The organism is Pseudomonas sp. 1152_12, from assembly GCF_052850675.1.
In genome coordinates this window covers 169993-550368 of record NZ_VXCW01000003.1, presented here as the reverse complement: position 1 = coordinate 550368, position 380376 = coordinate 169993, and the positions used below count along the sequence as shown (strand labels likewise).

General features: G+C 60.1%; 341 protein-coding genes, 1 other RNA gene and 4 pseudogenes (1 of these 346 only partly in view). 159 read left to right on the top strand and 187 right to left on the bottom strand.

Annotation, left to right across the window (positions count from 1 at the left end; translation table 11 throughout):
* Positions 1-219: 219 nt before the first annotated feature.
* Complete coding sequence (locus FW764_RS07935; protein WP_446433452.1) at positions 220-1278, bottom strand: haloacid dehalogenase-like hydrolase; 1059 nt, start codon at positions 1276-1278, stop codon at positions 220-222.
* 241 nt (positions 1279-1519) lie between these two features.
* Here FW764_RS07935 and FW764_RS07930 point away from each other — a divergent pair, with 241 nt between their 5' ends.
* On the top strand, positions 1520-2911 hold the full coding sequence (locus FW764_RS07930) for an L-cystine transporter (RefSeq protein ID WP_446433451.1): 1392 nt from the start codon (positions 1520-1522) through the stop codon (positions 2909-2911).
* 104 nt (positions 2912-3015) lie between these two features.
* On the opposite strand, the gene FW764_RS07925 is transcribed toward FW764_RS07930, so the two are convergent.
* Positions 3016-3528: a dihydrofolate reductase gene (locus FW764_RS07925; protein WP_446433450.1), complete on the bottom strand. Its 513-nt coding sequence runs from the start codon at positions 3526-3528 to the stop codon at positions 3016-3018.
* A 69-nt stretch (positions 3529-3597) separates the two neighbouring features.
* On the opposite strand from FW764_RS07925, the gene FW764_RS07920 reads away from it, so the two are divergent.
* Positions 3598-4977: a DUF2868 domain-containing protein gene (locus FW764_RS07920; protein ID WP_446433449.1), complete on the top strand. Its 1380-nt coding sequence runs from the start codon at positions 3598-3600 to the stop codon at positions 4975-4977.
* A complete protein-coding gene (locus tag FW764_RS07915) occupies positions 4970-6337 on the top strand; it encodes a DUF3482 domain-containing protein (RefSeq protein ID WP_446433448.1) in 1368 nt (455 codons plus the stop codon). Before FW764_RS07920 ends, FW764_RS07915 begins: the two co-directional genes overlap by 8 nt.
* 3 nt (positions 6338-6340) lie before the next feature.
* Here FW764_RS07915 and FW764_RS07910 read toward each other — a convergent pair whose 3' ends face one another.
* The 11 genes from FW764_RS07910 to FW764_RS07860 all read right to left on the bottom strand — a co-directional run bounded on the left by FW764_RS07910 (position 6341) and on the right by FW764_RS07860 (position 17855).
* A complete protein-coding gene (locus FW764_RS07910) occupies positions 6341-6868 on the bottom strand; it encodes a hypothetical protein (RefSeq protein ID WP_446433447.1) in 528 nt (175 codons plus the stop codon).
* Between the two features lie 114 nt (positions 6869-6982).
* Positions 6983-7558, bottom strand: a complete 576-nt coding sequence (locus tag FW764_RS07905; RefSeq protein ID WP_446433446.1) for a hypothetical protein — start codon at positions 7556-7558, stop codon at positions 6983-6985.
* Positions 7546-8136, bottom strand: a complete 591-nt coding sequence (locus FW764_RS07900; RefSeq protein WP_446433445.1) for a hypothetical protein — start codon at positions 8134-8136, stop codon at positions 7546-7548. The genes FW764_RS07905 and FW764_RS07900 overlap by 13 nt, the downstream gene beginning before the upstream one ends.
* 111 nt (positions 8137-8247) lie before the next feature.
* Complete coding sequence (locus FW764_RS07895) at positions 8248-8799, bottom strand: hypothetical protein (protein ID WP_446433444.1); 552 nt, start codon at positions 8797-8799, stop codon at positions 8248-8250.
* A 59-nt stretch (positions 8800-8858) separates the two neighbouring features.
* On the bottom strand, positions 8859-9452 hold the full coding sequence (locus FW764_RS07890) for a phosphonate degradation HD-domain oxygenase (RefSeq protein WP_446433443.1): 594 nt from the start codon (positions 9450-9452) through the stop codon (positions 8859-8861).
* A complete protein-coding gene (locus FW764_RS07885; RefSeq protein ID WP_446433442.1) occupies positions 9449-10585 on the bottom strand; it encodes a TIGR03364 family FAD-dependent oxidoreductase in 1137 nt (378 codons plus the stop codon). The genes FW764_RS07890 and FW764_RS07885 overlap by 4 nt, the downstream gene beginning before the upstream one ends.
* A gap of 125 nt (positions 10586-10710) precedes the next feature.
* On the bottom strand, positions 10711-11733 hold the full coding sequence (locus FW764_RS07880; RefSeq protein ID WP_446433441.1) for a putative 2-aminoethylphosphonate ABC transporter substrate-binding protein: 1023 nt from the start codon (positions 11731-11733) through the stop codon (positions 10711-10713).
* A gap of 22 nt (positions 11734-11755) precedes the next feature.
* A complete protein-coding gene (locus tag FW764_RS07875; protein WP_446433440.1) occupies positions 11756-13468 on the bottom strand; it encodes a putative 2-aminoethylphosphonate ABC transporter permease subunit in 1713 nt (570 codons plus the stop codon).
* 1 nt (position 13469) lies between these two features.
* Complete coding sequence (locus FW764_RS07870) at positions 13470-14534, bottom strand: putative 2-aminoethylphosphonate ABC transporter ATP-binding protein (RefSeq protein ID WP_446433439.1); 1065 nt, start codon at positions 14532-14534, stop codon at positions 13470-13472.
* Between the two features lie 158 nt (positions 14535-14692).
* A complete protein-coding gene (locus FW764_RS07865; protein WP_446433438.1) occupies positions 14693-15556 on the bottom strand; it encodes a LysR family transcriptional regulator in 864 nt (287 codons plus the stop codon).
* A 16-nt stretch (positions 15557-15572) separates the two neighbouring features.
* Positions 15573-17855 carry a heavy metal translocating P-type ATPase gene (locus FW764_RS07860; RefSeq protein WP_446433437.1) on the bottom strand — a complete coding sequence of 761 codons (2283 nt, stop codon included), beginning with the start codon at positions 17853-17855 and terminating at the stop codon, positions 15573-15575.
* Between the two features lie 85 nt (positions 17856-17940).
* On the opposite strand from FW764_RS07860, the gene cadR reads away from it, so the two are divergent.
* On the top strand, positions 17941-18390 hold the full coding sequence (cadR, locus tag FW764_RS07855) for a Cd(II)/Pb(II)-responsive transcriptional regulator (RefSeq protein WP_071485048.1): 450 nt from the start codon (positions 17941-17943) through the stop codon (positions 18388-18390).
* Positions 18391-18460: 70 nt separating this feature from the next.
* Here cadR and FW764_RS07850 read toward each other — a convergent pair whose 3' ends face one another.
* Complete coding sequence (locus FW764_RS07850) at positions 18461-19294, bottom strand: thymidylate synthase (protein ID WP_446433436.1); 834 nt, start codon at positions 19292-19294, stop codon at positions 18461-18463.
* Positions 19295-19348: 54 nt separating this feature from the next.
* Positions 19349-20161: a prolipoprotein diacylglyceryl transferase gene (gene lgt, locus FW764_RS07845; RefSeq protein ID WP_446433435.1), complete on the bottom strand. Its 813-nt coding sequence runs from the start codon at positions 20159-20161 to the stop codon at positions 19349-19351.
* Between the two features lie 231 nt (positions 20162-20392).
* On the opposite strand from lgt, the gene FW764_RS07840 reads away from it, so the two are divergent.
* Complete coding sequence (locus tag FW764_RS07840; protein WP_446433434.1) at positions 20393-21139, top strand: NRDE family protein; 747 nt, start codon at positions 20393-20395, stop codon at positions 21137-21139.
* Positions 21140-21238: 99 nt separating this feature from the next.
* On the opposite strand, the gene ptsP is transcribed toward FW764_RS07840, so the two are convergent.
* Both ptsP and FW764_RS07830 read right to left on the bottom strand, forming a co-directional pair.
* Positions 21239-23518 carry a phosphoenolpyruvate--protein phosphotransferase gene (gene ptsP, locus FW764_RS07835; protein WP_446433433.1) on the bottom strand — a complete coding sequence of 760 codons (2280 nt, stop codon included), beginning with the start codon at positions 23516-23518 and terminating at the stop codon, positions 21239-21241.
* 22 nt (positions 23519-23540) lie between these two features.
* Positions 23541-24020 (bottom strand): RNA pyrophosphohydrolase, encoded by a 480-nt coding sequence (locus tag FW764_RS07830; RefSeq protein WP_446433432.1) that lies wholly within the window; start codon positions 24018-24020, stop codon positions 23541-23543.
* Positions 24021-24163: 143 nt separating this feature from the next.
* On the opposite strand from FW764_RS07830, the gene FW764_RS07825 reads away from it, so the two are divergent.
* The gene (locus FW764_RS07825) at positions 24164-24820 is read left to right on the top strand and encodes a histidinol-phosphatase (protein WP_446433431.1); all 657 of its coding nucleotides are present in this window, start codon (positions 24164-24166) and stop codon (positions 24818-24820) included.
* Positions 24821-24934: 114 nt separating this feature from the next.
* On the opposite strand, the gene FW764_RS07820 is transcribed toward FW764_RS07825, so the two are convergent.
* Genes FW764_RS07820 through ilvA form a run of 4 tightly spaced genes read right to left on the bottom strand, consistent with a single transcriptional unit; the run spans position 24935 to position 28642 of the window.
* The gene (locus FW764_RS07820) at positions 24935-25402 is read right to left on the bottom strand and encodes a DUF2269 family protein (protein WP_446433430.1); all 468 of its coding nucleotides are present in this window, start codon (positions 25400-25402) and stop codon (positions 24935-24937) included.
* Positions 25399-26664 carry an SDR family oxidoreductase gene (locus tag FW764_RS07815; protein WP_446433429.1) on the bottom strand — a complete coding sequence of 422 codons (1266 nt, stop codon included), beginning with the start codon at positions 26662-26664 and terminating at the stop codon, positions 25399-25401. The genes FW764_RS07820 and FW764_RS07815 overlap by 4 nt, the downstream gene beginning before the upstream one ends.
* Before the next feature lie 9 nt (positions 26665-26673).
* On the bottom strand, positions 26674-27087 hold the full coding sequence (locus tag FW764_RS07810; protein WP_446433428.1) for a DUF2269 family protein: 414 nt from the start codon (positions 27085-27087) through the stop codon (positions 26674-26676).
* Positions 27088-27127: 40 nt separating this feature from the next.
* Positions 27128-28642, bottom strand: coding sequence for a threonine ammonia-lyase, biosynthetic (ilvA, locus tag FW764_RS07805; RefSeq protein WP_446433427.1), 1515 nt, complete (start codon positions 28640-28642; stop codon positions 27128-27130).
* Positions 28643-28779: 137 nt separating this feature from the next.
* Between ilvA and rpiA the strand changes: the two genes are divergently transcribed.
* Positions 28780-29451, top strand: coding sequence for a ribose-5-phosphate isomerase RpiA (rpiA, locus tag FW764_RS07800; protein WP_446433426.1), 672 nt, complete (start codon positions 28780-28782; stop codon positions 29449-29451).
* Positions 29452-29757: 306 nt separating this feature from the next.
* The gene (locus FW764_RS07795) at positions 29758-31704 is read left to right on the top strand and encodes an autotransporter domain-containing protein (RefSeq protein WP_446433425.1); all 1947 of its coding nucleotides are present in this window, start codon (positions 29758-29760) and stop codon (positions 31702-31704) included.
* Here the strand turns inward: FW764_RS07795 and FW764_RS07790 are convergent, their stop codons facing one another.
* From FW764_RS07790 to FW764_RS07775, 4 genes are all read right to left on the bottom strand, one after another.
* Complete coding sequence (locus FW764_RS07790; protein WP_446433424.1) at positions 31705-32613, bottom strand: SdiA-regulated domain-containing protein; 909 nt, start codon at positions 32611-32613, stop codon at positions 31705-31707. It lies immediately after the preceding gene.
* A gap of 120 nt (positions 32614-32733) precedes the next feature.
* On the bottom strand, positions 32734-33657 hold the full coding sequence (locus FW764_RS07785; RefSeq protein ID WP_446433423.1) for an SdiA-regulated domain-containing protein: 924 nt from the start codon (positions 33655-33657) through the stop codon (positions 32734-32736).
* A gap of 184 nt (positions 33658-33841) precedes the next feature.
* Positions 33842-34507, bottom strand: a complete 666-nt coding sequence (locus FW764_RS07780) for a fumarylacetoacetate hydrolase family protein (RefSeq protein ID WP_446433422.1) — start codon at positions 34505-34507, stop codon at positions 33842-33844.
* A 21-nt stretch (positions 34508-34528) separates the two neighbouring features.
* Positions 34529-35923 (bottom strand): FAD-binding oxidoreductase, encoded by a 1395-nt coding sequence (locus tag FW764_RS07775; RefSeq protein ID WP_446433421.1) that lies wholly within the window; start codon positions 35921-35923, stop codon positions 34529-34531.
* 226 nt (positions 35924-36149) lie between these two features.
* On the opposite strand from FW764_RS07775, the gene serA reads away from it, so the two are divergent.
* Positions 36150-37379, top strand: coding sequence for a phosphoglycerate dehydrogenase (gene serA, locus FW764_RS07770; protein WP_010167810.1), 1230 nt, complete (start codon positions 36150-36152; stop codon positions 37377-37379).
* 67 nt (positions 37380-37446) lie between these two features.
* Here serA and FW764_RS07765 read toward each other — a convergent pair whose 3' ends face one another.
* Positions 37447-37887: a DUF4399 domain-containing protein gene (locus tag FW764_RS07765; RefSeq protein WP_446433420.1), complete on the bottom strand. Its 441-nt coding sequence runs from the start codon at positions 37885-37887 to the stop codon at positions 37447-37449.
* A 132-nt stretch (positions 37888-38019) separates the two neighbouring features.
* On the opposite strand from FW764_RS07765, the gene FW764_RS07760 reads away from it, so the two are divergent.
* Positions 38020-38514, top strand: coding sequence for a transporter substrate-binding domain-containing protein (locus FW764_RS07760; protein WP_446433419.1), 495 nt, complete (start codon positions 38020-38022; stop codon positions 38512-38514).
* Between the two features lie 40 nt (positions 38515-38554).
* Here the strand turns inward: FW764_RS07760 and FW764_RS07755 are convergent, their stop codons facing one another.
* Positions 38555-39049: a DUF523 domain-containing protein gene (locus FW764_RS07755; RefSeq protein ID WP_446433418.1), complete on the bottom strand. Its 495-nt coding sequence runs from the start codon at positions 39047-39049 to the stop codon at positions 38555-38557.
* A gap of 2 nt (positions 39050-39051) precedes the next feature.
* Positions 39052-39684 carry a 2OG-Fe(II) oxygenase gene (locus tag FW764_RS07750; protein ID WP_446433462.1) on the bottom strand — a complete coding sequence of 211 codons (633 nt, stop codon included), beginning with the start codon at positions 39682-39684 and terminating at the stop codon, positions 39052-39054.
* Between the two features lie 131 nt (positions 39685-39815).
* Here FW764_RS07750 and FW764_RS07745 point away from each other — a divergent pair, with 131 nt between their 5' ends.
* Complete coding sequence (locus FW764_RS07745) at positions 39816-40568, top strand: DUF2059 domain-containing protein (protein WP_446433417.1); 753 nt, start codon at positions 39816-39818, stop codon at positions 40566-40568.
* Between the two features lie 105 nt (positions 40569-40673).
* Here FW764_RS07745 and FW764_RS07740 read toward each other — a convergent pair whose 3' ends face one another.
* Positions 40674-41615 (bottom strand): alpha/beta hydrolase, encoded by a 942-nt coding sequence (locus tag FW764_RS07740; RefSeq protein ID WP_446433416.1) that lies wholly within the window; start codon positions 41613-41615, stop codon positions 40674-40676.
* A 99-nt stretch (positions 41616-41714) separates the two neighbouring features.
* Here FW764_RS07740 and FW764_RS07735 point away from each other — a divergent pair, with 99 nt between their 5' ends.
* The 4 genes from FW764_RS07735 (at position 41715) to FW764_RS07720 (ending at position 44373) form a co-directional block, all read left to right on the top strand.
* Positions 41715-42293: a DUF6436 domain-containing protein gene (locus tag FW764_RS07735; protein ID WP_446433415.1), complete on the top strand. Its 579-nt coding sequence runs from the start codon at positions 41715-41717 to the stop codon at positions 42291-42293.
* Positions 42294-42383: 90 nt separating this feature from the next.
* Positions 42384-42740: an EamA family transporter gene (locus FW764_RS07730; RefSeq protein ID WP_026013873.1), complete on the top strand. Its 357-nt coding sequence runs from the start codon at positions 42384-42386 to the stop codon at positions 42738-42740.
* Entirely contained in the window at positions 42740-43153 is a 414-nt protein-coding gene (locus FW764_RS07725) for a DMT family transporter (protein ID WP_446433414.1), read from the top strand. Before FW764_RS07730 ends, FW764_RS07725 begins: the two co-directional genes overlap by 1 nt.
* Positions 43150-44373, top strand: a complete 1224-nt coding sequence (locus FW764_RS07720; RefSeq protein WP_446433413.1) for a DegT/DnrJ/EryC1/StrS family aminotransferase — start codon at positions 43150-43152, stop codon at positions 44371-44373. Before FW764_RS07725 ends, FW764_RS07720 begins: the two co-directional genes overlap by 4 nt.
* Here the strand turns inward: FW764_RS07720 and FW764_RS07715 are convergent.
* Both FW764_RS07715 and FW764_RS07710 read right to left on the bottom strand, forming a co-directional pair.
* A complete protein-coding gene (locus FW764_RS07715; RefSeq protein WP_446433412.1) occupies positions 44351-45229 on the bottom strand; it encodes a hypothetical protein in 879 nt (292 codons plus the stop codon). The genes FW764_RS07720 and FW764_RS07715 overlap by 23 nt on opposite strands.
* Entirely contained in the window at positions 45226-46332 is a 1107-nt protein-coding gene (locus tag FW764_RS07710) for a GNAT family N-acetyltransferase (protein ID WP_446433411.1), read from the bottom strand. The genes FW764_RS07715 and FW764_RS07710 overlap by 4 nt, the downstream gene beginning before the upstream one ends.
* Before the next feature lie 157 nt (positions 46333-46489).
* On the opposite strand from FW764_RS07710, the gene FW764_RS07705 reads away from it, so the two are divergent.
* Entirely contained in the window at positions 46490-48847 is a 2358-nt protein-coding gene (locus FW764_RS07705) for a penicillin acylase family protein (protein ID WP_446433410.1), read from the top strand.
* A 90-nt stretch (positions 48848-48937) separates the two neighbouring features.
* On the opposite strand, the gene FW764_RS07700 is transcribed toward FW764_RS07705, so the two are convergent.
* Complete coding sequence (locus FW764_RS07700; RefSeq protein ID WP_446433409.1) at positions 48938-49840, bottom strand: AraC family transcriptional regulator; 903 nt, start codon at positions 49838-49840, stop codon at positions 48938-48940.
* Positions 49841-49939: 99 nt separating this feature from the next.
* On the opposite strand from FW764_RS07700, the gene FW764_RS07695 reads away from it, so the two are divergent.
* Positions 49940-50293, top strand: coding sequence for a carboxymuconolactone decarboxylase family protein (locus tag FW764_RS07695; RefSeq protein WP_446433408.1), 354 nt, complete (start codon positions 49940-49942; stop codon positions 50291-50293).
* Here FW764_RS07695 and FW764_RS07690 read toward each other — a convergent pair.
* From FW764_RS07690 to FW764_RS07655, 8 genes and pseudogenes are all read right to left on the bottom strand, one after another.
* Positions 50271-50423: pseudogene (locus FW764_RS07690) on the bottom strand (helix-turn-helix domain-containing protein); the annotation flags it as partial. The gene FW764_RS07695 and the pseudogene FW764_RS07690 overlap by 23 nt on opposite strands.
* 219 nt (positions 50424-50642) lie before the next feature.
* Complete coding sequence (locus tag FW764_RS07685; protein ID WP_446433407.1) at positions 50643-51527, bottom strand: ABC transporter permease subunit; 885 nt, start codon at positions 51525-51527, stop codon at positions 50643-50645.
* Positions 51524-52444 carry an ABC transporter permease subunit gene (locus FW764_RS07680; protein WP_053258548.1) on the bottom strand — a complete coding sequence of 307 codons (921 nt, stop codon included), beginning with the start codon at positions 52442-52444 and terminating at the stop codon, positions 51524-51526. Before FW764_RS07680 ends, FW764_RS07685 begins: the two co-directional genes overlap by 4 nt.
* On the bottom strand, positions 52441-53583 hold the full coding sequence (locus FW764_RS07675) for an ABC transporter ATP-binding protein (protein ID WP_236460566.1): 1143 nt from the start codon (positions 53581-53583) through the stop codon (positions 52441-52443). The genes FW764_RS07680 and FW764_RS07675 overlap by 4 nt, the downstream gene beginning before the upstream one ends.
* 72 nt (positions 53584-53655) lie before the next feature.
* Positions 53656-54750: a polyamine ABC transporter substrate-binding protein gene (locus tag FW764_RS07670; protein WP_446433406.1), complete on the bottom strand. Its 1095-nt coding sequence runs from the start codon at positions 54748-54750 to the stop codon at positions 53656-53658.
* Between the two features lie 148 nt (positions 54751-54898).
* Positions 54899-55993, bottom strand: a complete 1095-nt coding sequence (locus FW764_RS07665; protein WP_446433461.1) for a polyamine ABC transporter substrate-binding protein — start codon at positions 55991-55993, stop codon at positions 54899-54901.
* 208 nt (positions 55994-56201) lie between these two features.
* Positions 56202-57566: an aspartate aminotransferase family protein gene (locus FW764_RS07660; protein WP_446433405.1), complete on the bottom strand. Its 1365-nt coding sequence runs from the start codon at positions 57564-57566 to the stop codon at positions 56202-56204.
* A 58-nt stretch (positions 57567-57624) separates the two neighbouring features.
* Positions 57625-58983, bottom strand: coding sequence for a glutamine synthetase family protein (locus tag FW764_RS07655; protein ID WP_083356224.1), 1359 nt, complete (start codon positions 58981-58983; stop codon positions 57625-57627).
* A 609-nt stretch (positions 58984-59592) separates the two neighbouring features.
* Between FW764_RS07655 and FW764_RS07650 the strand changes: the two genes are divergently transcribed.
* Complete coding sequence (locus FW764_RS07650; protein WP_003213894.1) at positions 59593-60969, top strand: glutamine synthetase family protein; 1377 nt, start codon at positions 59593-59595, stop codon at positions 60967-60969.
* Between the two features lie 230 nt (positions 60970-61199).
* A complete protein-coding gene (locus tag FW764_RS07645) occupies positions 61200-61841 on the top strand; it encodes a TetR/AcrR family transcriptional regulator (protein WP_446433404.1) in 642 nt (213 codons plus the stop codon).
* A 119-nt stretch (positions 61842-61960) separates the two neighbouring features.
* On the opposite strand, the gene FW764_RS07640 is transcribed toward FW764_RS07645, so the two are convergent.
* The 8 genes from FW764_RS07640 to FW764_RS07605 all read right to left on the bottom strand — a co-directional run bounded on the left by FW764_RS07640 (position 61961) and on the right by FW764_RS07605 (position 69134).
* Positions 61961-62176: a TOBE domain-containing protein gene (locus FW764_RS07640; protein WP_003213899.1), complete on the bottom strand. Its 216-nt coding sequence runs from the start codon at positions 62174-62176 to the stop codon at positions 61961-61963.
* Between the two features lie 28 nt (positions 62177-62204).
* A complete protein-coding gene (ssuB, locus tag FW764_RS07635; RefSeq protein WP_446433403.1) occupies positions 62205-63011 on the bottom strand; it encodes an aliphatic sulfonates ABC transporter ATP-binding protein in 807 nt (268 codons plus the stop codon).
* Positions 63008-63796, bottom strand: coding sequence for an aliphatic sulfonate ABC transporter permease SsuC (gene ssuC, locus FW764_RS07630; protein ID WP_446433402.1), 789 nt, complete (start codon positions 63794-63796; stop codon positions 63008-63010). Before ssuC ends, ssuB begins: the two co-directional genes overlap by 4 nt.
* 9 nt (positions 63797-63805) lie before the next feature.
* Positions 63806-64954, bottom strand: coding sequence for an FMNH2-dependent alkanesulfonate monooxygenase (gene ssuD, locus FW764_RS07625; RefSeq protein WP_446433401.1), 1149 nt, complete (start codon positions 64952-64954; stop codon positions 63806-63808).
* Between the two features lie 25 nt (positions 64955-64979).
* Complete coding sequence (locus FW764_RS07620; protein ID WP_446433400.1) at positions 64980-65948, bottom strand: sulfonate ABC transporter substrate-binding protein; 969 nt, start codon at positions 65946-65948, stop codon at positions 64980-64982.
* A gap of 93 nt (positions 65949-66041) precedes the next feature.
* Positions 66042-66635, bottom strand: coding sequence for an NADPH-dependent FMN reductase (gene ssuE / locus FW764_RS07615; RefSeq protein WP_446433399.1), 594 nt, complete (start codon positions 66633-66635; stop codon positions 66042-66044).
* 252 nt (positions 66636-66887) lie between these two features.
* Positions 66888-67526, bottom strand: coding sequence for a peroxiredoxin (locus tag FW764_RS07610; protein ID WP_446433398.1), 639 nt, complete (start codon positions 67524-67526; stop codon positions 66888-66890).
* A gap of 282 nt (positions 67527-67808) precedes the next feature.
* The gene (locus FW764_RS07605; RefSeq protein ID WP_083356216.1) at positions 67809-69134 is read right to left on the bottom strand and encodes an OprD family outer membrane porin; all 1326 of its coding nucleotides are present in this window, start codon (positions 69132-69134) and stop codon (positions 67809-67811) included.
* 370 nt (positions 69135-69504) lie between these two features.
* On the opposite strand from FW764_RS07605, the pseudogene FW764_RS07600 reads away from it, so the two are divergent.
* Positions 69505-70073: pseudogene (locus tag FW764_RS07600) on the top strand (hypothetical protein).
* 67 nt (positions 70074-70140) lie between these two features.
* Here the strand turns inward: FW764_RS07600 and argA are convergent.
* Positions 70141-71439 carry an amino-acid N-acetyltransferase gene (argA, locus tag FW764_RS07595; protein WP_446433397.1) on the bottom strand — a complete coding sequence of 433 codons (1299 nt, stop codon included), beginning with the start codon at positions 71437-71439 and terminating at the stop codon, positions 70141-70143.
* Between the two features lie 133 nt (positions 71440-71572).
* Positions 71573-72721: an acetylornithine deacetylase gene (argE, locus tag FW764_RS07590; RefSeq protein WP_083356214.1), complete on the bottom strand. Its 1149-nt coding sequence runs from the start codon at positions 72719-72721 to the stop codon at positions 71573-71575.
* A 158-nt stretch (positions 72722-72879) separates the two neighbouring features.
* Between argE and FW764_RS07585 the strand changes: the two genes are divergently transcribed.
* On the top strand, positions 72880-74247 hold the full coding sequence (locus FW764_RS07585) for a CYTH domain-containing protein (protein ID WP_446433396.1): 1368 nt from the start codon (positions 72880-72882) through the stop codon (positions 74245-74247).
* A gap of 64 nt (positions 74248-74311) precedes the next feature.
* On the opposite strand, the gene FW764_RS07580 is transcribed toward FW764_RS07585, so the two are convergent.
* Entirely contained in the window at positions 74312-74776 is a 465-nt protein-coding gene (locus tag FW764_RS07580; RefSeq protein WP_446433395.1) for an Lrp/AsnC family transcriptional regulator, read from the bottom strand.
* A gap of 126 nt (positions 74777-74902) precedes the next feature.
* On the opposite strand from FW764_RS07580, the gene FW764_RS07575 reads away from it, so the two are divergent.
* The 7 genes from FW764_RS07575 (at position 74903) to FW764_RS07545 (ending at position 80986) form a co-directional block, all read left to right on the top strand.
* The gene (locus FW764_RS07575) at positions 74903-75241 is read left to right on the top strand and encodes a hypothetical protein (protein WP_446433394.1); all 339 of its coding nucleotides are present in this window, start codon (positions 74903-74905) and stop codon (positions 75239-75241) included.
* Between the two features lie 81 nt (positions 75242-75322).
* A complete protein-coding gene (locus FW764_RS07570; protein WP_446433393.1) occupies positions 75323-77014 on the top strand; it encodes a GspE/PulE family protein in 1692 nt (563 codons plus the stop codon).
* Between the two features lie 77 nt (positions 77015-77091).
* The gene (locus tag FW764_RS07565; protein ID WP_024077991.1) at positions 77092-78012 is read left to right on the top strand and encodes an SPFH domain-containing protein; all 921 of its coding nucleotides are present in this window, start codon (positions 77092-77094) and stop codon (positions 78010-78012) included.
* 10 nt (positions 78013-78022) lie between these two features.
* Positions 78023-78469 carry an NfeD family protein gene (locus FW764_RS07560; protein WP_446433392.1) on the top strand — a complete coding sequence of 149 codons (447 nt, stop codon included), beginning with the start codon at positions 78023-78025 and terminating at the stop codon, positions 78467-78469.
* A gap of 68 nt (positions 78470-78537) precedes the next feature.
* Complete coding sequence (locus FW764_RS07555) at positions 78538-78852, top strand: DUF2388 domain-containing protein (RefSeq protein WP_043046966.1); 315 nt, start codon at positions 78538-78540, stop codon at positions 78850-78852.
* A 167-nt stretch (positions 78853-79019) separates the two neighbouring features.
* Complete coding sequence (locus FW764_RS07550; RefSeq protein WP_446433391.1) at positions 79020-79685, top strand: outer membrane protein; 666 nt, start codon at positions 79020-79022, stop codon at positions 79683-79685.
* Positions 79686-79843: 158 nt separating this feature from the next.
* On the top strand, positions 79844-80986 hold the full coding sequence (locus tag FW764_RS07545; RefSeq protein ID WP_446433390.1) for a DegT/DnrJ/EryC1/StrS family aminotransferase: 1143 nt from the start codon (positions 79844-79846) through the stop codon (positions 80984-80986).
* A gap of 145 nt (positions 80987-81131) precedes the next feature.
* Here FW764_RS07545 and gcvH read toward each other — a convergent pair whose 3' ends face one another.
* From gcvH to FW764_RS07500, 9 genes are all read right to left on the bottom strand, one after another.
* Entirely contained in the window at positions 81132-81515 is a 384-nt protein-coding gene (gene gcvH / locus FW764_RS07540; protein WP_446433389.1) for a glycine cleavage system protein GcvH, read from the bottom strand.
* A gap of 52 nt (positions 81516-81567) precedes the next feature.
* Positions 81568-82650, bottom strand: a complete 1083-nt coding sequence (gene gcvT, locus FW764_RS07535; protein WP_446433388.1) for a glycine cleavage system aminomethyltransferase GcvT — start codon at positions 82648-82650, stop codon at positions 81568-81570.
* 157 nt (positions 82651-82807) lie between these two features.
* Positions 82808-84424 carry an ABC transporter permease gene (locus FW764_RS07530; RefSeq protein WP_446433387.1) on the bottom strand — a complete coding sequence of 539 codons (1617 nt, stop codon included), beginning with the start codon at positions 84422-84424 and terminating at the stop codon, positions 82808-82810.
* A gap of 159 nt (positions 84425-84583) precedes the next feature.
* Positions 84584-85588: an extracellular solute-binding protein gene (locus tag FW764_RS07525; protein ID WP_446433386.1), complete on the bottom strand. Its 1005-nt coding sequence runs from the start codon at positions 85586-85588 to the stop codon at positions 84584-84586.
* Positions 85589-85683: 95 nt separating this feature from the next.
* Positions 85684-86901 carry a 2-octaprenyl-3-methyl-6-methoxy-1,4-benzoquinol hydroxylase gene (locus tag FW764_RS07520; protein ID WP_446433460.1) on the bottom strand — a complete coding sequence of 406 codons (1218 nt, stop codon included), beginning with the start codon at positions 86899-86901 and terminating at the stop codon, positions 85684-85686.
* Positions 86902-86910: 9 nt separating this feature from the next.
* Positions 86911-87396, bottom strand: a complete 486-nt coding sequence (locus FW764_RS07515) for a DUF4442 domain-containing protein (RefSeq protein ID WP_407019442.1) — start codon at positions 87394-87396, stop codon at positions 86911-86913.
* The gene (gene ubiH / locus FW764_RS07510) at positions 87389-88576 is read right to left on the bottom strand and encodes a 2-octaprenyl-6-methoxyphenyl hydroxylase (protein WP_446433385.1); all 1188 of its coding nucleotides are present in this window, start codon (positions 88574-88576) and stop codon (positions 87389-87391) included. Before ubiH ends, FW764_RS07515 begins: the two co-directional genes overlap by 8 nt.
* Entirely contained in the window at positions 88573-89895 is a 1323-nt protein-coding gene (pepP, locus tag FW764_RS07505) for a Xaa-Pro aminopeptidase (RefSeq protein WP_446433384.1), read from the bottom strand. The genes ubiH and pepP overlap by 4 nt, the downstream gene beginning before the upstream one ends.
* A 20-nt stretch (positions 89896-89915) precedes the next feature.
* A complete protein-coding gene (locus FW764_RS07500) occupies positions 89916-90473 on the bottom strand; it encodes a YecA/YgfB family protein (RefSeq protein WP_169851286.1) in 558 nt (185 codons plus the stop codon).
* Between the two features lie 138 nt (positions 90474-90611).
* On the opposite strand from FW764_RS07500, the gene FW764_RS07495 reads away from it, so the two are divergent.
* The 4 genes from FW764_RS07495 to FW764_RS07480 all read left to right on the top strand — a co-directional run bounded on the left by FW764_RS07495 (position 90612) and on the right by FW764_RS07480 (position 92032).
* The gene (locus FW764_RS07495; RefSeq protein WP_003177365.1) at positions 90612-90821 is read left to right on the top strand and encodes a TIGR02449 family protein; all 210 of its coding nucleotides are present in this window, start codon (positions 90612-90614) and stop codon (positions 90819-90821) included.
* Complete coding sequence (locus tag FW764_RS07490) at positions 90818-91135, top strand: cell division protein ZapA (protein ID WP_003213956.1); 318 nt, start codon at positions 90818-90820, stop codon at positions 91133-91135. Before FW764_RS07495 ends, FW764_RS07490 begins: the two co-directional genes overlap by 4 nt.
* A 30-nt stretch (positions 91136-91165) precedes the next feature.
* Positions 91166-91344, top strand: a non-coding RNA gene (gene ssrS, locus FW764_RS07485) — 6S RNA.
* Between the two features lie 58 nt (positions 91345-91402).
* Positions 91403-92032, top strand: coding sequence for a 5-formyltetrahydrofolate cyclo-ligase (locus tag FW764_RS07480; RefSeq protein ID WP_446433459.1), 630 nt, complete (start codon positions 91403-91405; stop codon positions 92030-92032).
* Between the two features lie 7 nt (positions 92033-92039).
* Here the strand turns inward: FW764_RS07480 and FW764_RS07475 are convergent, their stop codons facing one another.
* Positions 92040-92189, bottom strand: coding sequence for a hypothetical protein (locus FW764_RS07475; protein ID WP_165447596.1), 150 nt, complete (start codon positions 92187-92189; stop codon positions 92040-92042).
* Positions 92190-92383: 194 nt separating this feature from the next.
* Between FW764_RS07475 and FW764_RS07470 the strand changes: the two genes are divergently transcribed.
* From FW764_RS07470 to FW764_RS07455, 4 genes are all read left to right on the top strand, one after another.
* Positions 92384-92833 (top strand): EVE domain-containing protein, encoded by a 450-nt coding sequence (locus FW764_RS07470; RefSeq protein ID WP_446433383.1) that lies wholly within the window; start codon positions 92384-92386, stop codon positions 92831-92833.
* Positions 92834-92902: 69 nt separating this feature from the next.
* The gene (locus FW764_RS07465) at positions 92903-93868 is read left to right on the top strand and encodes an HlyD family secretion protein (RefSeq protein ID WP_446433382.1); all 966 of its coding nucleotides are present in this window, start codon (positions 92903-92905) and stop codon (positions 93866-93868) included.
* Positions 93865-96582 (top strand): ribosome-associated ATPase/putative transporter RbbA, encoded by a 2718-nt coding sequence (gene rbbA, locus FW764_RS07460; RefSeq protein WP_446433381.1) that lies wholly within the window; start codon positions 93865-93867, stop codon positions 96580-96582. The genes FW764_RS07465 and rbbA overlap by 4 nt, the downstream gene beginning before the upstream one ends.
* Complete coding sequence (locus FW764_RS07455) at positions 96582-97700, top strand: ABC transporter permease (RefSeq protein WP_446433380.1); 1119 nt, start codon at positions 96582-96584, stop codon at positions 97698-97700. The genes rbbA and FW764_RS07455 overlap by 1 nt, the downstream gene beginning before the upstream one ends.
* A gap of 49 nt (positions 97701-97749) precedes the next feature.
* Here FW764_RS07455 and FW764_RS07450 read toward each other — a convergent pair whose 3' ends face one another.
* Positions 97750-98157 (bottom strand): flagellar basal body-associated protein FliL, encoded by a 408-nt coding sequence (locus FW764_RS07450; protein WP_446433379.1) that lies wholly within the window; start codon positions 98155-98157, stop codon positions 97750-97752.
* A gap of 150 nt (positions 98158-98307) precedes the next feature.
* Between FW764_RS07450 and FW764_RS07445 the strand changes: the two genes are divergently transcribed.
* Together FW764_RS07445 and glpT are read left to right on the top strand one after the other, a co-directional pair.
* Entirely contained in the window at positions 98308-99285 is a 978-nt protein-coding gene (locus FW764_RS07445) for an NADPH:quinone oxidoreductase family protein (protein WP_446433378.1), read from the top strand.
* A gap of 231 nt (positions 99286-99516) precedes the next feature.
* Positions 99517-100854, top strand: a complete 1338-nt coding sequence (gene glpT, locus FW764_RS07440; RefSeq protein WP_446433377.1) for a glycerol-3-phosphate transporter — start codon at positions 99517-99519, stop codon at positions 100852-100854.
* On the opposite strand, the gene FW764_RS07435 is transcribed toward glpT, so the two are convergent.
* On the bottom strand, positions 100851-101504 hold the full coding sequence (locus tag FW764_RS07435) for a gamma-glutamylcyclotransferase (RefSeq protein ID WP_446433376.1): 654 nt from the start codon (positions 101502-101504) through the stop codon (positions 100851-100853). The genes glpT and FW764_RS07435 overlap by 4 nt on opposite strands.
* Before the next feature lie 432 nt (positions 101505-101936).
* Between FW764_RS07435 and FW764_RS07430 the strand changes: the two genes are divergently transcribed.
* Positions 101937-102413, top strand: a complete 477-nt coding sequence (locus FW764_RS07430; RefSeq protein ID WP_446433375.1) for a sn-glycerol-3-phosphate transporter — start codon at positions 101937-101939, stop codon at positions 102411-102413.
* 44 nt (positions 102414-102457) lie between these two features.
* Here FW764_RS07430 and FW764_RS07425 read toward each other — a convergent pair whose 3' ends face one another.
* The 6 genes from FW764_RS07425 to FW764_RS07400 form a co-directional block, all read right to left on the bottom strand.
* A complete protein-coding gene (locus FW764_RS07425) occupies positions 102458-103426 on the bottom strand; it encodes a CDP-6-deoxy-delta-3,4-glucoseen reductase (protein ID WP_446433374.1) in 969 nt (322 codons plus the stop codon).
* Positions 103426-104892, bottom strand: coding sequence for a 4-hydroxy-3-polyprenylbenzoate decarboxylase (gene ubiD / locus FW764_RS07420; protein ID WP_056860766.1), 1467 nt, complete (start codon positions 104890-104892; stop codon positions 103426-103428). Before ubiD ends, FW764_RS07425 begins: the two co-directional genes overlap by 1 nt.
* A 59-nt stretch (positions 104893-104951) precedes the next feature.
* On the bottom strand, positions 104952-106955 hold the full coding sequence (locus FW764_RS07415) for an acyltransferase family protein (RefSeq protein ID WP_446433373.1): 2004 nt from the start codon (positions 106953-106955) through the stop codon (positions 104952-104954).
* A gap of 135 nt (positions 106956-107090) precedes the next feature.
* Positions 107091-108350, bottom strand: coding sequence for a transcription termination factor Rho (rho, locus tag FW764_RS07410; RefSeq protein ID WP_083356187.1), 1260 nt, complete (start codon positions 108348-108350; stop codon positions 107091-107093).
* A 236-nt stretch (positions 108351-108586) separates the two neighbouring features.
* A complete protein-coding gene (gene trxA, locus FW764_RS07405) occupies positions 108587-108916 on the bottom strand; it encodes a thioredoxin TrxA (protein WP_446433372.1) in 330 nt (109 codons plus the stop codon).
* A gap of 121 nt (positions 108917-109037) precedes the next feature.
* Positions 109038-109733: a FadR/GntR family transcriptional regulator gene (locus FW764_RS07400; protein ID WP_446433371.1), complete on the bottom strand. Its 696-nt coding sequence runs from the start codon at positions 109731-109733 to the stop codon at positions 109038-109040.
* Positions 109734-109988: 255 nt separating this feature from the next.
* On the opposite strand from FW764_RS07400, the gene FW764_RS07395 reads away from it, so the two are divergent.
* Genes FW764_RS07395 through FW764_RS07380 form a run of 4 tightly spaced genes read left to right on the top strand, consistent with a single transcriptional unit; the run spans position 109989 to position 112831 of the window.
* On the top strand, positions 109989-110774 hold the full coding sequence (locus FW764_RS07395; protein WP_446433370.1) for a transporter substrate-binding domain-containing protein: 786 nt from the start codon (positions 109989-109991) through the stop codon (positions 110772-110774).
* 17 nt (positions 110775-110791) lie between these two features.
* Positions 110792-111460, top strand: a complete 669-nt coding sequence (locus FW764_RS07390) for an amino acid ABC transporter permease (RefSeq protein ID WP_446433369.1) — start codon at positions 110792-110794, stop codon at positions 111458-111460.
* Complete coding sequence (locus FW764_RS07385) at positions 111457-112107, top strand: amino acid ABC transporter permease (protein ID WP_446433368.1); 651 nt, start codon at positions 111457-111459, stop codon at positions 112105-112107. The genes FW764_RS07390 and FW764_RS07385 overlap by 4 nt, the downstream gene beginning before the upstream one ends.
* Positions 112094-112831, top strand: coding sequence for an amino acid ABC transporter ATP-binding protein (locus tag FW764_RS07380; RefSeq protein ID WP_446433367.1), 738 nt, complete (start codon positions 112094-112096; stop codon positions 112829-112831). The genes FW764_RS07385 and FW764_RS07380 overlap by 14 nt, the downstream gene beginning before the upstream one ends.
* On the opposite strand, the gene FW764_RS07375 is transcribed toward FW764_RS07380, so the two are convergent.
* The 4 genes from FW764_RS07375 to FW764_RS07360 all read right to left on the bottom strand — a co-directional run bounded on the left by FW764_RS07375 (position 112803) and on the right by FW764_RS07360 (position 117318).
* On the bottom strand, positions 112803-113354 hold the full coding sequence (locus FW764_RS07375; protein WP_446433366.1) for a hypothetical protein: 552 nt from the start codon (positions 113352-113354) through the stop codon (positions 112803-112805). The genes FW764_RS07380 and FW764_RS07375 overlap by 29 nt on opposite strands.
* Positions 113344-115818, bottom strand: coding sequence for a fimbria/pilus outer membrane usher protein (locus FW764_RS07370; protein ID WP_446433365.1), 2475 nt, complete (start codon positions 115816-115818; stop codon positions 113344-113346). Before FW764_RS07370 ends, FW764_RS07375 begins: the two co-directional genes overlap by 11 nt.
* Positions 115819-115849: 31 nt before the next feature.
* Complete coding sequence (locus FW764_RS07365) at positions 115850-116566, bottom strand: fimbria/pilus chaperone family protein (protein ID WP_446433364.1); 717 nt, start codon at positions 116564-116566, stop codon at positions 115850-115852.
* Between the two features lie 104 nt (positions 116567-116670).
* Positions 116671-117318, bottom strand: a complete 648-nt coding sequence (locus FW764_RS07360; protein ID WP_446433363.1) for a DUF1120 domain-containing protein — start codon at positions 117316-117318, stop codon at positions 116671-116673.
* A 484-nt stretch (positions 117319-117802) separates the two neighbouring features.
* Between FW764_RS07360 and ppx the strand changes: the two genes are divergently transcribed.
* On the top strand, positions 117803-119305 hold the full coding sequence (ppx, locus tag FW764_RS07355) for an exopolyphosphatase (RefSeq protein ID WP_446433362.1): 1503 nt from the start codon (positions 117803-117805) through the stop codon (positions 119303-119305).
* Between the two features lie 129 nt (positions 119306-119434).
* Here ppx and ppk1 read toward each other — a convergent pair whose 3' ends face one another.
* Positions 119435-121657, bottom strand: coding sequence for a polyphosphate kinase 1 (gene ppk1, locus FW764_RS07350; RefSeq protein ID WP_446433361.1), 2223 nt, complete (start codon positions 121655-121657; stop codon positions 119435-119437).
* A gap of 18 nt (positions 121658-121675) precedes the next feature.
* Positions 121676-122689, bottom strand: coding sequence for a porphobilinogen synthase (gene hemB, locus FW764_RS07345; RefSeq protein ID WP_064454667.1), 1014 nt, complete (start codon positions 122687-122689; stop codon positions 121676-121678).
* A 208-nt stretch (positions 122690-122897) separates the two neighbouring features.
* Here hemB and FW764_RS07340 point away from each other — a divergent pair, with 208 nt between their 5' ends.
* The gene (locus FW764_RS07340) at positions 122898-123533 is read left to right on the top strand and encodes a DedA family protein (protein ID WP_083360343.1); all 636 of its coding nucleotides are present in this window, start codon (positions 122898-122900) and stop codon (positions 123531-123533) included.
* Here FW764_RS07340 and FW764_RS07335 read toward each other — a convergent pair.
* Complete coding sequence (locus tag FW764_RS07335; protein ID WP_446433360.1) at positions 123514-124749, bottom strand: sterol desaturase family protein; 1236 nt, start codon at positions 124747-124749, stop codon at positions 123514-123516. The genes FW764_RS07340 and FW764_RS07335 overlap by 20 nt on opposite strands.
* A 116-nt stretch (positions 124750-124865) precedes the next feature.
* Here FW764_RS07335 and elbB point away from each other — a divergent pair, with 116 nt between their 5' ends.
* On the top strand, positions 124866-125531 hold the full coding sequence (elbB, locus tag FW764_RS07330) for an isoprenoid biosynthesis glyoxalase ElbB (RefSeq protein WP_446433359.1): 666 nt from the start codon (positions 124866-124868) through the stop codon (positions 125529-125531).
* Positions 125532-125600: 69 nt separating this feature from the next.
* Here elbB and FW764_RS07325 read toward each other — a convergent pair whose 3' ends face one another.
* Together FW764_RS07325 and FW764_RS07320 are read right to left on the bottom strand one after the other, a co-directional pair.
* Positions 125601-126056: a YaiI/YqxD family protein gene (locus FW764_RS07325; protein WP_446433358.1), complete on the bottom strand. Its 456-nt coding sequence runs from the start codon at positions 126054-126056 to the stop codon at positions 125601-125603.
* Positions 126057-126058: 2 nt separating this feature from the next.
* Positions 126059-127954, bottom strand: coding sequence for an FTR1 family protein (locus tag FW764_RS07320; RefSeq protein WP_446433357.1), 1896 nt, complete (start codon positions 127952-127954; stop codon positions 126059-126061).
* Between the two features lie 256 nt (positions 127955-128210).
* Between FW764_RS07320 and FW764_RS07315 the strand changes: the two genes are divergently transcribed.
* The 4 genes from FW764_RS07315 to FW764_RS07300 are packed head-to-tail and all read left to right on the top strand — an operon-like array spanning position 128211 to position 131354.
* On the top strand, positions 128211-129605 hold the full coding sequence (locus FW764_RS07315; protein WP_446433356.1) for a COG3014 family protein: 1395 nt from the start codon (positions 128211-128213) through the stop codon (positions 129603-129605).
* Positions 129606-129615: 10 nt separating this feature from the next.
* Positions 129616-129987: a YcfL family protein gene (locus FW764_RS07310; protein ID WP_008439304.1), complete on the top strand. Its 372-nt coding sequence runs from the start codon at positions 129616-129618 to the stop codon at positions 129985-129987.
* Between the two features lie 35 nt (positions 129988-130022).
* Positions 130023-130610: a penicillin-binding protein activator LpoB gene (lpoB, locus tag FW764_RS07305; RefSeq protein ID WP_446433355.1), complete on the top strand. Its 588-nt coding sequence runs from the start codon at positions 130023-130025 to the stop codon at positions 130608-130610.
* A gap of 3 nt (positions 130611-130613) precedes the next feature.
* Positions 130614-131354 carry a penicillin-binding protein activator LpoB gene (locus FW764_RS07300; RefSeq protein WP_446433354.1) on the top strand — a complete coding sequence of 247 codons (741 nt, stop codon included), beginning with the start codon at positions 130614-130616 and terminating at the stop codon, positions 131352-131354.
* A 151-nt stretch (positions 131355-131505) separates the two neighbouring features.
* Here FW764_RS07300 and FW764_RS07295 read toward each other — a convergent pair whose 3' ends face one another.
* The 3 genes from FW764_RS07295 to FW764_RS07285 form a co-directional block, all read right to left on the bottom strand.
* Positions 131506-132138, bottom strand: coding sequence for a LysE family transporter (locus tag FW764_RS07295; RefSeq protein WP_446433353.1), 633 nt, complete (start codon positions 132136-132138; stop codon positions 131506-131508).
* An 89-nt stretch (positions 132139-132227) separates the two neighbouring features.
* Positions 132228-132800 carry a mechanosensitive ion channel family protein gene (locus tag FW764_RS07290; protein ID WP_053258609.1) on the bottom strand — a complete coding sequence of 191 codons (573 nt, stop codon included), beginning with the start codon at positions 132798-132800 and terminating at the stop codon, positions 132228-132230.
* On the bottom strand, positions 132800-134710 hold the full coding sequence (locus tag FW764_RS07285) for an ATP-binding cassette domain-containing protein (RefSeq protein WP_446433352.1): 1911 nt from the start codon (positions 134708-134710) through the stop codon (positions 132800-132802). The genes FW764_RS07290 and FW764_RS07285 overlap by 1 nt, the downstream gene beginning before the upstream one ends.
* A 50-nt stretch (positions 134711-134760) precedes the next feature.
* Between FW764_RS07285 and FW764_RS07280 the strand changes: the two genes are divergently transcribed.
* Positions 134761-135222, top strand: a complete 462-nt coding sequence (locus FW764_RS07280; RefSeq protein ID WP_446433351.1) for a TIGR02444 family protein — start codon at positions 134761-134763, stop codon at positions 135220-135222.
* Here the strand turns inward: FW764_RS07280 and FW764_RS07275 are convergent.
* Entirely contained in the window at positions 135219-136358 is a 1140-nt protein-coding gene (locus tag FW764_RS07275) for an AlgP family protein (protein WP_446433350.1), read from the bottom strand. The two genes, FW764_RS07280 and FW764_RS07275, sit on opposite strands and share 4 nt — an antisense overlap.
* A gap of 192 nt (positions 136359-136550) precedes the next feature.
* On the opposite strand from FW764_RS07275, the gene FW764_RS07270 reads away from it, so the two are divergent.
* Positions 136551-137228, top strand: a complete 678-nt coding sequence (locus FW764_RS07270; RefSeq protein WP_446433349.1) for an FKBP-type peptidyl-prolyl cis-trans isomerase — start codon at positions 136551-136553, stop codon at positions 137226-137228.
* A 53-nt stretch (positions 137229-137281) separates the two neighbouring features.
* Here FW764_RS07270 and rsd read toward each other — a convergent pair whose 3' ends face one another.
* The 7 genes from rsd to FW764_RS07235 form a co-directional block, all read right to left on the bottom strand.
* Positions 137282-137740, bottom strand: a complete 459-nt coding sequence (gene rsd, locus FW764_RS07265) for a sigma D regulator (RefSeq protein ID WP_083356160.1) — start codon at positions 137738-137740, stop codon at positions 137282-137284.
* Positions 137741-137951: 211 nt separating this feature from the next.
* Positions 137952-138476 (bottom strand): disulfide bond formation protein B, encoded by a 525-nt coding sequence (locus FW764_RS07260; RefSeq protein WP_446433348.1) that lies wholly within the window; start codon positions 138474-138476, stop codon positions 137952-137954.
* Positions 138477-138712: 236 nt separating this feature from the next.
* On the bottom strand, positions 138713-139954 hold the full coding sequence (locus FW764_RS07255; RefSeq protein ID WP_446433347.1) for a heme biosynthesis HemY N-terminal domain-containing protein: 1242 nt from the start codon (positions 139952-139954) through the stop codon (positions 138713-138715).
* A 5-nt stretch (positions 139955-139959) separates the two neighbouring features.
* Positions 139960-141075: a uroporphyrinogen-III C-methyltransferase gene (locus tag FW764_RS07250; protein ID WP_446433346.1), complete on the bottom strand. Its 1116-nt coding sequence runs from the start codon at positions 141073-141075 to the stop codon at positions 139960-139962.
* A gap of 43 nt (positions 141076-141118) precedes the next feature.
* Positions 141119-141865 carry a uroporphyrinogen-III synthase gene (locus FW764_RS07245; protein ID WP_446433345.1) on the bottom strand — a complete coding sequence of 249 codons (747 nt, stop codon included), beginning with the start codon at positions 141863-141865 and terminating at the stop codon, positions 141119-141121.
* Positions 141862-142803 carry a hydroxymethylbilane synthase gene (gene hemC / locus FW764_RS07240; protein ID WP_446433344.1) on the bottom strand — a complete coding sequence of 314 codons (942 nt, stop codon included), beginning with the start codon at positions 142801-142803 and terminating at the stop codon, positions 141862-141864. The genes FW764_RS07245 and hemC overlap by 4 nt, the downstream gene beginning before the upstream one ends.
* Before the next feature lie 138 nt (positions 142804-142941).
* On the bottom strand, positions 142942-143688 hold the full coding sequence (locus FW764_RS07235) for a LytR/AlgR family response regulator transcription factor (RefSeq protein ID WP_446433343.1): 747 nt from the start codon (positions 143686-143688) through the stop codon (positions 142942-142944).
* Between the two features lie 502 nt (positions 143689-144190).
* On the opposite strand from FW764_RS07235, the gene argH reads away from it, so the two are divergent.
* Positions 144191-145618 (top strand): argininosuccinate lyase, encoded by a 1428-nt coding sequence (gene argH / locus FW764_RS07230; protein ID WP_446433342.1) that lies wholly within the window; start codon positions 144191-144193, stop codon positions 145616-145618.
* 129 nt (positions 145619-145747) lie between these two features.
* On the opposite strand, the gene FW764_RS07225 is transcribed toward argH, so the two are convergent.
* The gene (locus FW764_RS07225) at positions 145748-146407 is read right to left on the bottom strand and encodes a glutathione S-transferase family protein (protein WP_446433341.1); all 660 of its coding nucleotides are present in this window, start codon (positions 146405-146407) and stop codon (positions 145748-145750) included.
* A gap of 126 nt (positions 146408-146533) precedes the next feature.
* On the opposite strand from FW764_RS07225, the gene FW764_RS07220 reads away from it, so the two are divergent.
* From FW764_RS07220 to FW764_RS07210, 3 genes are all read left to right on the top strand, one after another.
* Positions 146534-146818: a hypothetical protein gene (locus FW764_RS07220; protein WP_083356151.1), complete on the top strand. Its 285-nt coding sequence runs from the start codon at positions 146534-146536 to the stop codon at positions 146816-146818.
* 151 nt (positions 146819-146969) lie between these two features.
* Positions 146970-147224 (top strand): TIGR02647 family protein, encoded by a 255-nt coding sequence (locus FW764_RS07215; protein WP_083356150.1) that lies wholly within the window; start codon positions 146970-146972, stop codon positions 147222-147224.
* Positions 147225-147392: 168 nt separating this feature from the next.
* Positions 147393-150230: a class I adenylate cyclase gene (locus FW764_RS07210; RefSeq protein WP_446433340.1), complete on the top strand. Its 2838-nt coding sequence runs from the start codon at positions 147393-147395 to the stop codon at positions 150228-150230.
* Here FW764_RS07210 and rnk read toward each other — a convergent pair.
* The 3 genes from rnk to cyaY form a co-directional block, all read right to left on the bottom strand.
* Positions 150227-150637: a nucleoside diphosphate kinase regulator gene (rnk, locus tag FW764_RS07205; RefSeq protein ID WP_065931880.1), complete on the bottom strand. Its 411-nt coding sequence runs from the start codon at positions 150635-150637 to the stop codon at positions 150227-150229. The genes FW764_RS07210 and rnk overlap by 4 nt on opposite strands.
* 131 nt (positions 150638-150768) lie before the next feature.
* A complete protein-coding gene (locus FW764_RS07200; RefSeq protein ID WP_083360342.1) occupies positions 150769-150987 on the bottom strand; it encodes a DUF1289 domain-containing protein in 219 nt (72 codons plus the stop codon).
* A 2-nt stretch (positions 150988-150989) separates the two neighbouring features.
* On the bottom strand, positions 150990-151322 hold the full coding sequence (cyaY, locus tag FW764_RS07195; protein WP_099488626.1) for an iron donor protein CyaY: 333 nt from the start codon (positions 151320-151322) through the stop codon (positions 150990-150992).
* Between the two features lie 238 nt (positions 151323-151560).
* On the opposite strand from cyaY, the gene lptM reads away from it, so the two are divergent.
* Genes lptM through FW764_RS07165 form a run of 6 tightly spaced genes read left to right on the top strand, consistent with a single transcriptional unit; the run spans position 151561 to position 156143 of the window.
* Positions 151561-151728: an LPS translocon maturation chaperone LptM gene (gene lptM, locus FW764_RS07190; protein WP_017845169.1), complete on the top strand. Its 168-nt coding sequence runs from the start codon at positions 151561-151563 to the stop codon at positions 151726-151728.
* Positions 151729-151737: 9 nt separating this feature from the next.
* A complete protein-coding gene (gene lysA, locus FW764_RS07185; protein ID WP_446433339.1) occupies positions 151738-152985 on the top strand; it encodes a diaminopimelate decarboxylase in 1248 nt (415 codons plus the stop codon).
* 3 nt (positions 152986-152988) lie between these two features.
* Complete coding sequence (gene dapF / locus FW764_RS07180) at positions 152989-153819, top strand: diaminopimelate epimerase (RefSeq protein ID WP_446433338.1); 831 nt, start codon at positions 152989-152991, stop codon at positions 153817-153819.
* A gap of 13 nt (positions 153820-153832) precedes the next feature.
* Positions 153833-154549 (top strand): DUF484 family protein, encoded by a 717-nt coding sequence (locus FW764_RS07175; RefSeq protein WP_446433337.1) that lies wholly within the window; start codon positions 153833-153835, stop codon positions 154547-154549.
* A 2-nt stretch (positions 154550-154551) separates the two neighbouring features.
* The gene (xerC, locus tag FW764_RS07170; RefSeq protein ID WP_446433336.1) at positions 154552-155451 is read left to right on the top strand and encodes a tyrosine recombinase XerC; all 900 of its coding nucleotides are present in this window, start codon (positions 154552-154554) and stop codon (positions 155449-155451) included.
* Complete coding sequence (locus tag FW764_RS07165) at positions 155448-156143, top strand: HAD family hydrolase (protein ID WP_064454696.1); 696 nt, start codon at positions 155448-155450, stop codon at positions 156141-156143. The genes xerC and FW764_RS07165 overlap by 4 nt, the downstream gene beginning before the upstream one ends.
* Before the next feature lie 207 nt (positions 156144-156350).
* On the opposite strand, the gene sutA is transcribed toward FW764_RS07165, so the two are convergent.
* The 4 genes from sutA to glnK form a co-directional block, all read right to left on the bottom strand.
* Positions 156351-156683: a transcriptional regulator SutA gene (gene sutA / locus FW764_RS07160; RefSeq protein WP_446433335.1), complete on the bottom strand. Its 333-nt coding sequence runs from the start codon at positions 156681-156683 to the stop codon at positions 156351-156353.
* Between the two features lie 101 nt (positions 156684-156784).
* Positions 156785-157210, bottom strand: coding sequence for a secondary thiamine-phosphate synthase enzyme YjbQ (locus FW764_RS07155; protein ID WP_083356140.1), 426 nt, complete (start codon positions 157208-157210; stop codon positions 156785-156787).
* 211 nt (positions 157211-157421) lie between these two features.
* A complete protein-coding gene (locus FW764_RS07150) occupies positions 157422-158762 on the bottom strand; it encodes an ammonium transporter (RefSeq protein ID WP_446433334.1) in 1341 nt (446 codons plus the stop codon).
* A 35-nt stretch (positions 158763-158797) separates the two neighbouring features.
* A complete protein-coding gene (gene glnK / locus FW764_RS07145) occupies positions 158798-159136 on the bottom strand; it encodes a P-II family nitrogen regulator (protein WP_002555808.1) in 339 nt (112 codons plus the stop codon).
* 421 nt (positions 159137-159557) lie between these two features.
* On the opposite strand from glnK, the gene FW764_RS07140 reads away from it, so the two are divergent.
* Positions 159558-159821, top strand: coding sequence for an accessory factor UbiK family protein (locus tag FW764_RS07140; RefSeq protein WP_094948733.1), 264 nt, complete (start codon positions 159558-159560; stop codon positions 159819-159821).
* 213 nt (positions 159822-160034) lie between these two features.
* A complete protein-coding gene (locus FW764_RS07135) occupies positions 160035-161531 on the top strand; it encodes a YifB family Mg chelatase-like AAA ATPase (RefSeq protein ID WP_446433333.1) in 1497 nt (498 codons plus the stop codon).
* 92 nt (positions 161532-161623) lie between these two features.
* Here the strand turns inward: FW764_RS07135 and FW764_RS07130 are convergent, their stop codons facing one another.
* Positions 161624-162202, bottom strand: coding sequence for a TetR/AcrR family transcriptional regulator (locus tag FW764_RS07130; RefSeq protein WP_446433332.1), 579 nt, complete (start codon positions 162200-162202; stop codon positions 161624-161626).
* 113 nt (positions 162203-162315) lie between these two features.
* Between FW764_RS07130 and FW764_RS07125 the strand changes: the two genes are divergently transcribed.
* A complete protein-coding gene (locus tag FW764_RS07125) occupies positions 162316-163230 on the top strand; it encodes an ABC transporter six-transmembrane domain-containing protein (RefSeq protein WP_446433331.1) in 915 nt (304 codons plus the stop codon).
* A 78-nt stretch (positions 163231-163308) separates the two neighbouring features.
* Here FW764_RS07125 and FW764_RS07120 read toward each other — a convergent pair whose 3' ends face one another.
* The gene (locus FW764_RS07120) at positions 163309-164556 is read right to left on the bottom strand and encodes a benzoate/H(+) symporter BenE family transporter (protein WP_446433330.1); all 1248 of its coding nucleotides are present in this window, start codon (positions 164554-164556) and stop codon (positions 163309-163311) included.
* A gap of 142 nt (positions 164557-164698) precedes the next feature.
* Between FW764_RS07120 and pdxR (FW764_RS07115) the strand changes: the two genes are divergently transcribed.
* Positions 164699-166198, top strand: coding sequence for a MocR-like pyridoxine biosynthesis transcription factor PdxR (pdxR, locus tag FW764_RS07115; protein WP_446433329.1), 1500 nt, complete (start codon positions 164699-164701; stop codon positions 166196-166198).
* Positions 166199-166245: 47 nt separating this feature from the next.
* Here the strand turns inward: pdxR (FW764_RS07115) and FW764_RS07110 are convergent, their stop codons facing one another.
* Both FW764_RS07110 and FW764_RS07105 read right to left on the bottom strand, forming a co-directional pair.
* Complete coding sequence (locus FW764_RS07110; RefSeq protein WP_446433328.1) at positions 166246-168222, bottom strand: methyl-accepting chemotaxis protein; 1977 nt, start codon at positions 168220-168222, stop codon at positions 166246-166248.
* 174 nt (positions 168223-168396) lie between these two features.
* Positions 168397-169317, bottom strand: a complete 921-nt coding sequence (locus tag FW764_RS07105; RefSeq protein WP_083356133.1) for a LysR substrate-binding domain-containing protein — start codon at positions 169315-169317, stop codon at positions 168397-168399.
* 136 nt (positions 169318-169453) lie between these two features.
* Here FW764_RS07105 and FW764_RS07100 point away from each other — a divergent pair, with 136 nt between their 5' ends.
* Complete coding sequence (locus FW764_RS07100) at positions 169454-170857, top strand: NorM family multidrug efflux MATE transporter (RefSeq protein WP_446433327.1); 1404 nt, start codon at positions 169454-169456, stop codon at positions 170855-170857.
* Between the two features lie 63 nt (positions 170858-170920).
* Here the strand turns inward: FW764_RS07100 and FW764_RS07095 are convergent, their stop codons facing one another.
* Complete coding sequence (locus FW764_RS07095; RefSeq protein WP_446433326.1) at positions 170921-172585, bottom strand: putative bifunctional diguanylate cyclase/phosphodiesterase; 1665 nt, start codon at positions 172583-172585, stop codon at positions 170921-170923.
* Between the two features lie 257 nt (positions 172586-172842).
* On the opposite strand from FW764_RS07095, the gene rep reads away from it, so the two are divergent.
* On the top strand, positions 172843-174852 hold the full coding sequence (rep, locus tag FW764_RS07090) for a DNA helicase Rep (RefSeq protein ID WP_446433325.1): 2010 nt from the start codon (positions 172843-172845) through the stop codon (positions 174850-174852).
* 58 nt (positions 174853-174910) lie between these two features.
* Positions 174911-175483 (top strand): xanthine phosphoribosyltransferase, encoded by a 573-nt coding sequence (locus FW764_RS07085; RefSeq protein WP_446433324.1) that lies wholly within the window; start codon positions 174911-174913, stop codon positions 175481-175483.
* Positions 175484-175616: 133 nt separating this feature from the next.
* Here FW764_RS07085 and FW764_RS07080 read toward each other — a convergent pair whose 3' ends face one another.
* The 6 genes from FW764_RS07080 to dadA form a co-directional block, all read right to left on the bottom strand.
* On the bottom strand, positions 175617-177539 hold the full coding sequence (locus FW764_RS07080; protein ID WP_446433323.1) for an acetyl-CoA hydrolase/transferase C-terminal domain-containing protein: 1923 nt from the start codon (positions 177537-177539) through the stop codon (positions 175617-175619).
* A 135-nt stretch (positions 177540-177674) separates the two neighbouring features.
* A complete protein-coding gene (locus FW764_RS07075; protein WP_446433322.1) occupies positions 177675-178127 on the bottom strand; it encodes a c-type cytochrome in 453 nt (150 codons plus the stop codon).
* A 181-nt stretch (positions 178128-178308) separates the two neighbouring features.
* A complete protein-coding gene (locus FW764_RS07070) occupies positions 178309-178857 on the bottom strand; it encodes a cupin domain-containing protein (protein ID WP_446433321.1) in 549 nt (182 codons plus the stop codon).
* Between the two features lie 116 nt (positions 178858-178973).
* Positions 178974-180047, bottom strand: coding sequence for an alanine racemase (gene alr / locus FW764_RS07065; RefSeq protein WP_446433320.1), 1074 nt, complete (start codon positions 180045-180047; stop codon positions 178974-178976).
* Between the two features lie 79 nt (positions 180048-180126).
* Entirely contained in the window at positions 180127-180480 is a 354-nt protein-coding gene (locus tag FW764_RS07060; protein WP_446433319.1) for a RidA family protein, read from the bottom strand.
* On the bottom strand, positions 180452-181753 hold the full coding sequence (gene dadA, locus FW764_RS07055) for a D-amino acid dehydrogenase (RefSeq protein ID WP_446433318.1): 1302 nt from the start codon (positions 181751-181753) through the stop codon (positions 180452-180454). Before dadA ends, FW764_RS07060 begins: the two co-directional genes overlap by 29 nt.
* Positions 181754-181909: 156 nt before the next feature.
* On the opposite strand from dadA, the gene FW764_RS07050 reads away from it, so the two are divergent.
* A complete protein-coding gene (locus tag FW764_RS07050; protein WP_003176896.1) occupies positions 181910-182398 on the top strand; it encodes an Lrp/AsnC ligand binding domain-containing protein in 489 nt (162 codons plus the stop codon).
* 66 nt (positions 182399-182464) lie between these two features.
* On the opposite strand, the gene FW764_RS07045 is transcribed toward FW764_RS07050, so the two are convergent.
* The gene (locus FW764_RS07045; RefSeq protein WP_003176897.1) at positions 182465-182818 is read right to left on the bottom strand and encodes a YkgJ family cysteine cluster protein; all 354 of its coding nucleotides are present in this window, start codon (positions 182816-182818) and stop codon (positions 182465-182467) included.
* A 115-nt stretch (positions 182819-182933) separates the two neighbouring features.
* Here FW764_RS07045 and FW764_RS07040 point away from each other — a divergent pair, with 115 nt between their 5' ends.
* Positions 182934-184226, top strand: a complete 1293-nt coding sequence (locus tag FW764_RS07040) for an NAD(P)/FAD-dependent oxidoreductase (RefSeq protein ID WP_446433317.1) — start codon at positions 182934-182936, stop codon at positions 184224-184226.
* On the opposite strand, the gene FW764_RS07035 is transcribed toward FW764_RS07040, so the two are convergent.
* The gene (locus tag FW764_RS07035; protein WP_094948716.1) at positions 184227-184451 is read right to left on the bottom strand and encodes a DUF1127 domain-containing protein; all 225 of its coding nucleotides are present in this window, start codon (positions 184449-184451) and stop codon (positions 184227-184229) included.
* 166 nt (positions 184452-184617) lie between these two features.
* Between FW764_RS07035 and FW764_RS07030 the strand changes: the two genes are divergently transcribed.
* Positions 184618-186042: an aminotransferase-like domain-containing protein gene (locus tag FW764_RS07030; protein ID WP_446433316.1), complete on the top strand. Its 1425-nt coding sequence runs from the start codon at positions 184618-184620 to the stop codon at positions 186040-186042.
* Positions 186043-186104: 62 nt separating this feature from the next.
* A complete protein-coding gene (locus FW764_RS07025) occupies positions 186105-187673 on the top strand; it encodes a phospholipase D family protein (RefSeq protein ID WP_446433315.1) in 1569 nt (522 codons plus the stop codon).
* 13 nt (positions 187674-187686) lie between these two features.
* Here FW764_RS07025 and FW764_RS07020 read toward each other — a convergent pair whose 3' ends face one another.
* Together FW764_RS07020 and FW764_RS07015 are read right to left on the bottom strand one after the other, a co-directional pair.
* Positions 187687-188829 (bottom strand): MFS transporter, encoded by a 1143-nt coding sequence (locus tag FW764_RS07020; RefSeq protein ID WP_446433314.1) that lies wholly within the window; start codon positions 188827-188829, stop codon positions 187687-187689.
* A 159-nt stretch (positions 188830-188988) separates the two neighbouring features.
* Complete coding sequence (locus FW764_RS07015; protein WP_446433313.1) at positions 188989-190482, bottom strand: aldehyde dehydrogenase; 1494 nt, start codon at positions 190480-190482, stop codon at positions 188989-188991.
* Positions 190483-190712: 230 nt separating this feature from the next.
* Between FW764_RS07015 and FW764_RS07010 the strand changes: the two genes are divergently transcribed.
* Positions 190713-191075, top strand: a complete 363-nt coding sequence (locus FW764_RS07010) for a cupin domain-containing protein (protein WP_446433312.1) — start codon at positions 190713-190715, stop codon at positions 191073-191075.
* Between the two features lie 71 nt (positions 191076-191146).
* On the opposite strand, the gene rpmG is transcribed toward FW764_RS07010, so the two are convergent.
* The gene (gene rpmG, locus FW764_RS07005; protein ID WP_003176906.1) at positions 191147-191302 is read right to left on the bottom strand and encodes a 50S ribosomal protein L33; all 156 of its coding nucleotides are present in this window, start codon (positions 191300-191302) and stop codon (positions 191147-191149) included.
* Between the two features lie 11 nt (positions 191303-191313).
* Complete coding sequence (gene rpmB / locus FW764_RS07000) at positions 191314-191547, bottom strand: 50S ribosomal protein L28 (RefSeq protein ID WP_003176907.1); 234 nt, start codon at positions 191545-191547, stop codon at positions 191314-191316.
* 458 nt (positions 191548-192005) lie between these two features.
* Between rpmB and FW764_RS06995 the strand changes: the two genes are divergently transcribed.
* The gene (locus tag FW764_RS06995; protein ID WP_446433311.1) at positions 192006-193598 is read left to right on the top strand and encodes an ABC transporter substrate-binding protein; all 1593 of its coding nucleotides are present in this window, start codon (positions 192006-192008) and stop codon (positions 193596-193598) included.
* Positions 193599-193625: 27 nt separating this feature from the next.
* Here FW764_RS06995 and radC read toward each other — a convergent pair whose 3' ends face one another.
* Complete coding sequence (radC, locus tag FW764_RS06990) at positions 193626-194300, bottom strand: RadC family protein (RefSeq protein WP_446433310.1); 675 nt, start codon at positions 194298-194300, stop codon at positions 193626-193628.
* A 129-nt stretch (positions 194301-194429) separates the two neighbouring features.
* Here radC and coaBC point away from each other — a divergent pair, with 129 nt between their 5' ends.
* The 4 genes and pseudogenes from coaBC to argB all read left to right on the top strand — a co-directional run bounded on the left by coaBC (position 194430) and on the right by argB (position 198686).
* Positions 194430-195638, top strand: coding sequence for a bifunctional phosphopantothenoylcysteine decarboxylase/phosphopantothenate--cysteine ligase CoaBC (gene coaBC, locus FW764_RS06985; protein WP_446433309.1), 1209 nt, complete (start codon positions 194430-194432; stop codon positions 195636-195638).
* Positions 195639-195643: 5 nt separating this feature from the next.
* Positions 195644-196099 (top strand): dUTP diphosphatase, encoded by a 456-nt coding sequence (gene dut / locus FW764_RS06980; RefSeq protein ID WP_083356118.1) that lies wholly within the window; start codon positions 195644-195646, stop codon positions 196097-196099.
* A 258-nt stretch (positions 196100-196357) separates the two neighbouring features.
* Positions 196358-197761, top strand: a pseudogene (locus FW764_RS06975) (phosphomannomutase/phosphoglucomutase); the annotation flags it as partial.
* A 19-nt stretch (positions 197762-197780) separates the two neighbouring features.
* On the top strand, positions 197781-198686 hold the full coding sequence (gene argB / locus FW764_RS06970) for an acetylglutamate kinase (protein ID WP_083356115.1): 906 nt from the start codon (positions 197781-197783) through the stop codon (positions 198684-198686).
* Positions 198687-198864: 178 nt separating this feature from the next.
* Here the strand turns inward: argB and pyrE are convergent, their stop codons facing one another.
* Positions 198865-199509, bottom strand: coding sequence for an orotate phosphoribosyltransferase (gene pyrE / locus FW764_RS06965; RefSeq protein WP_446433308.1), 645 nt, complete (start codon positions 199507-199509; stop codon positions 198865-198867).
* Positions 199510-199591: 82 nt separating this feature from the next.
* Here pyrE and FW764_RS06960 point away from each other — a divergent pair, with 82 nt between their 5' ends.
* A complete protein-coding gene (locus tag FW764_RS06960) occupies positions 199592-200371 on the top strand; it encodes an exodeoxyribonuclease III (protein ID WP_003195493.1) in 780 nt (259 codons plus the stop codon).
* 58 nt (positions 200372-200429) lie between these two features.
* Here FW764_RS06960 and FW764_RS06955 read toward each other — a convergent pair whose 3' ends face one another.
* Both FW764_RS06955 and rph read right to left on the bottom strand, forming a co-directional pair.
* Positions 200430-200798: a DUF4870 domain-containing protein gene (locus FW764_RS06955; RefSeq protein WP_094948707.1), complete on the bottom strand. Its 369-nt coding sequence runs from the start codon at positions 200796-200798 to the stop codon at positions 200430-200432.
* 22 nt (positions 200799-200820) lie between these two features.
* Positions 200821-201543 carry a ribonuclease PH gene (rph, locus tag FW764_RS06950; RefSeq protein ID WP_446433307.1) on the bottom strand — a complete coding sequence of 241 codons (723 nt, stop codon included), beginning with the start codon at positions 201541-201543 and terminating at the stop codon, positions 200821-200823.
* A 217-nt stretch (positions 201544-201760) separates the two neighbouring features.
* Here rph and FW764_RS06945 point away from each other — a divergent pair, with 217 nt between their 5' ends.
* The 6 genes from FW764_RS06945 to FW764_RS06920 all read left to right on the top strand — a co-directional run bounded on the left by FW764_RS06945 (position 201761) and on the right by FW764_RS06920 (position 207071).
* The gene (locus FW764_RS06945; RefSeq protein ID WP_446433306.1) at positions 201761-202624 is read left to right on the top strand and encodes a YicC/YloC family endoribonuclease; all 864 of its coding nucleotides are present in this window, start codon (positions 201761-201763) and stop codon (positions 202622-202624) included.
* A gap of 10 nt (positions 202625-202634) precedes the next feature.
* Positions 202635-203255, top strand: coding sequence for a guanylate kinase (gene gmk, locus FW764_RS06940; RefSeq protein ID WP_010168203.1), 621 nt, complete (start codon positions 202635-202637; stop codon positions 203253-203255).
* Between the two features lie 167 nt (positions 203256-203422).
* Positions 203423-203686, top strand: a complete 264-nt coding sequence (rpoZ, locus tag FW764_RS06935; RefSeq protein WP_003176920.1) for a DNA-directed RNA polymerase subunit omega — start codon at positions 203423-203425, stop codon at positions 203684-203686.
* Positions 203687-203746: 60 nt separating this feature from the next.
* Positions 203747-205852 carry a bifunctional GTP diphosphokinase/guanosine-3',5'-bis pyrophosphate 3'-pyrophosphohydrolase gene (gene spoT, locus FW764_RS06930; RefSeq protein WP_446433305.1) on the top strand — a complete coding sequence of 702 codons (2106 nt, stop codon included), beginning with the start codon at positions 203747-203749 and terminating at the stop codon, positions 205850-205852.
* Between the two features lie 38 nt (positions 205853-205890).
* Positions 205891-206271 carry a RidA family protein gene (locus FW764_RS06925; RefSeq protein ID WP_003176922.1) on the top strand — a complete coding sequence of 127 codons (381 nt, stop codon included), beginning with the start codon at positions 205891-205893 and terminating at the stop codon, positions 206269-206271.
* A 56-nt stretch (positions 206272-206327) separates the two neighbouring features.
* The gene (locus FW764_RS06920; protein ID WP_446433304.1) at positions 206328-207071 is read left to right on the top strand and encodes a hypothetical protein; all 744 of its coding nucleotides are present in this window, start codon (positions 206328-206330) and stop codon (positions 207069-207071) included.
* Between the two features lie 58 nt (positions 207072-207129).
* Here the strand turns inward: FW764_RS06920 and FW764_RS06915 are convergent, their stop codons facing one another.
* Positions 207130-207981: an SDR family oxidoreductase gene (locus FW764_RS06915; RefSeq protein WP_446433303.1), complete on the bottom strand. Its 852-nt coding sequence runs from the start codon at positions 207979-207981 to the stop codon at positions 207130-207132.
* A 189-nt stretch (positions 207982-208170) separates the two neighbouring features.
* Here FW764_RS06915 and exbB point away from each other — a divergent pair, with 189 nt between their 5' ends.
* From exbB to FW764_RS06885, 6 genes are all read left to right on the top strand, one after another.
* The gene (gene exbB, locus FW764_RS06910; protein ID WP_446433302.1) at positions 208171-209187 is read left to right on the top strand and encodes a tonB-system energizer ExbB; all 1017 of its coding nucleotides are present in this window, start codon (positions 208171-208173) and stop codon (positions 209185-209187) included.
* A 6-nt stretch (positions 209188-209193) separates the two neighbouring features.
* Positions 209194-209619 carry a TonB system transport protein ExbD gene (exbD, locus tag FW764_RS06905; RefSeq protein ID WP_003195519.1) on the top strand — a complete coding sequence of 142 codons (426 nt, stop codon included), beginning with the start codon at positions 209194-209196 and terminating at the stop codon, positions 209617-209619.
* On the top strand, positions 209616-210371 hold the full coding sequence (locus FW764_RS06900; RefSeq protein WP_446433301.1) for an energy transducer TonB family protein: 756 nt from the start codon (positions 209616-209618) through the stop codon (positions 210369-210371). The genes exbD and FW764_RS06900 overlap by 4 nt, the downstream gene beginning before the upstream one ends.
* A 139-nt stretch (positions 210372-210510) precedes the next feature.
* Positions 210511-211431 (top strand): hydrogen peroxide-inducible genes activator, encoded by a 921-nt coding sequence (locus FW764_RS06895; protein WP_015886540.1) that lies wholly within the window; start codon positions 210511-210513, stop codon positions 211429-211431.
* Positions 211432-211439: 8 nt separating this feature from the next.
* Positions 211440-213515 (top strand): ATP-dependent DNA helicase RecG, encoded by a 2076-nt coding sequence (gene recG / locus FW764_RS06890; protein ID WP_446433300.1) that lies wholly within the window; start codon positions 211440-211442, stop codon positions 213513-213515.
* Between the two features lie 77 nt (positions 213516-213592).
* Complete coding sequence (locus tag FW764_RS06885) at positions 213593-214987, top strand: aminoacyl-tRNA deacylase and HDOD domain-containing protein (protein ID WP_446433299.1); 1395 nt, start codon at positions 213593-213595, stop codon at positions 214985-214987.
* 141 nt (positions 214988-215128) lie between these two features.
* Here the strand turns inward: FW764_RS06885 and FW764_RS06880 are convergent, their stop codons facing one another.
* The 13 genes from FW764_RS06880 to tagH all read right to left on the bottom strand — a co-directional run bounded on the left by FW764_RS06880 (position 215129) and on the right by tagH (position 232677).
* Positions 215129-215509: a helicase gene (locus tag FW764_RS06880; RefSeq protein WP_110620485.1), complete on the bottom strand. Its 381-nt coding sequence runs from the start codon at positions 215507-215509 to the stop codon at positions 215129-215131.
* A 124-nt stretch (positions 215510-215633) separates the two neighbouring features.
* Positions 215634-216557, bottom strand: a complete 924-nt coding sequence (gene tagQ / locus FW764_RS06875; protein ID WP_446433298.1) for a type VI secretion system-associated lipoprotein TagQ — start codon at positions 216555-216557, stop codon at positions 215634-215636.
* Between the two features lie 84 nt (positions 216558-216641).
* A complete protein-coding gene (locus FW764_RS06870; RefSeq protein WP_446433297.1) occupies positions 216642-218354 on the bottom strand; it encodes a formylglycine-generating enzyme family protein in 1713 nt (570 codons plus the stop codon).
* On the bottom strand, positions 218347-219531 hold the full coding sequence (locus FW764_RS06865; protein ID WP_446433296.1) for an ABC transporter permease: 1185 nt from the start codon (positions 219529-219531) through the stop codon (positions 218347-218349). The genes FW764_RS06870 and FW764_RS06865 overlap by 8 nt, the downstream gene beginning before the upstream one ends.
* Positions 219531-220235, bottom strand: a complete 705-nt coding sequence (locus FW764_RS06860) for an ABC transporter ATP-binding protein (RefSeq protein ID WP_446433295.1) — start codon at positions 220233-220235, stop codon at positions 219531-219533. The genes FW764_RS06865 and FW764_RS06860 overlap by 1 nt, the downstream gene beginning before the upstream one ends.
* Positions 220235-223222, bottom strand: coding sequence for a serine/threonine-protein kinase (locus FW764_RS06855; protein WP_446433294.1), 2988 nt, complete (start codon positions 223220-223222; stop codon positions 220235-220237). The genes FW764_RS06860 and FW764_RS06855 overlap by 1 nt, the downstream gene beginning before the upstream one ends.
* Positions 223219-223938 carry a PP2C family protein-serine/threonine phosphatase gene (locus FW764_RS06850; RefSeq protein WP_446433293.1) on the bottom strand — a complete coding sequence of 240 codons (720 nt, stop codon included), beginning with the start codon at positions 223936-223938 and terminating at the stop codon, positions 223219-223221. Before FW764_RS06850 ends, FW764_RS06855 begins: the two co-directional genes overlap by 4 nt.
* A complete protein-coding gene (gene tagF, locus FW764_RS06845) occupies positions 223939-224592 on the bottom strand; it encodes a type VI secretion system-associated protein TagF (protein WP_446433292.1) in 654 nt (217 codons plus the stop codon).
* On the bottom strand, positions 224589-228089 hold the full coding sequence (gene tssM / locus FW764_RS06840; RefSeq protein ID WP_446433291.1) for a type VI secretion system membrane subunit TssM: 3501 nt from the start codon (positions 228087-228089) through the stop codon (positions 224589-224591). Before tssM ends, tagF begins: the two co-directional genes overlap by 4 nt.
* The gene (locus tag FW764_RS06835; RefSeq protein ID WP_446433290.1) at positions 228086-229375 is read right to left on the bottom strand and encodes a DotU family type VI secretion system protein; all 1290 of its coding nucleotides are present in this window, start codon (positions 229373-229375) and stop codon (positions 228086-228088) included. Before FW764_RS06835 ends, tssM begins: the two co-directional genes overlap by 4 nt.
* Positions 229376-229381: 6 nt before the next feature.
* Positions 229382-230716 carry a type VI secretion system baseplate subunit TssK gene (gene tssK, locus FW764_RS06830; RefSeq protein ID WP_446433289.1) on the bottom strand — a complete coding sequence of 445 codons (1335 nt, stop codon included), beginning with the start codon at positions 230714-230716 and terminating at the stop codon, positions 229382-229384.
* Between the two features lie 18 nt (positions 230717-230734).
* Positions 230735-231244 carry a type VI secretion system lipoprotein TssJ gene (tssJ, locus tag FW764_RS06825; RefSeq protein WP_446433288.1) on the bottom strand — a complete coding sequence of 170 codons (510 nt, stop codon included), beginning with the start codon at positions 231242-231244 and terminating at the stop codon, positions 230735-230737.
* A gap of 56 nt (positions 231245-231300) precedes the next feature.
* Entirely contained in the window at positions 231301-232677 is a 1377-nt protein-coding gene (gene tagH, locus FW764_RS06820) for a type VI secretion system-associated FHA domain protein TagH (RefSeq protein WP_446433287.1), read from the bottom strand.
* A 404-nt stretch (positions 232678-233081) separates the two neighbouring features.
* Between tagH and tssA the strand changes: the two genes are divergently transcribed.
* From tssA to comJ, 12 genes are all read left to right on the top strand, one after another.
* The gene (gene tssA / locus FW764_RS06815) at positions 233082-234101 is read left to right on the top strand and encodes a type VI secretion system protein TssA (protein WP_446433286.1); all 1020 of its coding nucleotides are present in this window, start codon (positions 233082-233084) and stop codon (positions 234099-234101) included.
* Positions 234102-234155: 54 nt separating this feature from the next.
* Positions 234156-234662 (top strand): type VI secretion system contractile sheath small subunit, encoded by a 507-nt coding sequence (gene tssB / locus FW764_RS06810; RefSeq protein ID WP_017135823.1) that lies wholly within the window; start codon positions 234156-234158, stop codon positions 234660-234662.
* Positions 234663-234664: 2 nt separating this feature from the next.
* Positions 234665-236161: a type VI secretion system contractile sheath large subunit gene (gene tssC, locus FW764_RS06805; protein ID WP_446433285.1), complete on the top strand. Its 1497-nt coding sequence runs from the start codon at positions 234665-234667 to the stop codon at positions 236159-236161.
* Between the two features lie 151 nt (positions 236162-236312).
* Entirely contained in the window at positions 236313-236801 is a 489-nt protein-coding gene (locus FW764_RS06800; protein WP_005792512.1) for an Hcp family type VI secretion system effector, read from the top strand.
* Positions 236802-236894: 93 nt separating this feature from the next.
* Positions 236895-237410 (top strand): type VI secretion system baseplate subunit TssE, encoded by a 516-nt coding sequence (gene tssE, locus FW764_RS06795; protein WP_005792513.1) that lies wholly within the window; start codon positions 236895-236897, stop codon positions 237408-237410.
* The gene (tssF, locus tag FW764_RS06790) at positions 237407-239266 is read left to right on the top strand and encodes a type VI secretion system baseplate subunit TssF (protein WP_446433284.1); all 1860 of its coding nucleotides are present in this window, start codon (positions 237407-237409) and stop codon (positions 239264-239266) included. Before tssE ends, tssF begins: the two co-directional genes overlap by 4 nt.
* Positions 239230-240273, top strand: coding sequence for a type VI secretion system baseplate subunit TssG (gene tssG / locus FW764_RS06785; RefSeq protein WP_446433283.1), 1044 nt, complete (start codon positions 239230-239232; stop codon positions 240271-240273). Before tssF ends, tssG begins: the two co-directional genes overlap by 37 nt.
* Entirely contained in the window at positions 240266-242929 is a 2664-nt protein-coding gene (gene tssH / locus FW764_RS06780) for a type VI secretion system ATPase TssH (RefSeq protein ID WP_446433282.1), read from the top strand. The genes tssG and tssH overlap by 8 nt, the downstream gene beginning before the upstream one ends.
* A gap of 96 nt (positions 242930-243025) precedes the next feature.
* Positions 243026-244966, top strand: a complete 1941-nt coding sequence (locus tag FW764_RS06775) for a type VI secretion system Vgr family protein (RefSeq protein WP_446433281.1) — start codon at positions 243026-243028, stop codon at positions 244964-244966.
* A gap of 15 nt (positions 244967-244981) precedes the next feature.
* Entirely contained in the window at positions 244982-245416 is a 435-nt protein-coding gene (locus FW764_RS06770) for a DcrB-related protein (protein WP_446433280.1), read from the top strand.
* A gap of 12 nt (positions 245417-245428) precedes the next feature.
* Positions 245429-249799: an RHS repeat-associated core domain-containing protein gene (locus FW764_RS06765; RefSeq protein ID WP_446433279.1), complete on the top strand. Its 4371-nt coding sequence runs from the start codon at positions 245429-245431 to the stop codon at positions 249797-249799.
* Positions 249799-250278, top strand: coding sequence for a competence protein ComJ (gene comJ / locus FW764_RS06760; RefSeq protein ID WP_446433278.1), 480 nt, complete (start codon positions 249799-249801; stop codon positions 250276-250278). The genes FW764_RS06765 and comJ overlap by 1 nt, the downstream gene beginning before the upstream one ends.
* A 92-nt stretch (positions 250279-250370) precedes the next feature.
* Here the strand turns inward: comJ and FW764_RS06755 are convergent, their stop codons facing one another.
* The 3 genes from FW764_RS06755 to FW764_RS06745 form a co-directional block, all read right to left on the bottom strand.
* Positions 250371-250646 (bottom strand): HU family DNA-binding protein, encoded by a 276-nt coding sequence (locus FW764_RS06755; protein WP_003213368.1) that lies wholly within the window; start codon positions 250644-250646, stop codon positions 250371-250373.
* A gap of 191 nt (positions 250647-250837) precedes the next feature.
* Positions 250838-251986: an NAD(P)/FAD-dependent oxidoreductase gene (locus FW764_RS06750; RefSeq protein ID WP_446433277.1), complete on the bottom strand. Its 1149-nt coding sequence runs from the start codon at positions 251984-251986 to the stop codon at positions 250838-250840.
* Between the two features lie 36 nt (positions 251987-252022).
* Positions 252023-252190 (bottom strand): rubredoxin, encoded by a 168-nt coding sequence (locus tag FW764_RS06745; protein ID WP_003213373.1) that lies wholly within the window; start codon positions 252188-252190, stop codon positions 252023-252025.
* Between the two features lie 195 nt (positions 252191-252385).
* On the opposite strand from FW764_RS06745, the gene FW764_RS06740 reads away from it, so the two are divergent.
* Both FW764_RS06740 and ubiA read left to right on the top strand, forming a co-directional pair.
* Positions 252386-252949 carry a chorismate--pyruvate lyase family protein gene (locus FW764_RS06740; RefSeq protein ID WP_446433276.1) on the top strand — a complete coding sequence of 188 codons (564 nt, stop codon included), beginning with the start codon at positions 252386-252388 and terminating at the stop codon, positions 252947-252949.
* A complete protein-coding gene (gene ubiA, locus FW764_RS06735; protein WP_446433275.1) occupies positions 252949-253839 on the top strand; it encodes a 4-hydroxybenzoate octaprenyltransferase in 891 nt (296 codons plus the stop codon). The genes FW764_RS06740 and ubiA overlap by 1 nt, the downstream gene beginning before the upstream one ends.
* 32 nt (positions 253840-253871) lie before the next feature.
* Here the strand turns inward: ubiA and FW764_RS06730 are convergent, their stop codons facing one another.
* The gene (locus FW764_RS06730) at positions 253872-254252 is read right to left on the bottom strand and encodes a COG4315 family predicted lipoprotein (protein WP_446433274.1); all 381 of its coding nucleotides are present in this window, start codon (positions 254250-254252) and stop codon (positions 253872-253874) included.
* Between the two features lie 154 nt (positions 254253-254406).
* Here FW764_RS06730 and phoB point away from each other — a divergent pair, with 154 nt between their 5' ends.
* The 3 genes from phoB to FW764_RS06715 all read left to right on the top strand — a co-directional run bounded on the left by phoB (position 254407) and on the right by FW764_RS06715 (position 258073).
* Positions 254407-255096, top strand: coding sequence for a phosphate regulon transcriptional regulator PhoB (phoB, locus tag FW764_RS06725; protein WP_003176964.1), 690 nt, complete (start codon positions 254407-254409; stop codon positions 255094-255096).
* An 81-nt stretch (positions 255097-255177) separates the two neighbouring features.
* On the top strand, positions 255178-256464 hold the full coding sequence (gene phoR / locus FW764_RS06720) for a phosphate regulon sensor histidine kinase PhoR (RefSeq protein ID WP_446433458.1): 1287 nt from the start codon (positions 255178-255180) through the stop codon (positions 256462-256464).
* A 268-nt stretch (positions 256465-256732) separates the two neighbouring features.
* Positions 256733-258073, top strand: coding sequence for a hemolysin family protein (locus tag FW764_RS06715; protein ID WP_083356076.1), 1341 nt, complete (start codon positions 256733-256735; stop codon positions 258071-258073).
* A 3-nt stretch (positions 258074-258076) separates the two neighbouring features.
* Here FW764_RS06715 and FW764_RS06710 read toward each other — a convergent pair whose 3' ends face one another.
* The 8 genes from FW764_RS06710 to FW764_RS06675 form a co-directional block, all read right to left on the bottom strand.
* Positions 258077-258748, bottom strand: coding sequence for a peptidoglycan DD-metalloendopeptidase family protein (locus FW764_RS06710; RefSeq protein ID WP_446433273.1), 672 nt, complete (start codon positions 258746-258748; stop codon positions 258077-258079).
* 123 nt (positions 258749-258871) lie between these two features.
* Complete coding sequence (locus FW764_RS06705) at positions 258872-259774, bottom strand: response regulator (RefSeq protein ID WP_446433272.1); 903 nt, start codon at positions 259772-259774, stop codon at positions 258872-258874.
* 167 nt (positions 259775-259941) lie between these two features.
* Complete coding sequence (gene phoU / locus FW764_RS06700; RefSeq protein ID WP_159961118.1) at positions 259942-260703, bottom strand: phosphate signaling complex protein PhoU; 762 nt, start codon at positions 260701-260703, stop codon at positions 259942-259944.
* A 71-nt stretch (positions 260704-260774) separates the two neighbouring features.
* On the bottom strand, positions 260775-261608 hold the full coding sequence (gene pstB, locus FW764_RS06695) for a phosphate ABC transporter ATP-binding protein PstB (protein WP_128591106.1): 834 nt from the start codon (positions 261606-261608) through the stop codon (positions 260775-260777).
* A 206-nt stretch (positions 261609-261814) separates the two neighbouring features.
* Positions 261815-263485: a phosphate ABC transporter permease PstA gene (gene pstA / locus FW764_RS06690; RefSeq protein WP_446433271.1), complete on the bottom strand. Its 1671-nt coding sequence runs from the start codon at positions 263483-263485 to the stop codon at positions 261815-261817.
* A gap of 15 nt (positions 263486-263500) precedes the next feature.
* On the bottom strand, positions 263501-265786 hold the full coding sequence (locus FW764_RS06685; protein ID WP_446433270.1) for an ABC transporter permease subunit: 2286 nt from the start codon (positions 265784-265786) through the stop codon (positions 263501-263503).
* Positions 265787-265995: 209 nt separating this feature from the next.
* Positions 265996-266982: a phosphate ABC transporter substrate-binding protein PstS gene (locus FW764_RS06680; protein WP_083356071.1), complete on the bottom strand. Its 987-nt coding sequence runs from the start codon at positions 266980-266982 to the stop codon at positions 265996-265998.
* Between the two features lie 250 nt (positions 266983-267232).
* On the bottom strand, positions 267233-268522 hold the full coding sequence (locus FW764_RS06675; protein WP_446433269.1) for an MFS transporter: 1290 nt from the start codon (positions 268520-268522) through the stop codon (positions 267233-267235).
* Positions 268523-268980: 458 nt separating this feature from the next.
* On the opposite strand from FW764_RS06675, the gene FW764_RS06670 reads away from it, so the two are divergent.
* The gene (locus tag FW764_RS06670; protein ID WP_010566936.1) at positions 268981-269385 is read left to right on the top strand and encodes an acyl-CoA thioesterase; all 405 of its coding nucleotides are present in this window, start codon (positions 268981-268983) and stop codon (positions 269383-269385) included.
* Between the two features lie 57 nt (positions 269386-269442).
* Positions 269443-270342, top strand: a complete 900-nt coding sequence (locus FW764_RS06665; protein ID WP_446433268.1) for a D-hexose-6-phosphate mutarotase — start codon at positions 269443-269445, stop codon at positions 270340-270342.
* 120 nt (positions 270343-270462) lie between these two features.
* Here the strand turns inward: FW764_RS06665 and FW764_RS06660 are convergent, their stop codons facing one another.
* From FW764_RS06660 to purE, 4 genes are all read right to left on the bottom strand, one after another.
* On the bottom strand, positions 270463-270999 hold the full coding sequence (locus tag FW764_RS06660) for a DUF3299 domain-containing protein (protein WP_041161056.1): 537 nt from the start codon (positions 270997-270999) through the stop codon (positions 270463-270465).
* A 77-nt stretch (positions 271000-271076) separates the two neighbouring features.
* Positions 271077-271322: a GlsB/YeaQ/YmgE family stress response membrane protein gene (locus tag FW764_RS06655; RefSeq protein WP_010168336.1), complete on the bottom strand. Its 246-nt coding sequence runs from the start codon at positions 271320-271322 to the stop codon at positions 271077-271079.
* A 106-nt stretch (positions 271323-271428) separates the two neighbouring features.
* Positions 271429-272514, bottom strand: a complete 1086-nt coding sequence (locus tag FW764_RS06650) for a 5-(carboxyamino)imidazole ribonucleotide synthase (protein ID WP_446433267.1) — start codon at positions 272512-272514, stop codon at positions 271429-271431.
* A gap of 12 nt (positions 272515-272526) precedes the next feature.
* Positions 272527-273018, bottom strand: coding sequence for a 5-(carboxyamino)imidazole ribonucleotide mutase (gene purE, locus FW764_RS06645; RefSeq protein WP_003195648.1), 492 nt, complete (start codon positions 273016-273018; stop codon positions 272527-272529).
* A 384-nt stretch (positions 273019-273402) separates the two neighbouring features.
* On the opposite strand from purE, the gene FW764_RS06640 reads away from it, so the two are divergent.
* Entirely contained in the window at positions 273403-275259 is a 1857-nt protein-coding gene (locus FW764_RS06640; RefSeq protein WP_446433266.1) for a hypothetical protein, read from the top strand.
* Between the two features lie 62 nt (positions 275260-275321).
* On the opposite strand, the gene FW764_RS06635 is transcribed toward FW764_RS06640, so the two are convergent.
* Positions 275322-276233: a LysR substrate-binding domain-containing protein gene (locus tag FW764_RS06635; protein WP_446433265.1), complete on the bottom strand. Its 912-nt coding sequence runs from the start codon at positions 276231-276233 to the stop codon at positions 275322-275324.
* Positions 276234-276415: 182 nt separating this feature from the next.
* Here FW764_RS06635 and aspA point away from each other — a divergent pair, with 182 nt between their 5' ends.
* From aspA to FW764_RS06600, 7 genes are all read left to right on the top strand, one after another.
* Entirely contained in the window at positions 276416-277840 is a 1425-nt protein-coding gene (gene aspA / locus FW764_RS06630) for an aspartate ammonia-lyase (protein ID WP_053258714.1), read from the top strand.
* A 391-nt stretch (positions 277841-278231) separates the two neighbouring features.
* Positions 278232-279683 carry an alanine/glycine:cation symporter family protein gene (locus FW764_RS06625; RefSeq protein ID WP_446433264.1) on the top strand — a complete coding sequence of 484 codons (1452 nt, stop codon included), beginning with the start codon at positions 278232-278234 and terminating at the stop codon, positions 279681-279683.
* 77 nt (positions 279684-279760) lie between these two features.
* Positions 279761-280738, top strand: coding sequence for an asparaginase (locus tag FW764_RS06620; protein ID WP_446433263.1), 978 nt, complete (start codon positions 279761-279763; stop codon positions 280736-280738).
* Between the two features lie 50 nt (positions 280739-280788).
* The gene (locus tag FW764_RS06615) at positions 280789-281814 is read left to right on the top strand and encodes an AraC family transcriptional regulator (RefSeq protein WP_446433262.1); all 1026 of its coding nucleotides are present in this window, start codon (positions 280789-280791) and stop codon (positions 281812-281814) included.
* Between the two features lie 99 nt (positions 281815-281913).
* Positions 281914-282948 (top strand): histone deacetylase family protein, encoded by a 1035-nt coding sequence (locus tag FW764_RS06610; protein WP_446433261.1) that lies wholly within the window; start codon positions 281914-281916, stop codon positions 282946-282948.
* Positions 282945-284036, top strand: coding sequence for a polyamine ABC transporter substrate-binding protein (locus FW764_RS06605; protein WP_446433260.1), 1092 nt, complete (start codon positions 282945-282947; stop codon positions 284034-284036). Before FW764_RS06610 ends, FW764_RS06605 begins: the two co-directional genes overlap by 4 nt.
* A gap of 126 nt (positions 284037-284162) precedes the next feature.
* Positions 284163-288794 carry a dermonecrotic toxin domain-containing protein gene (locus tag FW764_RS06600; RefSeq protein WP_446433259.1) on the top strand — a complete coding sequence of 1544 codons (4632 nt, stop codon included), beginning with the start codon at positions 284163-284165 and terminating at the stop codon, positions 288792-288794.
* Between the two features lie 2 nt (positions 288795-288796).
* Here FW764_RS06600 and pdxR (FW764_RS06595) read toward each other — a convergent pair whose 3' ends face one another.
* A complete protein-coding gene (gene pdxR, locus FW764_RS06595; RefSeq protein WP_446433258.1) occupies positions 288797-290335 on the bottom strand; it encodes a MocR-like pyridoxine biosynthesis transcription factor PdxR in 1539 nt (512 codons plus the stop codon).
* Positions 290336-290422: 87 nt separating this feature from the next.
* On the opposite strand from pdxR (FW764_RS06595), the gene FW764_RS06590 reads away from it, so the two are divergent.
* The 3 genes from FW764_RS06590 to FW764_RS06580 are packed head-to-tail and all read left to right on the top strand — an operon-like array spanning position 290423 to position 292186.
* Complete coding sequence (locus tag FW764_RS06590; protein WP_446433257.1) at positions 290423-291061, top strand: FMN-binding negative transcriptional regulator; 639 nt, start codon at positions 290423-290425, stop codon at positions 291059-291061.
* Positions 291058-291504: an N-acetyltransferase family protein gene (locus tag FW764_RS06585; protein ID WP_446433256.1), complete on the top strand. Its 447-nt coding sequence runs from the start codon at positions 291058-291060 to the stop codon at positions 291502-291504. The genes FW764_RS06590 and FW764_RS06585 overlap by 4 nt, the downstream gene beginning before the upstream one ends.
* 10 nt (positions 291505-291514) lie before the next feature.
* Positions 291515-292186: a GNAT family N-acetyltransferase gene (locus FW764_RS06580; RefSeq protein ID WP_446433255.1), complete on the top strand. Its 672-nt coding sequence runs from the start codon at positions 291515-291517 to the stop codon at positions 292184-292186.
* Between the two features lie 142 nt (positions 292187-292328).
* On the opposite strand, the gene FW764_RS06575 is transcribed toward FW764_RS06580, so the two are convergent.
* Positions 292329-292595 carry a hypothetical protein gene (locus FW764_RS06575; RefSeq protein WP_177016730.1) on the bottom strand — a complete coding sequence of 89 codons (267 nt, stop codon included), beginning with the start codon at positions 292593-292595 and terminating at the stop codon, positions 292329-292331.
* A gap of 215 nt (positions 292596-292810) precedes the next feature.
* On the opposite strand from FW764_RS06575, the pseudogene FW764_RS06570 reads away from it, so the two are divergent.
* From FW764_RS06570 to FW764_RS06560, 3 genes and pseudogenes are all read left to right on the top strand, one after another.
* Positions 292811-293311: pseudogene (locus FW764_RS06570) on the top strand (autotransporter domain-containing protein); the annotation flags it as partial.
* Positions 293312-293420: 109 nt separating this feature from the next.
* The gene (locus FW764_RS06565; RefSeq protein ID WP_446433254.1) at positions 293421-294716 is read left to right on the top strand and encodes an autotransporter outer membrane beta-barrel domain-containing protein; all 1296 of its coding nucleotides are present in this window, start codon (positions 293421-293423) and stop codon (positions 294714-294716) included.
* Positions 294717-295176: 460 nt separating this feature from the next.
* Positions 295177-296307 carry a hypothetical protein gene (locus tag FW764_RS06560; protein ID WP_446433253.1) on the top strand — a complete coding sequence of 377 codons (1131 nt, stop codon included), beginning with the start codon at positions 295177-295179 and terminating at the stop codon, positions 296305-296307.
* Positions 296308-296372: 65 nt separating this feature from the next.
* Here FW764_RS06560 and oadA read toward each other — a convergent pair whose 3' ends face one another.
* Positions 296373-298181, bottom strand: a complete 1809-nt coding sequence (oadA, locus tag FW764_RS06555) for a sodium-extruding oxaloacetate decarboxylase subunit alpha (protein ID WP_446433252.1) — start codon at positions 298179-298181, stop codon at positions 296373-296375.
* An 11-nt stretch (positions 298182-298192) separates the two neighbouring features.
* Positions 298193-299608 (bottom strand): acetyl-CoA carboxylase biotin carboxylase subunit, encoded by a 1416-nt coding sequence (locus tag FW764_RS06550; RefSeq protein ID WP_003213442.1) that lies wholly within the window; start codon positions 299606-299608, stop codon positions 298193-298195.
* Positions 299609-299803: 195 nt separating this feature from the next.
* On the opposite strand from FW764_RS06550, the gene FW764_RS06545 reads away from it, so the two are divergent.
* On the top strand, positions 299804-300778 hold the full coding sequence (locus FW764_RS06545) for a LysR family transcriptional regulator (protein ID WP_446433251.1): 975 nt from the start codon (positions 299804-299806) through the stop codon (positions 300776-300778).
* On the opposite strand, the gene FW764_RS06540 is transcribed toward FW764_RS06545, so the two are convergent.
* The 3 genes from FW764_RS06540 to FW764_RS06530 form a co-directional block, all read right to left on the bottom strand.
* Complete coding sequence (locus tag FW764_RS06540; protein WP_446433250.1) at positions 300708-300902, bottom strand: PA3496 family putative envelope integrity protein; 195 nt, start codon at positions 300900-300902, stop codon at positions 300708-300710. The two genes, FW764_RS06545 and FW764_RS06540, sit on opposite strands and share 71 nt — an antisense overlap.
* A gap of 126 nt (positions 300903-301028) precedes the next feature.
* On the bottom strand, positions 301029-301895 hold the full coding sequence (gene hexR / locus FW764_RS06535; RefSeq protein WP_003213447.1) for a transcriptional regulator HexR: 867 nt from the start codon (positions 301893-301895) through the stop codon (positions 301029-301031).
* Positions 301896-302057: 162 nt separating this feature from the next.
* Positions 302058-304931 carry an EAL domain-containing protein gene (locus tag FW764_RS06530; RefSeq protein WP_446433249.1) on the bottom strand — a complete coding sequence of 958 codons (2874 nt, stop codon included), beginning with the start codon at positions 304929-304931 and terminating at the stop codon, positions 302058-302060.
* Positions 304932-305210: 279 nt separating this feature from the next.
* Here FW764_RS06530 and uvrD point away from each other — a divergent pair, with 279 nt between their 5' ends.
* The 3 genes from uvrD to FW764_RS06515 all read left to right on the top strand — a co-directional run bounded on the left by uvrD (position 305211) and on the right by FW764_RS06515 (position 309052).
* Positions 305211-307394, top strand: coding sequence for a DNA helicase II (gene uvrD / locus FW764_RS06525; RefSeq protein WP_446433248.1), 2184 nt, complete (start codon positions 305211-305213; stop codon positions 307392-307394).
* Positions 307395-307639: 245 nt separating this feature from the next.
* Complete coding sequence (locus tag FW764_RS06520; protein ID WP_446433247.1) at positions 307640-308509, top strand: Tim44 domain-containing protein; 870 nt, start codon at positions 307640-307642, stop codon at positions 308507-308509.
* 135 nt (positions 308510-308644) lie between these two features.
* Positions 308645-309052 (top strand): SMI1/KNR4 family protein, encoded by a 408-nt coding sequence (locus FW764_RS06515; protein WP_057023274.1) that lies wholly within the window; start codon positions 308645-308647, stop codon positions 309050-309052.
* A 179-nt stretch (positions 309053-309231) separates the two neighbouring features.
* On the opposite strand, the gene FW764_RS06510 is transcribed toward FW764_RS06515, so the two are convergent.
* The gene (locus FW764_RS06510; protein WP_446433246.1) at positions 309232-310995 is read right to left on the bottom strand and encodes a cation:proton antiporter; all 1764 of its coding nucleotides are present in this window, start codon (positions 310993-310995) and stop codon (positions 309232-309234) included.
* Between the two features lie 292 nt (positions 310996-311287).
* Here FW764_RS06510 and FW764_RS06505 point away from each other — a divergent pair, with 292 nt between their 5' ends.
* Positions 311288-311773 (top strand): acyl-CoA thioesterase, encoded by a 486-nt coding sequence (locus FW764_RS06505; RefSeq protein WP_446433245.1) that lies wholly within the window; start codon positions 311288-311290, stop codon positions 311771-311773.
* A gap of 128 nt (positions 311774-311901) precedes the next feature.
* On the opposite strand, the gene pdxY is transcribed toward FW764_RS06505, so the two are convergent.
* Positions 311902-312774, bottom strand: a complete 873-nt coding sequence (gene pdxY / locus FW764_RS06500; protein WP_446433244.1) for a pyridoxal kinase PdxY — start codon at positions 312772-312774, stop codon at positions 311902-311904.
* A 117-nt stretch (positions 312775-312891) separates the two neighbouring features.
* Between pdxY and FW764_RS06495 the strand changes: the two genes are divergently transcribed.
* The gene (locus FW764_RS06495; RefSeq protein WP_446433243.1) at positions 312892-313287 is read left to right on the top strand and encodes a DUF3301 domain-containing protein; all 396 of its coding nucleotides are present in this window, start codon (positions 312892-312894) and stop codon (positions 313285-313287) included.
* Here FW764_RS06495 and FW764_RS06490 read toward each other — a convergent pair.
* From FW764_RS06490 to dksA, 4 genes are read right to left on the bottom strand one after another with little or no spacing between them, the layout of a single operon-like run.
* Positions 313284-314243, bottom strand: a complete 960-nt coding sequence (locus FW764_RS06490; protein WP_446433242.1) for a CobW family GTP-binding protein — start codon at positions 314241-314243, stop codon at positions 313284-313286. The genes FW764_RS06495 and FW764_RS06490 overlap by 4 nt on opposite strands.
* Before the next feature lie 44 nt (positions 314244-314287).
* Positions 314288-314932: a DUF1826 domain-containing protein gene (locus FW764_RS06485; RefSeq protein WP_446433241.1), complete on the bottom strand. Its 645-nt coding sequence runs from the start codon at positions 314930-314932 to the stop codon at positions 314288-314290.
* A complete protein-coding gene (gene zigA / locus FW764_RS06480) occupies positions 314932-316137 on the bottom strand; it encodes a zinc metallochaperone GTPase ZigA (RefSeq protein ID WP_446433240.1) in 1206 nt (401 codons plus the stop codon). The genes FW764_RS06485 and zigA overlap by 1 nt, the downstream gene beginning before the upstream one ends.
* A gap of 27 nt (positions 316138-316164) precedes the next feature.
* A complete protein-coding gene (gene dksA / locus FW764_RS06475) occupies positions 316165-316569 on the bottom strand; it encodes an RNA polymerase-binding protein DksA (protein WP_446433239.1) in 405 nt (134 codons plus the stop codon).
* Between the two features lie 126 nt (positions 316570-316695).
* Here dksA and FW764_RS06470 point away from each other — a divergent pair, with 126 nt between their 5' ends.
* On the top strand, positions 316696-317064 hold the full coding sequence (locus FW764_RS06470) for a glutamine synthetase (protein ID WP_446433238.1): 369 nt from the start codon (positions 316696-316698) through the stop codon (positions 317062-317064).
* Here FW764_RS06470 and FW764_RS06465 read toward each other — a convergent pair.
* Positions 317061-318272: an N-acetylmuramoyl-L-alanine amidase gene (locus FW764_RS06465; RefSeq protein ID WP_446433237.1), complete on the bottom strand. Its 1212-nt coding sequence runs from the start codon at positions 318270-318272 to the stop codon at positions 317061-317063. The two genes, FW764_RS06470 and FW764_RS06465, sit on opposite strands and share 4 nt — an antisense overlap.
* A gap of 128 nt (positions 318273-318400) precedes the next feature.
* On the opposite strand from FW764_RS06465, the gene folE2 reads away from it, so the two are divergent.
* Genes folE2 through FW764_RS06430 form a run of 7 tightly spaced genes read left to right on the top strand, consistent with a single transcriptional unit; the run spans position 318401 to position 324026 of the window.
* Positions 318401-319297: a GTP cyclohydrolase FolE2 gene (gene folE2 / locus FW764_RS06460; protein ID WP_446433236.1), complete on the top strand. Its 897-nt coding sequence runs from the start codon at positions 318401-318403 to the stop codon at positions 319295-319297.
* The gene (locus tag FW764_RS06455; RefSeq protein ID WP_446433235.1) at positions 319294-319962 is read left to right on the top strand and encodes a metal ABC transporter ATP-binding protein; all 669 of its coding nucleotides are present in this window, start codon (positions 319294-319296) and stop codon (positions 319960-319962) included. The genes folE2 and FW764_RS06455 overlap by 4 nt, the downstream gene beginning before the upstream one ends.
* Entirely contained in the window at positions 319962-320828 is an 867-nt protein-coding gene (locus tag FW764_RS06450; RefSeq protein WP_446433234.1) for a metal ABC transporter permease, read from the top strand. The genes FW764_RS06455 and FW764_RS06450 overlap by 1 nt, the downstream gene beginning before the upstream one ends.
* An 11-nt stretch (positions 320829-320839) precedes the next feature.
* Positions 320840-321718 carry a metal ABC transporter substrate-binding protein gene (locus FW764_RS06445; protein WP_446433233.1) on the top strand — a complete coding sequence of 293 codons (879 nt, stop codon included), beginning with the start codon at positions 320840-320842 and terminating at the stop codon, positions 321716-321718.
* Positions 321715-322128, top strand: a complete 414-nt coding sequence (gene hisI, locus FW764_RS06440; protein ID WP_446433232.1) for a phosphoribosyl-AMP cyclohydrolase — start codon at positions 321715-321717, stop codon at positions 322126-322128. Before FW764_RS06445 ends, hisI begins: the two co-directional genes overlap by 4 nt.
* Complete coding sequence (locus FW764_RS06435) at positions 322125-322685, top strand: gamma carbonic anhydrase family protein (protein ID WP_017135756.1); 561 nt, start codon at positions 322125-322127, stop codon at positions 322683-322685. Before hisI ends, FW764_RS06435 begins: the two co-directional genes overlap by 4 nt.
* Positions 322686-322688: 3 nt before the next feature.
* Positions 322689-324026, top strand: coding sequence for a dihydroorotase (locus FW764_RS06430; RefSeq protein ID WP_446433231.1), 1338 nt, complete (start codon positions 322689-322691; stop codon positions 324024-324026).
* On the opposite strand, the gene FW764_RS06425 is transcribed toward FW764_RS06430, so the two are convergent.
* A complete protein-coding gene (locus FW764_RS06425) occupies positions 324023-324544 on the bottom strand; it encodes a DUF3617 domain-containing protein (protein WP_446433230.1) in 522 nt (173 codons plus the stop codon). The genes FW764_RS06430 and FW764_RS06425 overlap by 4 nt on opposite strands.
* Before the next feature lie 130 nt (positions 324545-324674).
* Between FW764_RS06425 and cls the strand changes: the two genes are divergently transcribed.
* Positions 324675-326114, top strand: a complete 1440-nt coding sequence (cls, locus tag FW764_RS06420; RefSeq protein WP_446433229.1) for a cardiolipin synthase — start codon at positions 324675-324677, stop codon at positions 326112-326114.
* Positions 326115-326183: 69 nt separating this feature from the next.
* Here cls and cfaB read toward each other — a convergent pair whose 3' ends face one another.
* From cfaB to hflK (FW764_RS06380), 8 genes are all read right to left on the bottom strand, one after another.
* Positions 326184-327368 carry a C17 cyclopropane fatty acid synthase CfaB gene (cfaB, locus tag FW764_RS06415; RefSeq protein WP_446433228.1) on the bottom strand — a complete coding sequence of 395 codons (1185 nt, stop codon included), beginning with the start codon at positions 327366-327368 and terminating at the stop codon, positions 326184-326186.
* Between the two features lie 86 nt (positions 327369-327454).
* Positions 327455-328243, bottom strand: a complete 789-nt coding sequence (locus FW764_RS06410; RefSeq protein WP_446433227.1) for an HvfC/BufC family peptide modification chaperone — start codon at positions 328241-328243, stop codon at positions 327455-327457.
* Entirely contained in the window at positions 328234-329079 is an 846-nt protein-coding gene (gene bufB / locus FW764_RS06405) for an MNIO family bufferin maturase (RefSeq protein WP_446433226.1), read from the bottom strand. Before bufB ends, FW764_RS06410 begins: the two co-directional genes overlap by 10 nt.
* 67 nt (positions 329080-329146) lie before the next feature.
* The gene (gene bufA2, locus FW764_RS06400; RefSeq protein ID WP_094949036.1) at positions 329147-329398 is read right to left on the bottom strand and encodes a BufA2 family periplasmic bufferin-type metallophore; all 252 of its coding nucleotides are present in this window, start codon (positions 329396-329398) and stop codon (positions 329147-329149) included.
* Positions 329399-329513: 115 nt separating this feature from the next.
* A complete protein-coding gene (locus tag FW764_RS06395; protein WP_446433225.1) occupies positions 329514-331400 on the bottom strand; it encodes a cation-translocating P-type ATPase in 1887 nt (628 codons plus the stop codon).
* Positions 331397-332431, bottom strand: coding sequence for a protease modulator HflK (hflK, locus tag FW764_RS06390; protein ID WP_446433224.1), 1035 nt, complete (start codon positions 332429-332431; stop codon positions 331397-331399). Before hflK (FW764_RS06390) ends, FW764_RS06395 begins: the two co-directional genes overlap by 4 nt.
* Entirely contained in the window at positions 332428-333399 is a 972-nt protein-coding gene (hflC, locus tag FW764_RS06385) for a protease modulator HflC (RefSeq protein WP_446433223.1), read from the bottom strand. Before hflC ends, hflK (FW764_RS06390) begins: the two co-directional genes overlap by 4 nt.
* A 12-nt stretch (positions 333400-333411) precedes the next feature.
* Positions 333412-335337 carry a protease modulator HflK gene (gene hflK / locus FW764_RS06380; protein ID WP_446433222.1) on the bottom strand — a complete coding sequence of 642 codons (1926 nt, stop codon included), beginning with the start codon at positions 335335-335337 and terminating at the stop codon, positions 333412-333414.
* A 301-nt stretch (positions 335338-335638) separates the two neighbouring features.
* Between hflK (FW764_RS06380) and FW764_RS06375 the strand changes: the two genes are divergently transcribed.
* From FW764_RS06375 to FW764_RS06350, 6 genes are read left to right on the top strand one after another with little or no spacing between them, the layout of a single operon-like run.
* The gene (locus FW764_RS06375; RefSeq protein ID WP_446433221.1) at positions 335639-336262 is read left to right on the top strand and encodes a CDP-alcohol phosphatidyltransferase family protein; all 624 of its coding nucleotides are present in this window, start codon (positions 335639-335641) and stop codon (positions 336260-336262) included.
* 10 nt (positions 336263-336272) lie between these two features.
* On the top strand, positions 336273-338027 hold the full coding sequence (locus FW764_RS06370) for a bifunctional alpha/beta hydrolase/class I SAM-dependent methyltransferase (protein WP_446433220.1): 1755 nt from the start codon (positions 336273-336275) through the stop codon (positions 338025-338027).
* Between the two features lie 2 nt (positions 338028-338029).
* Positions 338030-339328 (top strand): phosphatase PAP2/dual specificity phosphatase family protein, encoded by a 1299-nt coding sequence (locus tag FW764_RS06365; protein WP_446433219.1) that lies wholly within the window; start codon positions 338030-338032, stop codon positions 339326-339328.
* On the top strand, positions 339318-339761 hold the full coding sequence (locus tag FW764_RS06360; RefSeq protein ID WP_446433218.1) for a hypothetical protein: 444 nt from the start codon (positions 339318-339320) through the stop codon (positions 339759-339761). Before FW764_RS06365 ends, FW764_RS06360 begins: the two co-directional genes overlap by 11 nt.
* Positions 339762-339770: 9 nt before the next feature.
* Complete coding sequence (locus FW764_RS06355) at positions 339771-340391, top strand: lysophospholipid acyltransferase family protein (RefSeq protein ID WP_446433217.1); 621 nt, start codon at positions 339771-339773, stop codon at positions 340389-340391.
* A 1-nt stretch (position 340392) separates the two neighbouring features.
* The gene (locus tag FW764_RS06350; protein ID WP_094949046.1) at positions 340393-341325 is read left to right on the top strand and encodes a phosphatidate cytidylyltransferase; all 933 of its coding nucleotides are present in this window, start codon (positions 340393-340395) and stop codon (positions 341323-341325) included.
* Between the two features lie 86 nt (positions 341326-341411).
* Here FW764_RS06350 and FW764_RS06345 read toward each other — a convergent pair whose 3' ends face one another.
* A complete protein-coding gene (locus FW764_RS06345) occupies positions 341412-341894 on the bottom strand; it encodes an Lrp/AsnC family transcriptional regulator (RefSeq protein WP_016978705.1) in 483 nt (160 codons plus the stop codon).
* Positions 341895-342021: 127 nt separating this feature from the next.
* Between FW764_RS06345 and FW764_RS06340 the strand changes: the two genes are divergently transcribed.
* The 3 genes from FW764_RS06340 (at position 342022) to pbpC (ending at position 350814) form a co-directional block, all read left to right on the top strand.
* Positions 342022-342651 (top strand): LysE family translocator, encoded by a 630-nt coding sequence (locus FW764_RS06340; RefSeq protein WP_446433216.1) that lies wholly within the window; start codon positions 342022-342024, stop codon positions 342649-342651.
* Positions 342652-342728: 77 nt separating this feature from the next.
* The gene (locus FW764_RS06335; RefSeq protein WP_446433215.1) at positions 342729-348536 is read left to right on the top strand and encodes an alpha-2-macroglobulin; all 5808 of its coding nucleotides are present in this window, start codon (positions 342729-342731) and stop codon (positions 348534-348536) included.
* Positions 348517-350814, top strand: coding sequence for a penicillin-binding protein 1C (gene pbpC / locus FW764_RS06330; RefSeq protein ID WP_446433214.1), 2298 nt, complete (start codon positions 348517-348519; stop codon positions 350812-350814). The genes FW764_RS06335 and pbpC overlap by 20 nt, the downstream gene beginning before the upstream one ends.
* Positions 350815-350951: 137 nt before the next feature.
* On the opposite strand, the gene FW764_RS06325 is transcribed toward pbpC, so the two are convergent.
* From FW764_RS06325 to FW764_RS06310, 4 genes are all read right to left on the bottom strand, one after another.
* On the bottom strand, positions 350952-351398 hold the full coding sequence (locus FW764_RS06325) for a MarR family winged helix-turn-helix transcriptional regulator (protein ID WP_446433213.1): 447 nt from the start codon (positions 351396-351398) through the stop codon (positions 350952-350954).
* Positions 351399-351530: 132 nt separating this feature from the next.
* Complete coding sequence (locus FW764_RS06320; protein WP_446433212.1) at positions 351531-352616, bottom strand: hypothetical protein; 1086 nt, start codon at positions 352614-352616, stop codon at positions 351531-351533.
* Positions 352617-352629: 13 nt separating this feature from the next.
* Positions 352630-353991, bottom strand: coding sequence for a cytochrome P450 (locus FW764_RS06315; RefSeq protein ID WP_446433211.1), 1362 nt, complete (start codon positions 353989-353991; stop codon positions 352630-352632).
* A gap of 22 nt (positions 353992-354013) precedes the next feature.
* Positions 354014-354511, bottom strand: coding sequence for a DUF1330 domain-containing protein (locus FW764_RS06310; RefSeq protein ID WP_446433210.1), 498 nt, complete (start codon positions 354509-354511; stop codon positions 354014-354016).
* Between the two features lie 140 nt (positions 354512-354651).
* Here FW764_RS06310 and FW764_RS06305 point away from each other — a divergent pair, with 140 nt between their 5' ends.
* From FW764_RS06305 to FW764_RS06260, 10 genes are all read left to right on the top strand, one after another.
* Positions 354652-356982 (top strand): efflux RND transporter permease subunit, encoded by a 2331-nt coding sequence (locus FW764_RS06305; RefSeq protein ID WP_446433209.1) that lies wholly within the window; start codon positions 354652-354654, stop codon positions 356980-356982.
* Positions 356930-357715, top strand: a complete 786-nt coding sequence (locus FW764_RS06300) for an outer membrane lipoprotein-sorting protein (RefSeq protein WP_446433208.1) — start codon at positions 356930-356932, stop codon at positions 357713-357715. Before FW764_RS06305 ends, FW764_RS06300 begins: the two co-directional genes overlap by 53 nt.
* A 15-nt stretch (positions 357716-357730) precedes the next feature.
* A complete protein-coding gene (locus tag FW764_RS06295) occupies positions 357731-358837 on the top strand; it encodes a DNA alkylation repair protein (protein ID WP_446433207.1) in 1107 nt (368 codons plus the stop codon).
* Positions 358838-358867: 30 nt separating this feature from the next.
* Entirely contained in the window at positions 358868-359896 is a 1029-nt protein-coding gene (locus tag FW764_RS06290) for a methyltransferase (protein WP_446433206.1), read from the top strand.
* Positions 359897-360047: 151 nt separating this feature from the next.
* On the top strand, positions 360048-361649 hold the full coding sequence (locus tag FW764_RS06285) for an NAD(P)-binding domain-containing protein (RefSeq protein ID WP_446433205.1): 1602 nt from the start codon (positions 360048-360050) through the stop codon (positions 361647-361649).
* Between the two features lie 12 nt (positions 361650-361661).
* Positions 361662-362480, top strand: a complete 819-nt coding sequence (locus FW764_RS06280; RefSeq protein ID WP_446433204.1) for an amidohydrolase family protein — start codon at positions 361662-361664, stop codon at positions 362478-362480.
* 10 nt (positions 362481-362490) lie between these two features.
* Positions 362491-363819 (top strand): coproporphyrinogen-III oxidase family protein, encoded by a 1329-nt coding sequence (locus FW764_RS06275; protein ID WP_446433203.1) that lies wholly within the window; start codon positions 362491-362493, stop codon positions 363817-363819.
* An 11-nt stretch (positions 363820-363830) separates the two neighbouring features.
* Positions 363831-365108 (top strand): ATP-grasp domain-containing protein, encoded by a 1278-nt coding sequence (locus FW764_RS06270; RefSeq protein ID WP_446433202.1) that lies wholly within the window; start codon positions 363831-363833, stop codon positions 365106-365108.
* Positions 365105-366556 carry a pyridoxal phosphate-dependent decarboxylase family protein gene (locus tag FW764_RS06265; protein WP_446433201.1) on the top strand — a complete coding sequence of 484 codons (1452 nt, stop codon included), beginning with the start codon at positions 365105-365107 and terminating at the stop codon, positions 366554-366556. The genes FW764_RS06270 and FW764_RS06265 overlap by 4 nt, the downstream gene beginning before the upstream one ends.
* Positions 366553-367830, top strand: coding sequence for a cation:proton antiporter (locus FW764_RS06260; RefSeq protein WP_446433200.1), 1278 nt, complete (start codon positions 366553-366555; stop codon positions 367828-367830). The genes FW764_RS06265 and FW764_RS06260 overlap by 4 nt, the downstream gene beginning before the upstream one ends.
* A gap of 1140 nt (positions 367831-368970) precedes the next feature.
* Here FW764_RS06260 and FW764_RS06255 read toward each other — a convergent pair.
* The 10 genes from FW764_RS06255 to FW764_RS06210 all read right to left on the bottom strand — a co-directional run.
* Positions 368971-370554 carry an aldehyde dehydrogenase (NADP(+)) gene (locus FW764_RS06255; protein ID WP_419480161.1) on the bottom strand — a complete coding sequence of 528 codons (1584 nt, stop codon included), beginning with the start codon at positions 370552-370554 and terminating at the stop codon, positions 368971-368973.
* Positions 370555-370583: 29 nt separating this feature from the next.
* The gene (araD1, locus tag FW764_RS06250) at positions 370584-371579 is read right to left on the bottom strand and encodes an AraD1 family protein (RefSeq protein ID WP_323146168.1); all 996 of its coding nucleotides are present in this window, start codon (positions 371577-371579) and stop codon (positions 370584-370586) included.
* Between the two features lie 13 nt (positions 371580-371592).
* Positions 371593-372768: an L-rhamnonate dehydratase gene (locus FW764_RS06245; protein WP_323146169.1), complete on the bottom strand. Its 1176-nt coding sequence runs from the start codon at positions 372766-372768 to the stop codon at positions 371593-371595.
* 209 nt (positions 372769-372977) lie between these two features.
* The gene (locus FW764_RS06240; protein ID WP_446433199.1) at positions 372978-374225 is read right to left on the bottom strand and encodes an OprD family porin; all 1248 of its coding nucleotides are present in this window, start codon (positions 374223-374225) and stop codon (positions 372978-372980) included.
* A gap of 88 nt (positions 374226-374313) precedes the next feature.
* Entirely contained in the window at positions 374314-375330 is a 1017-nt protein-coding gene (locus FW764_RS06235; protein WP_446433198.1) for a c-type cytochrome, read from the bottom strand.
* A 40-nt stretch (positions 375331-375370) separates the two neighbouring features.
* On the bottom strand, positions 375371-376282 hold the full coding sequence (locus FW764_RS06230) for an SMP-30/gluconolactonase/LRE family protein (protein ID WP_446433197.1): 912 nt from the start codon (positions 376280-376282) through the stop codon (positions 375371-375373).
* Between the two features lie 11 nt (positions 376283-376293).
* On the bottom strand, positions 376294-377409 hold the full coding sequence (locus FW764_RS06225; RefSeq protein WP_323146173.1) for an ABC transporter substrate-binding protein: 1116 nt from the start codon (positions 377407-377409) through the stop codon (positions 376294-376296).
* Positions 377410-377434: 25 nt separating this feature from the next.
* Positions 377435-378454: an ABC transporter permease gene (locus FW764_RS06220; RefSeq protein WP_032863421.1), complete on the bottom strand. Its 1020-nt coding sequence runs from the start codon at positions 378452-378454 to the stop codon at positions 377435-377437.
* 46 nt (positions 378455-378500) lie between these two features.
* Positions 378501-380012: a sugar ABC transporter ATP-binding protein gene (locus FW764_RS06215; protein ID WP_065943591.1), complete on the bottom strand. Its 1512-nt coding sequence runs from the start codon at positions 380010-380012 to the stop codon at positions 378501-378503.
* A 30-nt stretch (positions 380013-380042) separates the two neighbouring features.
* Positions 380043-380376 carry the final stretch of an amidohydrolase family protein gene (locus FW764_RS06210; RefSeq protein ID WP_323146174.1) on the bottom strand. Its footprint extends 626 nt past the window's final position, so 334 of the gene's 960 nt are visible here — the last part of the coding sequence; its start codon lies beyond the right edge, outside the window; it ends in the stop codon at positions 380043-380045.

Here is a 380376-nt window from a genome sequence, read left to right as displayed (position 1 = left end):
GCCACGTGCGGGGCATTTTTTTGCCTGGCTAACTCGCCAAATCACTGAAGATTACATGTGGAAACTGGCTTGCCTGCGATAGCGGTTAGCCAGTCAACATCTGTACTGCCTGACACACCGCCTTCGCGAGCAAGCCCGCTCCCACACTTGACCGTGTTCCAACATAAGCATGCGGTCGAATGTGGGAGCGGGCTTGCTCGCGAAGCAGGCACCTCGCTCTTACTGAATCTCGTCTGGCTTGACGATCACCCAGTTCTTGTCCGCCGTCACCGGCAACCCTTCCTTGGCTTGCGCAGCTGCATGCTTGGCCATCATACCGTTGAGTTGGGTCATGTATTTGTCTTTGCGGTTGATCCACAGGTGAATGCCGCCCTTGGCCACGTCCACATCGTGGAACAGCATGTAGCCGTCGCTGGTGGGTGTATCACCGCCAACGATCACCGGTTTTTTCCACTCGTCGATATAGGTGAGGATCGCCGCGTGCTTGCCGGCCATCCAGGTCGCCGGCGTCCACAGGTACGGGGTCAACTCCAGGCCGAGGTTGGCCTTCTCGTCATATTTGCCGGCGGCGATCTGTTTGCGTGCGGTGGTCAGCTCGCCGGTCTTGCGGTCCTTGAGCAAGGTGCTCACGCCGATGACGTTCTGGGGTTTGACGTTGTAGCCGTACTTCGGATCGGCCGCCACCATGCGCACCAGTTCCTCGGACGCGGCGGTCATCACGTAGACCTCAATGCCGTTTTCCATCAGTTTGTTGTAGAGCTCAGCCTGGCCGGTGAAAATTTTGGGTGGCTGGACCTCCATGTTCTTGACCACATCACCTTCGTAGTAAGTGACCGGCACCGGCTTGCCCGACGCCATCATTTCGTCGACGTAGCCCTTGAGTTCCTTGAGGGTGAAACCGGAGAAAATCTGCGCGACCCACGGGTAGCAGACCATGTCGTCGACTTCACAGAGGCGATAGTAATAGCTGAATAGACTTTCTTTGTGGTCGGCGGTGTCTTTGAAGGGAATAAGTTTGAGCGAAGGGTCCATGGTCTCGCGGGTGATCAGGCCCTTGTTCTCAAGGTACGGCAGCAGGGACTCTTCGAGGTCATAGCGGTAACTGGTGTTGTCCATGTCGAACACCGCGAAGTTGCCCTTGTTGGCATTGGCGGCGATCATCTTGTTCAGTTGCTCGGCGGCTGGCGCCGGCCAGTGCTTCAACTCGGTGGCGGCAAATGCCTGGCTGACAAGGCCGAAGCAGAAGGCAGCGGCAAGTAAGGTTGGCGCGAACTTCATAAGCGTTTTCTCCCTGAGTTAAAGACATCGACGCTAACAAATCTGTGTGACAGTTATCGCCCGAGCGCGACCGCTGGCGTCGTGATTGCGCCAAGGGCATGTGCCTAAGCGCCAAATGCTTATTCCAAAAACGACAGTCACCATTCCATATTGGTATTAAATCAATATATTTCAAGCTGATAGGATTTCCGGTTCGCAATCGCAGGCTCACGCGATTGGCTGCCTTCTCAACGGAGCTTCAATGAATCTGCCCCTGATTCTCAACTTACTGGTGTTCGTGGCCCTGTTGCTGGGCCTGGCACAAACGCGTCGCACCCACTGGAGCCTCGCTAAAAAGGTCCTGTTTGCACTGGTGCTCGGCGTGTTGTTTGGCGCGGCGCTGCACACTATTTATGGCGACGGTAACCCGGTGCTCAAGGCCTCGATCAGTTGGTTTGATCTGGTCGGCAATGGTTACGTGCAGTTGCTGCAAATGATCGTGATCCCGCTGGTGTTCGCCTCGATCCTCAGTGCCGTGGCGCGCCTGCATAATGCCTCGTCGCTGGGCAAGATCAGCTTCCTGACCATCGGCACGCTACTGTTCACCACGGCAATCGCGGCGCTGATCGGTATCGGCCTGACCAACCTGTTCGGCCTCACCGCCGAAGGCCTGGTGGCCGGCACGCAGGAAATGGCGCGCCTGCAAGTGATCCAGAGTGACTACGCGGGCAAGGTTGCCGACCTGAATATCCCGCAACTGCTGCTGTCATTCGTGCCGGCCAACCCGTTCGCCGACCTGGCGCGCGCCAAGCCGACGTCGATCATCAGTGTGGTGATTTTCGCAGCGTTCCTTGGGGTTGCCGCGCTGCAACTGCTCAAGGACGATGTTGAAAAAGGCCAGAAAGTGCTGAATGCCATCGACACGCTGCAAGCCTGGGTGATGCGCCTGGTGCGCCTGGTGATGAAGCTGACGCCGTACGGCGTGCTGGCGCTGATGACCAAAGTGGTCGCCGGCTCCAACCTGCAAGACATCATCAAGCTCGGCAGTTTTGTGGTGGTGTCGTACCTGGCGCTGGGCCTGATGTTTGTGGTGCACGGCGTGCTGCTGTCGCTGGCTGGGGTCAACCCGCTGCGCTTCTTGCGCAAGGTATGGCCGGTGCTGACCTTTGCCTTTACCAGCCGCTCCAGCGCAGCCGCCATCCCGCTGAGCATTGAAGCGCAGACACGTCGCCTGGGTATCCCGCAATCCATCGCCGGGTTTGCCGCCTCGTTTGGCGCAACTATCGGCCAGAACGGTTGCGCCGGTCTCTACCCGGCCATGCTGGCGGTAATGGTTGCGCCGACCGTGGGCATCAACCCGCTGGACCCACTGTGGATCGCGACACTGGTGGCGATTGTGACCTTGAGCTCGGCCGGTGTGGCGGGCGTAGGCGGCGGGGCAACCTTTGCCGCGTTGATCGTGCTGCCGGCGATGGGCTTGCCGGTGTCACTGGTGGCGCTGCTGATTTCGGTTGAGCCGCTGATCGACATGGGCCGTACGGCGCTGAACGTGAACGGTTCGATGACGGCGGGTGCGATTACCAGCCAGATCATGGGGCAGACGGATAAAGTGCTGTTGAATGCCGATGAGCATGCCGAGATAGCGCAGGTTTAGCAGCGCCTGTTAGACCGCCTTCGCAAGCATGCCCGCTCCCACATTTTGACCATTATGATGTTGAAACTCGGTCAAGTGTGGGAGCGGGCTTGCCTGCGCTGCTCTTAGGCTTTTTCCCAGACTTCGAAGTTATACGCCGGCTTGTCACCTTCAGCTGGATTCTCCAGGTTTGAAACCAGCTTCCACTGCTGCGTATCAAACTCGGGAAACCACGCATCGCCTTCCGGGCTCAACGCGACCCGCGTCAAATACAGGCGATCCGCCTGCTGCAGCCCCTGCGCATACAACTGCGCACCGCCGATCAGCATCAGTTCATCCACGCCCTGCTCCAGCGCCCAGGCCTCAGCCCTTTCGACCGCCGCATCGAGTGACGGAAACACTTGTGCACCTTCCAGCACCAAATCGGTCTGACGGCTAACCACTAGGTTCAGGCGCCCCGGCAACGGTCGGCCCAGGGAATCCCAAGTCTTGCGCCCCATGATGATCGGCTTGCCGAGTGTGGTGGCCTTGAAATATTTGAAATCCCCCGGCAAATGCCAGGGCATGCTGTTGTCGACGCCGATCACGCGGTTTTCACCGAGGGCTGCGATCAGGCTTAAAGGGAGAGTTTTTTTCATGGCGACGAGAATACCAGAGCTGCGAGTCTGCGGTTATGCTCCAACCTTACTTGCTCAACAGGACGGCGCGTGATTGCACTGAACCCCCTGCACAAACTCTGGCTGACGGAAACCGTGCGCCTGCGTGAAGAACACGCAGGTCCCCTGGAAGACCAGGAAGCCAACCGCCTGGCCCGCACGGCCGGTGGAGACCTGCCGACGCGCATCCAGCAACGCGCCCTGCACCTGGCCGAACGCGACGGTTTGACCATAGCCCTGACCCGCTGGCTGCAAGGCGCCCGCTTGGCGCTGGTGCTGTTGGCAGTGGTCGCGTTGATCAGTGGCGCCGGACTGGCGTTTGCCGCACTGGGCAACGGCTTGGTTCCAGTTAACGTGTTCTGGGCCTTGGGCAGTCTGCTCGGCTTGAACCTGATCCTGCTGCTGAGCTGGGCCCTGGGCCTGCTGTTTGCCGGCGAACACAGCGCCAGCCTCGGCCGCCTGTGGCTGTGGCTGAGTGAAAAGCTCGCCCGGGATGCCAAGGCCGCCCAGTTGGCGCCAGCATTACTATTGTTGCTGCAACGCCAGAAACTCAATCGCTGGGCGGTGGGCGTGATGGTCAACAGCCTGTGGTTGCTGGCGTTGCTCAGTGCCATGGTGATTCTACTCACGCTGTTGGCCACCCGGCGCTACGGCTTTGTGTGGGAAACCACCATCCTCGGTGCAGACACCTTTGTCGCCGTGACCCAAGCCCTCGGCAGCCTGCCCGCCTTCCTGGGGTTCAACGTGCCGACGGTTGAGATGATCCGCGCCAGTGGCGACTCTGCGCTGAATGTCGAAAGCGCGCGCCAAGCCTGGGCCGCCTGGCTGGTGGGCGTGCTACTGGTCTACGGCCTGCTGCCCCGGTTGATGCTCGCGCTGCTGTGCCTGTGGCGCTGGAAACGCGGGCGTGCCGCCCTGCGCCTGGACCTCAACCTGCCCGGCTACAGCCAGTTACGCGAACGCCTGATGCCGAGCAGCGAGCGGCTCGGCGTCAACGATGCCGCGCCCGAACAGCTGCACCACGTCAACGGCGGTGTCAGCGAATTGGAAAGCGACGGCGCCCTGCTGGTGGCTATCGAACTGGACGACCAGCACGCTTGGCCACCCAGGCTGCCAGCCGGCGTTAAAAACGCTGGCATCCTCGACAGCCGCGAATCGCGCAACAAGCTGCTGGAACAGCTCACGCGCTTCCCGCCTGCGCGACTGGCCATCGCCTGCGACCCGCGCCGCTCGCCGGATCGCGGCAGCTTGGCGTTGATCGCCGAGCTGGCACGCAGCGCCACGGTAACCCGCGTATGGCTGCTACAAGCGCCATCCGGCCAGGCGCTGGACGCCGAACGCCTAGGCGATTGGCACGCTGCGCTGCAACAGCTTGAATTGCCTTTCGCCGATTGCGCGCCGCTCACGTGGCTGGAGACCGGTCATGACTAAACCGCTGAAACTCGCCGTGGTCGGCCATACCAATGTCGGCAAGACTTCACTGCTGCGTACGCTGACGCGGGATGTCGGTTTCGGCGAAGTGTCCCATCGCCCCAGCACTACGCGGCATGTCGAGGGGGCACGCTTATCGGTCGATGGCGAAGCCTTGCTGGAGCTGTACGACACGCCCGGCCTGGAAGACGCCATCGCCCTGCTTGATTACCTGGAGCGTCTGGACCGCCCCGGCGAACGCCTGGACGGCCCCGCACGCTTAGCGCGGTTCCTGGAAGGCAGCGAGGCGCGCCAGCGTTTCGAACAGGAGGCCAAGGTACTGCGCCAGTTACTGACCTCCGACGCCGGCCTGTATGTGATCGACGCCCGCGAGCCGGTGCTCGCCAAGTACCGCGACGAGCTGCAAGTGCTCGCCAGTTGCGGCAAGCCGTTGTTGCCGGTGCTTAACTTCGTCAGCAGCCGCGACCACCGCGAGCCGGACTGGCGCGAAGCCTTGGCCCGCCTAGGCTTGCACGCGCTGGTGCGCTTCGACAGCGTGGCGCCGCCGCAAGACGGTGAGCGCCGCCTGTATGAAAGCCTGGCCCTGCTGCTGGAGAATGCGCGGCCGCAGTTGGAGCGCTTGATTCTTGACCAGGAGGCCCAACGCCAGGCACGCCAGCAAAGCGCCGCGCGGTTAATCGCCGAACTGTTGATCGACTGCGCCGCATGCCGACGCAGCGTGGTCACCGAAGATGAACAACAAGCCATCAGCGACTTGCGCAAAGCCGTACGCCAACGCGAGCAAAAATGCGTGGATGCCCTGCTCAAACTGTTCGGCTTTCGCTCACAGGATGCCGCCGCCAGCGACTTGCCGCTGTTGGATGGCCGCTGGGGCGATGACCTGTTCAACCCGCAAACCCTCAAGCAACTCGGCGTGCGCGTCGGTGGCGGCATTGCTGCAGGCGCAGCGGCCGGCGCCGGTGTGGACTTGCTGGTCGGCGGCCTGACCCTCGGCGCTGCCGCGATTGCCGGTGCGATTGCCGGTGGTGCGCTGCAAACCGCGCGCAGCTATGGCAGCCGCCTGTTGGGCAAGCTCAAGGGCCACCGCGAGCTGACCGTGGACGACAGCGTGTTGCGCCTGCTCGCCCTGCGCCAACGCCAATTGCTCAAGGCCCTCAACCTACGCGGGCATGCGGCGATGCACAGCATCAAAGTCGACACGCCTCAGGACAAAACCTGGCGTGAAGGCAAGCTGCCCGATGCGTTGAACAAGGCCCGCGCCTATCCGCAATGGTCGTCCCTGAACCCGCAGCCGAAGCTGAGCCAGACCGAACGCCAGGAGCAGATTCAAACGCTGGCGCAGGAACTCAAGGATGATTGATGCTTAGTGCCAGTTGAACTTCAGGTACAACTTGCTCATGGCGTGGATGGTTTGTTGATCCACGGTATCGAACAATTCGAACTGATCATCGTATCCAAGCGGATCCAAAATACCGTCAGCATTTCGATCACATACCGTCGTGGTATATACCAGAGTCTCTCGCGCCACCTTGGTGTGGCGCTGATAAAAGTCCGACCGCACCTCCAACGCTACGCCAAGTTCGTCATAACGACTGACATACAAGTTGACTGAGCGGCCCGCCGTCTCACCTTTATTCAACCAACTGATTTTCAGTGCATGGTTGGCAAAGGTCTTGAGCAACCGTCGATCCTTGAGGGTCGACGCCCCGTCAAAGTCAATATCCCCGGTCGACTGAAAGTCCACCGCGCCATCGGCCGTGCTGTCCAACGCCACGGCTTCGTGTACCAATTCGTCGGGTAGATCCGGGTCTCGTTGAAAAAAGTTAAGCTTCACAGTGTCTGCCTGGCCGTCTTGCCTACGATCTTGCACGACCACTTTCAAATAACGCATAGGTACTGCCTCAATAAAAAACCAGGCCCCAAACATAGTGCTGTCCAGGGCCTGATCACAGGTACTACTGGCGCCGCATCAAGTAAGAAACGACGACAGGCGAACATTCACCGTTCACGAGGCCGGGATATCCACGACCTTGACCTCAAAGGCTTCAGGCTCGTGCCAATTGAACAGCAGATAGAGCTCAGCCAACTGCTGGACCAAACGCTGGTCAACGTCGTCGATCACGCCATCATGGTTGATATCAAAATGAATGTTCCATTCGAGCATTCCGTCGTTATCAAAATCATAAGCGGCATTCCAGGCGACCAGCGTGTGCGGGTTAATAACCCCCGTCCCTTCCTGCACGTGCAGACGCACGGTGTCGGGTGTGCCGTCCTTGTAGAAGTCTTCGGAAAAAATCTTCATGTAGCGTTTTGATGAAGTCCCGGGGCTAAACCAGTTGAGCTTCAAATAGGCAGCGGCAAACTTGTCCAGCAACACTTTATCGAGCCGGGTTTCCCGACCATCATTCGTCACATCCCCTCTGCAGTAGTCGATTTTCCCATCAGTCGGGAAGTCGTAGGCCACCGCGTGACTGATCAAGCTGTCCTGAATACCAGGGGTGCTCTGGTAGAACTGAAGCAACACAGTATCCGCCTGACCAGCCCCTGTTCGGTCCTGGGCAAAAATCTTTAAATAACGCATTGGTCTACTCCTGGTTTGTGCTCACTCAAACTCGGACGAGCCTGGTCATACCATTTGAGCGCGAGAAAGGTGTTGCACATGGATCGGATTAGCGCTTTGTCGGTTTTGTCAGCGACACCGTTTCGGTCTACATCGGTAGCGCTGAATGACTCCAATACGCCGTTATCGTCGGCATCGGCGCCAGCGGCCTGGTAGGCCAGGATGGGTTTGCGCAGCGGGCTGCGGCGGTCCAGGAAATTCAACTGCACGCCGCTGGGAGGGTCTTTTGCCTCATTCTGAATCGCGACGATGGCCAGCGTGCGCCGCCAACGCTCGCCCTCGTTAAACCAGTTCAGTTTCAAGAACGTATTGGCAAACGCCTTGAGCAACCAGCTATCAAGGACATCACTTTTGCCGTCACCGTTGATGTCACCGGCGAACTGAAAGTCCACGACCTCATCGGCATCCATATCCACTGCCACAGCTTCATGAACTAACTCGTCAACGCCGGCGGAGTGGCGCTCATAAAAATGCAGAATGACCGTGTCGGCCATACCATTGCCGCTGCGGTCCTGGGCGGTAGCTTTTAAATAGCGCATGGGGTCTCTCATTTAAAGAACAGACCCCTACGCTAATTGAAGCCCTATTGGCCCACTAGCGTACGACTTCTGCCAAGGCGGTAGGAATTGGCAACTCATCAACGCGTGAGCTTAATGACGCCAAGCCGCCCCCTCTTGAACAAGCGCCAGGAAGACATTGCACAGGGCTTTGATGGCCGCCTTGTCGCTGTGGTCGGCGATGCCGTTGCGGTCAAGGTCGCTGTTCGTGAATGACTCAAACACCCCATCGCTATCGCCGTCATAGCCTGATGCGGTGTAGACCAGAGTGCGCTTGCCGCGTGACGCGCTGCATTCATAAAAGCTGAGTTGAATCGCATTGGGCGCACCGCTCTTGGCGGTGTGTATGACGCGTATCGTCATATACCTCCCCCAGGTGTCGCCACAATTGAACCAGTTCAGCTTCAGGTAAGTGTCGGTAAAACGCTTTAGCAGCGCCTTATCTTCCGCCGATTTACAGCCGTCGCGATTGATATCTCCTGGCAGCAGAATATCGGCGGCACCGTCAGCGGTGATGTCGATGGCCACCGCTTCATGAATCATTTCGTCAGGTTCGCTGGGAGCCAGCTCAAAAATCTGCAGGACGACCATATCGGCCCTCCCATTACCGCTGCGATCCTGGGCGGTCGCTTTCAAGTAACGCATCACATACTCTCTTGCGTGGCTGAAGTCGCATTAGAGTAATAAGCCAGACGAAAACCTTGCTAGCCGCTGCTTCCGGGCTGCGTGTATGAATTCACGCTACCGGCTATGAGCAGACGATGTGCCATTGCTTTCAACGGTTCAAGGTCCAACACCGGCACGTGCATGTCCTTGGCCTGCTCATCCCAGTGACGCATGCGCAGGCTGACCTCGCAGAGCGGGTCTTGCTCGAAGGCGTGAGCTTCTTCGGCCGTCATCACGCCACCCTGGTAACCCAGGGTGTGGCGGCTGGCCTGGCTCAGGCGGGCGTAATAGTCCGGCTGGGTGAAGGTCAGGTAGCGCTTGGCTTGCACGTGATACTCCACCAGTTTGGCCATGCGTTCACTGAAGCCCGCGCGACGTAAATAGTCCGCGCCCAGGCGCTCATGGCTGACCACGCCATAACCGGCCATGTTCTCGCCGCCCTGGCCGCAGAGGTGGCCGATGTCGTGGAAAAACGCCGCCAGGACCACTTCATCATCAAAGCCTTCCGCCACCGCCAACTGCGCGGCCTGGGACATATGTTCGAGCTGCGACAACGGCTCGCCGATGTAATCGGCCGTGCCGTGCTGCTCGTACAAAGCGAATATTTCGGCAATCACCTGCTCTTCGTTCATGACGCCGCGCCCCACAATGCAGTGATATTTCGTTCGGCCATTGCCGGCCCCACACTCATGCCTACGCCGCTGTGCATCAATGCCGCGCTCACGCCCGGCGCCGCGCGCAGGAATGAAAACGGTGCCGGGCCGCGTGAACCGTAAACGCCCTGCCAGCGCTCCACCACTTGGATCCTGCAACCCAGCGTCTGCTCCGCCAGTTCGATCAGCCAGTCATCAATCTGTTCGGCGTTGAACGGCGAGGCGTCGCTGCCATAGTCATGGGAATCGCCGATGATCAGTTCGCCATGAGGCGTAGGGCTGATCAGCAGGTGAATCCCATGCGCCTGCAGATGCGGCGCATCGCGCAGGATCTGCGCCTGCACCGGCGCCGCTTCCGGCAGGTCGGCGAAAGCACCGTAGTGCACGCAACTCAGCCCCGTGAGCAACGCGTGTTGCAGGCTCAGGCCGATTGCAGGCCGCGCGCGCAGCATTTGCAGGCGGCAGATACTCGGGTTGAGTTCGCTGATCGCTTCGGCCAGCAGGGTTTGGTAGTCATGGCCGGAGCAGACAATGATCTGCTCGGCGCGAAAGCTGCCCGCCGTGCTATGCAAATGGCCCGGTTCAACGTCGCGTACCAGGGTGGAAAAGTGAAACTCGACGTTCAGCTCCTGGCTCAGGTAGTTGATCAGCGTCGGGATCGCTTCGCGTGAATAGAGCTGTCGATCATCCTTGCCGTGCAACGCTGCGCGGTGATGGCGAAACTGGCCGCCATATAAATCCTGCATCGCCGCACCTTGCAGCAGCTCGACGTTGTAGCCGTGTGCGCGTGCGCGACCGGCGCAGAAGGCCTCCAGCAGATGTTCCTCCGCCTCGGTACGCGCAAACAGGTACGAGCCATTACACTTGAGTTGCAGCCCGGCCACCTGTGCCCAATGCCCCCAGATATCGCGGCTTTCCTGGGCCAGGTCGAGCATCGGCCCCGGCGGCTGGCCAGTGACCAATGCCTGCCCGAAGTTGCGCACCGAGGCGCCCAGCGGCGTGGCGCTACGCTCGAACACCTTGACTTTGAGGCCTCGCCGGGCGGCCGCATAGGCGTGGGATAGGCCGAGGATGCCGGCGCCGATAATCAGCAGATCGCTGTGGTGTGTCATGGAGTGATGTCCTGAAGTCGAGACCGCTATCGGGAGCAAGCCCGCTGCCACATTTCGATGTGTGAACACCCTCAAATGTGGCAGCGGGCTTGCTCGCGAAGAGGCCATCCGCCCAAACCGAAAAATTACTGACCGGCAACCTTCTCCGACTTCCCGTCATAGCGCTTGCGCCATTCGGTCAGGATGCTGTCGCGGTTTTTCGACGCCCAGGCAAAGTCGTTCTTGATCAAGCGCTGCTCGTAATCGGCTGGCAGCTCAGTCTGCGGCTTGGCAATACCCGGCTGGGCGAGCACAGCGAAGTTTTCTTTGTACAGGTCCATCGCTGCTGCACTGGCGGAGAAGTCAGCAAGTTTTTTCGCCGCATCCGCATGGGGCGTGCCCTTGATCACGGCGGTGGCTTCGATGTCCCAGCCCAGGCCTTCTTTCGGCAGGATGATGTCCAACGGTGCGCCCTGGCGCTTCAGCTGCACGGCCGGGTATTCAAAGGAAATACCAATCGGGAACTCACCGGAAGCCGCCAGTTTGCAAGGCTTGGAGCCGGAGTGAACGTACTGGCCGATGTTCTGGTGCAGGTCGTCCATGTACTGCCAGCCCTGCTTCTCACCGAAGGTTTGCAACCAGGCACTGACATCCAGGAAACCGGTGCCGGATGAGGCCGGGTTAGGCATCACGATCTTGCCCTTGTACTCAGGCTTGGTCAGGTCTTGCCAGCTCACCGGTTTGCTCAAGCCTTGTTTCTCGGCTTCGACGGTGTTGAAGCAAATGGTCGCGGCCCACACATCCATGCCAACCCACGCCGGTGGGTTGGCGACGTCGCGGTAATGCTTGCCGATCTTGTCCAGATTCTTGGGCGCGTAGTTATCCAGCATCCCTTGCTGATCGAGGATCGCCAGGCTAGAGGCCGCCAGGCCCCACACGACGTCGGCGTGCGGGCGGTCTTTCTCGGCCAAAAGCTTAGCGGTGATGATGCCGGTGGAGTCGCGCACCCATTTGATATCAATATCAGGGTTAGCCTTTTCGAAGGCCTGTTTATAGGTCTTCAATTGCTCCGCTTCGAGGGCCGTGTACACGGTCAGCTCGGTCTTGGCGAAGGCATTCAGGCTGAATGCGGTGAGTACGGCAGCGACCAGCGCCAGGGGCTTGAACATGGAGCACCTCCTTCAGGGATGTTTATTGGCCGGGCGCAATCTGGCGCCAGGCTTGGGAGCGGCGCAACGCGCCACGAGAAGCCCACGCCAGCAGCAGCGAGACGCTGACTGAGGTGAACAGAATCAGGGTCGACATGGCCGCAGCGCCGCCCACGTTGCCAGCATCGTCCATGTTCAACACGGCGACGGCGGCGAGGATGGTGTCGGGGCTGTAGAGGAAGATCGCGGCGGACACGGTGGTCATCCCCGACACGAACAGGTAGCGCACGATGTCCAGCAGCGCCGGCAGGCAGATCGGCACGGTGACGCGCAGATAGTGGCGGTACAGCGGCGCCTTGAGAGACAGCGCAGCGGCTTCGAACTCACTGTCAAGCTGGCGCAAGGCTGTGGTGGCGGTCATCTGTGCAGTGGTCAAATAGTGAGCAATGGTGCACACCACTAACAGGGTCATGGTCCCGTAGAACACGTGCAGCGGGTTGCCGTTAAGGTTAAAAAAGAACACGTAGCCCAGGCCCAGCACCAGGCCCGGTACGGCCATCGGCACAAAACTGAGCATGCGCAATGCCAGGTTCAGGCCTTTCTGGCTCTTGGTCTTTTCCATCAGGTAGGCGCCGGTGAAGATCAACACGCTGCCGATCAGCGCCGTGCACAGCGCCATCGTCAGGCTGTTGCGATAGGCCAGCCAACCGCCGCCTGCGGTGTCTTCGAATTGGTAATGGTTCAGCGACAATGACAGGTTGTACGGCCAGAACTTCACCAGCGAGGAATACACCGCCATGCCGAACACCAGCAGCAACACGGCGCAGATCAGCAGCACAATGGCCAGGTAGCAAGCATCACGCAGCCGCGACGGCGCCGGCTGGAACACTTGAGCGCGGCCGCTCATGGAGTCGCCATGCCGACGGCGCAACCAGGCATCGACGCCAAAGCTGAACAGCGCAGGCAGCAGCAACACCATGCCGATCAATGCGCCGCGACCAAATTGTTGCTGGCCGACCACCGCCTTGTAGGCCTCCAGCGCCAGCACCTGATAGTCGCCGCCGACCACCACGGGCACGCCGAAGTCAGTGATGGTCAGGGTGAACACCAGGCAAAACGCCGCGAACACCGCCTGGCGCGTGGCCGGCCAGGTGATGCTGCGAAACGCCCGCGCAGGGCTCGCGCCCATGCTCGATGCGGCATCGAACAAACGCGCGTCCGCCAGCGACAGTGCCGACAGCAAAATCATCAACGCGTGTGGGAAGGTGTAGATCACTTCACCGAGCACAATGCCCCAGAAGCCGTAGATGTTGTCGGAGAGCAGCCCGCGCAACATTCCTTGGTTGCCAAACAAGTACACCAGCGCAATGCCCGGCAGCATCGACGGCGCCATCAATGGCAACAGTGACAGGCCGCGCCAGATCGCCTTGCCGGGAATCAGCGTGCGCTGCAGGGCGTAGGCAAACAGATAGGCCAGCGGTACGACGATGGCCGCCACGCTGAAGGAGACTTTCAGGCTATTGCCCAGCAGCCAGTGGAAGTTGGCGCTGGTCACCAGCTCCCGCGCCGCGACCCAGCCACCGCCCTGCCCGGCATCGCTGCTGAAGCCACGCCAGAAGATCGCCAGCAACGGCAGCAATACAGCGACACCCAGCAGCAACAGCCACAGCAGTTTGCCGCCGAGCACAAAAATACGATCACCTGTTTCGGCTCGGGAAGCCTGGCGCGGTATCGGCAGCGTCATTTCAGCCGCCATCTCAGGCAAACACCTGGAGGCTGCGCGGCGGCAAGGCGACCCAAATATCCTGAGCTCCCAGGCGTGGCATAGCTTCCGGCGCCAATTCGGCCAGCAGTGGGTGGCCGGGCAGTTGCTCCAGTTCAAAGCGCATGCGGCAGCGGTTGCCGAGAAAGGTGATCTCGCTGATTTTGGCCGGGAATAGGTTTTCCTCATGCACCGGCGGGTTGACGCTGATCGCTTCCGGACGGCAGAACAAGCGCCCGGACTTGGCCAAGCCAGCATCGTCGGCCAGGCGCATGTTCATCCCGCCGACCTGGGCATGGCTTGCGCTGTTGCGGCTGAATGGCAGCCAGTTGCCCTGGCCGACAAACTCCGCCACAAACGGCGTGGCCGGGCGGTCGTAGATTTCCTGGGGCGTGGCGTATTGCTCGACCTTGCCGTTGTTCATTACGGCAATACGGTCGGCCATCAACATGGCCTCATCCTGGTTGTGCGTGACCATCAGTGTGGTGATGCCCAAGCGCCGCTGCAGTTGGCGTAGCTCGGTGCACAGGTGCTCGCGCACGCGGGCGTCGAGCGCCGACATCGGCTCGTCGAGCAGTAACAGCGAAGGTGCCGGTGCCAAGGCGCGAGCCAGGGCGACGCGCTGTTGTTGGCCACCGGAGAGTTGGCCGGGGAATTTCTTCTCGCTGCCGAGCAGGCCGACCAGTTCGAGCATCTGGCCGACGCGCTTGCGCACTTCATCGCGGCCACTGCCGGTGAGGCCGTAGCCGATGTTCGCTTCGACAGTGAGGTTGGGAAACAGCGCGTAAGACTGGAACAGAATGCCGTAGTCCCGCGCCTGCGGCGGCAGTAGGGAAACGTCGCGGTTGCCGAGGCGAAGCTCACCGCTGTCCTGGCGCTCCAGGCCTGCGATGCAGCGCAGCAAGGTGGTTTTGCCGCAGCCGGACGGGCCCAGCAGGCACACCAGCTCGCCGGCGGCGACGTCCAGGGACACGTTATCCAGCGCAGTAAAGGCACCGAAGCGTTTCTGGATACCGCGCACCGTCATCGGCGCGCCGGGGTGGGTCAGGGCTGTGTTCATGGAGGCACCTCATCAAACTGATGAAGGCCATGCTAGGTGGGCAATGAGTCCCTGGTGTGGCAGGAAGGCAAAAGGGAGTGATAGTGGTATTGGTGGATTTGGGTAAGCCTTAAGGGATGAGTTGCCTGCAATGGCGATTCAAAGGCCACTACCAGACCTCAGAGTGGCGACATTTCCTGCGCTAACCCCAGAAAGGCAGCCGGCAGGCGCGCGCCTTTGCGCTCTTTGAGGCAGTACAAATATTCCGGAATCTGCGGCGCGTTCTCGATGGTCAGCACGTGTAACTGCGGGTCATGAGGCACTTCCTGACGAGCGATGATGCTGATGCCGATGTTGCGCAGCACCGCTTCGCGGATCGACTCCCGGCTGCCGATTTCCAGCAGCGGCCCATAGCTCACACCGGCGCCCTGCAACATGTCTTCGGTCAGCCGCCGCGTGGTGGAACCCGCCTCACGCATCAGCAAGGTATGCCCGGTCAACGCACTGAGTGGCACATGATCAAGCTTGGCCAAAGGGTGATTGCGATGTACCGCCAGCACCAAGGGATCGGTGCCGAGTACGCGGCGAATCAGGCGCGGGTCTTCCAGCAGTTGTGAGGACGCGGCGACATCGACACGGTAATCATCCAGCGCTTCGAGCACCTGCTGGGAGTTGCCGATTTCCACTGACACGTCCACTTGAGGCAGGCGTTCGCGAAAGGCTTTGACCAGGTCGAGGATGTAATACGGTGCCGTGGCGGCAATCCGTAAAGCGCCCTGGACCTGGCCGTTGTTGCGCAGAAAAAACTCAATATCGGCTTCCTGCTGCAAAAGCGTCTTGACCATCGGCAGCAGGCGCGCGCCGTCATCGCTGACGGTAAGGCGGCGGCCACCACGATAGAACAGCTCGACGCCGTACTGGCTTTCCAGGTTGCGAATCTGGGTGGTGACCGTGGGCTGGCTTAGGCCGAGTTTTTTCGCCGCCTGGGTAATGCTGCCCAAGCGCGCAACCATGAAAAACGCCTTTAATTCGGCACTCAGCACACCACCCTCTCTTCCTCTATTTGCGCAACAGGCGCAGGCCATTGAACACCACCAGCAGGGCCACGCCCATGTCGGCGAACACCGCCATCCACATGGTGGCCATCCCCAGGAAGGTGACGACCAGGAAGATCGCCTTGATGACCAGCGCCAGGCTGATGTTCTGCTTGAGGATACTCGACGTTTGCCGAGAGAGCCGAATGAAAGCCGGGATCTTGCGCAAATCATCGTCCATCAACGCCACGTCGGCGGTCTCGATAGCCGTGTCAGTGCCGGCGGCGGCCATGGCAAAACCAATCTCGGCCCGGGCCAGAGCCGGGGCGTCGTTGATACCGTCGCCGACCATGCCCACGCGATGGCCTTGGCCGTAGAGCGTTTCGATAGCCTGCAACTTGTCGGTGGGCAATAGGTCGCCTTGGGCTTGGTCGATACCGACCTGGGCTGCAATCGCCTTGGCGGTGTGGGTATTGTCACCGGTGAGCATAAGGGTCTTGATGCCCAGATCGTGCAGTTGCTGGATGGCTTCTCGGCTGCTGTCCTTAACCGTGTCGGCCACGGCGAACAGGGCCAGCGGGCCGGATTTGTCGAGCAGCAACACCACGGACTTGCCTTGTTTTTCCAGGGCGAACAGCTTTTCTTCCAATTCAGGCGAACACAGGCCAAGGTCTTCCACCAGGCGGTGATTGCCCAAGTGGTAGGTTTCGCCGTTGATATCACCGCGCACACCGCGACCGGCCAAGGCCTCGAAGTTATCCACAACGTGATTCGGCAGGTTTTTATCCACAGCCGCATTGGCGATAGCCAGCGAAACCGGGTGGTCGGAGCGCCCGGCCAAACTGGCGGCCAGCGCCGGTGCGCTGTCCTCGATGTTGGGGAACAGCGCCAGGTAGTCGGTTTGTACCGGTTTGCCGTGGGTAATGGTGCCGGTCTTGTCGAGAGCTAAATAATCGAGTTTATAACCGCCCTCGAGGTAAACGCCGCCTTTGATCAGGATGCCTTTGCGTGCTGCGGCGGCCAAGCCGCTGACGATGGTCACTGGGGTGGAAATCACCAATGCGCAAGGGCAAGCGACTACCAGCAGCACCAGGGCGCGATAGATCCAGTCGAACCAGACGCCCGCCATGAACAATGGCGGAACGACTGCAACACCGAGGGCAAACAGGAACACGGCAGGCGTATATATTTTCGAGAAACTGTCGACAAACCGCTGGGTCGGCGCCCGTGCGCCTTGGGCCTGTTCCACGGCGTGAATGATGCGCGCCAGAGTTGAATTGTTCGCCGCTGCGGTGACTTTGTATTCCAGGGAACCGGCCTGGTTGATGGTGCCGGCGAAGACTTTGTCGCCCAGGCCCTTTTCAATCGGCAGGCTTTCACCGGTGATCGGTGCCTGGTCAATAGTGGATTGCCCAGCAGTGACCTCACCGTCCAGGCCGATGCGCTCACCTGGCTTAACCCGCACGATGTCGCCAAGCACGATGCTTTTAACTTCTTTTTCGACCCAGTTGCCGTCAGCTTGCTGTACCGTGGCCTGTTCCGGCGCCATTTGCATCAAGCCGCTGATTGCGTTGCGCGCACGGTCCAGAGACTTGGCTTCGATCAACTCAGCCACGGTGAACAGGAACATCACCATCGCCGCTTCGGGCCATTGGCCAATCAGGATCGCGCCGGTAACAGCGATGCTCATCAGTGCATTGATATTCAGGTTGAGGTTTTTGAGTGCGATCCAACCCTTTTTATAGGTGGTGAGCCCGCCACTGAGGATCGACACCAACGCCACCAGCGCAATCACCCACGTCGGCGCTATACCGGTGAAATGCAGCACTTCTGCGCCCAAAGCACCCACGCCGGATACGGCAAGCGGCCACCAGTGCTTCTTGACGGGCGTCGCGGCGGCCGGGACACCCTCTTCGATGGGTTCGGCCTGCATGCCGATGGATTTGATGGCGTCAATGATCGGCGCCGTGCTCGGCAGATCATGGGTGACGCCGAGGATGCGGTTGATCAGGTTGAATTCCAGCTTCTGCACACCGGCAAGCTTACCCAGCTTGCTCTGGATCAACGTTTGCTCCGTGGGGCAATCCATCGCTTCGATGCGGAAGGTGCTCAAGCGCGAGCCAGCCGTCGGCGCTTCGCTCAACGTGACCACGGCAGGCGCTGCCTTGCTGGAACAGCAAGCGTCGCCATGGCTGGCATGGTCGTGCTGTTTGACCGGCGCCAGCTTGGCGCCGTGATCGTGGCTATGGTCATGACCATGATCGTGCTTGTGATCATGCTTTTTGGGGGTGTGGATGGAATCGCTCATTCTGTCGCGTCCGTTAAGGTGCCTGTTGCCAAGTAAAGACCCTGTAGCCACTATAGGGTCAAGCACCCATTTGGAGATTGCTGCGATGAAGATCGGCGAATTGGCCAAACTGACCGACTGTCAGGTGGAAACTATCCGTTATTACGAGAAGGAAGGCCTGCTGCCGCCCCCAGCGCGCACTGACGCCAATTACCGCGTGTACACCCAGGCGCACACCGAGCGGCTGATCTTTATCCGCAATTGCCGCAGTCTCGACATGACCCTGGAAGAAATCCGCAGCCTGCTCGGGCTACGCGACAGCCCTCAGGACCAATGCGAAAGCGTGAATGCGTTGATTGATGAGCATATCCACCACGTGAAAGCGCGGATCGATGGGCTGCTGGCCTTGCAGGAACAATTACTCGACCTGCGCCAACGCTGCGGCGGTGGGCCAGACCTGGATCAATGCGGAATTTTGCAGCGGCTGGAAGTCAGCGGGAGTGTGGCGGCCAGCGAGGCTGAGCCTTCGCATGTGGGCAGGAGCCACGGGCACTGACTCAGCTTGGTAACCCAATCCAAATGTGGGAGCGGGCTTGCCCGCTCCCACAGTTGCACCGAGGCGATCCTTAAATAGCGACGTCAGCCTTGATGCTCGGGTCGGCGTCGTAGCCCACAATCTCGAAATCTTCGAACTTATAGTCGTAAATCGACGCTGGCTTACGCTTGATCACCAGTTCCGGCAGCTTCTTCGGCGTGCGCGCCAGCTGCGTACGGATCTGTTCCATATGGTTGCTATAGGCATGGGTGTCGCCGGTGGTGACGATGATCTCGTGCGGGATCAGGTCGCATTGCTGCGCCAGCATGTGAGTCAGCAAGGCCAGCGCGGCGGTATTGTATGGCAGGCCGAGAAATACGTCGGAGCTGCGGATGTATAACTGCATCGACAGGTGACCGTCATGCACAAACGCTTGGTACAGCAGGTGGCACGGCGGCAGGGCTTGCTTGCCGTTACGCGCGTTTTCCTGGGGGCTCTTGGTTTCGTCCGGCAGGTATTCGACGTTCCAGCCGTGGAACAGGATGCGACGGCTGTTAGGGTTGTTCTTCAGCGTATCGACCATGTAGTCGATCTGATTGATCTTGCCACCCTCCTTGGTCGGCCAGGCGGTCCACTGCTCGCCGTACACCGGGCCAAGGTCGCCGTCTTCGGTGGCCCATTCGTCCCAGATTTTCACGCCGTTTTCGTTCAGCCACTTGATGTTGGTATTGCCGCTCAACATCCAGATCAATTCGTTGGCGATGCTTTTGAAATGAAGCTTCTTGGTGGTCAGCAGCGGGAAGCCGTCGGCCAAGTTATGCCGATACTGACGGGCAAACACAGCTTTGGTGCCGGTGCCGGTGCGATCGCCTTTGGTCAATCCATTGGTCACGACGTCGTTCAGTAGTTCGAGATATTGCTTCATGTAAGTACCCGTATCGTTGAAGCCGAGGCTACGCAAAAGCCTCGGCATTCGAATTTAAAGCGTGGCGTTCTTAATCGGCTGCGGGCGATTGTAAGCCCACCACAGCAGGCCCATACCCGCCAGAATCATCGGCATGCTGAGGATCTGCCCCATGGTCAACCAGCCCCACGCCAGGTAGCCCAGCTGTGCATCCGGCACGCGGACGAACTCGACGATAAAGCGGAAGATCCCGTAGAACAGCGCGAACATGCCCGACACCGCCATGGTTGGGCGTGGCTTGCGCGAGAAGATGTACAGAATCAGGAACAGTGCCACACCTTCCAAGGCGAACTGGTAGAGCTGTGACGGATGGCGCGGCAATTGCGCCGGGTCGCTGAACGGCGGGAACACCATGGCCCACGGCACGTCGGTCCGCTTGCCCCACAACTCGGCGTTGATGAAGTTACCGATGCGCCCGGCACCCAGGCCGATCGGCACGAACGGCGCAACGAAGTCCATCAGTTGGAAAAACGACTTGCCGTTGCGGCGGCCGAACCACCAGGCGGCGATCATCACGCCGACAAACCCACCGTGGAACGCCATGCCGCCCTTCCACACCTCGAAGATCAGCGTCGGGTTGGCGATATAGGCCGGCAGATCATAGAACAGCACATACCCGAGGCGCCCGCCGACGATTACCCCCATCGACATCCAAAACACCATGTCGGAGAGCTTCTCCTTGGTCCAGGTCGGGTCGAAACGGTTCAGGCGCCGGGAGGCCAGCAGCCAGGCTCCGCCGATGCCGATCAGGTACATCAACCCGTACCAATGGATTTGCAGCGGACCGATGGCCACGGCCACCGGGTTGATCTGCGGGTAAGGCAGCATTGCGACTCCTCGTTAAATCAATAGTCATGGCGCACCAGACCATGCTGGTGTGCGATTAAGCCTGCGTTACAGCCGCAATTTCAAATTAAGCTGCTATTTCAAAATAAGAGGCCGCACATTCCGAACAGCCCTGCATGTTAACGGATGGAAGGCGTGCGGCCCAACTTCGATACGATGGAACGCCCGCCGTTGTGTGGGTAGAGTGAAGAAAAACACAAAAGGGATCGCCTGATGTGCCTGATTGTTTTCGCCTGGCGGCCGGGCCATGCTCAACCGCTGATCGTCGCGGCCAACCGTGATGAGTTCTACGCCCGCCCCAGCCTGCCGCTGGCTCAGTGGCCGGATGCGCCGCAGGTCTACGCCGGACGCGACCAAGAAGCGGGCGGCACCTGGCTTGGGGTGAACGCCGACGGGCGGTTTGCCGCCCTGACCAATATCCGCAACCCGCACCAGCCGCCGGCTCGCAAGTCTCGCGGCGAGTTGGTTGCGCGCTTTATCAGCGGATCGCTACCAATAGACCACTATTTAGCCGACGTTAACGCCCGATCGATTGAATATGCCGGTTTTAACCTGTTGCTGGGCACGCGGGATGAGTTGTGGTACTACAACGCCAATCAGCCCGAGCCCACGCGGCTGGAAGCCGGGGTTTATGGGTTATCCAATGCCAGCCTGGACACGCCGTGGCCCAAATTGCTCAAAGCCAAGGCGGCGTTGAGCGACTTGTTGGAGAACCCGCAACCGGAAGCGCTGCTGGGGATTTTAAGCGACCCGCAGACGGCGCCGTTCGCTGACTTGCCGGACACCGGCGTGGGGTTGGCGACTGAGAGTTTGTTGTCGAGTGTATTTATTGCCAGCCCCAGTTATGGGACACGGGCGAGTACGGCGTTGATTGTGAATGCCGACGGGACGCGGCGGATGGTGGAGCGCAGTTTTGGGCCGCTGGGTGGCCAGCTGGGTGAAGTCGAACTCAACATTTAGCGGTGACTGGACTGGCGCCATCGCAGGCAAGCCAACCCCCACAGCGGAATACATTCCAAACTGTGGGAGCTGGCTTGCCTGCGATGGCCGCGCCTCGGTCTAGAGGGTTTTCGCCGAAGCCGGATTAATCATCCGCGTCAGCCCGAGGTTCTTCAGCGCCAATTGCAGCGAGCTGTGGATAACTTGCGGGTTGTCGATGGTCATCAGCTCGACCAGCAACTCCTTGGCCATGCTCAAGTTCACCTGGCGCAGCATCCACTTCACCTTCGGCAAGTTAGTGGCGTTCATCGACAGGCTGTCAAAGCCCATCGCCATCAACAGCACCGCCGCCGCCGGGTCGCCGGCCATCTCACCGCAGATGCTCACCGGCTTGCCTTCGGCATGCGCGTCGCGCACCACATGTTGCAGCGCTTGCAGCACCGCAGGGTGCAGGTAGTCGTAGAGGTCGGCCACCCGTGGGTTGTTGCGGTCCACGGCCAGCAGGTACTGGGTCAGGTCGTTGGAGCCGACCGAGAGGAAGTCCACCTGCCGTGCCAGCTCTTTAGCCTGGTACACCGCCGCCGGGATTTCGATCATTACGCCAATCGGCGGCATCGGTACGTCGGCGCCTTCATCACGGACTTCGCCCCAGGCACGGTGAATCAGGTGCAGCGCCTCTTCCAGCTCATGGGTTCCGGAAATCATCGGCAGCAGAATGCGCAGGTTGTTCAGACCTTCACTGGCCTTGAGCATGGCGCGGGTCTGTACGAGGAAAATTTCAGGGTGGTCGAGGGTGACGCGAATGCCGCGCCAGCCAAGGAAGGGGTTGTCTTCCTTGATCGGGAAATAGGACAGTGACTTATCGCCGCCGATGTCCAGGCTGCGCATCGTCACCGGTAACGGGTGGAAGGCGGACAGTTGCTCGCGATAAATCGCCAGCTGCTCCTTCTCACTCGGGAAGCGTTGGTTAATCATGAACGGCACTTCGGTGCGGTACAACCCGACCCCTTCGGCGCCGCGCTGTTGCGCGCGGGCCACATCGGCCAGCAGGCCGGTGTTGACCAGCAGCGGCACGCGGTGGCCGTCGAGAGTCACGCACGGCAGTTCGCGCAACGAATCCAGGCCCAGCGCCAGTTGTTTCTCTTCTTCCACAACCTCGGCGTATTGCTTGCGCATCAGCTCGCTAGGGTTGGTGAAGACTTCGCCACGGTGGCCATCGACGATCATGTCAATGCCGTCGACCTTCGAATACGGCAGGTCCACCAGGCCCATCACCGTCGGGATGCCCATGGCCCGGGCCAGGATCGCGACGTGGGAGTTGCCCGAACCCAGTACCGAGACCAGGCCCACCAGTTTGCCTTCCGGCACTTCGCCGAGCATGGTGGCGGTCAGCTCTTCGCTGATCAGGATGGTGTTGTCGGGGTAGACCAGGTTGGTGGTGCGGTCTTCCTGCAGGTAGGCCAGCAAACGGCGACCAAGGTCGCGTACGTCCGAGGCACGCTCACGCAGGTAGGCGTCGTCCATCAATTCGAAACGGTTGACGTGATCAGTGACCACTTGGCGCAACGCGCCTTGGGCCCACTGGCCGGTCTTGATCACGGTTTTGACTTCGTTACCCAGTGACGCGTCGTCGAGCATCATCTGGTACACGTCGAACAGCGCACGCTCTTCAGGCCGCAACTGGGTGGCCAGCTTGGTCGACAGGTTACGCATGTCGGCGCGCACGCCTTCGAGGGCGGTCTTGAACAGTTTGATTTCAGCGTCGATATCGTTGACGGTCTTGTCCGGCACTACATCGAGGTCGGCCGGTGGCAGCATGACCACCGCCGTACCCACCGCAGCACCAGGCGAACCCGGCACGCCGACGAACTTGGCCTCCTGGATACCCTTGCCCTGGCGGCCCAGGCCGCGAATCGAACCCGTCGCCTCGGCATGGGCAATAACCCCGGCAAGCTGCGCGCTCATGGTCACGAGGAAGGCTTCTTCGCCTTCATCGAACTGGCGGCGCTCTTTTTGCTGGATGACCAACACGCCGACAACGCGGCGGTGGTGAATGATCGGTGCGCCGAGGAACGAGGCGTAGCGCTCTTCGCCGGTTTCGGCAAAGTAGCGGTATCGCGGGTGATCAGCCGCGTTTTCAAGGTTCAGGGGTTCTTCACGCGTCCCCACCAGGCCCACCAGACCTTCATTGGGCGCCATGCTGACCTTGCCGATGGAGCGCTTGTTCAGGCCCTCGGTGGCCATCAGCACAAAACGGTTGGTCTCGGGGTCCAGCAGGTAAACCGAGCAGACCTGACTGCCCATGGCTTCCTTGACGCGCAACACAATAATCCCCAACGCCGCCTTGAGATCCTTGGCGGAGTTAACTTCCTGGACGATCTTGCGCAGCGTATTGAGCATGGCTCGGGGTCGAACTCCGTCGTCAGTCGCGCGCTAAAAGGCGCGGGGCAAGTTCTTTGAGAGCGCGACGATAAACCTCGCGCTTGAATGTCACCACCTGGCCCAACGGATACCAATAACTGACCCAGCGCCAGCCATCGAACTCCGGTTTACCGGTCAAATCCATCCGCACCCGCTGCTCGTTGGAGATCAGGCGCAAAAGAAACCACTTCTGCTTCTGGCCGATGCACAGCGGTTGGCTGTGGGTACGCACCAAGCGTTGCGGCAAACGATAGCGCAACCAGCCGCGTGTACAGGCCAGAATTTGCACATCGTCACGCTCAAGGCCGACTTCTTCGTTCAACTCACGGTACAAGGCGTCTTCAGGGGTTTCGTCGGGGTTGATTCCGCCTTGAGGAAACTGCCAGGCATCTTGGTTGATTCGGCGAGCCCATAGCACCTGTCCGGCATCATTCGTAAGAATAATCCCGACATTAGGACGGAAACCATCGGGGTCGATCACGGCAACAACCTCGCAAACGCATGTCACCGCATTGTTCCACAAACGTTGTTCCAGCGGCAACGAGGCTTCTTACCTTATGTGCACTCTTGTGAAAAGACCGTATTCTGGACGCCTTTTTACAGACTTTTCAGCGAGTAACCGCAATGCGCCTGGCTTTATTCGACTTGGACAACACACTTCTGGGCGGTGACAGCGACCACGCCTGGGGCGATTACCTCTGCGAACGCGGGATCCTTGACCCAGTGGCCTACAAGGCCCGCAACGACGAGTTTTACCAGGACTACCTGGCAGGCAAGCTGGATAACGCCGCGTACCTGAACTTTTGCCTGGAAATCCTCGGCCGCACCGAGATAGCCCAGCTTAACGCGTGGCACAACGACTACATGCGCGACTGCATCGAGCCGATCATGCTGCCGCAGGCGGTAGAGTTACTGGCCAAGCACCGCGCTGCCGGCGACAAGCTGGTAATCATCACCGCGACCAACCGCTTCGTCACCGCGCCGATTGCCGCACGCCTGGGCGTTGAAACCCTGATCGCGACCGAATGCGAGATGGAAAATGGCCGCTACACCGGGCGCAGCACTGATGTGCCGTGCTTTCGCGAGGGCAAGGTGACGCGCTTGAACCGTTGGCTGGAAGAAACCGGGCACAGCCTGGCAGACAGCTACTTCTACAGCGACTCGATGAATGACTTGCCGTTGCTGGAGCAGGTGACCCACCCGGTGGCGGTGGACCCGGACCCGAATCTTCGGGCTGAGGCCCAGAAGCGTGGCTGGCCGGTGATTAGCCTGCGCGGCTGATAACGCCTTCGCGAGCAAGCCCGCTCCCACATTGTGACCGCGCTCCCTCTGAAGGAACCGACTCGAATGTGGGAGCGGGCTTGCTCGCGAATGAAGTCGACTCGGTCCCAAGCCTTACATCGGCTTAGCCACCATCAAATAGAAAATCGCCATAAACGCCATAAACGCCGGCCAGCCCAAGCCAAACCACCAGCGCATATAGGTCGCCGCCTTGATCGGCATCGCCGTGCGGTCGCGCACCGCCTGCTCCGCCATCTTGTGCACACGAATCTGCAACCACACCACCGGCAGCCAGCAAACCCCCGCCAGGCAATACAGGCCGACGGTCCACTGCAGCCAGCTTTGCTGCATCGACCAACCCGCCAAGTGCATCAAGCCGATCCCGCTCAAGGGCTGGAACACCGCCGTGGTCGCGGTAAACGCCCAGTCGGCGAACACCAGGTGCTTGAAGGTCATCGCGATCACTTCAACATTGCCACTGCGCCAGGCGCGCAAGGCGTAGTAGGCCGAGCCCGCGCCCAGTCCGAACAGGATGGTCGATGAGAGGATATGCAGGGTTTTCAGTAGCAGGTAAGCGCTCATTGCCGGGGCTCAGTCAAAAAAGGTTCAGTCCATAGAAGCCATACTGTCGCCACCATCAGCACCAGGTTCTTGGCGACGCCAGCATAAGGGTCAAACCAGTAATGGGGCAGAACCAAGCTGATAAACACGGTGTAGCCGGCCATCAGCAGCAATTGCAGGATCAGGGCCTGCCTGCGCCAACGCGTCACCAGTAACCCTAAACCCAACAATGCATCGCAGACCGAGCCGCCGATCACGGCCAGTGTCGCCCACGTGCCGTGCACGCCCGCCTCGGCCATGATGCGCAGGCCCCAGCCGTAACCCGGGCCGAGGCAAACGGCTGCGGTGCCCAGCCAGATCAGCACCATCACCGCCAGCATCACTGGGCGCAGCGTGCGCTGGCTACTGATGGCTGCGTTCGGCCAATCGTGCAGGCGCGAGGCCAGCGGCGCGGCGCTATAACCACAGACCGAGGCCAGCACTTCGGGGTCGGCCACATTGTCCTGTTGCGCCAGCGCGATGCTTTGTCGATTCAAAGCCCGCCAGCCGAGTCGATCACCCAACCAACCTCCCAACCTTAACAGCGGCGCTTGCACGTAGCGGCCCGCCTTCCAACCTTGAGCCGCACGCAGGTGGTCAATGACACGGGACAACCGCATCGGCTCGGGGCCAACCAACGGCAGCACCATTGATTCGGCAGGCCATTGGCGCAACAGGGCTAGCACCGCACCGGCCACGTCGTCGATATGCACAGGCTGCACCTGGGCCTTGAGGTCGAGCAGCGGAATCAGCGGCCAAGGCGAAAGCCCGGCCAGCCACGCACTGCTGGTGCCGCCCGCGCCCACCACCAATGAAGGGCGCAGCACTACGCAACGTATGCCCAACCCAAGCAGATAATCATCCGCCAAGCCTTTGCTGGCCAGGAACGCCAGGTCGGAATGCGCCGAAGCGCCCAAGGCGGAAATCTGCAACACCCGCACGCCACGCTGGGCGGCCAGATCAAACAACACGCGAGCGCCCTGATCCTGAACCCGGCTCAACTCAGCCGCATCCACGCTGAGCAGGCCCGCCGCATTGATCAATACATCAACCGATTCAGGAAAGCTAAAGTGCTCGGGCTCGACAGCCAGGCGGCCCAGGTCCAGCGAACGCCACTCAAGCCCCGGCCAATTTAGCCTTGGAGGCGTTCGAGAGGTCGCGATCACGCAGTGCCCAGCGAGCTGCAAGTCGCGCAACAGATGGCGGCCCACAAACCCTGTGGCACCGACCAGAAGGACGTTCATGAAGCTCCTTTAGACCGGCTTGGCGCCCATCAACCCGGCAATCGCCACAAACCCCACCAGGCTGACCACGGCCAGTGCCAGGGTGAAATTCAGGCTGCCACCGCCGCCCAGACGCAGACGGTTGAGGCGCGCCACCAGCCAGAACCAGGCCAGCGCCGCCACGGTGTAGAGGATACTGGAGCCCAGAATCCAGGTTTGCCCCAGCGGCCAGCCGACCAAATGCACCAGCCACCAGCCGGTAAACGGCATGCTGAGCATGCACACGCCCATCAGCAACCACACGAACGCCCACGGGCGTTGCACGGTAACCGCAGGGCCGGCGCTGCGCTTGCGCCAGGCCAGTACCGCCAGCCCAACGCCGCTGAGCAGCAGCAACACGGTGGCGGTGATGTGGATAACCTTGAGGGTGGTCAGCGTTTCCATGGTCTTGATTCCTTATAGGCCGCTCAGTCAGCGTAGTCGCTCAACCGAGGAACAGCTGATACGCCGGGTTTTCGCTTTCATCCCAGTACGGATAGCCGATTTGCTCCAATGCAGCCGGCACCAGGTGGCGCTCGTCCGCCGGCACTTGCAGGCCAGCGACCACACGGCCGTCGGCCGCGCCGTGGTTGCGATAGTGGAACATCGAGATGTTCCAGCGCCCGCCTAATTTGTTAAGAAAGTTGAACAGCGCGCCCGGACGCTCGGGGAATTCGAAGCGGAACACCACCTCGTCGCTGACTTTGGCTGCATGGCCGCCAACCATGTGGCGAATGTGCAACTTGGCCAGCTCGTTTTCGGTCAGGTCCAGCACCGGGAAACCCTGGCTTGTGAGGCTGGCGATCAGCGCGCTGCGTGGGTCGTTTTCAGGGTGCGTCTGCACGCCGACGAAGATGTGCGCCTCACGCCCGGAGTGGTAGCGGTAGTTAAATTCGGTGATCTGGCGCTTGCCGACGGCTTCGCAGAACGCCTTGAAGCTACCCGGTTGCTCGGGGATGGTCACGGCAATGATGGCTTCGCGGCCTTCACCCAGTTCCGCGCGCTCGGCCACATGGCGCAGACGGTCGAAGTTGACGTTGGCGCCGGAGTCGATGGCCACCAGGGTTTGCCCTGTGATGCCACGGGTCTCCACATACTTCTTGATCCCCGCCACACCCAATGCGCCCGCCGGCTCGGTGATCGAGCGGGTGTCGTCGTAGATGTCCTTGATCGCCGCACAGATTTCATCGGTGCTGACGGTGATCACTTCGTCCACATAGTCTTTGCAGATGTCGAACGTGTGCTGGCCGATCTGTGCCACCGCCACGCCATCGGCAAAAATGCCGACGGTCGGCAGTACCACGCGCTCGCCCGCTGCCATGGCGGCTTGCAAGCAATTGGAGTCGTCCGGCTCGACGCCGATGATCTTGATCTCAGGGCGCAGGTATTTCACGTAAGCCGCGATACCGGCGATCAACCCACCACCGCCCACCGGTACGAAAATCGCGTCCAAAGGCCCAGGGTGCTGGCGCAGGATCTCCATCGCCACGGTGCCCTGCCCGGCAATGGTGTGCGGATCATCGTAGGGGTGGATGTAGACGTAGCCTTTTTCGTCGACCAGTTTCAGCGAGTAGGCCAGGGCCTCCGGGAAGGAATCTCCGTGCAGCACCACTTTGCCTCCACGTGAGCGCACGCCTTCGACCTTGATTTCCGGGGTGGTCTTGGGCATCACGATAGTGGCCTTGACACCCAGCACCTTGGCCGCCAGCGCCAGGCCTTGGGCATGGTTGCCGGCAGATGCGGTGACCACGCCGCGCGCGCGCTCTTCGGCGCTTAGCTGGGTCAGCTTGTTGTAGGCGCCGCGAATCTTGAACGAGAACACCGGCTGCAAGTCTTCGCGCTTGAGCCAGACGTTGTTGCCCAGACGCTCGGAAAGCTGGCGAGCGGTCTGCAATGGGGTTTCTACGGCAACGTCATAAACGCGCGAGGTGAGGATCTTTTTGACGTACTGTTCGAGCATCGGAAAGCATCACTGAGCGGGCTGGGCAGGGCCAAGGAGTCTAACCCAGCGTTTAGCCGGGCGACCACACGAATCCCGAGGTTTTGTTAGGTTATACTCGCCGCCCTCGATAACCCCCCGCCCGTTCCGGAGCCCGCATGACCCAGGATCAACTCAAACAGGCAGTGGCCCAGGCCGCCGTCGATTTAATCCTTCCTAAACTCGACGACAAAAGCATCGTCGGCGTCGGCACCGGCTCCACCGCCAACTGCTTTATCGATGCATTGGCCCGGCACAAGGGCGCGTTTGACGGCGCCGTGGCCAGCTCCGAAGCCACCGCCGCGCGCCTCAAGGGTCATGGCATTGCGGTGTACGAGCTCAATACCGTGAGCGACCTGGAGTTCTACGTTGATGGCGCCGATGAAAGCGACGAACACCTGAACCTGATCAAAGGTGGCGGCGCAGCGCTGACCCGCGAAAAGATCGTCGCCGCCGTGGCCAAGACCTTCATCTGCATCGCCGACGCCAGCAAGCTGGTGCCGGTACTCGGCGCGTTCCCACTGCCGGTGGAGGTGATCCCGATGGCCCGCAGCCACGTGGCCCGCGAGCTGGTGAAACTGGGCGGCGACCCGGTGTACCGCGAAGGCGTGTTGACCGACAACGGCAATATCATCATCGACGTGTTCAACATGCAGATCACCAACCCGGTTGAGCTGGAAACCCAGATCAACGCGATTGTCGGCGTGGTGACCAATGGCTTGTTCGCGGCGCGTCCGGCGGATGTGCTGCTGCTGGGTACTTCTGAAGGCGTGAAAACCCTTAAAGCCTAAAGCTCAGCGCTAATTTCCTGTGGAGACAGGGCTTGTGTGGGAGCGGGCTTGCCCGCTCCCACATTTTGATTTGTGCTCGACTCGGACTCCATGTAACAAAACCGCTACTTTTCGCAGCATCCCCGCCCAAAACCGTGCGCCACGTCACGGCATCCCACGCCTTTATTAGTATCAAATCCGTTACAAATTACAGCCAGGCGACCCAGGCGTTTAACAATGCGCCACTTCGCGCTCGCCCATGGAATGAGGCGCGCATTGTGCAAAGGGTCTGAGCTGGAAAACTTCAATCACCTCAAGGAAGACCTTGTGATAAAGCCCCTCGCCCTCGCGATCAGCGTGGTCGGCAGCCTGGTGTCGGCGCAAACCCAGGCCTACGATTACGGCCAGCACGCCAATATCACCCTGGAAAAGCTGATCAACGATTACCCTGGCCGGTATCGCGGCACCGCCAATTTCGCAGGCGCCGCGGATTGGATGCAAAGTCAGATGGGTTCGGCCTACAGCCTCAGTCGCCAGAACTTCACCTGGAACAACGGCAGTCGCGCCTCGCAAAACGTGGTGGCCTACGCCGCCGGCACCAAACCGCAGTACGTGGTGATTGGCGCGCATTTCGACACCTACTTCGGCCGCCCGACCCTACAAGGCCTCGACGACAATGGCTCCGGCGCCAGCGTGCTGACTGAGGTGGCAAAAAACCTCAGCGGCCTGCAGTTGGAAAACGGCCTGCAAATCGTCGGCTTTGGCGCCGAAGAAGAAGGCCTGCGCGGCTCCAAGGCGTTTGTCGACTCACTCAGCGCCAGCCAACGCGCAAATATGCTGGCGATGATTAACCTCGACAGCCTGATCACCGGCGACATGATGTACGCCCACGCCGGCCAGAACAGCACTGCCAACCCCGCCCTGGCGTCATTGCGCGAGCACACGTTCCAGATCGCCAAGGAGTTGAACATTCCGCTGTTCACCAACCCAGGCTTGGACCCGCAATACCCCAAGGGCACCGGCTGCTGCAGCGATGGCGAGCCTTTCGAGCCGTTGAATATTCCGCTTCTGTATATAGAGGCCACTAACTGGGAGCTGGGTGACCTGGACGGCTACACCCAGACCAACAACTCGAAAATCCCCGGCGGCTCCACCTGGCACGACCCGGCAGAAGACAACAAAGCCGTGCTCACCGACGCCTTCGGCCAAGCGCGTATCGACCAGCGCCTGCGCGATTATTCGCGCCTGCTCAGCCGTTTGGTACTGGAGCTGACCAACGCCGACCTGATGGCCTCGACTGCCTCCGGCGGCGCCGTTGCGCGCAATATGCAGGACAACCTGCAGCGCCAGCACCAAGCCATGGTGCACCTGCATGACCGCCGCTGGCTGACCTTGCAAGCCGCCAGCCGCGAAGTGGGCAGCTTTGACGGCGAGATCGGCGTGGACGGCGAATACAGCCCGGACAACGGCTTCGACAGCCCGCTCAATCCCGAGGCGCGGCGCCTGGGCCTGCATGCACTGGGTGACTTTCAGCTCACTTCCAGCCTGAACATCGGCGCCAGCCTAAGCTACCTCAATGGTCGCGACAAACTTGAGCATCGCGGCAAACTGGACAGCGACACCTGGCAGGCGGCCGCCTACGCTTTGCTCCACGACGGCGGGCCAAGCTGGCTCGCCGGTGACGTGAGCGTCGGGCACACGCGCTTTGAGTCCAAGCGCAACCTGCTGATCCAGGCCAACGGCGGCCCGATCCTGCTCAACCAGCACCTGAGCGGCAATACCGACGCCCTGTCCTTGGGCGCGCGGGTGCTCGGCGGCTATGACTTCGACTTTGGCGCGATCAAAAGTGGACCATTTGCCGGCCTGGACTACAGCCATTACCGCATCGATAAATTCCGCGAGAAACAGAATTTGCGCACGGCGCTTGAGTACGAAGAGCAAGCCTTCGATTCCCTGGAAGCCAGCCTCGGTTGGCGCGTGCGCGGTACGGTCGCCCTGCCCTACGGCATGAGCCTCCTGCCTTACGGCGACATCGCCTGGGTTAAGGAGCTGGCGGATGGTCGCCTGGATGACCTCGATCTAACCGCCCGCGCCGATGGCCAGGCGCGTACCGCCAAACTGGGCTCAATGGACAAAAGCTTTGGCCGCGCGCAAATCGGCAGCCAGTTGGCGATCACCCCGCAGCTGGGTGTCTACGCCGAGGTAAACAGCCGCCTGGGGCATGCCGAGGGAAGCCAGACCGGCTATTCGTTGGGCGTACAATGGATGTTTTGATCAGGGCTTTTTGAACACGTAAAACAGGTTCGGCTCGCTGACCAGGTACAAGCTGCCTTCGTCGTCCATGGCGATACCTTCGGCCTGTGGCACACGTTTTTGCAGACCATGGCGCCCGTTGAGCAGAGAAAGGCTGCTTAACGGGCGACCGTCGATGTCCAACTCCAGCACCAGAAACGACTCATCCGACAGCGCCAGCAAATGCCCACTGCGCTCGTTGTATTGCAGGCTCGACAGGTCGCGCACAAACAGCCCGGCATCGCGCTTGGGGTTGTTGATCACGTGCACCGAATAGGTTTTTTCCGGTTTGAAATGCGGAAAACCATGCACCTCGTAGATCAACATCGGGTCGCGCTCCTTGGCCACAAACAGACGCTTACCTACCGAGTCGTACGCCAGGCCCTCAAAACCCTTGTTGCCACCCATGTGCACACCCAAAGTCATCTGCTCCGCGTCGGCGGCGTCGAGGAACTGGGTATCGTCGTTCACATGCACCTTGATCAGCCGCTGCTGGGCCTCATCACTGATTACATAAATGTTGTCGCTGATGAACTCCACTGCCTCCGCATCGCCAAAGCCCACCAGCGCAATGCGCCGCAGGATCTTGCCGTCCAGGGACAGCTCGACCAGCTCGGCGTTTTTATTGGTGACGGTAAACAGGCTTTTGCGCACCGGGTCGTAGGTGAGGGCCGACACGTCATCGTCGAGGCCTTCGATCACTTTGGCTTCCAGGCTGACACGGTAATCGGCCAGGCCGATGGAGCGCTCATTGGCGGGTTGGCGCCAGGCCTGCCAATTGAACCACGCGCGCTCGAACAATCGAAATTGCTGTGCAATCACCCCGCCAGCGACCAGGGCGATCAGCAACACCAATAAAAACGCGGGTTTGGGACGGGCAAGTCGACGCATCAGGCAGGCTCAAAGTCAAAAAGTGGCGAATGAATATCACGCCTGTCTGAATTTAAACTTAAACGCTGCCTGATGGGTGGCGAATGCCGCTATTAGCGCGGTACCCGACGTAATCGTGGGTTATTTCTGCTTCTCGAAACGGTAGAACAGGTTCGGTTCACTGACCATGTACAACGTGCCGTCCTCATCCATGGTCACGCCTTCGGCACGTGGAATGGTGTGCTTGAGGCCGTTGAAGCCGCCAAGCAGGGTCATGAAGCTGACTTGCTCGCCCTTTTCGTCCAGCTCCAGCAACAGGTGAGAGTCGGCCGACAGCACTAGCAAGTGCCCGGTACGCGGGTCGACGGCCAGGGCTGAAAGGTTGCGCATATCCAACTCGGTGCTGGCGAGTTTTTGCTTGTCGCCGGTCAGCGTGGCGCCATCGCTTTTCCAGGTAAACAGCGCGGGAGGGCGCTCTTCGCCAAGCACGATTTGCTGGTTGCGCTTGTCCCAGGTGACACCTTCAAAGGCTTTGTTCTGGTCTTTGGACGGGCCCAGGTCGTAGGTCTTGAAGTCAGCGAGGTTCAGCTGTTGGGTGCTGGCATAGACGTTCACCACGGTGAGCGTGTGCATGCGCTCATCGACAATGGCCATCAAGCCATTTTCCATCACCGTCACGCCTTCCGGGTTGTTCCAGCCAATGAGTGGCATCTTGCGCAGCACGTCGCCTTGCAGGCTCAACTCAACCAGGAACGGGTTCTTGCCCATCACGGAAAACAGGGTTTTGGTCTGCGGGTTGTAGGCCAGGTCCGAAGCCTCGTCCTTCTCCATGCCGGGCAGCAACTTGCCGTCGATGACCGCGCGATAGTCCGGCAGCCACACACTGGCTTGTTGTTCAGCCGGCGTATCAAAGCGCTCCGCCAACCACAGCACACCACGATCATCCCAATGCATAAGCCAGGCAACGCCATACACAATCGCCCCGGCCAGGAACAACCAGGAATACCAGCGCAGGGCAAAACGTGAACGGGGCTTGGGTGTAGCGGTGGGCAAGGTCACGGCCATTGAGCGCTTTTCCGGAAAGTCAGCGTTAGGTGATAGCACAGGATCAACGGGCCCGCGCGCAGGAGGCTGAAATTATCCGGACGGCGTGTGAAAAAAATGCAAAAGCCTCCGATTCTGCTGATGTACGCAATCAAATGTGGGAGCGGGCTTGCTCCCACATTTTTGACCGCGTTTGGCCTGGTTCTTAGCGAACGCTGCTTTCGAAGCGGCTCACGCCCGCCAACTCCAACACCAGCTCATCCCCCACACTCAACGGCCCCACACCGGCCGGGGTGCCGGTGAGGATCACGTCGCCAGCCTGCAGCGAGAAGCAGCCGGCCATGTGCTGGATCATCGGGATGATCGGGTTGAGCATCTGCGCGCTATTGCCGTCCTGGCGCACTTCGCCGTTGATACTCAGGCGAATGCCGATGTCGGTCACGTCCGCAAAGGTGCTGCTCACCACAAACGGTGCAATCACCGCGGCGCCGTCAAACGACTTGGCGATTTCCCACGGCAGGCCCTTGGCTTTCAGCTCGGCCTGTTTGTCACGCAGGGTCAGGTCCAGGGCCGGGGCGAAGCCGGAGATGGCGTCCAGCACTTCTTCACGGCTGGGTTTGGCGGACAAGGGTTTGCCGATCAATACCGCGATTTCGGCTTCGTAGTGCACCGAACCGCGCTCAGTCGGGATGGCAAAGCCGCCTTCCAGTGCCACCACACAACTGCCCGGCTTGATGAACAGCAAGGGCTCGGTCGGTACCGGGTTGTCCAGTTCCTTGGCATGTTCGGCGTAGTTACGCCCGATGCACACCACTTTACCCAGGGGGAAGTGGATGTTGGTGCCGTCGACGTACTTATGCTGGTAGCTCATGAAACGACTCCTTCAGGGCGATTAAACAGCGAAGATCTTGCCAGGGTTCATGATCCCGTTAGGGTCGAACACCGCTTTCACTGCCTTCATGTATTCGATTTCAACCGGTGAGCGGCTGTAGGTCAGGTAATCGCGCTTGGTCATGCCCACGCCGTGTTCGGCAGAGATCGAGCCGTTGTACTTCTCGACGGTCTCGAACACCCACTTGTTCACGGTGGCGCACTTGGCGAAGAACTCGTCCTTGCTCAGGTTTTCTGGCTTGAGGATGTTCAGGTGCAGGTTGCCGTCGCCGATGTGGCCGAACCAGACGATTTCGAAGTCCGGGTAGTGTTCGCCGACGATCGCGTCGATTTCCTTCAAGAACGCCGGCACTTTGGAAACAGTCACCGAAATATCGTTCTTGTATGGGGTCCAGTGGGAGATAGTCTCGGAGATGTACTCGCGCAGCTTCCACAGGTTGTGCAGTTGGGTTTCGCTCTGGCTCATCACGCCGTCCAGCACCCAGCCCTGCTCAACGCAGTGCTCGAAGGTTTCCAGGGCGTGGTTGGCGACTTCTTCGGTGGTGGCTTCGAATTCCAGCAGTGCGTAGAACGGGCACTCGGTTTCGAACGGTGCCGGTACATCGCCACGGCCCATGACTTTGGCCAGGGCTTTGTCAGAGAAGAATTCGAAGGCGGTCAGGTCCAGCTTGCTCTGGAACGCGTGCAGCACCGGCATGATCGAGTCGAAGTCCGTGGTACCAAGCACCATGGCGGTGAGGTTTTTCGGCGCACGGTCGAGGCGCATGGTGGCTTCCACCACAAAACCCAACGTACCTTCGGCACCGATAAACAGCTGGCGCATGTCGTAACCGGTGGCGTTCTTGATCAGGTCGCGGTTCAGCTCCAGTACGTCACCTTTGCCGGTGACGACTTTCATGCCGGCGACCCAGTTGCGGGTCATGCCGTAGCGAATCACTTTGATCCCGCCGGCATTGGTGCCGATGTTGCCGCCAATCTGGCTCGAACCCGACGAAGCAAAGTCCACCGGGTAGTACAGGCCTTTTTCCTCGGCGACGTTCTGCAATTGCTGGGTGACCACGCCCGGCTGGCACCTGGCGGTGCGGTCGGTGAGGTTCACGTCGAGGATCTGGTTCATGTAGTCGAACGACACCACCACCTCGCCATTGGCCGCAACGGCAGCAGCCGACAAGCCGGTACGACCACCGGATGGCACCAGCGCCACCTTGTGTTCATTGGCCCAACGGACGATGGCTTGCACCTGTTCGATGGTCTTGGGAAAGACGATGGCAGACGGTGCAGGTGCGAAGTGCTTGGTCCAATCCTTGCCGTAAGCCTCCAGGGAGTCTGCATCGGTCAGCACTTTGCCGGGCTCAACCAGGGTCTTTAGCTCATCAATCAGGGCAGGATGGGTCATCGACAGAACTCTCGAACAATTCATGGTCATCCTGAGAACGCTTCACGTCGCAGGAATAGGTGTTTAGCGGGGCGCGTATGCTAGCATACCGCCCCCGCAGGACAGAGCCCAAGGGCGTTTCTGCGGTGACGGCTTTCCTGCCGTCCGGGTCAGCTCTTGTGCACTGATTCAAGGCACTAACTGCTCGATTCCCTGCCATTTTTCTCCGGGATACAGGTTTACGCAGATGAGCAAGACTTCTCTCGATAAGAGCAAGATCAAGTTCCTTCTTCTGGAAGGCGTCCACCCATCGGCTGTCGACGTACTGAAAGCCGCTGGGTACTCCAGCATTGAGTACATCACCAGTTCTCTGCCGGAAGCCCAGTTAAAGGAAAAGATCGCCGACGCGCACTTTATCGGCATTCGCTCCCGCACTCAGTTGACCGAAGAGATCTTCGACCACGCCAAGAAGTTGGTGGCTGTCGGCTGTTTCTGCATCGGCACCAACCAGGTCGACCTCAACGCTGCGCGCGAACGCGGCATCGCGGTGTTCAACGCACCGTACTCCAACACCCGTTCCGTTGCGGAGCTGGTATTGGCCGAGGCCATCCTGTTGCTGCGCGGCATCCCTGAGAAGAACGCTTCCTGCCACCGTGGCGGCTGGATCAAAAGCGCGGCCAACTCCTTCGAAATCCGCGGTAAGAAGCTGGGTATCGTCGGTTACGGCTCGATCGGCACACAGTTGTCGGTGCTGGCCGAAGGTCTGGGCATGCAGGTGTTCTTCTACGACACCCTGACCAAACTGCCGCTGGGCAACGCCACTCAGGTGTCGAGCCTGACCGAGCTGCTGGGTATGTCCGACATCGTCACCCTGCACGTTCCGGAAACCGCTGAGACCCAGTGGATGATCGGCGAGAAGGAAATCCGCGCGATCAAGAAAGGCGGCATCCTGATCAATGCTGCACGCGGCACCGTGGTAGAACTGGACGCCCTGGCTGACGCGATCAAGGACAAGCACCTGATCGGCGCCGCCATCGACGTGTTCCCGGTAGAGCCACGCTCTAACGACGACATCTTCGAAAGCCCGCTGCGCGGCTTGGACAACGTGATCCTGACCCCGCACATCGGCGGTTCCACCGCTGAAGCCCAAGCCAACATCGGCCTGGAAGTGTCGGAGAAGCTGGTCAAGTACAGCGACAACGGCACCTCGGTGTCTTCCGTCAACTTCCCCGAAGTGGCGCTGCCGGCTCACCCTGGCAAGCACCGCCTGCTGCACATCCACCAGAACATCCCTGGCGTGATGATGGAGATCAACAAGGTCTTCGCGGAAAACGGCATCAACATCTCCGGTCAGTTCCTGCAGACCAACGAGAAAGTCGGCTACGTGGTGATCGACGTTGACGCCGAGTACTCGGACCTGGCGCAAGAGAAGCTGCAACACATCAACGGCACGATTCGTAGCCGCGTGTTGTTCTAAGGCTTTAAACGCTGCATAAAAAATGGGAGACCCGCAGGGGTCTCCCATTTTTTTGTCTGAACAAATCTTACTTGACGGTAACCGTGATCACTTTCGAGGCTACAGTCGGGTTGAACTGCATGTGCAGCTTGTCGCCAGCTACCAGTTGCAAGGTGTGCTTGCCGGGGGTGAGGGTCAGCTCGGTTTCGGTCTGGGCCTTACCGTAGTGAATCACGGTGTCGGTGGCCGGAATCGGCACGCTGGCGTCAGGCAGTTCTTTTTGGTCGATCAGCAGGTGGTGGTGGCCAGTGCCTGGATCCTGATTAGTGGCCGGGGCCAGTTTGAGACCTTCCATGCCGAATTTGACGGTGAAGGTTTTATCGACGGTGGCGCCGTCTTTTGGCGACACGATAAATACTTTGGCGCCTTCAGGTGGCGCACTGCGCGGGATACCATCAGCAGCAGAGACCAACATCGAAGCACCCAGCAACACGCTGGCCAGGGTGGCACGGGACAATAAGGCTTTCATTCGCTTCTCCAGTTTTTCGAGGAATTCTGTTGGGTAATGACAACTTCGCGACAAATTGCTGTCCAAGGCACTCAACACCATAGCAAAGCGACGCTGAACGGCGCCTCGCACATTAAAACTCTAGGAGCGACCATGCGCTTTTCGCTTGGCCTTGTACTTTTGCTTCCTCTTCTGAGCCCTTTGGCTCATGCCGAACTGATCGATGATGTGTTTGATCGCGGCGAGCTGCGCATCGCCCTGGAAGCCAACACACCGCCGTTCAATTTCAAGGACGGCGACAAGCTAACCGGCTTTGAAGTGGAGCTGGGTGAACAACTGGCCAAGGAAATGGACGTACGCCCCTCGTTTATCACCACCGACGACGCGGACATGCTGTCAGGCGTTGAATCCGGCAAATACGACGTGGCCATCAACCATATCGCTATGACTGCCGAGCTGCAGCATCGGTTCGATTTCAGTGAGCCCTATAAGAAAACACCTGAGCTGGCGATTCCGTTCCAAAAGGGCAACCCGGCGTTTAAAAGTAGCTTGGACAAGGCGTTGCAGCACGTGAAGGCCGATGGGCGCTTGAAGGCACTGACGCAGAAGTGGTTTGTAGGCGACACACCGGCCGTGAAGACACAATAAATCAGCTGTGGGAGGGGGCAGGCCCCTCCCACATTTTGATCTAGGTAAGGCTTGAGAGCTGGGCTAGGGCAGCCGCCGCTTCAGGCAATTCAAGCTCGCTGAACACCAACACCCCATGGCGCTTGAGCAGCGCCGCCGTCACCCCTTCGCCGCTCACCTTTACGCCGGTGAAGGTGCCGTCATAGGTCAGCAGGTTGCCGCACGAAGGGCTATTGGCCTTGAGGATGGCGACACGGATGGCGTGCCGTTGCACCAACGCCAGCGCGTGGCGGGCGCCATCGAGAAAAGCGGCACTGAAGTCTTCGCCTTCGGCCGTCAGCACTTGGGCGCGGCCTTCCCACACATCGATGCCTTGCCCGCCCGGAATCTCGGCGCAGGGGCGAGGCGTCGGCAAACCACCCGACACTTCCGGGCAGATCGCAACCACACGACCTTCAGCCTGCCACGCTGCCAACTGGGCGAACGGACCGCTGGCACCACCGTCGTAACGCACCTTGTGCCCGAGCAGGCAGCGGCTGATCAGAATCTTTTCCATACTTAAAACGGCTCGTTACCCCGCCGGCGAAACCAGCCGGTCAGGGACAGGCGTTCACGCGTAGCGGGAAGGACTTCGTGGGGCACCTCGCCGGACAGGAACACCACCAGGCTGCCGCCGGTGGGCACCACATCGTACTCCACGCCGTCTTTGAGGTACATGCGCAACTGGCCACCATGCTCAGGCAGCCAAGCGTCATTCAAGTAAACCACCGCCGAGACCATACGCCGGTCGTCGTCGCGAAAACGGTCCACATGCTTGAGGTAAAACGCACCCGGTGGATACATCGCGAAGTGGCTTTCGAAATCCTCCAGGCCCAGGAAGAGGCCGCGATTCATCACCTGGCGCAGGCTGTCCATCACGCCCATGTAGGTCTCGCAGACCGCCGCATCACCCTCTTCCAGCCACTGGATATGGTCACCGCGAATACCCTCGCGAATCTCCTGGGCCGGGCCGCGTCCTACGGCTGCTGGTGCCAATTCGCCCTCAGCCGCACGTTTGCGGCACTCAGCCGCCAGTTCCAGGGTCAGAGCCTGGGGCAGGAAGCCGTTCTGCTGCGACCAACCTTTTTCGGCCAGGTCGTCGACAATGCGCTGCAGCAGGGGATGATCGAGGGGTATTTGCATGGCGCGCATAGTATCCATACGCCTGTGAATCCGACAGAGCCGCCGAGCGTCTGAATACACTTTAGTCAGGTGACCGATAGGATTTCTCGACAAATCCTACGCCCGACACGGACAATAGTGGCCGACTGACAGGAGTCCATATGCGTCGTTTGTTTTTTTCCATGCTGATGTTCTGCGTTTTGCCCGCGTGGGCAGACGGCTATGACCCGTTGTACAAGGTCGCCGGCTGGGCCGAACAACGTGCGCATTTCAATGACGCCCTCAGTGCCGCCCAGCAACGCTACCGCAATAGCCTGCCGCCAGCGGTGTACCAGGCGTTGGTGGACAACAGCAATAAACGCTTTGCCGCCCAGGCCATGGACCAGCGTGCCGAAGCGCAGTTGCGCAAAAACCTGCCGGACCCGAAACCCGCCCTGGCGTTTTTCCAGTCGCCGCTGGGCCGCAAGATTGTCGCGGCCGAGTTGCTGGCTACCCGGCGCGACCAGTTGGCAAAAAATGCCAAAGGCCTGCCGCACATCGAAGCCGACGCGACCCGCAGCTTGATCATCGGCCACTTGGCACAGGCGTTGCCCGCCCGTGAAGCCGGCGCGGAGGTCAGCCTGGCAATTGCCGGCGTCGCGGCCGACAGCTTGAGCCAGATGATTCCCGGCCTGTTGGGCGGTGGACAGGCCCAAGGCATGCTCAATGGTCAGCGCGAGCGTTTAATGCAACAGATCGGCAACGACCTGAATAACACGCTGCTGTACGTCTATCGGGATTTGTCCGACCCGGAGCTGGAAGAATTCGCCACGTTTGCGGAGTCGCCGCAAGGTAGGGCGTATTACAAGGCAGCTCTTGCAGCCATTCGCGCGGGTCTTGCCGTTGGTCAAAGCACTTCCAGCCTGGCGCAGTAACCAATGTGGGAGCGGGCTTGCTCGCGAATGCGGTGTGTCAGCCGCTGTATTAGTTGACTGACGGGCCGCTTTCGCGAGCAAGCCCGCTCCCACATTTGGTCCGTGTTACTTCAGATGGTCCGTCAAATACCGGAAGTATTCCTGGCGAATCTCGGGAATTTCATTCGCCAAGTGATGCCTGCCCCGCGGCAGCATCAGCACTTCGGGCCGATCGAACTTGCTGCGCAGCACCTGCAGGTTGTGCTGCCAATCCACCGTCATGTCTTCCTCGCCCTGCACGATCACCGGCCGCCGTGGGCTGCGCGGTGCGGCTTCGATACGCTTGATCCAGCGCGCCAGCGCACCCACCCAGGCGGTAGGCAGTTGGCGTGGCTGAAGGGGATCAGCTTCCAGGAACGGCTTGAATTTGGGGTCGTTGGTGTTCTCGCTGAACCGCCGCGCAATGCCTTTGACGAACGGTCGCAGCAGGTAGTAGCTGACCTGCGACCAGCCCCAGGCACGTGGCCGCACCAACGGTGACAGCAGGAACGTCTTGCCCTGCGCCGGGCTGTCGGCGCCGTGATTGAGCAAATGGTCCACCACCACCGCGCCACCGGTACTTTGCCCGAACAGGTGCCAGGGTTGCGGCAGTTGCAGCGCCTTCGCCTGCACAAACAGCGCCTGTACCACGTGCTGATACACCGCAAAATCATCGATGCTGGCACGTGCGCCACTGGACAGGCCATGGCCCGGCAAATCGCAGGCAATCACCACGCAGCTCTGGTCCAGCGCCCAGTTCACCACGTTACGGTACAGGCCCATGTGGTCGTAGAAACCGTGAAACATGAACAGCGTCGCCACCGGCATTGGCGGCCACCACACTTGGGCGACCACCTGGAAGCCATCCACCTCAAAGCGCCCCAAACGGCTCACCGCCGGTACTTTGCGCGCGGCCAGGTCCAGCCCGTAGAAACGCTGGTAGACCCGCGCCTCGGCGCTGAGCGGTTGCGCATCCACAAGGGGTCGCAAGCTTTCGCGCAGATGATCGGGGTCAAAGCTGACAGGCATAAAGGGTTCCAGACTAACCGTGAAGATGAATATCGAGCGGTGATATTCATCTGTCAGGGCAAGCATGGCAAGCTACGCGACCTTCGAGGATTGATCTGAATGCGACAGCCCTACCGCTCCACCTTGTTCGCCAGCGTGATAGTGATCATCTGCGCCGGCGTGCTGTGGGCGGCGTATGACTGGTTCCAGAGTCGCTACCTGCGCGCATTCAGTGAACATACTGCGGTGTTTTCCGGCGACGCCCTGCGCCTGCCCGCCGAACTTGCTGGCCCAGGCCCGATCCGCTTGGTGCATTTCTGGGACCCGGCCTGCCCGTGCAACGTCGGCAACCAGCAGCATCTGGGCGAGCTGATTGAGCGCTACGCGCCCCAGGGCGTTGAATTCTATGCCCTGCAAAAAGCAGGCAGCCACGGCCAACTGCCCGATAACCTGCGCAAGATGAAAACCCTTAATACCCTGTTCGGTGCCGACCACGTGCCGGCGACTCCGGCTGTCGGGATTTGGGACCGCACGGGCAAACTTGCGTATTTCGGGCCGTACAGCGAAGGGCTCACGTGCAACTCCAGCAACAGTTTTATCGAGCCGATCCTGCAAGCCCTTGAGGCCGGGCGCGAGGTCGATGCCACCCATACGCTGGCGGTGGGCTGTTACTGCGCATGGAGCAAGGCGTCAAACTGAACACAGGCTGTTCAAAGGACAAACTCCAATCATCCGGCCAACCGGCTGCTGTATCGTACGCTTTCGGTAAGATTGTAAGCATAGGAATACATGAGCCAGTTAACCATCATCCTCTGGATGCTCAACGTGATCGTTGATACGTCCGGCCAGTTGGCGTTCAAAGCCGCCGCCTCGGCCAGCGCCGAACATGACGGACTGGCCCACTGGAAACACATGCTCAAGCGTCCGTGGATCTGGCTGGGCGTGATCTGCTACGTCTTCGAATTCGTCTTATGGCTGGCGTTTCTCACGCTCGTGCCGTTGTCAGTCGGCGTGATGCTGGGCTCCATCAACATTGTGGTGATCATGATTGCCGGGCGTTTCCTGTTCAAAGAAAGCCTGAGCAAATGGCGCTTGATCGGCATCATGCTGATCGCCTGTGGTGTGACTGTCGTAGGGTTTGAATGATGAAACGCTTTTATATCCTGGGTTTCCTGGCGCTGATCATTTTCGACACCTTGGCGCAGGTTAGTTTCAAATTCGCCTCGGTGCATGCTGAGCCTCTGACCATGGATGCTGCGTGGCTGGTCCGGGTGTTTGGCGCACCGTGGATCTACGGCGCCTTTGTCGGCTATATCGGCGCCTTCTTCACCTGGATGACGCTGCTCAAATACGCGCCGGTGGGCCCGGCCTTTGCGGCCTCTCACCTGGAGCTGATCAGCGTGACGCTGATCTCTGTGTGGCTGTTCGATGACACCTTGACCCTGCCAAAAGTCATCGGTGGCGCGCTGATTATTGCGGGCATTCTCTGCTTGGCGCGTAGCGAAGATAAAGAGAGCAAACAGGTCGAGGTCGAGCCGTCGCAGGCCCCGGCGTCATGACACGCCCGTGGGAAATTCCGCCGACCGCAGGGCTCCCTTTGCGTTGGCGGGATCTGTTCGGTTGCTCTGCAGACCTGGCCGATTCGCTCGCCCGCCAATTCTCGATCCCACGGCCAGCGCTGCCTTGCTCCGGCACCGCTGCGCTGATCATCGCCTTGCGCACCTTGCAGCAGCGCATGCCCGGCCGCACCCGGCTCATCGTGCCGGCCTACACCTGCCCCTTGGTGGCATTGGCCGCCCATTACTGCCCACCGTTGCGGGTGGTGCCCTGTGATTTGCAGCCCAACAGCATTGACCTGGATGAACGGCAGCTGGCGCAGCTGTGCGACGACAGCACGCTGGCGGTGGTGGTCACGCATCTGGCCGGGCGCGTGGCGGATGTCGATACAGCCAAACGCATTGCTGGCGCAGTCGGCGCGGCGATCATTGAAGACGCGGCGCAAGCCATGGGCGCACTCGACGATGGCAACAGCGTCGGGCTAAAGGGCGATGTGGGTTTTTTCAGCCTGGCACTCGGCAAAGGCCTGACGACGGCGGAAGGCGGCGTGCTGTTCAGTCGCGACCCTGTCTTGCACCAGGCGCTGCACCGACAATGCCAACAGGACCTGCCTTTCAACCTGCGCAGGGAACTGCAGCGCAGCGCCGAACTGTGGGGTTACGCCCTGGCCTATCAGCCGCGTGGCTTGTATTACGTGTATGGCAAAGGGCTGAGGGCCGCGTTGGCGCAAGGCGATACAGTGGCCGCAGTGGGCGACGACTTTTCAGTCAGCGACATCCCGCTGCACCGCCTCGGCGGCTATCGCCAGCAGGTCGGCGCCGCCGCGCTGGCTCGCCTGCCGGATTACTTGCAGCAAGGCCGCACCCGCGCATTACGCCGTGCGGCACGCTTAAATGCTTTACCCGGCGTCTCAGTCATCATGGACAGGCCAGGGCAACAAGGTACCTGGCCCTTTCTGCTGGTGGTGATGCCGTCCGCACAAGCGCGTGATGCGGCAATGGCACCGTTGTGGACGTCAGGGCTGGGCGTGACTCGCCTGTTTATCCACACATTGCCGGGCTATCCCGACGTGATCCCGCTGTTGCAGCCTGGCGGCGATATCACCCAAGCCCAGGCATTCGCCACCCGCACGCTGTCGATCAGCAACAGCCACTGGCTGACGGATGAGCGCTTCGAACAGGTACTGGCCCAGCTCAAGGTTATTGTCGCCAACCCTGATTGATACGGGCCACCAAGCGGCTGTTCAGCTCATTCTGCTGCTGTTGCCAGATCTGTACCTGCGCCGCAGGCAGTTCTTCCTGACCATCGGATGCACTCAACCAGCGCTTAAACTTGCTTTCATAGTGATAGGCCGACACATCGCCGGTGATGTCCGCGCCGATAATCCGGCCCTGACAGGCACTGATCAAGTCGTTCAAATGCTGTTCCAGAAACTCGCCCTGGTCCCAGTTGGTGTTGACCACCTCCGGGCTCAGCACATCTTTGTCGATGGACACGTACACCGGCAATGAACGATCAAATTGCGCCAGGAACGCCCCCATCAAATCATCCGGGTTACTGAAGGCGCGATTGCTGCGACCCGCACCGACCCAGTTCATCCAGCGCGTGTCGACGTTGACGTTCCAATAGGTCAGCTTGCGCTTGAGCAGCGGCGACCAATGATTCTCCCAGGCGTGGCCCAGGCCGATATCCTGCGAACCAATGCCGAGCACATGCACATGCTCGACCTGCGGCAAGCGGCTGGCCCAGTAAACCCATGAGCCGCAGTGGATGCCGAATGGGTAGCGCATGTTGTCCGGATGGTTGTCGCAGATGATCAGCTGGAATTTCTGCTGCGCCGGCAGGCGGTTCAACAACAGCTGGCTGAGGTGGTGATAATCGCCACTGCCGGTAAACACACAGCCGTAATCGCCGGGCATCTGTGCATGCAGGGCGGTTTCCAACTCTTTGAACTGCGCCCAACGGCAACCGAAGCGGATTTTTTCCTGCCAGTCCTGCAGCGGCAACGTCAGCGCGCCGGGAATGTCGCTGACGGCGCCATCAAAGTCGAGGATCAGCGGCGGTCGATCCTGGCTCATGAAGTGTGCTCCTGTTGCCACTGAGCATCGCTTTCAAAGTGATGGCGGAATCGATTGCCCAGTTTGCGCAACAGCGGGTTGCGTACCCACACCAGATGGCGGGTGAAGGTAAAGTCGGCGCCGAGGCTGGCCTTGACCTGCGGGTCGGTCCAGCCGGCCACGTAAAACTTCAGGTCGTTGGCCACCGCGTACTCCAGGTTTACAAACCAACTGACAAAGTACAGGTTGAACTCCAGCGCCAACGGGTAATTCAGACCGATGTACTTGTCGAGCAGCTTGTCGCCCTCCACGTAGCACAGGTTGTAGCCAATCAGCTCGTCGCAGTGCCAGTAGCAGAATACGCGCCCATTGCTGGTGGCATCCTTGAGCAAGCCACTGAAAAATTCAGGCGTGAGCAGGTCGAAATGGATCTCGCTCTGGTCATACACCGCCCTGTACAGGCCGTACAACTGCGCCAGCCAGGCTTCATCATTGAAGCGCGCATCGCCGGTGTTCAGGACGTCCACGCGAAGCGCCTCACGACTGCGCAGCTTGCGTCGGATGTTACGGCGACGGCTGTGGGACAAGCGCGCCAGGTACTCGTCAACCGTGCTGAAGTTGATCGGTACATACGCCAGCGCCTGGCCTTCCAGGCTGATAAAGCCGCGCCGAGTGCACGCCTCGATCAAGTCGTGGGCGTAGCGATTGTCCGCATCGCTGAGCAGCGGCGAGTCGCACGGCACGTCTTTGATGACCGTGAGCTTGCGCTGCGGTGTACATTCATAGTGCAGCCACTGGGCGAGGTCCTGAGGCGAAACGCCTTGAGGGAACGGCGAGTATTCGCTGACCGTGGTGCCGACAAAGCAGCTGTCGACACGCAGCCAGGAATGCCAGAAACGGTACCCTGGCCAGCCACGGACACGTTTCTCGAACGCATCGTCTGCGGTGGTCAACAAGTCGAATGGCGTGAAGAAGTACGGCAAGCCCTGATCTGACAGCCGGGCGTCAAAACCCACCGGCGGATGCTGCAGAAAGCGCCTGATCAGCGATTGCGCTTCCAGGCAGCACGTATAGGCAACCTCGCGGTCGCTGGAGTTCGGCATAGGTTGCATGGCGCCAGTCATAAAAAAAAGCTCAAAGATGACAGCTGGGATGATAGCCCCTAAGGCGTGCTGCGCACTTGAACCTCGGCTGTCGGCGAGGCACATCAGCATTTCCCTCAGCCCCCGCCAAACCTATTAGACTCCGTTGACTTGAAAGGTGAATGACCAAGGATCGTCCATGAAACGCAGCCTGACCGTGCTCGCTATCCTGATTGCCGCCCTCATGGCTGGTGCCGGCTGGTATGTCTACAGCAAACAGCCGACCCGCCAGGGCACCGAAACACTGGCCAATCTGCAAGGCACGGTCACGGTGCGCTACGACGACCGCGGCGTGCCGCATATCCGCGCCGAGAACGAGACCGACCTGTATCGCGCCTTAGGCTATGTGCATGCCCAAGACCGGCTGTTCCAGATGGAGATCATGCGGCGCCTGGCCCGTGGCGAACTGGCCGAGGTGCTGGGGCCGAAGCTGCTGGAGACCGACAAACTGTTCCGCAGCCTGCGCATTCGTGAACGTGCCTTGAGTTACGTGGAACACATTGACCACGATTCAGCGCCATGGAAAGCCCTGCAAGCCTACCTTGACGGGATTAACCAGTATCAGGACACCCACGCCAGCCCGATGGAGTTCGACGTGCTGGGCATCCCCAAGCGGCCGTTTACCGCCGAGGACACCATCAGCGTCGCCGGGTACATGGCCTACAGCTTTGCCGCTGCGTTTCGTACCGAACCGCTGCTGACCTACGTACGCGACCAACTGGGCAGCGACTACCTCAAGGTCTTTGACCTGGAATGGCAACCCCAGGGCGCGCTCAACCTTGCCGCCAGCGACTGGAACAGCCTCAGCGCCATCGCCTCCTTAAGCGAGCAGGCACTGGCCGATAACGGCTTGCCACAATTCGAAGGCAGTAACGCCTGGGCCATCAGCGGCAGCCGCACCAAAAGTGGCAAGCCATTGCTGGCCGGCGATCCGCATATCCGCTTCTCGGTGCCGTCAGTGTGGTACGAGGCCCAGCTCTCGGCACCGGGCTTTGAGCTGTACGGTTATCACAACGCGCTGGTGCCAGTGGCGTTTCTGGGCCACAACCTGGATTTCGGCTGGAGCCTGACCATGTTCCAGAACGATGACCTCGACCTGATCGCCGAAAAGGTCAACCCGGACAATCCCAACCAAGTCTGGTACCACGGTCAATGGGTCAACATGACCAGCAGCGAGCAGCAGATTGCGGTGAAGGGTCAGGCGCCGGTCACGCTGACACTGCGACAGTCGCCCCACGGCCCGATTATCAATGACGTGCTCGGCGAAAATGCAGGCAAAACGCCGATTTCCATGTGGTGGGCATTCCTGGACACCGACGACCCGATCCTCGAAGGGTTCTACCAGCTCAACCGCGCGGACACCCTGGCCAAGGCCCGCGCCGCGGCGGAGATGGTCTCGGCGCCAGGCCTGAATATCGTCTGGGCAAACGCCAAGGGCGATATCGGCTGGTGGGCAGCGGCGCAGTTGCCGATCCGCCCAGCTGGGGTGAATGCCGGTTTTATCCTCGACGGCAGTACCGCCCAGGCTGACAAGCTGGGCTTTTACCCATTCAGTGCCAACCCGCAGGAAGAGAACCCGGCGCGCGGCTATGTGGTGTCGGCGAATGCCCAGCCGGCGTCGCCCACCGGCATGGAGATCCCCGGTTATTACAACCTCGCCGACCGTGGTCAGCAGTTGAACACGCAGTTGAGCGACAAAAGCGTGAAGTGGGACGTAAACAACAGCCAGGCCCTGCAACTGGGCACCACCACCGCCTACGGCCCACGCTTGCTCGCGCCGCTGTTGCCGGTGCTGCGTGAGGTGGTCAAAGACCCGGCGCAGGTGAAACTGGTGGAGCAGCTGGCAAGCTGGAAGGGTGATTACCCGCTGGATTCCACCAGCGCCACACTGTTCAACCAGTTCCTGTTCAACCTCACCGATGCGGTCTTCCACCCGAAGCTCGGTGACGGCATGTTCAAGACCCTGCTCACTACGCGGGTGATCGATGCCGCCCTGCCACGCCTCGCCGCTTCGCCGGATTCGCCCTGGTGGGACGGCAAGCGCGCCGACACGGTCAAGCTCGCCTGGGACAACAGCCTGGCGCACCTCAAAGCCACCTTCGGTGATGACCCGGCCCAGTGGCAATGGGGTAAGGCTCACACTCTGACCCACGGCCATCCGCTGGGCATGCAGAAGCCGTTGGACAAGATCTTCAACGTCGGCCCGTTCCCTGCGCCCGGCACTCACGAAGTGCCGAACAACCAGTCCGCCATGATTGGCCCTGCGCCGTGGCCAGTGACGTACGGCCCCTCGACCCGTCGCCTGATCGACTTCGCCGACGCGGCCCACGCCCTGACCATCAACCCGGTGGGGCAAAGCGGCGTGCCGTTTGACTCCCACTATGGCGACCAGGCGCAAACTTATATCGAGGGTGGGTACGAGCAGGCGCATTTCAGTGATGAAGAGGTGACGGCGAATACCCGTGGCACGCTGAAGCTGTTGCCAGCGAGAAAATAGCGCTAGAAGAATGCGGTCAATGTGGGAGCGGCGGTGCGGTGCGACGATTCGACTTGCTCGCTCCCACATTTTTGACCTGTGTTTTGGCGACTAACGAGCTCGCATTCGCCCCGGCGCCTCGCCATAGGTTTCCTTGAATTTCTTGCTGAACGCCGCCTGGGACTGGTAACCCACCTGCGCAGCGATATCCAGCAGGCTCAGGCGCGACTGGCGCAGCAGGTTGAACGCCAACTCCATGCGCAGCTGCGTGAGCAGCACCCACGGCGACACGCCCGCCACTTTTACAAACGCGCGCATGAACGTCGCCCGCGACATCGTCGCTGCGGCTGCCAGGCTGTCGATCGTCCACTCGTGACCAGGCTCGGCCAGCATCGCCTGCCAGGCTTTGCTCAGGCGCTTATCGGCGAGCAACGCGAAGGTGCCCGCCACGGGTGTCTGGCGAGCCAGCCAGGCACGCAGGATTAAAGTGAACAAGGCCGACGACAGCGCGTCTATAAACGAGCGGGCGCCCAATTGCTGGCCGTCCGCCTCGCTGCGCAGTAAAGCAATCAACGCGGCCAGCTGCCCATCGCCCTGCCACTGGCGGCTAGACACCACCAAAAATTCCGGCAACGCACCAAGCAACAACGATTGACGGTTGTAGTGAAAGTTGCCGCAGAGCATGTCCACTTCCGGCCGTTCGCCACCCAGGCGATACACCGGCAGTACACCGCCTTCGATCACGGTGGGCTGCACCGGCCGAATCCGCTCACCCTGGCTGCGCAGCAAATGGGTTGCGCCGCCGGGCATCAGCAGGATGTCGCCCTCCTCCAGCGTCACGTGCTGGCCGCCCGATAATTCGGCGCGGCAAGTTCCGCTAATGACGATGTGGTACGGCGCCACGCCGAGATTCTCCGGGGTGTGTTCCAGCGCCCAGTCACCCTGGAACTGGCAACGTAAATCCAGACTGCCGCGCAGGTTGGCCAGCGCAATAAGGGTGTCGATCGAATTCATTTGCGAACATCGGTCAAAAAGATGAGTGGATCGAACAATCATACCAACCCCGAACGGCACAGACTGGCTTCACACCCAACCCGTTCAGGAGTTACCGCAATGTTCAATAACTGGTCCGACTTGCTTGCTAAAGTGAATAAAACCTTTGGCGCGCTGGGCAAGAGCAACCCGAAGATGGTCAAAGCCTATATGGCGCTGGACGAGGCTGCCGAGGAAAATCATGTACTCGACGCCAAGACCCGCGAGCTGATCTCCATCGCCGTGGCAATCACCACGCGCTGCGACGGCTGTATCGCCGCGCACGCGGATGCGGCGATCAATGCCGGCGCGACCCGAGAAGAAGTTGCCGCCACCTTGGCCACCGCCATCTCGCTGAATGCAGGCGCCGCGTATATCTACTCGCTGCGCGCGCTGGAAGCCTACGACACGCTCAAACCGGCGCCGCAAAGTTAAGCCGGAACTGTTGCGGCGTTACGCCCAGCCGGCGGTTGAACACGCTGCGCATGTGCTGGGCATCGCGAAACCCACATTGATAGGCCACGGTCTTGAGCGGTGCGGCGTTGCTTTCGAGCATCACCCGGGCCGTGATCCTGGGCCAGCAGGAACAGCGACAGGTCGGCGGCGTCGTTCCAGTGAGTGGCGATGGTTTTGCCCATGAACAACACACCTTCTACGGGTGGAACATAACCCCCTGTGGGAGCTGGCTTACCTGCGATGAGGCCCTGTCAGTCGACTCATCTGCCGACTGACACGCCGCTATCGCAGGCAAGCCAGCTCCCACATTTTTACTCCCCTGCGGCAGTTAGACCGGTGCGGGCGCCCGGCGCTTGTCCGGCTGTTGCCAGCCGTCCGCCGCCGCTTCTTCAATCGCTTGCTGAATGGCCTTCTTGCGATGTTCTTCGGCACGGCGGCTGAAGAACCACACCAGGAAAGTCACCAGCGATACTGCCAACAGAATCAGGCTAGCCACGGCGTTGATCTCAGGTTTAACCCCAAGACGCACCGCCGAGAACACTTCCATCGGCAAGGTAGTCGAACCCGGGCCGGATACGAAGCTGGCGAGTACCAGGTCATCCAGCGACAGCGCGAACGACATCATGCCGCCCGCTGCCAGCGACGGTGCGATCATCGGGATGGTGATCAGGAAGAATACCTTCCACGGCCGCGCGCCCAGGTCCATGGCCGCCTCTTCGATCGACAGGTCCAGTTCACGCAAGCGCGCCGACACCACCACCGCCACATACGCTGCACAGAAGGTGGTGTGGGCGATCCAGATGGTGACGATGCCACGTTCCTGGGGCCAACCGATCATCTGCGCCATGGCCACGAACAGCAGCAGCAGCGACAGACCGGTGATCACCTCTGGCATCACCAATGGCGCCGTCACCAGGCCGCCGAACAGCGTGCGGCCCTTGAACTGGCTGATACGCGTCAGCACGAAGGCCGCCAACGTACCCAGCGCCACGGCAGCCACCGCCGTATAGCAGGCAATTTCCAGTGAGCGTGCCACCGAGCCCATCAACTGGGTGTTGTCCAGCAAACCCACGTACCACTTGATCGACCAACCGCCCCACACCGTCACCAGTTTGGATTCGTTGAACGAGTAGATCACCAGGATCAGCATCGGCAGGTAGATGAACAACAGCCCCGCCACCAGCATAAAACTCGAGAAACTGAAGCGCCTCATATCTTGCCCTCCATCTCTTTGGCTTGGCTGCGGTTGAACAGGATGATCGGCACAATCAGGATCGCCAGCATCACCACCGCCAGGGCAGACGCCACCGGCCAGTCACGGTTGTTGAAGAATTCTTGCCACAACACTTTACCGATCATCAGGGTTTCCGGGCCGCCGAGCAGCTCTGGAATCACGAACTCACCCACCACCGGAATGAACACCAGCATGCAGCCGGCAATGATGCCGTTCTTGGACAGCGGCACGGTGATTTTCCAGAAGCTGTTGAAGGTGCTAGAACCCAGGTCGGACGCGGCCTCCAGCAGACTCTGATCATGTTTCACGAGGTTGGCGTACAGCGGCAGGATCATGAACGGCAGGTACGAATAGACCACGCCGATGTACACCGCAATGTTGGTGTTGAGGATCTGCAGCGGCTCGTTGATCAAGCCGATGGACATCAGGAAGCTGTTGAGCAACCCGTTGTTGCTGAGGATGCCCATCCACGCATACACGCGAATCAGGATCGCGGTCCAGGTCGGCATCATGATCAGCAGCACCAGCACGGTCTGCATCTCTTTGCGTGCACTGGCGATGGCGTAGGCCATCGGATAGCCGATCAACAGGCACAGTAGCGTGCTGAAAAACGCCATCTTCAGCGAGCCCAGGTACGCGGCGATGTACAACTCGTCGTCGCCGAGCATCGCGTAGTTGCCCAGGTTGAGCACCAGTTGCAGCTTTTGCTCAACGAAGGTGTAGATCTCGGTGTAAGGCGGGATCGCTACGTCTGCTTCGGCAAAACTGATTTTCAAGACGATAAAGAACGGCAGTGCGAAAAACAGGAACAGCCAGAGGAAAGGGATCCCGATGACCACATGCCGGCCACCGGGTGTTATTCGTTGCAGCTGGCGTTTGAACTTCTTCATATTCATGAGCGAAGCACCACGCCGCTGTCGTCTTCCCACCACACGTACACCTGGTCACCCCAGGTAGGGCGCTGGCCACGGCGTTCGGCGTTGGCGACGAAGGACTGCACCAGCTTGCCGCTCGGCAGTTCAACGTAGAACACCGAGTGGCCGCCAAGGTAGGCAATGTCGTGCACCTTGCCGCTGGACCAGTTGTGTTCGCAGGTCGGCATTTCGGTGGTGACCAGCAGCTTTTCCGGGCGGATCGCGTAAGTGACCGACTTGTCTTCCACCGAGGTGGCGATGCCATAGCCCACGTAGATGTCGCGGTCCAGGTCCGGGCACTTGAGCACCGCGTGGCCTTCGGCGTCGTCTACCACTTGGGTGTCGAAGATGTTGACGTTGCCGATGAACTCGCAGACCAGGCGGCTGGTAGGCGTTTCGTAGATGTCGATCGGACTGCCGATTTGAGCGATCCAGCCCAGGTGCATGATCGCGATGCGCTCAGCCATGGTCATGGCCTCTTCCTGGTCGTGAGTCACCATCACGCAGGTCACGCCGACGCGCTCGATGATTTCTACCAGTTCCAGCTGCATCTGCGAACGCAGTTTTTTGTCGAGTGCGCCCATTGGCTCATCGAGCAGCAGCAGTTTCGGACGCTTGGCCAGGGAACGCGCCAAGGCCACACGCTGACGCTGGCCACCGGACAGCTGGTGCGGCTTGCGCTTGGCGTACTGGCTCATCTGCACCAGCTTGAGCATCTCGGCCACGCGGGCGTCGACTTCTGCCTTGGGGATCTTGTCCTGCTGCAGGCCAAAGGCGATGTTCTGCGCTACGCTCATGTGCGGGAACAAGGCGTAGGACTGGAACATCATGTTGATCGGCCGCTCGTACGGCGGCATGTCGGTGATGTCCACACCGTCGAGGTAAATGCGACCTTCCGTTGGGCGCTCGAAGCCTGCGAGCATGCGCAGCAAGGTGGATTTGCCCGAACCCGAACCGCCGAGCAAGGCGAAGATCTCGCCTTTCTTGATTTCCAGGGACACATCGTCCACGGCAATCGTCTCGTCGAACTTCTTCGTGACCCGGTCGATTTTGACCAACACCTTTTTCGGTGTCTGGTCGCCCTCGAGGGCTTTCTTATAGGCGCCGGAGGCAACTGCCATTTACGAAACTCCCAACAAAATTTGAGGTTCGCCCAATGCGGGCGAAACCTTGGATAGTTTGAGCCTTAAGCCTTACTTACCCGTCTTGACCTTGGTCCAGCTACGGGTCATTAAACGCTGCACGTTCGGGGGTAACTCGAAGTTGACAAACGTCCGGTCGAGAACCGCCTGCGGTGGGTAAACCGCTGCGTCAGTGCGTATCGATTGCTCCATCAGTTTGTCCGCCCCTGGGTTAGGGTTGGCGTAACCGACGTAATCACTGACCTGAGCGATCACCTCAGGTTGCAGTAAATAGTTGATGTAGGCGTGAGCCTCTTTAACGTTGCTTGCGTCTGCCGGGATGGCCAGCACGTCAAACCACAAATTGCCGCCTTCTTTCGGAATCGTGTAGGCGATCTTCACACCCTTGCCGGCCTCGGCCGCACGGGCCTTGGCCTGGAACACATCACCGGAAAAGCCAGCCGCCACGCAGATGTTGCCGTTGGCCAGGTCCGAGATGTACTTGGACGAGTGGAAATACGTCACGTAAGGACGCACTTTCAGCAGTTTCTCTTCGGCCTTTTTGTAGTCGGCCGGGTTTGTGCTGTTGGGGCTCAGGCCCATGTAGTTGAGCACCGCCGGCAGCATTTCATCCGCCGAGTCCATGAACGAGACACCACAGGTCGCCAGCTTCTTCATGTTCTCCGGCTCGAACAGCACGGCCCAGGAATCGATATGGTCAACGCCCAGCACTTCTTTGACTTTGTCGACGTTGTAACCGATTCCGTTGGTGCCCCACAGATACGGCACGGCGTACTGATTACCCGGGTCGTTCTTTTCCAGGCGCTTGAGCAGCGTCGGGTCAAGGTTGGAATAGTGAGTCAGCAATGACTTGTCGAGCTTCTGGAACGCCCCGGCCTTGATCTGTTTGCCAAGGAAATGGTTTGACGGCACCACCACGTCGTAACCGGTGCGCCCGGCGAGCAACTTGCCTTCCAGGGTTTCGTTGGAATCAAACACGTCGTACACAGGCTTGATGCCGCTGGCCTTTTCGAAGTTGGCTAAGGTGTCCGGTCCGATGTAGTCCGACCAGTTATAAATGTGCACAGTTGGCGCGGCCTGCACGCTGACAGCCAGCGTGATACCTGCACCCACCAGCACGGCTTTACGAAATAAAGAAATTGGCAAGTGGAGGTCCTCTTAAATAGTTGGGCCAAAAGTTGTTGCCCGGCAACAAAACCGGCGCGCAACTTACCCTCGATAAACCGATCCGGCAAAGCTTTCTGTCATTTAATGTGTGGGGGCGGCGGTTCGCCGCCCCCACAAGTATCAAGGCTTATCTGCCCGATTTGATTTTGGTCCAGCTGCGTGTCATTTCACGCTGAGTTGCAGCCGGCAAGTCAGCAATGGCGTAGAGCTTGGCTTGCACATCCGCTGGCGGGTAAATGCCCGGGTCGCTGGTGATGTCTTTATCGACCAATGCGGTGGCTTTCTCGTTACCGTTCGGGAACCGTACGCTGTTGGTGATGGACGCCATTACTTTTGGCTCCAACAGGTAGTTCATGAACGCGTAGGCCGCATCGACGTTTTCGGCATCTTTAGGGATGGCGACCATGTCGTAGAAGCTACCGGCGCCCTCTTTCGGAATGTCGTAGGCAATCTTGACCTTGCCCCCGGCTTCAGCCGCGCGGGACTTGGCCTGCTGGATGTCACCCGAATATCCCACGGCTACGCAGATGTTGCCGTTGGCCAGGTCCGAGATGTACTTGGACGAGTGGAAGTAGCCGATCGATGGGCGCAGCTTGAGGAACAGGTCTTCGGCTTGTTTCAGGTCAGCCTTCTTCTGGGTGTCGGTCGGCAAGCCCAAGTAATGCAGGGCCACCGGCAGCATTTCGGTTGGCGAGTCGAGGAAGCTCACGCCACAGCTTTTCAGCTTGGCGATGTTTTCGGGCTTCATCAGCACGTCCCAGGAATCAATCTTGTCCACGCCCAGCGCAGCCTTGACCTTCTCCGGGTTGTAGCCGATGCCGATTGAGCCCCACATGTACGGGAAGGCGTGCTTGTTGTCCGGGTCGCTGACCGACACGGCTTTAAGCAGGGATTTGTTCAGGTTGTCATAGTTGGGCAGCTTGGACTTGTCCAGCGTCTGATAGACACCGGCCTTGATCTGCTTGGCGAGGAAGTTGTTCGACGGTACGACGATGTCGTAACCGGACTTGCCTGCCAGCAACTTGGCTTCGAGGGTCTCGTTGCTGTCGAAAACGTCGTACACCACTTTAATGCCTGACTCTTTTTCAAAGTTGGCGATGGTGTCCGGTGCAATGTAGTCGGACCAGTTGTAGACGTGCAGCACTTTATTGTCTGCCTGGGCCGCCCCCGCCATTGCGCCCATCAGGGACAAGGCGAGGAGGGTCTTGCCAGCGTTCTTCAAACCTAATGCCTTCATTTGGTGATGCTCCAATTTTTTCTTTTTTGGGCCACGTTCTTTAGTCGTCTCACGTCCCTTCCAAAGGGCAATAAAACAGGGCGACAGTCTGGCAAGTTCAGGGGCAGGCTTTCAACCAAAGCCCCTTTTATTACTGCGTTTTGGTAACTGTCCAGACGCAACGCCCGAAGCCGCTGCGCCCTGAGCCTAGCACTTAGCCCTGCAATGCCGCTAAAGTCAGGTCCAGGCACTGGCGAGCCTTGGTCACCAACTCGTCGATTTCCGCCTTGCTGATCACCAGCGAAGGCGAAATGATCATGGTGTCGCCCACTGCGCGCATGATCAGGCCATTTTCGAAGCAGAACGTGCGGCAGATCATGCCCACACCACGGCCTTCGTAACGCTTGCGCGTGGCCTTGTCCTGCACCAGCTCAATCGCACCCAGCATGCCCACACCGCGAACTTCACCCACCAACGGGTGATCAGCCAGCTCCCTCAGACGTTTCTGCAAATACGGTGCCGTTTCTTCGTGCACACGGTTAACGATTTTTTCATCGCGCAAGATGCGGATGTTTTCCAGGGCCACTGCTGCTGCCACCGGGTGACCGGAGTAGGTGAAGCCGTGGTTGAAATCACCGCCTTCGTTGAGCACGGCGACCACGTCGTCGTGCACGATCAGGCCGCCCATGGGGATGTAACCCGAGGTCAGGCCCTTGGCGATGGTCATCATGTGAGGCTTGAGGTCGTAGAAATCGCTACCGAACCACTCACCGGTGCGGCCGAAACCACAGATCACTTCGTCGGCGACGAACAGGATGTCGTACTTGGCGAGGATTTCCTTGATGCGCGGCCAGTAGGTTTCTGGCGGCACGATCACGCCACCGGCACCCTGGATCGGCTCGGCAATAAAGGCTCCGACGTTGTCCACGCCCAGTTCCAGAATCTTCTCTTCCAACTGGTTGGCCGCCCAGATCCCGAATTCCTCAGCGCTCATGTCGCCGCCTTCGCCATACCAATACGGCTGGGCGATATGGGTGATGCCCGGAATCGGCAAGTCGCCCTGCTCATGCATATAGGTCATGCCACCCAAGCTGGCGCCGGCCACGGTGGAGCCGTGGTAGCCATTCTTGCGGCTGATGATGGTTTTTTTGTTCGGCTGGCCTTTGATCGCCCAGTAGTGGCGGACCATGCGCAACATTGTGTCGTTGCCTTCCGAGCCGGAACCGGTGAAGAACACATGGTTCATGCCAGCCGGCGCGATCTCGGAGATGACCTTGGCCAGCTCCAGCACCGGGGGGTGTGCGGTCTGGAAGAACAGGTTGTAGTAAGGCAGTTCTTTCATCTGCTTGGCGGCAGCATCAGCCAGTTCATCGCGACCGTAACCGATCGCCACGCACCACAGGCCGGCCATGCCATCGAGGATCTTGTTGCCTTCGCTGTCCCACAGGTAAACGCCGTGGGCTTTGGTGATGATCCGTGGGCCTTTCACTTTCAATTGCTTGAAGTCGCTGAACGGCGCCAGGTGGTGATCATTGCTCAAGGCTTGCCATTCACGGGTTTGCGGGTTGTTGCTGGACATACCAATCTCCTAGACTTTTCAGGTGAGGGCGCGCCAATCCTAAGGCGCGCCCGACGCATCAGACGGCGAAGAGCAGGAATTCCCGCTCCCACGAACTGATCACGCGCTTGAAGTTTTCATGCTCGGCCCGCTTGACCGCGACGTAGCCTGTGATGAATTTTTGACCCAAATATTTTTCGATGGTCTTGCTGTTTTCCATGCGCTCCAGAGCGTCTTCGATGGTCAACGGCAGGCGCAGGTTGCGTCGCTCGTAACCACGGCCCACCACGGGCGCGCTCGGGTTATGGCCTTCGACCATGCCGATGTAGCCGCACAACAGGCTGGCGGCAATCGCCAGGTACGGGTTGGCGTCGGCGCCCGGCAGGCGGTTTTCCACGCGACGGTTCTGCGGGCCGGCATCCGGCACGCGCAGGCCGACGGTGCGGTTCTCTTCGCCCCACTCCACGTTCACCGGCGCCGAGGTATCGGGCAGGAAGCGACGGAACGAGTTCACGTTGGGGGCAAACAGCGGCAGCAACTCAGGGATGAATTTCTGCAGGCCGCCAATATGGTTAAGGAACAGCTGGCTCATGGTCCCGTCTTCGTTAGAGAAGACGTTCTTGCCGGTGGCGATGTCGATGATGCTCTGGTGCAAGTGCATCGCGCTGCCAGGCTCGCCAGTCATTGGCTTGGCCATAAAAGTGGCAGCCACGTTGTGCTTGAGCGCGGCTTCGCGCATGGTGCGTTTGAACACCAGAATCTGGTCAGCCAGGGACAGGGCATCGCCGTGACGGAAGTTGATTTCCATCTGCGCCGTGCCGTCCTCGTGGATCAGCGTGTCGAGGTCCAGTTCCTGCAGCTCGCACCAGTCGTAAACGTCTTCGAACAAGGGGTCAAATTCGTTGGCGGCTTCTATCGAGAAAGACTGTCGACCGGTCTCCGGGCGACCGGAACGGCCAATCGGTGGCTGCAGCGGGAAGTCCGGGTCTTCGCAGCGCTTGGTCAGATAAAACTCCATCTCCGGCGCCACAATGGGCTGCCAGCCCTTGTCGGAATAGAGTTTCAGCACCTTCTTGAGCACGTTACGCGGCGACAGCTCGATCGGGTTGCCTTGCTTGTCGTAGGTGTCGTGGATCACCTGAGCGGTGGGCTCGATGGCCCAAGGCACCAGGAACACAGCGTTCTGGTCGGGACGGCAGATCATGTCGATGTCGGCCGGGTCGAGCAATTCGTAATAGATGTCGTCTTCGACGTAGTCGCCGGTCACGGTCTGCAAAAGAACACTCTCGGGCAGGCGCATGCCTTTTTCGGCGATGAACTTGTTGGTCGGCGAGATCTTGCCCCGGGTGATGCCGGTGAGGTCGCCAATCATGCATTCGACTTCTGTGATCTTGTGGTCTTTCAACCAATCGGTGAGCTGGTCGAGGTTGTTACTCATAAATGCCTCTGGGCTGGGTTTCCTGACATCCATTAAAAGGTCAGGCGTTGGTTGACGCAGCATCCGCGTCGTCTTGTCGTTCAGGATAGAAGCTTACCCGCCATTTGCTGCAGCGTTGCATTCCTCACGCCAAAGTCGTGCAGAATCATGAGCAGCACCCTGGACGGGAGCTGCTCAGAGGCAGGCACGAGAGAGATGAGGGAGCAAAAAAGAGGTCCGCCAAGGCGTCAAGAATATTGGCCGGGGCGCGGTCGTTCACAAGGAAAAATTGGACGGATGACAAGACTTGACTGAAGCAGGTTGAAACGCCGAGTAGCGGCAGGCGAGACATGAAGCACCCCGGTATTATTGCTGTTATGGGTTTGAATCGAGCTTAGCCTTGTTCATTTTTTTACACAACACCCCCGTAAAAAATACAACACGGCCCGCTCAAGCCTGCTAGTCCCAAGCCGGTCAAACCCAAAAAAACGCCCCAAAAAGCCTCAAAAAAGGCCTCAAGGCGCTTTTTTAGAGCAAAAAAGCCCTCGCTTGACTTCGGCATGCCGTTCGGGTTGACTGAAACCAGAAAAGATCAATGATTGATATTTTTAACAACAAAGGTGTTGCATCATGTCGGTACCCCCGCGTGCCGTTCAGCTTAACGAAGCGAACGCGTTCCTTAAGGATCATCCTGAGGTTCTGTACGTAGACCTTCTAATTGCGGATATGAATGGTGTGGTGCGCGGCAAGCGCATCGAACGCACCAGCCTCCACAAGGTTTACGAGAAGGGCATTAACCTGCCTGCCTCTTTATTTGCCCTGGATATCAACGGCTCAACGGTGGAAAGCACCGGCCTGGGTCTGGACATCGGTGATGCTGACCGAATCTGTTATCCGATCCCTGACACCCTGTGCAATGAACCCTGGCAAAAGCGCCCAACCGCGCAATTGCTGATGACCATGCACGAACTTGAAGGTGAACCTTTCTTCGCCGATCCTCGCGAAGTGCTCCGCCAAGTTGTCAGCAAATTTGACGACCTCGGTCTGACCATCTGCGCCGCCTTCGAGCTTGAGTTCTACCTGATCGACCAGGAGAACGTGAACGGCCGCCCACAACCGCCCCGCTCGCCGATCTCCGGCAAACGCCCGCACTCGACACAGGTCTACCTGATCGACGACCTCGACGAATACGTCGACTGCCTCCAGGACATTCTGGAAGGGGCCAAAGAGCAAGGTATCCCGGCCGACGCCATCGTCAAGGAAAGTGCCCCGGCGCAGTTCGAAGTGAACCTGCACCACGTCGCCGACCCGATCAAGGCCTGCGACTACGCGGTACTGCTCAAGCGCCTGATCAAGAACATCGCCTACGACCATGAGATGGACACCACCTTCATGGCCAAGCCTTACCCAGGCCAGGCAGGCAACGGTTTGCACGTACACATTTCGATCCTGGACAAGGACGGCAAGAACATCTTTGCCAGCGAGGATCCCGAGCAGAACGCCGCATTGCGTCACGCGATCGGCGGTGTGCTCGAGACCCTACCCGCCCAAATGGCGTTCCTGTGCCCTAACGTCAACTCCTACCGCCGTTTCGGCGCACAGTTCTACGTGCCGAACTCGCCGTGCTGGGGCCTGGATAACCGTACTGTGGCGATTCGCGTACCAACCGGCTCGTCCGACGCCGTACGTATCGAACACCGTGTGGCAGGCGCCGATGCCAACCCTTACCTGCTGATGGCTTCTGTTCTGGCAGGCGTGCACCACGGTCTGACCAACAAGATCGAACCTGGCGCACCGGTGGAAGGCAACAGCTACGAGCAGAACGAACAGAGCCTGCCGAACAACCTGCGTGACGCCCTGCGCGAGTTGGACGACAGCGAGGTGATGGCCAAGTACATCGATCCTAAGTACATCGATATCTTCGTCGCCTGTAAGGAAAGTGAGCTGGAAGAGTTCGAACACTCCATCTCCGACCTTGAGTACAACTGGTACCTGCATACCGTGTAAGCAGTGGTTGTACTGAAAAACGCCTCCGGCCTTTGGTCTGTGGCGTTTTTTTATGGGTTTCTTCCGGTTCACCGAGTCGGCCTCATCGGGAGCAAGCCCCCTCCCACAGTTGACTGCATTTCAAGGTTGGAACTCAGTCAACTGTGGGAGGGGGCTTGCTCCCGATGGCGCCTTGGCAGACAACACCGGTTCCTGCTCATACAATGCCCGCTGCCTTGTAGGAGACTTCCATGACCACCCGCCCTGCCGCCCCTCGCAAACCCCGCGCCCGCAGCCAGGCCCGGATCGAGGCGATCCTCGACGCCGCCCGCACCTTGCTGGCGACCGAAGGCGTGGCCAGTTTGTCGATCTACAGCGTGGCTGAGCGCGCGCAGATCCCGCCGTCATCGGTGTATCACTTCTTTGCCAGTGTGCCGGCGTTGCTGGAAGCGTTGACCACAGACGTGCATGCGGCTTTCCGCGCGGCGATTCAGGCGCCCATTGACCATGATTCACTCAAAGCCTGGCGCGACCTGTCCTACATCGTCGAGCAACGCATGCTCAGCATTTACAGCAACGACGCCGCTGCGCGCCAGTTGATCCTGGCCCAGCACGGGCTTACCGAAGTAACCCAGGCCGACCGCCAGCATGACTTGGAGTTGGGAGACTTGATGCTCGAAGTGTTCAACCGCCACTTCGAAGTGCCGACCTTGCCCACCGATGTCGATGTATTCGCCTTGGCGCTGGAGTTGAGCGACCGCGTGTATGCGCGCTCGGTGCATCAGCACGGGCAGATTACGCCGCGCATGGCTGAAGAAGGGATGCGGGTGTTTGATGCGTATGTGGGGCTTTATTTGCCGGCGTATTTGCCTAAGCGGGTGGCTGCGCGCTGATTGTCTGCGGTGCCTGGGCAGGCGCTATCGCAGGCAAGCCCGCCCCCACACTTTTGATCTGTGAATACACTCAAGTGTGTGAGCTGGCTTGCCTGCGATAGCGATTTCAAAGCCGACAATCACAACTTCGCGATCGACACCTCGGTGGACTTAACGAAGGCAATCACTTCGCTGCCAATTACCAGTTCCAACTCTTTGACCGAGCGCGTGGTGATCACAGAGGTCACGATGCCCGACGCCGTCTGCACGTCGATTTCCGACAGCACGTCGCCTTCGACGATTTCCTTGATGGTGCCTTTGAATTGGTTACGCACGTTGATGGCTTTAATAGTCATGGTGTTCTTCCTTCGTAGGACAAGTGAGTTATTGAGCCCAACGCAATTGCGTAGGCAGCGGTGAAACAGGTTCAGGTTCCGGTGGCGAGCCTGGCAACGACAGCACACGGTTGAGCACTTCGGCTTCCAGCGCGGCCAGGCGATGTGAGCCCCGAGCACGTGGACGCGGCAGTTCGACGATCAGGTCGAGGCCGACTTCGCCGTCTTCGATCAGGATCACGCGGTCGGCGATGGCCACCGCTTCGCTGACGTCGTGAGTGACCAGCAACACCGTGAAAGCGTGTTTCTGCCAGAGCTTTTCAATCAGTTGCTGCATCTCGATGCGGGTCAAGGCGTCCAACGCGCCCAAAGGCTCATCCAGCAGCAGCAAGCGCGGTTGGTGGATCAGCGCACGCGCCAGAGCCACGCGCTGCTTCTGGCCACCGGACAAGGCCGCCGGCCACTCATCGGCACGCTCGGCCAGGCCGACCGCTTCCAGGGCCTCCAGCGCTTTAGGCCGCCAGTTACCTTTGAGACCGAGGCCAACGTTGTCGATGATCTTTTTCCACGGCAGCAGGCGCGCTTCCTGGAACATCAACCGCGTGTCTTCATTGGCTTCTTCGAGCGGCGCGGAGCCGGCCAGTAGCTCGCCGCCGCTGGCTTTGTCCAAACCGGCCAACAGGCGCAGTAAGGTACTTTTGCCGCAGCCACTGCGACCGACGACAGCCACGAATTGACCGGCCGGAATATGCAGGTCGATCTCCTTGAGTACTTCCCGCGCGCCAAAGGCCTTGCGCAGTTTGCGCACCGCCAGCGGGATGCCCTTGAGCAGGCGCGGAGGTTGTTGAGCGGTCATGCCGCACCTCCTTTATTCACTTGGTAAGCCGGGTGCCAGCGCAGCCATACACGCTCCAGGCCACGCGCAGCCAGGTCGGCGAGCTTACCGAGGATGGCGTACATGACGATGGCCAGTACCACCACGTCGGTTTGCAGGAATTCGCGGGCATTCATCGCCAAGTAACCGATACCGGAGCTGGCCGAGATGGTTTCCGCCACAATCAGCGTCAGCCACATAAAGCCCAGGGCAAAGCGCACGCCCACCAGGATCGACGGCAGTGCGCCCGGCAGGATCACCTGACGGAACAGGCTGAAGCCGGACAAGCCGTAGCTGCGCGACATTTCCACCAATGCCGGGTCGACGTTGCGGATGCCGTGATAGGTGTTCAGGTAAATCGGGAACAGCGTGCCGAGGGCGACCAGGAAAATTTTCGCGGTTTCGTCAATGCCGAACCACAGGATCACCAGCGGAATCAGCGCAAGGTGCGGTACGTTGCGGATCATCTGCACCGAGCTGTCCAGCAGGCGCTCGCCCCATTTCGACAGGCCGGTGATAAAGCCCAACGCGAGACCGATGCTGCCACCGATCACAAAACCCAGGCCCGCACGCCAGCCGCTGATGGCCAGGTGTTTCCAGATTTCCCCCGTACGAACCAAGTTGACCCCAGCTTCGAACACCGCGCTCGGCGCCGGCAGGATACGGGTCGACAACCAGCCCGCCGACACCGACAACTGCCACACCGCCAACAACAGGATCGGCAGTACCCACGGCGCGATGCGATGGCTTAATTTTTCAACGTTCATGACGACGCCTCAGCTCTGCGACGCAGCTTTGGGAAGGATGTCGTTGGCGACCATTTCGCCGAACGGGCTGACGTAACCAGCGTTTTTCGGCAGCTCGGGATGTTCGATATCCAGGTGCGGGAACAACAGCTCAGCCACGCGATACGACTCTTCCAAGTGTGGATAACCGGAGAAAATGAAGGTGTCGATGCCCAGCGCCGCGTATTCATTGACGCGTGCCGCGACGGTTGGGCCGTCGCCCACCAGCGCAGTGCCGGCGCCGCCGCGGACCAGGCCGACGCCGGCCCACAGGTTGGGGCTGACTTCGAGGTTGTCGCGGTTGCCGCCGTGCAAGGCGGCCATACGCTGCTGGCCGACGGAATCGAAGCGCGCCAGGGATGCCTGGGCACGGGCGATGGTCTCGTCGTCCAGGTGGGAGATCAATTTGTCGGCGGCTTTCCACGCTTCATCGTTGGTTTCGCGCACGATCACATGCAGGCGAATGCCGAAGCGCACGGTGCGCCCAAATTTTGCGGCCTTGGCGCGCACCTGCTCAATTTTTTCCGCGACCGCCGCCGGCGGCTCGCCCCAGGTCAGGACCATTTCCACTTGTTCGGCTGCCAGGTCCTGGGCCGCTTCGGAGGAGCCGCCGAAGTACAGCGGCGGGCGCGGTTGCTGGATCGGCGGATAGAGTAATTTGGCGCCTTTGACACTAATGTGCTCGCCGTCGTAATCGACGGTTTCACCTTCCAGCACGCGGCGCCAGATGCGCGTGAACTCTACTGAGGCTTGATAGCGCTCCTCGTGGCTGAGGAACAAACCGTCACCGGCCAATTCTTCCGGGTCACCACCGGTGACCAGGTTGAACAATGCGCGGCCGCCGGACAGACGGTCCAGGGTCGCCGCTTGGCGCGCAGCCACCGTCGGGGAAATGATCCCGGGGCGCAATGCGACAAGGAATTTCAAACGCTGGGTCACGGGGATCAGCGAGGCAGCCACCAGCCACGAGTCTTCGCAGGAGCGGCCGGTAGGGATCAGCACACCACCAAAACCCAGCCGATCAGCGGCCTGGGCCACTTGCTGCAAGTAACCATGGTCGACGGCGCGAGCGCCTTCGGCGGTGCCAAGGTAATGGCCGTCGCCATGGGTAGGCAGGAACCAGAAAATATTGAGGCTCATGGAGTTTTCTCCTGAAGAAATAGGATTACGGCGCTGTGGCGACAGCGGCGGATGGCGTCCAGATCACGTCCTTGATGCTCAAGGGTTTGGGGATCAACTTGAGTTGGTAGAAGCTGTCGGCGATTTTCTGCTGGGCGGCGACCACTTCTGGTGTCAGGAACAGCGCGCCGTAGCCTTGGCGTTTCACCGAAGTCAGGGTGATATCTGCTGACAGGCCAAGCAGCGGCGCCACTTGCTCGGTGACTTCTTGCGGGTTGGCCTTGGACCATTCGCCCACTGCGCGCACTTCTTCTACCAGCGCCTTGATCACTTCAGAGTGCTGCGTGGCGTAGGGCTTGGTAGCCAAGTAAAACTGGTGGTTGTCGGCGATGCCGGTGCCGTCACGCAAAGTGCGCGCTTGCAGTTGTTTCTCGGCGGCAGCCTGGTACGGGTCCCAGATCACCCAGGCGTCCACGCTGCCACGTTCGAACGCAGCACGGGCGTCGGCGGGTGGCAGGAATACCGTTTGTACGTCGGTGTATTTCAGGCCGGCATCTTCCAGTGCACGTACCAGCAGGTAGTGCACGTTGGAGCCTTTATTGAGCACGATTTTTTTGCCTTTGAGCTCGGCGACGGATTTGATCGTCGAGTCTTTCGGCACCAGGATCGCTTCGCTGGTCGGCGCCGGGGGTTCGTAGGCGACGTAGAGCAGATCGGCACCAGCCGCCTGGGCGAACACCGGTGGGGTTTCGCCGGTGACGCCGAAGTCGATGGAGCCGACGTTAAGGCCTTCGAGCAGTTGCGGGCCGCCGGGGAATTCAGTCCATTGCACCTGCACGCCCTGGGCAGCCAGGCGTTTTTCCAAAGTGCCCTTGGCTTTGAGCAGCACCAGCGTGCCGTACTTCTGATAACCGATCCGCAGGGTTTCGGCGGCCTGGGCTTGAATAATGGCGCCGAAGGACACAGCCGCAGCAAACAGTGCGACCAGACCACGACGCAAGATGACAGTGCGCATGGCGCTCTCTCCAAAAATGCGATTAGGGGGTTGGCTGCACCTGCTTGGCCGTTGGCGGCTGAGTAAGGTGAGTACTACACAATCGGGTAAGGCTCAGATGCTCCAGCGAGCACTCAACAAACGTTCATTCAACACATTGGGGTCCAGCGGTTTCGGGCGACGGGCCATGGCGTCGTAGAGCGTTTCCAGGGCCTCGTGCAAACGCTGTTCAAGCACCGGCACTAACTGCGCCTGGGCACTGCCTTCGGCGTAAGCGATCTGGCTGTCTTCGGCAAAAATGCCGTGGAGCAATTCCTGAGCCTTCAGTGCCGACAACACGGGTTTCAAGGCGTAATCCACTGCCAGCATGTGCGCGATACTGCCGCCGGTCGCCATCGGCAACACGATCTTGTGGGCCAGGGCGCGCTCGGGTAGCAGGTCCAGCACGGTTTTCAGCGCGCCGGAAAACGAGGCTTTGTACACCGGCGTGGCAATCACCAGGCCGTCGGCGTTGGCCACTTGTTGCAGCAGGTCGATGACCTTGGGGCTATCGAAGCGCGCGTGCAGCAAGTCTTCGGCCGGGAAGTCGCGTATCTGATAACTCACCACTTCCACGCCTTTGTCTTGTAGCCACTGACGGGTTTTTTCCAGCAAGACCCCGGAGCGGGAACGCTGGCTGGGACTGCCTCCAAGTGTTACGACCAGCATGTAGGAAATTCCTTGAGCAAGTGTCGGCGGTTCGCTGTGTGGCGATGGCGCCAAGATGGGACAGACCTTAGCAGCAGATTCATATATCTATAAATCTTATTTTTTCATTTGTTTATTCCATAAAAACATATGAAATTTGTAAAGCTCAGGACGAAAAAAAGGCCGTCGAAACGGCCTGAAAACCCCTGCTAGGTGATTCGGTTTTAACTCAAATTCGGTGGTGCATGTACCGGCGCCATCGCGGTCTCAGCCTTAGCGGTTAGGTTGTGGGGTAAGCCGCAGGTACGGCGTCACCGCACGGTAACCCTTCGCAAAGCGCTTCTTGATCTCTTCCTCGTCCTTGAGCGACGGCACGATCACCACGTCATCACCGTCCTGCCAGTTAGCGGGCGTGGCGACCTTGTGGCTGTCGGTCAGCTGCAGCGAGTCGATAACCCGCAGGATCTCGTGGAAGTTGCGGCCGGTGCTGGCAGGGTAGGTGATCGTCAGGCGAATCTTCTTGTTCGGGTCGATCACGAACAAGGAACGCACGGTGAGGGTGTCACTGGCATTCGGGTGGATCAGGTCGTAGAGGTCCGAGACCTTGCGATCGGCATCCGCCAGGATCGGAAAGTTGACGATGGTGTTCTGGGTTTCGTTGATGTCTTCGATCCACTTGTGATGCGAGTCCACCGGGTCCACAGACAAGGCAATGGCCTTGACGCCGCGCTTGGCGAATTCGTCCTTGAGCTTGGCGGTAAAGCCCAGCTCCGTGGTGCACACCGGGGTGAAGTCAGCCGGATGGGAGAACAGCACGCCCCAGCTATCGCCCAACCATTCGTGGAAACGAATTTTGCCGGCGCTGGAATCCTGCTCGAAGTCGGGGGCGATGTCGCCCAATCTTAGGCTCATGGTGTGGCTCCTGGTGAGTGCTTATGGAGCCCACTGTGCATGGGTTGATGATTATTTAAAAAGAATAAATATCAATTTATTTAGACGATAAACGAATATTAAAAATCTGTTCATTGGACTTCTCTACTGGCGAGGATCAACATCCACTCCAAGGTTCGAGAAGGCCTTGAGACGCTGTACAAAGAGGAACTCAGGAAGGGCTTGCGGGGGTTGAGCCCGACTTGAGAAAGCGCAAAAAAAACCTCGCGCAAGCGCGAGGTTTTTCAACAACTTCCCTTAGTGTTACAGGAAGCTATAGGTGTAGTTGAAGATCAGACGGGTCTGATCCTGGTCCTGGATACCAGTACCGCTGCCACGATAAGCACCGTGACGCAGTGTGGTGCCGAAGCCCTTCAGCGCACCTTGCTGAATGGTGTAGTCGATACGCATATCGCGTTCCCACTCGGACTGATCACTGCCGCCGTTTTTGGCTTTGATGTTGTCACCATGCAGGTAGGCGATCGAGGTTTTCAGACCCGGAACACCTAGCGCAGCAAAATCATACGAGTATTGGCCGAAGGTGGTATTTTCACCAGCGCGGACAAAGGAGTTGATCATGCTGTCGGTGAACAGATAGAAGCTCGAGCCGCCGGCACCTTCGTTACGTCCATTACCGTCTACAACGCTACCTTGGTTCAGCCAAACAAAACCACCGTCATCGTTGACGCGTTGATGGCCGAGCAGGAAGGCATTGCCACCCAAGGTGTAGGTGAACATGGCACTCCAGGTCTTGTTATCAACCTCGCCATTGTTCTTCGCATAGCCACCGTTGTTGTTGAACGCATACCCAGTCTTGCCGTTCTTGCCATCAGAACTGCTGTCGAAGTAGCGCAAGTCAGTCTTGAACGACTGCCCCTCGGTGATCGGGTAAACGTGTACCAGACCGAGGAACTGTTGCTTGTAGTAGTCTTCCAGGTTCGCGTAGTAGTACTGCAGGGTCAGGTCTTTGGTGACCTTCCAGTCAGCGCCACCGAAACGGAATTGGTTACTGTCTCTCGTACCACCATTGACAGCCAAGCCAGTGCTGTTGCTTGAAGCACGGCCAGTAGCATGTTCAAGTTGACCGGCATTAAAGGTCACATTGTCGATTTCTTTGGAGGTGATAGTGCCGCCTTCAAAGGTTTGTGGCAGCAGACGACCGTCGCTCGCAATGACGACCGGCAAGTTCGGCATCAGAGCACCACCCAAGTGAGCCTCTGTCTTGGAGAAGCGGGCCTTGACGTTGGCACTCGCGCTGCTCCAACTGCTGACGGCAGACCCATCGGTATCACTTGGAACGAAGGAGTTGCTGTTTGGGTGATGGCCACGACCACCATCCAGGTGAAAACCGACCAGTGCCTGAGCGTCAATACCAAAGCCAACGACGCCTTGAGTAAAACCAGACAGGTAGTTGAACTTCAAGCCTGTGGCTGTTTCGCGCTGATCTGCGCCGCCATCACGCTGGTCGTTATCAAAATACAACGTTCGGGAACTGACGCTTGCCTTGCTGTCTTCGATGAAACCGGCAGCGCCTGCATGCTGGGCGATTGCGCCCAAAGCAACAGCCAAAGCCAAGGTGGACTTCTTCATGTACCGCTCCTCTCATTTCTAATTTTTGTATTTCTTTGGTCCCGGGTCTGACGCCCTGGATCCACAGATGCGCGATTAGCGCCAGATAGTGACTACCAAGTCAATCGTAACTTTGTACCTCTACTACCTTCGTCTAACCGCAGTTGATTTGGTCCCTGCAGGGTAATGAGTTTTTCATACACCCAAAAAGAATTGTTTCATTCTTTTTCATACGATCCAGGAATAAGCCTTTCAATGAAGCGAAACGATCAGCGTAGACCAACCGCTCCATAAGCTAATTCCTAAAGGGTATTTATTAGCCTTTTTTTAGATCGATTAGTGTGACTGTACGGTTACATACGTCACCCACGATCAAAAAGGCGACGCCATCATGGCCAAAGGCACATCCTCCCGTCAATTTGTTACAGTTTTTGTGTCACTAATTATTTTATGGTGTCAGAGCCGCCGATTTAACCATCGGTTAACAAACCGGCATTGATCCCAGCAAAGTCCCTCAGGCCGACGGCCTCTATGAAAAAGCCATCGGCGAGAAGATTGCCTGGCGCCGCTTCAACAGTGGGCCAGAAGTTGTAACCGCGATCGCATCCGGCGATGTTCAAATCGGCAACTTGGGCTCCAGCCCTCTTGCGGCAGCGGCTTCACGCCATCTACCTATCTTGGCCTTTATCGTATCGGCACAAATCAATGCTTCTGAAGCTTTGGTGGTGCGCCACGGCAGGGGCATCGACAAACTGACGGTGCAAACACCGCCGATATCCCCCAACTATTGGCCAGCAGCACATTCCCGGCTGCGCAGGTACAACAAACCGATGCCCTGCTTAAGGGGGCACGGCGAAGGCGACTGGGGAGACGACGACGTTTTTGAAGACGCTGGGGAAGGTTGCGACGGTGCTGCCGAGCTACTCGGACTTTGTGACCGAAACACTCCTAAGCGAGTAAGGAAGGTCAAATGTGGGAGCTGGCTTTCTCCCACATTCAAACCGGGTGCGTTTGCGCAGCCGACGGTTTACAGAGCCTTCTCGAAAATCTTCGAATTACGCTGGTAGTTGTACAACGACGCCCGCGCCGATGGCAGGCGATCCACGCTGCTCGGCACAAACCCACGCTCACGGAACCAGTGGGCGGTTCGGGTGGTAAGGACAAACAAGGTCTTCAAACCCTGGGCCCGGGCGCGAGTCTCAATGCGCTCCAGCAAGACATCACCGCGTGCGCCGTGACGGTACTCCGGGTTGACCGCCAGGCACGCCAGCTCCCCCGCATCCGAATCCGCGATCTGGTACAGCGCCGCACAGGCGATGATCATGCCTTCACGCTCAACCACGCTGAATTGCTCGATCTCACGCTCCAGCACTTCCCGAGAACGCCGCACCAGGATGCCCTGCTCCTCCAGCGGGCTGATCAGGTCGAGCAGACCGCCGACGTCCTCAATCGCGGCCTCCCGCACCAGTTCGAATTGCTCCTGGGCCACCAGCGTACCGCCGCCGTCCCGGGTGAATAGTTCGGTAAGCAAGGCGCCGTCTTCGGCGTAGCTGACAATATGGCTGCGCCCTACCCCGCCACGGCACGCTTCGGCAGCGGCATCCAACAGTTCAGCTTGATAGTTGCTGCCCAGGCGCTGCAGATGCGCCGGAACTTGTTGCGGGCGCAATTCGCGGACCAATCGACCATGTTCGTCGATCAGCCCCAGATCGGCGCCAAACAGCAGCAACTTGTCGGCGCCCAGGTCGATGGCGGCGCGGGTGGCGACGTCTTCGCAGGCCAGGTTGAAGATTTCCCCGGTCGGCGAGTAACCCAACGGCGACAGCAGCACGATGGAACGCTCGTCCAGCAGGCGGTTGATGCCCTTGCGATCGACCCGGCGCACTTCGCCGGTGTGGTGGTAATCCACGCCTTCAAGCACACCAATCGGCCGTGCCGTAACTAGGTTGCCGCTGGCGACGCGCAGGCGCGAGCCCTGCATCGGCGAGGAGGCCATGTCCATCGACAGGCGTGCCTCGATGGCAATGCGTAGGTGGCCGACCGCGTCGATCACGCACTCCAGCGTCGCGGCATCGGTGATGCGCAAGCCTTCGTGGTAAGCCGGGGTGAGGCCGCGCGCTTCAAGACGCGCTTCGATTTGTGGGCGCGAACCGTGGACCAGCACCAGCCGTACACCCAGGCTGTGGAGCAGCACCAGGTCGTGGACGATATTGCCGAAGTTGGGATGTTCCACACCATCGCCGGGCAGCATGACCACAAAGGTGCAGTCGCGGTGGGCATTGATGTAAGGCGAAGCGTGACGAAGCCAATTGACGTATTCGGGCATAAAACCTGGGCCTGTAATAAAAAGCAGCCTAAAAAGGATGAATCGTGAAAGCGCACAGCGGGCTGATGGTTATCGTCGGAACAGGCTTGGCGACACGCTCGCTCTCCTTATGTACGAATGGGCTGGGGTTAATTTATGCAGGTTTCAGGCAGTAATGTTCGATCAGTTCCCGCAATAGACGCACTGTAGGCGTCAAGCGTGACATTTCGAGGTACTCGCCCGGCTGGTGAGCGCAGGCGATATCGCCAGGACCGAGCACCAAGGTTTCACATCCAAGGCGCTGAAGATAAGGCGCTTCGGTGCCGAACGCCACTGCTTCGGCACGATGACCGGTCAATCGTTCAGCGACCCGCACAAGCTCCGCGTCTTCGGCCTGCTCGAACGGTGGCACTTCGGGGAACAGCGGCGCGTAGTCGATCTTGACTTTGTGGCGCTCAGCCAAGGGTTCGAGCTTCTGCCGAATCGCGTCGCGTAGCACCTGCGGGTCCATCCCCGGCAAGGGCCGCAGGTCGAATTCCAGAGAGCATTGGCCGCAGATGCGATTGGGGTTGTCGCCGCCGTGAATACAGCCGAAGTTCAGGGTCGGTTGCGGCACGCTGAATTGCGGGTTGCGGTACTCACGCTGCCAGGCCAGCCGTAGGCCGCGCAGTTCACCGATGGCGTCATGCATGGCTTCCAGGGCACTGTGGCCCAGACTTGGGTCCGACGAATGGCCGCTTTGGCCAAGGATGTCGATGCGTTCCATCATCACGCCTTTGTGCAGGCGGATCGGCTTGAGGCCCGTCGGCTCTCCGATCACCGCCGCGCGGCCCAACGGGCGCCCGGCCTCGGCCAGCGCGCGTGCGCCGGACATGGAGCTTTCTTCGTCGCAGGTGGCGAGAATCAGCAGCGGTTGCTTGAACGGCTGATCCAGCAGTGGCAATACCGCTTCGATCGCCAGCGCGAAAAAGCCTTTCATGTCACAACTGCCCAGACCCACCCAGCGACCGTCGACTTCCGTCAGCTTGAGCGGGTCGGTCTTCCACAGCGCAGCGTCATAAGGAACGGTATCGCTATGCCCAGCCAACACCAGCCCGCCAGGGCCGCTGCCGAAACTGGCCAGCAGGTTGAACTTGCCGGGGCTGACTTGCTGGATGTCGATGGCAAAACCCAGGTCACCCAGCCAACCAGCGAGCAGGTCGATCACCGGGCGGTTGGTCTGATCGAGAGACGCTTGGGTGCAACTGACCGACGGTGCGCCAATCAACGCGGCGAACTGCTCTTTCATAGACGGTAATGGCATGCGCGGTCTCTCAACTTCCCGGATGAGCCTCACTATAGAACCATCTGCACGACACAATAAACCGTTGCGGCGCGTTGCCGGGCTCACTCCTGTACACTGCACGACCTTGGCAGCCACTCTTTTCCCCGGCTGCGCTCCCGATCCTGGATTTTCCGGCCATGCAGAAAGAAACCGAAATCAAGCTCCGCGTCAGCCGCGAAACACTCGCCGCGCTGCGTGAGCACCCGTTACTGAAAAAACGCAACAAAAGTGGCTGGGAACGCCGTGAGTTGATGAACCAGTATTTCGACACCCCCGAACGCGACCTGGCACAGGCCAAAGTTGCCCTGCGTTTGCGCAAGGACGGTGACGAAATCATCCAAACCCTCAAGACCCGCGGCCAGAGTGTCGCCGGCTTGTCGGAGCGTAACGAGTACAACTGGGACCTGCCCAAAGCCAAGCTCGACGTGAAGAAACTCGACGGCGAGTGCTGGCCCGAGCAATTGGCCGAGCTGGACAAGAAGACCCTCAAACCGATATTCACCACCGACTTCGTGCGTGAACGCGCCGAAATCGCCTGGGGCCGTGGCAAGGCCAAGGTGGTGATCGAAGCAGCTCTGGACCTGGGCCATGTTGTGGTCGGCAAACAGAAAGAAGAAATCTGCGAGCTGGAACTGGAACTGCGCGAAGGTGAACCGGCCGCCCTGCTCGAGCTGGCAGCCGAACTCGCCGCGACCCTGGCCCTGATGCCGTGCGACATCAGCAAGGCCGAACGGGGCTACCGGCTGTACGACGCCAGCAGCTACTCGCTGAGCCTGCCGGCCCCGCAGATCCAGGCCGAAATGCCGTTGGATGATGCGTTCGCCGCGATCATGTGGCACCTGCTGGGCAGCAGCCAGCGCCTGGCTGAGCAATACCGTTTCAATGGCCACTGGCGCCTGCTGCAGGACTGGGTCGAAAACCTCGGCGAACTGCGTGCGCTGATCGGCAGCCTCGGTCAAGCCGCTCCACGTCAATCCACCAGCGAACTGCGCAGCGCACTGGATGCGTTGCTGGAAGACTGGCGCCCACTGGTGCAGGCCGGTGACGACGACGAAGACATCCGCAAAGCCGCGCCGGAACAGTTTATTGAAGAACTGCAAGACGTGCGCTGGGGCTTGTTCTCGCTGAACACCTCGCGCTGGTTGCTGGCCCGCAGCTGGACTGCCGACCGCAACGTGCGTGGTAACCGCCAGGGCGCCGCGCAGATCACCAACTGGCTGCCACGCTTGTTGGCTGACGACGCCGTTGCCCTGCAACTGTCGCGTTACCAGCAGCAACCGGAAGACCTGGCCGAACAACTGCCGCGCATCGAACGTATCCAGGCTTGGCTGCACCATGCACGTCAGGTGGTGGATATTCCTGAACTGGACCGTTTGTATGGCGAGCTGAACAAGCTGGCGCAACTGGCTAACCAGCCGATTACCGATGAATCGCTGGATGCGCGTATGCATCAGGCGATTGCGGTGTATCAGAACCGTGCCTGGAAGACCCTGCTGCGCCTGTAATACCGCGCAATTCGATCAACTGTGGGAGCGGCGGTGCGACTTGCTCGCTCCCACAGGTTCGGCGCTAAACCGGCAGGCTGGTGGTGGACTTGATCTCAGATAAGGCCACAATCGAATTCACCTCCTGAATCCCCGGTACCATCGACAGCTTCTCGAAGAAAAACTGCTCATACGCCTCAATATCCGAGGTTACGATGCGCAGCAGAAAATCCACCGCACCCATCAGTACATAACACTCCAACACTTGCGGAAACCCACGAATCGCATCGGTGAACTCCGTGAAGTTGGATCGGCCGTGGGCGTTGAGTTTGATCTCGGCAAAAATCTGCGTGTTCAGGCCGATTTTCTTGCGGTCCAGCAGCGTGACCTGGCCGCGAATGACGCCCTCGTCCTTGAGCCGCTGGATACGTCGCCAGCACGGTGACTGCGACAGGCCTACCTGTTCGGCGATCTGCGCACTGGAAAGCGAAGCGTCCTCTTGCAACAGGGCAAGGATGCGGCGGTCGTAGGCGTCCAAATCACTGCGCATAAAAATACCTATTTCCTTGCTTATCTTGAATTACATTACTCAAGTATCTGCGATTCAAGCCCATCTTAGATAAGAAATCTCCGTTGGAGAATGTGAAAATTTCTCCAGTCATTCCGGAGAGTCAGCATGCACGCGGTCGAAACCAACCACCCCACCACCCGCGACGATGCGTGGGCAGTCAACAGCGCTCATTGCCAGGCGCTTTATCAGATCGTGGCCGAAGCTGAACCGGACGTGCTGTGCCGGGTGCTGAACTATTTCGCACTGCAGTTCCTGACGCCGCAACAGGTCAATGTGAATCGCGAAGGAGACTCTCTGAGCATAGATATTTTGATCGATGGTTTGAGCTGGCACCGCGCCCAAGTGATCGGTGAAAAGATTCGAAACCTGATCAGCGTGTGTTCGTTGGAGCTGGGGCCAGCTGATGCCTTGCGGCCTCAGATCGTGACAGCGGTTGCGCAGTAAAAACCTGCAATACACCCTAGGAGGTGATTTTTCAGGGGCTGACTAGCCTGGGATTACGCCCGACGCCACCCAGGAAATCCCATGCCCACTGCCTTGCATGATCACCCATTGGAATTGCACCGACTGTTGCCTGCTATGGTCGAGCAGGGTCTGATTACAGCGCAAGTGGCGCATAAGCTGGCGACGGCACCCGCAACTCAACATCCTTTGGAATGCATCGCGGCTGAAGGGGTTTGCCTGGAAACCTTAACTCAATGGCTTGCCCAGCACGTCGGGCAGCCTTATCTGCGTATCGACCCGTTGAAGATCGACGCCGCGGCGTTAGTGCCATTGATGTCTCACGCCTTCGCACAACGCCACGCCATCCTTGCGGTGGCGGTGGATGCGCAGACCGTTACCGTCGCCAGCGCCCAGCCCTATATCAGCGGATGGGAGGCTGGGTTGGCGCAGGTACTCAAGCGCTCGATCAAGCGCGTAGTCGCCAACCCCCGGGATATTCAGCGTTGCATCGACGAGTTTTACCGGTTGGCCAAGTCCGTCAGCGGCGCTGACCAAAAGGTGACAGCGGCTGGCAATTTCGAACTGCTCAACCTCGGCGCCAGCGACAAAGAACCGGACGCCAATGACGCACATATCGTCAATATCGTCGATTGGCTGCTGCAGTACGCCTTTGGTCAGCGGGCCAGCGATATCCATATAGAACCCTGTCGCGACCAGGGCCGGGTGCGTTTTCGTATCGATGGGTTGCTGCATGACGTCTATCAGTTCCCTCCCCAGGTCACCATGGCCGTCGTCAGCCGCCTGAAAAGCCTAGGCCGCATGAATGTGGCGGAAAAGCGCAAACCCCAGGACGGCCGGGTCAAGACCAAGAGCCCGATGGGGGCCGAAGTGGAACTGCGTCTCTCAACATTGCCGACGGCATTCGGCGAAAAACTGGTGATGCGAATTTTCGACCCGCAGGTACTGCTCAAGGATTTCGACCAGCTTGGCCTGTCGGCCGAGGACCAACAGCGCTGGCACAGCATGACCAGCCAGGCGAACGGCATCATCCTGGTGACCGGACCGACCGGCTCGGGCAAGACCAGCACGCTCTACGCCACGCTCAAGCAGCTCGCGACCCGAGAGGTCAACCTGTGCACGGTGGAAGACCCGATAGAGATGGTCGAGCCCGCCTTCAACCAGATGCAAGTGCAGCACAATATCGACCTGAGCTTCGCCAGCGGTATTCGCGCCCTGCTTCGCCAAGATCCGGACATCATCATGATCGGTGAAATTCGTGACCAGGAAACTGCAGAAATGGCGATGCAGGCCGCATTGACCGGGCACCTGGTGCTATCAACGCTGCATACCAACGATGCGCCCAGCGCTATCAGTCGCCTGCAAGAACTCGGCATTGCTCATTATTTGATCAAAGCTACGCTGATAGGCGTGATGGCGCAGCGCTTGGTGCGGCTGTTGTGCCCCCACTGCAAGCGTGCGGTGAACGCGTCGAATAACGTCCATGAGGCGGCCGGGTGCTTGGAATGTCGTGACAGCGGTTATCAGGGCCGGGCCGGGCTCTACGAAATCATGGTCATGGACGAAAAGCTCAAGGCGCTTATTACCCCTGGCACCGACACGCAGGCTCTACGCCGGGCCGCGCTTGGGCAAGGCATGTGCAGCCTGCGCATGACCGGTATCGATAGAGTGAACGCCGGCCTGACAACAATGGCGGAAGTCTTGCGGGTAACACCTGGGGATTCAGATACAAATGCTTTTATTGTTGGGCCATGAAACCGTCCTTATCTGTGACCAGACCGTTACAATCAGCCAAACGCTGTTTCACTGACATCATCAGATAGGGAATCGCAATGCAGATCGGAACCGTACTGCTTCTTTTCGTGGGTTTGGCCGTTGCCATCCTGTTCATGGGTTTTAAAGTGGTGCCTCAGGGCTACCAATGGACAGTCGAGCGTTTCGGCCGCTACACCAACACCCTCAAACCCGGCCTCAATATCATCATCCCGGTCATGGACCGCATCGGTCGCAAGATCAACGTGATGGAAAGCGTGCTGGATATCCCGCCCCAGGAAGTCATCACTGCCGACAACGCCACCGTGCAAATCGACGCCGTGTGTTTCTTCCAGGTGGTCAATACCGCCCAGGCCGCCTATGAGGTCAACAACCTCGAGCATGCCATCCGCAACCTGCTGCAAACCAATATCCGTACTGTGCTCGGTTCCATGGAGCTGGATGCAATGCTGAGCCAGCGTGACGGTATCAACGAAAAACTGCTGCGCACCGTGGACGAAGCCACAGCACCGTGGGGCATCAAGATTACCCGGATCGAGATCAAGGACATCAGCCCGCCTGCCGACCTGATGGCCGCCATGTCCGGCCAGATGAAAGCCGAGCGGATCAAGCGCGCACAGATTCTAGAAGCCGAAGGCCTTCGGGCATCGGCGATCCTGACCGCCGAAGGCAAGAAGCAGGCGCAGATCCTCGAAGCCGAAGGTGGGCGTCAAGCGGCATTCCTGGAGTCTGAAGCCCGTGAACGCCAAGCGGAAGCAGAGGCACGTGCGACACAGGTTGTTTCCGAAGCAATCGCCACCGGTAACGTGCAGGCCATCAACTACTTCGTCGCGCAAAAATACATCGACGCCTTGGGCAAACTGGCTTCGGCCAACAACAGCAAAGTCATCTTGATGCCGCTGGAAGCCAGCCAAGTGATTGGCGCCGTCGGTGGTATCGGCGAAATCGTCAAGGCAACCTTCGATAATAAGAAAGGCTGAGGCCATTGTGATGTGGGATTTCCTGCAGCATCTGTCGTTCTGGGATTGGTTGGCACTGGGGACGGTGCTACTGATTCTTGAAGTGTTCGGCGCCGGTGGCTACCTGCTATGGATGGGGATCGCCGCCGCCGCCGTGGGCGTGATCAAGTTCCTGATCCCGCCGCTCGGGCTGGAATGGCAACTGCTGCTATTCGCTGTGTTATCGATCCTGACGGCAGTGTACTGGTGGAAACGCCAGCGTAGCAGTGCCAAGGTCAGCGACCAGCCGGGGCTGAACATGCGTGGCTCGGAATTGATAGGGCGCACTTTCATGGTGCACCAGGCGATCGTAGATGGTCGGGGCAAGATAAAAGTCGGCGATAGCGTGTGGATGGCAACCGGGCCGGACAGCCCAATAGGCGCTCATGTACGTGTCATCGGTCAGGATGGCGTGGTTTTACAGGTCGAAACTGTTTAGTCAGTGATGGAACTCGATTGGGTTATCTACAATCAAACTGTTCAGATAACCCACCCGGAGTCACCCCCATGCGTCTCAAATATGCTGTCGCGACCCTCGCTGTGCTTTCCCTACCTGTCGGCTCAGCCATGGCCGACAGCTTCTGGCGCAATGTCATCTCGTCCGGCGCCACCACCGGCTCGACGTACTTGACCTTCAAGGACCACAAACTGGTAGTCGCCGCCCAAGATGACGCTGGTAGTTTTGTTGCCAGCGACGGCGGCATCCGTGGCCCATACCTTGAAGCTGCCATGCAGAAAGTCCGCGCCGATAACCCTGGCCTCAAAGCCACCGATATGGAATTGGCCAACGCTATCCTCGCGAAAAATGCTGTGACCGAGTAACGGCGACCTGTAAAAAATGCCGCTCTTTTGGAGCGGCATTTTTTTGCGCTGACTTTTCCTACCTTGACGGCACAGACATGGGTGCCTGAACAGGATAAGTCCTGTCGACCACTTCACGAGGGCGACCACAAGCTACCGATTCCTTTTCCACCAGCGAATCGACCACCATGCAAAAACTGTCTTCCCTTCTACTCCTCGCCGCGATCATCACACCGTATGCCCAGGCAGAAGGGTGGTACGGCTCGGCAAAGCTCAACAGTACCCGTCAGAATCTCTCCAGTTCCTTGCTGACCAGCCCACGCGTCACTCATCAGATAGATGCACCCGACAGCAACAAAGCATTCACCGGCTCATTCGCAGCAGGGTATGCCTTTGCCGAGGGCTGGCGCCTGGAGGGCGAATACACTACACGCAACAGCTCGACGTTCGACGCCTATTGGGCGCCCTTCAACGCCAACGTCAACCGTCTTGAAATCGATAGCCAGCGCTTGATGCTCAACGGCTATAAAAACATCCCGCTTAACGACTGGCTGTCGTTTTACGGCATGGCCGGCATGGGTATCGTGCACATTGACGCCGAGGGTTATCAGGGCAACCCTAACCGTCAGTTCGCCAGCAACCGCCAATACAACTTCGCCTATAGCGTAGGCCTGGGCCTGGACGCCAAGGTCAGCGAAAAACTGACCCTGGGCACCGGCTGGCGTTACGTGGACATGGGTCAGGTTGAAACCGGCTACAACACCTTCGTCAACCGGGCAAATGCCAAGGATGAGCAGCTCAAGGGCAAGCTCAAAGAGCAGAATGTGTTTTTTGAAGCTCGCCTGTCCTTCTGACACGCCACTGAAAATGCCGCTGACAAAGCGGCATTTTTTGTGCCTTATATGACGATTCATTCACGGGCGACAGGCTATATTCAGTCGAACCGTGCAACCATGCCGGTACTGATACGCCCCTCACTCATCGCCTATCTGAAACGGATGCCTTCGTCGTTATGAGCCAACAGCCCTTTCTGCCGTTTTCCAAACCTACCATTGATGAAGCCACCATCTCGGCGGTCGGCGATGTACTGCGCTCAGGCTGGATCACCAGCGGGCCTAAAGTGCAGGCATTCGAAGCGCAACTGTCGGAATACTTTGGCGGCCGGCCGGTGCGCACATTCAACTCCGGCACCTGCACCATGGAGATTGCCTTACGCGTGGCCGGTATTGGCCCTGGGGATGAAGTTATCACCACGCCGATTTCCTGGGTCGCCACGGCCAACGTGATTCTGGAAGTGGGCGCCACACCAGTATTTGCCGATATCGACCCGGTCACCCGCAATATCGACCTGGCCCAGGTAGAAGCGGCAATCACTCCGCGCACCAAAGCGATCATCCCGGTGTACCTGGCGGGCCTGCCGCTGGATATGCCAATGCTTTATGCGTTGGCCAACAAATACAACCTGCGCATTATCGAAGACGCCGCACAGGCACTGGGCTCCAGCTGGGACGGCGAGCGTATCGGGGCCACCGGCGACTTCGTGTCGTTCAGCTTCCAGGCGAACAAGAACATCACGTCCTCCGAGGGCGGTTGCCTGGTGTTGAACAACGCCGAAGAGGCTCGCCTGGCCGAAAAGTATCGCCTGCAGGGCGTTACCCGTACCGGTTTCGATGGTCTGGATGTGGATGTGCTGGGCGGCAAGTTCAACATGACCGACATTGCCGCAGCTATCGGCCTGGGGCAATTTGCCCATATCGAGAAGATCACTGCCCATCGCCAGAACCTGGCACGACACTACTTCAAGTGCTTCGGCAGTGACTTTGAAGCACAGTACGGCGCGCAATTGCCGCCGGCGGATTTCGAAAACAGCAACTGGCACCTGTTCCAGCTGGTATTGCCGGAGCGCCAGGACGGCCTGCCTGCACGCGCAACCTTCATGGAGCAAATGCAGGCCCACGGTGTCGGCATTGGCTATCACTACCCGCCGATCCACCTGCTGAGCCTGTATCGGGCACAGGGTTTCAAGGAAGGCATGTTCCCGGTAGCGGAGCGTGTTGGGCGTTTGATCGTGTCGTTGCCGATGTTCACGGCGATGACAGAGGCGGACGTGGAGCGGTCGGTCGCTGCGGTTAAAGCGGTACTGAAAGCGAGCTGAAAACAAACTGCCAGCTATCCGCAATCAACTGTGGGAGCTGGCTTGCCTACGATGGCATCAACACGGTGTAACCGCTACACCGAGGCGTCTGCATCGCAGGCAAGCAAGCTCCCACATTGATTTGTGCTGTTCCAACTGCTCGCGTTTACTCGCCGATGGCGGCTTTGTAGCCGGCGGCATCCAGCAGTTTTTCCAGATCAGCCGGGTTGCTTGGCTTGAGTTTGAAGATCCAGGCGCCGTACGGGTCGGAGTTCAACAGCTCAGGGCTGCCACTCAGCTCCTCGTTCACGGAAATCACTTCGCCAGCAACCGGGGCGTAGATATCCGAAGCAGCCTTCACCGACTCAACCACGCCAGCCTGGCCTTGAGCGTCAAACGGGGCGCCAACTTCCGCCAGCTCAACGAACACCACATCACCCAACGCTTGCTGAGCATGGTCGGAAATACCGACGGTCACGGTGCCGTCAGCTTCCAGACGGGCCCATTCGTGGCTCTCGGCAAAACGCAGGTCGGCAGGGATATCGCTCATAGTCTGTGTCCTCAAGAAGAAATGTCAGCGGCCTTTGGCCTGCCGGAAATAGTTAGATCAAGGTTTTGCCATGGCGCACGAAGGTCGGTTTGACCACTCGAACCGGGTACCACTTGCCGCGGATTTCCACTTCGGCCCGATCGGCAGTCGCCGTCGGTACACGCGCCAGGGCAATGGATTTGCTCAGCGTAGGAGAGAAACTACCACTGGTGATCTCCCCTTCGCCAACATTGGCGATACGAACCACTTGATGAGCGCGTAAAACGCCACGCTCTTCCAGTACCAACCCGACCAATTTGAACTGCACACCCGCAGCCTTTTCCGCCTCGAGGGCAGCGCGACCGATGAATTGACGCTCGGCCGGCTCCCACGCGATGCTCCAGGCCATGTTGGCCGCCAGGGGCGAAACATTCTGGTGAATGTCCTGGCCGTACAGGTTCATACCGGCCTCCAGGCGCAGGGTATCGCGAGCGCCCAGGCCAATGGGGGAAATGCCGGCGCCGACCAGGTCGTTGAAAAAACCCGGAGCCTGATCGGCGGGCAGGACAATTTCCAGGCCATCTTCACCGGTGTAACCCGTGCGGGCGATAAACCAATCGCCCTCTGCCTGGCCTTCAAAGGGCTTGAGCTGGTGGATAAGCGTGCCGCGAGACTGGGTGACCAGCTCGGAGATTTTCTGCCGGGCGTGCGGGCCTTGTATGGCGAGCATGGCCAATTCTGACCGCTCATGCAGCTGAACCGAGTAGTCGCCCAGCCGCGCTTGCATCCAGGCCATATCCTGATCACGCGTAGCGGCGTTGACCACCAGCCGGTAACCGGTTTCGGTGCGATAGACGATCATGTCGTCCACCACGCCACCCTGCTCATTGAGCATGGCGCTGTAAAGCGCACGGCCGCAGCCATGCAAACGATCGACATCATTGGCCAGCAGGTGCTGGAGCCATTCCTTGGCCTGAAGGCCTGTGACATCAATCACGGTCATATGAGATACATCGAACACCCCGCAGTCGCGTCGCACCTGATGGTGTTCTTCAACTTGCGAGCCGTAATGCAGAGGCATATCCCAACCGCCAAAATCGACCATTTTCGCGCCAAGGGCGAGATGCAGGTCATACAGAGGCGTACGCTGTCCCATGGGTTTCTCCTTCCGGGCTTGGCGAAGATGCGCAGAGCTGCCGCTTTACGCTGAACATACCGAATTACAAGGCCTGCAGCGATATACAGCGACTCGCTCCAAAAGACGGAGCGCACCGAATGCCGCGCATTGTAGCCGTAAGCCGTAGGACTGGCACCTAACCGATTTGCCGGGCGGAGCGCCGGATCAGGCCGATCACTGGCAACAGGCCCACCAACACCAGTGTCAGCGCCGGCAGCGACGCCCGCGCCCACTCCCCTTCACTGGTCATTTCAAAGATCCGCACCGCCAGGGTATCCCAGCCAAACGGGCGCATCAGCAGGGTCGCGGGCATTTCCTTGAGCACATCGACGAACACCAGCAGCGCCGCGCTCAACGTGCCCGGCAGCAACAGCGGCAGATACACTTTGCAAAACAGTCGCGGTCCACTCACCCCGAGGCTGCGTGCGGCTTCGGGTAACGCTGGGCGGATTCGCGCGAGGCTGTTTTCCAACGGCCCGTAGGCCACCGCCAGGAAGCGCACCAGATAGGCCAGCACCAGCGCCGACAGGCTGCCGAGCAACAAGGGCTTACCCGCGCCGCCGAGCCAACCCGACAACGGCACCACCAGCTCACGGTCCAGGTAACTGAACGCCAACATGATCGACACTGCCAGCACCGAGCCAGGCAAGGCATAGCCGACGTTGGCCAGGCTGATGCCGGAGCGAATTGCCCGTGTCGGCGACAGACGTTTGGCAAAGGCCAATATCAACGCCACGCTGACCGTGATCAGGGCCGCGATGCAGCCCAAGTAGACGGTGTGGATGATCAACCCGGTATAACGCTCATCCAGATCGAACCGCCCGCGCTGCCAGAACCAGACGACCAGTTGCAGCATAGGGATGACAAAGGCGCACGCGAACACCAAGCCACACCAGGTACTGGCCGCTGCGGCCTTGAACCCGCGCAGGTGGTACAACGCCTTGCCCCGTGGCCGTTCATTACTCGGACGGCTGGCACCTCGCGCGCGCCGTTCGCCGTATAGCACCAGCATCACCACCAACAGCAGCAGGCTGGCCAGTTGGGCGGCGCTGGACAGGCTGAAAAAACCGTACCAAGTCTTGTAGATGGCCGTGGTGAAGGTGTCGAAATTGAATACCGAGACAGCGCCGAAATCCGCCAGGGTTTCCATCAGCGCCAAGGCTACGCCAGCACCAATCGCCGGCCGCGCCATGGGCAGCGCCACACGCCAGAACGACTGCCATGGTGATTGGCCAAGCACCCGTGCCGCCTCCATCAAGCCTTTGCCCTGAGCGAGGAACGCCGTGCGCGCCAGCAGATAGACGTAGGGATAGAACACCAGCACCAATACGATGATTACGCCGCTGGTGGAACGCACGCGCGGCAGGCGCAAGCCATTTCCAAAACCTTCACGCAGCAGGGTTTGCACCGGCCCCGCAAAATCCAGCAGCCCGACAAACACAAAGGCCAGCACATAGGCCGGAATCGCGAAAGGCAGCATCAACGCCCAGTCGAGCCAGCGCCGCCCAGGGAACTCGCAGAGACTGGTCAACCAGGCCAGGCTCACGCCCAACAGCGTTACGCCGACACCGACACCCAGCACCAGCGTCAGGGTGTTGCCCAGCAGACGCGTCATCTGGGTTTCCCACAAGTGGGACCAGATCTGTTGATCGATGCTTTGCCAGGACAGCAACAGCACGCTCAGCGGCAGCAGCACCAGGGCGGCGACGGTAAAAACCGGCAGGTACCAGCGGCGTTGGGCGGGGTGAGCCAAGGAAAAACTCTCAGAGTGTCAGTTGTCTTGAAAGCACCATCCACCAATGTGGGAGCGGGCTTGCTCGCGAAAGCGGTGTATCAGTCACGCATGTATCAACTGACACGACGCATTCGCGAGCAAGCCCGCTCCAACATTTGATCTGCGGCGTTCTAAAATTTAGTTCCAGCCAGCGCGATCCATCAACCGAATGGCCTCAGCCTGACGCTTGCCCGCGACTTCCACCGGCAAGGTATCCGCCACGAACTTGCCCCAGGTTGCGACTTCCGCTGATGGCGGCACGGCCGGGTTGGCCGGGAATTCCTGATTCACATCGGCAAAGATTTTCTGCGCCTCAGGCGTGGTCATCCATTCGACCAACGCCTTGGCGGCTTCCGGGTGTGGCGCATGCTTGGTGAGACCAATGCCCGACAGGTTCACATGCACGCCACGGTCGCCCTGGTTCGGCCAGAACAGCTTCACCGCCAGGTCTGGCTTCTGCTTGTGCAGGCGCCCGTAATAGTAAGTGTTGATGATACCCACGTCGCACTGCCCGGCGTTGATGGCTTCGAGCACGGCGATGTCATCGGAGAATACGTCAGTGGACAGGTTGTTGACCCACCCCTTGACGATTTCTTCGGTCTTCGCCACGCCATGGGTTTCGATCAGCGTCGCGGTCAGCGACTGGTTATAGACCTTCTTCGCCGTGCGCAGGCACAGACGGCCTTCCCATTGCTTGTCGGCCAGGGCTTCGTACGTGGTCAGGTCACCGGGTTTTACCCGGTCGGTGGAATAGGCGATGGTTCGCGCACGCAGGCTCAAGCCGGTCCAGGCGTGGCTGGAAGAGCGATACTGCAGAGGAATGTTCTTGTCGATCACCGCCGAGGTGAACGGCTGCAGGATGCCCATTTGCTCGGCCTGCCAGAGGTTACCGGCGTCGACGGTGAGCAGCAGGTCGGCGGTGGCGTTTTCGCCTTCGGCCTTGATCCGCTGCATCAGCGGGGCTTCCTTGTCGGTGATGAACTTCACCTGTACGCCGGTTTTTTGGGTGTAGGCGTCGAACACCGGCTTGATCAGTTCGTCGATGCGCGATGAGTAGACCACGACTTCGTCGGCTGCCTGCACGGTGGTGCTGCCGATAAGGGTGAGTGCCAGGGCAGTCAGGAGGCGTTTGGGTGCCAACATGGGTGCGGTCTCTCATTTGCAAAAAGAGGGCAAATGATAAAGACTCACATTTGGTAACGCTCGACGGAGGCGTTACCAGATGTTGCGCGGTCGCCTCAAGGCTTGGCCAGCTCCGGCAGATCCCCCGTCAAACCGAGCGCCTGGCGCACAAAAACCGCCTTGGCTTCGGGCATCTGGTCGACCATCTTCAACCCGGCGTTACGCAGCCAGCGCAAGGGCAATTGATCGGCCTGGAACAAGCGCTCAAAACCTTCCATCGCCGCCATGAGCGCGAGGTTATGCGGCATGCGCCGACGCTCGTAGCGGCTCAGCACCTTCACATCGGCCAGGCGCTCGCCGCGCTCGGTCGCTGACAACAATACTTCGGCCAGCACCGCCGCATCGAGGAAACCCAGGTTCACACCCTGCCCCGCCAACGGGTGAATCACGTGCGCCGCATCGCCGATCAGCGCCAGGCCTTCGGCCACGTAGCGTTTGGCGTGGCGTTGGCGCAACGGTACACAGACACGCGGGTCAGCGCTGATCACCGTACCAAGCCGGCCTTCAAAGGCGCGCTCCAATTCACGGCAAAAGCGTTCATCATCCAGCGCCATCAGGCGTTCGGACTCCGCCGGGGTGGTCGACCAGACGATGGAGCACCAATCCTCTTGCCCATCGCGTACCAGCGGCAAAAATGCCAGCGGGCCAGTGTCGGTAAAGCGTTGCCACGCCGTACGCTGGTGCGGCTGGCTGCTGCGCACGCTGGTGACAATGGCGTTATGCAAGTAATCCCATTCGCGGGTCGCGGTGCCGGTCAGGCGACGTACGGCGGAGTTGGCGCCATCGGCGGCGACCACCAGTGGAGCACGTAACTTGCGGCCATCGGCAAGGGTCAGCAGCCAGTCATCGCCGGAGCGGCGCATCTGCTCCAGGCGTGCGTTGGCCAAAAGGCCCAGGTCGCAGTCGTGCAGGCGGTCAAGCAAGGCATCCTGAACCACACGGTTCTCGACGATATGCCCGAGTACTTCGGCATGCACGCTGGCCGCCGAAAAGTGGATCTGCCCGGTGCCGCTGCCGTCCCACACTTGCATTTCGCCATAAGGGCTGGCGCGCCGCGAGACGATGCCGTCCCACACCCCGAGGCGCTCGAGGATGCGCTGGCTGGCGGCCGACAACGCGCTTACGCGGGGTTCGAAGGCCGCGTCCTGATCGAACGGTTTGACGCTCAGCGGGCTGCCGTCCAGCAGCAACACCTGCAGACCACTGCCCTGCAACGCCAGCGCCAGGGCGCTCCCGACCATTCCGGCCCCGACAATCAGCACATCTGCGCGCATGTCCATGCTTTAAGCCTGCTTTGCTGGCGGCTTGCGCCGCACGTAAAGGGTTTTGTCGACCCGCGCCACCAACGTGCCGGAGCCGTCATGAATCTGTACCTTGAGGTGGGGCAAGTACTTCTCGCCACCTTCGGTCTGCCTGCGAATTTCGTCCAGCAAGGCCTCGTCGATGGAAAATTCGGCGTATACCGGGCCTTTACCCGGTGACACAAAGTCGATGCTCGCAGCCTTATCCCACACGATGTAGTCGCGGCCCAGGTTCTCCATCAACAGCAACATGTAGAACGGGTCGACCATCGAATACAGGCTGCCGCCAAATTGCGTGCCGACGTAATTGCGGTTGTACCAGCCAAGCCCCATGCGCACTTTGACATGACGAAAGTCAGCGCTCATGTGCTGCACGCTTATCCCCGCCCCCAGATAAGGCGGATAAAGAGTCATGACCCAACGCAACAGCCGCGCTTTACCCAAACGCTGGATCAACCACTTACGCATCGGGACGCGTCCCCAAGCCCATGGCCTGACGGGCGAACCAGCGTTTGGCAGGCGGTAGCAGGTCCAGGCCCAGCAGGCCCATATTACGGCCCATGGCCACCAATGGTTGAGCGCTGCCAAACAGGCGCGTGACTTGATCGGAGAAGCCCACGGTCAGTTGCTGGTCCCGGCGTTGGCGCTCGCGATAGCTTTGCAACGTCGCCAAATCGCCCGGCACTGCCGGCCCGGTCAGTAAGGCCTCGGCCAAGGCGCTGGCATCGCGCAGGGACAAATTGAAACCCTGCCCGGCAATCGGGTGCAGGCTGTGAGCGGCATTGCCGAGCACGGCCAAGTGCGAGCGTACTTGCTCTTCAGCTTCCACCAGCGTCAGCGGGTACAGGTGCCGCGCGCCGACTTGCTTCAGGGTGCCCAAGCGGTAACCGAACACGCCCTGTAACTCGCTGAGGAAACTGCGCTCATCGAGGTTGGCCAGACGCTGAGCGTCCATGCCGATGCGCGTCCACACGAGCGCGCAACGGTTGTCCGGCAGCGGCAGCAAGGCCATCGGGCCTTCATCGGTGAAACGCTCGAAGGCCTCGCCGTTGTGGGCTTCACTCGGGGTGATATTGGCGATCAGCGCACTCTGGTTATAGGGCCGGGTTTTCACGCCGATGCCCAGTTGCTCGCGCAAACCGGAGCGGCCGCCATCAGCCAATACCGCGAGGTCGCATTCCAGCACGGTTTCATCGTTGAGGGTCAGGCGATAGCCATCGGGCAGCGGCTCCATGCGGGTGACTTCAGCAGGGCAACGCCAACTGACCACTTCTTTGTCCAAGCCTTGCCACAGGCATTGGCCGAGCCAGGCGTTTTCCACCACATAGCCGAGGGCCGGCACGCCCTCCTCCATGGCGGACAGGCGCGCGGTGGAGAAGCGGCCACGGTCCGACACGTGAATCTGTTTGATCGGCTCGGCGCGACGGGAAATGTCCTGCCACAAACCCAAGCGCTGATAAATCTGCCGAGCGCCGTAGGACAACGCCGAAGAACGCGCGTCGTAACTCGGCTGGTAACTGTCACCCGGCGCGAAGGGTTCGATCAGCACGATCTTCCAGCCCCGCGCCTTCGCACCCGCCTGCAACGCCAACGCCAAGCTGGCTCCCACCAGGCCGCCACCGATAATTGCCAGGTTGACGCGGCTCATCGGGCAGCCGCCATCAGCGCTTCGATCTCGGCGACTGTTTTTGGCACGCCGCCGGTCAGGATTTCACAGCCTTGCTTGGTCACTACCACGTCGTCCTCGATGCGTACGCCAATGCCACGCCATTTCTTCGCCACGTTCTGGTTATCGGGCGAAATATAGATGCCGGGTTCCACGGTCAAGGCCATGCCGACTTCCAGCACCCGCCATTCGCCGCCCACTTTGTACTCGCCCACATCGTGCACATCCATACCCAGCCAGTGGCCGGCGCGGTGCATATAAAAGGTGCGATAGGCTTCGCTGGCAATCAGCTCGTCGACGTCGCCTTGCAGCAGCCCTAACTTCACCAGCCCGGCGGTGATGACTTTCACCGTCGCCTCGTGGGCCTGATTCCAATGTTTGTTCGGCGCGATCTCGGCAAACGCGGCTTCCTGGGAGGCCAGCACAATCTCGTAGATCGCCTTCTGCTCGGGCGAAAACCTGCCGTTGACCGGCCAGGTGCGGGTGATGTCGCTGGCGTAGCAGTCGATCTCGCAACCGGCGTCGATCAGCACCAGGTCGCCGTCCTTGAGCACGGCGTCATTCTGCTGGTAATGCAGAATGCAGCTGTTGCGCCCGGCGGCGACGATGGAGCCATAGGCGGGCATTTTCGCACCGCCCTTGCGGAATTCGTAATCCAGCTCGGCTTCCAGGCTGAATTCATGCAACCCCGCGCGGCTGGCCTGCATCGCCTTGACGTGGGCGGCGCAAGAAATTCGCGCGGCCTCGCGCATCACCTTCACTTCTGCCGCCGATTTATACAGGCGCATGTCGTGGAGCAGATGATCCAGGGCAACAAATTCGTTCGGCGGCTGGGCGCCCAGGTGTGCTTTAGAGCGGATCACGTTGATCCACTCCATTACATGCCGGTCGAATTCGGCGTTGCTGCCCATCGCCGAGTACACCCGGTCGCGCCCTTCGATCAGGCCAGGCAGGATGTCGTCGATATCGGTGATGGGGAACGCATCATCGGCGCCAAAATCGCGGATCGCGCCTTCGGTGCCAGCGCGCAGGCCGTCCCACAATTCGCGCTCGGCATTACGCTCGCGGCAGAACAACACATACTCGCCGTGCAGGCGACCGGGCATCAGCACGATCACCGCTTGCGGTTCAGGGAAACCGCTCAGGTACTGGAAGTCGCTGTCCTGGCGGTAAACGTGCTCGACATCGCGGTTGCGGATCGCCACGGCGGCGGCCGGCAGGATCGCGATGCTGTTGGGTTCCATCTGCGCCATGAGCGCCTTGCGGCGACGGGTGTATTCCGCCTTGGGGATATTGATCATGGGCAGGTGGGCTTCCTTTCTTAGTGCAGCGACGGCTTGGGTGTAGCAGGCTCAGCCGATTTTTTGGTCTCGGTGAACAGCAGCAACGGCGCGACGCGCAGGTACTCCATCACTTCCATGTAGTCGCCTTCGCCGTCTTCAGATTCTTCCAGGGCGTCTTGCACCTGGGAGATCGCCGCCAGGTCCTGCAGCACCTCCTTTGCGTCGGTGCTCAATTCAAGGCCGCCGGCGTTCACGCCAAAACCGTGGAGAAAACCCTGGCACCATTGACCCAGTGCGGCAGCGCGTTCGGTGAGCGGCGCGTCGTCGGTCGGCAGCAGCAGGACCACGGTGACGTCGTCGCCGGTCAGCTCGCCTTTGACCATCTCTTGCAAGCCGATCAACGCGTTACGCACGTTCTCGGTCGGCTCGGTTTCGAGCAGTTCGGCCACATCAGCCAGCCAGTTGTCGGCATCAAAGCCAACACCGGTGCAACTGCGGCCCAACAGCACGCCGTGCAGTTCGGCAGGCGAGCAAGGATGACCGCTGGTGCTCAGCAGTTTGGAAAAAGCATCGTACGGGGAGTTCTGAATAGGCATGGTGAGCTAGGCGCCAGACGGCGCAATGTCTAGAATGAAGCGCTGTATCCTAGCACCGGCAGACGTACCAAGACTATCGAGGGCGTCAGATCGTTTATCCTGCAGTTGCCATTCATCAGACAAATCCAGTGGAACCCAATGGAAGACACCGACCTGCAAGCGCTGATGGCCAGACTCGAGTTGCTAATTGATCGGGTCGAGCAACTTAAGAGTCAAAACGGACTCCTATTAGCTCAGGAAAAGACCTGGCGCGAGGAACGCGCTCACCTCATTGAAAAAAACGAAATCGCCCGGCGTAAGGTCGAATCGATGATTTCGCGCCTGAAGGCCCTGGAGCAAGACTCATGAGTTCAAGCAATAGCGTTACCGTGCAGATCCTCGACAAAGAATATTCGATCATCTGCCCCCAGGAAGAACGCAGCAACCTGGTGAGTGCTGCCCGCTACCTGGATGGCAAGATGCGTGAAATCCGCAGCAGCGGCAAAGTCATCGGCGCCGACCGTATCGCCGTGATGGCCGCGCTGAACATTACCCACGATTTGCTGCATAAGCAGGAACGGCCTGACGTGCAGGCCAGTGGTTCAACGCGCGAGCAAGTGCGTGACCTGCTGGAGCGGGTTGATCTGGTGCTTTCTACCGATCCAGAGCCACCCAAGGGCTGATTGCCGAGACTGTTTAAGGTATACTCGCCCCACTCCCTGGCGTGTTTGCCAGTCGGCGATGTCCCTGAGCCGATTCGCACTACCCTGGAAGTTGCACGTTGGGCTGGTGTGCATGTCCGCTAGACGGAAAGCCTTAAAGCCTACTGCATCTTCCACCTTGAACTTTCGGGTTCAAGGGCTAAGTCGACAGCGGCTCTGTCGGGGAGCCTGAATTCCCAAACTCAATGCCAGTCCCAGGACTGGCATTGTTTTATGAGCCGAAAAACCATGAACGAACCTGCGCCGCTTTCCCGCCCGCAACTTCGACGCATGTTGCGCAAGGCTCGCCGCGAGCTGACGCCGAGCGAACAACGTAAAGCAGCCCAAGGCTTGTATCGGCAACTGGCACAGCACCCGCTGTTTCGCCGTGCCAAACATATCTCTTTGTATCTACCGACGGACGGTGAAATCGATCCGCGCCTGCTGCTGCGCGCCGCTCAGCGACGGGGCAAGGCCACTTACCTTCCGGTGCTCAGTGCCTGGCCGCGGACAAAGATGGTATTCCAGCGTGTGCGGCCTGGGGATAAGTTGTTGCCCAATCGCTTTCGCATTCTTGAGCCGCGCGTGAATGCCAATCGCCAGCGCCCGGTATGGGCACTTGATCTCGTGTTGTTGCCGCTGGTGGGGTTCGATGATGTGGGCGGGCGCCTGGGCATGGGCGGCGGGTTTTATGACCGCAGCCTGGCCTACCTCGCCAGGCGCAAAAGCTGGCGCACGCCGACACTGCTGGGTCTGGCCCATGAATGTCAGAAAGTCGAGCGCCTGGCGCAGGCAAGCTGGGACGTGCCACTGGCGGGCACCGTCACCGATGAGCGCTGGTATGTCGCAGAAACGTCGCTGGACTCAGCGACGCCTTGAAACGGTGTTAACGCTTGAACAGTTGTGGCTGCTGCTGAGCCAGCTCAACGGGCGCATCGGTCTTGTTCGACCACAAGCTCTGCGCATACCCGGTGGTCACGACGCCCAGACCAAACAAAATAACCAAAATCCATAGTAAATCCGGTTTACGTTGCATCGATTGCCCCCCTTCAGGCACCTCGTACACGATGACAACAACGTTCCAAAGTAGTCCGTTGCAGCTGCGTCAAGCTTAAAAGCGGGCATTCTGCGGTAACGCGAACCAACACGCAAACCTTGACGCCAACCGACTGTCGGTTTGTCATGGAATTGCCTGACAACTTATCCAATGCCTTTTTCAGGAGCCCCAAAATGGCCTACTGGCTGATGAAATCCGAGCCCGACGAACTCTCCATCAACGGCCTGGAGAAGCTCGGCGAAGCCCGCTGGGACGGGGTTCGCAACTACCAGGCGCGCAACTTCCTGCGGGCCATGGCGGTCGGTGATGAGTTTTTCTTCTATCACTCCAGCTGCCCCGAGCCCGGCATTGCCGGTATCGGCAAAATCATCGAGGCGGCCTACCCCGACCCCACCGCACTGGAGCCGCAAAGCCACTATTTCGACGCCAAGGCCAGCCCAGAGAAAAATCCGTGGAGTGCGATCAACGTGGCGCACGTTAAAACCTTCCCCAAAGTGCTTGGCCTGGGTGACCTGAAACAGCAAACCGCCCTCGCCGAACTGCCCCTGGTGCAAAAGGGCAGCCGGCTTTCGGTGATGGCGGTCACGCCTGAGCAGTGGGCCGCAATCATCTATTTGCTTTAACTGATCGATATCAAGACCCTGAAAGGAAAAACCGGTCACACTGGAACGCTAATGCCGCAGGATGCAGCCATGTCTACGAACCATCATTTGTCCCGCTTTTTCGCCATCGCACTGATTGTCCTGTTGCTGGGTGCCGGTGGCTTCGGTTACTGGCGTTCCACCCAAGACCGCTTGCCCGAAGGCCTGAGCATGGGCAATGGCCGCCTGGAATCCACCGAAGTGCAGATCGCCGCCAAGATCCCAGGGCGTGTGGACGAAGTACGCGTGGACGAAGGCGACAAGGTGCTCAAAGGCCAATTGCTGGCGCGCATGGACACCCGTACGCTCGAAGCCCAGCGCGCCCAGGCCGAAGCCGAAGTGCTGCGCGCCAAGGAAAACTTCGCCGCCGCCGAAGCCAACGTGCAACTGCGCCAGAGTGAACAACTGCTGGCCAGCCAGGAACTCAGGCGCACCCAGGAACTGTACAAGCGGGGCTTCGCCAGCAGCCAGTTGATCGACCAGCAGCAAGCGCGCCAGAACACCGGCAACGCCGCCGTGGTTGCCGCGCAAGCCCAGGTCAATGCGGTGAAAGCCGCCATTGGCGCGGCCCAGGCTCAGGTGGCACAGCTCAACAGCGAAATCGACGACAGCAGCCTGCGGGCGCCCATCGACGGCATTATCCAGTTACGCCTAGCCGAACCCGGCGAAGTGCTCGGCGCGGGTGGCCGAGTTTTGTTGTTGATTGATCCCAATGATCAGTACATGAACCTCTACCTGCCCGCCGCCATCACCGGTCGCCTGACCGTCGGCAGTGATGCGCGCATCCTGCTCGACGCCCTGCCCCAGCAACCACTGCACGCGAAAATCAGCTTTGTCGCCGACAAATCGCAGTTTACGCCCAAGGAGGTGGAGACCCGCGACGAGCGTCAGAAGCTGGTGTTCCGCGTCAAGCTGCGCCTGACTCAACCCAGCGCCGTACCGCAAGCCAAGCCAGGCATGCCCGGCGCTGGTTACGTACGCACGGCTGATATCGACTGGCCGGCCAACCTGCAATGACCGACCTGGCGCTGCACGCCACGGGGATAAATCACCGCTACGGCAAACAACAGGCACTCGTCGATATCGCTTTCAGCCTGCCCGCTGGCACCCGCTGCGGCTTGATTGGCCCGGATGGCGCGGGCAAGTCGAGCCTGCTGGGGTTGATCGCCGGGGTGAAAAAGCTACAGGCGGGTCAACTGGAAGTGCTCGGCGGCTCTATCGAAGACCGCCACCACCGCAACAGCCTGTACCCACGCATCGCCTTCATGCCCCAAGGCCTGGGCGGCAACCTGTATCCCGAACTGTCCATCAGCGAGAACATCCGTTTCTTTGCCACACTGTTTGGCTTGTCGAAAGCCGACTGCGAGCAGCGCATGCACAACCTGCTGCTGGCCACCGACCTCGCGCGCTTCGCCGAGCGCCCGGCCGGCAAGCTGTCCGGTGGCATGAAGCAGAAACTCGGCCTGTGCTGTGCGCTGATCCACGACCCAGACCTGCTGATCCTCGACGAGCCCACCACCGGCGTCGACCCGCTGTCACGCCGCCGCTTTTGGGAGCTGGTCGAAACCGTACGCCACGAACGCCCGCAACTGACACTGCTGGTGGCCACGGCCTACATGGAAGAAGCTGAACAGTTCGAGCATTGCCTAATGCTCGACCGCGGCAAACTGATCGCTGACGGCCTGAGCAGCGAACTGGCGGCCGCCACACCCAGTGGCAAACTGGATGAAGCCTTTACCCACTTCCAGGGCGACAGCGCCCACAACAATCAGCCGCTGGTGATTCCGCCGCGCAAAAGCGGCAATACCGATATCGCCATCGAAGCCCACGACCTGACCCTACGCTTTGGTGATTTCACGGCGGTGGATAAAGTCAGCTTCGCCATCGGCCGGGGCGAGATTTTCGGCTTCCTCGGCTCCAACGGCTGCGGCAAGACCACTACCATGAAAGTCCTCACTGGGCTGATGCCGGCCACCGAAGGCAACGCCACGCTGCTCGGCAACCCGGTGAATGCCAAGGACCTCGAGACCCGTAAGCGCGTGGGTTTCATGTCGCAAAGTTTCTCGTTGTACGGCGAGCTCAGCGTGCGCCAGAACCTGGTGCTGCATGCGCAATTGTTCGACTTGCCCAAGGCCGATGCCGGCCCGCGGATCGACGAGTTGATCAAGCGCGTCGACCTCAGTGATGTAGCCGAGCAACCGTCAGGCGAATTGCCACTGGGCCTGCGCCAGCGCTTGTCATTGGCCGTGGCGGTGCTGCATCGCCCGGAAGTGCTGATCCTCGATGAGCCCACCTCAGGCGTTGACCCGGCAGCACGGGATGATTTCTGGCGTTTGCTGATCGAGCTGTCCCGCGAACAAGGCGTCACGATCTTCCTGTCCACCCACTTTATGAACGAAGCCCAGCGCTGCGACCGCATCTCCCTGATGCACGCAGGCAAGGTGCTCGCCTGCGACACGCCCGACGCACTGCAAAAGCAATTCCATGGCGACACCCTCGAGGCTGCTTTCGTCACCTGCCTGGAACAGGCTCAAGGCGACCCCGAACCTGCCGCGCCAAGCGAAACCGTCAGCGAAACCGGCGTACCGCCCGTCAGCAAACAGGGGTTCAGCCTGGCTCGGCTATTGGCCGTGGCGGGACGCGAAGGCAAGGAGCTGCTGCGCGATAAAGTGCGCATGGCCTTCGCCCTGCTTGGGGCAATGTTCATGATGGTGATCTTCGGCTACGGGATTTCCCTGGACGTGGAAAACCTTGCCTTCGCTGTCTACGACCAAGACCAGACCCCGCAGAGCCGCGCCTACCTTGAAGCCTTCCGCAGTTCACGCTACTTCGCCGAACAAGCGCCCATCAGCGACGCGAACGAACTGCACCGTCGCCTGCAACGTTCGGAAATCAAACTGGCACTGGAAATCCCGCCCGGATTTGGCCGCGACCTCTACGCCGGTCACCAACCCACGGTGGCCGCGTGGCTCGACGGCGGCATGCCGTTTCGCGCGGAAACCAGCCGCAACTACGTCGAAGCCGTACACCTGGGCAACCTTCAGCACATGGCCGAACTGAGCAGCCTGCCCCGTGCCCCTCAAGCCGCCGCCAAGCTTGAAACGCGCTTTCGCTACAACCAGGACGTGGTCAGCGTGAATGCCATCGGCCCGGGCGTGATGGCGCTGATCTTGGCGTTTATCCCTGCAATGCTCACCGCGCTGGGCATCGTGCGCGAAAAAGAGCTCGGCTCGATCACCAACTTTTACGCCACGCCCCTGACTCGCCTGGAATTCCTGCTGGGCAAACAAGCGCCCTACCTCGCCGTGAGCCTGGTCAACCTCGCGCTGCTGGTGGCGATGAACCGCTGGCTATTCGGCGTGCCGTTCAAGGGCAGTGCCTTGACCCTGGCCTTCGGCGGCTTTCTGTATGTGCTGGCCACCACCAGTATGGGCTTGCTGATTTCCGCATTCACCCGCACCCAGATTGCGGCGATCCTCGGCACCATGATCATCACGAGCCTGCCGACCATCCAGTTCTCCGGGCTGATCGTGCCGCGCTCGTCTCTGGAAGGCGCGGCGGCGCTGATGGGCATGCTGTTTCCCGCCGGACACTTTTTGGATATTGCGGTGGGCACCTTTACCAAGGCCCTCGACCTGCGCCAGTTGTGGCCACAGTGCCTGGCGCTGTTCGGGTTTTTTGTCGGGTTCACCGGGTTGAGTTTGATCATGCTCAAGAAGCAGGAGGCCTGATGCACAAGCTCGCTCACATCCTGCGCCTGGGCATCAAGGAACTCACCAGCCTGCGCCATGACAGCGTGTTGCTGCTGTTTCTGGCCTACGCCTTTACGGTCGCGATCTACATGCCCGCCGCCGGGTCGGTAATTGGCGTGCACAACGCCAGCGTGGCCTTTGTCGATGAAGACCACAGCGCGCTGTCCCGGAAGATGGCCGAAGCATTGCAACCGCCGGAGTTTCAACCACCCGCGCCACTGGCGTATGACCAACTGGATAAGGTCATGGACAGCGGCGAATACACCTTCGTAATCAACGTGCCGGCAAACTTCCAGGCCGACGTGTTAGCCGGGCGTCAGCCGGGCGTACAGGTGAACGTCGATGCCACTGCGATGAGCCAGGCGTTCATGGGCGCGGGCTATATCGGCAGGATCTTCCAGCGTGAGCTGCTGAGCTACAGCGGCCAGGTCGGCGCGACCGACAAGACGCCCGCGCGGCTGACCACGCGGGCACTGTTCAATACCAACCTGGAAGGCGGTTGGTTTTTGGCGGTGATCCAGATCGTCAACAACATCACCATCCTGGCCATCGTGCTGACCGGCACCGCGCTGCTTCGCGAGCGCGAGCACGGCACGCTCGACCATTTGCTGGTGCTGCCGCTGACCGCGATGGAAATCATGCTGGCGAAAATCTGGAGCAACATGCTGGTGGTGGTGCTGTGTACGTGGCTGTCGCTGGAGCTGGTGGTCAAAGGCTTGCTTGGTGTGCCGCTGGCCGGCTCCATGAGCCTGTTCCTGTTTGTGACCGCGCTGTATCTGTTTGCCAGTACTGCGCTGGGAATCTTCCTCGCCACCCTTGCGCGCTCGACACCGCAGTTCGGCCTGCTGGCGATCCCGGTGATTATCCCGATGCTGTTGTTGTCGGGTGGCAGCACGCCACTGGACAGCATGCCCGAGTGGTTGCAGTGGGTGATGCAGGGCTCGCCGTCGACGCACTTTGTGAGTTTGAGCGCGGCGATTCTATTTAGGGATGCGGGTGTGAGCGTGGTATGGCCGGATTTACTGGCACTGGCGGGGATCGGATTGGTGTTTTTTGCGGTGGCGCTGGCGAGGTTCCGCAAAAGCCTGGCGTCTTAATAGAGGCGAGCGGGTTTGGCACAACAAGCCCACTCACCGCATGGAACCGTTACTGGATGATCAGGTTGTTGAACAACAGATCTTCCACCACCGGCTTGCCGGTCTCGTCATTCATCACTTGCTGGGTTTGTTTCAGGGCTTCCTGACGCAGCTTTTCCTTGCCTTCGACCGTACTCATGGCCTCAGTGGTTTGCTGAGTGAACAACGCCACCAACTGATTACGAATCAGCGGATCGTTGGCTTTGACGGCAGCGGCAGCTTCAGGCCCGGTCACGCGCAAGGCGATGTCGGCCTTGAACACCTTGAGTTTGGCAGTGCCATCCAGGCCGTAGTTACCCACGAACGGCGGTGTCAGGCTGATATAGCTGACCTTAGGCGCCTCGCCTTCTTTCGCTTCTTCGGCCTGGGCTGCCATCGGCAAGGTCAGGGCGAGCATCAACAGGATCCAAGCTTTCACGGTTCATTCCTCAAATTCGGTTGCCAGGTAGCATAACGCTAGCAAGGCTGAGCACAAGCTTATGGCCACTTATCAGGGCCGGGCATGCTCGTTGACCCACGGGCGTACCCTCCTACACTTATCGGCCACGACGCCAAAAGGAATAGTCCGATGAAAGCTGTGCTGTGCAAAGCCTTCGGCCCCGCCGAAACCCTGGTGCTGGAAGAGATCGCAAGCCCCGCGATCAAGAAGAACGAAATCCTGTTGGACGTGCACGCGGCCGGGGTCAATTTCCCGGACACCCTGATCATCGAGGGCAAATACCAATTCAAGCCGCCCTTTCCGTTCTCGCCGGGTGGCGAAGCGGCGGGCGTGGTCAGTGAAGTCGGTGAAAAAGTCAGCCACTTGAAAGTCGGCGACCGGGTCATGGCCCTGACCGGCTGGGGCAGCTTTGCCGAGCAGGTCGCCGTGCCGGGCTACAACGTGCTGCCGATCCCGCCGAGCATGGATTTTAATACCGCCGCCGCCTTCAGCATGACCTACGGCACCTCGATGCATGCCTTGAAACAAAGGGCCAACCTGCAACCCGGTGAAACCCTGTTGGTACTCGGCGCCTCCGGTGGTGTGGGCCTGGCTGCCGTGGAAATCGGTAAAGCCATGGGCGCCCGAGTAATCGCCGCCGCCAGCAGTGCGGACAAACTGGCTGTGGCCAAGGCGGCTGGCGCCGATGAATTGATCAACTACAGCGAAACCAACCTCAAGGACGAAATCAAGCGTCTAACTGACGGCAATGGGGTTGATGTGATCTACGACCCGGTGGGGGGTGATCTGTTTGACCAAGCTGTTCGTGGTATCGCCTGGAACGGCCGGCTGCTGGTGGTGGGTTTTGCCAGCGGGCGCATTCCGGAGCTGCCGGTAAACCTGGCGTTGCTCAAGGGGGCATCAGTGGTCGGGGTATTCTGGGGCGCGTTCGCACAGCGTCAGCCGCAAGACAATGCGGCGAACTTCCAGCAGTTGTTCAGTTGGTATGCCGAAGGCAAGTTGAAGCCGCTGGTGTCGCAGGTGTATACGCTGGAGCAGGCTGCCCAAGCGATCAATGACCTGGGGCAGCGCAAGGCGGTAGGCAAAGTCGTCGTCCAAACCCGCTGACCGACTTGACATGCAATCCAATGTGGGAGGGAGCTTGCCTGCTCCCACAGTTGAACTGCACCGCCATAAAAATCTGATACCGCCCCATACTTATCTATTAGCGACATGTTCATAAGAGAACATGCAATTGCTCCAATTTCCTGTGTTTGCAGATAAGAGGCGATGCTATTTTCGGTAACGAAACTGTAACATTCGCATCCGCAGTCAAAACAAGAAATTTGGAGCTCTTGAATGTTTGCTTTCTTTCGTCCTGCCGCACACCAGGCGCCTCTGCCTGAAGAAAAAATAGACAGCACGTACCGACGACTGCGCTGGCAGATTTTCGCCGGTATCTTCTTCGGCTACGCCGGCTATTACCTGCTGCGCAAAAACTTCTCCCTGGCCATGCCCTACTTGATCGACGAGGGTTATACCCGTGGTCAGTTGGGCCTGGCGATGTCGGCGATTGCAATCGCCTACGGCTTGTCCAAGTTCCTGATGGGCCTGGTGTCCGACCGCTCCAACCCTCGCTACTTCCTGCCCTTCGGCCTGCTGATATCGGCCGGAGTGATGTTCATTTTCGGTTTCGCACCTTGGGCAACGTCCAGTGTGACCATGATGTTCATTTTGCTGTTCATTAACGGCTGGGCCCAAGGCATGGGCTGGCCGCCAAGTGGACGCACCATGGTGCACTGGTGGTCGCAGAAAGAACGCGGCGGTGTGGTGTCGGTATGGAATGTGGCGCATAACGTCGGCGGCGGCCTGATCGGCCCGCTGTTCTTGCTGGGTATGGCGTGGTTCAACGACTGGCACGCGGCGTTCTATGTGCCTGCGACCGTGGCCTTGCTGGTGGCAGCATTTGCCTTCATCACCATGCGCGATACCCCACAATCGGTAGGCTTGCCACCGATCGAGAAATACAAGAACGACTACCCGGAAGGGTACGATTCCAGCCACGAAGACGAATTCAGCGCGAAGGAAATCTTCGTCAAGTACGTACTGCGCAACAAAATGCTGTGGTACATCGCCTTCGCCAACGTCTTCGTCTACCTGCTGCGCTACGGCGTACTTGACTGGGCGCCGACGTACCTCAAGGAAGCCAAGCACTTCGACGTGGATAAAACCTCGTGGGCGTACTTCTTCTACGAGTGGGCAGGAATTCCCGGTACGCTGCTGTGCGGCTGGATGTCGGACAAGATCTTCCGTGGCAACCGTGGCCTGACCGGCATCGTGTTCATGGCCTTGGTCACAGTGGCGACCCTGGTTTACTGGCTCAACCCGCCAGGCAACCCGACGATCGACATGATCGCGCTGTTCTCCATTGGCTTCCTGATCTACGGCCCGGTGATGTTGATCGGCCTGCAGGCGCTGGAGCTGGCACCAAAAAAAGCTGCCGGCACTGCGGCGGGCTTCACCGGTTTGTTCGGTTACCTGGGGGGTTCGGTGGCAGCCAGTGCGGCCATGGGCTACACCGTTGACCATTTCGGCTGGGATGGCGGTTTTGTGTTGTTGGTGGGCGCGTGTCTGTTGGCGATCGCCTTCCTGATCCCGACGCTGTGGCACACCAACAGCATCAGCACGGCACGTTAATCGCCGCCCGCCCCCTTCGTACAACGCTTGAGCCGCGCCTCCAGATTTTTATCTGGCATGGCGTGGCTACGCAGGGCGTTGACGGTCTGCTCGACATAATCGCGAGTGGTGCCGTAACGCCCGCAAGCGCTTTGCAGCACGTGATTGAGCACGATGTCAGGCAAGTTGCCGGCATAGCTGGGCAAGTGCCGCTCCAACACAAACCCCAACGCCTGCACCTGAGTGCCATCTGCCAGACGGCAGCTGAGCCAGTGCGGCCGATAAGAGGGGTAAGGCATCTCGCGCTGCCATAAGGCGTAAAGCGAGGCCTCGAGCTGATCTTCTGGCAAGCGGTAGGCAAACCCGCTGCAGGAACCCCCGCGATCCAGACCGAACACCAAACCCGGCGACTCCGGCGTGCCCCGATGCTCGTGGGACCACAGGTACAAGCCCCGGTGATAACCGTGAACCCGCGCCCGTACTCGCTCGGTCGACGAACATTCAGGCCGCCAGATCAACGATCCGTAAGCAAATAGCCAGACCGGCCCACCCTTATGCCGGGCCATGGTGGCCTGCATTGAGCTCATTAACTGTTCGTGAGTGAGTTGCGGCCCCAGATCGAGCCGCGGAGGGTAAGCCAATTGCAAAAGATCGGTTTCAATGGCGGTCATGGCGAAAAGCGTTGCGCCTCCTGTGTATTACCAGTTGTAAGCAACTTTACCGTAATAAAACGTGGCGCTGTAACCAGACGACGAAAAAGTGCTTTAGGCCAAATTGCCACCACTGCTGGCGTAGGCATTGACCTTCCCCAGGTATTTGTCGGTGACGTTGTCGCCGCCCAACGTGAAGGCCCAGCTCTTCTGAATTCATACGATTGGTCTGGCGGGCGGGACGGTCAGTTATGGGTTGCTGTCGAGAAGTCGTTAGTCGATTTACCTATGACCTAATGAGATTTCCCCTACAGAAGTAACACCTTAATTACATAAGTATAGGCGACCAAACTTTCAGCGCAGGTTCAGGCGCTTCAGGAGGTTAGCCGCCAAACTGTAGACGTTTAGCGACCCACATTAGCCGCCCGTTCAAACGACTATCGAGGTCGAACCATGAAGTACTTTTACTCTGGCTTGCTGCTCATGGCACACGCCGCTACTGCTCTGGCCTCTGAGGCGGCCGCTGAAGACGATAAGGGCTTCTGGTACGCCCAGACGAGCGTCTATACACGGCACTTTTCACCGGACCCCAAGCACAACAACAATCAGGATTTGATCAACCTGGAGCGCAACGAAGCGTCCGGGCTGGTGTATGGCGGGGCTACATTTCGCAACTCGTTCAGCCAGCGTTCATACTACGTCTACGCCGGTAAACGCTACGATCTTGGCGACTCGCCGTTCTACGTAAAGGTGACCGCCGGCGCGCTTCAGGGCTATCGCGGCAAGTACCGAGACAAAATCCCACTCAACCGCTTTGGCGTGGCGCCGGCGATCATCCCCTCCGTGGGCGTGAATTTCGGCCCGGTGGCCAGCGAGTTGGTGTTGTTGGGCTTTAATGCGGCGATGCTGACCGCGGGGGTGCGTTTCTGACAGCACCGCCTATCTGTGTAGGCGCTCGCTTGCCTGCTCACACATTAAGGACGCGGCGCGTAGGCGAAGACATCGGCACGCATCTGGTGTGCGTCCATGCCAGCGTCGACCAGCGCATCCAATGTGCCGTAGATCATCGCCGGTGAACCACTGGCGTAGACGTGAACGGCCTTAAGGTCGCTGATGTCTTCGCACACCGCTTCATGTAGCAGCCCGCAGCGCCCTTCCCAACCGCACAGGTCGCTGACGACTTTGTGCAGGAACAGGTTGGGCAGTTGCTTCCATTGGTCCCAGTGCTCGATTTCGTAGAAGTCTTCCGGGCGACGCACGCCCCAGTACAGGTGCACCGGGTGTTTGAAGCCAGAGGCGCGACAATGCTCGATCAGGCTGTGCATTTGCGCCATGCCGGTGCCAGCGGCGATCAGCACCAGCGGCCCGTCCGGCAGCTCTGCCAGATGAGTGTCGCCAAACGGCAGCTCGATGCGGGCCATCTGATTACGCTGAAGTTGCTCAATCAGGCTGCGGGCGCTGTCCTCGCGCACCAGCACATGCAGCTCCAGCTCACGCCCGGCGTGGGGCGCCGAGGCCAGGGAAAACGCCGACTTCTCGCCGTTCTCCCGCTCGATCATCAGGTACTGCCCGGCGTGGTAACGCACCGCTTTGCCGGCTGGAGCCCGCAGGCGCACGCGCCACACATCGCCACCGACTTCCACACATTCACTCAATTGGCACGACAACTTGTGCAACGGCAACTCTCCCGGCGCCAGCACGCCATCCCACAACACAATGCAATCTTCCAGCGGTTCGGCGATGCAGGTGTAGAACTCACCGTGATCACGCACCTCACCGGCTTGCTGCACCCGGCCCTCGACCAGCAGCGCCGCACACACATGGCAAACGCCGTTTCGGCACGCTTGCGGGCACTCGTAGCCCAGGCGGCGCGCGCCTTCGAGCACTCGCTCGCCAGGGATCAGTTCCAGTACCGCGCCAGAAGGTTGCAGGGTTACACGCATCAATCTATTCCCAATTCTTTCCAGATCGCATCCACACGTGCGGTCACGGCTTCATCCTTGACGATTACCCGGCCCCACTCGCGGGTGGTTTCACCCGGCCATTTGTGGGTGGCATCCAGGCCCATCTTCGAGCCCAGACCCGACACCGGCGAAGCAAAATCGAGGTAGTCGATCGGCGTGTTGTCGATCATCACCGTGTCGCGCTTGGGGTCCATGCGCGTGGTGATGGCCCAGATCACGTCGTTCCAGTCCCGAGCATTGATGTCGTCGTCGGTGACGATAACGAACTTGGTGTACATGAACTGTCGCAAAAACGACCACACACCGAGCATTACCCGCTTGGCATGACCTGGGTACGACTTCTTCATGGTCACGATGGCCATGCGGTAAGAGCAGCCTTCTGGCGGCAGATAGAAGTCGGTAATTTCCGGGAACTGCTTTTGCAGGATCGGCACAAACACTTCGTTGAGCGCCACACCAAGAATAGCCGGCTCATCCGGCGGCCGGCCGGTGTAAGTGCTGTGGTAGATCGGCTTGATCCGATGGGTGATGCGCTCGACGGTGAACACCGGGAAGCTGTCGACTTCGTTGTAGTAACCAGTGTGGTCGCCGTAAGGGCCTTCATCGGCCATTTCGCCGGGATGAATTACGCCTTCCAAAATGATTTCCGCGGTGGCCGGCACTTGCAGGTCGTTGCCACGGCACTTCACCAGTTCGGTGCGGTTGCCGCGCAGCAGACCGGCAAAGGCATATTCGGACAGGCTATCAGGCACCGGAGTGACGGCGCCCAGAATGGTCGCCGGGTCAGCCCCCAGCGCAACGGAGACTGGGAACGGCTTGCCGGGGTGCTTTTCGCACCACTCACGGAAGTCCAACGCGCCACCGCGATGGCTCAACCAACGCATGATGACCTTGTTGCGGCCGATCACTTGCTGACGGTAGATACCGAGGTTCTGGCGGTCTTTATTCGGGCCTTTGGTGACGGTCAGACCCCAGGTGATCAGTGGGCCGACGTCGCCAGGCCAGCAGGTCTGCACCGGCAGCATGCCGAGGTCGACATCATCGCCTTCAATGACCACTTCCTGGCACACCGCGTCTTTGACCACCTTGGGCGCCATGGCAATAATCTTGCGAAAGATCGGCAGCTTAGACCATGCATCCTTGAGGCCCTTGGGTGGCTCGGGCTCCTTGAGGAAGGCCAGCAGCTTGCCGATCTCGCGCAGCTCGCTGACCGACTCGGCGCCCATGCCAAAGGCCACGCGATCCGGGGTGCCGAACAGGTTGCCGAGCACCGGAATATCAAAGCCGGTCGGGTTCTCGAACAGCAGCGCCGGGCCCTTGTTGCGCAGGGTACGGTCGCAAATCTCAGTCATTTCCAGTACCGGGGAAATCGGCACCTGGATACGTTTCAACTCTCCGCGCTGCTCAAGTTGCTGCACGAAATCCCGAAGATCCTTGAATTTCATTAACCATGCCACCCGTAAAATAGGCGTACATCCTACCTGCTCTTACGAGCGCTGACAGCTTATTGCACGTCATTGAGACTCACATCCGGCTCAGCGGATGTGTTGTGTAGAGCGCGGAAGAAGGGCTCAAGGAAACCCTCCACAAGCTTGGAGCCTGCGATTGAAAGGTGATTGTCATCCGTGTAGAGCGCGTGGCCATCAAGCTCGACCCGGCACCAGCTGTTTACATCACACAGTTTCGGCGCAGGGTCCAGGACCCGAACCCCTGGGTCGGACGCCGCAATTCGCTCAAACGTGGCGCTGATATAGGCCTGACGCGCCAAGTGCTCGGCCAGTGGCAAGCCTTCTTTGTCGGTCCGGCGCCCCAGCATCGCCAAGCGGGCGAGCCGGAAAGGGACATCGAACTCCTGCAGTGGCACTTCCTGCACCAACCATACCCGGTAGCCACTGGCACGAAGTTGCTGCACCTGTGCAGTCAAACCCTCGGTGAACAGCCGCTGCGCGATAGCACGGTCATATTTGCCCGTCTGCGGGTCATGAATTGACGCACCGGTATCGCCGGAGCGCTCTCCATAGACGTAGAGACTCCAACGCGCGACAAGTACCACATCGCTGAAGTGGTCTCGTTTCAACAACGCTGAGGTGCGCTCATTGAATGCGCTGCAACCGAGAGTGTTTTCTTTGCGGTAAAAAGGCAGGCAACCGGCATAACCGGCCTGCGTGATGCTGAAGTCGTACTTATTCGAACCGTCATTCAACGCTGGAATCAGCGCCGAGGCGTGACTATCGCCCCACACCAGCGCTCGCGCTGTGCTTGTTAGCGGGCCAAAATGGCAAGGCTCGCTTCGACTGTTTTTCTTGTCGTCCCCTAAGCACTTCATGAGCTTGGGGCTCCAGGTATGGGTCTGGGCAAATTGCAGTGCCTGAGGTGACAATCGCTCGGCGAACCCATCCGACCACACCAGCCCTTTGCCAACCAGCCCCAGGCTTGCGAGTGCAACGACGCTCGCGACCAGGATCGACCGACGCCCCGCCAACAGGCGCCGCTCACGAAAGGGCCCCTCGACAAACCGCCAGGACCCATAACCCAGAATCAGGCTCAGGCAGAACAGCGCCGCCACCTCCCAGCGCGTCAGGCCAAAGATACTGGCGTACTTGCCAAACACCAGCACCGGCCAATGCCACAAATACCAGGAATAGGAAATCAGCCCTATGCCCACCAGTACACGACTGCCCAGCAACCGCCCAACCAGGGTTGTTTGCTGGCCGTTGGCCCAAATCAGGCCCACCACACCCAATACCGGCAGCAGAGCCGCAGCGCCCGGGAAGGCGGTGTCAGCGTCATATCCAAACACCGCAACCAGAATCAGGCCCAGGCTGATCAAGCTGACGGTCTGTGCCAACCTCGGGCTTGCCCGCTGAGCGCGCACCGGCAAAACCGCCAGCATGGCGCCCGCCAACAGTTCCCAGGCACGCATAGGCAACAGGAAAAAAGCTTTTTCGGGCGCATGAGCAACCGCCCAGACGCTTGCAGCAAATGACACCAGCGACAGCACAAACAAGGCGCTGCGCCATTGCTTTAGCCGGCTCGACAAGAACACCAGTAACAGCGGAAACGCGATGTAGTACTGCTCTTCAACCGACAGCGACCACGTGTGCAGCATCGGCTTCATATCGGAGGCCGTTTCGAAGTAGCCGTCCTGACGCATGAAGAACAGGTTGGAGATGAAAATCACCTGATTGTGAATCGAACGCCCCAGTTCTTCGTAGTCCTTAGGCGCCAGCAGATACCAGCCGACCACCAATGATGCGAGCATCATGACAACCAGTGCCGGCAGGATACGCCGGGCCCGACGCGCCCAAAAATCCAGAAAACTGAAACGCCCGGCCTCACGCTCGCGCCAGATGATCGAAGTGATCAGGAAACCTGAAATCACAAAGAACACATCAACGCCCACAAAGCCGCCAGTAACACCCGGAACGCCAAAGTGGAACAGCACAACAGCGAGGACAGCGATGGCACGCAGGCCGTCAATGTCTCTTCGATAAGCAAGAGAGGTCATAAATGTAGTCAGTTTGGTACGGGTGGAGGTTTTGTAGTTTCTTTACTGACACTCCTACCGTGCAAACCTCCCTTTTTCGTCGCAAAAAAAATGGCGCCCTAAAAGGGCGCCATTTTTCGGATCTGAAACGTCGTATTACTTACGCTTCATCGACAAGAAGAACTCGTCGTTGGTCTTGGTGGCTTTCAGCTTGTCGACCAGGAACTCGATGGCGGCTACTTCGTCCATCGGGTGCAGCAGCTTGCGCAGGATCCACATGCGCTGCAGTTCGTCGTCGGCGGTCAGCAACTCTTCGCGGCGAGTGCCGGAGCGGTTGATGTTGATCGCAGGGAACACACGCTTTTCCGCGATACGGCGGTCCAGAGGCAGTTCCATGTTGCCGGTACCCTTGAACTCTTCGTAGATCACTTCGTCCATCTTCGAGCCGGTTTCAACCAGCGCGGTGGCGATAATGGTCAGCGAGCCGCCTTCCTCGATGTTCCGCGCGGCGCCGAAGAAACGCTTTGGTTTCTCCAGGGCGTGGGCATCGACACCACCGGTGAGGACCTTGCCGGAGCTCGGGATCACGGTGTTATAGGCACGAGCCAGACGGGTGATGGAGTCGAGCAGGATCACCACGTCCTTCTTGTGCTCGACCAGGCGCTTGGCCTTCTCGATCACCATTTCGGCAACCTGCACGTGACGGGTTGGAGGCTCATCGAACGTCGAGGCAACCACTTCGCCGCGCACGGTGCGCTGCATTTCGGTTACTTCTTCCGGACGCTCATCGATCAGCAGCACGATCAGGTGAACTTCAGGATTGTTACGTGCGATGTTCGCTGCAATGTTCTGCAGCATGATGGTCTTACCGGCTTTCGGCGGTGCGACGATCAGGCCGCGCTGGCCTTTACCGATCGGAGCGCACAGGTCGATGACACGACCGGTCAAGTCCTCAGTGGAGCCGTTACCGGCTTCCATCTTCATGCGCACAGTCGGGAACAGCGGCGTCAGGTTCTCGAAGAGAATCTTATTTTTCGCGTTCTCGGGACGATCGTAGTTGATCGTGTCGACCTTGAGCAGGGCGAAATAACGCTCGCCTTCCTTCGGAGGGCGGATCTTGCCAACGATGGTGTCACCGGTGCGCAAGTTGAAGCGACGGATCTGGCTCGGCGAGACGTAGATGTCGTCTGGGCCGGCGAGATAGGAAGCGTCAGCAGAGCGGAGGAAGCCGAAGCCGTCCTGGAGAATCTCCAGCACGCCATCACCGGAGATTTCCTCGCCGCTTTTCGCGTGCTTTTTGAGCAGGGAGAAAATCACGTCCTGCTTGCGCGAACGGGCCATATTTTCTATGCCCATTTCTTCGGCCAATTGGAGCAGGTCGGTAATCGGCTTTTGCTTGAGTTCAGTCAGATTCATATAGGAATGACGTAATCATTTATGGAGGGGGGAAAATTAAGCTTTTGGCTTAATGAGGCCGCGCCGCAGAGAAGGCGACAGGATCGCGTACTAATCGAAAAGGAATGCGTCGGCGACGGCTTGCAGGGGGCAGTGGAGAAACCAGTGCGGGGCCGAATGTACCATCTGAGTTTCAGAGCGTCTAGCCCTGTTTCACGAAAAAGCCCCGCAATTTTGCAGGGCCTTTTTGACGACGCTTAGATGTTAGCGTCGAGGAAAGCTTGCAGCTGAGACTTCGACAGCGCGCCCACTTTAGTGGCTTCGACGTTGCCGCCCTTAAACAGCATCAGCGTCGGAATACCACGCACGCCGTGCTTGACCGGGGTATCCGGGTTGTCGTCGATGTTCAGCTTGGCAATGGTCAGCTTGCCTTCGTAAGTGGTCGCAATGTCGTCCAGAACAGGGGCGATCATTTTGCAAGGGCCACACCACTCAGCCCAGTAGTCAACCAGGACCGGGCCTTGAGCCTTGAGTACTTGTTCCTCAAAGTTCGCGTCGGTGACGTGCTTGATAAGATCGTTGCTCATGGATGTCTCCGGATTGTAAGCAAAAAATACGTTGCCCATCATAGCCGCCCTTCCCCCGTTCAGGAAGTCGCCTCTGATTTAGTCTTACTATGACAGTGCATGAGTTTGGATATAGCCCACTTCAAGGCGACATGGGGGTGACGAACGCAATGCCCGTGCGCAATGCCGCATTGCGTACGTGTTCCTGCATGGTTTTCTGCGCCGCCGCACTGGCACGACGGGCCAGGGCACGGAGGATCTTGCGGTGCTCCTGCCAGGTTTCCATCGCCCGTTCCGGCCGGATGAACGGTAGCTTCTGGCTCTCCAAAAACACCTCGACGCTGGCACTCAGGATGCTCACCATCGCCTGGTTACCACTGGCCAACAGGATCTGCTGGTGAAATTCGAAGTCCAGCCGGGCGGCGGCCTCAAAGTCACCGGCTTTGAGCACCTTGCGCATGTCCTCGACATTGTCTTCCAGCCTGTCCAACTCATCGATTGTCAACGTCATCGCCGCCAACCCCGCTGCAAAACCCTCCAAGGCATAACGCAACTGGAAGATATCCAGCGGCGTAGCCTGGGCCGCAAACGGCCAGGCAAACCCCGGAGACTCATCGGCTGCCTGCACAAACACGCCTTTACCGGGCTGAACACTGACCACGCCCAAGGCACTCAAGGACGACAACGCTTCACGCAGCGATGCCCGACTCACGCCCAACTGCACCGCCAGGTCGCGCTGTGAGGGCAACGCATCGCCCGCAGCAAAACCCTGTTCCTTGATCAATTTGCGGATGGCCTGCAGGGCCGCTTCCGGTACGGCTTGGGCGATGGAATTCATAAAAAACTCATAGTTCCAAACAACTGAGCGGCTAGTTGTAAAGCTATTCGCAGCCGGCGGCAAGCCACGCCCCAAAGGGGCTCGCAGGTTTTTTTCGACGCTCGAAAAGGGTGCGAAAAGCCTAAGCACTGTTCAGACCAGTAAGACCACTGCAGCTCAACAAACCCCGGCTTCGCGAACGATTCAGACAGTGATGGCATGGGCTGTGCAATGAGCCAAATCAGAAAATTCCTTTGCCTTTTTCGGAGAGTTGCCATGACCAAGCGCTACAGCGTCCTGCTCACTGCCTTGTTTGCCAGCCTGATGCTGAGCCAGGCGCCCGCCCAGGCCAATGGTCTGGACGACATCGTCGCCCGTGGCACCCTCAAGGTTGCCGTACCTCAGGACTTCCCACCGTTCGGCTCGGTCGGCCCCGACATGAAGCCTCGCGGCCTGGACATCGACACCGCCAAGCTGCTGGCCGAACAACTCAAGGTCAAGCTGGAACTGACACCGGTCAACAGCACTAACCGCATTCCATTTCTCACCACCGGCAAGGTAGACCTGGTGATTTCCAGCCTGGGCAAGAATGCCGAGCGAGAAAAGGTCATCGACTTTTCCAAGGCCTACGCACCGTTCTACCTGGCCGTGTTCGGCCCGCCTGACGCTGCCATCAGCACCACCGACGACCTCAAGGGCAAGACCATCAGCGTGACTCGCGGGGCCATCGAAGACATCGAGCTGACTGCTGTCGCGCCCAAGGAAGCTACGATCAAGCGCTTTGAAGACAACAACTCGACCATCGCCGCCTACCTGGCCGGCCAAGTCGACCTGATCGCCAGCGGCAATGTGGTGATGGTGGCGATCAGCGAGCGCAACCCGAAACGCGTACCGGCGCTGAAAGTGAAGCTCAAGGACTCGCCTGTGTACGTGGGCGTGAACAAGAACGAGCCGGCGCTGCTGGAGAAGGTTAACCAGATTCTGGTGGCGGCCAAGGCCGACGGCAGCCTGGAAAAGAATGCGATGCAGTGGCTCAAAGAGCCGCTGCCTGCGGGCCTTTGAAGCAACGGAGCTGAGTCATGGCGTATCAATTTGACTTTATGCCAGTGCTGGCCAATACCGACCTGCTGCTGCGCGGCGCCCTGTTCACACTTGAGTTGACGACCATTGGCGCGGTCCTGGGCGTTGCACTGGGCACTGTCGGGGCCGTGGTACGGGCGTGGAAGATCCAGCCGTTCGCCTGGTTTCTCGGTGTGTATGTCGAGTTGATCCGCAACACACCGTTTCTGGTGCAGTTGTTCTTCATCTTCTTCGGCCTGCCGTCGCTGGGGTTGAAAATCACCGAGTGGCAAGCCGCTGTGCTGGCGATGGTGATCAACTTGGGGGCCTACTCCACGGAGATCATCCGCGCCGGCATCCAGGCCGTCCCTCGCGGCCAGCTGGAGGCCGCAGCCGCACTGGCGATGACGCGTTTCGAGGCGTTCCGCCACGTGGTGCTGCTGCCAGCGCTGGGCAAGGTGTGGCCGGCACTGAGCAGCCAGATCATCATCGTGATGCTCGGCTCGGCGGTGTGCTCGCAGATCGCCACCGAAGAGCTGAGTTTTGCCGCCAACTTTATTCAGTCGCGCAACTTCCGCGCGTTTGAAACCTATGCGCTGACCACGCTGGTGTACCTGTGCATGGCATTGATGATTCGTCAGTTGCTCAACTGGATTGGCCGCCGCTTCGTGATGAGGAACAGTCGATGAGTGATTTTTCCTTCTGGGACATCGTGCGTAATCTGGCGACCGGCCTGCAATGGACCCTGTTGTTGTCGCTGGTGGCATTTTTCGGCGGTGGCCTGATTGGCCTGCTGGTGATGACGATGCGCATCAGCCGCAAAGCCTTCACGCGCAATGTCGCACGTACCTACATTGAACTGTTCCAGGGCACGCCGCTGTTGATGCAGCTGTTTCTGGTGTTTTTCGGCATCGCCTTGCTGGGGGTGGATATCTCGCCCTGGCTGGCAGCAGCAATTGCCTTGACCCTGTTTACCAGCGCCTACCTGGCCGAGATCTGGCGCGGCTGCGTCGAGTCCATCGCCCACGGACAGTGGGAAGCCTCGGCCAGCCTGGCGCTCAACCCGCTTGAACAACTGCGCTATGTGATCCTGCCCCAGGCGCTGCGGATTGCCGTGGCGCCCACCGTGGGTTTTTCGGTGCAGGTGGTCAAAGGCACTGCCGTGACGTCGATCATCGGCTTTACCGAACTGACCAAGACCGGCGGCATGCTCGCCAACGCCACCTTCGAGCCCTTTATGGTCTATGGCCTGGTGGCCCTCGGTTACTTCCTGCTCTGCTACCCCTTGTCCCTCAGTGCCCGCTACCTGGAAAGGAGACTGCATGCCTCTGCTTAGAATTTCCGCCCTGCATAAGTATTACGGCGATCACCACGTACTCAAGGGCATCGACCTGACCGTTGAAGAAGGCCAGGTGGTAGCGATCATCGGCCGCAGCGGCTCGGGCAAGTCCACCTTGCTGCGCACCCTCAATGGCCTGGAGTCCATCAACGACGGGGTGATCGAAGTCGATGGTGAATACCTTGACGCCGCGCGTGCCGACCTGCGCAGCCTGCGGCAGAAAGTCGGGATGGTGTTCCAGCAGTTCAACCTGTTCCCGCATTTGACGGTGGGCGAAAACGTCATGCTCGCACCACAAGTGGTGCAAAAAGTGCCCAAGGCCAAAGCCGCACAGCTGGCCAAGCAGATGCTGGAGCGCGTCGGGCTCGGGGAAAAGTTCGACGCCTTCCCTGATCGCCTGTCCGGCGGGCAGCAACAACGCGTAGCCATTGCACGCGCATTGGCCATGTCGCCCAAAGTGCTGCTGTGCGACGAAATCACTTCGGCCTTGGACCCGGAACTCGTCAATGAAGTGCTCAGCGTGGTGCGTCAACTGGCAAAGGACGGCATGACCTTGATCATGGTGACTCACGAAATGCGCTTTGCTCGTGAAGTCGGCGACAAACTGGTGTTCATGCACCAAGGCAAGGTGCATGAAGTGGGCGACCCCAAGACACTGTTCGCCAACCCCAGAACGCCGGAATTCGCCAACTTCATTGGCTCGGTGGCGCAGCCGAGCTGACCAGTTCGAAAATGCCTTGCCCCTCCAGACGCATCTCGCTGCCAACCTCCAGGGCGTCAGCCGGCAGTTCGGTGTCGATATCGACTTGGGCTGTCAATCTCAGGCCTACCACCGGCACACCCGCCGCTCGCGCCACCAAGGTCTGCCCGGGCAGCAACTGCCCGCCGACCGGCTCGCCCGGCAGGTGCGTAGCCGCCCAGTCGACGGCACGCCCATCCACCTGGGCGTGTTTCAGGCTCAGACGAAAACGCCCTTGGCGCCCAAACATAAACCCCTGGCCATCGGCGGCAACCCCGATAAAACGCAACGCCATCGGCGCAGGCTCAGTGCACAGAACGTTCACGTGCAACGAGCGAGTGCCGAGCACCATGGAGGCTCGTTCAACGAACGCATCCCTGCGAATGGCGCCATAGTCGATGCGCGACTGACTCACCGATAACAGACAGTTTTCGGCCCGCACGCCAGGCGCCGCCAGCATCGTGCAGAACAACGCCAAGGGCAAGCCTATAAGCTTAGCGGCCATGGCACACCGCCGAGGTGGTTTCATAGAACATGTCATTGTCTGGCTGGGACTCGGGGTCGATGCTTAGCAGGCAGGTGGAAGTGTCCGGCAATGAAACACGCAGATCCTGCAATTCATTGACGTCGTTGAGGAAAATCATGCCCTCACCCACCACGCTGGTCAGGAAGCGATCACCCTTGCCAAACACCGCAGCGCCCTGAGGCAGTGGCTGGCCCTGCTGATCCTTCGTGCTGAGCAACATTCGACGTACTTTCACCACATCGAAATTCACGGCATTGAAAGACCCTCGCCCGGCGGTGAGCACCTGGGTGCCGTTTTTCAGGTCGACACGCCTGGGCAAGGATTGGGTCTGCACCTCGACTCGGCTATGGGTGTAGACGGGTAAGCCGGCGATCACCGCTTGCCCACTGAAGTCGGTCCACACCGGACCTTGCGGGGTCTCGATTTTGGCTGCCCCGATATCGCCTACCGAGACGATACCGAACGTATCTTGCACGGCATAGGGTGAGAAGGTCAGCCCACCACCGTGAGCCACCACGCCGCCATGCAACTGCCCCGTGTAACTGCTGCCCTGAGGGTCGCGACTAACCCCCAGGCCAACCCGGGTATAACGTGGCAACAGGTCCACATTGCCGCGCACCGATTGCTCCCGGGTATTGAGGTCGCGCTCGACCCCCACTTCGTAATTCACGTACTCGTTAACCCGATCGCTGAGCGCTGTACCCGCAGTGAGCCGGTCACCGCGGCGACTGGTGTAGCTGTTTATACGACGATCCCCACCCAAGGGCACACTGACCTGCAACCGCAATGACAGGTCACTATCCAGCGTGTTGTCACGACGCCTGCCGCCCTGCGTGACACGGCTGGATCGAGTGCCACCCACCTGCGAATCGGCGATCAACGCGACATCGGCGCGGCTGAAAGACTTGTTCCACGAGGCCGACACATGTTCATTCGTTCGTCCGTCAAATTGGGCACTGCGCGTGTAGCCCACGGAGAATGTGCCGAGCGCGGGATCGGCCCAGCTTATGCCTGCCGTGTACTGGTTCTTGAAGCGCGAACTCAACTCATCGGCCCTGGATGGCCAGCCTGCTTCGGTTACCTCACGATAACCTCGGGTTTGGGTGGTTGCGCTGAGGTTGACGTCGACAGTGGCAGCTACCGGGCTGCTCACCGATACGCTGCTGCGCGCCCCGGACACTGCATTTTTGCTGTCTCGGGACAGATTTTGGCGGGTGCTCACAGAAACCCGCTGAAAAAAAACACTGCTGAGGGTACCACCTGCCGACCCGAATTCATCGGTGCTCAACAGCCCCAAACCCATAGACGAGTCACGTCCGAACCCCCAGGTGCTGCTGCCCAAGGCGACCACCGGTGTCGGGCCTTCTTCGCCAGCATTCCTGCGCAGTTTGCCCACTGAGAAATAGTAACCGCGCGCCGCCTGAGCAGCGCCTGTAAACGAAGCCGCTGCCACCACGAAACTGCGCCTGGCGCCGCGCACATCAATCACAGTGACGTCCAAGTCACTGGTGCCATTGAGCAAAGGCAACCCGGTCAGCCGGAAGGGGCCTTCGGGCACCAGCGTGGTGTGGATCAACACCCCGGACTGACGAACTTCAATGCGTGATGGGCTCTGCGCGAGCCCTTCGACCACCGCATTGTTGCTGCCCGCAGCGGTGCGAGATTGGCCATCAGGGGAAAACTGCAGGCCAGACAACTGAACGCCGCCAAACAGTGGGTTATTGCTGGAGAGCTGGCCCACCTGGAAAGTCGATTGCAAGGCGGCAATATCCCGCTGCGCCAAGGCGTACAAATGCTCGGTACGGGCCTTGCCATTGTCGGACACGTAAAACTGGCGACTGCGAACAATCCAGTCATCAAGGTTGAACCCTGCCTCGGTGTAAGCCGAAACGAACCGGCTGGGCCCATTGCGCGAACGGCTATCGAAACCCAATACCTCATAGTTGAAGAGCGCCGCCGTGCCGCCTTTGGAAAAATGCCCGCCGTCCCACTGGCGCTCACGTAATGACTTTGTAGGTACCACCAGCACTACCTCGTCCGTGCCGGGACGCAGCGTCACTATCGTTGTTGGGAATGCACCGAGAAAGTCATGGCAAGCCTGGCCCGGCGCGGCACCCTCGCGAATGATCGCGCCGGGGGTTACCAGCCCAGCTTTCTCCAGCAACCCAGGGGTGAAACACAATCGGCCTGCTTGATCAAATCGCGCATCCACCAACCCAAGGGGGTTGCCATTGACCCGCAACCCCACCACCTGAACACCTTCGCGAAAGCGCGCTGCGTTGCGAAAGTAGTCGGAAACCTTAGGGTCAATACGGTGGGTTGTCAGAGCTGCAACGTCGAAGCCCTCGCCCAGCTCCAACGCGGACACGAGACCAGGCAAACTCCACAGTGTCGCAAACCGCATGAGCAACGAGGGTCTGTAAAGCCGAAAGGATGCGGTCATGCTATTGCTCGATGAGCTGATCATGAGTCGATCAACTCTCTTCGGTATTGATCGGGGCGCGGTAGTTCTCTACCGAAAACCCATAAACCGTCGCCGGCTGAATCTCGACCTCAACCACGCCGCTCAAAGGGCCTTCGACCTTTGCGATCAATGCCTCACCCGGCAAAATGTAGGTGCGCTGCAACGTCGCCGGAAGGCCTTGTGGAAGCAGCCGTACGTCCGGCGCCAGGCGCACGACATAGGCACTGTCGTTGTGGACCGTGAGACGCTCCCCCGCCCGCTGCCACTTCAGTAACTCCCAGGGCCTGTGATGCCGAGGCAGTCCCTTTGGGTGCAGGATCAGCGGCAGATTCTGTCGAAGGGTGATGCCGATAGTCGCCCCCCCCGCAGCACGCGCTTGGGGGATGCCCTCAAAGGACACTCGTTTGAGCCGTTGAGTGACAAGCGGCTGTTTCAAGGTGCTGATGAAACGCACCCGTTGCGTGTCGCCCGCCTCCACACGCGTGATAGGCGGTGTGACAATCAATAAAGGTTCCAGGTCCTCAGGCACGTTCTCCACGACTGAATGAAGTAACGCAGGCCCCGCATCGGTATTCTTGATGTTTATCGTGGCTTCGCCCTCGTCTTCATAAAGCACCACCACGGTTGTTTCCGGCTGCATACCGTCCGCCACAGCAACAGTGGCAAAAAAGAAGCAAATACCTGCACGCCACAACAGCGCACGACTTATTATTGAAAAACCACGCACTCAATGTTCCCCGCAACTGATGAAGTCGACTATCGACAGTCAAGCGCTCACAGAAAAACAGCCAACAAAAAATAGTTAGTTCTTAGCTGGCTGCTTTCTATTGTTTAGATGTAACTCAATACAAGCGTGGCTCGCCCATCAATAGAGATATCGCGGCTCAGGTCCAGGTCTTGGGCCCTGTTGATGACCGCCTTCACCGCCAGAGTGCCCGTCAATTGGTTAATGGCGGCCGGTGCAAAGGTAGTGTTATTTCGCCACGAATACTGGGTAGGCGATTGAGTAACTTTGCCATCACTGCCCTGCCAGGCACCCGCGCCGGTACGCATGATCGGCTGCAGTGCAAAACCAGAAGACCGCAGATCCCTGAGGGTGACCGAATAGCCCCCGGTTCGCCGGGTTCCTACACTACCCAAACCAAAATTTTGCGCCTCGGTAAAGCCTGCACCCAGGATACCCGTCACCTTGCTGCCGGCCTGCAAGTCGGTAAAGGTAATCCCGAACCTGGCAGGCGTGGTGCCGCAATTGACGACCAGCGACGTGGTCCGTTCTTCACGCGGATTGAAGGCTACCTGGGACAATTCGCCTGAGCGAATCGTGCCGTAGTCGATAATGCCGCTGCCGGCCAGGCTGAGGTTGCAGGCAGCCGGTGTAATTGTGCCCCTGACAACCAATTGGGCGCTGGTGTTTGCCTGGGCAGTAAAAGCTGCAGCCAGGCACGCGATACCGAGAGTTAATCCAACCATTTTTTTCATGCTGTTCCTGCCAATAACATAGTTATCAGGTGTTCTTTATTTATGCCTTGGCGACTCCATCGCCTCTTTAGCTGTCTTCCCGGACATACACAACGACAAATAAATACCACCCAGGCACAATTGCCGGATGACAGTCTGTCGCTTTGGCACTTCATTTAAAAATCAGACAACGCATCAATAACTGTGGGAGCGGTAAAAATAAACAGTAGCCACAACCTAACTACACAGTAGTCCTGCACAAAAAAAATAAAGAGAACACCGACTCACACGCTGTAGGTAAATTCAGAATCAGCAATACAACAACATACGGTTAAAATGCACTACACCATCCGACGTCTTATTCACTACACATTTACAAAACCAACCTACATTCCCCACAAGAATTCCCCACAGCCTGCATCAGGCAAATTACTGAAGCACAACGCGTTGGCGTCAGCGGTCGATCGTGGCACGATGGTCAGGTTATCGACCGAGACCCCAAACCATGCCGCAATCCCAAGCCAAGAATCTGTCCCTGATCGCCGCCATCGACCTGGGCTCCAACAGCTTTCACATGGTCGTGGCCAAGGCCCAGAACGGCGAAATCCGCATCCTCGAGCGGCTCGGCGAAAAAGTGCAACTGGCTGCCGGGATCGACGACGAGCGTCAGCTCAATGAAGAGTCCATGCAGCGCGGGCTCGATTGCCTCAAGCGCTTTGCCCAACTGATCAATGGCATGCCCTTGGGCGCTGTGCGAATCGTGGGCACCAACGCATTGCGTGAAGCGCGTAACCGCGGCGAGTTCATCCGGCGCGCCGAGGAGATTCTCGGGCACCCGGTAGAAGTCATCTCCGGTCGTGAAGAAGCGCGCCTGATCTACCTCGGCGTGTCCCACACCCTGGCCGACACGCCCGGAAAACGCCTGGTAGCGGACATCGGCGGCGGCAGTACCGAATTTATCATCGGCCAGCGTTTTGAACCGCTGCTGCGCGAAAGCCTGCAGATGGGTTGCGTCAGTTACACCCAGCGGTATTTCAAGGACGGCAAGATCACCCCGGCACGCTACGCTCAGGCCTATACGGCGGCGCGCCTGGAAATCATGAGCATCGAACACGCCCTGCACCGTTTGACCTGGGATGAAGCCATTGGCTCCTCCGGCACCATCCGTGCCATCGGCCTGGCACTGAAAGCTGGCGGCCATGGCACCGGCGAGGTCAACGCCGAAGGTTTGGCGTGGCTCAAGCGTAAGCTGTTCAAGCTGGGCGATGCGGAGAAAATCGATTTCGACGGTATCAAGCCCGACCGCCGCACCATTTTCCCGGCCGGCCTGGCGATTCTCGAAGCAATCTTCGACGCCCTCGAACTGCAACGTATGGACCACTGCGACGGCGCGCTGCGTGAGGGCGTGCTCTACGACCTGCTGGGCCGTCATCACCACGAAGACGTGCGTGAGCGCACCCTCAGCTCGTTGATGGAGCGTTATCATGTCGACCTGGAACAAGCCGCCCGCGTGGAACGTAAAGCCCTGCATGCCTTCGACCAGGTAGCCGAGGATTGGGACCTGGAAGACGGCGTATGGCGCGAGCTGCTCGGCTGGGCCGCCAAGGTGCACGAAGTGGGCCTGGACATCGCCCACTATCATTACCACAAGCATGGCGCCTACCTGATCGAGCACTCGGACCTTGCCGGCTTCTCCCGCGAAGACCAACAAATGCTCGCCCTGCTGGTGCGTGGCCATCGCCGCAACATCCCCAAGGACAAGTTTGCCGATTTCGGCGGCGAAGGCATCAAGCTGATTCGCCTGTGCGTACTGCTGCGCTTTGCGATCCTGTTCCACCACATCCGTGGTACCCAGGAAATGCCCCAGGTGACCCTGCGCGCCGATGGCGACAGCCTGGACGTGGTGTTCCCGAAAGGCTGGCTGGATGAAAACCAGCTGACCCAGGCGGACTTCGCCCAGGAAGCGGAATGGCTAACGCGGGTTGGGTTCAGTCTGAACCTGCGCTAGAGCACACTACAAAACAAATGTGGGAGGGGGCTTGGCTCCCGATAGCGGAGTGTCAGTTGAACTGTTCATCAACGGACCCACTGCAATCGGGAGCAAGCCCCCTCCCACATTTTTTGACCCTGTCGGGCTTTAGTTCACCGCCAGAATCGGGCTACCCAGCTTCTCCAGCAACGTCGCCTGCGCACTGCGCGGGTTCTGGTTGCCGGTCGGGGTGTTGCGCAGATAACGGCCGTCCGATTGCAGGCTCCAGCTGTGAGTGTTATCGGTGAGGTAGCTTTCCAACTCCTTCTTGACGCGCATGATCAGCTTCTTACCTTCCACCGGGAAGCACGTCTCCACCCGCTTATCGAGGTTGCGCTCCATCCAGTCGGCACTGGAGAGGAACATCTGCTCTTCGCCGCCGTTGAGGAAGTAGAACACCCGCGTGTGTTCCAGGAAGCGGCCGATGATCGAGCGTACATGGATGTTATGCGAGACGCCGACAATGCCTGGGCGCAGGCAGCACATGCCGCGCACTACCAAGTCGATGCGCACACCGGACTGGCTGGCCTTGTACAGCGCGCGGATGATCTTCGGATCGGTCAGCGAGTTGAACTTGGCGATGATGTGCGCCGGCTTGCCTTCAAGAGCGAACTGGGTTTCGCGGGCAATCATGTCGAGCATGCCCTTCTTGAGCGTGAACGGCGCGTGCAGCAGCTTCTTCATGCGCAAGGTCTTGCCCATGCCGATCAATTGGCTGAACAACTTGCCGACGTCTTCACACAAGGCGTCGTCGGAGGTCAGCAGGCTGTAGTCGGTGTAGAGCTTGGCGTTGCCGGCGTGATAGTTACCGGTGCCCAAGTGCGCGTAGCGTACGATCTCACCGGCCTCGCGGCGCAGGATCAGCATCATCTTGGCGTGGGTCTTGAAACCGACCACACCGTAGATCACCACAGCACCGGCTGCTTGCAAGCGGCTGGCCAATTGCAGGTTGGACTCTTCGTCGAACCGCGCACGCAACTCGATCACTGCGGTGACCTCCTTGCCGTTACGCGCGGCGTCTACCAGCGCGTCGACGATTTCGGAGTTGGCGCCGGAGCGGTACAGGGTCTGGCGCACGGCCAATACATGCGGGTCCTTGGCAGCCTGGCGCAGCAGGTCGACCACCGGCGTGAAAGACTCGAAGGGGTGCAGCAGCAGAATGTCCTGCTTGCTCACCACGCTGAAAATATTCTCGCTGTTTTGCAGCAACTTCGGGATCTGCGGCGTGAACGGCGTGTATTGCAGCTCCGGATGGCTGTCCAAGCCGGTGATGCTGAACAGGCGCGTCAGGTTTACCGGGCCATTGACCTGATACAACTCGGACTCGGCCAAGTTGAACTGCTTGAGCAGGTAATCCGACAAGTGTTTCGGGCAGGTATCCGCCACCTCCAGGCGCACCGCGTCACCGTAGCGCCGCGAGAACAGCTCACCGCGCAGGGCACGGGCCAAGTCTTCGACGTCTTCGGAGTCCAGCGCCAGGTCGGCGTTACGGGTCAGGCGGAACTGGTAGCAGCCCTTGACCTTCATGCCCTGGAACAGGTCGTCCGCATGCGCATGGATCATCGAGGAGAGGAATACATAGTTGTCGCCAGCGCCCCCCACCTCTTCCGGTACCTTGATGATCCGTGGCAACAGACGCGGTGCCGGGATGATCGCCAGGCCCGAATCGCGACCAAAGGCGTCGATACCTTCAAGCTCAACGATAAAGTTGAGGCTCTTGTTCACCAGCAATGGGAATGGGTGCGTCGGGTCGAGACCGATCGGCGTGATGATCGGTGAAATCTCGTCGCGGAAGTAACGGCGCACCCAGGTTTTGATCTTGGTGGTCCAGTGGCGACGACGGATGAAGCGGACCTGATGTTTTTCCAGCTCTGGCAGCAGGATGTCGTTGAGGATCGCGTATTGGCGGTCCACATGGCCGTGCACCAGCTCGCTGATGCGCGCCAGTGCCTGATGCGGTTGCAGGCCGTCGGCGCCGGCTTGTTCGCGGGCGAAGGTAATTTGCTTCTTGAGGCCAGCGACGCGAATCTCGAAGAACTCGTCCAGGTTGCTGGAGAAAATCAGCAGGAATTTCAGCCGTTCCAGCAGCGGGTAGGACTCATCCAGCGCCTGCTCCAGCACACGGATGTTGAATTGCAGTTGTGACAGCTCGCGGTGGATGTACAGGCTGCTGTCATCCAAGTTGGTCACCGCGACCACTGGCGCGGGTGCGGGCGCTTCCGCCACCGCCACAGGCGGTGCGGGCTCCAGCTCTGGCGGGGTCTCGGTGACTTTTTCCACCACCGGGTGAGCGTCTTTTACGGCAACTTCTGAGAGTCCTTCGGTATTCATCGAGTGTTCCTGTGAGGGCTATTGTTGCTCTCTAAGCAATTGGGCGGCGCGGGCGGCGAAGTAGGTCAGAATGCCATCAGCGCCAGCACGTTTAAAGGCAGTCAGGGATTCGAGGATCACCCCTTCACTCAACCAACCATTCTGGATCGCGGCCATGTGCATGGCGTATTCACCGCTGACCTGATAGACAAAGGTCGGCACCTTGAATTCCTCTTTGACCCGGTAAAGGATGTCCAGGTACGGCATCCCGGGCTTGACCATCACCATGTCGGCGCCTTCGGCCAGGTCGGCCGCCACTTCGTGCAGGGCTTCATGGCTGTTGGCCGGGTCCATCTGGTACGAAGCCTTGTTGGCCTTGCCCAGATTCAGTGCCGAGCCCACCGCATCCCGGAATGGGCCGTAATAGGCGCTGGCATACTTGGCCGAGTAGGCCATGATCCGTACGTTAACGTGACCGGCCAGCTCCAGGGCTTCGCGAATCGCCTGGATGCGGCCATCCATCATGTCCGACGGCGCGACGACCTGAGCGCCTGCGGCTGCGTGGGACAACGCCTGCTTAACCAGCGCGTCCACGGTAATGTCGTTTTGAACATAGCCGTCTTCATCAAGAATGCCATCCTGACCGTGGGTGGTGAACGGGTCCAGTGCTACGTCGGTGATCACACCCAGCTGCGGGAAACGCTCGCGCAGGGCGCGGGTGGCGCGCTGTGCAATGCCTTGCGGGTTCCAGGCTTCGGCAGCATCAAGGGACTTGAGTTCAGACGGCGTCACCGGAAACAGTGCCAGCGCCGGAATCCCCAGTTCGACCCAGTTCGCCGCTTCTTCAAGCAGCAAATCAATGGTCAAACGCTCCACTCCCGGCATCGACGCCACCGCTTCCCGACGATTTTCACCGTCCAATACAAACACCGGGAGGATCAGATCGTTCGTCGTCAGCACGTTTTCACGCACCAGGCGGCGAGAAAAATCATCACGGCGATTGCGACGCAGGCGGGTAGCAGGGAACAGGCGATTGGCAGGGGTAAAGCTCACGACAGACTCCTGAGCCCGTGTTTACGGGCGAGCGTTGCAGTTATAAGCGGCCATTATGACGAAGGAATGACAGTTGTGCTTATCGATGCGACCTGTAGTCGCATTCGTCATTTACGTAGGAATTGTTCATCTCGTGACACATCTCGATACTTTCATGAATCTTCATGAAGGCGTAGGCTGCGCGTTCATTTCGCCAGCACCCCAGACCATGCTTCAACAATTTCTGCATGACTTCGGCTACTTTGCTCTCTTCCTCGGCACGTTCTTCGAAGGCGAGACCATCCTCGTGCTCGCAGGCTTCCTGGCGTTCCGTGGATACATGGATATCAACCTGGTGGTGGTCGTTGCCTTTTTTGGCAGCTACGCCGGCGATCAGCTTTGGTACTACATGGGGCGCAAGCACGGCCGCAAGCTGCTTGCGCGCAAGCCGCGATGGCAATTGATGGGCGACAAAGCGCTGGAACATATCCGTAAGCATCCGGACATCTGGGTGCTGAGCTTTCGGTTTGTGTATGGTCTGCGAACCGTGATGCCGGTGGCGATTGGCTTGTCCGGTTACCCGCCTTTGCGCTATTTGCTGCTTAACGGCATTGGTGCTGCGGTATGGGCGGCAGCGCTGGGCGCTGCGGCCTACCATTTTGGCGCAGTATTGGAAGGCATGCTGGGCAGCATCAAGAAATACGAGCTGTGGGTGTTGGGCGCGTTGCTGCTGCTGGGCTTAGGCCTGTGGCTACGTCGCCGCTTCAAGAACGCGCGCATTGCCCGCCAGGCCTGCGAAGATGCAAAGGCCCGGCTCGCCGCCGAGCCAGCCCCGATCGACGCGCCTAAGACGCCAATCGAGTAAGCCGGTCTCTGCAACAGTAGAGGCCGATCACGCTGAGCAAGCTGTAAGTCACCAGGCCCAGCCAGCCCAAGTTGCTGGCCGGCCACAACCCAACCAGCGGCGCCAGCCATACCAGTGGCACATTCAGCCCCAGGCGCACCATCTCAGCTTTTAATGCCCAAGGGCGATTCTCCAGGGCCACGCCCAGCGTAAACAACCCCAAGGCCATCGCACTCCAGCCTAAGACTAGCGCCGCCGTGGGCAACCCTTCGCCAAAATTCATCAAATAGCTGCCAAACCCCACATACGCCGCGAATTGCAGGGCAATGTAGACCTGCTGACGCGCGTCCAAAGGCACTTCGAATTTGCGGAACTGGCTCAAGTCGGGCTTGGTCAGCGGGTATTTGGCCTTAACATCCGCCGGCCGCCAGCCGGTGCGCATGAACCAGATACGCAGCTTGTCCCACCGGCTCTGCGTACGTCGCGCGTCACTCCACAGTTGCGCATAAAACTGCAGGTTGGCCCACAGGGGGTTCCAACTGGCCAACGGCGTGGTGACGCCAAAGATAACCGGTTCGTTATCGTCTTCTTCCTGGAAGCTGCCGAACAGCCGGTCCCAAATAATGAACACGCCGCCATAGTTGCGATCCATGTAAAGAGCATTCTGTGCATGGTGGGCCCGATGATTGGACGGTGTGACAAAGAACCACTCGAACCAGCCGAGCTTGGGCACGTGGCGGGTGTGCACCCAGAATTGATACAGCAGATTGAGCGAGGCCACGCTGATAAACACTACCAACGGCACGCCCACCACGGCCAGCGGCAAGTAGAAAATCCAGCTCAGCAGAAAACCGGTGCTGGTCTGGCGCAAGGCGGTGGTGAGGTTGTAGTCCTCGCTCTGGTGGTGCACCGAATGTGCAGCCCACAGGATATTGCGCTCATGCCCGCAGCGATGCAGCCAGTAGTAGCAAAAGTCGTAGAACACGAAGGCAAACACCCAAGTCCAGAGGTTCTGGGCTGGCAGTTCGATCAATGCCAGGTGCTTGAGGGCGAACGCGTAGGTCAGCAGGCCCACACCTTTGGTCAACAGCCCGGTGGTAGTCGACAGCACACCGGTGCTGAGGCTGTTGATGGCATCCGCCACCCGATAGTTGCGCTCGCCGCGCCAGTGGTCGGCCAGCAGCTCAACCACGATCAAGGCAATGAAAAACGGTACCGCATAAGGCACGAAGTCCATGGGCTAGTCCGGTCTATTTTTGTTACATCAAGATTAGGTGTAGCGGCGCGAGATCCCATTGGCAACAGGTGACAAATTAGTAGACATTTAACGCCATGAAACAGGGAGAAATACTCATGAGCAAAAAGATTGCAGTGATCCTATCCGGCTGTGGCGTGTATGACGGCGCAGAGATCCACGAAAGTGTGATCACCTTGCTGCGCCTCGACCAGCGTGGCGCTGAGGTCCAATGCTTTGCACCGGATATCGCGCAACATCACGTGATCAATCATCTCACCGGCGCAGAGATGCCCGAGTCGCGCAATGTGCTGGTGGAATCGGCGCGCATCGCCCGGGGTGAAGTGAAGGACATTCGTGAAGCCAGCGCCGAAGACTTCGACGCACTGATCGTGCCCGGCGGTTTTGGCGCGGCGAAGAACCTGTCGAACTTTGCCGTGGAAGGCGCGGGTTGCAGCGTTAACCCGCACGTGCTGGCGCTGGCCGAAGCGTTTGCCGAAGCGGGCAAGCCGGTGGGGCTGATCTGCATCTCACCGGCGCTGGCCGCGAAGATCTACGGCCCCGGCGTCACCTGCACCATCGGCAATTGCGCCGACACCGCCGCCACCCTGGACAAAATGGGCGCCACCCACCAGGAATGCGGGGTTGAGGATATTGTCGAGGATAAGGCTCGCAAACTGGTGAGCACCCCAGCCTACATGCTCGGCAAGAGCATCAGTGAAGTGGCTTCAGGCATCAACAAGCTGGTGGATCGCGTGCTGGAATTGACCCACGAAAATGATTGAGCGCGCTTAATGGTGGTTAGCCCGCTCGCCACAGCAACTCGTCAGCCACAAAAAGCACTGTTCACAAGGTCAGACCTCGCGCATCAACTGGGTCAGTATCCTGTCCAGCGCATTGGCAAATGCCTGCTTGTCCTTTTCCCCATGGGGCGGTGGGCCACCGCCCATCTGGCCCTGTTCACGCAGATCGGTGAACAGGTTACGCACCGCCAATCGCTCACTCATGTTCGCCGGGCTGAATTCCTTACCTCGAGGATCGAGGGCCGTCACGCCCTTTTTTACCAGCCGGTCGGCCAGAGGCACATCGCTGCAGATCACCAACTCACCGGGCACCGCGTGCTCAACCAGATAGTCATCCGCCGCGTCCGGGCCGCTGGGCACCACGATCAGCTTCACGCAGGCAAAACTCGGCTTGATCTGGCTCTGCCCCGCCACCAGCACCACTTCGAACTGACGCTTGAGGGCGAACTTCACCACCTGGTCCTTGGCCGCACGAGGGCAAGCATCTGCATCGATCCATACGCGCATGGTTATGCTGCCACACGGCGTTTTTCCGCCACGCGGCTGCGGCCGTACAGCAGCACAATCGCCAGGATCGCCATGACCTGCGCACTCAGCGAGTAGGCATCGGCGTGAATGCCCAGCCAGTCGAAGTCAAAGAACGCCACCGGCCGCGTGCCGAAGATGCCGGCTTCCTGCAACGCTTTCACGCCATGCCCGGCGAACACCACCGACAGCGCGCACAACAGCGCCGCGTTGATACCAAAGAACAACGCCAATGGCAGCTTCGCCGAACCGCGCAGGATCACCCAGGCCAAGCCCACCAGCAGCACTAGCGCCGTGGCGCCACCCGCCAATACCGCGTTGTGCCCGGCCGGACCGGCTTGCAGCCACAGGGTTTCATAGAACAGGATCACTTCGAACAACTCGCGGTATACCGAAAAGAACGCCAGTATCGCAAAACCGAAACGCCCGCCGCCGCTTACCAGGCTGCTCTTGATGTAATCCTGCCAGGCTGCCGCGTGGCGCCGGTCGTGCATCCACACGCCCAGCCATAGCACCATCACACTGGCAAACAGCGCCGTGCAACCTTCCAGCAATTCACGTTGAGCACCGCTGACGTCAATCACATACGCCGCCAATGCCCAGGTCGCCAGACCAGCCACCAGCGCCAGCCCCCAGCCGATGTTGACGCTGCGTACAGCCGATTGCTGGCCGGTATTGCGCAGGAACGCCAGGACCGCCGCCAGCACCAGAATCGCTTCCAGACCTTCACGCAACAGGATCAGCAAGCCGGAGATGTAGCTCAACGACCAGCTCAGTCCATCACTGCCCAGCAGGCCGGCAGATTCGGTGAGCTTGCCCTTGGCCACATCCAGGCGCTGCTGCACCTGCTCGATCGGTAAGCCGTCCTGCAACGACTGCCGGTAAGCCATCAGGGCTTTCTCAGTGTCTTTGCGCACGTTGGCGTTGACGTTGTCCAGGGAGCTTTCCACCAACTCGAAGCCTTCCAGGTAAGCCGCTACCGACAAGTCGTACGCCTGTTCGTGATCACCGTTGCGGAACGCGGCGAGGCTCTTGTCCAGGGTCGTCGCGGTGTAATCAAGCAACTGCGCCGGACCACGCTTGACCTGGGGCGGTTGCGCACGCTGGGCGCGGAACGTCGCCGCTGCAGCCGGGCCTTTTGCAGCCAGTACTTCGTTAGGGGTCTGGCGGGCCAAGTCCGCCAGGTTGAAGGGTTGTTCGCTTTTGGCCGCAGCCGGGTCGGCGGTGAAGCTGGCGATATAGGTTGCCAAGTCCCAACGCTGACGGTCATCCAATTGGTCGGCAAAGGACGGCATGTCGGTGCCTTCGACCCCCAGGCCCAGCGTGTTGTAGATCGCATAGAGGCTCAGGCGGTCCAGTCGCGCAGCGTCCCGCAAGTTAGCGGGCGGCGGCGTCATGCCCGTGCTGGCCGGGCCATCACCCGCGCCCACAGTGCCGTGGCATACCGAGCAATGCTGGGCGTAGAGCGGTGCGCCGCGCGTGGGGTCTGGTGTGATCGCCGGGGCTTGGCTGACTTCGTACGCCACGGCCAACTTGGCCCCTAATTGACGGGCTTGATGGGCGACGGTCGTGCCCTCTTCACGCGCGGTCACCGCCGCCAGTAATTCATTGACGCCTTTTATCAAGTCGGCGCGTTCGGGCTTCACGGGTAAATCCGCTACCAAGCCCTGCAATACCCCAAGAAACTCCACCTGCTCGCGGTATTCGGATTCATCCACGACCTTGCCCGCGTCCACCGTCGGCGGATAGTCAGCACCGATGTAATCCAGCAGGTGCAGGGCTTGAGGTGCGCCCTCGGCAGTCGCCGCCAACAGATTAAAGCTGCACGACATCAGCGCCGGCAGCATCAGCCAGGCGAGAAAACGGTAGAGGGCAGTCATGAATGAATCTCAAAGGGAAATGCGAAGTAACACATTGTTTAACTTTAAGGGGTTTGACTCAAGACGTCAGTAATAAAACGGTGGAAATATTGCCGTCGAAACAATCGCACTCCTACAAAAAACGCAGCAAAAAGCCATTGTTTTGCCAGTAATGGCGCCTATAATGCCGCGCCCTGTTATTTCGAAAGGGAATTTATTTCCTCGTTTTTATGAGGAATTAGCAGATCGGCTGATCACTTTCAGGGAAGAAGTTTGCATGGCATTTCGCGCCTTAACCCCGCTCGCGCTCGTAGCGATTACCTTGTTGTCCGGTTGCTCGATGTTTCGCAGCTACGACACTGAGCTGCAAGCCACCAACCAACAACTGGCCACCGGCAATGTCGACGGCGCATTGAACCTGTTGGAAAAGAACAACACCAGCGAAGATAAAGACCTGCTTTATTTCTTTGAAAAGGGCGAGTTGTTGCGCGCCAAGGGCGACCTCACCGGCAGCCAGATCGCCTGGCGCAGTGCTGATCTGCAAGTGTACAAGTGGGAAGAGTCGGTCAAGTTCGACAGCGAGAAGTACCTCGCCCAGTTCGCCAGCTTCATGGTTAACGACAAAGTGCGTCGCTATGAAGGCTATGACTACGAAAAAGTCATGCTGACCACCCAGATGGCCTTGAACCTGCTGGCCCTGAATGACTTCGACGGCGCCCGCACCGAGATCAAGAAGACCCACGAACGCGAAGCCGTGATCGCCGACCTGCGTGACAAGGAATACCTCAAGCGCGAAAACGAAGCCGAGCGCCAAGGCATCACCACCCAGATCAAAGACCTGCGCGGCTACCCGGTGGAAGCACTGAATGCGCCGGACGTGGTCGGCCTGAAAAACAGCTACCAGAGTGCGTTCAGCCATTACCTGGCAGGCTTTGTCTACGAAGCGCTTGGCGAACGAGACCTGGCTGCGCCGGGCTATCGCAAGGCAGCCGAGCTACGGCCCAACACGCCATTGCTGGAGCAAGCGTTGCTGGACCTGGATAAATCCAAGGTCGGCGCCGATGAGGCAGACGTCCTGATCGTGGTCCAGAGCGGCCTGGCACCGGCGCGCGATTCGATCCGCCTGCCGCTGCCGATCCCGATCAATGGCAATCTGGTGATCACCCCGCTGTCGTTCCCGGTAATCAAGGCCGATACCTCCACCGCGACCTTCGCCCAGATCGGCGTGGACGGCAAGCAACAGAACCTCACCGCACTCAACAGCACCACCGCCATGTCGCGCCGCGCCCTGCGTGACGACATGCCGGGGATCATCCTGCGCACCACCGTGCGCGCGGTCAGCCGTGGTATTGCGCAGAACAACCTGAACAAGACCAATCCCATGGCAGGCCTGGTGCTGGGCATTGCTTCGGCCGTCACCGAAGGCGCCGACACCCGCACCTGGCGCACCCTGCCGGACATGACCCAAGTCACGCGCCTGCGCCTCAAGCATGGTGAGCACCAGGTCAGCCTGCCCAACGCCCTTGGCGGCACGCTGGTAACGGTCAAGGCTGACCAGCGCTATCAGGTGATCACCCTGCGCGTGGTTGGCAACCAAGTATTCGCCGGTGGCCTGGCCGCTCATGTGGTGCCGAGCACATCCACCCAGGCCATCGCCCTCAAACAACCTTAAGGAGCACGCTATGCGTCATTTCATTCTCGGCGCCCTGGCGCTGGTCCTGCTTGCCGGCTGCGCCACCCCACCGCCGCCGGAACCCGGCAGCGCCGCCAGCAAAATCGTAGTGATGGGCAAGTTCAAAGGCATCGCCGTCGGCGCCATTCGTGTGGCCCGCGAAAACGGCTTCCTCACGGCCAAGGTGCAGTTGAGCAACATCACCAGCAGCAACCAGATGATGTATTACCGCTTTGCCTGGCTGGGTGCCGACGGCTTCCCGGTGGGCGATGAAGAAACCTGGAAGGTACTGAACCTGTACGCCAACCAGGCCACCTTCCTGCCGGCCATCGCCAATTTGCCCCAGGCGGCTGACTTCCGTCTTGAAGTGAAAACGCCTTGAAGCCCTCACCGATCAGTTTCCAGAGAGATTTCCCCATGTTTGCACGCTTCTCGATTCTCGCCGTCGTCGCCCTCCTCGCCAGCGGCTGCTCCAACACTTCGCCAGTACTCGGCGGCAAGAACATCAGCTACGGCGACACCAAGGCCGTGGAACTGGTGACCAACGAGTTCGGTTCAACCGACCTGCAGATGATTGCCGAAAGCATGACCCGTTCCCTGGCCCAATCCGGCATCTTGCAAGGCCGCCCGGTGGTGCAGGTGTATGACGTGAAGAACAAGACCAGCGAGTACATCGATACCCGCGAGATCACCACGTCGATCAAGACCCAGTTGATGAAGACCGGCACCGCCCGCTTCGCCAGCGACAACACCGACATGCAAAGCCAGGTCGACCAGTTGAAGCTGCAGAACCAGAGCGGTTTGTACAAGAAGTCCAGCGTCAGCAAGACTGGCAACATGGTCGCCGCCAAGTACCGCCTGGAAGGCTCGATCAGCTCCATCGTCAAGCGCAGCTCGGACTACAAGGACGTGTTCTATAAATTCAGCCTGCAACTGATCGACGTCGAAAGCGGCCTGGCCGAATGGATGGACGAAAAAGAAATCCGCAAGACCACGGAGCGCTAAGCAATGCGTGTATGGATCGGTTTGATCAGCTTGCTGTGCGCCTTTGGCGCCTCGGCTGCCCCGAAGATCGCGGTGACCGACCTGGCCTACGAGGCAAAGGTGGAGGAGTACATCCACGCGGTCTCGGCCAGCAACAACTTCCAGGCCAGCGCGTATCACGCCAGCGGTGCGTCGAACTACAGCGAGTATGAGAGCCGCACCCGCTACATCGAGCAGACCGAGCTGCGCAAATTCAGCGGTGATATCAAGGGCGAGATTCTCAAGTCACACCGGTTCCAACTGGTGCAGGGCACGCCTTACACCGCCGACGCCAAGGGTGACGTCTATGACGTGATCAAGCGCATCAAGGCCGGTCACTTCAAGGGCGCGGACTACGTGCTGTTCGGCACCTTGTCAGACATCGACTTCACCCAAGACATCAACGCACTGGACCACACCAACAGCTATTCGGCCGTGCTCGGCCTGACACTGGTGGCGGATTTCAGCCTGATCAACACGCGCACTTTCGAGATCACCTCAGCGTTCACCGCCATGGGCGAAGGCCAGGACACCAAGCTGGTGAACAGCCGCGACATGCGCGTGAGCCTGAACCGACCGCGTGTGGTGAAGGAAGTGTCGAAGGCACTGGGTGAGGACGTGGCACGGCAACTGGCAGAACAGTTGGGCGGCGGCTATCAAGAGCCTGGCCAGCCGGTGTTGCGCAATAACCTGCCAAGGGATGAAGCGCCGAAGATCCTGCGCTGAAGGGTAATCCTTTGGAAACACACAACCTATGTGGGAGGGGGCTTGCTCCCGATAGCAGGGTGTCAGTCAGCTTAGCTGTAACTGAGACACCGCCATCGGGAGCAAGCCCCCTCCCACACTTTTAACTCGGTTTCTTCAGAGGTACCGAGGTTTACGCTGTTGCGCGATGCAAGCTGGCCAGGAAACCCGCAGCCCCCACGAACAAGCCGGCAAACGTGCGGTTCACACGCTTCTGCTGCTTAGGCGTGCGCAACAGGCGCAAGACTTTCGACGCCAACCCCGTATAACCTGCCATCACGATCATATCAACGCTGATCATGGTCGCGCCCAGGATCAGGTACTGGATCAGCAAAGGCGCCTGCGGGTTTACGAACTGCGGCAGCACCGCCAGCATGAACACCAGGGCCTTGGGGTTGCTGGCGTTGACCAGGAAACCACGGAACATCATCGCCATCGGCTTACCGATCGGGCGTATCGCCGCGTCCTCGCTCATGTCCATGGGCAGGGCACGCCACTGCTTGATGGCCAGGTACACCAGGTACGCCACACCGAACCATTTGATCGCATAAAACGCAGTCGAAGACGCCGCCAGAATGGCACCCAAGCCGCCCGCGACCACGGCAATCTGCATCGCCAGGCCCAGTTGCAGGCCAATGGCATTCCAGTAACCGCGCAGGAAACCGTATTGCAAGCCGCTGGACATCGACGCGATTGCGCCGGCACCGGGGGAAAGGGAGATGATCCAACTGGCCAGGAAAAAGGCCAGCCATGTGTCGAGTGCCATTACACACCTCAGGGGGAGAGTTAGCGGTTGTACCTAAAGCTAACTCCGCCGACCAAAGGCTGGCTATCTATTTTTAATGGGTCGGGATATTAGCGGTCGCCCGGGAACACATGGGTGCCGGGCCAACGCCGCACCGAGCGCTGGAAGAACAAGCTGTTAGGCACTTGCACCATCGCGCTGCCGGTACCGGCATCTTCCACTTCGATCAGCGTGGTGTAGAGCAGGTTGATCGCCACTACCCGCCCCTTCACGCCGGGCTTATCGACGGTGTCCACCAACTCGACGATATCACCGAGGCGGAACGGCCCGACGGTGAATATCAAGATAGCGCACAGCAGGTTGGACAATACCGACCACATGGCGAAGAACGCCACAGCGGCAACCGCGACAAACCCTGACAGCGCCGTCCACAACACCGTGGCGGACACGCCTAGGCGGCCCAGCACGAAAATTAACGCACTGCCCATGATCAGCCAGCGCAGGCCGCCACGTAGAGGCATCAGCAATTGCGGCGGGAACGGGTAGCGCTCACCCAAGCGGGTGAGACCTTTGGCAACAAAACGCTGGGCCAGATAACCGGCCAGTAGAATCAGCAGGATTTGCACGCCAATCCAGGCCGGTTCCACCCATTGCGTCGGTAACGGTAGGTGCAGTGCTTCCATCAGGACAGCGCCTCCAGCTCCGCTTGCAGACTTTCCAGCAGCTCGAGGGCCTCCATCCAGGTTTCCTCCAACTGCTCTTCACGCACCTTGAGCTTGGCCTGTTCGGCCAGCAGGTCGCGCAGCTCATCCTTGCGCGCAGCCTCGTAGACGGCGCTGTCGCCCAGGCTGGTTTCGATCTTGGCCAGGCGCTCATGCACCTTGCCCAACTCGGCTTCCAGCTTGTCGGCTTCACGCTTGTGCGGCGCCAACTGCTGACGCAGTGCGGCGGCGGCCTGGCGCTGGGCTTTTTTGTCGGTCTTGTCCGGGTTGACCGGCGTGTTGCTGGCCGGCGCGTTGCGCAGGCGGTACTCCGTCAACCAGCGGGCGTAGTCGTCCAGGTCGCCGTCGAACTCTTCAACTTTGCCGTCAGCCACCAGCAGGAAGTTGTCGGTGGTGCTCTTGAGCAAGTGGCGATCGTGAGACACGACCAATACCGCACCACTGAACTCCTGCAGAGCCATGGTCAGCGCCAGGCGCATTTCCAGGTCCAGGTGGTTGGTGGGTTCGTCGAGCAGCAGCAGGTTCGGTCGGTCCCAGGCGATCAATGCCAGGGCCAGACGCGCCTTTTCGCCACCGGAGAAATTCAATACCGGCTCATCGATGCGCGCACCACGGAAGTCGAAGCCACCGAGGAAGTCGCGCAGGGTCTGCTCACGCTCGGTCGGGGCCAGACGCTGCAGGTGAAGCAACGGGCTGGCCTTGGAATCGAGTGAGTCCAACTGATGCTGGGCAAAGTAGCCCACCACTAGGTTCTCGCCACGGGTCAGGCGGCCGGCCAGCGGTTGCAGTTCACCCGACAGGTTCTTGATCAGTGTCGACTTGCCGGCGCCGTTAGGGCCGAGCAAACCAATACGTGCGCCCGGCGTGAGCTGCAGCTTGACCTTCTCCAGAATGGTTTTATCGCCATACCCCAGACGCGCATCTGACAGGTCCAGCAACGGGCTGGAGATCTTCACCGACTCACGAAATACGAAGTCGAACGGCGAATCAACATGGGCCGCCGACAGTTCTTCCATGCGCTCCAGCGCCTTGATCCGGCTCTGGGCCTGACGGGCCTTGGTGGCCTGGGCCTTGAACCGGGCGATGTAGCTTTCCATGTGCGCGCGTTGCGCCTGCTGCTTCTCGAAAGCTTGCTGCTGCTGCGCCAAACGCTCGGCACGCGCGCGTTCGAACGCGGTGTAGCCGCCACGGTAGAGGGTGATTTTCTTCTGTTCGACATGGGCGATGTTGTCGACCACGGCATCGAGGAAATCCCGGTCGTGGGAAATCAGCAGCAAAGTACCTGGGTAGCTCTTGAGGAAGTCTTCCAGCCACAGGATCGCATCGAGGTCCAAGTGGTTGGTCGGTTCGTCGAGCAGTAACAGGTCCGACGGGCACATCAGCGCCTGCGCCAGGTTCAGGCGCATGCGCCAACCACCGGAGAAGTCGGCGACCGGGCGGTCCATCTGCTCATTGGTAAAGCCGAGACCGGCCAGCATCTTGCGGGCACGGGCGTCGGCGGTGTAGCCGTCGGCGCTGTCGAGTTCCGAGTGCAGGCGGGCCTGAGCCGCACCGTCCTGGACTTTCTCGGCCTCGGCCAGGTCGTGTTGCACCTGGCGCAGGCGCAGGTCGCCATCGAGCACGTAGTCGATCGCAATGCGGTCGAGGGTGTCGATCTCCTGACGCATATGGGCGATGCGCCAGTCGGCCGGCAGCAAGCAGTCCCCGGAATCCGGGGTCAGCTCACCCAGCAACAGGGCGAACAACGTGGATTTACCGGCACCGTTGGCACCGATCAGGCCGGCTTTGTGACCGGCGTGCAGGGTCAGCTCGGCGTCTTCGAGAAGACGTTGCGGGCCACGCTGTAATGTTAGGCTTTGAAGTCGGATCATAATGGCGGCGGAGTCTACCAGCTTCGTTGCCCGCTGGCTTGGGTGTGAATATGTGCGCTGACCTGTGGAGCTTTGCCCTCTCGACTTACGCCCGACCGGGCGTCGAAGCCGCCTGCCTGCGCTTGCAGGAGCAAGGCGCAGATGTGTGCCTGTTGCTCTGCGCTGCCTGGCTGGAGCGGCGAGGTGTGGCGCTTGAGCCTGGGCGCATTCACGCGCTGCAGCAGGCTGCCCTGCCCTGGCAAAAAAACGTGGTCGAACCGTTGCGACAGGTGCGCCTGCAATGGCGAGCCATGGCCCAAGTGGATTTGCCTTTGGCGGCGTTACGCGAGCGGCTCAAAACCCTGGAACTGGAAGCCGAACGGGAGCTGTTGGCGCGCCTGGAAGTGTTGACGCAGGCATGGCCGACTGAAGAAGCGGATCAACGGGGATGGCTTGAAAGCTTGGCGGCCGGAACCGCCAACCTTGACCACGACGCGCTGCAGCAGTTGCGCGTCGTGGCCTCCGGCACTTAGGAAGCGCTGGTTGGGGTAGTGCTTGGCGCTACGGGTGCAGACGCGCTGCTGGCCGATGCCGTTGGAGCGGCGGGCGCCGTCGGCGTAGCAGGCGAGGCTGCCGGGGCGGCTGGCTTAGCGGCTGGTTTCGCAGCAGCAGGCTTGGCAGCTGGCTTAGCGGCTGGTTTTGCAGCGGCCGTTTTAGCAACTGGCTTGGCGGCCGGTTTTGCAGCAGCCGTTTTAGCAACTGGCTTGGCGGCCGGTTTTGCAGCAGCCGTTTTAGCAACTGGCTTGGCGGCCGGTTTTGCAGCGGCCGTTTTAGCAACTGGCTTGGCGGCCGGTTTTGCAGCAGCCGTTTTAGCAACTGGCTTGGCGGCCGGTTTTGCAGCAGCCGTTTTAGCAACTGGCTTGGCGGCCGATTTTGCAGCAGCCGTTTTAGCAACTGGCTTGGCGGCCGGTTTTGCAGCAGCGGTTTTAGCCGCTGGCTTGGCGGCTGGTTTTGCAGCAGCGGTTTTAGCAACTGGCTTGCCGGCTGGTTTCGCAGCAGCGGTTTTAGCAACTGGCTTGGCGGCTGGTTTCGCAGCAGCCGTTTTAGCCGCTGGCTTGGCGGCTGGTTTTGCAGCAGCGGTTTTAGCCGCTGGCTTGGCGGCTGGTTTTGCAGCAGCGGTTTTAGCCGCTGGCTTGGCGGCCGGCTTTGCAGCAGCCGTTTTAGCCGCTGGCTTGGCCGCAGCTTTCGACGCAACAGCTTTTGCTGGCGTGCGAGCGCCCAGCACTTTAGCCACAGCTTCTTTCACACGACCAACGCCCTGGGCCAGTTTCAGGCTTTCCTGAGCATCGCGTTTGAGTTGGGAAATGTAGGTGCGGGTTTCAGCTTGGCGATCCTTGAGGGCGTCCAACAGCTCCTCAAGTTCCTTGACAGCGTCTTTGGCTTTGGCTTGTGCCTTGGCCTTACCGGCAGTAGCGGCGTCCTGCAGTTTGGTGCGGGATTTGTGCAGCTTTTCTTGTGCTTTACCGCGTTGTTTTTCCAACTTGGCGAGCAGTTTTTCTGCATCGGCCAAGGCTTGGGAACATGCGCTTTCCAGATGTTCGAGCAAGCTGCCCGAAAGTTGTTGGAGTAAATGCAACGGGGTATTTACAGGCTTCTGTTTGGCCGACATGGTTTACCTCCTGGCTGACGTGGGTGCGGCTCATACTAGCCCTCTGCTCTTACCGCCGCTAGGGCATGTTGACAGTATCGTTTGCCTTGCGTTGCACCGCGCGCAAATTCTTATCGATATAACGAAAATCCACGACACTTTTTACGCACTCACACTGGCATAATCCGTCGCACTTTCGGCGGGAGAATACTCATGTCACGTCACCTTTTTTTAGTGCTTAGCTTGGTGGTTTTTGCAGCCAATGCGGGTGAGCAATCGCCGCCCAGAACAACTGCCCAAGACTCACACGACCTCGCCTACAGTCTGGGGGCCAGCCTCGGTGAACGCTTGCGCCAGGAAGTCCCCGACCTGCAGATCCAAGCCTTGCTCGACGGCCTCAACCAAGCCTACCAAGGCAAGCCACTGGCGCTGGACAACACGCGCATCGAGCAGATTCTCGCCCAGCACGAAGCACAAACCGCAGCCGACGCTCAGGCGCCACAAAGCGAAAAAGCACTCGCCGCAGAGCAACAATTTTTAACCAAGGAAAAAGCCGCAAGCGGCGTGCATGAACTAGCGGATGGCATCCTGCTTACGGAACTCACGCCAGGCAGCGGCAGCAAGCCATTAGCGAGTGATGAGGTGCAAGTGAACTACGTGGGGCGATTGCCCGATGGGACCGTCTTCGACAAAAGCACGCAGCCGCAATGGTTTCGCCTGGACAGCGTGATCAGCGGCTGGGCCAGTGCCCTGCGACAGATGCCGGTGGGCGCGAAATGGCGGCTGGTCATTCCATCTGCCCAAGCCTACGGCGCCGACGGTGCGGGTGAGTTGATACCACCGTATACGCCGCTGGTGTTCGAGATCGAATTGCTAGCCACACGCCACTGACCCAATAAAAAACGGTGCGCCATGCGCACCGTTTTTTATCTCGCCGCCGAGGTTCAGGCCTGGGTGGCCGCCTCTTCCTTATGGGCGTTGTGCAGCACTTCGATCAGGCAGTCTTCCAGTTCGAAACGCTCATGCAGCAACCCACCGAGCTCTTTGAATTTTTCCGCAACACATTTGCCTGCATCACACAGGTCGGTAAACGCCAGCAGCTTTTCCGTGATGACATCGATTCGCGGGTAAAGCGTCTCGGCCAAGTCCAGACCACGCTGATCATCAAAAGCTTCAGCCTCTTTGGTCAGTTGTTCGTAGACGCCGAAATGGCCGGCAGAAACGTAGTCCACCAACACACCACAGAATTCCTGCAACGGTTCGCGATTTTCAGCCAGTGCCTCAGGCTTTGCGCCGAGAGCATCAAAGGCCCGAACCAGTTCGTGACGTGCCTTCAACCAACTGTCGATCAGCTTGTGCACCCCACCCCAGCGTTCCTGAGCATTCTGACAACTTTCCAGCATGATGATCTCTCTTCCCTATAGGGGGGGCGCTGCCGCTCTGTGCCCGCGCAACACTTCAAGGATAAAGCGGCAGCCGGACAAGGCCGCATCTGACAACGGTTTCGATAATGCGTGCGGGCCAGATTATGCCCGCATGACTATGGCTTCAAGGTACGCAGGAGAGAAAGTTCATACAAGTGTTTAATCCCGTCCTACGCACTGTGACGTATTTTTACTGGCTCGCAAGGCCTAAACGGCGGCTCAGCAACAATGAAGAAAACTGCGTAATACCCAGGATCAACATCGCCACAAAGAACAGCAAGCTCCACTCGGGAAGGCTCAGGTCAAACAGTGTCCAGTTAATCTCTACGCAGTCGACGGTGCCTTTGACTGTTAACTGCAGTGCTTGCCACAACGACAGGTTTTCAATCATGAACTGCAGACTCGGCCAGCAATCCGCAGCCTGCTCCGTTGCGGCATTTTGTAGCAGCACCTGGCGCACGGCGGTGATGGCTCCGAGTAATGTACACCCCATGCTGGCCAGCCAGTAGAAATAGGCCGCAGAGGAGCGCTTGGGATTATGAATCGCAGCAACCAGATTGATCAGCGTGAAAGCTGCCAGAAAGACGCGCTGAACCTGGCAAAGGAAACACGGACGGAGCAGCGCGCCATACTCAAGATAAAAAGACGCACCCAACGTCAGCGCACCAGCCATGGACGCCAGGAGAAGCAAGGAGCGTGAAGGGGCCAAAGACATTGTTATCCGTACCGCAAGAGATAGGCCGTTACGGTAGAGGAAAGGCCCGACCCCTTTCAATACACGCTAGAGCAGACAATTCCGCGAGAGCATAGGGATATGCCGTCAGAAACTGGATGACTTCAAGCTGCTAGCAGTAGGAATTTACTGCGCAGCGCTTTAGACCCAGCGTTTAGAAGGCAATGGACGGTTGGCCCATAGAAGCATCTGAGCCAACCTTCGTCCTCTTTCCTACTTCAAACTCGCGCAGGCGCTGGCAACGGTGATGCCAGCAAACGGCTATCCAATAGGCCTAGGCCTTCTTGGAATAATTGATTGCTGCGCTCGGTGTCGCCCAATTGAGCCAGCAGACGCGCCAGCTCAGCACAGGCTTCAGGATTGCGCTGCACCTGCAGGCTGCTTTCCAAATAATCCCGCGCCTTGCCCCATAAACTGTTTTGCAGACAAAGACGGCCCAGGGTCAACAGCAAGCTGGCATCGCCCGAATGGTCCTTCAGCCAACCTTCGGCAAATTTCAACTGGCGGGCCGGGTCTGCACCACGCAGCAAGCCGTAAAGTCGAATCAGATGACTGTCATAACCGCGCTTGATTGCGCCGCGCAGCACTTCTTCAGCCTTGGCATAGGCTCCCAATCGTCGCAGCTGCTCAGCGTACGCCATCACCAGTTGCGGCTCCTGGCGCTGGGCGGATGTTAGTTGCTCCCATGCTCGGTCCAGAGACTGCAAACCGGCTTCGCCCTGCTCTTCACGCAGGGCAGCCAAGCCAAGGTTTTCGCCCCAGGCACGGCGCTCCAGCTCAGCCAATTCGCTGGCAGGAAGCACCTTGTCCTTGCGCAGCTCCGGCAGCAGACGAATCACCGCGGACCAATCGCCCCGCTGTTGATGCAAGCGCTGCAACTGACGCAATACCTGCGGGTTATGCGGATGACGCTCGTGCATCGCTTGCAGGGTGACCAGCGCACCTTCAGTGTCGCCACGGTCCATCTGCAACTGTGCATGGCTCAAAGCGACCGCCAGCTCAGCCTGGGGCTGACGCTCCAGGGCGCGCTCCAGAAAACCGTCAGACTCTTCATAACGGCCCTGCTCATTAGCCGCGCGCGCTGCGCCAAGGTAGTACAGCAACGGCTGACGCTCCGCTTCGGCGGCACGGTGCAGGTTGCGTTCGGCACTGGCCCAGCGACCTTCGGCGAGGTCCATCTGGCCCTGCTCAATCGCAATCTGTACCCGGCGGCTGCGGTTGCGCCGCGACCAAGGGTTGACCACCCCACCGGAGGTGGTAACCAGGCTGATCAGCACACGGACCAGGTAGATCACCAGGACCACTACAAACACCGCCACCAGTGTGGCCCACAGGCTCGACTCGTAATGCAGCAGATGCGGGTAGGTAATCAGCACGTAGCCGGTGTGTTTCGAAATACCCACGGCCAGTGCCAGGGCGATTGCAATCGCCAGCACCAAAATCACATAGAAACGCTTCATCAGCTCTACTCCTTGGCCGCCGGTGTGCCCGCCGAGGCCTTGGCTTCATCGGCAGACAGATGACGACGCTCAAGATAGGCCTGCACGGCAGCCAAACTCGCAGCCAGGTCCGGTGTGACCACGGAAACGGCCTTGGGCTCAAGCTCGGCAATCCGCGCAAGAATGGCCTTGCTCTGCGGGTTGTCCTGATTGAAGTTGTCCTGCAGCACGCTACGCGCCTCACCCAAGGAACGGCTGTACACCGCCGCCTCACCATTGAGCGCTGCCCATTGCGCTTGCTCCAAGGCGAGGCTCAAGGCCAGGCGCACCTGGCTCAAACCTTGGCCGGCGAGCAGCGGGCGAATATTATCGTCAGGGTTGAAGTCGATGCGGAAGTAGCGGGAAATCTGCTCCCACCATTGGCTCCAGCGACTGTCCATGTCAGTAGTCGGACGACCTTGGGAGGCCGGCTCGGTGAGCTGGTATTCCGGCGCGATCGCGGCCAATTGCACGACCTGATCACGCAAGGCCGCCAGTTGCAGGTACAGCCCGGTACGATCCGGCTGCTCGGTGCTACGCAGCGCGGCGAGGCTCTTAGCCAACTGCTCACGCGCGGCATACGAGCCCGGGTCGCTCTGCTCACGCAGAATTTCATCGGCGCCCTGAACCAGCGACTGAGCACTGTTGATGTCCTGCAGGGCAGACAGACGCAAGCTGGCCAGACGGATCAAGTGTTCCGCCTCGGCAAGGCGCCAGTCCTGGCGACTGGCGCCCAGTACGGTTTCCAGGCGCTGGCTGAGGCGCTGCTGATCACCCTGCAACTGCGCTACCAGACGGCGACGCTCCTCCAACTCATTCGCTGCGGGCAACTGCGCCAGGCGAGCGGCCAGCTGTTGCTGGCTCTGCTTGAGCGACTGGGATTGATCATCGAGGGTCTGCACCTGGCCCAGCTGTTGCTGGCTGCTGGCTTGCAGGGCGCGGACCTGCCAGATGCCCCAACCGCCGGCGGCAACACCTGCGGCACCGAGCAACAGGGCTACGATTACCAGGCCATTGCCACGGCGTGGCGCGGTGACCGGTGACTCAACCGGCGCATCAAGTGCGGGCTGGGTTTCATCTTTAGGCAAGGCTGTTTCGCTCACGTATCCGTCCTTTGCGTATCAGAGAGTGGGACGGCATGCCTCATCAGGCACAACTGCGCATCGCCACTAACAAAGCCGCGGCACTCGCGCCGCGACAATCCACAACGTTTACTGCGCCAGCGGCCCGCGCCATTTCATAGACACGCGGGCTGGGCACGAACAACGGCAGCTGCGCCACCTGTGACCAATCTTCGCCGGCCAAGGCTTGCAGGTGCAAAAAACCCTGCCCACTGCTGACCACCACGCCGTTCAAGCGTTCCAACTGGATACGTTGTATCAGCGCCCCCGGGCCGTATGCCGGAAGCAAACGACGATACAACTCCAGATAGTCGACACTAGCACCTTGCTCGCGTAAACGCTCAGCCAGCAACTCGCGTCCACCCTCGCCTCGCAGGATCAGCACCCGGGCGTTTGGGCCTGCGATAGCCTCGCGCAAGGCGGGTAAGGCAAGCAAGGCTTCGCTGTCGTCGCCGGTTTGCGGGTAGTGAACCGTGAGGCCATGACCGGCCAGTACCTGCGCGGTAGCCGCGCCGACACTGAACCAGGGTAGATGCGGCCAGGGCTTATCCAACTGGTGCAAGGCCAGTCGCGCGGCCGGCTTGCTGACCACGATCACTGCGCTGTAGCGGCCCAGATCGCGAAAAACGGCCTGCTGCTCGCCCGTCACTGGCAAAGCCTCTATGTCCAGCAACGGCAGGCTGCTGGTGAAAATGCCGGCTTCGGACAGCGTCGCGGCCAAGGCCATTGATTCCTCGGCAGGTCGCGTCAGCAGCACACGCCAGTCGGTCACTGCGGGCCGGCCTCGCCGTAGACTTTCTGTAGAATGGCGCCAGCGCCTTTTTCCAGCAATTCCTCTGCCACCTGGATACCCAGAGCGGTGGCATCACCCGTTGGCCCGCGCACCTCGGCAGTGAGCAGCGTGCCACCAGCCGGGTCACCTACCAAGCCACGCAGCCAAAGGTTTTCACCTTCGAGCACGGCGTAGCAGGCGATCGGCACTTGGCAACCACCATTGAGGTGTTTGTTCAGGGCTCGTTCGGCCGTCACGCGGATCTCGGTGTCTTGATGATCAAGGGGTTTGAGCAGGGCGTGAATCTCACTGTCGGCGGTGCGGCATTCAATGCCCACTGCGCCCTGGCCGCCCGCAGGCAAGCTATCTTCGACGCTGATGGCCGAGGTGATTCGGTCTTCAAAACCCAGACGAATCAAACCGGCGGCGGCGAGGATAATCGCGTCATATTCGCCGGCGTCCAGCTTGGACAGGCGAGTATTGACGTTACCGCGCAAAAAGCGGATTTGCAGGTCCGGTCGCCGGGTCAGCAGTTGCGCCTGCCGACGCAGGCTTGAGGTGCCGACGATACTGCCCAGGGGCAGTTCCTCCAGCGACGCGTAAGTATTGGAAACGAAAGCATCACGCGGATCTTCGCGCTCGCAGATGCAATACAAGCCGAGCCCTTCAGGGAAGTCCATCGGCACATCTTTCATCGAATGCACGGCGATGTCGGCTTCGTTCTCCAGCAGAGCGGTTTCCAGCTCCTTGACGAACAAGCCCTTGCCGCCAATCTTCGACAATGGCGAGTCCAGCAGCTTGTCGCCGCGACTGACCATGGGTACCAGGGACACTATAAGCCCTGGATGGACCTGCTCAAGGCGTGCTTTGACGTATTCGGCCTGCCACAAGGCCAGGGCGCTTTTACGGGTAGCGATGCGGATTTCGCGAGAGGACATGGATCAATCCGTACTGAATAGATACGGCAGATAATAACAGCTCAGGCAAATACGCTTTGATTTGAATCAGCAAGTGCGGGGCCTCCCTGGCCGCGTCGCACCGGGATAAAGCATGCAGACCGCGCCAAAGCCTTTGGGCTAAAGCTGCTGCATCATCTTGCGCACACCGGCGACGTGGCGTCGGCTGACAATCAAAGCGTCGCCGTTCAGCCCTTTCAGGAATAACTGAAAGTGCCCAAGGGGCGTGCGTTGCAGGCGTTCTATTCGCTCGCGGGCCACCAGCGCGTTGCGGTGGATGCGCACAAAGCGGTCGCCGAACTCATCTTCAAGGGCCTTGAGCGGCTCATCGAGCAAAACTTCACCGGCCTCGTGACGCAGGGTCACGTACTTGTGGTCGGCGATAAAGTAGACCACCTGGTTCAGGGGAATCAGCTCGATACCTTTACGCGTCCGCGCGCTGATATGGCTGCGCGGCCCGTTGCCACTCTGGGCTGCCGGCTGAGTCAGCGCCGCGAGTTGCAAGCGGTTAGGGCGCTCGGCTTTTTTCAGGGCCTTGAGCAGCGCTTCGGCGGTCACCGGCTTGGCGACAAAACTGACACCGCTGTCTTCGAGCGTCTGTGCAGAAAACTCTTCTTGAGCTGCACACAACACCACGGCAGGCGGCGATTCTCGCTCGCTCAGGCGGGCGGCCACTTGCAGGCCATCAAGGCCTGGCAGGCGAATATCGAGCAACACCACATCCGGCTTGAGGCTGTCGATCAGCGTCAACGCCTCCTCGCCGTTGGTGGCGCTCGGTTCAAGGACTGTATAACCCTCGAGCTCAGTGACCAAACGGCTCAGTCGCTCGCGGGCTTGGGGTTCGTCATCAACGATCAGGACATTCATATTGCGCTGGATTCCTGCGTGAGTCTCGCACAAGGATAGCGTAGACAGGTGCGGTGACTTGCGTCACAGCGATCCACGCTAAGACTAGCGCGAGCGGCAAAAAGTGCCCCGAGAGCGGCACCCAAATTTACCCGGACCTGTTCAATTGCGCCCAAGACCTGCTGCCTTCGGGCATCGTCGTAGGGTTTGCTGATACACAATCCGAATACCCCCCTTTTTTAATGGATAGTCAGGCTATGACCGCATCACCTGACTTTGGTGCATTCACGCTCTATCAGTGCAACTGTAGACGCTCGCAGAGACGATATTGCTCAATCGTCAAATATCGTTTCAATTAACGCCTCCCTCCAGTCTCTTCCCGGATGCGGTCGACGGCAAGGCACTTAGCCATCCTTCGCACAAATAAAATGCCGACCACCCGCAGCTCCCGCCTCCGCGGGCAACCCTGTTATCATCGGCGGCATACCTCCACGCCTCTTTTAAGCAGATCACGAGCGAACCCATGAGCACCGACAAGACCAATCAGTCCTGGGGCGGCCGCTTCAGTGAACCCGTCGACGCCTTCGTCGCGCGCTTCACCGCCTCCGTCACTTTCGACAAGCGCCTGTACCGCCACGACATCATGGGCTCGATCGCCCACGCCACGATGCTGGCCAAGGTCGGCGTGCTGACCGACGCCGAGCGCGACAGCATCATCGAGGGTCTGACCACCATCCGCGGTGAGATAGAGGCCGGCACGTTCGACTGGCGCATCGACCTGGAAGACGTGCACATGAATATCGAGGCCCGACTCACCGATCGCATCGGTGTGACCGGCAAGAAACTGCACACCGGCCGCAGCCGTAACGACCAGGTGGCGACCGATATTCGCCTGTGGCTGCGCGACGAAATCGACCTGATCCTGGCCGAAATCACGCGCCTGCAAAAAGGTTTGCTGGAGCAGGCCGAGCGTGAGTCGGACACCATCATGCCCGGTTTCACCCACCTGCAAACCGCACAGCCAGTGACCTTCGGCCACCACCTGCTGGCCTGGTTCGAAATGCTCAGCCGCGACTACGAGCGCTTGGTGGATTGCCGTAAACGCGCCAACCGCATGCCATTGGGCAGCGCTGCGCTGGCGGGCACCACTTACCCGCTCGACCGCGAGTACACTGCGCAACTGCTGGGTTTTGATGCCGTCGGCGGTAACTCTTTGGACGGCGTGTCCGACCGTGACTTCGCCATCGAATTCTGCGCCGCCGCCAGCATCGCGATGATGCACCTGTCGCGTTTCTCCGAAGAGCTGGTGCTGTGGACCAGCGCGCAATTTCAGTTTATCGACCTGCCAGACCGCTTCTGCACCGGCAGCTCGATCATGCCGCAAAAGAAAAACCCCGACGTGCCCGAGTTGGTGCGTGGCAAGAGCGGGCGTGTATTCGGCGCGCTGATGGGCCTACTGACCTTGATGAAAGGCCAACCACTGGCCTACAACAAGGACAACCAGGAAGACAAAGAGCCGCTGTTTGACGCCGCCGACACCCTGCGCGATTCACTGCGCGCGTTTGCCGACATGATCCCCGCAATCAAGCCCAAGCACGCGATCATGCGTGAGGCAGCCTTGCGCGGCTTCTCTACAGCGACCGACCTGGCGGATTACCTGGTGCGCCGCGGCCTGCCGTTCCGTGACTGCCACGAAATCGTCGGCCATGCCGTCAAATGCGGTGTGAACACCGGCAAGGACCTGGCGGAAATGAGCCTGGAAGAGCTGCGTCGTTTCAGCGATCAGATCGAGCAGGACGTGTTTGCGGTGCTGACCCTGGAAGGTTCGGTAAACGCGCGCAACCATGTGGGCGGCACTGCGCCGGCGCAGGTCAAGGCCGCCGTTGTGCGCGGTCAGGAACTGCTCGACAGCCGCCGAAAGCATCACAGGCAAGCCAACGCCCAGATTTGAATGGGTGCACAAATCAAAATGTAAGAGCGGGCTTGCCCGCGGACGCAAGGTGGCAGTCACCCGATATACCGACTGACCCACCGCTTTCGCGAGCACGCCCGCGACCATCTTGGATTTGTGCACGGCCGATTACTTCTTGGCAGCAAGCATCGCCATAAACGCCGGCATCGCCGCTTCCCTGTCCGCCGCCACCTTCTGGGCATTGGGCATCGCATGCAGTCGCTCCAGCAACGCTTTAGCCTTCGGCAACTCAGCCAGCAGATCCAGGCCAAACAGCTTCTCGCCCACCGCGCAGGCGAGGTTCACGCTGTACATGAAATACAGATCGGCAATCGTGAAGCGCTCCCCCGCAGCATACGGCGCAAATGTTCCGTGCCGACCTAAGGACTCGATCCCCAACAGCAATTCGGCCTTGGACTTCTCCTTGATCGCCTCCGGCACCGGCATCCCGAAGAACGCCTCGGCAAAGCACGCGCGGGCGGGCAATTCGATGTACAGCTCGATTTCCCTGCATAGCGCCAGCACCTGGGCACGCTGAAAAGGCTCGGCGGGGAGCAGCGAAGGGCCTTCCTGGGTGTGTTCGATATACTCGAGAATCACGCTGGTTTCGTTGATGAAGCCCTGCTTGACGCCCAGCACAGGTACTTTACCTCTCGGGCTGACAGCCAGGGTTTCCTGCGTCTGGCTCGGGTAAAATGGCACTTCCTCAAACGGCAAGCCTTTCTCCAGCAGCGCCAGTTTGACCATGTTGTAGTAGTTGCTGACCGAAAATCCGTAAAGCTTGAGCATCGCGAATGCCTCCAGGCCGGGTGTGGGGTTGGCAGCAGAAGTTATAGAGCGTCAAGCCCGGCTTGACCAGCAGCATCACCGACCTGAATGGAGGTAGACTGGCGCCCTTTCCTTGAGGAGCCTGCCATGAGCGAGCCGACCGATATCGACAACGACGAAGAAGAGTTCACCGAAAGCACGCTGATCCAAGCCATCGAAAACCAGATCGAAAGCGACAACCCGCCTGCCGCTAAAGCCACCCTGAACAAACTGACGCTGGTGGGTTACGAGCGCGAAGAGATTCTGAATCTGATGGCTCACGTGCTCGCCGTGGAAATCGACAAGATGCTGGAAGAAGACCGCGCCTTCAATACCGAATGGTACGAAACGGCGCTACGGGCGCTGCCTGAACTGCCGCCCGAAAACGACTGAATCCAGTACCTTTGTGGCCTGGGAGCCTGCTTCCTCGCCATAAACCTGCACCCTATCAAGACCCACGACTTTCTCACTGGACAGCCCGGCAAAGTGCGTTCACCTTATGCCCTGCTAGCCTCTAATAAATTTTAGAAAGTCTGGAGTCCTTATGTCGTATACCCCTGAGTTGGTTGCCGAACTGGAAATCCTTGTACTCTTCCCCTTGGACAGCACCAAGGAAGGTCTGAAAGTCCACCAGACCGCCGCTCCCACTGCCATCGCCGCTGCCAAGCGCCTCCATGCGAAAGGACTTATCGACCAGCCAGACGGTGGCTACCTGACCAGCCTTGGCCGGGATGCTGCAGAACAGGCCCAAACCCTGCTGACCATTCTGACTACCACCAACACCAAAGAAGCTGCCTGACACCTGGTACCGTCCATGGAGTCCGCCCTCTGCGGACTCCGCGGCCGTTGCTGTAGAAGGCACAAAATTCTGACGCCAAAAACCATTTACCTCTAAACCTCCTACGCTTCTGTCTGTAAACTCCTACACGGCCGCCCACGTCGGGCCCTGCGAGCCAACGAGTTCGACATGACCCGCACCCATGAAATCCGCCCCGACCTGGACGAAGGCATCGACCGCAAGGTGCTGACTCAGCTGCGCGCGCGGTTCCTGGGCCTCAACGAGGGCCGCCTGGCACGGGCGGTCGAAGGGCTGACGCCACGCCAACAAAGCGTGCTGACCCTGTTGCCACTGTTTTTCCACGTCAATCACCCGCTGCTGCCAGGTTATGTCTCGAGCAGTACGCCAGCCGGGCTATCGAACTTTGAACCGGATGCTCAGGCGCTCATCGAAGCCCAGCGCCTGACCCGGTCGTTTTCCTACAAGCCACGCCATGGCAACCCGCCTCGGCCAATACATGGCCTGTTCCTGATGGGCAGCCTCGGCACTTTGGCTCAAGCGGATCAAAGCGACATGGACGTGTGGGTGTGCCACGCGCCTGACCTTGACGAAACCGAACTGGCCGAACTGCGTAAAAAGTGCCAACTGCTGGAAGCCTGGGCCCTGACCATGGGCGCCGAGGCGCACTTTTTCCTGATTGAGCCGACGCGTTTTGTGCTGGGTGAGCGCGACACGCAACTAAGCTCGGACGACTGCGGCACCACCCAGCATTATTTGCTGCTGGATGAGTTCTACCGCACCGCCATCTGGCTCGCCGGGCGCACGCCGATTTGGTGGCTGGTGCCGGTGTACGAAGAAACCCGCTACGCCGAATTCACCCACGCACTGATCTCCAAGCGCTTTATCCGGGCCGATGAAACACTCGACCTTGGCCACCTGGCCCACATCCCTCCGGGCGAATTCATTGGCGCTGGGCTGTGGCAACTGTTCAAGGGCATCGAATCGCCCTACAAGTCGGTGCTTAAACTGCTATTGACCGAGGTCTACGCCAGCGAACATCCGAACGTGCACTGCCTGAGCCTGCGCTTCAAGCGTGCGGTATTTGCCAACCAGATGGACCTGGATGAGCTGGACCCGTACATCGTGGTCTACCGCCGCATCGAGGAATACCTCAAGGCGCGCAACGAGCCTGAACGTTTGGAACTGGTACGGCGCGCACTGTACCTGAAGGTCAACCGCAAGCTCAGCGCTGGCCAACGCGGTACCAGCTGGCAGCGACTTCTGCTGGAGCGCCTGGCCCACGAATGGGGTTGGGACCAGCGCCAACTGACGCTGCTGGACAGTCGTAGCCAATGGAAAGTGCGCCAGGTCGCGGCCGAACGTCGTGCGCTGGTCAACGAGCTCAATCACAGCTACCGCTTTCTCACCCAGTTCGCCCGCACCGAACAGACCGTCAGCCTGATCAACAAGCGCGATCTCAATGTGCTTGGCCGGCGTCTATATGCCGCGTTCGAACGCAAGGCCGGCAAGGTCGAATTCATCAACCCCGGCATCGCACCGGACTTAGCCGAAGACACCCTGACGCTGGTGCAATCGCCCAACCGCAAAGAGCCCGGCCAGCAGCATTGGGGCCTGTACAACGGCAACCTCACAGCGCTGGAGTGGGAGCACTTTGCGCCGATCAAACGCAGTCGCGACCTGCTGGAAATGCTCACCTGGTGCCACCGCAACGGCGTCATCGACAGCAGCACTCGCCTGGCGCTGCACCCGGGCGTCAGCGACATGACCGAGTTCGAGCTGTTCAACCTGTTGGGCAGCCTGCAACAGACCATTGCCCTGCCCTTGGCCAGCGTCGATGAGGAGCGCCTGTTGCGCTCAGCGGTACCGGAAGAAGTATTGCTACTGATCAACGTAGGCGTCGACCCGCTCAAGCATCACCGCGACCTGAATATCTTGATGACCACCGAGCGCACCGACTCGCTGAGCTATGCCGGTGTGCGCGACAACCTGGTGCTGACCCTGGACCAGGTCACGCTCAACAGTTGGAACGAGGTGATGGTCAGCCGCTACGACGGCCCCCACGCGCTGCTCGACTGTCTGCGTGACTACCTCAACCAACTGCCGTCAGACCATTTACCGCGCCTGCGAGTGCGCTGCTTCTGTCACAACCGTGCGCAGTTCATTGCCCAGCGCGTGGAGGAAATCTTTGATACCGCGCAGAGCCTACTGCTTGGCAAGTCCAACCACCGCTATCTGCTCCAAGTGCAGCAGCACTATCACGTGATGGAACTGGTGCCGGGCCAGGCGACCCATGTGTCACTGCCGACCCAGGATGCGCTGATCGCCTACCTCAGCGAAGAACTCGCCAGCTACAGCCCGCTGCACCTGGACGCCATGGCCTTGGAAGACCACGACCTGGCGTTGCTGCTGCCAATGGGCGTGGCCGATTGCGTGCAGGTGTTCTACCGAGTCAATGAAGGCATCGCCGAGTTGTATGTGCTGGATGAGTTCAACGCACTCTGGCAGCAACGCTTGCCGTTTCATGACGAGCAGAGCCTGTTGGCGCCATTGCAGCGCTTTTTGCAGTCAATCATCTATCGCCGGGAGGCGCTCTCGCCGCTGGATACTCAGCCGTTAGGTGAAGTGCAAACCTTGTATTACAAACTGTTGCCGTCGGGCAACAATCGCGCACGCGGCGTCGAACCTCGCCCGGCACCGCAAAACCCGGCCAACAAGCCGTTTTATGACGTGCAGGCGATCATCGGCAAGGGCGCGCCTGGCCAGGTGGGCATCACTCTGTACTGCAATCAGCGGGAGTTTTCCGAACTGGAGTTTGGCGACCAGCTGTTTGCAGTGGTCGCCCAGGAAATCGTCGGGCAGCGCCGGGAACCCGAGCGCTACCGCTGCTACATCACCGACCTGGACTTGTCCGGCCTGCTCGGCGATGTGCAAAGTCCGAGCAACTTGTATCTGCGTTACAAGGCCGAGCTGGAGCTGTCGTTGAATGCGGCGCTGAGCCGGATTTAAAGAGGGAAGGCGCCGCCATCTTTGGGCTGGCCTTCAACGCTGAGCAATTCAAGCTTGAGGGTTTTACCGCCGGGCGCTGGCCAATCGATATGCTGGCCTACTTGCAGGCCGAGCAAGGCGCTGCCTACCGGCGCCAGAATCGAGATCTTGCCTTCGTCGGCATTCGCGTCCTTGGGGTAAACCAGGGTCAGGTGGTAGTCCTTGCCGCTGCCTTGCTCACGGCAATGCACACTGGAGTTCATGGTCACGACACTTGCAGGCACTTCATCGTGGCCAACCACTTCTTCGGCACGGTCGAGCTCGGCTTGCAGCGCGACAACCCCCGGCTGAGTCTCGTCCATACGGTCGATCAGTTGCTCAAGACGCTGCACGTCGAGACGGGTAAGTATGATGGAAGGTGCGGTCATGATTCAGGCAGACTCCTTTTTTCTGCACAAAAAAGCAAAACCCCGCCAGAAAAAGGCGGGGTTCTCACGGACCTCGATGAGTTGAGGTGTACCGGGACACTACCACAGCGACACAAATAAACAAGACGACCTCAGGCACGCTCCCTGCGTTGCTCGGCCTCGGCGCAGATCACCCGGCGCCGGCTATCGTCGGCGGAGCGCCACTCACGAATGTCTTCCACATGGCGGAAGCAGCCGAGACAGACTTTTTGCTCGTCCAGGCGACATAAACTGATACAAGGTGACGGCACCGCCGGGCTGACATTACTGAACAGCGGCTTGGGCGGACGTACAGGTGCGGGCTGGGTCACGATCAAATCTCGTCGAAGTCCAGCTCAGCGCCGGCTTGTTCCTGAACCAGCCGCGCGAGCATTTCGCTCAACAGCTCATCGCTGGTATCGCACTGCCAATTGTTGTCTTCTTCGTTATAGTCGAAGTGAAAACCACCCGAACGTGCCGCCAGCCACAGCTGACGCAGCGGCTCCTGACGGCTGAAGATCAGTTGGGTGCCGTTTTCAAATTTGACGGTCAGCACGCCGGCCGAATTTTCCAGGTCCACGTCCAGGCCGCTGTCGTCGAAAATATCTTCCAGCGCCTGCTGGGTCGAATCCACCAGGTCGTGAAAACGGGCTTCGGTCAAACTCATTGTGGCAACCTCAAAAGTGTCTGGTTTTGCTCAAGCGCCGCACAATACGGGCGAGCCCCGCTGATTGCAAAGGATACCGAGTTCATTACCGATGACAGTATGAAATATCCGCAACCAGCGTAGCCTGCTTCCGAAGTATCTCGGCAAACCCCTGCCGGACGGGTATTGCAGCGCATAGGCAAGCTGGCGGGTGGTCGGTATACTCGGGCGCAATTAATGCATATTCAAGGATTTCGCCATGAAGCGCCTGATCTCTTCCCTTGCTGCGCTCGTCGCGGTCGCTTGCCTCGTTAGTGCCTGTGGTCAAAAAGGCCCGCTGTACCTGCCCGATGACAGCAAAGACCCGAATGAACAGGCGCAATCGTCGCAAAAGCCGGCAAAAGCGCACAAGCACGACACCTATTAAGGGAAACTCATGGACGCTTTTAACTACCGGGACGGCGAGCTGTTCGCGGAAGGCGTGGCGCTGTCCGCGATTGCCGAGCAATTTGGCACCCCAACCTATGTGTACTCGCGTGCGCACATCGAAGCCCAATACCGCTCTTTCACCGACCCACTGAACGGCGTTCCACACAGGGTGTGTTACGCGGTCAAGGCCAACTCGAACCTGGGTGTATTGAATGTCCTGGCGCGCCTGGGCGCTGGTTTCGACATTGTCTCCCGTGGCGAGTTGGAGCGTGTACTGGCTGCTGGTGGCAAGCCTGAAAAAATCGTGTTCTCCGGCGTCGGCAAGAGCCGCGAAGATATGCGCCGTGCCCTCGAAGTAGGTGTGCACTGCTTCAACGTTGAGTCGACCGACGAGCTGGAGCGCCTGCAGATCATCGCTGCCGAGATGGGCGTTCGCGCCCCGATCTCCCTGCGCGTCAACCCGGACGTCGACGCCGGTACCCACCCATACATTTCCACCGGTCTCAAAGAGAACAAGTTCGGCATCGCCATTGCCGACGCCGAGGACGTGTACATCCGTGCCGCGCAGTTGCCGAACCTGGAAGTGCTGGGCGTCGACTGCCATATCGGCTCGCAACTGACCACCCTGCCACCGTTCCTGGATGCCCTCGACCGCCTGCTGGCGTTGACCGAGCGTCTTGGCGAGTGCGGCATCTACCTGCAACACATCGACCTCGGTGGTGGTGTGGGCGTACGTTATCGCGATGAAGAGCCACCGCTGATCGCCGACTACATCCAAGCCGTGCGCGAGCGCACCGAAGGCCGCGGCCTGACCCTGATGTTTGAGCCGGGCCGTTATATCGTTGCCAATGCCAGCGTACTGCTGACCCAGGTCGAGTACCTCAAGCACACCGAGTACAAGGACTTCGCCATCGTCGACGCGGCGATGAATGACCTGATTCGCCCGGCGCTCTATCAGGCCTGGATGGATGTGACCGCCGTCAAGCCACGCAGCGGCGAAGGTCGCACCTACGACATCGTTGGCCCGATCTGTGAGACCGGCGACTTCCTGGCCAAGGATCGTCAGCTGGCCCTGGAAGAAGGCGACCTGCTGGCCGTGCACTCGGCCGGTGCCTACGGGTTTGTCATGAGTTCCAACTACAACACCCGCGGCCGTGCCGCCGAGGTGCTGGTGGACGGTGATCAAGCGTTTGAAGTGCGTCGCCGCGAGACGGTAGCCGAGTTGTATGCTGGCGAAAGCCTGCTGCCGGAGTAAGCCATGCTGCTGCGTTTTACCAAGATGCACGGGCTAGGCAATGACTTCATGGTTCTCGACCTGGTCAGCCAGCACGCGCACATCCTGCCCAAGCACGCCAAACAGTGGGGCGACCGTCACACCGGCGTCGGTTTCGACCAGTTGCTGATTGTCGAGGCACCGAGCAATCCGGAGGTGGATTTCCGTTACCGGATCTTCAACTCCGACGGCTCCGAAGTGGAACAGTGCGGCAACGGCGCGCGCTGCTTCGCGCGGTTTGTGCTGGACAAGCGCCTGACCGCCAAGCGTCAGATTCGGGTCGAGACCAAGAGCGGCGTGATTGAGCTGGATATTCGTGACGACGGCCAGATCAGCGTCAACATGGGCGCGCCACGTTTGGTGCCGGCGGACATTCCGTTTCAGGCCACTGAGCAATCCACCAGCTACCCAGTGGATGTCGATGGCAAGATCGTCGACTTGGCGGCAGTGTCGATGGGCAACCCCCACGCCGTCCTGCGGGTCAATGACATCAATAACGCCCCCGTGCATGAACTGGGGCCGAAAATCGAACATCACCCGCGCTTTCCGGCACGGGTCAATGTGGGCTTCCTGCAGGTGATCGACCGTTCCCGCGCGCAATTGCGCGTGTGGGAACGCGGCGCCGGCGAAACCCAGGCCTGCGGCACCGGCGCTTGCGCCGCAGCCGTTGCCGCGATCAGCCAGGGGTGGATGGATTCGCCGCTGTTGATCGACCTGCCTGGTGGGCGTTTGTCCATCGAATGGGCAGGCCCTGGCCACCCGGTGATGATGACCGGGCCGGCCTCGCGCGTATACGAAGGACAGGTCCGTCTATGAGTGAGCAAATCTAATGACCGATAAGCCTCAAGTACCCGCCGAAGCATCCCCGAGCGAAAGTCTGGAGGCCGCTGCTGTTGCGGCGTACCTTGAGGCTCATCTGGACTTCTTCACCCTGCACGAAGAACTGTTGCCCGCCCTGCGAATCCCCCACCAACGCGGCGATACCGTGTCGCTGGTGGAGCGGCAGATGCAGATCCTGCGCGAGCGCAATATCGAAATGCGCCACAAGCTTTCGCACCTGATGGACGTGGCCCGCGACAATGACCGTCTTTTCGACAAGACCCGTCGCCTGATTCTTACCCTGATGGACGCCACCAGCCTGGAAGAAACGGTGATCGCCGTGGAAGACAGCTTGCGCCAGGACTTCCAGGTGCCGTTTGTGAGCCTGATTCTGTTCAGCGACAACCCTATGCCGGTGGGTCGCTGGGTCAGCGGCGCAGAAGCACAAACCGCCATTGGCGGCCTGCTCTCCGAAGGCAAGACCATCAGCGGCACCTTGCGCGAGCATGAGCTGGACTTCCTGTTTGGCGCCGAACAGCGCAAGCAGATCGGCTCCACCGCCGTGGTCGCCCTGAGTCATCAAGGCCTACACGGCGTCTTGGCCATCGCCAGCCGCGATCCGCAGCACTACAAAAACTCGGTCGGCACGCTGTTCCTGAACTATATCGCCGAAGTGCTAGGCCGGGTTCTTCCGCGCTTCACCACCGCCTTGCGCGCGGTGCGCTAGCCATGGAACGGCAACTGGACGCTTATTGCGCTCACCTGCGCAACGAGCGCCAGGTGTCGCCCCATACGCTGGAAGCCTATCGACGGGACTTAAACAAGGTCCTGACATACTGCGAAAAACATCAGATTGCCAGCTGGAAAGCCCTGGATATCCAAAGCCTGCGCAGCCTGATCGCGCGGCTGCACCAGCAAGGCCAGTCCTCGCGCAGCCTGTCGCGGCTGCTGTCGGCGGTGCGCGGCCTGTATCACTTCCTAAACCGCGAAGGCCTGTGCGACCACGACCCGGCCAACGGCCTGGCCCCGCCGAAGGGCGAACGGCGCCTGCCCAAGACCCTGGACACCGACCGCGCCCTGCAATTGCTCGACGGCGCCGTCGAGGATGACTTCCTCGCCCAACGCGACCAGGCAATCCTTGAGCTGTTCTATTCCTCGGGCCTGCGTCTGTCGGAGCTGACCGGCCTGAACCTCGACCACCTGGACCTGGCGGACGGCCTGGTGCAAGTACTTGGCAAGGGCAGCAAAACCCGCGTGCTGCCGGTCGGTCGCAAGGCTCGGGAAGCCTTGCAACTCTGGTTGCCGCTGCGGGCATTGGCCAACCCGGTGGATGATGCCGTGTTTATCAGCCAGCAAGGCCGACGCCTGGGGCCACGGGCCATTCAAGTACGGGTCAAGGCTGCGGGCGAGCGCGAGCTGGGGCAGAACCTACACCCGCACATGCTGCGTCACTCTTTTGCCAGCCACATGCTCGAGTCGTCACAGGACCTGCGCGCGGTACAGGAACTACTCGGCCACTCCGACATCAAGACCACGCAGATCTACACCCACCTCGACTTCCAGCACCTGGCAACGGTGTACGACAGCGCCCATCCACGGGCCAAACGCATCAAGGGCGGCGACTCATGAGTATCAAGCTGATCACCTTCGACCTGGACGACACACTCTGGGACAACGTACCCGTCATCATCAGCGCCGAAGCGTCGATGCGTGAATGGTTGGCGACCCATGCTTCCAAAGTCGGCGATTTGCCACTCGAGCACTTCGCGAGCCTTCGCCAGCAGGTACTGGAGCGCCATCCTGAACTCAAAAATCGGATCAGCGTGCTGCGCCATCGGGTGCTGATGCACGCCTTTGAAGAAGCCGGTTATCCACAGCCTGAAGCCACGCAGATGGCCGACGTGTGCTTTGAAGCATTCATTCACGCACGCCACCAACTCACGGTATTTCCCGAAGCCGAACCCATGTTGCAAGCCCTGCGCCAGCACTTCCTGCTGGGGGTTATCACCAACGGCAATGCCGACGTGCAGCGTGTAGGCCTGGCGGATTACTTTCACTTTGCCCTGCGCGCCGAAGATATCGGTATCGCAAAGCCTGATGCCCGCCTGTTTCAAGAGGCGCTGCAACGCGGCGGCGTGGATGCCCATCAAGCAGTACATATTGGCGATCATCCCGGCGATGACATCGCCGGGGCGCAGCAGGCGGGGCTTCGTGCCGTGTGGTTCAACCCGACGGGCAAGGCGTGGGAAGCGGATAAGCGCCCGGATGCGGAAATTCGTAGCTTAAACGAGTTGCCGCCGTTGCTTCGCAGTTGGCAGTAACGCTATAGCGGCAACACTGAGAATCAAAATGTGGGAGCGGGCTTGCTCGCGAATGCGGTGTATCAGTCAGCCCATCAGCAACTGACAGACCGCATTCGCGAGCAAGCCCGCTCCCACATTTGTTTTGTGGTGACCTGCAGGATTTATTACATGCATGAAAAAGCCCGCAGCGACGGCGGGCTTTTTCTTACAAGCAGGTGAGTGACCTCAGATAGGCCGGCTGCCGTACTTGTTATCCGGCTTCTTCGGTGGATCTGCCACCACATTAGCCTCGACTTCCTGCACTTTGCCGCCTTTAGCGAGGAACTCTTCCATCGCACGGGCCAGCGCATCGCGCTCTTTGTTCTTGGCTTCAACACTCGGCAGCTCATCTACCGAAACAGCGGCCTTGGCTTTGCCTTTGACTACTTTGACAGGCGCGTCATCGCCACCGTCATCGCCTTCGTCAGGACCGTCTTCAACCGCTGCCGCGTCAAGACTATCGTCGGTCTCGTCGTCGCCTACTTCAAGTTCGTCGTTTTCCAGATCATCGTCGCTCATGTTCTACCTCATGACTTGCGAAAAGCAGATTAGTTATAGCCCAGCTTCACCCTCTGTCGAGGTCGCTGGAAAAAAATCACATCCACTGGATAACCAGTGGCTTATGCCCCATCACCGTGCAAGGTGGCGAGGACTTTACGAGCACCGCCCTGATCACGGTGCTCGCCCAGATAAACACCTTGCCAAGTCCCTATCGCCAAGCGGCCGGCCTTGACCGGCAAACTCAGCTGGCAGCCCAGGAGACTGGCCTTGAAGTGCGCCGGCAGATCATCCGGACCTTCGTCGTTGTGTTCGAACCCTGCACGCCCTTGCGGCACCAGCGAGTTGAAAAAACGCTCGAAGTCACGGCGAACCGCCGGATCGGCATTCTCGTTGACCGTCAACGAGGCCGAGGTGTGCTGCAGCCACAAATGCAACAGGCCCACACGGCACGCCTTCAATTCAGGCAAGCCGGCGAGCAACTCATCCGTTACCAAGTGAAAGCCCCGGGGCTTAGCCCGCAGGGTTATCAGGGTCTGTTGCCACATACAGTTCTCCGCCCATCGGCGCGCATTCTAGCGCGCTCAGGGAAAAAACAAAGTGCCGAATACGCCTACATGCATGTAAGACTTTTGCACGATGAAAAGTACCGTGTGCGCCCCATCACAAACGCGCAGCAAAAACCGGTACAGCTTCCTATCACTGACAAACGCCAGGCAAAAAAATGCCCGGCAAGCCGGGCACCTTTTCTTCGCGTACTTACAAGTTGTAACCGCGCTCGTTGTGTTGCGCCAGGTCGAGGCCGACAGCCTCTTCTTCTTCGGTAACCCGCAGGCCCATGACCGCATCCAGCACCTTGAGGATGATGAACGTCACGATAGCCGTATAGATCACGGTGAAGCCGACACCTTTGCACTGGATCCAGACTTGCGCCGCGATGTCAGTGGTCGCTGCGTTGAAGCCGCCCAGCGAAGGGGCAGCGAACACGCCGGTCAGGATCGCGCCGAGGATACCGCCGATACCGTGCACGCCGAAGGCGTCCAGGGAGTCGTCGTAGCCCAGTTTGCGTTTCAGGGTAGTGGCGCAGAAGAAGCACACTACGCCCGCCGCCAGGCCGATCACCAGGGCGCCCATTGGGCCCACGGTGCCGGCAGCCGGGGTGATTGCAACCAGGCCGGCAACTACGCCCGAGGCGATGCCCAGTGCGCTTGGTTTTCCGTGGGTAACCCACTCGGCGAACATCCAGCCCAGCGCCGCAGCAGCGGTAGCGATTTGAGTGACCAACATCGCCATACCAGCAGTACCGTTGGCCGCAGCGGCGGAACCGGCGTTGAAGCCGAACCAGCCAACCCACAGCATCGCCGCGCCGATCAGGGTGTAACCCAAGTTGTGCGGGGCCATTGGGGTGGTCGGGAAGCCTTTACGCTTGCCGAGTACCAGGCACGCTACCAGGCCCGCCACACCGGCGTTGATGTGCACCACGGTGCCGCCGGCAAAGTCCAGCACACCCCAGTCGCCCATCAACGAACCCGGACCGCCCCACACCATGTGGGCAATCGGCGCGTAGACCAAGGTGAACCAGACACCCATGAAGATCAGCATCGCGGAGAACTTCATACGCTCGGCGAACGCACCGACGATCAGCGCAGGCGTGATGATGGCGAACGTCATCTGGAAGGTGACGAACACCGCCTCAGGGAACAGCGCCGCAGGGCCGGTAATGCTCGCCGGGGTCACACCCGACAGGAACAGTTTGGACAGGCCGCCCACGAACGAGTTGAGGTTGACGACGCCTGCTTCCATCCCGGTGGTGTCGAACGCCATGCTGTAGCCGTAAACGAACCACAAGATGGTGATCAGACCGGTGATGGCGAAGCACTGCATCATCACGGAAAGAATGTTTTTGGAGCGAACCATGCCGCCGTAGAACAGCGCCAGGCCCGGAATAGTCATGAACAGCACCAGCGCGGTGGATGTGAGCATCCACGCCGTGTCGCCGGAATTGAGGACTGGAGCGGGGGCTGGGTCCGCCGCCAATGCCAAGGCCGGCATTACGAGGGACAACAGGGCTCCTAGCCCTGCGAATTTACGCAGAGTCATATTGTTTTCTCCTGGGGCGTTGGGGGTTTGGCGGCTTAGATTGCGTCGGTATCGGTTTCGCCGGTACGGATGCGGATAGCCTGTTCCAGATTGACCACGAAGATCTTGCCGTCACCGATCTTGCCGGTGTTGGCCGCCTTGGTTATCGCCTCGATAACCCGGTCAAGATCCTTGTCGTCAATGGCGACATCAATCTTCACCTTTGGCAGGAAATCGACCACGTATTCAGCGCCGCGATACAGCTCGGTGTGACCCTTCTGCCGACCGAAGCCCTTGACCTCAGTAACGGTAATGCCCTGCACGCCGATCTCGGACAGTGACTCGCGTACATCGTCCAACTTGAACGGCTTGATGATGGCAGTGACTAGCTTCATGAAAACTCTCTCCCGAATTGGTGGACTTGCCCCAGGAAAACAAACCCGTCTCAAGTCTAAGCGCAGTGCCTGGCTTTGTAACGCGTCGTCACAAGGCAGTTGCCATTGCGACGCCAGCGAACCACTGGTGACGAAACCTGTACCCCTGATCCGTCGGCGCACTGCATTCGTCACAGCGACTGCATCAGTGCATGGGTCATGATCGTCTAAGCAGAAACCTTGCCAGCTCCGTAAAAATCACTGAAATCAGTCCCTTGTTCACTTATGCCCACCTGCGGGGCTTACCGGCGACCGCAATGCGCACAAAAACAGTGCGCAACCACACAGAGCTCTGCGCGAAAACCGTGCGCGACGCAGCCGTGGAAGGACTATAGACGCTGCGTGATACACTGCCGGCCAACAGTTTTCCGGAATATTTCCCATGCTCGCGCCTAAAGACCTCCTCGATGCCCTGAGCGGCCACGCCTCTCGCCTGTTCAGCGGCGACACCCCGCTGCCCCGCAACGAAATCGAAAGCCAGTTCAAGGCATTGTTGCAGAGCGGTTTCAGCAAGCTCGACCTGGTGAGCCGCGAAGAGTTTGATAGCCAGATGGTCGTGCTCGCCCGCACACGCGCACGCTTGGAGAGCCTGGAGGCGAAGGTGGCGGAGTTGGAAGCCAAGTTGACGCCGCCCTCTGCTGAATAAATGCGGTCAGTGTGGGAGCTGGTTTGCCTGCGAAAGTATCGCCTCAGTCTGCCTGATACACCGAGGCGTCTGCATCGCAGGCAAGCCAGCTCCCACATAACGCTCTGCGAACGACTCCAGATACGTTCTGTAAAACCTCCCCGCCTCGCTCTCCCCCGCCTCGTCTACCCTTGAAAAAACCCGCAGGAAGCGGCCTATCTTTCAAGGAACGACATGTCTCTCGCCATCGTCCACAGCCGCGCCCAGATTGGCGTGGAAGCCCCCGCCGTCACCGTCGAAGTGCATATGGCCAATGGTCTGCCATCCCTGACACTGGTGGGCCTGCCCGAAACTGCGGTCAAGGAAAGCAAGGACCGCGTGCGCAGTGCGATCCTCAACTCCGCCCTGCAATACCCAGCACGCCGCATCACCCTCAACCTCGCGCCCGCTGACCTGCCAAAGGACGGCGGGCGTTTTGATTTGGCGATTGCCCTGGGCATCCTGGCGGCCAGTGTGCAGGTGCCAGCATTGACGCTGGACGACGTGGAGTGCCTGGGGGAATTGGCGCTGTCGGGCGAAGTGCGCGCAGTAAAAGGTGTGTTGCCGGCAGCGCTGGCAGCGCGCAAGGCCGGACGCACCGTGATAGTGCCTCGGGCGAACGCCGAGGAGGCGTGCCTGGCCTCGGGGTTGAAGGTGATTGCGGTGGATCACTTGCTACAGGTGGTGGCGCACTTGAATGGCCATGTGCCGATTGAGCCTTACAAGTCAGACGGCCTGTTGTACTTGAACAAACCCTACCCCGACTTGAGTGAGGTACAGGGCCAGTTGGCAGCTAAACGCGCCTTGCTCATCGCGGCAGCAGGCGCGCATAACCTGCTGCTCAGCGGGCCGCCTGGCACCGGCAAAACCTTACTCGCCAGCCGCTTGCCCGGTTTGCTGCCGCCACTGAGTGAACAGGAAGCCTTGGAAGTGGCGGCGATTCAGTCGGTGGTCAGCCTCGCACCGCTGAGCCATTGGCCACATCGCCCGTTTCGCCAGCCACACCATTCGGCGTCGGGACCTGCGTTGGTGGGCGGCGGGTCAAAACCGCAACCGGGGGAGATCACCCTCGCCCACCATGGCGTGCTGTTTCTGGATGAGTTGCCGGAGTTCGATCGCAAGGTCCTGGAGGTGCTGCGCGAACCGCTCGAATCGGGGAATATCGTGATCTCCCGCGCGCGTGACCGGGTGAGTTTCCCCGCACGTTTTCAACTGGTAGCGGCCATGAACCCTTGCCCTTGCGGTTATTTGGGCGAACCCAGTGGGCGCTGTCGGTGTACGCCGGAGCAGATCCAGCGCTATCGCAATAAACTCTCGGGGCCGCTGCTGGACCGGATCGACTTGCACCTGACCGTCGCCCGGGAGACCACGGCACTTAACCCGCCCCAACAGCTTGGCGATGACACGGCGAAGGCCTCGGCCGAGGTTGCCGAAGCCCGCGAACGCCAACTAAACCGCCAGGGTTGCGCCAATGCCTTCCTTGATCTGCCCGGGTTACGCAAACACTGCCAACTGGCGAAAGCCGATGAAGGCTGGCTGGAAAGCGCCTGCGAGCGGCTGACGCTGTCGTTGCGAGCGGCGCATCGATTGCTCAAGGTGGCTCGCACGCTGGCCGACCTTGAGCGGGTCGAGCACATCGCTCGGCATCATTTGGCTGAGGCATTGCAGTACCGGCCTGCGGCGGTGGGCTAGCCTGAAAACCCAAAATCTGTGGCACGTTGGCTGTCGTGGCGAGTGGGCTCGCCACACAAGAATGCAGCGACCGTGACACGTTCTGTTGAGGCCTAGGCGGGAAAACCCAGCAACAGCCTCGCCACCTCCATGACCTCATCCAGCACGGCTTCTGCGGACTCGGCGGATGGGTTCAGCATCAAGTCATCGGCATACCCCATCGCCATCGCGAAGATCTGCCGGGCAGCGCGCCGTGGCGAGTCACAATGAAACACGCCTGCAACGACGCCTTGTTCGATCACCTCGGCGAGCATGCCTTGCCATTGGGCATTGATCACCAAATACGCCTGGGCCATTTGCGGGTCGTGCATCGCCTCGTCCCAGGCATCCAGCCACAATCCCCAGCCGGCGTCGGCAGTGCACGGCAGGCAATCGCGCAAAAACCCCACCAATGCTTCAAGCGGCGGCACACCCACCAGCGGCGCGCGGACTTCGTCCAACTGTTCGTTGGCGAAACGCACGAAGGCCTCACGGCGCAGTTCATTCCAGTCGCTGAAGTAATGGTAGACGTGGCTACGCGACAGGCCGGCATGTTCGGCCAGGTCACGGGTGGACACATCGGCAAACCCCTTGCTGCGAAACAGCTCCAAGGCAGCGGCGATGATCTGGTCTTTACGGTCGATACGCGACATGGGCAATTCCTTGGGGCGCCGGGAGATGAACGGCGCTTGCTTTTTGAGCGATCGCTCAAGGATACTTGAGCAGTCGCTCAATAATAGCGTCTATCACTCCTTTGGTGCACCCCATGTCATCCGTCACGCCACAAATTCTGATCGAAGAAAGCAAGAAAATCGGCCAACAGTCCGCCAGCCAGACGCTGAAAGCCATCGCTCGAGCCTACCCCGGCAAGCTGTTCTGTACCTTGTCGCTGGTTGCGCTGGAGAATGCACTGCTGCTGGCATACCCGCTGTTTGCCGGGTTCGCGGTGGATTCAATTATCCGTGGCGACGCCGGCAGTGCGTTGTTTTACGCCGTCGTGGTTTTGGCGTTCTGGGTCGTCGGCGCGGCGCGTCGTGCGTTGGACACGCGCACGTTCACGCGGATCTACGCCGACCTCGCGGTGCCAGTGATCCTCAACCAGCGCCTGCAAAACCACAGCACCTCACGGGCGGCGGCGCGGGTGGTGTTGGCGCGGGACTTTGTCGACTTCTTCGAAAAACACGTGCCGATCATTGCCACGGCGTTGGTGTCGATCGTCGGCGCGGCGGTGATGTTATTGGTGATCGAACCGTGGATCGGCCTGGCATGCCTGAGCGCGTTGCTGTTGTGCACCACGTTGCTGCCACGCTTTGCACGGCGCAATCAGGAGTTGCATGAACGCTTGAATGACCGCTTGGAGAAGGAGATCGGCCTGGTAGAGAAGGTCGGTGCACAGACGTTGCAGCGTCACTATCAGGTGCTGTCGCGTTTGCGCATCTGGCTGTCAGATCGCGAGGCCGCTGCGTTCCTGTTTATCGGTACGCTGGCAGCCTTGTTGTTTGCGGTCGCGATCAGCCAATTGGCGTCGTCGTCGGCGGTCAAGGCCGGTCACGTGTACGCGGTGATGACCTACCTGTGGACCTTCGTCAGCAGCCTGGACGAGGCGCCAGGCGTGGTCGATCAACTGGCGCGGCTCAAGGACATTGGCAAGCGCGTAGACCCTGGCCTGGGCGAGCGCTAAGTATCGGTCGCAGCCACGTTGTCCAACGCCTTGGCCACTCGCAGGCCTTGGCGATGTCTTCTGGAGTGGCACGCATGGTCAGGCCCCTTCCTTGACCGTCGCTACCGCCTCGGAAACCGGCGAAACCTGCACGCTGCGACGTGGCATGCGGCCATTGAGCAGCGTGTACGCGGCCAATCCGATCAACAATCCCCAAAATGCCCCGCCGATCCCCAGTAGGGTGATATTTGCTGCGCACGCCAGGAAGGTGATCAGCGAGGCCTCTCGGGATGTGACGTCAGCCATAGCGCTGGCCAGGCTGGCGCCAATGGTGCCAAGCAACGCCAACCCCGCCAGTGTGGTAATGAAAGCCGCCGGGAGCACCATAAATACAGCGGCCAGCGTCACCCCGAAAACCCCCACGAGTATGTAGAACACACCTGCGGCAACCCCCGCGAGCCAACGCTTGTGCGGATCCTGCGAAGCCTCCTTGCCCGTGCAAATGGCGGCGGTGATCGCCGCGACGTTGAACGCGTGAGAGCCGAACGGTGCCATTAACAACGAGCCCAACCCGGTAACCGTCAGGATGGGATTGGCGCTGGTCTTAAAACCATCGTTGCGCAATACCAGCATGCCCGGCATGTACTGGCCCGTGAGGGTGATCAGAAACAGCGGGAGCGCCACACTGAGCAGCGCATTGACCGAGAACTGCGGCGCGGTGAATACCGGCGCGGCCAACTGCAAGGACAGGCTCGACAGATCTACGCGCCCCTGCAGCAGCAGAAACGCCAGCCCCAGTAACAGAATGCCGACGACGGCGTAGCGCGCGGTAAACCGCTTGAGTACCCCGTAAGCGGCAATCAACAACCCGACCAAGACAGGGTCCAGGCTCATGCCACCAAACGCGCCGATACCGAACTGCAACAAAATGCCAGCCAGCATGGCCGCAGCAATGCCCGGCGGAACCAGCCGGATGACTTTTTCAAAGAAGCCGGACAGCCCCAGCAGTACAAACGCAGCGGCTGAAATCATGTAAGCGCCGACCGCCTCGGCGTAGGGCGTGGTAGAGAGCGCGACCACTAGAAACGCAGCCGCGGGAGTCGACCACGCGGTGATAATCGGCTCACGGCTCAGCCAGCTGAGAAGCAGCCCGGTCACACCAACGCCGATTGAAATCGACCAAACCCACGAGGCTGTCAGCTCCGGACTGAGCCCAGCCACCTTGGCAGCCTGAAACACCAAAATAAACGTGCCGCCATAATTGACGATGACTGAAATCAGCCCCGCAATCACGGGAGGGAGAAGGTCGCGCAGGCGTAGCGACGACGGCGATACCAGAGAAGACATGGGTGTATTGCTCCTTGCAATGAGAGGGATTGCGCCTCGCGTGATGGGTCAGCTACCGCGCAAAAGCCTGAGACACGGGTCCAAGCCTACGGCTAGACTGGCCTGCCGCTATAGACCAATTTATCCAAATAGGGCAGACCGCATGGCGAAAACCTTCGAGCTGGAAACGCTGCAGATGCGGCTTAACGAGGATGAGTTTCAGCTTCTGGATCTGCACCAACGCATTCAGCGCGCACTGCGTGCGCTTATCCTCGAGGGAGTGCTTGCGCCCGGTTTGAAGCTGCCCGCGACGCGGGTACTGGCCACTTCATTGGGAGTTGCCCGCGATACGGTGGAGAACGCCTACGTGCAGTTACACCGCGATGGTTTTATCGTACGGCGCGAGGGCTCCGGCAGTTATGTGTGCGAGGCCGTGGGCGCCGAATTGCGCGGCGCCTCCCGCCGACGCATCAAGGCACAGGAAGTCAAAAGCAACCCGGCGATAACCGGCGCTGGCTTGAGCCAGCGAGGGCGGATGATCCTCGACAGCGGTGGCGTGTGCGACCAACAGGTAATCAAAGCATTCGCCACTGGCCTGCCCGAAACCCGCTCCTTCCCGACCGACGTCTGGGAGCGCCTGCAACGCCAAGTGATGAAAGACTATCGCAGCAGCGTGCTGTTGCACGGTGACCCGCAAGGGGCCGAGCCGTTACGCAACGCCATCGCCACCTACTTGAACCTCGAACGTGGGGCTAAGTGCTCCCCCAATCAGGTCGTGGTGCTGAGCAGTACTCGCCAAGCCCTGTTTCTGTGCGCGCAGTTGCTAGTGGACGTCGGCAAACCGATCCTGCTGGAGAACCCGGGTTACTTTGGCGCCAGGAAGGCCTTTGAAACCGCCGATACCAAGGTGGTGCCCATCGATGTCGATGGGCAGGGCATACGCACCGACCTGCTGCACGCCGACCGCAGTGGCGCCAATTGTGTGTATGTCACGCCCTCTCATCAATACCCGACCGGCGCCACGTTAACGCTGGAGCGACGTTTTGAATTGGTCAACTGGGCCGCAGAAAAAGGCAAATGGATCATCGAGGATGACTACGACAGCGAGTTTCACTACGAAGGCAAACCCACTGCCTGCGTGCAGGGCCTGGACAAGTATCAGCGCACGCTTTACATCGGCACCTTCAGCAAGACCCTCTACCCCGGCCTGCGCATGGGCTACATGGTGCTGCCCCATGAACTGGCCAAAGCCTTCACCTACGCCCGCAGCATGATGGACGGCCACACGCCTCAAATCCTGCAACTGACACTGGCGCGCTTTATGGAGGACGGCCACTACAACGCCCATGTACGCGCGATGCGCAAGCTCTATGCCGGGCGCCAAGCCATTATGCTCGACGCTATCGGCAAACACCTGGGCGATGTCGTCACGGCATCTCGGCCCCAGGGAGGGCTGCAAATTCCCTGCCTGTTGCACGAGGGTTGGTCGGAAGAAAACACCATCCGCCAGGCCGCCAGCGCAGGCGTGCAACTGCCCGGTCTCAGCCGGTTGTATGCCGGCGACGAAAAGAAACAAGGCTGGCTATTGGGCTACTCATCTTTGACCGCACATGAAATCGAAACCGCCATGGTGCGCCTGGCGAACGCGCTCAAAACCTACTAGTTCAGGGCCATAGGGGCCGCTCACTAGCAGGCGCCCTTGTGTCACCTTCAGCGAAACCGGTCTACCTCATGGCGCAAACCGGCCGCCAGGGTTTCCAGTTCCTTAGCGGTAACGGCCAGGTTGGACACCACTTCACGCTGCTCGCTGTTGGCCAGCGCAATACTCTGCAAGTTACTGCTGAGCAACGTCGCGGTGCTGCTTTGCTCTTGGGTGGCGGTGGTGATCGCCGCGAACTGCTGACCGGCCGAGCGGCTTTGTTCGTCGATACGCGCCAGGGCCGAGGCCACGTCAGCGTTGCGCGACAAGCCTTCCTGCATCAACACATTACCTTGCTCCATGGTGCTGATAGCGTTGCCGGTTTCCTGCTGAATGCTTTGGATCATCCCGGAGATTTCATCGGTAGCCTGGCGCGTACGCGAGGCCAGGTTGCGCACTTCGTCAGCGACCACGGCAAAACCGCGGCCTTGTTCACCGGCCCGGGCGGCTTCGATGGCAGCGTTAAGCGCCAACAGGTTGGTCTGTTCGGCAATCGAGGTGATCACGCCGACGATCCCGCCGATCTCCTGGGAGCGTTCCCCCAACGTGTTGATCACGGTGGCCGTGCTGTTCAGCGCGGCGGCGATATGTTCCAAGGACGACGACGCCTCCTGCATCGAGGTACGGCCAATACGGGTCTGCTGCGCGTTTTCCTGGGCCAAACGCTCGGTGTTGCCCATGTTGTCCGCGATATTCAGCGAGGTGGCGCTGAACTCTTCCACCGCACCGGCCATGCTGGTGATCTCACCGGACTGTTGCTCCATGCCCTCATAGGCACCGCCAGATAAGCCGGACAATGCCTGAGCACGGCTGTTAACGTCTTCCGCCGCTTTTCGAATGTGCGAAACCATCGTCGACAGCGCCTCGCCCATCTGGTTGAAGCTGCGCGCCAATTGGCCGATTTCATCATGGCTGGACACATTCAGGCGCGCGCTCAAATCACCCGCACCGAGGGCTTCGGCTTGGCGCACCAAATCACTCAGTGGCTGTAATTTGCTGCGCAGCAGCCACACCGCCGCACCCACCGCGAGCAACATCGCCAATACGCTGCCGATCACCAGGCGAATACCCACCGCCCAAGTCACCGCGCGGATTTCAGACTTCGGCATGCTCGCCACCACCGCCCACGGGCCGCCGTCGAACGGTACCGAGACGCTGTAGAAATCTTCGTTTTTGTCGCTCCAGAAGCTGCCTTTGCCTGGGCTCTTGGCCAGGTCGAGCATCACCGGGATTGCCTGGTCCAGCGCCTGCACACCGGACGGTGGCACCAGCCAGTGTTTCTGTTCGTCCAACAGGGCCAGAGAGCCGGTCTGGCCGATACGGAAGCGCTTGAGATTATCGAACTGGGCCTTCTGCGCATCGGTGTAGTCGAAACCGACAAACAGCACCGCAATCACCTTGCCCGCAGCATCGCGCACAGGGGTGTACTGGGTCATGTAGGAGCGGTCGAACAGCACAGCTCGGCCGACATAACTCTGCCCGGCGAGCAGCCGTTGATAAGCCGGATGCTGGTGGTCCAGGACCGTACCGATGGCGCGGCTGCCGTCTTGTTTGGCCAGGGATGTACTGATGCGGATGAAGTCTTCGCCGCTGCGCACGAATACGGTGGCTACACCGCCGGAGGTGTCCTTGAATTCATCGACCTCATCGAAATCGTTGTTCAACAGGACGCTGCCCAGAAACAGGCTCGGCGTCTGTACGCCTGCCACCGTGACCTGCTGCTCACCACGCAGGCTCAAACCGGCGCCGAAGCGCTTTTCAAACAGCCCGCTCAAACGCTGGGTACTTTCGCGCAAGGTGCTGTGGAAGGTATTGAGTTGGTCGGCGAGCAAGCGAGCCTCACTGGCCAGGTGTTCCTCGCGGGTGTCGAGGTTGGCTGAGTCGAGGGAACGCAGGGCGAAAATCGTACTGCCGCTGATGACGACAGCCAGAATCACGGCGAGTGCGAGGCCTAACTGGGAGGCAATCCGAGCACGAGGTTGAGACATGACAGCTCCTGGCCGAGGCCAGGATCATCCTGATCTCATAGCACAGCTCGGCAAATTATCGAGTGGGAAACGTTGGCACACAGGCTCCAACACACCTTTTCGGCGGGCGCGGGCAATACTTGAGCGATTCACAGGGGTATCGCGCAAACGACTGCCCGAACGGACTGCAAAGCGTCAATCCAGGCGCTCGACCTGGGGCAATTCCATGGCCTTGACCTCCCCCTGGAGAAACTCCGCCAACCGCCGTAAACGCTCACCGCCGGGACGGGTTTTAGGCCACACCAAATAGTAATTTTCCCCACTCGCAACCGCCGTCGGCCACGGCAAGCTCAAACGCCCCTGCGCCACGTCTTCGGCGACCATCAGCAGATCGCCCATGGATACGCCGTAACCCCGCGCGGCGGCGATCATGCCCAACTCCAAGGTATCAAACACCTGCCCGCCCTTGAGTGACACCTGGGACGACAACCCCATGCGCTCCAGCCAATTGCGCCAATCGCGGCGGTCGGGCGTGGGGTGCAGCAGTTCAGCGGACGCCAGGCGTGTAACATCCCAGGGCCCGTCTTCCAGGAGGTTCGGGGCGCCCACCGGAATCAGCAGTTCGGGGAATAGGTAGCTGGCTTCCCAGTCCGCCGGAAAATGCCCATAACTCAATAACACCGCGCAGTCGAACGGCTCCTGGTTGAAGTCCACTTCATCCACGCTCATCCACGCACTGGTCAGTTGCACCTCATTACCCGGTTGCAGCGCCCGGAAGCGGCTGAGCCGCGCCAGCAACCAGCGCATGGTCAAGGTGGACGGTGCTTTCATGCGCAGAATGTCATCTTCGGCATTCAACGTATGGCAAGCCCGCTCCAGGGCGGCGAAGCCCTCACGCACGCCGGGTAGCAGCAGGCGTGCCGCTTCGGTGAGCTGCAGGTTGCGACCGCTGCGCTGGAACAGGCGGCAGGCGAAGTGCTCTTCGAGCGTGCGGATATGCCGGCTGACAGCACTTTGCGTGATCGAAAGTTCCTCCGCCGCTCGGGTGAAAGAATTGTGCCGTGAAGCCGCCTCAAATGCGCGCAAGGCATACAGCGGAGGAAGACGACGTGGCATGGATGAATCTCCGACAGAGCAATACCGAACCCTATCATGAGTTTTAATCATGCGAACGATCGCATTTATCCTTTTGTGTAATGCCGGGAGAGCGCCGAGAATCGACTCTTTCCCAGCCCTCTGACTTTTGAGCGTGATGATCATGCAGCATCCAGTGCGTACTGAACTCTGGGCCATTCTGCGGCTGTCAGGGCCGTTGATTGCCTCACAGTTGGCGCACATGTTGATGGTGCTGACCGACACCCTGATGATGGCCCGTCTGAGCCCCGAAGCCTTGGCCGGTGGCGGCCTGGGCGCAGCAAGCTATTCGTTCGTGGCGATTTTCTGCATCGGCGTGATTGCCGCTGTGGGCACCCTTGTAGCCATCCGCCATGGCGCCGGCGACATCGAAGGCGCCACCCGCCTGACGCAGGCCGGGCTCTGGCTCGCCTGGCTGATGGCCTTGGTCGCCGGCTTGCTGCTATGGAACCTCAAGCCGGTGCTGCTGATGTTTGGCCAAACCGAAACCAACGTGCACGCGGCAGGACAATTCCTGACCATCTTGCCGTTCGCCCTGCCCGGCTACCTAAGCTTCATGGCCTTGCGCGGTTTTACCAGCGCCATCGGCAAGGCAACCCCGGTGATGGTGATTAGCCTGTGCGGTACGGTGCTCAACTACTTCCTCAACCACGCATTGATTGAAGGCATGTTTGGCCTGCCCAAATTGGGCTTGATGGGCATCGGCCTGGTAACTGCGATCGTCGCCAACAGCATGGCCTTGGCACTGATGTGGTACATCCGCAGTAACCGGGCTTACGCAGCCTACCCGCTGAGTTCGGGCCTACTGCGGCTCAACACCCAGTATTTGCGCGAGTTGTGGCGCCTGGGCCTGCCGATTGGCGGCACCTACGCGGTGGAAGTTGGCTTGTTCGCCTTCGCGGCGCTGTGCATGGGCACCATGGGCAGTACGCAGTTGGCAGCCCATCAGATTGCCCTGCAGATTGTCTCGGTGGCGTTCATGGTGCCGGCGGGAATGTCGTACGCGATCACCATGCGCATCGGCCAGCACTACGGCGCCGGGCAGTTGCTGCAGGCACGCCTGGCTGGGAGGGTCGGCATAGGTTTTGGTGGGGCGGTGATGTTGGGATTTGCCGCAGCGCTGTGGCTGTTTTCCGATGCGCTTATCGGGCTGTTCCTCGACCACAATGACCCGGCCTTCCATGACGTTATCGTCCTGGCGGTCAGCTTGCTGGCCGTAGCCGCTTGGTTCGAATTGTTCGACGGCGTGCAAACCATCGCCATGGGCTGCATTCGTGGGTTGAAGGACGCCAAGACCACCTTTCTGGTGGGCTTGGGCTGCTATTGGCTGATCGGCGCGCCAGCGGCGTGGTTGATGGCGTTCACCCTCGGCTGGGGGCCAACCGGCGTGTGGTGGGGTTTGGCCTTGGGCCTGGCGTGCGCGGCTGTCAGCCTGACGTGGGCGTTTGAGGCGAAGTTGAAAGGGATGATCCGGCGGGAGCCGGAAACACAGCCTGCGTTTCATGCCGCACAGACAGAGTAGAAGCCTCACTCGATCAAAATGTGGGACCAAGCTCGCCCCCACATTTTTGATCGGGTTCGCAATTCAACCCAGCAGCGCCTGCTGGCTCTTACCGAAGGTCAAATACTCCACCAACTCCGGCAACGGCAACGGCTTGCTGATCAAATATCCCTGAGCCTGATCGCAGCCGAACAAGCGCAATAACGCCAGCTGCTCGGGCGTTTCCACGCCTTCAGCCACCACTTCCAGGTTGAGGTTGTGGGCCAGGTTGATCATGGCGTGCACCAGCTTGCGGTTTTCTTCGCGCTCTTCCATGCCGCCGACAAAGCTCTTGTCGATCTTCAGCAAGGCAATCGGCAGGCTGTTGAGGTGCACAAACGACGAAAAACCGGTGCCGAAGTCATCCAGGGAAAACCGCACGCCCAAGCGGCCGAGAGCGTCCATAGTCTGTTTGACCAAGTCACTGCGGCGCATCACGGCGGTTTCGGTCAGTTCGAATTCCAGCCACTGCGCCTCCACGCCACGCTCGGCAATCAGCCGGCTGAGGGTCGAAAGCAACTGGCTGTCCTGGAATTGGCGAAACGACAGGTTGACCGCCATGTGCAACGGCGGCAGGCCGCGTTCGCGCAGGTCTTGCATGTCGCGCAGGGCCCGGGAGATCACCCAATAGCCCAACGGCACGATCAGGCCGCTTTGTTCGGCCAGCGGCACGAATTCGCTGGGCGGCAGCAGGCCGCGCTCGCCGTGCCGCCAGCGCACCAAGGCTTCCAGACCGACGATATGCCCGTCGTCCAGGTCCAGGCGCGGTTGGTAGTGCAGTTCCAGTTCGTCCCGGCGCAACGCACGGCGCAGTTCACTTTCCAAGTCGGCCAAGCTGCGTGCGTTGCGGTTGATGCGTTCATTGAAGATATGAAAGGTGCAGCCTTGCGTGCTTTTGGCTTGCTGCATGGCGATGTGTGCGTGCCACATCAACGGGTCGGCACCGGCGCGCGCGCGCGCATGCGCCACGCCCAGGCTGCAGCCAATCAGCAGGCTTTCACCATCCACCCAATAGGGTTCGGCCATGGCTTCGGTGATGCGTTCGGCCATCCATTCAGCGCGCTGGGGCGCACGGCGGGTATCAATCAGCAGGGCGAATTCGTCGCTGCCCAGGCGCGCCAGTTGGTCGCCGGCTTCGAGCTGGCTCCTGAGACGCGAGACCACTTGCAGGATCAGCCGGTCACCGGCCTGGTGGCCCAAGGCGTCGTTGGCGTGTCGGAAATTATCGAGGTCAAGGTGGCCGAGGGCCAGGCCACGGCCTTCGTTTTCAGCCAGCCGCGCCGCCAGCAAGGTCTGGAACCCCTGACGATTGGCGATACCGGTGAGCGGGTCCTGTTCGGCCAGGCGCTGTAAGGTAGTCTCCAGCACGCCGCGCTCGCGGACATGGCGCAAGCAGCGGCGCAACGTGTCGGCATCCAATACATCGCGGATCAACCAATCGCTCACGCCCAGCGGCGAAACCAGCGGCTCCTGCTCCAACAGCAATACACACGGCAGATTGCAGCGGCCGGGGCCGGGTTGCAGGTTGGGCGTGGTCAATAGCACAGCACTGTGAGCGTCATCGAACAGACGACTCACCGAGTCCCAGTTGGGCGCACTGATCAGCACAGCCCCATCGCCCATCGGCGCCAGGCACTCGCGCAACAACGCTGCCCACGCTGGCTCATCGGCCAGTAGCAGCAAACGCAAGGGTTCGACAGGCGTAGACAAGCTAGCTCCCTAGACTCTGCAAAATTTCGTTGGCGGCCGGCATTATGACGCGCGGCCTGATAATCACCAATGATAAGGGTTATCAAATACGCTGACTGTAAGGATTAGCCTCAGAAAGCCCTTACATCCTGCGGCAAAGTATCAAAACCGGCAAATATAGATCGAGTGGTACGTCACACTGTCGTTCTGTAAGAGCAGAATCCTGCGAGCCTGTTAAAATGCCCGCCCTTTTGAACAACGACGCCTAAAAACTCTGTATGTCCCGACTCAATCCCCGGCAGCAAGAAGCCGTGAACTACGTCGGCGGCCCTCTATTGGTGCTCGCCGGTGCTGGCTCCGGCAAGACCAGCGTGATCACCCGCAAGATCGCGCACCTGATCCAGAACTGCGGCATCCGCGCCCAGTACATCGTCGCCATGACCTTTACCAACAAGGCGGCGCGCGAAATGAAAGAGCGTGTCGGCACGCTCCTCAAGGGCGGCGAAGGCCGTGGCCTCACCGTGTGCACCTTCCACAACCTGGGCCTGAACATCATCCGCAAGGAGCATGCGCGGCTGGGCTACAAGCCGGGTTTCTCGATCTTCGATGAGACCGATGTGAAGTCGCTGATGACTGACATCATGCAAAAGGAGTACGCAGGCGACGACGGCGTGGATGAGATCAAGAACATGATCGGCGCCTGGAAAAACGACCTGATCCTGCCGCCCCAAGCCCTGGAAAACGCACGCAACCCCAAGGAACAGACCGCCGCCATCGTCTACACCCACTATCAGCGCACGCTCAAGGCGTTCAACGCGGTGGACTTCGACGACCTGATCCTGTTGCCGGTGAAGCTGTTCGAGGAACACGCCGACATCCTCGAAAAATGGCAGAACAAAGTCCGCTACCTACTAGTGGACGAATATCAGGACACCAACGCCAGCCAATACCTGCTGGTGAAAATGCTGATCGGCAAGCGTAACCAGTTCACCGTGGTGGGCGACGACGACCAGTCGATCTACGCCTGGCGCGGCGCCCGTCCGGAAAACCTGATGCTGCTCAAGGACGACTACCCGTCCCTCAAAGTGGTGATGCTGGAGCAGAACTACCGCTCCACCAGCCGCATCCTGCGTTGCGCCAACGTGCTGATCTCCAACAACCCCCACGAGTTTGAAAAACAACTGTGGAGCGAGATGGGTCACGGCGATGAGATCCGCGTGATCCGCTGTCGCAACGAAGATGCCGAGGCCGAGCGCGTGGCCGTGGAAATCCTCAGCCTGCACCTGCGCACCGACCGGCCCTACAGCGACTTTGCGATCCTCTATCGGGGCAACTACCAGGCCAAGCTGATCGAGCTGAAATTGCAGCACCACCAGGTGCCGTATCGCCTGTCGGGCGGCAACAGCTTTTTCGGACGCCAGGAAGTAAAAGACCTGATGGCCTACTTCCGGCTGATCGTGAACCCGGACGACGACAACGCTTTCCTGCGCGTGATCAACGTACCGCGTCGTGAAATCGGCTCGACTACCCTGGAAAAGCTCGGCAACTACGCCACCGAACGCAAGATCTCGATGTACGCCGCCACCGACGAAATCGGCCTGGGCGAGCACCTGGACACGCGCTTCACCGATCGCCTGGCACGCTTCAAGCGCTTCATGGACAAGGTGCGCGAACAGTGCGCTGGCGAAGATCCAATCAGCGCCTTGCGCAGCATGGTCATGGACATCGACTACGAAAACTGGCTGCGCACCAACAGCTCCAGCGACAAAGCCGCGGATTACCGCATGGGCAACGTCTGGTTCCTGATCGAAGCGCTGAAGAACACCTTGGAAAAAGACGAAGACGGCGAGATGACCGTCGAAGACGCCATCGGCAAATTGGTGCTGCGCGACATGCTTGAGCGCCAGCAAGAAGAGGAAGACGGTGCCGAAGGCGTGCAGATGATGACGCTGCATGCGTCCAAGGGGCTGGAGTTTCCCTACGTGTTCATCATGGGCATGGAAGAGGAAATCCTCCCACACCGCTCCAGCATCGAAGCCGACACCATCGAAGAAGAACGGCGCCTGGCCTACGTGGGCATTACCCGCGCACGTCAGACGCTGGCCTTCACCTTTGCCGCAAAGCGCAAGCAGTACGGCGAAATCATTGATTGTGCCCCCAGCCGGTTCCTCGACGAACTCCCGCCGGACGACCTGGCCTGGGAAGGCAATGACGATACCCCGACCGAGGTGAAGGCCGTTCGCGGCAACACCGCCTTGGCGGATATACGCGCGATGTTAAAGCGCTAGAATCGACTACTTTTTAATCTACTTTCGGCGCACACCGCGCCATTAGAGGAAGCTTTCCGTGGAAGCACTGCACAAGAAAATTCGCGAAGAAGGCATCGTGCTTTCCGATCAGGTACTCAAGGTCGACGCCTTTCTGAACCACCAGATCGACCCGGCACTGATGAAACTGATCGGCGACGAATTCGCCGCGCGGTTCAAGGACTCGGGCATCACCAAGATCGTCACCATCGAAGCCTCAGGCATCGCCCCGGCAATCATGACCGGCCTGAACCTCGGTGTGCCGGTGATTTTCGCCCGCAAGCAGCAGTCCCTGACCCTGACGGAAAACCTGCTGTCGGCGACCGTGTATTCCTTCACCAAGAAGGTCGAAAGCACCGTGGCAATTTCCCCGCGCCACCTGACCAGCAGCGACCGCGTGCTGGTGATCGATGACTTCCTGGCCAACGGCAAGGCGTCCCAGGCGCTGATCTCGATCATCAAACAAGCTGGCGCGACCGTGGCGGGCTTGGGGATTGTGATCGAGAAGTCATTCCAGGGTGGCCGTGCGGAGCTGGATGCGCAGGGTTATCGGGTTGAGTCGCTGGCGCGGGTGAAGTCGCTGACGGGTGGTGTGGTCACTTTCATCGAGTAGTCGCTGCCCGAATGCAGTTAAACATGTGGGAGCGGGCTTGCTCGCGAATGCGGTGTGACAGTCAATGTATAAGTCGACTGATACACAGCTTTCGCGAACAAGACCGCTCCCACGTTTGGTTTGCGTTGGGCTGTCAGTGAGCGGTGGCCTGTAAGCCGGCGAGTAATAAACGCTGATAGAGGTCCTCTTTCAGCCCTTGCGGCTTGTCCAAACGCATCCGCTCCAGATGCTTGGGAAACACCTCCGGCTCCGGTGCGTCCAGCGCCGCCTTGCCCAACTCCAGAATCTCCGTCAGCTTGAATTTGCTCTTGAGCCAGTTCAATGCCCGCAACAGATCCTTTTCCTCATCCGTGAAGTCAGTGCCCAACGGATACTCCGGAAACAAACGGCGATGTCGCACCTCAATGCCCTTGAGCCGCTCAGGCGTATTGTCGGCAAAGCGTGGGTCCAGCTGGAAATCCTTGGGCAACTTGCCGGCCTTTTGCGCCTGCTCGATCAGGTCGCCCTGAAAGCGCGAGTCGGTAATATTCAGCAGCGCTTCAATCACTTTTGCATCCGTCTGCCCACGCAAATCGGCAATCCCGTACTCAGTGATGACGATATCGCGCAGGTGGCGAGGAATGGTGCAGTGCCCGTACTCCCAGACGATATTGGAACTGACCTCACCCGCCGACTCGCGCCAGCTGCGCAGGATCAGAATCGAACGCGCGCCTTCCAATGCATGGCCCTGAGCAACAAAGTTGTATTGCCCGCCGACGCCACTGAGCACACGGCCGTCTTCCAACTGATCAGCTACACCTGCGCCGAGCAGCGTCACTATGATCGCGCTGTTGATAAACCGCGCGTCCAGGCGCTGCAGGCGCTTGAGCTCTTCTTGACCGTAGAGTTCGTTGATGTAGCTGATGCGCGTCATGTTGAATTCGAGGCGCTTGGCGTGAGTCATTTCCTGCAAGCGCTGGTAAAAACTGCGCGGCCCGAGAAAGAAGCCGCCGTGAATCGAGACACCGTCGGACTGTGCCGCATCGTCTAGCGTGCCAGCGTTGGCTTGCTCCTGGGTCGCCACATCCGGGTAGACCTTGCGCCGGATAATCCCGGCGTCGGCCAGTACCAGCAGGCCGTTGACGAACATTTCGCTGCAACCGTACAAGCCTCGGGCGAACGGCGCGACGCCGCCTTCATGGCTGATCAAAGGCGCCCACTGATACACATCAAGGTCGGTCAGCAACAGTCGATAGGCCTCGTTATCGGCCTGGCGCGCCAGCAAGGCGGCGGTCAGCGCATCGCCCATGGAGCCGATGCCGATCTGCAAGGTGCCGCCATCGCGCACCAAAGTGCTGGCATGCACGCCGATGAAATGGTCCTGGAAACCCACGGGCATGTTCGGTGTGGAGAACAGCGTAGTGCTGTCCTTTTCGTCGATCAGGTAGTCGAACGCGTCCATGCCCAGTTCGGCATCACCGGGCATGTAGGGTAAATCGCTGTGAACTTGGCCAACGATCAGGATGGTTTCGCCAGCTTGGCGGCGCTTCTCGATCATGGGCAGCAGGTCGAGGGTGATATCGGGATTGCAGCTCAGGCTCAGGCGATCAGGATGCTCAGTGCTGCTGGCCACCAGTTGTGCCACCAAGTTGAGGCCAGCGGCATTGATGTCGCGGGCGGCATGGCTGTAATTGCTGCTGACGTAGTCCTGCTGCGCCGATGCGCTGTGAAGCAGGCTGCCAGGCTGCATGAAGAATTGCTGCACACGGATATTGGCGGGTAGGCTGTCTTTGTGCAGATCAGCGAGGAAATCCAGCTCAGGGTAGTCGCCGAACACCCGCTCGAGAAAGGGCTCGAGAAAGCGCTTCTGCAAACCATCGCCCATCGTTGGACGGCCCAAGACCAGCGCGGTGTAGATCGTCAGCGCCCGCTCCGGCAATTTGGCGATACGCCGGTACAACGCATTGACGAACAGGTTGGGCTTGCCCAGCCCCAGTGGCATGCCCATGTGGATATGCGCGGGCAAGCGCGCCAGTACGTCGTCAACTGCTTGCTCGATTGAACACAACTGCACCATCCGACCCTCCTGACATTCCATGATTAGGGGTTGGACCGAGCTTGCCGGGTCTTTGCTGCAATGAACAGCCTCTAAGTACAAATCCCAAGCACAAAAAAGCCGCTGGTCAGCGGCTTTTTGGCGGAGATCGGCAATTTACAGCCCTGACATCTTCTTGATCGCACCCTCAAGGTCCTCAAGGCTGCAATCAGCACAAGTCCCCATCGGAGGCATAGCGTTCAAGCCATGCTTGGCGACCTGGGCCAACCCCTTGGTCCCTTTCTGCGGATCCTCAATTTTGAGCTCCGCCAATACAGTATCCAAATGACCTACCCGTTCCTTCCAGGCAGCGGTATCACCGATCTTCGGAGCATTCAGCAACCCGGTGCCATGGCACGCGTTGCAATGCTTGGCGATCACCTCGTCCGGCGTTTTCGCTCCGCCACCGCCGCCCACTGCCACCGCCACTTCCATGCCTTTGCATTCCTGGCCTTGGACACAGACCTGGGCGACAGGCTCCAGGCGCTTGGCAATTTCATCATTGGTCGCAGCTTGAGCGCTGACAGCCCATAGGGACAGTACGGTTGCTGGTGCAGCCAGCATTTTCATAATTAGGTTCACGCGTTCACCCTCAATGGTGGCTATTCACGCCTGCGGCCACGGTTTCGCAGGCGGCGAAAGTATAACGGTTAGCCCGCCTGGCTGAAACAACCCTATTAAATAAAGGGAGATTCAGCTGCGCGGAACACTGCTTGGGTGCCTCTGCAACGCTGGCAGGACGCCTCTTGTGTCAAAAGTTCGCGGGTGTGGCTGCGCTGATTAGTCGCGCCGGCACATCGAACGGGTTGCGAAAACGATGCGGCTTAGTGCTTTCAAAGTAGTAGCTATCGCCAGCTTCGAGCACAAAAGTTTCAAGACCGACCACCAATTCCAGACGGCCCTCCACCAGAATCCCGGTTTCCTCACCTTCGTGGGTGAGCATTTCTTCGCCGGTATCGGCACCCGGCGGGTAGATTTCGTTAAGAAACGCAATCGCCCGGCTTGAGTGCGCGCGGCCAACCAGCTTCATAGTGACGGCGCCATCCGAGATGTCGATCAGCTCATTGGCTTTATAGACGATCTGGGTCGGTTTTTCCTGAAGGATCTCCTCGGAAAAGAACTCGACCATGGACATGGGAATGCCGCCCAGCACCTTGCGCAAGGAGCTGATCGAGGGACTGACACTATTTTTTTCGATCATCGAAATGGTGCTGTTGGTGACACCCGCGCGCTTGGCGAGCTCGCGCTGGGAAAGACCCTTCAGTTTACGGATGGATTGCAGTCGTTCGCCGACGTCCAATGCAGGAGCCTCCTAGGATTCAGGCTTTGTTGTAATTGAGCGTTATCATGGCGACAGCGTTCAGTATTTACAACACTTGGGCCTAAATCCCGGCGAGCCCCACTCGTCAGCTGTGTTCAAGCCTCGGAGTAGAGCCTTGGCACGCGGCGCAGGTTGCAGAATATCTGATAGGGAATGGTCTCGGCGGCAGCCGCGACGTCACTGGCGAGAATATTTTTGCCCCACAGCTCCACCGTGGAACCAAGGCCTGCCTGGGGCACGTCGGTCAGGTCGACACACAGCATGTCCATGGACACGCGGCCCAGTAACTGGCTGCACTGCCCCGCCACCAGTACCGGTGTGCCGGTCGGCGCATGACGCGGGTAGCCGTCGGCGTACCCCATGGCAACCACGCCGATGCGCATCGGTTTTGGGGTGATGAACCTGGCGCCGTAACCCACCGGCTCGCCAGCTGGTAGTTCGCGTACGCAGATGACTTTGGATTCCAGCGTCATCACCGGCTGCAAACGCGCGGCGATGGCTTGGTCTTCACCAAATGGCGTTGCGCCATAAAGCATGATGCCCGGGCGTACCCAATCGCTGGAAATGTTCGGCCAGCCCATCACCGACGGCGAGTTGCGCAGACTGACTTGCGCCGACAGGCCTTGGCGCGCCGCTTCAAACACCGCCACTTGTTCATCACTGCGCACACAATCGAGTTCGTCGGCACGGGCAAAGTGGCTCATCAAGACGATCTTGGCCACTTTGCCGCTGCCCAGCAGGCGCTGGTAAGCCTCATGATAGTCCTTGGGGTGCAGGCCAACGCGGTGCATGCCCGAGTCGAGCTTGAGCCAGATGGTCAGCGGCTGGCTCAAACGGGCTTGCTCGATAGCGTCCAACTGCCACAGCGAATGCACCACACACCACAAGTCATGCTCAATGATCAGCGGCAGCTCGTCGGCCTCAAAAAAACCTTCGAGCAGCAACACCGGTGCACGAATCCCGGCAGCGCGCAGCTCCAACGCCTCTTCGATGCACGCCACCGCAAACCCGTCGGCCTCGGCTTCGAGCGCCTGGGCCACGCGCACGGCGCCATGGCCATAGGCATCGGCTTTGACCACGGCGAGGGCCTTGGCCCCCGTGACTTCACGGGCCAATTGGTAGTTATGGCGCAGGGCTTGGAGGTCGATCAGGGCACGGGCAGGACGCATGGCGGCAGGCTTCTAGGCGGCAGAGTGAAGAAAAACCGGCACCGACCAACAACGTCGGCGCCGGGAGAGGGATCTGGGTTTAAGGCAGCGCGGCCACGACGGACAGCTCTACCAGGATTTCCGGTTCGCACAACTTGGCTTCAACGGTGGCACGGGCTGGGGCGATGCCTCTAGGCAGCCACTTGTCCCACACCGCGTTCATGCCAGCGAAATCGGCATTGATGTCTTTGAGGTAGATCGTCACCGACAGCAGCTTGGTTTTTTCAGTGCCGGCCAAGTCCAGCAAACGCTCGATATTGAACAGGGTTTCACGGGTCTGCTGTTCAATCCCGGCACTCATGTCGTCGCCGACTTGCCCTGCCAGATACACAGTACCGCTGTGAACAACGATCTGGCTCATGCGCTCATTGGTGAGCTGGCGCTGGATGGACATGTTTTGCGGACTCCTGGTGGTTGCCGTAACGGGAAATATCGAGGCCTTCGGCGCTGATCTGTGGGGTTTTCTTTGCCATCAGGTCGGCCAGCAAACGACCAGAGCCACAGGCCATGGTCCAACCGAGCGTGCCGTGGCCGGTATTCAGGAACAGGTTCTTGAACGGGGTGGCACCGACAATCGGCGTGCCGTCGGGTGTAGTCGGGCGCAAGCCGGTCCAGAACGAGGCTTCGGTCAAATCGCCGCCCTGAGGATAAAGGTCGTTGACGATCATCTCCAGGGTTTCACGTCGACGTGGGTTCAGCGACAGGTCAAAACCGGCTATTTCAGCCATGCCGCCGACGCGGATGCGGTTGTCGAAACGGGTGATCGCGACCTTGTAGGTCTCGTCTAGAATGGTCGAGGTCGGCGCCATCGCCGGGTTGGTGATCGGCACAGTCAGCGAGTAACCCTTGAGCGGGTACACAGGTGCCTTAATCCCCAGCGGCTTGAGTACCTTGGGCGAGTAGCTGCCGAGGGCCAGCACGTAACGGTCGGCGGTTTCCAGCTTGCCGTCGATCCACACGCCGTTGATACGGTCGCCTGCGTAGTCCAGGCGCTGGATGTCCTGTTCGAAGCGGAATTCCACGCCCAACTGTTTGCACATGTCGACCAGGCGCGTGGTGAACATCTGGCAGTCGCCGGTCTGGTCATTCGGCAGGCGCAGGGCGCCGGCGAGGATATCGGTGACGCTGGCCAGGGCCGGCTCAACGCGGGCAATGCCGGCGCGGTCGAGCAGTTCGAACGGCACGCCGGACTCTTTCAACACAGCGATGTCTTTGGCGGCGCCATCCAACTGAGCCTGGGTGCGGAACAGTTGAGTCGTACCGAGGCTGCGACCTTCGTAGGCAATGCCGGTTTCAGCGCGCAGCTCGTCGAGGCAGTCGCGGCTGTACTCGGACAGACGCACCATGCGCTCTTTGTTCACCGCATAGCGGCTGGCCGTGCAGTTGCGCAGCATCTGCGCCATCCACAGGTATTGATCGATATCAGTCGTGGCCTTGATCGCCAGCGGCGCATGGCGCTGCAGCAACCACTTGATCGCCTTGAGCGGAACGCCCGGCGCGGCCCAGGGCGAAGCATAACCTGGCGACACCTGCCCGGCGTTGGCGAAACTGGTTTCCATGGCAGCAGCTGGCTGACGGTCGACCACAACGACTTCAAAGCCGGCTCGCGCCAAATAGTAGGCACTGGTCACCCCAATCACGCCGCTACCCAAGACCAGAACGCGCATTTTTATATCCTCATCACGGGCTTAGCCGCTGACGTGTGTTATTCGAGCAATGATGAGCGCAGTGTAAAAAACAATGGGCAGTGCATTTCACTATATAAATGCCTATATTTGGCGACAATTCTCGGCAAAAACCCTTTTCACAGAGGCGTATCCCCTATGCGTACTAACACCCAGACCAAGCGGGAGCTGGACAAAATCGACCGTAATATCCTGCGCATCCTGCAAACCGACGGGCGTATTTCGTTCACGGAACTGGGTGAAAAGGTCGGGCTGTCGACCACACCATGCACCGAACGCGTACGCCGCCTGGAGCGTGAAGGGATCATCATGGGCTACAACGCGCGGCTCAACCCGCAGCATTTGAAGGGAAGTTTGCTGGTATTTGTCGAGATCAGCCTCGATTACAAGTCCGGCGACACTTTTGAAGAATTCCGCCGCGCGGTGCTGAAACTGCCGCATGTGCTGGAGTGTCACCTGGTGTCAGGCGACTTCGACTACTTGGTGAAAGCGCGGATTTCCGAGATGGCCTCGTACCGCAAATTGCTGGGCGATATCTTGCTCAAGTTGCCCCATGTGCGGGAATCCAAGAGTTATATCGTGATGGAAGAGGTGAAAGAGAGCCTGAACCTGCCGATCCCGGATTAACGGATACGCCGCAATCAAAGGTGGGAGCTGGCTTGCCTGCGCCCACCTTTTGCCCGAGTACATCCGCTAGACCAGCACCTGCCGGGTGCTCGCCATGTATTCATGGATCTGCTTTTCTACTCGCGGGTGAATCAGCTCCACCGGCCCCCGCCCATTGGGGCACGGCAAGGTCTTGGTGGTACCAAACAACCGACAGATCAACGGCCGCTCGTCATACACCGTGCAGCCATTTGGCCCGAGGTGTACGCAGTTCAGCTCGTCCATGGCCGCGTCCTGCTCAGCAGCGGTCTTACGTGGCAGTCGCGACATTTCTTCGGGCGATGTGGTCACCGGCCCACAGCAGTCGTGGCAGCCGGGGACGCACTCGAACGAAGGAATCTGTCGGCGCAGCGCGCTGATTTTCTGGCTGTTGCAACTCATCGAAACACGTACCGAACGGCGAATAGGCGTTGATTCTGACGCAAAACGCCCTGCGCAGACAGCTTCGTCCGACCGCTGTATCCTGCGTCAAATTTTCCAAACAGGGAGGCTCCCCATGACCGCCAGCGCCCGGCACACCGCTTCCTACTACGCCGCCAGCAGCGTCCCACAACCCGACTGCCCGGCGTTGGCGGGCGAAGTCAGCGCCGATGTGTGCGTAATTGGCGGCGGTTATTCCGGGCTTAACACGGCGCTGGAGTTGGCCGAGCGCGGTTTTAGCGTGGTGTTGCTGGAGGCGCGCAAAATCGGCTGGGGCGCCAGTGGCCGTAATGGCGGCCAGCTTATTCGTGGCGTCGGCCATGGCCTGGACCAGTTCGCCAATGTGATCGGCAGCGACGGCGTACGCCAGATGAAGCTGATGGGCCTGGAGGCCGTGGAGATCGTGCGCGAACGCGTCGAGCGCTATCAGATCCCCTGCGACCTGACGTGGGGCTATTGCGACCTGGCGAACAAACCTCAGCATCTGCAAGACCTGGCCGAGGACGCCGAAGAATTGCGCAGCCTCGGCTATCGCCATGAAGTGCGCCTGCTGCAAGCCAGCGAGATGAGCAGCGTGGTCGGCTCTGACCGCTACCTGGGCGGCATGATCGACATGGGCTCCGGCCACCTGCACCCGCTGAACCTGGCCCTCGGTGAAGCCGCCGCCGCGCAGCAGTTGGGCGTGAAGCTGTTCGAGCAGTCCGAAGTGACGCGCATCGACTACGGCCCCGAGGTCAACGTGCACACCGCCCTTGGCAATGTGCGCGCCAAGACCCTGGTGCTGGCCTGTAACGCTTACCTTAATGGCCTGAACCCACACCTGAGCGGCAAAGTGCTGCCCGCCGGCAGCTACATCATCGCCACCGAGCCGTTGAGCGAAGCACAAGCCGCCAACCTGTTGCCGCAGAACATGGCTGTGTGTGATCAGCGGGTGACGGTGGATTACTTCCGGTTATCCGCCGACCGCCGTCTGTTGTTTGGTGGTGCCTGCCACTATTCCGGACGCGACCCTCAGGATATCGGCGCCTACATGCGCCCGAAGATGCTCAAGGTGTTTCCACAACTGGCCGACGTGAAGATCGACTACCAGTGGGGCGGCATGATTGGCATCGGCGCCAACCGCTTGCCGCAGATTGGCCGGCTGGTCGACCAGCCCAACGTGTATTACGCCCAGGCCTACGCCGGCCATGGCCTCAATGCCACACACCTGGCGGGCAAGTTGCTGGCCGAGGCTATCAGCGGCCAGCAGCAAGGTCGTTTCGACTTGTTCGCCAAAGTGCCGCACATCACCTTCCCCGGCGGTAAACATTTACGTTCGCCGCTACTGGCGTTGGGGATGCTCTGGCACCGGTTCAAAGAGCTGATCTGATCAATCGCGCCAGAACGGTTTCAGGCCTTCCTGGCGCGCTTGTTCGGCGGTCAGCCCAACGTCGCGCAGTTGCTCGCGGGTCAAATGCAGCAAGGCTTTGCGCGTGTGGCGGCGGTGCCAGAACAGGCTCCATCGGCTGATATCGCGCGGCGCCGTCCCCCGCTCCTGCCCTGCCTGCAACTCCTGACTGTGTAGCATCAGACGCACATCGCTTATGCCGCTCATTTTGCTGCCCCTCATTTGCTTGTTGCCATGAGTGACTAGAGTGAGCGCGTACGCCAAACCATTACAGATTCAACCTACCTTTATTAAATCAATACAGATGCTGCCCATGGGTGCCTGAATCCTGTATTTTCCGGGTATCTGTACTGGTCCCTCAGGAGTGGCCGCCATGACCCTTTACGTCAACCTCGCCGAATTGCTCGGCACCCGCATCGAGCAGGGCTTCTACCGCCCCGGCGATCGTTTGCCCTCTGTACGAGCCTTGAGTGTGGAACACGGGGTCAGCCTGAGCACCGTGCAACAAGCCTATCGCTTACTGGAAGACAACGGCCTGGCAATGCCCAAGCCTAAGTCCGGCTACTTTGTACCCGTCGGGCGCGAGCTGCCGGCGCTGCCCGAGGTAGGCCGCCCCGCCCAGCGTCCGGTGGAAATTTCCCAATGGGATCAGGTGCTGGAACTGATTCGCGCAGTGCCGCGCAAGGACGTCATACAGATGGGCCGGGGCATGCCGGACGTATTGTCACCCACCCTGAAGCCCCTGCTGCGCAGCCTCGCGCGAGTCAGCCGTCGCCAGGATTTGCCGGGACTGTATTACGACAACATCCTCGGCTGTATGGAATTGCGCGAGCAGATTGCACGACTGTCATTGGATTCTGGCTGCCAGCTGACGGCAGAAGACATTGTGATCACCACGGGCTGCCATGAGGCCCTGTCCGCCAGCATCCATGCGATCTGTGAGCCGGGCGATATCGTTGCCGTCGACTCACCGAGCTTTCACGGCGCCATGCAGACCCTCAAGGGCCTGGGCATGAAAGCCTTGGAAATCCCCACGGACCCGGTCACCGGCATCAGCCTCGAAGCGCTTGAATTGGCCTTGGAACAGTGGCCGATCAAGGTCATCCAGCTGACGCCCAACTGCAATAACCCCTTGGGCTACATCATGCCGGAAGCGCGCAAACGCGCGTTGCTGACCCTGGCCCAGCGCTTTGACGTGGCGATCATCGAAGACGATGTGTATGGCGAATTGGCCTACAGCTACCCGCGCCCGCGCACGATCAAATCCTTCGACGAGGACGGCCGCGTGCTGCTATGCAGCTCCTTCTCGAAAACCCTGGCGCCTGGCCTGCGTATTGGCTGGGTTGCGCCCGGACGCTATCTGGAGCGGGTGCTGCACATGAAATACATCAGCACCGGCTCCACCGCGACCCAGCCGCAGATCGCCATTGCCGAGTTTTTGAAAAATGGCCACTTCGAACCTCATTTGCGGAGGATGCGCACCCAATACCAGCGCAATCGCGACTTGATAATCGACTGGGTCAGCCGCTATTTCCCGGCGGGCACGCGCGCCAGCCGACCCCAGGGCAGCTTCATGCTGTGGGTCGAGCTGCCGGAAGGCTTCGACACGCTCAAGCTCAACCGGGTGCTGGTTGAACAAGGCGTACAAGTGGCTGTGGGAAGCATCTTTTCTGCTTCCGGCAAGTACCGGAACTGCCTGCGCATGAACTACGCTGCCAAGCCAACCCCGCAGATTGAAGAAGCCGTACGCAAAGTCGGGGCCGCCGCGATCAAGATGCTCGCCGAAGCGGCTGACTGACCTTTCGCCGGAATTCGCCGTCCTATGCTCACAACCGCCCTGACCTGGAAGCAGCACCCTTGATGATTCGACGGCTTTTACCGTTTTTCCTGTTGGGCGCTTTGGCGTTGGGCGGTTGCGCTACGGTCGATACTCCGCACACTTCCAGCGACGCCTTGCCCGCCGCGCAATCGTCATTCGGCCGCTCGATCCAGGCGCAGGCGGCGCCATATCAAGGGCGCTCAGGCTTTCGCTTGTTGCCCAACAGCAGCGAAGCCTTCATGGCCCGCGCCGAGCTGATTCGCAACGCCCAAAGCAGCCTTGACCTGCAGTACTACATCGTCCACGACGGCATCAGCACACGCATGCTCGTGGATGAACTGCTCAAGGCGGCTGACCGTGGGGTGCGCGTGCGCATCCTGTTGGACGACACCACCAGCGATGGCTTAGATCAAGTCATCGCCACCCTCGCTGCCCACCCGCAGATCGAAATCCGCCTGTTCAACCCACTGCACTTGGGCCGCAGCACCGGTGTAACGCGGGCCATGGGCCGGCTGTTCAACCTGTCGCTGCAACACCGGCGCATGCACAACAAGCTGTGGCTGGCGGACAGCAGCGTGGCCATTGTCGGCGGGCGCAACCTGGGCGACGAGTATTTCGACGCCGAACCCAACCTCAACTTCACCGATATCGACATGCTCAGCGTGGGCCCGGTGGCTGAGCAGCTCGGCCACAGCTTTGATCAGTACTGGAACAGCGCACTGAGCAAGCCGATTAATGAATTCGTCTCCAGCACCCCGTCCAAGGGCGACTTGGCCTGCGCACGCGCGCGCCTGCAGGACTCGCTGGCAGACTCTCGCCAGCAGAACCACGCCCTGTACAACCGCTTGCGCACCTACCAGACCCAGCCGCGCATGGACATTTGGCGCCGCGAGCTGATATGGGCCTGGAACCAGGCGTTGTGGGATGCCCCGAGCAAAGTGTTGGCCAAGGCCGACCCTGACCCGCGGTTGCTGCTCACCACTCAACTGGCACCGGAGCTGGAAGGCGTTAATCATGAGCTGATTATGATTTCGGCGTACTTCGTGCCAGGACAGCCTGGACTGGTGTACTTGACCGGCCGCGCCGATGCGGGGGTATCGGTGAGCTTGCTGACCAATTCCCTCGAAGCCACCGACGTCCCGGCCGTGCACGGCGGCTATGCGCCGTATCGCAAGGCCCTGCTGGAGCACAGCGTAAAACTCTACGAACTGCGCCGTCAACCCGGTGACCCGAGCGCAGGCAGCGGCCCGCACCTGTTTCGTCGGGGCGCCTTCCACGGCTCGAACTCCAGCCTGCACAGCAAGGCGATGATCTTTGATCGGGAGAAGTCGTTTATCGGCTCGTTCAACTTCGACCCCCGCTCGGTGCTGTGGAACACCGAGGTCGGCGTGCTGGTGGACAGCCCCGAGCTGGCGGAGCACGTGCGCAACCTGGCGCTGCAGGGTATGGCACCGACATTGAGTTACCAGGCGAAATTGCAGAATGGCCAGGTGGTGTGGACCACAGAGGATAATGGCCAACTGCACACGCTAACTGATGAGCCCGGCAGTTGGTGGCGCCGGTTCAATGCCTGGTTCGCCACTTCAGTCGGCCTGGAGCGCATGCTCTAGGAACAATTCAGGCTCAGGCAGGCTGTGCAGCACCGAACGCCCCCTGGCGCAATAACAGCACCAGCAGCCCCAGTGCCCCGGCCGCCATCAGCAACGGCAATGCATGCCCGCTGATCCACTGGCTGCCCGCACCGGCCACCAGCGGCCCGATCAGGCAGCCGATGCCCCATAACTGCGCCACGTGGGCGTTGGCGCGCACTAGCGCATCGTCGCGGTAACGTTCGCCGATCAGGATCAGCGACAACGTGAATAACCCACCGGCACTGGCGCCGAAGACCACCCACACCGGCCAGATCAGCAGCGTGTGCAGCAGCAGCGGAATCGCCAGGCTTGAGGCCAGCAACAGCACCGCACAGCTCAAAAAAAGCGTGCGTCTCGGCAAATAGTCGGCCAATGCGCCGATAGGCAATTGCAGCAGCGCATCGCCGACCACCACCGTGCTGACCATGGCCAAAGCAATCTCGGCCGTGAAACCTTGCTGCAGGCAATACACCGGCAGCAGTGTCAGAATCATCGCCTCGAACGCAGCGAACAGCGCCACCGCCCAGGCAATCGCCGGCAGGCTCCGGCAAAAACGCCAAAGATCGTTGAAGGTGACGCTGAAGGATTCGGCCGTCGGCGCCCCAGAGCGGCCCAGCAACAGCAGCGGCGCGAGCATCAACAGGCCTACGCCCACCCAGAAGCCGTAATCATGGTCGGTGCCCAACACGCCCAGCAGCAATGGCCCCGACAATTGGCTCAAGGCATACGTGCAGCCATACAGCGCCACTAAGCGGCCACGCCATTGCTCGACCACAAGCTGGTTGATCCAACTTTCGCCAAGGATAAACACGATGGTCAGGATCACCCCGATCATCAGCCGCAGCATCAGCCAAACCGGGTAGCTGGGCAGGATTGCCAGCAGGCCGATGGACACCGCTCCCGCCCAGAGGCACAGGCGCATCAGGTTGGCGGTGCCCAGCCATGAGGCCATGCGGCTGGAGACCTTTGCGCCCAGTAGCACGCCGAAGGCCGGCATGGCTGCCATCACACCAATGGCGAAACTGCCGTAGCCCCAGCCTTCCAGGCGCAGGGACACCAACGGCATGCTGACGCCCAGGGCCAGGCCGACACTCAGTACTGAGGCCAGGACGGCGAAATAAGTCGCCCAACGCATTTCCACGCTCCTGTGGATAATTTTTTAAAACACAAAAAACAGTGTGGGAACGGGCTTGCTTCGCGAATGCGGTGTATCAGTCAAAACAACTGAGACTGTCATACCGCATTCGCGAAGCAAGCCCGCTCCCACATCTGGCCTGCGGTGTTTCCTACAGGGTTACAGCTTGATCCAGGTCGCCTTCAGCTCGGTGTATTTGTCGAACGCATGCAGCGACTTGTCGCGACCATTACCCGATTGCTTGAAGCCGCCAAACGGCGCGGTCATATCGCCGCCATCGTACTGGTTAACCCATACGCTACCAGCGCGCAGCGCCTTGGCGGTCAGGTGCGCCTTGGAGATATCCGCCGTCCACACCGCTGCGGCCAGGCCGTATTGGGTGTCGTTGGCGATGGCGATGGCTTCTTCGGCGCTGTCGAAGGTAATCACCGACAGCACAGGGCCGAAAATCTCTTCTTGAGCAATCTTCATGGCATTGGTCACACCGTCGAAAATCGTCGGCTCAACGTATGTACCACCGGTTTCTTCCAGGGTGCGCTTGCCGCCTGCGACCAGCTTGGCGCCGTCGGCGTGGCCAGCTTCGATGTACGACAGCACGGTGTTCATCTGCTGAGTGTCCACCAGCGCGCCGACGGTTGTTGCAGGGTCCAGCGGGTTGCCTGGCTTCCAGCCCTTGAGGGCCTCGATCACCAGCGGCAGGAATTTATCCTTGATGGAACGCTCTACGAGCAAGCGCGAACCGGCGGTGCAGACTTCGCCTTGGTTGAAGGCAATAGCGCCCGCGGCGGATTCGGCAGCCGCTTGCAGGTCTGGCGCATCGGCAAATACGATGTTCGGGCTCTTGCCGCCCGCTTCCAGCCACACGCGCTTCATGTTCGACTCGCCGGAGCGGATCAACAGCTGCTTGGCGATCTTGGTGGAACCGGTGAATACCAGCGTGTCGACGTCCATGTGCAGCGCCAGTGCGTTGCCCACGGTGTGGCCGTAACCCGGCAGCACGTTGAATACGCCTTTGGGAATACCGGCCTCAACGGCCAGGGCCGCGATGCGGATAGCGGTCAGCGGGGATTTTTCGGACGGTTTGAGGATCACCGAGTTACCGGTCGACAACGCTGGGCCGAGTTTCCAGCAGGCCATCATCAGCGGGAAGTTCCACGGCACGATGGCGCCAACCACGCCGACCGGCTCGCGGGTCACCAGACCCAGTTGATCGTGCGGGGTGGCGGCAACTTCGTCGTAAATCTTGTCGATCGCCTCGCCGCTCCAGCTCAGAGCATTGGCTGCGCCTGGGACGTCAATACCGAGCGAATCGCTGATCGGCTTGCCCATGTCCAGGGTTTCAAGCAGCGCCAGCTCTTCGGCATTGGCCTTGAGCAAGGCAGCGAAACGGATCATGGCGGATTTGCGTTTAGCCGGCGCCAGACGCGACCAAACACCGGAATTAAAGGTGGCACGGGCATTTTCTACCGCGCGCTGGGCGTCGGCGGCGTCGCAACTGGCAACGGTGGCCAGCAGGCGGCCATCGACCGGGCTGATGCATTCGAACGTGTTACCGGAAACGGCGGCGGTGTATTCGCCATTGATATAGGCGCGCCCTTCGATCTTCAGATCCTTGGCGCGTTGTTCCCAGTCGGCACGGGTCAGGGTGGTCATGCGAGTGTCCTCCTCTTATTGAATACAAGGGCCAGGTGATGTCCCCCGGCAGCCTCAAAGAATTCTTGCCCGGCCAGCCTGCTGTTCGGCTCAAGGCAGCTGCCACCCTAAACCAGCGGCTGGGGATGTTTCAATATATTTGACATAACGGCGGTAAACGCCCTTGCGATGTTCATTTTAATAAACATAGACTTTGGGCTTTCCAACCGCAGGCCAGACGGGACACGCACATGAGCATCCAGGACATCGTCGACTTCAGCCAAGCCAACACCGCCCCCGAACGCTACCGGCCTGCCGCCGAAAAAGTCCTCAAGGGCGATCCCGAGCAAACGCTCTACAACCATTACAACAGCCCGTGCGGCCAGATGAGCGCTGGAGTCTGGGAAGGTGAAGTCGGGCAGTGGAAGGTCAATTACACCGAGCATGAGTACTGCGAGATCGTGCAGGGCGTTTCGGTATTGCGCGATGCCGACGGCAACGCCAAGACCTTGCGTGCCGGCGACCGCTTCGTGATTCCTGCCGGTTTCAACGGTACCTGGGAAGTGCTGGAGCCCTGCCGCAAGATCTACGTGGTGTTCGAACAAAAGACCTGATCAGCAAATCGCAGGCAAAAAAAAGCCCGACTTGTGAGAGACGGGCTTTTTTTCACAAAGAGGAAAATCAATTACTTGATTTTGCCTTCTTTGTAGATCACGTGCTTGCGAACGCGCGGGTCGAACATTTTCTTTTCGAGCTTGTCCGGGGTAGTACGCTTGTTCTTGTCGGTAGTGTAGAAGTGACCAGTACCGGCGCTAGAGATCATTCGAATCAATTCACGCATGATAAAGCTCCTTAGATCTTGCCAGCGGCGCGGATTTCGGCCAGCACGACAGTGATGCCGCGCTTGTCGATGATACGCATGCCTTTGGCAGATACACGCAGGCGAACAAAACGTTTCTCTTCTTCAACCCAGAAGCGGTGATGCTGCAGGTTCGGCAGGAAACGACGACGGGTTTTGTTATTTGCGTGGGAAATGTTATTCCCAGTCACCGGACCCTTACCGGTAACTTGACAGACTCTCGACATGCCTCAGCCCTCTAAAACCACATGCCCAACCCGGCATGGGTTGGCCGCTTAATCTCTCAGTCATTTGGCGCCAGGCGCCGCGTTTCTTTAAGGGTCTTACCGGCTACACCTACAGTGAAGGAACCGGGCCCCTAGAAAAGAGCGCTGCTTTATACCAGAAAGACCCCAGTGCAACAACAGCCCGTGTATTTTTACCGGCGTAAATCTTGGCGATAGACGCCCGAACCGTTGCCAGGAGGGGCCGCTGCAACAGCCGACCACTCGTCGCACAGAATGATTTACCGCGCCCGTCCGCACACAAACGTGCGAGGACAAACGCGCTGAGGCGCCATCAAAACAGCATTTTGCCCAAATGCACAGGCAAAAATGGGCTAGTCATTTATCAATCAGACCTCTACGGTAGGCTTTTTCCAGACTGCACTCGCAGATGGGCCTTCGATCTGCAAAGGAAACCGAATATGCGCCTCGCTGCCCTACCGCTGTTGCTAGCCCCTCTATTTATCGCGCCGGCGGCCCTGGCGGCTACCAGTTTGAGCGTATGCACCGAAGCCAGCCCCGAAGGGTTTGATGTAGTGCAATACAACTCACTGACCACCACCAATGCCTCAGCCGACGTGCTGATGAACCGCCTGGTGGACTACGACGCGAACAGCGGCAAATTGGTGCCGAGCCTCGCGGACAGCTGGGACGTTTCGCCGGATGGCCTGACGTACACCTTCAGGCTGCACCCGGGGGTGAAGTTTCACCGTACCGAATACTTCACCCCAAGCCGTACCCTGACCGCTGAAGACGTGCGCTTCAGCTTCGAACGCATGCTCGACCCGGCCAACCCATGGCACAAGATCGCCCAGAGCGGCTTCCCCCATGCGCAATCCCTGCAATTGCCGACACTGATCAAGAAGATCGACGCCCTCGACCCGCTGACCGTGCGTTTCACCCTCGATCACGCCGACTCAACCTTCCTCGCCGCGCTGAGCATGGGCTTTGCCTCGATCTACCCGGCCGAATACGCCGACAAACTGCTCAAGGCCGGCAGGCCTGAAAAGCTCAATAGCCAGCCGATCGGCACCGGTCCGTTTGTGTTCGTACGCTTTCAGAAAGATGCGGTGGTTCGCTACAAAGCCAACCCGGAGTACTTCGCCGGCAAACCGGCTGTGGATAACTTAATCTTTGCCATTACCCCGGATGCCAACGTGCGGCTGCAGAAACTGCACCGTGACGAATGCCAGATCGCCCTATCGCCTAAGCCTTTAGACGTAGGCGAAGCCGAAAAAGACCCGGCATTGAAGGTGGAGAAAACCGCCGCCTTCATGACTGCATTCGTAGCCATCAACAACCAGCACCCGCCGCTGGACAAACCGCAAGTGCGCCAGGCGATCAACCTGGCGTTCGATAAGAACAGCTACCTCAAGGCAGTGTTTGAAGGCACCGCTGAGGCGGCAAATGGCATTTACCCACCCAACACATGGAGCTATGCCAAGGACTTGCCTGGTTATCCACAGGACATTGCCAAGGCCAAGACGCTGCTGGACCGCGCGGGACTCAAGCACGGCTTCAAAACCACTATTTGGACTCGCCCGACGGGCAGCCTGTTGAATCCCAACCCCAACCTCGGCGCCCAGCTGTTGCAGGCGGACCTGGCCAAGATTGGCATTCAGGCAGAGATCCGTGTGATCGAATGGGGCGAACTGATTCGCCGCGCCAAGGCTGGCGAACATGACCTGCTGTTCATGGGCTGGGCCGGCGATAACGGCGACCCAGATAACTTCCTGACCCCGCAATTCTCTTGCGCAGCGGTGAAATCCGGCACCAACTTCGCCCGCTACTGCGACCCCGCGCTGGACAAACTGATCAGCGCAGGCAAGACCACCAGCGAGCAAGGCGTACGCAGCAAGCTGTACCAACAGGCCCAGGCGCAGATCCAGCAACAGGCCTTGTGGCTGCCATTGGCGCACCCGACCGCGTTTGCCCTGGCCCGCAAGAATGTCGAGGGTTATCAAGTGAGCCCGTTTGGTCGCCAGGACTTCTCCAAGGTCAGCGTCAACCCCTGAGCCTCCACCCCGCCCCAGTGGGCGGGGTTACAGCCACCCGTATTCCGCCATCGACAGCGGGTCGCCATCGCCCACGATGATGTGATCCAGCACCCGCACATCCACGACTTCCAAGGCCTTTTGCAGCAACTTGGTCAATTTTCGATCAGCCGCACTCGGCTCGACGCTCCCCGAAGGATGGTTGTGGCACAGGATCAATGCTGCCGCGTTGTACTCAAGTGCGCGCTTGACCACTTGCCGGGGATAAACCACGGCAGCATCAATGGTGCCCTGGAACAACGCCTCGAAGCCCAGCACCCGGTGCTTTGAGTCGAGAAACAGGCAGCCGAATATCTCGTGGGGCTCATGACGCAACAACGCCTTGAGGTAATCGCGCACGGCCACGGGGCTTTCCAGCACCGACTCCTTGCGCAGGCTTTCGGCCATATGCCGCCGAGACATTTCCAGCACGGCCTGCAACTGGGCAAATTTCGCCGGCCCCAGCCCCAAATGCCTGCTGAACAGCGTCTGGCTGGCCTCAAGCAATGGGCGAAGGCCACCGAATTGCGCCAACAAGTGGCGTGCCAGGTCGACCGCGCTTTTGCCGGAAACCCCGGTGCGCAGGAAGATCGCCAACAGCTCGGCATCCGACAGGTTTGCCGCGCCCCATTCCAAAAGTTTCTCCCGTGGACGTTCCGCCACAGGCCAATCTCGAATACTCATCCCACCTCCGTGTGCGTGTGCGCCGCTGTTGCCAGGCAGACGCTGTGTTATCTTAAGCCCTCTTTTTTGCATGCGATTTCCCCTGGGGAGGGGGTGTCGCAGGCGTCACTGAACTGGAAAGGCAAACCAATGCAGCGTCTGTATCGGAAACGCATCGTTCTCGGCGTCGGCGGCGGGATTGCCGCCTACAAGAGCGCAGAGCTGGTTCGCAGGCTTCTGGACCAGGGCGCCGAAGTGCGCGTGGTCATGACCCGCGGTGGCAGTGAGTTCATCACCCCGCTGACCATGCAAGCCCTGTCCGGCCACCCGGTGCACCTCGACCTGCTGGACCTGGCGGCAGAAGCCGCGATGGGCCATATCGAGCTGGCCAAATGGGCCGACCTGGTACTCATCGCCCCAGCGACCGCCGACCTGATCGCCCGCCTGGCCCAAGGTATCGCTGACGACCTACTGACCACCCTGGTACTGGCAACCGACGCCACCGTCGCCATTGCCCCCGCCATGAACCAGGCCATGTGGCGCGACCCGGCCACCCAGGCGAACACCCAACTCCTGCAAAGCCGAGGCCTCAAAGTGTTCGGCCCCGCGTCCGGCAGCCAGGCCTGCGGCGACGTCGGCATGGGCCGCATGCTTGAAGCTACCGACCTGGCGCTGTGCGCCGCCGAGTGCTTCCAGCACCTGGCCCTGACTGGCAAGCACGTGCTGATCACTGCCGGCCCGACCCAGGAAAACATCGACCCGGTGCGCTACATCACCAACCATAGCTCAGGAAAAATGGGCTTTGCCTTGGCGGAAGCGGCGGTCGAGGCAGGCGCGCGGGTCACCTTGATCACCGGTCCGGTGCATTTGCCGACCCCTGATCGGGTTACGCGAATCGACGTAGTCAGCGCCCGAGACATGCTGGCAGCCTGTGAGGCAGCGATTCCCTGCGACCTGTTTATCGCCTCGGCAGCGGTTGCGGACTACCGCCCTGAAGTCGTAGCCCCGCAAAAGCTCAAGAAAGACCCTACAAGCGGAGACGGCCTGCTCCTGCAAATGGTGCGCAACCCGGACATTCTGGCAACTATCGCCACGCGTTCAGACCGCCCGTTCAGCGTCGGCTTTGCCGCCGAAACCGAGCACCTGCTGGACTACGCCGCACGCAAACTGAAAGATAAAAACCTCGACCTGATTGTTGCCAATGATGTCGCCAACCCGAGCATCGGCTTCAACAGTGAGGAAAATGCCATCAGCGTGATCGACCGCGAGTTGCACGCCACCGTTTTCGCCCAGACCAGCAAGGGCAAGATTGCCCGCCAACTGATCTCATTTATCGCCCAACGGCTGAACCAGGTTTAATTTACATGCACGCTTTGCAAGCCAAGATTCTCGACCCCCGCATCGGCAACGAATTCCCACTGCCGGCCTACGCCACCCCAGGCTCCGCCGGGCTGGACCTGCGCGCCATGCTCAAGGAAGACACCGTCCTCGAGCCGGGCCAGACCCTCCTGATTCCTACCGGCCTGTCGATCTATGTCGGTGACCCGGGCCTGGCGGCACTCATCCTGCCGCGCTCCGGCTTGGGCCATAAACACGGCATCGTGCTGGGCAACCTCGTAGGCCTGATTGACTCCGATTACCAAGGCGAGCTGATGGTGTCGTGCTGGAACCGTGGTCAGACCGCCTTCAACATTGCTGTCGGCGAACGCATCGCCCAACTGGTGCTGGTGCCGGTGGTGCAGGCGCGCTTCGAGCTGGTACAGGAATTTGACGAGACCCAACGCGGCGCGGGCGGCTTTGGGCATTCCGGCAGCCACTGACTAAGCTGAACCAGGCTGGGCACCTGTGCCCGGCCTGACGCTAACGCATGGCTTTTCCGGATGAACAATGCGCGCACCTTACAAGCGAGATTTCATAAGTGAAATCAAAGTATTACGAGGGAAAAAGCACAGAGCGCGAGCGCCGATGGCATTTGCGCACCACGAACTCTCTGCCGAAAAAGCCGTCATACCCTTCAGTTTGAGCCCGCCGGTCAACCACATTCAGGCCAGCTTTGCCCCCTTCAGATGGAGTTTCCCCTCGCGATGAGTACCGCAGCCCGAGTAGCCCCGACATTCCCCGACAGCATCTTTCGCGCCTACGACATTCGTGGCGTGGTGCCCAAGACCCTGACCGCCGAAACCGCTTACTGGATCGGCCGCGCCATCGGCGCCCAGAGCCTGGCCCAGGGCGAACCTAACGTCTCGGTCGGCCGTGATGGCCGCTTGTCCGGCCCGGAGCTGGTAGAGCAGCTGATCCAGGGTCTGGCTGACAGCGGCTGCCACGTCAGTGACGTCGGCCTGGTGCCGACGCCTGCGCTGTACTACGCAGCCAACGTACTGGCCGGCAAGTCCGGTGTCATGCTCACCGGCAGCCATAACCCGTCGGACTACAACGGTTTCAAGATCGTCATCGCCGGTGACACCCTCGCCAACGAGCAAATCCAGGCGTTGCACGACCGCCTGAAGACCAACGATCTGACCAGCGGCACCGGCAGTATCACCAAGGTCGACATTCTTCAGCGCTACTCCGACGAAATCACCGGCGACGTCAAACTCGCGCGTCGCCTGAAAGTGGTAGTGGACTGCGGCAACGGCGCGGCAGGCGTGATCGCACCGCAACTGCTCGAAGCCCTGAACTGCGAAGTGATCCCGTTGTTCTGCGACGTCGACGGCAACTTCCCTAACCACCACCCAGACCCGGGCAAGCCTGAAAACCTGGTGGACCTGATCGCCAAGGTCAAGGAAACCGGCGCCGATGTAGGCCTGGCCTTTGACGGTGATGGCGACCGAGTCGGCGTGGTGACCAACACCGGCGAGAACGTGTTCGCCGACCGCCTGCTGATGCTGTTTGCCCGCGACGTGGTGGCACGCAACCCCAACGCCGAAATCATCTTCGATGTGAAATGCACCCGCCGCCTCACCCCGCTGATCAAGGAATACGGCGGTCGCCCGCTCATGTGGAAGACCGGTCACTCGCTGATCAAAAAGAAAATGAAGGAAACCGGCGCGCTGTTGGCCGGCGAAATGAGCGGCCACGTATTCTTCAAAGAGCGCTGGTTCGGATTTGACGACGGCATTTACAGCGCCGCCCGTCTGCTGGAGATCCTCAGCAAGGAAAAATCCACGGCGCAGGAGCTGTTTCAGACCTTCCCGAATGATATTTCTACGCCAGAGATCAATATCCATGTGACCGAGGAGAGCAAATTCAGCATCATTGACGCACTGCACGATGCGCAATGGGGCGAAGGCGCCAACCTGACCACCATTGACGGTGTGCGAGTCGATTACGCCAAAGGCTGGGGCCTGGTTCGCGCGTCCAACACCACGCCGGTGCTGGTCCTGCGTTTCGAGGCGGATACCGAGGCTGAGTTGCAGCGCATCAAGGACGTGTTCCACGCCCAGTTGAAACGTGTTGCCCCTGATCTCCAATTACCGTTCTGATTTTTTACCGGAGCCCTGAATGACCCTCGAACGCGAAGCCGCTGCCAATACTGCCAAGGTCCTGTCCGAAGCATTGCCTTACCTTCGACGCTACGTCGGCAAGACGCTGGTGATCAAGTACGGCGGCAATGCCATGGAAAGCGACGAGCTGAAAACCGGCTTTGCCCGCGACATCGTGTTGATGAAAGCCGTCGGGATCAACCCGGTCGTGGTGCACGGTGGTGGCCCGCAAATCGGCGACCTGCTCAAGCGATTGTCGATCGAGAGTCACTTTATCGATGGCATGCGCGTCACTGACGCGCAGACCATGGACGTGGTGGAGATGGTCCTCGGCGGCCAGGTCAACAAAGACATCGTCAACCTGATCAACCGTCATGGCGGCAGTGCCATCGGCCTGACCGGCAAGGACGCGGAGCTCATCCGCGCAAAAAAACTGACCGTTACCCGTCAGACGCCGGAGATGACCCAGCCGGAAATCATCGACATCGGACAGGTCGGCGAAGTGATCGGCATCAATACCGACCTGCTGAACTTGCTGGTTAAAGGCGACTTCATCCCGGTGATCGCGCCTATCGGCGTGGGTGCCAACGGTGAGTCCTACAACATCAACGCCGACCTGGTAGCCGGCAAAGTGGCCGAGGCGCTGAAGGCTGAAAAGCTGATGTTGCTGACCAACATCGCCGGCCTGATGGACAAGGAAGGCAAGGTATTGACCGGCCTGACTACCCAGCAAGTGGACGAGTTGATCGCTGACGGCACCATCTACGGCGGCATGCTGCCGAAGATCCGTTGCGCACTGGAAGCGGTGCAAGGCGGCGTCGGTAGCTCGCTGATCCTGGACGGCCGCGTACCGAACGCGATCCTGCTGGAAATCTTCACCGACACCGGTGTGGGCACGCTGATCAGTAATCGCAAGCGTCCTTAATCGGCAGAAAATAAAAAGGCCCCGCTCAATCAAATTGAGCGGGGCCTTTTTTGTTTGCACTTGATCCAAATGTGGGAACTGGCTTGCCTGCGATGCCTGCACCTCGGTAAATCAGTTGTACCAAGGTGATGCTATCGCAGGCACCCACACGGGTCCGCGTCCCGGATGGGTTTCGGTGTCAGACGCCGAACTGCTCGCGGTACGCTTTGACCGCCGGCAAATGCTGCTTGAGCTGCGGATCGTCTTCCAGGAACTGCAACACCTGGTTCAGCGACACGATGCTCACTACCGGAATGCCAAAATCACGCTCCACTTCCTGGATCGCCGACAATTCGCCATTGCCGCGCTCCTGGCGGTTCAGTGCGATCAACACACCGGCGGCCTTGGCACCGTCCTGGGAAGCGATGATCTGCATCACTTCACGGATGGCGGTGCCGGCCGTGATCACGTCGTCGATGATCAGCACGTCGCCTTTAAGCGCAGCACCGACCAAGCTACCGCCTTCGCCATGAGCCTTGGCCTCTTTGCGGTTGAAGCACCACGGCAAATCCAGCCCATGATGTTCCGCCAACGCCACGGCAGTCGCGGCCGCCAGCGGGATGCCCTTGTAGGCCGGGCCGAACAGTACGTCGAAGGAAATACCGCTTTCAACGATGGCTGCCGCGTAGAAACGACCCAGCTGAGCCAGGGCCGAACCCGAGTTAAACAAGCCTGCATTGAAGAAGTAAGGGCTGGTGCGCCCGGACTTCAGAGTGAACTCACCGAAGCGTAAAACGCCGCGATCGATGGCAAAACGAATGAAATCGCGTTGATACGCCTGCATGAAAAAAGCCTCAGATACCACGGATTTAGCTAATTAGGTAGACGGCGTGTATCATACACGCACGCGATTTTTGGGGCCATTTATGCGGATCATCAGTGTGAACGTCAATGGTATTCAGGCTGCAGTCGAGCGTGGTTTGCTCAGTTGGCTGCAAGCACAGAATGCCGACGTCATCTGCCTGCAGGACACCCGCGCCTCCGCCTTTGAACTGGACGACCCAGCCTTCCAACTGGATGGCTACTTCCTTTATGCCTGCGATGCCGAAGTGCCCACCCAAGGTGGCGTGGCTTTGTACTCGCGGTTGCAACCCAAGGCGGTCATCAGCGGCCTCGGCTTCGAGACAGCCGACCGCTACGGGCGCTACCTGCAAGCCGATTTCGACAAGGTCAGCATCGCGACCTTGCTGCTCCCTTCGGGGCAGAACGGCGATGAAGACTTGAACCAGAAGTTCAAGCTAATGGACGATTTCGCCCGTTATCTGGATAAACAGCGACGCAAACGTCGCGAGTACATTTACTGTGGCTCGCTGTACGTGGCGCAACAAAAGCTGGATATCAAGAACTGGCGCGACAGCCAGCAATCCCCGGGTTTCCTGGCGCCGGAACGTGCCTGGATGGACGAGATTGTCGGCAACATGGGTTATGTCGATGCCCTGCGCGAGGTCAGCCGCGAAGGCGACCAGTACAGCTGGTGGCCGGACAACGAACAGGCTGAGATGCTCAACCTGGGCTGGCGTTTCGACTATCAGCTGCTGACCCCTGGCCTGCGCCGGTTTGTTCGCAGCGCACGCCTGCCGCGTCAGCCACGCTTCTCGCAGCACGCGCCGCTGATCGTGGACTACGACTGGACACTGACCATCTAAGGTCTTTTTCCAGGCACAAAAAAACCGACATCGCTGTCGGTTTTTTTGTGGGTGCTCATTATTTGACCAGCCGCCAGGTAAAGGGATAGCGATAGGCGATCCCCTTGTTGGCCTTGATCGAACCGATGATGGTCAGCACCACGGTCGCAATCGCCAAGGCAGTCATCAGGAAGAAACCAATCACCGCAAAGGCGAGCACGATGCAAACCAGCCAGGCAATGGCTACGGTGATCTGGAAGTTCAAGGCTTCCTTGCCCTGATCATCAATGAACGGGTCCACTTCTTTCTTCATCTGCCACAGGATCAGCGGCCCGACGACACTGCCGAAGGGGAACACAAACCCCAGAAATGCCGCGAGGTGACACAACATTGCGCCCTGGCGCACTTCGTAGGAAGGCGTGGGCACGGGAAGTTGACTGTCATTCATGGCGTTTCTCCTTGAGGCCGGTTCAGTCAGCCAGTGCGGCGTTCTGCAGTTCGAATATTTCGTTCATGCCTTTCTGGGCCAGGGCCAGCATGGCATTCAGGTCGGCTGGCTGGAATGGCGCGCCTTCGGCGGTGCCCTGCACTTCGATGAAACCACCGGTGCTGGTCATTACCACGTTCAGGTCGGTCTCGGCAGCCGAGTCTTCCAGGTAGTCCAGGTCCAGCACAGGCTCGCCCTGGTACATGCCGACCGACACCGCAGCAATCATCTGCTTGAGCGGGTCGCCAGCCTTGAGGCCGCCGCGCTTCTTGATCACTTTCAGTGCATCGACCAGAGCCACCATGGCGCCGGTGATGGAAGCGGTGCGGGTGCCGCCGTCAGCCTGGATTACATCGCAATCGACGTACAGGGTAACGTCGCCCAGCTTGGACATGTCCAGGGCTGCGCGCAGCGAACGGCCGATAAGACGCTGGATTTCCAGGGTACGCCCGCCTTGCTTGCCACGGCTGGCTTCACGCTGGTTACGCTCGCCAGTGGCGCGCGGCAGCATGCCGTACTCGGCGGTCAACCAACCCTGGCCCTGGCCCTTGAGGAAACGCGGCACACCGTTTTCGACGCTAACGGTGCAGATCACCTTGGTATCGCCAAACTCGACCAGTACAGATCCCTCGGCGTGTTTGGTGTAGTTGCGGGTGATGCGGATCGAGCGGAGCTGATCGGCAGCGCGACCACTTGGACGTTTCATAGGGGATACCTGTACGGAGGACGAAAAACTGCCGAGCATTATAGAGCCGCGAATCGTTTCGGGGCACTTCTAAAAAATTCGGTTACGAATGGCTAGCCTAGCGCCCATTGTTTGGGCGCGCTCGCCCCACTGCGCTACAATCCTGCGCCTTCGCAGCCTGTCGGCTTCAATTTACTCATCAGCCCGTATTTGCGGGACTGCATCGCGAGGTACCTCCATGGTGCACAGCATGACCGCCTTCGCCCGCGTCGAAAAAGCCGGCGCCCAAGGCACCCTGAGCTGGGAACTGCGCTCGGTCAACAGCCGTTACCTGGAGCCGCACCTGCGCCTGCCGGAATCTTTCCGTGACCTCGAAGGCGCCGTACGTGAAGCGCTGCGCCAGGGTATCTCGCGTGGCAAGCTGGAATGCACCCTGCGCTTTACCGAGGAAACCACCGGCAAACCGCTGCAGGTCGACCGCGACCGCGCTGCGCAATTGGTCGCCGCCGCCGAAACCATCGCCAGCCTGATCAAGCAGCCCGCCGCGCTGAACCCGTTGGAAGTGCTGGCTTGGCCCGGTGTACTCGTGGCCGACGCCGCCGACCCGCAAGCCCTCAACGCCGAAGCCCTCGCCCTGTTCACCCAAGGTTTGAAGGAGCTCAAGGCCGGCCGCGAGCGCGAAGGCGCCGAACTGGCACGCCTGATCAGCGATCGCCTGACCTCGATCGAAGCCGACGTAATCACCCTGCGCGAGCTGGTGCCGCAGATGCTCGCCACCCAGCGCCAGAAGGTTCTTGACCGTTTCACCGACATGAAGGCCGACCTCGATCCGACGCGTCTGGAACAGGAAATGGTCTTGTTGGCGCAGAAGAGTGACGTGGCCGAAGAGCTCGACCGCCTGAGCACCCACATCCTCGAAGTGCGCCGCGTGCTCAAATCCGCAGGCGCCGCCGGTCGGCGCCTGGACTTCCTGATGCAGGAACTCAACCGCGAAGCCAATACACTGGGCTCCAAGGCGTTTGATCCGCGCAGCACGACAGCTGCGGTCAACCTCAAAGTGTTGATCGAGCAGATGCGCGAACAAGTACAGAATATTGAGTAAGGCAACTTCCATGACCCACAGCACCGGCACCCTTTACATCATTTCCGCCCCTTCGGGCGCGGGCAAGAGCAGCTTGGTCAAGGCCCTGACCGACGCTGACGAGCAGATCCGCATCTCGGTCTCGCACACCACCCGCGCCATGCGCCCGGGTGAGGTGAACGGCGTGCACTATCACTTCGTCGAGCGTACCGAGTTCGTGAAGATGATCGAACACGGCGACTTCCTTGAGCGCGCCGAAGTGTTCGGTAATCTCTACGGCACGTCGCAAAGCCATCTGCAGCAGACCCTGGACGAAGGCCACGACCTGATTCTGGAAATCGACTGGCAAGGCGCCGAGCAAGTGCGTCAGTTGATGCCCAAGGCGCGCTCGATCTTTATCCTGCCGCCGTCGCTCGAGGCCTTGCATCAGCGTCTGACCAACCGTGGCCAGGACAGCGACGAGATCATCGAAGGCCGCATGCGTGAAGCTGTCAGCGAAATGAGCCACTACGTCGACTACGACTACCTGATCATCAATGACGATTTTGCCCACGCCTTGGATGATTTGAAGGCGATTTTCCGCACCAATCAGCTCCAGCAAAAGCGTCAACAGCAACGTTTCGGCAAATTATTGGCTGAACTGCTCGGCTGATTGGCTCTTCCCAAAACTGCTACAAGGGCTTTACATTGGCACTTGTAGCGGTTTTTCGAGGGCGCGGGAAAAATCAGCGCTTCCCTAAACGCTGGTGATTTTTTAAACTGTTTAGTCCGCTCGCCCAACCGGGCAGCGCGCATCTTGCATTCGCTCCGAGGAATACCATGGCCCGCGTAACCGTTGAAGACTGCCTAGAACACGTGGATAACCGCTTTGAGCTGGTCATGCTCTCTACCAAGCGTGCCCGTCAACTGGCCACTGGCGGCAAAGAGCCCCTGGTCCAGTGGGAAAACGACAAGCCTACCGTAGTCGCCCTGCGCGAAATCGCTGAAGGCCTGATGAGCTACGAGTTCATCGCCAACGCCGAAATCGTTGAAGACGAACCGCTGTTTGCAGCGTTCGAGGACGAGTCCAACGAGGCCGTCTAAGCCTATGCCTGGTCGACGTAGCACGGCGCAGGGTCACAGCCTTCGGCAGGAGTTAACACTTTGCCGAGCATAGACGCCCTCGCCGATCGCTTATCGACCTACCTCGGCCCAGACCAGGTCAACCTGGTCCGCCGAGCGTATTTCTACGCCGAACAAGCCCACGACGGTCAACGCCGCCGCAGTGGCGAGGCGTATGTCACGCATCCTCTTGCAGTGGCAAATATTCTCGCCGAGATGCACATGGACCATCAGAGCCTGATGGCTGCGATGCTGCATGACGTGATCGAAGACACCGGCATCGCCAAGGAAGCGCTCAATGCGCAATTTGGCGAAACCGTGGCCGAGCTGGTCGACGGGGTCAGCAAACTGACCCAGATGAACTTCGAGACCAAGGCCGAAGCCCAGGCGGAAAACTTCCAGAAGATGGCCATGGCCATGGCCCGAGACATTCGGGTGATTCTGGTCAAGCTGGCCGACCGGCTGCACAACATGCGCACGCTGGAAGTGCTGTCCGGCGAAAAACGCCGGCGTATTGCCAAGGAAACCCTGGAAATTTACGCGCCCATCGCCAATCGGCTGGGCATGCACGCCATTCGTATCGAGTTCGAAGACCTGGGCTTCAAAGCCATGCACCCGATGCGCTCGGCGCGCATCTACCAGGCGGTCAAACGCGCCCGGGGCAACCGCAAGGAAATCGTCAACAAGATAGAAGAGTCCCTGAGCCATTGCCTGGCGATCGACGAGATCGAAGGCGAGGTCAGCGGCCGGCAGAAACACATCTACGGCATCTACAAGAAGATGCGCGGCAAGCGCCGGGCTTTCAACGAGATCATGGACGTGTACGCGTTCCGCATCATCGTCGACAAGGTCGACACCTGCTACCGCGTGCTGGGCGCTGTACATAATTTGTACAAACCCCTGCCGGGGCGTTTCAAAGACTACATCGCTATTCCTAAGGCCAACGGCTATCAGTCGCTGCATACCACGTTGTTCGGTATGCACGGGGTGCCGATCGAGATCCAGATCCGCACGCGGGAGATGGAAGAAATGGCCAACAACGGCATCGCCGCCCATTGGCTGTACAAGTCCAGTGGCGACGAACAGCCGAAAGGTACACATGCCCGCGCCCGCCAGTGGGTCAAAGGCGTGCTGGAAATGCAGCAACGTGCCGGCAACTCTCTGGAATTTATCGAAAGCGTGAAGATCGACCTGTTCCCGGACGAGGTCTACGTATTCACACCCAAAGGTCGGATCATGGAGCTGCCTAAAGGCTCCACGGCCGTCGACTTTGCTTACGCAGTGCATACCGACGTTGGCAACAGCTGCATCGCCTGCCGGATCAACCGTCGTCTCGCGCCGCTGTCCGAACCGCTACAGAGCGGCTCCACGGTCGAGATCGTCAGCGCTCCCGGCGCGCGGCCAAACCCGGCATGGCTCAATTTCGTGGTCACCGGGAAGGCACGCACACACATCCGCCATGCCCTGAAACTGCAACGCCGCTCTGAGTCCATCAGCCTCGGTGAACGCCTGTTGAACAAGGTACTCAATGGTTTCGACAGCGCCCTGGAGAAGATCCCGGCCGAGCGAGTACACGCGATGCTCCACGAGTATCGCCAGGAAACCATCGAAGATCTGCTGGAAGATATCGGCCTGGGCAACCGCATGGCCTATGTGGTGGCCCGACGCCTGCTCGGCGAAGGCGAACAGCTGCCAAGCCCCGAAGGCCCGCTGGCAATTCGCGGCACCGAAGGCCTGGTGCTCAGCTACGCCAAGTGCTGCACGCCGATCCCGGGCGACCCGATTGTCGGCCACCTGTCCGCAGGCAAAGGCATGGTCGTGCACCTGGACAACTGCCGCAATATCACTGAAATCCGCCACAACCCTGAGAAATGCATCCAGCTCTCCTGGGCAAAGGACGTGACCGGCGAATTTAACGTTGAACTGCGCGTTGAGCTGGAACACCAGCGCGGCCTGATCGCCCTGCTGGCCAGCAGCGTCAACGCGGCCGACGGTAATATCGAGAAAATCAGCATGGATGAGCGCGATGGCCGCATCAGCGTGGTCCAACTGGTCGTCAGCGTGCACGACCGCGTGCACCTGGCCCGCGTGATCAAGAAGCTACGGGCCCTGACCGGCGTGATTCGTATCACCCGCCTGCGCGCGTAGCGCTTCAAATAGTCATCATCTCTTACAAGGAGTCACACATGACCAAGACTGTTATCACCAGCGACAAGGCCCCTGCCGCCATCGGTACTTACTCCCAGGCGATCAAGGCGGGCAACACTGTCTACATGTCCGGCCAGATCCCACTGGACCCAAAGACCATGGAACTGGTTGAAGGCTTTGAAGCACAAACCGTCCAGGTCTTCGAAAACCTCAAGTCGGTTGCCGAAGCTGCGGGCGGTTCGTTCAAGGACATCGTCAAGCTGAACATTTTCCTCACCGACCTGAGCCACTTCGCCAAGGTCAACGAGATCATGGGCAAGTACTTCGAACAGCCGTACCCAGCCCGCGCCGCTATCGGCGTTGCCGCCCTGCCAAAGGGCGCACAGGTTGAGATGGACGCAATTCTGGTCATCGAGTAAAACACCCGGCGCAGCCTCCACAGGCTGCGCCGACTTCGTTTCAGAAGGATTTCGTAATGCGCAAAGCGCTTGTAGCCTTATCAACGCTCGCCCTGTTGCTCGGCGGCTGCGCCAGCAACCCCGCCGACTTGGATGTAAGCGGTACTTGGATCAACCAGGCCGCCATCAACGCGGCAGCCAAGGGCGGCCCTTTGCGTGAAGCGCTGCAAACCTATGGCCCGAACCTTGAGTGGGAGGTCAACACCAAGGCTTCCCAGGCGCGTTACTACAACGGTTTTGAAGTCGCCGAAGGCAAGTTGGTCAGCGAAACACCCGGCGCCTGGAGCGTCGACTTCTATGGCAGCTCCGCCACCGAACTCAAGCGTAAAGGCAAACAACTGCTGCAAGTTGCCAACGACAATGAGCCGGAGCAACTGTTTGCCCGCGCCAAAGACCCAGCCCCAGAAGGTGCACCACTGGGCGCCAACTTCGAGCGCGCGTTGTATGCAGCCTACATGGGCGGCGATTGGAAGATCACCGACGGCACCGGTGACGGCGCCACAGTACAGTTCCAGCCTGACGGCAAAGTCGCCGGCTTGCCAGGCGTCGACCGTTACTCGCTGTGCCTGGCGGGTGATTGCGCCTCGATGAGCGGTGGTTACGACAGTATCTGGCTGCAGTTGAATGGCCAAGGCAACCCGTGGATCTTCGCCCGCAAAGGCAAGCAACTGGAAATCTTCCAGGCGGTGAACACCGCGCAAACGGACGAAGTACCTTCGTTTACGCCGGGGCCACGCCAGTGGTTGCTGGAAAAGAAATAAGCAGCCGCACCTGGATCTAAATGTGGGAGCAAGCCAGCTCCCATATTTTTTACCGACCTTATCCCTTCAGGATCGCCGCATAGCCCTCGCGGTAGGTCGAATACGTCGGCACCCAGCCCAGCGCCTTGGCTCGAGCATTGCTGCATTGCTTGCTGCCCGCCCGACGCACGCTGGCGTCCTCGGCCCATTCGGTCACGCCCAAGTATTCGCGCAACCAACCCACCACTTCCGCCAATGGCGCAGGCGCATCGTCCACGCCGATGTAGACCTTATCCAGCGAGCCGCCCTGCTCAACACGCCGCAGCAAAAAGGCGAGCAAGCCCGCAGCGTCATCCGCGTGAATCCGGTTGCCATATAAAGGTGGATCAACCGCCACACGATAGCCTTGGCGCACCTGGGTCAACAGCCATTCACGGCCGGGGCCGTAGATTCCGGTCAACCGCACGATGCTCGCCGGAATACCGCTGTTGAGGGCCACTTGCTCGGCCTCCAACATGACTTGGCCAGAATAGCCCTTCGCTTGGGTATCAGACGTTTCGTCGACCCACTCACCACTCTGCTGGCCATACACACTGCTGCTGGACACAAACAGCAAGTGCTTGGGTTCCTGGCCGTAATCGTTCAGCCACTCCAACACATGCTGCAAGCCTTGCACATAAGCCGCGCGATAGCCGGCCTCATCGTGGTCGGTGGCGGCGGCGCAATACACCAGGTAATCGACCCCGCCAATCGGCCAGGTGTCAGGGCAATCCTTTTTGAACAGGTCGCCGGCGATGCCGATCACACCATCGGGCAGGCGTGAAATGTCCCGTCGCAACCCGTAAACATCCCATTCCGAGGCCAGTAATTGGCTAGCCAGCCGACTCCCCACATCGCCGCAACCGGCAATCACAACAGAAGGCGCAGACATCATAAAACTCCGTTCTCAAAGGTCTAGATTAGCCTTCGCAGAGGACAGGCGGCCAGAAAAAGGACAAATAAAGTTACTGTATTACTTCTGTTAACAAGAATTACTTGCAATAATAACCACCCATTTGTCCTCGACCCGCTCAAGGTCTGGCAGGACGATCACTCATTTTTTCTCTCAGGTCCGGCCAGCATGACACGTAATACAACCCCCGCTTCGCCAACCAAGCCTCACAGTCCATCCCGCGCCTGGCGTGCGATTGCTGCGCTGCTGTTCAGCGTAATGCTGGCACCGACCGCCGCACTCGCTGATAACACCGCACCGTCAGCCGCTCCAGCCAACACGGCGCAAGCGCCAGCGGCCCCCGTCGAGCAGATGCCAGTACCAAAAAATGCGGATGGCACTGTCGACATGTCCAAGCTGCCACCGGAAGTCCGGGACGCGGTCGACGGCATCAACGCACTGGGCGAAGAAGCGCAAGCCGAGCAGGACAACAGCCTGGGCATGTCGCACGACCTGTCGCCATGGGGTATGTATCAGAATGCTGACGTGGTGGTGAAAGCCGTGATGATCGGCCTGGCTATCGCCTCGATCATTACCTGGACTATCTGGATCGCCAAGGGCTTCGAGCTGCTGGGCGCCAAACGTCGTCTGCGCACTGAAATCGCCCACCTGAAAAAAGCCACCACCCTCAAGGAAGCCAGCGAAAGCGCGACCAAAAAGGGCACACTGGCCAACCTGCTGGTACAGGACGCGCTGGACGAAATGCGCCTGTCGGTCAACACCCGCGAAAAAGAAGGCATCAAGGAACGCGTCAGCTTCCGCCTGGAACGCCTGGTTGCAGCCTGCGGCCGTAACATGAGCAGCGGCACCGGCGTGCTGGCCACCATCGGCTCGACTGCACCGTTCGTCGGCCTGTTCGGCACCGTGTGGGGCATTATGAACAGCTTTATCGGCATCGCCAAAACCCAGACCACCAACCTCGCCGTCGTTGCCCCCGGCATCGCCGAAGCCTTGCTGGCAACCGCCCTGGGCCTGGTTGCCGCGATTCCTGCGGTGGTGATCTACAACGTCTTCGCCCGTTCGATTGCCGGCTACAAGGCCCAGGTATCGGATGCGTCGGCAGAAGTCCTGTTGCTGGTCAGCCGCGACCTTGATCACCTGCCTACCGAGCGCAGCTCGCAACCGCACATGGTGAAAGTGGGGTAATCGGCCATGGGCCTGCATTTGAATCAAGGTGACGACGAGCTCGTCGAGAACCACGAAATTAACGTCACGCCATTTATCGACGTGATGCTGGTGCTACTGATCATCTTCATGGTGGCGGCACCGCTGGCAACCGTGGACATCAAGGTCGACCTGCCCGCGTCCAGCGCCAAGCCTGCGCCACGGCCAGAGAAACCGATCTTCCTCAGCGTCAAGGCGGACCAACGCCTGTTTCTGGGCGAGGAAGAAGTCAAAGCTGAAACTCTGGGGCCGGTGCTCGATGCCAAGACCCAAGGCAAGAAGGACACGACGATCTTCTTCCAGGCCGACAAAGGCGTGGACTACGGTGACCTGATGAGCGTGATGGATGCCCTGCGGGCAGCTGGCTACCTCAAGGTCGGCCTGGTCGGGCTTGAGACGGCAGCCAAGAAATGATCACGACGCGCCACAAACTGACGCGTTATGGCACCAGCCTCGCCGTCGTGCTGGGCGTGCATGCCGTCGCGATCATCATCGCGCTTAAATGGTCCGCGCCACATCAGGTGACGTTGCCTCCAGCGGCCATGGTCATCGACCTGGCACCGATGCCGGCACCGCCGCCACCCGCGCCGCCAAAGGTGGTTACGCCGCCGCAGCCGCCGACTCCGGTCGAAGAACTGCCCCTGCCGAAACTGGCCGAGGCGCCCAAACCGACGATCCAGGTACCCAAGCCGGTCAAGCCCAAGCCCAAGCCCAAACCTCAGCCGCCCAAGCCTGTGGAGAAGAAGCCCGAGCCGCCCAAGGAAAAACCTTCCGAGGACCCACCGAGCGAAACTCCAAAGACTAACGCCCCGGCTGAAAAATCCGCCCAGCCCGTGCCCGGCCCATCGCCAGCACAGGTCGCGGCCAAGGCTTCCTGGGAAGGTGCACTGCTGGCGCACTTGCAGAAGTACAAGAAGTACCCACCAGGCGCACAGCAGCGCGGCAAGGAAGGGCTGAACCGTTTGCGTTTTGTGGTTGATGCCGAAGGCAACGTGCTGTCCTATGAGCTGGTGGGCCGCTCCGGCAACGCCGACCTGGACCGCGCAACCCTGGACATGATTCGTCGTGCCCAGCCATTGCCCAAGCCACCGGCCGACATGTTGAAAAGCGGCAGCGTCGAGATCGTCGCGCCGTTCGTTTACAACATCGAAAAGCGTCGTCGCTAAAAATGCAGGGGTGAGGGTAATCCTCACCCCTTCTGCAAAATCTCCCGCACTCCCCGCTCAATCCCCGCCAAAGTTCTGATAACGTGCGTCTATCGATTGCAGCCGGTATGCTTGGCTCGCAACCTCATGGACGCCCGCTATGACTCTTACAGAATTGCGCTACATCGTGACCCTCGCCCAAGAGCAGCACTTCGGCCACGCGGCCGAGCGTTGCCACGTCAGCCAGCCGACGCTGTCGGTGGGTGTGAAAAAGCTTGAAGACGAACTCGGTGTGCTGATTTTCGAGCGCAGTAAAAGCGCCGTGCGCCTCACGCCAGTGGGCGAAGGCATTGTCGCCCAGGCCCAAAAGGTGCTGGAACAAGCGCAAAGCATTCGCGAACTGGCTCAGGCCGGCAAGAACCAGCTGACCGCGCCGCTGAAAGTCGGCGCGATCTACACCGTCGGCCCGTACCTGTTTCCGCACCTGATCCCACAACTGCACCGCGTCGCGCCGCAGATGCCGCTGTATATCGAAGAAAACTTCACCCACGTACTGCGCGACAAGCTGCGCAACGGTGAGCTGGACGCGATCATCATCGCCCTGCCGTTCAACGAGGCAGACGTGCTGACCTTGCCGCTCTACGACGAGCCGTTCTACGTGTTGATGCCCGCCTCCCACCCGTGGACACAAAAAGACACCATCGACGCCGGCTTGCTCAACGACAAGAGCTTGCTACTGCTCGGCGAAGGCCACTGCTTCCGCGATCAGGTTTTGGAAGCCTGCCCGACGCTGACCAAGGGCAACGACGGCGCCAAGCACACCACGGTGGAATCCAGCTCCCTGGAAACCATTCGCCACATGGTCGCTTCCGGCCTGGGCATTTCGATCTTGCCGCTGTCGGCGGTGGACAGCCATCACTACGCCCCCGGCGTGATTGAAGTGCGCCCACTCACGCCTCCGGTGCCGTTCCGTACAGTGGCGATCGCCTGGCGTGCCAGCTTCCCACGGCCGAAAGCGATTGAAATCCTCGCCGACTCGATCCGTTTGTGCTCGGTGGCCAAGCCGCCTGCTGCGAGCTAAGTAACTGTATGACTGAGCTGTCGCAGGTGTCAGTAACGGCACTCAAGGGTGTCGGTGAAGCCATGGCCGAGAAGTTGGCCAAGGTCGGCCTGGAGAACCTTCAGGACGTACTGTTTCACCTGCCCCTGCGTTATCAGGACCGCACACGTGTCGTGCCCATCGGCCATTTGCGGCCGGGGCAGGACGCTGTGATCGAAGGCACCGTCAGCGGTGCCGACGTGGTGATGGGCAAGCGCCGCAGTTTGGTCGTGCGCCTGCAGGATGGCACTGGCGGCCTGAGCCTGCGCTTCTACCATTTCAGCAATGCGCAAAAGGAAGGCCTAAAGCGTGGCACCCGCGTGCGTTGCTACGGTGAGGCACGGCCTGGCGCGTCTGGCCTGGAAATCTACCACCCGGAATACCGCGCCATTACCGGCGACGAGCCGCCGCCGGTGGATACCACCCTCACACCGATCTACCCGCTGACCGAAGGCCTGACCCAGCAACGCCTGCGTCAGCTGTGCATGCAGACCCTGTCCATGCTCGGCCCGAAAAGCCTGCCCGACTGGCTGCCGGTGGAGCTGGCCCGCGATTACCAATTGGCACCGCTGGACGATGCAATCCGCTATCTGCATCACCCACCCGCCGACGCCGATGTCGACGAGCTCGCCCTGGGTCATCATTGGGCGCAGCATCGCCTGGCCTTCGAAGAACTGTTGACTCATCAACTGTCTCAGCAGCGCCTGCGCGAAAGCATGCGCTCCCTGCGCGCGCCGGCAATGCCAAAGGCCACGCGTCTGCCTGCGCAATACCTGGCCAACCTGGGCTTCGCGCCGACCGGTGCCCAGCAACGGGTCGGTAATGAAATTGCCTACGACCTCAGCCAGCAAGAACCGATGCTGCGCCTGATTCAGGGTGACGTGGGCGCCGGCAAGACCGTGGTCGCCGCCCTCGCCGCCCTGCAGGCGCTGGAAGCCGGCTACCAGGTGGCGCTGATGGCGCCCACCGAGATTCTCGCCGAACAGCACTTCATCACGTTCAAGCGCTGGCTCGAACCCCTGGGCCTGGAAGTCGCTTGGCTGGCCGGCAAGCTCAAGGGCAAGGTTCGTGCAGCGGCGCTGGAGCAGATCGCCAATGGCGCGCCGATGGTGGTAGGCACCCACGCGCTGTTCCAGGACGAAGTGCAGTTCAAGAACCTCGCCTTGGTGATCATCGACGAACAACACCGCTTCGGCGTGCAACAGCGCCTGGCGTTGCGCCAGAAAGGCGTGGGTGGGCGCATGAACCCGCACCAGTTGATCATGACTGCCACGCCGATCCCCCGCACCCTGGCGATGAGCGCCTACGCCGACCTCGACACCTCGATCCTCGATGAACTGCCGCCCGGTCGTACCCCGGTCAATACCGTGCTGGTTACCGACACGCGGCGTGTGGAAGTAATCGAGCGCGTGCGCGGTGCCTGCGCCGAAGGTCGTCAGGCGTACTGGGTATGCACGCTGATTGAAGAGTCAGAAGAGCTGACCTGCCAAGCCGCCGAAACCACCTTTGAAGACCTCACCAGTGCTTTGGGCGAGCTGAAAGTCGGGCTGATCCACGGCCGCATGAAGCCTGCGGAAAAAGCCGCGGTGATGGCCGAATTCAAGGCGGGCAACCTGCAACTGCTGGTGGCCACCACGGTGATCGAGGTCGGTGTGGACGTACCCAACGCCAGCCTAATGATTATCGAAAACCCCGAGCGCCTGGGCCTGGCCCAATTGCATCAGTTGCGCGGCCGCGTTGGCCGGGGCAGCGCCGCCAGCCACTGCGTGCTGCTCTACCATCCGCCGCTGTCACAAATTGGGCGTCAGCGCCTGGGCATCATGCGCGAAACCAACGACGGCTTTGTCATCGCCGAAAAAGACCTTGAGCTGCGCGGCCCCGGCGAAATGCTCGGTACCCGCCAGACCGGCCTGCTGCAATTCAAGGTCGCCGACCTGATGCGCGACGCCGACCTGCTGCCCGCCGTGCGTGATGCGGCGCAAGCACTGCTTGAACGCTGGCCGGATCACGTCAGCCCGTTGCTCGATCGTTGGCTGCGACATGGGCAGCAATACGGCCAAGTGTGACGCCTGACTCACTTATCCAACCAACAGATGTATCAAGCTGGTTATACTTCGGTGACTGTACGAAATTGGATCAGGCCATGTCAGAAGTAGCCCTCGCCACAGCCCCACTGACCGCCCCGCCGGTTATTCGGGCTCTGCTCGCAAAGCTCGCCATCCCCTACACGGAAGTGGCGGAACACGCCGGCCTGAATCCCGCGCGAAAGATCCAGGCAGTGCTATTGGAAGATGCCGTTGGCGCACTCATGGTGCTGTTCCCGCAGAGCCAGTTGCTCGACCTCAACCGTCTCGCCGAACTGACCGGCCGCCGCCTCATAGCCGTGTCGCCAGACCGCATCGAGCGCATGCTGGCCAAGCATGACTTGAGCCTGCTGCCAGGCCTGCCTGCGTTGACCAGCTCGCCTTGCCTGTATGAAGGCAGCCTGCTCAGCGAGCCTAGCCTGCTGGTGCATTCAGGCGAAGCCGGGCTGCTGCTGGACATCGCCAGCGGCGACTTCAAGAGCATGCTCACCAAGGCCAGCGCCGGGCAGTTCGGCGAGCCGTTGAGCAACATCCGCCCCAACCTCGACCGCCCCAATGATGACCGCGAGGAAATCACCCAGGCGATGCAGGCCTTCACCGCTCGCCGCATCCAGCAACGTCTGGAAGCAACCATCGAGATTCCACCGCTGGCCGACACCGCGCAGAAGATCATCAAGCTGCGCGTCGACCCCAACGCCACAATCGATGACATCACTGGCGTGGTGGAAACCGACCCAGCGCTGGCGGCCCAGGTCGTCAGTTGGGCCGCATCGCCGTACTACGCGTCGCCAGGCAAGATTCGTTCAGTGGAGGACGCCATCGTACGCGTGCTTGGCTTTGATCTGGTGATCAACCTGGCGCTGGGCCTGGCTTTGGGCAAGACCCTGAGCCTGCCCAAAGACCATCCGCACCAGTCCACACCGTACTGGCACCAGTCGATCTACACCGCCGCCGTGATCGAAGGTCTGACCCGCGCCATGCCGCGCGCCCAGCGCCCGGAAGCTGGCCTGACCTACCTGGCCGGCTTGCTGCACAACTTCGGTTATCTGCTGCTCGCCCACGTGTTCCCACCGCATTTTTCGCTGATCTGCCGTCACCTAGAGGTCAACCCGCACCTGTGCCACAGCTATGTCGAGCAACACTTGCTGGGCATCAGCCGCGAGCAAATCGGCGCCTGGCTGATGCGCTACTGGGACATGCCGGACGAGCTGTCCACCGCCCTGCGCTTCCAGCACGACCCGACCTACGACGGGCAATATGCTGAGTATCCAAATCTGGTCTGCCTGGCCGTGCGCCTGCTGCGCAGCCGTGGCATTGGCTCGGGGCCGGATGAGCCGATTCCCGATGCGCTGCTGGAGCGCCTGGGGTTGAGCCGTGAGAAGGCTGAGGAAGTGGTCGCCAAGGTGTTGGATGCCGAGGTGCTGTTGCGCGAATTGGCATCGCAGTTCAACTAAGGGCAAATCTGTCGCCTGTTACACCGCTATCGCAGGCAAGCCAGCGCCCACCTTTGACCGAATTCCAACGGTGGAATGCAGTCAACGGTGGCAGCTGGCTTGCCCGCGATGAATTCAACTCGGTACAACTGAAGAAACCCTTCAGACCTTCTTCTTTTTCTTCGGCTTCAAATACTTGGTCAGCCCCTGGAACCAGATCACCAGCGCCGGGTTGCCTTTGATTTGGATCGACTTGTCCTGAATCCCCGTCATGAACGCCAATTGCTTGTTCTTCGCCTGCATCGTGGCGAAGCCGTAGGCGGCATCTTTGAAGGCGATAGCAAACGCAGGTTCCGGGTGAACACCTGAGCGGCTGGTAATGCGCTGGTCTTTGACGATGAAGTGACGGGCGACTTTGCCGTCGAGAGTCTGCAACTGGAACGCCAGGTCTTTGTCACCCAGCTGTTGCTGGAAAGCAGGGTTGGTGCGGCTGGCTTTGCCCATCATCAGGCCAAGCACCCACAGCAGAAGACGAAATTTCATGCACACGGCCTCGGTATCATTATTAAGTGGCCGAAGCAGTGTAACGATTTGTCTAAAGAACGCTACCGATCTCGCGCTTTAACGGGAGATCGGCTGGCGTTTAACGCTTATAGCAGCATCTTGCTTAAACGTTAGGGCAAGGCACCGGGGCCCAGTCGGCCAGGTTTGGATCGCGGCAGGTGCCTTCGATCTGCGCTTTACCAGCGCTGGCGACCTGCTTGCTTTCAGCTTGCTTGGCCTGAACGGTCCGAATGCTCTTCTCGGTGGTCACCGCTTCTTTCGGCACGGTTGGCAGCGATGCCTTCTTCGCTGGTTTTACGGGCTTTTTGCCTTTGGCTGGCACCACCGGCGGCGTCATGTCGGCGGTCGCTACCGTCACCACGTCGTTGCGCTGCACACCCACTTGTTGCAGGTCTTTCTCGTAAGCCTGGGTGTAGTTGTTCAGGTCTTCGCTGGCTTTGCCGTTGACCGCAACGATCAGGTCATTGGATTCCTTCAAGCCCGCTACGATTTCCGCCAGGCGCTTGCGGCCTTCGGTGTCGTTGACGGTCTTGGCTTTGCGGTCGGCGACCAACTTGGTGAACGCGCCCTGGTAGCACTGCTGGGACGCCTTGGCGTACGCGGTGCTACGGTCGATGTCGGAAGCGCTCTTGTTGAAGTCCGCGGAGTACGACGCAATGCGCTGGTTGTCATCGCTGATCTGCTTCTGACGCTCGGTGTAGTAACCCGCCGCACCGCCAGCCAAGGCGCCGCCCGCGGCACCGATGGCGGCGTTACGGCCACGCTTGTCGGAATCGCCGGTCAGCGCGCCCAACAGTGCACCGCCGGCAGCGCCGAGGGCCGCACCGGTGACGACGGATTTGGTCATATCCGAATCCGTCGCGCGCAGGTGCTGCACCGGCTCGTAGCAGTTCGGGTAGTACTCGACCTTGGTACTCGACGCGACCTTAGAGGACGGCGACGTGGCGCAACCGGTCAATACGGTGCTGAAACCGGCCGCGATCAGCAGCAGGTGACGCTTGGAAACTGCCTTACGGGAAAAAAGCATAGGTGTGTTCTCTTTTAAGTTTGACTTGCCCAGCACGGCCCATCGCCGCCTGAGTCCCTTCCAAGCTCGCCATACAACCAGCGGTCAAGACCGCTGACCGCTCGCTGCGAGCAATTCCTTCAAGATCGTTGCCGGGTCGGCCCGCTGTTGTTTGCGGTAGTTGCCGACATGGCGAACGAACAGTGTTGCGCGCGTCACCAAGCTCTTGCCGAGCACAGGTTTGCGATCCAACTCTTCCTTGATTCGTTGAAACTGCGCCTGGATCACAGCATCGGTGTAGCGCGTGCCGGTGGCCAAGTTGTCGATATAAATCGCCACCGCGCCATCAAGCGCGCTACGGCCATTGGTGATGGCCATGTCAAACAGCTGCGCGCTGGCCGCGTCGTTGCTGTCCAGGGACTGCTGGCGACTCTTCTGCAGGTTGGCCAGGCGGATGTTGTAGTTGGCGATGGTCTCAGCCACCAACGCGGCCGACTGAATCAGGTTGCCCGCCGCTTCTTCGCGTTGCTGGGCGATCAGCGAAACGTTGCGCTTGAGCTCTTCGTTGACCAGGCCCAACTCGGCTTGCAGCTTGGGGTCGGCGCTGGCGGCGATGATGCTGTCCAGACGTTTGGTCGGGTCCTGGGCGTCGTCGATGGCGTCGGTCAGCGAGGCAAGACGGCCTTCTTTCTGCCACTGGGCAAACAGTTCCTTGTAGCGCGAGCGCGGCGCCGACAACGCGCCAATCGCCACACGAAAACCGGTGGTCTCGTTGCTTTGCTCGGTGCCATCGGCAGAGAACAGCGGGTACTCGCGACGCATGCCGGTAAACAACGTGCCCTCGCCTTCCAGATAGTTACCGCCCTTGACCACAAAGCCACCGTAGGTGCCTTGGCGGCGCCCGGCGTGCACCAGCTGGAAAGACTCCTGGACCATTTCTGCGGCGTTGCCGATCACGTCGAACATACCGATGGGGTTGGGCAGTTTGGTGCCAATCGGCATCAGTCGCGCGGCCTGTCCGGTACCGCCGGCCACCTGGTTGAACACGGCGTAATCACCCAGCGGGCCGTCGCTTTCGCTGCCTTCAACGCGGCGTGGAAACAGGCGCCCTTCCAGGTCCTGACGGCTCACTGCCTGGCCACCGCGCGCGGCGTATTCCCATTCCACTTCGGTGGGCAGGCGCACAAAGCCCAGGCCACCGTCTTCCGCCGAGGAGCCGCGACCGCTGACGGGCAGCAAATCGCGGTGGTACTTCATCAACCAAGCGCTGTACACCGCCGAGAACCGCTCGGCCTCAAAGCGCGACAGTTTCACCTTGGGCAAACGCGCGGCCATGCCGGTGGGCAAATCGCATGCAGGGGCCGGCTCACCGCTGGCCAAAGACTGCGCCTGGGACATCACCTGGGCGTACTGGCGTGCGGTCACTTCATACTTGCCAATGAAGTACAGCATCGGCTTGAGCGGGGTTTTCGCGTCGGTCTTCGGCATCAACGGCGCGATGACTTTGTTCCAGTCTTTGGGCAGGTCCTTGAGGGTGAACTGGCCATTGATAAAGTCACGGCGGTAGCCGGAAATAAACGACTGCTTATAGCCCGCTTCGCCTTCACTGAACGGGTAGCCCAGGCTGATCTCGCGATCGTCCAGAGTGCCCTGGGCCAGCACGTAGGCGTAACGGAACACCATGCTGCCTTCGCACGGCAGCGGCAGGCTCACGTCGTCAGGCAACGGTTTGGGGTTGTCGAGTTTGTCACTCGCCTCATCAGCCCACGCCAGCGAGGCCAGGCCCAGCACCACACAGGCGCCCAATAACTTATACATCTCTGATTCCCTCAGAAGCCTGGATACGCGCCACCCGCCAACCACCACAGGCCGCCGCTACGGCGCTGACGCCGAGGACTGCAACCAAGGCCAGGCCGTAGTGACGCGCCAGCAGGTGACTGGCGTATTCGCCCGGCACCTGCACAAATAGCTTATTCAATGCCGCCTCGGCCAAGCCATACAGCCCGGCACTGAGCACGGCGGCAAAACCCGCACTGTAAAGCGCCTGCACCAGCACAAACAGCAACAGCCCAGCGGTGGAAAACCCCAACAGGCGCAACACCGACAATTCGCGCCGCTTGCGCGCCACAGCCGCCAGCGCCCCGGCAAAGATCGCCGCAAACGCACCCGCCAAGGCCAACCCGGCGATGATCCAGAATACGATCGACAGGTTGCGACTCAACGCCTGCACCTGAGCGATGGTTTGCGCTTGGGTCGACACCAGCAGGTTCTGCCCGGCGAAAAACACCCGCAGCGGTTCCACATCGGTGAGGCTGCGGGCATACAGGCGAAACGCCGGATAAACCCTCTGTTCGCTCACGCCGACTGCATCACCCTCCCAACCCAACGTCGGCACTGCCCGGCCATCGCGATAATCTTCCGCCGCTTCGAGCAAACCCACATCAGCAAACAAACCGTCACGCGCAAATGCTTCCAATGGCAATACCGCCAGCACCTGCAGCCGCGTGCGCTGGGCTTCGATGCGCCCCGCCACTTGCCGCGCAAAGCTGGTTTGCAACCAATCCCCCGGGCGCGCCGCGAGTTTTTCCGCGGCGGTGTGGCTCAGCACGATCTGGCCAAGGCCCCGAGGCATCGGCAAGCCCACGAGCAACGGATCACCCGGCGCGGTTGGGAGCATTTCCAAGGTCAGCGTGCCCACTTGCGCGGTCGCCGCAATTTGCCGTGTACGCGGTACGGCAAAGGCCACGTCGCTGCGCTGGCCAAGCTTCTCGATAAACGCTGCGTTGAATCGACCGCCACCCAACGGAATAATTTCACGGGTCGCGGGGTCGGTCTCCAAGCGTTCGGTCAAACTGCTAACCAGTCCAAATTTCAGGCCGAATAACACCAGCAACGGGGCGATGACGGCCACCAGTGCCAGCACCGAACAGGCCGACAGCCAGGCGTCGTTGCGATAATCCTGCCAGGCCAGAGACGCCACCAAACCGATGCGCATCAGCACACCCCCCCGAGGGTGGCGGTGACGCCGCCATCAGAGTCGCGACGGCAACTGATGCGCCGCACCTGCAGGCCACTGGCGCGAGCCAAGGGTTCGTCGTGCGTTGCAATTACACAGGCCGCGCGGTGTTCGCGGGCCTGGGCCAGCAGCGCTTGCATCACGCGTTCGGCGTTCAGCGGGTCAAGCGATGCTGTCGGCTCATCTGCCAGCACCAATTGCGGCGCATGGGCCAAGGCGCGAGCACAGCTGACGCGCTGGCGTTGGCCCACCGACAATGCGGCCGGCTTCTTGGTCAACTGGTCGCTGATTTCCAGCTGCTCGGCCAGACGCGCCACACTGCCGTCGTCCTTAAGGCCCAGCAATTGCCGGGACAAAGCGATGTTCCCGCGCACATCGAGAAAGCCCAGTAGGCCGCCGGTTTGCAGCACATAGCCCAGGTGCTTGCTGCGTAACTCGGCCAAACTGGATTGCTGACCCGCACGCCACAGGCCGCCGACATCGAACTGATCAAATTCAAACTGGCCGACCTGGTCCGGCGCCAACACCAACGCGAGCAAATCGAGCAAGGTGCTCTTGCCACAGCCACTCGGCCCGACAATCGCCAACTGCTCGCCCGCGCGTAGCGCCAGCGCCGGAATCACCAGGCTGTAGCGCTGGCTGCCGACGCCGCGGCTTTTGTGCACTGCGCTCAGGTTCAGCATTACGGCAGCGTCGACAATGGCACGCGGTACAACGCATCGCCCGGCTCGGCATCGCCGAAACGGACCCAGTTGGCCACGTCATTGTGAAAGGTTTCGTAGAGGCGGATTTTCGAATCCAGCTCGTCGATAAAGTCTTCCTGCTCAGCCACGCTCAACGACAACCACAAGTCCTGGGTCATGTTCAGCGACTTGCTGCGGTACGGCAGGCCTTCCAGGTATTCGCCAAGAATGCCGCCCTCAGCCAGGTTGCCACCCTTGCGCAGGGCCTGCGGGTCGCGGCTCATGTAGGCCGAGGCGCTGGCGATTTCCTGGAAGAAATCCTTCGGCGAAGTCTGGGTTTTGCGCGCCGCATCGACGATCAATTTCAGCGACTGCTGCAGATCGTTGAGCTGCAACTTGGTCAGCATCACGCACACCTGGAACGCCGGCAGCGCCGGGTTGGTCAGGTCGCGGTCGGCGGTCCAGGCGCTGACCAGTTGCGGAGCCTGGCTCGCGGTTTTGCGGCCGAGGAAGTCCATGTGCATGGCGTAGCCGACGGCGGCGGACTTGTCGGCCAAGGTCGGCGCGGCGCTCAGCAGCGGCACCGGTTGCGGGGTGTTGCTGCGCACTTGGTGCACGAGGTTGGCGAACACGCTGCCGATCTCATCGACACGCTCACCCAGCTTGCGCACATCGCCACCCGGCACCGGTGTGTAGAGGTCGCCGATCTGCGGGTTGGCGTCAGCGGTGAGCACGCGGTATTGGCTTTCGGCACCGGCATGGGTTTTCTTGCCGGCGTCAGTACGCAGGTGCAGGGCGTAGATCTTGATCTGCTTGCCCAGCGCCGCCTGGCGCACTTCGGCCTCGTTCATCTGGGTGGTGGCGAACGGGTCGTTCTTGCGCAGCGCACCGGCGTCGGTGACCAGCAGAATAATGCGCCCGCCATAGCCGGACCAATCCATGCCATCCACGGCCTGCATCACGCCAGCAAATGCATCTTCGTTGAACGAGTGGCTGGACACAGTGGAGGCTTTGACCTGGCGCGCCATCTCGAGAAAGCGCTGCGGATCGCGGCCCTGATCAAGGGTGATCAGGGTTTTAGCCACATATTCAAGGCCTGGGATTTTCTTGATGCTGTTGCGAAAACCCACCAGGCCAAAACTGACGCTGTCCAACTCACCACGTTCGGCGATGCGGGTTTGCAGCTCGTGCACCACGTCGCGAACCTGGTCAATGTAAGGCTGCATCGACACGGTGGTGTCCACCACCAGCACCACGGCGGTGCGGAAGGCATCGGCGTTGGCGTTCAGCGCTCGGGCGGCCGGCTTGGCGACAGCGCTGCTGCCGGGGTCGATAGACGCCACATTGAGCAACTGCACCGGCTGGCCGTTTTCGTCGAAGCTCTCTTTGGCGTCGAAGATCGGCAGCAGGTAAAACTGGTTCTGCGGCACCGCGCTGGCCGTCGGTTCCAGCGCAAGGACTTGCTGATTGTCTTCGCTGTTCTTCTGCGCCCTGGCCAGCACGCCTTTGGCGGCAGCAGGATCGGCCAGCAGCTTTTCCACCTCGCTGGATTGGCGCAGGAACATCACCGGCGCCCGGCCCGAGCGCTCGGTGAACTTGAGCACCAGGCTTTGCTTCCAGTCGCTGACCTGGCTGGCCAGCAACCAACCATCGCTACGCCCATCAGTGGCGGCGCCCACGCGTACCCACGGGCTGCCATCGACGTCTTTACGCTGGTACACGTAGAGCACCGAAAACGCTGGCAGCGCTTCGCCGGAGGCACCGCCGGCGTCATGGGACAGCTTGGCGCCGGGCTTGCTGAGCACTCGCTGGAACAGGGTCTTTTTACCCGCCATCAGCAAGGGCCGCTGACCGCCGTCCACATCGGCCGCAGCCGTTTTAACATCAGGAGGCGATGGCGTTTTCGGCACCACCGCAGTGGGCGGCGCCGCTGGCGTATCGCCGCTGCTCAACCACCAGTAGCTCGCGCCACCGATGGCCAGCGCGACAGCCACCGCGATGCCAGCCAGGGCCAGCACCGGCCCACGGCGCTGCTCGGACACGGCGTGGTGTTGCGTCGGCGTCACCACCGGCTGGCGCACCGGCTGCGGCTGGGGTTTGTCGGTCGGAATGTCGATCGACACGGGCGTCATACCGGCCAAGTCGAAGCTCAGCGGAATCGGCAACGGGCGCACCAGCGTGGCTTCCGGCGAGTCCGCCGGCAGTTGGTCCAGCGCGCGCAGCAACGCCGCCGCATCCGGGAAACGCTCCGCCGGGTCTTTGGCCAACAGTTTGCGCAGCACGTCTTGATAACGGCCGTGGTGCACCGGCAATTCCGGCAGCGGTTCGGTCAGGTGCGCCAGCGCCGTGGACAGCGCATCAGTGCCAGTGTAGGGCAGCTTGCCGACAAGGATTTCATAGAGCACCACGCCGAGCGCGTAGAGGTCGGCGCGGCCATCAATCTCCTGGCCTCGCGCCTGCTCAGGGCTCATGTAGCTTGGTGTGCCCACGGCAAACCCGGCCTGGGTGAACTGGGTGCGGTCGTCCAGGGACTTGGCGATGCCGAAGTCCGACAACACGGCGGTGCCGTCAGCGCGGAACAGAATGTTCGCCGGCTTGACGTCACGGTGCACCAAGCCTTGGGCGTGCGCATACCCCAGCGCCGAGGCGATCTGGCGGATCAGCGTCACGCCCTGCTCCGGCGTCAGGCCGGCGGCGATACGCTCCTTCAGCGTGCCGTTGGGCAGGTATTCCATGGCCATGTAATACAGCTCACCGACGTTGCCGATGTCATGGATGGTCACCGTGTGCGGATGCGACAAGCGCGCCAGGGTCTTGCCCTCGCGCAGGAAACGCTCGCAGAAGCTCGGGTCGGCCGCCAGCGCCCCCGCCATCACCTTCAACGCTACCTTGCGCTCCAACGAACGCTGGGTTGCCAAGTACACCCTGGCCATGGCGCCTTCGCCGATCTCGCCTTCAATGTCATAACCCGCAATCACGATGTTCATGGCGAAACCTTGACGACAATGGCGGTGATGTTGTCCGGCGCACCCCGGTTGAGGCCCAGGTGCACCAGGCTGCGCACAATTTCGTCCGGCGCGTCATGGCCCAGCACTTCGCGAATCTCGTGATCTTCGACGGTCTTGTTCAGGCCATCACTGCACAGCAGGTAGCTGTCGCCGGGGGCGATCAGCAGGTCGACCACGGCCAGCTCCAGTTGCGCCTCCACACCAATCGCGCGGGTAACGATATTGGCGCGTGGGTGCACGCGAGCATCGGCCTCACTGAGCAGACCGCTGTCTTGCAGGTCTTGCACGTAGCTGTGGTCGCGGGAAATGCCTTCGAGCACGCCGTCGCGTAGCCGGTATAGACGGCTGTCACCGGCCCACAAGCACACGCCACGCAGGCCGCGTGCGGCCAACACCACGACCGTGCTGCCCATCATGGTTACGCCGCGGTTGGCGGTTTCTTCGCGCACAGCGGCGTTGATCCGCAGCAGGTCATTGCGCAAGGCCGCCGAGTATTCGTCGAGGGAACGCCCCACCGGTACATTGCGCAGGCTGTCGACGATCAGGCTGCTGACGTAGTCCCCCGCGGCATGCCCGCCCATACCGTCAGCCACCACCCACAGGCGGTTTTCCGGCAGGTCCAGGCACGCGTCTTCGTTGACTTGGCGGACCATGCCCACATGGCTTTTGCTCGCGGATTTGAACGTCGACCCCATCTACACCACACCTTCTTGTCCGAGCAAAAACTGCGCAAAATCGCCGGCGGCAGGCAAACCCTGACACCGCAATAAACCTGGGGAAATCACCTGCGAGCCGCGGCCCCACCACAGGCTCGCGCCCTCGCAGGCCTGTTCGGCGAGCGCGGTCATGCGGCTGTGGGGCACGGTGGCGGCGACACGTTGCAGACCGGCAAAGCGGCTGTCCACGGCACGCTGCTCACTCGCCGGAATGCCCAGTTTGTCGAGGCCATCGTTGAAGCCTTCAAAGGTCGCGCTGGCATCCAGCGTGCTAAGCAACAGCTCCTCGGCCTGCTCGAACCACGTATCCGGCCCGCCTACCAGCGACGCCGGGTTGGTATCGTGATCGAGCAACGCCACCACTGCCAACGGAAAGTACCGCCCGACCCGGTCAATGCTCGGCATCACCACGCCCGCTGCCGCATCCGGCCCACACACACCTGGCGCCAGCACAAAGCGCCACAACGGGCTGACCAAGTACACGTTAAGCCAGTCGCCGCCCAAGCTGTTCTGACTGGCGAGCAAACCCGCCGCCAGCCAGCTGTCCCACGGGCCGATAAAACTCTGGGGCAAAGCGCGGCTGACAAAGTCACCGCGGCTGGCCAACTTGCCGTAGAAACCCAGCGTGGTCATAACCGCTCCGGCAGGCTGAAGCCGCTGAGCACGCGGCTCTTGAACGGGTTGAAGGCGCTGTTGGCGCGCAGCTCGTAGGCGATGCTCGCGCCGTCCACCCGCAAGCGCAGGTTGAAGCGGTCCGGCGAGTTGCCGGCGGTGAGGTCTGATTGCTCCAGCAAGCGGAACCAGGCCCACGGGCCATCCAGGGTCACGCCAGAACGGCCGCTGGCCGCGGGCGGCATGATCGAAATACGCACCACACCGATGCTGCCGGGGTTCGGCCATTGCATCGCCACCGGACGGCTTGGACCATGGTCGTAGCTCAATTGCTGGCCGTCCAGATCAAGCAGAAATTGGGTGATGGTCGGGTCCATCGACACCGGTTTGAGCTCGAAACGCACGATCGGCTGTGTGCCACCGGCGCGGAAGAACGCATCACGAATCGCCGCGGCACGCTGGAAGGTTTGCAGCACGCCCGGTGCAATCCCGAGCTTCTGCGCCGCACCCGGCTGCCAGCGCCAGGTCTGTGTGGACGTGTCCACGTAAGGCTGCAGGTACTTGCGGAAGTAGTTGTCCATCACCCCGCCCACGCCGAAAAACTGGCCGAAGTCGTCCAGCGTGGCGTCGCGAGCACTGCCCGGCGACATCGGGTAACGCCCGGCCAGAGACTGGCGGTACACGTTGACCACTTCGCTGACCCACGCCGCGTTCAGTTGGTTGCGCACGCCGCCCATCATGCTGTTGGTGGTGGAGTTGACCACCGACTTGACCATGCCCTGTACCAACGGCGGCTGGCGTTCGGCATTCAGACTGACCCGCGTGGCCGCCGCCGCCGCCTGGTTCTTCGCCTCGCCGAGTAAGGCATCGCCACTGGCGCCGACCATGGCACTGACCTGCACATACAGTGCGTTCATGTCCGCCAGCAGGCTGTCGATAGCGGCAGGCTCGCCTTCATTCTTGCTGACGATGCTGTTGAGTTCCGCGAAGTGCGCAGTCACCGGATCAGCCGCTGCCTGCGGCGCATTGGCCGTCGGTTGCTCCTGGCCGAGCAGACTGCCGAGGCGCTCCTTGAGCTTGTCAACACCGCCCTCCACCGGCACGCCTTTGGCCGCGAGTTGGCGCTCTTCAGCTTGTAGATCGGTTTCCTTGGCCACCGCCACCAGCAGCTTTTTCAGCGGCGAGGTTGGCCCGGAAATCACCCGCAGCACATCCGCTGCCTGGGCCACGCTGGTGATAGGCACGAAGTCGATGTCAGCGAGCAAGGCGTCCCATTGGCGCTGGTAGTCCTGGAAGTACAGGCGGCGCACATCGGCGGCGAGGCTGACCACGTTCTGCTGGTCGGCCTGCTCGCGCCCTAGCACCCATTGCTCTTCGGCGAGGGTGCCAGCCTGGTTCAGGCTGCTGAGCAGGAACGCCTGGCGATAGCCTTGGGCGGTGAAGAACCCACTCAGCGGCTCACCCAACGGTTTGCCACTTTTACGGCTGAACACCAACGCAGCATCGCGGCCGGCGGCCTCGTTGAGACGGAAGTCGGGGATGCCTTCGGGCAGTTTTTGACGTTTAACTCGGTCATACACGCGCTGGGCCACCGGCAGTTGTTGCAGTTGCCGACGCAAGTCGTCGATCAGCCGCGGGTCAAGCCGTGCGTTCGGTGGGTGGCGCTCGAACAGCGCCTGCAAGTGCCCGCTCAACGCCTGGCGCTGATCGGCCGGCAGGTCGCGCGGCAGGTTGCGATCCCAGTCCAGGGCGATCCAGGCCTTGATGAAGTCCGGATCGTAATGCTCAGCGTCGGCGAGCATCAGGTAAGCCTTAAGGCCCTCGTACAGGAAGTCGGAACTGCCGCCACCGTGCAGTTGCTCTTCGATGCGCGTCACCAGGCGTGGCGCGAAGACGGCAATCAACAGCTTGCGGTAGACGCTGGCGGACTCGGCTTCGAGCATGTCGCCTTGATACAAGCCCAGCCCTTCGGACCAGCTTGGCGAATCACCCGCGAGGTTCTTCACCGCATTGAGCAAAGGCAGCACAGCGAGAACCTCACGCTGCGCCGGGCTGAGGTTCTGCACCGTCTGGCCCAGTGGCGCAACCTTCTGATCGACCTGGGCGATATAGGCTTGGTTGGCGCGATAACTCACCCACCACAGGCCACTGACCACCACGACCAAGGCGATGGTGGCCGCCAACACACCGCGTGCGAGCCATTTGCGCCGACGCTCGACCTTCGGGTTCACCCCCACCAACCCACGCTCGGCAAACGCTACGGCAGTGAACAGCTTTTCGATGAAGTAACTGCGCCCGGTGCCGCTCTGGCGCGCCAAGTGCTGGCGGTCCAGGTTCATGCTCTGGGCCATGGCGCCGATCAAGCGGTCAATCGGGCTGCCTTCCTGGGTGCCGCTGGTGAAATACACGCCGCGCAGCAGCACGCGCTCTTCAAAGGCATTGGGTTTGAATACGCCTTCGAGGAAGCTTTGCAGGCAATCCTTCAGCGCGCCGAACTGCTGCGCAAAACCGTAGATCAGGTCGCGCCGCGCCGGGTCGCGCTCCTGTTGCAGGCGCTCTACCAAGCGTTCGTTGAGACGCTGTTCCAGCCCGGAAAACTCGCTTTGCAGCGTCGCCAGCGGACTGTCGCTGCTTTTGCCGTCATCCAGGGCAAAGGTCATGCCCCACACCTGCGCGCGGTCTTCCTTGCTCAGGTTGTCGAAGAACTCCATGAAGCCCGGTACCAGGTCGAGCTTGGTGAGCATCAGGTAGATCGGGAAACGTACGCCCAACTGGGTGTACAGCTCCTGGATACGCAAGCGAATCGCCGCAGCATGGGCGGCACGTTCGGCTTCACTGCCGAGCAACAAGTCCGATAGGCTGATGGCGATAAACGCGCCATCAATAGGCCGGCGCGAACGCTGCTTTTTCAGCAGGTCGAGGAAGCCCAGCCACGCGGCTTTATCCACCGTCGAGTTGCTGTCCTGGGTGGTGTAGCGGCCAGCGGTGTCGAGCAACACGGCTTGATCGGTAAACCACCAGTCGCAGTTGCGCGTACCGCCGACGCCGCGCACCGCACCGGCGCCCAACTGCGCGGCCAGTGGAAAATGCAGGCCGGAATTGACCAGCGCGGTGGTCTTGCCCGAGCCCGGCGGGCCGATGATCACGTACCACGGCAACTCGTAGAGGTTGCGGCGTTCATCACCGCCGAGCTTGGCCTTTTTCAGCAGCGCCAAGGCTTCGTCCATGCGCTGGCGCAGGGTCGATAACTCTTCGGCAGTCGCGACGTTGTTAGGGTCGACCGGCGTTTGCGCGGCCAGGCTGCGCATCACTTCGGCGGCCTGTCGGCGGGCCTGGAGGATGCGGAACACGCGGTAAGCGATCCACACCGCAAACACCAGAATAATCAGCGCCCAGCGCCGTCCTTCCGGCACCAGCACGTCGAGCAACGGCCCCACAAACCAGATGATCAGGCTCAGAGCGACCAAGCCCAGTACGGGGATCACCCAGCGAATCATGAAACTGAAAAACGCCTTCACTCGACGCCCTCCGCCAATACGGTGATTTCAACCCGACGATTGCGGGCACGGCCTTCTGCGGTGGCGTTGGTGGCCACAGGCTCGGTGTCGCTTCGGCCTTCGGCACTGAAGCGATCCGCTTGACCGGTCTTGGCCGCCAGAATCTCCAGCACCGACTTGGCTCGGGCCTCGGACAACGCCCAGTTGGACGGGAAACGCAGCGTGGCAATCGGTCGGTTATCGCTGTGCCCAGTGACGCGCACCTGGCCCTTGACCTTACGGATGGCGTCGGCGATGCGCAGCATCAGCGGCTGGTAGCCATCGACGATGCTGGAGCTGGCGGATGCAAATAACTCGTCGCCCCTGATCGTCACGACGGAACGGTCGACTTTGTCTTCCACAGCCACGCGGCCAGCCTTGATGTCTTCCACCAGAAAACCGGCCAAGCGTGGCCTTTCGATGACCTTCGGTTGCGCCACCGGACGGTCGATGGACTGCACCGGGATCTCGCCTAGGGCATGGATATTCTTGAACACTGGCTCGGCATCCGACGCCAGCTTCATACGCAAGCCGAACAGCAGCGCCAACAACAACGCCAGGCCGATGGCCACGGCGATCCACGGCGGCATGAATTGCGCCAAGCGGTCGCGCGCCACGGTCACGCCACGCCAGTGCGGCGACAGCTCGCGCTCGTGTTCGCCACGTGCACTGCGAATGGCGGCGGCGGTGCGTTCACGCAAGGCTTCCAACTGGCTGCGACCGTCGTTAATCACACGGTAACGGCCTTCGAAACCCAGGCACATACACAGGTACAACAACTCCAACAAGTACAGGCGTTCGCGCGGGCTTTGCAGGCAGTGGTCGAGCAACTGGAAGACTTTTTCGCCGCCCCAGGCCTCGTTGTGCACGGTGATCAACAGGCTCTGCTTGCCCCAGTCGCTGGTGCTACCCCATGGCGTGCTGAGCACTGCTTCATCAAGCGCGGTGCACAGTGCGTAACGCGCCAGCAGCACTTCGTTGCGCGCCACACCGGCGGCTTCGGCGCGCTCTTCGAACTGTCGCAGGTAGGCCAGCAACTGCGCGCGCAGGCTGGCCGGCGCCGGGTGCGCAATGGTGTTGCGCAAGCGTGTGAGCAGCGCCAGCAAAGGGCCGGCGGCGCTTTCCAGCGGGTTGAGGCCCTGGCTTTTGCCCGTCAGGATCGGCGCAACCGGCATCGACAGCGGCGCGGGTTCTGCACGCGCGGGTTCCGGCGCACGGCCGCCCGGGCGCGGCATGAACTGGGTGCGGTCATCATCATTGGGATGCATCGCGGATTATCCTCGGATCGCCCAGAAGGCCAGGTTCAAGCCCGGGAACTGCCCGGCGATGTGGAAGGCAAAACCGCCGGAGTTGCTCAACTGTTGCCAGTGCTCGCTACCACGGTCCAGCTCGTAATAGGTGGAGCCCGCGTGATAAGGAAGCTGGCGTGGCGCCACCGGCAACGGCAGCAGACCGATGCCCGGCAGTTGCAGGTTGACCATGTCGCGGATGTGTTCCACCGAGCCGACCTTGCTCTGCTGGCCGAAGCGCGCCCGCAGGGTTTCGCTGGGCACGTCGGCACGCACCACCAAAATGAAACTGGCGCTGTCGAGCAGGGTTTTGTCAGCGAGCATCGCCACGTGGACGCCGTAGGCTTTCTCCACGATCGGAATCGGCGTGGCCTTGCTGTCGATCAGCATCGACAGCGCCTCACGCAAGGCTGCCATCACCGGGGTGAAGCTCAGGGCCAGGTCGTCGTGTTGGTATTGCGGGTATTCCTGCGGGCGGCGGCCTGACGTTGAGAAGGTGGAAAACTCACCGGCCAGGCTGACCAGTTCGCTGAAAAACCGCTCCGGGTGCAACGGGCTCAACTGGCTGAAATGCTGGAGCAGCGGCTGCGCGCGGTTGACCAGTTGCAGCAGCATGAAGTCGGCAATCTCCGATGCACCACCGGCGCCCGAGGCGACCACACGGCCGGCCAGGGCTTCGCCACGTTGGTGCAGCAGGCCCAGCAGTTCGCTGCGAAACGCGGTCAGCGGCTTGCTGGCCGCAACGTCCAGGACCGGCGGAATGTAGGTGTCATCGAGGACCAACGCGCGGTCGGAGCGTTTTTCCTTGATGCGCACCACGCCGATAGCAGCGTAATCGCTGATACCATCTTGCGCGGTCAGCAGGCGTAACGCGCGCGAACCCACCGCCACCGGTGCACGGTTTTCGAACGGGGCGTTGTCGTCGCGCACTTCGCGCACCTGGCTGACGTAGCGGGCGGCACCGAGGTCTTCGCCGTCATCCACCGTGTCACGCGCGCCGGCACGTTTGAGCGGCAAGGCCAGGTAGACCAGGCCATCGCGCAGGTTGTCGTCGATATTCAACGGGCTCGGCGCCAAGTCGTCCTGGGGGATATTAAACGGCGTGCCATCCGGCAACAGGCCGCGCGCCGACACGATCGCCAGCTTGCCCTGAGCCAACAGGCCCTGGTCGATCAGCAACTCGGAGAAACCCCAGGCGTCGGCGGACAACGGGCGGCTGCGGGCGTCGATCAGGTTTTCCAGGTAACGGTCATGCTGCTGGAAGTGCTGCGTTCCGATGAACATGCCTTCCGACCAGACCACGCGATTGTTCCAGGACATGGGGGCTCCGATTGCTTGTTATTGGGCAGGGCTGGATGGGGGAACCACGACGTCGGCGCGCACGGCGCGTACATCGAGGCTGATCTGGTATTCGGTGTATTGGCGCGCTGGCACGATGAGTACCGTGCGCCATTGCGCGCGATCCAACTCGCGATAGCCCACCAGCAAGCCGATCTGGCGGGTGGACGGATCGAGGTCGCGCTGGATGCTCAGTTGCTGGCCGGGCTGCACCATCACTTCGTCCTGGTCCAGCAGGTCGAGGCCGAGGGTGGATTGCGCGCGATCAGCCAGCGCAAAGTAGTCGGCGCGACTGAAGGTAGCGGCGTTTTTCAGTTCGAAGATGCGCACGCGCACCGGCGCGGCCTGGCCGTTCGCGCCGGGGTTGAGCCCGGCAATCGCGTGAAAGTGCAGCTCGATGGCGGCGGTGCCAGCCTCAGCTTCGGCGGCCGCCTCGGGCTTGGCGGCATCCTTGGCACACGCCGTCAATAGCAGCGCTGTGGCGGCTGCGAGTAAAAACCTGGGAATCATCCTGCGTCCTCAATGACGTACTTAGCTATCCGTTTTATCCATTACTGCGTCGCGAATTAACGACGCTGTCGTGCGCTGTGTTCTTCGTAGGCTCGGCTGAATTCGCGGCCGAACAGGTCCTGGAAATCTTCCTGGGCCTCGCGGGAAATATTGCTGTAGAGCTCGGTGAACTGCTGCCAGTACTGGGCCTGGCGTGAGCCGTTGAAAAGGCTCGACAGCCCAACAGGCTTGCCCATGCGCTCTTCCAGCTGCGCCGGTTCAAAACGCATGAGCAGGTGTTTGATCGCCGCTTCCACGCCGGCCATCACGGCCAACTGGTGGGCGCGCAGGTCGTCGAAACTGTCGCGCACAGCGATATCCGGCGCCATAAACGCTTGGTTTCCATGACGAAGCAGCAGCAGTAAGGCTTCGTCGGCGTTCGGTGCAAATTTCAACGGATTGTTTTCGGCGGGCTGAATCATCGTCTGCTGCATGCGGAACTCGCCCTTGAGGCTGGCGCGGGCACGCAACACGTCGATCAAGCCTTCAACCATCAACCGATAGCTGCGACCGATGCTTTCCATCTGTGCTTCTGCTTGGGCCTTGTCGAGGCGCAATTGGTCGAGGCCAGCGCCACGCAGGAAAGCTTGCAGGAGGTCGGGCTGTTGACTGTCGGCCATGGGAAGCACGGACTCGACCACAGGTGGCGGCGGGATGACCGTAGCGGGTGTCGGGATGACCGCAGCAGGTGGCGGTGGTGGCGACGCAGGCGGCGGCGCGCTGACGACCGGTGCCGACGTATCGCCAAACAGGTCCCAGTCTTCGGGAATCACCGAACCGGACACCATCGGTGTCTCAACCACCGGCCTCTCAACCACCGGTACGGCGACCGGCGTCGGCGGGCGGAAGTCGTGTTGCTCGGACGGCACGTGGTCTGCCACGGTCGGTGGTGGCACGGCGGCGGGGCTGAGGAAGTCGAACAGGTCCGGCAGCGTGTCCATCGACGAGGCCCCCTGGAACTGCGGCGCGATCACCGGTGTGGCCGCTGGCGTACTAGCGACAGCGCCCATCAGCGCTTCAAAACTGTTCGGCGAATCACCGGCAAACGCCTGGCTGTCGACGGCTTGCACGTTGAAGTCGATGCGCGCCTGGATCTCATAATCGCCGATGCGGATCAGTTCGCCATCTTGCAGCAGCTCGCTGTTGCCCCTGCGCAGACGGATGCCGGCGTTAACCAGCTCAACACCGTTGGTGCTGTTATCGGTCAAATAATAACGGCCATCTTTGTATTGAATGACGCAGTGCTGTGAAGAAACCAGGCGCTCAGGGTCAGGCAATACCCAGTCATTATCCGAGCTGCGGCCGATAGCCAACGAGCCCTGGTTCATTGACTTTTCGGGGCACTGCCCTGGGGTAATCTTGTGATAACTAGTAATAGTCAAACACAGCGACATCTTGCCTCCTTGCTGATACTTCGCGCGCAGTCGATTCCCGGGGACGACGATTCCCCAGAGATCCCACCAGGTCGTGAAATCGACCCTCACAGCCTGCTAATGCCAGCATCATCGCTGATCTTAACTGGGCTCCATGACAAAAATCCTATTCAGGTGCACCACTCGACTCACCGGTCGCGCAGGTTGTTAAACACCGCACATCTGTCACAGAGGGCGAATAGCTTACCTTGACAAGGCCTAACTACTACACCAAAAATGCACAACTTCTTGAATACCAATGATGGCACTTTGAAATCAACTTGAGTTCAAAGTTCCAGTATGACCAAGAAAACATGCCTAGTTCATCGTGCAACTAGTGCATGAATTGCCCGCCATTTAACGGGCTGATAGGGAGATCAATTTCAGTGGATGTGCCGTTGCTGCTCACCGCCGTTTCCGCGACTTCGCCGTGTGGCGAAGACATGGAATATGACGCGGACTTTCTCCACCTGGAGCGTGCCGCCAAGGGCCAACCCGAGCGCAGCATGGGCGACTCGATCCTGCCTGCTGAACCGCCGGATTGGCGCAGCATCCAGCAACAAAGCCTCGACTTGTTGCAGCGCAGCAAAGACCTGCGCATCACCCATTTCCTGCTGCAAAGTTCCCTCGCCCTCCAAGGTGTCGCCGGACTAGCCGACACCCTCACGCTGATCAACGCGCTGCTGCGCGAATACTGGGCCGACCTGCACCCGCGCCTGGATGCCGACGACGATAACGACCCCACCGTGCGCATCAATGCCCTGTCCGGCTTGACCAGCGATGCGACCATTCGCCTGCTGCGCGAAAGCATCCTCACGCGCTCGCGCACCTTCGGCCCCGTGAGCCTGCGCGCCGCGCTGAACGCCAGCGGCTTGATGAGTTTCCCCGACGAACAGCTCGGCGCCCAGCAACTCAGCGCCGCGTTCCTCGACAGCGACCCCGAACAACTGAAAGCCACCCGCGATGCCTTGAGCGCCGCACGTGCCGCCTGCGAAGCCATCGAACAACAGGTCAGCGACCAGGTCGGTTCGGCCCAGGGCGTGGACCTCAGCCTGTTGAAGCAACCGCTCAAGCAGGCGCTGCAAGTCCTCAACCAATGCGTACCGAACAGCGATACCAGCAGCGAGCCCGAGGCCGTCAGTGACGACAATGCCCCCTCGGTTGAATACGCCGCTGCCCCCGCAGCCCCGCGCCCGACCGGCGACATCGCCAACCGCGATGACGTGCTGCGCAGCCTCGACAAGATCCTTGCGTACTACACCCGACACGAGCCTTCGAGCCCGCTGCCGGTGCTGTTGAACCGGGCGAAGAATCTGGTGCATGCCGACTTTGCGGCCATCGTGCGCAATCTGATTCCCGACGGCATGTCCCAATTTGAAAACCTGCGCGGCCCGGACGGCGAGTAAGCCGCCCAGCTGTGCAGTAACAACACCGTCGCTCAAGCGACCAGGAGCAGCAACGTGGCGAAGCAAAGTTCTCAGAAATTCATCGCGCGCAACCGCGCGCCTCGAGTGCAGATCGAGTACGACGTCGAGCTTTACGGCGCCGAGAAAAAGGTCCAACTGCCCTTCGTGATGGGTGTGATGGCCGATCTCGCCGGCAAGCCTGCCGAACCGCTCGCGCCCGTGGCCGACCGCAAGTTCCTTGAAGTGGACGTCGACAATTTCGACTCGCGCCTCAAGGCCATGCAGCCACGCGTGGCGTTCCACGTACCGAACGAGCTGACCGGCGAAGGCAACCTGAGCCTGGACATCACCTTCGAAAGCATGGACGACTTCAGCCCGGCCGCCGTGGCCCGCAAGGTCGACTCGCTTAAGCAGTTGCTCGAAGCCCGCACCCAATTGGCCAACCTGCTGACCTACATGGACGGCAAGACCGGCGCTGAAGAAATCATCATGAAGGCGATCAAGGACCCGGCACTGCTTCAGGCACTTGCCAGCGCGCCTAAGCCAGCAGGGGACCAGTAATCATGACTGACAATACCGCCCGCGAAGGCGCTCAGAACCTGGGCGCAACCGAGGAAACCAGTGAGTTCGCATCCTTGCTGATGCAAGAATTCAAACCCAAGACCGAGCGTGCCCGCGAAGCCGTGGAAACCGCCGTACGCACCCTGGCCGAACAGGCTCTGGCGCAGACGGACCTGGTATCGAATGACGCGATCAAGTCGATTGAATCGATCATCGCCGCCATCGACGCCAAGCTCACCGCCCAGGTGAACCAGATCATCCACCACCAGGATTTCCAACAGCTGGAAAGCGCCTGGCGTGGCCTGCACTACCTGGTCAACAACACCGAGAGCGATGAGCAACTGAAGATTCGCGTGCTCAACATCTCCAAGCCGGACCTGCACAAAACCCTGAAGAAATTCAAGGGTACGGCGTGGGACCAAAGCCCGATCTTCAAGAAGATGTACGAAGAAGAATACGGCCAGTTCGGCGGCGAACCGTACGGTTGCCTGGTAGGCGATTACTACTTCGACCAATCGCCACCCGACGTCGAACTGCTGGGCGAGCTGTCGAAAGTCTGCGCCGCCATGCACGCCCCGTTTATCGCGGCAGCGTCACCGACCGTGATGGGCATGGGCTCGTGGCAGGAACTGTCGAACCCGCGCGACCTGACCAAGATCTTCACCACCCCGGAATACGCCGGCTGGCGCTCGCTGCGTGAATCGGAAGACTCGCGCTACATCGGCCTGACCATGCCGCGCTTCCTCGCACGCTTGCCGTACGGCGCCAAAACCGACCCGGTGGAAGCCTTCGCCTTCGAAGAAAACACCGACGGTGCCGACAGCTCCAAGTACACCTGGGCCAACGCTGCGTACGCGATGGCGGTGAACATCAACCGTTCGTTCAAACACTACGGTTGGTGCTCGCGCATCCGTGGTGTCGAGTCCGGCGGTGAAGTGGAAAACCTGCCGGCCCACACGTTCCCGACCGATGACGGTGGCGTGGACATGAAGTGCCCGACTGAAATCGCCATCAGCGACCGCCGTGAAGCAGAACTGGCGAAGAACGGTTTCATGCCGCTGCTGCACAAGAAAAACACCGACTTCGCCGCCTTCATCGGCGCCCAGTCGTTGCAGAAACCGGCCGAATACGACGACCCGGACGCCACCGCCAACGCCAACCTGGCCGCGCGTCTGCCGTACCTGTTCGCCACGTGCCGTTTCGCCCACTACTTGAAGTGCATCGTGCGCGACAAGATCGGTTCCTTCAAAGAGAAGGACGAGATGCAGCGCTGGTTGCAGGACTGGATCCTCAACTACGTCGACGGCGACCCGGCGCACTCCACCGAAACCACCAAGGCCCAGCACCCATTGGCTGCCGCTGAAGTAATCGTGGAAGACGTCGAAGGCAACCCGGGTTACTACAACTCGAAGTTCTACCTGCGCCCGCACTATCAGCTCGAAGGGCTGACCGTGTCGCTGCGCCTGGTATCGAAGCTGCCTTCGGCGAAAAGCGCGTAAGTAAAAGCGAACTCGCTCTACTGTGGGAGCGAGCTTGCTCGCGAAGGCGCAGTGTCAGTCAGCACATGTATTGACTGATCCAACGCCTTCGCGAGCAAGCCCGCTCCCACACAAACCAAATCGAGTGGCGCACGCCACACAGGGAGAAAACATGGCTGTTGATATTTTCATCAAGATCGGCGACATCAAGGGCGAGTCCATGGACAAAGCCCACAAGGACGAAATCGACGTGCTGAACTGGAGCTGGGGCATGGCCCAGTCCGGCAACATGCATGTTGGCGGTGGCGGCGGCGCAGGCAAGGTGAATATCCAGGACCTGTCGCTGACCAAGTACGTCGACAAGGCCTCGCCGAACCTGATGATGCACTGCGCCAGCGGTAAGCACATCGACAAGGTCAAGCTGACCGTGCGTAAGGCCGGGGGCGAAAGCCAGGTCGAGTACATGGTGATCAACCTGGAAGAAGTGCTGGTGACTTCCCTGAGCACCGGCGGCTCGGGCACGGATGATCGCCTGACCGAAAACGTCACCCTGAACTTCGCTCAGGTGATGGTCGACTACCAGCCGCAGAAAGCCGACGGCACCAAAGACGGCGGCGCGATCAAGTTTGGCTGGAACATCCGTTCCAACACCAAGCGCTGATAGCCCTGTGGCCGTGGCACCCCGCCACGGCCACAGGCATATGCCCCCGCGTAAAAACCGTCCCCCTCACACCCCGTCCGTGGAGCTGCTTTAGTGGTAACTGAAATCGCTTCCCGCGACCGTCTGCAACCGTCCCTGTTGGACCGGTTGACCGACGACGACCCAACCAATCCCAAGGAAAGCGCCGACAAACGCGTGCTGTCCCTGACCCAATTGAAAGCCTCGGTTTTGCGCGACCTGGCGTGGCTGCTCAACACCACGTCGTTGCTGGATGCCGATGCCACGCTGCACACCCCAGCCGGTACGTCGGTGGTCAATTACGGCCTGCCGGCACTCGCGGGCAACAGCGTCTCCAGTGTCGACATCAAGGCCCTGGAAGCCCTGATCTACCAGGCGATCGCCACGTTTGAGCCGCGTATTTTGCGCCACACCCTGCGCGTCAAAGCCCGCGTCGGCCATGGCGAGATGAACCATAACGCCCTGAGTTTCGAGATCGAAGGCGACCTGTGGGCGCAGCCGGTGCCGCTGCGCCTGTTGCTGCAAACCGACCTCGACCTGGAATCCGGCCATGTGCGCGTAGTGAATGCCGACCAGCGGAGGCGCCCATGAACCCGCGCCTGCTGGAGCTGTACAACCAAGAGCTGCACCATGTGCGCGAAAGCGCCGCCGAGTTCGCTAAGGAATACCCGAAGATCGCCAGTCGGCTGACCCTGTCCGGTATGGACTGCGCCGACCCGTACGTCGAACGTTTGCTCGAAGGCTTTGCCTACCTCACCGCCCGCGTGCAACTCAAGCTTGACGCCGAGTATCCGACCTTCACCCACAACCTGCTGGAAATCGCCTACCCGCACTACCTGGCGCCGACGCCGTCGATGACCGTGGTGCAGTTGCAAACCGACCCCGACGAAGGCTCGCTGGCCAGCGGCTTCCCGCTGCCTCGCGACACCGTCTTGCGTGCCGCATTGGGCCGCGAAACCCAGACCTGCTGCGAGTACCGCACCGCGCACCCGGTGACGCTGTGGCCGTTGCAGGTCAGCGGTGCCGAGTACTTCGGCAACCCCGCCGCCGTACTCGGCCGCCTGGCTGCCAGCGAGCCGAAAGCCAAGGCCGGCTTGCGCCTGACCCTGCGCACTGGCGCCGAACTGCCATTCAACAGCCTCGACCTCGACAGCCTGCCGCTGTACCTGAGCGGCGCGGATGAACAGCCGTTCCGCCTCTACGAACAACTGCTGGGCAATGCCTGCGCGGTGTTTGCACGCAAGCCCGGCGGTGATTGGGTCGAGCGCCTGCCGCAAGACGCCCTGCGCGCCAAAGGCTTTGACGATGCGGACGCGGCCATGCCGGTGGTGGCCCGCGCGTTCCAGGGCTATCGGCTGCTGCAGGAATACTTTGCCCTGCCCCAGCGCTTCCTGTTCGTCGAATTCGCCGAGCTGAGCCGTGCGGTCAAACGCTGCGACGGCCAGGAGCTGGAGCTGATCGTGCTGTTCGACCGTCACGAGCCGAGCCTGGAAGGCAGCGTTGGCGCCGCGCAGTTCCTGCCGTTCTGCACACCAGCGATCAACCTGTTCCCCAAACGCGTGGACCGTATCCATTTGTCCGACCGCATCAACGAACACCATGTGATCGCCGACCGCACGCGGCCGATGGATTTCGAGATTCACTCGCTCAGTGGTATCACCGGCCATGGCACCGGGCCGGAGCAGCCGTTCCTGCCGTTCTATGCGGTGCGCGACCCGTCACGCTATGGGCGCGATCAGGCTTACTACACGCTGCGTCGAGAGCCCCGCGTGTTGTCCAGCGACCAACGCCGCAATGGTCCGCGCTCTACCTACGTGGGCAGCGAAACCTTTGTCAGCCTGGTCGACAGCCAGCAAGCGCCTTACCGCCATGACTTACGCCAACTTGGTGTGACCGCGCTGTGCACCAATCGCGATTTACCGCTGTTCATGAGCGTGGGAAACGGCAAGACCGACTTCACCTTGGCCGACAGCGCGCCGGTGTTGTCGGTGCGCTGCGTCTGCGGGCCGAGCCGCCCGCGCGCCAGCCACGCCCACGATGCCAAGGCCTGGCGCCTGATCAGCCAGTTGTCGCTCAACTATTTGTCGCTGAGCGAGCAAGGCCAGGGCGCCGCTGCCTTGCGCGAACTGTTGCGCTTGTATGGCGACAGCAACGACGCGGCGCTGCAATTGCAGATCGAAGGGTTGCGCGAGGTCAGCAGCAAAGCGGTGACCCGCCGCTTGCCGATGCCCGGCCCGATTGTGTTTGGCCGCGGCTTGGAAATCACCCTGGAATTCGATGAAAACGCGTTTCGCGGCACCGGCGTGTTCCTGCTCGGTGCGGTGTTGGAGCGCTTTTTGGCACGTTATGTGTCGATCAACAGTTTTACCGAGACGGTGATCCGTACCACCGAACGCGGCGAGATCATGCGATGGAAAGCCAAGCCCGGGCGTCGTCCGACCCTGTGAACACACTGAATGCGATGCATCAGGAGCCCTGGGAATACGATTTCTTCCAGGCGCTGCGGCGTATCGAGTGCGAATCGCCGGACCTGCCGCGCCTGGGCCATTCCCTGCGCCTGGCGGATGACCCGTTGCGCCTGGGGCAGCAAGCCGATTGCACCTTCGCCCCAGCCACCCTGGCTTCGGTCGATCCCGGCGGCGACGGCAAGCCGGCGCGGCTGGAGCAATTCTTCTTCGGCCTCGGCGGCCCCAACGGCCCGCTGCCGCTGCACATCACCGAGTACGTGCGTGAACGCCAGCGCAACAACGCCGACAGCACCAGCAAACAGTTTTTGGATGTGTTCCATCATCGCTTGCTCAGCCTGTTTTACCGAGCCTGGGCCGAGGCGCGGCCGACGGTCAGCCACGACCGCCCGGACGATGATTACTGGTCGGCACGCCTGGCGGCACTGAGTGGTAGGGGCATGCCGAGCCTGCTCAACCAAGGGCTGATTCCTGACACGGCGAAGCTGCATTACAGCGGCCACCTGTCAGCGCAAACCCGCTATCCGGACGGTTTGAAGGCGATTCTCGGCGAGTACTTCGGCCTGCCGGTGGAGATCGAAGAATACGTCGGCCAATGGCTGAAATTACCCGAACGCAGCCGCGTGAGTGTCAGCGCCAACCAACTGGGCGTGGACTTCTGCCTGGGCAGCCACGTGTGGGATCGCCAGCATAAATTTCGTATCCGCCTCGGCCCACTCAACCTGGATGACTACATGGGCATGCTGCCCGGCAGCCAGCCATTCAACGAGCTGGTGGCGTGGGTGGCCGAGTACCTGGGCCATGAATTGGACTGGGACTTGAACCTGGTTTTGCAACAACCTGAAGTCCCGAAGCTGCAGCTTAACGGCCAGTTCCGCCTGGGCTTCAACACGTGGCTCGGCTGCCCCGCGCACGACGCCAACGACCTAATCCTGGCACGGCACTACGCCGATCACGCCACCACCCCAAGGAATCCAGAGCATGGGTGAAATCAGTCGCGCCGCACTGTTCGGCAAACTCAACAGCGTGGCCTACAAGGCCATCGAAGCCGCCACCGTGTTCTGCAAACTGCGGGGCAACCCGTATGTGGAACTGGCTCACTGGTTTCACCAGTTGCTGCAGTTGCAGGACTCGGACCTGCACCGCATCATCCGCCAGTTCAACGTGGAGCCGGCGCGCCTGGCCCGTGATCTGACCGAGGCCCTGGACCGCCTGCCACGTGGTTCAACGTCGATCACCGACCTGTCGTCCCATGTGGAAGAAGCCGTGGAACGCGGCTGGGTCTACGGCAGCCTGATGTTTGGCGAAAGCCAGGTGCGCACAGGCTACCTGGTGCTGGGCATTCTGAAGACGCCGAGCCTGCGCCATGCGTTGCTGGGTTTGTCTGCCGAATTCGACAAGATCAAGGCCGAAGCCCTGAGCGAACGCTTTGACGAATACGTCGGCGACTCGCCCGAGAATGCGTTGAGTGCCAGTGACGGCTTCAACGCCGGCGCCGTGCCCGGCGAAGCCAGCGGCGCGATGGCGCCGAGCGCGATGGGCAAGCAGGAAGCGCTTAAGCGCTTTACCGTGGACCTGACCGAACAGGCGCGTAGCGGCAAACTCGACCCAATCGTGGGCCGTGATGAAGAAATCCGCCAGTTGGTGGATATCCTGATGCGTCGTCGTCAGAACAACCCGATCCTCACTGGCGAAGCTGGCGTAGGCAAGACCGCAGTGGTCGAAGGTTTCGCCCTGCGCATCGTCGCCGGTGACGTGCCGCCCGCGCTCAAAGACGTGGAGTTGCGCAGCCTTGACGTGGGCTTGCTGCAAGCCGGCGCCAGCATGAAAGGCGAGTTCGAACAGCGCCTGCGCCAAGTGATTGAAGACGTGCAGGCCTCGCCCAAACCGATCATCCTGTTTATCGACGAAGCTCACACCCTGGTGGGTGCCGGTGGCGCCGCCGGGACCGGTGACGCGGCCAACCTGCTCAAGCCCGCCCTCGCCCGTGGCACCTTGCGCACCGTCGCCGCCACAACCTGGGCCGAGTACAAAAAACACATCGAAAAAGACCCGGCACTCACCCGCCGCTTCCAAGTAGTGCAAGTCGCCGAGCCATCGGAAGACAAGGCGCTGCTGATGATGCGCGGCGTGGCCTCGACCATGGAAAAACACCATCAGGTGCAGATCCTTGATGAAGCCCTGGAAGCCTCGGTGAAGCTGTCGCACCGCTACATTCCCGCCCGCCAGTTACCGGATAAATCCGTGAGCCTGCTGGACACCGCCTGCGCCCGTGTTGCCATCAGCCTGCACGCGGTGCCCGCCGAAGTGGACGACAGCCGCCGCCGTATCGAAGCGCTGGAAACCGAGCTGCAAATCATCGCCCGCGAGCATGCGATTGGCATCGTGATTGGCGCGCGCCAACGCAACAGCGAAGCACTGCTGAGCGCTGAGCGTGAACGCCTCGCGACCTTGGAAAGCCGCTGGGCCGAAGAGAAAGCGCTGGTGGATGAGCTGCTCGCCACTCGCGCGACGCTGCGTGAAAAAGTCGGTGAGGTCGACAGCGGCAACGATGAGTTGCGCGCTCAACTTGTGGACCTGCAACAGCGCCTCACCGCTCTGCAAGGCGAGACTCCACTGATCCTGCCGACCGTCGATTATCAAGCCGTCGCTTCGGTGGTCGCCGACTGGACCGGCATACCGGTGGGCCGCATGGCGCGCAATGAACTGGAGACGGTGCTCAACCTCGACCAGCACCTGAAAAAACGCATCATCGGCCAGGACCATGCCCTGCAGATGATCGCCAAGCGCATCCAGACCTCCCGCGCCGGGCTCGACAACCCGAGCAAGCCGATTGGCGTGTTCATGCTGGCCGGCACATCGGGTGTGGGCAAGACCGAAACCGCGCTGGCGCTGGCCGAGGCCATGTACGGCGGTGAGCAGAACGTGATCACCATCAACATGAGCGAGTTCCAGGAAGCCCACACCGTGTCGACCCTCAAGGGCGCGCCACCAGGCTATATCGGCTACGGCGAAGGCGGCGTGCTGACCGAAGCGGTACGGCGCAAACCCTACAGCGTGGTGCTGCTGGACGAGGTGGAAAAAGCCCACCCGGACGTGCATGAAATCTTCTTCCAGGTGTTCGACAAGGGCGTGATGGAGGACGGCGAAGGCCGGGTGATCGACTTCAAAAACACCCTCATCCTGCTGACCACCAACGCCGGTACTGAGCTGATTTCCCAGGTCTGCAAAGACCCGGCGAATATCCCTGAGCCGGAAGAAATCGCCAAGGCACTGCGCCAACCACTGCTGGAGATTTTCCCACCGGCGCTGCTCGGCCGTTTGGTCACGATTCCTTACTACCCGCTGAGCGACGAGATGCTCAAGGCGATCACCCGCCTGCAACTGAACCGCATCAAAAAGCGCGTGGAGACTAGGCACAAAGTTGCCTTCGATTACGACGACGCGGTGGTCGACCTGATCGTCTCGCGCTGCACCGAAACCGAAAGCGGCGGGCGCATGATCGACACCATCCTCACCAACAGCCTGTTGCCGGACATGAGCCGTGAATTCCTCACGCGCATGCTCGAAGGCAAGGCGCTGGCGGGTGTGCGTATCAGCAGCCGGGATAACGAATTGCACTACGACTTCAGCGACGCCGATTGACCTGACGGAATGCGATCACAACTGTGGGAGAGAGCAAGCCCCCTCCCACAGTTGGATTAGGTTTCGTCAGATATAACGACATTTACGGGTTAACCGATGCTATTCAACCAAGCCTCACGCCTGGCCAAGATCACCAGCCCGCTCGGGCCGGATGTGCTGCTGCTCAATGAAATGGGCGGCGGTGAAGAGCTGGGCAGGCTGTTCAACTATGAGCTGCAACTGACCTCGCTGGACGCCAACATCGACCTCAACCAGTTGCTGGGCAAGCCGATGAGCGTCGGCCTGCAGCTGGCGGACGGCGGCGAGCGGCACTTCCACGGCATCGTCGCGCGGAGCAGTCAGAACATCGACCAGGGCCAGTTCGCCAGTTACCAGGTGACCTTACGGCCGTGGTTCTGGTTGCTCAGCCGCACTTCGGACTGCCGGATTTTCCAGAACCTGAGCATCCCGCAGATCATCAAGCAGGTGTTCCGCGACCTGGGTTTTTCTGACTTCGAAGACGCCCTGAGCCGGCCGTACCGCGAGTGGGAATACTGCGTGCAGTACCGCGAGACCAGCTTCGATTTCGTCAGCCGCTTGATGGAGCAGGAAGGCATTTACTACTTCTTCCGCCATGAACAGGACCGCCATGTGCTGGTGCTGGCCGACGCCTACGGCGCCCACACCACCGTGCCGGGCTACGCGTCGATTCCGTACTACCCCAAGGACGAGCAGCAGCGCGAACGCGACCATATGCACAACTGGCACCTGGCGCATGAAGTACAGCCGGGCTCGCTGGAGCTCAATGACTACGACTTCCAACGCCCCAGCGCCAGCATCGACGTGCGCTCGGCCATGCCGCGCCCGCACACCGCTGGCGACTACCCGCTGTACGACTACCCCGGCACCTATGTGCAAAGTGAAGACGGCGAACACTACGCACGCACCCGCATTGAAGCCCTGCAAACCCTGCATGAGCAGATCGAGTTCAGCGGCAACGCCCGTGGCCTCGGCTCCGGCCACTTGTTCAGCCTCACCGGCTTCAGCCGCCAGGACCAGAACCGCGAATACCTGATCGTCGGTTGCCGTTATTACATCGTCCAGGAAAGCCTGGAAAGCGGCGGTGGCTCGGGCTCCGCGCAGTTCGAAAGCAGCCTGACCTGCATCGACGCCCAGCAAAGCTTCCGCCCGCTGGCGAATACACACCGGCCCATCGTCAAAGGCCCGCAAACCGCCTTGGTGGTCGGCCCCAAAGGCGAAGAAATCTGGACCGACCAGTACGGCCGCGTGAAAGTGCACTTTTACTGGGACCGTCACGACCAATCCAACGAAAACAGCTCGTGCTGGATTCGCGTGTCGCAATCCTGGGCCGGGAAGAACTGGGGCTCGATGCAGATTCCGCGTATCGGCCAGGAAGTGATTGTGAGCTTCCTTGAGGGCGATCCCGACCGGCCGATCATCACCGGCCGCGTGTACAACGCCGAGCAGACCGTGCCCTACGACCTGCCGGAAAACGCCACCCAGAGCGGGATGAAAAGCCGTTCGAGCAAGGGCGGCACGCCGGCCAACTTCAATGAAATCCGCATGGAGGACAAGAAGGGACTGGAGCAGTTGTATATCCATGCCGAGAGGAATCAGGACATCGTGGTGGAGGTGGATGAAAGCCACTCCGTCGGGCATGACCGCAATAAGAGTATTGGGCATAACGAGACGGTGACGATTGGGAATAACCGTGTGCGCATCGTCAAGCACGAAGACATCCTTTCTGTGGGCCAGAGGAAAACCGACAGCATCAGCCAGAGCTACGTGATTGAAGTGGGCGAAAACCTGCGCCTGGTCTGCGGTAAAAGCATTCTGGAGTTGAACGCCAGCGGGCAGATCAACCTGAGCGGCGTCAATATCAGCTTCCACGCCAGCGGCGATGCCGAATTCAATACCGGCGGCGTCCTGCACCTGAACAACGGCGGCGGCCCCGGCGCAACGCCCGATGGCCAGGGCATGAAAACCAGCATCGACGCCAACATCAAAGCCGCATTCCCCGCGCCTAAAAGCTCCTGACGAGACCTGTTTGCCATGACGTACCGAATCAACGAATTCCAGTTTCAACTGCCTGAGGGCGAGCTGCAGGACGCGTCGATCAATATCCTAAAGTTCCCCGAACTTGGCACGTCCTTGATCATCAGCCGTAGCTTCCTCAGCGAAGGCGAAACCCTGCACAGCAACTTCGACGACCAGCTCAAGCGCCTGGAAAAACAGGTGCAGGATTTACGCTGCCAGCCGAGCGTTACCGTGCGTTTGGGCGCCGCCCAAGAGGTGGAAGGGATTGAGCTGCGCAGCCAGTTCAACAAGGGCAACGACAAAGTGTTCCAGTACCAGTTGGCCCTGGTGTTGCCAGGTACGCGCAAAATGCTCGCCTTGAGTTATGTGAAGGCGGACAAGCTTGGGGATGCTGAGGCGGGGCATTGGGCGACGATTAAGAACTCACTGTCGTTCGACGCTATTTCTTGATGAGCTGCCTACATGTCTGACGCGTTATGGGCGGCCCGGATGGGCGATGCGCTTTCCCACACTTCGATGATGGCGGACATCCTCGGTGGTGTGCTGGAAGTGGCGGCCAATATTGCGATCACTGCCGTGGCAACGGCTGCCGTGGTCGCAGCCACCGGCATTACCGTGGCCACCGGCGGCCTCGGCTGCTTCCTACTGGGCGCGGTAGTGGGCACGATTGTCGGCCTCGCCATGAGCAAGAGTGGCGCGGACAAAGGGCTGACCAAGATATGCGACGGCTTCAGCAACGCCCTGTTTCCGCCCACGGTGCAAGCGAACATTCTCACCGGTTCCACCAATACGCTCACCAACAACATCCCCGCCGCCCGTGCCGCCGGGGCGATCAGCTCCCATGTCACGCCGGCTGGCACCGAGCTGGAAGCGCCTAAGCCTGAACCGGAACCCAGTTACCTGGATATGGCCGAGGGTTTCTTCTCGCAAATGTGGCGCCCCACCGTCGCGACGCCCGCGCCGGGCGCCGTGCCTAAACCGCTGGACCTGGTCGTGTGCATGAAGCACCCGCCGATGCCGCCGCAGTTTCTCGCAGAAGGTTCGGAAAAGGTCACGGTCAATGGCCAACCGGCGGTGCGCAGCGGTGACCGCAGTACGTGCGATGCAACAGTGGTGTCGTCGGGGCTGATTTCCTCCAACGTGACCATCGGCGGCGGCTCGGTGGTGGTGCGTGAGATTCGCAGCGGCAAAACGCCGGGGGTTGGGTTGGCGGTCACGGCGTTGTTGATGCTCAAGGGTGGCAAGGGAAAATTTTTCAGCAAGCTTCCGTGCATGTTGGTCAGCGGTGCCACCTCAATGGCCATCAGCAGTGCCATGGGGGCTGCGGCCAATGCCGCGATGGGTTCGTCGAACCCGGTACATGCTGCGACAGGCGCGAAGATACTCGGCGATGTCGAGGAACTGGATTTCGTGCTGCCCGGTATCTTCCCAATTGACTGGCAACGCTTCTACAACAGCCGCGACGAACGCCAAGGCAGCCTGTTCGGTGCCGGTTGGAGCGTACCCTACGAAGTGTGCGTCGACGTACTGCCCCACCCCGAAGGCGGCGATACGCTTGTCTACACCGATGAACAAGGCCGGCCTATCGACATGGGTTCGATTGCCTTGGGCGCCGCAGTGTTCAGCGCCGGTGAAGGGCTGGCGGTGCGGCGACACCTCAATGGGCAGTTGCTGATCGAAAGTGACGACGGTGTGTACCGTTTGTTCGAGCCTGCGCCAGCAAACCCGTCGCGACTGCGCCTGAGCCAGTTGGGTGATCGTAACGACAACCGCATTTATCTCGACTATGACGCCGCCGAGCGTCTGGTGCGCCTGCGCGATACGTTCGATCTGGTGCAAGTTGAGCTGGTCCGTGATCAGGGCCATGTGACCCACATCGAACGCCTCTATCCGGACCAACGTCGCGAAGTGCTGGTCAGTTATGGCTATGACGCTGAGGGCAATCTGGCGCAAGTACGCGACGCAACCGGCCAGGTGCAGCGGCGATTCGCCTACGATGCCGGGCGGCGCATGGTGGAGCATCAATTGCCCACCGGATTGCGCTGCTTCTATGAGTGGGCATTGATTGAATGCCTGGAATGGCGTGTGGTCCGGCACTGGACCGATGAGGGCGACGCCTACCAGTTCGACTACGACTTGCAGGCCGGGCGCACCCGCATCACCGATGGTTTGCAGCGTGTCAGCACTCGGCACTGGAACACTCAGCACCAGATCATTCAGTACAGTGACAACCTCGGTCAAACCTGGCTGTTCGAGTGGAACGACGAACGCCAGTTGCTCAGCGCCACCGACCCGCAGGGCGGGCGCTACGAATACAGCTACGACGAGAGCGGCAACCTGATCGGCGAAACCGACCCGTTGGGCCGCAGTGATTCGACCTTGTGGCTGGAGCATTGGGCGTTGCCGCTGGTTGAAACCGACGCCACCGACAACAGCTGGCAGTATCGCTACGACCCACGTGGTAACTGCATCGCCGAGACTGATCCGCTGGGCTACATCACGCGTTACCGATATGACGCCCACGGTCAGATCGTGGAAATCATCGACGCCACCGGCAAAAGCAAAAAGCTGCGCTGGAACCCGTTCGGGCAATTGGTCGAGCATACCGATTGCTCGGGTTACCCAACGCGTTTCAGCTACGACGAGCGGGGTTATTTGCAGGTCATCACCGACGCTCTCGGTGAACGCACGCAGTTTAGCTATGACACCCTGGGGCGACTGCTGAGTTGCCAACTGCCGGATGGGCGCACCGAACATTTCCAGCGCGATGCCAGCGGGCAGTTGGTGGGCTATACCGACCCGGCCGGGCACACCACGCTCTATCAACACAACCGACGCGGCCAGGTACGCCAACGCACCGACGCGCATGGGCGGCAGGTGCAGTTCGGCTACGACAGCTACGGGCGGCTGCAAGCGCTGGTCAATGAGAACGGTGAAAGCTATCGGTTTGCGTGGGATGCCGGGGATCGGCTGACGGAACAGCAAGACCTCGACGGCAGCGCCAAGCGCTACGACTACGACCGGCTGGACAACATCACAGCGGTGACTGCCGTTCCGGCGCCATATGGCAATGGCTTGGCGGTGGTCCCCGAAACGCCGCCAGCGCCCATCGTTCATCGGCTGGATCGTGATGCGGTCGGCCGACTGGTCGCCAAGACCACCGACGATGGCCGCACTGAGTACAGCTACGATGCGGTGGATCAGCTCACGGCGGTCACCTTCACTGATCTGCAAGGCAATGCCCAGGCGTTGGGTTTCGCCTACGATGCTGTCGGCCAGTTGCTTGCCGAACAAAGTGCCGGCGGCAAGCTGCAACATCACTACGACGAACTCGGCAACCTGATCCAGACCCAACTGCCGGACGGGCGCTGGCTCAATCGCCTGTACTACGGCAGCGGCCACCTGCACCAGATCAACCTCGACGGCCAGGTCATCAGCGACTTCGAACGCGACCGCCTGCACCGCGAAGTGCTGCGCACCCAAGGCCAGCTCAGCACCCGCAGCGAATACGACCGCAGCGGCCGCCTGCGCTCACGCCAACGCCGCCTTAATAGCCAGCCATCGCCGATGCCCGCGGCGACGCAAAAGCAGTTCGAATACGACCCCGCCGACAACCTGATCGGCAAACTCGACCAGCAACCCGCTGCGCAACATCGTCAACTACTGCACTACGATGCCACCGGCCGCATCATCGCAAGCCAAGACAGCCTGCATGGGCAGCGCGAAACCTTTGCCTACGACGCCGCCGCCAACCTGCTGGACGGCCCGCAGGCCGGCGCCGGGTTGGTGGTGCATAACAAGCTGCTGACGTATCAGGACAAGCGTTATCGCTATGACGCATTCGGGCGGATGATCGAGAAGCGCAGTGCCAAGCGCGGTGTGCAGCGGTTTGCGTATGACGCTGAAAGCCGGTTGGTTGAAGTGCGTAATGACGATGGTAGCGTGGTCAGGATGGCTTACGACCCGCTGGGGCGCAGGGTTGGGAAAACCGAGCATGGCGGTGATGGGTATCCGTTGGGGGAAACCCGGTTCATGTGGAGCGGCCTGCGTCTGTTGCAGGAGCATAAACACAGCCAAGCAAGCCTTTATATCTACGAAGACAAAGGCTACCAACCCTTAGCCCGCGTCGACGGAATTGGGCCGTTACAAAAGATTCGCTATTACCACAACGACCTGAACGGGTTGCCAGAGCAACTGACCGAGGCCGATGGCCACACTGTATGGCGAGCGACTTACCGGGTGTGGGGTAACACGCTAGAAGAGGTGCGTGAGCCGTATTACATCGAAGAGCAGAATCTACGGTTCCAGGGGCAGTATCTGGATCGAGAGACGGGCTTACATTACAACCTGTTCCGCCATTACGACCCAGACATCGGACGATTCTCGACTCCAGACCCTATCGGTTTAGAGGGCGGATTCAATCTGTACGCATTCGTTTTGAACCCGTTCACCTGGACGGATCCTCTCGGTCTTGCTGGCTGTACGGTGAGCAAGGCGCGCTCGAAGCAATACGACTACAAACTGAGATTGAAACGCTCGGAGTATCCGGAAACATTCGGCCACATCGACGGGGCAATCAAGAAAGGCCATCCTTACATCGTCACCATTCAACGTGATACCGCCAAGCTCAACCGCAAACTCAGCTTGAAAGATATCAAAACCAAAACAGGCAAGGATCGGGACGAATGGCCAATGGCAATGTTTAAGGAGGGTGGCAGCGGTGCAAGCGTCAAATACATCGACCCTAGCGATAATCGCGGGGCGGGATCGAGCATTGGCAATGCCCTTTCAGACCTTCCCAATGGGACCAGAATTAAAATCGAGGTTTATTGATGAAAAACAACACGCAATCCGTAGATCTACTGATATCCCACAGCCAAATTCAATTTCGCTCGCGTCCCTTCGACGAGGCAGCCAGCCAATGGGGCAAGGTCAACCTTGAACAGGGCGCCGTACTTCATAGTGACTACGTTATATTCGACCCTCTGCCCGAAGACGCTTTCGGGGCGAACGTGAATCTGGCTCTTGCAAGCAGTTTCAACCTGGATGAAACGGCCCAGCGCTGCATCGTCGTGCCATTTCATGTTGCGGATCCCAAACATGTGGAAATTGCATCCGCGTCTGAAAAATTCAAAGTCGAGCTGGATCTGGAAAAGCGCGACTACGCGTTGTACTTCGAGGTTTGTGAAGGCGACGAAATTTTCTACAAAATCACCTTGGTACCATCTGACAGCAAAGTCGCTGCCAAGTACTTGCTGGACGATCCATGGGGGGGCGAGAAAGACCAGGCACTGGTCGAAGGCACTCGTTAAAAGCGCCAAACGCCCCCACAAAAAAATGGGCACCCGACCCAGTCGGTGTGCCCATTTTTTTCCAACCCGCCGCCCTTCAGACGGTACCGCTCTTACGGGTTGACGCTGTCTTTAAGCGACTTACCCGGCTTGAACGCAACGGTGTTGCTCGCCTTGATCTTCACAGGCTCACCGGTTTGCGGGTTTTTGCCGGTGCGGGCGCCGCGGTGGCGTTGCAGGAAGGTGCCGAAGCCAACCAGGGTGACGCTGTCCTTGCGGTGCAGGGCGCCGGTGATTTCTTCGAGAACGGCGTTGAGGACGCGGTTGGCCTGTTCTTTGGTGAGATCCGCTTTTTCAGCGATGGCGGCTGCGAGTTCTGGTTTACGCATAAGTGAAGCCTCTTTGACGGTTTTTTGTTGTTATGTCCGTGTTGCTCTCTTATGGAGCAACGCCCAAGGCGCCGCAGGCTCTACTCTGCGGCAGACGGGAGTGAGGATGGCATGCCCTCGCACGCTCCGCCAGTCTCGCGGCGACCTTTCTAGGGGTAAGAAGGTGCTGATTCCGACAGAACGACCGGTATTTACGCCAGTAACGGTGGAAGTTCTTTGTTCAAAGCCAGTTTTTCCATCACCGCACTGCCCGTCAGCGCGTAACCCAGTAGGCGGCCACTGGCGTCGCGGCACAAGGCCTTGATGTCGGCGCCCTGCCCTTCGACGCTCCACACGCCTTCGGTGCCGCGTGGCGGCGGGGAAACCACCAGTGGGCAGATCGGGGTTTTCACGGTGATCGGCATCGGCCCATAGCTCACGGCCGTGGCGTTGCCAGCCAGGGTCTGGGCCAGCGCGCGGGCGCAGCTCATCAGCGGCATCACGTACAGCAGGTTCAGGCCATCAACCTCGGCGCAGTCGCCCAGGGCATAGATGTTGGCGTGGGAAGTCTTGAGGTGACGGTCCACCATGATCCCACGGTTGATCTGCAGGCCAGCGGCGGCGGCGAGGTCTATGCGCGGGCGCAGGCCGATGGCCGAGACCACCAGGTCGCATTGGATCACTTCACCGTCCGACAGGTGCGCTTCCAGGCCATCAGCCGTGCGCTGCAGGCGGTTGAGCACCGGGCCCAGGTGGAAACGCGCACCGAGGCCTTCCAGCCCGGCTTGCACGGCAGCGGCCGCTGCCGGGTGCAGCAGGGTCGGCATGACTTGCTCGCATGGTGCGACCAGGTCGATCTCATAGCCACCCAAGATCAGGTCGTTGGCAAATTCGCAACCGATCAAACCGGCGCCGAGCACCAGCACACGGCGCTTGCCGGCAGCGGCGGCCCGAAAGCGTGCGTAGTCTTCGAGGTCGTTGATCGGGAAAATCAGCTCAGCCGCGTCACCTTCGACCGGCACGCGCACAGTCTCGGCGCCCCAGGCCAAGATCAGGTCACGGTAAGCCACCGCTTCTTCGCCGATCCACAGGCGCTTGTGGCCCGGGTCGATGCCACTGATGCGCGTGTGGGTGCGCACTTCTGCCTTGAGTTGCTCGGCCATGGCGCCCGGTTCCGCCATGCTCAGGCCATCGGCTTCCTTGTTCTTGCCAAAGCCGGTGGAGAGCATGGGTTTGGAGTAGGAACGCCCGTCGTCTGCGGTGATCAGCAGCAATGGGGTCTCGCTGTCGAGCTTGCGAAACTCCCGGGCCACGTTGTAACCGGCCAACCCTGTGCCAATGATCACGACAGGTGCGTTCATTCCGTTCTCCTTGTAGTACGTTTCTTAAGTCAATGATTAACCGATTTCGATCATTTCGAAATCCATTTTGCCCACGCCGCAGTCCGGGCACAGCCAGTCTTCCGGAACGTCCTGCCACAGGGTGCCCGGCGCGATACCGTCATCCGGCCAGCCGTCTTTTTCGTCGTAGATCAGGCCGCACACTACACATTGCCACTTCTTCATTACTTACTTCCTCAGGGTCCAGGCATCTTGGCCGACGGTCGGTAGACCAACGTTGCCGTGCGGCTCAGGGCGTTTTGTACTGATCGGGGCCGGCAGATGCAAGCATGTTCGGCGCAAACGGCCGGTTCCGCACGGCAAAAGCTCAGGACGCCATGGTAAGCTCGCCGCCTCTTTTGCTGCCAATACTGACTCACCGTGCCGCACTCAACCGCCCCGCCCGATGCTTGCCAATGGCTGACCCAGAGCCTTCTGCGCCCATTGCCCGCGCCCTTGGCACTCAATTGGCTGTTCGACAAAGGTTCGCTGACGCGGCGGCTGACGTGGCTGTCCAACGACGGTTTCAGCGTGACGCCGCTGTTCGAAGGCTGGCAGCCGTTGCGCGAGGATGAATGCGTGGTGCTGGGCCTGGCCCCTGCTAGCATCGGCTGGGTGCGCGAGGTGTATTTGCGCGGGCACGGCCAGCCCTGGGTGTTTGCCCGCAGCGTGGCGGCGCGCAGTGCCTTGCAGGGCGACGGCTTGCACATGGATGAGCTGGGTAGCCGTTCGCTGGGCGAGTTGCTGTTCTGCGACCACGCCTTCACCCGCCAGGCCATCGAGGTGTGCCACTACCCAAGGCAATGGCTGCCGACCGCGGACCAAGCCGACGGCCTGTGGGGGCGCCGCTCGCGGTTTGATCGCGGGCCGCTGAGCGTGCTGGTGGCGGAAATCTTCCTGCCGAGCTTTTGGCATGCACTGCATGACCATCCGGAGAACTGCTGATGTATCAACGTCTGCTCAAGTCCCTGAACCACCTGAACCCCAGGGCCTGGGATTTCATTCAGCTGACCCGCATGGACAAGCCCATCGGCATCTACCTGCTGCTATGGCCGACGCTGTGGGCGCTGTGGATCGCCGGTAAAGGCTCGCCTTCCTTTATCAACATCGTGATTTTCGTGTTGGGCGTGGTGCTGACCCGCGCCGGCGGCTGTGTGATCAATGACTGGGCCGACCGCAAGGTCGACGGCCATGTGAAGCGCACCGAACAGCGCCCGCTGGTGAGCGGCAAGATCAGCTCGAAAGAGGCCCTGGTTTTTTTTGCGGTGCTGATGGGCATCAGCTTTCTGCTGGTGCTGCTGACCAACGCCACGACCATCCTGCTGTCGCTCGGCGGCCTGGCGCTGGCGGCGAGCTATCCGTTCATGAAACGCTACACCTATTATCCGCAGGTGGTGCTCGGCGCGGCGTTTTCGTGGGGCATGCCGATGGCGTTCACCGCCGAGACCGGCCACCTGCCTGCCACGGCGTGGCTGTTATACATCGCCAATTTGTTGTGGACGGTGGGCTATGACACTTATTACGCGATGACGGACCGCGACGATGACTTGAAGATCGGCGTGAAGTCCACCGCCATTCTGTTCGGTGATGCGGACCGCGTGATCATCCTCACGCTGCAAGGTCTGTCGCTGGCCTGCCTGTTGCTAGCGGGTATGCGGTTCGAGCTGGGCGGCTGGTTCCACCTTGGATTGCTGGCGGCGGCAGGCTGTTTTGCCTGGGAGTTCTGGTATACGCGGGACAAGGACCGCATGAAATGCTTCAAGGCGTTTTTGCACAACCACTGGGCCGGGTTGGCGATTTTTGTAGGGATTGTGGCGGATTACGGGTTTCGATGAGGGGCCAGGCCCCTCACCTTTAGTGAGTCGTACTAAGGCTTGGCGACCTTCCAGGCCCCGTCCATTTTGCCGTCACCGGTCATGTCACCGGCCTTCTTGTCCATGACGAAGGTGTAGAGCGGCTTGCCGCTGTAGGCCCACTGGCTCTTTTCATCGTCACGGGTAATCACGGTCCACTTGCCCATGGGTGTGTCGGTGGATTCTGCCATCAGCGGCGGCCAGTTGGTGGCGCACGTGTCGTTGCACATGGATTTGCCATCGGCATCCTTGGCAAAGGTGTAGAGCGTCATCCCCTTATGGTCCACTAGTATGCCGCCTGTGGTCATCGCTGGCTCAGCCGAAAACGCCAGTGTCGGCAGCATCAACGCAGCCGTTACCAGCAGGGCTTTCCAGGAAAAAGTGCTTTGAGTCATCGGAACCTTCCTTTTGTGGTTGTCAGGATTCGGACCCAGAGGGTAGACCAGAGTGCCGAGAATTGCCCAAGCGACTAAATTACTGTCACACGACTGCAATAATTCCGTTATCTAATGCGGCGCAAGACAGTTAAATGACAAGAGGATTTTGAGCATGGTTGGCAGGAGCATTCTGATCGTCGACGACGAAGCGCCCATCCGCGAGATGATCGCCGTTGCGTTGGAAATGGCCGGCTATGACTGCCTGGAGGCGGAGAACTCCCAGCAGGCCCATGCCATTATCGTCGACCGCAAGCCGGACCTGATCCTGCTGGACTGGATGCTGCCCGGCACCTCCGGCATTGAGTTGGCACGTCGCCTCAAGCGTGATGAGCTGACCGGGGACATCCCGATCATCATGCTCACCGCCAAGGGCGAAGAGGACAACAAGATCCAGGGCTTGGAAGTCGGCGCCGACGACTACATCACCAAGCCATTTTCCCCACGCGAGCTGGTCGCGCGTCTGAAGGCCGTTCTGCGCCGTGCCGGCCCGACCGATGGCGAAGCGCCAATCGAAGTCGGCGGTCTGCTGCTGGACCCGATCAGCCATCGCGTGACCATCGACGGCAAGCCAGCCGAGATGGGCCCGACCGAGTACCGCCTACTGCAATTCTTCATGACCCACCAGGAACGCGCCTACACTCGCGGCCAGTTGCTCGACCAGGTGTGGGGCGGCAACGTGTACGTGGAAGAGCGCACCGTGGATGTGCATATCCGTCGCCTGCGCAAAGCCTTGGGCGATGCCTATGAAAATCTGGTACAAACCGTGCGCGGCACCGGCTACCGCTTTTCCACCAAAGGCTGAGCCAGCCCTCCCTTTCCTTAACAGCTGACAAGGACGCATGTTTAAGTGAACCAGAACTGGCATGGCACCCTGATCCGCCACATGCTGCTGTTGATCACCGGCTGCCTGGTGGTAGGCCTGGTCAGTGGTTATTACGGCTGGAGCCTGGCCGTCGGTATCGGTCTGTACCTGGGCTGGACCCTCAAACAGCTGCTGCGCCTGCATGAATGGCTGCGCCAGCACAAACCCGACGAAGCACCTCCAGACGGCTACGGCCTGTGGGGCGAGGTGTTCGACAGCATCTACCACCTGCAACGCCGCGACCAACGCGTACGCGGGCGCCTGCAAGCCGTGATCGACCGGGTGCAGGAATCCACCGCCGCGCTCAAAGACGCAGTGATCATGCTCGACAGCGACGGCAACCTGGAATGGTGGAACCGCGCGGCCGAAACGCTGCTGGGCCTCAAGACGCCCCAGGACAGCGGCCAGCCGGTGACCAACCTGGTGCGCCATCCGCGCTTCAAGGAGTACTTCGAACAGGAGAACTACGAAGAAGCCCTGGAAATCCCTTCGCCCACCAACGACCGCGTACGCATCCAGCTGTACCTGACCCGCTACGGCAACAACGAACACCTGATGCTGGTACGCGACGTGACGCGCATCCACCAGTTGGAACAGATGCGCAAAGACTTCGTCGCCAACGTCTCCCACGAGCTACGCACGCCGTTGACGGTGATCTGCGGCTATCTGGAGACGCTGCTGGACAACGTCGACGAGATCAACCCGCGCTGGAGCCGTGCTCTGCAGCAGATGCAGCAGCAAGGCTCGCGCATGCAGACCCTGCTCAACGACCTGCTGCTGCTGGCCAAGCTTGAAGCCACCGATTACCCGTCGGACAACCATCCGGTGGCGGTGCAAAGCCTGTTGCAGACCATCAAGAATGACGCCCAGGCGCTTTCCGGCGAACGCGGGCAACAGATCACCCTGGAAGCCGACCCGTTGGTGCTACTCAAAGGCAGCGAGGGCGAGTTGCGCAGTGCGTTTTCCAACCTGGTGTTCAACGCGGTGAAGTACACCCAGGACAAGGGCAATATCCGCATCCGCTGGTGGGCCGATGTACACGGCGCGCACCTGAGCGTGCAGGACTCCGGCATCGGCATCGACGCCAAGCACTTGCCGCGCTTGACCGAGCGTTTCTACCGTGTCGATTCCAGCCGCAACTCCAACACCGGCGGCACCGGGCTGGGCCTGGCCATCGTAAAGCATGTGCTGCTGCGCCACCGTGCGCGATTGGAAATCAGCAGCGTGCTGGGCCATGGCAGCACCTTCACCTGCCACTTTCTGCCGGCGCAGGTGAGCCATTCGCGGGCAATCGGCACAGACGAATAACCCAAATACACCGCCGGGATAATGTGGGAGGGGGCTTGCTCCCGATGGCGGTGGGTCAGCTGCCATCTATGTTTCTGATACTCCGCGATCGGGGGCAAGCCCCCTCCCACATTTGGATCTGTATGGTTTTGGAGAAGGCATTCCAAGCCCCATCCGGCAGCGAGCACTAGGCAAGCGCCCCATCAGCCGCTACATTGGCCGACTTGCGCCTGCCTTTCAGGCCTGTCTGTCACCCTTATTGAACACACGGAACCTGCAAAACCCCATCATGGACCCTTCCCCTGGTATCACCCTCGCAACACTCTTCGCCGACTTCGGCATGATTCTTTTTGCACTGATCCTGGTACTGCTCAACGGTTTCTTCGTTGCGGCGGAATTCGCCATGGTCAAACTGCGCGCCACCCGGGTCGAGGCCATCGCCCACAAAAACGGCTGGCGCGGGCAGATCCTGCGCACTGTTCACAGCCAGCTCGACGCTTACCTGTCAGCCTGCCAGCTGGGTATCACCCTCGCCTCCCTGGGCCTGGGTTGGGTCGGTGAGCCGGCTTTTGCGCATATCCTCGAGCCAATGCTGGGCGCCGTAGGCGTCGAGTCGCCGGAAGTGATCAAGGGCGTGTCGTTCTTTGCCGCCTTCTTCGTGATTTCCTACCTGCACATCGTGGTCGGTGAATTGGCCCCTAAGTCCTGGGCGATTCGCAAACCCGAGCTGCTCTCGCTGTGGACCGCGGTGCCGCTGTACCTGTTCTATTGGGCGATGTACCCGGCGATCTACCTGCTCAATGCCAGTGCCAACGCCATCTTGCGTATCGCCGGCCAAGGCGAACCTGGCCCGCACCATGAGCACCATTACAGCCGCGAAGAACTCAAGCTGATCCTGCACTCCAGCCGTGGCCAGGACCCGAGCGACCAAGGCATGCGTGTACTCGCCTCCGCCGTGGAAATGGGCGAGCTGGAAGTGGTGGACTGGGCCAACTCCCGCGAAGACCTAGTCACCCTGGACTTCAACGCCCCGCTCAAGGAAATCCTCGCGCTGTTCCGCCGCCACAAATTCAGCCGTTATCCGGTGTATGACGCTGTGCGTAACGAGTTTGTCGGCCTGCTGCACATCAAGGATTTACTGCTGGAACTGGCGGCGCTGGACCATATCCCCGAGTCGTTCAACCTGGCCGAGCTGACCCGCCCGCTGGAGCGCGTGTCGCGGCATATGCCGTTGTCGCAGTTGCTGGAGCAGTTTCGCAAAGGCGGCGCGCACTTCGCCCTGGTGGAGGAAGCCGACGGCAAGATCATCGGCTACCTGACCATGGAAGACGTGCTGGAAGTGTTGGTTGGCGATATCCAGGACGAACACCGCAAGGCCGAGCGCGGCATCCTCGCCTACCAGCCAGGCAAACTGCTGGTGCGTGGCGACACGCCGCTGTTCAAGGTCGAGCGCCTGCTGGGCGTGGACCTGGACCACATCGAAGCCGAAACCCTGGCCGGGCTGATCTACGACACCCTGAAACGGGTGCCGGAAGAGGAAGAAGTGCTGGAGGTTGAAGGCTTACGGATCATCATCAAGAAAATGAAAGGCCCGAAGATCGTGTTGGCCAAGGTGCTGTTGCTGGATTGACCCTCAATTGCCCAACGCAAAGTTGGGCAGTGTGCCGACCGGCTGGTTGAACTCGTAAGGGATCGATACCAGCCCGGCCTCGGTACTCTGCTGCACCACAAAATGCAGATGCGGCCCGCTGCTGTTGCCGGTATTGCCCGACAACGCCAGCGAGCTGCCCACCGTTACACGCTGCCCTGGCATGACACTCACCGACCCTTGCTTGAGGTGCAGGTACACGCCCTCACTGCCGTCATCGTGGCGCACCCGCACGAAATTCCCTGACGCGTCACCACCACGACCTGCCTGGCTATTCTCGATCTTCACCACCATTCCGCTACGCGCCGCGATAATCGGCGTGCCTTCGGGCATGGCGATGTCCATGGCGAAGCGGCTCTTGGCGTCAGTATGGCTGAAGCGGCCGTTGGGGCCTTGGGTCAAGCGAAACGGGCCTCCGCGCCAGGGCAGAGGATAGCGATAGGCTTGCGGGCGATAGCTCGATTTGGGCACGTCCAGCACGGGCCGCCGCACCCGCTCGACCCTGCGTTCCTGGATCACAAACGCCTGGGCGCCCGGAGTTTGCCGGTCACTGAAAACCACCACGCCATGAGCATCGGTGGATTTGTAGAGGGTCATGGCCAGGGTCGAGGTGGTGACCGAGGCCAGCCCGCAAAACAGCATTAAGCGCAAAAGCATGGCCTGAACCTGCCGGGATGACTGAACGGCAGGCTAGCAAGGGATCATGACAGCACTGCGTGCAGCACTGAAGATCAAATGTGGGGCAAGCCCACACACATTGGTTAGGTGTCGCTCTAAAAATCAGGCACCCGGCACAAAGTGCTTCTGCGCTGTACCGCGCGCGATCAGGCGGGAAATATAGTCGAGCTTCTGCGCATCCTGGTCGATGAATCGGAAGGTCAGTTGCAGCCAGTCACTGTCGGGCTTGGGCTCGTAAGCGACGATAGCGTGCAGGTAGCCGTTGAGGCGCGCCACCTCGGCGTTTTCGCCTTGCTCAAGGTCGAGTACCGCGCTTTCCAGTACTTGGGGCAGGACTTCACCACGGCGCACCACCAGCAGCGCTTCCTTGATGCTCAGCGCCTTGATCACGCATTGCTGAGTGCCACTGGACAGCCGCAGCTGGCCCTGGCCGCGACCGCCAGCCGGCGATGCTGACGGTGCCGGCTGCACGGAAGGGTTATTGAGCAGGCCTTTGCTTGGTGCGGCTGCCACCGGCGCGGACTTGACCGCTTCAGGCTTGCCACCGGTCAGGGCGCTCAGGGAATCATTGCCGAAAGCCGAGTTCATCTTGGTTGGCGCACTGGCAATCAGAGCATCGAGGCGGCCGACCTTGTGCAAGGCCTGCTTGACCTTGCTCAGCAGTTGCTCATTGGTGAACGGCTTGCTGACGTAGCCGGAAACCCCCGCCTGGATCGCTTGGACCACGTTTTCCTTATCACCACGGCTGGTCACCATCACGAACGGCATGGTTTTGAGATGAGCTTGCTCACGGCACCAGGTCAGCAGCTCAAGGCCGGACATTTCGGGCATTTCCCAGTCGCACAGCACCAGGTCGAAGGTCTCGCGCATCAGGATGGTTTGCGCCTTTTTGCCGTTCACCGCATCTTCAATCTTGATCCCCGGGAAGTAGTTGCGCAGGCACTTCTTCACCAGGTCGCGGATAAACGAGGCGTCATCCACCACCAACACACTGACTTTACTCATCGACCCTTCATCCTATAAAAACTTCGGCACGCAAAACGCCTGACTGGTGGCAGTTTGCCAAAACTTGCGGATCACAGAGGGACTTTATTACACCCTCTGCGTAAAAAATTCAGATGCCACAAACAAAAACGCCCGACCAAAGGCCGGGCGTTAATTTCTCGGGCAACTTACTTATCGTCAGGTACGCCCGGAACATTAGGGATTTGATCAGCTGTGCCTTCAACTTCGGCCTTCATGCGCTTGAGGCCCATGTGCCGTACGTCGGTGCCGCGCACCAGGTAAATCACCAGTTCCGAGATATTGCGCGCGTGGTCGCCAATCCGCTCCAGCGAACGCAACACCCAAATAATGTTCAAGACCCGCGAGATAGAGCGCGGGTCTTCCATCATATAAGTGGCCAGCTCACGCAGCGCAGTCTTGTATTCGCGGTCGATGGTCTTGTCGTACTGCGCCACCGACAGCGCCAGCTCGGCGTCGAAGCGGGCAAACGCGTCGAGGGCATCGCGCACCATGTTGCGCACCTGGTCGCCGATGTGGCGCACTTCCACGTAACCGCGCGGCGCTTCGCCTTCTTCGCACAACTGAATGGCACGGCGCGCGATTTTAGTGGCTTCGTCGCCGATGCGCTCCAGGTCGATCACCGACTTGGAAATACTGATGATCAAACGCAGGTCGGACGCCGCTGGCTGCCGACGGGCAAGAATGCGCAGGCATTCTTCGTCAATGTTGCGTTCCATCTGGTTGATCTGGTCATCGATTTCGCGCACTTGCTGGGCCAGGCCCGAGTCAGCCTCGATCAGCGCGGTGACAGCGTCGTTGACTTGCTTCTCAACCAGCCCGCCCATCGCCAGGAGGTGGCTGCGCACTTCCTCAAGCTCGGCGTTGAACTGCGCGGAGATGTGGTGGGTAAGGCCTTCTTTGCTAATCATGTTGGCGTCCTTGGAACGTCCGGTAAGGTGCGGAGAACCGCAGCATTCAGTGCAATCAGAACCACCGCGTTCTAGCCGTAACGACCAGTGATGTAGTCTTCGGTCTGCTTCTTGGCCGGGTTGGTGAACAGGGTATCGGTGTCGCCGAACTCCACCAGCTTGCCCATGTACATAAACGCGGTGTAATCGGAAACTCGCGCCGCCTGTTGCATGTTGTGGGTCACGATGACGATGGTGAACTTGGACTTGAGCTCGTAGATCAGCTCTTCGACTTTAAGCGTCGAGATTGGGTCAAGCGCCGAGCACGGTTCGTCGAGCAGCAAGACCTCCGGTTCCACGGCGATGGTCCGGGCGATCACCAGACGCTGCTGCTGGCCGCCGGACAGGCCGAGTGCCGAATCGTGCAGGCGGTCTTTGACCTCTTCCCACAGCGCCGCGCCTTTCAGCGCCCACTCCACCGCTTCGTCGAGGATGCGTTTTTTGTTGATGCCCTGGATACGCAGGCCGTAGACCACGTTTTCGTAGATGGTCTTGGGGAACGGGTTCGGCTTCTGGAACACCATGCCCACACGGCGGCGCAGCTCAGCCACGTCCTCGCCCTTGCGGTAAATATTGCTGCCGTAGAGGTTGATCGCACCTTCTACCCGGCAACCGTCCACCAGGTCATTCATGCGGTTGAAGGTCCGCAGCAGCGTGGACTTGCCGCAGCCGGACGGGCCGATAAAGGCGGTCACGCGCTGCTTGGGAATGTTCATGCTGACGTCGAACAGCGCCTGCTTTTCACCGTAGTACAGGCTCAGGCCCGGCACTTCGATGGCCACGGTTTCCTGGGCCAGGCTCAGGCTCTGCTTGTCGCGCCCCAGGGCCGACATGTTGATGCCGTGGGTGTGGGTTTCATGTTGCATGGGATGCTCCCTGTGCTACCAATTCGTTTCGTTGAACCACTGGCCTCATGATTGGGCCTGGCGGTTTACCTCAAATCTGTGTCTGGCGCGGTTCAGTGTGGGAGCGGGCTTGCTCGCGAAAGCAGTGTGTCAGCTGACAGATGTGTTTCTGATACACCGCATTCGCGAGCAAGCCCGCTCCCACATTTAGTCCGCGCTCATTTCAATTAACTATCCAGCGCTTTGTATTTTTCGCGCAGGTGGTTACGAATCCACACCGCCGACAAGTTGAGCGTGGCAATCACCAGCACCAGCAGCAAGGCCGTGGCGTACACCAGCGGTCGTGCGGCTTCGACGTTGGGGCTCTGGAAGCCGACGTCATAAATATGAAAGCCCAAGTGCATGATCTTCTGGTCCAAGTGCAGGTACGGGTAGTTGCCATCCAGCGGCAGCGACGGCGCCAGCTTCACCACACCGACCAGCATCAGCGGCGCCACTTCACCGGCGGCACGGGCCACGGCGAGGATCATGCCGGTCATCATCGCCGGGCTGGCCATCGGTAGCACGATCTTCCACAGCGTTTCCGCCTTGGTCGCGCCAAGGGCCAGCGAACCTTCACGCACGGTGCGAGGAATCCGCGCCAAGCCTTCTTCGGTGGCCACGATCACCACTGGCACCGCCAGCAGCGCCAGGGTCAGCGAGGCCCACAGCAGGCCCGGCGTACCGAACGTCGGTGCTGGCAGGGCTTCGGCGAAGAACAGGCGGTCAACCGAACCACCCAGTACATACACGAAGAAGCCCAGACCGAACACACCGTAGACAATCGCCGGGACGCCGGCCAAGTTGTTCACGGCGATGCGGATAATGCGCGTCAGGGTGTTCTGCTTGGCGTATTCACGCAGGTACACCGCCGCCAGCACACCGAACGGGGTCACGATCATCGCCATGATCAGGGTCATCATCACGGTGCCGAAAATCGCCGGGAAGATCCCGCCTTCGGTGTTGGCTTCACGTGGGTCGTCGCTGAGGAATTCCCAGACCTTGCTGAAGTAGAAGCCGATCTTGCTCATCGTGCCCATGGCGTTCGGCTGGTAAGCGTGCACCACTTTGCCGATGCCGATTTCCACTTCTTTGCCGTTTGCGTCGCGAGCGGTCAGAGCGTCACGGTTGAACTGGGCGTGCAAGTCGGCCAGGCGCGCTTCGATGTCCTGGTAACGGGCGTTCAGTTCGGCTCGGCCCGAGTCCATATCCGCTTGAGCTGTGGCGTCGAGCTTGCCTTCCAGCTCCAGCTTGCGGCCGTGCAGGCGGATGCGCTCCAGCCCGGCGTTGATCGCGCCGATGTCGGATTTTTCCAGGCTCTTGAGCTGGGCAGCCAACGCGTTCACGCGGTCGACGCGGGCTTGCAGCTCAGGCCACGCGGCCTCGCCCTCGGCGATGACCTTACCGTCCTGCTTGACGTTAACCAGGGTGCCGTAGAAGTTGCCCCATTCACGACGCTCGATGGCCATCAGGTTCGCAGGCTTGGTCTGGTCCTTGAGCCATTCGCCAACAATCCAGATGAAGTCATTGCCGTTCAGGTCGCGGTTACCGACCTTGATCAGCTCGCGGGTCATGAATTCCGGGCCTTGGTCCGGTACCGGCAAGCCAGCGCTTTTCAGGCGCTCGCGCGGTACTTCTTCTTTCTGCACCACTTCGCCGATGACGATATGGTTTTCCTGGCCCGGCACGCTGTAGTTGGCCTGGATCAGGTCAGCCGGCCAGAAGTGGCCCAAACCACGCACCGCAATCACGGCCAGCAAACCAATGGTCATGATGACCGCGATGGACACCGCGCCACCGCTGATCCAGACGCCGGGGGCGCCGCTCTTGAACCATCCATTCAGGGAGTTCTGTTTCACAGACTTCTACCTTTCTTAAAGCGACGAGTATTTCTTGCGCAGACGCTGACGAATCAGCTCGGCGAGGGTGTTCATGATGAAGGTGAACAGCAGCAGCACCAACGCCGAGAGGAACAGCACGCGGTAGTGGCTACCACCTACTTCCGACTCAGGCATCTCCACCGCGACGTTCGCGGCCAGCGTGCGCAGGCCTTCGAACAGGTTCATCTCCATCACCGGGGTGTTACCGGTGGCCATCAACACGATCATGGTCTCGCCGACGGCGCGGCCCATGCCGATCATCAGTGCCGAGAAAATGCCCGGGCTGGCGGTCAGGATCACCACGCGCGTCATGGTTTGCCATGGCGTGGCGCCCAAGGCCAGCGAGCCCAGGGTCAGGCCGCGCGGCACGCTGAACACGGCGTCTTCGGCGATGGAGTAGATGTTCGGGATCACCGCGAAACCCATGGCCAGACCGACCACCAGTGCGTTGCGCTGATCGTAGGTAATCCCCAGGTCGTGGGAGATCCACATGCGCATGTCACCGCCGAAGAACCAGGTTTCCAGGTACGGGCTCATGTACAGCGAGAGCCAGCCTACAAAGAGGATCACCGGGATCAGGATTGCACTTTCCCAACCATCGGGAACACGCAGGCGGATCGACTCAGGCAAGCGACTGAAGACAAAACCGGCCACCAGAATGCCAATCGGCAGCAGCATCAGCAGGCTGAAAATTCCCGGCAAATGCCCTTCCACATACGGTGCCAGGAACAGGCCGGCGAAGAAGCCGAGAATGACCGTCGGCATCGCCTCCATCAACTCGATCACCGGCTTGACCTTACGGCGCAGGCTCGGGGCCATGAAGTAGGCGGTGTAAATCGCCGCGGCAACCGCCAGTGGCGCAGCCAGCAGCATGGCGTAGAACGCGGCCTTCAATGTACCGAAGGTCAACGGCGCCAGGCTCATCTTGGGTTCGAAGTCGGTGTTGGCGGCGGTCGATTGCCAGACGTATTTAGGCTCGTCGTAGTTTTCGTACCAGACCTTGCTCCACAGCGCGCTCCAGGACACTTCCGGGTGCGGGTTGTCCAACAGCAACGGCTGCAGCTTACCGCCAGCTTCGACGATGACGCGGTTAGCGCGTGGCGACATGCCGAACACGCCTTGGCCGTCGACCACCGGGTCGACCAGCAAGGTGCGGTGCGCGGTGCTGTGAAATACGCCGAGCTTGCCGGACGCGTCGAGGGCGGTGAAGCCTTTGCGACGTTGTTCCGCAGTGATTTCAACGATTGGCGTGGTGCCCATCTGGAAAGTACGGATCTGTTTCAGGCGCTGTTCGCCGTCCGGGTCACGGGCCATGAACCATTGCGCCAGGCCGCCCTTGGAGTTACCGACGATCAGCGATATACCGCCCACCAGCTGCGTGCTGGCGGTGATTTCGGCATTGCCGTCTTCAAGGAGTTTGTAGCGACCGTTGAGGCTCTTGTCGCGCAGGCTGAATACATCAGCGAGGGCGCGGCCGTTGATCACATACAGCCACTGCTGCCGGGGGTCGATGAAGATCGCCTTCACCGGCTCAGTCATTTGCGGCAGCTCGATACGCTTCTGCTCGCTGGTGACTTCGCCAGTCATCATATTTTCTTCGCGGCTCAGGGCCAGCACGTTCAGGTGCGAACCGGCGGAGCCTGCCACTACCAGCGACGAATCGGTGGCGTTGATGGCGACGTGTTCCAGCGGGCGGCCGGCATCATCCAGCACGATCGGCGTTTCGCCGTAAGGGTATTCAACTGCCGGCGTAATGGTTTTTTTGCCGTCCGGGTAGGACACCTTATAGGTGTGGCGGAACACCAGGGACTGGCCATTCGAAAGACCCAGGATCACCAGCGGGCTGCCCGGTTGGTCTTCACCGATGGACGCAACACTCGCGCCTGCTGGCAGCGGCAAGTCGACACGCTTGAGTTCGGCCCCGGTCTCCACATTAAAGAACAGCGCCTGGCCCTTGTCGGAAACTCGCATGGCGACCTGGTTCTGTTCTTCGAGGGAGATCATCAACGGCTTGCCGGCATCCTGGAGCCAGGCGGGCGTGAGCGCATCTTCTTTGGTCAGCGAGGCACCTTGGAACAGTGGCGCGACGACGTAGGCAAGGAAGAAGAAAATCAGCGTGATAGCGCCGAGGACGGCGAGGCCGCCGATCAACACGTACCAACGCGTCAGGCGATCTTTGAGCGCGCGAATGCGGCGCTTGCGTTGCAGCTCAGGCGTATTGAAATCAATGCGCTTGGGGGGAGAAGTCGTCGTCATGGTGGAATTGGCCAGATCATTCATGCGCACACCCTAGCGATCCTGTATGACAGAAAGATGACAATGCAGTGACGCAAGAAATCCGCCGCGTAGCATGGCTGGCAGCGGACTAAAGAATTAGAGATGCAGGCGGGCTTAAGGGGTAGGGATTACTGTGGCGAGCAAGCTGCCTCGCCACAGTAATCCCGCTACCACATACCACAGGGCCCGCTGCTACACCAGGTCTTGCAGGCTTAGTTGCCTTCTTTCAAACCCAGGTCAGCCAGGGCCTTGGCGGCCACTTTGGCTGGCAGTGGGATGTAGCCGTCTTTGACTACAACTTCCTGGCCCTGTTTGGACAGAACCAGTTTCACGAACTCAGCTTCCAGCGGGGCCAGCGGCTTGTTCGGGGCTTTGTTGACGTATACGTAGAGGAAACGCGACAGCGGGTATTTGCCGTTCAGGGCGTTTTCTTCGCTGTCTTCAATGAAGTCAGTGCTGCCTTTCTTGGCCAGGGCCACGGTCTTCACGCTGGCAGTCTTGTAGCCGATGCCCGAGTAACCGATGCCGTTCAGCGAGGAGCTGATCGACTGCACGACCGAAGCCGAGCCTGGTTGTTCGTTCACGTTTGGCTTGTAGTCGCCTTTGCACAGGGCTTCTTCTTTGAAGTAGCCGTAGGTGCCGGATACCGAGTTACGACCGAACAGTTGAACCGGCTTGTTGGCCAGGTCGCCGGTCACGCCCAGATCGCCCCAGGTTTTCACGTCAGCTTTAGCGCCGCACAGACGAGTCGAGGAGAAGATCGCGTCGACCTGTTCCATGGTCAGGTGCTGGATCGGGTTGTCCTTGTGTACGAATACAGCCAGGGCATCCACAGCTACCGGGATAGCGGTTGGCTTGTAGCCGTACTTCTGCTCGAAGGCAGCCAGTTCGGTGTCCTTCATCTTGCGGCTCATCGGGCCCAGGTTGGAGGTGCCTTCAGTCAGCGCAGGTGGAGCAGTGGCGGAGCCGGCGGCCTGAATCTGGATGTTGACGTTCGGGTATTCCTTTTTATAGGACTCAGCCCACAGGGTCATCAGGTTAGCCAGAGTGTCGGAACCAACGCTGGACAGGTTGCCCGAGACACCGGTGGTCTTGGTGTACGGCGCAATTGCCGGGTCAACACCAGCGGCTACCGCGTTAGCGGTCGCAACGCCAGCAGCGACAAAAGTCATTGCCGCCATCAAACGTTTCAGTTTCATGCCTTGCTCCTAGCAGATAGGGATAGTTGGATCGGGGCCAAGTATCGGTAGGCCGTGTGAACACTCTATGTCTGGAATGTGACAATTAGATGAAAGGCCAGTATTTATGAAAAACCTGACAGGAAGGATAAAGATCAATAGATCCGGGGCTTTCGAGGAGGTTAGAGCGCTTGAAGCGGTGTTTTAGAAATACGCTGTAATCCATGACCATTCCCACACTGCTGTGTAGGAATGGTCTTCAAGCTGCGGGTTAGCGTCCGCGCTTCCACAGATACCCACCCACCAACGTCCCCATCACGCACAACACGGCGACATAGTAAGCAGGGCCCATCGGGCTTTCCTTCATCAACAGCGACACCGCCAGCGGCGTCAACCCCCCAAACACGGCGTAGGCGACGTTGTAAGAGAACGACAACCCGCTGAAACGCACCACCGGTGGGAACGCTTTCACCATCACATAAGGCACCACGCCGATCACACCGACAAACAGGCCGGTCAGGGTGTACAGCGGGAAGAGCCAGTTCGGGTGGTCAAGAAGGCTGTGGTACAGCGTCCAAGAGGTCGCCAACAGCAGTACGCAACCGCTGACCAGCACACGGCCGGCGCCAAAACGGTCGGCCAGGGCGCCGGAGGCGATGCAACCGAGGCTCAGCGCGACAATGGCCATGCTGTTGGCTTGCAGCGCGACGGTCGGGCTGAAGTGATAGACAGTTTGCAGCACCGTCGGGGTCATCAGAATAACGACCACGACGCCGGCCGACAGCAGCCAGGTCAGCAACATCGACAGCACGATGGCGCCACGGTGGTCACGCAGTACAGCGCGCAATGGCAGTTCAGCGGCCAATGTCTTGCGTTGCTGCATCTCGGCAAAGATCGGCGTTTCATGCAGCCAGCGACGCAGGTACACCGACAGCAGGCCAAACACACCGCCGAGCAAGAACGGAATACGCCAGGCGTAATCCGAGACCTGCTCCGGGCTATAGAGCGTGTTGATGGCAGTGGCCACCAGCGAACCCAGCAGGATGCCCGCAGTCAGGCCGCTGGTCAGGGTGCCGCAGGCGTAGCCGATGTGGCGCGCAGGCACGTGTTCAGAAACGAACACCCAGGCACCCGGTACTTCACCGCCAATCGCCGCGCCCTGAATGACGCGCATCAGTAGCAGCAGGATCGGCGCCCATAGGCCGATCTGCGCGTAGGTCGGCAGCAGTCCCATGATCAGGGTCGGCACGGCCATCATGAAGATGCTCAGGGTGAACATCTTCTTGCGGCCCAGCAGGTCGCCGAAGTGCGCCATGATGATGCCGCCCAGCGGGCGTGCCAGGTAACCGGCGGCGAAGATGCCGAAGGTCTGCATCATGCGCAGCCATTCGGGCATGTCGGCGGGGAAGAACAGTTTCCCGACCACGGTGGCGAAAAACACGAAGATGATGAAGTCGTAAAACTCCAGCGCCCCGCCCAAAGCAGACAGCGACAGGGTTTTGTAGTCGTTGCGGGTCAGCGGGCGCGACGGTTGCGCACTGCTTGCGGGCACGGAGGACATGGCAAGGCTTCTCTTATAGTAATCAGAACGGCAAGCCCGGGACTTGCGGCAGGTTTGGCAAGATAGCAAATCGCTTGAAAAAGCACAGCGCCTACCGAGTCACGGTTCAGAAGGGCGAAATATTCCCCATTCCTGCGCCTTCACCGCAATCAGAGAAACAGTTGCGCGAAAAAGCCGCATAACAGCCGCGATTTGCCGACCAAATGAGTGCCGGGAGGTCGTCGCGGCGCCAGCGTCTCGATATACTCGGCCCCTGCAAGCGCAAGAACCCCAGTCTTGAGGGGCTGCTGCGCCAAAACGTCGTTGGTGCCATCCAGCCGGTTTGGCAGAGTTTCCCTTTTAGTACGCCTTACGAGAAACGCATCGAGCGGTGTATGTTGGTGCTGAAACGTTTTTCCAGAAGACGGCTATCCACTTGAACTACCCATGAAGCGTCACGGGTCAGAGGCACCCTCGGCATGATCGAACTCGAACAAGAAGATCCTATCCCGCAAGGCGATCTCGCCCTGCAAATCACCGCGTTGCCGCGTGAAACCAACGGTTTTGGCGATATTTTCGGTGGCTGGCTGGTCTCACAGATGGACTTGGCCGGCACGGCCATGGCCAGCAAGGTTGCCGGTGGGCGTGTCGCCACCGTGGCGATTGATCGCATGGCGTTCCTGGTGCCGGTGGCTGTGGGCGCGCAATTGTCTTTCTACACCCAGGCTCTGGAAATCGGCCGCAGCTCGATCCAGATGATGGTCGAAGTGTGGAGCGACGACCCGCTGTCCAGCGAATGGCGCAAGGTGACCGAAGCGGTATTTGTGTTCGTCGCTATCGACGGCAGTGGCCGCACGCGCTCGGTGCCATCGCGCGCGCGTTAAACATCGCGGGGTTTTGACGGTCAATTGCCCCATTGCCTGCCATAAAGAGTGCTTTGTATGCCTACGCCCCACGTTGAAACCGTGAAAGTCGACGAGCTGGACTGCTGGCGCATCCGCCACAACGGCGCCGAACTGATGGTGGCCCAACAGGGCGCGCATATCTTCAGTTACCAGCGAGAGGGCGAGCAGCCAGTCATCTGGCCGAACCCTGAGGCGCTGTTCAAGCAGGGCAAAGGCATTCGTACCGGCGTGCCGCTGTGCTGGCCGTGGTTTGGCGTATTCGACCGCAACCCGCAAAGCGTGAAGGCGATGCGCCAAAGCGACCAACCCGCTGGTGCCCATGGTTTTGTGCGCACGGCACTGTGGGAATTGGCTGCGACCGAACTCGAAGGCGATGCATTGCGCGTAGACCTGGTACTGCCGGTACCTGAGGGCGGCTTCCCTGCTTGGCCGCATCAAGTCGGCCTGAAGCTGAGCTTGCTGCTGGACGATCAACTGCATATTCGCCTGACCAGCCACAACCGTGGCAGCGACACCGTCACGCTCAGCCAGGCGCTGCACACCTATTTCGCCGTGAGCGACGTGCGCAATGTGCAGGTTGAAGGCCTGGACAGGCTGGCGTATATCGACACCGCCGACGGCTGGAGCCCCCAACAGCAATCCGGCCTGCTGCACTTCAACGCCGAGACCGACCGTATCTACCTGGACACCCCGGTGCAGTTGAACATTGTCGATAAAGGTTGGCAGCGCCGCCTCCAACTGACCAGCCAAGGCTCGAAGTCGACCGTGATCTGGAACCCATGGACCGAACGCGCCAAGGCTTTCGACGACATGGCCGACGATGGCTGGCAGAGCATGCTGTGCATCGAGACCGCGAATGTGCTGGATGATGTGGTGAGCTTGGCGCCGGGAGAAAGCCATACGCTTGGCGTGAGCATCACAGCCGTCGCTCTGTAAGCCCAATCAAAAATGTGGGAGGGGGCTTGCTCCCGATAGCAGGGTATCAGTCGATATAACGTTGACTGAACCACCGCCATCGGGAGCAAGCCCCCTCCTACATTGGGTTATATGTAGTGCTTACAGATCCGATTCCTTCACCACCCGCACCTTCCCCGCATCCAGCGCGTAGGCCGCATCGGCCAAATCGTTATTCACCTTCTCGACCTTCAACGTGCCCGTGACCCACAGCGGCGTGTAGATATCATCCAGCTTCAGCCCCTTGGGATAGCGCACCAGCACCAACTGGTTAGGCGGCGGTGGCGGCACGTGGATGCAGGCGCCTGGGTACGGCACGAGGAAGAACAACGTGCTGCGGCCCTTGGCATCGGTTTCCAGCGGTACCGGGTAGCCGCCGATGCGGATGTTCTTACCGTTCATGGCAGCCACGGTTTTGGTCGAATACATCACCGCAGGCAAGCCTTTGCTTTGCTTCAAGCCACCTTTGTCGGTGAATGTGCCTTGAGCTTCGGGGGAGTTGTGGTCGATCTCGGGCATAGCCTCGAGCGCTTTCTGGTCCGACAGCGGCATCAGGTCAAGCCAGTCGGTTTCCGGCAGTTCGCCAGCGTGCGCCAGGCCAGAGCCCAGCAAGAGAAGAGTCAACAGAAAACGGCGCATGGAAAGACTCGGCAAGTACAAGTGGCGAGCATTCTAGCCCTCTGCGCCTGCGCAGCGCAGAGGGCTGTGTCGCTAAATTATTTTTTTCGCAACAGGCCGTAGATCACCAGCAGCACGATGGCGCCGATCAGCGCGCCGATAAAGCCAGCGCCCTGGCCCGCTTGGTAAATGCCCAGGGCCTGACCACCGTAGGTGGCGACCAAGGAGCCTGCAATACCCAGCAGGATGGTCATGATCCAGCCCATGCTGTCGTCGCCAGGCTTGAGGAAGCGCGCGAGCAGACCGACGATCAGGCCGATAAAGATGGTTCCGATGATACCCATGGCATTCCCCTCTGATTAAATGTGAGCCATGCCAAAGCCTAGTCAGGCTTTGGCATCCTGCAATCAGAGAGACGACGGTGACCAATGGTTCCCGCCGACCCGAGGGTTATTGCTCGGCAATCAGCGCTTCGACCTTGAGGATCTGCGCTTGTAGAGTCGCTCGGTCTTTACAGCGCAGGTTGGCGTGACCGACCTTGCGCCCTGCCTTGAAGGCTTTACCGTAGTGGTGCAGGTGGCAATCATCGATCGCAATCACGCGCTCAACCGGCGGCACAACGCCGATGAAGTTGAGCATGGCGCTCTCGCCGACCTTGGCCGTGGAGCCCAACGGCAAGCCCGCCACCGCACGCAGGTGGTTTTCGAACTGGCTGCACTCGGCGCCTTCGGTAGTCCAGTGCCCGGAGTTGTGCACGCGCGGGGCGATTTCGTTGGCCTTGAGGCCACCGTCGACTTCAAAGAACTCAAACGCCATCACGCCGACGTAATCCAGTTGCTTGAGCACACGGCTGGAATAGTCTTCGGCCAGGGCCTGCAGCGGGTGGTCCGTGCTGGCCACGGACAGCTTGAGAATGCCGCTGTCGTGGGTGTTGTGCACCAACGGGTAGAAGCGGGTTTCGCCGTCACGGGCGCGCACGGCAATCAGCGAGACTTCACCGGTGAACGGCACAAAGCCTTCCAGCAAGCAGGCGACGCTGCCCAGTTCGGCAAAGGTACCGATCACATCGGCGGCGGTGCGCAGGACTTTCTGGCCCTTGCCGTCGTAACCCAGAGTACGGGTCTTCAGCACAGCCGGCAGGCCGATGCTGGCCACAGCAGCGTCCAGGTCAGCCTGGGATTGGATGTCGGCGAAGGCCGGGGTCGGAATGCCCAGATCCTTGAACATGCTCTTTTCAAACCAGCGGTCGCGAGCGATGCGCAACGCATCAGCACTCGGGTACACCGGTACGAACTGCGACAGGAAGGCTACGGTTTCGGCCGGGACGCTTTCGAACTCGAACGTCACCAAGTCGACTTCATCGGCCAGTTGGCGTAGATGGTCCAGGTCGCTGTAGTCAGCGCGCAAGTGTTCACCGAGGGCTGCCGCACAAGCGTCCGGCGCCGGGTCCAGGAAAGCGAAGTTCATCCCCAGCGGGGTTCCCGCCAAAGCCAGCATGCGACCCAGTTGGCCGCCACCGATTACACCGATTTTCATCAATCAATAACCTCAGGCGATGCGTGGGTCTGGATTGTCCAGGACGCTGTCTGTCTGCTCAGCACGGAATTTTTTCAGCACCGCGTGGAACTGCGGGTGCTTGGCACCCAGGATGCTGGCGGACAACAAGGCGGCGTTGATCGCGCCGGCCTTGCCGATCGCCAGGGTCGCCACCGGGATACCGGCCGGCATCTGCACGATGGACAACAGCGAGTCCACGCCCGAGAGCATCGACGACTGCACCGGCACACCGAGCACCGGCAGGTGGGTCTTGGCCGCACACATGCCTGGCAGATGCGCCGCACCGCCAGCACCGGCGATGATCACCTCGATGCCACGGGATTCTGCTTCATCGGCATACTGGAACAGCAAATCCGGGGTGCGGTGGGCAGAGACCACTTTCACTTCATACGGAATGCCGAGTTTTTCCAGCATATCGGCGGTGTGGCTAAGGGTGGACCAATCGGACTTGGAGCCCATGATCACGCCAACCAATGCACTCATCGTCGTGCCTCTTCTCTCTGGGCGCCCGCAGGCGCGTCAAAAAACAACAAGCCACGCGGGAAATCCGGCGTGGCTTGTTGTACGAATTAAGGCCGGTTGGACCGGCCGAAGGCCGCGCAGTATACCGTAATAAAATAGATAAACAGCCCCCTTGGCGACCATCTGTCTTGCCGAGTTAAAACCCAATCTTCTGACTCAAAAGTCAATACATTCGGCACCCCGAGAAAGCCAACCAGTTCCCACTGCTTTTTATTCGCTGATTGAAGAAAATCACTACATCAAACAAACACTATTCATCGAGGCAATCAATAAAAGAGTCCTTATTCTCGTCATGTCCATGCAGCGCTATTTGCATGGCCCTGGAAACTATTAAGGACGATAAGCATGACTGAACTTACACAACAAACCCACGCACTGCCTTTACCTGAGGACATCGGCACGTTGGCGGCCCCTGTGCCCGCAATGATATTGAATAGTCTGCACGAAAACGCAAAACATACGCTGAGCGCAGCCTTCGATTTCGTACGCATGGCCTTCACCTCGCTGGATGAGGCCATCAAGCCTTTTGTAAGCGAAGCAACGCCAGATGAGATTTTTTACCTGACGCCGCAACAACTTGAAGCTGGCATACGCGTGCCGACGCCCAATAAACTCTCACCGGTTATCGAGTCAGCAGTATTCATAACGGCTACGCGGACTAACTACACGAGAGACTGTGTGTTTTTTGGCTACAAAAATGAAAAACTCCGCCGGCTGTCCGCGCCTTATCAGCGCGTACTCGAAGAGGTGATATTTAAGATTCAGGGTGTGCAGTACTACCTGGATAGCATCGATCATTTTTGGAATGCCTCGCACCCTTTCTCACCGTTGACTAATAAAGAATACATGGCTCGGTCAATGGCGGCCCAGTTGCAATGCGCAAGCAGCATAAGAAGAGAAGACCACTCTCTCACCTTAGAAAGTGTCGACTTGATACTGCGCCTTGCCCACCCCACTCTAAAACCTGCTGCTCACTTTTACCGGGTGGCGCTCACTCAGTCGGCGCACAACACCAACATTGCGCTCATCGGGGTGTTTCTGATCTCGACAAAAGCTGAGGATTTTGCCGGCGAGGTAAACCCCTGCGTGTTGTATGTGCCAGGTACGGAAATACAACAATTTGACGCTATCGCTTCGATGAAAACCTACCTGGCGACTTACCTGATAAACCCTACTGTGTCACCGAACCCACTGCCCTTTTGCGTCGCCCTGCCCCAGCGAAGCGTACTGCGCAACCTGACCCATCGCGGGGCATTGGATGAGCACAGCATCACCTTGACGCCTGTACCCGTGAGCCCTGAATTTTTCAGCGACCACATCCAATGGTTGATAGATCAACAAAAACACGACATCACCTATATGTGGTCGCAGACGGAGTTCCCGGCAGACTTACCGGGATTTGTGCCCCGCTACTCTATCAATCGCCAAGCCTTCGAATTTTTCGGCGACACCGTAAAGAACCACGCGATACCTGCATTGGATGCCTGGCGGAAAAACAGGATACCCACCGTTTTACCTGAACACCCACAAACCGTTGAGCCAGAAGAAACTCCAGCCGTTATAACACCCACCCTCGAAAAAAAATTAAAGCCTATTAAGCTGCATGTCATTATTCATCGGGATCTGGAAACTGACTGGACGGACATCTTGCTCGGACTGTTCTCTGTATCGAGTTTAAGAACTTATACATTTGACTCAATAAAAAATGATTATTTTTCCTGGCTGATCGATGAACTTGAAACGCTCTCAGACCGTAAAGTCGAAATAATCCAAATCACAAAAGAGGAGGCTCCCGAGCTCTACACGTTCGATTACTCTTCAGACAAATCTGAAGACTCTATTACCCGATGGACAGAAGCAGTCACCCTATTTCTGCAGACAACATCACGCCCCTCCTCACCGCTCGACAAGTTTATCCTGCTCACTCGCAACGCCGTAGTCCCGGGCCGAATAAATGGCGTTGCAAATGACAGTGGTGGGCAATTTGCAATCGCAACATTGAACAACTTCAGGACCGCCGCACATGAAGTAGGACACTTGCTTGACGCGCGTCATGAGGCGGGAGAAATCATTTACAACGGTTGGTGGAGCGAGACACTCATGACAGAGTACGATTCTTTTTCAACCTTTCGCACAATCGCCTATCGCTTCAGCGATCAGAACAGAGAGCGCATCAAGAATTATCTCAAGCCATTCGATTGATTAGCTCGGCTGCTCAGCCGCCTACAGGCGTGAAGACCAGAACATAGCGGCCTTCACCCTCTTCACGCTGCAGGACTCGCCGCCCCGCCTTCCAGCTTGCGCCACAACAACCGCACGTTCGCCTTACGCACCAACGCGCAGCGATACAGACGAATCTCCAGCGGCACATGCCATTGCGAACCGCCGCACACCACCAACTCGCCTCGCGCCAATTCCGCCCGCACACTCAGTTGCGGCACCCAGGCGATGCCCAGCCCTTCCAGGGCCATGCTCTTGAGGCTGTCGGCCATGGCGGTTTCATAGATGGTGGTAAAGCGCAGTGCGCGTTGGCGCAGCAGCAGGTTCACCGAACGCCCCAGAAAGGCGCCGGCACTGTAGGCCAACAGCGGCACACTGCCCTCGCCTTCCAGGTCGAACAACGGCTTGCCGTCGGCATCGGCAGCGCACACCGGGAGCATTTCGGTATTGCCCAAGTGCAGCGAGGGGAAGATCTCCGGATCCATCTGCATGGCGGCATCCGGGTCGTAGAACGCCAGCATCAAATCGCAGCCGCCTTCACGCAGGGCGTGCACGGCGTCACCGACGTTGGTGGCGACCAGCCGTGTAGCGATATTCAGCCCTTCGTTGCGCAGTTGCGCGATCCAGCGTGGGAAGAAGCCCAATGCCAAAGAGTGAGCGGCCGCCACTTGCATGACTTCGCCCTGCCCGCCTTCCAGGTGATGTAAATGGCGCAGCACTTCACCGAGTTGCTCGACCACCGTGCGTGCAGTCACCAGGAACAACTGCCCCGCCGCCGTCAGCTCGACTGGCGTGCGCGAGCGGTTGACCAGCGTCAAGCCCAGCGCAGCTTCCAGGCTGCGAATACGACGGCTGAACGCTGGCTGGGTAACAAAGCGCCGCTCTGCCGCCTGGGAAAAGCTGCGAGTTGCCGCCAAGGCGCTGAAGTCTTCCAGCCATTTGCTCTCAAGGTTCATCACTTCCTCCCACCGGTACGCACCATTTTGGCACACACGCCCGCCATGATAGCTGGGTCACACCTACATTATGCCGTTTGCGCATAGGCCAGTGTTTAACAGCATTGGCCCAAAAAAACCCAAAAGCCTAGCATTCGCAGCGTTCCGGCCAGTTCCGGGTCCCTATCGAGATGATTTCCGTCATGTCCTCCGCTGCATCATTCCGCACAGAAAAAGACCTGCTTGGCGTACTTGAAGTACCTGCTCAAGCGTATTACGGCATCCAGACCCTGCGAGCGGTGAATAACTTCCGCCTCTCGGGCGTTCCGATTTCGCATTACCCGAAATTGGTGGTCGGCCTGGCAATGGTCAAGCAAGCAGCCGCTGACGCCAACCGCGAGTTGGGCCAGCTCAGCGAAGCCAAGCACGCCGCCATCAGCGAAGCCTGTGCCCGCCTGATCCGCGGCGATTTCCACGAAGAATTCGTGGTGGACATGATTCAAGGCGGCGCCGGCACTTCAACCAACATGAATGCCAACGAAGTCATCGCCAACATCGCGTTGGAGGCCATGGGCCACAACAAGGGTGAATATCAGTACCTGCACCCCAACAACGACGTGAACATGGCGCAGTCGACCAACGACGCCTACCCGACCGCGATCCGTTTGGGTCTGCTGCTGGGCCATGACGCGCTGCTCGCCAGCCTCGACAGCCTGATCCAGGCGTTCGCCGCCAAGGGCGTCGAGTTCAGCCACGTGCTGAAAATGGGCCGCACCCAATTGCAAGACGCCGTGCCGATGACCCTCGGCCAGGAATTCCGTGCCTTCGCCACCACTCTCGGTGAAGACTTGGCGCGCCTGAAAACCCTGGCGCCAGAGCTGTTGACCGAAGTGAACCTGGGCGGCACCGCCATCGGCACCGGCATCAACGCCGACCCGCGTTACCAGGCCTTGGCTGTACAACGCCTGGCGCTGATCAGCGGCCAGCCGCTGGTACCGGCTGCCGACTTGATCGAAGCCACCTCCGACATGGGCGCCTTCGTGCTGTTCTCCGGCATGCTCAAGCGTACTGCGGTGAAGCTGTCGAAGATCTGCAACGACCTGCGCCTGCTGTCCAGCGGCCCACGCACCGGTATCAACGAGATCAACCTGCCGGCACGCCAGCCAGGCAGCTCGATCATGCCCGGCAAGGTCAACCCGGTGATTCCGGAAGCTGTTAACCAGGTGGCGTTCCAAGTCATCGGTAACGACCTGGCCCTGACCATGGCAGCCGAAGGCGGCCAACTGCAGTTGAACGTGATGGAGCCGCTGATCGCGTTCAAGATCTTCGACTCGATCCGCCTGCTGCAACGCGCCATGGACATGCTGCGCGAACACTGCATCGTCGGCATCACCGCCAACGAAGCCCGTTGCCGCGAACTGGTGGAGCATTCCATCGGACTGGTGACCGCGCTAAACCCGTACATCGGCTATGAAAACGCCACCCGCATTGCGCGTATCGCCCTTGAGAGCGGCCGCGGCGTGCTGGAACTGGTGCGCGAAGAAGGCTTGCTCGACGACGCCATGCTCGACGACATCCTGCGCCCCGAAAACATGATTGCCCCACGTTTGGTCCCGCTGAAGGCCTAACGTTTGTTGCACCGCTCACCAGGCTGAGGGACTAGACACCTCTCACCTTTTGAGGGCCTGAAGGCTCGTTCTTCAGGCCCTTTTTTTTGCCTCAAGGTTGTGAAATGACGCCCATAAAAACTCCAATATCGCCCTGCAAACCCACCTTGCCTGCCACCGTTTGGCTGAAACCTTTAATCGCCCCGTGCAGACGGATCACGCTTGCCTAGGTATAGTGCCGCCCCTCTCGCGTCTGCGGCCGTCGGTAACGAGGCCCGGGTACAACGCGAAACCGCATGAATAACAACACCCGCAAAAGGATTAGGGTCCAAGCGTCGTGCACTGCCTGGTGCTGAGCGATGCGTTGGTCCGTCCTGCGTTTGCCATTAGAAAAATCAGCGAGGAACACTCCATGCTTGAAGTCATCAACGACTTCCTCTCAGGGAAAGTACTGATCGTGCTCATTGTCGGGCTCGGCGGTTATTTCACGATCCGCTCGCGTTTCGTTCAATTGCGTCACTTTTTCCACATGTTCTCGGTGTTTAAAGACAGCCTCAAGAGCAGCGCCGGCCAACTCAGCTCCTTCCAGGCGCTGATGCTCAGCCTGGCGGGCCGCGTGGGTGCAGGTAACATCGCCGGTGTCGGCATTGCCGTGACCCTGGGTGGCCCGGGTGCCGTATTCTGGATGTGGGTCACCGCGCTGGTGGGCATGTCTTCGAGCTTTATCGAGTGCTCCCTCGGTCAGTTGTACAAACGTACCGACGCTGAAGGCACCTACCGTGGTGGCCCGGCTTATTACATTCAGCACGGCCTGCACAAACGCTGGCTGGGTATGGTCATGGCGTTCCTGTTGCTGGTGACCTTCGGATTCGCCTTCAACGGCCTGCAAGCTCACGCCGTCACGCACTCGCTGAACAACGCGTTTGGCCTCGACACCACTTACACCGGCCTCGCGCTGGCGGTATTGCTGGGCCTGGTGTTCATCGGTGGGATCAAGCGCATCGCCTCGATTGCCGACCTGCTGGTGCCGGTCAAGACCCTGGTCTACATCGCCGTGACCCTGTACGTGATCGTGCTGCAATTCGACCACGTGCCGGCCATGCTCGCGACCATCGTCAAGAGCGCTTTCGGCCTCGACCAAGCCTTCGGTGGCTTGGTGGGCAGCGCGATCATCATGGGCGTGAAGCGCGGCGTGTTCGCCAACGAAGCCGGTTTGGGCAGTGCGCCTAACGTGGCCGCAGTGGCTTCGGTAGAACACCCGATCGCCCAAGGTGTGGTGCAAGCGTTCAGCGTGTTCCTCGACACCTTCGTGATCTGCACCTGCACCGCCTTGCTGATCCTGCTCTCCGGTTTCTACACCCCAGGCTTTGAAGGCGACGGCATTGCCCTGACCCAGAACTCCCTGGCGGCCGTAGTCGGCGACTGGGGCCGGATGTTTATCTCGGTGGCCCTGGCGTTGTTCGTGTTCACCTCGATCATGTACAACTACTACTTGGGCGAGAGCAACCTGCGCTTCCTGGTCGGCAATAACCGCAAGGTGCTGATGGGCTATCGCGCGCTGGTGCTGGTGCTGATTTTCTGGGGTTCCATCGAGAACCTGAGCACCGTATTCGCCTTCGCCGACATCACCATGACCCTGCTCGCGTTCGTCAACCTGTTCGCCCTGGCGTTCCTGTTCAAGATCGCCATGCGCATCCTGAATGACTACGACGGCCAGCGGGCTGCGGGCATCAAGACGCCAGTGTTCGATTCCAGCAAGTTCCCTGACCTGGACCTGGACCGCAAGGCCTGGCCTGCGAACCCGGTGAAGCCTGAGCCAGCCGCTCAAGCATCGGCTGAGCTGAGCGCTCAAACGCAACGCTAAGCCTAGATAGATGACACGCCGCCCGGCCTTGGGCATGCTCTGGGCCCGGCGGCGTTTTTCGTTCAGGAGATTGTTTGATGCAACCAGCTAACACCCTCATGGTGCTCTACACCGGTGGCACCATCGGCATGCAGGCCAGCGCCAATGGCCTGGCGCCTGCGTCGGGTTTCGAAGCGCGCATGCGCGAACAACTTGCCAACGTGCCAGTGCCCGACTGGCACTTTCGCGAAATGTCGCCACTGATCGACAGCGCCAACATGACCCCGGCCTATTGGCAGCGCCTGCGCGCCGCCGTGGTCGAGGCCGTGGATGAGGGCTGCGACGCGGTGCTGATCCTGCACGGCACCGACACCCTGGCCTACAGCGCAGCGGCCATGAGCTTCCAGTTGCTGGGGCTACCGGCGCCGGTGGTGTTCACCGGCTCCATGTTGCCAGCCGGCGTGCCCGACAGTGATGCCTGGGAAAACGTCAGCGGCGCCCTGCAAGCCTTGGGCGAAGGCCTGGCACCGGGCGTGCACCTGTACTTTCACGGCGCGCTGATGGCGCCGACCCGATGCGCAAAAATCCGCAGCTTCGGCCGCCATCCATTTGCCGCATTGCAACGCCACGGCGGCGTAGCCAAGGCCGATGCACTTCCAGCAACCCTGGATTATCGCCAACCCAAGGCCCTGGCCAACGTCGGCGTATTGCCGCTGGTGCCGGGTATCGCTGCCGGACAACTGGATGCGTTGATCGACAGTGGCATCCAGGCATTGATCCTCGAATGTTTCGGCAGCGGCACCGGGCCCAGCGATAACCCGGCGTTCCTCGCCAGCCTCGAGCGTGCACAGGCGCTGAACGTGGTCGTGGTGGCAATCACCCAATGCCATGAAGGCGGCGTGGAGCTGGACGTGTACGAAGCCGGCAGCCGTCTGCGCGGCGTGGGCGTGCTGTCCGGTGGCGGCATGACCCGCGAAGCGGCGTTCGGCAAGTTGCAGGCCCTGCTCGGTGCCGGGCTTGCGACCAGCGAAGTGCGCCGCCTGGTGGAACTGGACCTGTGCGGCGAACTGAGCTGACCGGCATGTAACTTGCTCGACTTCCAGCCATCCCTTGGCTGGAAGTTCCCATGCTGCACTCCCACCTCACCACCCTCAATGCCGTCTCTTTGGTGCTCAATACCTTCAAGGCCGAAGGTTTGCCTTTTGAAGCGCTGCTGGCCGGCAGTGGTATCTGCGCGGCGGACCTGAGCCGCTCCGACACACGCATCACCACCAACCAGGAAATGCGCGTGTGCGCTAACGCCGTGGCCCTGCGCCAGGATGTTGGCCTGGAGCTGGGCCGTCAGATGCATGTTTCAGCCTACGGCATGCTCGGTTACGCGCTGCTCACCAGTGCCACCTTCGGTGACGCTTTACGCCTGGCGCTGCGTTATCCGGCGCTATTGGGAACACTATTCGAGCTGAGCCTGGAAGCGGACGGTGAGCGCATCTGGTTCACCGCCAGCGACTACCGCGAACATCCCGCGCTGAAAATGTTCAACGTCGAACTGTGCCTGGCCTCGCTCAAGGTGATCTGCGACGACCTGCTTGGCCAGCCCCTGCCGCTGCTCGTCGCGCGGTTTGAACATGACGCCCCGGACTACCGCACCCGCTACGCAGAACGTTTTCCTTGCCCGTTGCAGTTTCAGGCCACCACCAATGCCTTTGCGTTCGACAGACATTGGCTCGACCAGCCGCTGCCGTTGGCTGACGCGGTTACCCACCTGGCCATGGCTGAGCGCTGCCGCAAACAGAACCTGGAGTTCACCGGACGCCAAGCCTGGCTAGGCAGGATTCGCCAACTGCTCACCACCCAACTCAATGCCGCGCCCGGCCTGGAAGGCCTGGCCGAGCAGATGAACTGTTCGGCGCGCACCCTGCGCCGCCATCTGCATAACCTGGGCAGCAGCTATCAGGAACTGCTGGACGAGCTGCGCTTCGAGCGTGCCAAGCAGTGGCTGACTGAAGAGCAATGGCCGATTTACCAAATTGCCGAGGCGCTGGGGTTCAGCGAGACCGCCAGTTTCAGACATGCGTTTGTGCGTTGGAGTGGCCTGGCACCGAGCCAATTTCGCCCGCGACGCCCCATTGAGGAGCGAATTCCGGACAGATAATTTGGCCGTATTTATCCCCTTTTGGCCGCTCCTGCCGTTTTCATAAACACGGCCCGCCGCAAGACTGAACCCACCGATACAGCCTGCGGAGAACAACAAATGCTGACGATCTACTCGGACGACCATCACCTGCATCACGGTCGTTGTGAATTGATGGACGGGCAGCTGATGCCCTGCTTCGAAATGCCGTCGCGCGCCGACCATGTGCTGCAACGCGTCAAGGACCGCCAACTGGGCCCGGTGCAGGCGCCGCAGGACTTTGGCCTGGCACCGCTACAACGCATTCATAGTCGCGACTACCTGAACTTCTTCAAAGGTGCCTGGGAACGCTGGACCGAGTTCGGCCAGGACGGCGACCTGCTGCCCTATACTTGGCCCGCCCGTACGCTGCGCCGGGTGTTGCCCACCAGCCTGCACGGCCAGTTGGGCTATTACAGTTTTGACGGCGGCGCCCCGATCACGGCCGGCACCTGGCAAGCCGCCTACAGCGCGGCCCAGGTCGCACTGACCGCGCAACAAGCAATCATGCAAGGTGCGAACGCCGCCTTCGCCCTGTGCCGCCCGCCGGGCCATCACGCCGCTAGCGATTTGATGGGCGGTTATTGCTACCTCAATAACGCGGCCATTGCCGCCCAGGCATTTCTCGACCAAGGCCATAGAAAGGTCGCGATACTCGATGTGGATTACCACCACGGCAATGGCACCCAATCGATTTTCTATGCACGTAGCGACGTGCTCTTCACCTCGATCCATGGCCACCCGGAAGCGGAGTTTCCGTTTTTCCTGGGGTATGCCGACGAGCTGGGAGAAGGTACAGGTGAAGGTTTCAACTTCAACTATCCGCTGCCGGCAGGTTCCGACTGGGACCGTTGGAGCGCTGCACTCGAAGAAGCTTGCCAACAGATCGAGCGCTACGGCGCCGACGTGATCGTGGTGTCACTGGGCGTGGACACCTTCAAGGACGACCCGATCTCACAATTCAAGCTCGACAGCCCGGACTATCTGGCGATGGGCGCACGCATCGCCCACTTAGGCAAACCGACGCTGTTTGTCATGGAAGGCGGCTACGCCGTGGAAGAAATCGGCGTCAACGCCGTCAACGTTCTCGAAGGTTTTGCGGAGCCCGCCCAATGAACATGCTCAAGTCACTCGTCCTCTGTGCAGCCGTTCTCGGCGGCGCAGCTCACGCCGAAGAGAAAACGCTGAAAGTCTACAACTGGTTCGACTACATCACGCCCAAGGCTCTTGAAGACTTCAAGGCACAAAACCCCAAGATCAAACTGGTGTACGACATCTTCGACACCAACGAAGCCTTGGAGGCCAAGCTGCTCACCGGCAACTCCGGCTATGACGTGGTGGTGCCGTCCAATGTGTTCCTGGCCAAGCAGATCGAAGCCGGCGTGTTCCAGCCGTTGGACCGCAGCCAGATACCCAACTGGAACCACCTCGACCCCAAGCTGATGAAGCTGATCGAAGCCAACGACCCGGGCAATAAATTCGCCGTGCCTTACATGTACGGCACGATCCTCATCGGCTTCAACCCGGTTAAGGTCAAGGCGGCGCTGGGCGATAAGGCGCCGGTCGACAGCTGGGACCTGATCTTCAAGGAGGAGAACATCAGCAAGCTCAAGCAATGCGGTGTGGCGTTGCTGGATTCACCTTCGGAGATCCTGCCCCTGGCCTTGCAGCACCTGGGCCTGGACCCCAACAGCAGCAACCCCAAGGACTACGTCAAGGCCGAAGCATTGCTGATGAAAATTCGCCCGTATATCACCTACTTCCACTCCTCCAAATACATGGCTGATATCGCCAACGGCGACATCTGCGTGGCCGTCGGTTATTCGGGGAGTTTTTCCCAGGCCGCCAACCGTGCTAAAGAGGCCAAAAATGGCGTGACTGTGGACATGCGCCTGCCCAAAGAAGGCGCGCCGATCTGGTTCGACATGCTCGCCATTCCCAAGGGCGCGCAAAACCCGCGGGACGCCTACACCTTTATCAACTACCTGCTGCAACCCCAGGTAATCGCGCCGATCAGCGACTTTGTCGGCTACCCCAACCCGAACAAGGACGCCACCGGATTGGTCGACCTGGCCATCCGCGACAACCCAAACCTATACCCCACTGAAGCCGCCATGGCCACGCTCTACACCCTCAAACCCCTGGGCCGTGAGGCCGAGCGCGCCCGGACCCGGGCCTGGACCAAGATCAAGTCCGGTACTTGATCCCGAGCGGGGCGGGCGGGCTCGCCCCCTATTTATCTACCGTCCTCACCACATCCGGACTCATTACCTTGCGCATTCCAAGGCCCGTCGCCGTCGCGACGGCCAACGCTTGCCAAGGAGCTGCAGATGCCTCACGACACGCCCGCCACGGACTCCTCACAAAACAACCGCCCGCCCGATGCCTATGAACTGCTCACCCAACTGACCAGCGTTCCCACCACCCGAGAAGTGGCCTCCACCACTTTGCGCACCGCCCTGCGCGAGCTATACCCCGCGCTGGATATCGACCCCGACCTTGCCATGGTGTGTAGGCCAAGCTGGCGGGTCGTCGGCGATACGATCGTGTCGTCCAGCGGCTATCCCGAGTCACTCACCTCCGTCCTTGCACGCCAGGCCGTTTCACCCAAGCCTGTGATCTATCTCGACGGCGAACATTATCTTTCACTGCAACCGGAGGACGTCAATGCCGTGCACCTGCCCGTGAAAATTGATGCCGTCGGGCGCTTGATCAACGAGCTGTCGCCGCTGCTGTTCACCTCCTTTCAGGAACAGCAACTGGATTACTGGAACCAGTCCAACGGCGACAATGGTCCGCGTTGGCAAGTGTTCGCCAACTCACTGAGCAAGGTGTGGAACGTGACCACGGTTGAAGGTTGGGACGCCGACGACTGCGCCATGGCCAGGACGCTGTATCACGCCCCACAGTGGGAGACCCGCACCCTCAAGGATCCATACAAGAGCCGGGCCTATCTGATCGATGTCGATTTGCTGCACGATGATCAGAGTCGTCATGTCAGCGTACTGGACAGGGCCGTACTGATCGGCACGCACGAGGAAAAACCCAAGATCCTCGTCTACTCACTGGTCGGCGGCTACGAAAAATTCGACTCACTGGAAGCGCTCGGCGAAAGCCTGCCGTCCAAGGTGACAGAGGCGAGTGGCGATATGAGACTGCAATGGCGTTTGTCCGAGCCGGTCGGCAATTTTTTCGACAGCCTGGCCTGCGCGTTGATCAGCATACAAATCGATACCATCGGAGACCTGAGTAACGCAGAAGGCAACGCGCCGCTCGAACTGGCCCAGGCTCCTTCGACCCTTACCCGCTCACTGCCCAGCATTGAAGACCTGAACGACCAGTCCCTGGCGAACATTCGCCAGATGCATCAACACATCCCCGACTGGCTGGCCGAGGCCAACGATGCCGATGTCGCCGCTTACAGCCGTCACCTCATCGACCTTTCCCAAGTGCACACCTATAACCAGGGCTGCTCGTTCCATGACGGAATTGCGCCGATACGCGACTACGCCCGAACGCAATTACAACGCAAGTTCCAGGGCCATAAGCAGGGCGCCCAACTGAACCCCAACAAGATCGAAGTGATCATCCGCAGCCCGGTTATCTGGGGCTCTTTCACCGTGCCTGGGCAGGTGGATATCACCCGCCGCAACCTGATCGACCTTACCCTGGAAAACCTCACCGGCCTGCCTACCGGCGACAAAAGCGTGGTGTACAACGGCGGCGCAACGCCCGATTGGTTGACCTACAGTTATCTCGAAGAGGTGATTACACAGCTGGATATCGGCGAACAGTATCCGGCGCTGGTCAAACGCACGCTGCTCGAAGACTCACAGCAGTCGCATGCCCGGCGGTTGCTCTACGCCAGCCAAGTGCGTGTGCAGTTACCGCTGCTGGCCCTGCAATGGAAAATCCAGGCGCGCAACGGCCTTACTGAGCTCGGCTACCGCTATGTCGCTGCCGTGATGCAAACCGAGGCGCATGATCGCCAGGTGGACGGGCAGGAAATCGTCATCCGTCCGTTGGCCTTTATCCCCACATTGCGTCCCGGTCACGAGCAGGATGTGGTGACCAACATGTTCGTGATCGGCCCGAAGTCAGCCGACAGGGGGCCCTGTCTGCTATACCGCCCGCTGCTGGAGCCGGCACTGCGCCAGTTCCCTACCCGGCAAAACCTGTTGTATGCGATCAAGCATGACCGACCGCTGCGCGAGTCAGTGCTGGCCTGGTTACCCGAGGCGGCACGCTTCAACTACGCGCAATACGTGTTTCCCGATACCCTGCCATCACCGTGGACCTTGGTCCGCGTGCTGATCGAGCCCGCCACCGTGGTGTACATGAGCGGCCCTATCGTCCTGAGTGACGATGCGCTCGGCAATGACGTACTGGACACGCTGTTCAAAGCCAACGCCAACGCCATGGTCGAGCTCGCAACACGCCAATCGGTGTCCAACGTTAAAAAACGCTGGGCGACCTATCGCCAGGCTGGCTGGCGAATTTTCAATGCCGCCCTGCCGTACCTTGGCCCTACCGTGGGCGTCGCGGCCTGGATGTGGCAAATCATGAGCGACCTGGAGGAAGCGGAGAAAGCGATCAATGCGCCAGACGAGCCAACCCCCTGGACCTCGCTGGTGGACCTGTGGCTTAACTTGGGCATGGCCCTGGCCCTGCATGTAGCTCTGCGCCATCCGCCCACGCAGGCAACCGCCGAACCGTTAAAAATCAAGATGGCCGACGAGCCGGTGCTGATCACCGAGCCGCAACAGCCGGAGCTGCCGGCGCCAACCGTCACCCGCGTGCAGATGCCAGAGCTGTCCAGCACCGAATTGTTCGCGTCGCATCAGAAATCCCTGCACGTCAGCGGCGCGCTGAGCCGCAGCCCCTCAACCCTGAACACGCGACTGGAGAGTTTAAAAATCGACCGTCCCACCGATTTGGGTGAGCAGAACAAGCAAACCGGCCCTCACCTTCACCTCTATCCTTCAGAAAATAAATGGTTCGCCCCGGTGGGTAAGCGCTGGTTTGAAGTACAGGTGGACGCCGACGACAATGTGATGATTATCGACCCGCTCATCCCTTCGCGCACTGGCCCATTGCTGATCGGTAATAAGGCAGGGCAATGGTTCGTCGACACCCGCCTGCGTCTGCGCGGTGGCGGGCTGCGCAACCGTCGCAAAGCCGCCAAGGGCCCCAGACCTGCACGCATTGACGATCTGCGTGAAAAACTCGAAAAATTCCGCCTCAGCGAGCCAGATCATCAAAAAAAGCTCTCTGACGCTCTCGCCGCTATTGGCTCGCAACCCGGCCCGTCCACCGACGCGCGCCGTCAAACCTTCATCACAGAGGTCGATAAACGCCTGCTGGAATACGAAGAGCCTATTCGTCAACTCCGGGCGCTAGGCATCATCGATGCGGTCCCCAACTACCAGAGCCTCATGATCAATTACATGAAGAACCAGCTGATGCTGACTGAAGCCGCCATTGATGAGCAACTGCCTGCTTACCGTGACACTTTGCTGGCCGCCTTGGACATGCTCCAATCGACAGAACCGTTGGACCCCGCCATCGAGATGCAAACCGCTCAGGGCATGGCAACCCAGAGCCTGGAAATAATCATGCGACTGGAGTACGTGGCCAACCGCATCAAAGAGCTGGAAAACCTGGGTGCAGAGGGGGCTAAAGTCATCCAATCGACACTGCGCGCCCTGCCTAATATCAAGCTGGCCGACTTGAAAGCGGTACTCATCACCGTGTCGCAGTACCTGTGTGTCAATACCGGTGACAGCGAACTGCTGACCCGTGTGCGTACACAGCTGAACGCCATCGTCGACGTCGCCGACCTGAATGTTCAGAGCGTCATCGATATCCTTGGCCTGCCTCACAACAACACCCTGAATGAACGCATCGAAGCGCTCAACAGCCTGGCCGAGCAATTTTCGGTCGTCGACCAGCGCCTGCTGGACCTGCACGCCGATTACGCCGAACAGCTGCAGCGTGCGCCCCTGGAAGTGTTGCGCCAGCGCATCGACGAATTTCATCAACAGACCCTCAGTGAATTGGCGCAGCTGTTGCGCGAACGCAAAGCCCTTGAGCCCAAACCCGGCCCGTCGAAGCCACCCGAGCGGCCGCGACGCAAAATCATCAAGACCCGCTTCAAGGGCGTCGTGGTCGGAGAGCCACGGGAAAACGATGCCACGCTGGTGGACGTCAAGGCACCGCTGACAGGCAAACTAATTGCGACCTTTCACGAAAAAAACCCGGGAAACTGGGTCGAACACAAAGCAACCACCGCGCCCGCGCCAACATCAAAAACCACCGACCTGGGGGTGAGTCTCAACGCCGGGCAACAGTTGCTAGATGAAGACCGGGCCGTCACTCAACGCTTGTTGGCCCACTCGCGCAGGCCGGGGCGCATCCCGGTAGAAATTGAAGAGATGTTCCACCAGCACGCCGCACGCCTGGAGAGCGCCGCGATGGAGGTGGAAACTGCCCTGACCCAGTTGAACCTCACCGAAAGCGACCGCCCTTCAGCCGCCACACTCAACCGCCGGCTCAATGACGGCGCCCGACGGTTCTATGAGCTGGGAACCCAAACGCGAATCACGATGACCAAGCAACAACCGCCGACAGCAGCGCGGGTAGAGTGGTTGCACGCTCAAGGGCTGGTGAAAATTGCCAAAGTGATCAATCGTCGGCGCCGCAAAGGCCCCGGAAAGGACTACTTGGACGAATACGAAATTCGCGACTCACAGAGCCAGTCCGTACTGTGGTACGCGCATTTTCACTATGCCGCCCCCAAGACCGAGGTCGAATATTTTACCGCCGCGCACCTCAAGACACGCGAACAGCGAAAACTCGGCGGCGCGGTGCAGCGCATAGGCACCAGCGACAAGGACCAGATCGCGATTTACCGCAGTGAAATCAGCCCTCAGTTGGCCAGATCAGTGTTTTTCGAAGCTTGATATCAGCCCTTCCAGATCGACTGCAGCCGCGCCAACGCGGCCCTGATCGCCGCTTCCGGCACGGCGGCGAAGCCCAGCACCAAACCGGCGCGCTGGTCGGCCGGCGTCGCGCAGTCGGGTAGCCAATAGCTGCTCAAGCCGTTCACCTCTACGCCGACCGTGTGCGCCTGCGTAAGCAACTGCTGTTCGCGGGCCAGGCTGGCCACGCGCACGGTCAGGTGCAACCCGGCCGCCACGCCAGGCAAAGCGCCGACGCCGGGCAAATCGTTCGGCCAACCGGCAAGCAAAGCGTTACGCCGGCTCAACGCCGCGCGACGCATGCGTCGGATGTGTCGTTGAAAATGCCCGGCCGCCATAAACTCGGCCATCACCGCCTGTGTACTGACTTCCGAATGACGCATGTCCACGGCGCGCCGCCGGGTGAAAGCGTCCACCAGGCCCGGTGGCAACACTAGGTAACCCAGGCGCAAGGCCGGGAACGCCACCTTGCCGAAGGTGCCGACGTACAACACGCGCCCACTGCGATCCAGCGCCGCCAACGGTGACAGCGGCGCGCCGCTGTAGCGGTACTCACCGTCGTAGTCATCCTCGATGACCCAGCCGCCCGTACGCTCGGCCCAGGCCAGCAGTTCCAGGCGCCGCGCCAGGCTCATCACCACACCCAGCGGGTACTGGTGAGAAGGCGTGACATACGCCACCCGGCAATCACAAAGGGTGTTCAGCACTTGGCAATCAATGCCTTCGGCGTCCACCGGCACACCCTGCAGGCGCCCGCCAGCCAAGGCGAACGCATGGCCTGCTGCGCGATAGCCAGGATTCTCCACCGCCACGCCGTCGCCAGGCTCTACCAGCAACTGTGCACAAAGGCTTATCGCTTGCTGCGCACCACTGGTGATCACTATTTGCTCAGCCGTGCACTGCATACCTCGCGAGCTGCGCAAGTAAGCGGCGATCAAACCGCGCAGGCGACCGTCACCTGCCGGGTCGCCGTAGCACAGCTGTTCTAGGTCCGGCTTGCGCCAGAACGCCCCATTCAGCTTGGCCCATACCTCGAACGGGAACAGATCAAAGGCGGGCACGCCCACGCGAAAGGCACGGGGCGGCCCCGCTGGAGGCAAAGGAAGGTGATTGTTTTTTACCCGCGCCACGCCCGCACTGTGGATAACTTCATCGTCGAGATCGACAGGCAAATCCTGCCATTTTGTGGATAAACCTGGGGATAACCCTGTTAGTAACCCTGTGGACACTTTTGTGGATAGTTTTTTTGCCGTGGGTAATTGAGCGACGTAAGTGCCATCGCCGACCCTGCTCTCAATAAACCCTTCCGCATACAGCTGGTCGTAGGCGCGCACCACGCTGTTACGCGAGATCGACAACGCCTTCGCCAAGTCACGGGTGGAGGGTAACCGCGTGCCACTGACCAGCCGCCCGTCCAGCACTCGCTGGCGCAAGGCTTCATACAGCTGGCGTGTCAGGCCTTTGCGACGATCCAGTTCAATACCGGCAGGGTTAAATGACAGCGGCGGCGAAATGGGCGACATATTGGACCTATGAAATGGGGACTAGATGGCTCTTACAACGAGCCATTAGCCTGCCTAGGATGCAGGTATTCGCCAAGGAAAATTTCCATGTACACACCCCGCGCCTTTGCTCTCGACGATTTGCCCGAACTGCAGCAACTGATCCAGCACACTCGCCTGGCGCAGTTGGTGACCTTTGGTGAGCAAGGCCTGCAGGCCAGCCACTTACCGCTGTTGCTCAACCCCGATGAGGGCCCGAATGGCACCCTCTACGGGCACCTGGCCAAGGCCAATCGCCAATGGCGCGACCTGCAAAGCGGCAGCGAAGCCCTGGTGATTTTTGCCGGCGCCGAGGCTTACATCAGCCCGGCGTTTTACCCGGCCAAGACCGAGCACGGCAAAGTGGTCCCCACCTGGAATTACATCGCGGTGCATGCCTATGGCAAGGCTGAAGTGTTTACCGACGCCGAGCGTTTGCTTGCCGTGGTCACCGCACTCACCGATCGCCATGAAGGCCGCCGCGCCCAACCATGGAAAGTCAGCGACGCACCGGCCGACTACATTGAAAGCATGCTCAAAGCCATCGTCGGCTTCGCCCTGCCCATCGAGCGCCTGATTGGCCAGCGCAAACTCAGCCAGAACCGCAGCCAAGCCGACATCAACGGCGTGCGCGAGGGCCTGGCTGCCAGCATCGATGTGCGCGACCAGACCCTCGCGCGCTTTATTCCTCAAGGAGCTTCAGAATGAGCCAGATCGACATCCGCCAGGTCACTGCCGCAGACCGCGCCGCGTGGCTGCCGCTGTGGCAGGCGTACTTGGCGTTCTACAACACCGAGTTACCGGACGCCGTCAGCCACAGCACCTGGCAACGCCTGATCGACGTCAATGAGCCTACCCATTCGGCACTGGCCTGGCAGGATGGCAAGGCGGTGGGCCTGGTCAACTTCATCTACCACCGGTCCAACTGGAGCATCGAGAACTCCTGCTACCTGCAGGATTTGCTGGTGGACCCGGCCCAGCGCGGCACTGGCGTGGGCCGCAAACTGATCGAATTCGTCTACACCACCGCCAAGGCCGATGGTTGCTGCAAGGTCCACTGGTTGACCCATGAGAGCAATGCCACTGCGATCCAACTCTACGAACGCATTGCCGAACGTCCTGGCTTTATCCAATTTCGCAAAGGTCTTTAAGGAGCGCAGCATGCCTATCTCACCCGCCGACTGGAAAGGCGTCCCGGCGCCTACCGTTGAACTGCTCGAAGGGCGTTTTATCTGCCTGGAAAAACTCGACCCCGCGCGCCATGGCGACGGTCTGTGGCAAGCACTGGAAGGCCCCGGCGCCGACCCGAAACTGTGGGACTATTTGCCCTACGGCCCGTTTGCCGAACGCGCCGCGTTTGATGCCTGGCTCAACAACCATGCCCAACACAGCGACCCGTATTTCTTCAGCGTGATCGACCGCCAAAGCGGCGATGTTCAGGGCATCCTCAGCCTGATGTCCATCGTCCCGGCACAAGGCCGCATCGAAATCGGCCACGTCACCTTCGGCGCACCGATGCAGCGCTCGCCGAAAAGCACCGAGGCGGTGTACCTGCTGGCCAAGTACGCGTTCGAGCAGGGCTATCGTCGCCTGGAATGGAAGTGCAACAACGGCAATGCCCGCTCCAAATACGCGGCGGAGCGCTTGGGCTTCAGTTTTGAAGGCGTGTTCCGCCAGCATATGGTGGTCAAGGGGCAGAACCGCGATACCGCGTGGTATTCGATCCTGGATTCGGAATGGCCAACGGTCGAGGCGGGGTTTGAAGCGTGGTTGTCGCAGGCGAACCAGAGTGGTTCCGGCCAACTGAAAACACTGGCCGAATGCCGAGCCTGACTTTCACTGACAACACAAAAAATGTGGGAGCGGGCTTGCTCGCGAAAGCGGCGTATCAGTCACAGCAGGTGTTGACTGAACCACCGCATTCGCGAGCAAGCCCACTCCCAGATTAGATTTTCAGCGATTCCAAGCGTTGGGCTCAGCCGCCTTTACCCACCTTCCAGCCCAACGCCTTCAAGGCATCACATCCATCCTGCAACAACAGATGCGCTGCCGAGGCAACGTGTTGCAGGTCAGCGCCTTCGGCCAATTCGGTACTTAAACAGGTGACGCTATTGAGCAGATCGCGGGCTGCCTGAATGCGCTGAGTGGCGGTTTCGAACAACTCACAGGCTTCGACGTCGTCATTGATGAAGAAAACGGGATTGCAGCTGATATTGCTGTCTAGCGGGGTGTAGGTAGGCATAACGAAACACTCGTAATTGAAGTTTAGAGGTTCCATTTTTTCGACCGGCTAAGATCGGCCGCCGATGCGATGTCATGCACAAAAGCAGGAGCATTCTGGGTTCTGCCGCCTTCCCATTGCAGAGGAAATCGGGTGCTCACAGAGGTGGCGAAGGTGGTCGCCAATTCATCAAGGTTGTCCACCAGATAGTGCTGGTCATAATCAAAACTGCACCGGCGGGCGTTGCCATTGAACAACTGGCTGGCAGCAGCACCGCCAACCTCACCAGCGCTACGCTCGGCGCCAGTGCCCAAGTGGGCAGCAGCATGCTCGCGGCGATGCATCAACTGGGCGGCGGCGCAGGCTTGCTGGTCGGGCTTGATGAAAAAAACACGCCTGTGCTCGCCGCCATCGGCGTGCCCGCGCAAGCACGCAACCTCAACGATCCGAACGCCCGCGGCCGGCTGTGGCTGCAAGGCATCGGCAGTTACGGCAAGCTCGATGGCGACCACCGCAGCAATGACCTGAGCCAACGCACCCAGGGCAACTTCAGCAGCCGCTTCGGTTTGCGCCTGGCGCACCTGAGCCAACTGAACAACGGCATCAGCCTCTTACTCGAAGCCGGGCTGGATGTAGGCTTGTCAGCTCGCCATAGCCTGGGGTTGGACTACATCGGCGAACTGGGCAGTAACTGCCGCAACCATGCATTGACTGGCCAATGGCAGATGCGTTTTTAATCGCGTCGCAGTACAGACAACTCCCGCAAAACAGGAGTCGTTGACCTGACAGTTATCACCCCGCCATCTCGCTAAATTCCCGGCCTCATTCATCAGAGGTTGGGATTACATGTTCGTTACCCCCCAAAGAATCGCATTAGTTATAAGCCTTGCGGTTATCGCCAGTTTTCAACCTGCACACGCAAGAGGCGATATCGAATACAAGCCCTATCAACCCTACGAAGCAGCAGACGATCCGTGGGCGTTCATGCCCACGCTTGATACGCCACCGCCTCCGGCGCCATTCGACGGTTTCCTCACCCAGCAGGCCACCTCGCACAACGGCCTACAGGTCGCAAAAGCCCTTGAGCCCGCATTAATACAACTCGTGGCAACCGGCGAAATGGACAGAGAGGATCTCAAAGACTTGCAAAAGTCACTCGATGCGCTTGGTAAACAACGCGGTGGGGTCGGCGCAGCCCTTGAACAGTTGGCGGGCAGCCAAAACGCCAACCTGGCCGGCGCAACCCAGAACACCACGCAGCTACTGAGTAGCCAATTGCTCACGGCCCTGCGCACGCTGCCCGCTGAAGACGAAGGTCACTTTTGGATGCAGGGCCTGAGCAACGAAGGCAGCCTCGACAGAAAAGGCGGCAGCGCCGGCCTGAAACACGCGACACAAGGCTTGCTGCTAGGCGCCGACTGGGCACTGGAACAGGACTGGCGCGTGGGTGTGATGGGTGCAAAAACCACCAGCCACTTTGATGCACGACGCTTGCGCGCCGACCTCGACAGCTGGCATCTAGGCGCATACGCTTTGCGCCAGGACGGCCCACTGGCCCTGCGCTTGGGCGCGATCTACAGCGACCATGCCGGACGGAACAATCGCGGCGTCAACCTGCTGGATTACAAGGAGCGGCTCAAGGGCAATTACAACGCCCAAAGCCAAACCGTATTCTCCGAACTGGGCTATCAGTTGGGCAGCGAGGATGTGCACGTAGAGCCTTTCGCAGGCCTCGGCTTTCAGCGCTATCACCGCGACAGCTTCAAGGAAAAAGGGGGGGTGACCGCGTTAAACGTCGGCTCACAAACCCAACAGAACCTGAGCAGCACCTTTGGCCTGCAGCTGTCCACGGTGTATCGACTCGACAACCACATGGGCCTCACCCCCCACTTGAGTACCCGCTGGAAACACCTCTATGGCAGCGTTGACAGCCAGGTGCGCCAATCCTCTCGCTACGCGTCAGGACTCATTGACGGCTTTACCATCAACGGTACCCCGCTGGACCGTGACAGCCTTGATGTGCAGGCTGGCCTGGATCTCGCATTGTCCACACAACATACCGTCGGCCTGGCGTACAGCAGCCAAACCAGCACCAACAGTCGCAACCAGGGCTTGATGGGGCACTGGAAAATGAGTTTTTAACCGAACACCCAACGACTTAACGTGCAATACACCGTCGGCTCTGTCGCACGGTATAAGGCGTTAAGCGCAACTACATATATAGCGAGCCCTCTTACAGTCAAAGGCCGCGCTAGCCGACATCAACTGGCCCTTCCCTGCGTTAGCTTTCGACCTCAGCCACCCGAGAGGTCGAAACCTAATGTTACGCGTATGCCCACATCCTACTGCCTACACACCTATGGTCCTGAGTTCCGAGGCGGCGTCTTCTAGCGCCCTCATCGCCCCTCTACATGTCGAAACAGGTAATGCCGTCGAGATCACCACAGGTGGCCAATTCAACAACAGCGGGCACATTTCCACCGGTCCTTCAAAACGGTTTAAGGAGTCCTACAACGCAATAAGACTGAGCCGCGCAGGAGGCACAGTCATCAATCAGGGCGTTGCAGTGGGCGGCAGCAATGGCATAAAGGCTACAGACGAAGTGACGCTTCTCAACACCGGCGTCCTGACCGGCAACAAAGGGGCCGGGTTAAAGTCCAAAGGCGCTGCACGGATCCTCAACTACGGCATCATTACCGGAGCCGATACTCGGCGTTCCAAGCAGAACGATGGCGACGGCGATGGCCTGGATATCGACAAGCGCGCCCAGGTTTACAACTACGGCATCATCCAGGGTACGGGGGCCAATGGTCAGGACAAGAACGGCGCACCCAATACCAGTGAAGGCATCGCCATGGGCGGCGGCGATGTCTACAACTACGGGGTCATCCGCGGTGCCCACCATGGGATGCTGGTAGACAATGGTGACTTGGGGCCAGCCCATGCGCAGACCCTGTTGATCAACGAGGGCATCCTCAGTGGCCACAACGGTTACGGTGTAAAACTTGTCGGAAATTTTAACGACAAGGTCACCAATAACGGCTTGATCAGCGGTGCAAACGGCGTCGCCTTGGACATGGGTGGTGGCGACGATGTGTTGACCGTTCGTGGCAACGCGCACTTCGAAGGTAAGGTTGACGGTGGCAGCGGCACCAACCAAGTTGTCCTGGACGATGTCAGAGGTGGCACCTTCAACGGCGCCAGCCAGATGCAGCACCTGAGGGTGAGCACCGGCACCTGGACCTTGACCGGCGCGCTGCGGTCCAACCAGCAAGGGAAGGTCTATAGCAATGCGACGCTGATCAACCAGAGCCGCATCGGCGGCGCAATGACCGTTGAGCCCGATGCCACCTACACCGGTGGCACAGTGGACACGCTCAATGTTGCGGGCACACTGCTGCTGGACCCGGCCAATAAGCGCCGTACCCGCATCAAGCACGATCTACAAATGGGGCAAGGCTCAACCTTGACGTTCACTGTCGGCAAAGGAGAAGCCCACAACACCTTGAAAGTCGGCAATCGAGTCAACCTCGATGGCGCCACACTGACGATCCAAGTCGAGGACGAAAGCGATGAACTGCTCACTCGTCAGTTGCGCATCGTCGATGCCGAACAGATCACAGGCCGATTTACCGGCATCACCAGCAACTTGAAAACCTTAACCCCCGCGCTGATCTACACCCCAAATGGGCTCTTTATCCGCTTCAAACGCAAAGCGCCTGACGGCACCTGAATGCCAGGCAAAAAAAGGGGAGCACCTGCCCCCCCGAGGATTAAGCGGTAGTGTCGAAGGCTGAGTCAGCCTTCGATTTCAATCAGAATTTCACCAGGGTTGACCCGGTCGCCCTTGGCCACATGAACAGCGGTTACCTTGCCGGCAATGGCTGCCTGCACTTCGGTTTCCATTTTCATGGCTTCGGTGATCAGCACGGCCTGGCCAGCCTTGACCACGTCACCTTCCTTGACCAACACGTCGACGATGTTGCCCGGCATGGCCGTGCTGACATGGCCCGGCTCGGTGGCGTGCTTGCGCTTGCTGCCGCCGCTGCTGACAAACTCGTTGAGCGGTTCGAACACCACTTCTTCTGGCATGCCGTCGATGGACAGGTAAAAGTGACGCTTGCCTTCAGCCTTGACACCGACACCGGTGATGTCGACGCGGTAGCTTTCACCGTGCACGTCGATGACGAACTCGGTCGGCACGCCCTCGCCACCGGCACGCGCCACACCGCCGGCTTCTGGGATGGGCAACAGCACTTCAGGCGTCAGAGTGCCTGCGTCGCGTTCTTCGAGGAACTTGCGACCGATGTCCGGGAACATCGCATAGGTCAGCACGTCTTCTTCGGACTTGGCCAACGCGCCGATTTCACCGCGCAGCTTGGTCATTTCCGGCTTGAGCAGGTCCGCAGGGCGATGGTCGATCACCTCTTCGCTGCCAATGGCCTGGCGACGCAGTTTTTCATTCACTGTACCCGGCGCCTTACCGTAGCCGCCTTGCAGGTAGAGCTTCACTTCGTTGGTGATGGTCTTGTAGCGCTCGCCGGCCAGTACGTTGAAGAACGCTTGGGTGCCGACGATCTGCGAGGTCGGCGTGACCAGCGGCGGAAAGCCGAGGTCTTCACGCACGCGCGGGATCTCTGCCAGCACTTCGCTCATGCGGTTCAGCGCGCCCTGCTCTTTCAACTGGTTGGCCAGATTGGAGATCATACCGCCCGGCACTTGGTTGACTTGCACGCGGGTGTCGACGGCGGTGAATTCGCTTTCGAACTGGTGGTATTTCTTACGCACCGCGTAGAAGTAAAGGCCGATTTCCTGCAGCAGCTCCAGGTCGAGGCCGGTGTCGAATTCGCTGCCTTTAAGGGCCGCGACCATCGACTCGGTGCCCGGGTGGCTGGTGCCCCAGGCAAAGCTGGAGATCGCGGTGTCGATATGGTCGGCGCCGTTTTCGATGGCCTTGAGTTGGCACATCGCAGCCAAGCCAGCGGTGTCATGGGAATGGATAAAGATCGGCAGGCTCTGCTCGGCCTTCAGCGCCTTGACCAACTCGCCAGTGGCGTAAGGGGTCAACAGGCCGGCCATGTCTTTGATGGCTACCGAGTCGCACCCCATGGCTTCCATCTGCTTGGCTTGGGCCACAAACGCGTCGATGGTGTGCACCGGGCTGGTGGTGTAGGCGATGGTGCCCTGGGCATGTTTACCGGCAGCTTTTACGGCTTCGATGGCCACGCGCAGGTTACGCACATCGTTCATCGCGTCGAAGATGCGGAACACGTCGATGCCATTCACGGCGGCCTTGGCAACGAAGGCTTTGACCACGTCGTCGCTGTAGTGGCGGTAGCCCAGCAGGTTCTGGCCGCGCAGCAACATCTGCAAACGCGTGTTAGGCAACGCGGCGCGCAATTGGCGCAGGCGCTCCCATGGGTCTTCTTTGAGGAAGCGTACGCAGGCGTCGAAAGTCGCGCCGCCCCAGACTTCCAGCGACCAGTAGCCGACTTTGTCGAGCTTGTCGCAGATCGGCAGCATGTCGTCGGTGCGCATGCGGGTTGCCAGCAACGATTGGTGGGCGTCGCGCAGGATGGTGTCGGTGACAAAGATTTTCTTAGACATTGGAATGTTCCTCACAGGCCTGCGTGGGCGGCGATGGCGGCGGCAATGGCCAGGGCCAGCTCTTCGGGTTTGCGCTTGATCGAGTAGTTGGTCAGCTCAGGATGGCTTTCCACAAAGCTTGTATTAAATTGGCCGCTGCGGAATTCCGGGTTGCGCAAGATTTCCTGGTAGTAGGCGGCTGTGGTCTTCACGCCTTGCAGGCGCATGTCGTCCAGGGCACGCAGGCCGCGGTCCATGGCTTCTTCCCAGGTCAACGCCCATACCACCAGCTTCAGGCACATGGAGTCGTAGAACGGTGGGATGGTGTAGCCGGTGTAGATCGCCGTGTCGGTGCGCACGCCGGGGCCGCCGGGTGCGTAGTAACGGGTGATCTTGCCAAAACTTGGCAGGAAGTTGTTCTTCGGGTCTTCGGCGTTGATACGGAACTGCAACGCGAAACCACGGTGCTGGATGTCTTCCTGTTTCACCGACAGCGGCAGGCCCGAGGCGATACGGATCTGCTCACGCACGATGTCGATGCCGGTGATTTCTTCGGTGATGGTGTGTTCCACCTGCACCCGGGTGTTCATCTCCATGAAGTACACCTCGCCCTCGGCGAGCAGGAACTCCACGGTGCCGGCGTTCTCGTAGCCCACGGCCTTCGCGGCGCGCACCGACAGGTCGCCGATGTAAGCGCGCTGCTCAGGGGTCAGCTGCGGGCTGGGGGCGATTTCGATGAGCTTCTGGTTACGGCGCTGGATCGAGCAATCACGCTCGAACAGGTGCACCACGTTGCCAAAGCTGTCACCGAGGATCTGCGCCTCAATATGCTTGGGATTGACGATGCATTTTTCCAGGAACACTTCCGCCGAGCCGAACGCCTTGGTGGCTTCGGATATAACGCGGGGGAACGCTTGTTCAAGTTCTTCGCGGCTGTTGCAACGACGGATACCGCGACCGCCACCACCGGAGGTGGCCTTGAGCATTACCGGGTAACCAATGCGGTCGCCTTCGGTCAGGGCTTCGGCGATGTCCGCAACGTTGCCTTCGGTGCCCGGCGTGACCGGCACACCGGCCTTGATCATGCTGCGGCGCGCTTCGGTCTTGTCGCCCATGCGGCGAATGACTTCTGCCGACGGGCCAATGAATTTGATGCCGCGTTCGGCGCAGATGTCCGCCAGCTCGGCGTTTTCCGACAGAAAACCATAGCCAGGGTGCAACGCATCACAACCGGTTTCCACCGCCAGGTTCACCAGCTTGCGCGGGTTGAGGTAACCGGCCAGGGGCTCGGCACCAATGCTGTGGGCTTCGTCGGCACGCTTGACGTGCAACGCATGGCGGTCGGCGTCGGAATAAACCGCGACCGAGCGAATGCCCATCTCGGCGCAGGCACGCACGATTCGTACGGCAATCTCACCACGGTTGGCGATCAGGATCTTTTTTATCACTTGGAAATTCCCTTGAGCCGATTGCTGCGTCTTCAACCCGCGGGTTCCGGGTCGGCGCGTGACCAAATGTTTCATGACAGTCGCGAGACACACACTATGCGCACCGGAGGATTAACAAAAATCAATAATTATTGGGTTGCGTATAAGTAAAGACTTATAGTTGACCTCAGAGTGGCGCTAATAAGGGTTCAAATAATGCGTAAGTCATTGATGCGTATGACATTGCGTCAATTGCAGGTTTTCAACGAAGTCTGTGATTTGCGCTCGTACAGCCGCGCAGCTGAAGAAATGTCACTCACACAGCCGGCCGTTAGCCTACAAATTCGTCAGCTGGAAGAGCTAATCGGCCAGCCGCTGTTCGATTACGTCGGCAAAAAGCTCTACATGACCGAGGCCGCCGAGGCCCTGCAGCGAGCCAGCCGGGATATTTTCGGGCGCCTGGAAAACCTCGATATGCAGCTATCGGACATGCAGGGTTCGCTGCAGGGCCAATTAAAATTGGCGGTGGAATCGAGCGCCAAGTATTTCGTGCCGCACCTGTTTGCCGCCTTCAAGCGCCAGCACCCCGAGGTGCAATTGCACCTGACCGTGGTCAATCGCGCCCAAGTGATCCGCCGACTTTCGGACAACCGTGACGACTTGGTCATCATGTCCATGGTGCCGCAGGACATGGGCCTGGAATTCTTGCCGTTTCTGAACAACCCGATTGTCGCCGTAGCGCCGCCCGACCATCCGTTGAGCCTGCAGGGCCCACTGCGCTTGCAGGACCTGGAACCTTACACGCTGCTGCTGCGCGAACCCGGTTCCGGCACGCGGCTGGCTTGCGAGGAGTATTTCAAGGAAAAGCGCGTGCACTTCACCCAGACGGTGGAAGTGGCCTCGGCCGAGGCACAGCGTGAGTGCGTGAATGCGGGACTGGGCGTGGCGTTGTTGACGCGCCACGCGGTCAACCTGGAACTGGCCACCGGCGGGCTCAAGGAGCTGCCGGTGGACGAACTGCCGCTGTACCGCAGTTGGTGCCTGGTGCAAGCCAAGGCCAAGCGCCTGTCACCGGTGGCCCATGCGTTCCTGGGCTTTATCCGCAGCGAGCGGGTGCAGATTAGCGCGCTGGCTGAGCGCTTCGCTGGGCAGCCGCGGGTGCCTGCCAATGCAGTTCCGGGTAGTCCGTGATGCTCTTGAGCAATTGGCGCTCCTCGCAACGGTCTTCGATTGCGCGACGGAACGCCATGCGACGCTGATCTTCTTGCTGACGACGGGTTTTGACGGTACTGCTGTCTTCGTATTGCCGGGCCATGTTTGAGTCTCCCAATGCGAGTACGGGGAGTTCAGGATGGCCTTGGGCGATGACGGTTTGGCGGCGCGAGGGTTACAGGACGATGAATCTTCTGAAATAAGCGCAAACCCAATGTGGGAGCTCGAATCAGTCGTCGAGGGCTTTGACGGACTTGGGCGACAACCGCAGGCTGCGCAAACTGCGCTTCACGCTCTTGAGGTGGTTGACCAGGCTCGGCCCGCGTGCCATTGCAACGCCCATGGCCAGCACGTCAATCACCACCAGGTGAGCGATGCGCGAGGTGAGTGGCGTGTAGATTTCGGTGTCTTCGTGCACGTCGATCGCTAGGTTGACGGTGGACAGCTCCGCCAATGGTGTCTGACTTGGGCACAAGGTGATCAGCGTCGCGCCGCTTTCACGCACCAGGTTGGCGGTGATCAGCAGGTCTTTGGAGCGACCGGACTGGGAAATGCAAATCGCAACGTCGGACGGCTTCAAGGTGACCGCCGACATCGCCTGCATGTGCGGGTCGCTGTAGGCCGCTGCGGTGAGCAGCAGGCGGAAGAATTTGTGTTGGGCATCGGCTGCCACGGCACCCGAAGCACCAAAACCATAAAACTCGACACGCTGGGCCTGGGACATGGCGGTCACGGCCTTTTGCAGCTCAACCGGGTCGAGCTTCTCGCGCACCTCCATCAGGGTGTGCAAGGTGGTGTCGAAGATTTTTAGGCTGTAGTCGGCGACGGAGTCGTCTTCGTGAATCGCAAACTGCCCGAAGCTCGCACCAGCGGCCAGGCTCTGGGCCAGCTTGAGTTTCAAATCCTGAAAACCCGAACATCCGATGGCGCGGCAAAAGCGCACGATAGTCGGCTCACTGATGCCCACGCTGTGGGCCAGGTCGGCCATGGAACTGTGCATCACGGCCGCAGGGTCAAGCAGCACGTGATCGGCAACCTTGAGTTCCGATTTGCGTAACAGGTGGCGCGACTGGGCGATATGTTGCAACAGGTTCAAAGGGCAGGACTCTTGTTATTGGCAGGTGCCAGGGATGTAGCAAGCTTGTAGTTATACTACAAGAATTGCTGTTTTGCCCGTCCGATGCATCACTAAATCGCCCTGATGCCCTTTGAATCAGCGGGCGACCGCGATGTAGCCACACGGGCGGCCCAGCGGTCTTTAAGGAAGGTCTGCATTTTTGCGTAACAATTCTGCCAGCCCTTGCGCCTCCATCGGCCTGCTGATCAGGTAGCCCTGCACCTCGTCGCAGCGTTCTGCCCGCAGGAAATCCAACTGCTGCTGATCCTCCACACCTTCGGCCACCACCTTGAGCGCCAGCCCATGGGCCATGGCGATAATGGCCCGTGTAATAGCCGCGTCCTCACGGCCTTGACCCAGGCCGCGAATAAACGCCTGATCGATTTTCACGTAGTCCACAGGGATACGTTTGAGGTAGCTCAGCGACGAATAGCCCGTGCCAAAGTCATCGATGGCCAGCTTCACGCCCAGGTCGCGCAGTTGCTGAAAAGTCGCGATGATGTGCTCGACGCTGTCGAGCAGTTGGCTCTCGGTCAGCTCCAATTCGAGGTATTGCGGGTCCAGGCCGGTTTCTTCGAGTACCTGGCGCACCAGGCTGACCAGCTTACCCTGGCGCAACTGATGCACAGAGAGGTTCACCGACACCCGAATCGGCGCCAGCCCCTGGCGCTGCCACTGGCACGCCTGCCAGCAGGCTTGGCGCAACACGAACTCGCCCAGCGGCACGATCAAACCGGTCTCTTCGGCCAGGCCAATAAAGTCGCACGGCGGCACCATGCCCCACTGCGGATGCTCCCAGCGAATCAGCGCCTCGGCGGCGTTCAGCTTGCCCGTGGCCAGGCACAGTTTCGGCTGGTAGAACACCATGAGCTGGCGCTCGTCGATGGCCTTGCGCAAGTGGTTCTCCAGTTGCAAACGTTCCAAGGTGCTGGCTTGCAGGCTGTCGGTGTAGAACTGGAAGTTATTGCCGCCCAGATGCTTGGCGTGCTGCATGGCCATGTTCGATTGGCTGACCAGCGCAGAAATTTCCCGCGCATTGTCCGGCAGCAGGCTGACACCCATCGAGGCGCTGACCACCAGTTCATGCCCCTCAATCGTCACGGGCACGCGTAGCTTTGCGAGCAGCCGTGTGGCCACACGCGCCAAACTCGACAGGTTACCGTAGGCGTCGAACAACACGGCAAACTCATCCCCGGACAAGCGCGCAATGGTGTCAGCCTCGGGCAAGGCGTTGATCAGCCTGCGTGACATTTTCTGCAACAGCTGGTCGGCCACTTCATGACCCAAGCTGTCGTTCAACAGCTTGAAGCGGTCGAGGTTGATATGCAGTAGCGCAAGGCTGCGCCCGCCCTGGCGCACGCGCTGGTGAGCTTCGCGCAAGCGTTCGCGAAACAGTGAACGGTTGGCCAGCCCCGTCAACTCGTCATAGTGAGTGAGGTAGCGCATACGCTCTTCGGATTCACGCCGCGCCGACAGATCGGCGAAGAAACCCACAATGTGGCTGACATGTCCCCGCGCATCGCGCACTACGTTTAGTTGCAGCCATTGCGGGTATAACTCGCCGTTCTTGCGTGTCTCCACCAGTTCGCCCTGCCAAGTGCCATGGCTGAGCAGCGCCTGGCGAATCAACGGAAAATGACGGCGGGCGTCACGGCTGCTGGGCAGTTCCACGACATTGCGGCCGATCATGTCCTCGATTTCAAAGCCGGTAACGCGGCTGAACGCCTGGTTGACGGCGATCAGTGCGTAGTTCGGGTCAAGAATCACGATGCCTTCGCTGGCAGCCTCAAATACCGTCGACGCCAAGCGCTGCTGTTCTTCCAGGGCTTTGTCGGCGCTGATATCGCGGCGCGTGCCGAGCATGCGCGTGACCCGCCCGTTGGGCGCGCGCTCCACGGCACGGCCGCGGTCTTCAATCCACACCCAATGGCCGTCACCGTGGCGCACACGGTATTCAACCTGGTAGTCCTCGCTGCGGCCTTTCAAATGCTCCACCAGCGCGCGCTTGAGCAGCGGCAAGTCGTCGGGGTGCAGGCGCGGCTTCAGGTGGCTGAGCATCGCCGTGACGTACTCAGGCTCCAGACCGAACAGCTCCTTGAGCTGGGTGTGATGGACTTCGTCGGTTTGCAGGTTCCAGTCCCACAGGCCCAGTTCGCTGGCTTGCAACGCCATGGCCAGGCGCGCTTCGCTTTTGTTCAGGGCCAGGCTGGCAGCGTCGAGCTCCTGGCTGCGTTGCGCCACGCGGTCTTGCAGGCCGATCTGGGCTTCGCGCAGCTCCTGTTCGACCTGGCGGCGCTGTTCGACTTCGCGTACCAAGTCCTGATTCAACTGCTCGCTACGCTGCTGCGCCTGTTGAAGATGCTCGATCAGCGCGTGGTTCTGGAAGCGGCGCAACAAGCCACGCTGCATCAGGCGGTTGACCTGCCACGCGACCAGACTTAAAGAGCCCAGCAGGATCAGGCCGAGCACGCCCCAACCTTGCTGCTGTGCGGTGCCGTTCCAAAACAGAGAGAGGATGACCGGCACCAGACACGGCACCGCAAATGACAGGAACGCGGGCAGGCTTACCGCATAGGCGACGCTGGCCGACAGTGTCGCCGCGCCAATCAGGCCGAACACCCAGGCCTGATGCATGAAGCTGTCCGCTGGCACCAAGGCAATGGCAGCGGTGGCCAGGGTCAGGCCGCTGATCGCCGAGCCAAGCATGAACATGCGTCGCCAGATCGGTTGGGCCTGGCGGCTGGGCATGGCCGAATCAAAGGCGGCTACTTGGATAACGCGCAGGGCCACGAGGGCGAGCAGCCAGACCAGCCAAATACTGTCCAACAGGTATTGCTTGGGGTTCCACAACAACCAGGCGCAGACCAGGCCGTTCACCAACATCAATAAAGTCGGCAGCAATGACCCTTGGTACAGCAGGCGTGTGCGTTCGACCGACATCTCGGTTGCGTAATATTTACGGATGACTTGCGCAGGCGCCGCCGAGGGGCCGAACAGGTCGGGACTGAGAGTCATAGGCAGTGTTCTTATAATGGTGAGCCCGAAACGTGGACGGAGCATACACAAGCAAGCGCGCGGGCCAAACTGCTCCACGTCATAAAACCCGCGCGATAAACCGCCGCAAACCTCGGAGCCAGACAGCTTGAGCGAGACGCTGCGCGGCCTGCGGCCTATGACCGACCGGTCATCATCCTCAGCAGAATGTTTCCCCTGCCCGAATCGCTACGGACGTTTTCTGCCGACCACCCGGCATTGGGATTTGCCCCACTCCCCCGGGCACCCTAGAATGCGCCGATGCGCGATGATCTCTCCCTTTTGCTGAACTCCCTCAACGATGCCCAACGCCAGGCCGTAGCAGCCCCCGTTGGCCGTCAGTTGGTCCTGGCCGGTGCTGGCTCCGGTAAAACCCGAGTGCTGGTGCACCGTATCGCCTGGTTGATCCAGGTCGAGAACGCGTCCCCGCATTCCATCCTGTCGGTGACCTTCACCAACAAGGCCGCTGCCGAGATGCGCCACCGCATCGAGCAACTGATGGGCATCAGCCCGGCCGGTATGTGGGTGGGCACCTTCCACGGTCTGGCGCACCGCCTGCTGCGGGCGCATTGGCAGGAAGCGGGCCTGAGCCAGACCTTCCAGATCCTCGACAGCGACGACCAGCAACGCTTGGTCAAGCGCGTGATCCGCGAGCTGGGCCTCGATGAACAGCGCTGGCCCGCCCGCCAGGCGCAGTGGTTTATCAACGGCCAGAAAGACGAAGGCCTGCGCCCGCAACATATCCAGGCCAGCGGCGACTTGTTCCTGGCCACCATGCGCAGCATTTATGAAGCGTACGAGGCCGCCTGCGTGCGCGCTGGTGTGATCGACTTCTCTGAGCTGCTGCTGCGCGCGCTCGACCTTTGGCGTGACAACCCAGGCTTGCTGGCCCATTACCAGAAGCGCTTCCGGCACGTCCTGGTGGACGAGTTCCAAGACACCAACGCCGTGCAATACGCCTGGCTGCGCTTGCTGGCCAAGGGCGGCGACAGCTTGATGGTGGTGGGCGACGACGACCAGTCAATCTATGGCTGGCGCGGCGCGAAAATCGAGAACATTTACCAGTACTCCGACGACTTCCCGGACGCGATCACCATCCGTCTGGAGCAGAACTACCGCTCCACCGCCGGGATCCTCAAGGCTGCTAACGCGCTGATCGCCAATAATACCGGGCGCATGGGCAAAGAGCTGTGGACCGACGGCGGCGAAGGCGAAGCGATCAACCTATATGCCGCCTTCAACGAGCACGATGAAGCACGTTATGTGGTGGAAACCATCGAAAGCGCGCTGAAAACCGGCTTGGCGCGCAGCGATATTGCGATTCTGTACCGTTCCAACGCCCAATCCCGCGTGCTGGAAGAAGCGTTGCTACGCGAACGCATCCCGTACCGCATTTATGGCGGCCAGCGCTTCTTCGAGCGTGCGGAAATCAAGAACGCCATGGCCTACCTGCGCCTGCTGGAAGGGCGTGGCAACGACGCGGCGCTGGAGCGGGTGATCAATATCCCGGCGCGTGGCATTGGCGAGAAAACCGTCGAGGCCATCCGCGACCACGCGCGCCACGCCGATGTGTCGATGTGGGAAGCCATGCGCTTGCTGATCGCCAATAAAGGCCTGACCGGCCGCGCCGCCGGTGCCTTGGGTGTGTTTGTCGAGCTGATCGAGAACCTGGCCGCCAAGTGCGCAGAAATGCCGCTGCACTTGATGACCCAGACCGTGATCGAACAGTCCGGACTGATTGCCTATCACGAAGCGGAGAAAGGCGAGAAAGGCCAGGCCCGGGTAGAAAACCTCGAGGAACTGGTCAGCGCCGCTCGCGCGTTCGAAAACACCGAGGAAGATGAAGAGCTGACACCGCTCGCCGCCTTCCTCGGGCATGCGTCGCTGGAAGCTGGCGATACCCAGGCCGATGAGCATGAAGACAGCATCCAACTGATGACCTTGCACAGCGCCAAGGGCCTGGAGTTCCCGTACGTGTTCCTGGTGGGCATGGAAGAAGGCCTGTTCCCGCACAAGATGAGTCTGGAAGAGCCCGGCCGCCTTGAAGAAGAACGCCGCCTGGCGTACGTGGGCATCACCCGTGCCATGCAGAACCTGGTGATGACCTACGCCGAGACCCGACGCCTGTACGGCAGCGAGACCTACAACAAGGTGTCGCGCTTCGTACGTGAAGTGCCGAAGGGACTGATCCAGGAAGTGCGCCTGTCCAACAGCGTCAGCCGCCCATTCGGCGGCGGCCAGCAGCAGAGCTCCAGCAGCCTGTTTGCCGGCTCCGAAATTCCGGAAACGTCATTCAGCCTTGGCCAGCAAGTCAAGCATGCGATCTTCGGCGAGGGTGTGATCCTCAACTTCGAAGGCGCCGGCGCCCAGGCACGGGTGCAGGTGAACTTCGCCGAAGGCAGCAAGTGGCTGATGATGGGTTACGCGAAGCTCGAAGCCGTCTGAAACACCTTATGTAGCGAGGGAACTTGCTCCCTCGCTACATAAAGCCCACCCGATGAGACGTCGATTTACATGAAGGTCATTGGCTTGCCCTTGTTTTTGCAGGCGACGGGCCAATATCTGCAATTAGTCCTACAGCCCCTTCGGAATCGGTCTTACGCAAAAGCCCGAAACATTATGCCGCTAGCCAGTGTCACGACACCTGTGCAACATGGCGCGCGTGCAATCCACAAATGGGAATTCCCTTTATGAAACGTTTTCTTAGCATCGCCATGGCGTTGTGCATCGGCCTGACGATGAGCCTCGACGCCAACGCCAAGCGCTTCGGTGGCGGCAAAAGCATGGGCTCGGCACCGACTCACCAGACTAGCCAAATGGCTCCTTCCGCCGGTGCCGGCGGCGCTGCGGCTACCGCGGGCGCAGCCGGTGCGGCTGGCGCGGCTGCCAAAGCTGGCGGTGCTTCGCGCTGGTTGGGCCCTCTGGCCGGTATCGCTGCCGGTGGCCTGCTCGCTTCCATGTTCATGGGCGGCGGCTTCCAGGGTATGCAGATCTTCGACATCCTGATCATGGCGGTCATCGCCTTCCTGATCTTCCGCTTTATCGCCGCCCGTCGCCGCAAGCAGCAGGAGCACTTGGCTCCAGCCGGCGCGCCGATGCAGCGTGAAGCGTTCGAGCAAAAACCAGCCATGGGTTCGATCTTCGGCGGTTCGGCTGCACCTGCTGCCGCTCGTCCGGTGATCAACGCACCGGCCTGGTTCAATGAAGAGCGTTTCGTCGAAGCGGCCCGCAGCCACTTCCAGTCCCTGCAGCAACACTGGGACGCCAACGAAATGGACAAAATCTCCGAGTTCGTAACCCCGCAACTACTGGAGTTCCTCAAACGCGAACGCGCTGATTTGGGCGATGCGTTCCAGTCGACTTACATCGACGACCTGCGCGTACAGCTGGAAGGTGTGGATGATCGCGCCGACAAGACCATCGCAACGTTGACCTTCAGCGGCGTGTCGAAGACTTCGCGTTTCGACCAGGGTGAAGTGTTCAGCGAAAGCTGGAACATGGAACGCCCACAAGGCGAGAACCAGCCCTGGCTGGTCGCCGGTATCCGCCAGAACGGCTGATAACCGCACGCTTGAGCACTTGGTAGCAAAAACCCCGGACATGTTCCGGGGTTTTCTATTTCGCGGTTGCACTTATAGCGAGCTACTGTATAAAACGCCCTATTAACCGCGCCAACTAGCAAGAGGATCCCGGCCGTGGAAGAAATCATCGAACAATTGCGTGAAGCCAACGAACCGGTCCCGGTTCCTCTGGAGCTGCCTGACGAAGACCAACTGGTGGAAATCGAGGAACAACTGTTCATCGACATCCCGTTTGTCTTCCGCGAGTTCCTGCTGACCGTCAGCGACGTGGTGTATGGCAGCCTGGAGCCGGTGACTGTCACCGACCCGCAGTCTCACACCTACCTGCCGGAAGTAGCCGCCAACGCCTGGGATGCCGGCGTTGACCGTAGCATGATCCCGATTTGCCAGGATGGCGACGACTACTACTGCGTCGAAGAGGACGGCACCGTGGTGCTGTGGTCCGGCGAAGAAGAACTGGTCACCGAAGAAACTTGGGAGTCGGTGTGGCACTGGGCGCGGGACGTCTGGCTGGAAAGCTGATACCTCAAGGCTTTTGTGGCGAGGGAGCTTGCTCACGCTGGGCTGCGAATCGGCCCCAACCAGGGCGACGCGTTTTTCCAGGTGTGGCGAGGTGACTGTTTTAGGGCTGCAGCGCCCCCAGCGCGAGCAAGCGCGCTCGCCACAACAACCTCGCTCACCCAATGAATACGCCGCCCGCCTTAATGCTCCGGCGTATCTTTGTGGTTATCCAGGGTCTCCAGCAATGCGACCTGCATCCGCGTATGCACGCGGATAAACCATCGCCAGAGCACCGCCGCCACCGCTGCCGCCACCACAGCGATCAGCACCAGCAACTTGTTGGTCGGCAAAATACTGGCCGACAAGGCTGCCAGTAGCAGGAAAATCAACAACAGCGAGAGGATGGGGATCAGTTCGGCGATCACTCGGCGTACACGCTGGGTATGGCGCCCGGCCATTTCCGGCTTCACGCTCATCTCTGCCAGCAACATCGACAACGCCTTGAGCTTGCGATACGCCGCGATCAAAAACGGCAGCGACAACAGCAACGCCCCACCCCAGATCAATGCCTTCTGCCAACTTGGGTCGCTGATCCAACCCTCCAGATATCCGCCGATGCGCGCCGCGAAAAAGCTACCAGTAAAGAAGATCGCCACCACCAACGCCAGGTTTACCCCCACTTGCAGGATGATCTTGCGAATCATCGACGCCAGCATTGCGCCCTCACCCTGAGGCTGAATGCTGCGCAGCCATTCGCCATACATGCCGAACACCCGGCTCATGCGCTTGGGCATCAAGGCCGCAATCTTCAACGACAACGGGTCGGCGCCCCGAATCAGGTACGGCGTGAGCAGCGTGGTGATTGCCGACACGGCCACGGCCACCGGATAAAGGAAATCGCTGGTCACCTGCAAGGTCATGCCGAGCGCGGCGATGATGAAGGAAAATTCGCCTATCTGTGACAGCCCCATGCCCACCCGCAGCGAGGTGCGGCCGTCGTTGCCGGCAATAAACGCCCCCAGGCCGCAGGACAACATCTTGCCCAGTACCACCGCCACGGTAATTACCGCGATCGGCCACGCATACTGCAGCAGGATCTGTGGGTCGATCATCAGGCCAATCGCCACAAAGAAGATCGCGCTGAACATGTCGCGAACGGGCTCGATCAGGTGCTCGATCTTAATCAGTTGACGAGATTCGGCCATGATCGCGCCAATCAGGAACGCGCCCAGCACCATGCTGTATTCGAGCTTCACCACCAGCAGGCAGAAGCCGAAACACAGGCCCAATACGGTGATCAACAGCATCTCGTTACTTTCGAACTTGGCCACGTAGGCCAGCAGACGCGGCACCAGCAGAATGCCAATCACCAGTGCGACGATCATAAACAGCGAGAGCTTGCCGACGGTGGAGAACACCTCGCCGGAACTGACCGTACCGCTGACGGCAATGCTCGACAGCAAGGCGATGATGCCAATACCGAGGATGTCCTCGACGATCAGCACGCCGAAAATCAGCTGGGCGAAGCGCTGGTTTTTCATCTTCAGATCGTTAAGGGCCTTGACGATGATGGTGGTCGAGGAAATCGCCAGGATCGCGCCGAGGAACAGCGAGTCCATGGTGTTCCAGTCAAACCAGCGGCCGATTTCGTAGCCGATCCAGATCATCAGGATGATTTCAAGGAACGCGGCGATAAACGCCGTGGCACCAACCTTGAACAGCTTGCGCAGGCTGAACTCCAGGCCCAGGCAGAACATCAGGAATATTACGCCGAGTTCGGCGAGGGTCTTGATCGTGTCTTCGTCGTGGATCAGGCCGAACGGCGGAGTGTGAGGGCCGATGATGAACCCGGCGACGATATACCCGAGTACCACCGGTTGCTTGAGGCGGTGAAACAAGATGGTAACAACCCCGGCCACTAGCATGATCACGGCCAAGTCCTGAATAAAGCTAATGGCGTGCATGGCGAGAGGCTCCTTGAGGGTACTGACGCTTTTCCCACTTTCGTACGTGCCTTCGAACGGTCGCAAAGAACCGAAGGAAAAGTCGGCCTTGGTCGTAAGAAATGCCCTGAGACGAGCTTTTCAAGGTTAACACCACGACTTCCGGCAGAAAGCCGGTGCAATATATGGAAACAGATCGGTGCACGCGTGACGGCAAGCCGCCCGCCGGCGTCCCGATAGGGAGAGCGCTGTAAAGATTCCAGCACCCACAGAGGTGCCTCCCCAACCGATGCCTACAACCCGTGAGTGTGCTATGGAACCCGGAAACGCCCAGCTGTCGATGACGGTATTGATGACCCCTGACATGGCCAACTTCTCAGGCAATGTGCACGGCGGCACCCTGCTCAAGTACCTCGACGAAGTAGCCTATGCCTGCGCGAGCCGTTATGCCGGGCGGTATGTGGTGACCTTGTCGGTGGACCAGGTGATTTTTCGTGAGCCGATCCATGTCGGCGAGCTGGTAACCTTTCTCGCCTCGGTCAACTACACCGGCAACACGTCGATGGAAGTGGGTATAAAGGTGGTGACCGAGAACATCCGCGAGCGCTCGGTGCGCCATACCAACAGCTGCTTCTTCACCATGGTGGCCGTGGACGACCAGCGCAAACCCGCCGTCGTACCGCCGCTGCAGCCGCAGAACAGCGAAGACAAGCGCCGGTTCGTTCAGGCGCAGCAGCGTCGGCAGGTTCGCCAGGAGCTGGAAAAGCGCTACCGGGAAATCAAGGCCGACGCGCCGTAAATCCCAAGCTTTAAACCGAATCAAATGTGGGAAGGGACTTGCTCCCGATGGCGGTGGGGCAGCCCCTGCATGGATGACTGATGCCCCGCTTTCGGGAGCAACCCCCTTCCACATTGGGTTTTGGGCGATTACAGACCGATTGGCGTAGCCTCGAAGCGTACACGGGGATGGGCGATGCGAGCCTGGGCACGCACCAGTTCCAGTTCATAACTGGCGCACGCCTGGGTTTCGAGCAGCACTTCATGCACCGCTGCCGCCGTGAACTCGAACGCCGCCAACAGGCTGTCGCCCAATAGTACGCGCGCCAGGAACAAACCCGACGTCAGGTCGCCCACGCCCACCGGTTGACGTGGGAACGCCAGCAGCGGCCGACGCAAGTGCCAACTGCCATCAACCGTCACCAGCAGCATCTCAAAGCCATCCGGCAGTTTGCCCGGATAATCCAAGTGTTTGACCAGCACCGCCTTGGGTCCGCGTGCCAGCAACGCCTTGGCCATACCCAGGCAATCGAACAGTGACTGCGGCTTGCGCCCGGCAAAGCTGTCCAGCTCCAGCTGGTTGGGGCAGAGGAAATCCGCCATGGCCGCCGCCTCGTCCAGCAGGAAATCGCTGACTTCCTGGGGCACGATGCAGCCCTTTTCCGGGTGGCCCATCACCGGGTCGCACAGGTATAAGGCCTTGGGGTTGATGGCCTTGATGCGCGCCACGCCGGTGAGAATTGCACGGCCCTGGTCGGCACTGCCGAGGTAGCCAGACAGCACCGCATCGCAGTTACCCAGCTCGCCAATCGCGGCAATGCCTTCTACCAGCGCCGGAATTTGCTGCGACGCCAACACTTCACCCGCCCACTGACCATACTGGGTATGGTTGGAGAACTGCACCGTGTTGAGCGGCCAGACGTTCACCCCAACCCGCTGCATGGGGAATACGGCGGCACTGTTTCCGGCGTGGCCAAAGACCACATGAGACTGGATCGCAAGCAGATGAGGTGTGCGTTTCATGCGGGAGATTTCCGTAAATCCGTTGAAATTCTAGCCGCGCAGTATGCGACTAAACACAGCCTATACGACAGGCCAGCGACACAGTTAAGCTGCTCTCACTTTGTTGGAGTTCATCGCATGCTAACCCTGGGAAACATCTTTGTGTTGATGCTGCTGGCGACCTGCGCCGCTTGGGTGTGGCACAACCACGGCATGCGCGAGCGAGCGCTGGCGCGGGTCAAGCAGCATTGCGCCAAGCTCGATATCGAGCTGCTTGACGGCGCGGTGGCGTTGAAGCGCATCGGTTTTGTGAAGGATGCCAATGGCCGGCGCCGTCTGGCGCGCATCTATAACTTTGAGTTTACGGTGACCGGCGAAGCTCGCCATCCCGGGACGATCACCCAGTTCGGTGCTCACAGCGCGCAGATCGAACTGGCGCCCTACCCGTTCGAGATCAAGACACCGCTGCCCAGCGCTGAAGTAATCGAGCTAAGCCAGTGGCGCCAGGATCACGCGACCAAGAATCGTCACTAACGGCAGGCGGCGAGCGCGCTCTGCAGTGCGGCCACGTCCTGTGGCAGGCTGAAGATCAACTCAATACGTGAGTCGCGGCGCCATTCGCTGGGTTGCCAGGTGAGGGAGCTGTTATCCACAGCGTTAACGCTGCGCCAACCTTCGGTGCTGTGGATAACCAGTTTGGCGCGGCGCCAAGCGAGACTTGTCAGCCATTGATGCAAGCGCTGAGTGTCGAATTGCTGGCTCGGATGCCAGCGCCATCCAATACTCCAGCCGCCTTCTTGCGCCTGACTGAGGCAGATGGGCTGCGCAGGGTCAGTCCAGACAGCCGGCAACTGCGCCAAGCCTTTGGGCACTTCGACGTTATCCACAGCCGCGCTGGCCTGCGCAGTCAGGCCCGGCAACCGCTCAAGCGGCAATTGAGCCTGGTGCGTCCAGTAAAGCGGGCAGCCGGGTAATTGCTGTTCAATGGCCTGGCGCTGCGCGGCATCCAGCGACTCATCCTTGTTCAACACCAACAGCCCGGCACTGGCCAGCGTCTCGCGTTGCGCATCAGGCAAAGGGTTGCCCGCCGCCAGCGCCTGCGCATCCAGTACCAGCACGCACGGCTGGACTGCCAGAACGGCCTGCCACGGCGCTTGCCGCAGTTGTTTGAGCAACTGCGCCGGATGGCCAAGGCCCGAGGGTTCGATAAACAGCCGATCCGGCTTAGACTTACGCAGCAGGCGGCCCAGGCCTATTTGGAAAGGTGCGCCATTCACACAACACAAACAGCCACCGGCTACCTCGCCCAGGGCAATGCCGTCGTCATCCTGGGTCAGCAAGGCGGCGTCCAGGCCGATCTGCCCGAACTCGTTGATCAACACCGCCCAGCGCTCGTTGGCCGGGCGTTGGGCAAGCAGGTGCTTGATCAGGCTGGTCTTGCCGGCGCCCAAAGGCCCGGCAATCACGTGGGTGGGAATGTCCTGCAGCATGTTGGGCATCTTTCAGACCGTGTAGAGCGTTTGATCCTACCCGGTTATGCGAGCCAATCCAGCGTCAGGATCAAGCGGCGCTCATCGGCCTTGAGTGCGGGCGAGCGATGAATCAAACCATGACCTTCGTTGCCAAGCCATTTGGTGCCCTTAAGCATCGCCACTTCGCCGCAGAGAATCTGCTCGATGCGCTCAGTGGGTTCCGCGTCCGGCTGGGCCAGTTTGCGGCGGTCCATCACGCCTTCACGCAGCCACTGACTGCCAATGCCAGCATAAGTAGTGATCAGCCGCACTGGCACATGGTCAACGTGAAAACGCGGGCACATAGCCTTGTCCAGCAGCCGCAAGCGCACGCCAATGCGCTTGGCGCCCAGCAAACAGGCAAACGCGCTGACCAGCCACGACACGTCAGCAATAAACCCGTCGTAGCCTTCAAGATCACGGCAACTGGACGCCAAACCCTGCAAGTTCGGCACGGCATCTTCGGTATTGAGTTCAATCACCAAGGACTCGGCCAACGGCTCGTTTAGCGCCACCAGCAAAGCACCGAACTCGGCGATATGCAGGGGCAACTGGCGTTGCCAAACCGCCAGGTTCACGCCGTCATCGAGGACATCAGCCAGCGCCAGCGGGGTTTCACCACGGGTCTGGCGGATCACCGGGCGTAGCGGGATAACTGGGGCCAACATCAGGCGACCTGCTCGAACCAAGGGCCAAACGGGTCGGCCAACTGGCGCCAACCTTCGACCCCCAGGGCCATTTCTTCATCGGTGAGCAAGCAGGTGTCCAGCTCGGCACGCATCTGGGTGAAGTCGATGTTTTGCCCGATAAACACCAGCTCCTGGCGGCAATCGCCAGTGCTCGGCTGCCAGTTGCCCATGATCGCTGCCACGCTTTCTTCGTCCTGGGGCCACTGGCTTTTCGGCACAAAGCGCCACCAACGCCCGGCAAAACCATGGCGCATCAGCCCACCAGCCTGGGACCAACTGCCTGCATCCTGATGTTTGCTCGCCAGCCAGAAAAAACCCTTGGAGCGCAGCAGTTTGCCGTTCACCCATGGGCGGTCGATAAAGTCGAAAAACCGCTGAGGATGAAACGGACGGCGTGCGCGATAAGCCGTGGAGGCGATGCCGTATTCCTCGGTTTCCGGTACATGTTCACCGCGCAGTTCCTGCAACCAGCCCGGCGCCTGTGCCGCGCGTTCGAAGTCGAAGCGACCGGTGTTGAGGATCTTATTCAACGGCACTTCGCCCATGACCATCGGGATGATTTCCGCCTGAGCGTTAAGGCGCTCGAGGATCGCCATTAATTCTTCGCGCTCGCGACTGCTGATCAAATCGATCTTGCTGATCAGGATCACGTCGGCGAACTCGATCTGCTCGATCAGCAGGTCGGTGATCGAGCGTTCGTCCTCTTCACCCAAGGTTTCACCGCGTGAGGCCAGGCTTTCAGCGGCTTGGTAGTCGAGCAGGAAGTTCATCCCATCGACCACGGTGACCATGGTGTCCAAGCGCGCGATATCGGCCAGGCTTTGCTCGTTCTCGTCGCGAAAGGTGAAGGTTTCGGCCACGGGCAACGGCTCGGAAATGCCGGTGGATTCGATCAACAGGTAATCAAACCGACCTTCCTTGGCGAGTTTTCCGACTTCTTCCAGCAAGTCTTCGCGCAAGGTGCAGCAGATGCAGCCGTTGCTCATCTCCACCAGTTTCTCTTCGGAGCGGTTAAGGGTGACGTCGCGCTGCACCTCGCTGCCGTCGATGTTGATTTCGCTCATGTCGTTGACGATCACCGCCACCCGCAGGTTGTCGCGGTTACGCAGAACGTAGTTGAGCAGCGTGCTTTTACCGGCGCCGAGAAAGCCGGACAACACAGTAACGGGGAGACGATTGGGCATCAGGTATTCCTCATCAAGGGTGGCCGGTCAAATCGCCCGTCGGTGGCGTTCGCGCAGCTCTTCACGTTCTTTGGCTTCGATACTCAGGGTCGCGGTGGGGCGCAGCAGCAGGCGTTTCAGACCAATGGGGTCGCCGGTTTCACGGCACCAGCCGTACTCACCACGAGCGAGCAATTCCAGGGCGTCGTCGATCTTGTCCAACAGCTTTTTTTCGCGCTCCAGTAGGCGCAGTTGCCATTGCCGCTGTTCTTCAGCGCTGCCCACATCGGCGGGATCACTGTTGGTTTCCTGCTCGCGCAGCACCAGAAACTCGGCTTCGATGCGCGCCTGCAGTTCGTAGCGCTGGTCCAGCAGCAGTTCGCGGAAGAAACCTTGCTGGGCTTCATTCATGTAGTCGGCGGGCGGTTGCGCCAGCAGGTCTTGTTCAGTCATGGAGAGCGGTTCACGGATCAGGTTGTGTTTTAATGTTATAGTATAACAACACAAATAAGCCAATCTCCCTTGCTCGTCACGACGAAGAGCGCAATGCTTGAACACTTTCTTGCCCCGAGAAGCGCTATGAAATACCTGGTGTGCGCCCTGTTGTTGGCCGTGGCAATACCGGCAGGCGCCCAAACCCCGAGCCTATTGGCGAACTGCACGCGCAGCGCCAACCTGCTGGCCTGTGTTGACCCGCTGGGCAATGCCTATAGCGTAGCGACTGTCGGCAGCACCACGTATTTGCGCGGGTTCGAGGTAATCGGCAAACGCTACTGGGCACAGACCAACAGCCGCTATGGGCAGCTGACGTTCTTTACCGGGTTGGCCTCCGATGGTGAGGCGTGGGTCGGCTACTCGCGCCGCGTGGGCTGGACCACGATCAACCGGTTTTCCAGTTCAGGTGGCGCCAGCGCCAAATTCACGTGCAGCCGCCTTACCGGCTGTTAAACCTGGCCGTTCTTCTGCTCTTGAACCCAGGCCATGTAGCTGTTCATCGGAGGGTTCTTCTCGAAGTATTTTTTCAGCCCCTCGAACAGCCCATCCGCGACCGCCTGTTGATGGCGCGCCGTCACCAGCCGCTGGGCGTCTCGGGTATTGGAGATAAACCCGGTCTCGACCAGGATCGACGGCACGTCGGGTGATTTAAGCACCGCGAAACCTGCCTGCTCCACGCGCTTCTGGTGCAGCGTGGTGATGCTTTGCAAGCTGCCCAACACTGAGCTGCCCAGTTGCAGGCTGGAGGCGATGGTGGCATTCATCGACATGTCGAGAATCACCCCGGCCAGCATCGGGTCCTTGTCCTTGAGATTGAGCAACGTGGTGGCGCCCAGCAAATCCGCGCCGTTTTCGCGCTGCGCCATGAAGCGCGCCGTGGCGGAGGTGGCGCCGCCTTCAGACAACGCATACACCGACGCCCCGGATGCTGTGAGCCGTGGCGCAGCATCGGCGTGCACCGAAATAAACATATCGGCCTTGTGCTGGTGGGCGATGTCCACGCGCTTGCGCAGCGGTACGAAGAAGTCATCGTTGCGCACCAGCTTCACGTCAAAGCCCTTCTCGCGCTTCAAGCGTCTGGCCAGCAATTGGGCGATGGACAGCACCACATCTTTCTCGCGCTGGCCCTTGGAGCCGATCGCGCCCGGGTCTTTGCCTCCATGGCCAGGGTCAACTACCACCATGATGTCACGCTTGGGATGCGCTTTACCCACCGGCGCTACCAAGGGCGGCGGTTCGGCGGCGATTTGGCGCGGCGCGTGGGTAGCGTTGGTCAGGTCAAGCACCAGGCGATGGCCTTGACCATCCTGCGGCGGCAACAAGAAGCTGTTGAGCTGCATCGGCGCGGCCAGGTCCAGCACGATACGCGTATCACCTTTGCCGAAATGCCCGGAACGGATCGAGGTGATCCCACTGTTCTTCAACGCCAGCTGCGAGAAATCACCGCTGAGCCCGGCGCCGCTCAGGTCGATGATCAAACGTTCCGGCGCGGTCAGGGAAAAGGTCTTGTATTGCACCGGACCGCTGAGGTCAAACACCAGTCGCAGTTTGTCGTCGGAGCGCCACAGGCGCGCATTACGAATCTGTGTAGCGAAGGCCCCCAATGGAAAGGTGAACAGAGGGCTAACCAGCAGCAGGTTGAGGAGCTGACGTCTGTGCATGACATATACCGCAAATAGAGGAGCGTCCCTGCTCGACGTGACTGAGGAAAGGCTGGAGCAGAAAAAGCATCGTCGACTTAATCGTTATAATATAACATGTCTTTTTATTTCCAACGATGGACCTGCTCATGAATGCGCTGACTCTGCCGGATATCGCCGCGCAGGCTTCACGCCAAGCCTTGCCGCTCGACTGGGTGGGCATGTGCGGCATCGCCTTGCCTATCCTCATCGACGGCCAACGCCTGGCTGCCACTGCCGATGTGGGCGTCAGCCTGGACGACGGCGAGGCCCGTGGTATTCATATGTCTCGCCTGTACCTGGCCCTGGAAATGCTCGACCAGCAGCTTCTTACGCCTGCACTTCTGCGTAATGTACTGCAGCGCTTTCTTGAGAGTCATGAAGGATTATCTAAGAACGCCTACCTGCGGATTCACACGGGCTTGCTGCTAAAACGTCCGGCGCTGGTCAGTCCATTAGCAGGCTGGAAAGGTTATCCCGTGTGCATCGAGGCGTGCCTGGAAAACCAGATGTTCCACGTGGAACTAAAAATTGACGTTACGTATTCCTCAACCTGCCCCTGCTCCGCTGCGCTCGCCAGGCAATTGATTCAGCAGCAATTTCTTAAAGACTTTGCCAACACTCCGCTACAACACGAGGATGTGCTGACCTGGCTCGGAAGCGCCAACGGTATTGTCGCGACGCCGCACAGCCAACGCAGCAGCGCAGAGCTCTCCATTCAGCTGGACGCCAACCAGTCCACCTTGCCGCTCACCGACCTGATCGACGCCGTCGAGGCCGCCCTCGGCACCGCCGTGCAAACCGCGGTGAAACGTGCGGACGAACAAGCCTTCGCCCTGGCCAACGGGCAGAACCTGATGTTCTGCGAAGACGCAGCTCGCCGCCTCAACCTCGCCTTGAAATGCTCGGATGCCGTCAAAGCCTTCCACCTGAAAGTGATCCACGCCGAAAGCCTGCACGCGCACGATGCCGTGGCTGAAAGCCGCTGGACGAGAGACTCTGCATGATCACTTGTAACGCTTTGCGCTGGGGTGCACCTGGGCAACCACTCACTCCTGCGCTGGATTTGACCCTTGAAAAAGGCAGCCTAACCGGCATCATCGGCGCCAACGGCACCGGCAAAAGCAGCCTGCTCAAAGTCATCGCAGGCCTGCAGAAACCGCTGGCGGGAAAAGTCAGCGTGGAGGTTCCACGCCGCGCAGGCCTGTCGTTCCTGCCTCAGCAACAACACCTGGATCGGCAGTTTCCGATCAGTTTGCAAGAGTTAGTCGCCGCTGGTTTTTGGGGCACTCAGCTTACCCCGCCACAACGCAAGGAGCGCCTGCAGGCCGTCTTAGAGGATTGGTGCCTCAGTGGCTTGGAACACCGCCCGTTGATGGCCTTGTCCGGTGGCGAACTGCAACGCGCCCTGCTCGCCCGCATGAGCCTGGCCGAAGCGCCGGTGTTGTTGCTCGACGAACCCCACGCCGCCCTCGACGAAGACGGCCAGGCGCTGTGCTGGAAACACATCCACGCCTGGCACGACCAAGGCCGCACGATCATCGTCGTCTGTCATGACCTGGCATCTGTGCGCCGCCACACCCAAAACGTGGTGCAGATCAAAAGCACCGGCTGTGTGTTCGGCCCCAGCAAAGAGCTGATCCGCCCGCAACCTCACATGCAGGTGGCCTGATGCACATCGCCGCCCACTTGTGGATGCCTTTTTCCGACTTCGTATTCATGCGCCGCGCGCTGATCGGCGGGCTGGTACTTGCCTGCAGCACTGCTCCGCTGGGTGTGTTTCTGATCCTGCGACGCATGAGCCTGATCGGTGACGCCGTCGCCCACGGCATCCTGCCCGGCGCCGCATTAGGCTTCTGGTTTGCCGGGCTCAGCCTGCCCGCGCTGACCATCGGCGGCCTTGGCGCGGGCCTGAGCATGGCCGGTTTGTCCGCCTGGATCACCCGCCGCACCGGCCTGCGCGAAGACGCCAGCCTCGCCGCCATCTACCCGATCTCGCTGGCCGCCGGCGTGCTGATTCTCGGCCTCGCCGGCAAGCGGCTGGACCTGCTGCACCTGCTGTTCGGCTCGGCCCTGGCGGTGGATGAAACCACCCTCACCGGCATGCTCTGGGTCTCCAGTTTCAGCCTGATCGCCATGGCGCTGATCTACAAACCGCTGCTGCTGGACACCCTCGACCCGCTGTTCCTGCAAACCGTCAGCCGCCTCGGCCCGCTGGCTCACGGGATGTTCCTGACCTTGGTGGTGCTGAACCTGGTGATCGGTTTTCAGGCCATCGGCGCATTGATGGTGGTGGGCCTGATGATGCTGCCGGCGATTGCTTCACGCTTCTGGAGCCGGCGCCTGCCGGTGTTGATCGCGGTATCGGCGGTGCTGGGATGCCTGTCGGTGTGGTTAGGTTTGTTGCTGTCGTTCTACTACTCGCTGCCCAGCGGCCCGGCCATCGTGCTGGTGGCTGGCGGTGGGTATTTGCTGTCTGTGATCTTCGGTCCGGTGCACGGCTTGCTGCGCCGCCCGCCCTTGCTTACATCCCAATGAGGTGTTTCCCGATGCGCGCTCTACTCGTGCTGTTCAGCCTGCTGCTGCCCTTGTCGATAGCCCAGGCCGCCGACAAACTCCAAGTGGTTACCAGCTTCAGTATTCTCGATGACATCACCCACCAGATCGGTGGCGATCACATCCAGATCAGCAACATGGTGGGCCCGGACGCCGACGCCCATACCTACGAACCCACCCCGGACGACGCCAAGGCGCTGCTCAAAGCGCGGGTCATCATCAAGAACGGCCTGGGCTTCGAGCCCTGGTTGGACCGCCTGGTAACCAGCACCGAAACCAAAGCCACGGTCGTGACCGCCAGCAAAGGCGTGATCTCCCACACCATGAACGAAGACGGCGAAACCATCCCCGACCCGCACGCCTGGCATAACTTGGCCAACGCCGAAATCTATGTGAACAACATCACCAAGGCGCTGGTGGCCGCCGATCCGGCCAACAAAGCCGACTACCAGCGCAACAGCCAAACCTACCTGAAAGAAATCTACCGCCTGCTGGCCGAAGCCAAGACCAAGTTCGGCGCGCTGCCACCGGGCAACCGTCGCATCGTCACCTCCCATGATGCCTTCGGTTACCTGGGCCAGGCCTATGGCATCCAGTTCCTGGCACCGCAAGGTCTGTCGACGGAGCGTGAGCCGTCGGCCGCAGAAGTCGCGGCGCTGATCACTCAGATCCGCAAGGACAAGGTCAAAGCCGTGTTCATGGAAAACATCAAAGACTCGCGCCTGCTCAAGCAAATTGCTGACGAAAGCGGCGCGCAGATCGGCGGCACGTTGTACTCCGACGCACTCGCCGCCGAAGGCCCGGCCAGCACCTTTACCGGGCTGTTCGAATACAACCTCAACACCCTGTGCGCGGCCCTGAGCAAGCCATGACCTTAAGCATGCTCGACCTGGAAGCGGCTGCCATCGGCAGCAGCTTTCCCCTCGAACCGGTGCTCGACGCCCTGCCATGGAACAGTGACGGCCTGATTGCCGCCATCGCCCAGCAACACGGCAGCGGCGAAGTGCTGATGCTGGCCTGGATGAACCGCCAGGCCCTCAGCGAAACCCTTGCCACCGGGCAGGTCTGTTACTGGTCGCGCTCGCGCCAGCGGCTATGGCGTAAAGGCGAAAGCTCTGGCCACTGGCAACAGTTGGTCGAGGCGCGCCTGGATTGCGACGGCGACGCGGTGTTGCTGATCGTGGACCAGCAAGGCCCGGCCTGCCATACCGGTCGGCCGACCTGCTTCTACAACGCCATTGATGGCGATTTTGTTCACATCATTACGGAGCCCGTTGCATGATCCGCAAAAACCCTTCCGGCGATCTGCCGGTGATTGCCGAGTCAGCCTATGTCGATAAAACCGCGATCATCTGCGGCAAGGTCATCATCGGCGAGAACGTGTTCGTCGGCCCTTACGCCGTGATCCGCGCCGACGAAGTCGACGCTACCGGCGACATGGACCCGATCACCATCGGCGCCAATTCGAATATCCAGGACGGCGTGGTCATCCACTCCAAGTCCGGCGCGGCGGTGACTATCGGAGAGTTTACCTCCATTGCGCATCGCTCCATCGTCCACGGCCCCTGCACCGTCGGCGACCGCGTCTTTATCGGTTTTAACAGCGTGCTGTTCAACTGCGCCGTCGGTGATGGCTGCGTGGTTCGCCACAACTCAGTGGTCGATGGGCGCGACCTGCCCGCCGCCTTCTATGTGCCCTCCACCACCCGCATCGGCCCTAACACTGACCTGTCGCAATTCCCGCCAGTGAGTGTCAGCGCCTCCGAGTTTTCTGAAGACGTGGCGCGCACCAACGTCGACCTGGTACGCGGTTACAAAGCCCTGCAAAACGAGTTCTGAACCATGAGCCGCCTGCTGATTCGCAATGCCCGCCTAGTGAATGAAGGCCAGGAGTTCGACGCCGATGTATTGGTCGCCAATGGCCGCATCGAGAAGATTGCCGCCAGCCTCGAAGGCTACAACGAACCGGTAGAGATCGACGCCCAAGGCCAATGGCTGCTGCCCGGCATGATCGACGACCAAGTGCACTTTCGCGAACCCGGCGCGCCTGACAAAGGCAGTTTCTACAGCGAATCGCGCGCGGCGGTGGCCGGTGGCATTACCAGCTTCATGGACATGCCCAACACCAACCCTGCGACCCTGAACCTCGAAGCCCTCGCCGATAAAAAGCGCAGGGCCGCGTTGTACTCGGTGGCCAACTACGGCTTTCACTTTGGCGTGAGCAACGACAACTTGGACACCGTCGCTGCCCTCGACCCGCGCGAAGTGGCCGGGGTCAAAGTGTTCATGGGCGCCTCCACCGGCAATATGTTGGTGGACGACCCGCGGATTCTGGAGCGGCTGTTTGCCGAAGTACCGACCATCCTCCTCGCCCATTGCGAACACACACCAAGTATCCTGGCGAACGAACAGCGCCTGCGTGAGCGCTTCGGCGAGCACATCCCCGCCGTCGCCCACCCGCTGATCCGCGATGCCGAAGCCTGTTATCGCTCATCGTCTTTTGCGGTGGAACTGGCCAAGCGTCACGGCACGCGCCTACACGTGCTGCACCTGACCAGCGCGCGCGAACTGACCCTGTTCGAAGACAAGCCCTTATCGGAAAAGCGCATCACCGCCGAGGTCTGCCTGCACCATCTGCTGTTCGATGATCGCGACTATCATCGCCTCGGCCACCAGATCAAATGCAACCCGGCGATCAAGACCCGCGCCGACCGCGATGCGCTGCGCCTGGCCTTGCTGAGTGATCGTCTGGATGTGATCGGCAGTGATCATGCGCCGCATACCTGGGCGCAGAAACAGTTGGGCTATCGCCATGCGCCATCGGGCCTGCCGCTGGTGCAGCACGCGTTACCGGCGTTGTTGGAGTTGGTGAGCGACGGGCATTTGCCGCTGACCACGCTGGTGGCGAAGACCAGTCACCGCGTGGCCGACCTGTTCGCCATCCACGATCGGGGCTATTTACGCGAAGGCTATTGGGCCGACCTGGTGCTGATCAAGCCCGAGCCCGAAGGCAAACCCGTCAGCAGCCAACCGATCCTCGCACGCTGCGGCTGGACCCCCTTTGCCGAGCGCAGCTTTCGCCACAGCGTCAGCACCACGCTGGTGTCTGGCCACCTGGCGTGGCACAACGGCCAGGTAGTCGACAGTTGCCAGGGTTTGCCCCTGCATTTTGTGCGTTAAGCGCGGGGTTTGACCGTACCGCAATCGTTGCCCAGCCACTGGGCGTGCGTGTCCAGGCTGCCCTTTTGCTGGATGCCGGTGGCATTGAACGTGCCGTTAACGGTGGTGGTGAATTCCCGCTGGCTTTGGAAAGTCGCAACGCCAGTGCCCTGGGCTTTAGGGCAGCTAAAACGGAATTTCCACTGGTTACCGGTCTTGTCGGTCACTTCCTGTTTGCAGCCCGATTGTGGGTCGGTCAACGGGATGGAATCAGAGGCAACCTGGGCTGGCGTGAGGCACACCTGCACGCCTTTACCTGCCATGGTGATGCCCTGTTTTTCGAGCATGGCGCGCTGTTCAGGCGTCATCTGTTGCTTGAGCTGACCGAGGATCAGCGACAGGTCCGGCAGGTCCTGGTTATCGACTTTCATATTGCTGGTGGTCAATTCCCACAAGCCCGGCGCCAACATCTGCGCCTGAGCCGCCACGGGCAGCGTCAATCCAACAACCATGGCCAAACCAAGCAGACGAGCATTCATCGGGTAACTCCTGGGTAATTGTGGGCGTTAGACGCCGCAAAGTTGTCAGTGTTGCACGGCAAATAAAATAGCGACATTCGCAGCCTTTCATGGTCTGTTACGCACTGGATTGTCTGGAGTTAAGTCGTTCATGGATTTTTTTGGCCCGCACCTGCTCGCCTACTTCATTGCCACGCTGCACTTTCTCGGGACGCTCGCCGCGATTCACGCGGTGCTGACCGTCAGGACCGCCCAAGGCTCGATCGCCTGGGCCTTGTCGCTGATGTTCATGCCTTACCTCACACTGATCCCCTACCTGATATTCGGCCGTAGCACCTTCGACGCTTACATCCAGGCACGCCGCCAAGCCAACCAGGAAATGCACACCGCTATCACCGAGCTGAACTGGCGCCCTTGGGTCGAAGAAGCCCTGGCCGCGCGCAACTCCAGCGCCTACGCGTCCCTGCGCGCCATGCCCAAGCTGGGCCGCATGCCGTGCCTGGCCAACAATGAAGTGCGCTTGCTGATCAATGGCGAAGCCACGTTCAGCGCGATTTTCGAGGCGATTCGCAACGCCAAGACCGCCGTGCTGTTCCAGTTTTTCATCATTCATGACGACGATCTTGGCAGGCAGTTGCATGCCTTGCTGAAGGAAAAAGCTGCCGAAGGCGTAGATATTTACGTGCTCTACGACCGCATCGGCAGCCACGCCCTGCCCTACAGTTATGTGCAGTCGCTGCGCGACGCTGGAGTCAAAGTCAAAGCGTTCGCCACCCGCAGCGGTTGGCTCAATCGCTTTCAGGTCAACTTCCGCAACCACCGCAAGATCGTGGTGGTGGACGGCATCACCGGGTTTGTCGGTGGGCATAATGTCGGTGATGAGTACTTGGGCAAAAAGCCGCCGCTGGCACCGTGGCGCGATACCCATGTGCAGGTCACAGGCCCTGTAGTGGCATGCCTGCAGGAGTCGTTTGCCGAAGACTGGTTCTGGGCCGCACGAGAATTGCCGCCGCTGATCCTGCCGGACGCTTACCCCGAAGACGGTGTGCTCTGCCAGTTGCTCGCCAGTGGGCCGGCCGACCCGTATGAAACCTGCTCACTGTTTTTCGTCGAGGCCATTCACGCAGCGACCGAGCGGGTGTGGATCACCAGCCCGTATTTCGTGCCCGATGAAGCCGTGTTTGCGGCCCTGCGCCTGGCGGTGCTGCGCGGCGTGGATGTACGTCTGCTACTGCCGTCGCGGCCGGACCACCGCATCGTCTATGCCGCTTCCAGCCTGTATGCGATCGAAGCGGTACGCGCCGGCGTGCGGGTATTCCGCTACAAGCCGGGCTTCCTGCATCAGAAAGTGGTGTTGGTGGACAGCGAAATCAGCGCCATCGGCAGTGCGAACATGGACAACCGTTCGTTCCGGCTGAATTTTGAAGTGATGTTGCTGACGGTCGATAAAGGCTTTGCCAGCGAAGTGGAACAGATGCTGCTGGACGACTTCGCCTTGGCGCATGAGGTCAGCCAAGAGGAAAGCCGCGAGACCCGTCGCCTGCAACAGTTGGGCATGCGGGTAGCACGGCTTATTTCACCCATCCTCTGAACACAACAGAACAAATGTGGGGGCTGGCAAGCCAGCTCCCACATTTTTTAGATCTTCGGTGTTCCTAAGTCAGCGGTAGATATCCTCCCGCGTCCACGGCAGTTCATGACTGCCATCGGCATGCGGCTTCACCGCCAATATCTGATGCAGGTTGATCCAGCCCCGCGCAAACGCATACGCGCAACCCGCCAAGTACAGCCGCCAGATGCGCAACGCTTGCTCCGGTACCATCCTCGCCGCCGCCTCCAAGTTGTCTTCCAGGCGCTCGCTCCAATGGTCCAGCGTGCGCGCGTAGTGCAGGCGCAGGCTTTCGACGTCGACCACTTCCAGCCCGACCTCGCTGATTTCCGCCGTCATCATCGCCAGGTGCGGCAGCTCGCCGTTGGGGAACACATAACGCTCGATAAACTCCCCGGCGCCACGGCCAACTGGGCGGCCGTCGGTGTGTTTAGCAGTAATGCCATGGTTCATCACCAAGCCGCCTTCACGCACTGCGCCAAACAGGACCTTGCAGTACTGCGCCAGGTTGGCGTGGCCGACGTGTTCAAACATGCCCACGCTCACCACTTTGTCGAAACGACCGTCTTGCGGCAGGTCGCGGTAGTCGAGCAGTTGCAGGTCCACCAGGCCTTCCAGGCCCTCGGCTTTGACCCGTTCCCGGGCCAACTCCAGTTGTTCCTTACTCAGGGTGATGCCAAACACTTTGACCCCGAACTCACGCGCCGCAAACCGCGCCAGCCCGCCCCAACCGCAGCCTACGTCGAGCAAATACTCACCCGGCTGCAAGCGCAACTTGCGGCACAGGTGGCGAAATTTGTCTTGTTGAGCTTGGTCGATGGATTCGCTGCCAGTTTCGAAATAACCGCAGGAGTACGCCATGTCCTGGTCCAGCCACAGCTGGTAGAACTCGTTGGACAGGTCGTAATGGTAGGAAATGGCCGCTGCGTCAGTGGCCTTGTCGTGGATCGAGCGCACCGGACGACTCCCCTCGTCGTCATCAATCAGAGCGTGACTCAACTCGTCACATACCCGGATCACTTCGGTGATGGAGCCTTCCAGCTCCAATTTGCCCTCAACGAAGGCTTCGCCCAGTGAGTCGAGCGTTGGGTGGGTCAGGCTGGAAACGACCGTGGGGTCCTTCACCACGATGGTCACACTGGGCTCTGGGCCCAAGTTGAATTCATGGCCGTCCCAGAGTCGAAAACGTAGCGGTAGCTTAAGATTCTGTAAGGCCGGTGGAAGTTGCGCGAGCATGAGTAATCCCCCTTGTTTCAGACGTCTGATGTGAGGGTAGACCATCCGAAGACAAAGTAGGAGGCTATCGATTTGATAGCGCTGTTCTATGGGGCTCGTCGCTCGAGCACACCGTCCTGGATCCACTGTTTCAGCCACGTAACCGCTTGCAGTGGCGCACCCTCTCCAGTAGTGACTGCCAACGATGCGCACAGTTCTGAAAAACTCCAGCCAGTGGTCACCATTCCCGCCAAAGCCCAGGCTTCGGCCGGCTCCAGGCTGCGGTAATGGCACACGTTCTGGTGACGCCACACCAGGCAAATCTGCGCCAACTCCAATGCCTGGCTGTCAGGGAAATCCGACTCATCCTTGCTCGCCCGCCAGATCGCCACGCTGTTGAAATGGCACAGCACCTGTTGCACCGACGGCGCCAGGCTTACCTGCAAACCCGGCCAGTCTTCGGGCGCCAGTTGCGCCATGTCATTAAGGCCCAGTGGTTCACCCTGCGGCGCATCGAATGCCAGCGTAAACGCCCACTCCAACCGCGCCAGTTCGGCCAGCGGCGCGCTTTGCTCTGCCACCAGATGCTCGACAAGAAACGCCGGGAAACGCTCGCCCAGCCAGCGCAGGCTGTAATGGGCAGACGGATAGCGCCGCACATAGGCGTCTGTCAGCAACGCGAATTCATCGTCACCCAGCCAATACCGGATGGCGCCGAAGTCATGCCGCAAAACCTCCTGCAGCCGCGAAACATAGGCGTTGTGGTAAATCGCCAGGCCCGTGTCCACATCCAGGGTCGGCCCGCCCAACAAGGTGGCGGCAAAAGCGCTGTTGGCCATCGAGCTCTCGGACAACAGGTGCTGTTCAAACGCCAACTGCCAATCGCTCAGGCGCATAACGCTCTCCTGGCCAATGCAGTCGCGCCCAGTTCACGGGCCTTGCTCAGCTCGGTGAGCAGCTCTTCGAAGGGCGGGAAATGGTCATCGCGCTCCAACAACGTCGACACCGGCCCCAACAGCTCTAGCGTTTGCTGATAAAGCGCCCACACCGGGTCGCAGACCGGATGGTCGTGGGTATCGACCACGTAATCGCCGTAATCCATATGCCCGGCCAAGTGCAGCTGGCGAATGCTTTCGGGCGGCAGGCTGCGGATAAAGGTCCAGGCGTCGAACCCGTGATTACGCGAACTGACATACACATTGTTGACGTCCAGCAACAGCTGGCAGCCCGTGAGATGAGCCAAGGCATTGAGGAATTCCCACTCGGTGAATTCATCCGCCTTGGAGCGCACGTAGCTGGAGACATTTTCCAATACTAACGGGCGCTGTAACACGTCCTGCACTTGGCGAACGCGGCCGGCTACGTGATAAAGGCTTTCTTCGGTGTAAGGCAGTGGCAGCAAGTCGTGCAATTGGTGCGCGCTGCCGCGGCTCCAGCACAGGTGATCGGAAATCCACGCCGGCTGAATGCGCTCGGCGAGCTGTTTGATGTGTTTCAAGTAATCGGTATCGAGGGCATGCGGCCCACCGATGGACAGGGACACACCGTGCATCACCAAGGGATAACGCTCGGCTATCGCGTCCAGGTAATACAAGGCTTTACCGCCCTGGACCAGATAATTCTCGGAGATCACTTCGAACCAATCCACGGCCGGCGATTGTTCAAGAATCTGCTGGTAGTACTCACTGCGTAAACCCAGGCCGTAACCCAGACTTGGAAGGGACGCGGACATGACTCACTCCAAGGCAAAGTGTCCGCAGCGGTAGGGGGCATCCGCTGCGGGTGCACTTGGTTGCCGGTTATTCGCCGACGGTGCCGCCTTTCTGGTCGCACATGGCTTTGCTCATGGAGAGGAAGCCCTGGCCTTTGCAAGAACCCTGACCTTTGCACGCGTGGTCTTTGGTTTTGCAGTCGTTCTGGCCTTTGCAAGCGTTGACGCCATAGCAATGCACAGCGGTATCAGCGGCTTGAGCCTGAGTGGCAACACCAGCAAACATAGTAGCGGCGGCCATTGCGAGGGCGGCACCAGCAGCAGCGGATTTGATGTTCATCGTGTATTCCTCATGATCGGTAGTGGAGCCGGTCTGAACGGATTGTTCAGTCTCGACATACCACTAGAGTGAGGTCCCTTATCCGCGTTACAGCCGTGTGCAAATATTTCTAAAATTAATCGTCGAGCTTCAAAAGCGGCTCCTGAAAGCGCAGCAAACGCCCGGCGTTGCCCAGTACCAGCAAGGTGCTGAGGTTATGCAGCACCGCCGCAATCATCGCGCCTGCGGCACCTAGCCAACCAAACGCGGCGAACACAACGATGGCCAAGGTCCAACCCAAACCGATGATCACGTTGACCTGTAACGTATGGCGGCACTGGCGACTCAAGCGCACACAGGTGCCCAGTCGCCGCAGGTCGCTGCCGATCAACACCACATCCGCCGACGCGAGTGCGATGTCCGCCCCGCCCGCGCCCATCGCCACACCGACTACGCCTGCCTTGAGCGCCAGCGAGTCGTTGATACCGTCACCGACCACCATCGGCCGGAAGCCGCTGCTGATTTCCCCCAGCACGCGGTTGAGCTTGTCTTCCGGCAGCGCCTGGGCTTCGACGTCGCTGATGCCCACGTCCAGCGCCAGGCTGTCCGCCACGCTTTGACGGTCGCCGGTCAGCAGCAGTTGGCGGCCCAGGCCCAAGTCCCGTAGTTCTTGCAGTGCCTGACGCGCTTCCGGCTTGACGCTGTCAGCCAGCAACAGCCAGGCGAGGAATTGCCCGTTCAAAGCCAGCCCGGCAATCGGGCCGTCATGGTTCGGGACCGCGGTAGTGGCGATACCCAGTTGCTCAAACAACTCCGGCCGCCCCAAGGCCGCTTCGCCCTGCTCGGTCTGCGCCACCACGCCAAGCCCCTGGCGTTCGCGAATATCCGTGAGCCCCAGCATTTGTTCCTGCGTCGCCAACCCCGCCAGTGCACGACTGACCGGGTGGCTGCTGGCCGAACCCAGGCTGGCCGCCAGGTTCAGCAGCACCTGCCGATCCGGCGCCGTGGTTTCGACAGATTGCAGGCGCAACGTGCCAAAGGTCAGCGTGCCGGTTTTATCCACAACCAACGACGTCAAATCCGCCAGCTCTTCGAGGAACGCTGAGCTGCGAATCAAAATCCCGTGCCGCGCTGCCACCGCAATCCCGGCAATCGCCGTGGCCGGTGCCGACAGCACTAACGCACACGGGCACGCCGCCACCAGCACGGCGAGCATTGCCTGCGCGTCATTGGTCACAAACCAGGTCACCGCCGCCAGCAACAACACCAGCACCATATAGCTGCCGGCGTAACGCTCCAGCAGCCGCGTGATCGGTGGCTTAGAACGCTCGGCGTTCTGCATCAGCGCGATGACCTTGCCCAAGGTCGATTCATTACCCGTGCGGGTCACTTCAAGGCGCAGCAAACCGTCGAGGTTGATCGCGCCACCAAACACCTGCACGCCAACACTGGCTTCCAGCGGCACCGACTCACCCGTAATGGGCGCCGTGTCCAGGCTCGCCTGGCCCGACAGCACCACGCCATCGGCGGGCACGCGGTCACCGGCACGCACTTCGACGATATCGCCCGTGTTCAGCGTGCCGTTATCCACTTCCACGATGCTGCCGTCAGCCTGCACCAACCGCGCGTGGCTGCGGGTCAGTTTGCCTAGCGCATGAATCGCTTCCTGGGAGCCGATCACGCTGCGCTCTTCCAGCACATGACCAAAAATCATGATGATCGGCAGCAAGGCGGCAGTCAGCAGATCGCCCGTGGCCCACGCGCCCATCATCGCCAGGGCGATCAACTGGTCGGTGATGCCATGCAGGCTCGGGTAACGCAGGCTGTACCAGGCCGAGCGCATCACCGGCACGGCCACCAGTAAGGAGGCGACGCCGAGCAGCAGTTGGCTCACACCGTTCTGGTCCGGCGCCAGCCAGCGCCACACCAACCCCAATACCAGCAAGCCCAACGCCAACATGGCCAGGGTCAATTGCCGCGCAGCACTGCGCTGCTCGGCGGACGTCAGCATAGGCGCGCTCATTGTTCGGCTCCCTGAATGATCAAACGGGAGTCGTCTTTAGGATCGACCGTGGTCACGGAACCGGCCTGGCCGAGAATCTTCGGCAGCCGCTCGCGGTACAGCCGTAGCATTAAGCCCGGGTCTTTGACCTGGGCCAGGCTTGCGACGGTGGCGGTTTGCGCCTGAGCATTGGCCAGGCGCTCGCTGGCCTGGGCGTGGGCGACTTGCACCACGCGGTCGGCCTCTTGGTTCGCGGTTTGGGTGAGTTTTTCTGCGTCGGTACGTGCGTTGGCCACGGCTTTGTCGGCTTGCTGGCTGGCGGTCAGCACAGCGTTGAATGCATTCACCGCCGGGCCCGGCAGGCTCGACTGCACATCGACACGCGTCACTTGGATGCCCAATCCCAAACCAGTGGAAGCCAACTCCGCCAGACGCTTATTGATGCCTTGCACCAGATCACCACGCAGCCGCTCACGGCGCTCGGCGGCGCCGTTATCGCTGCCGATCAGTTCAGGGCGCGCCACCAGAATCGTGTCCAGATCGCGCGCGGCCGTCAGGGCCACGGCGCTGCGCGTCACCAGGCGGTCCAACGCCGGCAGCACATGCTCGCCTTGCAGCACAAACGCGTAGGGTTCGGTGACCTTGTAGAACACCCGCACATCCAGCTGCACTACCCCGGCATCGCCGGTCAGCAGGTAGCCGGAGCCGGCCAGTGCGTCGCTCAACGGCGTGGCAAAACTGGCCACGCGGTCGGCCTGCGTTGCCGCGTCGGAACGCAAAAGGTTCTCCACGCGACGTTCGATCACACGATCCGCCGCTGGCAACAGAACCACTTGCTCGAACGGCTGCGGCCACGCCAACAACAGCCCGGCATTTTGAATACGGTCCAGCGCGCCGAAGTGCAACACCACCGCACGGTTCTGCGGGTCGATCTGGCGCACATTGGAAAACGCCCAGGCCAACGCCGCCAACACGGTCACCGCGTACAACGCCAGGAAGGTCAGGCGCCCAGCCTGGATCCATGGGCTGTCCGGGCTGTCACGCTCACTCATGGTTGAACATCCTTCGGCCCATCGACCAGCGCGCGGAACGGCGCAGCGTCGGTGCGCAGGATGATCTTGGTGCCCGGCGTCACCACCGTGCCCAAAGTGTCCAGCGAGCGCAGCAAGTTATACAGCTGCGGATTACCGGCGTAGGCACGCCCATAAATCTGTGCGGCTTCGACCCTCGACTGCGCCTCGATGTCGGCGGCTTTCACGGTGGCATCAGCCTGCACGATACGCGCATCACGCTCGGCGGCGGAGCGAATCTGCGCCGCTTCACGTTTGCCCACGGCCGTGCGCTCGGTGGCGATGGTTTCGCGCTCGGCACGCATGCGGTCGACGGTGGCGGTGAGCGTCACCGACGGCAGCGTCAGGCGCTCGACACCGACTTGCACCACGCGCACGCCATAAGTGGTGAGCAATTGTTGATCAATCTGCTGGCGCAACTGCGCCTCGAAATCGGCGATGCGCACTTGGCTGGCGTCGGTGTTGATCAGGCTGGACAGGTCGAAACTCGCGGCGGTGGTTTCCAGCGCCGAGCCGACAAAGGTGCGAATCTGCCGCGCCGCTTCATCCGGCTGGTTCTGCACCGCACGCATAAAGCGCTGCACATTGTCGGCATCGCCCTGCACCTGCCACGCCACATAGGCTTGCACGATGATGCGCAGGCCATCGCGAGTGCCCACATCCTGCAAACCGCTGGAGGTAGTGCGCAAGCGCAGGTCCACCGGGATCGCCGCTTCGAACGGCGCTGGCCAGCGCCAGCCCAGGCCCGGTTCCAGCAGCACCCGCGACGGGTTGCCGAACCGCGTAATCACCGTGGCTTCGCCGGAGCGCACCTGCACCAGGCTGGCGGCTGCTACCGCAAACAGCACCAGCAACACCGCCCAGGCCATGCGCCGCCAAGGGAATGGGCCAGCCGCTTGCTCATCACCGTGGTGGTGATGATGACCGTGATCGTGAGAATGAGCGCTCAACAGACAGACTCCTTATTGAACGGCTTTACGCGGCGCCATCGGGTCGGCCGGCAAAGTAAAAGAACGCAGATCAATCGTCGGTGCGCCATCGGCGCCCAGGCGGTGATCCAGAATAAGCAGCTTGGCGTGGGCCAAGCCTTGGCTGAGTTGGCCGAGGTACTGTTCCAGCACGAAGGCTTGGCCTGCGGTGGCGTAGGCTTTTTTCTCAGCGCTAAAACGAAGGTCGGCCGCTTGGGCACCGGCATTCACTTCTCGTGCGGTGGCCAACGCCTGATCGCGCGCGGTGCTGGCTTGCAGCAAGGCTTGGTTGGTCTGTTCGCTGGCGGCGCCGCGCTCGCGGGAGATCAGCGCTTGGGCACCGATCTGTGCAGCCTGTACGGCGTGGTAGGCATTGGCGGCACCGGCCGGTGGGTGAATCGCTTCCACTAACGTAGCCAGAATCTCCACGCCGCTGTTGAGTTTCTGCAAATCCGCCTGCACCGAGCGGCCGATTTCATCGGCCAATTGGGTGCGTTGCTCACCGAGCAACTCGTCGAGGGTGCGCGAGGCAAAATCGTGAACCAGAATGCGGCTGGCGGTGCTGCGGATCAGCGTCGGCACATCGGCACTGTTATAGGTGGCGGCCAGTGCGGCCTTATCTGTCAGGCCGATGCGATAGACGAAACGCACGTCCATACTGACGATCTGGAAGCTCTGCTTGTCGCCGCTGCTGCTGGCGATCACTTGGGATTTGTCACTCACATGGCTGGCGTCCCACAGCCGGTTGGCGATCAGTGGCGCCGGACCTTCCGCTGAAGCCCGCTCAGGTGTGGAGCCGTCGCTGACGCTGGTCGCCAGCTCATGTACCACGCCATTTTCGATGTTGATGACGCGGCCCAACGGCCAGGGCAACCCGGCATGCAGGCCAGGGCCGAACACCTCCACCGGTTTGCCGAAGCGCTCATAAATCCCACGGCCTTGCAGGGGAACTTCATGCACGCCGGTCAGCGCCCAGCCGACCGCCGACACCACCAGCAGCACCGGCAGGAAAGCGCGGCGCATGTAGGTAAACGCCCAGATCTGCCGCAGGTCGATGCCGAAGCGGTTGTGCAACTCGTGCTGCAACACCAGCAAAGGTTGTGGCGGCCAGCGCAGCAAGTCAGCGATAAAACTTTGCGCCATCAAGCGCGGTTCGAGGCGCGGCTGGCGTGGGCTGAACAGCGACAGTATGGCCCTGAGCAAAAACTCCACGGCGACCAGCCCCGGCAGCAGGCCGATCAGCACGGCCAAACGCAAGGGCCAAACCGATTCCGCGCCGGCAAACAGCAAGCAGATCGCACTGACCACCAAACAGGCAATCGCCACCCGGCTTAATTGCGCCAGCTGTGAGGCTTCAGGCCATTGCGCGGCGGTTTCCTGCGCCAGGCGGCGCTCGAACACCAGTAAACCAAAGGCCAGTGCCAGCCCCAGCGCGGCGCCGATACTTGCCGATTGCCCCACAGCCGCAGCGGGCAGCGCCAGGTTCCAGAACTCGATAATGCTGACCAACGCCAGCAGCGACCAGCCACCCAACCACAGCACGGGGGTGCCGATCTGCGCCAGCAGACCGCTGCCGAAACGTCCGATAAATCGCGTGTACCAGCCGGTGTCTTCAACCGTCAGTGCGGCCAGTTCAGCCGTCGGTTCCTCCAGCGCCTGGGCCCGCCAATCGGCGACCCACCACGCCGACTGCAAACCCGCCACTAATACCAACAAGGCCGACGCGCAGTTGATCAACACCACCGGCCAGATCGACAGCGGCGCAAACAGGGCGACAAATAACGCCAGCACCCAGCCGGAAACGGCCAAGGCCGTTAGGGCGATGCCGGCCTGGCGCAATCGCCGGGCATGGAACAGCCCTTGCTGAAAACGCGGCAGGCCTTCCACCGAAGCGCCGTCAGCTTCTAGATCCACTTGCATCGACCCTACACCCGCTTACACACAGTTCGTTACGATATAACACGCGCCGTGAAATTTTTGTTCGAAAACACCACAAAACCCCTGTGTGCGGGCTTGCTCGCGAATGCGGTGGGTCAGTTACAAATGAGCTGTCTGAACCACCGCATTCGCGAGCAAGCCCGCTCCCACATTTAGACTCCGGCGCCTGCAAGACCGTGATTAAACCCCCAGAAACACGAGCCATCACTGGTGCAAACACGGATAAATCGGCACACTCCAAACAGTTTTTCGCGGGTCCACGGACAAGGAAGCGTCATCCCCCATGATTTCGATCTATCAGCTCAAGCCGCGTTTTCAAAACCTGCTGCGCCCCCTTGTGCAGCGCCTCTACGATAACGGCACCACGGCCAACCAAATCACCGTGCTGGCCGGCATAGTTTCCCTGCTGGTCGGCCTGCTGATCGCAGGCTTTGCCCAACACCTCTGGCTGTTTGCGCTGATCCCGCTGTGGATGATCCTGCGCATGGCCCTCAACGCCATCGACGGCATGCTAGCCCGCGAATTTGGCCAGCAGTCGCGTCTGGGCGCCTACCTCAATGAACTGTGCGACGTGATCGCCGACAGCGCGCTGATCCTGCCCTTTGCATTAATCCCCGGCGTGAGCCTGGCGCCGGTGCTGCTGGTCACGTTGCTGGCGGTGTTCAGCGAATACGCCGGTGTGCTCGGGCCAATGGTCGGTGCGTCGCGGCGCTACGACGGCCCGATGGGCAAAAGTGATCGCGCGTTTGTACTCGGCGTATTGGCCACCGGCGTGGCGCTGGGCTGGCTCGGCGCGGTTTGGGTCGACACGGTCATGTGGCTGGTTGCCGCCCTGCTCGCCTACACCTTGGTCAACCGTGTGCGCCAGGGCCTCAAAGAAGAACAACACACTTCCCCTTCTGCATAAGGATTTTGCGATGCGCGAACAGCAAGAGCACACCTTCAGTACCCATGATGGCGTCGAGCTTTTCTATCGGTACTGGCCGGCCACCGCGCCGCTTGGCGATGAGCCACGCAAGGCGATCCTGCTGTTCCATCGCGGCCATGAGCATTCGGGGCGTATTGCCCACTTGGTCGACGAACTCGACCTGCCGCAATTCGATTTCTTCGCCTGGGACGCCCGTGGCCACGGCCAATCCCCCGGCGCGCGCGGTGACAGCCCGAGCTTCGCCACCAGTGCCCGTGACGTGCAAACCTTCAGAGACCACATCGGCGGCGCCTACGGTATTGAGGAAGAAAACTGTGCAGTGATCGCCCAAAGCGTCGGTGCAGTGATCGCGGCCACTTGGGTGCACGACTACGCACCGAAAATCCGCGCCTTGGTGCTCGCGTCCCCAGCCTTCAAGGTCAAGCTCTACGTGCCGTTTGCACGACCGGGCCTGGCGCTGATGCGCAAGTTTCGCGGCAACTTTTTCGTCAACAGTTACGTCAAGGCCAAGTTTCTCAGCCATGACCCTGAGCGCGTGGCGTCCTACGACAGCGACCCGCTGATCACCAAGGCGATTTCGGTGAATGTGCTGCTTGGCCTGTACGAAGCCGCCGACCGCGTTGTGGCCGATGCCCAGGCGATCCAGGTGCCGACCCAACTGCTGATCTCCGGCTCCGACTTTGTGGTGCACCGCAAACCCCAGCAGCAATTTTTCGACCGCCTCGGCAGCCTGAAAAAAGAACTGCACATCCTGCCCGGCTTCTTCCACGACACCCTCGGCGAGCGCGACCGCGCTGTCGCCGTGAACAGCGCGAAGCGCTTTATCCTGCAAAACTTTGCGCACCCGCTGGACCGTGCCTCTTTGCTGGATGCCGACAAGCTGGGCGCCACCTGCGCTGAGTCCGAGTCCCTTGCCGCGCCGCTGCCGCGTAACTCTTTGCGCGACCTCTACTGGCGCATGACCCGCACCAGCATGGGCCTGGGAAAAACCCTGTCCGATGGGGTAAAACTGGGCTTCGACACCGGCTTCGACTCCGGCAGCACCCTCGATTATGTGTACCGCAACACTCCCACCGGCAAGGGCGGGTTGGGGCGGATGATCGACACCAACTACCTCAACTCGATCGGCTGGCGCGGCATTCGCCAGCGCAAGTTGAACGTCGAAGAACTGCTGCGCCTGGCCATGGCCAAGTTGCGCAGCGATGATCGCGAAGTGCGCATTGTCGACATCGCTGCGGGCCACGGCCGCTACATTCTGGAAGCCTTGCAGGATGTGTCGCCGTTGCCGGAATCGATCCTGCTGCGTGACTACAGCGACATCAACGTGCGTGACGGTAGCGCACTGATTCGTGAAAAAGGCCTGGGGGATATCGCCCAGTTCGTCAAAGGTGATGCGTTTGATCGCGCGGACCTGGCGGCGCTCGACCCCAAGCCGACCTTGGCGGTGGTGTCCGGCCTGTATGAATTATTTGCCGACAACGCCATGGTCGGTGGCTCGTTGGCCGGCCTTGCCGAAGCCGTGGAGCCCGGCGGTTATCTGGTCTACACCGGCCAGCCGTGGCACCCGCAGCTGGAACTGATCGCCCGCGCGTTGACCAGCCACCGCCAGGGCCAGGCCTGGGTGATGCGTCGTCGTAGCCAGGCAGAAATGGATCAATTGGTCGAAGCCGCAGGCTTTCGCAAAATTACCCAGCGTGTGGATGAGTGGGGCATATTCACCGTATCCCTGGCGCAGAAGATCTGAGCATGCGCGAACCCGGTTTATTGAAGCCTGCAGTCCTGTGGCTGCTGCTGTTGGCACCGCTGTTTTTCAGCACCTACGGCTTCGCCACCTGGGTCACCAGCCAGCGCAGCGACGTCGGCACGCTGGTGTTCGGCTGGGAAACCCATATGCCGTTCTGGGCCTGGACCATTGTGCCCTACTGGTCCATCGACCTGCTCTACGGCTTCTCCCTGCTGCTGCCCAATAGCCGCCATGAACTGAAACAACACGCGTTGCGCCTGCTGACGGCCCAGGTGATTGCCGTGAGCTGCTTCCTGATCTGGCCGCTGCGCTTCACGTTTGAACGGCCGGAGCTGGATGGCGTGTTCGGCTGGCTGTTTGCGGTGCTGGCGGGCTTCGACAAGCCGTTCAACCAGGCGCCATCGCTGCACATCGCGCTGTTGGTGATCCTGTGGATCATGTACCAACGCCACAGCCAAGGCTTTTGGCGCTGGGTGGTCCACGGTTGGTTCGCGTTGATCGGTATTTCGGTGCTGACCACTTATCAACATCACTTTATCGACTTACCCACAGGCGCCCTCGCCGGCTGGGTTTGCGTGTGGCTGTGGCCGTTGGAACACCCGAGCCCGCTGCTGAATGCGCGGCTTACGCGGGATAGAAAACGCTGGCGGCTAGGCGTGCGCTACGGCCTGGGCGCCTTGGCCTTGGTGATTCTCGCGTTGGTGCTCGGCGGTGGGTGGCTGTGGCTGCTGTGGCCAGCGGTTTCCCTGGGGTTGGTCAAGGCCAATTACTTCGTACTCGGCGCGCCGGGCTTTCAGAAACGCGCCGACGGCACCCTGACGCCTGCCGCGCGCTGGCTGTATGCGCCCTACTTGGCGGCGGCGTGGGTCAACTCGCGCCTGTGGACACGTAAACATCCACAGCCGGACCTGGTTGTGGATAACGTTTGGCTTGGGCGAATCCCCACGGCGGGTGAGCAAGGTTCATTCAAGGCCATCGTCGATCTGTGCGCCGAATTACCGATTAATCCACAGGGCCGCTCTTATGAATGCGTCCCCGTGCTGGACCTGATCGCGCCGACACCCGCCGAATGCCTGCAAGCCGCCCAGGCTATTGAACGCCTGCGCGCAAGCGGGCCGTTATTGGTGTGTTGCGCCCTCGGCTACTCACGCAGCGCCACGGCCGTCGCCGCGTGGCTGCTGCACAGCGGGCGCGCGGCAACGGTGGATGAAGCACTGGCTGTTATTCGTACAGCGCGCGCCAACGTGGTCCTGCATCCCGCTCACCGTGAAGCTCTGGAGGGTTTAGCCCATGCCCGCTGATATAGAACTCCAAGTGGTTGCCAGCCTGCTGCGTCGCGGCCGCTCGCTGGACCAGTTATCCACAGGCCTGACATTGCTCGGCGTGTTATTCGGTCTGGCTCAGCTGCTGTTGGCGAGTATTTCGCCGATCTGCCTGCTGCTTAGCCTGTGGATGATTACCCTCGGGCTGCTGCAAAAGTACTGGGCGCTGCGGGTAGCCTTCGATGCGGATCTATTCGCCCTGCTGGCGCGTGACACCGAGCGCACCCCGGACCTCGATCAAGCCCTGCAAACCCTTGGCTTGCAATCGGCCAAACGCGTCGGCCGGCCTTGGACCGAACGCCGTCGCGGCGCCCTCAGACTGCTGCGCAAGCAAGCCTGGCTGCTGGGCGCGCAAGTATTGCTGACCCTGGCCGCGATCCTCGCCAGCCCTTGGCTACCTTTCGCCGGATAAGGAATCCCCATGTTCGAACCCGTGGTTGCCACCCTCATTACCTCAATGGCCCGCACCGTGACCGGCGCCCGCAGCCTGTGGCTGGGTTGCGCGCCGGTGCCGGTGCAACGCATCTATTTTGCCAACCACAGCAGCCACGGCGACTTTGTGCTGGTGTGGGCGTCGTTGCCACAGAACCTGCGCAAATTCACACGCCCGGTGGCCGGCAGCGACTACTGGAACAAAAGCGCGCTGCGCCGCTACATCATCAACCGCGTGTTCAACGGCGTGCTGATTGATCGAGAACGCAAAGACCCTGTGGATAACCCTTTGCAGCCCATGCTCGCCGCGCTGGAAGGCGGTGACTCGTTGATCATCTTCCCCGAGGGCACGCGCAATCTCGAAGACGGCTTGCTGCCCTTCAAGAGCGGCTTGTATCACCTGGCGAAAAGTTACCCACAGGCCGAACTGGTCCCGGTGTGGATCGCCAACCTTAACCGAGTCATGCCCAAGGGCCGCGTGCTACCGTTGCCTCTGCTGTGCACCACCAGCTTCGGCGCGCCACTGCAATTGGAAGACGGTGAAGACAAAGCCGCCTTCCTCGCCCGCACCCGCGACGCCCTGCTCGCCCTTGCCCCGGAGCCTGTCTGACATGGATAGCCAAACCCTGATGTTGTTTGGCGGGATCGGCGCCATCCTGGTGCTCGCCTCGCTGATCGGCCTGATCCTCAAGCTACGCACCCGTGGCACGCCGAATGCGGTGATCGACAACCTCAACGCCCGCATCAACGCCTGGTGGGTGATGGTCGTAGTCATCGGCATCGCCTTCTGGCTCGGCACCGGCGCGGTGATCCTGCTGTTCTACGCGGTGTCGTTCTACGCCCTGCGCGAATTCCTCACTCTCACCCCGACCCGTCGCAGTGACTACCCGGCGCTGGTGGCCGCGTTCTACCTGGCGTTGCCGCTGCAATACCTGCTGATTTATGCCGACTGGTACGGGCTGTTCTCGATCTTCATCCCGGTGTACCTGTTCCTGCTGCTGCCGATCCTCGCTTCGCTGGGCGGCGACAGCACACACTTCCTGGAACGCGCATCGAAGGTGCAATGGGGCCTGATGATCGCGGTGTTCTGCGTGTCCTTCGTACCGGCCCTGCTGACCCTCGACATTCCTGGCTACGAAGGCCGCAACCTGTTGCTGATCGCCTATCTGGTAATTGTGGTGCAGCTGTCGGACGTGCTGCAGTACGTGTGCGGCAAGCTGTTCGGCAAACACAAGATCGCGCCCAACCTGTCGCCGTCGAAAACCGTCGAAGGCTTTGTCGGCGGGATTCTGCTGTCATCCCTGATCGGCGCGGCGCTGTGGTGGACCACGCCGTTTAACCCGTGGCAGTCGTTCTTGATCGCGCTGTTGATCAACCTGCTCGGGTTTGCCGGCGGCATTGTGATGTCGGCGATCAAGCGCGACCGCGGCGTGAAGGATTGGGGGCATATGATCGAAGGACACGGCGGCATGCTGGATCGGCTGGATTCGGTGTGTTTTGCCGCGCCGATTTTCTTTCACCTAGTGCGGTACTGGTGGACCTGACCCCACCGAACACAAGTCAGGTGAAGATCAAAATGTGGGAGCGGGCTTGCCAGCTCCCACATTGGTTTTTTGGTGTTTTCAAGGCCTCAGCCTGGCAAATGCCCCAAGGGCAAGGCGCCTGGGGTTTTCACGGTCTGGATCGCGAAGTTGCTGCGGATATCCCTCACGCCCGGCAGCTTCAGCAGGCTCCCAGTAACAAACCGCTCATACCCACGCAAATCCGGCACTACCACCTGCAATAGAAAATCCGACTCGCCCGACACTAAAAAAGCCGAGATCACCTCGGGCAACGCCGTCACCGCCTCACGAAACGCATTCGCCTCGGTGTCGTTATGCCGTTCCACCTTCACACCGACAAACACCATCATGCCCAAGCCCACTTCATCTCGATCCAGCGTCGCTTGATAGCCGCGAATCACCCCAGCCTCTTCCAACAGCCGCACGCGCCGCAAGCAAGGTGAGGCAGACAGGCCGATCTCATCAGCCAGCTGCACATTGCTCAGGCGCCCGTCCCGTTGCAGGGCTTCGAGAATCTTGCGGTCAAAGGCATCGAGTTTTAGATTTGGCATAAATGAATGGTCGCTGGTTTTATAAGTGGCAGATAGTGCCAAGACTAGACGCTTTTCTAGCTGACTACGCAAGCACCTGCCTCGCCCTCCCGCCCTAGAATTAGCCGACAATTGAAGGGGGTGAAACATGGCGCAGCTCTGGTTATTTTTGGTGGCGCTGTCGGTGGTGTATCTGCTGCCGGGGCCGGACATGATCTTGTTGCTGCAAACCGGCGCGCGCCAGGGCAAGGCGTTGGCGCTGACCACGGCAATCGGTTTGGGGATCGCCCGGGCGTGCCACGTGGCGTTGGCGGGCATGGGGCTGGCGACCTTGTTCAAGGTGGCACCATGGACCTTTGATGTGGTGCGCCTGGGTGGCGCGGCCTATCTGTTATGGCTGGGCGTGCAATGCCTGCGCGCCAATATGCTGCCGGCGCTCGAAGCGAACCACGGCGCCCCGCCAGCCCACGCCTGGCGCGCGGCCTTTCAACGCGGCCTGCTGACCAATCTGCTCAACCCCAAGGCCCTGTTGTTCTGCTCGGTGCTGCTGCCGCAATTCATCAACCCGCAAACCGGCCCGGTGGCGGCGCAGTTTGCGTTGCTGGGCGTGATCCTGGTGAGTGTCGGTTTCGTCTTCGATTGTTGCTACGCCCTGGCCGGCGCACGCATCGGCCGCTGGCTGGCAGGTAATCGCTCGGCACAACGTATGCAGCAGTGGTTATTCGGCAGTCTTTTGATCGGTTTTGCGCTGCGCCTCACTTTTGTGCAGCACGCCTGAGCCCTGCGGTGTATCCACGTCATCTTTTGTATCAAAGACGCTGTAAGATACGCCGCACTTAGCCAGGGATGCTCACCATGTTCGATACGTTGAAAGCGATCAGCCGCCGTTTTCTCAGCCTGTTAACCACTGTGGTGAGTGCCCTGTTCGGCCAATGGCAGCCGCCCTCCTGGCTGCGTGCTATCGGCCATGGCCTGGCGAACCTGGGCCGCAAGGCTCGCGCTTACCCGCGACAGGCTGGCGCTGGGGTGTTGGGGCTGGTGTTGCTGGCCGCCGCCGGCTTCTATGGCTGGCACTGGTATTCAAACCTGCCGCAGCCGCACACCGTGGGTTATTCGCTGCACAAACCTAACCTGACGGATTACACCCAGCAGCCGCCGGTTGTGGATAACTTGCAGGTGCGTTTCGCTGAATCCGTGGCCCCGTTGGCGGCGATTGGTAAACCGGTTACCGAAGGCATCACGCTCAAGCCCACTGTGGCGGGCGCCTGGCGCTGGTCCGACGACCGCACCTTACTGTTCGTGCCGGAAAAAGATTGGCCCATCGACACCCATTACACCCTCGACCTGACCAAGAAAAATCTCCTGGCCGACGGCGTGCTGCTCAGCCAGTACAGCAGCCAGTTTTCTACCCAGCCGTTCCGCGCCTCCCTGGCCCATAACGAGCTGTATCAAGATCCGTCCAACCCAACACTGAAACAGCTGGTGGCGACCTTCCACTTTTCCCACCCGGTGGGCGAAGACAACCTGCGCAAGCACGTGTCCGTGACCCTCGGCAAAGGCCTGGCTTACCGTGACGCGCAGTTGCCTAACCGCCCCGAAATCACCTTCGACGACACCAGGCTCAACGCCTACGTGCGCTCCGCCGCCTTGGCCACGCCGCTGGAAAGTACACCGGTCAGCGCCAAGCTCGACGAAGGCATCAAGGCCCGTGATGGCGGCAATGCCAGCAACGCGCCGCTGGTGGCGGAAGTGACCGTGCCCGGCCGCTATCGCCTGACCTTTACCGGCGCCGAAGTCAGTTTTGTGGATAACGAGCGCGGCGAGCCGGAGCCGGTGCTGATGTTCAGCAGCTCCAGCGCCGTAGCCGATGACACCATCGCCGGTAAGGTCCAGGCTTGGCTGCTGCCGGAAAAAGCCCAGGACGACACCCGCCCCTACACCAGCAACGACATCGACGACGCGATGCTCGCCCGCAGCACCAAGGTCACCCTGACCCACGTGCCCAGCGTCGAGCCGCTGAACACCCTGCACGCCTTCAAGTTCAAGGCCCCGGCTGGCCGCGCGCTGTATGTGCGCGTGCCCGCCAACCTGGAAGCCATCGGTGGCTACCTGGCGAAAAACCCTACGGCCTCGTTGATCAGCATGCCGGCGTATCCGCGTACCTTGCAGTTCTTGTCTGACGGTGCACTGCTCAGCCTCAACGGCGAAAAACGCCTGGGCTTCATGGCCCGTGGCGTGCCCGGCGCCCACGTGGAAGTCGCTCGCCTGTTACCCAACCAGTTGCAACATCTGGTGGACCAGAGCAGTGGCAGCTTCGCTCGGCCGAACTTCGGCAACGAATACTTTGATCGGATGGTCGAGCGCCAGTCGCTGGATATTCCGCTCTCATCCAATGACCCAGCGAAAACCGTGTACGACAACGTTGACCTGAGCCACTACCTGACCGCCAACGGCGGGCGTCGCGGCATTTTCGTACTCAAGCTGAGCCCTCAGGATGACCCGGCCGAGCGTACGTTCGAGTACGACCGCAGCAGCACCAGCGACCTGCGGTTTATCGTGGTGACCGACCTCGGCATCATCGCCAAGCGCTCCAGCGACGGCAGCCACGATGTGTATGTACAGTCGATCGGCAATGGCTCACCGGTGGCCGATGCACAGGTCGACATCATCGGGCGCAACGGCCTGCCGGTGAGCAGTGGCCGCACCGACACCGAAGGTCATGTTCATTTCGCCAAGCTGGATGAACTGCGCCGTGAGAAAACGCCGTTGATGTATGTGGTCACTCGCGGCAATGACCAGTCCTTCCTGCCGATTGCCCGTCAGTCTCAGCAGCTGGATTTGTCGCGTTTCGACGTAGGCGGTTTGGAAGAAGATGGTGCGATTGATCGCCTCAGCGCGTACCTGTTTACCGACCGTGGCCTGTATCGCCCGGGCGAGACGGCGCACGTGGGCATGATCGTACGCAGCGGCAATTGGAAAGGCGCCCTGCAAGGCCTGCCGGTGGAGCTGCAAATCACCGACCCGCGTGGCCTGGAGGTGATTCGCCAGCCGCTGAAGCTGTCCACCAGCGGTTTTGAAACCTTTGATTTCCCCAGCAGTGAAGTCGCCCCCGCGGGCGATTACACCGCGACTTTGCAGTTGATCGGCCAGAAGAACACCCGCACCGACCTGGGCAACGTCAGTTTCAAGGTCCGCGATTTCGAGCCGGACCGTATGAAGGTCAGCCTGAGCCTGCACGACACCCCCGTGATGGGCTGGATTGCGCCAGACCAAGTGCTAGCCAAAGTCACCGCGATGCACCTGTTCGGCGCCCCGGCATCCGGGCGCCGGGTGACAGCGAAGATGTCCTTGAGCCCGACGCTCGCGGCCTTCGACCGTTATCCCGATTACCGCTTCCGCCTCAACGATTCATTGGAAGAGGCCAGCACCGAAGACCTCGCCGAAACCACCGTGGACGATAACGGCCAGGCCGTGCTCGACCTCAACCTGCAACGCTTCGCCAACAGCACCTATCGCCTGCAGGTCATGACCCAGGTGTTCGAGGCCGAAGGTGGCCGTAACGTGGCGGCGCAAAGTGCGCTGCTGGTGTCGTCCGCGCCGTATCTGGTGGGTGTGAAAAGTCAGGATTCGCTGTCGTACGTCGCCAAGAACGCCCCGCGTCAGGTGCAGTGGCTGGCCGTCGCGCCGGACCTTACGCCACTGGCGGTGGACGGCCTGACCAGTGAAGTGGTCGAGCACCGTTATGTGTCGGTGTTGGTGAAACAGTCCAACGGCACCTACAAGTACGAATCGCGCATCAAGAATATCCGCCAACCTGCCTCGCCACTGACGATGACAAAAGACGGTGCCAAACAGGCTCTGAACACTGGCACGCCCGGCGATTTCACCCTGCAGATCAAGGATGCCAACGGCAACCTGCTCAACCAGATCGACTACAGCGTGGCCGGGCGTGGCAACACGTCGCGCTCCCTGGAGCGTAACGCCGAATTGCAGCTGCGCCTGGATAAACGCAGCTATGCCAGCGGTGATGAAATTGCGATCAGCATTCGCGCGCCCTACACCGGCGCCGGCTTGATCACCATCGAGCGTGACAAGGTTTACACCCAGCAATGGTTCAAGGCCGACAGCACCAGCAGCGTGCAACATATCCGCGTGCCTGCCGGGCTTGAGGGCAATGCCTACGTCAACGTGCAGTTTGTGCGGGACATCGGCTCGTCCGAGGTCTATATGAGCCCGCTGTCCTACGGTGTGGTGCCGTTCAGCATCAACCTGGATGCGCGGCGCATGGCGCTGAAGGTTGAAGGCCCGGCGAAGATTGAACCGGGGCAAACTCTGGATATCAAGGTTACCGCCGACCGCCCAGGCCGCGCGGTGGTTTACGCGGTGGACGAAGGCATCTTGCAAGTGGCGCGCTACCAGACGCCGGACCCGCTAGGCTTCTTCTTCCAGAAGCGCGCATTGGAGGTCGGCACCAGTCAGATTCTTGACCTGATCCTGCCGGAATTCAGCCGCCTGCTCAGTGGGGCAGCACCCGGTGGCGATACGGAAGGCGCGCTGGCTAATCACCTCAACCCATTCAAACGTAAACATCAGCCGCCAGTGGCGTGGTGGTCCGGGCTGATCGACCTGCCGGCCGGTGAAACCGTGCTGCATTACCAGGTGCCGGACAGTTTCAACGGCAAGCTGCACCTGTTTGCGGTGGCGGTGGATGCCGACAGCGTGGGTGTCAGCGAGGCCAGCACCGACGTGCGTGGGCCGATCGTGATCACGCCGAACGTGCCGGCCTTTGTCGCGCCGGGGGATGTTTTCAATGTGAGCGCCGGGGTGTTCAGCAACCTCGACGCAGCGGCGGACGTGAAATTTGAACTGCAGACCAGCGACGGCCTCAACGTGCAAGGCAACAAAGGCAGCACCTTGTCGTTGCAACCGCGCAAGGAAGGCACCGCAGAGTTCAAAATCAAGGTCGGCGAAACCCTCGGCTCGGCGGACCTGCGTTTTATCGCCGTGCTGCCGGACGGCAAGCGCATCCAGGTCGCGGAAACCACCTCGATTCGCCCACTGAGCGAGCACCGCGTGGCCTTGAGCCTGGGCCGTTTCGACAGCGCCAGCAAAGAGCTGAAACCAACCCGCGAGCTGTTCAGCCAACTGCGCGATGTGCAATTGGGCGTGGCGGCCTCGCCGCTGGTATGGGCTAACGGCCTCAAGCATTACCTGGATGACTACGGCTACGCCTGCACCGAGCAATTGGTGTCCAAGGCCATGCCGGCGTTGATCTGGGGCGGCACGGCGCCAGAAGCCGAGCAAGCGTTCAGCAGCGCGGTGCGCATGTTGCGTCAACGCCAGAACCAAGCCGGCGGCTTCGGTTTGTGGGCCGCCAACCCGGATGTGGCGCCGTATGCCAGCCTGTACGCCACCGACTTCCTGATCGAAGCCAAGGAACGCGGGCTGCCGGTGCCGGAAGATTTGCTGGTGCGCTCCAATGCGTACCTGACGGACCTGGCCAATGGCCCGAGCGAAGGGCTGTCAGAATTGCGCAACCGTGCCTACGCCAGTTACTTGCTGAGCCGTCAGGGGATTCTCGTGAGCGGCGCCTTGAGCGATATCCGCGAGCGCTACGAGAGCTACTTCAAAGACACCTGGCAGAACGACCTGGGCGCTGCTTACTTGGCCGCCAGCTACAAACTGCTCAAGCAGGATCGCCAGGCCGATACGCTGTTCCGCAAAATCCCATGGCGTTCCCTTGTGGATAAGTGGGTCAGCGACGGCCTGTATTACGACCCGCTGGTGCACGACGCTGAACACTTGCACCTGCTGGCGCGGCATTTCCCAGAGTTGCTCGACGAGGTACCGACAGCGCTGCTGGATAAACTCGGCAAACGCCTTAACGAGCAACGCTACAACTCGCTGTCGGCCGCCTTGTTGCTGCGTGCTCTGGACAACTATGGCCAGCGCGCGCAGAGCGACATGACCCTCAAGGCCACCGCGTGGCTGGGCGACAAGCAGCAGCAATTGCTGGAGATGGCCGGTCAGCCACCGCGCGCCGTCGTGCCGGGGGCCACGCAAAAGCTGGTGATGGAAAAAACCGACGGCCCGGCCGCGTTCTACATGCTCAGCGAAGCCGGTTTCGACAAGGGCGCCAAGCTCAAGCCGATCAACAATGGCCTGGAAATCATCCACGAATACCTCGACCTCAAGGGCGAGCCGGTGAGCAAAGTGGCGGTGGGCGACGAGTTCCTGGTGCGCCTGCGTCTGCGCGCAACCGACCGCGACCAAGTGCAACAAGTGGCCGTGGTCGACTTGCTGCCCGGTGGTGTCGAGCCTGTGTATAACTTGCCGCCGGAGCCGCAGGCCGCAAGCGCCGATGAAAGTGAAGGCGACGATTCGGAGTACGTGGAAACCGCCGACGGTGATGAAACTGACGCCTGGCAAGCGCCCATCGGCGAAACCGAACTGAGCAACTGGCAGCCGGACTACGTGGATGTGCGGGATGATCGAGTGGTGTTGTACGGCACCGCGCTGCGCGATGTAGGTACTTTCGTCTACCGCGTGCGCGCCACCAACGCCGGCACCTTCAACACGCCACCGGCCTACGCCGAAGGGATGTACGAAACCACCCTGCAAGGGCGCGGCAAAGTAGGCCAGCTTGAAATTACCAAGCCTTAAACGCCTGACGCCGCTGCTGGCAACAGCGGCGGTGCTGGTGGGGTTGCGGCTATGGCCGCATGCCCCGCTGGATCAGGCCGTGACCTCCTCGCGGGTGGTGCTGGCCGATGACGGCGCGCTGCTGCGCATGACGTTGGCAACTGACGGCCAATACCGTTTATGGCTGCCGCTTGCGCGCATGTCGCCTTCACTGGTCGAAGCGTTGCTGCTCAAGGAAGACCGCAATTTCTACTGGCACCCGGGAATCAATCCCCCGGCGCTACTGCGCGCGGCCATAGCCACCTACAGCGGCGGCCAGCGCCAGGGCGGCTCAACCTTGAGCATGCAACTGGCGCGACGACTGTGGGACTTGAACACCCGCCAGGTGCCGGGCAAGTTGCAGCAGATGGCCTTGGCGCTGTGGCTGGAGGCGCGTTACAGCAAGCACGACATCCTTGAGGCCTACCTGAACCTGGCGCCCATGGGCGGCAACATCGAAGGCGCCGAAGCGGCCAGCCGGATTTACTTTGGTAAGTCGGCGGCGCAGTTGTCGTTGTCTGAAGCGCTGGCGCTGGCGGTGATTCCCCAGCAGCCGGGGCGGCGCGCGCGCTTTGGGCCGTCGCTGCAAAACGCGCGGCTACGCCTGATGGCCGACTGGCGTGAAACTTATCCACAAGACCCGCGAAACGACAGTTTGCTCGACTTGCCGCTGGAAGCGCGCAGCCGTCAGCAGATCCCGTTTCTGGCGCCGCACCTGAGCGAACAGTTGCTCGCGTCCCAGGCTGGCAACGAACTCAACACCACCCTCAATCTGCCCCTTCAGCAATTGCTGGAGCGCCTGATTACCGGCTTTATCGCCGAGCGGCGCAGCACCGGCGTGGAGAACGCCACGGCGATCCTGATCGACAGCCGCGACCAGAGCGTCAAGGCGCTGGTGGGCTCGGCGGACTACTTATCCACAAGCATCCACGGGCAGGTCAACGGTGTTTTGGCGCGACGCTCGCCGGGGTCGACCCTCAAGCCGTTTCTGTATGGGCTGGCGCTGGATCAGGGTGTGATTCACCCGATGAGCATTCTCAAGGATTTGCCGAGTAACTTCGGCTACTTCCAGCCGGAAAATTTCGACGGCAGTTTTATCGGCCCGCTGACGGCGCGGGATGCCTTGATCCGGAGTCGCAATATCCCGGCGGTGTGGCTCGCCAGCCAGGTCAAGTCGCCTTCGCTGTACGGCTTACTGCAACGCGCCGGCATCAAAGGCCTGCGCGGCGAGAGCCATTACGGCCTGGCCTTGGCGCTGGGCGGCGGCGAGATGACGCCGGAGGAGCTGGCGCAGCTGTATGTGATGCTGGCCGGCGACGGGCATTTGCGGCCACTGCGCTATTTGCAGGAACAGCCGCAATCTACCGGCCCCCAACTCCTGACGCCCCAAGCCGCGTTTATGGTGCGCGACATGCTGCGCCGCAACCCACGCCCGGATGGCTTGCCGGGCCGCCATTGGCGCACCGCGTGGAAAACCGGCACCTCCTGGGGTTTTCACGACGCCTGGAGCGCTGGCCTGGTCGGCCCTTACGTGCTGGTGGTGTGGGTGGGTAACTTCGATGGCCGGCCGAACCCTGCATTTATCGGCGCCAAGACCGCCGCGCCGCTGTTCTTCCGCATCGCCGACGCCCTGCCCCTGGCGCTGCCCACTGTGGTGATCAAGCCCGACAAGCCACCCGCCGGGCTGGTGCGTATCGACGTCTGCGCTGCCTCCGGCGAGTTGCCCAACCGCTGGTGCCCGCAGACCCGTAAGACCTGGTATGTGCCAGGCGTCTCGCCGATTCGCGTGTCCAACCTGCACCGCCCGGTGCTCATCGACACGCGTACCGGCAAAGCCGCCTGCCCGCCGTTCGATGCGCAATACACCCGCGAAGAAGTCTTCGAATTCTGGCCCAGCGATGTGCAACGCCTGTACCGCGCTGCCGGCCTGCCACGGCGCACACCGCCCAACGTGATGAAGAACTGCCAACCCAACCGTGTCAGCGATCAGAGCGAAGCACCGCAGATACGCTCACCTTTGACTCAAGTGAGCTATCAGTTACGCCTGTCCCAGCCGCAGGAAAGCATCCCGCTGAATGCCAACGCGGCAAGCGATGCGACAACGTTGTATTGGTTTGCCGACCAAACCTTGATCGGCCAGGGCCCGCCGCAAACCACGCTGAACTGGCGGCCGGGCAAGTCGGGGGAATACCGGTTGCGGGTCAATGATGATCAGGGACGTAGTGCGAGCCGGGGGGTGAAGGTGGAGTTTGTGCCGTGATCAGGCCTCTCTATCGCCCAGCTCTGTAAAGAGATCGACTCGATTACTGCTGGCGATCAACGAGCAGGGCGCAAAAAACGCGCTGTGCCACAACAGACTTCTGCCTCAGTGGCTCCCCTACAGTTCAGTCGTTATGCTTACTCAGCGTCTATGAGATGCCTTATCTGATCGACAACTCTTATCAGCGAAAGCTTGTCCTCTGTTTGGATAGCCTCAGACAATAAACGATCAGCAACCATCATCGACTCATGGACTTTCCTGCGCAGCTCTTCACCCTGAAGAGTCAGAAACACTAAGGTTTGACGTCGGTTCGACGGTAGCACTTCTCGCCTAATAAGGCCGCTGCTTTCCATGCGTTTAAGCAATCCGGATACTGCCGAAATCTCTATTTCAAGCTGATACGCAATATCTCCCACCAAGATCCCTTCATCCGTCTTGCAAAGCTCCAGAAGGTAACTCTGTTGCGCGGATACACCTTCTGGCAGGTACTTTCTGTAGAACTCAGAAATCCCCCGCCATCCTCGATAGAAGTTGAAGCAAAACAGATTGCGTAGTACGGGGTCAGCATTGCTGTTACGTGCCACTATTCGTACCTCGGGGTGCAGTGGGCGATCGAGCAAAACGCGTGCAGACTGGCCTCATGCCATAAAAACCACCCTGTATTTGTTGCTGTCACGCGTAAAGCAGGACGGAGCTGAAACGGGCCGCCAATGTGATCAAAATGCATAGGATAGCCCAATGGATAGGTACCTTGCTCGGTACATGCCGCCACTATTGAGCAGTAGACTCAGTTGTTCATTGATGCGCCGACTGCCCTGAACTTTTAGGCCCCATAAGCCGTTTTGGCGATCTCTCACGGCGGACACCAGCATGTTGGTGTCCATGACGTCGTTGGCAATCCATCGGATCCCCAGCATCTCGCCACATGACGCAGTAATGCTGTCGCACCGTGTGTCGGTCAGGTGCTCGTACAGCAGCGACAGGTCGCTGGCACCGCTGAAGGTCGACACCCAAGTGTATTCGAAGCCCGAGACACTGGCCCGATCCATCCGGTATTCGCTGTCTTGGAGCAGAGCTTCAAGCTTCAGCAGCCAAGCGCCCAGTGTCACTTGAGTGTCGATTGCGAGCCTCTCTACCTTAGGATACGCCGGGTTGATGCCGGAAGGAGTATGCCCCGCGTAGGGCTCGCGACTATGTCCACGAAAGTAACTGAAGCCAAGATCCGCGGGGCCTGCCACCTGGGTGGCGCGCACTGCAAAGTCGGGCTGATCGGAGCAGTGCAGCGGCGTGAATAGATCCTGCTCAAAGGCTGGGTCCTGCGCGCCATGCTCACCGAAGATCAGCGCATCTGGACGCTTGCGATAACAGGGTAGAGCATACAGCGTCACGTTCTGCCCCAGGCCTCGATAGCTCACTGAGGCCATAGGCTGAGATAGACGAGCGTCACCATCTGGGTCGAACCTGAGGTCGACCTGATTCACTACGTCGACCAGATGCCGGGATTCGGTGACGCCCCAAAACACCCTGCTTAGTCCGACCCCCAACTGCCAGGGTCCTGGGCGGTAGGACAACGAAAACTCGCGCAGGTCTACAGCGTCGTATCGGTTCAACCCCGCCCACTGTAATTCCATCTCCATATCCAGCGACATTTGCTCTATCAACTGCTCATGGCGGTCCCACTTGAACTGCAGGCCCATAAAGGACGTGCGCGCCGGCTCGTAGCCATTACCCTGGACTGTGAGTTTGTACTGTTCTTCTGTACTGTTTGCGCAGGGGCTCAAGAGGAGTGTCAGGCAGGCCAATAGAAGTCCTCGGCTAGATCGCGATAGCGGCTTTGCCATAAGTTTCACGCCGAGTCAGAGAGGTCTTCAGGCCATTGCGCGTCCGAAGAACGAATGCCGGTTCAATTTCAGGCAGATGTTCGGGGCGCACATTGAGCTCGTAATGGGTCAGCGCCTGCCGGAGTAAAGCCTTCAATTGCAAGTGTGCCAAGCCGATGCCGATGCACTTCATCCGTCCACCGCCAAAGGGAAAGTAGGCATACTTGGGGCGGCTGGGGGCTGTCGCCGCAAAATGTTCGGGATAGTAGTCCAGAGGTCGCTCCCAGAAATTAGGATCGCGGTGGGTCACCCAAGGACTCATGATGATGTTGGTACCTCCTGGAACGCGTTGTCCACCGAGTACGCAACGTTGGTTCGCCTTGCGATCGATCAACCACAGCGGTGGTGACAGGCGCATGGATTCGTTAAAGCACTGTTCCAGTGCGGGGGTATCTTTCAAGTCAAGCCGGCTGCTGCTGACGACTGAATGCAGTTCATCACGTACCGCCTGCTGCCAGCTCGGGTGTTGGGCCAGATCGCATAAGGTCCACATCATGGCTGACGCGACGGTGTCGAAGCCTGCGAGGAACACCCCCATGATTTCCCGAAGGATGTGCTGATCGTCGAGGGCCTGGCCTTGCTCATCGCGGTAGCTGATCAAGTCGCCAAGGAAACCTCCAGCAATGGCGTCTTTACTGCTGCGATGCTGGGCAATGATTTCCAACAGTACGGTGGCGATCTGTCCTGCGGCGTTGTGCAGCCTGCGGTTATTGGGTGTCGGTAACCAATCGGGAAGCGGAACAGGTGAGGAAAGACGAATATTCATGTAGCGCAGGCTCAAGGTCCAGCCGTGCGAAATGCGCTCAATCGCTCGGGCACTGATACGGTGCCCGAAGAGAAACTGTGTTAACACGTCCATGGCGTACTCGACCATTTCCTGCTGCAAGTCGATGTCGCCGTTGTGGTCAACGCGATTGGACCAGCCAGCCACGCGCTCGTGAGCCAGTGCGTCCACATTCAGGGCCAACTCACGCAAGCGCGGCAGGGCAAACGACGGGATGACCGCCTTGCGTTGTTCCTTCCACTTCTGGCCGTCGGCAATGATCATGCTGCCACCCGCCAAGGGCCCAAAGGCCGCGGCGATATCGCTGCGGCCGAAGTTTTCGCTCTGGAAAATGGTATCGAGATCCGTCGGGTCAAAGGCCAGACAGAATGAAGCCCCAAAACCAACGGGCAATCGTACGAGGGTTCCGTAGCGCTGCCGACACTCGTTCAAAAGTACCAGCGGTTCGTTACGAAATCGTTCAGAACAGCCGAAAAGCATATGCCCGCGAGGGCCTGGCGCAAAAGCGTTCATCCTATCGTCCTTGATTGCAGCTTTAGGCAGCCTGGATCGGAGCCATGGCGAAGGCGCCACCGAATACCGCGCTCGAAGTTGCAGTCCGATTGCGGTAGTCGGAGTCCTGCATCAGTTCTCCCACGGCATCGGTCGACGGGAATTCGATGATCTCGAAGCCATCGAAGGACCAATGCTCATCACGCTCTGTGACAGCGCTAATCACTACACGCCCACCGTGTCTGGTCAGGGCGGGGTCACGGTCGGCGACATACTTGGCAAGGCCGTCGGCATTGCCTGGCGCGTCGGGTGCTTGGAACTGAAAGGCCACCAGCATGGTGGGACCTTGGACGTCGGCCCAGCGTTCCAGATCCTGTTTGACACCTGTCACATGAACCCCAGATTGCCCGTTCGCCGCATTGGAGAGTTGCAGGCGGCGTACCTCCAAGTCCCCAAACATCGGCGGGGAAACCCGACCATCCAGCACCACCTCCGCTGCTGTGGCGGGATGATTTGCTTCGCTGATTACGTTCAGCCTCATGTCTTGCTCCTTTAAGTGACTTCATATTTGACGTCAAAAATTACAAGCTAAGTGTTTGCACGTCAACTATTGACGCAAAAGTTGTTGTTGTATAATTTGCGCACCATCGGTCACATAGCCCTTTTGGAATGGATGTCAAAATGATGAGAACGATTGTGTCGGCGGTGGTGCGCTTGCGATGGGGATTCCTTCTGTTTTTTCTAGGGTTGGCCTATCTGGCCAGTCTGGGGCAGAGCCGGCTCGGCTTCAGTACCGATTACCGGGTGTACCTTGCTTCGGATAATCCGGAGCTGATGGCGCAGGAGCAGATGCAGGCGACCTTTGACCGGTCAGACAACCTGTTCATTGTGGTGGCACCGGAGTCGGGCGACGTGTTCAGCCAATCGTCCCTTGAAGCGCTGCAATGGATCACCCAACGCGCTTGGCAGACGCCTTATTCCGTGCGTGTGGACTCCCTCAGTAACTTCCAGAATATCGACGCCGACGCGGATAACATTCAGGTCGCCGATCTGGTGCGTGAGGCCGCAGCCCTGACTGAACAGCAGCGCCAGCGGGTCCGCACCATTGCCTTGTCAGAGCCGCAGTTGGTGGGCCGTTTGGTGTCCAAAGCCGGCAACGTTGCAGCGGTCAACGTGGTGTATCACCTCGCTGGAGTCTCTCCTTATGAAAACAGCGAGGTGGTGGGTTTCGCGCGCCAGCTGGCTGAAGAGGCGCAAGCCAGGTTTCCCGGCATCAAAGTGCACCTGACGGGCATGGCGATGTACAACAACGCGTTCCTGGAAGCCGCCTTAGGTGACGCAGCTAACCTGACCCCATGGGTCTATCTGGTGATCCTGATTGCGGCGCTGATCATGCTGCGCAGCTTACTTGCCACGGTGGCAGCGGTCGCGGTGGTGTATCTGGCCATGACCAGCGCCGAGGGCATTGCGGGCTGGCTGGGCATGAGCCTGACCTCGCTCTCGGCGTCTGCGCCGCTGGTGATTCTGATGATCGCTGTGGCGGACTCAGTGCACGTGTTGTCGGTCACCCTGATGCATTTGCGCAAAGGGACTCCCCGTTTGGATGCATTGCGTGAGGCGCTGCACGAAACCCTTGTGCCGGTCACAGTGACCAGTGTCACCACTGCCGTGGCCTTCCTGTCCTTGAACTTTAGCGAAATCCCGCCTTTCCGTGACTTGGGCAACATCGTCTCGATTGGTATCGCCCTTGCGTGGTTGTTCACCCTGTTTCTGCTGCCGGGACTGGTGGCGTTGCTTCCTCTCAAGCCTAGCGCCAAAGGTGATCCGTTGGAGCATGCAATGACCCGCTTCGGCACCTGGGTACAGGCACGCTCGCGGTTGTTGATGTGGCTGAGCATCCCTGTGGTAGTGGTACTTGCATCTCTGGCAGGGCGCAATGAACTGAACGACCAGTATCTGCGCTGGTTCAGCCCTGATACAGCTTTCCGGCAGGCCAATGACTACACCGAGCAGAATCTAACCGGTCTTTACACTATCGAGTATGCGCTCAAGTCAAAATCAGACAGCGGCGTGAATGACCCCGTTTATCTGGCTCAGGTGGACGCTTATACGACCTGGTTGCGCCAACAGCCAGAAGTCGCCCATGTCAGTTCGTTATCGGACGTGGTCAAGCGAGTCAATCGCAGCCTGACCACTGGCACCGAGGATGCTTATCGGCTACCCGAAAGCACAGAAGTGGCTGCGCAGAGCCTGCTGCTTTACGAGCAGTCATTGCCGTATGGCCTTGACCTGAACAACCAGATCGATGTCAGCCGTACAGTCAGCCGGAGTGTGGTGGCTCTGCACGAGCTAAGCACACGGCAGATGCTTGACTTCGAGAGTCGCTCAATGGCGTGGCTGACCAGCAATGCTCCGGGAATCGAGGCCAAGGCTGCCAGCACAACGTTGATCTTCGCCCATATAGGTCAACGAAACATCGAGAGCATGATGTGGGGGATTATCGCCTCGGCGATAGTCGTCGCGCTCTTGCTGATGCTGCTTTTCCGCTCTTGGAAACTGGGCCTGTTATCCATGGTGCCCAACGTGATTCCGGCCGCCATGGCCCTGGGTATCTGGTGGCTCTGCGTCGGGCAAGTTGGATTTTCGGTGGCCATCGTCGCGTCTATGACTCTGGGTGTGGTAGTCGATGACACCATCCACTTCATGTATGCGGTGTTGCAGCGAGTCAGGTCTCGCGGCCATACGGTGGGTGAAGCTGTTATCGAAGCCTTCACCCATACGGCGCCGGCTTTGTTGGTGACCTCATTGACCTTGACGGCTGGGTTTCTGGTCCTGGCCGCTTCCGAGTTTGCCTTGAATAAGGAAATGGGGCTGATGACTGCCCTGACATTAGTGATCGCTCTGTTGGCAGATTTTTTCCTGCTGCCAGGGTTGCTTGAACTGACATTGGAGAAGAAGCGTGAACGGACTGAAGAGCTTGAAGTACCTAGCGGTACTGTTCTGCCTCGTTGATATGAGCGGGGTCGTGGCGGACGAAAAAGGCCAGGATATCGCCAAGCAGGCCGACCAGCACAACATCGGCTGGAAGGACATGTCGGCGGATCTACAAATGGAGTTGCGTAACGCCTACGGTGCGGTAAGCACCCGTGAGTTGGCTGTACAGTTTTTTGAAGTGCATGCCGATGGCGACAAGAGCCTAGTGCGTTTTCTGAGTCCGGCGGATGTGCGTGGCACCACCTTACTGACCCATGCACACAGTTTGACGTCGGATGATCAGTGGCAATTTTTCCCGTCGCTGCGGCGGGTCAAACGAATTGCTTCGGAGAACAAGTCAGGCCCATTCATGGGTAGTGAGTTCGCCTATGAGGACATGGCCAGTTGGGAGCTTGATAAGTATCAGTACCAGTATCTGGGGGACGAGGTCGTTGATGGCTTGGACGCGTACAAGCTGGAAATGACCCCAGCTTACCCGCGCTCCGGCTACACCCGTCAGGTCACTTGGCTGGATAAGCAGTACTACCGGCCGCTCAAGGTCGAATACTACGACCGCAAGAATGCGCTGCTCAAAACCCAGACTTATAGCGGCTATGGTGTTTATCTGGATCGCTACTGGCGTGCCAACGAGATGCAAATGGTCAATCACCAGACGGGCAAGCAGACCTTGATGCGCTGGAGCAACTACCGCTTTGGCAATGGTTACAACGAGCTGACATTTGATAAGAGCAGCCTCGACGCTCTGCGTTGATTCAAGGGAGAGGTCATGGACTTCAAGGATTACTTCGATCATCCGCTCGGCCTCGAGTTGAGCGGTCGTGCCGCCGCGTTGCTAGAGAGCTTCGATCAGCAGCGTTATAACAACTCATTGCCGGCGGACCTGCTTGCGCTGGAGATGAAGGCGCGAGTGAAGGCCATGGCCAACGCACTCTGGGATGGTTTGGGACTCGGGTTTGTGCCCGCATCCCAAGTGCTGGTTAGCATGCTTGACCCGATCCCCGGGACCCGCTTTGGTCGCATGACCGGCTTCCCCGTATGGGTCATCGCCGATATTTTCGAAACCCGCGGCCTTGAGCACTTTGAGCCAGCCATGCAGGCGATCAAGAAGGTGACTCAGCACTTCACTGGCGAGTTCGCCATTCGGCCTTATCTGGATGCCTATCTGGAGCCTACGTTGCAGGTGTTGGCAGGTTGGGTCAGTGATGACAGTGCCGACGTGCGCAGGCTGGTTTCCGAGGGCACGCGTCCGCGCCTGCCATGGGCTTCCCGGGTCCCGAGCCTGTTGGTTGATCCAACACCAGTCCTTGCCCTACTTGAACGCTTGCACAACGACCGCAGCGAGTATGTACGCCGTTCGGTGGCCAACAATCTCAACGATATCAGCAAGGACCACCCCAGCGCGGTGCTCAATGTGCTGGAGCGTTGGCAGGTCGAGGAGCGTGGACCGCACACTGACTGGGTAATACGCCATTCGCTGCGTACCCTGGCGCGTCGGGGTGACAGCCGCGCGCTGGAGCTGCTCGGGTATTCCATGGCCGCTCCGGTGCAGGTCAAGCGCTTCCAGGTCGGACCCTCGCAGATCAAGCCTGGGGAACGTATCTCCCTGGACTGCGATATCCAGATCGACAGCACCTGCGAGCATGGGTTGATGGTCGACTACGCGATTCTCGCGCCAGGTGCACGAGGCCAGATTAACCGCCGGGTGTTCAAGTGGAGCAAGCGCCAGAAGCTGGTCAAGGGTTTGGTGAAGCTGCAGCGCGATCACAGCATCGAAAGCAGTTCGCTCAGAAGTTACTACCCCGGCGCACACGAGGTGCATCTGATCATCAACGGGCAAGTAGTGGCCCAAGGGTCTTTCGAGCTGGGCCTTTAATCAGTACATCACTTTGACAGGGAGGTTGATATGGCATTACCACCAATGGTCGGGAAGGTTCTGGATCCGGTGAGCCTGGCGCTCTACGGCTTCATGGGAAGCGCAATTCTACTGCAGGGACATCGACTAGGGGTCTTCCAGGCCCTTGCCAATGCTGACGTGGGTACAGGGGCAGACGCTCTGGCAAAAAAACTAGCGCTGGATGGCGCCACGCTGGGGCGGTTTTTGCGCGGCGCGGTTGCTTGGGGGCTAGTTGAGGAGCATGAGGGTGGCTATCGACTTTCGACGTCCGCCTGTGGCGCGTTGGACTCTCAGTCACCGCAGTATCTGGGACCTTTGCTCGAACACTTTGAAAGCAACACTCTGCCGCTGTTTCGCCACCTTGGCGATGCACTGGGCAGCGGCCAGGCGCAATGGTCAAAACTTGCACAAGACGCCTTGGCACCCTTCGATTATCTGCTGGCTGAGGACCGCGGAGCGGCGTTCCATGATGCGATGTGGAACCTCAGCCGCGAGCCTTCAGCAGAGTTGGTGAGGCTGGGGGTGCTGGGTGACGCGTCGAGCCTGGTCGACTTGGGAGGCGGCATTGGTACCTTCGCTATCGCCGCGGCACAACAGCATGCCGCGCTCAGAGCAGTGGTGTTCGACCTACCTGCCGTGGAGCCCCACTGCCTGGCGCGGGTCAGCGGAGTGGGGCTGGCCTCAAGGGTCAGCTTTGCGCCGGGTGACTTCTGGGCCGCTGAATTGCCTCGCGCGGATGCCTACTCACTGGGGTTCATCCTCTCTGACTGGAATGACGAGCAATCTCTGCAGTTGCTGCGCCGGGTTCGCCAGGCGTTGAATCCAGGAGGGCGAGTGTTGGTGCTCGACCGCTTGCTGGAAGAGTCCGGCGCCGAACCGTTTTCCGCGGTCATGCAGGACTTGGCAATGCTCCTGGAAACCGGCGGTCAACACCGCACTTCTACTCAGTTTCAGGCGCTGTTGCATGAAGCCGGCTTTACTCGCACCCAAGTGATCAGATCCAGCGGTGAGAAGCATGCGGTCATTGGATACCTATAAATTCAAGCCGGTTTAACGTTGATGTAAGTCTTTGGCTGCCAAGCCAGTTTTGCTGTTGATCTGCCCAATTCATTAATTCCGCACTGCAATAGCGTGGACGTCTACGTGCACGCTGTTCTGGTCGATAAGTGAAGCATAAGGAGAGCTTAAGATGTCTGCTGAGAAGACGTATGGATACTTAGTTATTGGCGCGGGTCCGGGAGGTTTGCAGGCCGGTTATTGCTTACAGCAACAAGGTCGTGATTATCTGATTGTTGAAAGCGGTGGTCGTGCGGGCACAACATTTGAAAGATTTCCGCGGCACCGGAAGTTAATCTCAATCAATAAAGTCCACACCGGTTATTCTGATCCTGAAATTAACTTGCGTTGGGATTGGAACTCGCTGTTAAGCAGCGAAAGCACCGCAGCGCGCTTCACAGACTACAGCCAGCGCTATTTCCCCGATGCCGATGACATGCCGCGTTACCTGGATGGTTTTGCCAAAGAGCATCAGCTCAATGTGCGTACCGATAGCTCAGTGGTGAACGTCCGTCGTGACCAGGACTTTATCGTTACCTTATCCACGGGCGAGGAGCTTCGAGCCCGTGTGCTGATCGTGGCCACTGGTGTGCAACTGCCTTGGCTGCCGGACATCGAGGGAATCGAATACGCCGAACACTATGTCGATATGGATATCGACCCTGTGCCGTTGACCAATAAGAAAGTGCTGATTCTGGGTAAGGGCAACTCGGGCTTCGAGACCGCCGACGCGCTGATTGAGCATGCGGCGATGATCCACGTGGCGAGCCCAAATCCATTGCGTATGGCTTGGTCGACTCATTACGTGGGGCATGTGCGAGCGGTCAACAACAATCTGCTCGATACGTATCAGCTCAAATCACAGAATGCGATTCTTGACGTTGAGCTGCAGCGTATTGAGCGTGACGGCGATAAGTTTAAGGCCTACTTCGGTTACCAGCACGCCGAGGGTGAGCAGGAAGTCATTGAATATGATCGCGTGATTGCGTGTACCGGTTTTCGCTTTGACGATTCGATGTTCGACGAGTCTTGCCGTCCTGAGCTGTGCTCTATGGGCCGCCTACCTGCGCAACAGGCGGATTGGCAGTCGCAGAATATCCCCGACCTTTACTTTGCCGGCACCCTGATGCAGTACCTCGACTACAAGAAGTACATGTCGGGGTTTATCCATGGTTTCCGTTACAACGTGCGCACCCTGTGCCAACTGCTGGTAGAGCGCTACGACGGGGTCGCCCTGCCTCAGGTGGCCCATGAGTTGATGGTGGCGCCGGCGTGCGAGCGAATAATCGAACGCGTCAATCAGTCCTCGGCACTCTGGCAGCAACCTGGCTTCCTGCAGGATGTGATGCTGATTGACCGACAGCAACAGCGCTTGAACTGGTACCTGGAGTTGCCTCAGGACTACATTACACAACGCTTTGCCGCTGATGAGTACATGACCCTGACCTTGGAGTTTGGTCAGCGTAAATTTGATAACCCTTTTAATGTTTCGCGTATTGCCCGAGAGAATATCAAGCGTGCCGAGGACTCGAATTTTCTGCACCCCATTATTCGGCATTACCGAGATGGTAAGTTGTTGGCGGAACATCACATTATTGAAGACTTGGCAGCCGAGTGGCGCGAAGCAGAGCACCTAGAACCCTTGGCGGACTTCTTGCGGCAGCAATTACCAACAGCGCAGCATGTTCCTGTGCCTGATGAACAGAAACTATGGAATGTCATTCTGACATTTTAAAAGGATTTAATGATGAACTTCGTTGATTTTCATATTCATGCTGGAAAGTTTTCGCTGTTGCGTGATGATATTCAAGGGCTGTTGACCAAGTTTCCCTTTGAGGAGGGTGTCGATGTTCGTGAGATATTTTCTGAACCGTTGGCGTTGAAAACGTATCTCCAGGAACGCGGTGTGGTACGTGCAGTTATCCTCGCAGAGTGCGGCCCGGGGACCAACTTCTCTATCGACAGTCAGTTGATTCTGGAATTCTGCGGCAGTGATCCGTTTTTTGTCCCGTTCGGCAATATCAATCCACTTCACCACGCGGACCCGCTTCAGGAATGGCACAAAGATTTCGAGCGCGGGATCAAGGGCTATAAGTTCTACCCCGCCGACCACGGATTTGATCCTTACTTGGACTCGATGATGGCGGTCTATGAAAAGTGTGCTGAAGTGGGCCAGCCGATCATGTTCCACACCGGCCTGACTGCGCAGCGCGACACCGAGCAGAAGTTCATCCGACCGGGGGATTTTCGCCGTCTGGTGGAAACTTTCCCAACGCTCAAGGTGATCTTTGCACATGGCGGCAAGCCGACCTGGTACGACGAGGCGCTGGAGATGGCGTGTCGTTACCCCGGGGTATACCTGGACACCGCCTTGGTCCCGCCTGAAGTGCTGGTGGACTGGCTGCACGAGCGTCCAGAAGTGCATGGCAAAGTACTTTTCGGCTCGGACCTGCCGGTGTGCGGTAGCTACTCGGCGGTGTGCCAGAAGATTCTCGGTGCGGGTTTCAATAGCGAATTGCTGCAAGCCGTGCTCAGTGGCAACGCCAATCAAGTGTTGGCCGCATAAGGGGAACACCATGTACGAAGCCTATTATCCGCTGACCTACTATTTCTACCCGCTGCTGGGGGACGCTGTGCACCAGCGTCTACCCCAGGTCTTCGAGCGCCCGGTGGCTCCGGGGGTGGAAACCCTGCTCTATGTGCATATTCCGTACTGCCAGGACATGTGCCGGTTCTGCCCGTTTCATGTGCGAGTCGATAAAGATACGGCTGTCTATGAGCGCTACACCAACGCCCTGTGTCAGGACATCCGCAATGAGGCGGCTAGCGTACGTGGCCGTTCCAGTGAACTCCAGGCAGTGTACTTCGGAGGCGGCTCGCCTTCGGTGCTGTCGCCCGAGCAGTTGCAGCGGATTTTCAACACTATCAGAGAGAGCTTCAGCCTCAGCGCCAATACTGAAATCTCTTTTGAAGGTGAGCCTAAGACCTTGGGTGATCCTTACCGGCTTGAGGTACTCAAGAGCGAGGGTGTGCAGCGCATCAGCTTCGGCCTGCAGACTTACGACGCGCAATTGCGCAAGCACTTCAATATCGCCGCCACTCTCGACGATGTGGCCAATGTACGCGAGCAGGGACGACGTTTCGGCTTTGACGAAATCAATGTCGACATGATGTACAACCTGCCGGGTCAGACACTGGCCTCTCTTGACCGAGACCTGACACGGCTGATCGACGATGGTTTTGATAGCGTCGACTACTACAACCTGCACTATTTTGCATTCCCGCCGAAGTTCAAGCGCCAGATGGCCGAGGGCAGCATTCCAGCCAAGCCTTCAGAGAAGATCATGCTCGCGCTGTTCGAGCAGTTACGGCACCGCCTGGCCGAGGCCGGCTATGCCAATGTCGCTGATCAGATCTACACCCGCAAGGCGAAGGTCTGTGAGTACTTCCGCCTGCTATGGGGCGGGGGCAATGGTGAGCATCGCGCCGAGACGCTGGCCGTGGGCTCCTCAGCACGAGGCTATGTTGACGGCTTCAGCTACATGAAGCACAGCAACGTCAACAAATATATGGACGCCATCGAACAGGGGCTGCCAAGCATCGAGAAAAGTTCGGTTGCGCTGGATCGTCCAGAAAACCGTGGCGCGGTGATGTTTCCCAAATTCCTGCGTCTGGACAAGTCTTACGAGAAAGCGTTGGCCACCGTCGACCCCAAACTCATCGCCAACTGGATTGAGCATGGTCTGCTCGCTGAGACCACCGATGCGTTTGAGGTGTCCCAGCGTGGTCGTCTCTGGACCAACAACATGACCACCGATTTGTTCGAAGCGACCCAGCGGCAAGTTGGTGGGCAGGTGTTGACGGTACTGGAACACAAACCGGGTGCGCGGACCGGTTCATTCTAAGGAGGGATGTCATGTCAGCACATCGTATTGGCGTTATTCATGCGTATCCCAACCGGAGACTGCTGGATTGTCTGGGTGTAGCAGGTTATCGGGTGGTATTGATCGGCAACGGGCAGACGCTGGCTGATCACCCTGCGGTCGAGGCCGTATTGCAGGTCCCCCTGTGGCCGACTGATGCTCTGTTTAGCGCCGTGGTTGAATACCATGCGGCGCATCCGTTCAGTGCCCTATTGCCTGTGAATGAGGGCACGGTGGTGGCAACTGCACAGCTGTCCGAACGCCTGAGTCTGCCCGGCATGTCGGTGGCTACGGCTGTCTGCAGTCGTAACAAGTACTTAGCCATGTTGTTGTGGGAGGCGCAGGGGATTCCGGTGCCGGCGACGCTACCGCTGACCCTGGAAACCCCGTGGGAGCACGTCAGCCAGCGGCTTGGATCACAGGTGGTGGTCAAGCTCAGCGACTCGATGAACAGCCAGGGCGTCATTGCGGTCAGTGATGAATATCAGTACCGCCAGGCCCTTACGGCACTGCACGATATGATCCAGCAGACCACTGATGTTGATTCCCTCAAAGACCGCAATCGCTTTGCCTACGGTCATAGCAGCCTCCAACTGATTGCCCAGAGCTTCTGTGAAGGACGGGAGGTCAGCGTCGATCTGTTGCTGCGGCCCGACGGTTCCGACCAGGTTCTGGCAGTTCTGGAGAAAGAAGGCGGGCAAGGCCCTTACTTTGCCGAATCGGCTTCTGTGTGGCCTACCTCGCTGGGGGCCGAGCACGAACACTCGATTGGTCAGCTTGCGCTGCGCGCTGCGCGGGCGCTAGGTCTGACCCAGGGCGCCGCACATGTCGAAATTCGCTATCAGCAGGGCGTGCCTCGGGTGCTTGAAGCGGGGTTGCGTCCTGGGGGCGGTTTCACCGCCCAGACCATCGAGTTGTTGAGCGGGGTCGACGTGTATGCCGCTCAGGTGGGCCTGCTCCTGAAGCAGGTACCTGTGCACGCGGTGGTTGGTGAGTGGGGTGCGGTGTTGTTCGGCGGCGTCGTGATCGAGGCTAGCGGGACTTTACTGGCCGTCGAAGGCATGCAGGTCTTTGAGCAACTAGCGGAGTTGCGCGAGTTGGTCGTGCTTGCCCGTCCAGGTGACTGGGTACAGGCCATGCCGAACTCTGCTCAGCCTCATTACTGTTATTACCTTCTGGCGGGAGCGAGTCGTGAGGCACTGCTGGAAATTCACCAAGGCATTCAGCAACAGGTTCGGTTGCACCTTGCGGATGCGCGAGGTGACTCATGATTGCTGCGCCGCGCGAATGGGAGGTCGACCCGCAGATTCTCGCCGCAGGTCAGCGGGTACTGGAGTTGTTTGCCAGCGTTCAGGGTGCGCCCGAGCAATTCCCCCTGTGGTACGCGAGTGATCTGATCGACGCCCGAACCCAGGATCCCGCCTCGATGCCTGAACACGGTCAGTCTCTGGACGACACCCTGGCCCACGCGGTGGAGCTGATGAAGCAGGGACTGTGCAACGTCAGTCACCCACTGTACTTCGGCTATATTTCACCCCGGCCTCACCCGGCTGCGGTGCTGGGTGACTTTCTTGGCAGCGCCTTGAATCAGACGCCTGGTGCCTGGCGCGCAGGGCCATCGGCAACGATGGTCGAAGTCGAAGTGTTGCACGCTCTGCGCTCGCTGTTTGGCTTGGAGCCGGTTGTTGGACGATTGCCCGGCGGAGTATTTACCGGAGGCGGTACGCTGGCCAATTTGATCGGGCTGAAGCTGGCCCGTGAACAGCTGTATCGCCAGCATCCGGAGAGACTTCGGAGCGGGGGCTTGAAACCGCGGATTTACATGTCCCGAGAGGGACATTTTTCCGTCGCTAAGGCTTTGGACGTCCTGGGTTTTGCCACGGATGCGCTGGTGGAAATCGACACGGATGAGCAGGGCGCCTTGCTCCCGGAGCAACTGGAGCAGCGGCTGGCTCATGACGTTGCGTCAGGCTACACACCGATGTGCCTGATCGGTGTCCTGGGTACCACTGCTACGGGGGCGATTGATCCGTTGCAGCACATCGGCGAGCTGGCTCGCCGTTACGATGCCTGGTTCCACATTGACGGTGCCGCCGGGCTTGCGCTCGCGGCGTTGCCCGAGGCTCGGCGTCACATGTCGGGATTGCGCGACGCCGACTCCGTCACTTTCGACCCCTGCAAATGGATGTTCGCATCCTTTGGCATCGGCTGCCTGCTGGTGCGCAACGGTGAACTGCTTGGGGGAAGTTTCTGGGCGGGCGGGCCCTATTGGGAAGAGCGTGGTGAGCTCGATACCTTCAAGATGAACCTATATGGCACTCGCCAATTTCGTTCGCTGGGCGTGTGGTGCCTGCTTCAGCATCTGGGGCTTGATGGCTATCGAAAACTGCTGAGGAATATGACCGGTGCAGCGGCGCACTTGCGTGCCTTGATGGCCACGGACCCCGGTTATTGCCTGATACCCGACCAGCAGATCATGCCGGTGGTCGCCTTTCGGCCTGTTGGCGCTAGCGCTGACTTGGTGACGCGTCTGGTCGCGCTCTGTCAGCAGCGAAATCTGGCTTACCCCAGCGTGCTGGAATGGAAAGGCGAGCGTTACATCCGCGTTGCTATCAGTAACTATCAAACCACCCTAGCCGACGTAGAACGGTTCAAGCATGCCCTTGACGAGCTGTTGTACGAATTTAGCCCTTCGCCACTCCTTAGGATTCCGTTGTGAACAATCCCCATGAAAATCTGCTGGTCATTGTATTGGCGGCGTTGGTTGTCATCATCCTTTGCAGCCAGGTTGCCGGTAAAATCGCCCAGCGCTTTGGTCAGCCCATCGCGGTGGGTGAGATAACCGGAGGCATTGTTCTGGGTACGCTGCTTGGCGGCCTATGGCCTCAGGGCGGTGCGTATCTGCATGCCAATGCCGGTCAGGTGCTGACGGTCATGTCCCAGCTGGGTATCGTGTTGATGATGTTCCAGATCGGCATGGAGTTCGATTTCGGACTGCTTCGAGAGCGTCGCCTCAAACGTGCCCTGGGCTGGATCACCTTGCTGGGTATTCCAATCCCGTACCTGACCGGGATGCTCTGTGCCTTCATTTATGCCCGCTACTACGAGGTTCCCGATGTGCTCGGGTTGATGCTTGTATGCGGCATATCGTTTTCCATTACAGCGTTGCCCATTCTTGGTCGGATCCTGCTGGAGCGGAACATGGAAGAGAGTGAGACCGGGGTGACCGCGATTGCCGCCGCCGGGATCAACGATCTGATCGGCTGGATTGCCCTAGGCGCTGTGGTGGTGTTCACCAGCGGTCAAGACGCGACGCAAACGTTGTTTAAATTGGCGGCGATTGCTCTGTTCTTCGTGGTGTTTTTCCGCTACGTCCGCCCCTGGTTGGTCAAGCGTGTGCAAGCGAATACTCAGCACGCTTCGGTACTGAGCGATGTGCATTTTGGCGCGATCATCGGCGGGGTGTTCATTACGGCCGTTATCACTGCATGGCTGGGGGTGTTCGCTATTGTTGGCGGCTTTCTGGTGGGCACTGCGTTGTATCAATGTAAGGCCTTGCTTGAGCAATGGAACCTGCGTATGCGCCCTTTCGTGAACATTGTTTTGGTACCGATTTTCTTCTTCTATACCGGCATGAAAATTGAACTGGGATCTCTAGTCACTTTGCAGGACATCCTCTGGTGTATAGCGTGGGTCTTATGCGCCTGCTTAAGCAAAGGGCTCAGTTGTACATTGGCCGCCAGGTTGGCAGGATTCTCAATGACGGACGCCTTGAAAATCGGTGCGTTATTGAATACGCGCGCCCTTATGGAGTTAGTCGTGCTGAATATCGCCCACAGCCTTGGCTTAATGCCGCCTCAGTTATTCTCCATTTTGGTCATTATGGCCCTGGTGTCGACGCTGATTACTTCGCCGTTGTTGAATGTCATCCAGAAGTACCGTGATCGCTCCGTTTCAGCGTTGCCCGTAGTAGGGCTCAGTACAACTAGATGATGCGGCGTCGAGGACCGAGTCTAGCAGCACCGACTCAACCGACGTCTGGTTGATGACCATGAGTCTCGTTGCCATGAATCATCCCTCGTTGATGATTCATGGCCAGGCGGCTTACCAGCCGCCGATACTGTTAAATGTACACAAAAGCCTTGTCGTCCCTGGGTGCGACTCAGTTCTCTAAATTCAAAAGGTGAATTTAGAGAATTAAAACTGTCGCGGAAGGGTCCCGTTTTTTGCGGCCTGCAGCGTCTTGTAAAGGAAACGCAAAACTGTCGCAACCGCCCAAAAACCCGGTTCGTACACATGCTCTAGAGAATTAAAACTGTCGCAGCCAGAAACGACGCGGCTTTAACGTACATTCAAGAGGCCCGGCGGCTGGTCAGCCGCCGAGGCGTAGAATCATCGACGAGGGATGAAGTAGGCAACGAGACCGATGGTCATCAACCAGACATGGGTTGAACTGTCGACCGGGGTGTCATTTGGGAAAAGAGTCATGGTGTACATGGGCCGATTCTCCGGCCAGGGGAAGGGTCAAAGCCGGAATTGACTAGTGACTGTCCTGACTTCGTATTTAGTGGTGAAGGTAGTCAAGTTGACGAATCCAGGCGTAAAAAATCGTTTCGCAGTCGGCTGAGTCACAGATGCACCAGCCATCGAAACTCTTGATCTGTCAGCGCCGAGGCCGAGGTGACCGGTTGCCGAGATTTCACTGCCCCAGTCTGACTTTTCGTAAATCATTGTCTGTGCTGGATTTTGCAGGTTTGGAGATGGGGCAGTCTTGCGTCGGCAACTGGATCAATCCAGGGGGAGCGCCAACAATGATCAGCTCATTCTGTTTTGTATTCGGGTTTTTGTAAGTAAAACTTTCCGCCTGAAACCCATTAGCATCGTCCTCAGTGTTGGCGCCGGTGCCGAATTGACTCAATTGCTGAGATATCACTGACCCGGGCAGCCCCATCGCGAACCGCTACTTTACTGGATTTGTGTTGACTTGAGGGTGGGTTAATCCCACGTCAGCACGTGGGTCAATTCAGCGTTGGCGTTAACACCAAGGGCGCGGTAGGCGTTACCACCGGTGCTTTCGACACTACCCAGGCTGGTAACTGCCATCCCTACCGCGACCTGTAAACAAGCAGCCGTTCAATCAAGGGCCACCCAAGTTGTCTCTCCATTTACCAAGCGCGCAATACCTAACGGGTTAGCATCTTTGAGGGCCTCTGGAAGCAAAGCGTCCGGATAGTTCTGGTAACACACCGGTCGTAGGAACCGATCGATGGACAAGCTGCCCACCGAGGTCCCCCGAGCATCGGAGGTTGCCGGATAAGGCCCTCCATGTACCATCGCATCGCACACCTCGACGCCGGTCGGGTAACCGTTAAGCAGCAAGCGGCCGGCCTTTTGCGCCAATTGCGAAACCAGCGGCGCGCACTGCCCTAGATCCGCTTCATCGGCAATCAGGGTGAAGGTCAACTGACCGTTCAAGGCACTGATGATGTGCTGCAGTTGCACGTCATCCGCCGCTTCCACCACCACGGTAGCGGGACCGAACACTTCCTCTTGCAGCACCTTGTCAGCGTCAAGCAGCAACTGCGCCGAAGCCTGGAACAACTGAGGCCACGCCTGATTACCCTGTTGCGGCGCGCCCGCGATGTGACGAACCCCTGGGTGTTCATGCAGGCGTTGCACTCCCTGTTCATAACTGCGCAACGTCCCGGCGTTGAGCATGGACTGTGCCGGCAAGGCGGCCAACTTGGCCCCGAGCTTTTCGATCAGTGCAGAAAAGTCGGCTGAGCGCACGCCCATCAGTAATCCCGGCTTGGTGCAAAACTGCCCACACCCCTGGCTCACTGACGCACTCAGTTCCCCCGCCAATACGTCACCACGAGACGCCAGGGCCGCCGGCATCAGAAGCACCGGGTTGATGCTCGACATCTCGGCGAACACCGGGATTGGCTGCGCGCGCGCTGCGGCCATATCACATAACGCCCGGCCGCCTTTCAACGACCCGGTAAACCCCACCGCCTGGATTGCCGGGTGCTTGACCAGCCACTCACCGACACCACCGCCATAGATCAAGTTGAACACCCCAGCGGGCATCGCGGTTTTCTCGGCAGCCCGGCCAATTGCAGCCGCAACCCAGGCACTGGTGAGCATGTGCCCGCTGTGCGCTTTGAAAACCACCGGGCAGCCGGCCGCCAGTGCTGCTGCGGTGTCACCACCGGCAGTGGAAAACGCCAGGGGGAAATTGCTGGCACCAAACACGGCCACCGGCCCGACACCGATGCGGCACTGACGCAGGTCGGCCCGTGGCAAGGGTTGGCGCTCGGGCAAGGCGCGGTCGATTCGCGCACCATAGAAGTCACCGCGACGCAGCAGCTGGGCAAACAGGCGCAACTGGTTGCTGGTACGGCTGCGCTCACCGTCTATGCGTGCAGCGGGTAATGCGGTTTCGCGGCAAACGATGTCAATGAAGGTTCTGTCCAGAGCATCGAGTTCTGCGGCAATCGCCTCAAGAAACCCGGCACGGCGCGCCGCCGCCATGCCGCGGTACGCCGAATACGCCGCGCCCGCCGCCAAGGCAGCAGCATCGACCTCTTCACGGGTCGCCTGGACGAACAGGCCGTCCAGCGCCTCCCCCGTCACCGCATCGAAGCTCTGAAGCACGGTATCGCCGGCCGCGCTGTAGGCGCCGCCGATGTAGTTATGACCACTGATTTGAGACATGGATGACTCCTGGAAAAACATGGGGTGGCTCACAACGCCTTGATCGCGCCAATCGCCAGTACGTCATCGGTCAGCCTGATGCCATTGCGCAGCGGCGCACCGAAAGCGTCGAGGCTGACCTCGAAACGGTCCCCCGGCTGTACACGAATCCCGTCGGCAAACGACAGGGTGGCGGTGCCAAAAAAATGGATATGCACATCCCCCGGCCGCAGGAACTGGGCGTATTTGAAGTGGTGATACTCCAGGTTCGCCAGGCTGTGACACATGTTGCTTTCACCCGACAGGAACGGCTTCTCCCACAACACTTGGCTCTCACGAAAAATCCGGCTCATGCCACTCAGGTCTGCCGGCAACTCACCGACCCGCAGCTCCGGGCCGAAGCAGCAGAAACGCAGTTTGGAATGGGCCAAGTACAGATAATTACGGCGCTCCATCACATGGTCGGAGAACTCGTTGCCCAAGGCATAACCCAGGCGCCAGGGCTGCCCGTCATCGCCAATCACATACAGGCCGGTCAACTCCGGCTCCTCGCCGGCATCCTCGGCGAATGGCGGCACCGGGAAGTCCGCGCCGGGGCGTACCACAATGCTGCCGTCCCCCTTGTAGAACCACTCCGGCTGCGCACCAGGCTGGCCAGCCGGCGGTTTCCCACCCTCCAGGCCCCATTTGAAGATGCGCATGGTGTCGGTCATCGCCGCCGTACTCTGGTCCGCCTGCTGGTGCATCTGGTCGCGGGTCGCGGCACTGCCCAGATGGGTCAGGCCGGTGCCGCTGACCAGGCAGTGGGCCGGGTCTTCATGGTCCAGTGGTGGCAGGATCCGTGCCGTGTCCTGCAGCTCGGCATACAACGGCCCCGCGTCGGTGCCGCGCCTGGCCACCTCATCCCGCAGGCTGATGCCATTGCGGATCGCACTCAGTGCCAGTTCACGGGTGTAGCGGGTATCGCGCACCACCTGGATCTGCGCACCGTCGACACAGCCAACCTGCCGTTGCCCTTGCGGGTCTTCAAATTGAATCAATCGCATCGCCAGGCCCGCCTTATTCGATGATGTTGAAGTCGTGCAAATACTCATCGGAAATTTCCAGGCCCAGGCCCGGGGTGTGGTCATCCAGTTGGATATAGCCATTGACCGGTTGCGGTTCGCCCTTGAACACGTAGTAGAACAATTCGTTGCCCACTTCGACGTCAAACACCGGGAAGAACTCGGCCATCGGCGAGGCCGTGGTGGACATGGTCAGGTGGTAGTTGTGCATCTGCCCGGCATGGGGAATGACCGGCACCGACCAGGCCTCGGCCATGGCGTTGATCTTGCGCGCAGCGGTGATCCCGCCGACTCGGTTGGTGTCGTACTGGATCACGTCCACGGCACGGCGTTCCAGCAGGTCTTTGAAACCGTAGGAGGTGAACTCATGCTCGCCACCGGAGATGGGCATGATGCCCATCTTCTTCAGCTCGATATAACCTTCGATATCGTCAGCGATCACCGGCTCTTCCAGCCAGCGAGGTTCGAACTCGGCCAGCTTGGGCAACATCCGCCGCGCATACTCCAGGGTCCAGCCCATGTAGCACTCCAGCATGATGTCCACATCCGGCCCGGCCAGCTCGCGCAGGGCCCGCACTTGTTCAATGTTCTTGCGCATGCCCGCCGGGCCATCCTTGGGACCGTAGCCAAAACGCATCTTCAGCGCGGTGAAACCCTGGCTCAGATAACCCTGGGCCTCTTCCAGGAACAGATCGAGGTTGTCATTGGCGTAGAGCTTGGACGCGTAGGTCCAGATCTTCTCCTTGGTACGCCCGCCCAGCAGCTTGAACACCGGCTTGTTGACAGCCTTGCCCATGATGTCCCAGATGGCGATGTCGATTGCCGAAATGGCCGCCATGCCAATGCCCTTGCGACCCCAGGCGTGGCTCTGGCGGTACATTTTCTGCCAGATGTATTCGTTGTCGAACGGGTCTTCGCCAATGGCAATCGGCGCCAGGTAGGTGTCGATGATTTCCTTGGCCACACGCGGCGCCAGTGCACAGTTGCCGATGCCCACCAGGCCGGTATCGGTTTCTACCTCTACCACCAGCCAGCCATGGAAACGAAACGAGCCCATGGCATCGCCGCGTTCGAACAGGATGTCGCTGGCATTGGTGCAAAAGTGTGCCTGGGGCGGCACGACCTTACCCTTCCATTCGAAGACACGGGTACGGATGGATTTTATTTTCATTATTCAACTCCTTTGGGTGAGCAGAGCGCCGACACCGCAGCGCTTTAAGTCCGCAAACTCTAGCCACGGGGGAGGGTGCTGGATAATCACTTGTGTGCATCCAGTGATAGCCAGGGGTAATACGTTTTAAGAAAAAAATCAGGCTTAAGTTATCTCTAGTGGGAGAGCCGGCTTGAAAAAACAGACCGGCTATCAGGCCACCAGAAGCGTTAAAACAGATTCAGGTTGTAGGCCACCACCAACCGGTTCTCGTCGTAATCCTCGCCATAGCTTTTGCGCACGCTGGAGTTGCGCCAACTCAGGTTGACGTCTTTAAACGGGCCGCTTTGCACCGTGTAGGCCAATTCGAAATCGCGCTCCCATGACGTGCCATCACGCACCAGGCCGACATTCGCATCAGAGCCGTGGATGTAGCGTACCAGGCTGGTCAAGCCGGGCAGGCCCAGAGCGGCGAAGTTGAAGTCGTAACGCAGTTGCCAGGAGCGCTCATCGGAATTGGAGAAGTTGTTGTTATAGGAGTCGTTGGCCATGGTCCTGCCGCTGGTGCCGGCCAGGGCCAGCCAGCCGGTGCCCTCGCTGACCCGTTGCAACCCGACAAACATCGTGTGCGGCCCGGTGCTGGCGGAGAACAACCCGCCCCAGGCCTTGCTGTCGAGGTTGCCCGCCTTGGCACTGCCCTGCTCCTGATCGACGAAGTAGCCAAGCTTGGCCGACAGGGTCCAGTCGCCAACAGGCTGGCGGTGGGTCAGGTTGTAATAGCGCTGCTGATAGATGTCTTTGAGCTGCGCCTGCCATACACCTACCTGGGTGCGCTCTTGGTTGAAGCGATACTCGGCCCCGACATAGTTGAAACGATCCGAGGTAACCCCCGGAAAACGGTTGGCCCACATGTCCTGGTCATCGGTGGAGTTGCGTTGCGCCACCTTGCGCATCTGCCCGCCGCTCAGGGTCAGGCCTTCAAATTCACGGGAGGTCAGTGCCAGCCCTTCAAAGGTCTGCGGCAACAGGCGTCCGTCATCGGCGCGCAGCACCGGGATATCCGGGCGTAACTCACCGACCTTCAACTCGGTGGCCGACAGCTTGGCCTTGAACGTCACCCCCGCCCGTCCATAGCTGTCCGGCGCGCGGCCATCATCGTGACGTGGCAGCAACTCGGTGCCCGTGCGATCCGGGCTACTGTCGAGTTTGAAACCGCTCATGGCGCTGACATCCATGCCGAATCCCACCAGCCCCTGGGTGTAGCCGGAACGGAAGTCGAGGATAAAACCCTGGGCCCATTCTTCGGCCTTGTTGCGGGTTGCGCTCGCCCCCTGGAAATCGCGGTTGTAGTAGTAATTGCGCATCAGTAGGTTGGCGCTCGAATCCTCAATAAAGCCGTGTTCCTGGGCCATCAACGGACTGATCGGTGTGACCAGTGCCAGCCCTATTGCCGTGTGTGTGATTACTGCAAGTTTCATGGCTGCTCTCTTTCTTATAGGCACAAGGAAGCCTTCCAGGCCGACAAGACCCAGAGGCGGGGGGAACCGTCAGTGTTGGATTAAAGGGCTATTCGGAAGGCGTCGGGAACGGGCCGAAACGCGCACGCTGATAACCTGTCGGGTCATCGGGAAAGTGTTCAGGAATGGCAAAACCCGCCGGGCGCCACGCGGGGTCCGGGTAGGCATCGCCCCGTTGCGGCGCATGCCGGCGAGGTAATTCGCTGTTGACGTAGGCGGCGATGTCATAGGCCTGTTCGACACTCAACAATGGTGTGTCGGCGGTGCTGCCCAACGGCATGTTGGCGTGAATGAATTGAGTCAGCAGCGGCACCATGTACATATGCCCACCGTCGTCGTAGGTATCGTCGCCCGCAATCGGCGGGAACACATAACCGCCGCCAGTGGCAAAGTCCGGCGCCTTCAGCCCCAGGCCCTGGGCGCCATGGCATTGCACACAGTATTGGCCGAACAAGGCCTGGCCCCGACCAGGGTCGGCGGCTCGCTCAGGCAAGGTAATACGCGCCAGCCCCGTGCCTTGCATGCTCATCCCCGGCTGCGCCTCACTGCCCAGCCAGCTCAAGTAGGCCAGGATCGCCTTCATCTCGGGCGTGTCCGCGCCCATGCTCGCCTCGCCCTTGCCGAACATACCGGCGACCCGCTGTTCCAAGGTGATCACGCGCATGCTCTTGATATCGAGCCTGGGGTAGTCGTGGATCGCATTGACCAGTGCCAACCCATAAGGTTTGCTGCCCGGCAGCCCCGACGGGCCGGCTTCGTGGCAATTGATACAGTTGAGGTTGTTGCGCGAAAAACGCTTGCCGGGATCCGCCACCAAGGGGCCGGCCAGGCGCGTGGTGTTCTGCAGCAAGGCCATGCCCTGGCGGATGAGCACGGCGTTGGACTGACGTTCGATATCGATTGCGTTTGGCACACGCCACGGCTGCACCGCACGGGCCTGCTGCGCCCGCAGCAACTGTGCGGCCTGCTGGCGGTCAAGCACCGGCTCAGCAAGAACCGCTGTGGTGGTGAGCACCCCACACAGGAGCGCTCCGTGGATCAACCACGAAGGTAGGGTCATAAACATGTCTGGCTCGCTTATTGTTGTTATGGCGCGGCGTTGATGTTCAAGCGGCTGCGAATTGACAGCCCCGGGTGTTCAAGTCGATGGCATACAGCGATGTCGAGGCGCTGATAAACAAGCGCTCGCCACGCAGTCCGCCAAAGGTGCAATTGGAAACTTTCTCCGGCACATGGATCTTGCCCAGGCAGGTGCCGTCGGGCGCATATACCTGAATGCTGTCCAGGGAGCTGATGTACAACCAACCCTGATGATCGACCCGAAAGCCATCCGGCAGCCCCGGTTCGATCACCGCAAACACCCGGCCATTGACCAGCCTGCGGCCCGCCTCGACATCAAACACGCGCACGTGATGGCAGCCTGCTGGATCATGGGAGGCCGAGGTATCGGAGATGTACAGCAAGGATTCGTCCGGCGAAAACGCCAGGCCATTAGGCTTATGGAAATCATCGGCAACCCGTTCCAGGACGTTGGCGAGCGGGTCGAAACGGTACACATGGCAGCCATCCTGTTCGCTGTCGGCCTTGTAGCCTTCGACGTCACTCATGATTCCGTAGGCCGGATCGCTGAACCAGAGGCTGCCATCGGACTTGATCACCAGGTCGTTGGGCGAGTTGAGCCGTCGTCCTTGATAACGGTCCACCAGCAGCCGCACCTCACCGTCCGACTCAGTACGGGAAATGCCCCGGCGACCGTGCTCGCAACTGACCAGCCGGCCCTCGCGATCCAGGCTGTTGCCGTTGCTGAAATGCGACGGCTGGCGGAACACGCTCACGCCCTGCTCTTCATGCCAACGCAGCATGCGATTGTTGGGAATATCACTCCACACCAGGGCCTGTTCGGCGGGTAGCCATACCGGGCCTTCACCCCAGATGGCGCCGCCGCCAAGGCGCTGCAACACGCTACTAGGCTTGAGAATGTTGTGCAGCCGCGGGTCAAAAATCTCGATACCGGTCATGAGCCTCGCCCTCAGCGTTGCCAGATTTTGCGATAGGCCGCGGCATAACCGTTGTCCGGATCGAAGGTATTACGCGGACCGCCGTCCACCTGGATATTGTTGGCCGTGATCAAGTGCACCGCCGTCACATAGTTGCTTGGCCCAACCCCGGCAAAGGCGCGGTTCAGTTCGTCGATCAACTGCCAGCCGTGCAAGGTCACCGGCTCCGGTACGGTGGCGGCCTGGTAGCTGGATTTGCGGATGCGCTGGTACGCCGATTCGCTGCCGTCACCCGCCGACAGGCTCAGCGGTGGCTGGTCGGGCTTGCGCCCCAGGCGGCTGAGGGACGAGCCGATAAAGTCGAAATACAGATCATTGATGCCCAGGGTGTAGTTCCACTTGTCGCCAAACCGCTGCAACAACGATGTGGTCAGCTGCGGCATGCGCGACGAGGTTTCAGCCAGCGGCGAATCTTCCAGCGCCAACAGGCTGCACCCGCGGCATTGCTTGATGACCTCGGCCATAGCGTCGGATTTGGCGGTGGCCACCGCGTACAGCGAATCGGTGAGGATCACCACGCCGGCCTTGCCGTCCGATTGCGCCACAGCGTAGTAGGCGGCGATTTTCGCCACATCACCGGGGTCGGTGGTGACATTGACGAACAAGCCTTCCTCGGCCATCGGCCCGGCGCTTGGTCCGGCGTGCCAGCCCACCACGGGGATCTTGGCCGCCTGGACTTTCTTCAGGGTGCTGAGCTGTTCCCGGGCGTCGAAGCCACCCAGAATGATCCCGTCCGGCTTGAGCACGATGCCTTGGTTCAACGCCGCCGTGCGCCCGGACACACTGCCCTGGCCATCAAGGATACGCAGCTTCCAGCCCATGACTTGCGCTGCGGCCTTGACCCCTTCACTGACCCCTAGCACACCGCTGTTGCGCAGGTCCGAGGCGATAAACAGCACCTGTTTGCCCGCTTGCGCCACGGGCCCGCTGTCCGGGCCTTGCCAAGTGGTCCAGGGCTGGGTGGCCGCCTCCACCCGTTGCCGGGCCTGTTCGACAAACTCGTCTGCCGCAGCCTGGGCAATACTGGCGAGCGAGATCACGGCGACACACACGAGCAAGCGGGTACGACGAAACACTTCAAGGCTCATAAGGTTCTCCCAAAAAAAAGATGGTTCAGGGTTTGGCCGGTGTATTGCGCACCCGCACCCGGCGCCGGCCCGCATAACCGGCAATGCCGATGGCCAGCAGCAAGGTCACACCGTTGAACAGTGGCTCGACAAAAAACGCCCCGCCCAGTTGCTGGATACCGGCGATGCCCACCGCCAATACCGCCACGCCAATCAGCGTGCCCCACACATTGACTCGGCCCGGCTTGATCGTGGTCGAACCGAGAAACGCCCCGACCAGGGCCGGCAACAGGAACTCAAGGCCCACGCTGGCCTGGCCGATCTGCAAACGCGAGGCCAGTAACACCCCGGCAAACGCCGTCAACACGCCCGAGCCCATAAAGGCCCCGACCACATAACGCCGGCAGGGAATACCATTCAACTCGGCCGCTTTCGGGTTGGCACCAATCGCATAGAGAAAACGCCCGATCGGCAGATACTCGGTCACCACCCACAGCAACAGCGCCAGGCCCAGCACGTAGAACGCGGCGATCGGCAAACCGAACAGGCTGGCACCGTTAAGCAACAGAAAGCCTTCTGGCAAATCCCCAAACACCTGGCGGCCACCGCTGTGCCACAACGCCAGGGCGTAGACCACGGTGCCGGTGCCGAGGGTGGCGATAAACGAGTCGATCCTGGCCATTTCCACCAGCAAGCCGTTGATCAGGCCGAACAACAACCCGGCCGCCAGCACGATCAACACCGAGGCTTGCCAGGAAAAGCCATAACGGGTCTGCAGGCTGATCGCCAGGATGTGCCACAGCACAATGCCGTAGCCCACGGTCAGGTCGATCTTGTTGGTGAGCATCGGCACCATCGCCGCCAGGGCCAGGATCGCGATGATCACCTTGTCGCCCAGGATCGAGTTGAGGTTGAGCAACGTCGGGAACGAGTCCGGCAGCAGCACCGAGAAAAACACGATCAGCCCCAGCAACAAGACCGGCATGCCGTACACCGGCAGCAGGCGCGAAAAGTCGCGGGTCAGGATCCTCGGGCTAACCGCCGAGGCAGGATTATCAGCGTTCATGGCAGGCCTTCTTGTTATCGATAAAGTTCAATGGAATAGAGGGGGCTCAGGCAGCATCGCTGGCCGAAGCGCGGTGTAACAGGCTGCTGAGCGACAGGTCCTCCTTGCCCAGGGTCGCCACCACAGTCGAGCGGCTGAACACCAGGGCGCGGTGGGCGATGTTGGCCACCTCCTCGAAGTCGGTGGAGATCAACAACACCGCCAGGCCGCGCTCCAAGGCGCGTTGCACCAGCCGGTAGATATCGGCCTTGGCTCCCACGTCGACGCCGGCGGTGGGCTCTTCGAGGATCAGCAGGCGCCCGGTGATCTCCAACCAACGGGCCATCACCACTTTTTGCTGATTGCCACCGCTCAGGGTTTCCACCGCACATTCAGTGGCATTGGGCCGTACATCGAATTGCCGGACCAACGCCTCGGCCTGGCGCCGCTCAGCCTGCGGCGAGATCCAGCCCAGCAGCCCTTTGCCGCTGGCCAATGGGTTGAGAAATAGGTTCTCGCGCACCGACAACGGCATTGGCAGCGACTCACCACAACGGTCCCCCGCCACCAACCCCAAGCCTTGGCGCATGGCCTGGGCAGCCGAATGCGTGCGCAACCGCGCACCGTCGAGCAGCACCTCGCCAGCGTCTATCGCCAGCAAGCCGAACAAGGCCCGGCCGACGCGCTCCTGCCCAGCGCCACGCAGCCCGGCCAGGGCCAGGATTTCCCCGGCGTGCAGGTCAAAGGACAGACCGCTGACCCCGCCGCACGCCATATCACGCACCTGCAACAGCAACGGGCCGTGACTGCACGGTGCCGCCTGGTAGAGTTGTTCGGGTTCACGCCCGACAATCTGGCGCACCAGATCCTGGGGATCGGTTTGGGCGATGGCCTTGCGGCACACCAGCCGACCATCGCGCATCACCGCCACCTGATCGGCCACCCGGAAAATCTCATCCAGGCGATGGGACACATAGATCATGCCCACGCCTTGCGCCTGCAAGCGCTTGAGCACCACAAACAGCCGCTCGGCGTCGTCGGCGGGCAGGCTCGCGGTGGGCTCATCCAGCACCAGCAGGCGCGCGTCCACCGCCAGCGCACGGGCAATGGCGACCAGGGATTTCTGAGTGCGCTCCAGCTCACCCACCGGGGTATCTGGGTCAATGCTGTCGTCAACCAGGGCCAGGGCTTCACGGGCCTTGCGCCGTACTTGCCGCCAGTCGATCAGGCCGCCGCGACGGGCAAAACCACAGGTAAAGGCAATGTTTTCGGCAGCACTCAGAGAGTCGATCAACCCCAAATCCTGATGGATAAAGGCGATGCCCTTGCGGTCGGCCTCGGTTTCGATGGGGTGGCCGTCAAACAGAATCCGCCCGCTGTCGAGACGATGCACACCGGCCAGGAGCTTGATCAATGTCGACTTGCCCGCGCCGTTTTCCCCCAGCAGCGCCAGCACGCTGCCGGCCTCGACCTCAAGGCTTACGTGATTGACAGCCAAGGTACCGCCAAAGCTTTTGCAGACATTTTCAAAGTGCAGCAACGGCACTGCGCCGCGCTGGCCAGGTTCGAGAGTATTCATGGATTGCACCGTCATTATTGTTATTCGGAACTACAGCGTGATGCGGTAGACCTGCTGCGCGTTGCGCCAGAAAAACCCTTCGCGCTGCACTGCATCGTAGCCATCCAACAGGGCATCCATGGCCTGCACCAAAGCGTCATAACCAATGCGCAAACCAGCCACCGGGAAATTACTGGCGAACAGGCAGCGCTCAATACCAAACAGAGCCAGGGTTTCGCGAACCACTGCGCGGTTGCCTTCCACCGTCCAGGGTTGGTCGCGCAACCCCAGTTCGGAAACCTTTACCCAGACGTTGGGTTGGGCCGCCAATGCCTGCATCCCTCGCCGCCAACCGGCCAGGCCGCTCTCACTGCGGTCCCACGGG

Coding starts and splice junctions, on each gene's coding strand:
- FW764_RS07935 (WP_446433452.1), bottom strand. CDS start 1,278: ATGAAGTTCGCGCCAACCTTACTTGCCGCTGCCTTCTGCTTCGGCCTT.
- FW764_RS07930 (WP_446433451.1), top strand. CDS start 1,520: ATGAATCTGCCCCTGATTCTCAACTTACTGGTGTTCGTGGCCCTGTTG.
- FW764_RS07925 (WP_446433450.1), bottom strand. CDS start 3,528: ATGAAAAAAACTCTCCCTTTAAGCCTGATCGCAGCCCTCGGTGAAAAC.
- FW764_RS07915 (WP_446433448.1), top strand. CDS start 4,970: ATGACTAAACCGCTGAAACTCGCCGTGGTCGGCCATACCAATGTCGGC.
- FW764_RS07910 (WP_446433447.1), bottom strand. CDS start 6,868: ATGCGTTATTTGAAAGTGGTCGTGCAAGATCGTAGGCAAGACGGCCAG.
- FW764_RS07905 (WP_446433446.1), bottom strand. CDS start 7,558: ATGCGTTATTTAAAGATTTTTGCCCAGGACCGAACAGGGGCTGGTCAG.
- FW764_RS07900 (WP_446433445.1), bottom strand. CDS start 8,136: ATGCGCTATTTAAAAGCTACCGCCCAGGACCGCAGCGGCAATGGTATG.
- FW764_RS07895 (WP_446433444.1), bottom strand. CDS start 8,799: ATGCGTTACTTGAAAGCGACCGCCCAGGATCGCAGCGGTAATGGGAGG.
- FW764_RS07890 (WP_446433443.1), bottom strand. CDS start 9,452: ATGAACGAAGAGCAGGTGATTGCCGAAATATTCGCTTTGTACGAGCAG.
- FW764_RS07885 (WP_446433442.1), bottom strand. CDS start 10,585: ATGACACACCACAGCGATCTGCTGATTATCGGCGCCGGCATCCTCGGC.
- FW764_RS07880 (WP_446433441.1), bottom strand. CDS start 11,733: ATGTTCAAGCCCCTGGCGCTGGTCGCTGCCGTACTCACCGCATTCAGC.
- FW764_RS07875 (WP_446433440.1), bottom strand. CDS start 13,468: ATGGCGGCTGAAATGACGCTGCCGATACCGCGCCAGGCTTCCCGAGCC.
- FW764_RS07870 (WP_446433439.1), bottom strand. CDS start 14,534: ATGAACACAGCCCTGACCCACCCCGGCGCGCCGATGACGGTGCGCGGT.
- FW764_RS07860 (WP_446433437.1), bottom strand. CDS start 17,855: ATGAGCGATTCCATCCACACCCCCAAAAAGCATGATCACAAGCACGAT.
- cadR (WP_071485048.1), top strand. CDS start 17,941: ATGAAGATCGGCGAATTGGCCAAACTGACCGACTGTCAGGTGGAAACT.
- FW764_RS07850 (WP_446433436.1), bottom strand. CDS start 19,294: ATGAAGCAATATCTCGAACTACTGAACGACGTCGTGACCAATGGATTG.
- lgt (WP_446433435.1), bottom strand. CDS start 20,161: ATGCTGCCTTACCCGCAGATCAACCCGGTGGCCGTGGCCATCGGTCCG.
- FW764_RS07840 (WP_446433434.1), top strand. CDS start 20,393: ATGTGCCTGATTGTTTTCGCCTGGCGGCCGGGCCATGCTCAACCGCTG.
- ptsP (WP_446433433.1), bottom strand. CDS start 23,518: ATGCTCAATACGCTGCGCAAGATCGTCCAGGAAGTTAACTCCGCCAAG.
- FW764_RS07825 (WP_446433431.1), top strand. CDS start 24,164: ATGCGCCTGGCTTTATTCGACTTGGACAACACACTTCTGGGCGGTGAC.
- FW764_RS07820 (WP_446433430.1), bottom strand. CDS start 25,402: ATGAGCGCTTACCTGCTACTGAAAACCCTGCATATCCTCTCATCGACC.
- FW764_RS07815 (WP_446433429.1), bottom strand. CDS start 26,664: ATGAACGTCCTTCTGGTCGGTGCCACAGGGTTTGTGGGCCGCCATCTG.
- FW764_RS07810 (WP_446433428.1), bottom strand. CDS start 27,087: ATGGAAACGCTGACCACCCTCAAGGTTATCCACATCACCGCCACCGTG.
- ilvA (WP_446433427.1), bottom strand. CDS start 28,642: ATGCTCGAACAGTACGTCAAAAAGATCCTCACCTCGCGCGTTTATGAC.
- rpiA (WP_446433426.1), top strand. CDS start 28,780: ATGACCCAGGATCAACTCAAACAGGCAGTGGCCCAGGCCGCCGTCGAT.
- FW764_RS07790 (WP_446433424.1), bottom strand. CDS start 32,613: ATGCGTCGACTTGCCCGTCCCAAACCCGCGTTTTTATTGGTGTTGCTG.
- FW764_RS07785 (WP_446433423.1), bottom strand. CDS start 33,657: ATGGCCGTGACCTTGCCCACCGCTACACCCAAGCCCCGTTCACGTTTT.
- FW764_RS07780 (WP_446433422.1), bottom strand. CDS start 34,507: ATGAGCTACCAGCATAAGTACGTCGACGGCACCAACATCCACTTCCCC.
- FW764_RS07775 (WP_446433421.1), bottom strand. CDS start 35,923: ATGACCCATCCTGCCCTGATTGATGAGCTAAAGACCCTGGTTGAGCCC.
- serA (WP_010167810.1), top strand. CDS start 36,150: ATGAGCAAGACTTCTCTCGATAAGAGCAAGATCAAGTTCCTTCTTCTG.
- FW764_RS07765 (WP_446433420.1), bottom strand. CDS start 37,887: ATGAAAGCCTTATTGTCCCGTGCCACCCTGGCCAGCGTGTTGCTGGGT.
- FW764_RS07760 (WP_446433419.1), top strand. CDS start 38,020: ATGCGCTTTTCGCTTGGCCTTGTACTTTTGCTTCCTCTTCTGAGCCCT.
- FW764_RS07755 (WP_446433418.1), bottom strand. CDS start 39,049: ATGGAAAAGATTCTGATCAGCCGCTGCCTGCTCGGGCACAAGGTGCGT.
- FW764_RS07750 (WP_446433462.1), bottom strand. CDS start 39,684: ATGCGCGCCATGCAAATACCCCTCGATCATCCCCTGCTGCAGCGCATT.
- FW764_RS07745 (WP_446433417.1), top strand. CDS start 39,816: ATGCGTCGTTTGTTTTTTTCCATGCTGATGTTCTGCGTTTTGCCCGCG.
- FW764_RS07740 (WP_446433416.1), bottom strand. CDS start 41,615: ATGCCTGTCAGCTTTGACCCCGATCATCTGCGCGAAAGCTTGCGACCC.
- FW764_RS07735 (WP_446433415.1), top strand. CDS start 41,715: ATGCGACAGCCCTACCGCTCCACCTTGTTCGCCAGCGTGATAGTGATC.
- FW764_RS07730 (WP_026013873.1), top strand. CDS start 42,384: ATGAGCCAGTTAACCATCATCCTCTGGATGCTCAACGTGATCGTTGAT.
- FW764_RS07725 (WP_446433414.1), top strand. CDS start 42,740: ATGAAACGCTTTTATATCCTGGGTTTCCTGGCGCTGATCATTTTCGAC.
- FW764_RS07720 (WP_446433413.1), top strand. CDS start 43,150: ATGACACGCCCGTGGGAAATTCCGCCGACCGCAGGGCTCCCTTTGCGT.
- FW764_RS07715 (WP_446433412.1), bottom strand. CDS start 45,229: ATGAGCCAGGATCGACCGCCGCTGATCCTCGACTTTGATGGCGCCGTC.
- FW764_RS07710 (WP_446433411.1), bottom strand. CDS start 46,332: ATGACTGGCGCCATGCAACCTATGCCGAACTCCAGCGACCGCGAGGTT.
- FW764_RS07705 (WP_446433410.1), top strand. CDS start 46,490: ATGAAACGCAGCCTGACCGTGCTCGCTATCCTGATTGCCGCCCTCATG.
- FW764_RS07700 (WP_446433409.1), bottom strand. CDS start 49,840: ATGAATTCGATCGACACCCTTATTGCGCTGGCCAACCTGCGCGGCAGT.
- FW764_RS07695 (WP_446433408.1), top strand. CDS start 49,940: ATGTTCAATAACTGGTCCGACTTGCTTGCTAAAGTGAATAAAACCTTT.
- FW764_RS07685 (WP_446433407.1), bottom strand. CDS start 51,527: ATGAGGCGCTTCAGTTTCTCGAGTTTTATGCTGGTGGCGGGGCTGTTG.
- FW764_RS07680 (WP_053258548.1), bottom strand. CDS start 52,444: ATGAATATGAAGAAGTTCAAACGCCAGCTGCAACGAATAACACCCGGT.
- FW764_RS07675 (WP_236460566.1), bottom strand. CDS start 53,583: ATGGCAGTTGCCTCCGGCGCCTATAAGAAAGCCCTCGAGGGCGACCAG.
- FW764_RS07660 (WP_446433405.1), bottom strand. CDS start 57,566: ATGTCCAGCAACAACCCGCAAACCCGTGAATGGCAAGCCTTGAGCAAT.
- FW764_RS07655 (WP_083356224.1), bottom strand. CDS start 58,983: ATGAGTAACAACCTCGACCAGCTCACCGATTGGTTGAAAGACCACAAG.
- FW764_RS07650 (WP_003213894.1), top strand. CDS start 59,593: ATGTCGGTACCCCCGCGTGCCGTTCAGCTTAACGAAGCGAACGCGTTC.
- FW764_RS07645 (WP_446433404.1), top strand. CDS start 61,200: ATGACCACCCGCCCTGCCGCCCCTCGCAAACCCCGCGCCCGCAGCCAG.
- FW764_RS07640 (WP_003213899.1), bottom strand. CDS start 62,176: ATGACTATTAAAGCCATCAACGTGCGTAACCAATTCAAAGGCACCATC.
- ssuB (WP_446433403.1), bottom strand. CDS start 63,011: ATGACCGCTCAACAACCTCCGCGCCTGCTCAAGGGCATCCCGCTGGCG.
- ssuC (WP_446433402.1), bottom strand. CDS start 63,796: ATGAACGTTGAAAAATTAAGCCATCGCATCGCGCCGTGGGTACTGCCG.
- ssuD (WP_446433401.1), bottom strand. CDS start 64,954: ATGAGCCTCAATATTTTCTGGTTCCTGCCTACCCATGGCGACGGCCAT.
- FW764_RS07620 (WP_446433400.1), bottom strand. CDS start 65,948: ATGCGCACTGTCATCTTGCGTCGTGGTCTGGTCGCACTGTTTGCTGCG.
- ssuE (WP_446433399.1), bottom strand. CDS start 66,635: ATGCTGGTCGTAACACTTGGAGGCAGTCCCAGCCAGCGTTCCCGCTCC.
- FW764_RS07610 (WP_446433398.1), bottom strand. CDS start 67,526: ATGAGCCTAAGATTGGGCGACATCGCCCCCGACTTCGAGCAGGATTCC.
- FW764_RS07605 (WP_083356216.1), bottom strand. CDS start 69,134: ATGAAGAAGTCCACCTTGGCTTTGGCTGTTGCTTTGGGCGCAATCGCC.
- argA (WP_446433397.1), bottom strand. CDS start 71,439: ATGCCCGAATACGTCAATTGGCTTCGTCACGCTTCGCCTTACATCAAT.
- argE (WP_083356214.1), bottom strand. CDS start 72,721: ATGCCATTACCGTCTATGAAAGAGCAGTTCGCCGCGTTGATTGGCGCA.
- FW764_RS07585 (WP_446433396.1), top strand. CDS start 72,880: ATGCAGAAAGAAACCGAAATCAAGCTCCGCGTCAGCCGCGAAACACTC.
- FW764_RS07580 (WP_446433395.1), bottom strand. CDS start 74,776: ATGCGCAGTGATTTGGACGCCTACGACCGCCGCATCCTTGCCCTGTTG.
- FW764_RS07575 (WP_446433394.1), top strand. CDS start 74,903: ATGCACGCGGTCGAAACCAACCACCCCACCACCCGCGACGATGCGTGG.
- FW764_RS07570 (WP_446433393.1), top strand. CDS start 75,323: ATGCCCACTGCCTTGCATGATCACCCATTGGAATTGCACCGACTGTTG.
- FW764_RS07565 (WP_024077991.1), top strand. CDS start 77,092: ATGCAGATCGGAACCGTACTGCTTCTTTTCGTGGGTTTGGCCGTTGCC.
- FW764_RS07560 (WP_446433392.1), top strand. CDS start 78,023: ATGTGGGATTTCCTGCAGCATCTGTCGTTCTGGGATTGGTTGGCACTG.
- FW764_RS07555 (WP_043046966.1), top strand. CDS start 78,538: ATGCGTCTCAAATATGCTGTCGCGACCCTCGCTGTGCTTTCCCTACCT.
- FW764_RS07550 (WP_446433391.1), top strand. CDS start 79,020: ATGCAAAAACTGTCTTCCCTTCTACTCCTCGCCGCGATCATCACACCG.
- FW764_RS07545 (WP_446433390.1), top strand. CDS start 79,844: ATGAGCCAACAGCCCTTTCTGCCGTTTTCCAAACCTACCATTGATGAA.
- gcvH (WP_446433389.1), bottom strand. CDS start 81,515: ATGAGCGATATCCCTGCCGACCTGCGTTTTGCCGAGAGCCACGAATGG.
- gcvT (WP_446433388.1), bottom strand. CDS start 82,650: ATGGGACAGCGTACGCCTCTGTATGACCTGCATCTCGCCCTTGGCGCG.
- FW764_RS07525 (WP_446433386.1), bottom strand. CDS start 85,588: ATGTTGGCACCCAAACGCCTCCTGACTGCCCTGGCACTCACCCTTATC.
- FW764_RS07520 (WP_446433460.1), bottom strand. CDS start 86,901: ATGCGCGCAGATGTGCTGATTGTCGGGGCCGGAATGGTCGGGAGCGCC.
- FW764_RS07515 (WP_407019442.1), bottom strand. CDS start 87,396: ATGCGTAAGTGGTTGATCCAGCGTTTGGGTAAAGCGCGGCTGTTGCGT.
- ubiH (WP_446433385.1), bottom strand. CDS start 88,576: ATGAGCCGCGTCAACCTGGCAATTATCGGTGGCGGCCTGGTGGGAGCC.
- pepP (WP_446433384.1), bottom strand. CDS start 89,895: ATGATCAATATCCCCAAGGCGGAATACACCCGTCGCCGCAAGGCGCTC.
- FW764_RS07500 (WP_169851286.1), bottom strand. CDS start 90,473: ATGCCTATTCAGAACTCCCCGTACGATGCTTTTTCCAAACTGCTGAGC.
- FW764_RS07495 (WP_003177365.1), top strand. CDS start 90,612: ATGGAAGACACCGACCTGCAAGCGCTGATGGCCAGACTCGAGTTGCTA.
- FW764_RS07490 (WP_003213956.1), top strand. CDS start 90,818: ATGAGTTCAAGCAATAGCGTTACCGTGCAGATCCTCGACAAAGAATAT.
- FW764_RS07480 (WP_446433459.1), top strand. CDS start 91,403: ATGAACGAACCTGCGCCGCTTTCCCGCCCGCAACTTCGACGCATGTTG.
- FW764_RS07475 (WP_165447596.1), bottom strand. CDS start 92,189: ATGCAACGTAAACCGGATTTACTATGGATTTTGGTTATTTTGTTTGGT.
- FW764_RS07470 (WP_446433383.1), top strand. CDS start 92,384: ATGGCCTACTGGCTGATGAAATCCGAGCCCGACGAACTCTCCATCAAC.
- FW764_RS07465 (WP_446433382.1), top strand. CDS start 92,903: ATGTCTACGAACCATCATTTGTCCCGCTTTTTCGCCATCGCACTGATT.
- rbbA (WP_446433381.1), top strand. CDS start 93,865: ATGACCGACCTGGCGCTGCACGCCACGGGGATAAATCACCGCTACGGC.
- FW764_RS07455 (WP_446433380.1), top strand. CDS start 96,582: ATGCACAAGCTCGCTCACATCCTGCGCCTGGGCATCAAGGAACTCACC.
- FW764_RS07445 (WP_446433378.1), top strand. CDS start 98,308: ATGAAAGCTGTGCTGTGCAAAGCCTTCGGCCCCGCCGAAACCCTGGTG.
- glpT (WP_446433377.1), top strand. CDS start 99,517: ATGTTTGCTTTCTTTCGTCCTGCCGCACACCAGGCGCCTCTGCCTGAA.
- FW764_RS07435 (WP_446433376.1), bottom strand. CDS start 101,504: ATGACCGCCATTGAAACCGATCTTTTGCAATTGGCTTACCCTCCGCGG.
- FW764_RS07430 (WP_446433375.1), top strand. CDS start 101,937: ATGAAGTACTTTTACTCTGGCTTGCTGCTCATGGCACACGCCGCTACT.
- FW764_RS07425 (WP_446433374.1), bottom strand. CDS start 103,426: ATGCGTGTAACCCTGCAACCTTCTGGCGCGGTACTGGAACTGATCCCT.
- ubiD (WP_056860766.1), bottom strand. CDS start 104,892: ATGAAATTCAAGGATCTTCGGGATTTCGTGCAGCAACTTGAGCAGCGC.
- FW764_RS07415 (WP_446433373.1), bottom strand. CDS start 106,955: ATGACCTCTCTTGCTTATCGAAGAGACATTGACGGCCTGCGTGCCATC.
- rho (WP_083356187.1), bottom strand. CDS start 108,350: ATGAATCTGACTGAACTCAAGCAAAAGCCGATTACCGACCTGCTCCAA.
- trxA (WP_446433372.1), bottom strand. CDS start 108,916: ATGAGCAACGATCTTATCAAGCACGTCACCGACGCGAACTTTGAGGAA.
- FW764_RS07400 (WP_446433371.1), bottom strand. CDS start 109,733: ATGAATTCCATCGCCCAAGCCGTACCGGAAGCGGCCCTGCAGGCCATC.
- FW764_RS07395 (WP_446433370.1), top strand. CDS start 109,989: ATGACCAAGCGCTACAGCGTCCTGCTCACTGCCTTGTTTGCCAGCCTG.
- FW764_RS07390 (WP_446433369.1), top strand. CDS start 110,792: ATGGCGTATCAATTTGACTTTATGCCAGTGCTGGCCAATACCGACCTG.
- FW764_RS07385 (WP_446433368.1), top strand. CDS start 111,457: ATGAGTGATTTTTCCTTCTGGGACATCGTGCGTAATCTGGCGACCGGC.
- FW764_RS07380 (WP_446433367.1), top strand. CDS start 112,094: ATGCCTCTGCTTAGAATTTCCGCCCTGCATAAGTATTACGGCGATCAC.
- FW764_RS07375 (WP_446433366.1), bottom strand. CDS start 113,354: ATGGCCGCTAAGCTTATAGGCTTGCCCTTGGCGTTGTTCTGCACGATG.
- FW764_RS07370 (WP_446433365.1), bottom strand. CDS start 115,818: ATGACCGCATCCTTTCGGCTTTACAGACCCTCGTTGCTCATGCGGTTT.
- FW764_RS07360 (WP_446433363.1), bottom strand. CDS start 117,318: ATGAAAAAAATGGTTGGATTAACTCTCGGTATCGCGTGCCTGGCTGCA.
- ppx (WP_446433362.1), top strand. CDS start 117,803: ATGCCGCAATCCCAAGCCAAGAATCTGTCCCTGATCGCCGCCATCGAC.
- ppk1 (WP_446433361.1), bottom strand. CDS start 121,657: ATGAATACCGAAGGACTCTCAGAAGTTGCCGTAAAAGACGCTCACCCG.
- FW764_RS07340 (WP_083360343.1), top strand. CDS start 122,898: ATGCTTCAACAATTTCTGCATGACTTCGGCTACTTTGCTCTCTTCCTC.
- FW764_RS07335 (WP_446433360.1), bottom strand. CDS start 124,749: ATGGACTTCGTGCCTTATGCGGTACCGTTTTTCATTGCCTTGATCGTG.
- elbB (WP_446433359.1), top strand. CDS start 124,866: ATGAGCAAAAAGATTGCAGTGATCCTATCCGGCTGTGGCGTGTATGAC.
- FW764_RS07325 (WP_446433358.1), bottom strand. CDS start 126,056: ATGCGCGTATGGATCGATGCAGATGCTTGCCCTCGTGCGGCCAAGGAC.
- FW764_RS07320 (WP_446433357.1), bottom strand. CDS start 127,954: ATGACTGCCCTCTACCGTTTTCTCGCCTGGCTGATGCTGCCGGCGCTG.
- FW764_RS07315 (WP_446433356.1), top strand. CDS start 128,211: ATGGCATTTCGCGCCTTAACCCCGCTCGCGCTCGTAGCGATTACCTTG.
- FW764_RS07310 (WP_008439304.1), top strand. CDS start 129,616: ATGCGTCATTTCATTCTCGGCGCCCTGGCGCTGGTCCTGCTTGCCGGC.
- lpoB (WP_446433355.1), top strand. CDS start 130,023: ATGTTTGCACGCTTCTCGATTCTCGCCGTCGTCGCCCTCCTCGCCAGC.
- FW764_RS07300 (WP_446433354.1), top strand. CDS start 130,614: ATGCGTGTATGGATCGGTTTGATCAGCTTGCTGTGCGCCTTTGGCGCC.
- FW764_RS07295 (WP_446433353.1), bottom strand. CDS start 132,138: ATGGCACTCGACACATGGCTGGCCTTTTTCCTGGCCAGTTGGATCATC.
- FW764_RS07290 (WP_053258609.1), bottom strand. CDS start 132,800: ATGGAAGCACTGCACCTACCGTTACCGACGCAATGGGTGGAACCGGCC.
- FW764_RS07285 (WP_446433352.1), bottom strand. CDS start 134,710: ATGATCCGACTTCAAAGCCTAACATTACAGCGTGGCCCGCAACGTCTT.
- FW764_RS07280 (WP_446433351.1), top strand. CDS start 134,761: ATGTGCGCTGACCTGTGGAGCTTTGCCCTCTCGACTTACGCCCGACCG.
- FW764_RS07275 (WP_446433350.1), bottom strand. CDS start 136,358: ATGTCGGCCAAACAGAAGCCTGTAAATACCCCGTTGCATTTACTCCAA.
- FW764_RS07270 (WP_446433349.1), top strand. CDS start 136,551: ATGTCACGTCACCTTTTTTTAGTGCTTAGCTTGGTGGTTTTTGCAGCC.
- rsd (WP_083356160.1), bottom strand. CDS start 137,740: ATGCTGGAAAGTTGTCAGAATGCTCAGGAACGCTGGGGTGGGGTGCAC.
- FW764_RS07260 (WP_446433348.1), bottom strand. CDS start 138,476: ATGTCTTTGGCCCCTTCACGCTCCTTGCTTCTCCTGGCGTCCATGGCT.
- FW764_RS07255 (WP_446433347.1), bottom strand. CDS start 139,954: ATGAAGCGTTTCTATGTGATTTTGGTGCTGGCGATTGCAATCGCCCTG.
- hemC (WP_446433344.1), bottom strand. CDS start 142,803: ATGTCCTCTCGCGAAATCCGCATCGCTACCCGTAAAAGCGCCCTGGCC.
- FW764_RS07235 (WP_446433343.1), bottom strand. CDS start 143,688: ATGAATGTCCTGATCGTTGATGACGAACCCCAAGCCCGCGAGCGACTG.
- argH (WP_446433342.1), top strand. CDS start 144,191: ATGAGCACCGACAAGACCAATCAGTCCTGGGGCGGCCGCTTCAGTGAA.
- FW764_RS07225 (WP_446433341.1), bottom strand. CDS start 146,407: ATGCTCAAGCTTTACGGATTTTCGGTCAGCAACTACTACAACATGGTC.
- FW764_RS07220 (WP_083356151.1), top strand. CDS start 146,534: ATGAGCGAGCCGACCGATATCGACAACGACGAAGAAGAGTTCACCGAA.
- FW764_RS07215 (WP_083356150.1), top strand. CDS start 146,970: ATGTCGTATACCCCTGAGTTGGTTGCCGAACTGGAAATCCTTGTACTC.
- FW764_RS07210 (WP_446433340.1), top strand. CDS start 147,393: ATGACCCGCACCCATGAAATCCGCCCCGACCTGGACGAAGGCATCGAC.
- rnk (WP_065931880.1), bottom strand. CDS start 150,637: ATGACCGCACCTTCCATCATACTTACCCGTCTCGACGTGCAGCGTCTT.
- cyaY (WP_099488626.1), bottom strand. CDS start 151,322: ATGAGTTTGACCGAAGCCCGTTTTCACGACCTGGTGGATTCGACCCAG.
- lptM (WP_017845169.1), top strand. CDS start 151,561: ATGAAGCGCCTGATCTCTTCCCTTGCTGCGCTCGTCGCGGTCGCTTGC.
- lysA (WP_446433339.1), top strand. CDS start 151,738: ATGGACGCTTTTAACTACCGGGACGGCGAGCTGTTCGCGGAAGGCGTG.
- dapF (WP_446433338.1), top strand. CDS start 152,989: ATGCTGCTGCGTTTTACCAAGATGCACGGGCTAGGCAATGACTTCATG.
- FW764_RS07175 (WP_446433337.1), top strand. CDS start 153,833: ATGACCGATAAGCCTCAAGTACCCGCCGAAGCATCCCCGAGCGAAAGT.
- xerC (WP_446433336.1), top strand. CDS start 154,552: ATGGAACGGCAACTGGACGCTTATTGCGCTCACCTGCGCAACGAGCGC.
- FW764_RS07165 (WP_064454696.1), top strand. CDS start 155,448: ATGAGTATCAAGCTGATCACCTTCGACCTGGACGACACACTCTGGGAC.
- sutA (WP_446433335.1), bottom strand. CDS start 156,683: ATGAGCGACGATGATCTGGAAAACGACGAACTTGAAGTAGGCGACGAC.
- FW764_RS07155 (WP_083356140.1), bottom strand. CDS start 157,210: ATGTGGCAACAGACCCTGATAACCCTGCGGGCTAAGCCCCGGGGCTTT.
- FW764_RS07150 (WP_446433334.1), bottom strand. CDS start 158,762: ATGACTCTGCGTAAATTCGCAGGGCTAGGAGCCCTGTTGTCCCTCGTA.
- glnK (WP_002555808.1), bottom strand. CDS start 159,136: ATGAAGCTAGTCACTGCCATCATCAAGCCGTTCAAGTTGGACGATGTA.
- FW764_RS07140 (WP_094948733.1), top strand. CDS start 159,558: ATGCTCGCGCCTAAAGACCTCCTCGATGCCCTGAGCGGCCACGCCTCT.
- FW764_RS07135 (WP_446433333.1), top strand. CDS start 160,035: ATGTCTCTCGCCATCGTCCACAGCCGCGCCCAGATTGGCGTGGAAGCC.
- FW764_RS07130 (WP_446433332.1), bottom strand. CDS start 162,202: ATGTCGCGTATCGACCGTAAAGACCAGATCATCGCCGCTGCCTTGGAG.
- FW764_RS07125 (WP_446433331.1), top strand. CDS start 162,316: ATGTCATCCGTCACGCCACAAATTCTGATCGAAGAAAGCAAGAAAATC.
- FW764_RS07120 (WP_446433330.1), bottom strand. CDS start 164,556: ATGTCTTCTCTGGTATCGCCGTCGTCGCTACGCCTGCGCGACCTTCTC.
- pdxR (WP_446433329.1), top strand. CDS start 164,699: ATGGCGAAAACCTTCGAGCTGGAAACGCTGCAGATGCGGCTTAACGAG.
- FW764_RS07110 (WP_446433328.1), bottom strand. CDS start 168,222: ATGTCTCAACCTCGTGCTCGGATTGCCTCCCAGTTAGGCCTCGCACTC.
- FW764_RS07105 (WP_083356133.1), bottom strand. CDS start 169,317: ATGCCACGTCGTCTTCCTCCGCTGTATGCCTTGCGCGCATTTGAGGCG.
- FW764_RS07100 (WP_446433327.1), top strand. CDS start 169,454: ATGATCATGCAGCATCCAGTGCGTACTGAACTCTGGGCCATTCTGCGG.
- rep (WP_446433325.1), top strand. CDS start 172,843: ATGTCCCGACTCAATCCCCGGCAGCAAGAAGCCGTGAACTACGTCGGC.
- FW764_RS07080 (WP_446433323.1), bottom strand. CDS start 177,539: ATGGTGCAGTTGTGTTCAATCGAGCAAGCAGTTGACGACGTACTGGCG.
- FW764_RS07075 (WP_446433322.1), bottom strand. CDS start 178,127: ATGAAAATGCTGGCTGCACCAGCAACCGTACTGTCCCTATGGGCTGTC.
- alr (WP_446433320.1), bottom strand. CDS start 180,047: ATGCGTCCTGCCCGTGCCCTGATCGACCTCCAAGCCCTGCGCCATAAC.
- FW764_RS07060 (WP_446433319.1), bottom strand. CDS start 180,480: ATGTCCATCCAGCGCCAGCTCACCAATGAGCGCATGAGCCAGATCGTT.
- dadA (WP_446433318.1), bottom strand. CDS start 181,753: ATGCGCGTTCTGGTCTTGGGTAGCGGCGTGATTGGGGTGACCAGTGCC.
- FW764_RS07050 (WP_003176896.1), top strand. CDS start 181,910: ATGCGTACTAACACCCAGACCAAGCGGGAGCTGGACAAAATCGACCGT.
- FW764_RS07045 (WP_003176897.1), bottom strand. CDS start 182,818: ATGAGTTGCAACAGCCAGAAAATCAGCGCGCTGCGCCGACAGATTCCT.
- FW764_RS07040 (WP_446433317.1), top strand. CDS start 182,934: ATGACCGCCAGCGCCCGGCACACCGCTTCCTACTACGCCGCCAGCAGC.
- FW764_RS07035 (WP_094948716.1), bottom strand. CDS start 184,451: ATGAGCGGCATAAGCGATGTGCGTCTGATGCTACACAGTCAGGAGTTG.
- FW764_RS07030 (WP_446433316.1), top strand. CDS start 184,618: ATGACCCTTTACGTCAACCTCGCCGAATTGCTCGGCACCCGCATCGAG.
- FW764_RS07025 (WP_446433315.1), top strand. CDS start 186,105: ATGATTCGACGGCTTTTACCGTTTTTCCTGTTGGGCGCTTTGGCGTTG.
- FW764_RS07020 (WP_446433314.1), bottom strand. CDS start 188,829: ATGCGTTGGGCGACTTATTTCGCCGTCCTGGCCTCAGTACTGAGTGTC.
- FW764_RS07015 (WP_446433313.1), bottom strand. CDS start 190,482: ATGACCACCCTGACCCGTGCCGACTGGGAACAACGCGCCAAGGATCTG.
- FW764_RS07010 (WP_446433312.1), top strand. CDS start 190,713: ATGAGCATCCAGGACATCGTCGACTTCAGCCAAGCCAACACCGCCCCC.
- rpmG (WP_003176906.1), bottom strand. CDS start 191,302: ATGCGTGAATTGATTCGAATGATCTCTAGCGCCGGTACTGGTCACTTC.
- rpmB (WP_003176907.1), bottom strand. CDS start 191,547: ATGTCGAGAGTCTGTCAAGTTACCGGTAAGGGTCCGGTGACTGGGAAT.
- FW764_RS06995 (WP_446433311.1), top strand. CDS start 192,006: ATGCGCCTCGCTGCCCTACCGCTGTTGCTAGCCCCTCTATTTATCGCG.
- radC (WP_446433310.1), bottom strand. CDS start 194,300: ATGAGTATTCGAGATTGGCCTGTGGCGGAACGTCCACGGGAGAAACTT.
- coaBC (WP_446433309.1), top strand. CDS start 194,430: ATGCAGCGTCTGTATCGGAAACGCATCGTTCTCGGCGTCGGCGGCGGG.
- dut (WP_083356118.1), top strand. CDS start 195,644: ATGCACGCTTTGCAAGCCAAGATTCTCGACCCCCGCATCGGCAACGAA.
- argB (WP_083356115.1), top strand. CDS start 197,781: ATGACCCTCGAACGCGAAGCCGCTGCCAATACTGCCAAGGTCCTGTCC.
- pyrE (WP_446433308.1), bottom strand. CDS start 199,509: ATGCAGGCGTATCAACGCGATTTCATTCGTTTTGCCATCGATCGCGGC.
- FW764_RS06960 (WP_003195493.1), top strand. CDS start 199,592: ATGCGGATCATCAGTGTGAACGTCAATGGTATTCAGGCTGCAGTCGAG.
- FW764_RS06955 (WP_094948707.1), bottom strand. CDS start 200,798: ATGAATGACAGTCAACTTCCCGTGCCCACGCCTTCCTACGAAGTGCGC.
- rph (WP_446433307.1), bottom strand. CDS start 201,543: ATGAAACGTCCAAGTGGTCGCGCTGCCGATCAGCTCCGCTCGATCCGC.
- FW764_RS06945 (WP_446433306.1), top strand. CDS start 201,761: ATGGTGCACAGCATGACCGCCTTCGCCCGCGTCGAAAAAGCCGGCGCC.
- gmk (WP_010168203.1), top strand. CDS start 202,635: ATGACCCACAGCACCGGCACCCTTTACATCATTTCCGCCCCTTCGGGC.
- rpoZ (WP_003176920.1), top strand. CDS start 203,423: ATGGCCCGCGTAACCGTTGAAGACTGCCTAGAACACGTGGATAACCGC.
- FW764_RS06925 (WP_003176922.1), top strand. CDS start 205,891: ATGACCAAGACTGTTATCACCAGCGACAAGGCCCCTGCCGCCATCGGT.
- FW764_RS06920 (WP_446433304.1), top strand. CDS start 206,328: ATGCGCAAAGCGCTTGTAGCCTTATCAACGCTCGCCCTGTTGCTCGGC.
- FW764_RS06915 (WP_446433303.1), bottom strand. CDS start 207,981: ATGTCTGCGCCTTCTGTTGTGATTGCCGGTTGCGGCGATGTGGGGAGT.
- exbB (WP_446433302.1), top strand. CDS start 208,171: ATGACACGTAATACAACCCCCGCTTCGCCAACCAAGCCTCACAGTCCA.
- exbD (WP_003195519.1), top strand. CDS start 209,194: ATGGGCCTGCATTTGAATCAAGGTGACGACGAGCTCGTCGAGAACCAC.
- FW764_RS06900 (WP_446433301.1), top strand. CDS start 209,616: ATGATCACGACGCGCCACAAACTGACGCGTTATGGCACCAGCCTCGCC.
- FW764_RS06895 (WP_015886540.1), top strand. CDS start 210,511: ATGACTCTTACAGAATTGCGCTACATCGTGACCCTCGCCCAAGAGCAG.
- recG (WP_446433300.1), top strand. CDS start 211,440: ATGACTGAGCTGTCGCAGGTGTCAGTAACGGCACTCAAGGGTGTCGGT.
- FW764_RS06885 (WP_446433299.1), top strand. CDS start 213,593: ATGTCAGAAGTAGCCCTCGCCACAGCCCCACTGACCGCCCCGCCGGTT.
- FW764_RS06880 (WP_110620485.1), bottom strand. CDS start 215,509: ATGAAATTTCGTCTTCTGCTGTGGGTGCTTGGCCTGATGATGGGCAAA.
- tagQ (WP_446433298.1), bottom strand. CDS start 216,557: ATGCTTTTTTCCCGTAAGGCAGTTTCCAAGCGTCACCTGCTGCTGATC.
- FW764_RS06870 (WP_446433297.1), bottom strand. CDS start 218,354: ATGTATAAGTTATTGGGCGCCTGTGTGGTGCTGGGCCTGGCCTCGCTG.
- FW764_RS06865 (WP_446433296.1), bottom strand. CDS start 219,531: ATGCGCATCGGTTTGGTGGCGTCTCTGGCCTGGCAGGATTATCGCAAC.
- FW764_RS06860 (WP_446433295.1), bottom strand. CDS start 220,235: ATGCTGAACCTGAGCGCAGTGCACAAAAGCCGCGGCGTCGGCAGCCAG.
- FW764_RS06855 (WP_446433294.1), bottom strand. CDS start 223,222: ATGAACATCGTGATTGCGGGTTATGACATTGAAGGCGAGATCGGCGAA.
- FW764_RS06850 (WP_446433293.1), bottom strand. CDS start 223,938: ATGGGGTCGACGTTCAAATCCGCGAGCAAAAGCCATGTGGGCATGGTC.
- tagF (WP_446433292.1), bottom strand. CDS start 224,592: ATGACCACGCTGGGTTTCTACGGCAAGTTGGCCAGCCGCGGTGACTTT.
- FW764_RS06835 (WP_446433290.1), bottom strand. CDS start 229,375: ATGCATCCCAATGATGATGACCGCACCCAGTTCATGCCGCGCCCGGGC.
- tssK (WP_446433289.1), bottom strand. CDS start 230,716: ATGTCCTGGAACAATCGCGTGGTCTGGTCGGAAGGCATGTTCATCGGA.
- tssJ (WP_446433288.1), bottom strand. CDS start 231,244: ATGATTCCCAGGTTTTTACTCGCAGCCGCCACAGCGCTGCTATTGACG.
- tagH (WP_446433287.1), bottom strand. CDS start 232,677: ATGTCGCTGTGTTTGACTATTACTAGTTATCACAAGATTACCCCAGGG.
- tssC (WP_446433285.1), top strand. CDS start 234,665: ATGACTGACAATACCGCCCGCGAAGGCGCTCAGAACCTGGGCGCAACC.
- FW764_RS06800 (WP_005792512.1), top strand. CDS start 236,313: ATGGCTGTTGATATTTTCATCAAGATCGGCGACATCAAGGGCGAGTCC.
- tssF (WP_446433284.1), top strand. CDS start 237,407: ATGAACCCGCGCCTGCTGGAGCTGTACAACCAAGAGCTGCACCATGTG.
- tssG (WP_446433283.1), top strand. CDS start 239,230: ATGGAAAGCCAAGCCCGGGCGTCGTCCGACCCTGTGAACACACTGAAT.
- tssH (WP_446433282.1), top strand. CDS start 240,266: ATGGGTGAAATCAGTCGCGCCGCACTGTTCGGCAAACTCAACAGCGTG.
- FW764_RS06775 (WP_446433281.1), top strand. CDS start 243,026: ATGCTATTCAACCAAGCCTCACGCCTGGCCAAGATCACCAGCCCGCTC.
- FW764_RS06770 (WP_446433280.1), top strand. CDS start 244,982: ATGACGTACCGAATCAACGAATTCCAGTTTCAACTGCCTGAGGGCGAG.
- FW764_RS06765 (WP_446433279.1), top strand. CDS start 245,429: ATGTCTGACGCGTTATGGGCGGCCCGGATGGGCGATGCGCTTTCCCAC.
- comJ (WP_446433278.1), top strand. CDS start 249,799: ATGAAAAACAACACGCAATCCGTAGATCTACTGATATCCCACAGCCAA.
- FW764_RS06755 (WP_003213368.1), bottom strand. CDS start 250,646: ATGCGTAAACCAGAACTCGCAGCCGCCATCGCTGAAAAAGCGGATCTC.
- FW764_RS06750 (WP_446433277.1), bottom strand. CDS start 251,986: ATGAACGCACCTGTCGTGATCATTGGCACAGGGTTGGCCGGTTACAAC.
- FW764_RS06745 (WP_003213373.1), bottom strand. CDS start 252,190: ATGAAGAAGTGGCAATGTGTAGTGTGCGGCCTGATCTACGACGAAAAA.
- ubiA (WP_446433275.1), top strand. CDS start 252,949: ATGTATCAACGTCTGCTCAAGTCCCTGAACCACCTGAACCCCAGGGCC.
- FW764_RS06730 (WP_446433274.1), bottom strand. CDS start 254,252: ATGACTCAAAGCACTTTTTCCTGGAAAGCCCTGCTGGTAACGGCTGCG.
- phoB (WP_003176964.1), top strand. CDS start 254,407: ATGGTTGGCAGGAGCATTCTGATCGTCGACGACGAAGCGCCCATCCGC.
- phoR (WP_446433458.1), top strand. CDS start 255,178: ATGCTGCTGTTGATCACCGGCTGCCTGGTGGTAGGCCTGGTCAGTGGT.
- FW764_RS06715 (WP_083356076.1), top strand. CDS start 256,733: ATGGACCCTTCCCCTGGTATCACCCTCGCAACACTCTTCGCCGACTTC.
- FW764_RS06710 (WP_446433273.1), bottom strand. CDS start 258,748: ATGCTTTTGCGCTTAATGCTGTTTTGCGGGCTGGCCTCGGTCACCACC.
- FW764_RS06705 (WP_446433272.1), bottom strand. CDS start 259,774: ATGAGTAAAGTCAGTGTGTTGGTGGTGGATGACGCCTCGTTTATCCGC.
- phoU (WP_159961118.1), bottom strand. CDS start 260,703: ATGATTAGCAAAGAAGGCCTTACCCACCACATCTCCGCGCAGTTCAAC.
- pstB (WP_128591106.1), bottom strand. CDS start 261,608: ATGCAACATGAAACCCACACCCACGGCATCAACATGTCGGCCCTGGGG.
- FW764_RS06685 (WP_446433270.1), bottom strand. CDS start 265,786: ATGAATGATCTGGCCAATTCCACCATGACGACGACTTCTCCCCCCAAG.
- FW764_RS06680 (WP_083356071.1), bottom strand. CDS start 266,982: ATGAAACTGAAACGTTTGATGGCGGCAATGACTTTTGTCGCTGCTGGC.
- FW764_RS06675 (WP_446433269.1), bottom strand. CDS start 268,522: ATGTCCTCCGTGCCCGCAAGCAGTGCGCAACCGTCGCGCCCGCTGACC.
- FW764_RS06670 (WP_010566936.1), top strand. CDS start 268,981: ATGATCGAACTCGAACAAGAAGATCCTATCCCGCAAGGCGATCTCGCC.
- FW764_RS06665 (WP_446433268.1), top strand. CDS start 269,443: ATGCCTACGCCCCACGTTGAAACCGTGAAAGTCGACGAGCTGGACTGC.
- FW764_RS06660 (WP_041161056.1), bottom strand. CDS start 270,999: ATGCGCCGTTTTCTGTTGACTCTTCTCTTGCTGGGCTCTGGCCTGGCG.
- FW764_RS06655 (WP_010168336.1), bottom strand. CDS start 271,322: ATGGGTATCATCGGAACCATCTTTATCGGCCTGATCGTCGGTCTGCTC.
- FW764_RS06650 (WP_446433267.1), bottom strand. CDS start 272,514: ATGAAAATCGGTGTAATCGGTGGCGGCCAACTGGGTCGCATGCTGGCT.
- purE (WP_003195648.1), bottom strand. CDS start 273,018: ATGAGTGCATTGGTTGGCGTGATCATGGGCTCCAAGTCCGATTGGTCC.
- FW764_RS06640 (WP_446433266.1), top strand. CDS start 273,403: ATGACTGAACTTACACAACAAACCCACGCACTGCCTTTACCTGAGGAC.
- FW764_RS06635 (WP_446433265.1), bottom strand. CDS start 276,233: ATGAACCTTGAGAGCAAATGGCTGGAAGACTTCAGCGCCTTGGCGGCA.
- aspA (WP_053258714.1), top strand. CDS start 276,416: ATGTCCTCCGCTGCATCATTCCGCACAGAAAAAGACCTGCTTGGCGTA.
- FW764_RS06625 (WP_446433264.1), top strand. CDS start 278,232: ATGCTTGAAGTCATCAACGACTTCCTCTCAGGGAAAGTACTGATCGTG.
- FW764_RS06620 (WP_446433263.1), top strand. CDS start 279,761: ATGCAACCAGCTAACACCCTCATGGTGCTCTACACCGGTGGCACCATC.
- FW764_RS06615 (WP_446433262.1), top strand. CDS start 280,789: ATGCTGCACTCCCACCTCACCACCCTCAATGCCGTCTCTTTGGTGCTC.
- FW764_RS06610 (WP_446433261.1), top strand. CDS start 281,914: ATGCTGACGATCTACTCGGACGACCATCACCTGCATCACGGTCGTTGT.
- FW764_RS06605 (WP_446433260.1), top strand. CDS start 282,945: ATGAACATGCTCAAGTCACTCGTCCTCTGTGCAGCCGTTCTCGGCGGC.
- FW764_RS06600 (WP_446433259.1), top strand. CDS start 284,163: ATGCCTCACGACACGCCCGCCACGGACTCCTCACAAAACAACCGCCCG.
- pdxR (WP_446433258.1), bottom strand. CDS start 290,335: ATGTCGCCCATTTCGCCGCCGCTGTCATTTAACCCTGCCGGTATTGAA.
- FW764_RS06590 (WP_446433257.1), top strand. CDS start 290,423: ATGTACACACCCCGCGCCTTTGCTCTCGACGATTTGCCCGAACTGCAG.
- FW764_RS06585 (WP_446433256.1), top strand. CDS start 291,058: ATGAGCCAGATCGACATCCGCCAGGTCACTGCCGCAGACCGCGCCGCG.
- FW764_RS06580 (WP_446433255.1), top strand. CDS start 291,515: ATGCCTATCTCACCCGCCGACTGGAAAGGCGTCCCGGCGCCTACCGTT.
- FW764_RS06575 (WP_177016730.1), bottom strand. CDS start 292,595: ATGCCTACCTACACCCCGCTAGACAGCAATATCAGCTGCAATCCCGTT.
- FW764_RS06565 (WP_446433254.1), top strand. CDS start 293,421: ATGTTCGTTACCCCCCAAAGAATCGCATTAGTTATAAGCCTTGCGGTT.
- oadA (WP_446433252.1), bottom strand. CDS start 298,181: ATGTCTAAGAAAATCTTTGTCACCGACACCATCCTGCGCGACGCCCAC.
- FW764_RS06545 (WP_446433251.1), top strand. CDS start 299,804: ATGCGTAAGTCATTGATGCGTATGACATTGCGTCAATTGCAGGTTTTC.
- FW764_RS06540 (WP_446433250.1), bottom strand. CDS start 300,902: ATGGCCCGGCAATACGAAGACAGCAGTACCGTCAAAACCCGTCGTCAG.
- FW764_RS06530 (WP_446433249.1), bottom strand. CDS start 304,931: ATGACTCTCAGTCCCGACCTGTTCGGCCCCTCGGCGGCGCCTGCGCAA.
- uvrD (WP_446433248.1), top strand. CDS start 305,211: ATGCGCGATGATCTCTCCCTTTTGCTGAACTCCCTCAACGATGCCCAA.
- FW764_RS06520 (WP_446433247.1), top strand. CDS start 307,640: ATGAAACGTTTTCTTAGCATCGCCATGGCGTTGTGCATCGGCCTGACG.
- FW764_RS06510 (WP_446433246.1), bottom strand. CDS start 310,995: ATGCACGCCATTAGCTTTATTCAGGACTTGGCCGTGATCATGCTAGTG.
- FW764_RS06505 (WP_446433245.1), top strand. CDS start 311,288: ATGGAACCCGGAAACGCCCAGCTGTCGATGACGGTATTGATGACCCCT.
- pdxY (WP_446433244.1), bottom strand. CDS start 312,774: ATGAAACGCACACCTCATCTGCTTGCGATCCAGTCTCATGTGGTCTTT.
- FW764_RS06495 (WP_446433243.1), top strand. CDS start 312,892: ATGCTAACCCTGGGAAACATCTTTGTGTTGATGCTGCTGGCGACCTGC.
- FW764_RS06490 (WP_446433242.1), bottom strand. CDS start 314,243: ATGCTGCAGGACATTCCCACCCACGTGATTGCCGGGCCTTTGGGCGCC.
- FW764_RS06485 (WP_446433241.1), bottom strand. CDS start 314,932: ATGTTGGCCCCAGTTATCCCGCTACGCCCGGTGATCCGCCAGACCCGT.
- zigA (WP_446433240.1), bottom strand. CDS start 316,137: ATGCCCAATCGTCTCCCCGTTACTGTGTTGTCCGGCTTTCTCGGCGCC.
- dksA (WP_446433239.1), bottom strand. CDS start 316,569: ATGACTGAACAAGACCTGCTGGCGCAACCGCCCGCCGACTACATGAAT.
- FW764_RS06470 (WP_446433238.1), top strand. CDS start 316,696: ATGAAATACCTGGTGTGCGCCCTGTTGTTGGCCGTGGCAATACCGGCA.
- FW764_RS06465 (WP_446433237.1), bottom strand. CDS start 318,272: ATGCACAGACGTCAGCTCCTCAACCTGCTGCTGGTTAGCCCTCTGTTC.
- folE2 (WP_446433236.1), top strand. CDS start 318,401: ATGAATGCGCTGACTCTGCCGGATATCGCCGCGCAGGCTTCACGCCAA.
- FW764_RS06455 (WP_446433235.1), top strand. CDS start 319,294: ATGATCACTTGTAACGCTTTGCGCTGGGGTGCACCTGGGCAACCACTC.
- FW764_RS06450 (WP_446433234.1), top strand. CDS start 319,962: ATGCACATCGCCGCCCACTTGTGGATGCCTTTTTCCGACTTCGTATTC.
- FW764_RS06445 (WP_446433233.1), top strand. CDS start 320,840: ATGCGCGCTCTACTCGTGCTGTTCAGCCTGCTGCTGCCCTTGTCGATA.
- hisI (WP_446433232.1), top strand. CDS start 321,715: ATGACCTTAAGCATGCTCGACCTGGAAGCGGCTGCCATCGGCAGCAGC.
- FW764_RS06435 (WP_017135756.1), top strand. CDS start 322,125: ATGATCCGCAAAAACCCTTCCGGCGATCTGCCGGTGATTGCCGAGTCA.
- FW764_RS06430 (WP_446433231.1), top strand. CDS start 322,689: ATGAGCCGCCTGCTGATTCGCAATGCCCGCCTAGTGAATGAAGGCCAG.
- FW764_RS06425 (WP_446433230.1), bottom strand. CDS start 324,544: ATGAATGCTCGTCTGCTTGGTTTGGCCATGGTTGTTGGATTGACGCTG.
- cls (WP_446433229.1), top strand. CDS start 324,675: ATGGATTTTTTTGGCCCGCACCTGCTCGCCTACTTCATTGCCACGCTG.
- cfaB (WP_446433228.1), bottom strand. CDS start 327,368: ATGCTCGCGCAACTTCCACCGGCCTTACAGAATCTTAAGCTACCGCTA.
- FW764_RS06410 (WP_446433227.1), bottom strand. CDS start 328,243: ATGCGCCTGAGCGATTGGCAGTTGGCGTTTGAACAGCACCTGTTGTCC.
- bufB (WP_446433226.1), bottom strand. CDS start 329,079: ATGTCCGCGTCCCTTCCAAGTCTGGGTTACGGCCTGGGTTTACGCAGT.
- bufA2 (WP_094949036.1), bottom strand. CDS start 329,398: ATGAACATCAAATCCGCTGCTGCTGGTGCCGCCCTCGCAATGGCCGCC.
- FW764_RS06395 (WP_446433225.1), bottom strand. CDS start 331,400: ATGAGCGCGCCTATGCTGACGTCCGCCGAGCAGCGCAGTGCTGCGCGG.
- hflK (WP_446433224.1), bottom strand. CDS start 332,431: ATGAGTGAGCGTGACAGCCCGGACAGCCCATGGATCCAGGCTGGGCGC.
- hflK (WP_446433222.1), bottom strand. CDS start 335,337: ATGCAAGTGGATCTAGAAGCTGACGGCGCTTCGGTGGAAGGCCTGCCG.
- FW764_RS06375 (WP_446433221.1), top strand. CDS start 335,639: ATGATTTCGATCTATCAGCTCAAGCCGCGTTTTCAAAACCTGCTGCGC.
- FW764_RS06370 (WP_446433220.1), top strand. CDS start 336,273: ATGCGCGAACAGCAAGAGCACACCTTCAGTACCCATGATGGCGTCGAG.
- FW764_RS06365 (WP_446433219.1), top strand. CDS start 338,030: ATGCGCGAACCCGGTTTATTGAAGCCTGCAGTCCTGTGGCTGCTGCTG.
- FW764_RS06360 (WP_446433218.1), top strand. CDS start 339,318: ATGCCCGCTGATATAGAACTCCAAGTGGTTGCCAGCCTGCTGCGTCGC.
- FW764_RS06355 (WP_446433217.1), top strand. CDS start 339,771: ATGTTCGAACCCGTGGTTGCCACCCTCATTACCTCAATGGCCCGCACC.
- FW764_RS06350 (WP_094949046.1), top strand. CDS start 340,393: ATGGATAGCCAAACCCTGATGTTGTTTGGCGGGATCGGCGCCATCCTG.
- FW764_RS06345 (WP_016978705.1), bottom strand. CDS start 341,894: ATGCCAAATCTAAAACTCGATGCCTTTGACCGCAAGATTCTCGAAGCC.
- FW764_RS06340 (WP_446433216.1), top strand. CDS start 342,022: ATGGCGCAGCTCTGGTTATTTTTGGTGGCGCTGTCGGTGGTGTATCTG.
- FW764_RS06335 (WP_446433215.1), top strand. CDS start 342,729: ATGTTCGATACGTTGAAAGCGATCAGCCGCCGTTTTCTCAGCCTGTTA.
- FW764_RS06315 (WP_446433211.1), bottom strand. CDS start 353,991: ATGAACGCTTTTGCGCCAGGCCCTCGCGGGCATATGCTTTTCGGCTGT.
- FW764_RS06310 (WP_446433210.1), bottom strand. CDS start 354,511: ATGAGGCTGAACGTAATCAGCGAAGCAAATCATCCCGCCACAGCAGCG.
- FW764_RS06305 (WP_446433209.1), top strand. CDS start 354,652: ATGATGAGAACGATTGTGTCGGCGGTGGTGCGCTTGCGATGGGGATTC.
- FW764_RS06295 (WP_446433207.1), top strand. CDS start 357,731: ATGGACTTCAAGGATTACTTCGATCATCCGCTCGGCCTCGAGTTGAGC.
- FW764_RS06290 (WP_446433206.1), top strand. CDS start 358,868: ATGGCATTACCACCAATGGTCGGGAAGGTTCTGGATCCGGTGAGCCTG.
- FW764_RS06285 (WP_446433205.1), top strand. CDS start 360,048: ATGTCTGCTGAGAAGACGTATGGATACTTAGTTATTGGCGCGGGTCCG.
- FW764_RS06280 (WP_446433204.1), top strand. CDS start 361,662: ATGAACTTCGTTGATTTTCATATTCATGCTGGAAAGTTTTCGCTGTTG.
- FW764_RS06275 (WP_446433203.1), top strand. CDS start 362,491: ATGTACGAAGCCTATTATCCGCTGACCTACTATTTCTACCCGCTGCTG.
- FW764_RS06270 (WP_446433202.1), top strand. CDS start 363,831: ATGTCAGCACATCGTATTGGCGTTATTCATGCGTATCCCAACCGGAGA.
- FW764_RS06265 (WP_446433201.1), top strand. CDS start 365,105: ATGATTGCTGCGCCGCGCGAATGGGAGGTCGACCCGCAGATTCTCGCC.
- FW764_RS06255 (WP_419480161.1), bottom strand. CDS start 370,554: ATGTCTCAAATCAGTGGTCATAACTACATCGGCGGCGCCTACAGCGCG.
- araD1 (WP_323146168.1), bottom strand. CDS start 371,579: ATGCGATTGATTCAATTTGAAGACCCGCAAGGGCAACGGCAGGTTGGC.
- FW764_RS06245 (WP_323146169.1), bottom strand. CDS start 372,768: ATGAAAATAAAATCCATCCGTACCCGTGTCTTCGAATGGAAGGGTAAG.
- FW764_RS06240 (WP_446433199.1), bottom strand. CDS start 374,225: ATGAAACTTGCAGTAATCACACACACGGCAATAGGGCTGGCACTGGTC.
- FW764_RS06235 (WP_446433198.1), bottom strand. CDS start 375,330: ATGTTTATGACCCTACCTTCGTGGTTGATCCACGGAGCGCTCCTGTGT.
- FW764_RS06230 (WP_446433197.1), bottom strand. CDS start 376,282: ATGACCGGTATCGAGATTTTTGACCCGCGGCTGCACAACATTCTCAAG.
- FW764_RS06225 (WP_323146173.1), bottom strand. CDS start 377,409: ATGAGCCTTGAAGTGTTTCGTCGTACCCGCTTGCTCGTGTGTGTCGCC.
- FW764_RS06220 (WP_032863421.1), bottom strand. CDS start 378,454: ATGAACGCTGATAATCCTGCCTCGGCGGTTAGCCCGAGGATCCTGACC.
- FW764_RS06215 (WP_065943591.1), bottom strand. CDS start 380,012: ATGAATACTCTCGAACCTGGCCAGCGCGGCGCAGTGCCGTTGCTGCAC.